The sequence below is a fragment of the Pedococcus bigeumensis genome (assembly GCF_006438965.1).
GTDB lineage: Bacteria > Actinomycetota > Actinomycetes > Actinomycetales > Dermatophilaceae > Pedococcus > Pedococcus bigeumensis_A.
Map to the genome: position 1 here is coordinate 1 of NZ_RCZM01000006.1, position 351,068 is coordinate 351,068.

Here is a 351,068-nt window from a genome sequence, read left to right on the forward strand (position 1 = left end):
CATCCCGGCCACCCCTTCGTCGCGGTACCTGGCCGCCCATTTCGCTGCCGTCTTCCAGGACACGTCATAGCGTTCGGCCGCTCGTGCCGGTGGCCAACCATGGTCAACGATCAAGCGGGCCAGCCGCAACCGGGCACGTGGAGTCAGAGCAGCGTTCGAGTGGGTAGCGTGGGACATGAAGACCTCCTGGGTGAAGCGGTTTCTTAGACAGCTCCACTTCACACCGGGAGGTCTTCACCCATCCACCACCTCAGACCGTGTCGTCACACAATCTCGACCAACGTGCCTGGACATCACACCTAGTCGCTGCGGACGGCGATCAGGGACTTGGTGAGTCCAGCCAGGCGTTCCCTGATGATCCTCGAGTCGGGGAAGAGGTCACGCATCTCGGTCATCCCGATCAGCTCGGTCCACAGGATCTCGTGACGAGCGTTGGCCAGGCTCTCGGCTCGGGAGTGGGCCAGCGGCCAGACGGCCGCGATCCGCGTCCGGGCCGCCACCGGCAGGAACTGCATCCCGGGGAAGAGCCAGTGCGGCTCGATGGGAAAGTAGCGGTAGGGGGTCTGCACCCAGTGCCTGGAGGAGAGGTCGTTGACCGACTGCGCGAACCGCACTCGGTTGGCGTGCCCGCCCACGTGCTCGAGGACGGCGTTGGAGAAGACCACGTCGCAGCTCGGGGCCAGTCCGGCCTCGACCAGCGTCGCCACCGCCGAACACGCATCGCCGGTCACGGGGGTGATCCAGTCCTGCGCCTCGCCAGGATCCTCGATGTTGATGACCGTGACGTGACGCGGCCGCACGTGGGCGGTGAGCCACGCGTCCACCGTGCCGCCGAGGTCGATGACGCTCATGTCCTGGAGGTCAGGAAAGATCGAGCTGGTCAGCTCCAGCCGTCGCGCCCGCGCCCGGCCACCGACCGAGCCGGGTGACTCGACCATGAGGCGGCGCACGCGACCGGTGATTGACCCGTTCGTCATCGTGCTTCCCCCTTGATCCGCGTCCTGCCGACCGCAGCCCCGCGCCGCACCCGACGGACCTCGGCCAACACTACTGCCGACCAGGTCAGCGACATCCCCAATCCGACGGTTGCCACGAGGGCCCGTTTCCTGCTTCCGACCTCGTGGAAGACCTGGACCTCCGTGGGGCTGGACCGGGTCCGCACCTGGACCTCCGCGGGCACACCCATCGCGGTCTGCCGCTCGGCGACGACACGGTTGATCCGCGCGATCAGCTCGGTCATCTGCGTACGCACGGCTGCCTCGGTGGGACCAGCCGCCTGGACGTCCAGGAGGGCCTTGTTGAAGTTGTTGGCGTACTGGTTGCCGTCGTTCGGAAGCCGCACGAGGGTGCCCGACCGGATGCCGAAGTCGACGATGCGGACACGGTCGCTCACGGTGTCGATGTCCGACGAACCTCCGGCGATCTCGCGCTGGATCAGCCCGGCGAACCGGATCGTCCCCTGCGGCGTCGAGGCCAGACCGTTGGGGACGTCGCTGACCGGGCGCACCATGAAGACGTCCGTCCGCGACCAGTACACCCCCGGAGCAGAGACGATGGAGTATGCCGCGAATGCGGTCGCCACTAGCCCCAGCACCAGAACTGCCCAGGCCCGTCGGGCCGCCTCGAGCAAGCCGACCAGCGTCACCGCGCCCCTTCCCGCAATCCGGCTGCCATTGTCGCACCGGAGGCCCTGCTCACGAGGGCCGGTTCGACGAATCTGTCGTGACTGCCATCAAAGCGGAAGCGGCCCGCGTAGGCTTTGACACGAGAGCTATCAACCGCACGAGGGCCTCGGCCCTCGGGGGGCCGGGCAGCCGTGAGGTGTGAGGGGAGCTGGGATGTTTTTCGCGGAGTTGCCGTTGGTCCTCCTGCGCCGCTGGTACCTCGTGGTCCTCGGCGTCCTGCTCAGCGGTGTCCTGGCCGGAGTGACCTTCCAGTCGGTGGCCCCGACCTACCAGGCCCGTGCCGAGATCCTGCTCCTGCCGCCGTCGACCTCGGTGCCGAAGGGGGGCAACCCCTACCTCGTGCTCGGCGGTCTGGAAGCCATCGGCGGCGTGCTCTCGACCGCGCTGGGCGACCAGGCGACTACTGCGGAGCTGAAGGCCCAGGGTGCTGCGGGCGACTTCAGAGTTGGCCTCGACCAGACGAGCCCGGCTCCGCTCCTGGAGGTCGTCACGGAGTCCACGACCGCGGCCGACAGCCTCTCGACCCTCCAGCTCGTCGTGGACCGCATCCCACCGACGATGGAAGCGATCCAACGGGCCGCGGACGTGAGCCCCGGCTCCTTCATCACCACGACACCGATCACGACGACCCAGAAGCCCGAGGTCCTGCGCAAGTCCCAGCTGCGTGTCGTGGTCGTCGTCACGGTCATCGGGTTGGCCCTCACCCTCCTGCTCACGGCAGCCATCGACGGCCTCCTGGTCCGCCGTCGGGTCCGGCGACGCGGCCCCGGCACGGGGGCCGAGAGGGAGACTCCCACCAGCTCACCGACGGAGACCGATGGCCCGGTGCCGTCGTCCGCTGCCGGGTCCACGTCCGGGGCGCTGCCTCGGCACTCCTCTGACACCCGCGCCGGGGATCGGCCCCACAGCGACCGGTCCGACAGCGACCGGTCCGACAGCGGTCGGTCAGCGAGCGAGGGGTCTGCCCACGAGGGGTCTGCCCGGGATGGATCTGCCCGGGATGGATCTACCGGCAACGGTCGCCGGGAGAACGCCAGCGACGAGGACGTCGAAGTCCTGCCCGCCCGGCGCTGAGCGGTCGGACACCTGATGCCTGCGCTGCCTGCGGCGCCACCCGCTGACCGCGGTGGACGGGTCGTGCCCGCCCGGCTCGCGGCACCGCGCGCGGACGGGACGACGTTCATCACGATCTACCTCGTCCTGTTGTTCGCCATCCCGTCCCGGCTCGTCGTGGGTCCGTTGGGAACCATCGGCGCACCCGCCACCGTGGTCGGGCTGACCGGTACAGGGTGGTGGCTGTGGCACCAGGCCGCCCAGCCCTTCGGACACCCCCTCAGCTTCCAGCCGGTCCGACGGATGTCCGTGGTGTTCTTCGGCGCCGTCATGCTCAGCTACATCGCCGCGGTCTCCAGGCCGATCAGCGCTACCGAGAGCAGCTCGGCCCAGTCCGGGGTGCTCCTGCTCCTGTCGTGGCTCGGCATCCTGCTGGTCACCCACGACGGGCTCCCGAACCGCGAGCGCCTCGACACCCTCCTCCGTCGCCTCGCGCTCGCCGTGGGCCTGATGGCGGCCCTCGGAGTGCTCCAGTTCGCGACCGGGCGTCCGTTCACCAACTACATCCAGATCCCAGGACTCGAGGCGACCTCGAGCCTGGTCAGCGTCAACGAGCGTGGTGGCTTCGCTCGCCCGGCCGGCACCGCGATCCACCCCATCGAGTTCGGCGCCGTCATCAACCTGATGCTGCCGCTGTGCCTTCATGTGGCCCTCCACCCGGGGCCGCTCGGCCGGTTCCGCCGGTGGTTCCCGGTGGCGGCCATCGCCTTGTCGATCCCCCTGTCCATCTCGCGCTCCGCGCTGGTCAGCGCCGCGATCGTGCTGGCCTTCCTCGTCCCGACGTGGGAGCGGCGCCTGCGCCGAATCGCCCTGGTGGCGATGTCGCTGCTGGGAGGGGTGGTGTTCGTCGCCGTTCCCGGCATGCTCGGCACGATCCTCGGCCTGTTCTCGGGCATCTCGGGCGACAGCAGCACCCAGTCACGGACAGGGAGCTACGGCCTGGCCTGGGAGTTCATCCAGCGGTCCCCGCTGATCGGCCGCGGCTTCCTCACCTTCCTGCCGGAGTACCGGATCCTGGACAACCAGTACCTCGGCCTGTTGATCGACTGCGGCGTGGTCGGCCTCGTGACGCTCCTGGCGCTGTTCGGGACCGGCATCGTCGTGAGCCTGATCTGCCGCCGGCGCAGCACTGACCCCGCGACGCGGTCACTGGGTCAGTCGCTGGCAGCGGCCACCGCGTCTGCGACGGCGAGCTTCGCGCTGTTCGACGCGTTCTCGTTCCCCATGTTCGCCGGCGCGACGTTTCTCATCCTGGGAATCACGGGGTGCTTGTTCAACCTCGAACGCATCCAGAAGGCGCTTCCCCCCAAGGGTGCGGCACGCGAGCGGCCAGGCGTTGCAGTCGCCTCGATGCCGAGCGTGGCAGCGGCCTCAATAGGGCATCCGGGCGAAACCGGGTGACTGGCCCCATGTCGGATCACATGCTACCGTCCTCGGGCTTAGGCGAGTGGACTGCAGGGATCACTTGCTCGCCGTGCCTGTCACGGCATGTCCTGTTCCCTGACGTTGGAAGCTCATGACTCCCCCCTCCCCCCGTGTCCTTGTCCTTCCCAAGCACCTCAAGCTCAAGTTCTGGCCCTTCGGCCTTGCGCTCATCGCCCTCCTCCTCGGCCCCTCCAGCTGGGCCAACCTCGGCACCAACACCTCTGGCAGCTTGTCCAGCGACCGCGTGCCGATCACGACCCTGAAGCCCGTTTCCGCTAGCAACGGTCTCGGCCCGGTCGAGATCAACTCGAGCAACGGCAACAAGGCGGCCAAGGACGGCCGGTCGCTGCGCATCGGTGGCCGCACCTTCAGCACCGGCCTCGGTGTGTACGCCCAGTCGTCCGTCACCTACAAGCTGAACGGTGACTTCACCCAGTTCACCTCCAAGGTCGGCGTCGACGACGAGGCGGGCGACCGCGGCACCGTGCGCTTCGTGGTGATCGCCGACGGCAAGAACGTCTACTCCTCCAAGGTCCTCACCGGTCGCGACGTGGCCAGCAGCGTGAAGGTCCCGGTCGCCGGGGTGCGCACGTTGACCCTGCGTGTCGACTCGACCCGTGACGGCAACCGAGGTGACAGCGCCGCCTGGGCGGACGCCATGCTGTCCAAGCGGCACAACACGCACCCGGCTCCCGGCACGTCGAGCAGCACCACCAGCACGACAGGCACGGGCACTACGAGCAGCACGACGACCTCGTCGTCGACGACGTCGAGCACCTCGACCACGTCGAGCACCTCCAGCTCGACGTCCACGAAGCCTCCGGCATCGACGACCTCGTCGACCACGTCGTCGCAGCCTTCGACGACCAGCTCCACGGCCACGGCGACGTCGACCGCAGGTGGCGGGTCAACCAAGGGCTGTGCCTCGGCACCGAGCTCCTGTGGCTACCCGGACGCGTCGAACACCGGTGTCCAGGCAGGCGTCGCCCTCAAGGCCTCCTCCTGCCCGTCGGGCAGCACGGCCGGCCAGGTCATCGAGAACCTGTCGCTCAGCAACTGCTCGATCAACGTCACCGCTCCCGGCGTGGTCATCAGGAACGTGAAGCTGACGACGACCAGCCCTGAGGGTTGGGCCATCATCGTGCGCGACGGTGGATCCGCCACGATCCAGAACGTCGAGATCGCCGGCAAGGACACCGGTTCCGGGTCCGTGCAGTACGCCGTCCTCTCGGAGACCGACGCGCGGGTGACCATCGACAAGGCGGACCTGCACCACTGCGCCAACTGTGTCCAGGGTGAGCACATCACCGTGACCAACAGCTACGTGCACGACATGGCCAACCCTCCGGGCGCCCACGTCGACGGGATCCTCTGCACCAGCGTGTGCGATGTCGTGCTGCGTCACAACACGGTCCTCAACCGCTACACGCAGACCTCGGCCATCGCGCTGTTCGCCGACTTCGGCACCCCGCGCAACTCCGTCGTGGACAACAACCTGCTGGCCGGTGGTGGGTACACCACCTACGGCGGCGGCGACAGCGCCACCGGGATCAAGTTCACGAATAACCGTTTCTCGAGGCTGTACTACGGCAACGGTGGCGAGTACGGCGTGAACACCAGCTTCCGCAGCTCCAACTCGGGCAACGAGTGGACCGGGAACATCTGGGACGACACCCTGGCCGTCGCCAGGTAGTCCGGCCCAGGGCCGGCTGGTCCAGCACAAAGGTGGCGACTCCCTTCGGGGGTCGCCACCTTTGCTCTGCCCACGTCGGCGTTTCAGTGCGAACCCGGAACCTCAGCCGTGGAACGCAGGCACGTCCGGGCCCACTGCTCGAGCGACAGCAGCGTCCACAGTCGGGCCTCCTCGTTGCGGCGGCCACTGGTGTGGGAGTCGAGCAGTGCTCGAACCGCACTGGGCTCGATCCAGCTCGAGGTGATGCTGTCCGAGGAGAGCAGCAGGTCCCGACTGAGGTCACGCATCCCGGTCCGGAACCACGCATCCAGTGGCACCTTGAAGCCGACCTTGCGGCGCTGGGTGATCGACTGCGGCAGGTAGCGGTCAGCGACCTCCTTGACGACCCACTTGGTCTGCCCGTCGCGCACCTTGACGTCGGACGGCAGCCGCATGGCGGTCTCGACCAGACGGTGGTCCAGGAAGGGCGGACGGACCTCGAGCGAGGCCGCCATCGACATCCGGTCGCCACGCTCGAGCAGGTTGTCCGGCAACCACCCGGCCAGGTCCATCCGGCACAACAGGTCGATGCCGTCGCGGTGGGGCGGTGCCGGGGGTTCTGGAGCCATCGGCCGGCCCAGCATCGCGGCGACCTCGGTGGTGGTGAACGGGGCGAACCAGCCCACGGCACGCTCCGCCGTCGAGCCCTCCATGAGCGCCCGCGCTGCGATGCGTGCCCTGGTGGCCGAGGTCGGGGCGGCCCGCTCGGCGAGGTGCAGCAGGGGGCGCCGGACGGCCGCAGGGACCAGGCCCGCCCTGATGGTCAGGTCGGCGAACCGGTACTTGGGGTACCCGGCGAACAGCTCGTCGCTCCCTTCGCCGGACAGCGCGACCTTGACGTGCTGCCGGGCGTCCTGGGCGAGCAGGAAGACCGCGATGTCGGCCGGTTCGCTGACGGGTGCGTCACGGTGCACGGTGAGCCGGGGCCACAGGTCCTGGAACCCGGAGGCGTCGAGCGCGACCTCGTGGTGGTTGGTGCCGAACAGGTCGCTGACCCGGCGGGCGTGCTCGACCTCGTCGAACCGCGGGTCGCCGAAGGAGGCGCAGAACGTGTGCATCGGAGTGTCGGTCAGCCGGCTGGCCATCGCGACGATGAGGCTGCTGTCCACCCCGCCGCTGAGGTAGGAGCCCACCGGCACGTCCGCGACCATCGCGTCGCGCACCGCGTCCTGGAGTCGCTGGTCGACCAGGTCGACCGCCTCTTGGGGGTCGATCCGCATCACCTGCGCGGGCGGGGGCGGCGTCCAGTAGGCGCGGAGGTCGGCCTTGCCGGAGGCACTCACCGACAGCACGTGTCCCGGCGGCAGCTTGCGCACACCGGCATAGAGGGTGTCGGGCGCGGGGACCGCGCGCCGGCGCAGGTAGTGGGCCAGCGACGTCTCGTCGAGCCGAGGCTCGCCGATCGCGGGAAGGAGCGCCTTCACCTCGGAGCCGAAGGTCAGCGAGGCGTGGTCCAGGCTGTAGACCAGCGGCAGGATCCCCATGCGGTCCCGCGCCAGCGTCACCCCCCCGGTCTCACGGTCGTAGACGGCGAAGGCGAACTGACCACGAAGGTGCTGCAGGGCCTGCACCCCGTAGGCGGTGAAAAGGGCCAGCACCACCTCGGTGTCGCCGTTGGTGCGGAACGGGTAGTCGAGGCGCGACCGCAGCTCGCGGTAGTTGAAGATCTCGCCGTTGAAGGTGATGTGGAACCGTCCGTCGGCGCTCTCCATGGGCTGGGGCGAACCGTGCGGGTCGATGATCGACAGGCGGGTGTGACCCAGTCCCACCGACGACTCGAGCCACTGGCCCCGGTCGTCGGGCCCGCGGTGCTCGAGGCGGTCGGCCATCGCCGCGACGAGCGCGGGGTCCACCGGCTGCCCGTCGAAGCGCAGTACTCCCGCGATGCCGCACATCAGCGCGCCGCCGAGTCGATGAGCCGCAGCAGGTCCTGCGACCGCGCCAGCCACGTGTCACCGGCGACCGCGGCCCGGCGGCTCTTCTGAGTCCCCTCGCCACCGGTCTGGGCGGCCTCGTGGACCAGCGCCACGAACTCGTCCGCCGACTTGGCGACCCCCATCACGGTGTCGAACGGCTCGACCTCCGGGTAGTACGTGGTCACGATCGGACGACCGAGGGCGAGGTACTCCTTGGCCTTGATCGGGTTGCAGTACCTGATCCAGTCGTTGTCCAGCCACGGCATGATCGCGACATCGAAAGCTGCTCCGTACGAAGGGATCTGGCTGTAGTCGCGCGGTCCGAGCCAGAGGACCCGCGGGTGGCTGGCCAGCTCACTGATGTCGCAGGTCGCGTCCCCGATCAGCAGCAGGGTTCCCTGCGTCATGCTCTCGGCGGTCCTGCGCAGCAGGTCGAGGTCCACGACGTAGTCGTCGATCCCACCGAAGAAGCCCACGATGGGCCGCGCGATCCCGGCCACGTCGTCCGGTGGCGGTGCATCGTCGGGCACCGTGAAGTGCTCGACGTCGAGGCCGTGCCCGAGGAAGTACGGCGTGCCGCTCACCGCACTGCGCTCCTCCTCGAGGAGGGTGTGGCTGACGTAGACCACGGTGTCGGCCGCGGCCAGCAGCCGCTTCTCGAGCGCGGCGATGACCGGCTGGTTCGCCTCGGTGAAGGCGGAGAACTTGTCCGACCGGTTGACCGTCAGGGAGGCGTGCGGCAGGCGGTCGACGACGTCGGCGGCCGTGGGGATGGTCACCACCACGTCGGGCCGCCGGACGCCGAGCCACCAGAGCACGACGCGGACCTGCGCGCTCACGACCACCGCGTTCGCTCGGCGCCCGGCCGCGCTGCCGTACAACGGGAGGATGACTGGGCTCATCACGACGAGGTTCGGGAGCCCGGCCTCGGGACGCCGGACGGCCCGGGCGATGCTTCGAGCCTTGCGGAGCACCCTGCGCAGCGGCTGGGTGGTGCCGCCAGGGGTGGGCATCCTCATCCCGATGCTGTTGACCAGGACGACGGTGCGGTCCAGAGCCAGCCCCTTGGTGAGCTGGAAGTCCGAGTGGGCGCGGTTGTGGTACCAGTAGTCCTGGGCCGAAAAGAACACGATCCCCCGCGAGGACCCGCCGCGACGTCTCATGCCGACTCCTTCCAAGCTGACTGGACCAGGGTGGCCGTGGTCCCGGAACGTGGGGTGACCACGGGCGGTGCCGCCGTGGGCAGGTAGCGGGCCATGACCTGAGCAGCGCTCGCACGATGGACGACGGCCCACAGCCCCGCTCGCGCCGCAGGGCGTCCGAGCAGGCTCCGGACCCCGTCCCCGACGACGAGGCCGGCCGCGACGGCCGCGCCCGACCAGGGGTTCGCGGCGGCCATCCGCCGCACCCGGTTCCGGCGGATCAGGGCCTCCCGCCACGGCGCCTCGTCGGTCTGCCCGACGCTGCGGACCGCCGTGGCCTCGGGAACGAACCAGGTGACCCAGCCCGCCTCCTTGGCCCGCAGGCAGTAGTCCACCTCCTCCTCGTAGAGGAAGAGGTCCTCGGCCCACGACCCGACCCTGCGGCTGCACTGCTCGCTGACCACGAGGAAACCGCCGGTCGCCCACGCGGCCGGCCCCGCGACGGCATACGACTGGTCGTCGGTGACCACCTCCGCGGGCAGGCCGAGCCGGTCCGCGACCGGCCCGCCGACCAGGGCCTCGCACCACGTCGAGGCGACGGTGGGCACCCTGCGCAGGGAGTCCTGTCGGTGGCCCTCCTGGTCGCGGAGGGTGGGGCACGCGATGCCGACACCGGGGAGGTCGAGCGCGGCCATGAGCTGGTCGACCGCGCCGGGCTCGGGGCGGGTGTCCGGGTTGACGAGCAGGTATGCCGCGGCGCCACCGGTGGCGCGCACGTGCTCGATCCCGGCGTTGATGCCAGCGGCGTAGCCCCGGTTGGCGTCGAGCGCCAGGACATCGGCCCGCGCCGCGACCGCGCAGGCGGTGGCCACGGTGTCGTCGAGGGAGCCGCTGTCGACGATGACCAGCCGCAGGGAGCGCTCCGTCGCCGCAGCCGCCATCGAGGCCACGAACTGCGGGAGCAGGGCTGCCGAGCCGTGCGTGACCACCAAGACGGCGACATCCACAGCGCCAGTGTCGACGGAGTCCATCACCACCTCCCCCGGCTGAGTGTCCGAGCCCCGGTCCAACGGTAGGCGACCTGGTCGGTCTGCGGGACGGGTTCGAGGGAAGTCGCGGCCAGTCGTGACGGCATCTCGGAAGGGTCCATTTTGCTCTTCCCTGATGGTCGAATGGACTATCTTCGGCGGGAGGGCCGAGGAGCTGACCAGCGCTACCGCAGCCGACCATTGGGGGCTGACATGACCGTTGCCGACCCCGCCGAGGGGTTTGGTCGCCAGATCCGCTCGGGACTCGGCTGGAGCTTCGCCAGCAACGTACTGAGCCGGATGGGCACGCTCGTGGCCGGCGTGGTCCTGGCTCGGCTGCTGGTCCCCACCGACTACGGCGAGTTCACCGTGGCGCTGGTCGCGATGGTGGTCCTGGCGAACATCAACGACCTGGGCATCGAGCAGACCATCGTGCGCTGGCCTGGTTCGGTCGAACGCATCGGACCGACCGCGGTGACCGTGATCTTCCTGTTCAGCCTCATGCTGGCCGCTGCCGGGGTGGCTGGAGCCGGGGCGTTCGCTGCCGCGATGGATGCCCCCGAGGCCACCCGCATCGTGCAGCTGCTGGCCCTGAGCATCGCCGTCAACGGCGCCTTCGCCGTGCCCTCCGCGATGCTCACGCGGTCGTTCCGGCAGGACCTGCGCACGGCGGCTGACCTGACCGGGTTCGTCGTGGGCACCACCATCACCATCGTCCTGGCGATCATGGGATACGGCGCCTGGTCGTTTGCCTGGGGACGCCTGGTCGGCAACACCGTGGTTGGCATCCTGCACCTCGTGCTGACCCCGCGTCGGTTCCGACCGGGCTGGGACACCTCGATCGTGCGTGAGCTGCTCGCGTCGAGCCTGCCCCTGGGCGGCGCGACGGTTGTCGCCGTGCTGCTGCTCAACGTCGACTACATCGTCGTGGGCCGGATGCTCGGCACCCAGGACCTCGGCTACTACACCTTGGCGTTCAACCTCGCCAGCTGGCCGGTGACCTTCTTCGCCGTCGCGGTCGCCCGCGTGTCCGTCCCTGCGTTTGCCCGCCTTCAGCACGACCTCCCGCGCCTGCAGCGGGCCTACGACCACACGAGTGTGCTGCTGCTGCTCGTCACCGTGCCGGTGTGCCTGCTCCTGGGGAGCCTGGCAGATCCGTTGGTGCGCTTCGTCTACGGGGACAAGTGGGCCCCGGCCGCGACGGTCCTGCAGTTCCTCGCGGCCCTCGGGCTGCTGCGCGTGCTCTACCAGTTCTGGGCCGACGTGCTCGTCGCGGTCGGCAGCAGTCGGCGGGTCCTGGTGACCCAGCTGGCCTGGCTGTGTGCCCTGGTCCCCGGGCTGACGTTCGCGACCCGGGACGGCCTGCCGGGGGTCGGGATCGCGCACGTGCTGGTTGCCGTGCTCGTGGTGGGCCCGGTCTACGTCTTCGCGCTGCGCGGAATCGTCCGCCCCGGTGCGACCGCGCCCCAAGGACTGCGCCTGCTCGTGGGCGCGGTCGTCTCCGGCGTGGCCGGCTGGCTCATCGCCCAGCTGCCGTGGAGCTCGTTCGCGGTCCTCGCGCTCGGCACGCCCGTGGTCCTCGGCATCTACGCCGTCATGGCTTATCCGTTGGCCAAGGGTGAGGGCTATGACATCCGGCGCCTGACGGGACTCGCGCGTCAGGGTGCCGGGCGGTTGCGACGACACCCGTCACCCGGCGCTGACGACACCAGCGGCGCCGGTCGCGCCGCCAGTGGCGAGTGACGACCTGACGGCAGCGGCCACGCGGTCCTGCGAGGCGGCGTCCAGCCCTGGGTGCATCGGAAGGGACACCATCTCCGTGGCGGCCCGCTCCGCGATCGGGAACTGGCCGGGGGTGCCCAGTGCCGCAAACGGCTGGTGCAGGTGGACCGGCGCCGGGTAGTGGATGCCGGTGCCGATCCCCGCCTGGGTCAGGCCGTCGATGAGGACCTGACGCCGGGCGACCTCGACACGCACGACATAGAGGTGCCACACGTGCAGGTTGCCCTCAGCGACCACAGGCAGGACGAGCTCGGTGTCGGCGAGCAGGCCGGCATACCGGTCGGCGGCGGCGCGTCGCAGCTCGTTCCACCCCTCCAGGCGCCGCAGCTTGGCGCGCAGCACGACGGCCTGCAGGGTGTCGAGGCGTGAGTTGAACCCCAGCGTGGTGTGGACGTACTTGGACGGGCTCCCGTGGTTGGCCAAGAGCCTGATCTGTTCGGCGACGGCATCGTCATCGGCCACGGCGGCCCCCGCGTCGCCGTAGGCGCCGAGGTTCTTGCCCGGGTAGAAGCTGGTGGCCGCTGCCGTCGAACCAGTCCCGATGCCCTGCCCGTGGCGAGTCGCGAGCTGTGCCTGGGCCGCATCCTCGAGGACCCCCAGGCCGTGCCGACGGGCCACGGCCTGGATCTCCTCCATCGGGGCCAGCTGGCCGTACAGGTGCACGGGCACGAGTGCCGCGGTCCGAGGGGTGATGGCCGCCTCCAAGGCCGCGGTGTCCACCAGCATGGTCTTCTCGTCGATCTCGGCGAGGACCGGCCGTGCTCCCGCTCGGGCGATGGCCTCCGCGGTGGCGATGAACGTGTTGGCGGGGATGACCACCTCGTCGCCGGGTCCGATCCCCATCGCCCGCAGTGCGAGCTCGATCGCGTCGGTGCCGTTGGCCAGGCCCACGCAGTGCGCGCGACCGCTCGCGGCCGCGAACTCGCGCTCGAACGCGGCCACGTCCGGGCCTCCGACGAAGGCGCAGGTGTCGAGGACTCTGGCGAATCCGGCAGCCACCTCGTCGGCGACCTCCGCATGCATCGCAGAGAGGTCGAGGAAGGAAACGGGTGTGGTGTTCATGCGGTCCTCTTGAGCGTTCGGTTGATTCGGGTCTTGATGGTCTGCTGGGCTCGTCGCCCGCCGACGATCGCCGCTGACCGGCCGGCCTCGGTGACGGCACGCACGGCGGGGACCGGGGCCGCGGCCACCTCGCGGTACCACTCCCCCAGCTGCTCTGCGGCGACGCCGAGGTCATAGTGCTCGGCGACGATGCGTTCGCCCAGGGTGCCGAGGGATTGACGAAGGGGTGCGTCCAGCAGCAGCCGCTCGACCTGCCCGGGGAGGTCGTCGTAGGCACCGCTCCCCAGGCCGTACCAGCCCTGGTGGAGGAAGGTCTGCACCGAGTCCTCGTCGAGGACTCGGGAGAACCCCTGCTCCCCCACGACGACCAGCGGCTTGCCGAAAGCCATGCTGCGCAACGCACTCCCGCCCATGCCGAGCATGAGATCGGCCGCGGCGTAGGCAGGGCGCGGGTCCATCAGGGCTCCGGCGAGCTGCACGACGGCGCGTCCGTGCCGCCGGCAGACCTGCTCCGCCCGCTCGGCCACGGCGTCGCGCGCCGACCCGGTCCCGGCGATGACCAGCCGCACCGGGTAGCGCTCGGCCAGCTCGTCGACGGCGGCGATGCCCCGCTGCAGACTCTCCATCTTGAGCCACGACTCGAGCCGGCAGACCATCGTGATGAGGAGCTCGTCGTCCGAGATGCCGTGGCTCACGCGGAACCCCTGGCCGTCGACGAGGCCGGGGCGGTTCGCGGCCCGGTCCACCGGCGGCTCGAGCAGGTGCACCGGGCCGAGACGGGAGGTGCGGGCCCGCTCGGCGAGCTCCACGGTGCCGAACGTGGTGGGCAGGTGGCGCGGGATGAACCGCGGCACGACCATCCCCATCACGGTGCACAGCATCGGGAGGTGCTGACGGAGGTGGAGCCCCGGGTAGGCGTCGAAGCACTGCGGCCAGTCCCACACGTGGACCAGGTCGGGACGCACCTCGCGGGCCAGCTGGTCGAGCGCCCGGGCCCGGGCCGCCGACGGGTGGCGTTCCGCGGGCGGGAGCAACCGGAGGTCGAGGCCCCGGTCCCTGGCCCACGCCTCGGCCGGACCGGGTGACGCGGCGAAGACGATGTCGGCCAGGCCGCGCCGGCCCATCTCGTGGGCGAGCTCGATGGCGTTGGTCTGGGTGCCCCCCAGGTCCAAGGTGTGCGCGACGACGAGTACCCGCATCACGCCGTGAGCTCCGCACGGGTGGTTCGGCCGGTGGCCTCCAGCAGCGCGGCCGCACGGCTCTCCCACGTGTGCCCGGCGGCGAACGCACGACGTCGCGCGATCTCGTCGTCGGCCAGGATCGTGGTCAGCGACAGCGAGGTGCGCTCGGCGAAGTCCTCGGCGCCGTCCGCGAGGTCGATGAGTCCGGTGTCCAGCCAGCGCGCGGCCGGCAGTCCGGTGGAGACGACGCGACGCCCGGCGGCGAGGTACTCCAGCAGCTTCAACGGGAAGCTGGCGCGGTTGAACGACGTGTCACCGTAGGGCAGCAGGCAGGTGGTGACGTCGCCGAGCACGTCAGGCAGCTCGCGGTAGGGGACGACGTCGAGCCAGGCGACGTTGTGCCGTTCGAGGAGCGCGTCGAAGCGACCGCCCGAGAGCGTCTCCTGCCGGGGCCCGATCACCTTGAGCCGGATGCCCCGGTCGGCGACCGCTTCGAGCAGCCCGAGGTCGACCCGGTCGGAGAGGTGCCCGAGGTATGCCGCGACCGGCGCCGACTGTGGGCCGGGCGCCGGGGTGCGGGCGAACAGGCCCGGCTCGCAGCCGTTCGGGATGAGCACCGCGCTCACTCCACGCGCTGCGAGGGTCTCCACGAGCGTCGGGCTGACGGCGACGACCACGTCCGCCGCGGTGGTGAGCCGGTCCACCCAGCGTCGGATCCGACGGGCTCCCATCCCCACGAGCTCGGCAGCCGCGAGGTAGTCATCCTTGGCGTAGTAGACCGAGCAGCGCTCGCCGAGGAACCCCAGCAACGGGTCGAACGACGTGACCACGACGGTGTCGACGCGGTTGGACCCCAGCTGCCGGACCGCGGCCTTGAGCTGGCGACGGGTCGCCGCCACGCCTGCGGCCTTGCTGCCGGGCCGCTCCATCAGTGGTGGCACGCGCGGGCTCAGGACCGCGATGTTGTCGGCCACGTGGCGCAGCCCGGTCGCTGAGGCGCGCGCCGCCTCTCGGCTGCGGAACCGGGTGAGCACCGAGGTGGGCGGGTCGACATAGAGCACCGGGCCGAACCGGCTCAGCTCCTGGGTGATGTGCTGCTCCAGGAGGGGCGTCCCGTCCCACCAGGACGAGCCGCACACCACCACCAAGTCGTCCCAGCGCCCCGCCGCCATAGTCATCTCCGCTCCGGGCGGGCTAGGCCCGGACAGCCCGGATGACGCGGTCCTGCTCGGTCTGCGTCATCTGGTGGAAGAGCGGGAGGATGAGGGTGTCGTCGGTCAGCCGCTCGGTCACAGGCAGCGGGCCGTGGTCGACACCGGCGTAGGCAGGCTGGCGGTGGGCAGCCATGATGCCCCGTCGGGCCGAAATGTCCTGTGCGGCAAGGTGTTCGAGCAGCTCGTCGCGGCTGAGGGGGTAGTCAGCGCCCACCTCGACCCAGAACGACTGGAAGTTGCTGGTCCCGTGCGCCGGGTCGGCGACGCAGCGCAGGCCGCGGACGTCACCGAGCTCCTCCTGGTAGTGGGCCGCCAGCTCGCGACGTCTCTCGACGACCTCGTCCAGGCGACCCAGCTGCACGATGCCCACCGCCGCCTGGAGGTCGGTCATCCGGTAGTTGAAGCCGATCTCGAGGTACTCCTCCGCCGGCGCCAAGGTGCTTCCGTGCCGATCGGCTGCACTGACGCTCATCGCGTGCTCACGCAGTCTGCGCGCCCGGAGCGCCCAGTCGGCCCGCGAGGTGGTGATCATGCCGCCCTCGCCCGTGGTGACGATCTTGCGGGGGTGGAAGGACCACGCGGCGATCTCCGCCCCGGCACCCACGGGCCGACCGGCATACGTCGAACCCGCTCCGCAGGCGGCGTCCTCGATGACAACCACCCCGAGCGGGTCGCACAGCTCACGGATCGCCCGCAGGTCGACCGGGACGCCCCCCTGGTCGACCACGATGACGGCGGTCGTCTGCGGGGTAAGGGCACTCTTGACGCTGTCGGCCGTGAGGTTGCCCGTCTCGGGGTCGACATCGGCGAAGACAGGACGGGCCCCGACATAGGTGGGCGCGTTGGACGTCGCGATGAACGAGAACGACGGCACCACGACGTCGTCGCCGGCACCGACCCCTGCCACGACCAGCGCCAGGTGCAGGCCGGTGGTGCAGTTGGACACCGCGATCGCGTGCTCCGCCTGCATCCGCGCCGCGAACGCCTCCTCGAAGGCGGCCACCCGCGGGCCCTGCGCCACCCAGCCGGACTCCAGGACCTCGGTGACGGCGGCAACCTCCTCGGTGCCGAGCCACGGGATCATCACGTTGATCCGGCTCATGACGCCTGCTTGACGCGCCCCGCGGCCACGGTCTCGCGCTGCGGACGCCACCACTCGACGAGGTCGCGGAGCCCGTCCTCGAGGCCGATCTCGGCCCGGAAACCCAGGTCCCGCTCGGCTGCCGAGGTGTCGGCCAGTCGCCGGGTCACCCCGTTGACCGCGCGGTCCGGACCGTGCTCGACCGACAGGTCGGAGTCCATGGCGCGCAGCAGGGCCTCGGCCAGCCCGAGCAGGCTGGTCTCGGTGCCGCTGGCGATGTTGTAGATGCCTTGACGGACGTCGCTCGTCGCCGCCAGGATGTTGGCGCGCGCGATGTCCTGGGTCACGACGAAGTCCATCGTCTGCAGGCCGTCGCCGAAGATCAGCGGCGGTTGCCCGTCGGCGATCCGCTCCATCCAGCGGACCAGCACCTCGGTGTAGAGACCGTGGACATCCATCCGCGGGCCGTAGACGTTGAAGTAGCGCAGCCCGACGTAGTCGAGACCGGTCATGGCGCGGAAGCTGCGCACCATCCCCTCGTTGAACGACTTGGCCGCGCCGTAGAACGTGTCGTTGTTGTGGTGGTGGTGCCGCTCGTCGGTCGGGAACGCCTCGGCCAGTCCGTACACGGAGGCCGAGGACGCGAAGACCAGCTTGTCGACCTTGTGCTGCGCCGCCGCCTCGATGGTGGTGAACGTGCCGTCGACGAGCACCTCGAGCGCCAGCCGCGGCTCCTCGGCACACTGCGTGATCCGGATGGCCGCCTGGTGGAAGACGAGGTCCTTGCCGCGGGTGAGGTCGTGGACCAGGTCGCGGTCGCGCAGGTCGCCCTCGACCAGGGTCACCCGTCCGGACGGCATCGCCTCGGCGAGGTTCTCGTGGCGCCCGCGGACGAGGTTGTCGAGCACGTCGACGTGCCCCACGCCCGCATCGAGGAGCTGGTCGACGATGGTGGAGCCGATCGTCCCCGCTCCGCCGGTCACCAGGACGTTCGCACCCTGCAGGTTGCTCATCGGTTGACCCCCATGCCGGCCCCGACGGGTTGGCCGAGGGTATGCCGCGGGACTGGCTCACCCGGCATACCGACCGGCGCCATGGCACCTGCCCGACGCTGGCTCTCCGAGGCCGCCTCGAGCACGGCGAGCACCCGCAGGCCGGCGCGGCCGTCGGTGAGCGGGGCGCGGCCCTCGCGGATGGAGGCGGCGAACTCGGCGACCATCTGGCCCAGTGCCTCGCGCTCGGGAAGGGCGGGCGCGTGCATGTCACCGAGCCGGTAGTTCACGTTGACCGCCCGCTTCTCGGCGGCGTCGGCACTGGCCGACGTGAGGTCGAGGTCGACGCCCCGGTCGTAGACCGCCAGCCGCTGCTGGGGATTGAGGTCGTCCCACACCACGGTCTTGCGGCTGCCGCCGATGACCGTCTGGCGGATCTTGGTGGGGCTGAGCCAGTTGACGTGGATGTTGGCGATCGCGCCGTTGCCGATCGGCATCGTGAGGTAGCCGAGGCAGGACTGGCCGGCACCGATGGGGTCAGACCCGTGGGCCGACACCTCGAGCGGTGAAAGGCCTTGCGGCAGAATGAAGTCGAGGATCGACAGGTCGTGGGGCGCGAGGTCCCAGAAGACGTCGACGTCGGGCTGGACGAGGCCGAGGTTGATCCGGACCGAGTCCACGAACAGGATGTCGCCGAGCTCGCCGCTGTGGATGAGGCTCCGCAGGTGCTGGACGGCCGGGGTGTAGCAGTAGGTGTGGTCGCACATCAGGACGAGGCCGAGCTCGTCGGCCCGCTGGACCATGCGCTCGGCTTCGCGCCGGCTCGAGGCCAGCGGCTTCTCGACGAGGACGTGCTTGCCGGCCTCGAGGGCCTGCAGAGCGATCGCGCAGTGCGTCTGGGCCGGCGTGGCGATGGCGACCGCGTCGATGTCGTCACGGGCCAGAAGCGACTCGAGGGAGGTCTCGACCTCGACCGTGCTGCGATCCCCGATGACCTTGGCAGCGCGTGCCGGGTCCAGGTCGCACACTGCCACGAGATCCCAGTCCGGGCTGCTGCGGAAGTTCCTCACCAGGTTCGGTCCCCAGTAGCCAGCTCCAACGACGGCGACGCGCAGCGTCATTCCAAACCCCTCTCTCCCAGGCCGCCCCCGGCCCTGTGACTCACCACTGTGCCGGGAGCAGCCGGACGGCGCCTCGTCCTAATGCGGTAGTTCGGACTACAGCACGTGGAAGGCCAGCTGGACGCTGTTGACCGTCGGCGTCGTGAACCTGGTGCCCGTGCTGGTGAACTGCAGGTTGTACTGCAGGTAGCGCGAGCTGCGCGTGATGCTGTTCGTGGTGGCACTGACCGTCGACCACCCCGTCCACGACCCGCTCCCAGTGTTGGCGTTGGGGCCGGACCGCACCTGGATCGTCATCGTCGTGCCGCTCGGCAGCACCACGTCACGGGTGAGCGTGTCCCAGCCGACCGTCGCTCCGGCGTCTATCACGGCCGACGTGAAGGTGGTCGCCGCGGCATACGGTGCCACGCGCGTCCAGTCCACGAGGAGGACCGGCGCCGCCGTCGTCGGGTCGGAGGCCATCACCCGCAGGGACAGGCCGGTCGAGAAGGCCGACGTGGCCACCTGGGTGCCGTCGATGAAGAAGACCGCATTTCCGCTGGCCCAGTCGACGCGATACTCGTGCTCGGCGCCCGTCCACGTTCCGGCGATGGCGATGGTCCGGTTGTTGAGGAACCCGTCGTTCACCCGGGCGGACAGGGCTCCGGTGGCGCTGGTCTGGAACGATGCCGTCACGGTCGTGCTCCCCGTGGCGATCGAACCCCAGCCGATGGTGTGGTTCGCGCCCAGGGTGGCCGCCGCGGCAAAGCTGCGTCCGGTGGCGTAGGTGGTGGAGGTGTAGAGCCGGCTGCCCGACAACGAGGCCTGTCCGCTTGCGTAGGTGGTCGCGCCTCCGGTGACCAGGGCGGCGCTCGTGAAGCCCGTCGGGGTCGTCGTGCCGGTGAACTCGGAGCCGACCGTCAGGGTGCCGAGCACCTCGCCGCCGTTGGTGTCACTGATGTAGCCACCCGTGCCGGTGCTGAACTGCGCCACGGTCGTCTGCGCGATCGGGGCCACCGTCGGAACGTAGGAGGCAGGCGCGGAGGTGGTGGCCGGGGAGGTCGCGCTGTTGCCTGCCGCGTCGGCGGACGTGACGCGGTAGTAGTAGCGAGTGTTGGCCGTGAGCCCGGTGAGGGCGACCGAGTGGCTGGTCCCAGCCGTGCCCGTCCGGGTCGTGCCGAGCGCTGTCGTCGTGCCGTAGCTCACGCTGGTCGTCGCCGACTCGTCCGTCGTCCAGCTGACGGTCGCGGTCGTGCCGGAGCCCGTCGAGGCCACTGCCGAGATGGTCGGTGCGGTCGTGTCTGCGATGACGAAGGTGCGCGGTGCGCTGGTCGTGACCGGGTCGGTCGTCGAGTTGCCGGCAGGGTCGGCAGAGGTCACGCGGTAGTAGTACGTGCCGGCAGCCAAGCTGCTGAGGGCCACCGAGTGAGCCGTGCCCGTCGCGCCCGTCGCCGAGGTGCCGAGGGCCGTGGTCGTGCCGTAGTCCACCTTCGTCGTCGCCGACTCGTTGGTCGTCCAGCTGATCGTGGCGGCGCCGGCGGAGACCGCTGCAGCGACCGCCGAGACCGCCGGAGCCGTGACGTCCGGTGTGGCGAACGATGCCGGCGCACCACTGACATCCGGACTGGTGGCCGAGTTGCTGGCAGCGTCCACAGACGTCACCCGGTAGTAGTACGTCGTCGCGCTCGTCAGCCCGGAGAGTGCCACCGAGTGGCTGGTGCCGGTGGCACCTGTCGCCGTGGAGCCGAGCGCTGTCGTCGTGCCGTACTGCACCACCGAGGTGGCCGACTCGTCCGACGTCCAGGTGACGGTGGCGGTGCTGCCGTTGGCGCCGGCGTTGTGCTGGACGGCGCTGATGACCGGTGCGGTCGTGTCTGCAGGCGGCGGAGTTCCACCCGTGGCGAACACGACATCGACCCAGTAGTTGGCCGAGCTGGTGTTCGTCGGGAAGCCGGAGCCGTAGAGGTAGAGACCGGCGCTCGCCGGCGTGTGCAGCGGCGGTTGGTCGAGGGCCGAGGCGAGCCCACCCACGGTGGCCGAGTAGTAGCCGCCGGAGGTGTACGAGGCGACGTAGGTGCTGCCCGGCGTCACGCTGACCGGGGTGGCGAAGGAGACGGTCTGCCACCCGGTCGACGACTCACCCGTGAAGGTGGCCGTGGCCAGCCGGTTGCCCGCGGCATCCCAGAGGGATCCGGTGTGGCTGCCGGTGTTCTGCGGTCCCTTGTAGAAGCGCACTCCGGTGACCGTGCCTGCGGCGTCCGCGCTGAACTTCACGCCGAGCTCGAGGTTGGCGGGGTCGTTGACCGTGATCATCCCGGGGACGGCGGAATCGTTCCAGAGGCTGCACGGGCAGACACCCGGCGTGGCGTCGGGCTTGGCTGTAGTGAACGACCAGGTGAGCGGCGCCATCGCGTTGCCCGAGGGGTCGGCCGCCGAACCGGTGGCGGTGTAGGTGGCTCCGCGGGCCAGCGCGGCTCCGGGGGTGAAGGTCGCAGTCCGTGTGCCGCTGTCGTATGCGGTCGACCCGGTCACCGTCTGTCCGCCAGACGTCTTGAGCGACAGCTGCAGGGTGGCGACGTCGATCGCCTCGGAGAAGGTGACCGAGGGGGTGACCGCCTCGCTGACGCTCGACGCGCCGTCGATCGGGCTGGCCACGCCCGTCGGAGCGGTCGTGTCAGGGGCCGCACCCGGCGCGAAGATCGGGTCCACCCAGTAGTTGGAGCTCGCGTAGCTGCTGTCCGGGAAGGACTCGCTCGCACCGTAGGCGTAGACGCCGTTGGCACCCGCCGGGGCGGTGAGGACGACGTTGTCCCAGGGGTTGGCGAAGAACTGCTGCGTGGCGGCGTAGTGCCCCGACGGTGCACGGTAGGAGACGACGTAGGTCTGGCCCACGGTCAGCTGGACCGGTTGCGCGAACTGCGCTGTCTGCCATCCGCTCGCGGTCTCACCGCTGAACGTGACGGTGGCCAGCTTGGCGCCCGCCGACGACCAGAGCGATCCGACATGGGTGCCCGTGTTGGCGGCGCTCTTGTAGAAGCGCAGACCGGTCACGTAGCCGGGCACCGTCGTCGTGAACTTGACCCCGACCGTCACCGCTCCGGCGTCGTTGGCGTCGGCCACGGGTGGCGTGGCTGTGCTCTCGAACAAGGTGCAGGGGCAGCTCGACGCACCCGCCACCGTGAAGGTCCACGAGAACGGTGCCATCGTCAGGCCGGACAGCGCCGCCGCCCCGCTGGCGGTCGCCTGGTAGGACTGATCGGGGCTGAGTGCGCTCGTGGGCACGAAGGTGATCGTCTTGGTCGTCGCGTTGTAGCTCGTCGACCCCGCGACCGTGGCTCCTCCGGAGGTCTTCAGGGCAAGCGCGGCGCTGCCGCTGCGGACCTGGCCTGCGAAGCTGGCCTTCACCGCGGCGTTGGGCGAGACGTTCGTCGCGCCCGCTCCCGGCGTCACGGACGAGACCGTCGGAGCGGCGTCGGTCGGGTTGTAGAGCACGTCCACCCAGTAGTTGGTGTCTGCCTGGTTGGTCGGCGCACCGGCCCCGAAGGTGTACAGGCCACCGTGCGCCACAGTGTGCAGCGGCGGTGAGTCGACCGCTGCGGCGAGACCGTTGGCGGTGTAGCTATAGCTGCCGGCGGGAGCGCGGTACGAGACGACATAGGTCGTGTCGGCCTGGATGCTCACGGGGGACGAGAAGTAGGCGTTCTGCCAGCCGGTGCTGGTCTCACCCACGAAGGTCACGCTGGCGAGCAGCTGACCGCTCGACGTCCAGAGGGACCCGGTGTGGGTACCCAGGTTGGCAGGACCCTTGTAGAACCGCACCCCGACGATCTCGCCGTCGGCCTCGGCGGTGAACTTGGCGCCGAGCTCGACGGAGCGAGAATCGGAGTCCGTGATGACGGTCGGCGTTGCCGAGTCCGGCCAGATGCTGCACGGGCAGTCACCGGGAAGCGGATCGGTCGCCGAGGTCGTGAAGGTCCACGTTGCAGGTGCGTCCATCGGCACGCCGTACACCGTGGATGCCTGGACCGTCGCCGTGAAGGCGGTGGAGTAGGCGAGGTTCGCGGTCGGGGTGAACGTCGCCGTCCGCGTGGTCGCGTCGTAGGCCGTCGTGCCAGAGACGGGGCCGCTGGCAGAGGACACCGAGAACTGCAGCGAGGCAGGGTCGATCGCCCTGGAGAACACCGCTCGTGGCTTCACCGCTGGAGCCACGCTCGAGCTGCCAGGCAGCGGGGTCCGCGACGTGACGATGGGCGGAGTCGTGTCGTCGACGGTGAACACGACGTCGACGTAGTAGTTGGTGTCGCCGTACGAGGACGTCGGGAAGCCCGGGTCGAGGCCGTAGACGCCGTTGGTCTGCCCGCTCGGCTTGCCCAAGGCACTCAGCGGTGCAGCCACGTAGTCCTTGGTGGTGAAGAAGTTGCTGTCCGCGGCGTAGTGCCCGTTGGGAGCGCGGTAGCTGGCCACGTAGGTCGTCCCGGCGGCCACCGAGATGCTCTCGCCGAACTGGAGCGTCTGCCAGCCGTTGGCGGTCTCACCGGTGAAGGTCCCGGTGGCGAGCAGCGCACCCGAGGCGGTCCACAGTGAGCCGGTGTGCGTCCCGGTGTTGCCGGTGCCCTTGTAGAACCGGACCCCGGAGACGTAGCCGTCCTCGGTGGGGGTGAAGCGGACACCGAGCTCCACGCTGGCGCTGTCGTTGGCGGATGGCGTGGCCGGCACGGTCTCACCGAACAGCGAGCACGGGCAGGACACGGTCAACGACCGCGTCGCAGGGGTGCCGATGTTGGCGCTGTCGTCGATGGCGCGCGCCTTGACGGTCGCCGCTCCACGTCCGTGCACCACATAGCTGTAGGTCCACGAGGTGGTGCCGGTCGCGGGGTGCCAGGTGGTCCCGTTGTCGGTCGACACCTCGACGCCGGCCACCTTGCCGCCCACGTCTGACGCGGTGCCGGCGACGTTGACGACCGAGCCGTTCCCGACGGCTGCACCGTCTGCCGGTGCGCTGATGGTGACGGTCGGAGCACTCGTGTCCGTCGTCTTGGTCGAGGCGGTGAGCCCGGGCATGATCGTGCTGGCCAGCGCCCCCATGTCGGCGAGGACGTTCACCGTCGCCTGCTGCATCCGGACATCGGCTGCGGCGCCTTGGCCATCGTGGTTCTGCGACAGGCCCCAGGCCCACTGCACGGTGCCGGCACCGAACACGAGGGCGCCGCTGGCCGCACGGTAGAGGGTGAGGTGGTGGGTCGTCGTACCGGGCAGCACGACGTTGCCGTAGTCCTGCAGGTACTGGGGCGTGGCTCCGGTGGTCGTGGACAGCCGGACCAGACCCGGCGGGCGTGACCCGTTGTCGAGGTCCTCGTCCGACTCGTACCCGATGGTGTGTGCGGCGAGTGCGGTCGTCTGGCCCGCGGACATGGAGCCGAGAGTCGTGTTGCGCCAGAGCCGAAGCTTGCCCTCACGCTCCGACACGGTGATCGCCAGGTCGGTGAAGTTGGACATGTAGAGCGTGCCGGTCAGGGCGTTCTCCGGGAGACCACCGCCTTGCGACGGTGGCGCGAACCGCGGGTCCCGCCAGGTCGCGGTGGACTCGGGAGTGGGGTCGATCTTGGCGTTGGCCCAGGTCTCCTTGTAGCAGACCAGGGTGCGGCCGTCCGTGGACGTGCCGTCGATGCTGGGCTCCCACCGGGTGCGCCAGTAGACCTCGTTGCCGCTGAAGAAGGCGAGGTTGACTCCGGCATCGCGGGCCGCCTCCACGTTGGCGCGCTGGGCCCCGGACCAGTACTCGTCGTGGCCGGTCGAGACGAAGACCTTGTGGTTCTGCAGGAGCGGCCCGCGACGGTCCACGTCGAGGCTGCTCGTGTAGCTCACGTCGTAGCCGTTGCGCTCCATGAACTGCAACATCGGGAACTCGTTGGCGAACAGGTAGTCCCGTCCCTCGTTGTCACCCCGGGTGACGAACGGGCGGTTGTAGCTGATCTTGTAGGCGCGGCCGTCGGGAACCCCGGTGTAGAAGTCGGACCCGCCGTAGGTGTTGTAGGCCTGCCACGTGCTGTCGGAGGTCTGGAACAGGATGTCGGAGTGGCTCGAGTCGTTGCGCACGACGAACGGGATCTGGCTCTCGTCCTGGTTGGACGCGTTGTTGAGGTGCGCGATGTAGACACCGCTCACGGCATCGGCCGGCACCGTCCACGAGGCGGAGACCGCCCAGTTGCCGCAGTCGACCAACCCGGTGGCTGCGTCGCTGAGGCAGTTCGGCTGGGTGCGGGCGGTCGGCGTGGCACTGCCGATCTTGCGGGCACCGTCCCCGCCGTACCAACCGAGCCGGTAGATGTCGATGGTGTAGCTGCTGCCGGTGGTCTTGATCTTGAACTGCTGCTGCTCACCGGCGGAGAGGCTCATCTTGGTGGCGAAGCCCTGCAGGCCGGGGTCGCCGGAGCCGGCCACCTCCCACTCGGACTCCGGGGAGCCCGGCTTGCTGTTCTCGCAGACGATGGGGTTGCCACCCGGGTCGCATGGACCCGCCAGTGCTGGGGATGCCACGCCAACCGCCAGTGTGGAGGCCACCACGGCGGCGGCCCCCACGATCGCGATCCATCGTCGGTTCATCAGTACGCTCCAGCTCCACGGAAGACTGCACGGGCCGTTCGGAAGAGAATCTGCAGGTCGAGTGCGAGGCACCAGTTGTCCACGTACCAGAGGTCGAGCCGCAAGGACTCGTCCCAGGTCAGGTCGCTGCGCCCACTGACCTGCCAGAGGCCGGTCAGGCCGGGCTTGACCCGGAGCCGACGCACGGCGTCGGGCTCGTAACCCTCGACCTCACGCATCAGCGGGGGCCGCGGACCGACCAGCGACATCTCGCCGCGCAGGACGTTGGCCAGCTGCGGCAGCTCGTCGAGGGAGAACCGACGCAGCATTCGGCCAACCCTGGTCACCCGCGGGTCGGACTTCATCTTGAACAGGACGTCGTTGCCCGCATCGCGCTCTAGCTGGGCCAGCTTGGCCTCGGCGTCGACGCACATGGTCCGGAACTTGAGCATCTGGAACTCTTCGCCGCGGGCGCCCACGCGGGTCTGGCGGAACAGTGCCGGCCCGGGCGAGTCCAGTCGGATGGCAACGGCGATGGCCAGGATCCCCGGCAGGGCCACGACCAGGAGCAGCACGGTCAGCGCCTTGTCGACGACCGACTTCACGACCCGACGCGCCCCGGACATGACCGGGCGCTCGATGTGCAGCAACGGCATACCTGCGGTGGGCCGGATGGACAGGCGAGGTCCGGCAACACCGAGCAGCCCCGGCGACACGACCAGCTCGACGTCCCGCTCCTCGAGCGACCAGGCCAGCCGACGCAGCTCCGGGCCGTGCAGGTCCGGGTCGCTGGACACGGCGACGACGTCGGCGTCGAACAGGTCGACGGCCGACATGGCCTCCTCCGGGTAGCCGAAGACCGGCACTCCCTCCACCTCGGAGGGGAGGTCACCGCTGAGGTCGAGGCCGGAGACGCACGCGGCAACGACGCGCAGGCCCTGCTGGGGCGCCCGCTTGATCTCACGGATCATGGGCAGCACCGACTTGGCATTGCCGATGATGACCGTGGCCTGGGTCTCGGTGCCGGCCGAACGTCGACGGTAGAGATCCCTGCGCACCACCTGCCGGGAGTACATGCCGAGCACGAACAGCATCGTCACCGCGACGAGGCTCGTGAGCCGGGGCACCTCGACGTGGGCGGCGTAGGAGAGGAACGCGGCCGCTCCCACGAGGTAGAGCGCGGACCGCATCACGGCGCGGTACTCCTCCGGACCCGAGCCTGCGAAGCGACGCTCGTAGCCGTGCGAGAGCGAGAGGATCCCGAGCCAGAGGACGGGCAGCGCCGTCACGACGGCGATCCGGGCCAGCACAGTGGCGTCGGGCATGGCGACCAGGGCGGTGGTCAGGCCCGTGAAGAGAGCGACGAAGAGATCCCCGCCGATGGCACGCCGGCGATAGGCGACGTTCCACGGGAGACGCTTGGTCCGCATCGGCGGCGCCGACGCCGTCCGCTTCGGTCGTCCCGTCTCGTGGGCCACCGAGGCGGCGACGGCGTGACGCAGACGTCGGGACAGGGTTGCCCCGTTCACCGCGTCGACGTACTCCGTCATGCCCACCTCGTGCCGTCCCGCTCCCGCAATCTCCGCCATGACTTCTCCCCCGCAGCCCAAACCCTGGTGGCACCGTAGACCCGCAGCCCGGACCTTCGACAGACCCCAGAGGAGTCATCTGTACCCGTGAAATAGGTTAGGGCTCAACGGATTTCGTGACCTACGCCCGGCAGGCGAGAGCGATCTAGACGGGCCAGCTACGACACCGTGCGTAGCCGTCTCATACGGTTGGGGGAGGCATCTGGGTGGCGTTCTGCCCGGCACCGTGCAGATGGTGCCGAAAGCGTCCATTCGCCATCGTCCACGTTCTGGACGCGAAGGTTCGGCACGGTGGAGATGGGGCCGAAAAATGGTCAGTAACTAGTCACTGACTATCTTTGGGAGTTCACCAGCGGTCGCGCGGGGACGCCCGCCCAGACCTCCCCGCCCGGTAGGTCTCGCAGGAGGACCGCGCCCATGCCCAGCGTGCCCCGGGCACCGACCGTCACCTTCTCGCGGACGCTCGAGGCCATGCCGAGGTATGCCGCGCGGCCGACCCGCACTCCGCCTCCGAGCGTCACCCCCGCGCACAGCGTTGCGAAGTCCTCGATGACGTCGTCGTGGGTCATCGTCACGTGCGGCATCACGACCACATGACGCCCGACCGAGACCGCCGCCGTCAGGACGGCTCCGGCCAGCACGACCGAGCCGGCACCGACGGTGCACGAGTCGGGCACGGATACCGAGGGATGCACAACCGTGGCGTACTGCTCGTCCGCAACACCCAGCTCGCGCAGCCGCTCCGTCAGCAGCTCGCGCACCACGCCCCTACCGGCGCAGACGATGACATCGCAATCAGCCTGTGCTGCAACGGAATCCAAGCCACCCAGGACCTTGAGCCAGCCGCCCGCCAGCGAGCCCCACAGCGTGGCATCGTCGTCGACGCACCCTTCGATGCGAATGCCGCACGCGCGCGCCGCCTCGGCGGTCTCGAGGGCGAGGCCGCTTGCCGCCACGAGGATCAGTCCGTTGCCCACCCCGTCACCGTAGAGGGACTGCTCGACATCGCGCAGCCACACGCACCAGGCCGCCCTCGGTGCAGGCACAGTCCGCACGGACCCGGGTCTCAGGCCGGGCTGTGGAACTTCTGCTGCGCGAGGACCAGCCCCTGCGTCACGACCATCTCGACGGCATCCGCGGCGTCACCGATCAGGAACGGCAGCTCCTTGCGCTCGGTCGTGCCGAAGTCACGGAGCACGAAGTCCGCCGCGTCCATCCGACCCGGCGGCCGGCCGATCCCGACACGCACCCGCAGGTAGTCCTTGGTGCCGAGTGCCGAGCTGATCGAGCGCAGCCCGTTGTGGCCACCCTCTCCCCCGCCCTTCTTCAGCCGGACGTCCCCGGCCGGGATGTCGAGCTCGTCGTGGACCACGAGCAGCCGGTCGGCCTCGACCGAGAAGAAGCTCATCAGTGCCTTGACCGGGCCACCCGACTCGTTCATGTACGACGACGGGACGGCGACGACGGCGGCCGGTCCGGGCGCCCCGCCGGGCGCCATCCCGATGCGCACCGTGGCAGCCACGGCGCGTGCCTTGTGCGTGGTCAGCTTGGTGCTGCCGCGCGAAGCGAGCTCGTCGACCACCATCGCGCCCACGTTGTGCCGGTTCCCGGCGTACTTCGGACCGGGGTTGCCCAGGCCCACCACGAGCCAGGTGCCGTCGTCATTCACGGAGCGAGTATGCCGGAAGGCCAGGTCCCCCATGACACTACGCAGGGGACCTGGCCTTCCGGCATACAACGGTGAGTGGGACTCAGGCGTCCTCGGACTCGGCCTTCTCGCCCTCGGGGGCGTCGCCCTCGGCGGCAGCGTCGTCGCCCTCGGTGGCCTCGGCGTCGCCGGCCTCCTCGTGCTCGATGCCGGCCTCGGCCTCGGCCTCTGCCATCTCGGCGTCCAGCGCCTCCTGCGAGATCTGCTGGGTGACGTTGATGACGAGGGTGTTCTCGTCGACGACGAGGGTCGCGCCGGCGGGGAGAGTGAGCTCGGACGCCTTGATCTGCGTGCCGGCCTCGAGGCCCTCGACGGAGACGACGATGTTCTCCGGGATGTGGGTGGCCTCGACCTCGAGCTGGATGGTCTGGGCGTCCACGGTGACGATGGTCTCGGGAGCGGCTTCGCCCTCGGTGTGGACCGGGACGTCGACGGTGACCTTCTCGCCCTTGCGGACGATGACCAGGTCGATGTGCTCGATGACCGGCTTGATCGGGTCGCGCTGGACGTCCTTGGCCAGGGCCAGCTGCTCGTCGCCGTCGATGACGATGGTGAGCAGGGCGTTGGTGACCTTGAGAGCCATCATCGTGGCGTGGCCGGGCAGCGTGATGTGCACCGGCTCGGCGCCGTGGCCGTACATGACGGCGGGGATCTTGTGGTCGCGGCGAATCTTGCGGGCAGCGCCCTTGCCGAACTGCGTGCGCGTCTCGGCGACGAGCTTGTTGTCAGACACGGAAATCTCCTGTGCGGTGGGGGACTCGAGGATGCGGTGGGCCTCGACGCGGGGCGCAGCACGGAGACCACACCGCGTCGAATTACGGACGTGCGGGCCGAAGCCATGCAGTGTCCCTCGCCGAGGCAACCCGCAGAGTCTAGGTGACGCCCGCAGGGAGAGGGAAATCGGCGACGGTCAGCGTCCGCCGTGGCGCCGCTGCCACAGCTCCCTGGCCCAGGGAAGGCGTCGCCCGGCTTCGCGGCGCGCCCGGGTGCCGGTGTCCGCGGCCACCAGACGGGCCCGCATGACCGGGGGGGCGAACGAGTAGTCCATGTGGCGGTTGAACTGCTGGGTCGTGTACCCCTCCTCCGGCGGCAGCTCGGCCAGCGCAAAGAGGGCTGCCCGGTCGTCGGGGATGGACTCCAGCCGCCACCAGTCCTCCGCCGCCATGAAGTGGTAGAGCGGGGTGATGGCGTGGATCGCGATGTCGTCGACCAGCACCTTGCCGTGCAGCTTGAGGGCCGAGGTGATGTAGTGCCAGTCGATGATGGCGTAGGGGAAGGAGTGCGCTCCGTCGATGAAGGCGAAGTCCAGCACCCGACCGTCATAGAGACTCGGGAGCACCTCGTCCGACGACTCGGCGATGAACGTGACGCCGGAGTGGTCGACACCGATCTTCTCGCAGTACTCACGCACCAGCTGGTGCTCCCGCGGATCGGGGCTGATGGCGGTGTGCCGGCCGCCCGCCGCCGCGAAGACCACCGTCGAGGCTCCGCAGCCCGTCTCCGCCGACTGGGTGTCGCTGGTCGCGTGGGCCGAGAGGACGCCGAGGATGCCGGGTAGAGCGCTCCAGCAGTTCACCCCGCCGCTGTGGAATCGCGGGTCGTCACGGATGATCTGCTGGACAACGTGCGACATGGCGCTACCCCCTTGTGGGCCCGCCCGCCTGGCGGGTGTGCGCCTCATGAAAGCACGAATCACCCACGGACCGAAGCCTTTCTCAAAGGTCGCCCGCGCGGACGGAGACGACGAACGGCGCTCCCTCCACCTCCGGGACCACTGCGAGGTTCACGAGGGCGCTGGCGCGACCCCTGCGGAGCTCGCCGACGCGAACCGCGACGACCCCGCCGACGATCAACACACCGCCGGCCAGCTGCATCAGGCCCGGCAGCTCGTCGAGCAGCACCCAGGCGAACAGCACGGCGAACAGCACCTCGGTGAGACCCACGAAGGACGCGACGGTCGACCCCAGGACGCGGGCGGCCGTGACCCCGAGGAGGTATGCCGCCGCGGCGGCGATGAGCGCGAGCTCACCCACGGCGACCCACCAGGGCGCCTGCCGGCCCATCAGCTCGACCGGGGTCGAGGCGAAGACGAGGGGGACGACGCCGACGGCGCCCAGGACCCCGAGGGCCACCGCGCCGGCGCCCATGCCGAGACCGGCGAGCGCGACGGGAGGAAGGCTGCTCTCCTCGGCGGCGAGGACGAAGAAGGTGGCCAGTCCGGTCGCGGCGACCAGACCCCAGGCCACGCCCACGAGGTCGGGGCGGGTCTGTCCGGAGAGGTCGAGGACCAGCACGAGACCGAGGATCGCCAGGATGACACCGAGACCGGTGAGCGCACTCGGCGCGCGCCGGGTGCGCAGCCAGACCCAGAGGACGACCAGCACGACGCCGAGGTACTCCAGCAGGAGTGCGACGCCGACGTCGAGCCGCTGCACCGCATAGAAGTAGGCGACCTGACAGCCGGCCACGGCGACCGCGCCGTAGGCGAGGATCGCGGGGAGGTTGTCGCGGACGAGGGACCAGCGTCCCCGCAGCGCCAAGATGGTCGGGATCGCGAGGACGAGCGTCGCTCCGGTCACGCGCAGCAGCACGATGGCTCCCGAGCTCCAGCCCTCGACGAGCAGGGACTTGGCGAACGGCCCGCTGCTGCCGAACGTCGCGGCGGACGCCAGGGCCAGCCAGAGCCCGAACCCTGTCGAACGTGAAGCCATGACTGTCCACCTCGCCCTCGTCGCACGTTGTCCGCAGCGCCGCCACCCCGCCGGTCAATCCCGGCATGTAACCAGCAAACTGCTTTATACTCGTGACGGTAGCAATCGCCGCGGTCAGGAGTCAAGATGCTTTTTGCCCATGACACGGAGGTGGCGCTGCGTGCCGCCGCCGCCCTGGTCAACACGGCCGCGACCCTGCCCGGCGACACCGAGGACCTCGCGACGGTCGCCGACCTCGACGCGTTCGTGCAGGACTGGGAGTGGACCGGTTCGCACAGCCACGACGACGCCGAGCTCGCCAGCGTCCACGCCCTGCGCCCGCGACTGCGCCGGCTCTGGACCGCCGAGACCGACGAGGCCGTTGCGCTGGTGAACGACTTGCTGGACGAGGCCAAGGCGCTCCCCCAGCTGGTCCGGCACGGCGAGTGGTCCTGGCACCTGCACGCGACACCGCCGGAGGCCCCCCTCGCCACTCGCATGGCCGTGGAGGCGGCGATGGCCATGGTCGACGTGATCCGGGCGGACGAGCTCGCCCGGCTGCGGGTCTGCGCGGCTGACGACTGCGAGGACGTGGTCGTCGACCTGTCCAAGAACCGCTCGAAGCGATTCTGCGACGGTGGGTGCGGCAACCGGGCCAACGTCGCGGCATACCGAGCCCGCAAGACCGGCTCGGCCGGCTGATTCGCTCAGGCGTGGCCGTCGAACAGGCTCGTCACCGAGCCGTCCTCGAAGACCTCCTGGATCGCACGGCTGATCAGGGGGGCGATGGACAGCACGGTCAGCTTGTTGAACCGCTGTGACTGCGCGATCGGAAGCGTGTCGGTGACGATCACCTCGACGGCCGTGCACTCCTTGAGCCGCTCCACCGCCGGGTCGGACAGGATCGCGTGGGTCGCCGCGATGACGACACCCGCCGCCCCGTCAGCCATCAGCGCATCAGCGGCCTTGGTGATCGTGCCGCCGGTGTCGATCATGTCGTCGACGAGCACGCAGACCCGACCCTTGACCTCACCGACCACCCGGTTGGCCACGGTCTCGTTGGGGCGGTTGATGTCTCGCGTCTTGTGGATGAACGCCAGCGGTGCTCCGTTGAGGCGCTGCGACCACTGCTCGGCGACCTTGATCCGGCCCGCATCAGGCGAGACCACGGCCAGCTTCTCGCTGCCGTACTTCTCGGCGACGTGGTCAGCCAGGATCGGCAGCGCCATCAGGTGGTCCACCGGTCCGTCGAAGAAACCCTGGATCTGGGCGGTGTGCAGGTCGACCGCCATCAGCCGGTTCGCACCCGCGGTCTTGAAAAGGTCGGCCATCAGCCGCGCCGAGATCGGCTCGCGACCGCGGTGCTTCTTGTCCTGGCGCGCGTACCCGTAGAAGGGGAGCACGACCGTGATCCGCTTGGCGCTGGCGCGCTTGAGGGCGTCGATCATGATGAGCTGTTCCATGATCGCCTCGTTGATCGGCGTCGCGTGGCTCTGGATGACGAACGCGTCCGAGCCGCGCACCGACTCCTCGTACCGCACGTAGATCTCGCCGTTGGCGAAGTCGTAGGCGCTGGTCGGCACGAGCCCGGTGCCGAGCATCCGTGCCACCGACTCGGCCAGGTCGGGGTGGGTCCGTCCGGAGAAGACCAGGAGGTTCTTCTCGGTGGTCTTGAGGATGCCAGTCACGCGTTGGCCTGCCCTTCGGTGGAGTCGTCGGTATGCCGCGTGGTTGCTTCGTGGTCCGCACTGGTGACGCCGGCGCCGGTCACCTTCGTGGCCGCTTCTCCCGCCGCGTTCGCGGCTGCTTCCTCCGCCGCCTTCGCAGTCTTGGTGCCGGCGCGGGCCCGCGCGACCCAGCCGTCGATGTTGCGCTGCCTGCCACGGGCCACGGCGATCTGGCCGGGCTCGACGTCGCCCGTGAGCGCGGAGCCGGCGCCGACGTAGGCACCGTCGGCGACGTTCACCGGTGCGATGAGAACGGTGTCGGAGCCGATGAAGCTGTGTCGACCGATGGTGGTCTGGTGCTTCGCGACCCCGTCGTAGTTGGCGAAGATGGTGCCCGCCCCGATGTTGGCGCCCTCCCCGATGACGGCGTCACCGGCATACGTGAGGTGGGGGACCTTGGCACCGTCGCCGATCTTGGCGTTCTTGGTCTCCACGAAACCGCCGATCTTGCCCTTCGCGCCGAGCTCGGTGCCGGGGCGCAGGTAGGAGAACGGACCGACGGTGGCCCCCGCTCCGATGACGGCCAAGAGGGCCTCGGTGCGCTTCACCTCGGCGCCGGCGCCGACCTCGGTGTCGGTGAGCGTGGTGTCGGGGCCGATGGTGGCGCGTTCGCCGATGGCGGTGGCACCGAGCAGCTGGGTGCCCGGCAGGATCGTCGTGTCGCGGCCGATGCTGACGTCGCTGTCGATCCACGTCGTGTCGGGGTCGACGATGGTCACTCCCTCGCGCATCCAGCGCTCGGTCGTGCGGCGGTTGAGCTCCTTGCCGAGCCGGGCGAGCTGGACGCGGTCGTTGACGCCCTCGGTCTGCCAAAGGTCCTCGATGAGGTGCGCACTGACCCGTCCGCCGGCCTTGCGCGCGATGGCAAGGACGTCGGTGAGGTACTTCTCGCCCTGGACGTTGTCCGTGCCGACCTTGCCGAGCGCGTCGATGAGGACCGCCGCGTCGAAGGCGTAGATCCCGGAGTTGATCTCGGTGATCGCGCGCTGGTCGTCGGTGGCGTCCTTCTGCTCGACGATGCCCTCGACACCGCCGTCGCCGCCGCGCAGGATGCGGCCGTAGCCGGTGGGGTCCGCGAGGTGGGCGGTGATCACCGTGACCGCGCTCTGGGTCGCGACGTGTTCGTCGACCAGCGACTGCAGGGTGTCGCCGGCGAGCAGCGGCACGTCGCCGTAGGTCACCAGGATGGTGCCGTCGAGCCCTTGCGGCAGGGCATCCAGTGCACACTCCGTCGCGCGGCCGGTGCCCTTGACCTCGTCCTGGTCGGCGATCACAGCCTGCGGGTCGACCTCGGTCACGTGGGCGGCCACCAGGTCATGCTTGTGCCGGACCACGACGGCCAGGTGCTCAGGGGTGACTGCTCGAGCAGCGGCGATCGCGTGCCCCACGAGGGTCCGCCCCCCGATCCGGTGCAGGACCTTGGGGGTCGAGGACTTCATCCGGGTGCCTTCACCTGCGGCGAGGACGATGACAGCGGCAAGGTGGTGCGAGCCGGTGGGGGTGTTCACGCGCGAGGCTCCAGCGATCTGGTCGGGTGCGACGGGACGGCGTCATGCTACCCGCCGGTCGCACACCGTTCGTCGTGCGGCCACCTGCGGCGAATGCCGCCTCCGGCGAATCTGCACAGAACCTCCACAGGTCCTCCCCCTGTTCTGACCAGCCCTGCCCCTAGCGTCTCGACGCATGATCAGCGTGCAAGGGATGACCAAGCGGTACGGCGACGCACGCGCGGTGGGCGACCTGACCTTCGACGTGGCGGCCGGGAAGGTCACCGGCTTCCTCGGCCCCAACGGCGCGGGCAAGTCGACGACGATGCGCATGGTGGTCGGTCTCGACCGGCCGACGGCAGTCACTGCCACCCTCAACGGTCGGCGCTACCGGGACCTCGCAGCTCCGCTGCACGAGGTGGGGGCCCTGCTCGACGCCGGCGCGATGCATCCGGGCCGCACGGGCCGGTCCCAGCTGCGCATCGGCGCCCGGACCAACGGCATCCCCCTGTCGCGCGTGGACAACGTCATCGACCAGGTGGGCCTGGGCGCGGCGGCCGGCCGACGGATCAAGGGCTACTCGCTGGGCATGCGTCAGCGCCTCGGCTTCGCCGCCGCGCTGCTGGGCGACCCCCAGGTGCTGCTCTTCGACGAGCCCGTCAACGGTCTCGACCTCGATGGCGTCCGCTGGATCCGCGCCCTGATGCGTGGCTTCGCCGACGAGGGCCGCACGGTGTTCGTCTCCAGCCACCTGATGAGCGAGATGCAGCTGATCGCCGACCGCGTCGTGATCATAGGCGGAGGTCAGCTGATCGCCGATGCCGACATCGAGCAGGTGCTGCGCGGCCTCGACGGCCAGCGGGTGCGGGTCCGCACCCCCGCCCCTGACGAGCTCTACCGCGCGCTGGCCGAACACGTGGCCGTGGAGCGCACTGCCGTCCAGGACGAGCTGGAGGTCACCGGTATGCCGGCTGCCGAGGTCGGCAACCTGGCCCACGCCACCGGCATACCCCTGCACCACCTCGCGGAGGTCGAGCAGTCGCTCGAGCACGCCTACCTGTCCCTCACCGAGGACGCCGTCGACTACCACGGCGTCACGCCTGAGCCGGTCGCGAACGGAGCAACCCGATGAGTACAGCCACCGTCGTCGCCCGCACAAGCCGGGCCGAGTGAAGCCGGATCTGGAGCGTTCGCTCCAGCTGGATCCTGGCGTTGCTCACGACCGCCGCAGTGTTGGGGCTGGGCGCGCTCATCGGGAACGACACGGCCAACAACGCCTCGGGGCGCCCGCGGACGCGAGCGCCTGGGACGGAGGGCAGCCCACGGCGATGTTCGCCCTCTTCGGGATCCTCGCACTGTCGGTGGTCACGAGCACCGCCGACCACGGCACCGGCGCCATCGTCCCGACGCTGCAGTGGACACCCGACGAGGCGTCCTGCTGACGGCCAGAGCGGGGTCCTCATGGCTACGGCAACGCTGCTCGGCGTCATCCTGGTGGCTGCCGCGAGTGTCGTGTTCTGGGCGTTCGTGCCCCAGGTCGGGTTCCCTGCGGGGGCAGGCCCGAGGTTCCTCGGTGGAGTGGCCCTCGTCTATGCCACCGGCGCCCTGCTCGCGGTTGGCCTGGGGCTGGTCCTGCGCAGCACCGCCGGGGCCTTGGTCAGCGTCATCGCGCTGGTGCTCGTGCTGCCCATCCTGTTGGGGAACCTCCCCTACGACTGGGCCGTCACCCTCTCCTCACTCATGCCCGGGTCGGGTGCCATCTTCCTGATCGTCGGCGAGGGCCCGAGCGACGACATGACGATCGCCTCCGCACGACTGACCATGGCGGCCTGGGCCGTCGCGGCGCTCGTGGCCTGCGGTCTGCGTCTGATGCGCAGCGACGCCTACAGATAGGCGCAGGGCCTGCTGCCCAGCGGCTGGTCCTGGCTGTATGCCGGACCAGCCGCCGCTCAGGAGGTGACGGTGGTGGCCGGCCCGCTGTACGACCGCGCCGCGGCGGTGTGCTCGCCCGGCATGAGGATCCACAGGATGGGGTAGATGAGGATCTGGCTGCCCGGGACGACCATGAACAGCAGCACGAACAGAATTCGTGCGGGCCACGGCGCGATGCCGAAGCGCCGGCCGAGGCCTGCGAACACGCCGCCGAGGACACGGTCCTCGCGCGGCCGGACCAGACCCTGCTGGGCGAAGCTGTCGTGGATGTTGTCCATGGTTCCTGCACTTCCTTCGAGTAGTGGCGCCGGGGTGGACCCCCGACACCACTACTCTGCGGCGCCGCGGACGCGCTGCCCATCGGGTGCGGCCCTGACCCGACCCCGGTTGTCCGGCGCCGCTCTCGGGGTCCGACCCGCAGTCGAGGGCTTGCTCCTGCACCGACCCGTCCTGAACATGGCTCACCGGATCAGCGCCCGGCTCGAGCCTGCGCTCAGAGGGTCGTGGTCTCCACCGTGAGCGTCAGCAACCGACGCTGACCGTTCCAGAGCGCGTACAGGCCACCTTCACCCGTGCCGGTCTGGGTGACCGAGGTGACGGCACCGAGTCCGCTGTTGCCGGGGCAGCCGTCGCCGACTGCCGGCACGGCCTCGCCGCCCGAAGTGACGCCGCCGAAGCCGGTCAGGTACCAACCGGTCATGGGGCCCTGCTTGCCGCTGCTGTTCTTGCGGGTGTCGCTGCCACGGTCGCCAGGAGACCGGTCGTCTTGGTGTTGGTGATGACGTGGTGGTTTCCGCCGGGGGTGTCGAACTCACAGACGACCTCGTACGTGGAGGTGCTGTCGTACGCGAAGGTGACGCCGCTGACGTTGTCCTGCATCGACTTGTTGTTCCAGCCGGAGGCGGACTGCACCTCACCCTTCCCCACCCAGCCGACGCCGGACGCGCCCAGCGTGTAGGCGGACGCCGAGCCCGCCAGTGCCAGCAGCAGGCCGGCTCCCAATGCGGCTGCTGCCGCGAGTTTCCCGAACACGATGTGCGTTCCCTCGTTCGGCGCGGACCCTGCGCCGCCCCTGTGATCGTGAGAATGGGCACCCGGTCATGGGTTGGTCAACAAACCGTCAAGCCCACGCCAAGGTTGCCCGAGCAGTGGAGACATTCGGGATCAATGGGGCACCCGTGCGCTCGAAGCTCAGTGCTCGGGGCGAACGCGGGACGGTCCGGCCGGCACCCAGATTCAGGGAAAGTTCCTGCCTTGGCTCCCCGGGTAGCAGGCGCGGCTTCGCGCCACAGCGTGCCTCGTAGCGACCTCGCGCATACGTCAATTGCGGGTCCACGCATCCACGAACAGATGAGGGCAACCCTACGCAGATCGTGAGATCCCCTCGGGAAGACCTGCCTCTAGCGTGGATCTGCTCGGCGTCGCCGTGCCTGTCCTTTGAAGGGAAGCGGGCTTAAACATGATGCGAAGAGTTCTAACTTTGGCAGCCGTGGTACCACTGGCGCTGATGGCGAGTGCACCGTTGTCGTCAGCCGCCCCGACTGGGGGGCAGATCTCGGGGGCGATCTTCACCACCGACGTGAGCGGGGTCCCGGTCAACCTCAACCACTACGCGAACAAGCAGGACGTCTACCTCAACGGCGGGCCCGGAATCAACGCGCCAGACAGCGCCGCCGGTCTCCCGGCCGACACCTACACCTTCCAGGTCACCAACCCCAATGGCCGGGTCCTGCTGTCCACCGACCCACTGGCCTGCCGCCAGTTCACGGTCGATGCCTCAGGAGTCATCCAGAGCGTGGCCCCGAGCGGCGGGTGCGCTCACCTGACGGGGATCGATGGTGAGGACAACGGCATCACAGTGCAGCTGTATCCGTACCTCGACACCCCGAACCCCGGCGGCGTGTACAAGGTCTGGGTCACGCCAACCTCGCGACTGGACTGCAGCGCCTGGGCCAAGACCGGCTGCTTCGTTCCGAGGTACAGCAAGACCGACAACTTCAAGGTCAAGGAGAACGCCGTCGTCGAGATCGACACTCGGTTCTGGAAGAACGGCCAGGCCCTGCTCGGCCTGGCAGCGGGGTGGACTGACACCGTCGGCGCCTCAAACGTGAAGTACTCCGAGTACAACCCCGCGGTCCTCGCCTACAACGAGGCGCACGTGGAGGCTGCCGAGGAGGGCACCCACAGCATCAGCGTCTCTAACCAGGCCGGCTGCACCATCGCCTCCGTGACAGGGCCGATGGGCGAGTCGTACAAGAACGGCAGCGGCAAGTACAACGTCTCGGTGACAGTGGCGCCGTGGACCGCAGGCGACAACACCACCTACCGGGTCGAGGTGTTCTGCAAGTAGGCAGACAGCCCTGTCCTGACGTCGCCGAGAGGGTGGCGAGTCGACTTCTCACCTCGAGAAGAACGTCGATTCGCCACCCTCTCAGCTGCGTACGCCCTGGAGGTCAAGCGGTGCACGTGGTGACGGGTCGCTGACCTGTGCGTTTGGCTCCCCGGGTAGGAATCGAACCTACGTCGCTTGTCCTGATTCAAAGTCAGGCGGGCCCTACCAGCAGACCAACCGGGGAACGCCCCCTGCGGGGACCCGCCAAGGGTAGCCAAGCACGCGGCATACCTGGGCATCGCCGTGTGAGCGCCGCAGCTGGCGACGACCCGCCGGTGCGAATGGGCCGAACCACGCGATGACAACCTACGGTTCCGTAGGTTACGGTTTCGAAAGCTGATGAATGCCTCCGTGGCGACGAACCGAAGGAAGGTTCCCCCTGCGATGACGACTGCGACACCCTCTGCCGAGACCGCGCCGGGACCCGAGCCCACCGCCCCGGACGCGACGCCGTCAGTCGCACGCGAGACGAAGCGGGGAGGCGAGCAGGCCGCGCTGGCGCTGTTCATCGGCATCCCGTTCCTCGCGCTGCTCGCGGCCGTCCCCGTGGCCTGGGGCTGGGGACTCGGCTGGCACGACATCGTCATCGCGCTGGTCATGTACGCGATCGCGGGTCATGGCATCACGGTGGGGTTCCACCGCCACTTCACGCACGGCTCGTTCAAGGCCAGCCGCGGTCTCAAGGTCGCGCTCGCCGTCGCTGGCTCGATGGCGATCCAGGGTCCCGTCGTCCGCTGGGTCGCCGACCACCGCCGCCACCACGCCTTCTCCGACCGCGACGGCGACCCGCACAGCCCCTGGCGCTACGGCGAGACGATTCCCGCACTCGCCAAGGGCCTGTGGTGGGCGCACACCGGCTGGCTCTTCGACGTCGAGCAGACCCCCCGGAGCAAGTACGCACCCGACCTGATGGCCGACACGGACCTGCAGAAGGTGGACCGCGCCTTCCCCCTGATCGTCGCCGGCTCGATGCTGTTTCCCGCCCTCGTCGGCGGTCTCTGGTCGATGAGCTGGCAGGGTGCCCTCACCGCGTTCTTCTGGGCCTCGCTGGTCCGCGTCTCGCTGCTGCACCACGTCACCTGGTCGATCAACTCGATCTGTCACACCATCGGCGAGCGGCCGTTCAAGAGCCGCGACCGGTCCGGCAACGTCTGGTGGCTGGCCGTCCTGTCGATGGGCGAGTCCTGGCACAACCTGCACCACGCCGACCCGACCTGCGCGCGCCACGGCATCGAGAAGGGCCAGCTCGACTCGACCGCACGCGTCATCTGGGCGTTCGAGAAGCTCGGCTGGGCCACCGACGTCAGGTGGCCGGTGGCCAAGCGCATCGCAGCCCGGCGGGTCACGACGGCCTGAGGCCTCGGGACGGTTTGGCGGGGGTCAGGGCGCCGTCGTCAACAGCGACCTGAACCGCGCCACCTCAGGCTGCTGCCAGTCGGTGTGGTCGTTGCGCCAGCCTTGGAGATCACGAAATCCCTTGGCCTCGTTGACCATCGCGTGCCCGATGACGTCACCGTCCTTGATCGCGTACCGACGTTGCAGGTCCTCGACGAGGGCCACGCCGGCAGCGGCCTGCGCCTTGCGCCGCAGGACCTGTTGCACTGCCCACCGGGAGTCGTGACCATTCGACGACTGGACGAACTCGATGCCGATGGCGAGCTGGTTGAGCCCGATCGCGTGCCGGCACATCACCGTCGGTGGCACCAGCTCGTAGATGGTCCCGTCCTGGTCGACGACGTAGTGCGCGCAGGTTCCCGGGCGCTCACCTCGGTTCGGCACGTCGGCCTCGAAGAGCGAGCGCGCCGACCCATAGGTGTCGCTCTCGGTGTAGTGCAGGACGATCATGGTCGGGTCCAGCTGCCAGGTGCGCGTCCCATAATGGCGTTCCGCGTATGCCGCCGTCTCGGCCTTGCGCGTCGCCCCGAACGTCAGGTGGTCGGCGACGATGCGCGGCGCCCGGAGTGGTCCCGCGTCCGTGCTGGCCGTCGCCGAAGCGGGGGCCGTTGTCTGGTGGCCTCCGCCGGTGGGGCCGGTGGACGTGGGACCATCCGCGGTGGTCGTGGGCGCTCCAAGGTGCATGCCGGACAACGGCTCGGCGCGCCCCACGAGGCCCTGCTCGAGGGCGAGACCCAGCCCGAGGAACGCAGCCACGACGCCAGCCGCCATCGCCAACCGCCTCGCTCCCCCGCCATACCCTCCGTTGCCCTTCACAACCACCACGCTACGCACGGGGCATGATGGAGCGCGTGACCGACGCCCACGACAAGCCCACCACCTCGAGCTCCCGCTCCCGCATGACCGGCAAGCAGCGGCGTGAGCAGCTCATCCAGGTTGGTCGGAAGCTGTTCGCGGACAAGGGATTCGAGGGGACGACGGTCGAGGAGATCGCCGCGAAGGCCAGCGTGTCGAAGCCGGTCGTCTATGAGCACTTCGGCGGCAAGGAAGGTCTCTACGCCGTCGTGGTGGACCGCGAGATCGCTGCCCTCCTCGGCGGCATCACCGGCGCACTGAGCGCCGACCTCAACAGCCGCGAGACGCTCGAACGCGCCGCCGGTGCGCTGCTGGACTACATCGAGAGCAACACCGATGGGTTCCGAATCCTGGTGCGGGACAGCCCTGCGGGACAGTCGACGGGGTCCTTCGCCAGCCTGATCTCGGACGTCGCAAGCCAGGTCGAGCACATCCTCGCCGCCGAGTTCAAGCGCCGGAAGCTCGACCCCAAGACGGCCCCCCTGTATGCGCAGATGCTCGTCGGCATGGTCGCCCTCACCGGGCAGTGGTGGCTGGACTCGCGCAAGATGAAGAAGGCCGACGTCGCCGCGCACCTGGTCAACCTCGCGTGGAACGGCCTCGCCGGGCTGGAGAAGAAGCCGGCCCTGCTCACCGCCGACTGAGCTGCTGGGACTGACCAGGCGCCGCACGGCGGACTACCCTGAAAGGCGTGCGCTCCTTCTTGGTGACAGACGCCGTCCGCGACTACTCCGCAGCCCACAGCTCGTGGCAGCCCGACCACGTGGTGCGCCGGCTGCAGAAGCGCACCAGGGACCTCGGCGGCCCGGCCACCATGCAGATCGGCGACGACCAGGGCCAGCTGCTCACCATGCTCACCCGCCTCGTCGGGGCGTGGTCCGCGGTGGAGGTGGGGACGTTCACGGGCTACTCCAGCCTCTGCATCGCCCGCGGGTTGGCCGAGGGCGGCAGGCTGATCTGCTGCGACGTCAGCGAGGAGTGGACCGCCATCGGGTCGCAGGCCTGGGAGGAAGCCGGGGTCGCGGACCGCATCGACCTGCGGATCGCACCGGCGCTCGACACCCTGCAGGCCCTGCCGCCCGAGCCCACCATCGACCTGGTCTTCATCGACGCAGACAAGGGCGGCTATGCCGACTACTGGGCCGAGCTCGTGCCGCGGGTCCGGCCCGGCGGTCTGCTGTTGGCGGACAACGTCCTGTGGAGCGGTGAGATCGCCGACGAGGAGAAGGCGGGTGACACCGTGGACGCGCTCCGGGCGTTCAACGACCTGGTCGTTGCAGACAGCCGGGTCGAGACCGTGGTGCTGACCGCGTTCGACGGCCTGACCATCGCCCGTCGGCTCTGAGGGTCAGCCCTCCTGGAGCTCAACCCGGTTGCCCACCGGGTCGGTCGTGTGGAACCGGCGGACGCCGGGGATGGTGTCGTCCCACGTCAGCTCTGCTCCGGCGGTCTCGAGGGTGACCGCGAAGGCGTCGAGGTCGGTCACCGCGATGGCCGGGTGCGCCTTGCGCGCGGGGACGAACCGTTCCTCGACACCACAGTGCAGCTCTTGGGGACCCACCCGGAACCACACCCCACCCCGCGCAGCGAGCACTGGCGGCTTGGGGATCTCGGGCAGCCCGAGGACGCCGCCATAGAACTCCCGCAGCAGGTCCTCGCTGCCAGCCGGGCAGGCGATCTGGACGTGGTGCAGGCCGGCGACGCTCACGCGGCGCCGCCGCTCGGACGGTGCGCGACCGCGAAGATGCGCCGGAAGGGAAAGATCACGCCGATCGGCGCTCGTGGGTATGCCGCGCGGAGCCTCGCGTCGTAGTCCGCCAGGAACGCGTCGCGCCGAGCCGCGTCGGTCAACGTGTCGAGGACAGGACGGAGCCCGGTGCCACGAACCCAGTCGAGGACCGGGTTGGCCTGCTGTGCCTGTGGATCGAGGATGTGCTGGTAGGTCGTCTCCCACCCGTCGACCTCGAGCCCGACACTCCCGAGCAGCTCGACGTAGACGGCCGGCTGCTCGACCGCCAGGCGTCGAAGAGCGGGCTGCAGCAGCTCGGCGTCCGGGTGGTCCTCGGCGACCTCGCGCATGAGGGCGTGAGAGGGCGCGTCGATGTTTCCCGGCACCTGCATGGCCAGCCATCCACCAGGAGCGAGGGCGGCCGCCCAACGAGTCAGGAGGGTCAGGTGGTCGGGGACCCACTGGAGCGTGGCGTTCGTGATGATGACATCGGGGTGCGCACCCAGTGAAGCCGGATCCCACTGCGCCACATCAGATTCCACCCACTCGACCCGCCCATCACGGTCCAGTGAGCGCGCCGCGTCGAGCATCTGTGGAGAATGGTCGACCCCCACGATCCGGGCCGCCGGCCACCGCTCCGCGAGCGACAACGTGAGCGGGCCGTTGCCGCAGCCCAGGTCGACGACGAGGGCCGGATCGGCCGCTCCCACGCGCGCCAAGAGATCGCCGAACGGGCGGGACCGGTGGTCGGAGAACTTCGCGTACTGCTGCGGATCCCACGTGGTGCTCATGGCTTGTCGTCCTCTCGTGACCATTTATCTTGATATCAAAATACTTGATGGAAGGTAGAGTTGTCACCATGAGTGCACGAGGTGTGGAAGCAGCCGCGCCACGGGGCGGCGCCCCGACTCCTCCGCCCGACGACGTCGATCACATCGTCGAAGCCTGGCGGCGCGAACGCCCCGACCTCGACGTCGCCCCGCTGCACGTCCTGTCGCGCGTCTCGCGGCTGGCACGCCGGCTCGACCTCGACCGCGTCCAGGCCTTCGCCCGTCATCAGCTCGAGGGCTGGGAGTTCGACGTGCTGTCCGCGCTGCGCCGGGCGGGCGACCCCTATCAGCTGTCCCCCGGCCAGCTGATCCGCCAGACCCTGGTGACCAGCGGCACGATGACCAACCGGGTCGACCGGCTGGAACGCCGGGGACTGGTCGGTCGCAGCCCCGACCCTACCGACCGTCGCGGAGTCATCGTGCGACTCACTCCGACCGGCCAGCGCACCGTGGACGACGCGATGGCCGACCTGCTCGACCGCGAGCGCGACCTGCTCGCGGAGCTGTCGGCGGGCGACCGCGATGAGCTCGCCGCCATGTTGCGGCGGCTGCTGTCACCGTTCGAGACCTGACCCGACCCGGCACCGACGAGTCGACACTCAGCCGACGTAGTCGCCCTTGACCCAGTCGCGGACCGCGTCCGCCAGCGGAGTCCAGTCCGGCTCGGCGTCGGTGCCGTCGTTCAGCATCGTCCAGCCGTGGCCGCCCTCGGTGGAGATGAACCGCTTGTCCCTCGCCGGGGAGGCCCGCACCGCAGCTCGCAACGCCGTCGGGTCCATGTCGGCGTCGTTCGGGGCCACCGCCAGCAGGAGGGGAATCGTCGTGGCCGCAGCAGCCTCACCCGCGGTGGGCGTGCCGGTCCAGACAGCCGGTCCAGAGAGGTCCACCAGCGCATCAGCGCCGGCCTGCTGGGCGAACCCCAACGCCAAGGCCCCACCCATCGACGCACCGACCACCGTCACCCGCGTGGCACCGTGAGCCCGCGCCCAGTCGACGGGCAGCCGCACCTGCGCCTGCAGGTCGCTCGCAAAGGCGCCCTGACAGCGAGCCCTGCCCCATCCACAGAGGTCCACGAGCACCGCCCGCACGCCGTGCTCGGCCAGCCACGCGGCATACGTGGCGAAGCCGCAGAAGCCCTGCGCCGACGTCTGGTGGAGCAGGACCGCCACCACCGGACCGTCCCCGAGCACCGCCCCTGTCATCACGCCACCGCTGGGCGCCGGGAACTCGGTGAGCCCGCCGTCCACCGGGATCTTGCAGCGGTCCGCGATCGACGTGGGTGTGGCGATCGGCAGTGGGACAGGTGTGCGGGTCGGGGTCGAGGCAACCTCAGCCGAGCCCCCACAGCCGCCCAGCGCCACGACCGCCACCATCCCCGCGAACCATCGTCTCATATGTCAACATTGACATATGAGCGCGTCGCGGTCCACCCCTTCCAACCTGGGCTGTGCACTGCTCGGCCTGCTGGCCCGGTCGCCCTCGACTGGCTACGACCTCGCCAAGCGGATGGAGCGTCCGGTCGGCTACTTCTGGACGGCCAACCACAGCCAGATCTATCCCGAGCTGTCCCGCCTCGAGGAAGCCGGGCTGGTCGACCACACCGTCATCGAGGGCGCCGGACCGCGCCCCACCAAGAGGTATGCCGTGACCTCGGCTGGGCTCGAGGCGTTGCGTGACTGGGTGGCCAGCGAGATGGAGACACAGCCCGTGCGCGACCTCGAGACCCTGCGACTCTGGTCGATCTGGACAGTGGATGCGAGCGAGGCGGAAAGTCTTGTGGCACAGTCACGTTCGCGACATGCCGCCGCCCTGACCGCCTACGAGGCGGAGCTCGCCGGGATCGCGGACGACCCTTCGGCGCGCGACCGGACCCAACCGCTCTTTGCCAGCCGCCTCACCCTGGAGGGCGGCATCCGCACCCGCCGCGCAGCGTTGGAGTGGTGCGACTGGATGGCGTCAGAACTGGCCTGACCAACTCGGCCCAGCCGACGGGTGGGCGGCTCAGCCGACGATCTCGGCTGCGGCCAGCCACTCGAGCTCGAGCGTCTCGCGCTCGTCGACGATGGCACGCAGCTGTCCGTTGAGGGTCAGTACCTTGGCGTGGTCGGTGGGCGACTGTGCCATCTCGGCGTGGATCCGTTCCTCGCGCGCGGTGAGACGGGTCAGCTGCTTCTCGACCCGCGCCATGTCCTTGCGCGCCTCACGGAACTCGGCCGGCGAGTGCGCCGGGGGCGCCGGGGGCGCGGGAGCGGCCGGTGCGGCTGACCCGGGCGCCTGACTTCCCGAAGCGGCAGCCGGAGCCAACGTCGGTGTGGGGGCCGCGCGCCGGAGCTCGAGGTACTGCTCGACCCCACCGGGGAGCTCGCGGAGCTTGCCGTCACCGAGCAGCGCGATCTGCTTGTCACACGCGCGCTCGAGCAGGTAACGGTCGTGTGAGACGACGAGCAGGGTGCCTGGCCAACCGTCGAGGATGTCCTCCAGCGACGTCAGCGTCTCGATGTCGAGGTCGTTGGTGGGTTCGTCGAGCAACAGCACGTTGGGCTCGTCCATCAGCAGCCTGGTCAGCTGCAGCCGACGGCGCTCACCACCGGACAGGTCCGACACCCGCGTCTGCTGGCGACCGCCGGTGAACCCGAGCCGCTGGGCCAGCTGGGACGCGCTGATCTCCTTGCGCCCCAGTCGGATGTACTTGCGGACGTCCTCGATCGCCTCGATGACGCGCCAGTCGGCATACCGCTCCAGCTCGCGCACCTCCTGGGTGAGGTAGGCCAGGCGGACGGTGATGCCCTCCTTGCGCTTGCCCGATGACAACGGCACGAGGCCGGCGATGGCGCGCAGCAGGGTCGACTTGCCGGCGCCGTTGACACCGACGATGCCGACCCGTTCGCCCGGAGCGAGGTGCCAGGTGATCCCGTCCAGGAGCAGCCGGTCGCCCAGGGTCACCGACGCGTCCACGAGGTCGACGACGTCCTTGCCCAGCCGGGTCGTCGCGAACCGCATCAGCTCGACGTCGTCGCGCGCGGGCGGTTCGTCGGCGATGAGGGAGTTCCCCGCATCGATGCGGAACTTCGGTTTGGTGGTCCGGGCCGGTGGGCCGCGGCGCAGCCAGGCGAGCTCCTTGCGGAGCAGGTTGTCGCGCCGCTCGGCCGTCACCTGGGCCATCCGCTCGCGTTCGGCCTTCGCGAGGACGTAGGCCGCGTAGCCCCCCTCGAACGCGTTGACCTTGCCGTCCACGACCTCCCAGGTGGTGGTGGCGATGGCGTCGAGGAACCACCGGTCGTGCGTGATGGCCACGACCGCGTTGTCGGGGCTGGCACGGTGTCGCACGAGGTGCTCGGCGAGCCAGGCGACGCCCTCGACGTCGAGGTGGTTGGTCGGTTCGTCGAGGAACAGCACGGTCGGGTCCTGGACCAGCAGGGCCGCGAGCGCGAGTCGTCGACGTTCCCCACCGGACAGCGGCCCCACGAGGGCGTCGAACCCACCGACGGACTCGGCGCCGATCCCGCCCAGCAACCCGGTCAGGACGTCGCGGATGCGCGAGTCACCGGCCCAGACGTGCTCGGCCAGGTCCCCGAGGACCGCCTCGCGCACCGTGGCGCCGGGATCGAGGGCATCCTCCTGGGCGAGCACCCCGACGCTCGACACGCCTGCGCGGGTCACCCGCCCGGAGTCGACCTCGAGGTGGCCGGCGAGGACGCGGATCAGGGTGGTCTTGCCCCCGCCGTTGCGTCCGACGACGCCGATCCGGTCGCCGCCGAGCACGCCGAGCGAGACCTCGTCGAGCACGTGGGCGGTGCCGAGGGCCAGGGTGGCGCGCTCGACGCTGATGAGATTGGCCATCAGGTGATCAGCCGGGCCGCGGGGCACTGATGACGTGGGCGCCGTGCGCCGGACCGGTCGCGCGCCGTACGTCCTGGACGGTGCCCGAGGCGGTCAGTGACACGGCGAGGTCGAGAGCCGCTTCGTTGGAGTCGGCGACGAAGGCGATGGTCGGTCCCGAACCGGAGACGACCCCACCCAGGGCACCGAACTCGAGCCCCGCGTCGAGCACGTCGCCGAGGGCAGGCATCAACGAGATCGCTGCGGCCTGGAGGTCGTTCGACAGGGCGGCGCCCAACGCACGCGCGTCCCCGGAGCGCAGCGCGGTCATCATCGCGGCGCTGGGTGAGGGGTCAGGGATCTCGCGGTCGCCCCGCAGACGGTCGCACTCGGCATACACGGCGGGGGTCGAGAGGCCACCCTCACTGAGGGCGAACACCCAGTGGTAGCTGCCCCGTGCCAGCACCGGTGCCAGCACCTCGCCACGACCCGAGCCCATCGCGGTGCCGCCACCGAGCAGGAACGGCACGTCGCTGCCCAGGCCTCCGGCGATCTCCTCGAGCTCGGCCCGGCTCAGCCGGGTCCCCCACAGCTGGTCGCAGGCGACCAGGGTCGCCGCGGCGTCCGCGGAGCCGCCGGCCATGCCACCGGCGACCGGGATGTCCTTGCGGATGGTGATGTGGACGGGTTCGTCGATGCCGCTGATCTCGGCCAGCCGCTGGGCCGCGCGGGCCGCGAGGTTGGTGCCGTCGACCGGCACCCCGAACGACTGCGGTCCGGACACGGCGATGCCCCACTGGGGCGCGCTCGAGACCGTCACCTCGTCGAACAGGTTGACCGCGTGGAAGATCGTCGACAGCGGGTGGTAGCCGTCCTCACGACGCCCACCGACGAGCAGCTCGAGGTTGACCTTCGCGGGGACGCGCACCGTCACCGACGACGGCGGCAGGGCTGCGGAGGTCATGGCCGCCACCCTAACGGGGTCAAGGTCTCCGGCGCGGACCCGCACATCTGCACAGAACCTTCACACCATCTCCCCCACCCCTGCGCGGCCACTCTCCTACTCTCGAGAATGTGAGCCATCAGCCCCGCGTCCTCGTGGTCGAGGACGAACCGACCATCGCCGACGCCATCGCCGCGCGTCTGACCGCGGAAGGATTCGACGTCCAGCAGGTGCACGACGGCCTCGTCGCCCTCGACCGCGCGGCGGCCTGGGACCCCGAGCTCGTGGTGCTCGACGTGATGCTCCCGGGCCTCGACGGCCACGAGGTATGCCGACGGCTACAGGCCGCTCGACCGGTGCCCGTGCTGATGCTCACCGCCCGTGACGACGAGACCGACCTGTTGGTGGGCCTCGGGATCGGCGCCGACGACTACATGACCAAGCCGTTCTCGATGCGTGAGCTCGTCGCGCGGATCCGGGCGCTGTTGCGCCGAGTGGAGCGTGCGGCCGCAGCATCAGAGGCGCCGGCCCCCACGGTGCACGTCAACGGGTTGCGCATCGACGGCGCCCAGCGACGGGTGTGGTCACGCGAGGACGAGGTGCACCTCACGCCCACGGAGTTCGACCTGCTCGCCTGCCTCGCTGCCCGGCCGGGCACGGTGCTGAGCCGTGAAGCCCTGCTGGCCGAGGTGTGGGGCTGGGCGGATGCCTCGGGCACCCGCACGGTCGACAGCCACGTGAAGTCGCTGCGCCGCAAGCTCGGCGCGGGGCTGCTGCGCACCGTCCACGGCGTCGGCTACGCCCTGGAGGTGGGCGCGTGAAGTACGACGTGCGCCCCCTCGACGCGGTCCGCTCCATCAAGGTGAAGCTCGGCCTGCTCGTCGCGGTGACCATCACCGTCGCGTCGGTGCTCGCCGTCGTGGGCACGCGCGCCGGACTGTCGCCGTGGGCCACGGTGCCAGTGGCCGTCCTGGCCGCCCTCGGGATCACGCAGCTGCTCGCCCGTGGCATGACGTCGCCGCTGCGCGAGATGACCCACGCCGCGCAGCAGATGGCGCAGGGTGACTACTCCCGGCGGGTCCGCGCCACGTCCGGTGACGAGGTGGGCGAGCTGGCCGCCGCCTTCAACCGGATGTCGGCCACCCTCGAGATGGTCGACCGGCACCGGCGCGACCTCGTGGCCAACGTCTCGCACGAGCTGCGCACCCCGATCTCGGCGCTCCAAGCCGTGCTGGAGAACCTCGTCGACGGGGTCTCGCAGCCCGGCCCCGAGGAGCTGCGCCGGGCCCTCGCCCAGACCGAACGCCTCGGCCGCCTCGTGAGCGACCTGCTCGACCTGTCGCGGGTCGAAGAGGGGGTCACGCCGCTGCGCTTCAAGGAGGTGCGGCTCGCGGACCTGCTCGAGGAGGCGGTCACCCAGGCGCGGATCGAGGGGCTGCGCTACGCCGTCCTGGTCCGACCGGAAGCCCTCACTGTGCCCGCGGACCCCGACCGCCTGCACCAGCTGCTCGCCAACCTCCTCGACAACGCCTCGCGCCACAGTCCGCGCGGCGGCCTGGTCCGCGTCACCGCCGACTCGACCGGCGGCGACGTCCTGGTCGCCGTCGCGGACGAGGGACCCGGGATCGCAGTCTCCGACCGCCGCGCGGTGTTCGAGCGGTTCACCACGAGCGCCGCGCACAACAGCGGAACCGGCCTGGGCCTGGCCATCTCGCGGTGGGTCGCCCAGCTGCACGGCGGGACCATCGCCGTCGCCGACAGCGACCACGGCTGCCGCATCGAGGTCACCCTGCCAGCGGACGCAACCCGTCCGATCACGACGAAGGAGCCCATCATGAGCACCCTCACCCCACCGGCCCCTGCGCCGAGCCCTCCTGCCGCACCTCCGCGTGACGGGCTCGCCCCCTACTGGCCGGACGCCCCACGGCGCAGGCCAGGCATCGTGGCGGCCGCCGTGGCCGCAGGAACCCTGGCTGCCATCGTGCTGCCGAACCGCAACGTCGGGATCGGCACCACCCTGGTCTTCGGTGCGGTCGCCGCCATCGTGCTCGGCGCCCGCGCCTGGGGGTCGAAGGGCGGTTCGCGGCCGTGGGGCCGGCTGGACAGCCTCGACGCGGCCCTCGTGGCCCCGCTCGTCGCGACGCTCTTCGTCCGGGATGCCGACTGGATCACGATCCTGTGCCTGCTGGCGGGGCTGGCGCTGGTGGCCGTGAACTCGACCCGTGCCGCGTCCGTCCTCGCCCTGCTCGGCACCGCCGCCGCCGTTCCCCTCGCCCTCCTGCGGGGCCTGCCGTGGCTGGGGCGCACGCTCAAGCCACGCACGAGCGTCCAGGCGTGGATCCCGGCAGTCCGCGCGACGATCTTCTCGGTGGTGCTGCTCCTCGTCTTCGGTGCTCTGTTCGCGTCCGCCGACGCGTTGTTCGCCTCCTGGGTCGATGCCATCACCCCGAACATCACCTGGAACGACCTCCCAGCCCGCGTCGTCCTGGCCGTGTTCATCGCGGCAGGCACGCTCGCCGCGGCATACGTCAGCCTGGCTCCGCCCGCCGTCGACCGGCTGCAGCTGCCCCTGCGACCAAGCCGCCGGCTGTTCGAGTGGCTCGCGCCCGTGACGGCGGTCAACGCCACCTTCCTGCTGTTCCTGGTCGCGCAGGCGACCGCCATGTTCGGCGGGCACGACTACCTCCGGCGGACCACCGGGCTGACCTACGCCGACTACGTGCACCAAGGCTTCGGCCAGCTGACGGTCGCGACGATCCTCACCGTGACGATCGTTGCCTGGGCGGCCCGCAAGGCGACGCCGGGACGCGCGCGGGACCTGGCCCTCGGCGCCCTGTGCCTCATGACGATCGTGGTGGTTGTGTCGGCGCTCTACCGGATGCACCTGTACGAAGAGGCCTACGGCTTCACCCGGCTGCGACTGCTGGTCTCCGTCTTCGAGGGCTGGCTCGGCGTCGTCGTCCTGCTCGTCATGGCGGCGGGGGCCGTGAAGGCTCGCGGGTGGCTGGTGCCGCTGGCGGTCCGGCTCGGCGCGGTCGGGCTGCTCGGGCTCGCAGTGCTCAACCCCGACCTCTACATCGCCGAGCACAACCTGTCCCGCACCGACGCGACCACCCCGATCGACTACTCCTACCTGGCGGAGCTATCGACCGATGCGGCACCCGCATTGATCGACCTGCGGACGGCTGCGGTCACCTGTCGCTCCGGCACAGACGTGAAGGGGGACGACTGGCTGGCCTGGAACATCTCGCGGTCGAGGGCCCGCTCGCTGGTGGCCAGCCACCGCAGCCCCGGGCTGGCCGGCTGCCTCGTGCGCTGATCTGTGCACAGAGGTTGGGGGTGCTGCGCAGAGACCCGGTCTCCGCGCAGTGCCCCCGATGTCTGTGCACAGACGTGTGGTCGGCGGGATCGGGCCGGCGGGATCGGGCCGGCGGGATCGGCCCTAGGCCAGCGTGGCGCGGGCTGCGGCGATGGCCGCGAACTCGTCGATGCCGAGCTGCTCGCCCCGGGTCCGGTGGTCGATCCCGGCCGCGCGCAGGCACTCCTCGGCACGCGGTGCTGAACCAGCCCACCCGGCCAGGGCTGCCCGCAGCGTCTTGCGCCGCTGGGCGAAGGCCGCGTCGATGCAGCTGAACGTGTCCCGCCGGCTCGCCGCGGTGATGGGTGCGGACCGCCGTTCGAGCAGCACCAGACCGGACTCGACGTTCGGCACCGGCCAGAAGACGCTGCGGGGCACCGTCCCCGCGAGCCGCACCGCGGCATACCAGTTGGCTTTGACGCTGGGGACGCCGTAGGCCTTGGACCCGGGGCTGGCCGCGAGCCGCTCCGCCACCTCGAGCTGCACCATGACGAGCACCCGCTGGAGGGTCGGGAAGGCCTCGAGGAAGTTGAGGACCACGGGCACCGACACGTTGTAGGGCAGGTTCGCGACGAGTGCCGTGGGTTGCGGGTCGGGCAGCTCGCGCACCTGCATCGCGTCCGCCTGCACGAGCGTCAACCGGTCCGCGTATGCCGGTGCGAGCCGGCTCACGGTGCCCGGCAGCGCCTGGGCGAGGTTCGGGTCCACCTCGACCGCGGTCACGTGCCCGACCTCCGGGAGCAGCGCGAGGGTCAGCGAGCCGAGGCCAGGGCCGACCTCGACCACGGAGTCGTCCGCAGTCACGCCGGCGAGACGCACGATCCGCTTGACCGTGTTGGCGTCGATGACGAAGTTCTGGCCCCACTGCTTGGTCGGCCGCAGACCCAGCTCGGCCGCGATCTCCCGGATCTGGGCGGCTCCGAGGAACCCGCTCTGCTCGACCATGGCGCCGACTCTAGGGGCGGACAAACGAATCGAGGTATTCGACTACCGGGTGCGGTAGCCGAATACCTCGATTCAGCGAAACGTCAGCAGGTGACGTCAGGCAGCGTGCGCGCAACCCCAGGGACCGAGACCGGCCTTGGCGTAGTAGCGGTTCGCGACGGTGATCTGCTCCGCACGCGAGGCCAGGTCGGCACGGGGGGCGAAGTCGCCGCCACCATTGGCCAGCCACGAGGAGGTCGCGAACTGCAGACCGCCGTAGTAGCCGTTGCCGGTGTTGATCGACCAGTTGCCGCCCGACTCGCACTGGGCGATCCGGTCCCACATGGCCGCGTTCGACAGGTTGATGCCGGCGCCGGAGGTGTTCCCGGCACTAGGGGTGGTCGCTGCCGGACGCGCCTTGGTGCCCACGGCGACGAGTGCGGCGACAGGTGCCTGGGTGAGCTTGGTGGCGACGGCCTTCTTGCTCTCGACCTTGCCGTCCACCTTGACGACGTCGTAGGTGACGATCTTGGCGCCGTCGGAGCCGGCCTTCAGGGTCTTGGTCTGGCCCTTGTAGAGGCTGGAGTCGCTCTTGCGGGTGACCCGGGCCGCAACCGCCTTGGTCTCCTTTACCTGCGAGGACGTGACGCGCAGGACGGCGATCTTCAGGCCAGCGGTGACGGCCGTGGTGGGGGCCGGCTGCACGCGGTCGTCGGCGTCCTTGGTGACGTTCAGCTCGGTGAGCACGTCGGCAACGGTGGCGCCGGTGGTGCTGGCGGTGCGGTTCTTGCCATCGACCCGGACGACGACGTCCTTGGGCGTGGTGACGGACAGGGCGAGGCCCTGCCGGCCGAGCGTCATGGAGCGGGAGGCCGACAGCTTGGCGGAGTCGGCACGGATGCCCAGCTCCTGCAGCGCGGCAGCCACCGTGGTGGCGGTGGTCCAGTAGTCCCGCGTGCGACCGTCGATGGTGACGGTCAGCTTGCGGCCGTAGCGGACGACGATCTTCTGGCCATCGGCGACCTGGGTGCCAGGTGCCGGGACGACCACGTCGTGCTCACGAATCGCGATGTCCTGCTTCTTGAGGATGTCGCCGACCGTGCTGCCGAAGGCGTGCACTGTCGAGGCCTTGCCGTCCACCGAGAGGGTGACGGACTTGTCAAGGTGCGAGACGCCGACAGCGCCAGCGATGAGGCTGGTCACGACCGCGGCTTGGGCGATGCGACGAACAGGACGGGTGATCACGGTGCTCCAGAGGTCGTTCTCCCCGGGCAGCGGATGGGCGGCGCGTCCTCGCTCCGGTGCTCCGGGGGCGAGTCTTCGATGCTCGGCGGCAAAGAAAACAGGGGCTCTCGTGGTCCGCCGTCGTGGCGGGTCGCGCAACCCCTGCTCGCGTCGTCCAGGGTCCGACCCCGGCCAACAGTCATCCACCATGACCGCGTTTCCGGCAAAGGTCAAATTTTGATAACGGAACCTTCAGCGTTTGGCCAAGTCACACCCATGGCATTCCGTCGGCGCGTCACCAGGGTCCGTAGACCGCCTCGGAGGTGTCGCTGACCGCCTGGCAGAGCGTGGGCACGGCGACCCCGAGGACCCCCGCCATGGCCCTGATCGTGAGCGGCACGAGGTAGGAGGCGTTGGTCGCCCCGCGCCAGGGCGCCGGCGTCAGGTACGGAGCGTCGGTCTCGACGAGCACCCGGTCGAGCGGGGTCACCGAGAGCGCATCGCGCAGGCCCTTGGCGTTCTTGAAGGTGACCGTCCCGGCGAAGGACAGGTAGTAGCCGCGCTCCACGCAGGTGCGGGCCATCGCCATGTCACCGGAGAAGCAGTGCATCACCGTGTGCGCTGGCGCCCCCTCCTCCTCGAGGATGCGCAGCACGTCGTCGTGGGCGTCACGGTCGTGGATCTGCAGCGCCTTGCCCGTGCGTTTGGCGAGGTCGATGTGCCACCGGAACGAGTCCTGTTGCACCCCAACGCCTTCAGGCCCCGTGCGGTAGTAGTCGAGTCCCGTCTCGCCGATCACACGGACGCGCGGGTGCGCTGCGAGCTCCTCGATCTCCCGGTATGCCGCGTCGAGACTCCCGGCCTCGGCCAGCCTGGGCACCTCGTTGGGGTGCAGGGCCACGCCGCCGAGCATCGCTGGATGTCGGTCGACCATCTCGACCGTGAACCGGGCCCCGGGCAGGTCGCAGCCGATCTGGACCAGGCGGTCGACCCCGACGGCCGCGGCGGCGGCGATCACCGCGCCGACGTCGGGAGCATCCTCGCCCTCGCGCGCGATGTCGAGGTGCGTGTGGTTGTCGACGACCGAGATCGGCAGCGGGTCGGGGGCGTCGGGCACGCGGCTGTGGCCGCTGCGCTGACCCGGTTCAGGCGTCGCCATCGCCGGTGGGTGCAGCGTCGTTCCGGAGCCGGGCGAGCTCCTCCTCGACGACCGATTCGTCCAGCTTCGTGAAGATGGGTGTGGGCTTGACCACAGTGGCTCCGATACGCACCGGGACCGACTCCCAGCGGGGTGTCTGGGAGTAGTCGCCCGTGACGATCGGGTAGCGCCGGTCGGCGTCCTCCGCGTCGAGTCCGGTGACGTCCTCGAGCACCGGCATCGGCATGAAGCTGCCCTCGCCACCGAACGCCGCGTGCACGGCGTTGGACGACGACGGCAGGAACGGCGCCAGGATCCGGTTGAGGTCCGCCACGCACTGGGTGAGGGTGTGCAGCACCGTGGCCAGGCGCTCGCGCTGGTCGTCGCCCTTGAGCTTGAACGGCTCGGTGTCGGTGACGTACTTGTTCACCTCGCCGACCGTGCGCATCGCCTCGGCGACGGCGGCCTTGATCCGTTGCTTGGCCAGGAGGCCACCGACGACATCGAACGCCGCCAGCACCTTGGCCCGCACCGCCTCGTCGACCGGCTCCAGGGCGCCCGGCTCCGGGATCTCGCCGAAGCTCTTGCCGACCATGGCGGCCGTGCGGTTGACGAGGTTGCCCCAGCCGGCGACGAGCTCGGAGTTGTTGCGCTGGACGAACTCGGCCCAGGTGAAGTTGGCGTCCTGGTTCTCCGGCCCCGCCGCACAGATGTAGTAGCGGATGGCGTCCGGGCCGTAGCGGTCCAGCACGTCCCGGATGTAGATGACGTAACCGCGCGACGTCGAGAACTGCTTGCCCTCCATGGTGAGGTACTCGCTCGACACGACCTCGGTCGGCAGGTTGAGCACCCCGAACTCACCGGGCTCGCCCCCACGACTCCCGTGACCGGCATACCCGAGCAGCTCGGCCGGCCAGATCTGGGAGTGGAAGGTGATGTTGTCCTTGCCCATGAAGTAGTAGGACAGGGCCTCCGGGTCGTTCCACCACTCGCGCCAGCGCTCGGGATCGCCCTGGCGGCGCGCCCACTCGATGGACCCCGAGAGGTAGCCGACGACGGCGTCGAACCAGACGTAGAGCCGCTTGGTCGGCTGGTCGCGCCACCCGTCGAGCGGCACCGGGATGCCCCAGTCGATGTCGCGGGTCATCGCGCGCGGGCGGATGTCGTCGAGGATGTTGAGGCTGAACTTGATGACGTTGGGGCGCCAGGTCCCACTCGCCTCACGACCCTCGAGCCACTCGCGCAGCGCGTCCGCGAGCGCTGGCAGGTCGAGGAAGAAGTGCTGGGTCTCGATGAACTGCGGGGTCTCGCCGTTGATCTTGGACTTCGGGTTGATCAGGTCCGTGGGCTCGAGCTGGTTGCCGCAGTTGTCGCACTGGTCGCCGCGCGCCTCGGGGTACGAGCAGATCGGGCAGGTGCCCTCGATGTAGCGGTCAGGCAGGGTCCGCCCGGTGCTCGGGCTGATCGCGCCGCTGGTGGTCTGCTCGACCATGTAGCCGTTCTTCCAGACCTGGGTGAACAGCTCCTGCGCGACGGAGTAGTGGTTGGCCGTCGTGGTGCGGGTGTAGAGGTCGTAGGAGCAGCCGAGGTCGGCCAGCTCGGCCGCGATGATGGCGTGGTTGCGGTCGACCAGCTCGCGCGCGGTCACGCCCAGCTGGTCGGCCAGGACGAGGATCGGGGTGCCGTGCTCGTCCGACCCGCTGACCATGAGCACGTCGTGGCCCGCCATCCGCATGTAGCGGCTGAACACGTCGGAGGGCACGGCGAATCCGGCCACGTGGCCGAGGTGCCGCGGGCCGTTGGCGTACGGCCAGGCGACAGCAGAGAGGACTTTGGACACACCTGAATCCTAGGGGTGGGTGCCAAGCGCGTTTCGGGCGCGCAGGTATGCCGCGTGCTCACCACCGCGCGACATCTGCGACTTGTTGCCCGCAGGTCGTCACCAGACCGCCAAAAGCCGGTCGCGTGACCACCGCACGGCAACAAGTCCCACACCTCCCCGACATGTTGCCCGCAGATCGTCACCAGACCGCGAATTCGCGACCTCGTGACCACCAGGCGGCAACAAGTCGGCGTCGGCGACGGACGCGGCGGGCGAAAAGCGGGTGCGGGTGGGCGGCATACCTGTCACGCTCGTCTGCGGCCCCGCACTCGGTGAGGCTGCGCGAAAACCGTTACGTATCAAGGAGGTGCGTCATGCATCAGATTACTCCGCGGCTCATGAACTGGGCCTCGATCCTCGAAGAGAAGACCCAGGAGCAGGCGCTGCGCACCTCGCAGATGCCGTTCGTCTTTCCCCACGTCGCCCTCATGCCGGACGCCCACCTCGGGCTCGGCGCCACGGTCGGCTCGGTCATCCCGACGGAGCGGGCAGTCATGCCGGCTGCCGTCGGTGTGGACATCGGCTGCGGGATGATCGCGGTCCTCACGCAGTTCACCGCAGCGGACCTCGGCGATCGGTCGCTGACTCCCCTGCGGGAGTCGATCGAGCGGGCGATCCCGCTGTCGGCGGGTGCGGCCAACCACAAGATCGTCGCCACGGCACAGCCGCGGATCGACGAGCTCGAGGCGATGGCCACAGCCGCGGAGTTCAGCCCCGACCAGCGGGCCGGGCGGTGGCGGCACCAGCTCGGGACGCTCGGCTCCGGGAACCACTTCGTCGAAGTGAGCCTGGACGAGCAGGACCGGGTCTGGGCGTTCCTGCACTCGGGGTCGCGGGGTGTCGGCAACAAGATCGCACAGCACCACATCGCCATCGCGCGGACGCTGATGGAGCGGTACTGGATCGAGCTGCCCGACCGGGACCTCGCCTACCTCGTCGAGGGCACGGACGAGTTCTGGGCCTACATCCGGGAGCTCCGGTGGGCTCAGCACTACGCCCTGCTCAACCGGGAGGAGATGATGGACCGGGTGATCCGGCAGCTCGGGGAGTTCCTCGGGACGTCGGTCGTCGAGTCGACTCGGGTCAACTGCCACCACAACTTCACCCAGCAGGAGAAGCACTGGGGCAAGCAGGTGTGGGTCAGCCGGAAGGGCGCCATCGAAGCCCGGGAGGGCCAGCTCGGCCTGATCCCGGGGTCGATGGGGACCCGGTCCTACGTCGTCGAGGGCAAGGGCAACGCGATGTCGCTCAGCTCCGCTCCGCACGGTGCCGGCCGGCAGTTCAGCCGGAGCGCAGCGCGGAAGCGGTTCACCCACGACGAGCTGCGGGAGGCGATGAAGGGCATCGAGTTCCGGGACACCGAGGCGTTCCTGGACGAGATCCCCGGTGCCTACAAGGACATCGACCAGGTGATGGCGGACGCCGCCGACCTGGTGTCTGTCCGGCACACGCTGCGGCAGGTCGTCAACGTGAAGGGCGACTGACCGCAACGAACAAGGAGCGCCCCGGTATGCCGCGTGCGGCGTACCGGGGCGCTCCTCTCGTCCGCCCCTGTTGGCATCCGGAGTCGTCCTATCGGCGTAGGGGCTTTGCCCGATGCGGACCGTGCTCGCCCTTCAGGACCCTGTGGGAAGCACACCCCACCGGAGGAGGAACCATGATCCGCAGGACCATCGCCCAGGCCGCTGTCGCAGCAGCCGTCCTCGCGGTCGTCGTCGCCACACCCGCTGACGCCGCGCTCTACAGCCATGACCATTTCAACTTCACGTTTGCCGAGACCTTCGACGAGTGCGGCATCACCATCGACCACACGGCCGTGGGCCACGGGGGCTTCTCGATCCGCACGATCAAGGGGACCAACGAGGCCTACCTGGGCTGGCAGCAGGTGTCCGCCGTGGACACGTTCGCCAACCCGGTCACCGGGCGTTGGTTCACGATCAGCAACAACAGCCTCTTCCGGGAGACCAAGGGCACCCTCGTCGGGGGCAACGTCTGGACCTTTGACTCGAAGCTGTCGGGCGCCTCGTTCACCGTGCGCGACGCCGCGGGCCGAGTCGTGACCCGCGACTCCGGCACCCTGCGGATGGCCACGACATACGACCTGCTCGGCGACGGGCAGCCCGGCGGTGAGCAGATCGGCGACCCGGTGGTCACGGCGATGAACGGCCGGTTCACCGACGTCGACTTCTGCGCCGACCTCGTGGGCCCCCTCCTGGGCTGAGTGACACCGGCGCAGGGGGACGTGGCCCAGGTATCGCACAGGTATGCCGCGTGCGGAGTCCGCACGCGGCATACCTGTGCGCGCATGTGGGGAGAGCCCGGGCGGCGACGGAACCGCACATTTCGTCCCGGCGTCGAGTAGACATGTCTGCACAGGTGCACCGCACCCGCACAGGAGGTGGCCGATGTTCGCCGCGCTGACCGGCATGGGGTTGTCCGCAGCGGCGGGCCTCAACGCCTACATCCCGTTCCTCGTCGTGGCGCTCATCGCCCGGTTCACCGACTTCATCACGCTGCCGCAGTCGTACTCGTGGATCGAGTCGTGGTGGGCCATCGGCATCGGCGCGGTGCTGCTGCTCACCGAGGTCGTCCTCGACAAGATCCCCGCGATCGACACCGTCAACGACGCGGTCCAGACGTTCATCCGGCCGAGCATGGGTGGTCTGGTCTTCGCCGCGACGTCCGCAGCCGAAGGCCTCGACCACTCGTCCTGGATGACCAACAACCCATGGGTCGGGGTCATCATCGGGGTGATCACCTCCGGCCTCGTGCACGGAGGGAAGACCGTGGCGAGACCGGCGATCAACGCCGGCACGCTGGGGTTCGGGGCTCCGGTGGCGTCGACCATCGAGGACGGTGCGTCGGTCGGGCTGAGCCTGGTGGCCGTGTTCATCCCGGTGCTGGTGATCCTGTTCCTCGTGCTGCTGGCCTGGTTGCTCGTCTGGCTGTGGCTCAAGGTGCGGCGATGGCGCAAGCGACGAGATCGCCGCGCCGCGCTCGCCTGACGCCCGGCGGTCGCGCGAGTCGCGGTGGCCGAACCAGCCGCGCTCGCATGGTTCGTCCAGCCTCGACCAGCAGAATGGGCGCATGACGATCGCCGCCGCACCCGTCTCGCGTCGATCGCTGGTCACCGAGACGGTCCTGGTCCTCGGTGTCAGCCTCGGCTCGTCGGGCATCTACGCGCTGCTGTCCCTGGTCAACAAGCTCACCCGCAACGTCCCGCTCAACCAGCAGACGACGGCGATGAACTCCTCGGTCACGCCCGACCGGCCGTGGCTCGACCTCGCCTACCAGCTGGTCGGCATCGTCCTGGCCCTGGTGCCGGTCGCCCTGGCCCTGCACCTGCTGACCCGCGACCGCGCGGACGCTCGCCATGCGATCGGTGCGGACCTGCGTCAACCGGGTCGCGACCTCGTGAGAGGCCTCCTGCTCGCGGCGGCCGTGGGCCTGCCGGGGCTCGGCCTGTACGCCGCCGCACGCGGCCTCGGCCTCAACACCACCATCGCCGCGGCGAACCTCTCGGACCAGTGGTGGACCATCCCGGTGCTCGTCCTCGCCGCCGCGCAGAACGCGGTGCTCGAGGAGGTCGTGATGGTCGGCTACCTCTACACGCGATGGCTTCGCGCGGGCTGGTCACTGCCGGTCGTCATGGTCACCTCGGCGCTGATCCGCGGTTCGTACCACCTCTACCAGGGCTTCGGCGGGTTCATCGGCAACGTCGTCATGGGCCTGCTGTTCGGCTGGGTCTACACCCGCACCCGCCGTGTCGGCCCGCTCGTCGTGGCTCACACGCTCCTCGACGTGGTCGCCTTCGTCGGCTACGCCCTGCTCAAGAACCACCTCGCCTGGCTCAGCTAGGTGGCGTCACCTTCCGCGCGGCGACGGCCGCGTCGTACAGAGCTTTCTTCGACAGACCCGTCGCCGCCGCAACGTCGGCGCAGACGTCCTTGAGCCGCTCACCTGCGGAAACGCGCTCCTGTATGCCGGGCAGCGCCTCCTCGACGGTGGTCACCGCCGGCGACGCTCCCGCCACCACGACGGTGATCTCGCCGCGCACGCCTTCGGCCGCCCAGACGGCCAGCTCGGCGAGGCCGCCGCGCTTGACCTCCTCGTAGGTCTTGGTGAGCTCACGGCAGACCGCCGCCCGGCGGTCGGCACCGAACGCCTCCGCCATCGCGACCAACGTCGCGTCGATCCGGTGCGGGGCCTCGAAGAAGACCATCGTCCGGCGCTCGTCGGCGAGCGCGGCCAGACCGCGCGCCTTCTCCCCCGCCTTGCGCGGCAGGAAGCCCTCGAAGCAGAACCGGTCCACCGGCAGGCCCGAGACGGCGAGCGCCATCAGCACCGCGCTGGGGCCGGGCACACAGGTGACCCGGATCCCGGCGGCGACCGCGGCGTCGACGAGCCGGTACCCGGGGTCTGACACCGACGGCATTCCGGCATCGGTCACGACGACCACCCGCGAACCGGCGAGGAGCCGCGCGACGAGGTCCGGTGTGCGGGAGGCCTCGTTGTGCTCGTGGTAGCTCAGCACCGAACCGGCCGGGGAGATGCCGAGGTCGGCGCACAGGCGTCGCAGCCGGCGGGTGTCCTCGGCTGCGACGACGTCGGCGGTGGAGATCTCCTCGGCGAGGCGGGGCGCGGCGTCCCGGGGGTCACCGATCGGGGTGGCCGCGAGAACGAGGACCCCGGGGACGGTCGGCGCGTCGGAAGTCACCTCGCCATCCTGTCAGGGGCGGCGAAGTTCCTGTGCATACGATGGCGCGCATGACCCGGATCGAGCTGCTGCGATCACGGCTGCTCGGATTCAGGCCGACGGACAACCTGTGGGGGTGGCTCGGGCCGCTGTTCTTCGCGGTCGTGGGCGGGGTCCTCCGCTTCTGGTCGCTCGGTCGCCCGCACCAGCTGGTCTTCGACGAGACCTACTACGTCAAGCAGGGCGTATCGATGCTGGACTACGGCGTCGAGCTGCGGGTGCCGGACTCGATCAAGAAGCCGGACGAGCTGTTCACCCGCGGCACCCCGGATGTCTTTGGGACAGTGGGCGATCTGGTCGTCCATCCACCGGTGGGCAAGTGGGTCATCGCGATCGGCGAGCACCTGTTCGGGCAGACGTCGTCGTTCGGCTGGCGGTTCTCGGTCTGCGTGCTGGGGACGCTGTCGATCCTGATGATCGGCCGTGCGGCCCGACGGATGTTCGGCTCCTCGCTGCTCGGCACGATCGCCGCGTTCCTGGTTGCCTTCGAGGGTCACCACTTCGTCCAGTCCCGCACCGGACTGCTCGACCTCATCGTCATGTTCTGGGCGCTGGCCGCCTTCTGCGCGCTGCTCATCGACCGCGACCGGTCGCGGGCGCTGCTTGCCGAGCGCACCGCCGGGTTGTCCAAGCACGCGCTCGCCTCCGGCCTCGGCCCGTGGCTCGGCGCACGTCCCTGGCGCTGGGTGGCCGGCATCTGCCTCGGCCTCTGCGCAGGCACCAAGTGGTCGGGGCTGTTCTTCCTCATGGCGTTCGGGCTGATGACGGTGTTCTGGGACATGGGCGCCCGCCGCGCGGTCGGGGTGCGGCACTGGTTCACCGGCATGGTCGTCCGCGACGGGCTGTGGGCGGCCCTGGTCATCTGCTCGACCGCCGTCCTGACCTACCTCGCATCGTGGGTGGGGTGGTTCAAGTCAGACCTCGGCTACGACCGGCAGTGGGGCGAGATCCACCCCTCTCGCGACACCCCCTGGGTGCCCGATGCGCTGCGATCCCTCTGGCACTACCACCAGGAGGTCTACCAGTTCCACGTCAACCTCCACGACAACCACCCGTACAAGACCAACCCGTGGTCGTGGGTCATCCAGGGCCGGCCGACCTCGTTCTTCTACGAGGGTCCCAAGCGGGGTGAGGACGGCTGCGTCGTCGCCCAGTGCTCCAAGGCGATCACCTCGATCGGCACCGTCTCGATCTGGTGGCTGGGCGCCGCGGCGATCTTCGTGCTGGCCTTCTACTGGCTGTTCAAGCGCGACTGGCGGGCCGGCGGCATTCTCGCGGGACTGGCCGGCGGCTACCTGCCGTGGTTCGGGCTGGAGGAGCGCACCATCTACTCCTTCTACACGGTGGCCTTCGAGCCGTGGATCATCTTGGCCGTCGTGTTCGTGCTGGGGCTGGCACTGGGCAAGCGCACCGACTCATGGAAGCGTCGCGAGATCGGTCTGTACGTCGTGGGGGCCTACTGCGTGCTGACGCTGGCCATCTTCGCGTTCTTCTGGCCGATCTACACCGCGCAGGTGATCCCGCAGAGCCAGTGGTCGCTGCGGATGTGGTTCCCCAGCTGGGTGTGAGCACCCGGCGCGTTCAGGCCCCGGCGAGCAGTCGGAGCAGCCGCGCGGTCTCGGTCTGGACCGCCCCGCGGCCGGCGCCGAGGTACTTCCGGGTGTCGACGACGGACGGGTGCTCCGCGAGGTAGTCGCGCACGGCAGTGGTGAACGCCGAGTTGAGGTGGGTGGCGATGTTGACCTTGGTCATGCCGCTCCGGACGGCCGCGACCAGGGCGTCGTCGGCCACACCCGACGAACCGTGCAGCACCAACGGCACGGGCACGAGGTCATGGATCCGTGCGATCAGCTCGAGGTCGAGGGTCGCCGTCCGGCTGGTCATGGCGTGCGACGACCCCACCGCGACAGCCAAGGCATCCACCCCGGTGTCTGCGGCAAACGCAGCTGCGTCAGCGGGATCGGTGCGGACGCCCGGGGCGTGCACGCCGTCCTTGCCGCCGATCTCCCCGAGCTCAGCCTCGACGGAGACCCCTGCGTCGTGACAGCGCTGGACGACGCCGCGGGTGGTCGAGCGGTTGGTTGCGTCCTCCAGCTTCGACCCGTCGAACATGACGGAGGTGAAGCCAAGGGAAACCGCTTCGTCGACCAGTGTCTCGCTCTCCGCGTGGTCCAGGTGGAGGACGCACTGCGCGGCCGACGCCTGGGCAATCGCCTTGGTGGCCAATGCAATCGGCGCGAGCGCCCCGTGATAGCGCGCTGCGTTCTCGCTGATCTGCAACACCACCGGCAGGCCGGTCTCCTCGGCCGCAGCCACCAGGGCTTCGGCATGCTCGATCTGGATCACGTTGAACGCCCCGACTCCGCGGGAACCCCGCGAGGCGTCGGACAGCACGTCGGCGAGGTTCACCAGGGTCATCGAACGTCCTCCACGAGAGTCTGCGCCGCCAGTCGGGCCACGTCAGTCGGATCCACCACGCCGGCCACCGGCTGGAGCACCGCCGCAGCTGACCACGCCACCGCGTCGCGGACGACCAGGTCGCGGGGACGGCGCCCGACCAGCCCGGCCGCCAAGGCGGCGACCACGGCGTCGCCAGCGCCGGTGGGGTTGCCGCGGAGCGAAGCGTCCAGGCGGGCGCGCACGGCGGTGCCGTCCGCGGCATACCAGGTCAGGCCGTCGGGGCCGGCCGAGACGACGACGTCGCGGCCGCCCAGGGCGCGCAGCGCCGCGACCCCTGCTGCCGCGTCCTCGACACCGGTGGTCTCGGCGAGCTCCGCGCGGTTGGGCTTGACGATGTCGGGCTGGGCTGCGAGGCCCAGCCGCAGTGGCTCTCCGTCGGCATCCAGGACCACTGCCGCCCCCGCGTCGCGGCAGCGGCGCACGAGGGAGGCGTAGCCGTCAGCGGGAGCGCCGGGCGGCAGGCTCCCGGAGAGCACCACCACACTGGCGCCCGTCTCGGCCACCAGGCCGCTCACGTGGTCGAGCAGCGACTGCCAGGCCTCGGGCGACTGCACGGGTCCGGGCTCGTTGAACACCGTCGCGTCACCCTCGGACGTGGACACCACCGTCAGCGTCCGTCGGGCCTCCCCGTCGGAGGCGGCGAACGAGTGGGCCAGACCGCGGGCGTCGAGGTCCGCGCAGACCTGTGCGCCCGTGGCGCCCCCCGCGCAACCGGTCACGACCACCTCGTGGCCCAGCTGGGCCAGCACCGACGCGACGTTGATCCCCTTGCCGCCCGCGCGCTCGGTGACGGACCGCACCCGGTGAATGGTATGCCGCGTGAGCGCGTCGACCTCGTAGGTCAAATCGAGCGCGGCGTTCGGGGTGACGGTGATGATCACAGCGAGTCCCAGATGAGGCAGGCGGCGCCGAGCGACCCGGCCCGGTCGCCGAGTCCGGCGCGCTGGATGGTGGGCGGTCGTTGGAAGGTGAGGCGCCCGGCGACGTCGTCGCGCAGCGGCCTGAGCAGCACCTCGCCGCTCTGCGAGAGGCCGCCGCCGACGAGGACGAGGTCGACGCCGGTCAGGGTGACCGTCATGACGATGGCCTGACCGAGGGCACGTACCGCACCGGCCCAGACCGAGGAGGCCAGGGACTCCCCAGCCTCGGCGCGGGCGGCGATGTCCTCAGCGGACAGCCGCTCGTGGGACTGCGAGCGATAGATCCGTTCGATCGCGCCAGCCGAGGCCAGCACCTCGAGACAACCTCGCTGCCCGCAGGGACAGGGGGGGCCGGACGGGTCGATGACCACGTGGCCGAGCTCGCCCGCCCAGCCGTCTCCGGACACCACGGACCCGTCGAGCAGGAGCGCCCCGGCGATGCCGGTGCCGAGCGGCATGAACAGGACCTGCCGGTGCCCACCGGCTGCACCGAGCCGGGACTCGGCAAGCAGCCCAGCCCGCACGTCGTGGCCGACCACGGCCGGGAGACCGAGGAAGGACTCGACCTGCGCGCGGATGTCGAGGTCGCGCCACCCGAGGTTGGATGAGTAGATACCGATGCCGTCCTCCTCGTCGACGAGGCCCGGCACGACCACACCGCAGCCCACCAGCTGAGCTGCCTGCCCGGGCGGCACGGATTCCAGCAGTGCCTTCACGGTGGCCGCGACAGCTCCCCCGATGTCGGCCCCTATGTCGGCGGGAGTCGGTGTGGTCGTCTGGGCCAGAACGGTGTAGGACCGGTCCACCAGAGCGGCCTTGATCCGAGTGCCACCGACGTCGACCGCGGCGACCACCTCGGTGGTCGCACCACTGGGTGATGGCGGGAGCATCGCGGCGGGACGTGTCATCGTCAGGCCCGCGCGGTCCGGCCGTCGAGGATGACCGAGAGCTGAGCCGGCTCGCGCCGCTCGAGGCCGCTCGGGGTGCTCGGCGACATGGGTACCTCATCGGTCGGTGATTGTTCGGTCTCTGAATTATCCCGTCAGGGTAGATGGCCCTGTCAAGATGAGACCACGCTCGGATCCTGGAACACCCTGTCGATCGAGTAGTGCGCGCCGCCCCGCGCAGCGGAGGTGAGGCCCAGCGAGGAGCCCACCACGCGGCATACCTCGGTGTCGGGGTTGAGCCGGCGCTCGACCACGAGGTCGGCAACGGGTGCGATCAGCCACTCCTCGAACCACGCGAAGTAGCCGCCGAGGACGACCAGGAGGGGATCGAGGATGTCGACGAGGATGGACACCCCCGCACCCAGGCCCTCGGCGACCGTGGCCAGCGCCGACAGGGTGCGCTCGTCACCGTCCTCCGCTCGACGGTGCAGCTCGCGCAGCCGGTCCTCGAGCGGCCGGCCGGGGTTGCGCACCGGGTCGGCCTCGTCGGCGGCGAGGCGCAGGAAGGCGGCCAGGCCGACCATCGTCTCCCAGCAGCCACGACGTCCGCAGGCGCACTGGCGACCGGCTGGGTCGAGCGGCAGGTGCCCGATCTCCCCCGCTGACCCTTTGGCCCCGCGCATGATCTGACCCCCGGAGATGATGCCGCCACCGACGCCGACATCGCCGGAGATGTAGAGCAGGTCCTCGACGTCGCGGCCGGCCAGCTGGGCCAGCTCGGCGACCGCGCCGAGCTTTGCGTCGTGCTGAGCGGAGATAGGCGGAACCTCTTGCCCCAGTGACTGTTTGAGGTCGTCGACGAGGGCGACGTCACGCCAGCCGAGGTTGGAGGCGAGTCGCACGATCCCGGTGTCACTGTCGGCGAACCCGGGTGCCGCGACGGTGATGGCCACGCAGCGCACGCCCGCGGAGCGCAACGAGGCGAGCGTCTCGCCCAGGAGGTCGGCAACGCGCGCGATGACGTCCGCAGCCGGAAGGTTGGCGGCATCGATCGGGCGGGTCGACTCACGGATGACGGTGCCCGACAGGTCGACCGCGATCAGGCTGAGGTAGTCGACGCTGATCTCGACCCCGAGCCCGCAGACACCCCGCCCGTCGAGGGTGACGGTCAGCCCGGGACGACCGACGGCGCCGGCGCGGTCGGGCTGCCCCTCCACCACCAGGCCGCGCTCGACCAGCTCGGCGATGAGGGTCGACATGGTGGCCTTGGACAGGCCCGTCTCGGCAGCCAGCCTTGCGCGGGACCTGCCGCCCTGGTCCCGCAGGTGGCGCAGGATCAGGCCGGTGTTGGCGCGCCGCATCGACGCCGCGTCGGTGCGACCGCCGGTGCGCTGGGCCTCAGCCGTCGATCGTGTCGCCATCCGCCCTCCTGGCCCGCTGCGGGCTGGGTCCCGCGCAGCCAGCATACCGAGTTAGTTCGCAGTTTGGCCTAATTCGAACTGCGACCATCATGAGACGGGCCGCGCACGGTGCGCGAACGGGCGGTAGCGAAGCTCGCGACCGCCCGTCGTCGGGTGTGGACTTTCGCTCAGCGCACCGACTTCCGCTCGTAGATGGCCATCGACCAGGCGTACCCGGCGACGGCGATCACGACACACCAGCCGATCGCGAGGGCCGGGTTCCAGTCGAGCGGCGTGCCGAGCAGCAGCCCGCGGATGGTCTCGATGAACGGTGTGAACGGCTGGTAGTCGGCGAACCACTGCATCCAGCCCGGCATCGAGTCGGTCGGGACGAAGCCGCTGCCGAGGAAGGGGAGCAGCAGAAGTGGGGTGGGGAGGTTGCTCGCGTTCTCGACGGACTTCGCCTGCATGCCCATCGCGACCGCGAGCCAGCTGATCGCGAAGGCGATGAGCACGATCATGCCGAGGGCTGCGAGCCAGTCGGTCGGTCCGGCCGACGGGCGGAACCCGACCAGCAGGCCCACCCCCAGCACGACGACGACACCGATGAGCGCCTGGATCGTGTTGCCGAGCACGTGCCCGGCGAGCACGGCAGCCCGCGAGATGGCCATGGTGCGGAAGCGCGCGGTGATGCCTTCGGTCATGTCCATCGCGACGGTCGTCGCAGCGCCGCCGGCGGTGCCGGCGATCGTCATGGCCAGGATGCCTGGCATGACGTACGCGACATAGGCCGCCCGGCCTCCGGCGAGGTCAACGCCGGGCAGGCCGGCCCCGAGCGTGCCGCCGAAGACGTACACGAACAGCAGCAGGAACACCACGGGCGCGCCGATCACGAAGACGGTCAGGCCCGGGTAGCGCACGATGTGCAGCAGGTTGCGGCGCAGCATCGTGACCGCGTCGGCGACGACGTGCGACTGTCGGCGGGTGTCCGACGTCGTCGGGCGCGTGGTGGTGATGGTGGTCATGACGCTGTCTCCTTCGTGTCGACCCGGCCGGTGAGCGCGAAGAACACGTCATCAAGGTCCGGGGTGTGGATGCTGAGGTCGTCGACCTCGAGGTTGGCCGCGTCCAGCCGACCCAGGACGGTGCGCAGCGCGCCGACCCCACCGTCGGTCGGCACGGTGAGCGCCAGCCCGGACTCGTCGCGAGCGGTCTCGTCGAGCAGGCGGGAGGCGGCGTCCAGCGCCGCCGCATCCGCGAAGCGGAGCCGGATGTGCCCACCGGGCACCAGGCGCTTGAGCTCGTCAGGTGTGCCGTCGGCGACGATGCGGCCACCGTCGAGCACGGCGATGCGGTCCGCGAGCTCGTCCGCCTCGTCGAGGTACTGGGTGGTGAGCAGCACGGTGGTGCCCTCGGCGACCAGGCCGCGCACGATGTCCCACATGGTGTGGCGGCTGCGCGGGTCCAGGCCGGTCGTGGGCTCGTCGAGGAAGATCACGCTCGGTGTCGCGACGAGGGTCATCGCGAGGTCGAGGCGGCGACGCATCCCCCCGGAGTAGGTGGCGAGCGGCTTCCGAGCGGCCTCGACGAGGTCGAACTCCTCCAGCAGCTCGGCCACCCGCGCCTTCGCGCGGTCCGCTCCGAGGTGCCGCAGGCGCGCCATGAGCAAGAGGTTCTCCTCGCCCGTGAGCAGGCCGTCGACCGCGGAGAACTGGCCGGTGAGGCCGATCCCCGCGCGGACACCGCCGGGATCGCGGGCGACATCGCAGCCGTTCACGTATGCCGTGCCGCCGTCAGGCTGCACGAGGGTGCTCAGGATGTGCACGGTGGTGGTCTTGCCGGCACCGTTCGGTCCGAGCAGGGCGGTCACCGTGCCCGCGGCGACGGTCAGGTCGACGCCGTCGAGCACGACCTTGTCGCCGTACGACTTCCGAAGCCCGTGGACTTCGATCGCTGAAGTGGTCATGGGATCTCGTTCCTTTCCGTTGGTCACGCTGTTGGGTCTGCTGTTGAGCAGGCCGTTGGGTCGCTCGGGAGTCACCGGGCGCGCTGGATGGTGATGTCGCCGTACTGGGTGCGGGCGCGCACCGCGACGGTCTGCTCGGACGGATCGGGAGCGCTGTCGCCGTCCAGCTGGTTGCGTACGCGGCCGTCCTTCGAGGAGAGGTCGAGCCACGCCGGGACACCCGGGCGCACACCGATCGTGATCTGTCCGTAGCCGGTCTCGACCTGGATCGAGCCGCTGGAGATCTCGTGCAACTGGATGCTGCCGTACGCGGTTTTCGCACTGACCGACTCGAGCGCCTTCGTGATGTCGAGGTCGCCGTAGGAGAGCTTCGCCTCGAGCTCGCCGCCGCACTCGCCGATGGTGATGGTCCCGTGCGAGGCCTTGAGGACGGCGTCGCCGGTGACCGCGCCCAGCCGGATCTGGCCGTGGTCGGCCGTGATCTCGACCCCGCCCTCGGCGTTCGCGACCGTCACGTTGCCGCTCATCGCGCGCACCCAGAGGTCCCCGGTCCTGTCGAGATCGACCATCGAGCTCTTGAGACGGGTGGCCCCGAGGCGGCCGGTGGTGCGGACAGCCCCGGCGGAGGTCTCGGCGGTGAGCCGAGACCCGGCCGGCAGCTCGACCTTGACGTCGACCGACTCGAACGGGCCGACGAAGCTGAAGCGGGGTCGCGGGCCGGTGATGGTGAGCCGCTGGCCGTCGAAGTCGACCTTGGTCTCCTCCGCACCTCGAACGTCAGCGGCCTTTGCCGGGTTCGTGGGCGACACCGTCACGACGGTGTCGTCCCGGTCACCGGCGATGACCTCAATCGCTCCGACCGGCAGCTTGATCGCGAGGTCGATGGGGGTGGGGGTGGGGTAACTGGGCATGCTGGCGCCTGCCTTTCCATGGGCGTGTTTGACCGAACCCGCGGGTCCGCGTGGCTGGTGGAGGTGGTGGTTGAGCGGTCTAGCGCGCCCAGCCTGCGAAGTTGTCGCCGGTGCGCAGCGTGCGCTGGGCGGAGCGTCGTTGCCTGGGCTGGAGAGCGGAGGCAACCGCGCGGACCAGCCAGGTGTTCACGGACAGGCCGTCCGCCGCTGCCGCCTCGTCCACCCGTGCCTTGAGGGCGTCCGGCAGACGAAGTGTGGTGCGCGAGGTGCTCGCGTCGTCGAGGTCCACTGTGGCGGCGGGCCGCTCGTCGGCGTCCGGCTCCGCATTCGATTGGCTGACGACGAACTCGACCTCGCGGCCGCGCAGCCGCAGGTCGACGGAGCCCGGCGCGAGGTCCCGGGTGATCTCGCCGACTGCCGCGGACAGCGCGTCCAGCAGCACGAGCCGAGTCGCTGCATCCAGTCCGGCGGTGAGTCGCTCGGCAACGACACGGGTGTCGTCAGCGCCGTTCTCCGCGGCATCCAGTAGCTGGCGCTGCAGCTCGCTGACGTACTGTCCAAGTTCCATGGCACCATCGTGACACCACAGTGGTGTCATGTCAAGCAATTATGGTGTCATCGTCGGAGGATGCTGGGCGCGGACTGCACGGGAGCCGTGCCCGAATCTTGCATTTGATCCCGAATGCTGCTATATCTCAACGCAGTGTCTAGTTCATTTGTACTAGACACTGAATGGATTCATTAGCGCTTGCTAGTGGAATCGGGCATTAACCGTCGACATCGTCGACTTGACCGCCCGGCATGTTGAAGCACCGCGCAGGGTGCGCAATCGGCCAAGACCCAGCTGTTGCATGGATTTGTTTGCATTCACCGTCCATTGCACGACCGCTGGTCCAGATTGGGCCGCGCCACCCTGACTGCTGGAGTTCCCATGCTGATCCGCTATGTCCCTGCCCATGCCTCCGCTGCCGGGCGGCCAAACCTGAAATCCAAGAAGGTGGCCATCGCCGCTGGAGTGGTGGCCCTGATTGCGCTCACCGGTGGGGGTGTGGCGTATGCCGCAGCCTCCAGCTCGACCGCGACGTGTACCGCCAACCCCACGATCACCGCGGGCGCCACCGATCAGTCGTTCGACGTGCACTGTTCCGTGCCGAACGTCTCTGTGACGTCAACGGTCACGGCGACGTCAACGTCGACTGTCACCGCGCCGCCGAGAACGGTCACCGTCACGATGTCCCCCACTTCGACGACGTCAACGACGTCGACACCCGCTCCGTCAACCTCGAGCACAACGACCGCAGTGCCGGCTGGTCTCAACTGCGGCCCCAACCCCAGCAAGTGCGGGTACCCCGACGCCACCAACACCGGCCTGTCCGGACCTGTGAGTCCTGGCCCCTGCCCGACCAACGGGAACGTGGACAACGCCGTCATCCAGAACCTCGACCTGGTGGACTGCTCGTTCACCATCACCGGCAAGAACGTGACCGTCAAGAACGTCCGGATGCGTATCACTGCCACCGACCGCTGGGCGCTGGGGATCCAGGGTGCCGGCTACGCGAAGATCAGCAACGTCGACATCGCCGGCAAGGATGCGGGCTCCGGCTCGGTCCAGTACGCCATCTTCGAGATGGGCAGCGGCCCCACCACCATCGACAAGGTGAACCTGTCCAACTGCATGGACTGCATCGTCGGTGAGGGCACCGTCATCACGAACTCCTACATCCACGACATGGCCCACATCTCCGGCGCGCACGACGACGGACTGATGTGCAACTCCGAGTGCGGAATCACGTACCGGCACAACACGGTCTACAACAAGTGGACCAGCACCGCGGCCATCGCCCTGTTCGCGGACTTCGGCACCCCGCGCAACTCCGTGGTCGATGACAACCTGATCGCCGGTGGCGGCTACATGGTCTACCTCGGCGGCAACAACGCCACGGGCATCAAGTTCACCAACAACCGCTTCTCACGGCACCTCTACCCTGCAGGAACAAACGGCGGGCCCGGTGGTGGGTACTGGGGGACCTCCACCGAATGGTCGCCAGCCAACTCCGGCAATGCCTGGACGGGCAACGTGTGGGACGACACCGGGGCCGTCGCGAAGTAGGAGGACGGCCCGCGCCGTTGGGTGGCGGCACCAACCAGGGCTGCCACCCAGCGAGCGCCTCCCCAACCTCACCGCAAGGCGCCACAGGTGAGTAGCGGAACGGATGACGGGCCAGCCCCCTGTCCGGAGAATCCACGGTGTGGGCCAGTCGACGGATGTGCGTGTGCTTCATGGTGCGCGCTTGGTCGCGCCCTTGACCGTCGGTGGTCGGGCCCTCCGGGTGGGCCTGCTGGTGCTGGTCTGGTCGGTCTGGGTAGTGGTTGCCACGGCGTACCTGGAGCTGTCCGGTGTTGCAGGCGAAACCGGAGCGTGGCGGTGGTCCGCGGTGGCGTTCGTTCCTCTCGCGGTCCCGACCTGGTTCTTGTGCCGGCGGATGGTGCGACGCCGAGTTATCTTCCTGGGAGCCACAGCCTTGATTGCCCTCTTGGTCTGGGGCATACCGGCTCAGGCGACGCCGAGCTTCGGCAGGGTGACAACGGTTGCGGACCAGTGGGGCACCCTCTCCGACGGTCAGCTGCTGGGCCATGCCTGGGAGGGAAATGAGTGGTGCTTCAGCGATGGGTGTCCGGCGGTGGTGCGCTACTACGCCGTTCCCGATGCCGCCGTGACCGTCCATGCGGTCTCTCTACGGCTGGAGACGGACGGCTGGAGGCGACATGCCCTGGCCCACGGGCCGGCGTACTGCAAGGGGGACTTCCAGATAGGGGTCCGGCGCCTGGACGCCGCTGACCTGACGTTCGTTGCCGACGTGCGACGGCCACCAGTCGGGCAGGAGGTTGTCGGGCTCCGCGTCGGCGCGAACTGCCTCTAGGTGCGCGCAACGCGGGCACGCGAGCGGCGGCTGGCGTCCGCCTGACAAACGAAGAACCCCGCCCGACCGAGCACGTGTGTGCAGGTCAGACGGGGTTCCGATGGGTGGAGCTGAGGGGATTCGAACCCCTGGCCTTCTCATTGCGAACGAGACGCGCTACCAACTGCGCCACAGCCCCTGATGCGGACGAAACAATAACACCAGCAGTGCGCGCGACGAAAAACGGTGTGTGCTGCGGTGGCGAGGTGCCTGTCCGCTCTCGCCTCAGGTCAGGCTGGCTCGCATCACGGTGTGTCCGGTGTCGACCTGGCGGATCTCCACCGAGGCGATCTGCGCGATCGGCAAGGCCGAGACGCCGACCGGGTGCATGATCCGGTCCGGACGGGCCGTCCAGTCGCGGAGCTCGGTCGCCCGACCGGCGCGGTCGACGACCCAGATCGCGTAGTCCACCCGGTAGTCGCCGCCACCGGAACCGCCCGACCCGCCGGTCGCCCCTGAGCCGGTCGCCCCTGAGCCGGTCGCCCCGGAGCCGGTCGCGGTCGCTGAGCTAGCCGTCGACCGCGCGTACTGGCACTCCACCCGCAGCTCGGTCCCGTTGGCGATCGGCACGACATCCACGACCGCCGTCATCAGCGAGGGCTCGACTGCAGTGAAGGCCAACCGCCCCGGCCCAGCCACGACGCCTCCCCCGGGCCCGGTCGAGGTCGAGCTGGACCCGGGCGAGGGCGCATCGTCACGCCCGGCGGTCGACACGGCATACCCACCGACGCCGCCGATGAGGAGGGCGGCGGCTGCGGCGGCCACGGGCGCCAGCCACCGGCTGCGGCCCAGACGGGTCGGACGGGTAGCAAGCTCGGGCATCATCGAGGCGGGTGGCTCCAGCTTCATCAGGTCGCCGTCAGCCTCGGCGCCGAGGGCGCCACCGTGGTCCATCGCCAGGACCTCACCGGGCGGCAGCTGGGCGAGCAACCCCGGCATACCGGCCAGCTCGGCCACGGCAGCGCGACAGGCGGCGCACCCTGCGAGGTGCTCCTCGTACTCGCGCCGCTCGGCGACCGAGAGGGCGCCCAGCACGTAGGCCGCGTCCCAGTCGGCGTACTCGTCGTGGGTGCTCATCGGCCGGTCACCCCCTTCTCCTGCAGGACCAGTCGCAGGCTGCGAAGCCCGTAGTGGAGCCGCGACTTCACGGTCCCCTCCGGCACCCTCAGCTCGGCCGCGATCTCGGCCACGGTTCTCCCCTCGTAGTAGGCGGCAGCGATGACCTGCCGGTGCTCGCGCGACACCGCGGCGAGCGCATCAGTGAGCAGCCACCGGTCCAGCACCTCGCCGGACCGGTCCCCCACGCCGGCCTCGACGAAGTCGATCCCTGCGACCTCGTGCCGGGATGCCGCGCTGCGCCAGCGGTCGACCACCAGGTTGCGCACGACGGTGAACAACCAGGCGCGGGCCTGCGGTTCGGACCGCGTCCCCAACGCCGGGTCGCGCCAGGCCCGCAGCAGCGACTCCTGCACGACGTCCTCGGCGACCTGGGGGTCACGGGTCAGTCGCAACGCGAACCGCCACAGCTCCGCGGCATGACGGTCATGCAGACCCTGCAGGGCCGCTTCGCGCTGGCTCGTCGCCACTCCCCACTCCTCCCAGCTCCACTCGCCACATCCGATCCTCCCCGCACGGGGAACTCGCCGTAAAGGACGAGACAGCACGGCGCTGCGTTCAGTGAGTGAACCTCAGCGAGCTCGGCTACGTTCCTCGGTCATGGAGATCAACGGACTTCCCGCCCACGTCCTGCTCGTGCATCTCGTCGTCGTGTTGCTGCCGCTGACCTCCGTCGCTGCGGTGGTGGCGAGCGCGTGGCCGGCCGCGCAGCGCAAGCTGACCTTCCTGGTCCCCCTCGGCGCCGTCATCGGCGCTGCGGCCGTCCCCATCACCACGCGGGCCGGGAACGACCTCGCCCACAAGCTCGGCAACCCGCCGTTCATCCAGCGACACCAGAACTTCGGCACCCAAGTGCTGCCCTGGGCAGTCGCCCTCGCCGTGACGACCCTCGCGCAGTGGTTCTACCTCCGCCGCGGCTCCGCCACCCTGCCGCGACTGGTGCTGGCACTGCTCGTCGCAGCGAGCGCGATCGGCACCGCGACCATCGTGGTGCTCACCGGCGACTCGGGCGCCCAGGCCGTGTGGGGTTCCAAGTAGGCAGCGACCACGCCGCGACGGAGCGGGTGGTCAGGCGCCGGCGACCCGACGCTCGGGCATGTCCTCGTACGCCGCGTACTCCGTGTCGGCGTCACCCACCAGGTCGGCGGACGTGGGCGCAGGACGGGTCACGCGGGACTTCATCGTGTAGGTCGGCCGCGGCACCGGCACCGGGTCCCAGGTGAGTGGGATGTCGTCCTCGTCAACGAGGGGACGCATCGGGGCGCCGACGGCCTCGGCCGCGAGGGCAGCGGGGGCGGCTACACCGGCCGGCACCGCCTGGACGTCGAACAGCTCGGGCTTGACCGGGTGGGCGGCGACCTCGGGCTCACCCTCGGCAACCGCCATGGACTCGACATCGGCGACAGCGGCAGCCTCGGCTGCGTCAACGACCGCGGCGCCAGCAGCGGGCTGCTCGCGCGTCATCCGCTGCTGAGCCATCCGCTGTTGAGCGGGCCGGGCAGGACGGACGGCGGCGCGGGAACGGCGCTCGGCCTGGGCGGCTGAGCGGGCCCAGGCGACTGCGCCGACGACCGACACCAGCGGCACCAGCAGGAACGGCAGCGACAGCATCGACAACGCGACGAGCGGCACGGCCACGACGACGGTGGACAGCGCGCCGAGCATGATCATGGCCCGGTTGCGCCGGGCGACGACGGGACTCAACCGGGGAACCGACGCCTCGGCCTCGACCGGTGGCGGCAGCTCGGCCTGCGAGGTCTCGGCACGCTTCACGAGCAACTGGGGACGCGCGGCACGCGCTGGAGTCACGGCATACGAACGCGGTTGCGGCGTCGAGAGGTTGGAGACGGGCAGCGGGCTGCGGCGCTCGAGGACGCGCATCGACTCGGAGAACTGGTCGACCGAGCGCGCGGTGGCGAGGTGTTCGCGGCGACGGACCCAGTACTGCACGAAATAGGCAGCCCAGACCGCAATGATGACGAGGAAGACAAGACTGCTGGGCTGCACGGATACGACGTTAGGTCTCTTGCGTGGGTGCGCCGGGGACGTGGGGCGGTGTGTCGCCAATGTGACTGGTGTGGTTGGTGTGCAATCGCTCCAGCAGGGCGTGACCGCCCAGATCCTCGGTCGTGAGGGCGAACGTCCGGTGGTCGCGCCAGGCCCCGTCGATGTGCAGGTATGCCGCCCGCATGCCTTCGTCGCGAAAGCCCAGCTTGCGGACAACGGCCAGGCTGTTGGTGTTCTCGGGGCGGATGTTGACCTCGATCCGGTGCAGCCCCATCGTGCCCAGCGCGTGGTCGCCCGCCATGGCCAGCGCGGTCGGTGCGATCCCCCGACCCGCTACGGACTCATCCACCCAGTACCCGGCCGAGAGCGACAGGAGCGACCCGTAGGAGATGCCGAAGAGCACCATCTGCCCGACGATCCGGTCCTCGACCCGGATCGTGAGGGGCAACATCCGGCCCGCCCTCGCCTCCGTCCGGTAGTGCCGCACCAGCCCCGGGAACGAGACGTAGGTCGGTTCCCTGTCCGGCGAGGTGGCGTCCCACGGCCCCAGCCAGTTCCGGTTGCGGCTGCGGACCTCGGTCCACTCGGTCCGGTCCCGACGGCGCAGCGGGTCGAGCAGCAGCTGCTCCCCGCCCGGGGTCTCGCCCCGGAGCTCGACGGGCCAGACGACCATCAGTGGTCGCCGCCGCGGATCTGCGAGAGCGCGTGCGGCAGGACCGCCTCCAGCACCCCCAGCCCGTCGCGGACCCCACCGGTCGACCCCGGCAGGTTGACCACCAGCGTGCTGCCCGCGACTCCGACCAGCCCCCGCGAGAGGGCCGCGGTCGGCACGCCTCCCGCGAGACCGGCACCGCGAATGGCTTCGGCGAGACCTGGCACCTCGCGGTCGAGGACCGCGCGGGTCGCCTCCGGTGTGCGGTCGGTGGGTGACAGCCCGGTGCCGCCGGTGGTGATTACCACGTCGGGCGCGGCCGCCAGCGCCGCCTCCAGCGCCTCGGACACCTCGGGTCCGTCAGGCACCACGAGCGGGTCGCCGACCTCGAAACCCCACTGCCGCAGCGCTTCCACGATGAGCGGGCCGCCGCGGTCGGGATAGACGCCACCGGCCGCCCGGGTCGAGCAGGTGATCACCACTGCATTGCGTTGTTCGCCGCCGCCCTGGCCCATGCCCTCGGTGCCGCGCACCGCCTCCCTCACGACTGCTCCACCCAGTCACCGGATCGCCCACCGGACTTGGCGGTGACCCGGACGTCGGTGATCCGCGCGTGCTTGTCCACCGCCTTGACCATGTCGATGAGCGCCAGGGCCGCCACGGCGACCGCGGTCAGGGCTTCCATCTCGATGCCGGTGCGGTCGGCCGTGCGTACGGTCGCCCCGATGTCGACACCGTCGTCGGCCACGGTGAGGTCGACCTCGACGCCGTGGACGGCGATCGGGTGGGCCAGCGGGATCAGCTCCGGAGTGCGCTTCACCGCCTGGATTCCGGCGATCCGCGCGACCGCGAGGGCGTCGCCCTTGGGGACGTTGCCGTCGCGCAGCGCGGCCACCGCAGCGGACGACAGCAGGACGCGACCAGCAGCGGAGGCCTCGCGTGCGGTCACCGCCTTGGCGGAGACGTCGACCATGTGCGCAGACCCGTCGGGTCGGACATGGGTGAGTCCGGACGAGGACGGGCGCCCGGCGGGGTCGACGCTCACATCCCCTCCCGACCGAGCAGCGGCAGGCACATGAGCTCGTCACCGGCCGCGACCGCGGCGACGTCCTCGGGGATGACGGCCAGGGCGTCGGCGGCCGCGAGCGCGCCCAGCATGTGCGAGCCCTGCCCGCCGGCCAACCTGGCCCGGTCGTCGTCGAGGATCACCCTCACGAACTCCATCTTGCCCGCGACCGAGCCGAACGGCTCGGCCGCCACGGCGGGCACGTAGCCCGGCGGGTAGGAGGGTTCGGGTCGACCGGCCATCGCTCGCAGCGCCGGAGCGACGAACACGTGGAAGGACACGAGGGCACTCACCGGGTTGCCGGGCAGGGTGAACACCGGCACCTGCTCCTCGCCGAGCACGCCGAAGCCCTGCGGCATGCCCGGGCGCATCGCAACCTTGTCGAACTGCATGGTGCCCACGCGGGAGAGGACCTCCTTGACGGTGTCGAAGGCCCCCATCGAGACCCCGCCCGTCGTGATGATGACGTCGGCGCGGACCAGCTGGCCCTCCAGCGTCTCCATCAGGGTCCGGGCGTCGTCCGGGACACCGCCCACGCGGAACGGAGTGGCACCCACCGCGGTCACCGCGGCCGTGAGCATGACCGAGTTCGAGTCGACGATCTGGCCGAACCCGGGGGTGCGGCCGACCTCGACGAGCTCGTCACCCGTCGAGATGACGACGACGCGCGGGCGCGGGACGACCCGCACCCTGGCGATGCCGGCCGCCGCCAGCAGCGCGATCTGTCCGGGACCGAGCAGGGTGCCGCGGCGCAGGACGACGTTGCCGGCCTCGACGTCCTCGCCGACCTCGCGGACGTGTGACCCCACGGCGCGGCTCTCCCGGATCTGCACTCGGACGACGCCACCGTCGGTCGCCTCCACGGGCACGACCGCGTCGGCGCCGTGCGGCATCGGGGCGCCGGTCATGATCCGCATGGTCTGGCCCGTGGCGAGCGACCACGCCTTGGTGTTGCCGGCGGCGATGTCGTTGACGACGGGCAGCAGCACGGGGTTGTCGGCGCTCGCGCTGGCCACGTCGCCGGCGTGCACGGCATACCCATCCATGGCGGAGTTGGTGAAGCCGGGCAGCGAGCCGCGCGCCTGGACGTCAGCGGCCAAGATGCAGCCCTGCGCGTCGAGGACCCCCAGCTCGAAGGGCGGGATCACCTTGACGGTGCTCAGGATTCGGTCCAGGTGCTGCTCGACGCTGATCACGAGGGGGCCGCCGTCTCCAGTGCCGTCTCTGACGCCGTCAGGGTGCTGCCGTCGGAGATGGTGAGTGGCTCATCCGCTTCGACCTCCACGTCACCGACACATCGAACGTCGGCGCCGAAGGTCACATCGCCCCGGACGCGCAGTGAGGTGCAGTCGAACAGGGACGGCGCCCCCGCGGGGAACCTGGCGTCGAAGTCGTCGATCAGCGTGTAGTGCCCGTCGAGGTCGATGCGGGGGTCGCGTCGGTCGGACTGGGCCACCACCTCGAACTCGTCGCCGAAGCCGTAGAGGTCGGAGCGCAGCAGCAACAGCTCGTTGGTCGTCTTCACCGGGCGGAACCGGCGACGCGGCACGTGCACCGCGCGCGAGCCGTCGAACACCTCGATCGCAGTACCCATGGCCGACTCGATCTGGATCACCTCGGTCGAGTCCTTGCGGCTCGGGTCGACGGTCTTCTTGTTGACGATGATGGGCAGGCCGAGGACGCCGCCGCGCACTGCCATCTGCTCGGCCAGGGCGTCGAGGTCCACCCACAGGTTGTTGGCGTGGAACAGCGCGTGCCGTTCGGTGTCCTCGAAGTAGTGCTGCTCGTCCGGCGCCACCATCGCGCTCTCCCGCAGCACGAACCGGCCATCACTGCGGCGCACGGCGAGGTGGCCGCCCTTGCGGTCGTTGACGGTCCGCTCGCACACCTCGGAGACGTAGGAGATGGACTCGCGGGCCATCCACGCGGGGATCGCCGGGTCGCAGGTGGCCCCGAGATTGTCGGAGTTGGACAAGAAGGCATAGCGAAAACCCTTGGCCCGCAAGGCATCGAGCACGCCGCTGGCCACCAGTGCCACGTAGACGTCACCGTGGCCAGGTGGGCACCACTCGAGGTCGGGGTCGTCGGGCCACGACACCGGGGTGAGGTCGTCGGCGCGCAGCTTGGGTTCGGCGTTCTGCAGGAAGTCCAGCGGAAGACCGTCGATGGCAAGGTCGTCGTATCCGGCCAACGCAGCCAGCGACTGGTCCCTGGTGCGGAACGAGTTCATCAGGACCAGCGGAACCTGCGCGCCGTAACGCTTGCGCAGGGCCAGCACCTGGCGCGCCACCACGTCGAGGAAGGTCAGCCCGTCGCGGACCTCCAGCACCGATTTCGGACCGGACAGGCCCATGCTCGTGCCCAGCCCCCCGTTGAGCTTGACCACGGCTGTGCGGGCCAGCGCCTCGACCATCTCGTCCTCGTCGACGGTGATGCTCTCCAGCGTCGGGACGTCGCGCAGCGGCTCGATGTCGGCCTCCGGGATCAGCCCAGTGACCCCCTCCTCCAGCTGCCGGTAAGCGTCCTCGAACACCTTGATCGCCAAGGCGTCGACGCCTCGTTCCGACATGCGTGCGACGGCCTGCGCCAGCCCTTCCTTGCTCATGACCGGCAGCCTAGTGGGACGATCTGGGCATGCCATCGTCACGCAAGAGCGCGGTGCGAGCGCGCCTGCGTGCGCTGCGGCGCGAACGCGTGCCCGCCCGCGACCGGGCGCGCGACGCGGAGGAGCTGGCCCTGTCCGCGCTCGAGGTCGTGTATGCCGCCGGGCTGGGTCGCGGCGACTGGGTCGCCGCCTACGAGGCAACACCTCTGGAACCCCCCATGGAGGCGATGGTCGACGCCTTGTCCGCCCGCGGCATCCGGGTGATGGTGCCGGTGACGCTCGAGAACTGGGACCTGGACTGGCGCGAGGTGGGGTCCGCCGCGGGCGCCGCCGCTACCGATATGTCGGGCACCGGGACGCTGGGGACCGAGACGCTGGGGACCGAGGCGATCCGGCAGGCGAAGGTGGTCTTCCTGCCGGCGCACGGCGTGGACCCGTCGGGCACCCGGATCGGGCAGGGCAAGGGGTGCTACGACCTGGTGATCCCCCGCACGAGCGCGCGGCTGGTGGCGGTGGTGCACCCCTGGGAGGTGCTCGACGAGGAGCTGCCGAGCGAGCCCCACGACCGTCGCGTGAATGCAGTCATGGCCGCCGAGCTGGGCGTCGTCGAGGTCGGAAGGGCCGACGACGGCAGCGCGCGCTCCTGACCTGGTGGAGAGCCCCCGCCCCGGAGACCAGCGGCATACGTCTCCTGACAGACGTCAAGCGCCTTGACGTCTGTCAGGGCGAAGAGGCGCGTTTCGCTGCACTGCTCTCGGGTCCCAGCGTCACAGCACCTCCCGATGACGGCCCGACACCTGCGGACCTGCCGCTGCAGCTGCGACTGGCCAATGCGCGAGTGGAGAAGCAGATGAGGCAGGCGACCCAAGACCTTGGCTTCCCCGGCCTCACCCCAGCCGCGATCCACGCGATGCGCGCATGCAGCGCTGACGGAGATCATCGAGGGTTGGTTGGTTCACCTGCGCGAGGGCAGGCTTGAGCAGCTGTGCTCAGACCTGGAGGTGCTCACCGAGCCGCCGGGGCACGGTGGCGCGACCTCGGCGCTGACCTCAGTTCGACGAACCGCCGGGCACCAGGGTCAGCTCGTCACCGCCCGCATCGCGGACCGCCTTCTGGCTGAACGGCCAGTCGTACAGCTCGTTCTTGGCCCACGCCTCGGACTGGTCGTTGTAGTGGTCGGCGAACGCGTGACCGCTGTTCCCGGTCTGGTTGACCCAGCGCGACCGGTCGAGGTTCGAGAGGTCCACCACCATCCGCATCGATGGCGCCCAGTCGACGCCGTAGCCCTGGCCGTTGCTGCAGTCCTCGGGAGGATCGGTCGTGGTGCACGCGGCATTCCAGCCGTTGGCGTCCACGATGGCCGAGCCGCCGGGCATGTTCATGGGGCCGCGGTTGAAGAGCTGGGCCACGATCCCGGGAACGTCATCGCCTCCGAGGACCTGGTGCTTGAACGTGAGCTGGTGGAGCTGGCCCCACTGCCACTCGCCCGGCTCCTTGCCGAGCTCCATCGTCAGGTCGAGCCGCGCCTGGACCAACGCCTTGCGCAGGATCTCGGACTGGCCCTCGGTGACGCCCGGGGTGCGCTTGTCGTCCCACCAGGCCGAGCGCGGCTTGGTGAGCAGCACCGAGACGGCCTGCATCCACTGGTCGCCACCGTCCGCGCGCAGGTCCTGGGGCAGCTCGTCGTCGAAGGTCAGGTCGAGCAGGCTGGACCACACGGCGTTGTAGTAGGCCGCGGCGGCGCCGGAATCGCTCTTGCCGACCGGGTTGGTGTAGTCCCAGCCGCGCAGCAGCTCCTGCGCCTGCTTGGTGAAGTCATCGTTCCCGAGGTCCACCTTCAGCAGGGCCTTGACCAGGGTTGGCGCGAACTGGCTGCGGGTGTCGCCCTGGATTGCCGACATCGCGGCCGGGGTGACCTTGGTGTTCTTCTCCAACAGGGACCGGATCCGCTGGCTACGGAAGCCGTAGTCCCACTCGGTCGTGAGGAACGGCGTGCCACTCTCGGTGACCGCCTGGTTGGCCGCGACGATGAAGCCCTCGGGTGGGTTGTAGGTGTGTGGCATCGCCGCGAAGGGCACGTAACCCTGCCAGTCCCACGACGAGACCCAGCCCGGACGGATCCAGTAGCCGGGGGCGGCCTCCATGTAGCGACTGCGGACCGGGATCCGACCCGGTGCCTGGTAGCCGATGTTGCCGGCGGTGTCCGCGTAGAGCAGGTTCTGCGCCGGGACCGCGAACTGCTCTGCGGCAGTGCGGAACTCGTCGAAGTTCTTCGCCGTGTTGAGGCCGAAGATCGCGTCAGCCGTCTGGCTCACCTCGATGCCGGTCCACTGCAGCGAGACCTCGTAGTCTCCTGGGCTGACCCGGCCGTTGACCGGTGGGCTCTCCCCGGCGTGCCCGACGTTCTCGATGGCGTCCGACAGGATCGGGCCGTGCACGGTGCTGCGGACCGTGATGGTCTGCTCGCCGCCACCACCGATCTTGATCGTCTCGGTGCGCATGGTGAGCGGGACCTGCTTGCCGTCGCGCAGGTAGGTGTTGCCCCGCACCTGCTCGAGGAAGAAGTCGCTGACGTCCGGCCCGAGGTTGGTGAAACCCCAGGCGATCGACTGGTTGTGGCCGATGACCACACCGGGCAGGCCCGAGAACGAGTACCCCGCCACGTCGAAGGGGCAGCTGCTTCCGACCGACCGGCAGTGCAGGCCGACCTGGTACCAGATCCCCGGGATCGAGACACCGAGGTGGGGGTCGTTGGCCAGCAACGGTTTTCCGGTGCTGGTGCGACTGCCGCCGACGACCCACGAGTTGGACCCGATGCCGTCACCTCGACCCATCGTCACGGGGACGGCGTTGAGCGCACGCTGCACCACGGCATACGCGCGCTGTGCGTCCTTGCTCGTCTCCTTGGCGAGGTCGCCGCCCTGGCCGGCCTTGGCGAGGTCGCCGCGCGGGCCGGTCTTGGCCAGGTCGCCGCCCGGGACGGCCGAGTTCGGCGACGCCGAGGACGACGTCGAGGACGAGGACGACGGCGACCAGTCCTGGGGGGACAGGATCGGCTTGTTCTGGTCGTAGGGGTAGTCCGGGTAGAGCTCGTTGATCTGGGCCGTGGACATCGAGCCGGCGAGGCGGGCGCGCATCAGCTCCGCGCTGTAGTCGCCACGCAGGTCCCAGGCCATCGCCTTGAGCCAGGCGAGGGAGTCGGCCGGGGTCCAGTCCTCGACCCGGTAGTCGGGCACCTTCTGACCCAGGACGACGTACTCGAGGGACATCTTCGACGGGCTGCCCTGCGCGTGGATGTAGGCGTTCACCCCGTCGGCGTAGGCCTGCAGGTAGCGCCGCGTCTCGGGCTTGAGGGTGGGCAGCTCGGCTTCGGCGACCCGGCGCCAGCCGAGGGTGCGGATCACCCGATCGGTCTCGAGGCCGCCCTTGCCGACGAGCTCGGACAGCCGCCCCGAGGTGATGTGGCGGCGCAGGTCCATCTCGAAGAACCGGTCCTGCGCGTGGACGAATCCCTCCGCCTTGAACAGGTCGTCAGCGCTGTCGGCATAGATCTGCGGGATGCCCCTGTCGTCGCGGATGACGCTGACCTTGCCCGACAGGCCAGGCACCTGGATCTCGCCCTCGGTCGTCGGGAACGGACGGCGCACCCAGGTGACGGCGAGAACCGCGACAATTCCGAGAACGACGACGAGCAGGGCTGCCACGGCCACAGCGATGCGGCGGGCAAGTATGACGCGGGACACCCTGCGAGACTATCCGCACCACACCGAGGGAAAGGACGTGACGGGCCGTGCGCGCTGCGAACCTCCCGGGTGTGCTTCCCTGGTCCGGGACGTCCGGCTCGTTCACGCTCCACGACCTGACTCCGGCGCTGCTGATCGGCTCGATCGTCCTGCTCGTCTCGGTCGCCGCGGTCCGGCTCTCACTGAAGTCCGGGCTCCCCTCGCTGCTGATCTACCTCGGCATCGGGCTGGCGATCGGCGAGGCCGGCCCCTTCATCCAGATCAGGTTCGACTCCAACGAGCTCACCCAGGTGCTGGGCTATGCCGCCCTCATCCTCATCCTCAGCGAGGGCGGACTCAGCACCAAGTGGGAGGGAGTCCGCCACTCGGTCGCCCCTGCGGCCGTGCTGTCGACCGTCGGCGTCATCACGTCGGTTGCCGTCGTGGCCGTCGCCGCGCGCTTCATCCTGCACTTCGACTGGAACACCGCCCTGCTCGTCGGCGCGATCCTGTCCTCGACCGATGCCGCGGCAGTGTTCTCCGTGCTGCGGCGGGTGCCGCTCCCCCGCCGGATCACCGGCATGCTCGAGGCCGAGTCCGGCTTCAACGACGCCCCCGTCGTCATCCTCGTGACAGCGCTCGCCGTCCGCAGCGCCAACCCCGCCGAAGCCGAGGGCTGGCTGACGCTGGCTCTCAAGGCCGTCGTCGAGCTGGGCGTCGGTGCCGCCATCGGGCTCGCCGTCGGCTGGGCGGGTGGGCAGTTCATGCGCCGGGCCGCGTCCGGTTCCTCGGGACTGTTCAGCATCGGGGTGGTCGCCCTCACCGTCCTCGCGTATGCCGCGGCGGCCAGTGTGCACGCCAGCGGGTTCATCGCCTGCTACCTCGCGGCCCTGGTGCTGGGCAACCTGCGCCTCCCCCACGGACCGGCCGTCCTCGGGCTCTCCACCGCACTCGGCTGGCTCGCGCAGATCGGGCTGTTCGTGCTCCTCGGGCTGCTCGCATCGCCGGAGAAGATGGGCGACCAGCTCGTCCGGGCGATCGTGATCGGTCTGGTGCTGCTGCTCTTCGCGCGACCGTTGTCAGTGTTCCTGTCCGTGTCGCCGTTCCGTCTGGGGTGGCGCGACCAGGTGTTCCTCTCCTGGGCCGGCTTGCGCGGAGCCGTGCCCGTCGTGCTCGCGACCGTCCCCCTCACCCTGGGCGCCAAGAACGTCGACTGGATCTTCGAGCTGGTCTTCGTGCTCGTCGTCATCTTCACCATCGTCCAGGCGCCGACGCTGCCGTGGGTCGCCCAGCGGCTCGGCATCGTGGAGGACTACCGCAGCCTCGACCTGTCCGTCGAGGCGACACCCTTGGAGGAGCTGCGAGCCGAGCTCATCCAGGTGACCGTCGGCCCGGCCTCCAGGCTGCACGGCGTCGAGATCTTCGAGCTGCGCCTGCCCGAGGGTGCCAACGTGACCCTCGTCGTGCGCGGCGGCAAGGGCTTCGTCCCGGAGAACAACGCGGTGATCCGCCGCGGCGACCAGCTGCTCATCGTGGCGACCGCCGAGGTCAGGAGCCGGGCCGAGAAGCGGGTCCGCTCGGTCAGCCAGCACGGCCGTCTGGCGGGCTGGCGTGACGGGAGCGGGAAGAAGTAGGTCCCGCGCGGCCTTATAGTTGGCAGTCGAACCATCACAGTGCCAGCGCCGCACCTCGCGGCCGTCGGCCAGAACGCCCTTTGGAGGAACCCGTGCCGACGTATTCCTACGCCTGCACCGAGTGCGACCACCGCTTCGACGCGGTGCAGTCGTTCAGCGACGACTCCTTGACCGTCTGCCCCGAGTGCCAGGGTCGGCTGCGCAAGGTCTTCAACGCCGTGGGTGTCGTCTTCAAGGGTGGCGGCTTCTACCGCACCGACTCGCGCAGCAGCTCCTCCGCATCGGTGCCGGCGCCCAGCAGCTCCAGCGACTCGGGTTCGTCGGGCGGATCCTCGAGCGGCTCGTCCAGCGACTCCTCCGGCGGCTCCTCGTCCAGCGGGTCCAGCTCGTCGAGCTCGTCGGGTTCGTCGAGCTCCTCGCGTGAGTCGGGCGGTTCCAAGAGCTCGTCGTCAGCCTCGCGCTCCTCGAAGTCGGCGGACGGCTCGGCCGCCTGACCCGGCTGACCGCTGGGCGGCAACCACGCGGCATACCTCGACATCGCCCGCTCCTGTCCACAGGAGCGGGCGTCGTCGCGTCGTGGTCCACAGGCTGCCGCTCTGGGAGGTGCGGGCCAGGGGGCGCTGCGTAGTCTGCTGACATGACCTCGACGACTCCCCGCGCCGACCTCGGACTGATCGGCGGCTCCGGCTTCTACGAGTTCTTCGACGCCGCGGAGCGGGTGAGCGTGAGCACCCCGTTCGGCGACCCGAGTGACGACCTCCTCATCGGCGACGTGGACGGGCGCCGGGTGGCCTTCATCGCCAGGCACGGACAAGGACACCGGTTCCCGCCGCACCAGGTGAACTACCGCGCCAACCTGTGGGCGCTGCGCTCGGTCGGGGTGCGCCAGGTGCTTGCGCCGTGCGCAGTGGGTTCGCTCAAGCCCGAGCTGGGTCCGGGCACGATCGTGGTCCCCGACCAGGTCGTCGACCGCACCTGGGGCCGTGAGCACACGGTGTATGCCGAGGAGGGACCTGTCGTGCACGTCGGCTTCGCCGACACCTACTGTCCGCGCGGGCGAGCAGTGGCAGTCGAATCCGTCTCTGCCGCAGGCAAGTCCGTGGCTGATGCCGGCACGCTGGTCGTCATCAACGGGCCGAGGTTCTCGTCCAAGGCCGAGTCGGCCTGGCACCAGCAGGCCGGCTGGACCATCGTCGGGATGACCGGCATGCCCGAGGCGTCGATCGCCCGTGAGCTCGCGATGTGTTTCACGACGATCGCCCTGGTAACCGACCACGACGCGGGGGTCGACGGTGGCGATGCCGTCACCCACGAAGAGGTGCTGGCCGTCTTTGCCAGGAACGTCGACGGGCTCAAGCAGGTGCTGCGTTCGGCGTTGGTCGCGATGCCCGCCGAGGAGTCCGACGCGGCGGCGACCTGCGGGTGCCGGCGCGCCCTCGACGGGATCACCCTGCCGTTCGAGCTGCCGAGCTAGGTGGCGCGGCCGGTGCCAGGGACGAGGGTCGCTGCAGGTGCGCTGGGCTGGCTGCACGGGCCGGGGCGGCGCCGCCGGTGGCGGCGACAGGTGGTCCGGCGCGGGCTCGCGATGACGTGCGCCGTGGGGGCCGCGTTCGGGGTGCTAGCGGTCGCTCGCACTGGCGACTCACGCCCGCTGGTCCGGGTGGTGGTGGCGGTCCGCCCGATGGCCATCGGCCAGATTGCCTCGCCGGGCTCGCTGCGCGAGGTGTGGTGGCCTGCCGAGCTGGCCCCGGAGAGCAGGATCCACCGTCTCGACGAAGTGCTCGGGCGTCCGATGACCGTGCCACTGAGTCCCGGGGAGCCCCTCACGAGGACGCGGGTCACCCGGGGTTCGATGCTGGCCGGGCAGCCGGTCGACTCGGTCGCGGTGCACGTCTCGGTGCCCGATCACGGTGCGGTGTCGATGGTTTCGGCCGGCGACCGGGTCGACCTGTGGGGCCCGGATGGGGCCGTGGCGCGCGCGGTGGTGGTGCTCAGTGTGGACCAATCTTCACGCACTGACTTCGGGGCCGTCATCCAGGGCCAGGGATCGTCGAGCGGATACGCCGTCGACAGCGGCGGTGTGGTCGTTTCCGCAGGTCAGGAGGTGGCAGCGCGCATTCTCGCGGTTCCGGAGGACGCCTTGGGTCGGCCGCAGATCGAGCTGGTCCTGACCCACGGCTGGCCAGAAGCCGGGTGAGGCCGCGGCTCGCCATGCCGCGCGCTGCGCGTCCCTGTCGCTAGCGTGTTCGGGGTAGGACCAACTCTGGTACGCCAACACACCATTTACTCCAACACCACTGGAAGGTCGCGACACCCATGAAGGGTTTCAAGGACTTCGTCATGCGGGGCAACCTCGTGGAGCTAGCCGTCGCGTTCATCATCGGCGCGGCCTTCGCTGCAGTCGTCACCGCCTTCACCAAGATCATCATCGAGCTCGTCACCAAGGCTGGCGGCGCCAAGAACTTCGATGACTTCAAGCCCGGCGGCCTCGTGTCCGTCGGCCCGTTCCTCACGGCGCTCTTCGCGTTCCTGCTGATGGCCTTCGTCGTCTACTTCTTCGTCGTGAAGCCGTACGAGATGGCCAAGGCGCGCTTCGCCCAGGCCGAGGAAGTCGATGCGGCCCCTGACGAGAACGTCATCCTGCTGCGCGAGATCCGCGACGCCCTGACTCGTCGCGCCTGAGCTTCGTCGCTCGCACCACGCGCGAAGGCGCCGGTCCCCACCACGGGGCCGGCGCCTTCGTCACGTGACAGGCCTGTCGGCACTGCGCGGGCTGGTCAGTCGTGACCCCAGTGCGGGGGACGCTGTTCGCGCAGGTAGCGGTCGTAGGCCGACTCGTCGTGCGTCTCACCCCACCCGGCGTCCGTGTCGTCCTTGGTCTGCTCGGGCTTGGTGGGCTCGGGCTTGGGCGGCTCGGGCTCGGTGGGCTCGGGCTTGGCCGGCTCGGGCTCGGTGGGCTCGGACTTGGTGGGTTCAGCCATGGTCGCCTCGCTCTGCGCGGGTTCGGGTTCCTGGGTCGACGACTCCAGCGGCTCGGACGGCTCTGGCGTCGCAGCCTGCTCGGGTGCGGTGGGCTCCGGCTCCTCCTCGAGCAGGGTCGGCTGGGGCACCCGCTTGGCCTTGCGGCTGCGGACCCGACGCTCTCGGGCGCCTTCGTCGGCGGATGGACGGAACTCGTCCGCGAGCGTCTGCCCCGCGGCGTCGTCGGACTGGACCGGTTCGGGCTCGTCGCCCATCGGCAACATCTGCTGGGCCTCGGACCCGGCTGCGCCAGCCGTTGTCGTAGCCGGCGCTGCTGCCGGAGCTGTCACGACGGGCACCGGCACCGGTGTCTCCGGCACCCGGTTGGCGACCGCCTGCTGCACGGCGGCGTTCACCCGCGCGACATCACGGGCAGGGTCGCGGAACAGGTCGGTCGTCCAGACGCGGACGTGCATCCACCCGAGCCGGCCGAGCTGCTCGCCGCGCAGCCGGTCCCGGTCGCGGCTGCTGCGCATGGCGGCGTAGGCCGGACCGTCGGTCTCGACGGCGACCAGGACGTGACCGCGGTGGTCGGGGTCCTCGACGGCGAGGTCGATGGGCTGTCCGGCCGAGCCGTAGGCCTCGTGCACCACCAGTCCGGTGTCCCGCAACCGTCGGGCGAACTCGGCTCGCAGCGGGTCGGTGCTGGTGTCGACAGGGTGGGAAGTCGCTTTGTCACGCCCGGGAGAGGTCGAGGTGTCACCCTCTCGCGGGCTCTCGTCGGGGACGGGCGCCGGGAAGCTGCCGTCCGCGGCATACGCGAGGAAGTCCCGGAGCATGACCGAGCCGCGGGACTTGAGCCGAGCGGGGTCGAGGTCGCTCGCCACCAACGACGAGACCACGGTCATCCGGCGGCGTGAACGGGTGATGGCGACGTTGAGGCGACGCTCGCCGCCCTCGAGGTTGAGCGGGCCGAACCGGTGCAGCACCCGACCGTGCGGGGTCTTGCCGTAGCCGACCGACAGGATGATGGCGTCGCGTTCGTCGCCCTGGACGCGTTCGAGGTTCTTGACGAAAAAGCGCTCGGGCCGGTCCTCGTCGAAGAAGTCGCCGACCCCGGCAGCAGCGTCAGACGCGAGGGCACGCCGCAGCGCGTCGTCGAGCCGGGTGGCATGCCGGATGCCGAGCGCGATCACGCCCAGTGAATCGTGCGGACGGGTCCGGGCATGCTCCAGGACGAGCTCGACGACGCGGGAAACCTCTGCCTCCGTCGACTCGATGCCCTCCTCGCCGGACTGGACGATGCCGGAGCCCTCGACCGACACGAGTGACACGACCGCGTCGGTGCCCGTGCCGGGGAAGGTGACCAGCGAGCCGTCGTACATCTCGCGGTTGGCGAACGCGACGAGGCGTTCGTCGAGCGAGCGATAGTGCCACGAGAGCCGGCGCGTCGGCAGGGCTGCGGTCAGCACGTCGAGGACCGACTCGAAACCCTCGGTCAGCGTGTCGGTCTCCGGCGCACCCTCCTCGTCCACCGCTGCGGTGAAGAAGCTGGTCGGCGGCAGCTGGCGCTCGTCGCCCGCCACCACGACCTGGTGCGCCCGCGAGATCGCGGACACGGCCTGGGCGGGAGGGATCTGCGAAGCCTCGTCGAAGATCACGACGTCGAACCAACGCCCGGGAGGCAGCACAGACGCGACCACCAGCGGTGACATCGCCCAGGCCGGCTTGGCGGCGGTCAGCGTCTCGGCCGCCTTGGGCAGCAGGTCGCGCAACGGACGGTGCCGGCGGGACTTGCCGGCCTCCGCGCGCACCAGCGCCTCCTGGTCGGGGTGGTCCGCCAGCACCTCGCGCAACCGACGCCCGGCCCCGGCCCGCACCCGGTCCGCGCTGGCGCGCAGGTGGGCGTGGTCGGCGGCGACGTACTCGCGAGCCACCCGTTGCATCTGGGCTCCGTCGTGCGCGCCGTAGCGCGGGTCCCGGACGATCAGGTCCTCGGACAGCGAGGTCCACCAGACGAACTCGAGCTCGGCGGCGACGTCGTCGGGGCCGACGCCACGACGGGCGAGGTCGTCGACGAACGCCCCCATGCCGGCCTCGCGCAGCGCGTCGAGGGCGCCCAGCACCTGCGGCACGACGGTGAGGCGGTCGGGGCGCGCGTCGAGCTCGGCCAACCGCTCCTGCAGCTCGACCAGGGTGGCACCGAAGAGGTCGCCGCCGCGGTGGGTGGCCGTGAGCCGTTCCGCCAGCCAGGCCAGGTCCGAGGAGACCGAGGCGTATGCCGTGCGCGCCCGGTCGAGGTCGACCGGGATCTCGGGCCGGCCACCGGCGCCGGCCATCTGCTGCCAGGCGGTGCGCTGGACCTGGGCGTCGAGAAGTGCCGCGTGCAGGTCGGGTGGCGGCGGGCCGGGGCGCAGCAACGAGCGCGCCTGACGACGCAGTCGCCAACGCGAGTACCAGCCCAGCGCATCACCATTGGTGTCGCGCGCGCCCTTGGGTCCGGTGGCGGCGACGAGGTCGCCGAGGGGGATGTCGAAGATCTCGGGGCGGAACACCTCGAGGGTGTCGCGGACCCGGCCGACCGAGTCGAGCACGTTGCCCCAGTCCCCGACGCGGTCGGCCTGCGGCAGGCTGACGTCGGAGAAGACGTCGTGCATGGTCTGCTCGAGGTCCTGCAGTCCGCCCTGGCTGAGCCGGCTGGTGACGTCGCGGGCGCGCACCGCCTCCTCGGAGGTCGCGATCCGCGAGCCGAACCACGGGTCGGTCCCCTCCTGCGTCGACCAGGCGCCCAACGACGCGGCCTCGGTCAGCTGGCGACCTAGCTCCTGGACCCGCTGGCGGTCGAGCCCGGCGAGCTGTTCGCCACGCACCCTGACCCTGGAGGTCGGCGGGTGGGAAAGGCTGCCCAGCTTCGAGATGGCGGCTTGCGCCTGGTGGGCGGAGACGCCCCAGGGCTGCCGAACCTCGTGCAGGGCTGCGGAGTGCTGAACGAGGGTGGCGCGCCGGTCGACGAGGGCCTGCTCGATCTCCGTCGTGTCGGGGTCCTGCGACTGGGTGCCGCGGTCGAGGGCTGCGCCGAACTCCTGCGCGATCCGCCGCTTGTTGCTCGCCCCGTCGTAGGCGTCGAGGACGAGGTCGCCCAGCCCAACTCCGTCCAGGCGGGACAGCACGGCGTCGATGGCTGCCCGCTTCTCGGCGACGAACAGCACCCGCTTGCCCTCGCCGGCGAGGCTGGCAATGAGGTTGGCGATGGTCTGCGACTTGCCGGTGCCGGGCGGGCCCTTGATGACGAGGTGCGCGCCGGAGCGGACCGCGTCGATCGCCGCCTGCTGGGTCGAGTCCGCGTCGAGGATGAGCAGCTCGTGGGCCGGGTCGGAGTCGGCGGCCGAGTCCGGCACCGACGTCCGCACCGCGCGGAGGGCTCCCGCATCGCCGGCCAGGGCGGCCACGACGTCGTGGTCGGCCAGCGAATCCCCTTGGGCCGCAAGGTCAGCCACCATCGGCAGCTTGGCGTAGGAGAACGTGCCCACGACCAGCCGCGGCGACACCGAGAACTCCGGCACCGACCCGCAGAGCCTGGCCAGCTCGGCATAAACGGGGTGCGGGTCGAAGCCGCCGCTCGCGTTGGACAGCTCCTCCAGCGCGCCCGTGTCGATCTCGAGGCCTTGCTCGGAGCGCAGGTAGTGCTCGAGGACCGGGTTGAACTCGACGTCGTTGCCCAGGTCGAGGTCGAAGTCCTCACGCGCCGCGCCGGTCGGCTTGAGCACGCAGGACCGCAGCAGCACCGGAGCGGCCGGGGCACGCGACGCACCCCGGACGGCCCAGCTCGCCATGCCGATCGCGATGAACCCGGCCGCGATGCCGCGCTCCTCGGACAGCTCGAGAGTCTTGGCGCGGATCGTGCGAGCACGACGGCGGGCCTCGTCGAGGGCTGCGGGTTCGCGGACGAGGTCGGAGAGCCGAGTCGGACGACCGGCCATCAGCATGGCCAGCCCGCCCGGGTGGGCGGTGGTGAGGTCGAGGGTGCCGCTGGGCAGGTCGCGGTACCACAGCAGGGTGTTGCGACCGCCGAGGTCGACGAGGTGCCGCTGCCAGACCTTGACCGCCTCCGCGACCCGGATGCCGCGGGGGTCAGCGTCCGGCTGGGGTGCGTCCTCCTGCTGGGTATGCCGGTCGGGCGGGAGCGCGTCGCCGCTGGGCTGCGGCGCTGCTGGGGTCTCGTCGGTCGGCGGGGTCACTCAAGCAGGCTAACCAACCTGGTCGCCCTCCCGGTCAGGCAACACGGCCTCCGGGATGACGGGGTCCGGTGAGACCGAGGTGCTACCACCCGAGACCGAGCGATCCACCCTGATGAGGAGGGACGCGATGGCCACGATCGCGGCGAGGCCCGCAGCCCCGGCGCCCAGCACGGCATACCCGAGCTGGCCGACGACCACGCCCGCGAGCGCGCCACCGCCACCGGCGGCCAGCCCCATGACGAGATCGGAAGCGCCCTGGGCGCCGGCCCGCTCGGCCAGGGGCACCGAGGTGACCACGAGGGTGGAGCCGGCGACGAGCGTGAACGACCAGCCGAGGCCGAGCAGGAAGAGCCCGACGGCGAGGCCCGGAGACCAGCCGATGGGCGCCTGGGCGGCGAGCAGACCGGCGACGACGAGGATGACCGCGCCCATCAGGCCGCACGACCGACCACCCCACCGGTCGACCGCCAGGCCGGTCAGCGGCGAGAAGGCGAACATGCCGAGCACGTGCAGGCTGATCACCAGGCCGATGATCCGCAGGCTGGCCCCGCCGTGGTGCATGTGCAGGGGCGTCATCACCATCACGCTGACCATGACCGTGTGGCCGAGGGCCATCGTCACCAGGCCGAGCAGCGCGCCGGGATGGGCGAGCAAGGTGCGCCAGCCCCGGACGATGGAGCCGTGCTGCCGCTCGAGGGGTTCGGTGGCGATGGCCGCGGCACGCTCGCGTGCGAGCAGAAGCGGATCGGGTCGGAGCCGGACGAACAGCAGGATCGCCCCGAGCACGAGGCCACCGAGGGAGAAGACGTAGGGGCCAGTGAGGGCCGGGATCCCGAGGAACCTCGCGACCGGCTCACCCGGGCCTGCGAGGTTCGGCCCGAAGACCGCACCGATTGTTGTCGCCCACACCACGGTGGACAGGTCGCGCCCGCGGTGGGCCTCGTCGGCGAGGTCGGCCGCGGCATACCGGGCCTGGCTGTTGGCGGCGTTGGACCCGCCGAACAAGGCGGCTCCGACGAGGAGCAGGGGAAAGTTGCGGATCGCGCCCGCGATGATCATCGTGAGGGCGCCGGCGATGCCGATGAGGTAGCCGACCAGCAAGCCGAGTCGCCGGCCGCGCGCGGCCATGACGTGGGCCATCGGGATAGCGATGAGCGCGCCACCCAGCACCTGGAAGGTGCCCCCGAGCCCGGCGAGGTCGGCCGACCCGCCGACGTCCTCGGCGAGCAGCGCGCCGACGCCCGCACCGGCGGACACTCCCACGCCGACGAGGACCTGGGTGCCGATGAGGGTGCTGATGGTGCGTCGCTGGACGGACCGGTCGGGAGCGTCAGGCGCGGCGCTGGGCATCGGGTCAGTATGCCGCCCGCTTCCGACACGGCGCGCTCTGCGACGCGCGCCGTGCCAGCGGTGGTGCCCACCCGTTGAGTCGCCCGGCCCCCTGACCGGGCGGCCCCTCAGGTGGCGTTGCTGACCGTCAGCGTCAAGAGGCCCGTGGCGGTGAAGGCGATGCTGACCGACTCGCCGTTGGCGATCGAGGTGGTCAGCGGGGTCGACGTGACTCCGGTGCCGGCCGCGATGGTCGTGGTGACCGGCGTGGCCGCGGCTCGGGTCGCGGTGACGGTGAGGGCGGTCGGCGTCGTGGCCGGGTTGCCCCAGGTGTCCAGCAGGCTGGCCGTGGCCACCCAGTCGTGCCTGCCGTTCTGGCCCGGGTCGCTGGCGGTGCAGGACCGGGCCGTCGCCGGGTCGGTGAGGGCCGGGCAGGTCAGCGTGACGGCGATCAGCTTGCTGGTGATGGCGCTGAGGACGAAGTTCTTGGCGGCTCCGGCCGTGACGGTGGTCGAGGCGGAGCCGGTGACGACGCCGGTGGTCGGCGTCAGGGTGGCGCTGCCGGCGACGTAGAGCGTGACCGACACCGAGGCGGTACCGCTGGTGAAGGTGGCGGTCGCCGGGAGGACGGCAGCCTTGCCGGAGGGGCTCGCCGCGACCGCTGCCCAGGTCAGCGCCTTGCTGCCGGTGTAGGCGGTGTCGACGCTGCCGTCGCACTTCTTCGCCGTGAGGCTGACCGTGGCGGCCGTGCCCGCGGTGATGGCGGGCGCGCCCACGGTGTAGGTGTCGGGGGTCGTACAGGTGGTGGTGCCTGATGCGGCGGCGGACGCTGCGGTCCACGCGCTCAGCGTCGCCACCACGGTGTAGCTGTAGGTGGTGCTCGCGGCGAGTCCGCTGTCGGTGCAGGACCAGGGCGTGGCACTGGGGGTGCAGACCGTGGTCGCGCCGCGCTTGACCGCATACGTGGTCGACGGAAGCTGGCCCGTGGGCATCGTGCCGCTGACGACGAGGGAGGTGGCAGTGGGCGTTCCGACGGTCGGCACGGCCGGGGTCACGAGGGACCGCGCGGTCGCGGTCGTGCTGCCCGTGCCCATGACCGACCACACGGCATACGCGGGGACGGCGCCGACAACGAGGCACACGGCAGCGGCGAGGAGCACACGCACGGACCTGCGGCTGGGGTTCACGGCAGCCGCCCGGTGGCCTGCAGGGGGATGGTGAAGGTGGCGCCCTGGCAGTTGGACGAGGACGCGGTGGTCATGCTGACACCGTTGACGACGTTCAGGGACGCGTTGCCGCCGGCCGGCACCACGAGGGTCGTGGAGGCAGGCAGCGAGACCGTGACGCCAGGGGTGGTGCAGCCGGCACTGGCCGTGACCGCCCCGGCGAGCGCGAGGGACTGGACGGTGACCGAGGCAGAGTTCGGGTTGCTGACGGTGACGAGGACATCGGCCGAGGCACCCGGGTAGAGCGTGCCGCCGACCGTGGCGGAGACGCCGAGCGCTTGGGGAGTGCCGCTCGAGGCGGCACCGGTGCCCGCGCCGAGAACCGACCACGCGGCATACGCGATGCCACCGACGAGGAGGAGCGCGGCGGTCCCGATGCCCACCGAGGTGAGCCGTCGCCCCCAGGTCGTCGAGCCGGTCACGAGTTGCCGTTGCCCTGGCCCTGGGTGGCCAGGCCACCGAACGCGAGCGGGAACGAGACGTTCTTGCAGCTGTCCTGCGACGTGGCGGTGTTGAGCATCATGATCGTGAGGGGGATCGTGATGCTCGACCTGCGTGGCACGAGGTAGGTGCGCGAGCCGGGCTTGCTCGACTGGTAGCTGCTGACCACGAGGTTGGTGTGGCCTGAGCAGTAGGGGTTTGCGTCCTGGGGCGTCGCGGTGAGCTCCAGGATCTGGTACGCCACCTCGTCGGGGTTGGTGACCGTCACCTGCAGCGTCTGCATCTGCCCGGGGTGCAGCTGGCTGACGCTACCGACCGCCACGAACGGTGCGTGGCCGGGCGGGCTCTGGGCAGACGCGCCGCCGTTGCTCTCCACCACGCGCAGGGCGCCGGGCTGCGGTGCGGGATCGGCCCGGGTGAGCCAGACTCCGACGCCGCCGAGGACTCCGAGGAGCACCACGACGCCGGTGGCGACCGCGAGCGTGCGGAGCTGCTGCGGTGTGGTGGCCATGTGCGGGTTCTCCCGGGTGTGGTGAGCGGCGGTCCGCGTCCTGGCCCTCAAGGCCGGCTGGCGGGTGGCGCTGGTGGTCCTGCGTGGGTCGTGCTGGGGTCCTGCTTCGACGACCTGCCGCCCGGTGGCATCGGGGGGTGACACCACCGGGCGGGGATCAGGCCTGCGTCGTCACGATCAGTTGCTGGAGAAGACCAGCGGGACGGTGACGCCCTTGCAGTTGTCCTGGTTGGTGGCCAGGTTGTTCATCTTGATGGTCGCGGTGCCCCAGGCGCCGACGCCGGTGCCGGAGGCGATCTCGGCGTTGTTGACGGCCGGCTGGGTGACCGTGAAGTCAGCGGCGGTGCACGGGAGGGTCGTGCCGACGGACCAGGTGGGGTCGACGGCGACGGTGACCTGCTTGACGTAGACGGAGCCGCTGTTGGGGTTGTCGAAGTTGCCGGACACGTTCTGCGTCGGGCCGCCCGGGTAGAGACCGGCGACGGGGGTGCTGGTCGCGTGGATGGTGACCGCGACGACGTTGCCGGTCGCAGCCGAGCCGGTGCCGGAGCCCGTGGTGCTCCAGTAGGCAAAGGCGACTCCGCCGACGATGAAGGTGAGGGCTGCACCGGTGGCGACGGCTGCTGCGCGCTTACGAGTGAACTTCATTGGGGGGTCCTCTGTTAGTGACTTGGTGGCCGGCCTGATCGGTGGCCCCCGCTGAGTTGATCTCGTCTCAGTTGATTTGTATATGACTTTGGGCAACATCCCCCGTTAAAGGGTCATTGGTTCCACTAGATATCCCCCGGTTGGTTCTAGGTTTGGTAAAGACCACCCCACGGCAGACATTTCTGATGTATAAGCGCGCACGGCGGTTGAGGGACCACAAAGAAGACTGCCCCCTCGCCTGTGGGCGAGGGGGCAGTCGGTCTGCCAGGCGGTCGTGACGCCGGGCAGTCTGTGGGGCCGGGCACGCGATGGTGCCGGGCAGGTGGGGCGGTTAGCTGAGGTCCTTCAACGGCATGTACGCCGTGTTGATGCAGCCGGCAGCCTTCCCGACCTTGGCCAGGCCGGCCCGGTCGCCGGTGTAGAAGAGCGTGGGCGAGGCCGTCCGGATGGAGGGATACATCTGCTGACGGGTGTCACTGACGTGCTGGAGCCCGACGGCGTGGCCGAGCTCGTGAGCCAGCAGGTTCGTGCGACGCAGCCCGGTGCCGGTGCCGCCCCTGGCCTGGTTGAGCATCTGCGGGGTGTCGATCACGACGAACCCGCGTTGCGCCGCGACCGTGTAGCTGGTCCTGCCGTTCACCGTGCGCGAGACCCAGCCGTAGTAGAGACCGCCCTGGCCCAGGGTCGACCCCGCGAGCGAGTAGTTCGTCTTAGAGGGCGACGTGAAGGCGATGACCAGCTCCGCGGACTGCCTGGCCATCGAGCCGACCTTGGGCACCTCGCTGGTCGTCCCCTTGTAGGTGAAGACGAACTTGGTGTTCAGGGCGACCTTGGCGACGGCCGCCTTGGTGTCCGACAGGACGGCGGAGCGCTGCGCGCTCGGCACCGCCGCCAGGTTCACCTTGTAGGTGATCGTCTTCTGGCAGCCGTTCCAGCGGACCACCTGCTTCGTGCCGTTCGGCAGCGAGGCGTACGTCAGCTTGTACGTCGCGATCGCGCCGTCCGCAGTCTGCGGCGCCGCGGCAATCACCCCTGCGGTCAGCGCGACAGGGGCGAGGGCAACGCCGAGGACGGCGATGGGCTTGCGCATATAGATCCTCCGTAGGAGCGCCGCGGGGGCGACGCTCTGCACCATGCAACGTAGAAAAGCACGTCATGCGGTGGAGGCCGAACAGGCTCGGTATCGTCCATTTGGATGAGGTTGACCTGTCCGGTCGGGGGGTGGACCGGGCAGCGCTGAACTGCGGCTCGGCGCCGCACGGCGAAGTGCAAGCGTCGGACTGGCCTCGTGGATCGGCTCCCGGGCACCTGGTGCCCGGGAGCCGATCCATCGGTCTTGGCTCAGCCGACTGCGGTCACCACGAAGCTCACGAAGTGGTTGTCGCTGCCGTCGGCACTGCGCACGTCGAGCCGGACGCTTCCGTCACCGGTGATCGGCCCGCAGAGGTTCTGGTCGATGATCATCGGACCACCCGGCACCAGCGCCTGGACCATCGGGATCGGGCACCCGTTGCCGACGCCGGTCCCCGTGGGGAACGTCCCGGCCGGGATATGGATCGACCAGGAGCCCGCACCGTTGTGGGTCACCGTGAAGGCAGCGGTGCCCGACCAGACGGCCAGGCTGGTCCCCTGGAACTCCCCGGCAAAGGTCTTGGGAGCGTCGTTGCCGGCGGGTCCCTGAGGCCCGGTCGGCCCGGCCGGGCCGGTTGCACCCGTCGCGCCGGTGGCGCCCGTCGCCCCGGTCGCTCCGGTCGCACCCGTGGGGCCTTGCGGACCTGCGGGACCCTGCGGGCCGACAGGTCCGGTCTGGTTCCACGCGAGCGTCTTCTCGGGGTTGCGGCACGCGGTGCCCGCTGCGACGACCCGAAGGTTGCCGTTGGTCTTGTTGTAGCAACCGTGGATGACGCCGTCCGAACCTGGGATCAGGCCGGCGGCGTAGGCCGTGCCTCCCGAAACTCCAAGGCCGACAACAGCGGCGACAGCGATGACGGCAGTCCGTTTGGTGATACGCATAGTGGTCCCTCTCCGTGGCACAACATGGGCATGGCAGGAGTGAGTGAGGGCCCCACGACTGCCCCGCTCAGAAGTGGATCGAGGTCGGCGTCCCGTCCGATCCGGCAACGATCCTCAGCATGATCCGACGCCTGCGGATGCGTGGACTATTTGTCGTTTCTTGACGTTGGACCCCGGACGGTGCACCGAATAGCGTGGATCGTGCCGTTTGTCAGCGGCTGTTCGCCGGTGGGAGGGCACCCGAAAACCATCGGCGGGGCACCTGGAACAGCGCCGAGGGGGCGCCGTCGAGTGCTCCCGCAGCAGGTCCTCTCCGAATTTAGTGCTTGACGCATCTAAATCGGGAGAAGATGGTCGAAGGGAGCAAATGCCGCATAACACCCCGGGCGGCACCCTTGACCTCTCCCCCGAAGGAGCACGATCAATGGCGATCACCCGACGCGCCCTGCTGGCTTCCAGCGGACTCATCTCACTGGCCACGGCCCTCGAGCTGGCCGACCCGGCATACGCCGCAGCACAGTCCATGACGCAGGGCGCCACGCCGCCCTCGGCCGCACCGCTGGCGCGGGTGAGTCGCAACAGCACCTGGACCCGCAGCGGTCCGGGGCCGCTGTACTGGAACATCTACGGCTGGTCCTTCCCCCACAACGCCCCGATCCCCGAGGACGAGTGGAAGGCCAACATCGACTGGCTGGCGAGCGACTTCGCGCCGAGCGGGTACGAGATGGCCTGCACCGACGGCTGGATCGAGGGCTCCTCGCGCACGACCGAGCACGGCTACATCACCAGCTACAACGACTCGTGGACCCACGACTGGGCCTACTGGGCCGCCTACCTCGCCCAGCGCAAGATGACCCTGGGCGTCTACTACAACCCGCTCTGGGTGCACAAAGCTGCCGTCGAGGACCCGACCAAGACGGTCGTGGGCCGGCCGGACATCAAGATCGCCGACATCGTCGCCGAGGGCGACTTCTTCGCCCGGGATATCGGCGGCAACACCTTGTACTGGGTGGACGTCACGAAGCCAGGGGCCAAGGAGTACGTCCAAGGGTACGTCGAGTACTTCAAGCGGTTGGCGGTGCCGTTCCTGCGGATCGACTTCCTGTCCTGGTACGAGGACGGCATGGACGCCAACATCGGGCGGGTCAACGCAGCGCACGGTCGGGAGAACTACGTCACCGCCCTGCACTGGATGAACGAGGCGGCGGGCGACGCGATGGAGGTGTCGCTGGTGATGCCGCACCTGTTCGACAACGCCGCGGCAGAGCTCGCGAACGGCGACATGGTGCGGATCAACGCCGACGCCGACAAGGGCGGTTGGGAGCGGCTCAGCGGCGGACGCCAAAACTGGCAGAACGCCTGGCCCAACTGGTTCAACCCGTTCTGCGGCTTCACCGGCTGGTCGCACCGCAACGGACGCGGGCAGCTCATCCTCGACGGTGACTTCCTGCGGGCGCACACCTTTGCCAGCGACGCAGAGCGCAAGACCGCCGTGACGCTGATGACGATCGCGGGCTCACCGATCGCGATCGCCGACCTCTACTCCGACATCGGCCCGCACGGCTGGGTCTTCACGCAGCCCGAGGTGCTCGACCTGCACCGCAAGGGACTGGTCGGAAAACCCCTGTACCACAACGGAACTCCCTACTCGGTTGATCCTTCGTCGCGCGACACTGAGCGGTGGGCGGGCCAGCTGCCCGACGGGTCCTGGGTCGTCGCCCTCTTCAACCGTGGCGACACCGCGACCGTCGACAAGTCGCTCAGCTTCGCGCGCGACCTGGGCATCGCCGGGTCGGCGAAGGTCAGGGATGTCTGGGCTCGGCGCGACTTCGGTCTGCGCACGGAGGCCAAGGCGAGCCTGGCACCGCACGCGTGCGCGCTGTTCCACGTCGTCCCGCAGCGCCAGGTCACCCGGTTCCACGCCGCGTGGGCCACCTGGGCCGGTGGCGCGAACTTCAACAACAACCACCCGGGATACGACGGGTCGGGCTTCGTCGACAAGCTCGAGGCCGGCGGCGAGCCCGGGGACGCGTTGGTCACCTTCGCGGTGCAGGCGCCCAAGGCTGGCACGTATGCCGTGCGGTGGCGTTACGCGAACGGGCTGGCCGCGTCGAGCACCATGACCGTCTCGAGCGAGCGGGCCGACGGCACCGTCGTCGACGGACCGCAGCGCGTCACCTTCCCCTCGACGACATCCTGGGACAGCTGGGGCAACTTGAACGGGTCGCTGCGGCTGCAGGCCGGCCTCAACCTGGTCACCATCGGGCGAGGCGCGAGCAACGTCGGCGCGATCAACCTCAACTGGGTTGAGCTGCAGCTCGGATGAGTCCTTCGTCAGCACCCTGCGGCCGGAGCGGTTCGCGCCCGGCCGCCGGGCTGTCCCGGGGTCCGGCTGCGGGTGTGACCCGTGGGCCGGCGCGGTGGCCGGCGGGCGGTCAGACGCAGGGTCACACCGGGGGTCTCGCCAGGGGTCTCGCCAGCGGTCTCGCCGGGGGTCTCGCCGACCCCGGAAGGGCCGAGCTGTTCTCGCTGGCCCTGCGGTACGGACCGGTCACCCGCGGCCAGCTCGCGGAGTGGACCGGCCTGGACGCCTCGACCGTGACCAGGTCGCTGCGTCCGCTGATCGACGACGACTACCTGCGCGAGACCGGCCGCCCGTCGGCTTCCGACCAACCTGTGACGCGGCCCGCTGTAGCGGGTCGTGGGCGACCGGTGCAGGTCCTGTCCGTCAACCCGGGGCGACATGTCGCCCTGGGCGTCAAGGTGGGGCCGACGGCGGTCAGCGCTGTCCTCACCGACCTGGCCGCGACGGTGATCGGTCGACACACCGTCCCCCTCGCATCTACCGAGCCGTCCGTCGCGCTGGCCGCCGTGTGTGGTGCGGTCGACGAGCTCCTCCTGGCGGCCGGGTGCGACCGAGCCGACGTGCTGGGGGTGGGCGTCGGCCTGAGCGGCGACATCGACCCCGGGTCGGGAGCCTGCCGGCTGTCCGCGATCCTCGGCTGGCGCGACGTGCCTGTTCGCGAACCCTTGGCTGCCACGCTCGACCTCCCCGTCGTCGTGGAGAACGACGCCAACACCCTTGCCCTTGCTGAGCACTGGTTCGGCCGCGGCCGCGGCGTCCGGACGTTGGCCGTGGTCACGCTGGGGATCGGGATCGGGTGCGGCCTGGTCCTCGGCGACCGGCTGCACACCGGCGTCCGGGGCATTGCAGGCGAGTTCGGGCACCTCCCCCTCGACCCGAATGGTCGGGTCTGCACCTGCGGCGCCCGTGGCTGCCTCGAGGCGCTCGCCGGCGACGACGCGATCTGCGCGGTGAGTGGCTGTGAGTCGGTGGCAGAGGCGATGCGCGTCGCTGCGGGGCAGGGAGCCGCAGCGGAGCGCGCACGGTCAGCCTTCCGCGGCGCGGGCGACGCCTTAGGGCGTGGGTTCGCCGGGCTCTGCAACCTGGTCGACCCTGAGCTGGTCATCATCGCCGGGGAGAGCTCGGCGGCCTTCGGTCTCATGGAACCCGCCGCGCGCGAATCCCTTGCTGTCCATGGGTTCTCAGGCATCGCGTCCGAGGTGCGCATCGAGGTGGACGCCGGCCAGGAGGACCTCTGGACCCGCGGCGCAGCCAGCGTCGCCATCCGCGCAGGCGTGGGCCACCTCTAGCCCGTGTGGGCGAATGCGGAGGCGAGCCGGACGGTCAGATACCCTGCCTGACGCAGGATTGGACCATCCACGGACGCGCCCTGGCGTCCCGGTGTCGGCCGGTCAGGCCCCCGCCCTCGTAGCTCAGGGGATAGAGCACCGCTCTCCTAAAGCGGGTGTCGGCAGTTCGAATCTGCCCGAGGGCACCACCAGGTTTTCGCAGGTCAGAGGCCATCTCTGCGATCCGCGGCCGCCGATCTTTTCTCGCTGGCAGGCTCGATCCGTACCTGATCCGTACCCGACACATGCAGAATGCCGTCGTGAACCTGACTTTGGACGGCCCACCGACGGTCTCGGAGGAAGAGTGCTCCGACTGCGGGGCCCACTTCACCCTGACCAAGAACTTCGTCCTGGACGGTGACGGGCCATACGCGATCGCGTTCGCCGCGCTGCACCAGCATGGTGGCGAGTTCGAGGCGTGGATTGACGTCATCCTTGGGACGTTCGAAGGCGCCGCAGACGATGACCGCACCACCTTTGGCGCCCGGGTCGGGCCCGTCGACAGCAGCCGCGAGCCCGCCGCAACAGCGGTCCAGGCAGCGATTCCGTACGAGGACGGGCAGACCTGGGGTACGAAGCTGGGACGCCAGGAAGCCTTGGCGCACCCGCGAATTACTGACTTCTGGATAGTCGTCGACTTCATCCTCGAAACCGACCCTCATGTCAACCACCACGTCTACGGTCACCTCGACCACTAGGCCTCGTCACTCGACGGCTCTGCGCGCACCCCTTGACTCTGGGCCGTCCCAGCCATCGCCCGATTCACACGTTCCAGAGCGGCACTGTCAGCGTTGGTCCCCATCAGGTGGCCGTATGTATCGAGGGTCAGCTTGGCCGTCGAGTGACCGAGCCACGACGACACAGTCTTGATGTCGATGCCCGCCGCGATCCACAGGCTGGCAGCCATGCGCCGGAGGTCGTGCGGGCGTTTGCCTAGACCAGTCGTCGACCCGTGCTCCGAACGCCGCCAGTTGTGGGCGTGTAGGTATCCGACCTCCGCAGTCGGGAAGAGGAGATCGTCCGGATCCCGTCACCCTTGACCCGACTACTCCTGCAGACTCCCCTGCTCCGCTATCTGGTCGGTGGCTCCATCTGGCCGATCCAGTAGCGATTGACGCGCAAACGGACCGAGCGGGGTACACACTTGTCGGATGGAAGCGTCAGCTCGCCCGGATCCCGAAGGAGCACCGCGTCGACGCTCGAACCGGGGCGGCGACTCTCCCCTCGTGGCCGTATTTATGGTCCTCAACCTTATCTTTTGGACTTGGACGCAGGCCGAAGCCATGAGCCGGGAGGGTTTTAGCTGGCTCCGTGTCGCGTGCGTGGTTCTGGCGGCCTTCGGGGCCGGCATCTGGGTTACACGATTTCGCCTCGTCCGTCGCTTCCTCGACGGTGCCCCTAGGGCGGGCCATGTCAGCGCGAACGAGGCACCCCAGAGGTACCCGTAGCTTCCGAACTGGTCAGAATCACCCCGCACACGGCCGCGCGGGAACATTTGCAGCGCAATGGAATCCGCGATCCACCCTCCCCGGGCTCGCTGCTAAGCGGGTGTCGGCAGTTCGAATCTGCCCGAGGGCACCGACCGCAGAACCGAAGCTGCCAGGACTGCCGCCAACCTGGCTGAACGAGGGAACCAATTGGCTCCTTCAGACACTCGTTTGAGCCAAACTCAGCCGTGCAGTTTCCGTACTGGGCTGAGCGCAGATCCCGAATCGTGAGCTCGGCTACATCACGGGCCAAAGCCTGGCGCCAGCGAAGAGTATTCGCGGCGATATGACGCATCACAGGGTTGCGAGTGAGACCGGGGCCGATGCGCGAAGATATGGTCGCAACCATGCGCGTGGTCGTCATCGGAGGCACGGGACACATCGGCACGTATCTGGTGCCGAGCCTGGTCAGGTCCGGACACGAGGTGGTCGTCATCAGTCGTGGCGTGCGCCGGGCCTATCGTGAGGACCCGCTCTGGGGAGCGGTGCAGATGGTGGTGTGCGACCGCGAGGAGGCGGAGACGGGCCGCTTATTCGGTGCAACTGTCGCGCAGCTCAACCCCGACGCGGTGGTGGACCTGACGTGCTTCACGCCAGCGCAGGCCCGTCAGCTGGTCGAGGCGCTTGACGGACAGCACCTCATCCACACTGGAACCGTCTGGTCTTATGGGGCCAGCGCGCTGGTCCCCACCACCGAGGACTCACCCAAGGACCCGTACGGTGAGTACGGCATCAACAAGCTGGCGATCGAGCGCTACCTGGAGAGCCAGGACCGCGTCCGCGCGACCGTGGTCCACCCGGGCCACATCAGCGGCCCCGGGTGGATGCCGATCGGTCCAGCCGGCAACCTGGACCCGGCTGTCATCGACGGGCTTCGGGCCGACGGTTCTTGCCTGCTACCTGACCGGGGTGGCGAGACCATCCACCACGTGCATGCCGAGGACGTCGCAGGGCTGCACCAAGCGTGCCTGGAACAGCCCGACAAAGCCGCGTCGCACAGCTTCAACAGCGTCTGCACGCAGGCGCTGACCCTGCGGGGGTATGCCGTGCTCGTCGCCCGCCATTTCGGTCATGAGCCCAACCTGGAGTTCGTTCCGTGGAGTGAGTTCGCCGCCCGTGTCGATCCGGAGCAGGCAGCAAGCACCATCGAGCACATTGGGCGGGCCCCCTTGTTCTCGATGGAGAAAGCGCGAGCAGTCCTCGGCTTCGTCCCCAGGCACAGCGTCACGGACACGGTGCTGGGGTCGATCGATGCCTGGGTGGCCGCCAACCGGGACTGAGCCGGCCATGCCTGACACCGCCCTCGCGAACGAAGAGAGCTCTGATGCGCTTGCGACCTCAGCCCAGGCAGCGCGCCGACAGGCGGCGGAAAGACTCACCTCCCCGACGAGTCGCTTGTGCAGTCCGGCTCGGAGGTTCCGGAGGGGTCCGTGCGCGGGACGCTCGGGCCTGCGTGACGCGTCCCGCGACGGACCATTGAGACGGACCATTGAGTACTGCTCGCTGTTCAGGCGGGCTGCTCCAAGCGGACCGGCATCAGGATCGAGAGCGCGCCCTCCCGGTCCGGGTTACGGATGGCCAAGGGGGCGATCGGGTCGTCCAAGGCGAGAGTCAGCTGGGCGCCGCCCTCGAGTGCCTGCAGCAGGAACTCACGGTTCACCCCGACCACTTGTGCATCCGGGTCGTCGGACGCGCCAACCTCCACTGTGCTTCTGGTGACGCTGAGCCGGCTGACCTCGTACGTCACACCGTCGTTGGCCCGGCTTTGGGTCTCGGTCGCCTCGGCAGTCAGTGCTGCCCGCAATGCCGCGGCGTCGAACGGTACTTCCGTGCGGCCCAACTCGAGCCAACTGCGATAGGGCGGGAAGTCCACATCGGGCACCTGCGCCCGGACTGTGCCGCCGTCACCGGACAGCGTGATGGTGCCTTGCGACACCGTGACCTCAACAGAGCCGGAGTAGTCGCGGCCGAGGAGCTCGTCAACGGCCGCCGTCGGCAGCAGCAGCCGAAGGTCCCTCTGCTCCGACGTGGCCACGGTGCTGGTGGTGAGGCGGTATCGATCCGTCGCGACGACGCGAACTTGACCGGGTTCGCTGTCGAGGAATACGCCGTTCAGGCGCGGCTGCCCCGGATCTTCACAGACGGCATGACGGACCTCTCGCAGCGCGCGGATGAGCTCGTCGGCGGGCAAGGTGAACTTGTGCATGGTGGTCTCCGTGTTCTCGAGCATGTGATGGACGATGGAGATCTCCCTGCGGGCATCGGCCAAACCGGCTTCCAGTCGGCCCAGATGCGCGGTCAAGATCGACCCGGCCCTGGCCGGATCGGCCAGGATCGTTCTGATGTCGTCCAGAGGTAGTCCCACCCGGCGCAGGTGCGCCACGAGCCGTGCCTGAACCACCTGGCTCGGCTGGTAGAACCGGTACCCGGACGACGGGTCGACCACCGAAGGCGGCAGCACACCGGCACCGTCGTAGAAGCGCAGCGCGCTGACGGGCAACCCGCTGATCGACGCCAGTCGGCCAATGCTCAACAGTTCGTTCTCCACGAGTGCAACCTCCCGTCTCAACCTGCTCGAGGGTCAAGTCCGGCCATAGTGCCCGAACGCTGCTCCGGGTGTCGCCTGATCGCCGCGCTTAGGCGAGCGTGCCGCCCGTGCCAGCCGTTCGGCGTATTGAGCCCTTGACCCCACCTCGAGTTACCCTGAGGTGGGAGCCCAGCGAGGCCGGTCAAAGTTCGCAGCACAGCCGACAGGCGGCGGTGTGACTGTGCTCTTGGGCGCGGGCCGGGGCAGGTTTGATGGTGCCGGGTACCCGCGGAGTTGGAGCCAGGTTGAGTCCGCCTGTCCCAGCCGACCGCTGGGCTCTGCAAGGCGATTTCTGGGGAAAGCTGAGAACGGGTGTGATCGGCCATCGTGATGCGGCGGATTACGTCGTGGAAGTGCTTGCCCGGAGCAAGCGGCCGTAGCCGGTTATGTCCCACCCCATGCCCGTAACAGCCAAGATTGCCCACAACAGCGCCTGGTTGGCCTCGAGCACGAGTCGACCTGTGCGCAGTTCCAGCTCTTCGATCGCGTCCGCGGCACGGAATCCGTTCCCGGCAAGAAGGAGCGCCTCGGCCCGGTACTCGGCGTGGTGCTCGACCCAGTTGATGACGTCCTGCGGGGCCACGCGGGCCGGGTCGTCGGGCAGGCCCAGTGCCTTGGTCACCACGGCCTCGAAACCGTGTCTGCGGAAGTATGCCGCGCCGAGCTCGTCAAACTCCTCGTCAAACCAAGGCGGGTGCACCAGCTGAACGTGCTCGACCCCGTGCGTCCGCAGGGCTGCCGCGACAGCCGCGCAGCTGGCGACAGCAGGGACGCCGAAGCGCTGCGAGAGGCGTTCGATGAGGTGGACTTCCTCGCGGTGGCCGATGACGTAGCCGGAGGTCGTCGACGCGTGGGCGACAGCCGCGAGCCTCCTGCCGCTGAACGCCGTTGCTGCCCGGTCGAGCGCGGCGGACTCAGTCGAGGCGCGAAGCTGCGCATGGGCGGCTGGAGTGGTCCCCGTCGGCACCCGTGATCCCTCCGGTGCCGGCCCGGTTCGAAACAGGACGGTGCTGACGCGACCTCGCGTTATCGCGGGCAGCTCGGCCTCGGGTCCGCTGGCCGCGTGAGGCGTGACCACGCCCACCGTAAACCCGCCCGCGGTCACGACGGCCTGAGTTGTTCGAGCAGGCCCATGTCGTCGCGGCAAGCCCAGTGCTCGACGAGCATCCCGTCGGCGACCCGCCAGATGTGGATGAAGGTCCAGGCGGCCGGACGACCCGTGACCGGTGAGTCGGCGAGCAGCGGCATCGTGGATGCCCGATGGGTTCCGTGCAACGTCACGTGCTGGACGACGAGGTCTCCCTCACCGATCAGGTGGTGCTGCTCGAGCTCGACCGGCCCGAGGTCGTCGTCGATGGTGCGCAGGATCGCCCTGAGACCCTCGCGGCCCTGGGGGCCGGCGGCGTGGTTGACCATGTCGGCGGTCACGAGGTCGTCCAGGAACGTCTCGTCGCCCGCCCTTTGTCGTCGGAGCATCTCTTCGACTACCTCCCGGGCGCTGCGCGGGCGGGCCCCGTTCACCGGCTCTGTCCTGGATCGGCCAGGTCGGACCGCGTCATGCCATCGGGATGCCCTTCGGGCCACTGGACGAGCTCGATGCGGTAGCCGTCCGGGTCGACGACCCACGCCGTCCAGAAGGCTCCGGATCCGTCGGGCGATCCGGGCTCCTCAGCCTGGATCCCTCGTCCAGTCAGGTCCGCGACCGTCGCGTGCACGTCCTGGACCTGGATGACGACGTGGCTGAAGCCAGCGGGTTCCACCGGGCCGCGGGACGGGTCGTGCACGAGCTCCAGGGCCACGAACTCGTCACCGGGCAGCGCCAGCATCATCAGGCTGCCCAGCTCGGTCTCGGGGACGGTGCCAAGCAGCTCGTACCCCAACGCCGTGTAGAAGGCCAGAGAACGGTCGGGTTCCTCGACGCGCAGACCTAAGTGCAGGGTCCTCATCCTCGTCCTTCGCTCGGCTGCTCCGTCAAGGGAAACACAAATGGATTGTGATCCTCTCACTGACGATGGGAATCTCCACGGGGTCACCTTCAAAGTCGAAAAGGCGACCCGCCCGTCTCGCGGCTGCTTGACGATTGCCGGTAGGACCGGCGTCCGGCCGGAGCGGGCGGCACGTGGCAAACGCTGAGCGGTGGTTGACCGTGGCTATGCGAGCAGCTTCCAGTGCCCCTCGGTGACGACCTCGACCGTGCCGTTGTCTACCTTGATGGCCGTCTGGTCGTCGATGGCGTACGCCGGACCCGCGATTTCGGCGGCCCACGGCTCCGCCTCGGCCATTGTGTTGCCCGGGAAGACGTCCAGGTGGGGAAAGATCGAGAACTCGACGACCCCTAGGGTCCTGTCGTCCGGCGCGGACGGCCACTCGACGAAGTAGGCACCGATCCGGGGAGTCATCGCCATGCTCCCGGCGCTCACTCCCACCCAGACCGTCTCGGGAAGTGACGGTAGGAGCTGCGCCAGTCCGGACTGCCGCATCCAGTGGCACAGGTACGTCGTATCGCCGCCGTCCACCAGCAGGACGTCCGCCTCCCGGACCCAGGGGACCCGGCGCTCCTCGCCGATGCTGGGGAGTGCGGTGAGCTCGAGGACGCCCAGCGACTTCCACCCCAGAGAGGTCATGCCACTGACGAAGCCACGCACCGAGGCCGGCCCACACATCGGGTGGCCCCATTGCGCCGTGGGGATGCAGAGGGCCGTGGAGTCGGCGATCGGCTTGCCTAGCAAGTCGACCAGCGCATCGCGGATGCTCGTGTTCGTGACGCCCCCGGACGTGAGAAGAAGCTTCAAGATGTCTCCCGTTAAGAGTGCGATGAATGCGTGTGACGTACAGACCGGAGACCACCGCCAGACTCATCGCTTCTGGACGGGGCGAAACTACTGCCAACAGGCCACTCGCTTCAGCGGTCAGCAACTACGCCCGCAGCAGCGAACGCACGCGCCGTACGAACCGCCCGACTTGATTCGGTCGTCTCAGGGCGCTGACTGGCGGCGGAATGACTCGGTCGGCTCACCACATTTGGCCTCTCCCTCAAGCGTGCGCGCCCGCTCGACACCCGTACACGAAGGTGGGAGGCGGACCCTTCGGTCGTGCGGCCGCATCAGGGGGCGAACATGGCTGAGGAGCGACCGTGCGGTGGCGGGATAAACGCAACGCGTGAGTACGCGCCTCCTGGCGCAACGCGGCATACGGGCAATGGTGCGGTGTCCCCAAGCGTTCACCTGCCCGTCACCGAACGGTCCTCAACGGTTCGGGCCTGTATTCAGGTCTGGTGGCGAGGGTGACGAGCGACCTGCACCGCACTTTGAATCCCCTGGAGGGTCCATGACCACTACCCGTCGAGCCATGTTGACCGGAAGCGCCGCCGCGGGGGTGGGACTGGTCGTGGCCGGTGCCACGCCGAGCCTCGCCGAGGCCGCGCCGACGTCGTCCTCAGACCGTCGCCCCGGCGGCGGCCACAAGCAGCCCGGCCCGTTCCCGCCCCTGGTAGACGACCCGAACGGCCTGCTGGCCCTGCCGCCCGGCTTCCGCTACACCGTCGTCACGCGCGCCGGCCAGACCCAGATGCGCGATGGCCAAGGGCCGACGCCGTCGAACCACGACGGGACGGCCGTCTTCAAGGCGCCCAAGAACCGGCTGCGGCTGATCCAGAACCACGAGCTCCCCGCGGGGGCTGCCCTCGGCGTCCCGCACATCGAGGGAACGGTCTACGACCCGACCGCTCTGCAGGGCGGTGGCTGCACCGTCATCGAGACCGACGACCAGGGCCGCAACCACGGCGAGTGGGTGGGCATCTCGGGCACCCTGACCAACTGCGCCGGTGGCCCCACCCCGTGGGGCACCTGGTTGACCTGTGAGGAGACCGAGACCAAAGCCGGGGCGAGCTGGTCCGGCAGCGGTCTGAGCGGCACCTACTCCAAGGACCACGGCTACGTCTTCGAGGTCTTCGCCGACGGTCGGGCACACCCGGAGCCGATCAAGGCCTTCGGTCGCTACGCCCACGAAGCCCTCGCGATCGACCCCACCCGCCGCCAGGTGTACCTGTCCGAGGACGCCAGCAACCCGAACGGGCTGTTCTACCGGTGGACCGCGCCGGCCGGCGTCCGGCTCAGTGACGGCATCGCTGCCAAGCTCGGCCCGACCGCCGGTGAGCTCGAGGCGATGGCGATCATCATGGACGACGGGTCGGTCCTGCCGGACGTCGCCTACCTGACCTCGGCGCAGCTCGGGCGACCGTTCCCTGTCCGTTGGGTCCACGTCCCCGAGCGGGACGGCCAGACCACCTCGGTGCGCAAGCAGTTCACCGGTGAGATCACCCGTGGCAAGAAGTTCGAGGGTGTCTACGGCATCGACTCCGGCGTCTACGTGGTCAACAGCTTCGCCTTCAACAGCGCGGACCTGCCCGCCGACGCGGTGAAGCACGACGGGATGGTGTGGTTCTACTCCTACCGCGACCAGACCATCACGCTGGTGACCTACTTCCCCCACCAGACGACCTCGGATACCGGGGCGTCCCCCAAGTACTCCGACATGGTGTTCGACGGTCCGGACAACGTGACCGTCACCCCCTGGGGCACGTTGGTGCTCGCCGAGGACGGCGTCGGCGCCTCGCACGTGCTGAGCTCGGTGCCCGGCGGCCCGACGTACGCCATCGCCCGCAACCAGCTCAACATCGGCACGGCGGCGGCCCCGGAGTACTCCGAGTTCACCGGACCGACCTTCAGCGACGACGGCAAGGTGTTGTTCGTGAACATCCAGACGCCGGGGATCACCTTGGCCATCACCGGCCCGTGGAGCAAGTACCTCGGCTGACAAGGGACAACGACGCGCCGCCTCGCGGCGGTCAGCAACGAGGAAGGACCGGACGTTCGCGTCCGGTCCTTCCTCGTGTGGACGGTGAGTCGACGCCCCTGTCGGACGCAAGGGGGCCCGTCAGCCTCACACTGGAGCCGTAAAGGACCCGTGCAGGACCCGGATGTTGGAAGGTTGCCCAGATGCAGGTGCACGAAGAGATGGTCCGCGATGCACTCAGCGACCTCGCCGACGAGGACTACCAGCGTCGGGATTGGACCAGCCGGACTCCATCCGGGCAGTCCTCGCTCGAAGAGTGCTGGGAGCGGCTGTTCGATGACAGTGGTCTGGGCACCGCTCTCGACAGCGAGACGGAGGTCTTCGGTGACCACCCGGACCAATGCCTGCGCGAGCTGGACACCGCCCTTCGTGCCGTGCCGGTGGATGCCTCGGCCAGCGAAGTCCTCGACAGTGAAGAGATGGCTCTCGTGCGCAGCCTCGCCAGCAGGACCCTCGGCCTCCTTGCGGACTAGCCAGCTTCGACGGGTGCGGGGCACCGCATTGCCTAACGTGTACTCATGGCTTCCTTCGTGAAATCCGTGACCTTCGACTGCTCCGACGCGCTGGTGCTCGCCGCCTTCTGGGCCGAGGCGCTCGGGTCGAACGTCGACGAGGACAGCACTGCCGATCGTGCGTGGGTCGAGCCACCCGGATGGGGCGGCCCCAACCTGTGGTTCCACAAGGTCCCCGAAGGCAAGTCCGCCAAGAACCGGCAGCACTTCGACCTTCGCGCGATGGGACCAGTCAAGGCCGAGGTTGACCGACTGGTGGCGCTGGGCGCCTCCGTCATCGGCGACAGCGATGACGGAGACCTCGTCGTCATGGCAGACCCCGAGGGCAACGAGTTCTGCGTCGAGACCTGAGTCCCGCGGTAGCACGCACCACGCAGCTACGCGGCATACCAAGTCTCGGCAGCTCAGAGCTGCTGTTCCTCCGCGGTCGCGCGCCGCACCACCAACCGGGTCCAGGCCCCGACGTAGACCCGGTCGCCCTCGGCGAGCTCGCGCCGCTGTCCCGGTGGCAGAGGGGCCGCCGGCAGCGGACCACTCGCGGAGCCGACGTAGGTGCCGTTGGAGGACTCCAGGTCCTCGACCCACCACCGAGACCCATCGGTCGTCAGCTGGGTCTGGCGCCGGCTCACTCCAGGGTCACTGCCGAGGTCGATGTCCGGGTGGATGCCGCGGCTGACCGACGGCCGACCGATGAGCAGGCTCTGCAGCCGCAACGGCACGGTCTCGGGCAGCCCCGGTGACGGACAGGGGTCGTCGCTCTCCTGCGACGCGTACCAGTCCGGGTCCACCCACACCTCGGCCACCCAGCCGACGGCGAGCTCCGGAGCTACCGGTGGCGCGGGCGTCTGCCCCTCGCCGGACCCTGCGCCGGAACCCCCCGAACCCCCCGAGTCCCCCGCGTCCAGGTCGAGCGACGAGGTCGGCGGCGAGGTCGGGGCCTCGGCAGGGCGCGGCATCGTCCCGGTCGTGAAGTCGTAGCCGCACGCCTCGCAGAACAGCGCGGCCGAATCGTTCTGGGTCTGGCAGTTGGGGCACTCCTGGGTCGCTGCCTCCGCGCTCGAGGCCGGTCCGTCGGGAGCGGTGTCAGGCGCTGCTCCCGACGCGCCGACCGCCCCGGCCCCCGAGCCGGAACCGTTGGCACCGTTGGCACCGTTGGCACCGGCTGCTGACGCGCCACCTTCCTGCGCGATCGGCACCCCGCAGACGTCGCAGTAGTCCGTCGCGGTCGAGTCGTGCCCGTTCGGGCAGGTGACGGTGCTCATTTCCTGACCCGCGTGGTCTTGGTGGAGGAGGTGTCGAGCGCCATCTCGTCCAGCTTGCTCACCGAGCGACGCAGCCGGACGGTGCCGGTCTCGGGGTCGTCGATGTCGACGATCTTGCGCAGCCGGCTGGTGGCCTCCTCGTTGCCGGTCTGCGCAGCGAGCTGCACCGCCCGCCCGAGCTTGGCCGTCGCCGTGTCGGTGTCGCCGAGGGCCTTTGCAGCGAGGCCGTCCTGGATGGCTTCGGCGAGCTCGGCCTGACCGGTGTAGTGCGCGACAGCCGGGTCGATCCGGGCCGTCAGGGTGTCGTCGTTGGACCACCTTGCCTTGACCAGGCCCTGGGCCGCGACCGTGTCACCGACGGCCAGCTGCACGCGCGAAGCGAGCTGTTCCTGACCCACCGACTTCGCGGGCAGCCGCACCGCCACGTGGTAGTCGCGGGCCTCGTCGCCCCAGGACCCCGTGGGATAGCCACCCGTCAGCGGGTTGACCTCATGTCGCCGTGCGGTGAGGTCCTCGACCGTCGGCGAGACCTGTCTGACGAACAACACCTCCGCCCCCTGCGGCGCCCACACCCGCAAGGTCGCCTCCGCGACACCACGCCCCATCGCCTGCCGCATGATCTGCTCGAAGTCCGCGGCCATGTCCTCGGGGCGCGCGATGAGGTCGACGCTGCCGAGCAGGGTCGTGGCGATACGGCGAACCTCCGCCACCTGCCAGTCCTCACCGACACCCCGGCAGTCGCACTGGAACTTGCCCCTCGCCTCCTCGATGGCGGCGCTGAGCTCCTGCGGTGTCTCGTGCTGGTTGATCCCGTCCGTCAGGAGGATCGCGTGTCGCTGGGCCAGGTTCGGCACGGACGAGAACACCCGGGTCGCCAGCCTCAGCCAGGTGCCCATGGCGGTGCCGCCGTCGGCCCAGAAGGAGCCCACCGCAGCCTTGGCCTCGGCACGCACCTGCGGGTCCATCCGCACCATGGCGGGCTCGGGGGAGACCGGGAACGCCAGGCGCGGCAGGTGGCTCCCCGCGATCACAGCGAACCAGACACCGTCGAGCACCTGGTCGAGCGCTGCGGCGGCGGCCTGCTGCACGGCGACGATCTTGTCGCCGCCCATCGATCCGGAGGTGTCGACGATGACGATCTCGCCGGCGTCGCCCGAGTCGGACTGACCCGCCTCGCCTGCACCGGAACAGGTCACCGTCACGATGGCGTGGACGTCCGTCCCGCCATCGGGCAGGAACTCGTTCTGGAACACCTCAGCTGAGAACGTTGCCATCTGGCGTGCCTTCCTCTTGGTATGCCGCGGGGGCTGGAGCGGTGGCGGTGTCAGGTGCCGCCGTGGCGGGCGTGGCCGCCACGGCGGGGGTGGCCGTCGTGGCGGGGTTGGCGGGCCCGGCCGTCGTCGGTGGGCCGACCCGGGCGAGGGCCGCCGTGATGTTGTCCATGCCACCCTGGGCGTTCGCCCAGTCGACCAGGCCATCGGCCAGGTCGAGCGGTGCGGAGCCGGTCCTCGAGGCCGTTTCGTGGAGGAGTGCTGACATCGCGTCCCCTTCAGAGCAGTAGTTCCAGAGGCCATCGGAGCACACCAGCACCCACCCCGGCTCGGTCAGGTCGACCGAGGCGGTCCGCGGGGTGTGGTCCGGCGCGTCGATGCCCAGCCACCGGGTGATCGCATGCGCCTGCGGCCCGTTCTCCGCCTCCTCGCGCGACATCCCTCCGGCGATCTGCTCCGCCGCGAACGAGTCGTCGATGCTGAGCAGCTGTCCGGCGCCGGCATCGGGCAACCAGTAGGCACGGCTGTCACCCACCCAGCCCACGACGAGCTGCGACTGCTGGATGACCGCGGCGACGAACGTGCACGACGCCGGGTTTCCGGGCCCCGCGGTGGTGTGGCGGATGACCGCGTCATTGGCGGCATCCACGGCGGCCTCCATGGCCCTCGCCGTCGCCATCAGCCGGGTCGCCGCGGTGCCGAGCGCCTGCGGGTGGGAGACGGCGAGCACGTCGCGGGCCGCCCGCGCGGCGGCGAGGCTGGCCACGTCGGAGTCGGTGGAGGACGACACCCCGTCGCAGACGACGAGCACGGCGTGGCTGCCCGGTTCGGCCCCCGCGTGCAGGGCGACGGCGTCCTCGTTGCGGTCGTGGCGGATGCCGCGGTCGCAGACCGCGGCGACCCAGGGTGCCGGCTCCTCGACGAAGTGGTCGCGCTCGCTCACGGCCCCGGCGCCGCACTGAGTGCAGTAGCCGTCGGGGGCAACCTCGCCGCCACACTCGTGGCAGGCCCGAGCGGCTGTCACGGTTGCCGTCTGCGGCGGCGGCAGCTCCACGGCGGGAGTCAGCTCGGCGCCACAGGCCTCGCAGAAGCGGTCGCTATCGCCGATCGGTGCCGAGCATGCGGGACAGGACAGCGCCACTGCCGCCACCGGCATACCGGCCTCTGCTCCGGTGACCCCGGCGGCGAGGTCAGGTGCGGTCCCCGTCATCGCAGCGTCCAGCGGCGCACCGCGTTGGCCTCGTCGACCAGACGGACCCGCTCCTGCCGACTGTCGGCGTGCGTCGCCAGGTCGCGGTACGCGGACTCGAGGCCGTCACGCAGGGCAGGCTCGGAGGCGGGGTGACCGGCGAGGGTGACCGACGGGTCGGCGCCCTGCGTGGTCACCACCGACAGGGCCAGCTCCAGGACGTCGACCCGGAAACGGGAGCGGTCGACCGGGTCGATGGTCAGGTCGTCGATGCTCGCCAGGGCTGCGGCGAGCGACGGCAGCCCACCACCCGACTCGGCGAGGAGCCCGGCGCGCCGACGGCGGGCCTGGGTGAAGGCACGGCTGGTCGCCGGCACGAGGTCCAGGGCACGGACGGCGCCGTCGATGTCACCTCGCCCGGAGCGGATCCGGGCGAGCCCGAACGCCGCCGGGGCGATGTAGTTGGCGTCGGTCCGGGCACACGTGACGTAGAGCGCCTCGGCGACATCGGCCTCGCCGCCGGTCTCGCAGGCGAACGCGAGGGCCAGCTTGGGGGCGAGCTCGCCCGGAACCTGGCCGTAGACCGCGTTGAAGGCGCTCTGGGCCTCGCTCGTCCTGCCCCGGGCCAGCGCGACGAGGCCTTCGACCCACACCGCGCGCCACTCCCACGGGTCGTCCGCGAGCAAGGCCTGGACGGCCTGGTCGACCCGGTCGAAGTCGCCTGACTCCAGAGCTGCCTGGGCGGTGGCCAGCAGCACTTCGGGGCTCGGCGCCGGCGCACTGTCCAGGGCCACCAGCCGCTGTGCGGGGTCGTCGATGCTCACCGTCCGCAGCCAGGACGCCTGCGGATCGCCCTCGTCCCGGCGCAGGGTGGGCAGGTGCTGCCAGGCCAGCGAGTCGTCCGAGACGGTGGGCACGTCGAAGAGCAGTGACGAGGTGGAGTGCTCGGCCGCTCCCTCCCGGTCGAGCGCGACGACCTCGCGGAGCACCCCCAGGAGCTGGACGCGCAGCTCGTCGGCGCTGACGAACCGGTCCGCAGGATCGGGGGCGCAGGCCTTGAGCAGCAGCCGGTAGAACGAGTCGTGCTTCTGGAACAGGGGCGTCTGGTCGACGGGCGGCAACGAGGCGATGTAGGTGCTCTGATACCCGCGGAACTCTGCGGCCAGCACCATCAGGGCGCGCCCGATCGTGTAGATGTCCGAGGCCACCGAGGGCCCGACCTGCGGCACCTCCGGCGCCTGGTAGCCCGTCGTGCCGTAGATCGCCGAGTCGAGGTCGTCGAGCCGGCGCACCCCACCCAGGTCGATGAGCTTCACGGCGTCGCTGACCTGGATGACGTTGTCGGGCTTGAAGTCGCAGTAGACCAGGTTGAGGTCGTGCAGGTACTGGAAGGCCGGGAGGACCTCGATGACGAAGGCGATCGCCTGGTCCAGCGGCAGGGGGCTGTAGACGCCGCCGGCCTTCTTCATCCGGTCCTTGAGCAGCTCCTTCAACGAGGTACCGCCGACGTACTCCATGACGATGTAGCCCGCGCCCTCGTGGGACACGAAGTTGTAGATCTCGACGATCAGCGGGTGCTCGACCTGGGCCAGGAACTGCCGCTCCGCGATCGCCGCGGCGAGCGCATCAGGGTCTCCCGAGTTCAGCAGGCCCTTGAGCACCACCCACCGGTCGGACACGTTGCGGTCGCGCGCGGCGTAGATCCACCCCAGCCCGCCATGGGCGATCGCGCCGGCGACGACGTACTGCCCGCCGACGACATCGCCCTCCTTCAGCTTCGGCGCGAAGGAGAACGGGTTCCGGCACGTGGGGCAGAACCCCTCGGTCCGACCTGGCTTGCCGTCGCGGGACCGGCCGACGGGCGACCCGCACGACGGGCAGGTCCGCCGGTCCTCGGGAACCATCGGGTCGGCCAGGACGGCCTTGGCCGCGTCGACCATCGGCACGGGTGGGATCGAGGTCAGCCCCGCACCGAGCCGGGCCCCGCGCAGTCGCTGGGAGGACGTGCCCAGACGACGGGTGACCTTGCTGCCGCCACTGGTCCGGGCCGACCCGAGCGCTGTGGAGGCGAGCCGGTTCGAGGCCCGCGACACCGTGGACGGGGTCTGGGCGATGCCGGCCGGCGCCGTCGGCACCGACCCGGCCTCCGGCGCGGCAGCCGTGGCCGGCGAGCCGCACACGTCGCAGTAGCCGTCGAGAATCGTTCCGGTGCAGCCCGGCTGGGTGCACGGCAGGGTCGTGGTCATGACGCCGCTCCTGGACTGGTCCGGCCCGTGGAGGGCGGCGGCGGGCTTTGGGTGCTGGCGAGATAGGCCTGGTATGCCGCGACGAGAGCCCGCGCGCGGGCCAGATCCACCGGCGTCCGGTCGAGCACCGCCATGGCGCGGGTCTCCAGCTCCTCGAGGTCTCCCGCTCGCGCTGCCCCAGACCCGGCCACGAACCCGGCGCGCGGCGGTGCGGCAGCAAGGGCCGCAGCCTTCGCGGCATACGCACCGAGACGCCCACGCAGCTCGGCGCGCTCGGACAGCGCCGCGGCATACGCGTCCTGCGCCACGGTCATGGCGCGGCGGACCTTGTCCAGGCGCACCAGGTAGGCGTCGACCGCGACGGGGTCGGTCGGGACCGGCCCCAGGGTCGAGACGTCTGGCACGGCAAACCGAGGGGGCGAGGCCACCTCCTTGACGCACTGAGCCGCGAGGTCACGCAGCGCCGCCCCCTGCGCCTCGAGCTCGGTGCGCAGTGCCTGGGCACGGGCAGCGTCACGCGAGTCGGCCGCGCGCCGGGAGGCAGCGACGATGAGGTCCCGCTCGGCGCGAGCGGCGTCGTTCTCCAACGGGCCCAGCAGACCTCCGACGTCCGCACCCCGCTGGAACCGCGCGCTGAGGTCGTCGACCCGCGCGGCGAGCCGCGCCTGCGTGGCCGAGCCGGTCGTGTCGACGGTGGAGGGCTCGCGGTCGACGAGGTCCCTAAGCCGCTCGACGGCAGCCCGCAGCTGACGCACCCGCGTGGTGACGTCGGCCTGCGACGTGTCGATGCCGAGCCGGGCTCGCAACGAGGTCGCCAGCGCGTCCGAGAGGCGGCACGCCTCGGGCAGCGAGACCGCGAGGGAGGTGTCGACCCTGGACCAGACGAGCGTGGAGAGTCGCTCCAGCTCGGTCGGCCCCGCGCGCCCGGAGTCCCAGGTGGCCGTCAGCAGGTCGTAGCGGTCCGAGACCGACTTCCAGAGCGCCATCGAAAGCGTCAGGTCGCCGGTGAAGGCCGACTGGTCCGGAGCCTGCAGCGCCGCCTCGTCCAGGAGGTCGAGCTCGCCCTTGCGCTGGTCGCGCCAAGCCCCCAGCGCCTCGAGGTACCGCAACGCCTCCACGCCGACCAGGGGCGTGCCGAGCCGTCCCGGTGCCACGGGAGCCGAGGCGTTGGCCATGGTGGCGTTCACCGGGTCCGTCCGTAGACCGCGACCGGCGGGGTGGGTGCCTTGCCCAGTGCGGACAGCCAGGTGTTGTAGCTCTTGGTCCACTGGCCGTCCGCCCGCACCTGAGCCAGCACCCCGTTGACGAACGCCACGAAGTCGACGTTGGCCGCGTTGAAGCCCAGTCCATACGGCTCTGCGGTGAACGCGGGTGCCTTGACGACGAGGGCGTACGGGTCCTGGACGGCGAGGCCCGCCAGCACCGTGTCGTCGCCGGTGATGGCGTCGACCTTGCCCTCCTGGAAGAGCACCAGGCAGCCGGTGTGGGTGTCCGCGCCGACCGGGATGACTCCGGCAAAGGTCCGGAGCTTGGTCATGCTCGTGGAGGCGTTGGGTGCGCAGACCTTCTTGCCGACGAGGTCCGCCATCCCCGTGATGGGACCGCCGCCCTGGGCCGTGTCCCCGAGGTGGACCATCACCTTCTGCCCAGACCGGTAGTACTCACTGGAGAACGCGATCTCCTTCCAGCGGTCACAGGTGATGGTCATGTTGCGCGCCACGATGTCCACGCTGCCAGCCTTGAGGACCGGCAGGCGCTGCGCGGTCGTAATGACCCGCAGCTCGATCTTGTTGGGGTTGTTGAAGATTGCCTGCGAGACCGCGTGCAGCATGTCGATGTCGAAGCCCTCGATCTGGCCCGAGACCGGGTCGCGTGAGCCGAGCAGCAGCGTGTCGGCCGAGACCCCCGCGATGAGGCGCCCACGCGCCTGGATACGGGCCATCGTGCTGCCCGCGGGCATCTGTCCCGGAGGGGGAAGCTGCGGTGGGGGCGCATACGACTGCAGGCAGTTGGCCACTGTCACGTCGGGGTTGGTCGGTGCAGGTGCCGGGGTGGTCGTCGCCGTCCCAGAGGGAGTCGTGGACGTCGCGCTGGTCTGTTGGCCGGGGACGGGCGTTGCCTCGTAGACGCCGGCGTCAGCGCACGATGCCAGCAGCAACGCCGCGGCGGTGGCAAGGGTGGCGAGCGCCGCTGCGCCCAGCCGGCTCATCGGTACTCCTCCAGCCGGTGCGAGAAGCCCCGCCAGGCGCAGGCCGCAGCCAGCAGACCGGCCAGCACACCGAGTACCCCGCCGAGCGGGAGCCACGTCCGGGCCCCGTCCAGCCGCGCGGATGCGTCGGCACTGAAACTGGACAGCTGCCGCGCCGAGGCGGTGTCGAACTGGGCGAAGGAGCCGTTGCCCGCCTCGGTCCCGGTGCCCGTGGCGAGTCGCACGGCACCGTCCCAGTCACCCTTGTCGTCGAGGCTGCGGATCTGCTTGTGCACGCCCTCGTAGGTCGGCCACGACAGGGCGCCGGACCCAGCGGACACGGGGTTGTTGCCGAGGTGTGAGAGCTCGGTCCGCACCGCGGCGTCGGAGGTCTGCCAGGCCTTCTCGAAGGCGCTGCCGGAGCCCCGTGCGATGAGCGTCAGGCTCTCGTTCGACTTGGCGTCGAAGGCGGCGATCCGGGCCTTCGCGGTCGACAGGGTCGCGGCGTAGGTTCCCGTGCGCACAGTGTCCACGGTGCGCCCCACCGCGGCAAGGGCGAGGACACCGGCCACGAGGGCGATGAGGACCACGACGGCGCCGGCCGCGAGCGGGATGTTGACGTAGCGCCTGGTCCGGCGAGCCAGCCACACCAGCTCGAGTACCAGCACCGCCAGGGCGAGCAGCCCGGCGATGACCAGCCACAGCGCGGCACCACCGGCGTTGTCGAACTCGGTGGAGACGCGCGCGTTGTTGGCGTCAACCAGGTTCTTCAGGATCGGCCGGGCGTCGGCCCGCAGGTTGGCACTGGCGTCCTTGAGGTACTGGGCGCCTACCGGCAGCCCCTGCCGGTTGTTGGACCGAGCGCTCTCGATCTCACTGGCGTAGGTGACCAGGACCTGGTTGAGCGCGCCGAGAGCGGCACCGTCGGCAGGCTGGTGCTGGGCAGCCTCGGCGATGAGCTGGGTGGCGGAAGCGACGGCCCTGAGGTAGTCGGCACGCTGGGCAGGCGGTTCCAGCCCTCCGACGAGGAAGGCGTTGGTGGCGTCCGCGTCGGCCTGGACCAGGTTGGTCTGGATGGCCTGGATCCGTACGAGCTGGTCGGTGTTGGCTCCGGCCCGCTCGAGGGCGCCACTGGCAGACCGGAAGGCCTGGCCGCCGGCGAGCCCGAAGGCGAGAGCCACTGCCACGCCCACGGCGGCCAGCCAACGCATCCGACCGGGCGTCTCCTCCAGGCTGGCCCGGATCGTCGCGAGCAGCGGGGAGAGCCGACCGGCCAGGCCCGACGGGGAGCCGGAACCAGAGGTCGAGTCGGGCGCAGTGGCGGGTGCGGGGCTGGTGGCGCTGCGGTCACCCGGCACCGGAGAAGGGCTCACGCGGGCAGCCGTCGCCGCGCTCGTGGAACTCGTCACGGCATACCTCCAAGGGTGCGGTCACGGGGGCCGGGATCCGCGGCGGTCAGTACCGGTTCTGACGCGGGCACACCGCCGGCGGCTCCCTCCTCGAGAGGCTCCTCGTCGAAGTCCCGTGCCACGAGCTGGCGGAGCTGGTCCAGCGACGGGGCATCGACCTCACGCAGCCGCCAGGCGTGTGCGCCGATGGCCGCCTCGAGGGCGTTGCGGGCAAACCGGCCGTTGCCGAAGCTGCTCCCGCGCGGGGTGCGGCCGAGCACCTCGCGGAACCGCTCGGTGGCCTCGGGCAGCAACTCGTAGTCGGCGCCGCGTGCGAGCTGGACCAGGATCGCCGCCAGCTCCTCGTCGCTGTAGTCCTCGAACTCGATCGTCGTGCGGAACCGGCTGGCCAGCCCGGGGTTCGCTGCGATGAACGCCTCCATCGGTGCCGGGTAGCCGGCGACGATGACGACCAGGTCGTCGCGCCGGTCCTCCATCTCCTTGACGAGGGTGTCGACCGCCTCCTGGCCGTACTGGTCGCCCTGCATCCCGGTCCCCGTGAGGCTGTAGGCCTCGTCGATGAACAGCACCCCACCGGCGGCGGACGCCACGACCTCGGCGGTCTTGGTCGCGGTCTGGCCGAGGTAGCCCGCGACGAGCTCGGACCGGTCGACCTCGACCAGCTGGCCCTGGGACAGCAGGCCGAGTGCCTGGTAGATGCCCCCGACCAGGCGCGCCACCGTCGTCTTGCCGGTGCCGGGGTTGCCGGTGAACACCAGGTGCCTGGTGATGGTGGGGCTCTTCAGCCCCGCGTCGGTCCGCAGCCGCTCGATCCGCAGGACGGCCACCTGACGGTGGACCTCGCGCTTGACCCGTTCCAGCCCTATCAGGGCGTCGAGCTCGGCCAGCAGCTCGTCGACGGTCCGGGTCGGCGCTGGCGGCGTCTCCGATGCCGTATGCCGCGTGCCCGCCGTTGCCGCGGTCGTCGTCGCCGGGGACGTCGCCTCGGATGGTGCGTTCCACGGGGCCGGTGGCGAGTGGGTGAGGGCTGAAGGGTCGGAAGCTGAGGGGGCAAGGACGGGGACCGCTGCGAGCTGGGCCGCGGCCGCCACCGAGGCGTTGCCGATGACGCGCATCGTCGGCTCGCCGAGCTGGCATGCCGCGGAGGCCACCTCGGCCAGCGCCTCGGCGTACGCGCGGGCCGACGGGTTCCCTTGCGCGACAAGGGAACCCAGGGAAGCAGTCGGGGACTCGCGCCAGCGACGCCCCCGGCTCGCCGCATCGAAGAAGTCCTGGGTGGTTGCCTGACCGACGGCCCGCGCCCAGTCAGAAGCCGCGCCCGGCGCCGACTCCGCCACCGCCGCCGCGAGGCTGAGCGCCTCGGACCGCGCGGAGTCCGCGTCCAACCCTGCGTGCGAGGCCAGGGCCGCCGCGGCGTCGACGGCCTCGCTCAGGCTCGGACCGCTCATGAGGCGTCCCGTCCACTGGGCGGCCGGAGTCGTTCGAGGCTGCCCGTGTCTTCGTCCGCAGGCAGGGTGGCCGGCGTGTCCGGCATCTCCGGCAAGGGCGTGGCGTCCACGTTGAGCGAGCCGCCCGTCGAGGCGGTCCCGAACTTCTCGGCCAGGAACCGCCCGTGAGCCACGAGCGCGGCCGCGTCGTCGCGGCATACCGCGTCGTAGACCTTGTCCATCGTCGTGGCGAGGAGGTCGAGCTGGTCGATGAGGACCATGAGCGAGGACTTCCCGCGGTCGACCGGCCGACTGTCCGCGAACTGCCTCGGGAGACGCAGGTAGCCGCCGAGCGCCTCGGGGAGGTAGTCGGTCGCGGTGGCCATCACGGAGTACGCCTGAGGACTTCCCGCGCCGAGGCTGGGGAGCCGCGGAATGGTGTCGCGCACGACCCGGTCGACCCGCCGCACCCGTGAGGCGACCGGCGCGGGCACGGCCCCGCCCGCCACCATCGCCTCGACGCGGTCGAGGGCGGCGAAGAGGTCGTCGCTGGTCGGGACCGGTGGCACCCGGAAGCCTTCGACACCGACCGGCTGTTGCTCCCGGCGCAGGAGGCGGCCCCAGAACCCACCCGACATGTGTTCACTATCCCCCACGCTGCCTCTCAGTGTCCGGCACCAGCCGAATTGCCGAGGTCCAGCGAACCGTGAGCCACCCGTTGGTCCTGACGCTCGACCCGGTCGAGGTACGACCGCGACTTCCCGACCTCCGTCTCGAGCGTGCCGATGGTCGCGGCCATGGTGTCGAGGGCCTGCACCTTGAAGCTGTCGATCGCGTCCATCGTGGCGTAGATGTTCTGGAACGCTGCCTGCAACTGGGGAAGACCGATGGTGGCGGAGGCGGCCTGCTCCTGGATGCGCACCGAGTTGTCGCGCAGCATCTCGCTGGTGCGCTCGATCATGCCGGAGGTCGTGGTGTTGAGGGCGGAGATCTGCTCGAGCACGAGCTTCTGGTTGCTCAGGGCCTGCGCCACGATGACCGCGGTCCGCAGCGCAGACACGGTCGTCGTCGATGCCCGGTCCACGCCCTTGATCAGCTCGGTGTTGTTCTTGATGACGACGTCGATGGCCAGGTAGTTCTGGATCGAGACGGCCAGCTGGGTGAGCAGGTCCTGGTGCTTCTGGCGGACGTAGAAGAGCACGTCGTCGCGAAGGGCGGTGGCCTTGTCCGGGTCCGTCGCCTGGAGGTCGGCGATGTGGGACGCGAGGTGGGCGTCGAGGCGCTCGGCGACGTAGACGTACTGGTTGAGCCGAGCCATGGAGTCCCACAGCAGCTGCTTCTCGAGGTTCAGGGCGGCGTTGTCCTTGCCGAGCTCGTCCTGGCCGTCGCGCAGGGCGTGCAGGATGCCGTCGAGATGGCTCTGCGCCGACTGGTACTTGCGGAAGTAGTCCGCGACCTTGTCGCCGAAGGGGACCATGCCCAGGAGCTTGCGGGCGCCGGTGGCCTCCTTCGGGTCGAGGTCCTCGATCGTCCGGCGCAGCTCGAGCAGCGTGGCACCGACCGTGGAACCCTCCGAGAGCCCGCCCTCCTGCAGCGCCTTGACGGGGGCGTTGAGGAGGCGGTTCGAGGTCTCGGCAGCCTGGCGGATGTCGCCGTCGCCCATCGTGCGCACGTCCGCCGACTTGGCGGCGAAGCCCGGCGACCTGGGCGCCTCCGACAGCAGCCCCTGGAGGTAGGCGTCGACCTTGGCGTCCAGGCCGGGCAGCGCTGCGGCGTCGACGGCGGGAGCCATCCTCGGAGCGGCGGTGGCCTGCACCGGCGCGGGCGGTGCCGGCGCGGTCAACGTCAGGGAGGCCCCTTGGGCCGTCGGGGGCTGGAGCGGTCCAGGCTGTGTGTCGGTCATGACGGTTCGTCTCCCTCAGCAGTGCCGATGGCCGGCTCCCTAGTCCTTGTTGACGAACGGCCAATGTACGCGGTTCCCGGGCTGCTGTTGGGGGATTACCAGCCCCGCTGAGTCGACGAGTTCGGGGTCGGAAGACCACGACCACGTCCGGCTGGAAAGGTACGGCGAGCGGCACCTGGGCGTGCGCGCCCCAAGTGCACCTGGGCGGGCGCGCCCGAGCTGAACGTGGGCGTCAGTCGCGGACGACCATCACCGGACAGTTCGCCTCGTGGATCACCGCATGTGACACCGAGCCCAGCAGGAGACCGGCGAAGCCGCCGCGTCCACGGCTGCCGACGACGAGCAGACCGGCTCGATCGCCGAGTGGGGCCAGCGCATGGCCCGCATCGCCGTAGAGCACCTCGGTCTCGATCGTGAGCTTCGGGTGTGATCCGTGGGCGTGCTTCTCGGCCCGCTCCAAGGTCGCCTGGGCTTCGGCGCGCAGGGCGTGCGTGTGCTGGCTTCCCGCGTGCCTGGTTTCGACCGACGCCCACGAGTCGGGCGCGTGGAGAGGTTCCACCCTGACGATGTGCAGCGGCGCACCTGTCTCTTCGGCGATGTCGGCCGCGGCCTCGAGCGCCCGTTCCGAAGCCTCCGAGTCGTCGACGCCCACGACGACCTCGTGGATGGCGTCCGGGTAGGCCGTCTCGTGTCCACGCACGACCACGGCAGGGCACTTCGCGTGAGCTGTCACGGCATACGCCACGGATCCGAGCAGGCCCGACGCGAGGCGGCCACGGGCACGGCACCCGGTGACCACGAGGGCTGCGCCTTCGGAAGCCGCCACCAGCTCCGCGGCCGGGCTACCGACGAGCGTGAAGCCGGTGATGTGCGAACGCTCCACCACCGCGGCCGCTCGCTCGACGCCCGCGTCGAGCGTGGCTCGGGCAGCCGTCGCCAAGGCGTCGGACAGGATCTCGGGGACGTACGCCGTCCCGACCGGCACTGCGGCCAGGTCGGAGACGTGCAGCACGGTGAGCGGACGGCCCTGGCGTCGGGCAGTGTGAGCGGCCCAGTCCAGCGCCCCCTCGGACCCTGTCGATCCGTCGTAACCGACGACGATCCCGCGTACCTGAGTGTTCATGGCTGTCCTCCATTGTGGCACCGCGCGTTGGATGACGCGCACTTCCATGCTCGGGGGCACGGCGGCTGCCCCACGAGGGCCATTGGTCCCGCCGCTCAGACGCGGTATGACCACCTAGGCATCGGCATCTCCCGACCACGCATCGACCTCGGCGTCCTCGTCGGCCTCGTCGCGGCCCTTCACCGTTCGGCGTGCGGCTCGGAAGAGCAGCACGAACACAACACCGAGTGCGACAAGGAGCCACGGCATCCACGCATTCAACGCGGCCTGGGCCGACTCGGCCTCTGCGTGACTGCGCGCGAGGTCCTCGATCATCTGACCCACAGGGTCAGTTGGGGTCCGGGTCGACAGCCCCACCAGGGCGAGCATGCGTTCGACGCTAGGGCCACCACGGCCAGGCGACTCGGTATCCACATACTCTGCGGCTGATCCAAATACCCTGTGCCGGATGGAGATGGAGTTCACCGTGGAGATCTGGTTCTGGAAGGGGCCGTCGCCGTTCCACTTCGTCACCGTGCCCGAGGACTTCTGCGATGCGCTCGACGCGACGGCCGGGATGGTCAGCTATGGCTGGGGCATGATCCCGGTCCAGGTGCGGATCGGCGACACCGCCTGGAAGACCTCGCTCTGGCCCAAGGACGGCCGCTACATCGTGCCGCTCAAGGTCGCCGTGCGCAGGGCGGAGAAGCTCGAGCTCGGCGCCACCACGACGATCCGGCTCACCGTCGACGTCTAGGCGGGGAGCTCAAGCCGGCCACGCGGCATACCCGCGTAGCGAACTCGGGTGAACGGACCGAAACGCTGTGAATATCGGTCGAAAGTCCCCACTGGGACACGGTCAGCAGTACCTTCGCCACACCCCCCCGCAGTCACGCCTGCCCCAGCCGTCGCCGGCCAGGGCAGACCAGTTCCCTAGGACCCGGCATGACTTCACGACCCGGCCCCGTGACCACCCGCCGCATCACGATCGCCCTGCTCGCCAGCGCGCTCGGCGCCGCGCCCGTGCTCGCGACGGCCGGCTCCGCCCATGCCGCCGGGTCGGGCGACAACCCCACGATCACCGGCCGGACCATCGGGCCGCGGACCGACAACCGGATCAGCAGCATGCTGACCGCGCGCGCAACCACGGCTCGCTTCGGCACCTCGTTCACCGGGGCGGTCATCGACGCCGCAAGCGGCAAGGTGGTCTGGAGCCAGAGGGGCAGCACCGGCTACATGCCGGCCTCGACGACGAAGTGGGTCACGGCCACCGACGCATTGCGCGTCTTCGGCCCCACGTACCGGTTCACGACCACCGTCAAGCGCGGCCCGGGAGCCGACCAGGTCATCCTCGTCGGCTCCGGCGACCCGTCCTTCTCCTCGGCGCAGCTCACCGCCCTCGCCAAGACCACGGCGACCACCATGAAGGCGCGCAAGCAGCTGCGCGTGAGGGTGTATGCCGACGACTACCTCTTCGCCTCGCCGACCTTGGCGACGGGCTGGCGTTCGACCTACATCCCGGCCGACACCACGTGGCTGCGGGCACTGGTCGTCGACGGCCGACAGGTCGACGACACGTCGATCGACGCGGCCAAGCTGTTCGCGGCGAAGCTGAAGACGTACGGCCTCACCGTGACCTCGATCGCCCGGGGCGCCTCCAGCTCGAAGAGCCCGTTGCTCGCGTCGTCCGCAGGGCAGACCGTCAACCAGATCGTGTCGCGGATGATGCTCGAGTCCGACAACGAGCACGCTGAGGCACTGCACCGGCTGGTCGGCATCAAGCTGGGTTACGGAAACACTTGGGCTGCAGCGAAGTCCGCCCAGGCGACGCGACTCAAGAGCGAGGGGCTGACGGCCACTGCCCTCTATGACGGGTCAGGACTCTCGCGCAGTGACCGCCTCACCGGCCTGCAGCTTGCGCGGTTGGTGACCAACGCGTTCGAACCCGCCAACGCGACCCCGTTCGCCGTCCTGCGCAGCGACGCCGGCCTGCCGATCGCGGGCAAGACGGGCACCCTGAGCGCGTCCTACGGGCGCTTCACGGCGTCCACCTCGAAGTGCGCTGTCGGCATGGTGCACGCCAAGACCGGCACGCTCACCGACGCCGTGGCGCTGACGGGCTGGACCCGCGGCACCGACGGTCGGGTCAAGGCTTTCGCCTTTGTCATAAACGGAAAACCCACCTCGATGACTGCGATGCGGCAGAACATCGACATGCTCGCCGCCACCGTCACCGGCTGCTACTGACCCGGCCCTGAGCCGTCGGCTCGTTCGGAGCGGTGGACTCCCGTGTCTCGCGCGCGTAGCGGGCGGCAGCAACCCTGGCCGCGCGCTGGCGCTCGAGCCGGCGGTGCGGGTCCTCGGCGTCGCCCAGCTGGGCCGGGCCATACATGTGCATGCCGAGCACCTTGATCCGGTACCCGATGCGATAGCCCAGGGACAGTCCCTCGCGGTCAGCCTTGCGACTCATTGGTCTCTCCCATTGCCTTGTGGCACGTGCTCCAGCCGAGTCAGCCATTTACTTAGTGCCCTAACTACCTGTGCACTAACGATACGACGAGATCGCCTAGACTCGAAATCGTGCCCCCCATCTCCACCTCCCCCACGGCCCAGCCCGTCGATCTGCTCAAGCTCGACCGGCAGGTCTGCTTCGCCCTGGCGGTCGCGTCCCGCAACGTGATCGCGCTCTACCGGCCTCTGCTCGAGCCGATGGGGCTGACCCACCCGCAGTACCTCGTGATGCTCGCGCTGTGGGAGGACTCACCCCTGCGAGTCAGCGACTTGGCCCAGCGCCTCAGCCTCGAGCCGGCAACCCTCTCGCCCTTGCTCAAGCGGCTCGAAGTCAGCGGAATGGTGAGCCGCGACCGCGACCCCCGCGACGACCGGGCGCTCGCCGTGTCGCTCACCAGGAAGGGCGCGGCCGCCCGCAAGCGCGCCGAACGCATTCCGCCCGCGATCATCGACCGCCTCGGCATGAGCATCGGCGAGCTGGAGGCCATGCGCGACAGCCTCACTCGGCTGATCGCCGCGGCTGCGGAGCCTTCCGAACCGTGAACAAAGCGCTGAGGTAGGCCGCGTGGCCGGCCCACCTCATCGCTTGGGGCTTGGGACGGCAGCGGCCGAGCGCCTCCCATAGGCCGGGCCCGACGCCGCGTACGGTCAGCCGCCGATGCCACCGAAGTCGTCGCCGGCGCTGATACCGGGGGTGATCTTGAACTTGCCGGGTGCGATGTCGCCATGCTCGTCGGCGCGGCGTTCGTCGCGGGTTCGCTTGTCGCGGACCACGTGGACGGCTCCAAACGCGAAGACGGCCACGATCGCGACGGCACCGATGACGAACAGGATGACCTCGAAGATCGACATCCCTTCCCCCTTTGGTGGTGACTCATCGTGCGCCGAGCCGGGCTTCAGGTCAATGAGCGGGTGACCGGGGCTCTGGTCGCGCAGTCCTGAATCTGCCCTCTTCCTCTTGACGTTCGAACACCTGTTCGAATATACTGGGTCATGGCCATCGCCCCACTGCACCCGTCGCCACCGCTCGCGGTGGCCGACAGCGTGCGTCAGGTGCACTCGGTGTTGGACCGGTGTGCGGGTGTCGAGAATCTTTCGGGGTATGCCGCGTCGAGCCTGATCGGTGAGCTCGAGCGGGCGGTGACCCGGTTGCAGGCCATGAAGCTCTCGCTGGTCGCGGTGGTCGACAAGGCCGAGGTGGCTGCGGATTCGGGGATGACGGGGACGGCCGCCTGGCTGGCGGCGCGGTCTCGCAGCGACGGAGCGACGGCCGCCAAGGACCTCCGGCTGGCCACTGCCCTCGACGGCGGGCTGGTGGCGACCCGGGCTGCGCTCGGTGAGGGTGCACTGTCGACCGAGCACGCCCACGTCATCGCGCGCACGGCCGAGCAGCTGCCTGAAGGACTCGGCGACGAGGAGCGGACCGCGATCGAGCAGTCGCTCGTCGCCGTGGCCAAGCGAGTGGACCCGGTTGCGTTGCGCAAGAAGGCCCGTCGCGCCCTGGAGGCAGCCAAGTGACAGCAGGCCGAGGTCGATGCCCACGAGGACACCGTGCTTCGGACCGAGGAAGAGCAGGCGCTTGCCAGGACGAAGCTGACCCTGCACGACAACCAGGACGGCACCATCACCGGGCACTTCACCGTGCCTACCCTGGCCGGGCAGATCCTGAAGAAGGTCATCCAGCAGATCGCCTCACCCCGCCGGTTCGCCCAGCAGGCGGCCAAGGACGCCAAGGCGCAGGCGGTTCGGTGCGGTGACGACCTGAGCGCCGCACAGGTCGCGGAGGCGACGTGGGATGCGTTCCGCGCCGAGGAGCTGGACTGGTCACAGAAGTACGGACGGGCGTTCGTGGAGCTGTTGGAGCACCTGCCCACCGACCACCTGACGGGCAAGGTCAACGCGACCATCTTGGTCACCCTCGACCACGACCGGCTCAACGCGTCCCTTGGTGCAGCCCACCTGGACACCGGCCACAATCTGTCAGCGTCCGAGGCCCGCCGACTGGCGTGTGGCGCCGGGCTCGTGCCGGCTGTCCTCGGCGGCGAGTCGCAGGTCCTCGACCTCGGCCGGTCGCAGCGCTTCTTCACCGAGGCCCAACGCGTTGCGCTCGCCCTGACCTACGACAGCTGCGCCGCCGACGACTGCGACCGGCCCTACGCCTGGACCGAGCACCATCATGAAGACCCGTGGGCGGCGGGCGGCGGGACAGACCTCGACAAGGCAGTCCCGCTGTGCGGTTACCACCACAGACGGGTCCACGATCACGGCTACCACCACCGCGTCTTCCGAGAGAGCGACGGCCGCAAACGGGTCACCTTCGTCAAGCGGACATAGGACGGCCCGCGCTGGCTGACAACACCTGCATTTGCTCGCACCACCGAGGGTCGAAAGACTTCGGCCCATGAGCGATGACCTGTGGTTCCGCGAAGCCGTCGTCTACCAGATCTACCCCCGCAGCTTTCAGGACTCCAACGGAGACGGCATCGGTGACGTCCCGGGCATCATCAGCCGGCTCGACTACCTCGAGCAGCTCGGTGTCGACGTCGTGTGGCTGTCGCCGATCTACACCAGCCCGCAGGACGACAACGGCTACGACATCGCCGACTACCAGGACATCGACCCGACCTTCGGGAGTCTCGCCGACGTGGACGCGCTGATCGAACAGGCGCACGCACGCGGCATACGCATCGTGATGGACCTTGTCGTCAACCACACGTCCGACGAGCACCCGTGGTTCGTGGAGTCGCGTTCCAGCAAGGACAACCCGAAGCGCGACTGGTACTGGTGGCAGCCGTCGCGCGACGGACACGAGCCCGGCACCGTAGGCGCGGAGCCGACCAACTGGGAGTCGTTCTTCAGCGGTCCGGCCTGGGACCTGGACGAGGCGACGGGCGAGTACTACCTGCACCTGTTCAGTCGCAAGCAGCCCGACCTCAACTGGGAGAACCCGGAGGTGCGCGAGGCCGTCTACGCGATGATGCGCTGGTGGCTGGACCGGGGCATTGACGGGTTCCGGATGGACGTCATCAACATGATCTCCAAGGTGATCCCGCTGCCCGATGGCGCACTGCTGCCGATGAGCCAGCTCGGTGATGGGACGCCGCACTTCCTGAACGGGCCGCGGATCCACGAGTTCCTGCAGGAGATGCACGCGTCGGTCTTCGAGGGCCGGCCCGAGAAGCTGCTCACCGTCGGCGAGATGCCCGGGGTGACGGTCGAGGACGCGATCCTCTACACCGACCCCGCCCGCAACGAGGTCGACATGGTCTTCCAGTTCGAGCACGTCGGTCTCGACATCGGCGCACACAAGTGGGATCGCAGTCGGGTCGACCTGCGTGACCTCAAGGCCTCGCTCGGCCGCTGGCAGGAGGCGCTCGCGGAGGTGGGCTGGAACTCGCTCTACTGGAACAACCACGACCAGCCACGCGCTGTGTCGCGGTTCGGTTCGGACGCTCCGGAGCACCGGGTCGCGTCGGCCAAGCTCCTGGCGACCGTCCTGCACCTGCACCGCGGGACGCCCTACGTCTACCAGGGCGAGGAGCTCGGCATGACCAACGTGCCGTTCGCGACCGCCGCCGACTTCCTCGACATCGAGTCGGTCAACTACTACGACCTGGCCGTCGCCGCCGGTGGTGACGTCGAGCAGATCCTTGCCAACCTGCGGCTCGGCAGCCGCGACAACGCCCGCTCGCCCATGCAGTGGGACGACAGCGCGAACGCCGGCTTCTCGACCGGAAAGCCTTGGTCTGCAACGAATCCCAACTACCCCGAGATCAACGCTGCTGCGGCGGTGGCCGACCAGGACTCGGTGTTCCACCACTACCGCCGGGTCATCGAGCTGCGTCACACCGAGCCGACCATCGCGCACGGCGACTTCACGATGATCGCGCCGAACCACCCGACGCTCTACGCGTTCACCCGCTCCCACGAAGGCACCGAGCTGCTGGTGCTCGCCAACTTCTCGGGCGACGACCTCGCCCTCGCTGACGTCGTCGAGGACCTTGACGGCTGGTCGGACTCGACCCTGCTGCTCGGCAACCTCGGCACCCCCACGTCGCCCACTGCCCCGTTGGGCCCTTGGGAAGCCCGCCTCCTCAAACGCTGACCGGATGCCGCTTGGCGCGCCTGGATCGGCCCCCCGGATAGCGCGTCTGGACGGCCACCTCTGAGCGGGCGACCGGTGGCCGCGCCTGCAGTTCTGGCGTTCTGCCCATCCAGGTTTGGACGTTGTGCCACGCTTCTGGGCGTGATTCGAGCTGAACTTGGACTGGGGATCCTCGGGACCGCGTTGTGGATCTACTGCCTCTTCGACGTGATCATGACCGATGAGTCGCGGATCAGGAACCTGCCAAAGGTGACCTGGATCTTCATCGTGCTCGTCACGTCCGTCGTGGGTGCAGTGGCTTGGCTGGTCGGTGGGCGGCCACAGGGGCCGGCGCGGAGCCTGCCCTACAAAGGGAACACGGGCGCGGCCTTCCCGGAGTACGAGCGGCCTGGGCGGTTCGTCGCGACCAACCCGGACGACGACGCGGAGTTCCTGCGCAAGGTGCGCGAGCGCGCCGCGGCGCAGACCGCAGAGGCGAAGCGGCAACGCCTGGAACGCGAGCGGCTCGAAGCCGAGGACCGTGAGCGCCGCCGCGGCAAGGCGACCGATGGCGAGCCTGACCAGGTGGACCCGGCATAGCAGGCGTCAAGGCGCTTGACGCGTGCTGGGGAAGGGTGCGAGGGACGGCTCCCCGCCCTCGCGTCAAGGCGCTCGAGGTCTCCGCGGAAGACAGGGGGCCGGCCGCTCCCGCACGGGCGTCAAGGCGCTTGACGTCTGCGCCGGACGCAGGTGACGGGCCGGTCGGGTGACGGGTGCATTGGGATCAGGAGTCGGGAGTGGCGGCGCGCAGGGCGGCCAGCACCTTGGTGTCGATGCCGTCGGGGCTGAGCCGCATCTCGTAGTTCGCCTCACCCGCCCAGCTGGACAGGGCCTCGGCTACCTCGCCCTGGAAGCCCAGCACAGCAAGTCGTCGGCTCACCTCATCGGCGAGCTGGCCCGTCTCGCGCGCGTCGCCCACCCCGCGCGCGTCGCCCAGCTCGCGCGCGTCGCCCAGCCCGGTGGCGTCGACCCGGGGGCTGGTCCACGGCAGGACGTCCTCGGGTCCGCCGAAGATGAGGTCGTTCATCCGCAGCAGCCGCGCCAGCTCTTGTGGCGCGTCGGGATGGTCGTCGACGCGGATGTCGGCGAGGACCCCGCAGTGGTCGTACCCAGCGCCGGGCAGCACGGCATACAGGGCAGCGCCTTGGCGGCCACGCGAGTCGCCACCCGCTGCGTCACCGGCGAGCAGCGCCGCCACGAGGCGGTCGGTGAGTGACGCGCCCGCTGTGCCCAGCCAGGCGGACTCCATCGCCGCGACCACCTCGGGCCCGGTGAGGATGTTGCCCTGGATCGCATAGCCACCAGAGGTCTCACGACCGCTGACCCCGCCTGCCCAGTCCATGCACGAGTCGCCAGTGAAGGTCGCCTGCGAGTCGAGTCCCACGACCCCCAGCTGGCGATGGGCGCGCTCCTCGTCCGGGGACGTGCAGGCGACCACTGCGGCCGCGGCGTCGCGACCGGAGGCCAGCGCGTCGAGCGCCACGGACCGGTAGCCCACCCGCGCCATCGCTTGCGTCGCAACTGCGCCGACGCCCGGCCGCACCTCTGGGACCACGGCGCCGACGAACGGGAACTTGCTCGCGACGGCCACGCCGAAGCCCGCACCCACCTGGCCGACGATCGAGAAAGTCATTCGCCGACGGTAGCGCGCTCGCGATTGGGAGACCGACCCCTTGCTCTGCGAGACTGTGGCATGGCCGCGCGAACGACCAATCCCATGTTCACGTGGACAAGTCTCGCGCCGCTCATAGCCGTCGTCGCCCTGGTCCTCACCTGGGGCCGGCACCTGGGCACGCTGCCCGTCATCCTGGTGGCGGCCGCGCTGGCCGCGGCCGTGCTCGCCGCGGTGCACCACGCCGAGGTGGTGGCCCACCGGGTCGGTGAACCCTTCGGCTCGCTCGTCCTGGCTGTGGCGGTCACGATCATCGAGGTGGCGCTCATCGTCACGCTGGTGATCAGCGGCGGCAAGGACACCCAGTCGCTCGCGCGCGACACGGTCTTTGCTGCGGTGATGATCACCTGCAACGGCATCGTGGGCCTGTCCCTGTTCGTCGGCGCGATGAAGTACCGCCTCATCTCGTTCAACGCCGAGGGGACGGGCGCGGCGCTGGCCACCGTGACCACCCTGGCGGTCATGACGATGGTGGTGCCGACCTTCACGACGAGCGCGCTCGGTCCGGAGTTCTCCAGCTCCCAGCTCGCCTTCGCCGCGGTGATCTCGCTCGCGCTCTACGGGATGTTCGTCTCGACCCAGACGCGGCGGCACCGTGACTTCTTCCTGCCGGTCAGCCACGACGGCAAGCCCCTCGAGGACGAGCACGCCGACCCGCCCACCGACCGCGAGACGTACTTCAGCCTGGGTCTGTTGCTCGTGTCGCTGGTGGCCGTCGTCGGGCTGGCCAAGGTCGAGTCCCCGGCCATCGAGTCCGGGGTCGCTGCGGCCGGCTTCCCGCAGTCCTTCGTCGGCGTCGTCATCGCGCTGCTCGTGCTGCTGCCCGAGACCCTCGCCGCCGCTCGCGCCGCCCGGGGCAACCGGATCCAGACGAGCCTGAACCTCGCCCTCGGCTCGGCGATGGCGAGCATCGGCCTGACCATCCCTGCCATCGCGATCGCGTCGATCTGGCTGGACGGCCCGCTGCTGCTCGGCCTCGGCCCGACCCAGATGGTGCTGCTCGCGCTGACTGTCGTGGTCAGCGTGCTCACCGTGGTGCCTGGTCGCGCGACCCGGCTGCAAGGTGGCGTCCACCTCGTGCTGCTCGCCGCGTTCGTCTTCCTCGCCGTCAACCCGTAGCGGCTCCACCGCCGGCACAGCTCGCGGGTATGCCGGCGCGCCCGGTGGGTGGGCGGCATACCGTGGGTCGATGGCCACCATCGAAGCCGTCCTGGGTGACATCACCACAGAGCACGTCGACGCCATCGTCAACGCCGCGAACGCACTGATGCTCGGCGGTGGTGGGGTCGACGGCGCGATCCACGCGGCGGCCGGGCCGCGGCTGCTCGAGGCCTGTCGCCGGGTCCGGAACACCACCCACCGCGACGGGCTCGCCGTCGGCGAGGCGGTGGCAACCTCGGCCGGGAACCTGCCCGCCCAGTGGGTGATCCACACCGTCGGACCGAACCGGCACCGCGGGCAGACCGACCCGGCCCTGCTGGCGTCCTGCTTCACACGCTGCCTCGAGGTCGCCCGCGAGATCGGCGCCCGCAGCATCGCGTTCCCCGCGGTCAGCGCCGGTGTCTACGGCTGGGACTCGGCGGACGTCGCGAGGATCGCGGTGGACGCAGTGCGCAAGGACCTCGCCGCACACGATGACGCCGATGACCCGGAGGCTGCGGACGGCGCGATCGAGCTCGTGCGGTTCGTGCTGTTCAGCGCGTCCTCGCTGGCTGACTTCGAGGCGGCTCTCGCCGACTGACCGTCAGGCGCCGGCGCTCATCGCCTCGTGGTCGCCGTTCGCGGCCGACTCGATCAGCTGGCCGATGACCTCGGCCGAGTGCGCCCCGGAGAGGGCCACCCGCCGGTTGGCCATGAAGAACGGGACGCCGGTGATGCCGATGTCGATGGCCGCGGCCTCGTCCTCACGGACGTTGGGGGCGTACTGGCCACCGGCCAGCACGGCTGACACCCGTCGCCCGTCCAGGCCGGCCTCGGTGCCGAGCCGCTGCAGGGTCTCGATGTCGTCGATGAGCTTGCCCTCGGTGAAGTGCGCGCTGTAGAACCGCTCCAGCACGGCCGCCTGCAGCGCGTGGCCGCCCTGGGCCAGGCCCAGCGCCACCAGCCGGTGGGCGTCGAACGAGTTGGCCCGCAGCTGCTTGTCGACGTCGATCTCGACTCCGTCGGGGCGGCCCAGCACGGCCGGCCGCTCGGCGATCTCGCGGGCTCCAGCCAGGTCGGTGCCGTACCGCTTCGCCAGCCAGGCGAGCACCGTCTCCCCCGTGCCGTGCTCAGCCTTCGGGTCGAGCTCGAACGCGTGGTAGGTCACCGTCACCTCGGCCGGGTGCGCGCTCTCGGCGATGGCCAGCTCGAGCCGTCGCTTCCCGAGATAGCACCAGGGGCAGACCACGTCCGCCCAGACGTCGATCTCCACTGCGTTCGTGAGCGCCGGTTCGTTCATCCACCCATCCTCACACGACTGCACAAGTCGGGCGTATGCCGTGGGGCCGGCCACCCGGCATACCCACCCCTTGGCCCCCGCTTGGTCTCACCCGGCAACGCCGCAGGCCCCCACCCGCCGAAGCGGGAAGGGGCCTGCGAACCGTGGCTTGACGCTGGCTGGCCGTGGGGCCGACCTCAGGTCAGGGGCGACCGTAGGTGACGCTGGAGGACCAGATCGAGCGGAGCGCGACGGCCTTGCCGCTGCGCGGGGAGTCCCACATCATGCCGTTTCCGGCGTAGATGCCCACGTGGTAGGCCGGGCTGCCGAAGAACACGAGGTCCCCGGGCTGCGGGCTGGACACGCGGGTGGTGGCCTGACGCTGCGCCTCGGCCGTGCGCGGCAGGCTGATGCCGACCTGGCGGAAGACGTAGGCCGTGAAGCCGGAGCAGTCGAAGCCGGTCGACGGGCTGGTGCCGCCGTAGGAGTACATCAGGCCTTCGTACTGGGCCGCGATGCCGAGAACGCCACCGGCAGCGGGCTTGAGGCTGGTGTAGTCCTTGCGGGTCGTCGAGCGGCTCACGGTCGACGCACTGCTGCGGTCGGCCGTGCGCGTCACAGCAACGGCCGGCACGACGACGGGCTTCGGCTTGGGCTTGGCGGTCGCCTTGAAGCCGATGACACCGAAGGCGTTGGTCGCCGCCGGTGCTGCGGTCTCGGGCGCCTGCACTGCGACGGGCGCCGCGACAGTGGTGGCCTTGGCCACCGACTTCGGGCTGGCCGTGGCGGCAGAGGCGGGAAGGGCGAACGAGGCGACGAGACCACCGGAAGCGGCGATGACCGCTGAGGTCTTGACGGCCGGCTGCGCGGCGCTGGCCACGATGCCCGACAACTCGGATACGGGATTGAAACGGCCCGGCGCGCGGTGGCGGCCTGAACTGGGTGAAGCCACGATGGATGAACCTCCGGCGCCTACGAGGTGAGCTGTCGGGTTCGGGTGGAGGTAGATCACCCGGCCTCCACGGTTGCCACCCGACCTTGCGGGCGCGTACGTGGGGGCTTCACCCCGAGGACCATCTCGAGAGATGGCCCAAAAGTGGGTCCCCCGCTCCTGCCAAGCGGTTGAAACTGATGACTCGGGCGTGGTGACAGGACTAGGCGTTTCCACATCGAGCCGATCCACTCAGGGGGCGAGTGGATCGCAGCCACCGTACACAAGGCCCATGGGAATGTCACGTTGAGGTCACGGCAGCCCCATGAAAGTCCATGCTGACGCGTCTTGCCCGCCTCTGCCGGCGTGCTCAGGAATCGGGCAGGTGGTCCTCAATCGGACACGCCGATGCGCTCATACGAGCGGGCGAAGTGTGCCGATCAGACGAGCGCGCCGAAGACGTGCTGCGCGACCTCGTCGGGCAGCGAGACGCCGGTGGACTCGGGTGCACCCTCGCGGACGGCGACCACCCGGCCGTCGGCCCGGTGCACCCGCACCCGCTCGCCGGGCAGCAGGCGCGCGACGGTCAGCAGGCTCAGCGCCTCGTGGTCGACCTGGACCGGCTCGCCGATCCGGCGCACGAGCACCGTCTCGGGGGTCTCGCCGGCCAGCTCGGTCAGGGTGTGCAGACCCGAGCGGAAGTCCTCGGTGGGCTCGTCGTCGCCGAGCTCATCGAGGCCCGGGATGGGGTTGCCGTAGGGCGAGTCGTGGTGGTCCTTGAGCATGGCCAGGATCTTGCGCTCGACCCGCTCGGACATCACGTGCTCCCAGCGGCAGGCCTCGTCGTGGACGTACTCCCACTCGAGGCCGATGACGTCGACCAGCAACCGCTCGGCCAGCCGGTGCTTGCGCATCACCCGGGTGGCGAGCAGCCGGCCGTGGTCGGAGAGCTCGAGGTGACGGTCGCCGGCGAGGCTGAGCAGGCCGTCGCGCTCCATCCGGGCGACGGTCTGGGAGACGGTCGGACCCGAGTGCGCCAGACGCTCGGCGATGCGGGCGCGCAGCGGTGGGATGCCCTCTTCCTCGAGCTCGAAGATCGTCTTGAGGTACATCTCGGTGGTGTCGATCAGGTCGGTCACGGGCCTAAGCCTCTCACCTGCGGCCGTCAGCGCGTCACCGATCACCCGCGCGCCCGATCGTCCACCCACTCGACCGCGTCCCGGATCACCCGAGGGCCGGGTCGGAGCCCTTCCTGCGCACCGGGTCGTACCGGGGCACCCAGTAGGCCAGCCAACCCGAACCGACCAGGGCCAGACCGCCGAGGGTGACGCACGCTGCCGCAAGGCCGGCCCCGGCGGTGACGAGGCTGATCAGCGCCGGCGAGCCGCTGCCACCGATGACGGACACGAACCGCCAACCGCCCAGGAACTGGGACCGACCCACCTGCGGTGCACTGTCCGCACCGAGGGTCATCACGATGCCCGACCCCATGCCGTTGCCGATCCCGGCCACGACGGCCGCGGCCGTGACGGCGAGGGCCGTGTGGGTGAGCGGCAGGGCGAGCATGAAGAGACCGAGGACCACGACGCAGGGCACTGCCACCCAGATCCGGCCGAACCGGTCCATCACCGACCCTGCCGGGTAGAAGAGCAGCATCTCGACCCCTCCGACGATCCCGAAGATGACCGCGGTGGTGCTGGCGGACAGCCCCACGTGAGCCGCCCACAGCGGGAGCAGGACGACCCGGGCCGAGCGCGTGGCGCCGATGACCATGATGCCCAGGCCGATGGTGAGGTAGACGCGACGGTGCTGCCACAGCACCTTCCCGGTACTGACCGGGGCCTGGTCGGCCGTCTGTTCCTTGGCCTGGGCCTCGTGCGCCGCTGTGAGGTCGGGTCCCAGCCGGACCAGCGCGGCCGCGCCGAGGCCGGCCACCACCGCGACCGCGAAGCCGGCCCGCGGGCCCCACACATGGACGATCGGAGCCCCGATGAACGGCCCGACGAACATCCCGATCCGCGCGACGCCGCCGAGGGTCGACATCGCACGTGCCCTCATCGAGGCAGGCACGGCATCGATGAGGTAGGCCTGCCGCGCGACCAGGAACACCGACGACGTGAAGCCCATCGCGAACACCGTCACCATGAGCACGGCGAGCGAGGGTGCGGTGAGCGCCACGAAGGCGGCCACCGCATCGACGGCGCTGGCCCAGAGCAGCGCGCGGCGTTCGCCGACCCGGTGGACGAGGGCGCCGGCCGGCACGGCGAAGAACAGCTCGGCGATGAGCGCCAGCCCAGCCGTCAGCGCCGCGACCGACGGCGTCGCCCCCAGGTCAAGGGCGCTCAGCGTGATGATCGGGATGACGGCGCCGCTGCCGACGGCCGCGATGATCGTCGGCCCATAGGCCGGCACCGCGATGCTGCGCAGGCTGAAGGGCGTCTCGGTGACGGGGTCGGGTCTGGACATCTCGACCATTCTGACGTGGCGGTCGGACGCCCGCCCCTTCGCCTGCCGGGCTCCCGCGTCGGGGCGCACCGCGCGCGGGTAGGTTCGGCCTCATGCCCTTCCTCGTGCCGTCCCGGTTCTGTGGTCCCCCCGAGTCGGGGAACGGCGGGTGGGTCAGCGGCCATGCTGCTGCCCTCCTGGAGCCCGGCCCCGACGAAGCCGTCACGGTCCGGCTGCGCACGCCTCCCCCGCTCGACCGCGAGCTGAGTGTCCAGACCGGTGCGGTCGACGGTCGCCGGACGCTCGAGGTCCGCGACGGCGAGCACCCCGTGCTCGAGGCGACGAGCGCGCTGGGACTGGACGCGGGCGGCATACCGGCGGCGGTGTCGTTCGCCGAGGCCACGACGGTCGGTGAGGGTTACGAAGGGCTGGCCGGCCACCCGTTCCCCACCTGCTTCTCGTGCGGCACCGGGCGGGCGTCGGACGACGCGCTACGGCTCCAGCCGGGCCGCGTCGACGGAGGGGACGGGCTGTATGCAGCGGCGTGGCGGCCCCGCGCCGACGTCGACCTGGAGACGGTGTGGGCGGCGCTGGACTGCCCGGGCGGCTGGGCCTCGGGCATCGCCGGCCGACCGATGGTGCTCGGCACCATGACCGCCCAGGTCGCGTCGCTCCCCGCCGTCGGCGAGGAGCACGTGGTGATGGCCTGGCCGCGCGGCGGCGAGGGGCGCAAGTACCACAGCGGCACCGCGCTGTATGCCGCGGACGGACGACTTCTCGCGCACGCCGAGGCGACGTGGATCGCCATCGACCCCAAGGCAGTTCGACCCGTTGGAGGCCCAGCATGACTCGACTTGCAGTGGTGACCGGAGCGAGCAGCGGCATCGGCGAGGCGACCGCCCGACAGCTCGCGGCAGACGGGTTCGAGGTGGTCTGCGCCGCCCGCCGGGCCGACCGGATCGAGGCCGTTGCCGCGGAGATCGGCGGGCGCGCCGTGGTCTGCGACGTGACGTCCGCGGACGACGTGGCGAGGCTCGCTGCGGAGGTCGGCGACCGGCTCGACGTCCTCGTCAACAATGCGGGCGGCGCCCTCGGACTCGCTCCAGCCGCCGAGACCGACGTCGCCGACTGGCGGGGCATGTTCGAGTCCAACGTCGTCGGCACCCTGCAGGTGACCCAGGCACTGCTGCCCGCACTGGTCGCGTCGGGCGCCGGGACGATCATCAACGTGGGCTCGATCGCGGGACACGTTGCCTACGAAGGCGGTTCGGGGTACGTCGCGGCCAAGCACGCGGTTGCCGCCCTGACCCAGACGCTGCGGCTCGAGCTCGTCGACAAGCCGGTCCGGGTGGAGGAGATCGCCCCGGGGATGGTGCGCACCGAGGAGTTCGCGCTCACCCGGTTCGGCGGTGACCAGGCCCGGGCCGACGCCGTGTATGCCGGGGTGTCCGAGCCGCTCGTCGCCCAGGACATCGCCGAGGCGATCGGCTGGATGGTCGGGCGACCGGCCCACGTGAACATCGATCTGCTCGTCATCAAGCCCCGCATCCAGGCCGCTCCGCACAAGGTGCACCGCGACACCTGATCGGCTGTCCCGCTGGGGCTGACCCGCTGGGTTTGACCCACTGGACCGGTCCGGGTGGCCACGTCCCTCCCGGGCCTCGCTTCGACCTCAGGCGCGGGTGATGGCCACCTGCACACCCGCCGGCACGGTGATCGTCTGCACATCGCCGGCGCGGACGACCGTGCCGCCTTCGACGGTGACGTCGTCGGTACCGCGCAGCACCACGGTCGTCCGGTCACCGAGCGGTGGACCGAAGGCAAGGCGGTCGTCCCCGACATCGGTGAGCTCGGCGTTGGCCCACTCGATGCGGCCGAGGGCGGTATCGAGGCCCAGCGCGAGGAACGCGCCCGTCCGCGGTGGTACCCGCAGCTCACCGTCACCGAGGGGCCGGCCGTCGAGGGCCAGCCGGACGGTGTTGTGGTGACCCGTGATGTTGGCCAGGTGGAGCAGGCGCTCACCGTCGGCCGTGGTGGCGGTGGTCGCGAAGGCACCGGGGATGTCGGCAGCCAGCTCCAGGCCGGGGGAGGCACCGAGGCGGAGCAGGGCTCGTCCGAACAGGTCGACGTCTGACGGCAGCTCCGCTGCGAGGAGGATCGCGCGCCCTGCGCCCACCTCGACGTCCACGCCGCAGACAGCGCCGTCCACGTCGTGCAGGATGGCCTCGCCGCGCTGGTGCTGCAGGGCCTGGAACCACCCGACCCGGGTCTCGGGCCACGGCGCCGCCCAGCCGCTCGCCACCGCCGACGGGTAGTAGTGGTGGCTGGCCCAGGCGAGAGGGGAGCCCGTGATGTCCAGGGCCTCGGCGAGGATCCTGCACGGGCTGCCTTCGAGGTCGCGGTCGGGCAGTCGGCCCAGCAGCAGCAGCCCACCGCCGCCGGTCAGGTGGTCGACCAGTCCCTGCTGCACCTCGGGCGCGAGGTGGCGACCGGTGGCCAGCGCCACCACGCCGCTCGGTTCGTCGCGCTGGAGGTGAACCGCTCCGAAGCGGTAGCCACCGAGCAACATCGAGCGGACGAGGGCGCGACGCGGGCCGGCGCCTCTGTGGCGGCGCAGGTCCTCGACGACCTCGGTCATCCGCGCGCTGTCGGGGTGGTGGTACTCCGTGGCGTAGGAGTCGAGGACCAGGCCGAGCTGCACGCCGTCGTGGTCCTCCTGCATGCGGGAGAGCCAGCGCTCGTGCAACCGGACGGCGTGCACGGTCCGTGCCGTCGCGGCATACGTCATGCCCTTCTGGCCCTCGGGACCGACGGGTGCGGCGGTCCCATGGCGTTCACCGGTGAAGCTGATCCGGTCGTTCCCGTCACCGACGGGCTCCTCGAGCGGCGGGTTGATCCCGCCGGCGAAGAGGTAGTAGTTGATCGCCCGGTTGCCCTGGGCCAGCGAGCGCCGGGTCTTGAGGTCGACGGTGGACGGGTCGTACTGGTTGTCGACCCCGCCTCCGTAGTCACCCGACCCCGCCTCGAACTCCAGCGACGTGGTGGGCTGGTCGGTGCTGTGGACCGCGTCCATGAAGGCGTTCATGACATACAGGTCGGTGGTGGTGTTGAGCGTCATGTCGCCCATGTAGTGGTCCGAGCCCGAGATCACCCCGGGTACGCCGGCATAGGTCTCGACCAGCTGGCTGATGCCGATGGGGAACGGCTCGCCGCTGCCGCCCTCGGTGCCGTGGACGTTGATGAGGAAGGGGACGTCGACGATGCCGCACGCCTCGGCCATGGCCCGCAGCGCCTCGACGTAGCGGCGGAACCGGTCCCGCATGAACATCGCGAGGTCCTGGCGCAGGGGTCCGGCCCACTCCTCGTTCGGCGAGCGGATGTCGTCGGGCGTCAGGGGGTAGGACGCCGCACCAGCGCGGGAGCGTTGCACCCACTCGGCGAAGTCCGCCACGAGGTGGTCGGTCAGGTCGGGGCTGTTGGTCACCCACGCGAGCATGCCGATCTCGTTGTCGAGCTGGACCGCGATGACGTTGCCACCGCGGGGCTGCAGCCGCTCTGCGATGAGCGGGAGGRTGGCGCCGAACCAGCGGTCGCACTCCTCGAGGTAGGCGGGGGCGAGGTAGTCCACCGTGCGGGTCGGGGCAGGTTTGCCGTCCCAGCCGGACGAGACGATCTCCGGGTGCTCGGTGTAGAGCCGATACGGCAGACCCTCGTTCTTCAGCTCGGCCATGATGAACGGGCCGGGCCGGGCGATGAACCACAGGTCGTGCGCCGCGCACAGGTCGATGAAGGCCGCGACGTCCCGCTCCGGGCGGGTGGCGCCCGTGACGTCGACGCTGCCGTCGGGAAGCTCGTGCCACAGCCACGGGAGGTAGGAGGCGACCGCGTTGCAGCCCGCCTCCTTGAGCAGCAGGATCCGCTGTTCCCACTCGGCGCGGGCGACCCTGAAGTAGTGGAGCTCGCCGGACATCACCACACGGGGCTCGCCGTCGATGAGGATCTGCTTGTCCTGGATCTGGATCATGATGCTTTCCGTTGGGGGACAGCGGTCTTCGGGAACGCGGGTCAGGACGTCTCGACGGTGAGCTCGATCTCGTCACCGTGCGCGCGGGTCAGCAGGTCGGCGCGGGCCACGCTGACGCCGGCGCCACGGTAGGGGTTGTCCAGCGACGTGGTCGGCAGCTCGTGACCGCCTGCGGTGACCCTGACGACTCCGGACCCCACTGCCCCCACCCGGTAGGTGACCAGGAGTCGCTTGTCCCCCAAGGGAATTCGCGCCGTGAGACCGTCGAGCCCGGGTGCGAGCACCGGGTCGAGCTCGACCCGTTCGCCCCGGGAGCGAACTCCGAGCAGGGTCTCGGCGAGCAGCCGGAGGTACAGGCCCGGGCCGGACGAGTAGACCCGCCACCCGCCCTCGAGGTCCACGTCGCCGGCCAGCAACGCGGCATACCGCGCGCTCGCGGCGAGACGGTCGTCGAAGGCGCCGTCCGAGGACGAGTAGTAGGTGGTGCTCTGCCGCGGCCGGGCGCGCGGAACTCGCTCGGTGACGCCGACCGGGTTGGCCTGGCACAGCGCTGCGAAGAGGCGGTCGGCCGCGCCGACCCGGGCGAGCGCCTCGGCGTAGCGAAGGTGGGCGTGCATGTACATGAGGCCGATCTCGCGACCCCAGAACGTACTCGCCTCGGCACGCTGGAAGACGCTCATCGGGCCACCGCGGTAGGCGACCGGGCGGTCGAACAGCCGCGCACCGTCGGGGCCGAGCAGGTGCTCGTCGATGAGGTCGAGGTGGTGCTGCGCCTGCTCAGGCGTGAGCAGGTCCGCGGAGATCGCGTGGATCCACGGCAGCACGCCGTAGGTCAGGCCGGTCCGGGTGTCACGTGGGTGCACGAGCGGCTCGGACGTCCCGTCGTCGTTCAGCAGCACGTACCCGGGCAGCACCCCGTACAGCAGGAGGTCGTCCTGGATCGCGGTGTGTGCGGCATCGGCCGCCTCGCGGGCCCTGATGACCAGTGCCGCACCGGCACCGCACGACTCCAGGCCGTCGGCCAGCGACCGCAGCGCGGTCACCATCAGCACCGTCGTCCAGGTCGAGACCAGGCGGGCCGCCAGGTGCGGGTCCGCCGGCTGCAACGAGTCGTTCCAGTCTCCGTGTCCGTATGCCGGCAGAGCCGTGCCGGGGACGCGCACCTCGGCGATGCGATCCAGCACCCGCCGCAGGTGGTCCTCCACCGACGCCGGCGACGTCACGCCCTCGTCGCCCACGAAGGGCACACCCTCGCTGAGCAGGGAGGCGTCCCCGGTGGCCTGCAGGTAGTCGCCGACCGCGAGGACCGGCCAGTAGAGGACGTCGCCGTGGGCATCCTGCTGACCGCTCTCGGCGAGCGGGGGGAGGAAGTCGAAGGCCTGCGGCCAGTCACCGCGGGCGTTCTGGTGGCGCAGAACCGACAGCAGCACGTCGCGCTGCTCCGCATCGCGCCCGAGCGCGATCAGGAGGCCGACGGGTCCCTGGCAGACATCGCGCGTTCCCCAGGCGCCGCCGGAGAACTGCTCCAGGCCGCGGGGCGAGAGGTAGTGCACGAGGGCGTTCTGGGTGAACCACGGGAGCACCGTGTCGATCCGGTCGACCTCGCCTGCCAGCCCCGCGCGGGACACGCCGGACGGGTTGGACCCGTCGGGTCCGTCGGGCGCGTGCGCTGCGTCGGGTGCGTCGAGATGGAGGCGCAGGGCGCCCTCCACGTTCGCCGACCAGCCGTCACCGAGGTGCTGCCCGGCCTTGGGCCGGACTTCGAGGTCCTTGGCGCCTTCCGTGACAGCCAGACTGAGCGTGACGTGGCGGCGGGCAGCCACGTCGAGCGTCAGCCACGGCGTCCCCCGCCCCTGACCGTCCGCGAAGAGCGGCCCGTCGGCGTCCACTGCGACCGAGCCGGCCTGCCACCCGAGCCGGAGCCCGGCGGCAGCGGTGCTCACGTCCACGCCGTCCTCCCGCTCGGTCACGGCGTAGTCGGCGGGGTCCAGGCCGTCGTCGCCGGACAGGGCGATGTTGAGGGCGACGAGCAGCCTGCGCGGGGTGCCGGACAGCCACCGCACGGAGAGTCCGAGCTCCTGCGCGGCCGCCGGGGCGGACGACGTCACCTCGAGCGTGAGGTCGCCCGAGGCGTACCACCAGGTGGCTCCGTCAGTGCGCAGCGCCCAGGCGCTCGGGGTCTCGAGCAGCACCCAGCCAGCGGCCGATGTCGCGTCCTCGACGAAGATCCGCAGCCCGTGGGCGCGCTGCACCCCGAGGTAGCCACGTCGGGTCGACAGCAGCCGGTCCCGGCCGACATGGCCACGGGTCAGCTGGGAGTGGAAGGTGCCCGCCATCCAGATGGTCGACGTCAGGCCCGATGTGTCGGGGACGAGTGCATCGCCGGTGCGGAGCACATGGCCGTGCGGACGCAGCACGGCTCGCTCCTTGGCGGCCGTGACGACATGGGAGCCGTCGCTGCCGAACCACGACAGCAGCGCACCGTCGGGACCGGTTTCGACGTGGCGCCGGTCGGAGTGGCCGGTGAGCTCCGCCAGGGTGTCGGCGTCGAGGTCGTCGGTGTCGAACGGCAGCGCGGTGCTGAACAGCGCCTCGGAGCCGATCTGGCCAGACCCACCGCGAGGGGCGTCCAGTGCCGCGTCGGCCCACCGGCCCGGATCGGCCTCGGGCTGGGCGAGAGCGCCTGCAGCCCAGGAAGCATCCGCGTCCGTGGTCGCGTCCGGATGGTCGGGGCTGAAGACTCCGTAGAAGCCTGTGTGGTGGCGCTCGCCGGCAGTGATCGTCACCGGTGCGTCCTGCAGGACCACGAGGGCGTGCTCGTGCTGGAGGCGGTCCGACGGGAGCTCTGCGGAGGACAAGGCCGCTGGTACACCGGGGCGCCGAGCGCCACGGACCAGCTGGAGGGTGTCGGTGGCCCAGCCGCGTCCCTGCGTCAGCGAGCCCAGCAGCAGCCACGGGGCCGTGGCGCCGGGCATGTTCTGACGGACCGCGACGGCGGTGCCGCGCGCAGTCGTCACGGGCGTGAGGTCGAGGTACTGGCTCACGTAGAACTCGTTGTTGCGGACCGCGGCGTACGGCGCGAGGCCGGGGTCGTGTGCGAGGACGACATCGACAACGGCCTCGCGCTGGCCGCTGTTCTCCACGGCCAGGTGCCAGAACCACGCGGGCGAGCCTGCGGCGAGCCGGAACGACACGGCATACCGGAGCCCCTCCCACTCCCCTGTCGCGGTGGGGCCCGTGTCCGACCACCCGACGGCACTCGGGCTGGCCGGTCCGAGCAGGGGAACCCAGGTCGCACCTGCCCCGTCGATCCGGCGCAGGTAGAGGTTGGCAGGGCCCGCCTCGTGGGCACTCGCGGGATACATCAGCAGGGAGGTGTCCCCGGCGTCGAGGCGGGTCAGACAGGCCTCGTCGGTGAACGCCGCCCGGAGGCCGGCATCGCTCGAGAGGTCGTGGTGGCCACGTTTCACTGCGTTCGTCCGGAATGACACCCCTTGTGTATAGCCCACCCGGGCTGGGCCGGTTCGTGGTGTATCACCTCGTCCGCCTGAGCCCGGCGTGCACCGCGGCTGACCTGCGGCTGACCTGCAGCATCATGGTTGGGGAATGCAACCAAGAAGTTGAGTGTTCAACCATCCATGACCCAGACCCATGACTCCCTGACCGAGCTCGAGGCCCAGTTCGCCGACCACCTCGAGCTTTCCCCCGAGGCTCAGGACCTGCTGTTCCGCGACGCCCGCACGGCCAACACCTTCACCGACGAGCCGGTGACCGAGGAGCAGGTGCGCGCCATCTACGACCTCGTGAAGTGGGCGCCGACGTCGATGAACAACCAGCCCCTGCGGATCCTCCTCGTGCGCACCCCGGACGCTCGCGGCCGGCTCGTCGAGCTGATGGGTGGCAACAACAAGGCCAAGACGTCGACCGCTCCCCTGGTCGCAGTGCTGGCGGCCGACACCGACTTCCACGACGAGCTCGGCAAGGTTTTCCCCCACTTCGAGGGGGCCCGCGACCTCTTCGCCGGCAACGACGAGATGCGCGAGGGGTCGGCCACGCTCAACGCCACCCTGCAGGTCGCCTACTTCATCCTCGGCGTCCGCGCGGCCGGTCTGGCTGCCGGCCCGATGACCGGCTTCGACGCCGATGGCGTGGACCGCGAGTTCTTCCCTGACGGTGCACACCGCACCATCGCGGTCGTCAACATCGGCCGCCCCGCCGAGGGCGCCTGGATGGACCGCCTGCCCCGCCTCGACTACGACGAGGTCGTCACCTCCGTCTGACTCGAGGTCGACCGCCGATCCCCCTCGGGCAACTCGAGAAAGAAAACCGTTGCACAAGGAGACCTTCCCGAATTAGCGTCGAGCTACACGGAAGGGAGGTGGTCCAGGAAGTGATTTCTATTTGGACGCGTGAGGTGACTGCGCGCTAGCGCACCTCGACTGCTCGAGGTCCGCCATCCGGCGCAATCCCAAGCAGTTCACCGCAGCCCGTGGGCCGTGCAGGTCGTCCCCTGCGCACGCCGAGCCGCACTTGTCGGCACGGCGAAGCCCACGGGCTGTCCAATGCCCGGACAGCACCGAGTCGCCCCTCACGGGACTCGGTGCCGTCCGTCCTTCAGGGGCGGCGCAGGGCGGCGGCCTCGGCGGCGAGGGCCTCGATGCAGTCCCAGTCCCCTTGCGCCACAGCATCTTTCGGGGTCAGCCACGATCCACCGACGCAGCCGACGTTGGGCAGCGCGAGCCAAGCTGCGGCTGTCTCCGGCGTGATGCCGCCAGTCGGGCAGAACCGCAGGTGCGGGCACGGCCCACTCACCGCCGACAGGTAGGGCCGGCCACCGCTCGCCTCGGCCGGGAAGAACTTCATCGCCTCGAGCCCGGCTTCGGCCAGGGTCAGCATCTCGGTCAGCGTGCCGGCCCCCGCCAGCAGCGGCAGACCGCTTGCGAGCGCCGCGTCGAGCAGCCGCGGCGGCGAGCCCGGGGTGACGATGAACTGGGCGCCCGCGTCCTTGACCTGCTGCACCTGCTCCGGTGTCACCACGGTGCCCGCGCCGACGACCATGCCCTCGACCTCGGAGGCCACCGCCTCGATGGCGCCGAGCCCGGCTGCGCTGCGCAGCGTGATCTCGATGACGGGTATGCCGCCGCGCACCAGCGCCCGCGCCAGCGGCACGGCCTGCTCCACCGAGTCCACGACGACGACCGGGATGACCGGCGCGAGGTCGAGGATGTCGGCCTCGCTCGAGATCACCGGCTTGGTGGCGCCGGGCGCGTGACTCGACCGGCCCTGCTCGGTGTTGGTGGCGGTGGTCATCGGGTCTCCTCGTGGCTGACGAACGGTGCGGAGTCGCTCTTGTCCCAGACGTGGCCGAGGCTGCCGAAGATGTGGGCACCCTCGTCCGCGCGGCCGACGGCAGCCCGCATCGGGGCGAACAGCTCACGCCCGGTGCCGACCCCTTCGGGGCTGACCCGTGGTGACGGGACCCGGGAGGCGAACTCGTCCTCGTCGACCAGCACGTCCAGCCGCCCGGTGAGCGAGTCGACCCGGATGACGTCACCGTCGTGGACCTTCGAGATCGGCCCGGCGTGCACCGACTCGGGAGTCACGTGGATCGCCGCGGGAATCGCGCCCGACGCCCCGCTCATCCGGCCGTCGGTGACCAGCGCCACGGCATACCCGCGCTTCTGGAGCACCCCGAGCGAAGGCGTGAGGGCGTGCAGCTCGGGCATCCCGTTGGCCGAGGGGCCCTGCTCGCGGATGACGACGATGACGTCGCGGTCGAGCTCGCGCCGCGAGAACGCCTGGAGGAAGCCGACCTGGTCGGTGAAGACGCGGGCCGGCGCCTCGATGACCCGGTGCTCGTCCTTGACCGCGGACACCTTGATGACCGCGTGGCCGAGGGTGCCACCGAGCACGCGGAGGCCGCCGTCGACCGTGAACGGGTTGTCGGCCGCGCGCAGGACGGCAGCGTCGCCGGATGCTGTTGCGATGTCGACGAACTCGAGCCGCCCGTCCACGACCTCAGGACGCTGGGTGTAGCGACGCAGGCCCGGGCCGGCCACCGTCAGCACGTCCTCGTGCAGCAGGCCGTGGTCGAGCAGGGTGCGGATCAGGAACGGCGTGCCACCCGCTGCGTGGAAGTGGTTCACGTCGGCGGGACCGTTGGGGTAGATCCGGGCGATCGACGGGACGGCCGTCGACAGGTCGTCGAAGTCCTCCCACGTCAGGTCGATCCCGGCGGCCGCGGCCATCGAGATGAGGTGCATCGTGTGGTTGGTCGAGCCGCCGGTCGCGAGCAGTGCGACGACGCCGTTGACGACGGTCTTCTCCGAGACGACCTGGCCGATGCCGTAGGGCGAGTCCGATGCGGCGATCTCCGCGACCCGCGACGTGGTCGCCGCGGTCAGCGCGTCCCGCAACGGGTCGTCCGGGTGGACGAACGCCGCCCCGGGCAGGTGCAGCCCCATGACGTCCATCAGCATCTGGTTGGAGTTGGCGGTGCCGTAGAAGGTGCAGGTTCCCGGTGAGTGGTAGGACGCGACCTCGCTCTCGAGCAGCTCCTCGCGACCGACCTCGCCCGCGGCATACGCCTTGCGCGTCTCGGCCTTGTCGGCGTTGGAGCGCCCGGACGCCATCGGCCCGGCCGGCACCAACGCGGTCGGCAGGTGACCGAACGACAGGGCGCCGGCCACGAGCCCGGGCACGATCTTGTCGCAGACACCGAGCATGAGAACCCCGTCGAACACGTCGTGGCTGAGCGCGATGGCGGCCGACATCGCGATGACGTCACGGCTGAACAGGCTGAGCTCCATGCCCGCTCGTCCCTGGGTGATGCCGTCGCACATGGCGGGCACGCCGCCGGCCACGCGGGCGACCGCGCCGACCTCGCGAGCGGTCTGCTTCATCGCCGCCGGGTAGTGCTCGAACGGCGCGTGCGCCGACAGCATGTCGTTGTAGGACGTGATGATCCCGAGGCTCACGCCGGTGTCGGCAGCCATCGTGGTGCGGTCGCTGCCGCCGCACGAGGCGACCGCGTGGGCGAGGTTGGAGCAGCCGAGGTCGGTGCGCGCGGGACGCAGGCTCAGCTCCGAGGCGGCCCGCGAGAGGCGTTGCAGGTATGCCGTGCGGCTGGCCCTGCTGCGGTCGGTCACCCGGGCGGTGACGTCGGCGACGACGGGGTGGATGGCCGGCGTGGCCGGTCTGGCGGCTGGGTCGTTGGCAGGTTGAACGGCAGAGTGGTCGGCAGGCTGGACGTCGGGCGCCATGAGGCTCCTCGGGGATTCGGCGGTCAGGGTATGGACCGCGCGAACGGCGTCGTTGGCGCGCGCGTGTGATTCAGTTCACAAGTGTGACGGCGGCCCGGATTCGGGCAATGGCCATCCCGGCATACGGACCAGTAGCCACGCGCGTGACCGATCACCGCAGGTCAGACAGGATGTCCGGCATGACGGACTGGATCGAAGACAGCATCGAGCGCGTCGAGAACGTCGTCTACCTCGCCGTGGCGGTGATCCTGTTCGCCGTCGCCGCGGTGGTGATCGGCAAGACCGTCCTGACCTTCGGCGACCTCGGCAGCGGCAGCGTCGTGGACGTGGCCGCCGACATCCTCGACCTGCTGCTGCTCGTCTTCATCGTCGTCGAGCTGCTCTTCGCGGTGCGGACGACGCTGTCGCGGCGCGAGCTCGTGGCCGAGCCGTTCCTCCTGGTCGGGATCATCGCCTCGATCAAGGAGATCGTGGTGCTGTCCGTCAAGGCGCCCGACCTGCTGGGCAAGCCCGAGTTCGCCGACACGCTGCGCCTGATGGGGCTGCTCACCGGCACGATCATCCTGCTGGCGCTGGCGTCGTTCCTGTTGCGGCGCAAGGAGCGTGAGCCCAGCGAGGGCGCCAACTCCGGACACGGCGCCGACGAGGTCGAGAAGCACACCAACGGCACCGACGAACGTGCAGCGGCAACCCCCGTCCCCTGAATCGGGGACGACCACGGCTGACTCAGGGCTGACTCAGGGCTGGCTCGTGGCTTGCCGGCTAGGGCTGGCGGCGGGACAGCGACCAGGCGGCCGCGTCGTCGAGCGAACCCGGCGCCACCCGGCTGAAGACGAGTCGGTCGTGCAGCCGGTTGCGCCGACCACCCCAGAACTCGACCTCGTCGCAGACCACCCGGTAGCCGCCCCAGAAGTCGGGGACGGGCACGTCGTCCGCGTTCCCGCGGTCGGGGAACTGCGCGGCATACCTCGCGTAGGCCTCCTCGAGGCCGGCGCGGCCCTCGATCGGCTGGGACTGTCGCGAGGCCCAGGCCGAGATGCGCGACGCCCACGGTCGTGACCCGAAGTAGCCCGCCACCTCCTCGCGGGACAGCTCCTCCGCTGTTCCCCGGAAGCGGATCGCGCGGAACATCGCCGGCCAGGTCAGCGCGGCCGCGATCCCACCCGTCGCAGCGATCTCGATCCCCTTGGTCGACTCGGTGCCGGTGACGAAGCCGGGCCCCCGCTCGTCGAAGAACCGCATCAGCACGGTGCGCACGTTCGGCCGGCCCGCCGCGTCGACCGTGGCGACCGAGAGGGCGAACGGCTCGGGGACGTCGGCCTGCGCCTGCGAGCGCTCGACGGCCTCGTCGACCCAGCGCCTGGCCTGCTGCCAGGGGGTGGCGGCGACCTCGGCCTCCGAGATCCCCTCGCCGGTGTAGTCAAGGTGCAAAGTGTCACTGCGCTGCATGTCGCTCATGGAGTCGAGATTAGGGTGAAGGCCGGACCAGTCGTCAGGGAGGCAGCATGCCCAGCAAAGGCAAGGCCGTCGGCAGCCTCGTGAAGTGGGGCGTGAAGTACGGGGTGAAGTACGGCCCCCACGTGGTCGTGCTGGCCCAGCAGGCCAAGGAACCGGCGATGAAGGCGGCCCAGACGGCGCTGGACCGGCAGAAGGCGCGGCGCCGTGCCATCGAGCACGCAGCGACGGTGCGCGAGGGCACCGTGCTGAAGACCTTCGACCCGCGCGCCGACCACAGCGAACCGGTCTGGGTGGTCTTCTCCGCCGACGACCCCATCGCCGCACACCCCACGTCGACCACTCCCCTGGCCGAGCTGATCGCCAACAGCGACCTCGCCACCCGGGTCCGCCCGGCCGACCTCCCGACCCCCGCGGACCGGATCAAGCAGCTGCCCCGCAAGGCAAGGCGCGCGCGATGACCCTCCTGGCGCCGGTCACCGACGGGGCCCGGCGCCAGCTTGCCCACGCCCTGCGCTCACGGGTCGCCGGCAGCGACGCCCGGGTCAAGGCGGAACGCATCTGGGGCGCCGAGGGTCCGCGCTGGTTCACCCCGGAGGACCCGATCTGGCGGGTGCATGCCGACGCGGCGATGTTCCCGGGCGGCATCCGTGCGCTCCTGCTCCAGTCGTTGCACCCGCTTGCGATGGCCGGGGTTGCGGGGCACTCGGGCTACAAAGGCGACCCGTGGGGTCGGCTGCAGAGGACCAGCGAGTTCCTCGCCACGACGACGTTCGGCACCATCGACCACGCTCAGGAGCAGATCGCGCGAGTGCGCTCGATCCACGACCGGGTGCGCGGCAAGGCCGCCGACGGTCGGCCCTACTCCGCCGGCGACCCGCACCTGCTGAAGTGGGTGCACGTCACCGAGGCGGACAGCTTCCTGACCGCCTTCCAGCGCTATGCCGTCCAGCCGCTCACTGCCGACGAGGCGGACCGCTACGTCGAACAGGGTGGCATCGTCGCGAGCGCGCTCGGCGTGGTCGACCCGCCGACCACAGTCACCGGGCTGCGCGAGTGCATCGGCAGCTACCGGCCCGAGCTCGAGTCCACCGCCGCGGCCCGCGAGGCCGCACGGTTCCTGCTCGTCCACCCGCCGCTGCCGCTGGCCGCCCGACCCGGGTATGCCGCGTTGGCAGCAGGCGCCGTCTCGATGCTCCCGCGGTGGGCCAGGATGCCGTTGCGGCTGCCGTGGCTGCCGGTCACCGAACGGTTCGTCGGGGGTCCGATCGGCGGGATCGCCACCGGGGCGGTCCGGTGGGCGATGTCCGACGCGACCGACGAACGCCGCCGGGCAGCGCTGCAGCGGGGGGACTCCAGCGGCGTCTGACGTCGCCGCGGAGGACCGACGTGCAGTAGTGCCCCGCGAGCCGGGTGTGCGTGCTGACCGCCCCCGTGATCGGCCTGCACTGCACGTCGCAGCGCCGTCCCTCTGCCCTCGCGTCGACGGCCGCGCGCGTGAGTGACGGGGGCAGGCGCTAGGGCACCGGATGCCGGGCGTCGTAGCGCACGAACCCTGGCTGCAACCGACCGAGAACGACGATCGCGACGACGCAGGCGAAACCACCCACGACCGCGGTGAGGGCCTCGCCGATCCCGCTCGCGAGGAAGCCGCCCGCCATCTCGCCCAGCCTCGGTCCACCCGCCACGACGACGATGAAGACCCCCTGCAACCGGCCGCGCAGGTGGTCCGGTGTCGCCGCCTGCAGGATCGTCGTGCGGAACACCGCGCTCACCGAGTCCGAGGCCCCGGCGACCGCCATCGCGACCAGGCCGAGCCAGAGCGCCGCGCCCTTCGACAGCACCCCACCGGCCGCCAGCATCGCCGCACCGAATCCTGCGATCGCGAAGCCCCAGCCCACGATGGACACGAGGATCGCCAGGCCCTGACGGCGCACCTGCCCGAGCCGCCCGGAGAAGAACATCGCCAGGATCCCGCCGGTCGCCGCAGCCGCTGACAGCGCACCGACGGTCTTCGCGCCGCCGCCGAAGATGACGGCGCCGGCGGCGGGGAAGAGCACCCTCGGCTGGGCCAGCAGCATCGCGCAGATGTCGGCGACAAAGGTCATCCGCACGTTGGGTCGCGTTGCCAGGAAAGCGAATCCGTCGAGCACCGACCGAAGCCCCGGCCGGGTCGGGGCGGCACCCTCCTCGGGCTCGGGCGGGAGCGGCTGCAGCCTCGCCAGTCCCCAGAGGGCAGCCGTGGTGATGACCGCATCGGTCGTGTAGGCCGCCTTGAAGCCGCCCCAGTCGACGAGGAAGCCGGCCATCAGCGGCCCGACGGTCATCGACGCGTTCATCGCGAAGACCGACAGCGCGTTCGCCGCCGGCAGCAGGTCGCGCGGCAGGATCCGCGGGTAGATCGACGTGCGGGCGGGGGACGACACGGCAAAGGCGCCGTTCCACAACGCCACCAACGCAAAGAGCACCCACACGTGCGTGTTGCCCAGCCAGGCCTGCAGGGCGCACAGGATGCTCGACACGAACGCGACCGACTGGGCAATGAGGCCGACCTTGCGCCGGTCGAAGTGGTCGACGAGCGTGCCTCCGTAGAGCCCCATGACCACCAGCGGCACCAGCGCACAGAAGCCGACGATCCCCACGGCCGCAGTCGACCTGGTGATCTCGTAGACCTGCAGACCGATCGCGACGACGGCCAGCTGCGAGCCGACGTTGGAGAGGGTGAACCCGACATAGAGCCGCCGGTACGGCGCGTTGTCCCGCAACGGGGTCAGGTCGAGGAGCACCGGCACGAAGCGACTGTATGCCGCGTGCACCGTGAGTCTTTGAAGGATCCGCCACGTGGGAGGGTGGCGGATCCTTCAAAGACTCGGCGCGCAGGGGGCCGGGTCGCGGGGGCGAGGTGCCGTAGCGTCGCGTGCATGGACCCCCGCGCCCGGATCGCCTTGCTCATCGACGCCGACAACTCCTCGGCGAAGAAGATCGACCTGATCCTCAACGAGCTCAGCGCCTACGGCGAGACCAGCATCCGTCGCGCCTACGGCAACTGGACCAAGGCGGGACTCAAGCCCTGGGCCGACGTGCTGCATGCGCGAGCCATCCGGCCCGTCCAGCAGTTCGACTACAGCCGTGGCAAGAACGCCAGCGACATGGCGATGGTGGTCGACGCGATGGCACTGCTCTACAACGACGACCCGGACGCGTTCGGGATCGTCTCCTCCGACGCGGACTTCACCCCGCTCGTGATGCACCTCCGGGAGAAGGGCGCGGCGGTGTACGGCTTCGGCGAGCGCAAGACCCCCGAGCCGTTCCGATCGGCCTGTACCCGCTTCCTGTTCCTCGACCATCTGGCCGAGCCCGATGAGGTCAGGCTCGACGACACGATGGCACCAGCGGCCGCATCGTCCGGAGCCCAGACGACAGACCTCCAGGCTGGAGAGGCCCCGGCTGCCGAGTCCGGCAGCAACGCGTCGAGGCAGGCCGGGACGAAAAAGACCGCGGCGAAGAAGGCCGCCGGTGCGGCGAAGAAGTCAGAGGCGGCGGCGCCCAAGACAGACGGGCCGCCAGCGCGCAAGACCACGACCGAGCTCCGCCAGGACGGGGGCCTGGTGCGGCTGCTGCGCAACGCCGTCTCCCGGGCCGCTGACGACGACGGCTGGGCCAGCGTGGGAGCGGTCGGCAACAGCATCTCGAACCAGTCGTCCTTCGACTCGCGCAACCACGGGTACGCCTCCCTGAGCAAGCTGCTCAAGGCCACCGAGCTGTTCGAGGTCCGCACCATCGGCAATGCCATGTCCGTGCGCGACAAGCGCCAGGACCGCAAGGCGTAGCCCGCCGAGCTAGCCCGACGAGCTAGTCCGCGAGCTAGTCGGCGAGCTTGATGCCCAGCTCGGCGGCCAGGGCCGGCCCGAGGTCGATCAGCTGCAGCGCGGAGATGGTCGCCCCGCGCAGGCCCGCGACCCCTCGCGGTCCGGCCACGTCGGCGCCGGTCAGGTCGACGTCCTTGAAGCTTCCCTTGGTGAAGTCCGGCGACACCAGCCGGCTGCCCTCGAACGAGACCCGCGTCAGCTTGGCCTCGGCGAAGTCGATCTCCACGAGCTGGCAGTCGATGAACTCGACATCGAGCAGGGTGGCCCCGCGCAGGTTGAGGAACTCGATCTTGCAGCCCTCGAAGCGCACCCGCGACAGCTCCGACCCGTACATCGCCACGGCCCCGAGCCGCGCCCCCTGGACCAGGCAGTCGCTCCACGACGACTCGGCGAGGTCGAGGCCTGCTCCGTGCACGGCATACAGGCTGGTCTCGGAGAACCGCGTCCGCGGGGCGCGCAGCTCGCTGAGGTCGCACCGCTGGAAGGTGCACTCGAGGAACCGTGAGCCGCCGGCGGAGGACCCGCTGAGGTCGTCGCTGAAGGCCTCGCCGTCGTAGTCCGTCTCAGGTTTGAGCATCGGCCAATAGTGGCCCATCCCCCCGACAGTGCAGAATGAACCAGCCAGTAGGTATCCGGGTGCCCCACACGGTTGCCCCACCTCCACCCCATGCCGAGAGGACACCGATGTCCGACAGCGACTTCAAGCCCGGACTCGAGGGCGTCATCGCCTTCGAGTCAGAGATCGCCGAACCTGACAAGGAAGGCGGCGCGCTGCGCTACCGCGGCGTCGACCTCAAGGACCTGGTCGGCAGGGTCAGCTTCGGGCAGGTCTGGGGCCTGCTCGTCGACAACGAGTTCGACCCGGGCCTGCCGCCCGCCGAGCCGTTCCCGCTGCCCGTGCACTCCGGCGACATCCGGGTCGACGTGCAGTCGGCTCTGGCCCAGCTCGCGCCCCTGTGGGGGTTCAAGCCGCTGCTCGACATCGACGCCGAGCAGGCCCGCGACGACCTGGCCCGCGCCTCCGTCATGGCGCTGTCCTTCATCGCGCAGTCCGCCCACGGCCAGGGGTCGCCGATGGTGCCGCAGCGGCTCGTGGACGAGGGCCGCACCATCGTCGACCGGTTCATGATCCGCTGGCGCGGCGAGCCCGACCCCAAGCACGTCGAGGCCATCGACGCCTACTTCATCTCCGCGGCCGAGCACGGCATGAACGCCTCGACGTTCACCGCCCGCGTGATCGCCTCGACCGGGGCCGACGTCGCCGCGTGCCTGTCGGGCGCGATCGGTGCGCTGTCCGGTCCCCTGCACGGCGGCGCCCCGTCCCGCGCCCAGCACATGATCGAGGGCGTGGAGCGCAGCGGTGACGCCCGCGCCTACGTCAAGGGTGTGCTCGACCGTCACGAGCGGCTGATGGGCTTCGGCCACCGCGTCTACCGCGCCTACGACCCCCGCGCTGCCGTGCTGCGCGACACCTGCGAGCGCCTGGGAGCCCCGCGGTTCAAGGTGGCCCTCGAGCTGGAGCAGGCCGCCCTGGCCGAGCTGCGCGAGCGCCAGCCGGACCGCGTGCTGGAGACCAACGTCGACTACTGGGCCGCCGTGCTGCTCGACTTCGCCGAGGTCCCCGGCGCGATGATGACCCCGCTGTTCGCCGCGGCGCGTACCGCGGGCTGGTCGGCGCACGTGCTCGAGCAGAAGAAGACCGGGCGCCTGATCCGCCCCAGCTCGCGCTACATCGGCGAGGCCCCCCGCGGGCTGGAGTCCGTCACCGGCTACCGCGCCTGAGCCTCACCCCGAGCGATCGGTATGCCGCGTGGCCGGGTTGGCCGCGCGGCATACCCCTCCTGCTGGCTGACGTGATCGGCATGCTCGTCCGGGTGGTGGACCTCACGTCCCACGCCTCGGGACAGGGTGAGAGACTGGCGCCGTGACCGAGACGACCGCGACGCCCACCATCCCCGCCGACCTGCTGCCCAAGGACGGCCGCTTCGGCTCCGGGCCGTCCAAGGTGCGCCCCGAGCAGGTCGACTACCTCGCCAGCCTGGGGACGTCCCTGCTCGGCACCTCGCACCGCCAGGCGCCGGTCAGGAACCTCGTCGGGGCGGTCCGCGAGGGCCTCTCCGAGCTGTTCAGCCTGCCCGAGGGCTACGAGATCATCCTCGGGAACGGTGGCTCGACCGCGTTCTGGGACATCGCCGCGTTCGGCCTGGTCCGCGAGCGGGCGCAGCACCTGGCCTTCGGCGAGTTCTCGTCCAAGTTCGCCAGCGTGACCCACAACGCGCCCTTCCTCGGTGACTCCACGATCGTCAAGGCCGACCCGGGCAGCCTCGCGACCGCGCGCGCCGAGGCTGGCGTCGACGTCTACGCCTGGCCGCACAACGAGACCTCCACCGGCGTGATGGCCCCCGTCAAGCGGGTCGAGGGCGCCGACGAGGGGGCCCTCGTGCTCATCGATGCCACCTCCGGCGCCGGCGGCCTGCCTGTCGACGTGGCCGAGACCGACGTCTACTACTTCGGCCCGCAGAAGTGCTTCGCCGCTGATGGCGGCCTCTGGCTGGCCGCCTTCTCCCCCGCGGCACTGGCCCGGGTCGACGAGATCGCCGGATCCGGCCGCTGGGTGCCCGACTTCTTCAGCCTGCCGACCGCCATCACCAACAGCCGGCTCAACCAGACCTACAACACGCCCGCGCTCGGCACGCTGGCGCTGCTGCGCTCGCAGATCGACTGGATCAACGGCCAGGGCGGTCTCGACTGGGCCGTCAAGCGGACAGCGGACTCCAGCGGACGCCTGTACGACTGGGCCGAGCGCACGGCATACACCACGCCGTATGTGGCGGACCCGGCCGCGCGCTCGCAGGTCGTGGCCACGATCGATTTCGACGACGAGGTGGATGCCGCGGCGATCGCCAAGACGCTGCGCGCCCACGGTGTGGTCGACGTCGAGCCGTACCGCAAGCTCGGCCGCAACCAGCTCCGGGTGGCCGTGTTCCCCGCGGTGGAGCCCGACGACGTGTCGGCCCTGATTGCGTGCATTGAGCACGTTGTGGGCTGATTCACGCACGTCAGGACCACACCGGCGCGTAACCTCGGCGCAAGCAACTCGTTGAACCTCCTGTAACCAGGGGTGGGACACCACGTGGGAAACCACGAGGTGAGACAACGAAGTCGAGGAGCCGGACATGACACGCACGATGCGACTGCCGTGGCGCAAGATCGCGGGCGCCCTGCCTGCCCTTGCCCTCATCGGCGGCGGTGCGGCCCTGGCAACCACGGGCGGCAGCCCCGCGACCGACGTCGTCGCGGAGGCCACCCCCCTCGTCACCGTGCCCAGCGCCCCCCTGGAGTACCAGGAGGCGCAGGCGATCCCGCCGCTCCCCGCACCGCCTGAGGCGCTGCCCACCCCGGAGTACCAGCCCGCTGGCCTGCCCTCCTCGATGAGCGCCAACGGCATCCCGGCAGCAGCCCTCGACGCCTACCGTCGGGCAGCCACGATCGTCGACGCCGCCGACACCGAGTGCAAGATCGACTGGGCCTTGATCGCCGGCATCGGCAAGGTCGAGTCCAACCACGGTCGCTACGGTGGCAACGGCATCGACCGCGACGGCACCGTGCGGCCCGGCATCTACGGCATACCGCTCAACGGCAGCAACAACACGGCGGTCATCCACGACAGCGACGGCGGCACCTACGACCGCGACCTCACCTGGGACCGCGCGGTCGGCCCGATGCAGTTCATCCCCGGCACCTGGCGGGTGGTCGGCGTCGACGCCAACGGCGACGGTCGCAAGGACCCGCAGAACATGGCCGACGCCGCCACCGCGACCGCCGTCTACCTCTGCTCCGGCCCCGGAGACCTCAGTACCGACTCGGGCGCCCGCTCGGCCGTGCTCCGCTACAACCACAGCGACGCCTACGCCGACCAGGTGCTGGCCCTCGCCGCCGGCTACCGCGGTGGCTACACCGTCGTCCCGGGCTCGGGGCTGTCCGACTCCCAGCGCACCGGTTCGCCCTACCTCCCCTCCGGTGAGCCGCAGACGATGGCGACCTACGACGCCGCCCAGGCGTCCCAGCCGGCAGCCAAGCCGTCCGGCGAGCCCGCCAAGGGCAGCACGTCCGCTGCGGCGAAGCCCGGCACCGCTGGCGCAGGCTCCTCGGTCCCCCAGCCTTCGTCGACCGCCGGTGGTGGCGGGGTGGCGGGCGTGGTCGGCGGCATCGTGGGCGGCCTCACCGGCAGCACCCCCACGCCGACCCCGAGCTTCACGCCCACCCCCAGCAGCACGACGCCCCCGCCACTGCCGTTGCAGGTGCTGCCCGTCAACGGCAAGTGCCCGACCGGCTACGACCCGGTGCTCAATGCCCTGGGGATCACGATCCTCTGCACACTGCACCACTGACCGAGGAGCCCGCGGCGCAGGTATGCCGGGCAGCAGCTCCCAGCGCAAAGCCCACCACGGTCCGTGGTGGGCTTTCGCGTCCCATCGCCGATTGCCCACAGCCGCACTTGTTGCCGGGTGGTCGTCACCGGAGCCGCGATTCGGGCGTCCGTGACGCTCTGTGCGCAACACGTCGCCCGAGGGGACGGGTCAGCGGACGAAGTTGGCGATGACGGCTGCGGCGACCACGATGGCCAGCACTGCGATCGTCACGCGCCGGCGGAAGACCGGTGTCACCGAGCCGCCTCGGGCACCGGCTCGGAGACGTCCGGGCGCGGCAGGGTGCGGATCTTGATGCGCGGGCGGCGCCGCGACTCGTAGGTCACCTGGACATTCTCATGCCTGGCCAACCGGATGGACACCACCACCAGCGTCAGTCCGACGGCGATGGTGCCGATACCGACCGTCCACCGGGGACCGGCGACGTCGCCGATCCAGCCGATGAGCGGGGCACCGAGCGGGGTGCCGCCCATGAAGATCGCCATGTAGAGCGCCATCACCCGGCCACGCATCGCCGGGTCGACACTCAGCTGCACCATGGCGTTGGCCGTGGTCAGGGCGGTCAGGGCGGTCAGGCCCACGGGGACCAGGGCCAGCGCGAACAGCGGATAGGTGGGAGCCATCGCGGCCAGACCGCTGGAGATCGTGAAGCCCACGAGGGCCACGAGCAGCACGGCCAGCCGCGGCCGGGCTCGCCTGGCCGACAGGAGTGCAGCGGTCAGGGAGCCGATCGCCATGACCGAGCCCAGCAGGCCGTACTCCTGCGGACCCTTGCCGAACTCCTTGGTGGCCATCAGCGCGGTGGTGATCTGGAAGTTCATCCCGAACGTGCCGAGCACGAACACCAGAGCCATCACGAGCTTGATGTCGGGTCGGCTCCGGACGTAGGCGATGCCCTCGCGGATGGCTCCCTTCCCGCGAGCGAGGGCCGGCGCCGGCCGCAGGTCGCTCGTGCGCATCGCTGCCAGCGCGAGCAGCACCGCGACGAAGGTGAGCGTGTTGAGCAGCAAGGTCCACCCCGTGCCGAACGCCGCGATGGTCAGGCCCGCCACTCCGGGGCCGACAAGCCGTCCCGCGTTGAACGAGGCGCTGTTGAGGGACACCGCGTTGGCGAGCTTGTCGCGCGGCACCATCTCGGAGACGAAGGTCTGGCGCGCCGGGTTGTCGACGGCGGTGGCGACGCCGCTGAACAGCGCGATCCCGTAGACCATCCAGAGCTGGGCGCCCCCGGTGATGACGAGCAGACCGAGCACCAGCGACGACAGGGCGAGCGAGGTCTGGGTAATCGCCAGGATCCTTCGCTTCGGATAGCGGTCAGCGATCATCCCGGCAAAGGGGGCGAGCAGCAGGAATGGCAGGAACTGCAACCCCGTGACGATGCCCAAGGCGGTCGAGGAGTGGTCGGTCAGCTCGGTGAGGACCAGCCAGTCCTGCGCAACCCGGCCCATCCAGGTGCCGATGTTGGAGATGAACGCACCCGAAGCGTAGATGCGGTAGTTGCGGATGTCGAGGGAGGCGAACGTGGGGCTCACTCGTTGGCCACCCGGGTGAGGATGACCGAGGCCTGGCGCAGGATGACCTGCTCCTCGGGCGTGAGGTGGCTGACACGCACCGACATCCAGGCGTCGCGCTTGCGACGGATGTCCTTGAGCAGCGTGGTCGCGGCGCTGGTGAGCGACAGGATCACCTGGCGGCGGTCAGCAGGGTCGTCGGTGCGTTCGACGAGGCCGCGCTCGACGAGGGCGGCGACGGTGCGGGTCATGCTCGGGCCACTCACCTTCTCGATCTCCGCCAGCTCGCTGGGCGTGCGCGGCGCTTCCTCGAGGCGGCAGAGCACCGAGAACTGGTGCGGCGCCACGACATGCGTGCTCTCGAACCGCACTCGGCGGGAGATGCGCATGCAGGCCAGACGAAGCTCGCCGGCAAGACTGGAGATCGCGGAGGGTGAGAGCCCAGCGTCAGCGGCGCGGCGTGAGCGCGCGGGCGGCGGTGGGGTCATGTGTCTCTCCTTCATCGGTACTTAGCATAACTCATTACCTGTGCTAAGTATTTCGAGACCAAGGTCTGGAGACCCCCCAGACGCAGGTATGCCGCGCGGCCCCGGTGGGAGGCCACGCGGCATACCTGGTGGTTGCCTTTGCGGTGTCAGCTGACGCCGAGGATCTCCTTGATCGGGGTGATCGCGAAGTAGATGACGAACAGCGCCGAGACGGTCCACAGCAGCGGGTGGATCACGCCGGCCTTGCCGCGGACCACCTTGATGAGCGTGTAGACGACGAAGCCGGCGCCGATACCGACCGTGATCGAGTAGGTGAACGGCATCAGCACGATCGTGAGGAACGCCGGGATGGCGATGTCCAGGTCGTCCCAGTCGATGCCCTTGACCTGCTGCATCATCAGGAAACCCACGACGACCAGGGCCGGGGTCGCGGCTTCGTAGGGGACCACCTTGACGAGCGGCGCCAGGAAGGTCGCCAGCAGGAACATCACACCGGTGACAACGGAGGCCAGACCGGTGCGGGCGCCTTCACCGACACCCGCGGCCGACTCGATGTAGGACGTGTTGGACGAGACGGAGCCGGCACCACCGGCGATCGCGGCGACCGAGTCGACGAGCAGGATCTTGTCCGAGTTCGGCGGGTTGCCGTCCTTGTCGAGCAGGCCACCCTCGGCACCCACGGCGACCATCGTGCCCATGGTGTCGAAGAAGTCGGCGAGCAGCAGCGTGAAGACGAGCAGCAGCGCCGCGACGAAGCCGAGCTTGTCGAACGACCCGAGGATGTTGAAGTTGCCGAGCAGCGAGAAGTCGGGGACGTCGACGATCTGGTCCGGGAGCGCGGGGACGTTGAGCCCCCAGCCCGCGGGGTTGACGAACTTGCCGGTGGCGTCGAACTGGCCGCCGATGTTGCCGATCCCCTCGACGACGATGGCCAGGACCGTGCCGCCGAGGATGCCGTAGAGGATGGCGGCCTTCACCTTGCGGACCATCATCACGATGATTGCGAGCACGCCGACGACGAAGACGAGCAGCGGCCAGCCGTTGAGGTTGCCTCCGATGCCGAGCTCGACCGGGACCGGCCCGACCCCAGTGCGGCGGACGAACCCGGCGTCGACGAGGCCGATGATCGTGATGAACAGGCCGATGCCGACCGAGATGGCGGTCTTGAGCTGGGCCGGGATCGCGCGGAACACCGCCTGCCGGAAGCCGGTCAGCACGAGCACGAGGATGATGACGCCCTCCATGACGACCAGCCCCATCGCGTCCGCCCAGGTCATCTCGGGCAGCTTGGCGATGCCGAACGTCACGAACGCGTTGAGGCCGAGGCCGGTGGCCAGCGCCAGCGGGTAGTTCGCCACGACCCCCATCAGCAGGGTCATCACGCCGGCGATCAGGGCCGTGCCGGCCGCGACCAGGGTCTGCGCCTTGACGATGTCGCCGCCGCCGAGGAACTGACCGCTCCCGTCCTGCTGGGTCCCGATGATCAGCGGGTTGAGGACCACGATGTAGGCCATCGTGAAGAACGTGACCAGCCCACCGCGGACCTCGCGGCTCAGGGTGGAGCCACGCTCGGTGATCTTGAAGAAGCCGTCGAGGCCTCCGGTCGAGGGGGACTTCGGGGACGTGCGCTCGGGTGGCGCAGACTTCGTTGAGGGCTTGGCCATGGGCAGCAGAGTAGGGCCTGATTGTTGCGTCCTCGTGAAAGATAGGCTGCCGGACATGAGCGAGTCGCAGCCCACCTCCGGGAAGGCAGCCGGGCCCACCCCCGGAGCCACCCCCGAGGCTGGCGACGAGCTGAAGCCGTTGGCGGTCAGCACCATCCGCGTCATCCTGTGGGGTCAGCTCGGCTGGGTGCTCGCGCTGGCCCTCATCCTCGCAGTGCCGTCCCTGCACGAGAGTGACCGCGACTGGTGGCCCTGGGTGCCGGTGACCGGCCTCGTCCTGGGGCTCATCGGCTTCACCTACGTGCGCCGCGGTCGCGGCAACGCCACCGGCGCCGAATAGCCGGCCGGCCCCACACCGGCGAGCTCCGACGCGCCGGGACTGCCGGCGCGTCGGAGCCCAGGCTCCGGAGTGATGGTCGGCGCGGCTCCCGGCTGCGTGGTCGCCGTGCCAACCATCCCCCTCCTGCTCGTCCCCCCGGCAGTCGTCCCGTGCTGTCCCGGTCAGGGGAATTCCTACCCGACCGGACCATCGCGTTCTGATGAGCCAGGTGCAGCCTGCCGTGGGAATCGGCCGGGGTGGCCACCGATGGCGAATCCTGCCGGGATTTCTGCCGATCAGCTGGTCTCGTCGCCCCATTGCCACTTGACGCCGAATACGCCGACGAAGTCCTGGAGGCAGAGCTGGGCGCTGCCGTCAGCCGCGACGCTGAGCGGCGCGCCCCGTTCCGCGGTCGCGGCCGTGGCGCCCTGCACCGGCCAGATCCGCGCGGGGCGCTCGCCCGTGAACCGGACGACGACGCTCGCCGTCTGCAGCGGCGTGTTCGCCCCGTACATGCACTCGTCGTCGACGGCACCCCCGAGACGTTCGGCCCCCCTGAAGTCGACTGAGTACTCCAGCACGAAGGGACCGCGCTGGGCCATCGCCGGATCCGGGCGGATGGCCACCCCCACTACGTCGCCATGGACGAAGAAGTCGTCCAGCACCCCACCCGTCCTCACCTCGAACCGGACGGACGACGCGTCGAACGGCGCCGATCCGACCAGCTTCCACAGCACCGGGGACCCGGAGGCCCCCATCGCCTCGTGGATGTGGGTGTAGCGGCATTCCAGCGGGACCCGGTCAGGGCCGGTCGTGATGTCGAGCAACGCCGAGGTGATCCGGCCGCCATCACCGGGCCGGCGCCTGCCGATGCGTCGGGCGATGACCTCCCAGTCGGGGACCCCCAGATCGTCATGGGTGCGCTCGGTGCTGGACCCGGTCCACCGCTCGACCAACCGCGTCTGGTGGCTCGCGCCGTGGGCGAGCACAGCGGCGATGCGGCTCAGCGACTCGTGCTGGGGGCGGCTCACGGCGCCGCCCTCGATGGCGCGCACGGTCCGCTCGCTGACCCCGGACAGCTGCGCGAGCCGGGTCTGCGACATTCCCCTGGCCTGACGCAGCTCGCGCATCGAGCTCCAGTCGCGCGGTAGCGCGATTCCGCGACCGTGCTCCCCCTCCGCTGCGGACACCCGCTCAGCTCCCCCGCTCAGACGAGGTCGTAGGCGATCTCGTCGATGATGGGGGTCCCGACCGGCATGGGTTCGGCCGGCTCGGCGTCGACCTCGGAGTGGGCGCCGCAGCCGTGGTCAAGACTTACGACGCGACCGTCGGAAGGTGACCAGGCGTTGGCGCACACGCCGAAAAAAGAGCGAAGTGCACCCGCCATCGGGAGGAAGTACCCGCAGGACGAGCAGGGCGCTGGCGCCTTCTCGGCGACATCGGCGCGCGGGCCGTTCTCGCCCTCGTACCAGCGCTGGGCAGCGGCCTCGCGACCCTCGGCCGACAGCACGCGCTTGCGGCCCAGGCCCAGCTCGTAGGCCGCGAGCTCGTCGACCTCCTCGTCGCCGGTGGCCTCGAAACCGGGCTCCAGCAGCGGGTCGTCCTCCTTGTAAGGAAGCACGTCGCCGGCGCTGAGGTCGCCGGGAGCCAGCCGGTCGGCATACGGAAGCCACTGCGGCGACAACAGCGCGCCCTCGCCGGGCACGAGGTTGGTCTCGCACACCGTGGCGACCTTGCCGCGCGGCACGCGGGCGACGGTGATCGCCCAGCGCCAGCCGGGGTAGGCCGTCGCCGTGCAGGCGAAGAAGTGGGTGGCGAGGCGCTCGTCGTCCATCTGCATGCCGAGGTGGTCACCGACGGTGTCGCGCATGGCGATCGACTCGGCGGCCTCACGAGCGAGCTCGACGGCCTCGGCCAGGACGGCGTCGTCCTTGAAGGTTGCCATCACGGGTCGATCTGGTCGGCGAGGAACCGGAGCACCGTGGCGAGCTTGGTCGCGTGGTCCTTCTCGGGGCGACGGCCCTTGCGCAGCGAGTTCGACGCGTTGTCGAGCAGCTTGATGGCGTCCTCGACGAGCGGCGCGAGGTCCTCGGGGGTCTTGCGCGACGCCTCGCGCTTGCCGGCCGTGACCGTCGGAGCGGCCTCGAGCAGCGTGACGGCGAGCGCCTGCGTGCCGCGACGGCCCTCGGCCACGCTGAACTCCACGCGAGCCCCGCCCTTGAGCGTGGCGACGCCCTCGGGGAGGGCGTTCGCGTGCAGGAACACGTCGCTTCCGTCGTCGTCGGAGATGAAGCCGAAGCCCTTCTCCGCGTCGTACCACTTGACCTTGCCAGTAGGCACTTGTCGTCCTCTTACCTTGAAAGTTTGGGGGTGCGCCCTTGCGCACTCGCAAGGTTATCGGGTGCGTCCAAATCCTTTCTCCGTAGGCCGCGTGCTCACCGTGCGGGCCAGCCGCCACTCTCGGACGGCGCTGGAGGGAAAACCGGTGTCGGGCTGTCGGTGCCGTGGGGGAGGATCGACGGGTGAGTGAGTCGTCGACGCCAGCCAAGTCCGGACTGCGCGAGTTCTGGGCGCAGCTCCCGGTCGAGGGCCGGTGGCTGCTGTCGACGGTGGCCGTCCAGACCCTGGGCCGCGGGCTGACGCTGCCGTTCACGGTGATCTACCTGCACGAGGTGCGCGACATCTCCCTCGACCTCGCCGGCCTGCTGATGGCCTTCATCGCCGTCGTCGCCATCTTGGTCACCGGCCCGGCCGGCGCGCTGACCGACCGACTGGGTGCCCGTCGGATGCTGCTCTGGGCCACGAGTGCCCAGCTCGTCGGCTGCGTGATCCTCGCGTTCGCGACGACCCCGCTGATGGTCGCACTGGCGTTCGTCTTCCTCGGGTTCAACTTCGGGGTGTCCTGGCCCGCCTTCAACTCCCTGGTCGCGGCGATCACGACCGGGGCCACGCGCCAGCAGTACTTCGGGATCAACTTCGCGCTGGTCAACCTGGGCATCGGTCTGGGCGGCGTCATCGGTGGGCTCTACGCCGACGTGGCCAACCCCACGACCTTCACGGTGATCTATCTGGCTGATGCCGCGTCCATGCTCGTGCCGATCGGGCTGCTCCTGGGGCCGCTGCGCCATGTGCACGGGCGGGCCGAGAAGCCCGAGGGGGCGACTGCCGCCGCGGGCTCCTACCTCGCGATCTTGCGCAACCCGGCGGTCGTGTGGGTCACCCTGCTGACCTTCCTCGGCGTGTTCATCGGCTACGGCCAGATGGAGGCCGGCTTCCCCGCGTTCGCCCGCCAGGTCAGCCACGTCTCGACGAGCGTCATCGGGTCCGCCTTCGCCATCAACACCGCCGTCATCGTCGGGCTCCAGTTCTTCGTCCTGCGGCGCATCACCGGGCGCCGACGCACCCGGGTCCTCATGGTCATGACCACGCTGTGGGCCGGCGCCTGGCTGGTCCTCGGGCTCACCGGGTTCGCTCCCGGCGGTGTCGCAGCAGCGGCCGGCGTGCTGGCCTTCCACGCGACCTTCGCCCTCGGCGAGACCCTCCTCCAGCCGACCATCCCGGCCATCACCAACGACATGGCTCCCGACCACCTGCGCGGTCGCTACAACGCCGTCAACGCCGGCGCGTTCCAAGCCGGAGCGATCCTGGGCCCGGTCGTGGCGGGCGTCATGCTGAACCACCGGTGGTCAGCCGCCTTCATCGCCATGCTCATCGTGGGATGTGCCTTCATGGTGGTGCTGGCCTTCGCGGTCGAACGCCGGATCACGCCGCTGGTCAACGGGATCCCGAACGACACGGCCGACAGGGTCGACAGGGTCGACGTGGTCGATCCGTCGGCGACGACCACAGCGACACCGACGACCGACCCTGCCTCTGCGGGGCCCGGATCCGGCGCCGGGCCCGAGGTCCGGACGACACCGGCCAACCCGCACCCAGTGGTCAGCTGAGCGCTGCGGGTGCGATCCCCCACTCGCCGGACCAGGACTGACCCGGTTCGAGGACGTGCAGTCCGTCGCCTGAGTTGAAGGCGTTGGCCGGGCACGACATGGGTTCGACCGCGATGCCACGGACCCCGTCGACGCCACTATCGCGACCCTTGGCGGTGAAGACCTGCACCCAGTCGAGGGACTCGTCACCCCACACCGTGACGTCACCGGTGGCCAGGCCGCCCACCACGACCTCCCAGGCGCCAGAGGCCTCGGAGCGGGTCAGCCCGGTGAAGGCGGTGTCCAGGGCGGTCGCGCCCAACGCGCGGGCGGACCTGAAGTCCAGCTCGTCGCGGACCGGGGCGGTCCCGGTCGGGATCAGCTGGTCGTCGACCAACACCTCACGCTCTGCGGGAATGGTCAGCTGCACCTGGGCCAGCGGCGTCTCGCCGAGCGCGACATAGGGGTGGGCGCCAAAGCCGAATGGTGCCGTCGTGTCACCGACGTTGGTGGCATGGGCGCTCACGCTCAGACCGTCCGGGTCGAGCACGTAGTTGACGCTGAGGTCGAGGATGCCGTTCCAGCCGGGCTGAGGGTGCAACCGGGTCCGTACGGTCAGCGCGGACCAGTCGTCGCTGTGCCAGTGCAGCTGCCAGGTGGCCCAGCGCACCAGTCCGTGGTTGGCGTTGCGCAGTACCGCCTCGGTCAGTCCCAGCTGGAGCTCGGCCCCCTCAAAGGAGTACTTCCCATCGCGGATCCGGTTGGGCCAGGGCATCAGCACCTGCCCGCGACCGGCACGGCATACCTCGTCGTCGCCGTAGCCGGCCACGATGTCGGTCTCGTCCACCCGGTAGGTGCGCAGGCCGCCACCGACCTCGACGACGGTGGCCTCCTGCCGCCCGCGCCGGAGGGTCCACTGCTCACCGCTGGGAGAGGTCACGGCACCAACGCTAGCGCCGCCGCGACGGATCAGCCCGGCCGGCTGACGACCGGGCTGGTCCGTGGCGGTCAGCTCTTGCGGGTGGCCGCCACGAGGACGGCCTTGGCGCCGGTCTTCTCGGCCACGACGAGGACCGAGTCGCCGACCTTGACGTCGGTGGCCATGCCGCGGGTGTCGGCGCCCACGGCATAGGTGGCAGTGAAGTCATCCGTGCTCTTGACCGTGATGGAGGTGCCGCTGGCCTTGGTGACCTCGCCGCGCTGGAGGGTCATCACGGTGGCCGTGCCGTTGTCCTGCACCGTGAACTCACCGTGCTGCACGTTGCCGAGACCCATGGCTCCACGCATGAGCGGACCGACGCCGTTGCCCATGCCGTTACCCATGCCGTTGCCCATCCCGTCGCGCTGCCCGGGCCCCTGCCCGCGCGGCGCCTGCGGTCCCTGGGGGAGCCGATCGAGCTTCTTCTGCTGTCCGGGTGGCAGGGCGCCTCCGTCACGAACCCGCTCGATCCGGTCGGCGCGGTCCCCGTGCCCGATGGCGCGCACGGCCACCAGACCGACCACCCCGACCAGGGCGAGCACCATCAGCGCAGCCAGGCAGCCGGCCACGATCACGGCGATGGTGCCACCGGTCGTCGACGTCGCCTGACGCCAAAGGCCCGGCTGCTTCGGACCACCAGGACCAGCGGGGCCACCGTGACCGTGACCACCGGGGCCGCGGGGGGCGGCACCGACGGGACCTGAGCCCGGACCGAAGGGGCCGCCTCCACCGCCGACGGGTCCACCTGCGGCAGGGCCTCCCGCAGCGGGTCCACCGGCTGCCGAAGCCGTCGGAGGAGCGACCGGTGACGGCCCCGCGTCGGCCGGACCCGCGCCTGCGGCCTCCGAGACGGCGGGCAGCGGTTGGGTGGCAGCGGGCGGTGCACTCTGTGTCTCCTGCTCCGAACCCGGGACGGCAGGATCCCGGGGTGGCTTCGCGGCCCCCTTGGGAGCGCGGGGCTTGCTGGGTTCGGTCGGCTCCGACATGGTGCGTCCTCTCGTTGGCACAAGTGTGGAGGACCACCCTGTGCATGGCATGGGAAATGGCTGAGAGTCCAGAGGCCCCGGCCAAGGCGACTACCGTGGTGCGGTGGCCGCCATATCCTCACCCCGCCCGCCGACCGCCCCGTCGGCTGCCGGATCGACAGCTCGGTCCACCGCTCGGTCGATGGCGGACGACGTACGGCAGCGGACCGACGACGAGCTCGCGGCGTTGCTGCGACGTCGGCAGGACCTGGCCCGTCCAGCCCCTGCCGACCTGTCGTCCCTCGCTGCCCGGGCCAGCACCCGGGCGAGTGTGCAGCGGGCCGTCGACTCACTGGACCTGGCCCACCTCCAGGTCCTCGAAGCCGCTGTTGCTGCGACCTCCCCGCTCGACACCACGGCTGTGGGCACCCTCCTCGGGGTCACCCCCTCCGAGATCGAGGCGCTGCTCGACGACCTCTGGACGCTCGCCCTGCTCTGGGGCAGTCCCGAGGGGCTGCGCGTGACGCGCACCGTCGTCGAGGTCCTGCCGCACCCCGCGGGGCTTGGGCCCAGGGCGGCCGACACCTTCGTGGACATCCCGCCGACCGACACCATCCCGGCACTCCTCGCGGACGCGCCAGCCGCAGCGCGCGCCATCCTCGACCGGCTGACCTGGGGACCACCGCTGGCCGTGCTCCCGCCCGGGACTCCCGAGCGGTTGGCAACCGGTGCGCGCTGGCTGCTCGAACACCACCTCGTCTTCTCCCCGTCGGCCGACCAGCTGGTGCTGCCCCGTGAGGTGGCGCTCGCCCTGCGCGAGGGACGCAGCCATGCCGCGCCGGCCCTCCAGCCGCCCGGCCTCGAGGGCCAGACCCGCGCCGCCGCCGAGGTCGACGCCGCCGCCGGCCAGCAGGTCACCGACCTCCTTGCCCTGGTCGACGAGCTCGCCGCCGAATGGGGCCTCCGCCCCCCTCGGGTGCTCCGCTCCGGCGGCCTCGCCGTCCGAGACCTCAAACGGCTCGCCTCCGTGCTCGACGTGGACGAGGCCCGCGCTGCCTTCGTCGCCGAGCTCACGTATGCCGCCGGCCTCCTCGCGGACGACGGCTCACTCGACCCTTCGTGGGCTCCAACCCCCGCCTACGACGAGTGGCAGCAGCACCCCGGCGACCAGCGCTGGGCCGTGCTCGCCCGGGCCTGGCTGCTCACCACCCGGGCGCCGCACCTCGTCGGCACCACGCCCGCCGGCGCGTCCGGAACCGTCAACGCGCTCGGGCCCGACGCGCACTGGCCACCGGCCCGTGGCCTGCGCAGGGACGTCCTCGACCAGCTCGCCGCCGCCCCAGTAGGACTGGCTCCTGACCGGGCCCGCGTGGGCACCGCACTGGGCTGGCACCGTCCGCGCCGGGTCCCGGCCAGCCTCGACACCGTGGTCGCCGCGGTGCTCGGCGAGGCCGAGTGGCTGGGCGTGACCGGTCGTGGGGCGATCTCGAGCGCCGGACGTGCCCTCCTCGCGGGCCGCTCCGACGCGGAGCTGGCCGCCGCCATGCAGCCACACCTCCCCGAACCCATCGAGCACGTGCTGCTCCAGGCCGACCTGACCGCCATCGCCCCGGGCCCGCTGGCCGGAGGACTGGCCACCTTCATGCGACTGGTGGCCGACGTCGAGTCGCGCGGCGGCGCCACCGTCTACCGGTTCAACCAGGACTCGGTCCGTCGGTGCCTGGACGCCGGATGGTCCGTCGACCAGGTGCTGGGAGCGTTGACCGACGCCAGCCACACACCTGTCCCCCAGCCGCTGGACTACCTCATCCGAGACGTGGCCCGTCGGCACGGGCAGGCGCGCGTGGGGGCCATGCGGGCCTACATCCGCTGCGACGACGAGGCCACCCTGGGCGCGATGATCGCCGACCGTGAGCTGTCGCCGCTCCAGCTGAGGAACATCGCCCCGACCATCCTGGTGTCACCGGTGGCGGCTGAGACGGTGCTGGACTTCTTGCGCGAGAACGGCTTTGCGCCCGCAGCCGAGACTCCGGACGGCGGAATCATCGTCCCCACCGCAGGGCAGCACCGCACACCCCTCCAACGACGACCCGCCCCCATCACCGCCCAAGCGGTCGACGACGAGCTGGTCACCACCATGGTCGGTGCGCTGCGCGCCGGCGAGGAGGCCGCGGCATACCAGCGCGAGGAGGTAGCGAGCAGGCCGGGACCCAGCCTGCCGAGCACCGACCCCACCACGACCCTGGCGGTGCTCCGCGACGCGGCAGCCGACCGGCAGTCGGTCTGGCTGGGCTACTCCGACGCGGACGGCCGGGTGCTTCGGATCCTCTTCTACCCCGAGCGGGTGGAGGGCGGCCGGGTGCACGGGACGGCTGATGGGGCGGCACGCACCCTGTCGATCCACCGGGTGACGGGCGCCGTGCAGGGCTGACCGTCGCAGGTCAGGCGCCGCCGGCGAGCGCCTTCACGACGTTGGAGGGTGACGGGCGACCGAGGTGGCCGGCCATCCACACGCTCGTCTGCACCAAGCTGGCGAGGTCGACGCCGGTCTCCACACCCGCGCCGTCCAGGGCCCAGACGAGGTCCTCGGTGGCGAGGTTGCCGGTCGCGCTCTTGGCGTAGGGGCAGCCACCGAGGCCACCGGTGGACGCGTCGACGACGGTGACGCCGTGCCGCAGCGCGGTCATCGTGTTGGCGAGCGCCTGGCCGTAGGTGTCGTGGAAGTGCACCCCGATCCGGTCGGCCCCGATGCCGCGGGCGTCGAGCGCGTCGAGCAGTCGGCTCACGTGGCCAGTGGTGCCGGTGCCGATCGTGTCGCCCAGCGAGAGCTGGTCGGCGCCGAGGTCCATCAGCCGCTCTGCGACGTCGACCACCTGCTCGACGGGGACGGGCCCTTCCCACGGGTCGCCGAAGCACATCGACACGTAGGCGCGGACCCACAGCCCGGCATCCTTGGCGCGTGCCACGACGGGGGCAAACATCTCGACCGACTCGGCCACGCTGCGGTTCAGGTTCTTGCGGGCGAAGGTCTCGGTGGCGCTGCCGAAGATGGCAATCGCACCGACCCCTGCGTCGAGCGCGTTGTCGAGGCCGCGCTCGTTGGGCACGAGGACAGGGCGACGTGGGCCTCGGCCGACGTCGCCGAGGTCGGCCAGCACCTCGCGGGCGTCGGCGAGCTGCGGCACCCAGGTCGGCGGGACGAACGAGGTCGTCTCGATCGTCTCGAGTCCGGCGGCGGCCAGTCGGCGGATGAACTCCGCCTTCACGGCGGCCGGGACGACGGCCTTCTCGTTCTGCAGACCGTCGCGCGGGCCCACCTCGTAGATGGTGACCCGGCTCGGCAGCTCCGGGTTCGGTTCGCGCTGGGGCAGTCCGTTGGTCACGGTCTGATCCTGCCATTGCCGGACCGGCCAACGGGCCCCGTCGGCAGGGGTTAGATTTGCACCCGAACGCAGGCGACGCCCGAAGGGACGCACGACATGAGCGACACCCCACGCAACGACGAGACCCCCGAGTACCGCGACCCGACCGCGCCCAGCGACCCCACGGCCCCGAGCGACTCGCCCAGCGACTCCAGCAGCTCCGACGACTCGGACACATCGGGCGGCTCCTTCGACCTCACGTCGCCGATCGAGACCAACCAGACGCAGGAAGTCCCGCCCATCCCGCCGGCTCCAGCCAGCCCCTCGGCGCCCCAGCCCGCTTCGCCCTACGCCGCGCCGCCGGGGCCGCCCGCTCCGCCCGCAGCCCCGGAGAGCTGGACGGGTGGACAGCCGGGTGGACAGCCGGTCTACGGCCCACCCCCCGGCTCGGCGCAACAGAACCCGTATGCCGCGCCGCAGGCTGGCGTCGGTGCGCCGCCTCCGCCGCACAACCCCTACGCGAGCACCCCGGGCGCCGGTCAGCCGAACCCCTACGCGCGTCAGCAGTACCCGACCCAGGGCCAGGTCCAGGGTGGCTACGCCGGCGCGCCGGGCTACGGCGCACCGGGCTACGGCGCCGCGCCGTACGGCGCTCCTGGCTACGGCGCCCCGGTGTATGCCGCGCCCCAGTCGCTCAGCGGCAACACCATTGCCCTGCTGGTCGTGTCCGGGCTGATGACGCTCGGCTGCCTCGTCGGAGTCGTCGGCCTGATCTTCGGCATCATCGCCGCCACCAAGAAGGATCAGCCGGCCGAGTCGGCGAAGTACACCCGCTGGGGATGGATCGCGGTGGGTGTCACCCTCGTTCTGGCGGCTGTCGGCATCGTGGCGTTCATCGCCCTGGTGGCCACGACCGGGACTTCCTCATCATTCAACTCGGGGTACTAGCCGGTGCCTGATGGCCCGCTGATCGTCCAGAGCGACAAGACGCTGCTGCTGGAGGTCGACCACCCCCGCGCCGAGGAGGCGCGCCGGGCGATCGCCCCGTTCGCCGAGCTCGAACGCGCCCCCGAGCACATCCACACCTACCGGGTCACCCCGCTGGGCCTGTGGAACGCGCGCGCGGCCGGTCACGACGCCGAGCAGGTCGTCAACGCCCTCATCACCTTCAGCCGGTATGCCGTGCCGCACGCCCTGCTCGTCGACGTCGCCGACACGATGGACCGCTACGGCCGCCTCACCCTCGAGAAGGACCCCGAGCACGGCCTGGTGCTTCGCACCACCGACCGGCCGGTGCTCGAGGAAGTGTTGCGGCACAAGAAGATCAAGCCGCTGATCGGTGAGCGGATCGACGCAGACCGGGTCATCGTGCACCCCTCGGAGCGCGGCCACCTCAAGCAGGAGCTGCTCAAGGTCGGTTGGCCTGCGGAGGACGAGGCAGGCTACGTCGACGGCGAGGCGCACGCCATCGACCTCGACAACAAGGACTGGTCGCTGCGGCCCTACCAGCAGCAGGCCGTCGACGGTTTCTGGCACGGCGGGTCCGGTGTCGTGGTCCTCCCCTGCGGTGCCGGCAAGACCCTCGTCGGTGCTGGGGCGATGGCCGTGGCGAAGGCCACCACCCTCATCCTCGTGACCAACACGGTGTCCGCGCGGCAGTGGCGCGACGAGCTGCTCAAGCGCACCTCGCTCACCGACGAGGAGATCGGCGAGTACTCCGGTGCCCGTAAGGAGATCCGGCCGGTCACCATCGCGACCTACCAGGTGCTGACGACCCGCCGGAAGGGCGTCTACACCCACCTCGACCTGCTCGACGCCCGCGACTGGGGCCTGATCATCTACGACGAGGTGCACCTGCTCCCGGCGCCGATCTTCCGGATGACCGCCGACCTCCAGGCCCGTCGTCGGCTCGGCCTCACCGCGACCCTCGTGCGCGAGGACGGCCGCGAGGCCGACGTCTTCTCGCTGATCGGCCCGAAGCGCTACGACGCCCCCTGGAAGGACATCGAGGCGCAGGGCTACATCGCCCCCGCGGACTGCGTCGAGGTGCGCGTCACGCTCCCCGACGCCGACCGTCTCGCGTATGCCGTGGCCGAACCGGAGGACCGCTACCGGCTGTCCTCGTGCAGCCCGGTCAAGAACCCCGTGGTCGAACGGATCGTGGCCCAGCACAAGGGTGAACCCACCCTCGTCATCGGCCAGTACCTCGACCAGCTGGCGGAGCTGTCCGAGCGGCTCAACGCCGACGTCATCACCGGCGAGACCCCGGTCGCCCAGCGGCAGAAGCTGTTCCAGGCCTTCCGGGTCGGCGAGATCAGCCTGCTCGTGGTCTCCAAGGTGGCGAACTTCTCGATCGACCTGCCCGAGGCCAGCGTGGCCATCCAGGTGTCCGGGACGTTCGGCTCCCGACAGGAAGAGGCCCAGCGGCTCGGCCGGGTGCTCCGTCCCAAGGGCGACGGCCGCACCGCGCACTTCTACACGGTCGTCTCCCGGGACACGGTCGACGCCGAGTTCGCTGCCCACCGGCAGCGCTTCCTCGCCGAGCAGGGCTACGCCTACCGCATCGTCGACGCCGACGACGTGGACGCCACCGCCTGACCCCACGCACATGAGCGACGCTCGGCCGCCCGACAGCGCACCGCCACCCGTGCGCACTGGCTTGCGCGGGTGGCGGCGAGCGGGGGTCGAGCTGGCCGGACTGGTCGTGGGACTGTTCCTGTTCTCGAGGCTGCGCAACCTGGCAGGCACTGATGTCAGGTGGGCGACCGAAAACGCTCATGCGCTGCAGGCTGTGGAGCGTGGCCTCAGTCTGGATGTCGAGGTCGCCGTCAACCATTGGCTTGCCTCGCACCCCACGCTGATGGTGGTGGCGGTCCTCTACTACCGGCTCTACTACCTGCCGGTGGTCGGGGTGTTGCTGTGGGTGCTGGTCCGGCACCCTCGGGCGTACCGGACCATCCGCCGCACCCTCATCGTCATGCTGTTCTTGGCTCTCCTGGTCTTCTGGTTGGTGCCGCTGTCCCCACCGCGTTTCGCCCTGCCCGGCATCATCGACATCGTGGCCGAGCACGACCCTGTCGCCGGCAAGGCCTCCCGAGATCTCACGACGGGGCAGAACCACTTCTCGGCGATGCCGAGCCTGCACGTGGCCTGGTGCGCGCTTGGCGCGTATGCCGCGTGGCTGGCCTTGCGTGGGAAGCACCCGCGGCTCGCTCGACTCCCCTGGCTGCTGCCCGTCGGCATGGTCCCTGTCGTCATCGGCACGGGCAACCACTACGTGCTGGACGTGGCCGGGAGCGTGCTGCTCCTGGCACTCTCGATCGCCGCGAGTGCATCATGGCAGCGCCACGGCCGACTCCAGCTCCACCGGCCCAGGGGGCGGAATCGCTCGGTCGGCTGATGTGGACGAGCCCGTTACCGCCGGGCTGGTCGGCGACCGGGGAGCGCTCCCCTCGCGGCGGCATACCACTCCGGTGCTGTCGCTAAAGTGTTGGGGCACAGTCACTTTCGTGAGGTCGACCCACTCCCCGAGACGCTGCCATGGGGAGGTCTCCCCATGGCGCCAGCTCTGCCACCGCTCCTACCTTCAGGTCCAGCAAGCCGAGCCGACAGGAGGCCCGGCCACACACAGGAGCTGAACACCATGGGCATCACCGCCATCACGACCAAGCCGGTTCGCCTCGCCGTGGCCTCCCTCGCGGGGCTCGGCATCGCCGGCGGGATCGCCGTCGCCGCGAACGCCGCGACGGGGACCGTCCACACGTCCAGCGCATCGCTGTCGGTGCGGTCCGGGCCGGGCACCGGGTACGCCAAGGTCGGGACCCTGGCCAAGGGCGCCAAGGTCACCATCTCGTGCCAGACCACCGGCAGCACGGTGAAGGGCACCTACGGCAGCTCGAACATCTGGGACAAGGTCGGCACCGGCCGCTATGTCTCCGACGCCTACGTCTACACCGGCTCCGACGGTCGGGTCGCCCCCGCCTGCGGGAGCACGCTGCCCAGCAACCCCGGCACGCCCAGCGACGTGATCGGCAACAACTACCCCTACAGCGGCCAGACCTCCGGCGTGGACCGCTGGAACATGTACAAGGGCCAGTGCACCTCGTTCGCCGCCTGGCGGATCGAGAGCGTCCACAAGATCAAGGGCTTCACCAACCAGTACAAGGGCCAGCACTGGGGCAACGCGAACAGCTGGGACGACGCTGCCCGCCGCTCCGGCGTGACCGTGGCCAGCCGCCCGAAGGTCGGCGACATCGCGCAGTCCGACGCCGGCAGCTTCGGCCACGTGGCCTACGTCGCCAAGGTCAACGCCAACGGGACCTTCGTCGTCGAGGAGTACAACTACGTCCACCCGGAGCACTACGGCACCCGCACGGTCAGCGTCGGCTCGGGTCGCGGCCAGTTCGACTCGTTCATCCGCTTCTGAGCAGTCCGGCCCCACTGACCACCACGAAACCTGAGCCAATAGACCTCACGAGCGCGGCAACAAGTCGCGTTCCTCCCACACTTGTTGCTCCCTCATGGTCACTAAACCCCGAATCCCGCCCTCCGTGACGACCCCAGAACAACAAGTCGCGTTCCTCCCACACTTGTTGCTCCCTCATGGTCACGAAACCCCGAATCCCGCTCTCCGTGACGACCCCAGAACAACAAGTCGGACCAAAGAGTGGCGCACGAGCGCGGCCCACACCGACGCGCCCAGACGGCATACAGGAAACTCCCAGACTCTGCCCCGACACTGAAGCGGTGACCACTGCCCAACCCGAGGCCCGCCTCCTCGTCGTCGAGGACGAGCCCAACATCCGCGAGCTGCTCGCCACGTCCCTGCGCTTCGCGGGGTTCGAGGTGCACGTGGCCGCTGACGGCGCCACCGCCCTGCACCTCGCCACCGTCCACGAGCCCGACCTGGTCGTCCTCGACGTGATGCTCCCCGACATGGACGGCTTCACGGTGACGCGCAAGCTGCGCGACACCGGCCGTCAGCTGCCGATCGTGTTCGTCACCGCGCGCGACTCGGTCGACGACAAGATCAAGGGGCTCACGGTCGGCGGCGACGACTACGTCACCAAGCCGTTCAGCCTCGAAGAGGTGGTCGCCCGGATCCGCGCGGTCCTGCGTCGCACCCGGGGCGAGGTCGACGACGGCGCCTCGATGCGGTTCGAGGACCTCGAGCTCGACGAGGACTCCCACGAGGTGAGCCGGGGCGGGCGTTCGATCGACGTCTCCCCCACCGAGTTCAAGCTGTTGCGCTACCTGATGCTCAACCCCAACCGGGTGCTGTCGAAGGCGCAGATCCTCGACCACGTCTGGGACTACGACTTCCGCGGTGAGAGCGGGATCGTCGAGTCCTACATCTCGTACCTGCGCCGCAAGATCGACCTCGACGGGGTGCCGCCCCTGATCCACACCAAGCGCGGCGTCGGCTACGTGCTGCGCAAGCCGCCGGAGGGCTAGCCCGTGTCGACCGTTGGCACCGGCCCCGCCACCCAGGACAGCCCGCCACAGGCTCCTCCGGACCTGATCACCCCTGGCCCCGATCCGGCTCCCGCGGGCCCCGCCCGCCTGGCCGTCGAGCGCGCCAAGGGACACCTGGAGCTGCTCCCGCTCCGCGTGCGGCTGGTCGCCGTCATGGTCGTGCTCCTGCTGCTGGCCCTGACCATGACCGCGTCGGCAACCGCGGCCCTCATGCGGCGGGACCTGATGGGACGGGTCGACGACGACCTGCAGCGCGCCTTCCCCACCGTCGCCCAGCAGGCGCTCAACTCGTTGCGTGCGCCGACCCGCAACCGACTACCCAGTGGCTATGCGGTGGTGTTCTACCCCGCGGACGGCACCACTGCCGTCGAGATCGACCCGACGGGCGCCAGCGCCCGTCCCGGCGTTCCAGACTCGTTGCCGCTCACCGACCCACGGGTCACCTCCCCCGACGCGTTCACCATCGGCACTCGCGACGGGTCGGGCAAGTGGCGTGCCGTCGCGGGGAGCCTCAAGGACGGGTCCGCCACCTTCATCGTCGCGGTGCCCCTGGCGAGCGTCAGCCACACCGTGCGGCGGCTCGTGCTCATCGAGCTGCTCATCGGCCTCGCCGTCCTCGCGGCGTGTGCAGTCATCGGTTGGTATGCCGTCCAGCGCGCCTTCCGGCCGCTGCGCCAGATCGAGGACACGGCGGCGGCGATCGCCGATGGGGACCTCGCCCGCCGCATCCCGACGCGCACCGCCAAGGACGAGGTCACCTCCTTGTCGCGGTCGCTCAACGTGATGCTCGCCCAGATCGAGCAGTCCTTCGCCGCCCGCGAGGCTTCCGAGGAACGGATGCGCCAGTTCGTCGCGGACGCCTCCCACGAGCTGCGCACGCCCCTCGCGGCGGTGCGCGGTTACGCCGAGCTGTACCGCCAGGGTGCGGTCCGTGAGCCGGCCGACGTCGCCAGCGCGATGACCCGGATCGAGGGTGAGGCCACCCGGATGGGCGGCCTCGTCGAGGACCTCCTCATGCTGGCCCGCCTCGACGACCAGCGGCCGATGCGTTTCGCCCCTGTCGACCTGACCGTGCTCGCGGCCGACGCGGCCCAGGATGCCCAGGCCATCGACCCAACCCGCAGGATCACGGTGTCGGGACGCTCGGGCCCGCTGGGACCGACGGTCGTCCCCGGGGACGACGCCAAGCTGCGCCAGCTGCTGGCCAACCTGGTCTCCAATGCCCTCAACCACACTCCCCACGGAACTCCTCTCCAGATCGCTGTGGGCACAAGGGAATCCGACCAACACGTCGTGTTGGAGGTGCGGGACCACGGGCCGGGGGTCGACCCCGAGAAGGCGCGCAAGGTGTTCGAGCGGTTCTACCGCGCCGACCCCTCGCGGGTCCGCGGCACCGGGGGTGGCAACGGTCTCGGCCTGGCCATCGCAGCCGCGATCGTCAATGCCCACCACGGCCGGATCGGGGTCGCCCAGACCCCCGGCGGCGGCGCCACGTTCATCGTCGAGCTGCCCACAGGGAACTCTCAGGCAGCGTCCAGCACCCCTTGACGTTGACCCGGTTGAATCAGGGTCACCAAGCCACACCAAGGAGCGCGAACGCCATGACCCAGATCCACCCGGACACCCGACCGGCCACCGGTGACGGCGGTCAGCCTCCCCAGCCGGCGACACCCGAGACGCACGAAGTCTGGGCCGCGCCGACCGCGCAGCAGGCGGACCAGCCATCAGCACCCGACGCCAACCCGTCGCTCCAGCAGCCGTCCACCGAGCCCGCCCAGCCCGCGCAGCCCGCGCAGCCCGCGCAGGGCCAGCCGACGGCCCCCGTCTGGTTCGGCCAGACGCAGGAGATCGCCAGCCCGGAGGGCCGCACCCAGGAGCTGCCGCGCGACCACGCGGCTTTCGGCCTCCCCGCGGCGGGTGCCCACCCGGCATACCCGCCCCTCTCTCAGCCACCGGCTGGGCCGCCCCCTTCCTTTCCCACTCGGGACGGGGCAGAGCCTGCCCAGCCGGCCAAGCGGCGCCGATTGACGGAACTCACCGCCGTCGCGGTGCTCGCCGCCCTCCTCGCGAGTGGCGGCACCTACGCCGCGGCCCAGCTGGTCGACGGTTCGCAGCCCTCCTCCTCTGCGAACACGTCTGCCCTGGGCCGCGGCGCGGACACCGGTCCGGTCGTCCAGGCTGACGCCACGAACCCGAACTGGACCGCTACCGCAGCCGCCGTGGCGCCCAGCGTCGTCGCCATCACCGTGAAGTCCGGCCAGAGCGAGGCACAGGGGTCCGGCGTCGTCATCGACGCCAAGGGCCACGTCCTCACCAACAACCACGTCGTGAGCGGCGCCGGTTCGGGCGCGAGCATCACGGCGACCCTCAACGACGGCCGCACCTACAAGGCCACCGTGGCCGGCACCGACCCGAGCACCGACCTGGCCGTCATCACCCTGAGCGGCGCCCCGAGCGACCTCAAGCCGATCGCGGTCGGCAACTCCGACGACATCAAGGTGGGCGACCCGGTCATGGCGATCGGCAACCCGCTCGGCCTCGCCGGCACCGTGACGACCGGCATCGTCAGCGCGCTGAACCGGCCGGTGACGACCGCAGCCGAGGACAACAGCCAGCCGCAGCAGCAGGACCCGTTCGGCCAGAGCCTCCCGGGTCAGGACCAGCAGCCGCAGACCGGCAGCGACAGCTCCGACGTCGTCACCAACGCGATCCAGACGTCCGCGGCAATCAACCCAGGCAACTCCGGCGGCGCTCTCGTCAACGCCTCCGGTCAGCTGATCGGCATCAACTCCGCCATCGCGAGCCTCGGCTCGTCGAGCTCCAGCGGGCAGAGCGGCAGCATCGGCATCGGGTTCGCCATCCCGGCGAACGAGGCCAAGGGCATCGCGTCGCAGCTCATCTCGTCGGGCAAGGCCGAGCACGCCTTCCTCGGGGTCAGCCTCGGCGACGGCACCGCCTCCGACGGCACCAGCCAGCGAGCCGGCGCGCAGATCACCGCGATCTCGGCCAACACCCCGGCTGCCAACGCCGGTCTGCAGAAGGGTGACGTCGTCGTCGCGGTCAACTCCGAGCGCATCGACTCCGCCCTGTCGCTGGTGGCCAACATCCGCGAACGCGCCGTGGGCGACAAGGTCACCCTGACGGTGCTGCGCAACGGCAAGCAGGTCAGCCTCACGGCCACCCTGGTCGCCAAGGCAGCCGCCACCTCCTGACACCGCAGCGGAGCCGGCCCCCACCGTGGCGTCGGCTCCGCTGCCCCAAGTCGTCGCTGGTCGGGCACCTCGCCTCGACCGCGACCGGGTCCCGCCGATCGTGCGGACGGCGGGACCGAAGCCGGGCCGGGCGCTCTCGCCCCTTTCCGAGAGCGCCCGGCCACAGCTGTCCCGGTCGAGACCAGACCACCAGAGCACCCACCAGACAAACCGTTCGACGCGGACCCGACTCGGTGGCAAGGTGGACCCTCGTGTCTCCTACCGCTCCCGCCCCCGAACTGAAGCGCGAGCAGGACTACCTCGGAGCGGCGCGCGAAGCGCTCGCCCGGATGCGTGAGCAGACCCTGTCGCTGAAGATCCAGGCGCACGACCCGATCTCGGCCGAGCACCTCGCCCGGACCCTGCACCTGCGCGCCGCCTCGCTCCAGGACGACCCCTCCACCACCCTGTTCTTCGGCCGGATCGACACCGACAGCGACGAGCGCTGGTACATCGGGCGGCGGCACGTGGCCGACGCCGCAGGCGACCCGATGGTGATCGACTGGCGAGCCGGCATGTCGACGGCCTTCTACCGGGCGTCCCGCACCGAGCCGATGGGAGTCATGCTCCGGCGGCGGTTCGGGCTGGACCGCGGGGCCATCACGGCCTACGAGGACGAGCACCTCCAGGACCGGGCCGAGCACGACACCCGCAGCCAGATCCTGGCCGAGGAGATCGAGCGGCCCCGCATCGGCCCGATGCGCGACATCGTCGCCACCATCCAGCCCGAGCAGGACGAGATCGTCCGGGCCGGGGCGGACCAGACGATCTGCGTCCAGGGCGCGCCCGGCACCGGCAAGACCGCCGTCGGCCTGCACCGCGCAGCGTGGCTGCTCTACGCCTTCCGCGACCGCCTGGCCCGCTCCGGCGTCCTCGTCATCGGCCCCAACCGTGCCTTCCTCGAGCACATCGGCGCCGTCCTGCCGGCCCTCGGCGAGGTGGCTGTCGGCCACACCACCATCGAGGAGCTGGTGGCGTCGGTGCCCGTGCGCGGCACCGACAGCACCGAGACCGCTGTGCTCAAGGGCGACGCGCGCCTCGCCGAAGTGCTCCGGTATGCCGTGTGGTCGGCCGTGCAGCGCGCCACCGAGCCGCTGGTGGTGCCCCGGGGCGTCCGCAAGTGGCGGGTCCCCGCCTACGAGGTGAACGACATCCTTGACGAGCTGAAGTCGAGGGGGGTGCGCTACGACGCGGCGCGGCAGATGCTGCCGCAGCGCCTTGCCCACGCGGTCCTCCTGCAGATGGAGGGCGCGGGTGACTCACCCGACGACCGGGTGCAGGACCAGGTGGCCCGCAGCGCCATCGTGAAGAAGTACGTCGCGGGCCTGTGGCCGGCCCTCGACGCCAAGGCCGTGCTGTTCTCGCTGCTCTCCGATCCCGATGCGCTGGCGCGCCACTCGCAGGACCTCCTGAGCGAGGAGGAGCAGCGGATCCTCCTGTGGGACAACCCTGCTCGCTCCAAGGGGACGGCCCGCTGGTCACGTCCCGACACCGTCCTGCTGGACGAGCTCGGCGACCACATCGCCCGCACCCCGTCGCTGGGCCACGTCGTGCTCGACGAGGCGCAGGACCTGTCACCCATGCAGCTGCGCGCCGTGGGCAGGCGGTGCTCGACGGGGTCCGCGACGGTGCTCGGTGACATCGCACAGGGCACCACCCCGTGGGCCACCGACTCCTGGGAGTCCTCGCTGCGCCACCTGGGCAAGCCCGGCAGCCACGTCGAGGTGCTGGACCGGGGCTTCCGCGTCCCCGCTAGCGTCATCGAGTACGCCGCACAGCTGCTCCCCCACATGGCACCCGGCCTGGGTTCGCCCGTGTCGGTCCGCGACAACCCCGGTCGTCTCGACCTGGTCGCCGTCAGTCCTTCCGAGCTCCTCGTCCGCACCGCGGACGTGGTCGCGGTGGAGCTGGGCGAGCCGGGGTCGATCGGCGTCATCGCGCCGGACGACCTGGTGGGCGCGTTGTCAAAGACGTTGAACGCCAAGGGGATCGAGCACGGCGTCCTCGGCCAGGACCACGGCGACATCGACCACCAGGTCGACATCGTGCCGGCCACCGTGGCCAAGGGCCTCGAGTTCGACCGGGTGATCGTCGTCGAGCCGGCCGCCATCGCCGCCGCCGAACCTGACCAGCGCACCGGCCTGCGGCGGCTCTACGTCGTGCTCACCCGCGCCGTCTCGGCCCTCACCGTCGTCCACGCCGAACCACTACCCGTCGAGCTCAGTTTCCCCTGAGCCGGGCCGTCCTCTGACAGACTCGCCCCGTGCCGGCCCTCATCACCTGGTGGAAGCTCGATGTCACCGAGCTCGCCCCGGGCGCGCACTCGGACGCCGTCCTGGCCATCGGGTCCGACCTGGTGCGCAGGCTCGGTGAGAGCCACCGGCGCTACCACACGACCCGACACCTCGTGGAGCTCTTCTGGGCCCTCGAGGACCTGGAGGGTGCGCGCGTGATCTCGGCACGCGAGGCGGCGGTGGGACGGATCGCCGGCTGGTTCCACGACGCGATCTACGATACGACGACGGCCGCCGGGGACAACGAGATCCACAGTGCCGAGCTCGCTGTTCGCGACCTCACTGCCCTCGGCTTCGCGGACGGCGACCTGGAGACCGTCCGCGAACTCGTCCTCGCGACCCAGACGCACGAGCTGGCCCACAACGGCCTGCCCGCCGCCTTCCACGATGCCGACCTGTGGATCCTCAGCGCCCCACGTGGCCGCTACGACGAGTACACCGTCCAGGTGCGCGAGGAGTATGCCGCCGTGCCCGACGACGTCTTCGCGTCCGCACGCGCGGCCATCCTGCGGCCGTTCATCGATCGTGAGTCGATCTATGCGACGGCGTTTGCCCGGGACAACTGGGAGGAGGCGGCCAGGCTCAACCTGGCGGCGGAGCTGGAGACCCTGGTGGCGGCGCGTCCTCGATGAGGGGCCACCAGAATCGTTCGCCGGAGAGGTTGTGGAACTCCTCGAGGCTCATCCACTGCGGGTCCACGGCATCGTCCTCGGTGGCCCTCAGATCCGGTGCGGCTGAGGAGATCTGGGCCCGATAGAGCTGCATCGACCCGCCATCAGAAGGCCATCGGCCGGTCGAGGAGACAGGCGTGAAGCGCTCCTCGCCCCACATCGTCAGTGAGTCCTCAGCGAGCTCCACCCCCGTCTCCTCGCGCACCTCCCGCAGCACGCACTCGACGACGGTCTCTCCCGCTTCCCGCCAGCCACCGGGCAGGCCCCATTCGCGGCGCCGCGGACTGTATGCCACGGCATACCGGCCGTCGATGTCCTGGAGCACCACCATGGCCGCGAACACCCGTGCCTCCGGCGCCGGCTCGTCCGAGCGGACCAGGTCGACGTGCGCGACCGAGCCGTCGGCGAACTGCACGTCGCGCAGCCGTGCGAGCACGACCCTCACCGGCGGTGCTCCAGCTGCTCCATCAACGGCCACCAATGGCGTTGCGAAAGCTCAGGATCCGCACCATGGAGCGGCCGCCAGACGCCATGGTCGGCATCGCCCGCGGGAGGAAGCCAGGCCGTGTAGACGGCGAAGCACGCCTTGGGGACCGGCCACGGGTAGTCGGCATCCGGGGACGGCACGGTGTTGCGGACGTAGCCCAGAAGGGTCGGGGACAGGCCGATCGGTGAGCCCATCAGGTCGTCCACCAGCAGGCGCAGTGCGGCTGCCGGCGTGTGGGTTGCCACCGGGCGGGTGGGGAGGTCCCAGCCACCGTCCGACCGCTCGAGCACCATCAGGTCCGGTCCGCGCAGGAGGGCGAGGCGGACCAGGACCGTGTTGGCCGGCGGCTCCTCCTGACGCGAGGCGATCACGTCGGCCCGCGAACCCGGCGGCAACCACGACGCCCCCGGTACGGCCTGCACGACGCGTTCGTGCTTGCGCTTCTGGATCCGCAACCCGCTGCGCTGCAGGATGCGCACCACCTCTCGCCCGTCGACCGCCACGGCACCTGCCGCCACCAGCGCGGCATACCGCTCCTGGGGTACGTCGTAGTGGTCACCTTCGAACCCGCGGCGCGGAATCCCTTGTGCCACAGCGAATTCGTGCAGCTCGTCATACGAGATGTCACTGACGAGGTGGGACCACAGACGGCCGTGCGCCGGCCAGGCGGGTGGGTCGATCCAGATCGTCACCCGGCTGACGCTACCCGTCCCCGACCGCGGCCCTGTGGATAACCCTCGGGCCGGTGACGCCGGGATGCCTAGCCTCGGCACAGGCGGCTGTCATGGGGGCAGCACACTGGTCAGGAGGACAACCATGTCGGCACAGTTCACGGTGGACACCGAGCGGATCCAGGCCGCGTCGGGTGACATCGCCCGGATCTCCAGTGAGATCGACAGCCAGGTCATCGCCATGATGGCGCGCCTCAACGGACTCCAAGGCGCCTGGACCGGAACCGCTTCCGCGCGGTTCCAGTCCCTCGTCGCAGAGTGGCAGGGCACCCAGAAGCAGGTGCGCGCCTCCCTCGACTCGATCGGTGGCGTGCTCGCCGCTGCCGGCGTGCAGTACGCCGAGACCGAGGCGCAGACGCTGCGGATGTTCAGCTGACGGCTTGCGGTCCCGATTTCGCCGGGTTCGTCCACGCACATTGGCCGATCACGACACCCGCAACGTCGCAATAGCCTCCGAGATGCACGGGAACACAGCGCGCCCCACGCGTGGGGCTGGACGTGGACGGAGACGGCCATGAACATCGAGCCCTTGGCCTTGGTGACCAACCTGCGTGCGTGGGCGGTGGGGTTCGCCGCGTGGCTGGTCATCGACCTGTCGGCCGGCTGGAGCACGGACGACGGAACCTACCGGTCCAGTGCGCGTGGGGTAGGTGCCTTCTTCGCGTTCTTCCTCATCGTTCGCATGGTGCGAATTCTCTGGCCGATGCGTGCAGCCGGGGCGACCAAGCTGGTCGCAGGTGGACGCACCAACGTCGTGCACACCTTCACCGGCCGCACCTCCGACGTGGCCACGACCACCACGACCACGAGCAACACCCACGGCAGCGTGTGGAACGTGGGGTCGACCATCTCGGGCAACATCCGGACCGACACCCAGACCACACGGCGCCAAGACTTCTTCCTCAACGACGATGACGGAGTCGCCCGTGGGTTCACGCTCCGGCACGACCAGATCATGCTCGGGCAGAACCAACGGGTGACGGCGGCCTGGGCGATCCCGCCGCTGCGTCGGCGCGGCCGCTATGTCGCCTTCGTCAACCACACCCAGCGCACGTGCTTGTTCCCGGGCAACGAGCTGGCGGTGCTGGCCATGGGAGGCTCACCAGCGCTCGCCACGCTGTGGACGTTTCTGACGCTCGGCGCCTTCATGGTGGCCGGCAGCGGATCCGGTATCGGGTTGGGGTTTGCCGGGCTGCTGTTCCTCATCGTGGGGAGCCGCCTGCAGGCCAGCTACTTCAAGCACATCGGCTCGCGTCCCCTCGTGAGCCGGTTGTCCGCCGGTCACGTCACCCGCGCGGTTGCGCCTCGCGTCCAGCCGCAGGGGACCTCGGCTCCGGCTCCGGCCCCCGCTTCAGCGCCTGCACAGGCCGTTGCCGCTCAGCCCCCCGCGGTGATGGCGCCTCCCCCGCCGCCCCCGCAGGCTCCTGCCGCCTGGCTGACCGACCCTCAGCGACGGCACGAGCTGCGCTGGTGGGACGGCAGCCGCTGGACGGAGCACGTCAGCGACGCTGGCAGCCCCAGTACTGATCCCGCCTGACACCGATTGGACCGAGGCGGCTACTCGGTGGTGATCGCCTTGAGCACGTCGAGCCGGGCAGCCCGGCGACCGGGCCAGAGGGCGGCCAGCACCCCGACCACGCCCGCGAGCACCACGAAGACCGCCAGCTGCCCGCCCGGGATGGACAACACGTCGATCCCGTCGTCGGCGAGGCTGCGCTGCAGCGCCCAACCGGCCGCGAGCCCGAGCACGACCCCGAGGACCGCACCCAGCAGGGCGATGGCCACCGACTCCAGCCGCAGCATCGTGCGCAGCTGGCGCCGGCTCAGCCCGACGGCTCGCAACAGGCCGATCTCTCGGGTCCGCTCGATGACCGACAGCGCGAGCGTGTTGATGATGCCCAGCACCGCGATGATGACGGCCAGCCCCAGCAGCGCGTAGATGATGTAGAGCAGCTGGTCGATCGGGGCACGCTGTTCGGCCGCGAACTCGTCCTGGTTCTTCAGGGTCACCGATGGCAGGTCGGCGATGACCTTCTCGAGGCCCGCCTCGACAGCCTTCGGGTCGGCACCGGGCTGGCGCACCACGAACGCGGCGCTGTCCTGCTTCGGCACTCCAGCCGCATCCGCCGCATCGAGGGTGACCATGATCGAGTTGGGCAGGGCGGCCGTGCTGACGTAGATGCCGCCGACGGTGTAGGTCGCCTTCGCTCCGGCCACGTCCGCATCCACCTTGCTCCCGACCGTCAGTCCCTGCTCGTTGGCCCGGGTCTCCGAGACCAGCAGCGTTCCGGACCGCAGGTCGGCCAGCGAACCGCTCTTGAACTCGATCGGGACGGCCTTGCCGAGGGCCACCGGGTCCACCGCGGCCGCGAACCCGCGGTCCTCGTTGATCGAGACGCTGAGGTAGCGCATCGGGCTCACGGCAGCCACCCCGGGGACCTTGGCCACGTCCCGGGTGACCGTCGTGGAGAACGGCTGGCCGATGGCGTTGGAGATGACGTAGTCGGCGGCGAAGTTCTCGCTGATCGACTTGTCGACGCTGGCCTTCGCGGAGGCGCCGAAGACCGACATCATCGAGACCAGGGTCAGCCCGATCATCAGGGCCGAGGCCGTGGCGGCCGTCCGGCGGGGGTTGCGGGTCGCGTTCTGCTCGGCCATCAGGCCGACGGCACCGAAGAGGCGGCGGTAGATCGCCCCGAGGAACCTGATCAGGGGGTGCCCGATCACCGGGCTGGTGAGGATCGCGGCCATGACCAGGGCGAAGACGCCGGTCCCCACCCAGTAGGCCGAGTTGCTGATCGGGGTGAAGGCTCCGAGGAACGTGTTCCACAGCCCGATGACGAACAGCACCGAGCCGAGCCAGATGCGACGGTGCAGGGTCGACTCCGGCAGCGCGATGTCGTCGCGCATGGCCGCCACCGGCGGCATCTTCCCGGCGCGGCGAGCGGGCAGGTAGGCGGCCACCATGGTCACGACCATGCCCACGGCATACGCGATCAGGGCGGTGCTGGGTTGGAAGACCAGGGGCGAACCGCTGAGGTCGAGTCCGAACCGGGCGAACAGCGCCTGGATCCCGAGGGCGAGCAGGAACCCCACGCCCAGCCCGATGGTCGACCCGACCAGACCCACCACGAACGCCTCGAACAGGACCGAGCGGGTGACCTGCCGTCGACCGGCGCCCAGCGCTCGCAGCATCGCGAGCTCACGGCTGCGCTGGGCGACGAGGATCGAGAACGTGTTGATGATGAGGAAGGAACCGACGAACAACGCGATCCCGGCAAAGACGAGCAGGAAGATGTTGATGAAGGACAGCGCCTTGTTGATGCCGGTGGCCTGTTCCTTGGCCACGGACTTGCCCGTGACAGCCTCGAATCCCTTGGGCAGCGAGGCCTGGACCCGCGCGGCCAGCTTGTCGGCGTTGCTGCCGTCCTTGCCCGTCACCCACACGTCGGTGAACTCGTTCTTCCCCTCGAAGTAGAGCTGCTGCGCGGTCTTGGCGTCGAAGAAGGCAAGCGTCGCGCCGACCGTCCCGCCCTTGAACTCGGCGAGACCGACGAGGGTGGCAGTCACCTTGGGCTGGGCACCGCTCGTGACGAGCGTGACGGTGTCGCCGACGTTGTAGCCCGCTCGGTCGGCCGTGCCGGAGTCGAGGACGACCTCGCCCGACCGCTCGGGCCAATGGCCCTGCGCGATGGTGGCCGGCGGTACGCCGGTGGCGGTCGGGGCGTCGTTCCAGGCGAGGCCGAGCCCGGGCGGCCCGCCGCCCCCGATCAGCTTGCCCTTGGTGGACACCACGAAGGTCGTCGGGTCGGTGACGTTGCCGTCGGCCCGCGCCACGCCGGGCAGCCCGGCCAACGTCGTGACAAGGGACCCCGGGACGGTCTTGGCCGTCGGACCGGAGTCGAAGTCGCTGCTCGCCGTGTCGGGTCGGACGACGACCTCGCCCACCGTGTTGACGATCCCGTCGAACGCCTTGCTCAGGGTGTCGGTGAAGATGAACGACCCCGAGACGAACGAGACCCCGAGGATGATGGCGAAGGCGCTCATGAAAAGCCGGAGCTTGCGCCCGAGCAGGCTCTTCCAGCTGGCACGCAGCATGGTCAGGCGCCCGCCGAGTCCGGGCGGACACGCACGTCGAGGCGCTTCATCCGCTCGAGGATCTTCTCGGCCGTGGGCTCACGCATCTCGTCGACGACGTGCCCGTCGGCGAGGAACACGACTCGGTCGGTGTGCGCCGCGGCCACCGGGTCGTGGGTGACCATGACGATGGTCTGGTCGAACTCGTCGACGCTGCGGCGCAGGAAGCCCAGCACCTCGGCGCCCGAGGTCGAGTCGAGGTTGCCGGTGGGCTCGTCGGCGAAGACGATCTCGGGCCGGCTCACGAGCGCACGGGCGCACGCAACGCGCTGCTGCTGCCCACCGGACAGCTCACTGGGCCGGTGGCTCAGCCGGTCGCGCAGCCCGACGGTGTCGATGACGGTGTCGAACCAGGCCGGGTCGGGCTTGCGACCCGCGATGGCCAGCGGGAGCAGGATGTTCTCCTGGGCGTTCAGGGTGGGGATCAGGTTGAACGACTGGAACACGAAGCCGATCCGGTCGCGCCGCAGGGTGGTGAGGGCCTTGTCCTTCAGCCGGGTGATGTCGACGTCGCCGATGTAGACCTCGCCGGAAGTCACCCCGTCGAGGCCGGCCGCGCAGTGCATCATCGTCGACTTGCCCGAGCCGGAGGGGCCCATGATGGCGGTGAACTCACCGCGGGCGATGTCGATGCTGACACCGTCGAGGGCGCGTACCTCGGCCTCACCCTTGCCGTAGACCTTATGCAGGTCAACGACCCGGGCGGCCACCCGCACCAGGTCGGGACGGCCCTTGACCGGCGAGGTCGGGGCGCTGCTGGGCTCGTGGGTCGCGGCACTGGTCTCAGCGGCGGCGGACGCGGACATCTCGGGCTCCCGGCTCATCGTGGAATTCGTTCTCCTCCAAGGTAGGGACCTGCCCAGGTGGATGCATTCAGGTTCGACCCTGAGCACACCCTGAGTGAACCCCCGGTCCACTGACAGTGCGTCCACCTAACGGTGGACGTCGGGGGAAGGTGCCCGGTGGACGTCAGGGGAAGGTGCCCGGTGGACGCCAGGTGAACGTGCCCGGTCGCAGCCGGCCTAGCTGGCCACCTCGTGGAACGGCCCGTCGGTGTCACCGAAGGCAACGTGGACCGCCGCCCCACGGCTCTGGACGTCGAGCGAGCGGTAGATGTTCTCCAGGTGCTTGCGCACCGTGCCGGGAGAGAGCTCCAGCTCACGCGCGATCTGCTTGTTGGCCAGCCCGAGGCGGACCCGCTCCAGGATCTGCCACTGCCTGTCGGTGATGGGCAGCCGCACGGCGGGCGCCGCGGTGCGCGCGGCGAGCAGGAGTGGCTCGAGGTGGGGCTTCAGCAGCGTGAGGGCGAACTTCTCGCGGTCTCCGTACGGTCGCCCCGGGCCACGGGGGAAGAGGAGGCGCACGCTGCGGCCCGGACCGTCGGGGATGGACAGCAACATCTCGTCGTGGACGTCTTTGAGGAACTCCACGTGCATGGGGTGCACCAGCCACTCGTGGCGCGTGTAGAAGTCGTCGTGGATCAGCACCACCGGTTCGGACACGTGGTCGGGGTACTCACACGGTCGACACTGCCGGTAGAGCTGCCAGAAGGGGAAGTCGGGCCCCTCGGAACCGGGCTGGGTATCGACTCCCTGCTCACCCCAGGCTGAGAACTGGCGGTGGTAGTGCGAGTAGGTGGGCGGGCTCATGCCGTTGAACACGACCCTCTCGCAGCCCATCAACGCCTGCAGCTCCGCGAGGACCGCCCAGGTCCTCGCCTGCGAGTCACGAGTTGGCTCCGAACACAGGTCGACCACCGACCGCAGGCGACCCACCTCGGTGACTGACAACGAAAACGCACTCACGGGACCTCCCCGTCGAGCGTCGGACGTCGGCGCCCTCTCGACCATACGACCAACGGCGTATCGCCAACAGGCGCCCCCGACGCAGATTCTCGAGAGGTCGGGCCACGCAACCCGTAGCGGGAGGCGTCACCTGACGCTGATACCCGAGTGATACCGCCGCAGAACCGGCCCGGAACCACGTTCTGGGACAACGGATTCGCAGTCATCCACCCAGCTGCACCGCACCATCCCGAAGGGAACGCACATGTCCACCAACACCTCAGTTCGCCGGATCGCAGCCGCCGCCGGCGCCACCGGATTCATCGCTCTGTGTCTCGCTGCCCCGGCCTCGGCTCGCACCGACCCGGGCACAGGCGGGCTGCACGAGCAGTACCCAACCGTGGTCGCGACGCGGCCGGCGACCACACCGATCACCCAGGTCTTGAAGATCGATGACAACGCCGTCGAGCTCCTCCAGCTCGGCGCCGGCGTCGCGGCCGGGCTGGCCCTCGGGGGCGCCGGCATGGTCCTCATCACGCGCCGATCACACTCGCACCCCTCACCCGCCTGAGCAAGGACGTGATCACGATGAACATCCCTCCCCAGCTCGCTCTCGAGCGCGGTCTGCCACTCCGTCGCAAGCGGTCGGCCGCCGCGTTGCTCGCCACCGCTGTCGTTGGAGCAACGGCGCTCGCCACCGCAGCCCCGTCGGCAGTGGCACACACCGCCAACCACTCCCACGGGTCCGGGGCGCCCGGTGCGGTGGTCCTCGACTGGAACCGCATCAGCCTGCGCACCTTCACCGAGCGGGCCGTGCCCGTGCCCGTCCAGGCCCTGTATGCCGGGTTCGTGGAGACCGCGGTCTCCAACGCCGTCCTCACGATCGAGGGCGGCTACCGCCCGTACCTCCCGCAGGACCCAGCCGCCCCCGGCGCCTCAGTCGAAGCCGCGGCCAGCACTGCTGGCATACCAGGTCCTGACCACGCTGCTGCCCGCCTCGGAGGCCGCGCTCGCGGCCGACCGTGACCGGTGGCTCGCCCAGGTGACCGAGCCCAGCGCTCGCGCCGCCGGTGTCGAGGTGGGTGCGGACGCCGCAGCCGCCCTGCTCGCCGCCCGCGAAGGTGACGGTCGCTTCGCGGCGATCACCCTCGTGACCACCCCGGGCCCTGGTGTCTGGGACCCGCCGCCGACCGGGATGCTCGTCCCCTGGATGGGTTTCGTGCGGCCGATGGCCGTCCCGAGCCCGACCTGGCTGCCGCTCGCGGGACCGGACTCGCTGATCAGCCGCGCGTACGCCAAGGACTTCGCCGAGGTGAAGGCCATGGGCGCCAAGACCGGCTCCGCCCGGACTCCGGCGCAGACCGAGAACGCGCTGTTCTACAACTTCAACAGCGTGAACCAGTACAACGCCGGGCTCACCGACCGCCTCGAGCGGCACGGTGCCGACGCCCGCGAGTCAGCGCGGTCGCTGGCCCTGCTGAACATCGCGACCGCCGACGCGGTGATCGCGTGCTGGCGGGCCAAGTACGACGTCCACAACTGGCGACCGCAGCAGGCGATCCAGCGCGCTGACACCGACGGCAACAGGTGGACGTCGCCCGACCCGGCGTGGGAGCCCCTGGTCCCCAACCCGCCGTACGGCGACTACGCCAGCGGCCACGCCTGCATCAGCGGCGCCTTCAGCGAGACCCTGGCCAACCTCTACGGGCGCAACGCGATCGACGTGACGCTCTTCTCGGGCGTGACCGGCACGACCAAGCAGTACGACCGCGCCTCGGTGCTCAACCGGGACACGAAGAACGCCAGGATCTGGCTCGGGTTGCACTTCCGGCATGCCATGGAGGCCGGGAACTGGATCGGGCGTGAGTCGGCCGACTACACCTTTGCGCACCAGCTCCAACGGGTCAGGTGAGCCAACGGGTCAGGTGAGCCACCGGATCAGGTGAGCCACCGGGTCAGGTGATCGCGACCCTGGCCACCTGACGGAGCTCCGGGGCGTCGAACCGGTCGCCCCGGATCTCCCCGGCCTCCCAGCGCATCACCAGCCCCCGCCCCCGGACCTCGAGGGTGGCCAGGTTGTTGTCGAACCACGGGCCGTCGGTGACTGTCCACCTGTACGGCGCGCTGGGCACCTTGTCGGTGTGGTCCACGAGGAACGACAGTGGTCGCGCGAGGCCCTTGCCGAGGAACGCCTGACCGATGCGCACCTGTCGGGGCAGCGGGTTGCGGATCGGCGAGCAGACGGCTTGCAGGATCGCGCTGCTGCCGGCCGGGAGCTGGTTGAGGGGGATCTGCGTGACGTAGGAGTTGTGCACGTCGCCGGACAGGAACGTGATGGTGCCGGGCCGCTGACCACGGTTGCCGCTGGCGACATCCACCACCATGGCGAGCACGGCGGCAAAGCCCTCCTGGAACGCCGCCCAGTGCTCGAGGTCGACGGCGCGGCGCATCTTCTCCCCCCACCGCGCGATGCGTGGGCCCCAAGCCCCCGTGGCCATCGCCTCGTTGATCGCCTCGAGGTCGTGGATGCCCTGGGCGATGAAGAACGGCAGCGAGGTGCCGATGAGGAGGTGGTCGACATCGCCACGCAGCTGGCCGTCCAGCCACGCCAGCTCGTCGTCGTCGAGGATCGAGCGGCGCGCCGGCTCCAGGACGCGGGCCGCCCGCGAGTCCACGACCACGAGCCGGGAGTCGCCCAGGTCTCGGGCGTAGCTCCAGCGGTAGGTCTCGGGATGACGGTCCACTCGGTCCGCGAGGTCGTCCAGGACACGCGTCAGGTCGAGCTCGCCGGCCGCGCCCTCCTCCGCGTGCGCCACGACCTGCTGCCACACCTCGTCCTCCGCGAGCGCCTCGGGCGAGAGGTTGCCGACGTGCTGGTAGACCCAGTACGACGCGAGGCCGCCGACGATCCGCTCGTGCCACCAGGACGTCTGGTTGATCTCGCGCTTCCAGCTCTGCGAGGTGTTCCAGTCGTCGCGGATGTCGTGGTCGTCGAAGATCATCGCGCTGGGAAGGGTTGAGAGCAGCCACCGGTTGAGCGGGTCGCTCCATGCCAGCCAGTACAGGTGGGAGTACTCCTCGAAGTTCTTGAGCTCCGTTCCCGGAGGCACCTCGAGACTGCGGCGCGACGCAATGAACTCCTGCATCTGCTCGCTGGTCTCGTCGGCGTACACCTGGTCGCCGAGGAAGAGGACGAGGTGTGGCCAGTCCTTCCCGTCCCGCTCGCGCCGGCTCAGGTGGTAGGCGTAGGCGCGCAGGGCGTCAACGCCGCTGATGGCATTTCCTTTGGCATCGTGAGGTTCGCTCGTGCGGCAGGAGCCGAAGGCCATGCGGGTTGGCTCGCTGCGAAGCAGCGTCCTGATCCGGCTCGGCGGGAGACCGGGGTACTTCGGCTCGGACTCCGGCCAGACCTGCAGGTCATCGATGTCGACCGAGTAGTCGCTGACCGCGCCCGGCTCCAGTCCGTCGAGGACGACCAGCGCGTAGTGCCCCCCGTGCGCGGCGAAGGTGGGCGTCGACCACTCGCGGTCGAAGGCCCGCACCCGCACCTGAGCGGCGTCACGGGTCTGCACCCAGATGGTCGCCGATGTCTCGCCGATGTAGCGGAGCAGCGGCCCCAGGGTCAGGGGACCTACGGGATGGTGAGTCGGCACGAGGACCGTTCTACACGGCATACCGCGTCCGTGGGTAACACCCGAGGGCGCCCCGCCCTTTCAGGGGACGACCGAGGGCGGCCCGCCTTGCGGTGGACCGCCCTCGGACGTTACGGCGTATGCCGCGACGTCGGCTTCGTCAGAAGCCCATGCCGCCCATCTCGTCGCCACCGGGAGCCATCGGCGCAGCCTTCTCGGGCTTGTCGGCGATGACGGCCTCGGTGGTGAGGAACAGCGCAGCGATCGACGCGGCGTTCTGCAGCGCGGAACGCGTCACCTTCGCCGGGTCGATGATGCCCGCGGCGATCAGGTCGACGTACTCGCCGGTGGCGGCGTTGAGGCCCCACCCTGCTGCGAGCGTGCTGACCTTCTCGATCACGACGCCGCCCTCGAGGCCGGCGTTGATCGCGATCTGCTTGAGCGGAGCAGAGGCTGCGACGCGAACGATGTTCGCACCGGTGGCCTCGTCACCCTCGAGCTCGAGCTTCTCGAACGCGGCCTTGGTCGCCTGGAGCAGGGCCACGCCACCACCGGCGACGATCCCCTCCTCGACAGCAGCCTTGGCGTTGCGCACTGCATCCTCGATGCGGTGCTTGCGCTCCTTGAGCTCGACCTCGGTGGCGGCACCGGCCTTGATGACTGCAACGCCGCCGGCCAGCTTGGCCAGGCGCTCCTGCAGCTTCTCGCGGTCGTAGTCGCTGTCCGACTTGTCGATCTCGGCGCGGATCTGGTTGACGCGACCCTGGATCTGGTCGGCGTCGCCAGCACCCTCGACGATGGTCGTCTCGTCCTTGGTGACGACCACCTTGCGAGCGCGGCCGAGCATGTCGAGCTCCGCGGTGTCGAGCTTGAGGCCGACCTCCTCGGAGATGACCTGGCCACCGGTGAGGATGGCGATGTCGGCCAGCATGGCCTTGCGACGGTCACCGAAACCGGGGGCCTTGACGGCGACCGACTTGAAGGTGCCGCGGATCTTGTTGACCACCAGGGTCGACAGGGCCTCGCCGTCCACGTCCTCCGAGATGATGAGCAGCGGCTTGCCGGACTGCATGACCTTCTCGAGGAGGGGCAGCAGGTCCTTGATGCCGGAGATCTTGGAGTTGACCACGAGGACGTAGGCGTCTTCGAGGACAGCCTCCATGCGCTCGGTGTCGGTGACGAAGTAGTGGCTGATGTAGCCCTTGTCGAAGCGCATGCCCTCGGTGAGCTCGAGCTCGAGCCCGAAGGTGTTGGACTCCTCGACGGTGATGACGCCTTCCTTGCCGACCTTGTCCATGGCCTCGGCGATCATCTCGCCGATCAGGGGGTCAGCAGCGGAGATCGAGGCCGTCGAAGCAATCTGCTCCTTGGTCTCGACGTCCTTGGCCATCTCGAGCAGCTGGGCGGAGACGGCCTCGACGGCCTTCTCGATGCCACGCTTGAGGGCCATCGGGTTGGCGCCTGCGGCGACGTTGCGCAGACCCTCCTTGACGAGGGCCTGGGCGAGAACGGTGGCAGTGGTCGTGCCGTCGCCAGCGACGTCATCCGTCTTCTTGGCAACTTCCTTGACCAGCTCTGCGCCGATCTTCTCGTACGGGTCGTCGAGCTCGATCTCCTTGGCGATGGACACACCATCGTTGGTGATCGTGGGGGCTCCCCACTTCTTCTCGAGGACGACGTTGCGGCCCTTCGGACCGAGGGTGACACGGACGGCATCGGCGAGAATGTTCATTCCCCGCTCGAGACCGCGGCGAGCCTCTTCATCGAAAGCGATGATCTTGGCCATTCGGGTGGTTCCTCCCACGCGAAACGTAAACGATGGCCAGCGGGCGCCCGCGACGGACGGACCGGCTTGCGCGGCTCACGTCGCCGAGCTCCCCGGACCTCGCCCAGACTGGCCTGGATTGTCACTCTCATGGTGAGAGTGCTAACGCCATTATTGGCACTCTCGGGGGGAGAGTGCAAACGGCGTCCGTGCTCTCGAGGGTGGGCGCGGTGGTGGGTGCGGAGAGCGGCCTCCCGAGATCCCAGCTCTCGGCCTCCAGCGCCCCGCGGTGGCCCGAGAGCTGGGATCTCGGGGGCCGTGTTGCGCCACCTGTGGAGAACTCCAAGTGGGTGGCCCCGGATTTGCCACGCTCATACCGTGTCTCGTCCGTTGACCCACTCCCTCCAGCCCTGCACGGGCGCGCGTTCACGGTCGCCGAGGCACGCGAGGCGGCGGTCACGCAGTCTCGACTGGATGCACGCGACCTGGCGCGGCCGGGGTGGGGTCTGCGCAGCACCCGCTCGGCGCGCACCCTGGACGAGCACGCCCGCGACCTGGCTGCGGTCCTACCGCAGGGCGCGGCCTTCTCACACCTGACCGCCGCCCGGCTCTGGCGGCTCCCACTGCCGACACGCTGGGCCCTCACGGAACCGGTGGACGTGCTGAGTCGGGGCACACCGCTGCGACGCGCGGGGGTCCGTGGTCATCGAGGCCTCGACCTGCGCGAGGTGGAGGTCCTGCGAGGGCTGCGGGTCACCTGCCCCGTCCCGACCTGGACCGACCTGGCCACCGTCGCGGGCCTCTCCGTGGAGGACCTCGTCATCGCGGGTGATGCGTTTGCCACCCGCGATCGCGGCCTGCTGATCCGTCTCGCCCAGGCGGGCGGGGGCTCAGGAGGGCGGGGGCGACGCAAGCTGCGCGCCGCTGCCGAGCTCGTCAGGAGCGGCAGCGGGTCTCCGATGGAGACCAGGGCGCGGCTCGCGTTCGGCCACGCGCGCCTGCCCGAGCCAGAGCTCAACGCCACGGTGTATGCCGAGGACGGCCACTTCCTGGCGCGCGTCGACTTCCTGTGGCGTGAGGCGCGGGTCATCGTCGAGTACGAGGGCGACCAGCACCGAACCGACCGACAACAGTGGCAGAACGACATCCAGCGCTTGCGACTCCTTGAGGGGCTGGGCTGGAGGGTCATCCGGATCACTGCCGCCGACCTGTCCGACCCGCATCGGGGAGACGAGCTCATGCGCATCCTGCATGACCTCGTGGGCTGAGACTCCTCCCGAGATCCCAGCTCTCGGGCTTCAGGACCCCTTGGTGGCCCGAGAGCTGGGATCTCGGTGGAGGGAGTGCGCGATGGGCCCCGGCGGTGCCACCCTGAGACATGGCCGCTCCGACACCCAGCCCGTTCGAGGGCTCGAACTTCATCGTCGACCTCGGCGCGGGGGATGACACCTCGATCACGCGCGTCGACTTCCCCGTGGCGCTCCTCGACGAGGTCGCCTACCGCTCGGGCAACGACAAGACCGCCGAGCCTCGCAAGCAGCCCGGACTGGCGAGCTACTCCCACCTCGTCCTGCACCGCGGCCTCACCACCAACCTCGACCTCTGGAACTGGTGGGAGCAGGCCCGGAACGGCGACCCGTCGGTGGACCGCGACGTCCGCGTCAGGCTCCTTGACACCAGCCGCCAACCCGTCCTGGCCTGGCGGTTCCGCAACACGTTCCCGGCGGTCTACCGGCTGAGCCCCCTCGATGCCGCAGCCAGCGACCTCGTCATCGAGACGGTCGAGCTCGCCTTCGACTCGATGGACACCGAGACCTAGCGAGCGGGCGGCCGCGGGTCAGCCTGCTGGGCCGCCCTCCCTCAGAGCAGCGTGCGCAAGGTCGCCTCGGCCTCGGACTCGACCGGGCTGTCGAGGTCGCCGATGAAGACCGCGTATGCCGTGCGGGCCGGGTTCGACTCGAGCTCACCGAGGACCGTGCGCCAGGCGGCGAGGTTGGGGTGGTCGAGCGACGTGCAGGCCTCCGCGGGACGCAACGTCTCGACCGCGGCCTCGAGCTGCGGTCGGGTCAGGTCGTAGGTGTGCGACCCGTTCGCGTGGCCGAGCATCTTGGCGAGGACCACGGCGGGCAGACCGTGGGTCCCACCAGGCGCGTTCACGTGCGGGAACTCCAGCTCCGGCGACGAGGACGCGGAGCTGATGCCCACGGCATACGCGACCGGTGGGGCCCAGCCGTCGATGGTGGCGGCCAACGCGTCCTTGATCGCGGCAAGGCCTTCGGGTGTGCTCCAGTTGGCAGTCATCGGGCCATCCTGACAGCCGAGGGGAACGCATCGCGGTAGGAGCGGAGGTCCACGGACCCGTTGGCGACCGACTGGGCGGCCAGGACCGCGTGGCCGACGGCGCGTGTCACGCACTCCCCTGCGGCCAGCATCAGCGCGTGCAGCTCGGGCAGCTCGGGGGCCGGTCGCTCACCGGTCGCGAGGGTGAACAGGGTGTCGCCGTCGAGCAGCGTGTGCACCGGGTTGACCGCCCGCGCCAGGCCGTCATGGCCCAGGCCGCTGACCTTCTGGCACTGGGCCTTGGTGAGCGTGACGTCCGTGGCGATGACGCCGATCACGGTCGCCATGCCGGGGCGCATCGGCTGCCCCTCGTATGCCGCGGCGGCACGTTCGCGGGCGGCCTCGAGCTCGTGGGCGGCCGGCAGTGTGACGTGGGCGAACTCGTCCCCCAGGCCGTGCCGGCCGGCCAGCAGCTCGCCGGTCTGCTCGTCGTAGGGAGCACCGAAGGAGTTGACCACGACGAGGGCTGCGACCGTGGTGCCGTCGTCGAGAACGACGCTCGCCGACCCGACACCCCCTTTCATTCCTCCCGACCGCGCGCCAGTGCCGGCTCCGACACAGCCCTGGACGACGGCGTCGGCCGAGGCGACGTCGAACGCATCCGCACCCTCGGAAGCCGTTGGTGCGTGGCCGAACTCGCCGCCTCGACCTAGGTCGAAGAGGACCGCAGCCGGCACGATCGGGACCACCTCACCCGGCTCACCCATCGGCCAACCCAGCCCCGCGGCATACAAGCTCTGCACCACTCCGTCGGCGGCGGCCAGACCGAACGCACTGCCACCGGTGAGCACCACGGCGTTGACCCGGTCGACGAGGTTCCGGGGGTCGAGCAGGTCGGTCTCCCGGGTGCCGGGGGCGCCACCGCGGACATCGACCCCGGCCACGGCGCCGGCGTCCGGCGCGAGGACGACCGACGTGCCGGTGAGCCAGCCGTCCTCACGGCGGGTGGCGTGCCCGACGCGGATCCCGGCGACGTCGGTGAGTGAGTTGGTCGGGCCGGGGACCGGGCTCACGCCGCCCCGTCCGCCGTCGTGGTCGCGTCAGGCTCAGGGGCTGCATCGATGACGCAGAAACGGTTGCCATCGGGGTCCTCGAGGACGACGTAGTCGTGCTCCTCGTCCGGGTAGGGCCAGTCCTCCACCCGTCGCGCACCAAGGCCGAGGAGTCGCTCCACCTCCTTCGCCTGGTCATGGGCGTAGAGGTCGAGGTGGACTTGAGGGAACGCCGCAGGCCTGGACTCGCTCAGGTTGAGCGACAGGTTGGGTCCGACGCCGTCGCGAGGCTGGAGGATGACCCAGTCGGGCTCGGGGTCGTACCGGGGCTCGAAGTCCAGTGCCGGCGCCCAGAAGGCCATCGCCCTGGGCACGTCGCTGACATTGACGACGATCGACCCGATCCTGAAGGCAGCACCCATCACAGCTCCATCCGGTAGGCCCGCGCGTCGGCCGCGAACCCCACCCGCTCGACCATCGCCGTCGTGTGGATCCCCGCAGACACGAGGACCTGCCGGAAACCCGCATCCCTGGCCCACTCCACGGCCGCTCGCAGCAGCACTTCACCGGCACCGATCCCCCGGTGCTCAGGTCGGACGAAGAAGGTGTCGACCACGAGGTCGGCCCCCGCGCCGGCAGGGCGCCCGGGCCACGGGAGCGGCTCCACGACAGCCGCCTGGAGGTAGCCCGCGTGGTCGTCCCCGGCCTCGGCGATCCAGACAGGGTGGGTGTTCTCGGTGGCCAGCCAGGCCCGCGCATAGCGGTCGAGGAAGCCCGGCTCACCCGACCCGCCGCGATGGCGGGCGCACTGCAGCGTCAGCGCCGCGACGACGAGGGCGTCGTCGGGCCCAGCCAGCCGTGTTCGCACTTCGCCCACGGGGGCAGTCAAGCACGTGCGGTGCCCGTGCCGCGCGCCAACGGACGCCCGCGGCATACCGGGATCTCACGCCGGGGCCGGGATCTCACGCCGGGGCCGGGATCTCACGCCGGGGCCGGGATCTCACGCGGGGTCGGACGCAACAACGCCCGTACAGTCGCTTCTGCACGGGCGTTGGTGAACTGGGGGGCTCGCTCAGAGCTGGATGCCCAACCGTCGGGCACTGCGGGCACGCTGGCGCGAGGCGCGCAGTCGGCGCAGTCGCTTGATCAGCATCGGGTCGGCCTCGAGGGCGGCCTGGGAGTCGATCAGGGCGTTGAGCACCTGGTAGTAGCGGGTCGCGCTCATGTCGAACAGCTCGCGGATCGCCTGCTCCTTGGCCCCCGCGTACTTCCACCACTGCCGTTCGAAGGCAATGATCTCGCGGTCGCGGTCACTCAGCTCCGTCTTGGGGCTGACATGACCCTGCTCATGTGCGGCGTTCAACTCTCGACCCATCCCTGTGTGTTCGCAGACGTGGTGCTGGCGTGCAGGGCCAACTATACGGAGCGAATCACACCGTTGTCATTCCACTCGGGTAGTCCGATCGGCGGAGTCTCAGCGGCTCTGGCCACACCCGTCACACTCGTCCCACGAGGGTCCTCCGACCCCAGCGACGAGCGTCAGGCCATGGTGTCGAGGATCGCCGTGATGTCGTCCTCGGAGGTGCGCGGGTTGACGATCGCAAACCTGGTCAGCGTCTCGCCAGCGTGTGAGGTCGGCACGACGAAGGCGAACTGGTCGGCGAGCAGCCGGTCGGACCACTCCTGGTACTGCGCGGCCGACCAGCCGATCCGCCGGAAGACCACCACCGACAGGTCCGGCTCGCGGGCGACCTCGAGGTAGTCACGGCGGCCGATCTCGTCGGCCGCAAAGCGCGTCACCTCGAGGGTGCGCTCCACGGCTTCGCGGTAGGCATCCGTGCCGTGCGTCGCGAGCGAGAACCAGAACGGCAGCCCCCGCGCCCGCCGGGTGAGGCCGACCGAGTAGTCGGTCGGGTTCCAGTCGGGGGCGTCGTTGAGGACGTCGAGATAGGAGGCGTGCTGGGTGTGCGCCGCCCGAGCCAGGGCCGGCTCGCGGTAGAGGAGCGCGCAGCAGTCGAACGGCGCGAACAGCCACTTGTGCGGGTCGACGATGAAGGAGTCGCAGTGCTCGATGCCGGCATACAGGTGGCGCACCGAGGGAGCGGCGAGGCCGGCACCGCCGTAGGCGCCGTCGACGTGGAACCAGATCCCGAACTCGCGGCAGACCTCGGAGACCGAGGCCAGGTCGTCGACGATGCCGAAGTTGGTCGTCCCACTCGTGGCGACCACGGCGAAGAACGTCTCGGGACCGTGGGACAGCAGCACCTCGCGCAGCGCCGGCCCGGTGAGCCGACCCATGTCGTTGACCTCGACCCCGACCAGCTCGGCATCCATGACGTCGCAGGCCGACTGGATCGAGGAGTGCGCCCCGTGGGTGGCGGCGACGCGGAACGGGCGCGCACCGGCTCCGGTCCGGCCGTCACTGGCCGCGTTCGTCCGGGCCGTATGCCGTGCGGCGACGAGCGCTGACAGGTTGCCGATCGTGCCGCCTGGGACGAAGACGCCGCCAGCCTCAGGCGGCAGGCCGACGAGGTTCGCGATCCAGCGCAACGCCTGGTTCTCGGCGTAGACCGCCCCTGCGCCTTCGAGCCAGGACCCGCCGTAGATCGACGATGCTCCGACCACGAGGTCGAACATCGCAGCTGCCTCGGTCGGCGCGCACGGGATGAAGGACAGGTATCGCGGGTGGTCGGTGGAGATGCAGGCGGGCGCCAGGTCCTCTTCGAACAGCTTGAGCGCCGCGAGGCCGCCGATCCCGTCGGCGGTGATGGTGGCGCCGGCTCGGGCGTCGAGCTCGGCCAGCGTCAGGGGCCCGTCGAGGGGCACCGGGTCGAGCTTGAGGCGGTCGGCGGAGTAGGCGAGGATCGCGTCGCCGAGGGCCTCGAGATTTTGGTCGCTGTAGCCATGCACGCGGCGAGTCTAGGCCGCGCGGCTCACGCGGGGCTCATGCACCGGGAGGGCCGAACAGGGCCGCCCGCAGGCCCGCGACGTCTTCGACGAAGGCGTCCGGGTGGGTGGCCGCGAGGGCAGGTTCGAGACCCGCACCCCAGCTGACGGCCACGGAGCCCATGCCGGCCGCGTGCGCCGCCTCGACGTCGACGGTCGCGTCGCCGACGTAGACGCAGTCGTGCGGCGCGGCACCGAGCTGCGCGGCGGCATACAACAGGGGTGCGGGGTGGGGCTTGTGGAGGTCGGTCTCCTCTTGTCCCGCAAGGACATCGATGCGGTCGGCGATCCCCACGGCGCGCAGGCCGAGGCGCACCGTCTCGCTCTTCTTGGAGGAGACCACCCCGGTGCGGGCACCAGCGGCGTGGAGCTCGTCGAGGAGCGCAGGGATGCCCTGGACGGTGCGGATCAGCTCGTCGTGGTTCGCGAGGTTCCACTCGCGGTAGACGTCAGTGAGCTCGGTGCCACGACCGGGGTACCGCTCCTCGAGCACGGGCTGGAGCGGGCGGCCGATCCACGAACGGACCTCGTCGTCAGCGGCCCGCTCCCCCAGCACCGATCCCAGGGCGTGGTGGTAGGACGCGACGATCAGCGGGATGGTGTCGGCGAGGGTGCCGTCGAAGTCGAAGAGGACGACCGGCCAGCGAGGAGTCACGGGCCCGAGGCTAACGAGGCCCGACGAGACCGCGTCAAACGCCGGGTCACACACCCGGCGGGTGTCCTTCTGGACGAAGGCTCGGCGACCGACGTCGACCTCGGAACGAAAGGAATGACATGTCTCTGTTCATGGACGTGCACACCATCGAAGGTGGCCTCGCGGCCGGAGACGTCGCGGGAGCTCACCAGGCCGACCTGGCCGCCCAGGCGCCGCACGGAGTCAACTACCTGCGCTACTGGGTCGACGAGTCGGCGGGGAAGATCTTCTGCCTCGTCGATGCCCCGGACGCGGAGGCAGCCAACACCGTGCACCGGGAGGCTCACGGTCTCGTGGCCGACGAGATCTACCCTGTGCTCGAAGGCTCCTAGGCGGCTGACATGACCGAGTTGACGTCCGCGAGCGTGGCCGCCGAGACGGCATGGCTGGACCGATGGTCCGCTGGGCCGACGGAGACGGACCTCGCGCCGCTCCGCGACGGGAGCGCAGCACCGGACCTGACCCTGCCGGACCACACCGGCCGGGGCCGACAACTGTCGGAGTTCTGGACCGGGGCACCGGCCCTGCTGATGTTCTGGCGCCACTTCGGGTGCAGTTGCGGCGCGACCCGAGCCGCGCGGCTCGAATCCGAGTGGTCGGACTACCGCGACGCGGGCCTCGCCCCGGTCATCATCTCCTTGGGTGACCCGGTGCGCGCCAGCGCCTACCGGGTCACCCATGCCCTGTCGGCACCTGTGCTCTGCGACCCGGAGGCGCGGGCGTACCGGGCTTTCGGTGTCGGGCACTGGGCGGTCGAGCGGGTTCTCTACGACGCTCCGGCCCCCTTCCTGTCGCACTCGCGAGAGGTGGGCAAGGCGTTCCAGGAAAGTCGCCGGCGGCGGGGAAACCCACCGGTCGACGACCCCTGGCGCTCGGTCGCGGAGTTCGTGATCGCGCCAACGGGTCGGGTGCGGCTGGCGTACGGTTACCAGTACTGCGAGGACTTCCCGGATCCTCGAGTCATCACCACGGCGGCCCGGCTGAGCGTGCGATGACGACCGCGTCAGCCTGGCGTCCGGTGGCACTGCCGCCGGGATCGGAGGTCCGATGAGCCTGTCGGTGCAGCTCCTCGGCCGGCCCCGGATCGTCCAGGCGTCCGGCACGACCTACCCGTTCCGGAGCCGCAAGAGCTGGGCACTCCTGGCCTACCTGATCCTGGCGGAGGTGCCTCCGAGCCGCGGTCAGCTCGCCCAGCTCCTGTTCGCCGACGCCGATGATCCGCAGCGCGCCCTCAGGTGGTGCCTCTCTGAGATCCGCCGCGGGCTCGGTGAGGGCGGCTCGGTCGAGGACGACCCGGTCCAGCTGCGCCTGCCGCACGACGCGGTCGTGGACGTCGAGGTCCTGGCTCGCGGGGCATCGAGCGACGCCATCGCGCTGCCGGGGCTCGGTGCCACCGTGCTGGACGGAATGACGTTCCGGGCCAGCGCGGCATACGAGATCTGGTTGCTGGCCCAGCAGCGGCACCTGACGGCCGCCTCCGAGGCGATCCTCCACGAAGCCGCCGTCCGGTCGTTGGCGCGCGGCGAGTGGCAAGAGGCGATCAGCTACGCGTCGCGGGTCGCCGCCATGAGTCCGCTCGACGAGAACCACCAGGCACTGCTCATCCGGCTCTACCGCCTCGCGGGTGACGACGACGCGGCCGAGCGAGCGTTCGCAGCCTGTGCCTCGCTGTTCCAGAGCGAGCTCGGCACACCTCCGGGGCCGGCCGTGCTTGCTGCCCGCCGGACCAGCAGACCCAACCCCCTCGCTGAGGCGGACGACGCCACCATAGAGGCGATCATCGAGGCCGGCACCGCCGCCATGGGGGCCGGCGCCCTCGAGGCGGGGATCCGTTCGTTGCAGACCGCCACCCGGCTGGCCGACGGTGCGCGCAAGACCCGTCTCCGGGTGCGGTCGCGGCTTGTCCTGGCCGAGGCCCTCGTCCACGCCCTTGGCGGGCTCGACGAAGAGGGGCTGGCCAGCCTCTACGAGGCCGACGAGATCGCGGTCGCCCACCAGCTGACCGATGCCGTGGCAGCAGCGCGGGCCGAACTCGGTTACGTCGACTTCCTGCGCGCCCGGTACGACAGGGCGCTGGTGTGGCTGAACGACGCGCTGCGGCTCGCCGACGGCTCCCCGGCGATGACTGCCAAGGCGACTACCTACCTGGGTTCGGTGGAGAGCGACCGGGCGAACTATGGCCCGGCCAGGCTGCTGCTGGAGCAGGCAGTCCATCACGCTCGGATGGCCGGTGACCCCAGGCGAGAGGCCTTCGCCCAGTCGATGCTGGGCCGGATCAGCCTGTTGTCCGGGGATCTGGGTGGTGCCAGCGAGAAACTGTCGACCTCCATCGCCCTGGCGCAGCAGGACCACTGGCTGTCCTTCCTGCCCTGGCCCCAGGCGCTCCTGGGGGAGGCCACGCTGGCCGCTGGCGACGTCGGGACGGCGGCCGAGGTGTTCGACCAGGCCTTCGCCCGCGCCTGCCAGCTGGGCGATCCCTGTTGGGAGGGCATCGCGGCGCGTGGGCTCGCCCTGGTGGCCGAGGCGGACGGCGAGGTGTCGCGAGGGTTCGACCTACTCGCGGAGTCCCGCGCGCGGGCCAACCGGCTCGCCGATCCGTACGTGTGGCTGGACGGCCACATCCTCGACGCCCAGTGCATCCTCGGACTTCGGCACGGCCATCCGGAGACCGGCGCGTGGGTCGAGGACCTGCGCCAACTGGCCTCCCGCACAGGAATGCGTGAGCTCGTCGTGCGCTCCCTGCTGCACGGCGCCTCGCTCGGTCAGGAGGGGGACGGGGAGGCCGCCGTCCTGCTCGCGAGGGACATCGACAACCCCGCGCTCACGGTCCTGCTCGACGCCCGACGGTCCTCGACGACGCCGAGCCCCCAGCCGCCCGGGTAACACCCGGGCAAGCCCCTGCCGGGCTTCTGGGTTGGCCAACCCTGTCATCGCTCGGAAGCGCTGGCGGCCGCGGACCGCGGCAGTCGCCAGGCTCGGAGCGGCAGGGACAACGAGATCCGGCGTCGTTGGCGTCTTTGGCGTCGTTCGGCAACGGCCTGGCTCAGCGCGGACCGTTGTGCTGCCTGGTGACTCAGCTCCGCACTGGACGGGTTCGAGTTCCACCAGACGTCGGTGGTGGTGACCATGGTGCTCTCCTTCGGGTGAGCTCGGCGTGGGTCGCCGAGCGTCTTCCTGAAGGGAACCGGGCAGCCGTGTGAGGCCGCGTTTGACTACCAGGAGCCGTGGATCGCGGCCTAGTCGACGGCTTCGACGCCCAGCTCGCGCAGCAGCGCCTCCACCAGGCCTCGGATCTCGTCGCGGATCAGGCGCACGGCCTCGACGCCCTGACCGGCCGGGTCGTCGAGGACCCAGTCCTCGTAGCGCTTGCCGGGGAAGTACGGGCAGGTGTCGCCGCAGCCCATCGTGACGACCACGTCGGAGTCCTGGACGGCTTCGGTGGTCAGCACCTTGGGGGTCTGCGCCGCGATGTCGATGTCGTCCTCCGCCATGGCCGCGACTGCGGCCGGGTTCACCTGGTCGGCCGGCTGGCTCCCAGCGGACCGCACCTCCACGGCGCCACCCCCGAGGTGCGCAAGGTATGCCGCGGCCATCTGCGAGCGACCCGCGTTGTGGACACAGACGAACAGTACGGAGGGCTTGTCACTCATGCGGGTTCGCTTTCAGGTGTGGGGAAGTGGGAACGCAGCGCGAGGCTGACATAGACCAGTGCGACCAGGACCGGAACTTCTATCAGCGGGCCGACGACCCCCGCCAGTGCCTGCCCCGAGGTTGCACCGAAGGTGGCGATGGCCACCGCGATGGCCAGCTCGAAGTTGTTGCCGGCCGCCGTGAAGGCGAGGGTCGTGGTGCGCGCGTAGGACATGCCGAGGACACGACCGAGGACGAAGCCGGCGCCCCACATCACCGCGAAGTACGCGAGCAGGGGAAGGGCGATCCTGGCCACGTCGAGGGGTCGGCTCGTGATCTGCTTTCCCTGCAGGGCAAACAGGATGACGATGGTGAACAGCAGGCCGTACAAGGCCCAGGGGCCGACCCGTGGCAGGAAGCGCTGCTCGTACCAGTCCCGGCCGCGCCGGCGCTCACCCAGCCGCCGCGACAGGTACCCCAGCAGCAGCGGAACGCCGAGGAACACCACGACCGAGGTGGCGATCTGCCACGGCGAGACGTCCAGCCCGGTCTGCTGGAGGCCGAGCCAGCCAGGAAGGACCGACAGGTAGAACCAGCCGAGGGCGGCGAACGCGACGACCTGGAAGGCCGAGTTGAGCGCGACGAGCACAGCGGCCGCCTCTCGGTCACCGCACGCGAGGTCGTTCCAGATGATCACCATCGCGATGCAGCGGGCCAGCCCCACGACGATGAGGCCCGTCCGGTACGCGGGGAGGTTCGGCAGCAGGAGCCAGGCCAGGGTGAACATCAGGGCCGGTCCGACGAGCCAGTTGAGCACCAGGCTGGAGACGAGCATCCGTCGGTCTCCGGTCACCGTGTCGAGGCGGTCGTAGCGGACCTTGGCCAGGACGGGGTACATCATCACGAGCAGCCCGAGGGCGATGGGCAGCGAGACCCCGTCGACCTCGACGGAGGACAGCACCCCGCCCAGTCCGGGCACCAGCCGGCCGAGCAGCAGCCCGGCCACCATGGCCAGGCCGATCCAGGCTGGGAGGAACCGGTCGAGGGTCGACAGCTTCGCGACGACGTGCGCCGGTGCCGTGGTCGCGTGAGTGGGGAGCGTCACGCGCAGCAGGGCTCCTGCTGCCCGGAGGCAGGCGCATCGGCGCGATTGGCCGACGACTCAGCGACGGAGGGCGTCGTGCAGCAGCCGCCGTCGTTCATCCCCGCCACGAGGGGCAGGCTCGCGGTCGCCGGGCGGCCGTCCACCGGGTTGTCGTCCTTCACCGTGTAGACCTCCCAGGGGGCGCCTGCCGGGTCGTGGACCCACACCTTGTCCTGCAGGGCATAGCAACACGTCGTGTCCCGCTCGTCGAACGCGGCCAGACCGGCGTCGCGCAGCCGGGCCGCGCCCGCCTCGACGTCGGCGCTGCTGTCGACCTCGATGCCGAGGTGGTTGAGCGCCTGGGCGGTCCCCTCGCCGCGCTGGTCGACCGGGACCTCGATCAACACCAGCTTGAGCGGCGGCTCGGCGATGGCGAAGTTGGCGTAGCCCGGACGACGCTTGTGCGGCTGGGTGCCGAACAGGGTGGCGTAGAACTCGACCGACTTCTCGAGGTCGGCGACGTTGAGGGCGAGCTGCACACGAGACATGGGTGGACTCCTTGGTTCATCGACTATTGTCTATGCAGGAAGTGAAACGGCCACATCGATGTTTGTCAATATCGATGTGGATCTATTTCAAGGAGACCTCGTGACCGCCCCCAAGCTCATCGCCACCCTCACCGACTCGAGCCCGCGCGCCGACGCCCGGGCGGCCGACGCCGGAGACGTCGCATGCTGCGGCACGCTCACCACCGACGTGGCGATGGGGCGCGAGCAGGCGGAGGCCACGGCATACCTCCTCAAGGCGGTGGCCGACCCCGTGCGGCTCCAGCTGCTGTCGCTGATCCGCTCGTCCAAGGGACAGGAAGCCTGCGTCTGCGACCTGACCCCTGCCGTCGGACTCAGCCAGCCCACGGTGAGCCACCACCTCAAAGTGCTCACCGAAGCCGGCCTGGTCACCCGCGAGCGGCGGGGTACCTGGGCCTGGTTCCGGCTGGTGCCGTCGCGGCTGGACGACCTGGCCGCGATCTTCCGCTGACAGGGGTTTAGTTTCTGGGTATGCCGCCCGCTGCCCTCACCGAGCTCGTCCACCCCTCGTGGGCGGCCGCGCTGGAACCCGTGGCCGGGGCAGTGGCCTCGCTCGGTGAGTTCCTGCGTGAGGAGGTCGCAGCGGGCCGTGGCTACCTGCCGCCCGGCGGTCACGTGCTGCGGGCGTTCGAGCGCCCGCTGGACGACGTGCGGGTGCTCATCGTCGGGCAGGATCCCTACCCCACGCCGGGCCATGCCGTGGGGCTGTCCTTCTCGGTGGCGCCGGACGTGCAGCCGGTCCCGCGCAGCCTGGTGAACATCTACCAGGAGATGCAGACCGATCTCGGCCTCGCACGCCCCGCCACGGGCGACCTGTCCCCCTGGGCCGACCAAGGCGTCCTCCTGCTCAACCGGGTGCTGACGGTGCAGCCCGGCAAACCCGCGAGCCACCGCGGCAAGGGCTGGGAAACCGTGACAGCGCAAGCGATCTCGGCGCTGGTGAGCCGCGGTGGCCCACTGGTGGCCATCCTGTGGGGCCGGGACGCGAGGAACCTCGTACCGCACCTCGGCGGCATACCCGCCATCGAGAGCGCCCACCCCTCACCGCTGTCGGCACACTCCGGCTTCTTCGGCAGCCGGCCGTTCAGCCGCGCCAACGAGCTCCTCGCCCAGCAGGGCGCCACACCCATCGACTGGAGGCTCCCGTGAGCGACGACACCAACCCCGACGGCGCCGGCGCCACTGGGGCGAGCGACGCAGAGAACCTGACCCACCTGCCGGAGAGCGGCAAGGTGTGGCACCGCTACGTCGCGATCGGCGACTCGTTCACCGAGGGGATGTCGGACGCCGACCCGCAGCGAGCGAACTCCTATGTGGGCTGGGCCGACCGGCTCGCCGGGCACCTGGCCGACATCGCCCACGAGGCGGGTGGCGACTTCGCGTACGCCAACCTCGCCGTGCGCGGACGCCTGCTGGCCGACGTCATCGGGCCCCAGCTGGAGGCGGCCATCGCGCTCGGTCCGGACCTCGTCTCGATGGTCGGCGGCGGCAACGACATCCTGCGACCGAAGGCCGACCTCGACGCGATCGCCTCCCGGCTGGAGGCCGCGGTCGTGCGGCTCCGCGAGGCCGGAGCCGACGTGCTGCTGGCGACACCGACCGACCCGGTGGGTGCGCCGGTGCTGCGCCACCTGCGCGGCCGCCACGCGATCCACTCGGCCAACCTGTTCAGCATCGCCCAGCAGCACGGGGCCTACGTCATCAACCAGTGGGGCATGAAGGCGCTGCAGGACTTCCGGCTGTGGTCCGAGGACCGGATCCACATGACGACCGAGGGGCACCGGCGGGTGGCGCTCAACGCGCTCTCCGCACTCGGGCACGACACCGACCGCGCCGACTGGTCGACGCCGCTGCCGCCCGCACCGCCGGTCGCGCGACGCCAGGCTGCCGCGGCCAACGCCGAGTGGGCCAAGACCCACCTGGCGCCCTGGGTGCAGCGCCGCCTCAAGGGCCAGTCCAGCGGCGACACCGTGCAGGCCAAGCGGCCCGATCTCACCCCGCTGGACCGCGGGACGGCCTAGCCAGCGATCAGGCGAGCGCGACGAGCAGCTGGCGCGACACCAGACCCACGCTGCTCGCGAGCGAGTCGAGGTAGGTGCGGGTCAGGGTCGGGCTGGACTGCAGCTCCCAGAGGACCAGGGCCTGCTGCCAGGCCGCGTCGCGGGCCCGGCTGACGCTCCAGGAGCCGACCAGGTTGAGGACCGGGGAGATCTCGTGGTCGAGCCGTCGCTCGGTCTCGTCGAGCAGCGACTGGCGAACCTCCTCATGGACCTCGGCGAGCACGGCGTTGATCGTCAGGTAGTCGTGCTGGACCCCGGGACTGCTGGGCGAGAGCCCGAGCTGGCGGCAGGTGCGGACCGTGGCGATCGGGAGGTCGTGGTTGATGTGGGCGTTCATCCCCGCGACGGCGAACTGCACCGGGAGCAGGCCGGTCGCGGCACGGCTCTCGAAGAGCGGGGTCCACGCCTTGCTACGACCGTCGTCAGACGCCTCCACCGCCTCGAGGTACAGCCCCGCGAACACCACGTCGAGGCGCTCGAGGAAGGCCGGGTTCACGAACGCGTGGGCAGCCAGCCGGTCACCGACCCGCTCGGTGACGAGGAGGTACACCGCGTTGAAGTGGCCCACCCCGTCCCCAGGCCCGAGGCCGGCACCCACCCGGCGCAGCCGCTCGACCACCTCCGGGACGCTGGCTGCCTGGCCGGGCGGCACGGCGATCGGGCGGGTCGGCGCGAGGACCTTGCGCACCCGTCGGACGACAGAGCCGAACCACCCCACAACGACGACGGTAGGGCCGCGGTGACCACGGCGTCCATGGCTCCGCCGCGGCTGACCTGCGCGATTCAGGTACTAGGACGTCCTACAACTACCCTTGGCGCATGCCAGCAACCCGGCTCATGCCCTCTGAGGAGGGTTACGACCTCATCGACCTGACGCGCGAGATCTGCGACAAGGAGCTCCGCCCCAAGGTCGACGAGGCCGAGCGGGCCGCCGCGACGGCCCCGGCCCTGCCCCGAGACGCCTTCCGCACCCTCGGTCGCGCCGGTCTGCTGTCGCTGCCCTACCCCGAGGAGTTCGGCGGTGGCGGCCAGCCCTACGAGGTCTACCTCCAGGTGGTCGAGGAGATCGCCTCCGCCTGGATGAGCGTCGCCATCGGCGTCTCGGTCCACTCCCTCACGTGCTACCCCGTGGCGAACTTCGGGACCGATGCGCAGAAGGCCGCCCTCCTTCCCGCGATGCTGAGCGGCGACCAGCTCGGCGCCTACTGCCTCTCCGAGCGCAACTCCGGTTCGGACGTCGCCTCGATGAGCGCCCGGGCGACGCCGGACGACCGGGGTCCCCGCGCTCAGCGCGGGGCAGCCGACCCCACGGCATACACGCTCAAGGGGACGAAGGCGTGGATCTCGCATGCAGGGCATGCGGACTTCTACACGAGCTTCGTCCGCACCTCCGACGACGGCGCCCGCGGGCTGTCCTGCTTCGTCGTGCCTGGTGATGCCGAAGGCATCGCCTTCGGCGCGCCGGAGAAGAAGATGGGGCTGCACTGCGACACCGTGAGCGAGGTGCACTTCGAGGGGGTCGAGGTGTCGGCCGACCGGCTGATCGGAGGGCCCGGGCAGGGCATGACGCTCGCCCTCTCGGCTCTCGACACCGGGCGCCTCGGAATCGCCGCAGCCGCAACGGGTTTGGCGCAGACAGCCCTCGACCAGGCTGTCGCCTACGCCAAGGAGCGCGAGCAGTTCGGGCGCCCGATCGGCGACAACCAGGGCTTGGCGTTCCTGCTCGCCGACATGGAGGCCGGCGTGACGTCGGCCCGCGCGGCCTACCTCCACGCCGCCCGCCTGCACGACGCCGGCCGCCCGTTCACCAAGGAGGCGGCCGTCGCCAAGCTGGTCTGCACCGACAACGCGATGCGCGTCACGACCGACGCGGTCCAGGTGCTCGGCGGCGCCGGCTACACCCAGGACTTCCCCCTCGAGCGCTACATGCGCGAGGCCAAGGTGACCCAGATCTTCGAGGGCACCAACCAGATCCAGCGGCTCGTCATCAGCCGCCAGCTCCTGAAAGGCTGAAACCCCTTGAAGATCACCGATTCCACCGTCGCCCTCGTCACCGGCGGGGCCTCCGGGCTCGGCGGCGCCACGGTGCGCCGCCTGCACGCCGATGGTGCCGCCGTCGTCATCCTCGACCTCCCCTCCTCCCCCGGCGAGGCGCTGGCCGAGGAGCTCGGTGACCGGGCGCGGTTCGTCGCCACCGACGTGCGCGACGAGGCGCAGGTCCAGGCCGCGATCGACGTGGCAGGCGAGCTCGGCACGCTGCGGATCGTCGTCAACTGCGCGGGTGTCGGCACTCCCGGCCGCGTGGTCGGCAAGCGCGGACCGCTGCCGCTCGAGCAGTTCGCCAACGTCATCAACATCAACCTGATCGGCACCTTCAACGTGCTCCGGCTCGCCGCGGCGGCGATGCTCGAGAACGAACCCGTCGACGCCGACCGCGGTGTCATCGTCATGACTGCGTCGATCGCCGCCTACGACGGACAGATCGGACAGGCCGCGTATGCCGCGAGCAAGGGTGGCGTCGTCGGCCTCACCCTGAGCGCCGCTCGCGACCTGGCAGACAAGGGAATTCGCGTCATGACCGTCGCACCGGGGACGTTCATGACGCCGATGCTCGCTGGCCTACCGCCTGAGGCGACGGCTGTCCTGGAGGCCCAGGTCCCGCATCCCTCACGACTCGGCAACCCCGACGAGTACGCCAACCTCGTGCGCCACATAGTCGACAACGGCATGCTCAACGGCGAGGTCATCCGGCTCGACGGCGCCCTGCGGATGCCCCCGCGCTGAGCGGCTCACCGGGCGAGACCCCGGCAATAGCCACCATGGGTGGCAGCGCCCGTGCCACACTCGCACCGCCGCGCGCGGGGCTCATCGTTCCCGTGCAGGGGTGGATGGGGGTGCCGGGTGGGCGACGAGCGGTGCTTCCAGACCACGGCTCCGGAGGCGTGGTTCGGCTGGGGTCTGTCGGCCGCTGGGGTGGCCGTGATGGCCACCGTGCTCGCCGTGGTGCTCGTGGTGCGTCCCGACCCTGTTTCCGGCCTCCAGGCCCGCACCTGGTCAGGCCGACTGCTCATCCTGATCAGCATCGCCCCCCTCGTCATCAGCCTCGTGGGTCTCGCGGGACGGCCGCGTGACGAGGCCTACGCGATGGTCAGACAGACGTTCGTCGTCCTGCTGGTGATTGCACCGATCCTCGGCGTGGCCTTCTGGCGAGCACGGGCGGTCCGTCAGGGGCGGCCGCTGACCCAGGTCCAGCAGGTCGTCCTGGCTCGCGCTCGGGTCGTGACGATCGTCATCGCGGCGAGCGCGGCCGTGGTCGCCATCGCCATCTTCGCGGCATACGAGGGCTCGGCGGTCGAGGTCGACTGCTCGACCCTCCAGACCTAACCGAAGGGCCCGCTTAACCCTCGGCGAGCACCCTCGCGAGGTCCTCGCGTGAGTGGATCCCGAGCTTGATGTAGACGTGGCGCAGGTGGTACTCCACGGTCTTCGGGCTGAGGAACAACGCCACCGCGGCCTCCCGGCTGGTGCGGCCCTGGGCCAGCAAGGTGGCGATCTGGCGCTCCTGGGGCGTCAACGCCGCGATCACCCCCACCCCGCGACGCTGCGCCGTCTCGCCCGTCGCCTCCAGCTCGACTGCTGCGCGGTCGGCCCACGGGGCGGCGCCAAGGTGCTCGAACGTGACGAGGGCCTCCCGCAGCGGGATGCGGGCGTCGACCCGCCGGCGGGACCGACGCAGGACCGACCCGTAGGCCAGCCTGGTCCGGGCCGACTCGAAGGGGTCGGGGGTCAGCGCGTGCAGGCGCATCGCCTCGAGGAAGTCGGCCTCCCCGTTCGCGAGCCCGTGGGCCACGCCCAGCGCCCGGTGGGCACGGGCCAGCGCCCAGGGCTGCCCCTTCGCCCGTGCGGCGGCGAGGAAGTCGTCGGCGATCGTCATGGCCTCTCCCGGCTCGCCGAGCTGCCGGAAGCACTCGACCAGCTCAGGTCCCGGCGAGAGGTCCGGGTCGGTCACCCCCAGCTGCGCGAGCTGGTCGGCCAGCGCCTGGTACGCCTCCTTGGCCGCCTCGGGGCGTCCGGTGGCGGCCTCGAGGTCGGCCGCCGCGAACGCCGCCCACACCATCGCCAGCTGGGCCGAGTGCAGCGTGCCGAGCCGCACCGCCTCCGCGCCGTGGAGCACGGATTCGTCTGCGCGACCCTGGCGGGCGAGCAGCCACGCCAAGCCCGCGTTGGCCAGCGCCAGGTCGGTGTCGTGCCCCGTCTCCTGGGCGAGCCGGATCGCCTCGACGTAGCCGGCTTCGGCATCCGCCCACCCGTCAGACCCTGCGTGGTCACGGGCGATCAGGGTCAGCAAGAAGGGCAGCATGCCTACCGCCGCGACGGTCCGGATGGTCCGCACTGCGTCGCCCATGGCGGCCCTGGCCTCCCCGGCCTCGCGCAGGAACATCGGACCCAGCAACGCCCACCGGAACCGCCACTGGTCGCTCTCGGCACCGGCGTCTGGAGGTTCGGCCATCGCTGACCTGATGAGGTCGGCGCCGCGGTCGGCTCGCCCACCGAGGACAAGGGCGAACCCTGCCGCCATTCGCCCGACGCGGCGTGCCGTCAGTGACGCCAGCGGCCCGGTCAGGCTGGTCAACTGCTCGGCCGCGCGCAGAGCCGAGGCCAAGTCGCACAGGTAGAAGCATGCCTCCACGGCATCGGCGAGCAGCACGGCTGCCGCATCGGGGTCGTGGGGTGCCGCATCCGCAGCCGCGGCGAACAGCAGGTCCCTGGCCTTTTCCAGTGAGCCGCAGCGAACCTCGATGGATCCCAGCCGGCCCAGCGCGAGTGCGCGGTCCAACGGCGTCGCTGCCAGGGCCAGCGACTGTCGCAGCAGCCCGGTGGCGTGGTCGGTGGCGCCGGCCAGCCACGCCTGCTCACCGGCCCTCAGGAGGCGTGCGCCGCGCAGCCCCGCATCGGCCGTGTGCGCGGCGGACCTGACCAGCTGCGCCGAGGCCACGGCGTTGGCCCCCCTGCGGCCGGCGTCCTCTGCGGCGGCGTCGAGCAGCGCTGCTGCGGCGTCGTCGGGCCCGACGGCAGCCTCGGCCAGGTGCCACGCGCGGCGGTCCACCTCGCCGGGCTCCACCGCTGCTGCCAGCAGGCGGTGCGCCTCCCGTCGCGCACCCGCGCCGGCCTCCCCGTAGACGGCGGCACGGACCAGCGGGTGGCGGAACTCGACGGCGCTGTCGGTCAGCCGCACCAGGCCCGCCGCCTCGGCCTCCTCAAGGGCGGCCAGACCGACCCCGGCCGCCTGGCAGGCGCGAGCCAGGGCTGCGAGGTCGTGGTTGTCGGTGGCCGCGAGGAGCAGGGCCGAGCCCGCCTCCGGCGACAGCGCGAGCGCCTTGCGGGAGTATGCCGCGAGCAAGGTTCCGGTGAGCGCGACCGGGGTGTCGGGTGGGGCCGCTGCGAGCCGTTCGGCCTCACCGGCCAGGTCGAGGATCGCCAGGGGGTTGCCCCCGGTGGCCTCGTGGAAGCGGGCGAGCCGGGCCTGCGTCCAGCGCTCCGGCCCTGCGCTCTCGAGCAGGGTGCGGGCGCCTTCCACCGTCAGCGGGCCCAGGTGCAGGGTGGGCAGGCTTGCGAAGGCCGACTCGTGGTCGGGACGCAGCGCGACGACGACCGCGATCCGGTCACTGACCATCCGCCTGGCCGCGAAGGCGAGCGCCTGCGCGGAGGACTCGTCGAACAGGTGCCCGTCGTCGATCACGACGGCAAGTGGGGCCTCGTCGGCCGCTCGGGTCAGCAGGCCCAGCACCGCCGCGCCTACGGCGAACCGCGCGGGCGTGGGGCCGCTGCGCACCGCGAGCGCGACGGCGAGCGCCTCCGCCTGTGGGCCGGGGAGCTCGTCCAGCAGGGGCAGCAGCGGGGCGCAGACCTGGTGCAGCCCGCCGAAGGTGACCTCGCGCTCGGCCTCGACCCCACGAGCTGAAAGGACCCGCATCGCGGTGGCCCGGGCACGAGTATGGGCGAGCAGCCCCGTCTTGCCGATGCCGGGGTCACCCGAGATGACCAGCACACCGCTGTCCCCGACCCGGGCACCGGCAAGCAGCTGCTCGATGACCCGCTGCTCAACCTCGCGCCCCACGAGCACCTCGTCAGTGTGACCAGATCACTGCGAGATGACTAGGGGGGTCACCGGATTCGACCACCCCGCCCCCGGACCTAGCGTCTCGCAGGACAGCACCACCGCGGCGCGGGCAGGACGCGCCCGGATGGACCCGCACGACGCAAAGGACACCACCAAATGACCACCATCCACGAGGCTCCCGCCCTCGACGTCGACAAGCTGATGGCTTTCGTCTTCAAGGCTGTCGACGAGGTCGGCGCCACCCTCAACACCGCGCTGGTGGTGATGGGCGACAAGCTCGGTTACTACCAGGCGATGGCCGACTCCGGCCCGACCACCGCGTCGCGGCTCGCCCAGGACACCAGCACCGACGAGCACTACGCACGGGAGTGGCTCAACGCCCAGGCCGCCGGGGGCTACGTCGAGTACGACGCGACCACGGGGCACTACACGCTGCCGCCCGAGCAGGCGGCGGCGCTCACTGACCCCAGCAGCCCGGCATACCTGCCCGGGTTCTTCCAGATCGCGCTGGGCACCACCCACGACACGGACAGCGTCCTGCAGGCCGCTCGCAACCAGGCGGGCGTGGGCTGGCACGAGCACACCGGGGACGTCCACGACGGCTGCGAGCGGTTCTTCCGCACGATGTACAACGCGCACCTGGTCGGCGAGTGGCTCCCGGCCCTCGACGGCGTGGTCGCCAAGCTCGAGCGCGGCGCCCGGGTGGCCGACATCGGCTGCGGCTACGGCGCCTCGACGATCATCATGGCGCAGGCCTTCCCGAACTCGACGTTCGTCGGCTCCGACTACCACGAGGCCTCGATCGCGGCGGCCCGGCAGCGTGCGCAGGATGCGGGCGTCGCTGACCGGGTGACGTTCGAGGTTGCCTCGGCGACCGCCTTCACCGGCACGGAGTTCGACCTCGTCACGACCTTCGACGCCCTCCACGACATGGGTGACCCCGTCGGCGCGGCCAAGCACGTGCACCAGGCGATCGCGCCCGACGGCACCTGGATGGTGGTCGAGCCGATGGCCGGCGACACGGTCAGTGACAACCTCAACCCGGTGGGCCGGGCCTACTACGGCTTCTCCACGCTGCTGTGCACGCCGTCGTCGCTGGCCCAGGACGTCGGGCTGGCGCTGGGCACCCAGGCCGGACCGGCCAGGATCCGCGACGTGGTGACGACGAGCGGGTTCTCGAGGTTCGCCTCGGTGGCCCAGACGCCCTTCAACCGGGTCCTCGAAGTCCGACCCTGACCCGGTCGCAGGGGAGCAGACTGAACCGATGGGACCACACCCGCAGGCACCGGCGACCGAGCCGGACAGCACGGGCACCGTCACCCGCGACGGCGTCACGCTCGACTACGCGGTCTATGGCGGGGGAAGCACCACCGTCTTGCTCATGCCGACCTGGACGGTGGTGCACTCCCGCTTCTGGAAGGCCCAGATCGGTTACCTGGCAAGGCATTTCCGCGTGGTCACCTTCGACGGGCGGGGGAACGGCCGGTCCGACCGGCCGGTGGGCGCGGCGGCCTACACCGACGAGGTGTATGCCGCCGACGCCCTGGCCGTCCTCGACGCCACCGACACCGCGCGGGCCGTCGTGGTGGGGGTGTCGTGGGGGCTCACATGGGGCCTGCACCTGGCTGCCGGGCACCCCGACCGCGTGGCGGGGCTCGTCGGCCTCGGCGGGTCGACCAACGTGGACATCCCGCGGACAGGGCGCGACGTCGTCGAATGGGACGGTCCCTCAACGAGCACCGAGGGATGGGCGAAGCACAACCGCCAGTACTGGTTGGAGGGCGGCTACGGCGACTTCCTGGAGTTCTTCTTCGGCCAGATGTTCAGCGAACCCCATTCCACCAAGCAGATCCAGGACGCCGTCGGCTGGGCGCTCGAGACCACGCCGCAGGCCGTTGCCGACGCGAGCTCGGGCATGCACGGCTTCGACGGCATCGAGGTGACACCGATCGAGGAGGTCTGTGCTCGCGTCAGCTGCCCTGTCCTCCTGGTCCACGGCACCCAGGACGCGATCTCACCCGCCGCGGTCAGCCAGCGCATCGCGGAGCTGACCGGTGGGTCGGTCGTGCTGCTCGAGGGCGCTGGCCACGGGCCGTCGGCCCGCCACCCCGTGGTCGTGAACCACCTCATCCGCGACTTCGCCGAACGGTGCGACGGCTCTCCAGCGGCGACCGTGGCCGCGGTCCGCCCCACCTGGACGCGGTCCGGGCGGCGCAGGCGGCGCGCGCTCTACCTGTCCTCCCCCATCGGGCTGGGTCACGCCCGCCGCGACCTCGCCATCGCCGACGAGCTGCGCAAGCGCCACCCCGACCTCGAGATCTCCTGGCTGGCCCAGCATCCTGTGACCACGGTGCTCGAGCGGGCCGGCGAGCGCGTCCACCCCGCGTCGGCCTGGCTGGCCAACGAGTCGTCCCACATCGAGCACGACGCGGGCGAGCACGACCTGCACGCCTTCCAGGCGATCCGGCGGATGGACGAGGTCCTGGTCCAGAACTTCATGGTCTTCGACGACGTCGTCCGCGGCGAGCAGTACGACCTCGTCATCGGTGACGAAGCCTGGGACCTGGACTACTTCCTGCACGAGAACCCCGAGCTCAAGCGGTTCCCCTTCGTGTGGATGACCGACTTCGTGGGCTGGCTGCCGATGCCCGAGGGCGGTGCCGCCGAAGCCGCGCTCACCGCCGACTACAACGCGGAGATGCTGGAGCACCGGGCGCGGCACCGGTGGGTGCGCGACCGCTCGATCTTCGTCGGGTCACCCGGCGACGTGGTGCCCGACTCCTTCGGGCCGGGCCTGCCGGGAATCCGCGAGTGGACCGAGGCGAACTTCGACTTCGCCGGCTACGTCACCGGTTTCGACCAGACGGAGGTCGCCGACCGCGACCGGCTCCGCACCGATCTCGGGTATGCCGCGGACGCGCCGGTCTGCGTGGTCACCGTGGGTGGTTCCGGGGTGGGTGCGCCCCTGCTCAGGCGCGTTCTCGACGCCGTGCCGCTGGCGCGGCGGCAGGTCCCGGAACTGCGGTTCCTCGTCGTGACCGGGCCGCGCATCGACCGAGAGGTCCTGCCCCGACGACGGGGCGTGACGGTGCGCGGCATGGTGCCCGACCTCTACCAGCACCTCGCAGCAGCAGATCTCGCGGTCGTCCAGGGCGGCCTCACCACGTGCATGGAGCTGACCGCGAGCCGTACCCCGTTCCTCTACGTCCCGCTGCGCAACCACTTCGAGCAGAACTTCCACGTGCGGCACCGGCTGGAGCGGTACCGCGCTGGGTCGCACCTGCCCTACGAGGAGGCAGCTGACCCGGACGGCCTGGCCGCTGCGATCGTCGCGAACCTCGGCAAGGCCGTGGACTACCGACCCGTGGAGGACGACGGCGCCGCAAGGGCCGCAGGCCTGATCGCGGAGCTCATCTGAGCTCGTACTCCAGCCGCACAGGGAACGGGACGAAGGTCTCGGGCTCCTCCTTGCCGGTGGGCCGCCAGCCCAGCCGTTCGTAGAACCGGCGCGCCCGATGGTTCTCCGCGAGGCACCACAGCCGGGTCGAGGGAACCTCGGCCATCAGCGTCCTGGCCAGTCCCGACGCCCACTGGTTGGTCCTGACGGCAAGGTGCAGCAGGGTGTCCTCGTCGAACGCGGCGAACGCCGTCAGCCCCTCGTCGTCCTCGCTGACCAGCGTCGTGACGTCGGGGTCGGCGAGCACCTCGCGCCACCGGTCGAGGACGAGCTGGTCCGGGTACGGGTGCTGCTCCGGAGGAAAGACGTGGGCCAGGGCGACGAGGTTCGCGGCCTTCTCGAGGTCCCTCAACCCCACCGCGTCGCTGCCCGTCGCCCGCCTGAACATGGCTGCCATGCTGCCACCGGTCGTAGCCGGAGATGGGAACCGGCCGACCTCTTGCGCGAGGCGGCCGGAATGGGTCAAGATCAGCGGACCTCCTTCGGGAGGCCAGTCTCCTTCGGGAGACACGAGACCCGGCCAACTCATACTTGGCCGGGTCTCACCTTTTGTAACAGGGGAACCCGGCCCGGCCGGTAACCGACACGCGTCAGCCAGGTAAACACTGAAACGACGTCTCGGGTGGGCCGCCCGCAGGTGGCGCGGCTAAGGCCCCGTCAGACGGACTGGACGAACGCGTCTTCGAGGATGTCGAGGCCCTCCGACAACAGGTCGTCGCCCGCCGACAGCGGCGGCAGGAACCGGAACACGTTGCCGAAGGTGCCACAGGTCAGCGTCACCAGACCGGCGGCGTGGCAAGCCTTGTTGATCCGGCCGGTGAGGTCGGCATCGGGCGTCTTGTGCTGCAGGTCGCTGACCAGCTCGACGGCCAGCATCGCCCCACGGCCCCGGATCTCGCCGATCACGTCGTACTTGTCGGCGAGCGCCTCCAGCCTCGGCCGGAACAGTGCCTCGACGGCCCGCGCCCGTCCGGCCAGGTCGTCGACCTTCATCGTCTCGATGGCGGCCAGCGCGCTCGCGCAGGCCACCGGGTTGCCGCCGTAGGTCCCACCGAGGCCGCCGACGTGGATCGCGTCCATGACGTCGGCGCGACCGGTGAGCGCCGCGAGCGGCATGCCACCGGCGATGCCCTTGGCAGTCGTGATGAGGTCGGGGACGACGTCCTCGTGGTCGGAGGCGAACCAGTCCCCAGTGCGGCAGAACCCGGTCTGCACCTCGTCGGCGATGAACAGGATGCCCTGCTCGGTGCACCAGTCGGAGACCTTCTTCATGAAGCCCGGCGCCGGCACGATGAAACCGCCTTCGCCCTGGATCGGCTCGAGGATGACGGCCGCCGTGTTGTCCTCCCCCACCTGCGAGTGCACGAGGTCGACGAACTCGGCGAACGCCTCGTCTGCGCAGTTCTCCGGGCCCGTCGGCCAGCGGTAGGGGTAGGCCATCGGCACGCGGTAGATCTCGCTCGCGAACGGCCCGAACCGGTGCTTGTAGGGCATGTTCTTGGCGGTCAGGCCCATGGTCAGGTTGGTCCGACCGTGGTACGCGTGGTCGAACGCCACGACGCCCTGGCGGCCGGTGAAGTGGCGGGCCACCTTGACGGCGTTCTCGACCGCCTCGGAGCCGGAGTTGAAGAGGGCAGAACGCTTTTCGTGCGTGCCGGGTGTCACCTCGGCCAGCACCTCGGCCACCTCGAGGTACTCCTCGTAGGGGGTCACCATGAAGCAGGTGTGGGTGAAGTCGTTGATCTGCTTCGTGACCGCGTCGATGACGCGCTGGTTGCCGTTGCCGACCGTGGTCACCGCGATGCCGGAGCCGAAGTCGATGAGCTGGTTGCCGTCGACGTCGCGCAGGATCCCGCCCGCCGCCTGCTCGATGTAGACGGGCAACCCGGTGCCGACGCCGGCTGACACCGCGGCGAGCTTGCGTTGCTGGAGGGCCTGGCTCTTGGGGCCGGGGATGCTGGTGGCGAGGATGCGCTTCTGCTCGAGCATGCGCCGAGCATACGACCGCCTGCTCGCGGCCCGCACGGGTCCCGGGCGGTGCGTTTCAGCGGCTGCGCAAATCGGGTGAAGGCCGCCCTTTCGCGTGGACCCGACAAAGGTGAGGTATGCCGCGGGCATGGCACCGCGGCATACCCGCCCGTAGCGTTGGGGCATGGCACCCCCCGCGAAGTCGCCCGCGATCGTCCTCGAGGTCGGGGACCGCGACGTGCGGATCACCAACCCGGACCGCGAGTACTTCCCCGCGCGGGGCGAGACCAAGCTCGACCTGGTCAACTACTACCTGTCGGTCGGCGACGGGATCGTCAACGCGCTGCGGGAGCGGCCGTGCATGATGCACCGGTTCCCCAAGGGGATCGAGGGCGACAAGGTGCACCAGAAACGGGTGCCGCACGGTGCGCCGCTGTGGCTCGAGACGGTGCGCGTCACCTTCCCGCGCTACAACCGCAAGGCCGACGAGCTCTGCGTCACCGAGCTGGCGCACGTCATCTGGGCGGTGCAGATGTCGACGGTGGAGTTCCACCCCTGGAACAGCCGCCGAGCAGACGTGGAGAAGCCGGACGAGTGGCGGATCGACCTCGACCCCGGACCGGACTGCCCGTGGGACCGGGTGCAGCGGGTGGCCCACGTCGCCCACGAGGTGCTCGACGAGCTGGGGGCGGTCGGCTGGCCCAAGACCAGTGGCGGTTCGGGGATGCACATCTACGTGCGGATCGCCCCGGAGTGGGGCTTCAAGGACGTGCGTCGCGGCGCCCTGGCGTTCGCCCGTGAGGTGGAGCGGCGGATGCCCGACGACGTCACCACCACCTGGTGGCGCAAGGACCGGGACCCTGCAGACCTGTTCGTCGACTACAACCAGAATGCCCGCGACCACACGATCGCCGCCGCCTACTCGGTGCGCGGCAACGCGATCGGGACGGTGTCCGCGCCGATCCGCTGGGACGAGGTGGACGACGTCGCGCCGGACGACTTCACGATCGCGACGATGCCCGCGCGATTCGCCGAGCTGGGCGACCTGCACGCGGGGATCGACGACGCGGTGTTCGAGATCGACCGGCTCCTCGAATGGGCCGAGCGTGACGAACGCGACGGGGCTGCCGAGCCGCCCGAGCCCGACGCCACCGAGCCCGACTGACGCTGTCCGCAGATCTGTGCACAGATGACTGACATCTCCGCATCTGCGGAGGTAGGGTCAACTCCATGCCGCAACTACGGATCAAGGACGCCTCCAGCTTTCTGGGCGTGAGCGATGACACCGTGCGGCGCTGGGTCGACAGCGGGGCCCTCGAGGCCCAGACCGACGAGGCCGGCCGCAAGGTCATCGACGGCTACCAGGTCGCCCTGCTGGCCCGCGAGCAGGCGCACACCGTGGCCGACCCCTCGGGGGTGGGTCGGTCCGCGCGCAACCGGTTCGTCGGTCTGGTCACCGACATCAAGCGCGACACCGTGATGGCCCAGGTCGAGATGCAGTGCGGCCCGTTCCGGGTGGTGTCGTTAATGAGCTCAGAGGCCGTCGACGACCTGCGGCTCGAGCTGGGCTCGGTGGCCATAGCCGTCGTCAAGTCGACCACCGTCATCGTCGAGACCCCCCAAGGAGCGTCATGAAGCTGCGCCGTGGAAAGCTCTCCGTCCTCGCGGTCCTGGCCGTTGCCGGCCTGGTCCTCACCACTTCGGGCTGCGGGTCCGACGACGAGGCGCCGCAGGGGGGCGCCACGTCGTCGGACACCAGCTCGAGCTCACCGGCCCTGTCCGGTGAGATCACCGTCTTCGCGGCGGCATCGCTGAAGAAGACGTTCACCGAGATCGGCGCCGAGTTCGAGAAGGCCTACCCGGGCACGAAGGTGGCCTTCAACTTCGCCGGCTCGTCCGACCTCGTCGCCCAGATCCAGCAGGGTGCCCCGGCCGACGTGTTCGCATCGGCCGACACCAAGAACATGGACAAGGCGACCGGTGACTCACTGACCGCGGCCGACCCCGTCAACTTCGCTTCCAACACCCTCGAGATCGCCGTGCCCCCGGGCAACCCGGCCAAGATCGCCACCCTGGCCGACCTGGCCAATTCGGGGGTCAAGGTGGTGCTGTGCGCTCCGGCCGTCCCGTGTGGTTCCGCTGCGGCCAAGGTGGAAGCCGCCGCCAAGATCGACATCAAGCCGGTCAGCGAGGAGCAGTCCGTCACCGACGTCCTCGGCAAGGTGACGGCTGGCGAAGCCGACGCCGGCCTGGTCTACGTCACCGACGTCAAGGGCGCGGGCGACAAGGTCATGGGTGTCGAGTTCCCCGAGTCCTCCAGCGCGGTCAACACGTATCCGATCGCAACCCTCAAGGCCAGCAAGAACGCCGCGCTGGCCGACGCGTTCCTCAAGGCGGTCACGGGCGACCCGGGTCAGGGCATCCTCGCCACCGCCGGGTTCGCCAAGCCGTAGCCTGCCTGTCGTGCCCCTGGTTGCCCCCACACCGCGAGGACGACCGCGGCTGGGACTGCCCGCCTGGGTGTTCGTCCCCGCCGCGGTCGGGGCGTTGTTCGTCGTCCTCCCCCTCGTGGCGATGCTCACCCGCATCGAGTGGGCCAGCTTCGGCACCCTCATCACCTCCGACTCCTCGCGCGCCGCCCTGGCGCTGAGCCTGCGGACCTCGGTGGCCAGCACCGTGCTGTGCATCGTGTTCGGTGTGCCGATGGCGCTCGTCCTCGCTCGCACCGAGTTCCGCGGCCAGTCGATCGCGCGGTCCCTCGTCCTGCTCCCCCTCGTCCTGCCTCCCGTGGTCGGGGGCATCGCGCTGCTCTACACGTTCGGCCGCCGCGGCCTGCTCGGCCACACCATCGAGGTCCTCGGGCTGCAGATCGCCTTCTCCACAACAGCGGTCGTCATGGCCCAGACCTTCGTCGCCCTGCCGTTCCTCGTGGTCAGCCTCGAGGGTGCGCTGCGCACCGGTGGCCAACGGTTCGAAGAGGTCGCCGCGACCCTCGGAGCGCGCCCGACGACGGTCTTCCTGCGGGTGACGCTCCCCCTGGTCCTCCCCGGCCTCGCGTCCGGTGCTGTGCTCGCCTTCGCCCGGGCGCTGGGTGAGTTCGGCGCCACGATCACCTTCGCCGGCAGCCTCCAGGGCGTCACCCGCACCCTGCCGCTCGAGATCTACCTGCAGCGCGAGACCGATCCCCAAGCAGCAGTGGCACTTTCGCTGGTCCTCGTCGTGGTGGCCACGGTCGTGATCGCACTGACCCGGCGCTCGAGGACTGCGCTGTGAAGCTCCACGCGCAGCTCAGCCTGCCGGAGCGCTCCGTGGACCTCACTCTCGCCGTCGAGGCCGGCCGCACCCTGGCTCTGCTCGGGCCCAACGGTGCCGGCAAGTCCACGGCGCTCGCCTCGATCGCGGGGCTGCTTCGACCCTTGTCGGGGCTGATCACGCTCGACGAGCGGACCCTGTTCTCCGGCAACGACTCCAGCAGCGGCGAGTGGGTGCCTCCGCACTCGCGCGGCGTGGCCCTGCTGGCGCAGGAGGCGCGACTGTTTCCGCACCTCTCGGTGCTGGACAACGTCGCCTTCGGTCCGCGCAGTGCCGGTATGCCGCGTGGCCGGGCCCGCGAGCTGGCTCGCGAGTGGCTTGCCCAGGTCGACGCCGAGGAGTTCGCCGACCGGCGACCGGCGGCCCTCTCCGGAGGCCAGGCCCAGCGGGTGGCCATCGCCCGCGCGCTGGCCACCGAGCCTCAGCTGCTTCTGCTCGACGAGCCGCTCTCCGCCCTCGACGTCGAGTCCGCCCCCGCGATCCGCCAGCTGCTGCGCCGGGTCCTCAAGGACCGCAGCACCATCCTGGTCACCCACGACATCCTCGACGCGGTGCTGCTCGCCGACGACGTGGCCGTGCTCGAGTCCGGGATGGTGGTCGAGCAGGGACCCACGTCACGCGTGCTCACCCGGCCGACCAGTGGCTTCGCCGCGCGCATCGCGGGACTCAACCTCGTGCGCGGAACCGCCTACGGGACAACGGTTTCCACGTCGGCCGGGCTGCGCATCGAGGGTCTCCCCGAGGAAGCGCTCGGGGAGGGGCAGGCGGCCGTGGCCGTGTTCAGCCCCAACGCCGTCGGGGTCTACCGCGAAGCTCCCTCGGGCAGCCCGCGCAACGTCGTCCGGGGGACGGTGACCGACCTCGAACCGCACGGCCACCAGGTGCGCGTGCACACGGCATACCTGTCGGCGGACATCACCCCGGCGGCACTCGCGGAGCTTGCGATCGGCCCCGGTGACGAGGTGGTCTTCACGATCAAGGCGAGCGAGGTCGCGGTCTACGCCGCGTGAGCGCGCCTGACCGTCTCACGCCTGGGTGGCGTCGCCTGCGCTGGACGTGGCAGCTGCCTCGCGGGCGGCGAGGGCGGCCGCGTAGTCGGGCAGCTCCTGGAGCGCGAAGTGGTTGCCGTCAGGGTCCTCGAAGTGGGTGAACCGGCCCCACGGGAGGCTCTCGACCTCGCTCACCTCGACGCCACGGCCCTTGAGCTCGGCGTGGGCCGCATCGGCGTCGGCGACCACGAGCTGGAGGTACTGCTTCACCCCCGCGCCGAGCATCTCCATGCCCTTGACGAAGCAGAACGAGCAGGCCGACCCGGGTGGCGTGATCTGGACGAAGCGCAGGTCGGCCTCCTCGACGACCTGGTCCTGGTCCGCCGGCCAGCCGACGACGTCCTCGAAGAACGCCTTCGTGCGGTCGATGTCCGTGACGGAGATGGGGATGAGCTCGATCTTGTAGTCCATGTCTGGTCCTCTCCTCGCAACCTCTCCCTCGGAGGTTCTACCACCAGCCTAGGAAGGCTTCCGGTCACTTTCTGTCCTGAATGACTCCCCGGTTCGGACAGCTTGGCTGTCCGCGGTCAGGGCGCGTCGGTCAGGGCGACGACCCACTCGGGCGGCCACGGCCGGGATCGGTCGGCCCCGTCGGGCACGTGCACGGTGACGTACTTCCCCCTTGCCGCGCGGGTCCGAGTGCGGTCCTCGAAGGCCTCACCCCAGACCTCGTAGCCAAAGGTCATCGACGACGTGCCGATGCGCTCGAGGACGACGGTGGCGGTGACCTCCTGGCCGAACCACAGCCGCGCCTCGTAGTCGACCTCATGGCGCACCCGTGGGGCCGTGCCGAAGTAGCCGTCCACCCCACGCTCGCGCATCAGCGCCGCCTCGGCCGACTCCACCCAGCGGGTGATCGCGGTGTTGTGGTGGTGACCGGCGGCGTCGGTGTCCATCCACTCGACCCGGCCGCGGTGCACGCCCCGTGGTCCGGTGGCCGTCACGGAGCCACCACGGCGACCGGCACCACGGGAGACCCGGGTGCGGTCGGACCAACCGGGACCTGACCCGGCGTCCAGCGCAGGTGGGTCGGCAGCTCGTCCACCTCGGCCTCCTTGATCAGCGAGAGCCGGGGCCGGACCGCGTCGGTCCGTGCCGTCGGTGGCTTGCGCCGCCCGGCGGCAAAGGGCAGCGGCCACTCTGCTGCGGCACCGCGGAACTCCTGCTCGGCCGCGGCGTGCAGCGTCCACTGCGGGTCGTAGAGGTGGGTCCGGCCCAGCGCGCAGAGGTCGGCCCGCCCCGCCAGCAGGATCGAGTTGACGTCGTCGTGCGACGAGATGGCGCCGACCGCGATGACGGCGACTCCTGCCTCGGCTGCGACCTCGTGTCGGATCCGGTCGGCGAAGGGGGTCTGGTAGGACCGTCCGAACGCCGGCGTCTCCTCCTTGCTGACCTGACCCGACGAGACGTCGATGCCGTCGGCTCCATGCTCGATGAACGCCCGGGCCAGCTCGACCGCGTCGTGCTCGTCGTTGCCGTCAGGCATCCAGTCGGTCGCCGAGATGCGCACCGTGAGCGGGCGGTCGGCGGGCCAGGCAGCGCGGACCGCGTCGAAGACCTCGAGTGGGAAGCGCAGCCGGTTCTCGAGCGACCCGCCGTACTCGTCGGTGCGCTGGTTGGAGATCGGCGAGAGGAACGAGGACAGCAGGTAGCCGTGGGCGCAGTGCAGCTCGAGCAGGTCGAAGCCAGCGTCGGCCCCACGCCGCGCCGCGGCCACGAACTCGTCCCGGATCGCCTCCAGGTCGGCGCGGGTCAGCTCGCGAGGCAGGTGGCAGCCGTCGCCATAGGCCAGCGCCGACGGGCCGGTCACCTCCCAGTTGTCGCTCTCGAGCGGCTTGTCCATGCCCTCCCACATCAGCTTGGTCGAGCCCTTGCGTCCCGAGTGGCCGAGCTGGAGACCAATGGCCGCAGTGGAGTTCGCGTGGACGAAGTCGACGACCTTGACCCACGAGTCACGCTGCTCGTCGGTCCACAGCCCCGTGCAGCCGGGGGTGATCCGACCCTCGGGGGAGACGCAGACCATCTCGGTCATGACCAGCCCAGCGCCGCCGAGCGCCTTCGAGCCAAGGTGCACGAGGTGGAAGTCACCGGGCACCCCATCCACGGCGGAGTACATGTCCATCGGCGAGACGATGATGCGGTTCTTCAGCTCCAGGCTCCCGACACGGAACGGCTGGAACATCGCCGGCACGACTGCTGCCGCCCCCTGGGCTGCCGCGAACGCCTCGTCCACCTGGGTCGCGAAGTCCTCGTCGCGCGTCTTCAGTCCGTCGTAGGTGATCCGGCGCGACCGGGTCAGCAGGTTGAAGCAGAACTGGGTGGGGTCCTGGTCCTCATAGAGGCCGATGTTCTCGAACCACTCCAGCGAGGCCTGGGCGGCGCGCTGGGTGGACTCCACGACGGGCCGCCGTTCCGTCTCGTATGCCGTGAGCGCGGCATCGAGCGCGTCGTGCTCGTGCAGGCACGCGGCCAGGGCCAACGCATCTTCCATGGCCAGCTTGGTGCCGGAACCGATCGAGAAGTGCGCCGTGTGCGCGGCATCCCCGAGCAGGACGACTTTGCCGTCGTGCCACCGCTCGTTGCGGACGGTCGTGAAGCTCAGCCACTTGGAGTTGTTGGAGAGCACCTCGTGGCCACCGAGCTCGTCGGCGAAGATGTCGGCCACCCGCGCGATCGACTCCTCGTCGGATGCACCCGGTGGGAACTCGGTCGACTCGCTGGCATCGAAACCTGCTGCCCGCCAGACGTCCTCGTGCATCTCGATGATGAAGGTCGAGCCCTCGTCGGAGTAGGGATAGCCGTGGATCTGCATCGTCCCCCACCGCGTCGCCTTGACGTAGAACTGGAACGCCTCGAACACCAGGTCGGTCCCGAGCCACATGAACTTGTTGTGACGACGGTCGAGGCTGGGACGGAAGACCTCGGCATACCGTTGGCGCACAGCGGAGTTCACACCATCGGCCGCGAGCACCAGGTCGTGGGTCGCACGCAGCTCCTCGACGTCCGGGGCGACGGTCGAGAAGCGGACGTCGACAGCCAGCTCGGCGCACCGGGCCTGGAGGAGCGAGAGCAGCTCCTTGCGGCTCATCGCCGCGAAGCCCTGACCGCCGACCGTGTGCCGCTCACCCCGGAAGTGGATGTCGATGTCGGTCCACCGGGCGAAGCGGTCGGCCATCTGCTCGGCGATCCGCTCGTCGGCATTGCCGATGCCACCAAGGGTCTCGTCGGAGAAGACCACACCGAAGCCGAACGTGTCGGAAGCGGCGTTGCGCTCCCACACGGTGACCTCGTGGGAGGGGTCGAGCTGCTTCATGAGCGCGGCGAAGTAGAGCCCTCCCGGTCCGCCGCCGATGATCGCGATCTTCACGACTGACCCTCCTGAGAGAACTGCTGGCGCAGTCTGAAGTGCTGCAGCTTGCCGCTGGGGTTGCGCGGCAGGACGTCGACGAAGCGGACGTCCCGGGGGTACTTGTAGGGGGCGATCTGGGCCTTGACGAAGTCCTGGATCTCGCGCGCCTTGGCGGCGTCACCAACGACCCCCGAGCGGAGCACGACGAACGCGCAGACGATCGAGCCACGCTCCGTGTCCGGCCGACCGACCACCGCGCACTCGGCGACATCGGGATGCAGGTCGATCGCGGCCTCCACCTCCGGGCCGCCGATGTTGTAGCCCGACGAGACGATCATGTTGTCGCTGCGCGCCTGGTAGTAGAAGTAGCCCTCCGCGTCGCGGGTGAAGGTGTCGCCGGTGACGTTCCAGCCGTTCAGGACGTAGGCGTGCTGGCGCTCGTCGTTGAGGTAGCGACAGCCGGTCGGGCCGATGATCGCGAGCCGACCCGGCGCGTCCGGACCGACCTCCTGTCCGTCGGCGTCGAGGATCGTCGCGCGGAAGCCCGGGACCGCCTTGCCCGTCGCCCCGCGACGGATGTCATCGCCCCGCGCCGACACGAAGACGTGCAGCAGCTCGGTCGAGCCGATGCCGTCGATGATCCGCAGTCCGGTCTGGTCGTAGACGGCCTGCCAGGTGTCGGGGTTGAGGTGCTCGCCGGCCGACACCGCGGTGCGGACTCCTGCCAGGAGCCCGGCGTTGCCGTCGACGACGATAGCCCGGTATGCCGTGGGGGCGGTGAACAGCGTCGTCACCTCGTGGTCGTGAACCAGCTGGGCGAGCTCCGCGGGGGTGGCCTTCTCGGTGAGCAAGGCGCTCGCTCCGGCCCGGATCGGGAACACCACCAGGGCACCCAGCCCGAAGGTGAAGGCCAGCGGGGCGGTGCAGGCGACGACGTCGTCAGCCGTCATCTGCACAAGGTGCTTGCCGAAGGTCTCGGCGATCGAGGCGATGTCGCGGTGGAAGTGCATGGTCAGCTTGGGGACCCCCGTGGTGCCCGAGGTCGGGCCGAGCAGGGCGACGTCGTCTGCAGCCGTTGCCACGGCGGTGAACTCGCCCGACTTGGCGGCACAGCGCGCGACCAGGTCGTCGGGCCCAGAGCCGCCGAACTCCACAACCGTGAGGTCTGGCGCAGAGTTGTCGCGCACGGCATGCACGTCGGCGACAAACCGGTGGTCCACCAGGGCGATGGTGGGCTTGGACGCGACCACGATAGGCGTGATCTCCACGGCCCGCAGGGCAGCCATCGTGGTGACCACCACCGCCCCGGCCTTGAGGGCGCCGAACCAGCAGGCGACCACCCACGGGTGGTTGGGCGCGCGCAGCAGCACCCGGTTGCCGGTCACCAGCCCGAGGTCCTCGGTGAGCACCTGCGCCACCTGGTTGGCACGCACCTGCAGCTCGCCGTAGCTCCACGTCGTCCCGTCGGGGGCGTGTAGCGCCGGGCGGTCGGCACCCACGCGGTCGACGGTGTCGTCGAGCAGCCAGGCCGCGGCGTTGAACCGGTCGGGGTACTGCAGCTCGGGGAGGGTGAACTCCATGGTCGGCCACTGGTCGCGCGGCGGCAGCGAGTCGCGCGCGAAGGTGTCCTCGTGGGCGGAGGGGCTGAGCTCCATCGTCATGCCTTTCGACATCGGGTGTTTCAACGTCATGGGTGCGACCGTCACTGACCGGCGCGGATCATGCCTTCTTGGGCGACAGTGGCGACGTGCTCGCCGTCGCGGGTGAAGAAGCGACCCACACCCAAGCCGCGACCGCCGTGGGCGCTGGCGGCCTCCTGGGCATAGAGCAGCCAGTCATCCATTAGGAAGGGTCGGTGGAACCACATCGCGTGGTCGAGGCTCGCGGTCACCAAACCCTTTTGCGCCCAAGACATTCCGAGCACCCGTAGCACTGGTTCGAGGATCGTGTAGTCGCACGCGTAGGCCAGTGCGGCCTGAGCGAGCTGGGTGTCGTCGATGCCCTCGACGGGTCGCAGCGCGTCGAACGGCTTGACCCACACGGCCTGGAGGGCAACCCGCTCCCCTTCGACCCGCACGTAGACCGGGCCCGGCGCATGCCGCATGTCGAAGGACCGCCCAGCTGCCCAGTACCCGCGGGAGTCCGGAGTCATCGTCCCCGCCTCAGCAGTCCCCGGCTCGAACCCCTCGAGGTATGCCGCGGAGCTGGGCAGCGACTCCGGCGCCGGGACCGAGGGAGGCGCGTCCGCGGCATACTCCCCGCCGCCCTCGGGCACGTGGAAGGAGGCCATGGCGAGGTAGACGGGCTTGCCACTCTGGAAGGCGCGGACCTGTCGCGTGGAGTAGCCGCGGCCGTCGCGCAGCCGCTCGACCTCGTAACGGACTTCGGCACCGATGTCGACGGGACGCATGAAGTAGCTGTGCATCGAGTGCAGCCCGCGGTCCGCCTCGACCGAGCGCATCGCAGCGACGGTCGCCTGCGCGACCATGTCGCCACCGTAGGCCTTGGGCCACGGGCAGTACTGCGTCGTGGCGGTGTAGGCCTCGTCGAACACGTCGGGGCTGACCGGTGTGAGCGCCAGTGCGTCGGTCAGCACCTGCGAGGTGGGGGCTGTGGCGGCTGCGGTGAGCTCACTCATGCGCGGCGGTACCCCTGCAGGATGCTGTCGTCGACGTCCGCGAGGTTGACGACGATGTTGTCGGGCGTGCGGGTGGTCAGCCAGACAAGGTCGTGCTTGGTCGACATGTTGCACTCCACGTGGTGCATGAACGGCGGCACGAACACGAAGTCGCCCTCGGTCATGTCGACGAACTCGCGGAACTCCTCGCCGAAGTAGATCCGGCCGTGACCCTGCAGCACGTAGCCGCCGGTCTCGGCCTCGCCGTGGTGGTGGTTCACCGAGCGGTAGCCGGGCTTGTTGAAGACCTTGCCGTACCAGAGGCGCTGAGCCGGGGTGTGCTGGATGCTGACGCCGGACACGCGGTAGGCGCCGCCCGAGTCTGCGGTCGAGGCATCCTCCGAACCGGCCTTGGTGACGATCGGGATGACCCGGCCGTCGGGCTGGGCCCACGGCGACGGGTCCCCTTCGAGCACGTAGTCGTCAAAGTTCATCTGCATCTCCTTGGTGGGTGTCAGGTCGTTCGGTCAAGGCCGGATCGGGTCGAGCGAGGTCAGTCGGATCGTGTTGTCCAGGAAGCCGATTCCCTCGATCTCGGTGCGGACGACATCACCGTCGCGCAGGAAGCGGGGCGGCGTCATCCCCATGCCGACGCCCCCGGGGGTGCCGGTGAGGACGAGGTCGCCGCGACGCAGGAGGGTGAACTGTGAGGTGTAGGCGAGCAGGGCGGCAGCGCCGAAGACGAGCGTCCTGGTGTTGCCGTGCTGGAGCGTCTCGCCGTTGACCTGGCAGGTGAGCTCGAGACCGGCCTCAGGGTCCACCTCATCGGGGGTCACGACGACCGGCCCGACCGGAGTGGTCGCGTCCCAGGCCTTGCCCTGGAACCACTGCAGGGTGCGGCGCTGCCAGTCGCGGACGGAGATGTCGTTGGCCACCGTGTAGCCCGCGATCGCCTCGCGCGCCTGCTCCTCGGTGGCCCGGCGCAACGGCTGACCGACCACGACGGCGAGCTCCGCCTCCCAGTCGAGGTCGACCTCAGCGGGGGCGTGGATCTCGTCGGTGGGGCCGATCAGGGTGTCGGCGTACTTGGCGAAGAGGGTGGGGAAGTCGGGCAGGTCGCGACCCATCTCGGTGATGTGGTCGGCGAAGTTGAGGCCGCAGCAGATGACCTTGGTCGGCCTTGGCAGCGGGTTCAGCAGGGGCAGCTCCCCGACCTCGCCCAGGGCCTTCCCCGCGTTCGACGCGCTCGCCGCCCTCGACGCGAGGTCGCGCCAGTCCGGCAGGGCGAACAGCTCCGAGAGATCGGCAGCCGGCAGCTCGAGCCACACCTCGTCACGACGCAGCGCGGCACGGGTCGTCCCGTCCGGCGTCGCCACCGTGGCCAGTCGCATCGTTGCGTCTCCCGTCGTCGTATAGAGACAATTTCACGGTCGTCACGTATAGTCAATAGCCATCGAGCAGGCACCGCACCCGAGGAGCGCCATGACCCCCGTCGCGATCAACCCCGCATCCCTGCCCGCCCCCAGCGGCTACTCGCACGGGACGCTCAGCGGCAACACCCTTCACCTCGGCGGCCAGACGGCCCTCGACGCGGAGATGCGGATCGTCGAGGGGGGCATCGTCGAGCAGTTCCGCCAAGCGTTCGGCAACGTGCTGACCACCCTGCGCGAGGCGGGCGGCATCCCCGAGGACCTCGTCAGCCTGACGATCTACCTCACCGACATCCCTGACTACCAGGCGCACGGCCGCGAGATCGGTCGCGTCTGGCGCGAGCTGGCCGGGTCGGTCTACCCCGCCATGGCCGGGATCGGCTGCACGGCCCTCTGGCAGCCGGAAGCCCTCATCGAGATCCTCGGCGTCGCGGTCATCCCCGACGACCGGCTGCGCCTCCCCCAGGCCTGACCGCACGGATCTCGCGGCTCAGCTGCCCAGCACCCGCGCCGTGTGCCGGGCAGCCGGGCCGGCCAGCCGTGCGTGCAGTGTGGTGAACAACCGCTCGGCCGCGATGCCCTGCCAGTCCTCCGGCAGGAACTCCACGGGCAGCCCCGGGTCGAGGTAGGGCAGCCGTCGCCAAGCGGTCAGCAGGAGCACGTCGTCGGCGAAGGCGCGGGCCTCGTCGTCGCTCCCGCGGCCGGGCTCCTCACCGCTGGTGCCCCACCGCTCGAGGACCGGTTCGAAGGCAGCCGTGAAGCCGGCATACAGGGCGGCCAGCGCCTCCAGGTCCCACCACTGCGCGACGCGGCGCGCGATCTGGTCGTCCAGCAGGTCGGCCGCGAAGAACTCCACGAACTCGAGCAGCCCCTCGCGCTCCAGCTCGCGCCGCAGGTGGGCGTGGACGAACTCGGGGGCGATCCACAACCCTGCGGCCACCGTCCCGAAGCCGCGCCCGGCGAGCACCCGGCGCAGCTGGTGGCGCAGGTTGCGCTGCGACTCCGGCACGGAGAACGCCGCAAGCAGCCAGCGGTCGCCGGGCTTCGCCCGACGTGGGGCGAAGATGCGCTCGTCACCCTCTTCGAAGACGTCCTCGAGCTGCGGATCGAGCCGGTATGCCGCGTTGGCGCCCTTGCGCGCCGGCAGGAGGACGCCGCGCTTCTTCAAGCGGGACAAGGCAGAACGGGTGGCGGCCTCGTCGACGTCGAGGGTCGCGAGGAGCTTGATGAGCTCGGCCACGGCGAGGGACTGGTGGTCACCGCGGGCGTGGAGCGCGCAGATCGTGACGATCAGCTGCTGGACCTGTCGGCCGGTGCCTGCCTGCGGTTCACCCGGCCGTGGACCACCGGTCGGAGGCCCGCCGGCGGCGGCGCTGGCTGACGGACGAGGCACGGCGCCAGCCTAGTCAGCCCTGACCCGCGGCCCTGTTCTCGTCGGCGGTCGAAGCGGTTGAAGCAGTCGAAGCAGGAGTAGCGGCGGTCGATGCTGCCGAGGGGGTCGACGCGGTCGCGGGGTGCGCGTCGGGGCAGCGGCGGTGCAGCTCGTCGATGATCTCCTGCTCGCGCGCCAGGGCGGCGAGGAGGTCGGGGGTCTGGACCGTCCAGGCGGGCCGGCGGACACCGCCCAGCCCACGCGTCGCGTCCTCGAGCTGGGCCAGCTCGGCGAGCAGCTCTCGCACGGTGGGAGTGGGCTGTCCGGTGACGATCTGAGGAACCCGGTCGTGACCATCGGCGACGCCGCCCCCGGGGTAGCCACGCGGGGCGCTCGATGCCTCGTCGGCCTGAACTGACTTGGTCGACTCGCTCACTGCAGCCCTCCTGGGGTCCGGGTCTTGGGTGCCCCGACTGCTTGAAGCCCTGAGATCATCATCCGAAATGTCACGTTCTGTCAACGGTTCGACAGGCGAGCACCCCGCAGGAGGTCAGCCGCCGCCTGGTCGCTGGGCCGCGTTCTGTGGTGCACAGGGCAGGCTCCGGTGCGCCATGTCGAACGTCGACAGCACCTCCCGGAGGAACTCCGCCGCCGCTGCCGTGACGTCGCGCGCGTCCGCTTCCGCGGTGTCCTCCAGGATCTCGGTGAGGACGAGGTGGTGCACGTCAACGAGGTCGAGGAGGCTCACGTCGTGGGCGATCGCCTGGCGCCCCAGCTGGTAGCCGAGCGTGAGCGCCGCCTCGCTGCGCTGCGGCAGGTACCGCTGGAAGGCGGCGCGGTAGTCCAGGGTGAGGTCGTCGATCTCAGCCATGGCTGCTCCCCAGCCCCCGCAGCCGCGAGAGGTAGGCCAGGCCCTCCTCGAGGTCGAGGGCGGTCGGGACCTCCCCCATGTCCATGCCGAGGCAAACCATGGCAAAGGCGACGTCGGGCTGGATCCCCACGATGACCGTGACCGCTCCCCGCAGGCGGGCGATGTCGGCGATCGAACGCAGGGTGCGCGACGCGAAGCTGTCGATCACGTCGAGGGCGGCGACGTCGATGATGATGCCGCGTGCCCGGTGCTCACCGATCTGGCGGACGAGGTCGTGCTGGAACCGGACCATCTCGGAGTCGTCCAGGGCAGTGTGGACCGACGCGACGAGGGTGTCACCCTGACGCAGGATGGAGACGAGGGCCGGTCCTGAGTTCACGAGCCGTCCGTCACCACCTTGCGCGTCACGGTGTACCCGAGCAGACGTTCGGCCTCTTCCAGACCACCCTGGAGGTCGCCGATGGTGTTCATCTTGCTGAGGTCGACCCCGATGGTGACCAAGGTCTGGGCGATCGTGGGCGACAGGCCCGTGATGATCACGCTGGCCCCCATGAGCCGCGAGGCGTCGACCGTCTGCACCAGGTGGTTGGCGACGGTCTCGTCCACGTCCGGCGCACCGGTGATGTCGATGACCACCACCTTGGCTCGGTGGGTGCGGATGCCGCTCAGCAGCTGCTCGGTGAGCTGCCTGGCCCGCTCGCTGTCCAGCACCCCGATGATCGGCAGGATGAGGAGCCGCTCACGGACCGGCAGCACCGGCGTGGAGAGCTCCTTGATGGCGTCCTGCTGCTGGCGGATGACGCGCTCACGTTCGTCGACGAAGCTGACCGCCACGGTGTTGGCGATGCGGTTCGCCGCGGGCTCGTAGGCGTCGAGGATCTGGTTGAGGAGGGCGAAGTCACGCTGGTACTTCTCGAAGAGCGAGCGCGCCAGCACGTCGCGCAGGAGCAGCACGATCCCGACCACCTCATGGGTTTCCACCCCTCGCGGGATGATCCGCTCCGAGAGGTCACGGGCGTAGTGCTGCAGGGCTTCCACGCTGCCTGTTTCCAGCACCTCGACGTAGTTGTCGTACACCGAAGTGGTCTCCGCAGCCATCTCCTGCGGCGTCATGGCCTCGAGCAGGTGCGCGTCACGGATGCGTGAGGCCCACTCGTTGCGAAGCTTCGCCCGATGCTCCCTGAGGTGGGCCACCAGCTGTGGGAGCAGCTGGTTGCCGGACAGCGAAAGCTCCGCCTGTCCTTGGTCCTGCCGCTGATCCTGCGTGTTCTCGGCGTTCATCCTCGTCCCTTCGTGTCGAACCATTTGGTCATGCTCACCGTGGTGCCGTGCCCGGTCTCGGAGACGATGTTGAACTCGTCCATCAGCCGTCTGGCCCCGGGAAGTCCGAGGCCGAGTCCCTGGTAGGTGCTGTAGCCGTCTTCCAGGGCGCGGTCCACGTCGGCGATCCCCGGCCCTGTGTCCCGAGCGACCACACGGATGCCGGGTCGCGGTTGCTCGAGGAGCTCGACCGTCACCTCACCGGTCGAGGCGAACCGGACGATGTTGCGCGCCACCTCGGACACGGCCGTCGCCAACATGGTCAGATCTGCTCCCGCGAAGCCCGCCCGAACCGCCATCTCTCGCGCGGCCGACCGGGCGGCGACGATGTCTGGGTCGGCACTGATCGGCACGTGGATCTCGTTGTCACGGACCGGCCCCCTGCCCAGCAGTGGCTGGCTCAGCCGAGCACAGAGGTCGCACTCCAGGAGGTGCCGGGCCGCGTCGACCTCTCGCTGACGCCTGCGATCCGCGCTGGACAGTGCCATCAGGACGGCTCGGCAGCGGTCCGTGGGCGGCTCGGTCCGCTCGAGCGCCAGGAGGTACTCGACCCTCAGCCGTGCCCTGGTCCGCTTGAGCTGCGCGGCGACGGCGTTGGCCGTGCTGCCGGTCTCCTCAGCCAGCGACTGGGTGGCCCGGCCGCTCACCTCGTGGGCGAGCAGGACCTCGCGCTCACGGTCGGTCAGCCGGCGCAGGGCCTCGGTGATGGCCGACTGCTCTTCGGAGGCGACGACGACCTCCTCGGCCTCGTCGGGCTCGCTGGGGTCGTGGATGCGGTGCTGGTTGCGGGCGTCGCGGTCGTCCTGTCGCCACATCGTGGCCATCACGTTGCGGACCGTGGCTATGGCGTACGGCTCGAGCATCCCCGGCTCGATCCGGTCCTCCGCCGCCAGGACCCGCAGCAGCGTCTCCTGGACCAGGTCCTCCGCGGCCGGATGCTGACCGATGCGGGCTGCGACGATACGGCGGAGCATGGGGATGAGGGCAGCGACGTCTGCCGCCCCTCCCGATTCCTGCGGCTCGTTAGTCGCCCGCGCCGTGCTCACGAGGGCGACCCTACGCCGAAATTGGCGTTTCCACCGCTCTGACCTGCGGCTTTGTCCTCCACCAGCAAGACGTGGAATGCCGAGGTCGCCGTGAGTCACCGAGTGGACACCGGGTGGCGCCGGGAGAGGAACCTCGCAAACCGACGCCACCCGGCTGACCCGGCCCCCGCCGTCAGGTGGTGGGTGGTGGCTGCTCGCTGGGCCTGGTCGAGGACTCATCGTCCGGAGCAGGAAGGTCGACCGGGACGAGGTCGTCGAGGGCCCCGCTGCCGTCCAACGGGTCGACGTATCCGGGAGGAGGAGGAGGGTCGCGCGGCACGGGGACCCGGACGGTCTCACCAGTGGTCGGCGGAGGCACCTCACCCATGACTCGATACTCCTCGCGGCGGAGGACGCCGGGCGACATCCCTTTGACGTAGGTGAGAGGAGTCTGGGGCGCTTTCCTCCACGGTCCACGCCTCCAGCTTCGCGAGCACGTGCAGGAGCCCGAGCACGAGTACTGGCGCGACCAGGGCGACGGCGTTCACACCGGCTCCCCGTGGGCCCTCCCGGCGCGGGCCGAGTGTGTCCTCCGTCCGGGTCGACTCTCCCCGCGAGGAAAGGCAAGCGACGGTTCGATCGCGAAGGCGTCGACATCGATGGCGATCCCCATGAGGTCGAGCTGGAGCGATCTGACGACGGGGCGCATGCCGGCGTCGTCGCGCACCAGGTCTGCCGGTGCGGTGGCTCGCCGGCTGTCCACCCCGATCAGGGTGCCGTCCGGCTCTCGGAGCTCCCCAGTGAAGACCCCCGTGACGAAGGCACCGCGCGGGGCGATGACGAGCCTCTGCAGGCGCAGGTGGCCGGTCATGGCGCCGACCCGTCCACGCGGGGAACGGAACGAGCCTGTGATCGTGGTGCTGTCACCGTCGGGGGTGCGCGGCCCCCCGCGACGGGGTCGGGGTCGGAAGGCGATCACGGTCATGACTGGGTCTCCATTTGCGTCGGGTGGGATGCCAGCCGGGTTGGGCTGGTGGCGACAGTGACGCCCCGCAGGTGAGGGGAGGCGGGACGCCACTGCCACGACAGGTGCTCAACGGCTCAGAGGCCCTTCAGAGACCGAGACCCGTGAGCAAGCGGTTGAGCAGCGCCGCGATCCCACCGAGGGCACCGCCCGGGCCATCAAGCAGGCCGGCCACGGCACACAGCAGGTTGCCGAGGAGGTTGCCTGCACCCGGGACTGCCGTGATGTCCAAGTGGACAGGGGCGAGGTCGATCACCAGGCCCAACAGGTCGAGGTGGAGGGGGCCGAGGTCCAGGTTCAGGATGCTGCAGCCCTGGGTCACTGCCACGTCCTGGAGGGGTGCCGTGAACGCCGTGCCGCCCGCGGGGATCCCGGTGCCGCTGATGGTCCCGGAGAGCTGCACGACGCCGTTGACCACCGAGGTGGTGAGGTTGCTCAACGACCCCGTGAACGCGGTGCCGTCAGGCAGCGCACCGGTGACGGGCAGCGTGGTGGCCGCGGGCTTGGCGGCCGAGGCCGCAGTGTGGGCCGCGGGAGCAGCACTGGCGGACGTGGCCGCCGGGACGAGCCCCACTGCACCCGCGAGCAGGACAGCAGTGGCGGTACCGACAAGTTTGGTGTTCTTCATGACGTGCTCCTTCGGTGGAACCCGGTGAGGACTCCGTTGGGGCTGGTTCGTTGGCGAAGGCTTGGACGCTGCTGGTCCATCGGTGCCCTGCCACACAGATGAAGACCCCGCTCGAGGGGGAACGTGACGCGGGACGTCGCCGGTCAGCGCCCTTCTCGCCCGGGAGGCCGGCCCGCCAGCCCTTCGCGCCAGCACGCAGCCCCCGACCGCCAGGTCAGGAGGGCAGGACGCAGCTACCGACCTCCGCGTCACGCCCGGGGGACCAAGGCGTCACCCGGGTCGTGAGCACGACCAGGCAGCCTTCGAGGAGCCGGACAGCTCGATATCGCTGGTCAGAGAGCCGACGAGGGGACTTGAACCCCTAACCCCTTGTTTTTGCGCGCCACTCTTTCGACTGTTCTGGTTGATACCGATCGCCACCTCGCTCGTGCACAACTTGGCTGCCGCAAGTAGCGGTCGTCTCGCTGCCGTAGCGGACAGTTCGGCGGCAAAGCGGTGGGCAAAGCGGTGGGTCCGACGCGCGCAGGAGCCGGCCACGCGGGTCTGCGCATTGACCCAACGGGAAGAGCTCTGGAAGGTGACCGGCTGCGATGCCGGTACGGAAGCCAGCTCCACGGGTCCGAAGACCGGACTACGCCGGAAGGTGCTGGCTGGGGCTTACGGCACCCATACGCCCGCCCGCTCCGTCCGTCATCAGCGCAGTAGACGGTGAGCTGAGGCTGAGTTGAGAGCAGCGTCCTGGAATCTGACCAGGCCGCTGTTTTCCTGTGCCGCCCTCGGCGCAGCCGCGCCCGGAACGGCCGCCAGGCCGCATGCCCGGCACGGCCGCGCCGCAGGCGCGGCTCGCGGCGAAGCCGCGTTTAAGCCAGTAAGGAAAGTCCTCACCAACCGCCGCTCTGCCGGGCGTCCGACGCCGCTCTCCCGGGCGCAGCGAGCACTGCCCTCGAACGGCAACGTTCTGACATGCGTGCGACCGCTAGCCATCCAGCCAACTGCGACCCAAGGCTGGCACGTATCGCTTCGGCAACTGAGGCTGCCAACGCAAGCCGGGTACGGCCCTGGCCGTGGTGCCCAAGTCGGGCCTTGCAGAGTTGGTCCAATCTCGACCGAGGGGGGCATCGGCGGTGAAGCCGTCTGCTTAGATGGGCGCGTGACTGCTCAGCAAGTCGAATCGACCACCTTTCGCGCGGCCGCTCTTTTCGCCAATAGCAGCTTTGTGATCCCGGACTTTCAACGGGATTACAGTTGGCGCGAAGACGCCGAGGTTTCCGCGTTTTGGGAGGACTTGGTAGGGGCCCTGGATGCGGGTGAGGACTACTTCCTAGGTTTGATAATTCTCACTGATGATGGCTTCGAACGAGAAGTGGTTGATGGGCAGCAGCGACTTCTTACTTTGTCCCTTTTCGCCAACGCCCTCCGCCTTGCTGCTGTTGCCCGCAACCGCAGACTGGTCGCCGATACTCTGCAAACCACGTTCTTGTTCTCGATCAATTACCAAACCGAGGCGCGAGAACCGCGGTTGGCGCTGTCCGACGACGCTGATGCCGGTGATTTTAAGGCCCTTATCGAGGCCCCCACATTGACCTTGGCCCCAACAAGTGGGAGTTCGCGCCTCATCCAAGCGCACAAATACTTGACGGCGCAGCTCGAGCGAGACCTGGAGGCCTCAGGAAATGCCACGTTGCGACTCGGGCGGTGGGCCGAATTCATTAGCAACGAGCTGACCTTCACAGTCTTCACACACCCGAATCGCTCGGCCGCATTTCGGGTCTTCGAAGTTGTTAACACTCGTGGCAAAATTCTTACACCAGCCGAGCTCATCAAGTCCTACGTCATCGGCCGTAGTTCGGAATCCGACCGAGACAATACGGTACAACGCTGGGGCGCCATCGAACAGCAGTTCGCCGACCTGCAGGCCGACGAACAATTGACCACGTTCGTGCGCCACGTCGTTGAGCTGAGGCGTGGTTATGTAGTTCCTAAAGAGCTGTATCAGATTGTTACGAAGGCTTTCGACGGCCCGGGGGCCGCCCAGGATCTCCTCAGCGACCTCGAACAACATCTCCCGGTCTACATTCAACTCATAGACCCCACCGCCGATGTGGAATCTACCGAACTACGGACAAGGGTCTTCAGGCTGCTCAGCTGGCTATCGGCGGCACGCTTCCGACCGCTGTTCATGGCGGCCGCAGCTACGGGAGATGACGAACTTCTTGAGCGATCACTTGCCGTCGTCACTCCCGGCGTCCTAAGCGGCAATTTTGGGTCGGGCGGCATCGAAGCGCAGTTTGCTCGCGCCGCTCGCCGTGTCCACCAAGGCGAATCCGGCTGGGATGAGACGCTGTCGGACCTTGGCAATCTGCGCCCCAGCCGGGAAGAGTTCGAGATTCGGCTCACGCGAAACCTGAACAAACTGCACGCGCAAGTACTGCGAGCGGCACTGGTGCAGCAGTCACCGACGCCTGACATCGTCGGGTATGCGCATCAAGTGCGTCCGCGCAACGGCGAGGGATGGCCCGACTTTGATGACGCTGACTACAAGGAGTTCGGCGGCAACTTGGCCAACTGGCTGTTGGTCACTACAGAGCGTCGTCCTCCTGGCGCTCGTACGCCAGACGCGGTGAAGGAGAAATTGCTCCCTCATGTCATCAATAATGAGCTGGTTGAGCCGGCAGATCTGCCCGTCTGGACGTCCACATTCGTCGCCGCTCGAACCCGAGAGTACGCCCAAACCTGCGGAGACATCTGGTATGGATCTCGTTAATCTCGAGCGCCTTATGCTCGATCGACTTTCGCTCACCCAATTCAGAACGGTGAACGCCGGAAGATCGCAGAGTATCGATGTTGGCGCTTTGGGTCTCCACGAACTTGCAGGAATCGGCCTGGACACGAACGTGCTAAAGCACTTCAGGTCTGATCCCTATCTCGCTACCTCCATGGCAGAAACCCTGCAAGACCTGCACGTTGCTTTGATCATGCCCGGTCAGACGGTGATCGAATTCTGGAATAATCATAAGACGTTTGCCAAGGAGGACTGGAATCAGATCAACAGCGACGTTGCCAAGTTGAACAAGAAGTTGGACGACATGGGCGCCCTGCCGTTGGCGGATCAGCGAATTCAAGGAATTCAGACGACTATTGCCGAGATCGTCACAGAACTACAGGAATCGACGGCTCCCGATTTCCTGCAGCGCTCGGAGCAGGTCATGGAAACTCTGTTGGAGTACGCGGTTCAGCCAATGGTCTCCCGCGCCGCGTTTCACGACGTGGGGCTCGTTCGGCTCCGAAGCAAGGTCCCACCCGGCTTCGCCGACGCAGCCGAGAAGGGGGAGCTAAGTCTTGGAGACTTCTTCGGCTGGTGCGACTTCATGCTCGGAGCACTGAGCCTGCAGGCCGACTCTCAGCCATCGCCGCGATTTCTCTTTGTCACGGAGGAAACTAAGCCCGACTGGAGGACGGGGATCTCCGCGCACCCGCAGTTGGTTCATGAGTTTCAGCACGTAACTGGAGGCGAGGTCGGGGTCGCGTACATGAAGGATTTGCGCCGCCTCCTCAAGGAAGCTGTCTCGGCGAGCCCTGTCGCGGCGACCACGGGGCCGTAGGCGCAGGATGCTCGTCTCCTAGCTGTCCAAGATCGCCGAGGCTGCCGGTTCTACCTCGAAGGAATCAAGGCGGCGCTCCGCGCCCTTCGGGTCGGGCCCCGCGATGGGTCGGTGGCCACCCCCGGTCAAGCAAGTTCCGAAGTCACCCGGGACATCGGAAACCCGTGCGGGCGCGCCATGTGCGATGCGTTCACTTGCGGCGCGCACGAGGAGCGAGGGAGCGCGAACCGGCGTCCTCATCAGAGGTAGGGTTCCCGACGTGAATCTCCCTGGGGTGTCGTCGTGGCGTTGAACGGACCGGAGCACCTCGGGGTTCGGCTCCCAGTCGTCGAAGCGCTGAAGATCGCGGGTTGGCAGGAGACTCAGATTCAGTGGAAGCCTGAGTGGAAGGTCCCAAAGAGTCCCCATGACGCTGCCCGACGCGAGGGAGGCAGCAAATCCTTCGGTCACTGGCCTGTGGACCTGGCTCTGTTCCAAGACCCGGAGGCGGCCAACGACTGGCAGAACGTCCTTGGGATCTTCGAATTCAAGGCCCCAAACCTGAAGGCGGGCATCTCTCAGCTCGAGATCTACCTGGCGAGGGAACCTCGCGCACGCTTTGGTGTTTGGACCAACGGCCGGGACTCCTGCACGGTCTACAAACTGCCGGACGGCACCTTTAAGAACGTCAGGCACCCGGCTGTCGTGCTGCCCTCCCCCGACGACGACTTCGAACTCGCGACGTCGAAGGCCATCACGTTCAACGACCTCCTCGTCCCGACAGAGCGCGAGTTGAGGCAATCTTTCAAGGCCCTCCTGGATGTCGTGGTGGCTCGCGACAGCGTGGTCACACGCTCCGAGCAGCAGTTGGACCAGCTTTGCAACATGCTGCTCCTGAAGTTGGAGTCGGACACCTCAGGAACGATGCAGCCCTCAAAGCCCGTGGGATTTCAACTGCGAAAGACCGAGGCGGAGACCGGCGACCACATCCGAAAGGCGTTCAGCGCCTTGGTCGAGTCACGCGAGGAGGTCTTCCGAGAGGAACACTTTCCGTCGTTGTCCTTCGATGACCACACGATCAAGGAGATCGTCTACGCCTGGTCTGGCTGGAACATGCTCGAGGTTGGCGCCGAGGCGGTGTCATCGGCCTTCCAGGTCTTTCGTCGAGCCAACCTGAAAGCCGGCGAAGGCCAGTACTTCACCCCCGCTCGAGTAGTCCAGGCAGCAGTCCGCGTGATGGACATTCAGCCAGACGACAAGATCATCGATCCAGCATGCGGAACCGGCGGCTTCCTAATCGAGGCCTTTCGCGACATGTCCGCCCGGATCAGCAAGCCAGAGACTGTTCGAACCTGGGCCCATCGGCAGGTCTACGGCGTCGACAAGGACAGCATCAACGTAAAGCTCACTCGGGCCATGATGATGGTTCTCGGCGACGGGTCGGTCAACGTACACATCGGTGACTCCATCCGCGAGGACCGGTGGCCCAAGGACTACCCCTACCTAGACAGGGCTCTGCGCGACGGCGCATTCACCGTTGTCCTGACCAATCCGCCTTTCGGTGAAGGGCTCAAAGTGGCCGCCAAAGACTGCGAGGCGAACAAATACTCGATTTCTCTCGCCGCCGGTGGGGGCAAGTCCTACAAGGATCTCGAAATCGGCTTGGTGTTCTTGGAGCGCGCCTACAAGCTGCTCACGCCGGGTGGGCGGGTAGCCATCATTCTCCCGGAGACCTACTTCTTCTCCTCCTCGTACTCCTTCCTGAATGAGTGGATCAGGACGCGCTTCATAGTGCGAGGAGTGATCAACGTCCCAATGGAAGCGTTCCAAGGGTTCTGCCGAGCCAAGACCAATCTCTATGTCATGGAGAAGCAAGCAATCCCCCGAACCCAGCAGAGGAGTCGGTGATGGCCCACAAGCCCGCTTGGTTCATCGATGGCAAGGTCTTCGTGACCTTCGCTGAGACCGTTGGTATCAACAAGGACGGAGAGACGCTCTACGTCGTCGACCCGTCCACAGGGAAGCGGACGGAGGTCGTGGACGACCGGGTAAGTGCTGATATCGAAGCGCTACTCGTCAACCCGTCAGACGTGAGGTCACAGACCGCGCGCATGGTTCCAGCAGATGAGTTCACCCTCGCCGTGCCCGCCTACTACGACGACCGCCTCACGCAGGGCCTCGACCAACTTATGGCTCTGCCTGAGTTCGCCGATTTCGAGGTCCGGACGCTCGGAGAACTCGTCGAGGTTGGTGCTCTTACCCAACGCGCCGGGCACGGCTCCCCATCCGCGGACCTCCGCCAGGGCGAAATCCCCTACATCAAGGTGTCGGATGTCCGCGCAGGCCAAATCAACATCAATCCCTCGAATATGGTCCCGCGTGTCGTGGCAGAACGCTTCTGGCGCAGTACCGACTCGGGCCTCAAGCCCTTCGATCTGATCACGCCGATCCGCGCCTCAAAGAACATCGGCGAGTTCGCCCTTCTCATGCCTGGCCAGGAGCAGGTCGTCCTTACCAAGGAGATGCTCATTTTGCGCGCGGCTGCAGACTCACATGCAGACAACTACTTTCTCTTCTGGGCTCTTTCCCTACGAGCAGTGCGCGAACAGTGGAAGCGCATCGTGTTCATGCAGACGAACCGAGATGACGTTGGAGACCGATACCTTGAGATCAAGATCCCTTGGCCCACGACCGAAGCGGCCGGCAAGAAGGCGTCCCAAGACTTCCGCGAGTACTACACCGGAGTAGAGGCGCTAAGAACCAAGTTCGTCGTTGCACTCCAGCAACACGACCGCCACTTTGTGTTCTTGGGTCTGTCGGCCGAAGCACCCTCCAGCGACCCTACATAGCCCCTAAAACGATCGTGAAATGAGTGGGTCAGGCCAGCGGTGAGGCATGTCGACGGCTACTGACCGCTACAGATCGAGACCATGAGCTCGAGCAAGGGTGTCGGCTACACCGTCAAGTCCCAAACGGCGCACTAGCGGAATGAACACGTGCATCGGGGGTTGATTGCTCCGGTAGGGGTGCGCACACGTCCCGGAGTAGAGTCCGCCGCCCGGGGCGGATGACAAACCACCACCGGGTGCGGAAGACAATCCGCCGCCCGGGGCGGACGACAAACCACCACCGGGTGCGGAAGACAATCCGCCGCCCGGGGCGGACGACAAACCACCACCGGGTGCGGAAGACAGGCCTCCGCCCGGGGCGGACGACAAACCACCACCAGGCGCGGAAGACATCCCACCGCCTGGCGCTGAAGACAGACCGCCACCAGCTGCGCTGGAAAGTCCACCACCAGGGCCCGAATAGCGATCCCTCGGCCATGTGTTAGTCATGGCAGTCACAGTATCGACCTGACCTGACACAGACTGACGGTCTCGATTTAGCCCGCCCCTACAGCAGACCAACGCGATCGAATCGACGGACGACCTCGTCCCGATCCACACAAGGACCATAGAACATCCTCAAGGCGGTCGATCCTCGCCATGTTAGGACGCGGCGCCCAGACCGGTTGGTTGAGCGTCCCACCCCCAGGACGAAACTGTGGGGATACTCCCGGCATGAAACGAGTAGCCGGGTGGTCTTTGATTGTGCTGACTTTCCTCGCCACAGCCGCTGGCTGCTGGACTGTCGTCGCGGCCACGCTGGCATTCAATGAGGCGGGCCATTGGCTCGAAAGAGCAACCTACATAACGGAATGCGCACCCGGAAAGTCGAGCGCGGGTTCGCCCGGGTGTTCCGAACTCGCCCGCGCCACGCCCCACTGGCCCTACGGGGTAGAAGTGACGGACCCCAGCCTGATTGCCACGCAGGGCGGACTCATCCACGCGACCGGATCGGCTGTGCTGACATATGGGGGACTCATGTTCGCGGTGGCCGGCATCCTCCTCTCGCTCGGCGTCTTCGTCCTTTCGAGAGCTCGCAAGGCAAGATCGGCTTGATCGCATCAGCGACCATGTGCCCATGGTCAAGCTACGCGACTGATCGATGGCATGAGGGGACAGGTATGTACTTAGGCGAGAGCCACATCGGTACGAGAACGCGCGTCGACTTCCTCATGCAGGAGTTCGAAAGCGAACTCGATGAAATCGTCAAGCTGCATCGTTACGTGATCATGGCCGCGGCACGCGACTTCAACCGTGAGTACGACCTCCTGCTCTCCAAAAACGCTCACGAGGACTCGGCCTACGACGGCGGCGATGCGATCTGGGACGCCGAGCAGATCCTCGGGATCAACCCCTGGAACGTAGAGCATCATCTCGGGCTGCTGTCATTATCGCGAGCTGTGTCCTTGGCGGAGATTGTCTTGGCACGCCTCGCGGCAACGTGTTGGGAGCGGCCCGAGCTGACAGTCTTCCCGAACGGCAAAACGTGGCCGCGAGGATGGGAACACGCGTTCTACAAGACGTGCTTGAAGAATCCCATTGATCTAAACAAGGGCGGCCTGCGCACATTACGAGCTCTTCGCGACCTCTATGTGCACGGATATGGCGTACCGGTCAAGGAAGAGCAGCAGCACAAACTCGCAGCTGCCCTCAACCGGGAGTTCGGTGCGGAGCCTGCTACATCTGAAGAGGCCGCTCATGGATACAACGGCGTCGCGAGCTTTTTTGGTGAACATGCTCGTTTCGATCCGAAGGATGGACTCCATGACGACATGTATTTCGGGCTACCGCAGGCCAACGTGACGCCGCTTGCGACCTACCGAGCACTCAGGCGGATCGGCGACAGCGTCAGCGAGGCGGCTAGGGCCGTCGTGACGGGCCCGCTCGACGACGCGAGCTCTTCGAAGTTCATAAGAATCGTCGTGACCTGGTGGGAGAAGAACGGCGGAATACCCGAAGAGGCCTGACACTCGGCCGCGACCTCGTGAGGTGATCGGGGCCAATCCCCAATGTGGCACGTTTGTGGCACACAACCTTGGAAAGTCACGCGTCCAGCTAGCCAACGAATGACAAGTATGCACGCATGAATTCGTGCTCGTTCGGCTCCCGACACACACCTCTATGCGACTCCTAAAGCGGCAGTCACGATGGCAAATGTCGTCCTAGGTGGAGTGCATCCTCGAATGCTGTTTGAGCCGCTCGGCCTGTGCTCCACACACCGGACAGGGGACAAATCGCTGTCTACTTGCCCACGTAGTGATCGTGTCGGGCCACCACCACTTGCTCCGGCCGTCGAGCCCGTCCGGCTCTGGGAAGTGGCCGGTGGCCAGCCGAATGCGGTGGTTCTCACGGGACCACCCCAGGTGCGCGGCGATCTCCCGCCCGAACCAACGAGGGGGTGCCTGAGTTGCGAGGCGCTCGACCGCGGTCGGGCCAATGGCCAGTAGGTCTCTGAGTTCATGCTTGGAGTGGCCTGCCAGCCACAGCCGATCGAACTCAGCTTGTGGCACGTTAGGGACCGCACGTTCCGGTGGCATTGCATTGCGCACGAGCTCCCGCCCACTGCGACCGATGCCCAAGAGTCGCCAAGATGGGCCGGCGTCGTCACTCGTGAGACGTACAGCGGCGGCCAAGCACAAGCGTTCTACGGCGGCTCGGTCCATTCGTTTGCGACTCCTGCGCGCGGCAATGACCGAGGGCGTGAGGCCCTGCAGCCTCAGTGCCACAACCCGCAGGTCCGCAACCGTGAGCGGCTCGGTGGCTGCGATGAGTCGTCGTCTCCAGGCTTGTGAATCGCCGACTCCTGCCCCTTGGTTTCGGAGGATTGGCTCCCACGCCTCGCCCAGACCCAAGGCCCCTGCTGTCCCGCCCGGAGTGGTCCGCCTAGACACGGGCGCGCGACCAAGCCCAAGACGCGATCAGGCTGAGCCCGACCCCGAGCATGACGCCACCTAGCAGTTCCACGGTCTCCATCCTCGCACTAGAGGTCGCAATGGCTCCGACTCCTCCGCGGGCGCATGTCCTGAACGAAAGGTCAACAAACGGTAAGTACTCGTCTCAAACGCTGACAATTGGTGGACTCAGGGTGTATCGGGCGGGTTAATGGTGGCGCGAGTGGCCACTCGCACCAACCGATTGGGGACGATCATGAACACCCTGAACACGACTCTCGTGTCGGCCGCCAACACCGGCGGCCTGCAGTCCTGGATCAAGGACAACGTCATCCCACTGCTGCTGCTGCTCATCGCGGTGATGCTGTTCGTGCTCGCTCAGCGTGGCGACAACGCCAAAGCCATGAAGGTTGTAGCGGGAGTTGTCGTGGCGCTGGCCGTGCTCGGCATCGCCAGCAGTGGTCAAGCTGACAATCTCGGCGCCTGGATGGCCGGGCTCATCACAGGTTGATCCGATGCGACTTCCCGTCGATGACGAGATCTACAACGTCAACGCCGTCTGGCTGGGCCCGCCCAACAAGACACTGCCCTTCCGAGCGCGCTACGTCGCGTACGCCGTGGGCGCCCTGGTCTTCGTTCTCCTCCAAGTCATCGAGCGCAGGCTAGGCATCGGCCTGGGGTTCTTCAGCCTGGCGTACACCCTGCTGGTCACCGTCGGGCTAACCCGACTCATCCTCAACGTCGTCGACGCAGACCGACCGCTCGGCTCGGTCGTCGCCGGATTTGCCCACGAGGTCGGCGCACCGCGAGAGCGCACCCGACACACGGTGGGCCTCATGCACCCGGCTCGGGTACGTGCCGTCCCCACACGCCTGAGCCGGGCCCAACGCAAGGCAGCCCGTCTGCAAGCCAGGTCCGCATCAAGAGAGGCTCCGTCATGAGCAAGCCAGGGATATCGCTGCGCCGGATCAGCGGCCATTGCACGGTGACCGCCGACAGGATCGTGGCTTGGTACCTCCTCGATCCGCAGGGGTGGTCGTTTCGGCCGGACAGCGTGCGGGAGCAACTGATCATCGACGGTGCGGATGCATATGCCCAACTGGTCAAGCGTCAGCTGCACATCCGGGTCACGACCAGGCCCTACCCGGTCAGCCGTTGGGCCGCCGCGCACGACGAGAACGCCCCGGCCCCTCTGCCCGGGTGGCGAAACCACCTTCTGACCGACCAGCGGCACCTGTCGGGTCGCAGCATGGCCGACAAGGAGGTCTACGTGGGCGTGGAGATCCCCGCACGCAAGGGCCTCTACAAGGCGCTCGGCGGGCTGGCCGGCACGTTTTCGGACCGAGAGGTCTCGGCCCTGTCCAAGGAGATCCGCGTCACCGACGAGATCATGGCCGCCCCGGGCATGGACGGCGCACCCGTCACACCTCGCGAGCTGGAATGGCTGCTGCACCGGTCTTGCTCGCTTGGCCTGCCCGCACCTCTGACCCTCGGGGCTGTCGACGACGGCCGCTGGGAGGAGGAGGACCTGCACGAGTTCACCGACCACGTCCAGTGGTTCGCCGAGCCATACGCGCGCACCCTTCGCGTCATCGGTGAAAACGAGGACCAGCGCGTCGAACGGCACGTGTGCGTCCTGTCCGTGGGCAGGATGACGGACTTGGAGATCCCGGCCGGGATCCCATGGATGCAGCGCACCGACCAGCTCGGCTTCCCGGTCGAGTGGTCCGCCCGGGTCACGATCGAGGACTCCGCGAAGGTCGGGATGGCGATGCGTCGCAACATCCAGAAGATTCGCGCCCAGAAGGACCACTACGAGGTCGAGCACCACGAGCCCGCCCCCGGGGCACTGGACCGTCAGGCCGACAAGGCCCTGGGCGTTGAGGACGAGATCTCGATGGGCCTGTCCGGGCTGTCGACCCGTACCACCGGCTGGTACCGCATTGCGGTCTCCGGAGCATCGGAAGAGGAGGCACTCGAGCGAGCGAGCCTGCTGCGCAAGCTCTACACGCCCCAGATCACGATCGCCCGCCCCGCGGACCAGTACGCCATCGCACGCGAGTTCATCCCCGGCGAGAAGCTAGCGTCCACGGCATACAAGCGCCGTATGCCGGTGACGACCCTCGCGGCCGCCGTCCCCGCTGCGACCGCCAAGGTGGGCGACCGGGTCGGGATCCACCTTGGCGAGACGTCCGGCACCAGCGCCCGCGTGGTCACGTGGGAGCCGTGGGAGAGCACCGAGACCCGGGAGGAGTCCGGTCTCGCGGTCCTGTGCGCGGGTCTGGGCGGGGGCAAGTCCACTGCCGGCGGCAACATCATCTACCGCACCGTCATGCAGGGCGTCCCGTGGACTGTGCTCGACCCCTCTGGTCGACTGACCGCGTTGTGTCGCCTGCCCGAGCTGGCGGAGGTATCCCAGGCGATCGACCTGCTCGACGCCCCTCCCGGCGCACTGTGCACCTACCGCGTCATCGCTGAACCTCGACGTGAGCACTACGACTCCGAGCTGGACTGGCGCACCGCACAGAACCAGACCGAGGACACCCGCCGCCTGCTCACCTCATCGGTACTGCGGGCAATGCTGCCGCGCCAGCTGCAGGACCACATGCTGACCGAGGTGGCCTTGATGCGTGCTGTCGGTGCGGTGTCAGCCAAGCACACCGCATCCACCCACGAGGTCGTCGACGCACTGACCCGACTGGACGGAGACCCGGACCTGCGCCGCCACGCCGGGTACATTGCGGACTTCCTGAACGAGGCTGCCAAGACCAGCCACGGCCGGTTGATCTTCCCGTCTGGCTACCAGCAGGACTACGGGCGGGAAGACCCGCTGTTGACCGTGTACAGCCTGCGCGGGCTTGCCCTGCCTGACGAGTCCACCGCCAACAGTGAGGACCTCGACGAGCGACTGTCGATGTGCGTGCTCTACCTCGCCGCGTGGCTCACCCAACGCGGCATGTACCTCGGAGATGTCAACGCCCGCAAGGGAATCTTCATCGACGAGGCGTGGGCGCTGTCCACCTTCAGCACCGGCCGTCGGTTTATCGACCGAGCCGCCCGCGACTCCCGCAAACACAACACTCGCGTGCTGATGGCCTCGCAGAACCCCGCCGACCTGCTCAAGCTGGACCTGGCCAACTTGATCTCGGCCGCGTTCGTCGGCCGCCTCACCGGTGAGGACGCCCAGACCGACGCCCTGCGGTTCCTGCCCGGCATCCGCGACGGAATGGGCTACGAGTCGATCTTCGGCACCCTGTCCCGCCCGACCCGTGAGGGCCGACGGGGATCGCGTGAGTTCATCTTCAGCGACGGCACCGGCGGCATCGAACGGATCCGCATGGACCTGTCAGCCCACCCGCACCTGCTGGCCGCACTCAACACCACCGCCCAGCCCGATCAGGCCCGCAACCGGGTGGCGCGCCCCGAGCTCACCGCCGCCCCAACGACTGCCGAGGACGAGTCCGAGAGGGAGAGTGCCTGAGATGGCTGCAGCGTGGGGGGTCGTATGCCGCATGCTGGCCATCGGCGCGATCCTGGCCGGGGTCGGTGTGGGTCTGGCCGGGGCAGCTTCCGCAGCACCGACCATCCCAGGAGTGCCGGACTGCAAGGACGCACCCACGGCGCAGCTGCCCGGTTCCGGGATCACCGGGTTCCTCGACGAAGGGCCCGAGACCCCACCGGAACCTCGCGACCCGTTCGCCGACCACCCCTCGACCAGCGTGTACGAGCAATACGGGTACGCCGGACTCGGGTGGCACACCTACGACCTCGGTTGCGGTGGTGGCCTGCGCGACGTCGAGGCCAGCATCGACACCGCGACCGGCAACTTTCTGATGTCGACCGCGACGTGGGGCGCCGCAGCCACCAACGGGTTGCACAATAAAGTTGCCCACCCCGAGGAGTACATGGCCCCGCTCGACGACGTCGTTGCCGGCGTAACGCAGCGGCTCCACGACTCGATCTGGTCCCCGTGGGGCGCCACCGCACTCGTCGGAGTCGGTGCCTTGCTGCTGTTCTACTCGATGAGCGGTCGACTGTCGTCGGTGACCTCCGCCGCCGCCTGGGCACTGCTGGTGTTAGCGATCGTCGCCGGCATCGGCCAGTACCCGACCCGGGTCGCCACCTTCTTCGACAGCACAGTCACCTCAAGCGTCTCGGCCATCAGCAGTGGCGTCAGCGGCCTGACCAACCTGCCCGCCTCGTCCGACCCCGCGCGCGCCCAGGGCGCCTTGGTGGTCGACCGCGTCCTGTACGACAACTGGCTGCGCGGCGAGCTCGGCTCTACCGATTCCCCCGCGGCCAAGAAGTGGGGGCCGGACCTGTTCAAGGCCAGCGCCTTCACCTGGGCCGAAGCGCGCCAGGCAGAGCAGGACCCCGAAGCAGGCAAGCGGATCGCCGAGAAGAAGGCCGAGAACTGGAAGAAGACCGCCGCCGAGATCGAGAAGCAGGACCCGGTCGCGTACGGCTACCTGCAGGGGAAGGCAGGTGGTCGCGCAGGAACCGGGGTGATGGTCGCACTCGGGTCTACGTTCAGCCTGCTGTTCCGGCTGGCCGCCGACATCTTCCTCTTTGCCGGTCTGGTCATGCTGCGGCTACTGGTAATGCTGTTCCCCGCTATCGCCGTCGTCGGGGTCATGGCCCCGATGGCATCGATCGTGCGGCGCGTGTTCAGCATGGGCGGTGCGGCCGTGGTCAACGTGGTCGCGTTTTCTGCCGGGTCCGCGGTCCACGCCACGATCATCTCGGCAGTCCTGTCCCGCGCCACCACGACTGGCATGGGCGTCCTGGGCATCGTGCTCTGCATGGTGACGACCGTGGCCGCGTTCATCGTGCTGTTCCCCCTGCTGTCGTTCACCAACATCCTCGGTCACTCCGGAGGCCCACGCTGGGCCAAACGTGGTGGGCGTGAGATCTGGAACTACACCTCCCGGCGACTGGCCACCCAACATGGCGTCGACGCGGCCAACGAGGATGCCAACCAGAACAGGAAGGCCGATGGCGACGAGAAGGCAGCCACGCAGGACACCGGTGTCCACCGTCGCTACCGTCACACCGGGCTTCCCGCCGAAGCCTTCGGACGACCCGCATACTTGCCCACGATCGCCGATTCCGAGAGAGCCCTGCCTGCGCCTCAACACCTGCAGCTCAGCTCGGTTGAGGCACCCAGGCCCGCGCACTCCGTCACCGCGAACCAGGACCCCACCTTTGCCCCCGACTTTGCCGAGGCGGACGCCGATCGCGAGGGCCTGGCATACGCCCTTGCTGGTCAAGTCCAGAAGGCGCAGCCGGAACCCGATCCTGTGAAGGTCCGCGCCACAAGCGGGGAGACCCCGATCAGCGGCCGGATCGTCCCTCAGATCCCAGCGGACGCCCGTGAGATCCCGAACCTCGCCCACGACTCGCACACGCAATTCCGGCGTGACGGTGTCGGTCCACGCCTCTACGACCCCGACACCAAGCAGACGGTCCTGAGCCTGCAGAAACGAGTCGAGGAATGAACGCCGGACGAGTCGGCCGCGCCGTGCGATGGCCGCTGTGGTCATGGCGCAACCTGACCGTGACGGCCGTGCTGGCGCTCGTCCTGCTCGCGAGCCTGGGCCGCCTGACCAACGAAGTGGGAGCCTCGGCCGCGCCTGCCCCGCGGCCACCGCTGACCGCGTCCGTGCCCACCGTGCCCGCCGCGACGACCACCCCCAGCGCCCCGACGACAGCCGGATCGGTTATAGAGCGCCCGAGTTCAACCACGCCAACCAAGGTCACGACTGGCTCCCCGGTGGCAGTGGCCACCGCGTTCGTCACTGCCTGGTCGACCACCACCCACGGGGAGACGCCGTGGCTGACCGGCATGAAACCCTGGGGAACCCCATCCCTCATTTCGTCCCTCACGGGAACTGACCCAGCCCAAGTCCCAGCCACCCGAGTCACCGGTGACGCTGCCCTGAAGTCGATCAAGAGCGCCACCGCCACGGTCAGCGTGCCCACCGACGGGGGCCGCATCGCCGTTGATCTGGTCAACCAGAGCGGCACGTGGAAAGCCAACACGCTCGCCCCGGACGACGCCCCACCCGGTGCCCCAACCCCGTCGCTGTCACCAGCCACAGCGAGCTCAGGGAGCTGACATGCCGGCCCCGCTGGTAGCAGCCGCCGCGCAGATGGCCCGCAAGGTCGTTTTGCGTCGCCTCATTCGCCTAGGGCTCATTGTCCTCCCCGTGGTCATGGTCGGCGCCCTCGCGATGGGGCTGATCGTCCTGCTGCTGTTCAACACCGGAGATAGCGACTCAGGCACGGCCCAGGTCGCCGGGAACTGCTCTACCGCTACCACAGCCTTCGCTGCGACCTCAGGCGCCAACGCCCAGGACCTAAGCGGGGAGCAGCTCGCCAACGCCCAGACCATCGTTGCGGTTGGCCGCCAGCTCAACGTGCCGGCCTACGGCTGGGTCATCGCCGTCGCAACCGCCCTGCAGGAGTCCAGCCTCACCAACCTCGACCACGGTCACCTCGACAGCCTCGGCCTCTTCCAGCAACGCGCCGGCTGGGGCTCAGACGCCGACCGGCTCAACCCCGAGACCGCCGCCCGGATGTTCTATGAAGGCGGCAAGGGCGGTCAGAAGGGGCTGGTCCAGATCCACGGTTTCGAGGCCATGCCACTCACGAGCGCGGCCCAGGCGGTACAAGCCAGTGCGTTCCCCGACGCCTACGCCAGATGGGAACCCCTCGCGCAACAGATCGTCGCCAGCCCGGCCGTGCTGTCCGCCACCTGCTACGCCAATGCCGACTACACCGGCGACGGCACCCAAGGCTCCAACGCAGTCGCCTCAGCCCTGCAGTTTCTCGGCACTCCCTACAGCTGGGGCGGTGGAGGCATCGGCGGGCCAGGGAACGGATTCGGACCGGGCAGCGCAACGGTTGGTTTCGACTGCTCCTCCCTGGTCCAATACGCCTACCACCAGGCCACCGGACGGACACTTCCCCGGGTCACCGACGCTCAAGCCGCCGCCCTGCCCCACGTTTCTCCTGGCTCTCACCTTCGAGCTGGCGACCTGCTGTTCTTCCACTCACCCGGCGACGCGCCCGGCAGCTACCACCACGTCGGCATCTACGACGGGCAAGGCGGGATGGTCCACGCACCGCGTACCGGCAAGACGGTCGAGGTCGTCCACGACGTACTCAAGGATCCCTACTACTCGTCCCAACTCGCCCTGGTCGCCCGCCCTGACGGCTCGACGGACGAGGTTGGATCAGGATCCCAGCAATGACCGGCGCAGAGTTCGATGATCTCGCTGAGGCGGAAATGACCGATCGTGACGGCTCTGTGGGGCGCCTCAACGACCACTTCCCGGCACTTCTGATTCGCCGCGCGCTCGGCCTCAACGAGCCCCTCACAGGGCGACGGGCTCGGTTCCTGATGACCAGCTACACCCATGACGGCAACTGGCTTGCCCACGGCTGGAAAGACAGTCTGCGGATCGTGTCGGAAGTGGTCCCCAAGGTCAGAGGCGTTGACGAGCCCGCCGTCTGGGTCCAAGAGGAGCGGGACTACTACGGCGATTGCGAGAGCACTAATCGCTTCGCCGTCGGGCGTTCACGCGTTTGGGTCGAGCAATATGTCTCCTCCACCACTCCGGCCGAAGACCCGGGTTCGGTCGTCTGGTTGGACAACCTCAACAGGGACCCCAATACGCCGGAGCTCCGAACCCTTCACTCAGTGCAAGGGCACCCCGACCCCGTGGGCGCCCGCGTCGTCGTTGCAGGGGACAGCGTCGAAACCGATCTACGAGCGGTCAGCCCCGTCCGCATGACCAACGACGGCGACCTCGCCATCACTGTCATGGCCGAGCGCGACTGGTACCGATGGGCACGCGACTACCCGGCCGAACCTCACCCAAGCCTGCGTTGGGAGCACGCCTCCAACGTCTGGGTGGAGTAATCCCATGCTTGCCGTCTGTATGGTGGTCCTATGCATATGTGCATCGGACGACTCCGTGGGTGACCTGGCTTCCAACGCAAGGGTTGGAAACGAGCTGCGCGGCATCCGCGAGCAGGCGGGACTTTCGGGGTCGGCAGTGGCCCGCGAACTCGGGTGGTCCCAGTCCAAGGTCTCTCGCGTCGAGACCGGCCGGTTCGGCGCCTCGATCGGCGAAGTCGCGACCCTGTTGGACTACTACGGCGTTGCAGAAGAGATCCGTGCCGAGACCCTCAGTTGGGTAGCTCGAGACGATGGTGCGCAGGGAGCATGGGTCGTTAGGGCTGGTGGTCCACGGCGTCGCCAGGCTGAGGTCGGTGCGGTCGAGGCACGCGTGAAGCGGCTCCTGCAGTACCAAGCTCTGTGGTTCCCGGGCCTGCTTCAGTCGCCCTCGTATGCGAACGCGATTGCCAAGTCCGGACGCTTCCCATCACCCGAGGGCATCGCTGCACGACGACAGGCGCGACAGGACGCTCTCCGGAACCGGCGCAGAGTGGTGTACCAGGTCGTCGTCGAGCAGGGTGTCCTCGAGCGGAGCCCTGGCAGCCGGGCCACGATGCACGAGCAGCTGAGCGCCGTCCTCGATGTCGTCGACGAGGGGATCGTGGACCTTCGCGTCCGACCCGCCCAAGGTGACCGAGCGGCATACGCAGCAGGTTCCTTCGTCCTCTACGACTTCGCAGAAGGCACTCCCGTCGTCCTCGTAGAAGCGCAGACGGCCGACCTCTACCTGTCGTCTGAGACCGACGTGGCCGCCTATCGACGACTGTTCCGCGACCTTCAACGAGACGCGCTCGACAAGGACGCCTCACGGCTCCTGATCGAAAGGACTCGGCGTCAACTGGCGTCGTGAACCCATCTGAGGGGAAATCCGATGGATGAGAAGTGGAAGTCAGCCCGGTGGCGCAAGAGTGTCCTGAGCGACAGCGGCGGATGCGTGGAAGTCGCCTTCGCCGACGGCGCCGTTGGTGTGCGTGACACCAAGGCGGAGGGCCACGGCCCGATCCTGGAGTTCAACGAGCAGGAGTGGCGTGCGTTCACCGGCGGCGTCGCACTTGGCGAATTCGAGTACGACAGGCTGCGCACGAGCTGATGAGCAATCCTGTGGAGATGCGTCAGCCTGTCGAGACCCCCGGAGTCGGCGGTCTCGGCAGGCTGCTCGCGTCCACGGGAGTTTCGATCGCAGGACAAGGGATGGTGCTGGCAGCCGTGCCCCTGCTAGCCGCATCACTCACCCGGAACCCCGTGGGGGTCTCCCTGACCGTCGCAGCCGGGTATGCCGCGTGGCTAGCCGTGGGTCTGCCCGCTGGAGCACTCGTGGACCGGTGGCCGCGGCGAAGAACCATGGTGCTGGCCGATGTTGCAAGGGCCATGTTGTTGGCTGGGCTCGCGATCGCTGTGGCTCTTGATGTCGCATCGCTGTTGATGCTCGTTCTGGTTGTCTTCGCGATCGGAGTAGCCAGTTGCTTCTTCGACCCCGCGGCACAGGCAGCCATCCCTCAGGTGGTCGGTCGCGAACCGGGCGTTCTCGCGCGAGCAAATAGCCGCCTGTGGTCACTCGACCTCGTCGGTCGGTCGCTGATAGGACCGCCCCTCGGTGCCGCCCTCTTCGCGCTGGCCACGGTGTTGCCATTCGCCAGCAACGCCCTCACCTTCGTGGTGTCGGCTCTCCTGCTGGCGGGACTGGGTGGCGTCGACCGTGCCGAGGGCCGATCAGCGGCCCCCGCCGGAGTGCGCGCCGCCATGAGGGAGGGCGTGCGGTTCCTGTGGAGGCATCGCGAACTGCGGGCACTGACCCTCGGGATGGCCAGCTTCAACCTGACCTACAACATCGCCTTCGCGCCCTTGGTCCTCTTCGCACAGGACCGCCTCCACCTGGGCGACCGGGGCTTCGGCCTGCTCCTCGCCATGATCGCAATAGGCGGTCTCCTCGGGGCTTGGCTGGCTCCGCGCATTCAGCGACGCCTGACGAGCCCGCGCGCCTACGCCTTCGGCCTACTTGTGCAGGGCATCGCGTGGGGCGCCATGTGGATGTGGCCCAACCGTTGGCTCGCAGGAGCTGCTCTCGTGCTAATTGGGCTGTCTAGCATGACTGTCACCGTCATCGGAGCCTCAGCGCGACAGAGCCTCACACCGGACGATCTCCTGGGTCGCGTCAGCGCCGGCACGCGCACCCTAGGTCTCGGCTCGGCAGGTGTTGGCGCACTGCTCGGCGGACTCGTCGGCAACGCGGCTGGCCTCGGCGCTCCGTTGCTCATGTCATTCGCCTGCGCTCTGGCGGCTTCGGCCTACTTCGTCAGCCCACGTCGATTGGCTCAACGCTGATGGGCGCCTTTACCTCGACGTCGCGGAGCTTGGGCGCTTTAGACCGAATGCAACGAGGGCGAATACGAGCGCACCGAAGTAGTCAATGGGTGCCCACGTGCCCCTCTCGAGGGTCACTGGTACGACGGGGTTGAAGAGGATCGCCAGTCCGATGAAGACGACGAGCCCGACCTCCCGACCTACAGGTTCACCTACATGCGTGCCGTTCCATTCGTGGAGAACATAGGAAACGCCGAGCGCCGACGCGAACACGATCCACCTCAAGCTCGTGTAGAAGCCGTAAGGATGATCGCCGAGCGCCAAGAAGAGCATGATGGTGCTGATCGCGGCCGGAGCGGCGTGCGGGCGAAGTCGCCAGAAGGAGTCCTGAGGCTCGTCCCGGGTGGCATCCGGAGTGAGCGATGGGCCTGCGCCCGCCCCGCGCCCTGGAATCTGTGAACTGGCGGCCCATGAAAGAGTCGCCTCGATCTCAGGGGAGGGACTCTCCGTGGCAGCAGAGACGTCACGCGCACCTCCTTGCGTGGCCTCATCTGTCAAAATCGCCTCCTCGACCTGATGCGCTAGGTCGCGAACCGCCTCGTCAAAGTCCAAGTCCAGGGCCGGACCTCGCTCGGGCCCCAACTCGAGCAGTATTGAGTGCAGTCGCTTTCGCGACCAGTCCTTCGCAGCATCCCTGGCCGCCTCACCCCGGAGGCGATGCGGCAACTCCTCCGTCGAAGGAAGTTGCTCCCGCAGGAACGGAAAGCGCTCGAAAACGCTACTGGCAAACCATTCGGATCCTGGATCCAGTCTGCGCCAGTAGTCAGCCTCAAGCTCGTCGATGATGTCGCGGATCAACTGGATCCCAGATTCGAGATCGAATGGGAAGTCGATCGATACACGGGCCGAAGAGCCATGAAATTCGAGCGTCATCTGGAACCCTGGCCCCTTGTTGGGCTCTCGCTCCTCGTCCAGCCACTCGTATTCGGAGAACCAAAATCCCTGATTGCCCATCGAGCTGTTCGTCCAGCCACTCGACCAAGTCATCGTCTGAGGTGGCGGACGCCTTGAGATGGACTTCTTCCATGTTGGCAACGACGCTCGTGGCACCCGCGCGAGCCGCCAAGAAGGTGGCCACATCTTGGTGGAGCCGCCGACTCGCGGCGACGATGTCCTCCTTGGAGGCGGGAAAGTCAAGTGGTTGCACGACAAGAAGGCCGATCAAGTCCAAGCCGATCATGAGCGGAGTTGACTGCTGCGCCCCAGCGGTGGCATCGATGCTCTGGAGGCCGAAGCCGTCAGGGGGGATGCCTGCGCACTTTGCAACGTCCGCCGCGAACTCCTCGAGGTCTGGGAAGCCAAGGCCCTGCATCAAGTTGGCGATCGAGCTCCAAGCGATCTTGGACGCAACTTCGTCCATGCACCCTCCTAGAACGGACAGAGATGTCAGGAGTATCGCGCAGGGCACGCGGGCCCGGACAAGGTTCCGCGAATGGGCGCAGCCACTTCAAACGGGGCACTGAGGTTGTGGTCGGTGCTAAAGGATTGCTCGTCGTCAACGACGGCGATTAGCCCATGGCCTCTGGTCGCCACTTCTCGATTTTTGAGGTTGCGTAAGGACGCCAAATCACTTCAAAAGCGTTGACGGAGTCGCTTGGTTCTCCGGCGTCGGAGTCAAATCCGCCTGAATACGATGCGACCCAACCTGCCTTTTCGTGCTGCGGGATAGTCTTTATGGCGTAGTTCATCCCATGCTCCTCGATGAAGCTCTCGTACGTGGAAGGGGACTCCGCTTCAGCTATTTCCTTGTCCGTGACGACTTCCACCAGGAATTTGTCCGTACCCTCGATGTGGGCGATGTCCGTAATGATCATCTTCACCTGATCTTTGTACGCAACGGTCGAATAGTCGATCTTTCTGGTGTAGACCCAGTATTGGTTTAGTGCGGCTGGACCCTGGTTTCTATCAGTAATGACGATCTCGTATTTCGGTCCTTGGTATTTGTATGCCACGGCCTCGGACGCCGACACTGTCGACCCAGGCGGCGTCTTGGACGGTTGAACGTTCGGTACGACCGCGGCCTTGGTCGGTAGCGTGGCTGGATCCGAGGTGGCGCCTCCGCCCTGGATCCCGGCTACAACGCCGACGAAGACCATGAGTAGGACCAGACCGCCCGACCCTGCAATGAGGCGCAGCTGCGTCTTCGGCTCCAGACGGCGGAAGGCCGCCCAGCTCTTGCCGGCGAACGCCGCAAGTTGCTGCCAAGGGTCTTTCGGCTTCACGCGGCGGAAGGTCATCTCCCTCCGCAACGTCCCCTGGCCTTGGGTGACGAATTCCCAGCCCGCCTTCTGCCACTTCGCGATGGTGCTAGCTTCTCTTCCGCGGATCGTCTGCACGGACTTGAACTCATACTCTGCATGGTCCCCAACCGTGGGGGTACCAGGTCTCAAATCGGACTTATCGCTCGTGGGCACGTCGTGACGATAGCAACGGTGCAGCCCCACGAAGGGTGCTTTGACGAGCTTGGCCGGTCAAATGAGGCGAGCAGGTGGTGCTTGAAGAACGCATCAGGGTCCGGCTGGCAAGCTGTACCTATGCCCGACAGTTCACTGCCTGCCCTAGGTCGGCTCACCCGTCTGGTACCCCGTGACGTGTGGCCTCACGAGGCCCACAGCTTCACGCCGTGGCTACTCAATAACGTTGACGTTCTGAGCGACTTGCTCGGCATGGATCTCGCCCTGGATGTGGCGGAGCACCCCGTAGGCGGATTCAGCCTTGACCTCATGGGCCGGGACGAGGCAACGGGAGAGGTCGTGATCGTTGAAAATCAACGTGAAACGTCCGACCACGCTCACCTCGGACAGATCCTCACGTACGCAGCCGGGACGGATCCCACGACCATCGTTTGGGTCGCCGCAACGTTTCGACCAGAGCATCGAGCGGCGATCGACTGGCTGAACGCTCGAACGGACGAGAACACGCGGTTCTTCGGTGTCGAGCTCGGAGTCGTGCGGATAGGGCAGTCCGAGCCAGCGCCGTCGTTCCGACTCGTCGCCCAACCCAACGACTGGGAGAAGACGGTTCGGGCGGCGACCAGTCAGGCCGAGGCAACGGGCAAACAGCTTCTGTATCGATCCTTCTGGAGCCGCTGGATCGAGGTCCTGCAGGCCGAACGGCAGGGCTGGTCCCGGGCAACTCGTCCCCCACGGGACTCTTGGTTTTCTATGACAGCCGGAACGCCCGGGGCCACGTACTACACGTCATTTACGAAGCGCGGCCTCTCCAGTGAACTGGTCTTCGAATCAACTGACGCGGAACTCAACCTCAGCCGATTTCACGCCCTCGAGACCGACCAAGCAAGGGTGGAGCGGGCCTATGGACAGCCACTTAACTGGCAGGAGCTTCCCGAGCGTAAGGCGACCAGAGTTGCGGACTACCTGCTCGATGCCGACGTGAGCGTCGAGGAGAACTGGAATCACTACCTCGAGTGGCTGCTTGACCGACAGACCCGGCTTCGGGGCGCGCTTGCGGCGGTTGGTGGCGTGCCGCGATCCTGACTGTCCCAGGCATTAGGCGCGCACGTCCTTAGCGCCCATGGCTAGGAACGGGAGAACGAGGACGCCTCTAAACCATCACGCGAGCTGGATGCCTTGCCCCTCGCGCTTGAACATGTGTCCGTAGTGACCCACGCGCGCATGGATCTGCTGAGCTTCGACCGGACGGCCGTCATCGCATCTTGTACAGGCCGATGGCGGTCGATGGCGGTCGCCAGGTCCGCGGGGTTCCGGGAAACCGGAAGGGGCAAGGGACACCTCCGGAGAGCCTGAGCCGCTACTCAGAAGAAACCTCCTGTTGTGCCAGCGACTTCAGGTAGTCCGTCAGGGCGGTCGTTACGTCGTAGCCCGGGTCCGGCTCGATCATCTGGTTGATAACGCCGAAGAACCCGTAGGCCGCGAGGCTCCATTCCTCCGGTCCGTTGGGACCCTCCAATATCAGCGGAGCGTCAACGGTCGCCGCAGAAATCAGCTGTCTCAACCCCAATCCTTCCACGACTGCCGCACCCACTGCAGCGAGCCGCTCGAACCCCAGGTCGGGTTCGCGGAGTCGGTAGCCGAGGATGGCAGACATACCCTCGTAGAACACGGCCATGTGCTGGATGAAAACGGCCTCAGCCTGCTGTAGCGAATCTCGGACGCGAGTGCGACGATCCTCGTCTGGCATTGAGAGGATGGTCGCGGTTAGCGCCACATATGTGCGCCACTGAGCTGAAGCCACTAGGGCCGAGAAGTTCTGGTTGGCAGCCCGCCTCACTATCTCGCGTAGCAATTGCTCTCGTCCCCCGGATGTCTGCAGCAGCTCGAGGCGCTCGGCCACGACGTTCCGAGCAAGCAGGATGGTCTCCTCATCGAACGCCGCCGTCCCTTGCCAGCTTGGCCCAGCCAAGTCGCAGAGGAGGTCCACTTCGAACTCCTCCTTCCGAGGCCACGCGCGGTACAGGCTTGTGCGGGATACCCCCGCCTCCTTCATCACCATGTCGAGAGTGATGTCCAGCGTGACGCTGACCCCGCCTGCGCGCTCCACAATCCGTTGTGCGGCATCTAGCAGCCGCCGACGCAGTCGCTCCATCGACTCGGAGGTAGCCTCGCCCGTCTCCATAGGACTCGCCGTTTCGCTCATATCACTCACTGTCGCTCCCGTGGTACATCTTGTTCCATTGATGGGGCAAGGCTATTGCTTTGCGGCTCACCATCTTCTACTCTTGGGGCTAACCTACCCGGTGATGGGCCCCGCTGAGTAGGCGACAGGCCATCGACTTGAGGGCCTGAGCAAGGCGGTGAGAACCGCCCCTCTTAAGGAGCTAGCGATGAGCGCAAACCTGTCGCCAGCCAAGGCTGGCCACACGCAACAGTCCGCCTCTCGAATCACGGCTGGGATAACTGGTCGTCAAACGAGTAGGACCTGGACCCAGGGTCTTCGTCGCCGAGCCATCGTGCTCGTCATGGCGATGGCCACCATCCTCGGCATCACCACAGTCGCGGCGTCTCCAGCGTCCGCCTCCGCATATTCCTGCACCGGTTACGGCTACGGATACTCGTGGGGATACCCCTCCCAGTTCTGCGGCCAGACGATCGGCTCCGGAACGTACGTCCAGACAGCTGGCGCGGGATTTTCCGCACCAATCGCCTGGGCCGGCTGGCTCTCGAACACGAGGGTTCGCGCCGAGTTCTACAACAACGCGGGTCAGCTCTACTGGTCGGCCACATCCAGCCAGCAGAACGGCGGCTCGGCTGTCGGGGCCTGGAAGTGGTACCTGTACCGCTACATGCAGAGCGGTTACGTCAAGTACACCCTCCTCTCCAACGGCGCCGACATCGCCTCGGTGTACCAGCGGATCGGCTAGCTAGCGCTAAACCGACATGGAGCGGAGGTCAATTTGACCTCCGCTCCATGCGCGTGGGACGGCGACGCCTTATCCCGCCAACGCCGCCGAGCCTCAGGCCCGAGCCGTTTCGCCACTCCCTTCGGATCGCGTGGAGTGATTCCAACTAGGTCGGACAAAGAGTTGACTCCACACATGCACTACTGCATAGTCAGTGCTATGCAGTAGTGCATAAGGCGCTCTGCCGAACATGGAGGAAGCAACCATGGCCATCGCAAAGCGGTTCAAGATCTCCCACGACGAGGTGTTCCCCCATGGGGCCTTCATCGTTTCGCCCGTGACCTCCGTGTCGGACTTCGACCGGTCGACGCGGGAGAACAAGGTGCAGCAGGTCGACATCGACACGGGTCTGCCGATCTGGCAGGTCGACGTGCTGGACCTGGACCCCGACGCATCGAAGAGTGCCCGGACCGTCACTGTGAAGTTCCTGGCGAAGGTCCAGCCGGTGCCGCCGGCCAACGAAAGCGGGGGACCGATCACGCCCGTGATCTTCCACGGCCTGTCCGCCCTCCCCTACGTCGAGAAGGTCAACGAAGACTTCTCGCGCATCGCTTGGTCCTACCGCGCGGACGCAATGGGGCCGGTGAAGTCCGGATCCAGCAGCCAGCAGAGTCCGACCAAGGCTGCCTGACGTGCGCCCCATCGACATGGTTGCGTGGGCAGAAGCCCTGGGCGTTGGGGAACTTGAACTGCCGTGGGCACTCTCCTCACGGGTCCGCCTCGTGGAGGAGCTTCACGCAGAACTGACGAAGTTGCGCGTGGGCCTCTCCGACGCTCCCGACGAAGGGATGCTCGCTTCGATCAGCTCCGCCAGTCGTGCCCTAGGTGCGGCCGGAGACAGGCTGACCGACGCGCTCTCCGATCTGAGAAGGGAGAGGTGAGATGCGCGCCGGGCAGGCAAGGCAGTGGTCCAACGCGGTCGGCGTCGCACCCGATGAGGTACACCGGCGGCTTCAGTCGCTGTGGCGGGAGCAGGAGGATCTCTACGGTCGGCAGTCCAGGCTGAGGGATCAGCTCCACAGCTGCCCCGATCGAGACCTCGACGAACACCTCCTTCAGGTCGAACGTCACATGGGCGAGGCCGCGACGCTCATCGGCAACGCGGTGGCGAGTGTCGCGGGCGCGGGTTTCTGACATGGACCGCTCCCCCGCTCGTCCGATGTTCGACAGTGACGATCCTCTGTCGATCGTTCTCGAGGGAATCGTCCGACTCGGCTGGGCGCTCGTTCGCGCCATCGGCGCCATCCTGCTCGCAGCTGCCCGAAACCCAGTGCCGGCGATCATCGTCGTGGGGCTCGCAATCGAGGGATACGTCCTGGGATCGCGATTCCTCATCTGGACGGCAATCGGAGTCCTGCTGGCGCTGATCACGTGGCGACTCGCGGCACCGAGCTCATTCGCTAACACTGCGCACCCGCGACTCGCCTCGATCGCCGCCGCACCTTGGTACCGCTCAAGATGGGCCAAGGCTGCGTCACGCAACGGACTGGTCGCCTCTGACCACCAGTTCAACGGCCGCCGCGCAGAGCAGTCTCGGCTGCCGAGGATCCGGCGGGTCCGCGTCACGAGGGCGGGAGTGCACACCTTGCAGCTCAGCCTCCCCGCTGGGCTCACCCCCTCGCACGTGGCCGCACAGTGCGATGGCCTCGCGCATGCCCTTAAGTGTCGGGAAGCAAGAGTCGTTGAGGACCGCCCGGGCCGGGTCTTCCTCGAGTTGCACCGCCGGGATGTGCTTGCACCGGTGATCCGTCCTTCACCACCAAAGGGGCAGGTCGACCTGGCGGCAGTCCCAGTAGGTCGACACGAGGACGGGGAGGTCTGGTACATGCGCTTGCTCGGCACCCATGTACTTGTCGCGGGGGCAACGGGCGCCGGTAAGGGATCCGTACTTTGGTCCCTCCTCAACGGCGCAGCCCCTGCGATCGCGTCCGGGTCATTGGAAGTCTGGGCCATCGACCCCAAGGGCGGCATGGAACTGCGTCCTGGACTCCCTCTGTTCGCGCGTTTCGAAGACGGCAGCGCCGAGCAGATGTGTCTGACACTGGAGCACCTCGTGACCCTCAAGGACGTCCGGGCGAGGGAGTTGGCGGAGCTGGGGGCACGCACCCACGCTGCGACTCCGGCATCGCCCCACATTCTCCTCGTCGTCGACGAGCTGGCCACATTGACGGCCTTCGCTGAGCGCACCATCGTTCGACGCATCGAGCAGGCGCTCGGACTTCTCCTCACGCAAGGCCGAGCCTGCGGCATCACGGTGCTGGCAGCTGTCCAAGATCCCGGCAAGGACGTCGTCGTCTGGCGGGACCTGTTCCCCACCCGGATTGCCATGCGCTTGGACAACCCGATTCAGGTCGACATGGTCCTAGGAGAGGGCGCTCGAGACCTCGGTGCAACCGCCGATCACATCAGCGAGCTGACTCCGGGAGTCGCCTACGTGCGGGTGGAGGGAACCCGTACCCAACGGCGGGTGCGCGCGTCGTACCTGACCGACGCGGACATCGCTGAACTCGCCGTCAGGTCGCCCAGACCTACACCTGTTCGGCTGGCTGCCGCGGCGGCTGTCGAGGGAGGAGAAGTCGCATGAGTCGAACGCCGAGATCAAACCCCGATGTTGGTTACGGACGCCCCATGCCGTGGATCGACCTGGGCCGAGAGTTCTCAGTCCGTGAGCTCGACGCGAGTCGCTGGCAGCCGCAGGGATCTTGCGCCGACAGTTCCTCGTGGCTGTGGTTCGAGGACGCCAACAGCCCCAAGACGCGTCGCGCCGAAACGATCTGCAAGACGTGTCCCGTCCGGCGCACCTGCCTCGCCGCGGCTCTTGTCTATGCCGAGGAGTTCGGAGTGTGGGGAGGGGTCCCCGCGTGCAAGCGCCGGCCCTTGCTGGTCAGGCTTGCCTCTGGGGAACTTCTAGGGACCGTCCTTGACGACGCACTCGAGCAGCAGGATCCCAAGGTTGCCTGATGGGACGCGATCTGGCGCCACGCCGTGGCCGGGAACGGTTTCCCGGTCACGGTGATGGCGCTGGACTCGAGCTCGGCGAGCTGTCAGCAGCCGAGGAACGGCACATTGTCCGCCGGCTGACGAACGGGACCTTCGATCAATGGGCGACCACCGCGGCGCGGGTCGGCTACTGCACCAACCCGATACGAGTTCGCGGGAGCAGCACTACGTTCGCTCGAGACACCGGTCAACCCCTTCAGACCTACAGCACCCTTGACGAGGCGTTCGGGGTGCTCCACCTCCGTTGCGGCAACCGCCGTGCCGACGTATGCCCCTCCTGCTCGCGCGTCTACGCAGCCGACACCTTCCACTTCATCCGCTGCGGACTCACTGGTGGCAAAGGAGTTCCGGACACGGTCGCCGAGAACCCTCTCGTCTTCGCCACGCTGACCGCACCATCATTCGGCAGCGTCCACGGCGTGAGGGGCGGCTCACGGCGGTGCCACCCTCGGTCAGGGACCAAGTCAAGGTGCCCGCACGGTCGCTCAATGTCCTGCATGCTGCGGCACGCGCCGACTGACCCCGGCCTCGGCCAGCCCCTGTGCTGGGAGTGCTACGACTACGCCTCCCACGTGGTCTGGCAGTGGTGGGCTCCAGAGCTGTGGCGACGGTTCACGATCACCCTGCGACGGCTCATCGCCAAGACGTTGGGGGTCAAGCCGCGTGACCTGAACGAGCACGCAACGCTCCAGTACGCCAAGGTCGCCGAATTCCAGCTGCGTGGGATCGTCCACTTCCACGCCCTCGTACGCCTCGATGGGCCCAAGTGCGACGCCGGCTTTGCTCCGAGCCCGCCCTCCATCGACCCGGCACTGTTGGCCCGGCTCGTCGAGGAAGCGGCCCGAGCCGTGAGCTTCACCGCTCCATCAGCCTTGGACGACAACCTCGAGCGAGGTCTGCGCTTCGGATCCCAGGTCGACGCACGAGGCGTCCGAACCAGCAGACGTACGGACGACCCGGAAAGGGCTCTGCAACCCGAGCAGGTGGCCGGTTACCTGGCCAAGTACGCCACCAAGTCGGCCACGGAGAGCGCCGACGGCGGCAACCACCCCCACCTCCAGCGAATCCAAGCCGTTGCGGCCGCCATCGCTGACTGCGCGCAGAGCACCGCACACCTCTCGGACCTGGACGAGCACGACGTTGCCTACGAGCGGATGGCCAACTGGGTCCACATGTTGGGGTTCCGCGGACACTTCGCAACCAAGTCCCACCGCTACTCCATCACCCTCGGAGCACTCCGCAGAGCCCGGCGTCGCGCACAGACCCTCATCGCCCTTGCTCGCCGCGAAGGCAGGCGAATCGACCTGGCTGGGCTCGAGGCCGAGCTCATGGCCGACGACGAGGACGAAACCACGCTCGTCATCGGAGATTGGCGCTTCGCCGGCATGGGGTGGGAAACAGCGGGTGACGCCGCCCTGGCTAAGGCAGCTGCAGCTCGAGCACGCGAGTACGCGCAATGGAAGTCCCAACAACGGCGGAGTACACGACCAAGGAGGAGCAATGTGCATGCGACATGACCCGCTGTGGACCGTCGACGATGTATCGCGGTATCTCGGCGTTCCAGTGCAAACCTTGTACGACTGGCGGCTCAAGGGGACTGGACCGCCGGTGTTCAAGGTCGGCCGTCATCTTCGCTACCGCGAGAGCGCCGTCATGGAGTGGCTCGAGCGTCACACCGCGGTGGCGTGACGTGGCCCGGCGAGAGCTCGAGGTGGGAGCGTGGGGCGAGGTGTCGATCCAACGCGTGAAAGGTGGGCCCAGCCCCGTAGTCGCGCGTGCACGGTTTCGCGGGTTCGATGGCAAGGTCCGAAAGGTTGAGCGGTGGGGGCCGAGTCCTCGCGGCGCCCGACAGGCTCTGGTGGCCGAGCTCGAGGAACGGAAGCGTCGCGGATCTGGCGGTCAGCTCACTGGTGCATCGACCCTCTCTGAGGCAGCCGAGGTCTGGCTCAGCCGCATCCAGCGGTTGGCTGGCCTAGGACAACGATCGCCGGGCACCGTGGAGACATACCGACGTCAGCTCGAAGGTCATGTGCTCCCTCGGATCGGTGGCCTGAGGCTTCGGGAACTCACAACGCCCGTCGTGGATCGTTTCGTGCTCGACGTCTACCAGGACGTCGGCGCCGCTACCGCACGCACCTGCCGATCGATCGTGTCAGGCGCCCTGAGCCTCGCGGTCCGCCAAGGCGCGATCGCAGCAAACCCAGCGCGCGAGCTGGAGCGTCTCGAGGGGACACGGGCCAAGGAACCCCGAGCACTCACCAGCGAAGAGCAGGCGAAGTGGTTTATGGGCATGACCGGGGATGATGTTGCCGTCCGCCAGGACTTGGTGGACTTTTCGGCATTCCTGCTGGCCACCGGCTTGAGGATCGGTGAAGCCCTGGCGGTGCTTTGGACCGAAGTCGACCTGGACACCGGTGCCCTGACGGTGACGTCGACCTTGATTCGGGTGACTGGACAGGGTCTGCTGCGCAAGACGACAAAGTCAAAGGCAGGTCAGCGCGCCCTCTTGCTGCCGACCTGGTGCGTGGCGATGTTGCGGCGCAGGTCCGAGGTCGGCGTCGCTCCGGACGAACCGATCTTCGCCACCGTTGATGGCCGCTACCGCGATCCCCGGAACGTGTCGCGGCAATTGGCTGACGCCCGCGATCGACTCGGCTTCGGGTGGGTCACCTCGCACACGTGGCGTAAGACCATGGCGACCATCCTCGACGGCGGAGGTGCCTCACCACGCATGATCGCCGACCAGCTCGGACACTCCCGGGTGTCGATGTCTCTCGACTTCTATCTCGGGCGCAGATCGGTCGACCCGCGAGTCCTTGCCGCACTGGAAGCCGTCGATCCACACCGCTTCACCCTTGAAAGCGGTGGGCAAAGTGGTGGGTCGGTTGCCCAAGGCGAGGGAGCCTGAGGAAAACATGCTGGTCAGAGAGCCGACGAGGGGACTTGAACCCCTAACCCCTTGTTTACAAGACAAGTGCGCTGCCAATTGCGCCACGCCGGCGTGCCTGCCGCAGCAGACGGCGACGATGGTACCGGCGCGGTGGCGAGGGCCGAGAATCCTGGACCACCCGGCATACCCGGTCGTCGGTATCTCGATTGCCACGGGCACGCGCGTAGGCAAGCCTCGTCGCATGTCGACCCCCGATCCAGTGCCCGATCCGTACGCCAACATGCGCTGGAACACACCGCTCTCGGAGGAGCACGCGACCCTGCTCCTGGACCGCCTCGACGCCTCGCACGGGCGGACCTGGCTCGACCTCGGGTGTGGATGGGGCGAGCTGTTGGTCCGTGCTGTCTCCGCCGGCCCTGCCGACGCGACCGGCCGTGGGGTAGACCTCGACGAACGGCTGCTGGAGCGCGGTCGCTCGCAGGCCGTCGAAGGCGGTCTGGCGGACCGGGTGACGTTCGACGCGGGTTCCGCCGCTGAGGTCGAGACGGGAGCCGACAGGGTGCTCTGCATCGGGTCGTCCCACACGCTCGGCGGGACCAGGCAGATGCTCTATACGCTCCGGGACCGGGTGTCACCGGGCGGTCGGGTCCTGGTCGGCGACGCGTGCTGGGAGAGGCCACCGAACGCCGAGGCACTGGAGATCTTCGGTGACGAGGTCCTGTCGCTGGTCGAGGTCGTCGAGCACGCCCGGCTGGCGGGCTGGCGCGTCCTGCACCTCAGCACCGCGGACCAACGGGAGTGGGACGACTTCGAGTCGACCTGGCGAGCGGCGCGCCAGGAGTGGTTGCTGGCCAAGCCGCATCACGACGACGCGGCCGGGGTCCGTGACCAGCTCGACACCCAACTGCGTGACTACGTCGGGAGCTATCGAGGCGTGCTCGGGTTCGCCTACCTGGTCCTCGCACGCTGAGCGTTGCCTCGCAACGCACGGTGGCCCGGCCCCGACTTGTTGCCCACAGCCCGTCACGAAACGTCGCTCAGGCGTCTTCGTGACCAGCAGATCGCAACAAGTCGGGGGGAGCCGGCACTCGTTGCCGCGTGCACGTCACCAACCACCGGATTCGGCGGTCCGTGACCACCGGAGAGCAACATGTCGTGGAGGGGCCGTCCGTCCCGTAACGCACGGCGGCCCGGCACCAACCAGGTGCCGGGCCGCCGTCGTGCGGAGAGGGTTTCGCGCTGCGAAGGACTCAGCGGGCGTTGAGGTAGCTCTGCAGGGAACGCACCGTGGCGCGGTCGAGCGAGTGCGACCCGTTCTTCCTGGCGCCGATCTTGGCCTGCAGGGCGCGGATGGTCTTCGGCCCGATCACCCCGTCGGGAGCGGAACCGACCTTGCGCTGCAACGCCTTGACGTCGGAGCGCGAGAGCGTGCCGTTGACCGAACCGCCGACCCAACGCTCGATGGCCGCGTTGGTCTTGGGTCCGCGGATCCCGTCGACCGTGAGCCTGCCGGCGGAGACCGGAGCCTTGCGGGTGGTGGATCGCGACACCTCCGTCGAGGTCGAGCCGGCGTTGACGGCCCCGCCGTTGGCGCGGGTCAGTCCGGCGCGGGCGCCGCAGGTCGGCCAGGCGCCCGGCCCCTGCGAGGCGAGGACCTTCTGGGCGATCGTGATCTGCTGGGCCTTGCTGGCGCGGTTGGCGGTCGCGGCATACCGCTCGCCACCGAAGCCGTCCCACGTGCGGTCGGAGAACTGCAGACCGCCGTAGTAGCCGTTGCCAGTGTTGATCGACCAGTTGCCACCGCTCTCGCAGGCGGCGACTCGGTCCCACACGGTCGAGGCAGAGGCGGAGGTCGCGGTCGCCATGCCTCCCGCGACGGTGGCGACGCCGGCCACGGCGACGCCGGTGACGCGACGGCGGACGGGGTTCACCTTCCGGGCAGAGTGCTTCGGGGCGTAGAACATGACGGGGGGAGTCCTCTCCTGACCGGCGCCTGCGGGGTGAGCTGTCGGGTTCGGGCTGTCAGGTGCCCGGCCGGCCGGAGCCGACTTCACCCCAAGGCCACCGTGATGGCCGCGTTGGGTCCCCCGCCCTCGTCTGCCCGGAGATCTTCCGGCGAAACATCCACCTGACGAGGCTCGGCGCGGTGGACGTGCATGGCTGTTTGGGTATGCCGTGTGGAGTTGTGATTGCGCGTTTGCGCAGGTGGTCCACCGTAGAGGTCTCCGAGGGCAGCGACAAGCAAGTCGGACAAATTGACGGGAGACCGCCGCGTCCGTCCACCCCGTGAGCGGTTACCTCAACGACACCTCAGCGGCACGTCAGCGGCGCCGGGCCCGCCGCTTCTGCACCATCCGGTGGTCGAACGGCGCTGCCACGAACTCTCCCAGCACGCTGCCGGCGGCGATCGCCAGCAGCACCGCCATCGCCCCCAGGAGGGTGGTCAGCCCGCCCTGGAGCGAGAGCGTCCCGGAGTCCGCCGACGACCCGTTCACCATCTCGTACAGCCCACGGAAGATGGCCAGACCCGGGAGCAGCCCATACGACGCGGGCACCACGACCACCATGGCCGGGGCGCCCATCCGCAGGGCGAGCAGCCGACCCGCGCACCCCAGGACGATGGCCGCCATCCCGGCCGCGGCCAGTTGACCGAGCCCGTCGACACGGGACACCGCCAGCGAGACACCCACCCCGACGGCGCACAGCACCCCGCACGGCAGGACCAGCTTCCGGCGGCTGCGGAGCGAGACGGCTCCTGCCACGCCGACGACGAACGCCCCCACCACGGCCAGCAGCACCGGGGCGTTGAGGGCCTGCGTGGACACGATCGAGGGTGACGCCAGCCGCAGGTCGAAGGCAGTGGTGAGTGAGAGGGTCAGGGACAGCCCCGTCGCAACTCCCAGGATGATCCCGGCGGTCGTCAGGAACACCGCGAACATCCGTCCGGCGCCCGTCACCGAGTAGCCCGAGATCGCGTCCTCGAACGCTGAGGCGACCGTCCGGCCGGGGAGCAGGACGGTGATCCCGCCCGCCACGATGAACGCGAAGTCGGACGACGAGACAGGCAGCCAGCCTGCGGCGCCCAGGCTGAACGCACCCCACGCGAGCGCCGTCGCCAGGAAGCCGCCGATGGCGCACTGGTAGAAGTCCGGCAAGCCGCCGCGCCCGAGGGCCCGCGCGGCATACCCGACCAGGAGAGCCGAGAACCCCGCGACGAGGGCGGCAACCGGTCCGGCCCCGAGCATCACCGCGATGGCCGCCGCGAGCAGGCCGAGCGAGCCACGCACCATCCACTTGGGCCAGAATCGCGGCGCCCGCCGGATCTCACGCAGCTGGGTAGCGGCGCTCTCGAGGTCGTACGAGCCGGCGACGAGGTTCTCCACGAACTCGTGGACCGCGGTCAGCCGGTCGAAGTCGCGGGTCGAGGACCGCACCACCCGCAACATCGTGATCGGCACCCCCGAACCGGTCGAGCACTGGATCAGGAGCGACTGCAGGGTGATGTCGACCTCGAGGTTGTCCAGCCCGGCAGCCGCGGCCACCGCCACCACGGACGACTCAACCTGCGGGGCGCCGGCGCCACACCGCAGCATCAGCTCGCCCACCCGTAGCGCCAGGTCCAGGGACGCCCTTGCCTCACGCTCCTCGGCGGCAGCGTGACGCACCCGGGGGTTGCGGTACGGCGTGTGTCGCAGGCTCTCGATCATCGGCAGCGTCTCGGTGAGCTCCTCGCCCCGCCAGATCCGGCTCTGGCTGAGCACCGGGCGGCGCTTGACGGGACGCCGCGCCGGCTTTCCGTCGCCTACGTCGCCGCGGTCGCTGCCATCGGTGTCGGCTACGCCAGGCGACTGGCCACCAGTGCCCGTGGGGCGACTCCCGGAGCTGCTGCCTGTGCCCTCGGTCATCAGGTGAGGCTCATGCCGGGCAGCAGCGCCGACGGTGCCTGGGTGGGCCACCAGTCCGGGATGCCGGCGTTCTGCAGGCTCCACCCGACCAGGGCGGCGGCGGCGAGCAGGGCCAGCACGACCAGCACCTGGCTGGCTCGCTGCCCGGGGCTGACGCCGCGGATGATGCTGCGGGTGCCGCGGCGCAGGCCCGACCCGCCGGGTCCCCACCACGCCATCAGGGCCGCGATGAGCGCGCCGACGGCCAGCGGCGGCGCTGTGTTCGGGTGTGGCGAGCCGCCGCTGATCGCGACGGTGGCCAGGGCGGTGCTGAACGCCGCACAGATCCCGACGAGCAGCGGCAGGATCGCGCTGACGACCGTTGCGAGGGCGCCCACGACCAGGTGCCACGGGCTGGCGACGACGGCCAGGGGCATGTCGGACCGTCGGCGGCCCCGGTTGTGCCGGCGCAGCACGAGCGAGGTCACCGAGCGGTCTGCGGTGCGTGCCGCCCACGACCACAGCACCGCGACGGCGGCGGCCACCACGGGGAAGCCTGCTGCCGCGGCGACGACGACGGCGAGCAGCGCTAGCAGGGTGCCGGTGCGTGGCGGACGTCCGATGCGGGGGTCGGGCTCGCCGGCGTCGCCCTCCCAGGCGGCCTCCCAGTCGGACACCTCGCCTTCGGGCTCGTCCCAGGGGACGAGGTCCTGTTCGGGTTCGCGCTCCCAGGCCGGCTCGGGCGTCCATTCGGCTTCGGGAGGCAGCGCCACGGGGGCGACTGGCGGCCGCTCCCAGCGGGCGGTCTGCCGGTGCTCCAACACCTGGGTATGCCGCGGCGGCGTCGAGAGCGCCTCGGTCACCGGTTGCCCGGTGGCGTAGCGCTCGAGCGCGTCGACAACCTCGTCGGCGTCGGGACGCTGGCGCGGCACGGGAGACAACGCGGCATACAAGAGGGGGGCGAGGCGCGGGTCGACCCCGGTGAGGTCGGCCTCGCCGCGGCTGACCCGGGAGAGCACGACGTCCATCGGTCCGCGGCCGAACGGCGGCGCGCCGCTCGCGGCGTACGCCAGGGTCGCCGCCCAGCCCCACCAGTCGGTGGCCTCGGTGACCGGCGCGCCCTCGACGACCTCGGGCGAGAGGTAGCCGGGCGTACCCATGACCAACCCGGTCATGGTGATGCGGACGTCGTCAGCCATGTGGGCGATGCCGAAGTCGATCAGCACCGGGTCGCCGTCGAGGAGCAGCACGTTGCCGGGCTTGAGGTCACGGTGGATGACGTCGGCGTCATGGATGGCATAGAGGGCGTCGGCGAGGCCACGGCCCAGCCGCAGCAGCTCGCCGCCACGGATCGGGCCGGACTCCTTGACCACGTCGTCGAGGGCGGGACCGGGGACGTAGCGGGTCACGAGGTAGGGCCGGTCGCCGTCGAGGTCGGCGTCGATCACGGCAGCGACGCGGTGGTCATCGATCCGGCGCAGGACCTGGACCTCGCGGGCCAGCCGGGTCCGAGCGTCGCGGTCGTGCGCGATGTGCGGGCGCAGCACCTTGAGCGCCACCGCCCGGCCGCTGGGGTCCAGCGCCAGGTGGACGACGCCCATGCCACCCTCACCGAGCTGCTGGATGAGCCGGTACGGGCCGATCCGGAGGCCGTCGGGCGCGGAGCCGGACCGGCGGTCGGGGGACAGGTCAGGGTCGCGGTCGGACGCGCCGTAGCCGCGGTCGTTCCCCTCCATGGCCTCCGTCGTCGTCATGCACCAAAGGTACGCGAGGGACCCCTGTGAAACGGGTGAGGTTACTGCTGGATGTACCCAACAAGTTGGTCACGCTCGGACTGCAGCTCGTCGATCCGGTGCTTGACGATGTCGCCGATGCTGACGATGGCGTGCAGCTTGCCGTCGACCACCACGGGCACGTGCCGGATGCGCAGGTCGGTCATGGTGCGAGCCAGCTCCTCGATCGGCACGTCCAGCTCACAGGTCTTGACCTCGGCCGTCATGATCGTGCTGACCGGCGCGAGGAGCACGGCGGCACCGTCCCGCTGCAAGTGGCGCACGACGTCCCGCTCGCTGACGATCCCGTTGACGCTCTGGCCGTCGTCGCTCACGACGAGGGCACCGATGCGGTGCTCGGCGAGCAGGTCGAGGAGCCGTTCCACGGTGTCCTCGGAGCGGACGGTGACCACTTGGCCACCCTTGCGACGCACGACATCCGAGATCCTCATGGGTCAGACGGTAGACCGCTGGGGGTGCCACCGCTAGGGCAAGTCCAGCCACGCGGCATACCCGCCGCACCCGTGCCACCCAGGTTTGCGCGGTGTGCCGTGGGGGTACCCCTCGACCCGGGTGCCATGCGTCGCAGGGGCAGCCCGACCCGGGGTGCGATACGCCGCGGGGGGCAGCCGCGACATAGGGTTGCCACTGGAACAACACCGTGGAGTTGATTTTCTGTGCCTCGCAGCCAGCAGCAGTTTGACCTGGTCATCGCCGCCAACCGACTGCCCGTCGACCGGGTCGTGGACGCCGACGGAGAGGTGTCGTGGCGGACCAGCCCCGGCGGGCTCGTGACCGCCATGGAGTCGGTCATGCGCGGCCGCGAAGGTGCCTGGGTGGGCTGGGCCGGCGAGGCCGGTGAGGCGCCCGCACCGTTCGTCGAGGACGACATGTACCTCCGTCCGGTGCCGCTCTCGGAGGACGAGGTCGCGCACTACTACGAGGGTTTCAGCAACGACACGCTCTGGCCGATCTACCACGACGTCATCGTCCCCGCGACGTTCCACCGGTACTGGTTCACCGCCTACGAGAAGGTGAACCGCCGGTTCGCCGAGGCGGTCTGCGAGGTCGCGGCCAAGGGTGCGACCGTCTGGGTGCACGACTACCAGCTCCAGCTCGTCCCGGCGATGGTGCGCGAGCTGCGGCCGGATGTGCGGATCGGCTGGTTCGACCACATCCCGTTCCCGCCCGTCGAGCTGTTCGCCCAGCTGCCGTGGCGACGGGCCGTGCTCGAGGGACTGCTGGGAGCCGACTACCTGGGGTTCCAGCGGGTGGCCGACGCCCAGAACTTCGTGCGCGCCTGCCGACAGCTGCTCGGGCTGCCCACCAAGGGCGACACGGTCTCGGTGTCGCGCGCGGAGGACAGCCGCCGGGTGCGCGCCAGCGCCGTCCCGATCTCCATCGACTACGTCGGGCTCGAGGCGGTGGCCAAGCTGCCCGAGACACTGCAGCGCGCCAAGGAGATCCGCGAGTCGCTCGGCAACCCCCGCACCCTGCTGCTCGGCGTCGACCGGCTCGACTACACCAAGGGGATCGGCCACCGGATCAAGGCGTACGGCGAGCTCCTCGAGGAGGGCCAGGTCTCCCCGCCCAACGAGGTCTTCGTCCAGGTTGCCACCCCGAGCCGGGAACGCGTCGAGGCCTACCGGGCGCTGCGGCAGGAGATCGAGGGCGAGGTCGGTCGCCTCAACGGCGAGCACAGCCACATCGGCGCACCAGCGGTCCAGTACCTCCACCACTCGTATCCGCGGGAAGAGATGGCCGCGCTCTTCCTCGCTGCGGACGTCGTCCTCGTGACCCCGCTGCGCGACGGCATGAACCTCGTCGCCAAGGAGTACGTCACCTGCCGCTACGACGAGGGCGGCGCGCTGGTGCTGTCCGAGTTCACCGGTGCGTTCCACGAGCTGCACCAGGCATTCGTCTGCAACCCGCACGACATCGAAGGCCTCAAGCAGACGATCATGCGGGCCATCGAGACTCCGGACAAAGAGAAGAAGCGGCTGATGCGGGCCATGCGTCGCCGCGTCGCCGACCACGACGTGCAGCGCTGGGCGTCCCGCTTCCTCGAAGCCCTCGAGGTCGCCCCGGACCGACCGCAGCGCACGACCAAGGAGCAGAAGGCCGACGACGAGCACGCCTCTGCCGACCGCCGGGCGCGCTACCTGCACCAAGCCGCCCCCGAGGACTCCCAGTCGTGACGCTGCCATCCGAGCTGGTGGCGGCAATCGACGAGTTCGCCTCTGCACCAACGGTGCTCGTGGCATCGGACTTCGACGGGGTGCTCGCGCCCCTCGTCCTCGACCCGATGGAGTCACGGCCACTGCCGGGCACCATCGAGAGCCTGGAGGGCCTCGCGGCCCTTCCGTCGACGTATGCCGCAGTGGTGTCCGGGCGCGACCTCGAGACGTTGACGAAGCTCACCGGACTGGCCGGCAGCGACGTCACCCGCATCGGCAGCCATGGTGGCGAGTCGAGCGCAGCGGGCGCGGCGGTCCCTCTCACGGACGACCAGCGAGCCGATCTCGACGCGCTGACCGAGGAACTGGGCGAGGTCGTCGCGGCGCACCCCGGCGCCGGACTTGAGCACAAGCCGGCCGCGGTCGTGGTGCACACCCGCCGGATGGCCGACGAGTCTGCTGCTCGTGACGCGGAAGCCGCGGCGCTCGAGGTGACCGAGCCGCATACCGGCCTGCACGTGCTGCACGGCAAGCACGTGGTGGAGGTGAGCGTGGTGCGCGCCGACAAGGGCAGCGCCCTGGTGGCGCTGCGCGACGAGGTGGGGGGCGACGCGGTCGCCTACTTCGGTGACGACGTGACCGACGAGGACGCGTTCCGGGCGCTGGGGCCGGACGACGTGACGGTCAAGGTAGGGCCGGGCGAGACGGCTGCCCGGTTCCGGGTCGAGTCGGTGGAGGACGCTGCGGAGGCCCTGCGGCTGCTGCTCGAACGGCGCTCCGGGCGGTAGTTGCTGACTCCGGCGCGTCTTCGCGCGTCGGCGCCTGTGGATGACGACGGGCCGTTTCTTTCTTCCCCCCTTTGCGTAGACCTTCCTGTTATTCGGGACAGCCGGGGAGGGGAGTTCGGGCGTGCTTCGACGTCATGGGTATGCCGCGTGCGGCCTGGTCGCGCTGCTCGGCTTGGCCGGGTGCACGGGTGGGGGTGACGACCCACCGGCGACCGGTTCGACGACGTCTGCGGGTCGGCGACGAGCTCACCGTCGACCGGTTCGACGCCCACGACGCCGTCGGGCTCCACGACCGCGACCGTGGACATCCCGGCAGCGGCACGCGCGCACACCGAGGCGGGAGCCGAAGCTTTCGTCAAGTATTTCGTCGAACAGTCAAACGTGGCCCGGACCAAACCCCCAGGCCGGACTGCTGCCGCCACTGAGCGATCCAGGCTGCATCGCCGGCAAGGGCCTGGAGGGGACAGCTTCTGAGCTTGCCGCAAAGAAGCAACGGTACGTCTCGGACCCGATCACTCAGATTCAGACGACAGCTGTCAGCGGCGGCAACGGCGGCCAACAGGTGGTCCGACTCAACGCGAAACAGAATCAGGTCAAGGTCGTGGACTCCGCCGGCGCCGAGGTACGCACGGACCCGGCCATGGACATCGCGCGGACCGTGTTGCTCACATGGGGGAATGAACAGTGGCGAGTTTTCGACGCGCAGTAGCTGGAATCTGCACGGTGTTGGCCCTCGTGCTCATCGCGCAGGTCGCCTGGGCTGCTGACGGGTGGGGCAGCAAGTTCACAGGCGGGGGATCCCGAATGTCACTCCTTGACCGCAAGGAGTTGCAAGACATCAAGGCGGAGGCTGCCGCCGAGACGGCCGCCAAGGCGCCACCCAAGTACGAATACGCGTCGGTCGCCAACTGTGGGACCAACACCCCTGACTCGACGAACCCGGACGATCTGTGCACGGCCGCGGCCCTCTACTGCGCGGGCAACACGGCGGAGCAGGGGCTCGGACCCAGCGTGAGGCTGTTCCGTCGGGCCATCGCCCCAACCGGTCGGGCGACCGGGCCCTGGGTGCAGTACGGAATCACCTGCTTCCCCGAGGACGCCCCCGGCGCCCGTCCAACCGTCACGATGGCGATGGTGATTGCGGCCTTCCACGACACCGCGTTCGCCAAGCCCACGCTGGAGGTCCAGCCGAAGGGCAACGTGACCCTCGTGACGCTGCCGACCTACTTCGAGACTCGATGGCCGCGGGCAGGATTCGAGCCCGGTGAGATCGACCAGGTCGACCCAGCGCGCACGGCCGGCTTCCGCGTGGAGATCCGACCCAAAGCCAAGACCATCACCTACGCCTACGGCGACGGCACTTCCAGCGGTCCGACGACCTCCCTGGGCGGCCCGTACCCGGAAGGCGACATCACGAAGGCCTACCCCCGAACTGGTGACTTCACGGTCCGGGCCGACGCCACCTACACCGGCCAGTTCCGCGTGAACGGCGGCGAGTGGATCGACATCCCGGGCGACGTCACGATCCAGGGCACCCCCGAGGCGCTTCACGTCAAGACCGCGAAGGCCCGGCTGGTCACCCACTGACCACCGCGGCCAACTCGCAGCCATGACCACCGCGGCCAACTCGCAGCCATGACCAACCGCTGACAGCTCGGCGGCAGCCACCCGCGACTGCGTCGACTCCGCGTCCGGTTCCCCTGCCCGGCGCGGCTTGCTCTGCCCGGCTCCAGGTTGCCCCGGCCTGCAGCCCGCACCGCCCACCCTCTCGCGGCCCTAGTTTCTCGACGCGTGGAAGTGCTCTTCTTGTGGACGCGTGCTGCCGTAACGGCGCCGTGGTTGCGCGATATCGCATCACGGACCACACCCGTTGCAGCTTGTCCACAGGTGTCGAATTGCGTTGGGATGCAACCGATCTCGCGCCAGCGGGAGTGAGTTGGACTGTCAGTGGTCGGGTCTAACGTGGTCGTCATGGCAATCAGTCCCGACACCACCCCCCGAACGGGCGGCGACCCCAGCGGTCACCGCGGCCGACCGGTGCAGGGCGGGGTCTCGGCGGCGGTTGCGGCGCTGGCTGGCTGTGAGCCGGGCCGGGCCTGGGCGCTGAGCGACACCGAGGTCGCGGCGGCGATGAGCGCGCTGGGCGACCTCGCGGTCAGTGTCGACGCGCACCTGGTGGCGGTGCTGGCCGAGGCGAAACGGCGCAGCCTGGGCAGCGGGGACGGCTGGGGGCCGGTGGACTGGGCGCATGCGATGGCGCCACTGATCCCATTGCGGGACCTGCACGACCTGGACGCCGTCGCCGCCACCGCCGCTTCCGACGACCTGCGGCTGGCCGGCGTGGTCGAGGCGGTCGCCGCCGGCACGGACGCCGATGACGCCGACCCGGGGCGGGGTGAGGTGTTGCCGGTGGGCAAGGCCGCCCAGATCGTCCGGTTCCACCAGAGCATCCGCGGGCTGGCCGACCCGGCCGAGCTGGAGCAGGTCACCGGTGTGTTGCTGCAGTCCGCGCGCGGACTCGACGGCCTGGGCGAGAAGGGGCTCGCGGCCGCGGTCCGGCACGCCGGACAGGTGATGCGCCCGGACCGGTTGGTCGAGCACGACGCCGACCTCCGACGGGCGCACCGGTCACTGGTCAAAGGCCCGGGCCCGCTCGGGCTGAGCCGCTACACCCTGATCCTGGACGAAGAGGGCGCCGCGATCCTCGACACCGCCGTCGACGCACTGGCCAAACCGCGACCCGACGCCAACACCGGCGCCGACACCAGCGCGCACGACCCGCGCACCGCCCAAGCACGTCGGGCGGACGCCCTCCTGGACCTGGTCAGCCGGGCCGTGGCCGCCCCAGAAGGTGTGCCGCGACAAGCCAAGACCAGCCTGGTCGTGACCATCGGGCTGGAGGTGTTGCAGGGACGCTGCCGCGGGGCCGGCCTCACCATGGCCGGAGACATCCTGACCACCGACACCGTCCGCCGGATGGCGTGCGACGCCCAGCTCATCCCGGTCGTGCTGGGCACCAACGGTGAGATCCTCGACCAGGGCATGGGCCGGCGGCTCTTCGACCGAGCCCAGATCCGCCACCTGTGGCTACGCGACGGGCACTGCACCTTCCCCGGCTGCTCCAAACCAGCCGCCTGGACCGACGCCCACCACCTGGTCCACTGGCTCGACGGCGGACCCACCGACATCAACAACGCCGCCCTGCTCTGCCGCGCCCACCACACCGTCGTGCACCGCGAGCGCTACACCGGAGCCGTCATCGAAGGCCCCCACGGCCCACAGGTGCACTGGGACCTCACCTACGGCTCCTACGACACCCACCTCGCCCAGCTCCCCCCACCACCATGACCCCACCCCGCACCCCGCCCGTCATGGTGGGGCCACAGGCATGCCAATCGGCGGGCAAGCAAGCCCAGCCCATGAGCAGGTGCGGTCAGCGGGTCGGGGCAGCACCGGTCGAGGCGCGCACCACGAGCTCGGGCCGGAAGACGTACTCCGCCCGCGGCGACGGTTCCCCGGCGATCTCGTCGAGCAGCGCCCGCACTGCGGCCTCTGCCATCGCCTGGACGCTCTGGCGCACGGTCGTCAGCGGCGGGTCGGTGAACGCGATGAGCGGCGAGTCGTCGTACCCCACGACCGAGATGTCCTCAGGCACCCGCTTGCCCACCCGACGGGCCGCCCGGATCGCGCCGAGCGCCATCAGGTCCGAACCGCAGACGACCGCTGTGCAGCCCTTCTCGATCAGCCGGGCTCCGGCGGTGTCGCCGCCCTCGACGGAGAACATCGTCCGCTCGATGAGCTCGTCGACGTCGTCGCGCCCGAGCAGGCTCTTCATGGAGGCGCGGAACCCATCGATCTTGCGAATGACCGGCACGAACCGCTCCGGCCCGACGGCCAGACCGATCTGGGTGTGGCCTAGCTGGACCAGGTGGGTGAGGGCGAGCTCCATCGAGGCGACGTCGTCGTTGGAGATGAACGGTGCGTCGATGCCTTCGCAGTAGCCGTTCACCAGCACGATCGGCAGCTCGCGCTCCCGCAGTTTCGTGTAGCGCTCGGGATCCGTCGTCACGTCAGCGTGCTGGCCCGAGACGTAGATGATCCCGGCGACGCCGCGGTCGAGCAGCATCTGCACGTACTCGTCCTCGTGCACCCCACCGGGCGTCTGGGTGCACAACACGGGCGTGAACTGGTGGCGGGCGAGCGCCGTCTCGATGATCTGCGCGAAGGCCGGGAAGATCGGGTTGGTCAGCTCCGGCACGATGAGCCCGACGAGATCGGCGGTCTTGCGCCGCAGCCGCGACGGCCGGTCGTAGCCGAGGATGTCCAGCGACGTCAGCACCGCCTCGCGGGTCGCCTCGGCGACACCCGGCTTGCCGTTGAGCACCCGGCTGACCGTCGCCTCGCTGACCTCGGCGTGCGCCGCGATATCAGCCAGTCTCGCCTTCATGGCCGCGACGGTAGCAAGAACTTGCAGGCCCGACCGACCACACGCTGCAAGAACTTTCAGGTATGCGGCGAGGTCACCACCCGCCCAGCACCTGCGCAAACGCTTACATGTTGTCTCACCGGGACGGCCCAGCACTGGCGCAACGCCCACCTCTGGGACAGACTGGGCCCACCGCAGACACCGACGTCAGCGGCAGCAGCACCCTTTACAACGGATCGTCCGGCACGTTCCTGCCGGTGAAGGAGAGGCAACGTAGCCATGGCAACAGTCAAGTTCGACGAGGCAACCCGGCTCTACCCGGGCAATGACAAGCCCTCGGTTGACAAGCTCAACATCGACATCGAGGACGGCGAGTTCCTCGTCCTGGTCGGTCCCTCCGGATGTGGCAAGTCCACCTCCCTGCGCATGCTCGCAGGCCTCGAAGAGGTCAACGCCGGCAAGATCTGGATCGGTGACCGCGACGTCACCAACCTGTCCCCCAAGGACCGCGATGTCGCGATGGTCTTCCAGAACTACGCGCTCTACCCCCACATGACGGTCGCCGACAACATGGGCTTCGCGCTCAAGATCGCCGGCGTCGACAAGGGCGAGATCCGCAAGCGTGTCGAAGAGGCCGCCAAGATCCTCGACCTGTCCGCCTACCTCGAGCGCAAGCCGAAGGCCCTCTCCGGTGGCCAGCGTCAGCGCGTCGCGATGGGCCGCGCGATCGTGCGTTCGCCCCAGGTGTTCCTCATGGACGAGCCGCTGTCGAACCTCGACGCCAAGCTCCGTGTCCAGACCCGCACCCAGATCGCCTCGCTCCAGCGCCGCCTCGGTGTCACCACGGTCTACGTCACGCACGACCAGGTCGAGGCCATGACGATGGGTGACCGGGTCGCTGTCCTCAAGGACGGCATCCTCCAGCAGTGCGACAGCCCGCGTCACATGTACGACCACCCGAACAACGTCTTCGTCGCAGGCTTCATCGGCTCCCCAGCCATGAACCTCCTCGAGGTCGAGTCCACCGACGGTGGCGTCATCGTGGGCGACTCCACCGTGGCGATCGAGCGCGACCGGCTCGCCGGCGCCTCGGGCAAGGGCCTGACGCTCGGTGTCCGTCCCGAGGACCTCGAGCTGCGCACCGACGGCCACGGCATCGCCGTGACGGTCGACGTCGTCGAGGAGCTTGGCGCCGACGCCTACATCTACGGGTCGACCAAGGCTGCCCAGCACGTCGACGAGGACGACAGCGACGCACCCGAGAAGCCGTTCATCGCGCGGGTCGACGGTCGCAACCCCCCGGCCAAGGGTGAGACGGTCTACCTCGCTCCGAAGGTCGGACACGTGCACCTGTTCGACGCACAGTCCGGCCTGCGTCTCGGCGACTGACCGAGCACGACGACAGACCAAGCAAGGTATGCCGGGTGGCCGGCTCCCATTCGCGGGGGCCGGCCACACCGGTCTTCCCACCCGGACCGACCGACGCCGCACCCGGCGCCGCTGGGAGCATGAGACGTGGCACTCCAGATCACTGCGGCACGGCCTGACCCGGCACTGCTCGACCTCCCGTGGGAGCTCCCCCTCGAGACTTGGCCCGAGGAGCATCTCGCCGCCCTACCCCGTGGCATCTCGCGGCACGTCGTCCGGTTCGTCAAGCTCTCGGGTCGGGTGCTGGCGGTCAAGGAGATCAAGGCCGACATCGCGGTCCGCGAGTACCAGATGCTGCGGATGCTGGGACGCCTCGACCTGCCGTGCGTCGTGCCGTTCGGCGTCGTCAGCGGCCGCGAGGCCACCGGCGGCTCACCCCTTGACGCCTGCCTCATCACCCGGCACCTCCAGTTCTCGCTGCCCTACCGCGCGCTGTTCAGCCAGTCGCTGCGCCCCGACACCTCGACCAGGCTGATCGACGCGTTGGCGGTACTGCTCGTCCGCCTGCACCTCATCGGCTTCTGGTGGGGCGACGTGTCCCTCTCCAACACCTTGTTCCGCCGCGACGCCGGCGCGTTCGCGGCATACCTCGTCGACGCGGAGACAGGGGAGCTGCACCAGTCGCTGACCTCCGGCCAGCGCGACCACGACCTCGAGATCGCCCGCGTCAACATCGCCGGCGAGCTGATGGACCTCGAGGCCGGCGGATTCCTCGAGGCCGGCGTCGACCCCGTCGACACGTCCAACCGCATCGTCACGCGCTACGCCGAGCTGTGGGACGAGCTCACCGGCGTGCAGCGGTTCGAGAGCGGCGACCGTTGGCGCGTCGACGAGCGGATCCGCCGTCTCAACGAGCTGGGCTTCGACGTCGATGAGCTCGCCATCTCCACCGACATCGGTGGCACCACCATCCAGATCCAGCCCAAAGTCGTTGACGCAGGCCATCATTCGCGTCGTCTGCTGCGGCTCACCGGGCTCGATGTCGAGGAGAACCAGGCGCGTCGGCTGCTCAACGACCTCGACTCCTACCGCGCCGGCAGCGACCGCCAGAACGATGACGAGGAGATCGTGGCGCACGACTGGCTGGCCAAGATCTACGAGCCGATCACCCGCACGGTCCCCCGGGACCTGGCCGGCAAGCTCGAACCTGCCGAGCTGTTCCACGAGGTCCTCGAACACCGGTGGTACCTCTCAGAACGCGCCGGCCACGACATGCCCATCGAGGACGCGATCCGCGACTACGTGTCGACAGTGCTGCCGAGCAAGCCCGACGAGGCGACCGTGGTGGGCGTGGACACGGTCGAGATGCCGGTGGTCGCGATGTTCGACGACACGGGCGACGCTCCGAGACCGACCCCTCGCCGTTAGCCACCCTGACCCCACAGCCGGCGCTAGTCTGACCGTCGCCAGCACCACCACGACGCGCGCCGACTCGCAGGGGATCCGATGACCGACCAGCCGCAGCACCCGCCCGCACCACAGCAACCCCAGCCCGAGCCCCAGCCCGAGCCCCAGCTACCCGCCTACGGGGCCGCCACGGGGTACGCCGGCCCACCGGCATACGGCCACCCCGCACCCTGGGGGCCGCTCGCCGGGTGGGGCACTCGGGTGCTCGCGATGATCGTCGACAGCCTGCTGTCGCTGATTGGGCTGATCCCCTACATCGTCGGCGTCGTCCTCGTCGTCGCCGGACTGCCTGACTCGTCGTCCTACGAGACGACGGCGGGTCCGTCTGCGGACGAGACCAACACGGGACTGGTCATCGCGGGAGTCATCCTCGCGATCATCGGGCTCCTCGGAATGCTCGCCATCCAGATCTGGAACCGGGCGTTCAAGCAGGGCCGGACCGGCCAGAGCGTCGGCAAGAAGGCGATGGGCATCAAGCTCGTCGACGAGCACACCGGGCAGCCGATCGGCGCCGGGATGTCGTTCGTTCGCGACCTGGCCCACACGCTCGACGGGTTCTGCTACATCGGCTACCTCTGGCCCCTCTGGGACGACAAGCGCCAGACCTTCGCCGACAAGATCCTCGGCACGGTCGTCGTCGAGACACCCAAGAGCTGACCGACTCCGACAGGCTCAGGCCGGCGACAACCAGGTCCAGCCGGGGAAGTTCCGCAGGGCCCAGAACGCGAGCACGAGGGTGAGCAGCCCGTAGAGCAGCGCGGGGGGTGCGGCCCAGGTTCGCGGCTGGCCCCGCCACAGCCGTCGAGCCCAGACGACCCAGCCGACGGCCAGACCGACCAGGGCGATCACGGTGAACGGGTTGCGTGAGAGGGCGCCATCGAGGTTGCCATGAGCCAGATCATGGATGGCGCGCAGCGACCCGCACCCCGGGCAGTAGTAGCCGGTCAGGGCAAGGAACGGGCAGGTCGGGTAGTGGCCAGACTGGTTCGGGTCGACTGCCGCGATGACACCGACGACGGCAGCCGCGGCAAGTCCCACGAGGGCAGGACCGCGCAACGCCCCGCGACGAGGTGCCGTCGGCACGTGTGTCACGGAGCGTTGCGGGGTGTCCTTCATGGTGGGCATCAGCCTGTTCAGACTCCCGCAGAGTCCTTGATGGCCGGATAGATCAGGGTGAAGTAGATGACGCCCCAGACCAGGCCGACGATGGCCGTGATGATGGTCCACTGCTTCGCCTTGGCCGACGAAGCCTGGGCACCAGCCGCATCGCCGGCGCGCCACTTGCTGTTCACCTGGGTAGCGAACACGATGGCGGCGATGCCGGGAGGCAGGCAGCAGAAGATCGTCGCGAGGATGGCGAAGACGAGGTAGTTCTTCGGCGGGGTGCCACCCACCACCGGGCCTTCGTTGTACCCGGGCGCGGAGGGCGGAGGAGGCGGCGGAGGCGGGGTTCCGTAGTCAGACATGCGGGTGTTCCCTTCGAGTGTGCGAGCGCCGCTCCCCCATGGGCGCGACAGGGCGAAACGCTAGCGGATTTGTCCCCGTTTGCGGCTCAGGCGGGCGAGAGCCAGGTCCAGCCGGGCACATTCCGACCCACCCAGTACACAGCGATCAGGGTGGGCAGCACGAACTGGATCCAACGCGGCCACGGAAGGGGCCGATCGCGACCTTGAAGCGCCAAGAGCACGGATCGTTCCCACAGCAACGCGGCGACCGCAAGGGCGAGGACGGTCGCCGGATTGCGCTGAAGTGCCGTCCCGAGGTCGCCGTGCGCGATGGCGTGCAGGCACCTGAGCGTGCCGCACCCCGGGCAGAAGAAGCCTGTCGTGTACAGGAACGGGCAGGTCGGGTAGTGACCCGACTCGTTGGGATCCACCACGGCGGCGATGCCCACCACGGCGCACACTCCGGCCGCTGCGACCAACGGGCCGCGCAACCGTCGACGCAGCGACTGCTTCGCAACGGTACCGGGCAACGCGGTCATCCCCGCATTCTCCACGACTGCGACAGGACGATGGCCCGCGCCCACCTCTGCGGACGCGGGCCCATCGAGACTGTCAGTTGGAACTCAGGAGCCCGACGCCACCGAGGGCGATGTTGGCGATGAACCCGACCGCCCACAGCGCCAACGCGATGATCGAGATGATCTTGGCGGTGTTGGCCTTGCTGACATTCAGGCCCTGCGCGTGGCCTTCGCGCAGGATGGTGTTGGCGGTGATCAACGTGTAGATGGCCAACGGACCACAGCAAAGAAGGCCGACGATGCTGAGGATGAGGGTCGTCTGAGCCTTGGGGTGCTCTCCGCCACCCATGGCGCCGGGGTAGCCCTGGACGGGCGGCGGAGGCGGCGGCGGGGTGCCGTAGTCAGACATGCAGGAGTTCCCTTCGAGGTTTGCGAGCGCCGCTCCCCCATGGGCGCGACGGGCGAAACGCTAGCGGATACGCCCTGTCGCGTGGGTCAGATCGCCCGACGTCTCGCCACTTCGTACAGCGCGACTCCCGTGGCGATCCCGGCGTTCAGCGACTCGACGGCCGACGACATGGGGATCGAGACGATCTGGTCGCAGTTCTCCCTGACCAGCCGCGAGAGCCCCTTGCCCTCCGAACCGGTCACGATGACGATCGGCTCGGTCGCCAGCTCGAGATCCGGCAGCTGGACGTCACCCTCCATGTCGAGCCCCAGGATGAAGAACCCGGCCTTGCGGAACTCCTCCAGCGCGCGGGTCAGGTTCGCAGCGAGCGCGACCGGGACGCGGGCGGCAGCCCCGGCAGACGTCTTCCACGCGCTCGCGGTCATGCCGACCGAGCGGCGCTCGGGCACGACCACTCCGTGGCCGCCGAACGCCGCCACAGACCGGATGATGGCGCCGAGGTTACGAGGATCGGTGATCCCGTCCAGCGCAACGACTAGGGGTATGCCGGGTGCTTGCGGATTGATGAAGTCGCTGGGGTGCGCGTACTCGTACGGCGGGACCTGCAGGGCCAGGCCTTGGTGCACCGCACCGTCGGTGAGCCGGTCCAGCTCGCCGCGCGGGGTCTCCAGGATCGCGATGCCCTTGGCCGTCGCGGTTTTGAGCGCCTCACGGACGCGGTCGTCCGAGTCGATCCGGCCGGCGACGTACATGGTCGTCACCGGGACGTCGGCACGCAGCGCCTCGACGACCGAGTTGCGACCGGCGACGATCTCGCTGGACGCCTTGCCCCGACGCGAACCGCCACGGCTGGCGCTGGGCCGGGCGCCCGGCTTGGAGCCGCTGCTGCCGGCGCGCTTCTCGGCCGCCGTGGCCATCCGGTTGGCCTTGTGCTTGGGACGTTCCTCCGCCTTCGGGGTCGGTCCCCTGCCCTCGAGACCGCGTCGGCGCTGTCCGCCCGAGCCGACCTGCGGACCCTTCTTCGACGCGCCCTTGCGGATCGCGCCACGTCGCTGGGAGTTGCCAGCCATGGGTGTTCCTCTCAGCTTTCGCGGCGGGAGAGCGACCAGTTCGCTCCCGATGCCGTGTCTTCGATGACGATGCCGGCCGCGCCCAGCTGGTCGCGGATCGCGTCAGCCGTGGCGAAGTCGCGGGCCGCCCGGGCCGCGGCGCGGGCCTCGAGCTGCACCTGCACCAGTACGTCCAGGGCGTCCTGCGCATCGCCGGCTCCGGTGTCGCTGCCGCCGCCCCAGTGCGGGTCGAGCGGGTTGACGCCGAGCAGGTCGGTCATGGCGACGACGGCGGCGAACGCCGTCGCGAGCGCCTCGTCGTCACCGTCGTCGATGGCGGTGTTGCCTGCCCGGACGGTGTCGTGGACCACGGCGAGCGCGCCCGAGACGTTCAGGTCGTCGTCCATCGCCGCGGCATACAGGGCGGGCACGGTGCTGTGGTCGGGTGTCGTGGACGTGCCCTCGGGCAGTGCCCGCAACGCCCGGGTGAGGAAGCCCTCGATCCGCTCGACGGTCGCTTCCGCCTCGCGCAGCGAGCCCTCGTGGTACTCGATGGTGGAGCGGTAGTGGGCGGCGGTGAGGTAGTAGCGCAGCGCCAGCGGGCGGGCGACCTTGGTGACCTCGGAGACGACCAGGCTGTTGCCGAGCGACTTGCTCATCTTCTCGCCGCCGACAGTGACCCAGGCGTTGTGCAGCCAGTAGGTCGCGAAGCCGAGGCCGGCCGCGTGCGACTGGGCCTGCTCGTTCTCGTGATGGGGGAACCGCAGGTCGACGCCGCCGCCGTGGATGTCGAACGCGTCGCCGAGGTACTTGCGCGCCATCGCCGAGCACTCGAGGTGCCAGCCCGGGCGGCCGGCGCCGAACGGCGTGGCCCACGACGCGGTGGCGGGCTCGGACTCCTTGCGGCCCTTCCAGAGAGCGAAGTCACGGGGGTCACGCTTGCCGCGCGGGTCGGCGTCCTCCGCGGCCTCCATGTCATCGATCTTCTGGTGGGTCAGCGAGCCGTACTCGGGGAAGCTCTTGACGTCGAAGTAGACGTCACCACTCTCGTCGGTCGCCGCATAGGCGTGGCCCTTGCCGACGAGGGTCTCCATCAGGTCGACCATCTCCGGGATGTGCCCGGTGGCGCGCGGCTCGTAGGTCGGGGGCAGCACACCGAGCGAGTCGAGCGCAGCCGCCGTGGCGATCTCGTTGCGGTAGGACAGCGCGAACCACTGCTCGCCGGCGTCGGCCGACTTGGCGAGGATCTTGTCGTCGATGTCGGTCACGTTGCGGACCAGCGTGACGTCGTAGCCGTAGCGGCCCTCGAGCCACCGGCGCAGCACGTCGAACGCGACGGCGAACCGCACGTGACCGATGTGGGGCGCGCCCTGCGTCGTGAGTCCACAGATGTAGAGGCCCACCCGACCGGGTTCCAGTGGGGTGAAGTCGCGCAGCTCGCGCGCGGCGGTGTCGTGCAGGCGAAGACTCACGGGCGCAAGGCTACCTGCGGGACCACCCACCCACCGAAACGGCGAATGGCGAGCACCGCGCGGCCTACAGTGGGCGGACATCGGCGAGAGGGGACGGACAGATGTGGGTACTCGGAACCTGGCTCAGCCTTGTCCCGGGAGTGCTCTACCTGCTGATCGCCGCGGGCGGCATCGTCGCCGTCGTGCGCAGCGGCAGCGGCGAGGTGTGGGCCCGGCTGGCGCTGCTCGGTCTCGGCTTGCTGGCGATCGGCCAGCTGTGCAGCTTCGCGCTGAACGGAGCCGTGCTGAGCGGGACCTACCCGCCGAACATGGGCATCTACACGGCCATCAGCCTGGTGGGCATCCTCGCGCACTTCGTCGGCTTCGCGCTGCTCGTCGCTTCAGCACTCTCCGGCCGCGCCCTCAGCGTCCGGCGTCGAGCCACTCCTGAAGGTGTGGTGCCTCCGCAGCGATGACCGTGGCGTCGCCGTGCCCGGTCAGCACCACCGTCTCGTCGGGCAGGGTGAGCAGCCGGTCACGGATCGACTCGATGATCGTGGGGAAGTCGCTGTAGGACCGCCCCGTCGCACCCGGCCCGCCGTTGAACAGCGTGTCACCGGTGAAGACCACATCGAGCGCCGGCGCGTAGAGCGAGCACGAGCCGGGCGTGTGGCCGGGCGTGTGGATGACGTGCAGGTCGACGTCGCCGACCGTGATCACCTGCCCGTCGGCCAGGTCGACGTCGGGGGTGACGGGGTACAGCTCATCCCAGAGCATCCGGTCCGCGGGATGCAGGTATGCCGGGGCGCGCGTTCCGTCGCACACCTCGGCGACCGCGTTGATGTGGTCGTTGTGGGCGTGCGTGGAGATGACAGCGGTGACCCGGCGCTCGAGGTCGATCGACTTCACGATCTTCCGACCGTCGTGGGCGGCGTCGATGACGACGCACTCCTTGTCGTCGCCGACCACCCAGACGTTGTTGTCGACCGCCCAGCTGCCACCGTCGAGCTCGAAGGTGCCGGACGTGACGATCCGGTCCACCCGGACGCCGCCCGCGGACGGTGTGATCGCCGGCATACCCGCGTCGTTGCCCTGCTCGCTCACAGGACCACCACGGACCGCAGGACCTCGCCGCGTTCCATCTTCTCGAAGGCACCCTCGATGGCGTCGAGCCCGATCCGCTCCGACACGAACGCGTCGAGGTCGAACCGGCCCTGCCGGTAGAGGTCGACCAGCATCGGGAAGTCGCGGCTCGGCAGGCAGTCGCCGTACCAGCTGGACTTGAGCGCGCCACCACGACCGAAGATCTCGATCATCGGCAGGGTGACCTGCTTGTCCGGCGTCGGGACACCGACGAGGACCACCGTGCCGGCCAGATCTCGGGCGTAGAACGCCTGCTCGTAGGTCTCCGGCCGACCAACCGCCTCGACCACGACGTCGGCGCCGAAGCCACCCGTGAGCTCACGGATCCGCTCGACCACGTCCTCGGTCCCGCCGTTCACCGTGTGGGTGGCGCCGAAGGACTTCGCAGTCTCGAGCTTCCGGTCGTCGACGTCGACGGCGATGATCGTCGTCGCGCCCGCGATCGAGGCACCGGCGATGGCGGCGTTGCCGACACCACCGCAGCCGATGACGGCGATCGAGTCGCCGCGACCGATGCCCCCGGTGTTCACGGCGGCGCCGAAGCCGGCCATCACGCCGCACCCCAGCAGCCCGACGGCGGCCGCGTCGGCCTCCGCGTCGACCTTGGTGCACTGGCCGGCGGCAACGAGGGTCTTCTCGATGAAGGCGCCGATGCCGAGCGCGGGGCTCAGCTCGGTGCCGTCCTCGAGGGTCATCTTCTGCTTCGCGTTGTGGGTGTTGAAGCAGTACCAGGGCTTGCCCTTGGCGCAGGCGCGGCACTGTCCGCAGACGGCACGCCAGTTGAGGATGACGAAGTCGCCGGGCGCGACGTCGGTGACGCCAGCGCCGACCGACTCTACGACCCCGGCGGCCTCGTGGCCGAGCAGGAACGGGAACTCGTCGTTGATGCCGCCCTCGCGGTAGTGCAGGTCGGTGTGGCAGACCCCGCAGGAGTGGATCTGCACGACGGCCTCGCCCGGTCCGGGGTCGGGCACGACGACGTCGACGAGCTCGACGTCGGCCCCCTTGCTGCGGGCGATGACTCCCTTGACGGTCTGCGGCATGCGTTGCTCCTTAGTTGAGGGGCCGGACGAGCGCGGTCGCGATGGCGGCGATGCCCTCGTCGCGGCCGGTGAGCCCGAGCCCATCGGTGGTCGTCCCGCTCAGCGACACCGGGGCCCCCACGCACGCTGTCATGGCATCCTGCGCTTCGGCGCGGCGGGGGCCGATCTTGGGCCGGTTACCGATCACCTGCACGGCCACGTTGCCGATCTCGAACCCGGCAGCCCGCACGATCCCGGCGGCCTCGCCCAGCAACGTCAGCCCGGACGCCCCCTCGAGCTCGGGTCGGTCGGTCCCGAAGTGCACCCCGAGGTCGCCGAGCCCGGCGGCGGAGAACAGCGCGTCACAGGCTGCGTGGCACGCGACGTCCGCGTCGGAGTGGCCGTCGAGACCACGCTGCCCGGGCCAGTGAAGACCGGCCAGCCACAGCTCGCGGTCGCCACTCCTTGCGAACGCGTGCACGTCGACCCCGACGCCCGTGCGCGGCATACCGGAACTCACCATGACCCCATCCAACCATTCGGGCGGACGGACCCGGCCATCGGAAAACCCGTCGAGCTGGGCCGGCAGCTCGCACTAGCGTTGGCGCGCATGACCGCTCCCGCCGCCCCCTCCCCGACGCCCCTGACCGTCCCCGTCCTCAGCGACGAGCTCGTCACGCTGCGACCGCACGAACAGGACGACCTCGATGCCGTCTACGAGCGGTGCATCGACCCGGTGACCCAGCGGTTCACGACCATCCCGCTGGAGTACACGCGGGAGATGGCCCAGGAGTACCTCGCCGGCCTCTTCGAGCCATCGGCCGGGCGCATCTCGTGGGCCATCGAGGTCGACGGCTGCTATGCCGGGTCGATCGACCTGCGCGCCCTGCCCGTCGACGACGGCGCCGGCGACCTCGGGTACGTCACCCACCCGGCGTTCCGTGGCCGCGGAGTGATGTCCGGGGCGGTCCGGCTCGTGGCGGCGCACGTCTTCGACACGCTCGGCTGGCAGCGGGTCCGCTGGCAGGCGCACGCCGGCAACTGGGGCAGCGCGAAGGCGGTCTGGCGAGCAGGCTTCCCCGTGCCGACGTTCGTGCCGGACCTGCTCATCGAGCGCGGCCAGATGATCGACGGCTGGATCAGCACCCTGCACGCCGATGCCACCCGTGAGCCGGTCGCTGCGTGGGACGAGGTGCGCGCGGCCCTGTCCTCGTCGATCTAGTCGCCGAGATGGCGCTCGGCGGTGGCGAGGTCGTCCGGCGTCGTGATCTTGAAGGCCAGCCGGTCTCCCTCGACGACCCGCACGTGGCCGCCCATCCGCTCGACCAGCGCCGCGTCGTCGGTGGCCTGCTCGCCCGAGGCGTGGGCGTGCACCAGCACCTCGCGCAGGAACGCCTGCGGGGTCTGAATGGCGCGCAGCGTGGCGCGGTCGGGAGTGGCAGTGACCCGCCCGGCAGCGTCGACCACCTTGACGGTGTCCGAGACGGGTATGCCGGGCACGACAGCAGGGTGCCCGGAGCGCACCTCGTGCACGAGGCGGGAGAACAGGCTCGCGGGAGCGAGGGCGCGGGCGGCGTCGTGGACCAGGACGATGCCGTCTCCCGGTCGCAGCGCCGCGAGGCCCGCGGCCACGGAGTCGGTGCGTTCGGCGCCACCGGCGACCACGTCGACATCGCCGGGACGACTGCTCCGGGACGCGATCGCGCCCGCCTCCCTGAGATGGGAAGCGGGCGCGACCACGACTACGTGTGAAACCTCAGGCGCCGTCATGGCGCGCTGGATGGCGTGCTCGAGCAACGGCATACCCGCCAGGACCACGAAGGCCTTGGGCTGGGCGGCGCCGAGCCGAGTGCCTTGCCCTCCAGCGACGAGGACGACGGCAACGCTCAGGAGGCGAGCACCTCGTCGAGGATGGCCTCGGCCTTGTCCTCGTTCGTCTTCTCGGCAAGCGCGAGCTCGGAGACGAGGATCTGGCGAGCCTTGGCGAGCATGCGCTTCTCGCCGGCCGACAGGCCACGGTCCTTGTCACGACGCCACAGGTCGCGGACGACCTCGGCCACCTTGATGACATCGCCGGAGGCGAGCTTCTCGAGGTTGGCCTTGTAGCGGCGCGACCAGTTGGTCGGCTCCTCGGTGTGGGGGGCGCGAAGGACGGCGAAGACCTTGTCCAGGCCCTCCTGTCCGACAACGTCCCGAACGCCGATGTCCTCGCAGTTGTCTGCTGGGACCTCGATCGTCAGGTCGCCCTGGGCCACCTTGAGCTTGAGGTAGATCTTCTCCTCGCCCTTGATCGTGCGGGTATTGATTTCTTCGATGAGTGCAGCCCCGTGGTGGGGGTACACGACCGTCTCGCCGACCTTGAAAACCATGTGCTGTTTTCCCCTTTCGCGACTCTCAGAATATCACGCCACGCCGACGTCACGAAAGCCGACGAGAATGCGTTTGCGCAGGTCAGGGGCATGCAAAGGCCTTGCGGGGCAACGATTTCGGTCTTGACAGAATGGCTACTTCCGTGCAACGCGCAAGGGTGCGCACTCCCGGGCACACGGCTGGCAGGTGGCCGCTAGGCTGTCCCCGTGATCCGCCGAACCCCGCTGGCCCCGCGTTCCGGAGGCCGTTCCACCAGCCCGCGACCGTCCCTGCGACACATCCTGCCGGTGGCCGTGGCCTGCGCCGCCCTGGCGCTGTCGGCCTGCCAGACGCAGTCACCGATCCAGACGGACGTCACCTACGTCCCCGCCGACGGTGTGCCCGTGGACCTCGGCTCGGTCCAGGTGCGCGACCTCGTGGTCGTCAGCGGTGGCAAGGACAAGCCCGGCGTGCTCTCCGCGTCGGTCAGCAACACCAGCGGTGAGGCACAGCGGCTCGCATTCGCGCTCCCGCAGGCCCAGCCCGTCTATGCCGAGGCCCCCGCCTACTCCGAGCGCCGCCTGTCCGACGCGAGCCAGGTGCAGCTGCCCGACGTGCCGGTGAGTCCCGGCGATGTCGTCCAGCTCAGCGTGCAGTCGCAGAACCGACCGGCCGTCCTGGTCCTCGTGCCGGTGCTTGCCGCCAGTGGCTACTACGCCAGCCTGGCGCCGACCGCTCCGCCGGCGACGAGCACCGCGACCGCAACGGCCACCGCCACCCCCTGATCACCGACGCCTGACCAGCGGCTCCTGACCAGCCCCCATGGTGACCAGTTCCGCCGTGCTGCGCCCGTCTCAGTCGCTCTCGAACTTGTAGCCCAGTCCCCGCACGGTCACGATGTGCCGCGGGTCGGCCGGGTCGGGTTCGATCTTGGCGCGCAGCCGCTTCACGTGGACGTCGAGGGTCTTGGTGTCGCCGACATAGTCGCTGCCCCAGACCCGGTCGATGAGCTGCATCCGGGTGAGCACGCGCCCGGTGTTGCGCAGCAGCATCTCGAGCAGCTCGAACTCCTTGAGTGGCAGCTGCGTCGGCTCGCCGGAGACGGTGACGATGTGGCGCTCGACGTCCATCCGCACCGGACCGGCCTCGATCGTCGCCGGCAGCAGGTCCTCGGGCTCGGCGAGTCTGCGCAGCACAGCCTTGATCCGGGCCAGCAGCTCGCGGGAGGAGTACGGCTTTGTCACGTAGTCGTCCGCGCCGATCTCGAGGCCCACGACCTTGTCGATCTCGCTGTCCTTGGCGGTGAGCATGATGACGGGGACGTTTGACCGCGACCGGATCGCACGGCACACCTCGGTGCCTGACAGGCCCGGGAGCATCAGGTCGAGGAGCACGAGGTCGGCACCCGACCGGTCGAAGTCCTCGAGCGCCTCGGGGCCGGTTTCGGCCACGGCGACTTCGTAGCCCTCCTTGCGGAGCAGGTAGGACAAGGGGTCCGAGAACGAGATCTCGTCCTCGACGACCAGGATGCGCGTCATGCCTGTGGTGCTCCTTGGGTGGTGGGCGATGGGTATGCCGGGTGGTCGGGTGACGAGGCCACCTGGTTGGTTTGGCTGCCGGTGCGGTCGGCTGCGGCGGGCAGGCGGATCGTGAACGTCGAGCCGCGCCCCTCCTCGCTCCACACGTCGACGTCGCCGCCGTGGTTGGCGCAGATGTGCTTGACGATGGCCAGGCCCAGACCGGTCCCGCCGGTGGCGCGCGACCGGGCGTCGTCGACGCGATAGAACCGTTCGAAGATGCGGCCCTGTTCGTCGGCCGGGATGCCCTGCCCCTGGTCGGTCACGGTGATTTCGACCATCTCGCCGACGAGGCGGCCACCCACGGCCACCCGGGTGCCGGCTTCGGAGTAGTTGACGGCGTTGCCGACGAGGTTGCGCACGGCGGTGACGAGCAGGTCCTCGTCGCCGAAGACCTTCAGGTCCGGGGCGCAGGCCTCGGCGATCTCGATCTGCTTCGCGTCGGCGCCGACCCGGGAGTAGTCGATGGCCTCGTGGACGGCGGCGGTCACGTCGACCAGGCGGGGTTCATGCAGCGTGTCGGCGACCTGCAAGCGGGACAGGTCGACGATCTCCTTGACCAGCTGGGCCAGGCGGTGGCTCTCCACCTGCATCCGCGAGGCGAACCGCTCGACGGCCTCCGGGTCGTCCTTGGCGTCCTGGATCGCCTCGGCCAGCAGGCCGAGTCCTCCGACGGGGGTCTTCAGCTCGTGGCTGACGTTGGCCACGAAGTCACGCCGGACCTCCTCGACCCGACGGGCCTGGGTGTGGTCCTCCACGAGGAGCAGGACGTGGTCGCTGCCCAACGGGGCCACTCGGGCCTGCATGAACGACCGGGCCTGTCCGAGGGGACCGCGGGACAGCTCGAGCTGGGACTCGCGGATCACACCGTCGCGACGCACCTGTCTGGCCAGATGGCGCAGCTCGCGGTGAACCAGCTCCTTGCCCCTGACCAGGCCGTAGGCGGTCGCGGAGGGCGAGTTGTTGATCACCTCGTCTGCGGAGTCGACGACGATCGCGCTGGACCGCAGGACGGCCAGGACGTCGGCGACGCCTGCGGGCAGCGCCGGGACGGGCACGGTCGGCGGCATACTGGTCTGCTGGCGCTCGGAGTAGCGCACGGCGACCACGGCCAGGGCGCCGGTCAGGAGCCCGGCGAACCCGGCCAGGACAGCAGCGCTGGTCGCATCCACACCATCAATGTACGGGGCGCCGAACCGCCTTCCGAGCACGAAACGACACGCCGGTGCACGGCCGTACCCAGATGTTCACCTGAGGTCACCCGATCGTTCACTGCCTCGTGGGAGCCTCGGCTCGCACGCACCACCGCACCCATCGGTGCCCACAACCCTAGGGAAGCAATGCGCAACGCCTTTCACGAGGACCTGGACACCATCTCCGACCAGCTGGTCGAGATGACACGGCTGGCCGGGTCCGCCATGGCCCGAGCCACCACGGCGCTGCTCGACGCCGACATCCAGCTCGCCGAGTCGGTCATCGACGCCGACAAAGAGCTCGACCGGATGCGCGAGGGCCTCGATGCCCTCTCCATCGACCTGCTGGCTCGCCAGCAGCCGGTCGCCACCGACCTCCGCATGGTGGTCACCAGCATGCGGATGAGCGCGGACCTCGAGCGGATGGGCGACCTCGCCCGGCACGTCGCCAAGGTCGCCCGGCTGCGCTACCCCGAGTCCGCGGTGCCGGCCGACATCCGCGCCACGATCCTGCAGATGGGCCAGGTGGCCGAGCGCATCGTCGCCAAGTGCGGACAGGTCATCGCGGCCAAGGACGTCGAGGACGCCAAGACCCTCGAGCGCGACGACGACGCGATGGACGAGCTGCACCGCACGCTGTTCAGCCACCTCATCGACGGGACGTGGAAGCACGGCACCGAAGCTGCGGTCGACATGACCCTGGTGGGTCGCTACTACGAGCGGTTCGCCGACCACGCGGTCTCGGTCGCGCACCGCGTCGTATACCTGGTCACCGGCGAATGGGATGTCGCCGAGGACCACGAGGAGCAGGAGGACCGCAGCCCCGGGCTGCGGTGACCACGGCTCCCTGGATGAGGGGCCCGGTATGCCGTGGGGGCGGCACACCGGGCCCCTTTCTCTTTTCGTCCCTCCCGGCTCTCAACCTGCGGCACACTGACCCGCGTCTAGAGGTCATGAGCATCGTTGCTGCCGTCGGGGGAGGGTCGCCGTGGAGGCCACGGAGGAGGAGTTCGCCCGCTTCGTGCAGGCGCGGTGGGGCGAGCTGGTCCGCACGGCCTACCTGCTGACCGGCGACCGCGGACGCGCGGAGGACCTTGTCCAGCAGGTGCTGGTCAAGGTGCACCGGCGGTGGGCCCACATCGCGACGGTCGAGTCCCCCTACGCCTACACGCGGGCCGCGCTCGCCAACGAGTCCGCATCCTGGTGGCGCCGCCGCCGGGTGGCCGAGACGCTCGGCGACGTCCCGCTGCACGCCGACCGGGCCCCGGGCGATGCGTATGCCGCCTACGACACCCGCGACGAGCGGCCACGGCCGTGCTCGCGCTGCCACCGCGGATGCAGGCGGTCGTGGTGCTGCGCTACTTCGACGACCTGTCCGAGGCCGACACGGCCGCGGCGCTCGGGATGTCGGTCGGCTCGGTCAAGAGCCAGGCCTCCCGAGGGCTGGAACGGCTCCGCTCCGTTCTTCAGCCCACCGATGACTCCGAGACCAACGGCACCGGCGAGAGGAGCCTGGTATGAGCATCGAGACCCAGCTGCGCGAGGCGCTGTCCGCCCGAGCCGACGAGGTGGGTGGGTCGTTCGACGACCCCTACGAGCGGGTCAGCGGAGCCATCGCGGTGAGCCGGCGTCGTCGTCGGACGGCGGCCATCGCGACTGTCGCGACCGTGGCCGCGCTCGCGGTCGCCATCCCGTCGTTCGCCTGGCAGGGCCGCGACTCGACCACTCCCGCCAAGAAGACGACCATCGTCGTCCCCGGCCCGAACGACCCCCGATGGGCGTCGGTGTCCACCTGGCCGACCCGCGGTTCGCTGGCCGGCGACCGCGCCTTCCTCGCGTCGCTCCACGACGCGGTCGACGCACAGTCCGTGATCTATGCGGGCGACATCGGCGCCGACCGCGTCGTCGTCACGTGGGCCATCGACGCTGAGCAGACGCCCACGGTCACGGTCTACGCCCAGGACCGGGGTGCCGCGGCAGCCGAGCTGGTCAGCATCGCCTCCATGGGCGCGTTCGACGCGTCGTCCGTGATCGTGCGGCGGGACCCGACGCCCGACGGCTGGCTGCTCGTCCTGTCCCCCCCGGGGGTAAGGACCGCCGAGGTCTCTCCGACCGCAGCCATCCGGTCCGACGGCACCGTGACGCGGTCCTGGAAAACCGTCGCCCTGCGGGACGGCGCGGCGGTCGTCGACCTGCGTGGGGCCCCCCTTTCGCTCATCCGTGTCCGGGTCGGCCGCTACGACGGAGGAGTGTCGATGCCGGCCCGCCCCGGGACGATCAACCCGATCGTCGAGGGTTTCTGCGGCAACTGCACGGGCCAGGACTTCCTCGACCATGCCGTGGCGGGCACGAGCTACGACGTGGCCAACACCCTCGGCCTGCGCACGGAGTCCGTCAGCACGACGACCCTGGTTAACGCCACGGTCGACCCTGCCGTGCTGGCCGTCACGTCCCTCGGCGAGGGGAAGCAGGACGGGTCGATTGGCCGGGTGTACGTGGGGCTGACCCGCCTCCCGGGCGGTCAGGTGGTCCGGACCGTCCAGCTCGGCGTCGAGGAGAAGAGCGGCGGCGGCATGTCGATGGCCCCCGAGACGGCGGTCCCGCTCGACGCCGCCACGGCCGAGCAGCGACCCTTCGTGCTCTACGGACCGACTACCGACGCGAAGGCGACCCGCTACCAGGTCTTCGCGCCGAACGCGGCCGGCGTTCGCCTCGTGGGTGACCAGCCCGGCTTCGCGAAGACCGCCAAGAGGCGAGTGGTCGACGGCAGCGCCACCTTCAGCATCGATGAGACCGGGGTCAGTGAGCACCGCCTCGTCGAGACCTTCGACGCGTTTGGCGCCCTCACCGGCACCTGGCCCATCGACCTCCCGAACCGCACCGACCCCTACGACGTCCTGCCCTAGCGGTCGCCCCGCCGACTGGGGCTAGCGGCCCTGGTTGGCGACGGCCGCAGCGGCTTCGGCGGCGGCCTCGGGGTCGAGGTACTGCGCCGGCTCGGTGGGCATGAAGTCGTCGCCGAGGGTGTAGACGAGCGGCTGGCCGGTGGGGATGTTCAGCGCCGCGATGTCTTCGTCGCTGATCCCGTCAAGGTGCTTGACCAGTCCGCGCAGGCTGTTGCCGTGTGCCGTGATGAGCACAGTCTCGCCGGCCCGGAGGTCGTCCTGGATCGGCCCCTTCCAGTAGGGCATGAACCGCTCGATGACGTCCTTGAGGCACTCGGTGCGCGGCACCTCGATGCCGGCATAGCGCGGGTCGCCGGTCTGGTCGTACTCGCTGCCGAGCTCGATGGGCGGCGGCGGTGTGTCGAACGACCGGCGCCACAGCATGAACTGCTCGTCCCCGTACTTGTCCCGGGTCGCGGCCTTGTCCAGGCCCTGCAGTGCGCCGTAGTGCCGCTCGTTGAGCCGCCAGTCACGCCGCACGGGGATCCAGTGCCGGTCCGCCGCGTCGAGCGCCAGGTTGGCCGTGGTGATCGCGCGGCGCAGCACCGAGGTGTGCACGACGGTCGGCAGAACTCCCTTGTCCTTCAACAGCTTTCCACCGTTGACGGCTTCCTCGCGGCCCTGGTCGTTCAGGTCGACGTCGACCCAGCCGGTGAAGAGGTTCTTGGCGTTCCAGTCGGAGTGCCCGTGACGGAGCAGGATCAGCGTGTAGGCCATGCGGACCAGCCTAGCGACGAGCCAGCCGCGCGCTCAGCCGTGGTCTACAGGGTGGTCGAGCAGTGACCGGAACGCTTCGAGGTTGCGCAGTGACTCGCCCCGCGACACCCGCCAGTCCCACTCCTTCTGCATGCTCGTGAGGAACCCGATCGCGAGCAGCTCGTTGAAGTGGGCGTCCGCGGCCTCCAGCACGACGCCCAGGATCTGGTCGAGGTAGGCCGCGTCGACCCCGCCCGCGGGAACGCGTCCGGTCACGTAGACGTCGCCTGCCTTGTCGACCGAGTAGGCGAGCCCCGGCAGTCGCAGGTTCTTGCGCAGCAGGAACCGGTAGAACCGTTCGTGGTTCTCGTCGGGGTTGCGGATGACGAACGCCGACACGGACAGGGCATCCTGGCCGGCCACGAGCGACACGACCGTCTTGAGCTTCTTCTCGCCCGGCAGGGTGAGGACGAACTCACCATCCCGCGCGCCCGGCTCCCACTCGATCCCGGCCTCGGCGAGGAACCCCTCGATGCTGGTCGTCAGCTCGCTCACGGCACGACCGCCGCAGGGATGCCTGCAGCCAGCGACCCGTTCGGGGAGGGGGTGTCCTTGGAGTAGGACCGCGCCCGGCAGGCCTCCACGTAGACCTCGTACAACCGCTCGGTCGTGCGGTCCCAGCCGAACAGGGCTGCATGCGCGACGGCCTTGCGGCTCAGGGACTCTCGCTGCGCCGGATCCACGAGCAGGGACTCGAGGGCCAGCGACCACGTGTGGGGGTCGTGCCCGTCCACCAGGATGCCGGCATCGCCGACCGCGGTCGGCAGCCCGCCGACGTCGGCCGCGACGACCGGGGTCCCGCAGGCCTCCGCCTCGACGGCGACCAGCCCGAAGGACTCCGAGTGCGAAGGAACGGCGACGAGGTCGGCGGCGCGGTACCAGTCGGCGAGCTGCGCCCTGGGCACCGGCGGCACGAACCGCACCTGGGCGCTGATGCCGAGACCCTCGGCCAGCTCCTGCAGGCCACGCGGGTGCGCCAGGCCGGAGCCGGACGGCCCACCGAGCACCGCCACGACGAGCTCCCCTGCCCAGTGCGGGTGCCGCGCCAGCAGCTCCGCGGCGGCCTTGATCAACACCTCGGGTGCCTTGAGTGGCTGGATCCGACCCACGAAGAGCAGCACCCTGGCGTCCTGCGGCAGCCCCACGGCGGCCCGCGCCGCGCGCGTGTCACCCGGCGAGAAGAGCGACAGGTCCACCCCGGGAGGCACGACGACCACCTTGTCGGGCTCCGCGGCATACAGGTCGATCAGCTCGTGGCGCTCACCCAGGGTGTTGGCGATGAGGCGGTCCGCCGCCTCCACGACCTGCACCTCACCGATCTCCCGGCCGGCGGGTTCGGGGGTGTCCCCCTCGGCGAGGTGCAGGTTCTTGACCCTCGCCATCGTGTGCATGGTGTGCACGAGGGGGACCTGCCAGCGGTCGGCCGCCAGCCACCCGACCTGGCCGGACAGCCAGTAGTGCGAGTGGACGAGGCTGTAGTGCCCCTCGGCTTCGTGCGCCCCGGTGCGCATCACCCCGGCGGCGAAGGCGCACAGCTGACCGGGCAGGTCGTCCTTGCCGAGTCCCTCGTAGGGGCCTGCGGTGACGTGGCGGACGATGACGCCCGGCTCCATCTCGACCGTCGGCGGCAGGTCGGCCGTCGTGGTGCGGGTGAAGATCTCCACTTCGACGCCGAGCTTGGCCAGCTGGTGGGCGACCTCGACGACGTAGACGTTCATGCCCCCCGCGTCACCCGTGCCGGGCTGCTCCAACGGTGAGGTGTGGACGCTCAACATCGCGACGCGGTCGATGCGTTCGCAGCAGCCCATGCTTCGAGTCTGCCACGCACTCCGTCGCCGCTACGACGCGGTGCTCAGGCGGGTGCGCTGCGTGGCGTCGGCTCCGGCCTGGCCTGGGACGAGACAGTCAGCGAGCAGGAGTCGGACCAGATGTGGATGTCGGTGCGCCCCTGCGTCCGGATGTCGACGCCGCGAGCGACTCGCTGCGGCCCGACCCCGATGTCGGTGCCGAGGAGCGTGGAGAAGGCCGCGCGGCCCTCGACCGCTCCCGGGTCCACCCACGCCGCGGAGTTGCGGAGGTTGACCGCGGGGAGGGCGGGCCGGATCCCCACGGTCTGAGGTTCCCGGTTGAGGTGCCAGACCACGCCGTCGGCGCCGTTCACCGAGGCTCCGATCCGGACCACCCCACCAGCCGACTCGATGCGCAGGGTGAGGGGCAGCGACCGTTTCCCGTCCTGGACGGTGCCGAAGTAGCTCGCCCGACCCGGCAGGAAGACCAGCTCGGTGATCGTCACGTTGTCGTAGCTGGCGGTGACGCGTTCCTCGGTCCGACCGGCACCGTCGGTCGTCGCGCTACCCTCGACCGCAGACAGCATCGACCCCCCGATCACGGTCTGCAGGAGCAGGTCGTTGTCGCGGCTGATCCGCAGTCCGTCTGAGTAGAGGGAGACGCTCACACCCCCACCCAGGGTCGCCACCCCCTTGGCTCCGGGGTCGACCTTCAGCAGCCCCGGCGATACGTCGACGAAGCCGTCGCCGTGCCCCAGCCACCCTGGCACGTTCGTGACGAGCCCGAGCAGGGCAAGGGCGGCCAGCGAGGCCACCAGCGCGACCATGCTGCGGCTGACGTCTCGCTCCCGCCATCGCATCCGCCTCAGCCATCGCACCTGCTCAGCCTAGGCGGCGGCGCCGCGTAGGCTGCGCGCGTGGCTGTGCAGCGACCGGTGGGCACCATCACCCGCGGCACCACCAACCCCAACCGCCTCCGCCGGGTGGACCGCTGGCTGGCGGGGCCCCAGGCGTGGCGGCTGCGGTGGGCCGAGGGTATGCCGGTCGTGGTCGACCTCGGGTACGGCGCCTCCCCCGTGACCGCCGTCGAGCTGCACGACCGGCTGCGGCGAGTCCGCCCGGACGTCCAGGTGGTGGGGATCGAGATCGAGCCCGAGCGGGTTGCCTTGGGGAAGTCCCTTGAGCGGGAAGGCCTTTCGTTCCGGCTCGGCGGTTTCGAGGTGCCACTCGACGCCGGGCGTCAGGCCACGGTGGTGCGCGCCTTCAACGTGCTCCGACAGTACGACGAGTCCGAGGTCGTGCAGGCCTGGGCCGTCGTCCAGGAGCGGCTCACCCCCGATGGGCTGCTGGTCGACGGCACCTGCGACGAGCTCGGTCGGCGCAGCGCGTGGATCGCCGTCGAGCGGGCCGGCCCCGTGTCGCTGAGCCTGTCGTGGCGACTGCGAGGGCTGGACCGCCCCTCCGACGTCGCCGAACGGCTGCCCAAGTCACTCATCCACCGGAACGTGGAAGGCGAACCCGTCCACGCGTGGCTTCAGGCGTTGGACAGGGCGTGGGTGCATGCAGCCCAGCACGCCAGCTTCGGTGTGCGGCAACGGTTCCTGGCGGCGATGGACGCCGTCCGTGACGACGGATGGCCGGTCCTCGACGGGCCCGGGCGGTGGCGCCTCGGCGAGGTCACCGTGGCCTGGTCCGCCGTCGCCCCGCCCGGTCATGCCTAAACTCTGCTAGCTGCTAGCAAAGGTTGCTGCGCGGGCGCTCAGCGGGCGTAGTCGTCCTGGAGGCGGACGATGTCGGCCTCGTCGAAGTCGCCGTAGGCGATCTCGAGCAGCCGGCCGGGCTGGTCGCCCTTGTTGGCCATCCGGTGCACCGCGTGGCACGGCACCCAGACCGCCTCGCCCGGGGCGGCACTCCAGGTCCGGTCGCCGACGGTCACCTCGATCGGCACGTCGAGGACCTGCCAGAACTCGCCCCGGTGGTCGTGGGTCTGCAGCGAGAGCCGGTGACCCGGGTCGACGGTGATGATCTTGACGGTGACGCGCTCGTTGGAGCAGAACTGCTGGAAGTTCCCCCAGGGCCTTTGCACCGTGAAGATGTCGCTGCGCGGGTCCGGCAGGTCCGACACGTCACCGCTGCGGTCCATCTCCGCAGCCTGGTCCCCGGTCACGGCGTGATCGCCCGTCACCACGGTCCGTACGGTCCCATGTGCTGGGAGCCGCCGCCCCGTCCGCTCACCTGGCGCAGCGCAGGACGCACGTCGGCGAGGTAGATGCCCGCGGCGACGACGGCGATCAGCCCGATCGAGAAGAGCAGGCTACGACCGACCGACACGAAGCCGAGCAGCACGGCCACCCCCAGGATGATCGACCAGAACTGCTTGGTGCGCTTGCCGGCCGCGACGAAGGCGTCCGGACGGTGGCGTACTGCGTCGACGAGGGCGAAGACCTCGGCCGCAAAGGCAGCGAGACTGAGCAGCAGGATCACGATGCCCTGTGCGGAACCGAGCGCGGAGAACATGCAGACAGCCTAAGGGTCAGACGTCGACGACCAGGGTGACCGGACCGTCATTGACGAGGGTGACCTCCATCATGGCGCCGAACCTTCCGGTCGCGACCTCCACACCTCGAGCCCGCAGGGCACCGACGACCGCGTCCACCAGCGGTTCTGCGACGGCTCCGGGCGCCGCGTTGTTCCACGACGGACGCCGACCCTTGCGCGTGTCGGCGTAGAGGGTGAACTGGCTGACGACCAGCACCGGCGCTCCCTCGTCGAGGACCGAACGCTCGTCACGCAGGATCCGCAGCTCGCTGATCTTGCGGGCCATCGCCTCGACCTGGTCCGGGCCGTCGCCGTGGGTCACTCCCACCAGAGCAACCAGCCCTGGGCGGTCGACGGCTCCGACGACCGCACCGTCGACCGAGACCGACGCGCTGGTCACCCGCTGCAGGACGGCGCGCACAGGCTCAGATGTTGACGGCGACGATGGCTCCGACGACCTCGCCGTGCCCCAGCACCGGGGAGTGCTCGAGCTGTGCGAGGGCCGGCGACTCGACGCCGAGGCGGCGCAGCGCGGCCGCGAGGATCACCGGCTTGGCCCGCGGGTAGCCGTCGGCGACCTTGACGGCGACGCCGCGCCCGTCGGCCAGCCCGACGGCATACACGGACTCGGCGCCGTCCTTGGCGATCAGTCCGGGCGTGGACTCGATGAGGGCGGTGACGTCGCGTCCAGTGCCCCCGAGGTATGCCGGGTTGCCGCGGATCGCGTCGGCCACCTCGGCCTCGTGCGTGCCCGGCTCGGCGGCGGCCATCCGGCCGAACGCGCGCGCCAGGCCGGCCAGCGTCACTGCCATCACGGGTGCGCCACAGCCGTCGACCGCGACGGCGGTGATCTCGTCACCGGTCAGCTCGGCCAGGGTCTGGGAGATCGCCTGCTGCAGGGGGTGGTTGGGGTCGCGGTAGGTCTCGGTGTCCCACCCGTTGACGACGCAGGTGGCCAGCATCGCCGCGTGCTTGCCCGAGCAGTTCTGCGTGATCGGCAGCTTGCCACCGCCGGCACGGAGCACCGCCTCGCGCGCCTCTTCGTTGACGGGGTAGTCCGGCGTGTTCTGGAGTGCGCCTTCGGTCAGCCCCGCGGACGCGAGCATCTCGCGCACCGCGGCCAGGTGGAAGTCCTCCCCCGAGTGGCTGGCCGACGCGATGGCGAGGTGGGCGGGCGGCATGCGCAGGCCCGCCCGGACCATCGCGAGGGTCTGGACCGGCTTGTTGGACGACCTCGGGAAGATCGGGTCGTCGACCGCGCCGAGGGCCAGCAGGTGGCTGCCGTCCGCCGCGGTCGCGACCACAGAGGCGCGGTGCGCGGACTCGACGAAGCCTCCGCGTACGTAGTGTGCGAGGACCGGTGCGTCGTCGAGGGCGGGTGGGGTGTCGGTATGCGGCGTGCTCACCCGCCGAGCCTAGCCACCGCCCCGCGGCGGTGGTCCGCGGCGGGCTGCGGGACAACGCAAACGGCCCCCACCCGGATCACGGGAGGGGGCCGATTGGCTGGGGGTAGGTCAGGCGCCGACCTTCGTGGCGGCAGCGGTGCTGGCCTTCTTGGTGGCGGTGGCCGTCTTCTTCGCGCTGGTGGTCGCGCCCTTGGCGGCGGACTTGCTCGCGGCAGCGGACTTCTTGGTGGTCGTCGCGGTGCGCTTGGCGGCCGTGCGGGTGCGCGTGGCGGACTGCTTCACCGCGGTGCTGGCCTCGGCGGCCTCCTCGACGACGGAGTCGGCGATGACGTCAGCAGCAACGGCGGCCTGCTTGCGACCGGTGGTCAGCGTGGCCTTGGCCGAGCGCTGGATGTCGGTGGCGGACTTGCGGACCGTGGTGACGGCACCCTTGCCCAGGGAGAAGGTGGCCTCGGCCTGCGCCAGGAGGTCCTTGGTCGACTTCTGGGTGCGGACCCGCTTGACCAGCTTCTCGCCGCGGGCGGCGACGGTCTCGTAGGTCTCCTGCGCCTTGCCGGCGATCTCGAGGCCGCGGTTGAGAGCCAGGGCCGGGAGCTCCTGGGCCTGCCCGGCAGCCTCGGTCACGCGGGCCTGGGCCTTGGACTGCAGGGCGGCGGGGGCGAGGTCCACGCGAACGGCGGTGGCCTTGACGCGGGCGTCGCGCACCTTCTCGACGGCGATGTCGGTCAGGCCGACGACGGCGAACACGGGGGTGGTGTCGGTGACGGTCTTGCGGATGTCGGCAACGAGTGCCATGTCAGGCTCCTTGGTTACGAGGGGTGGTGCTTCTGGTCTTGGTGGTGCTGGACGTGGTGCTGGTCTTGCTGCTGGTCTTGGTGCTGCCGGACGAACGCCTGCGGACCGGCTTGGCCTCGACGCCGACGAACGAGTCGTAGATGTCGAGCAGGGCGGCCTTCTGGCGGTCGGTGAGCTGCGGGTCGGCGCCGATGACGGCCCTGGTGTCGAGCGGGGCGCCATGCGTCGTCGGGGCGTCGCCGTGGCGCTCGTCGAGGATCCCGGCCCGCACGTAGAGCGACTCCGCTGAGACCTCGAGGCCCTTGGCGAGCTGCTGGAGGATCTCGGCGCTGGGCTTCTTCAGGCCCCGCTCGATCTGCGACAGGTAGGGGTTGGACACACCGGCGAGCTCGGAGAGCTGGCGCAGCGAGAGCCGGGCGGACTGACGCTGCTCACGCAGGTAGTCACCCAGGTTGTTGTGGCTCAGCGGCCCCAACGGAATTCGGCTCATGCCCCCAGTCTGCTTGCTCTAGTTAGCAGAATGCAAACTCAAGGCAGCGTGTTCCGCATCACAGGGCGAACCCCAGGGGTCGTGGAGGCAGGAGTTCGGTCTTGCGACGGGGTCAGCCACGGTCCTTGACGCCGAGCATCACGCGGGCGTCGGCGGTGGACAACGCGGGACGTTGCATCACGTCGGCCAGGTGGACCACCCGCTCCACGAGCTGGGAGTTGTGCTCGACGGGTACGCCGCGCGCGAAGACCACGTTGTCCTCCATGCCCACCCGCAGGTGTCCACCGGCCGACAACGCGGCGGCAGCCACGGGCAGGTGGCTGCGGCCGATCCCGGTCGCCGACCACGAGGTGACCTCGGGCGGCAGCATCGCGACCCCGGCGAGCAGCGCAGCAGGCGTCCCCGGCATACCTCCAGGCACGCCGGTCACGAAGTCGACGTGCACCTTGCCCCCGAACGGCAGGCCGTGCGTGTCGATGAGGCGGGCCAGCGACGTCACGTGACCCAGGTCGAACAGCTCGAACTCGGGCACCACCTCGCGCTCCTGGGCCTGGACATAGAGGTCGGACATGAAGCCGTAGGGGTTCAGGAAGACGTCGTCGCCGAAGTTGGTGGTGCCGCAGGTGAGGGAGCAGGAGTCGGGCTCGGCGTCGAGGACCGTGAGCCGCTGGTCGAGGGGATCGTGCACGCTGCCGCCCGTCGACAGCTGGATGACCAGCGACGTCTGCTCGCGCAGGGCGTCCACCGCCGCCTTGAGATGTCCCTGGTCCAGCGTCGGCCGGTGCTCGCCGTCGCGGATGTGCAGGTGGATCATCGACGCGCCAGCCGCCTCGCAGGCGACAGCGGTCTCGACGAGCTCCTCCAGCGTCGTCGGCAGCTGGGGGAAGTCCGCCTTGGCCAGCTCTGCGCCCGTGGGGGCGACGGTGATGAGGGTGCCGTGGGCGGAGCCTTGCGTAAGAGCCATGGCCGACATCATGGCAGCCGTGCCCACACCGCTCGACCCGGTCACCCCGCCGTTGTGTGGGACACTGTGGGCGCTCACAGCCAACCGAAACCTACTGGGGCCGATCGAACACGCCCAGACAGTGAAAGCAGGACCGTGGACCTTCACGACTACTACCGGGTCGTGCGCAAGCGCTGGCGCGCCATTGCTGCCGTGACCCTGCTGATGGTGGCGCTGGCCGCACTGCTCACCCTGTGGAGCCCCAAGACCTACCAGGCACGCACCCAGCTGTTCGTGTCCACGTCCGGTGGTCAGGACTCGACCCAGCTGCTGCAGGGCAACACCTTCACCCAGCAGCGCGTGAAGTCCTACTCCGACCTCATCACCACACCAAAGGTGCTCGACCCGGTCATCAAGGACCTCGGCCTGACCGACAACGCCGACGAGCTGGGCGCCCGCATCACGGCCAGCGTGCCGCTCGACACCGTCCTGATCGACGTCCTGGTCTCCGACCACGACCCGGAGCAGGCGGCGCGCATCGCCAGCGCCGTGGGCAAGCAGTTCTCGACGAGCATCCTGGACCTCGAGCGGGTGTCCGACGACTCGGTCAGCCCGGTCAAGGTCTCGGTCGTCCGACCGCCGTCGGTACCCGAAGGCCCGATCAGCCCGAACCCGGTGCGCAACATCGGCCTCGGGATCGTCCTCGGACTCCTTGTCGGGCTCGGTGTCGCCCTGCTGCGCGACACGTTCGACACGTCCATCAAGAGCGAGCGTGACGTCAAGGAAGCGGTCGACGCGACGATCATCGGCGGGATCACCTACGACCCGGAGGGCCCGAAGAACCCGCTCATCGTCCAGTCCGACCCGCACGGCCCCCGGGCCGAGGCGTTCCGGGCGCTGCGCACGAACCTGCAGTTCGTCGACGCCGCCAACCACCCACGTTCCATCGTGTTCACCTCATCGCTCCCCAGCGAGGGCAAGACCACGACGACGGCCAACCTCGCGATCAGCATGGCCGCGGCCGGGGCGCGGGTCTGCGTCATCGAGGCCGACCTGCGTCGTCCCCGCCTGCTGCGCTACATGGGCATGGAGGGCTCCGTGGGCCTGACCAACGTACTCATCGGCCAGGCCGAGCTGATCGACGTGCTCCAGCCGTTCGGCGACACCGGGATCATGGTGCTCGGCGCGGGCCAGATCCCGCCCAACCCGAGCGAGCTCCTCGGCTCGGAGACGATGTCGCGGACCATCCGTCAGCTCGAGGAGATGTTCGACTACGTCATCATCGACGCCCCGCCCGTGCTGCCCGTGACCGACGCCACCGTCCTGAGCACGATCACCGGCGGAGTGGTGCTGGTGGTCGGCTGCGGTGTCGTCAACAAGGAGCAGCTGAGCCGGGCGCTCATGTCCGTCAAGGCGGTCAACGGCAACGTCCTGGGCCTGGTGGTCAACCGGATCCCCACGCGTGGAGCGAACGCCGAGAACTACTACTACTCCGAGGGCTACGCGCCGATCACGCCTGCGCGCAGCCGCAAGGAGCGAGCGCGCGAGCGCAACGCCCAGTCCGCCAAGGTCTGAGCCCTCAACGGCCCTACGGTGCGACGACCTCGACCTGGCTGGCGCTGATGCCGGCCACGTCGAGGGTCTCGTCGACGGGGGTGTTGCGCTTGACCAGCGCGAGCCCGACCGGCCCGTCCTCGTAGTGCCTGGCCACCGAGGTGAGCTGGCCCACCTGTCGGTCCCCCGCCATGACGGGTGCGCCGCGCTCCGGCAGCGTGTGCCCGGACCCGTCGAGGTGCAGGAACACCAGCCGGCGTGGCGGCCGGCCGAGGTTGTGGACGCGGGCGACCGTCTCCTGGCCGCGGTAGCACCCCTTGTGCAGGTGCACCGCCGTCCGCAGCCAGTCGACCTCGTGCGCGATGGTGCGGTGGTCGGTCTCGAAGCCGAGGCGCGGACGCCAGGCCGTGACCCGCAGCGCCTCGCTCGCCCAGCTGCCGGCGAGGTCGCGGTCCGCGACCGCCTCGGCCAGCGCCGGTCGCGGGACCAGGACCTCGCGCCACGCCCGACCGATGGCCGGGTGCCCATCGACCGGTCCGTATGCCGCGGTGTCGCCCACAAGGTCCGGCCAGGGATCGCGCCAGGACAGCGGTTCGCCGGGCTGGGACTCGAGAGCTGAGGGTTCGCCGAGGACGGCCCAGTCGGAGGTCACGTCGGACACCTCGACCCTGAGCATGAAGCGCATCGAGTCGAGCCAGGTGACCAGCGGGGCGGCCTGACCGGGTTCGGTGGTTATCCACGTGGTCTCGCCGTCATCGACGAGGTGCAGGTTGTGCTCGACGTGGCCCTTGGGCGTCAGCACCAGGGCTTCGCGCGACTGCCGCGGACCGAGCCCGGTGAGCTGCTGGCTGGTGATCGAGTGCAACCACGAGAGCCGGTCCGGTCCGGTGACGGTGACGACCCCGCGGTGCGACTGGTCGACGACGGCCAGGCCTTCGGAGAGGAGGCGCTGCTCCCGCAGCGGGTCCCCGTAGTGGGCGGCGACGCCCGCGTCAGGGCCGTCCCCCTCGACGGCGCCGTGGTGGTCGAGCAGCACGGAACGAGCGGCCGATCCCGGCGCCGCCGGCATACCCGGCTCCGCGGCCCCCTCGGGGGTCGGCTCGGTGACCGGCTCGATGATGCTCGGCTCGGTCGTCGTCTCTAGCGCGTCGCGCATGTGCCGCACTCTCCGTGGATCGCCATGTGTGTCACGTCAGCAACAAAGCCCGAACCGGCCAGAACATTCCCCGCGAAGCCCTCGGCGTACTCCTTGGGGCATTCCTGCACGCGACCGCAGTTGCGGCACACGAGGTGGATGTGGTCGGCGTGGTCGGCGAGGTGGTAGCTCGGCGCCCGGTGGTCGAGGTGCGTGTGTCCCACGATCTGCAGGGACTCGAGGGCGTCCAGGGCCCGGTAGACCGTCGACGGGGCCAGCGCCGGACCACCGTCGCGCGCCACCTGGGCCACGACGTCCTCAGGCGTGGCGTGGCCCAGCCCGGCCACGGCGTCGAGCACTCGCTGGCGCTGCGGAGTCATCCGCCGCCCCTGGGCCCGCAACCGCTCGCCGACGTCCTGCACCCTCCCACTCTACGGTTCGGTCACGACCACCCTTGGGTGATATCTACACTGTGCGAGTGCTCGACCAATTCGAAGAGACCGAGAATCCGCCCGCGAAGACGCCCCCGAAGCGCTCGCGCGTACGGCGGACGCTCGCCGTGCTCCTGGCCCTCGTGGTCCTGGTCGTGGTCGGTGGTGGGGCGGCATACCTGCTGTTCCTCAACAACACCGTCAGCAAGAACGTGAAGCACCAGTCGCTGCTGCCGACCCCGGGGGTCAGCGGAGCGGAGCCCGCGCCGACGAAGAAGGCGGCGGCCAAGGAAGCCCAGAACATTCTGTTCATCGGTTCCGACGCCCGAGCCGGGCTGGCCGGTGCCCGCTCGGACGTCATCGTGCTCATGCACATCGCCGGGGACCGCAAGACGGTCACCTTGGTGCACTTCCCACGCGACCTGTACGTCAGCGTGCCCGGACACGGCAAGGACAAGATCAACGCCGCCTTCGCCTACGGCGGTGCGCCCCTGCTGGTCCAGACCCTGCAGGACCTCGTGGGCGTTCCCGTCGACCACGTGGCGATCGTCGACTTCGAGGGCTTCCAGAACATGACCGACGCGGTGGGCGGGGTCAACGTCTACGTCGAGGAGCCGAGCAGCAACAGCGGCTACACCTACAGCAAGGGCTACCAGCAGATGGGCGGCGCGGAGGCACTGGCCTTCGTCCGCGAGCGCAAGGACCTCAGTGAGGGCGACATCTCGCGCGGCCGCCGCCAGCAGGCCTTCATCAAGGCGCTGATGCTCAAGTCCCTCAGCAGGAGCGTGCTGACCAACCCGGTCACCCTGGCCAAGTTCGTGGACGCCGGCACGGCGAACCTCACCGTCGACGACGCGTTCACGGTGAGCAAGATGCGCAGCGAGGCTGCCTCGCTGCGCAGCCTGAGGGGCCGCGACATCGCGTTCGTGACCGCCCCGTTCACCGGGTTCGGCACCTCACCGGTCGGCGCGTCCATCGACATCGTCGACGAGCCGGGCATGCGCACCCTCGGCGAGGCCCTGCAGAACGACGCGATGGGCACCTACCAGGACGTCACGCACACGCCATAGCGGGATCGACCCGGTCAGGCCTTCTTCCAGGTCGCGAGGTTGCCACCGGCGAGGTAGACGGTCTCACCGACACCGAGCCAGCCACCGCCGGCGGTCACCGACAGGGCGACCGTCCCCGGATCGACCTTGGCCACGTCTGCGGCTGCGCAGCCGACGGCCTTGGTGGGCTTGGCGGCGTCCACCACGGCGAGGCCGTCGCAGGAGTCGGCGCCGGGGACCACGACGTAGGCGCGAGCCTTGGCGTTCAGCGCCAGCGCGAGGGCCCCCTCGACGGTGGCGGACGTCTCCCACTGGTCACCGGAGGTGCTCACCCGCAGTCGGCCGTCCGCGCACAGGGCTGCGGCTCCGGAGTCGATGACGGCCAGGTCGACGACCTGACCCGACCCGCACGGCTTGGCGGTACCCCCGGTGGGGATCCCCACCGACGTCGCAGCCCGCGGGTCGCGGAACCACGCGTCCTTGACGGCCACCGAGTCGCCGAAGTCGGCGTCGAGCGCACTTGCCTGGCGGATGGCCGGAACGCAGTCCGTCGCCGAGTCCGCCCCCACGGCGAACGCTGAACCGTCAGGTCGGACCCGGACACGGACGATGGTGTCGTAGGGTGCCGACCGCGGACCCCAGGTCTGGCCGCCGTTGCGGGTCAGCTCGAGCTTGGAACCGGCCGACTTGCAGCTGCCGACGGTGAAGCGGAACGCGGTGTCCTTGTCGAACGCCACCAGGCCCCGCGTCAACGGCACGACCTTCACGCTGAGCGTCACCGGACCTTCCGTGGTCTTGGTGGTCGTGGGCGACGACGTGGCGACGACACCGGGATCGATCGTGGCGCCGCCCTGGGTGACGGGGTGACGGGTGCTGGTGATGGCGAAACCGACCAGCAGCACATCGACCACGAGGAAGGCGGCCAGGCCGACCATCCCCGCGCGTTCGCCCAGGCGCGCCATCACGGCCTCCCGAGGGCTCGGGCCACGGCGGGCAGCGAGGCCATGATCTGGGTGGTCATGTCCTCGAACACCTGCGCCGGCCGGCGATAGGGGTCGACGATGTCGGCCGCAGCATCGGTGAGCGGCGCCCGTAGGCCACGCTGGCCGGCAGCCAGCGTGACCACCCGCGCGATGTGCTCCCGGGCCGAGTCGGACGCGACGTGGACCTGTGCGTCGGCCAGTCCGGACACCAGGTCGGCGAACTCGCGGAACGCGAAGACATAGCGCAGTGCCTTGGGGTGCAGCATCGCCACCTTGCCGCGGTGGGCTCGGGTGGCCGTGAGCACGATGTCGGCCTCAGCGACCAGCGCCGGGGTGAGGTCACGCGCGACGAAGCCGTCCGCGGCATACCCCTTGGACTCCAGGAGCACGCGCGCCTGGTCCTCCATGGGGTGTCCCGCCATGGCTCCGGTGCCGCCGCTGGACACCTCGACGGCGCCGGGGCCCCACGAGCTGTCCAGCTCGGTCTGGAGGGCGCGCTCGAGGAACGGGGAACGACAGATGTTGCCGGTGCAGACGGTGAGGACCCGCGCGGGGTTCGATGACATCCGGGAGCCTCAGCCGACGCGCTTGAGCTCGGCGGAGAGGTGGCTCTGCAGCGGTTGACCCATGGCAGCCATGTCCATCGCCCACATCAGGTTGGAGTTGACCAGTCCGTAGAGCCGGGTGGCGGCGTTGTACTCCTTGGCGTGCGGGCTGCGCAGCACGCCGTCGGTGCGCAGCTCGATCTTGGCCGGCTCGGCTTTGCCGTAGTACAGCTCGACGATGCCGGTCGGGTGGGTGAGCAGAAACTCGACCTCGCCGTCCTCGAACGGACGCCAGAACCCGAGCTCGGTCGCGAGGGGGCGCACCTTCTCGCCGGCCTCGTTGAGCAGCCACGTGCGGCTGTGCCACTCGAGGAACGGGCGACCGTCGTGGGTGACCTCGATCTCCTGCCCGAAGTTGGCCGACTCGATGGTGGGGTAGCCGACGACACCGGCGCCCTCCCAGCGTCCGATCAGCCAGGCCAGGGGCGCCAGCGCGCGCGGGAGGTCTGGGTCGAGGGTGAACTGCATCAGCGGGGCGTCTTGACCAGGCGGTAGACGACGAAGCCCGCGAACCAGGTGATCACCACGGCCGTGAGCGCGAGGAGGGAGATGTAGAACGTGTGCACGCGCCAGATCGTAGCCTGTGGACCATGACAGACCCGCGCACGCTCGTCATCAAGGTCACCTGTGGCGTCGAGTCACTCGAACGGCTCAACCAGGCGTTCACCGTCGCTGCGACTGCGGTGGCCAGCGGAGTGGAAGTGAGCCTGTGGCTCACGGGGGACGCCTCGTGGATGGCGGTACCGGGTCGGGCGGAGGCCGTCGAGCTGGCGCACGCGGCTGCGCTGGCCGACCTGCGCGACGCAGTCGTAGCCTCCGGGACGGTCACCGTCTGCGGTCAGTGCGCGGCTCGACGTGAACTCAGTGCGGCCGATCTGGTGCCCGGCGTCGTGATCCGTGGCGCAGCGGCCTTCGTCGAGGAGGTCATCGCCCCGGGCGCCCAGGCCCTCGTCTACTGACGACCGGCCGCCGAGCGGGACAGCGGTGCCGGTATGCCGCGTGGCTGGCTCCTCCCCCTTCTGGCCACCCAGCGCGCATCCGAGCCGCTCAGCTGGTCAGCCATCCGGCCCCCTTGGCCAGAAGTGCCGGGCGGTCGGGGCAGGTCAGGTCGCGAACCAGGGCGACGTCACGACGACGTAGGCCACCACGCCGACGAGAAGTGACGACGCCGCGGCCACGGCGAGCTGCGCCCGGGGCATCGCCGTCGCGGGCAACGGTGCCAGCACCCGGCGAGCCGCGTGCGAGATGGCGGCGGCAAGGAGGCCGAGGAGGGCTGCCGAGCCGGTCATCGGGTCGCCCGCCAGTAGGGAGACGACGACCGCAGCCCCTCCGCCGAGGACCATGGCGATGAACAGGGCCCACTTCCGCAGGCGGCGGATCGAGACACAGGGGTCGGCCAGGGCGCCGATGCCCAGGCCAGCCATCGTCGCCGCGAGGGCGTGCTCGCCGGCCAGCACGTGCGGGATCGGCGCCAGCGCGATGCCCGCGGAGATGATCGCCAACCCCGATGTCGTGGCGGCCACGGACTCGGTCAGCCGCGGGCGACCGTCGCGACGCATCAGCTGGTGCAGGAAGGCGACGATGACCGAGACGGCCAGGGCGGCCGGCATCCACTGGAGGTAGGGGTCGCTGCGGGTGAGCAGGGCGGTCCCGGTCATCAGCAGGGTGCCGATCGCGAGGACCCCGCTGGTGCCCCTCGGGCTGGGCAGGCTGAGCAGCAGCGGCCATCCCCAGGCCAGCACCAGCCCGGCGAGCGCGACAGCCAGGGCGACGAACTGGGGGCTGGCGTAGCCGGTCAGCGCCACCAGGGCGGCAAAGGCCAGCGTCGCGGCGATCGACAGGGGTCGAGGCAGGAGGGCCCGCCGCGGCAGGGCCGGCTTCGCGGTCTGGGCGTGGGCTCGACGCTCGCGACGGGTGAGCGGGACGGCAGGGTTGTTGGGCGCCTGCTCGGGGACGTCGGACACAAGGGGCATCCTCGCATCACCCTCCGGCGAAGGGAGGCAGTACCTCGAGCACCGACCCCTCGGGTAGTGGCTGGTCGCGGTGCGTCGCCCGGCCGTCGAGGAGGAGGGTGCTGACGGCCGTCACCGGGGCGAGGTCGGGGTGCAGCGCGTCGACCGTCGCCACGGCGTCGGCAACCGTCGCGCAGCCACGGACGACGTCGGACTCCACGCCGGCCGCGGCTCTGGCGCCGGCCCAGTACCGCACCGTTGCGGTGCGCACGGTGACGGTCGCAGCATCGTTCTCACGCGGCATACCCACGCTCCTCTCGTGAGACAACGATCTCACCATGTGTGCAGAGGCGCTGCGGCGGCCCCGCAGCCGTATCCTTTCAAGGCATGGCCCGTCTGTTGCTGCTGACGAACGCCTTGGCGCCCAGCGCCGAGGTGCTGCCGGCACTGGGCCTGCTCACTCACCACGTGCGCATCATCCCCGCCGAACCGACCGCACTGGTCGACGCCCCGCCGTGTGACGCCGTCCTGCTCGACGCCCGGCGCGACCTCGCGGTGGCCCGGTCGCTGTGCCGCGTGCTGCGCGCCACGGGCATGTCGGTCCCCCTCATCGCCATCCTCACCGAGGGCGGTCTGGCGGGAATCACCGCCGAGTGGGGCGTCGACGAGGTCCTGCTGGAGTCCGCCGGCCCGGCCGAGGTCGAGGCGCGGCTGCGGCTCGCGGCGGGGCGACTCCAGGACAACCAGGAGCCCGAGGACGTCCAGATCACCTCGGGCGAGGTCACGATCGACGAGGCGACCTACTCGGCACGGGTTCGCGGGCGGCTGCTCGACCTGACCTACAAGGAGTTCGAGCTCCTGAAGTACCTCGCCCAGCACCCCGGGCGCGTGTTCAGCCGCGCCCAGCTGCTCCAGGAGGTCTGGGGCTACGACTACTACGGCGGCACGCGAACGGTGGACGTCCACGTCCGGCGGCTACGCGCCAAGCTCGGCTCCGAGCACGAGGTGCTCATCGGCACCGTGCGCAACGTGGGCTACCGCTTCGTCCCGGCTGAAGACGTCTCCGCCGAGGGTGTCCGAGCCGACCTCTGAATCGCGTTGCGCTCCAACGCTCTGCAGAGCAACGGCAGAACCGACGAAGGCGCCCCTCCCGTTCCCGGGAGGGGCGCCTTGTCACTGCCAGGTGTCGTGGATCAGTTCTTCGTGATCCGCGTCGCCACGGTCGGGCTGTACGGCGAGTTCGCCTCCAGGTAGTTCGCGAAGGCATCGATGTCGAGGCCACCGAAGTACTTGGTGGTGCCGCCGACGAACGCCGGGAAGCCGTCACCACCATCGGAGAGGAAGTTGTTCGTCACGATTCGGTAGGACTGCGTGTCCACCAGCGGGGCACCGTTCAGGGTGACCGCTCCGAGGACGCGCCCGGTGGGGGTGTCGGTGTAGCTGTACGCGAAGCCCTTGGAGATCTGCAGGATCTTCTGGGTGGCCACGGTGTTGGGCGACGTGATGGCGCCGCCACCCCACTGCTCGCGGAGCAGCTCCTTGACCTGGCTACCCGTGAGGTCCATCGAGACGAGGTAGTTGTTGAACGGCTGGACGTTGAACGCCTCCTCGTAGGTGACCTCACCGGGCTGCTCGTTCCACGACTTGTTGGCGTAGGTGAGGTTGGTCCGGATCCCTCCGGGGTTCATGAAGGCGATCACCGGTGTCTTGCCGGCTGTGACCGTCGACGGGTCGGCGAGCTGGCCGTCGGCAATGAGGTCGCCGAGCTGCGACTCGCCGCCGGCGTTGCCAGCGGTCGTCACGTCAGCGGTGATCGTGCCGAGGACACGGCTGGCGATCGGCGCCACGAGGGTGTTGTACCGGTTGATCAGCGCCGTCTGGGCGGGGTCGGCCGGGACGGTCCGGGTGACGATCATGTTGGCCGAGTCCACCGACGTGCGGACGATGTCCTGGGTGCGCTTGTCGTAGGTCAGCTCGGTGTCGGTGAACAGCCGGCCGAAGGACGAGGCGGACGTGACCATCCGGGGCTGGCCCTTGGGGTCGGGGACGTTGCAGACGTAGGGCTGGTGGGTGTGGCCGGAGATGACCATGTCGATCGCCGGGTCGAGGTTGGCTGCGATACCGAGGATCGGCGACTGTGCCGGGTCCAGGGTGCCGCCCTCGCAGGCCCACTTGTAGTTGGGGTTGACGTTGTAGGTCTTGCCGTCCGGACCGACCCACGACTCGCGTGCCGGCGCACCACCCTGGTGGATCAGGACGACGATCGCGTTGACGCCCTGCGCGCGCAGCTCCGGAACGAGTGCGTTGGCCGTCTGCACCTCGTCGGTGAACTCCAGGCCCTCGATGCCGGACTTGGTGACGATGTTGGGGGTGTCCTTGAGCGTCATGCCGATGAAGCCGATCTTGGCGCCCTTGATGTTCTTGATCGTGTAGGGCGGCAGGATGGTCTGGTTGGTGCCGGCGTACTTGACGTTGGCGGCGAGGATCGGGAAGTCGGCGCCCGCGAAGCTCTTGCCGCCCGGGCAGGAGTCCTGGTTGTTGGCACCCGCACCGTCGGCGATGCACCCACCGTTGGCCAGCCGCTGCAGCTCCTTGTAGCCCTCGTCGAACTCGTGGTTGCCCACCGAGGTCGCGTCCAGACCGAGCGAGTTCATGGCCTCGATGGTGGGCTCGTCGTGGAACGACGCCGACAGGAGGGGGCTGGCCCCCACGATGTCGCCCGCTGCAACCGTGAGCGAGTAGGGGTGGCCCACGCGCGCCTGCTTGAGGTGCGTGGCGAGGTACTCGACACCTCCGGCGCCTTCGTAGGTCACGTCGACCGCGGCGGTCCCGGCGGGGTTCAGGGCGTGGCCCGTGACGAGCCGGGCGCTCGAACCGGTCGGCGGCTTGAGGTTGCCGTGGAAGTCGTTGAACGACAGCAGCTGGATGTTCATCGTCGGCCCGTTGGGGGCAGCGGACGTGCTGCCTCCCGTGAAGGCCGCACCGGTGGCCGCGAGTGCGGCCACGGCCACGACGCTGGATACGCGTCGGGTGCGGGAAGAGGTCATGTGTGCGTCCTTGTGCGGGAGGTGAAACCGGCGGTAGCCGGATCCGTGCACGCTAACGGCGGATCGGCCCGGAGGGAAGATGCATGGTGCAATGCTTTCTGTGCCGTTATCTCCCGTCCGCCTCGCCGACACCTTGACGCCCACCGAAGCCGCACAGGTCCACGACCTGCAGGTACGTGCCGTCGCCGCAGACGGCGTCAGCCCGCTGTCCGAACAGCCGTTGCTCTCCCTCACCGCCCCTGGCGGGCGGGTCCGCCACCTCCTGGCGTATGCCGGGGAGCAGCTCACGGGGTACGCCCAGCTGGACTCCCCCGCGGGGCCGGACGCGTCAGCCGAGCTCGTCGTCGATCCGGACGCCCGACGCCACGGCACCGGCCGGGCCCTGGTCGATGCGGTGCTGGGGGCTGCCCCTGAAGCACGGCTGTGGGCGCACGGCCAGCTGCCGGCTGCGCAGGCGCTGGCCGCCAGCGCGGGACTCACGGCGGTCCGCGAGCTCCACAAGATGGCCCGGCCGCTGACCAAGGCAGACCTGGAGCCCGCTGCAACGGCCCTGCCTGCAGGGTTCACCGCCCGGGCCTTCGAGCCAGGCCGGGACGAGCAGGCCTGGCTGGCCACCAACGCCGCGGCGTTCGCGCACCACCCCGAGCAGGGTCGGCTGACCCTGGTCGACCTTCAGGACCGGATCGCCCAACCCTGGTTCGACGCAGCGGGCTTCATCCTCGTCGAGGCGGACTACACGGTCACCCCGGCCGACGAGGCCGCGACGAGCGGCGGCGCAAAGCCCGAGCTCGCGGCCTTCCACTGGACCAAGGTCGATCCCGAGCAACGCTCGTCCATGGACCCGAGCCAGACGGCTGGACGGGCCCACGGCGGGGCGGGTCGCGAAGCGACCCTGCCCCCACGGCGGGGCCACGGCGAGGAGGTTCGCGCAGCGAGCCAACTCGTTGGGGAGGTGTACGTGGTCGGCGTGCACCCGGCATACCAGGGGCGAGGCCTGGGTCGGCCGGTCACGGCGCTCGGACTGGCCCACCTGGCGGGGTTGGGGCTGCCCGAGGTCGTCCTCTACGTCGACGGCGACAACCAGGCGGCAATACGCACCTACACGGGGCTGGGATTTCGCAGCATCATGGTGGACGTGATGTATTCGCGCGCTGTTCACCCCGCAGTGTCAGGATGACGCCCATGAGCCTGACCACGCACCCGAGCGACGACACCGAGATCTTCGACGGCGACGACGCCGGTCATGAGGTGTCGATCGCCAGCGCACAGCCGCGGGCGTCCAACGGGCGCTTCATGCGGATCGTCAACGCCACCGGTGGCCAGGACGACAGCGGGCTGCCCGCCGACCGGTTCCTCGACCGCGAGATCTCGTGGCTGCAGTTCAACGAGCGCGTCCTGCAGCTCGCGGCCGACGACTCGGTGCCGCTGCTCGAGCGGGCCCGGTTCCTCGCCATCTTCACGTCCAACCTCGACGAGTTCTTCATGGTGCGGGTCGCCGGGCTGAAGCGCCGCATCGCCACGGGCCTGGCCGTCCGCTCGGCGTCCGGTCTCGAGCCGCGCGAGGTACTCGAGCAGATCTCCCTCGTCGCCCATGAGCTCCAGGCGATGCAGGCCGTCGTCTACAAGGACAGGGTGCAGCCTGCTCTCGAGGAGGAGGGCATCTCGATCGTCCGGTGGGACGAGCTGAGCGAGCCCGAGCGAGCCCTGCACTCCGAGCTGTTCACCGACCGCGTGTTCCCGGTCCTCACCCCGCTGGCCGTCGACCCGGCCCACCCGTTCCCCTACATCTCGGGTCTGTCGCTCAACCTGGCCGTGGTGCTCATCAACCCCAAGACCGGCAAGGAGCACTTCGCGCGCGTCAAGGTGCCGCCGCTGCTGCCGCGGCTCCTGCACATCGAACCCCCGACCGGCGAGCCCTCGACGTCCGACCTGTTCAGCACCCGCTTCGTCCCGCTCGAGGACGTCATCGCCGCCCACCTCGACATGCTGTTCCCCGGCATGGAGGTGCGGGAGCACTTCACCTTCCGCGTCACCCGCAACGAGGACTTCGAGGTGGAGGAGGACGACGCCGAGAACCTCCTCACGGCTCTGGAGAAGGAGCTGACCAGGCGCCGGTTCGGACCACCCGTCCGTCTCGAGGTGGACGAGACCATCGACGACCACGTGCTCGACCTGCTGGTGCGCGAGCTCACGGTCACCGACAGCGAGGTCTACCGACTGCCTGCCCCGCTCGACCTGCGCGGGCTCAACCTCGTCGCCGACCTCGAGCGCTCCGACCTGCGCTACCCGCCGTTCCGCGGGCAGATGCACCCGGACCTCGCCCCGGCAGAGAGCTCGAAACCGTCGGAGATCCTGCCGATCGTCCGTGAGAAGGACGTGCTCCTGCAGCACCCGTACGACTCGTTCTCCACCTCTGTGCAGGCCTTTATCGAGCAGGCCGCCGCCGATCCGAACGTGCTGGCCATCAAGCAGACCCTCTACCGCACGAGCGGCGACTCCCCCATCATCGACGCCCTCATCGACGCGGCGGAGTCGGGCAAGCAGGTGCTGGCCATCGTCGAGCTCAAGGCGCGCTTCGACGAGAAGAACAACATCTCCTGGGCTCGCAAGCTGGAGCACGCCGGAGTCCATGTGGTCTACGGCATGGTCGGGCTCAAGACCCACGCCAAGCTCTGCCTGGTGGTCCGACAGGAACAGGACGGGAGCCTGCGCCGCTACTGCCACATCGGCACCGGCAACTACAACGGCAAGACCGCCCGCCTCTACGAGGACTTCGGCCTGCTCACGTCCGACCCCCAGGTGGGCGATGACCTGGCCCGGCTGTTCAACCAGCTGTCCGGGTTCGCGCCGCGCAGCAAGTTCAAGCGGCTGCTGGTCGCGCCGCGGTCGGTGCGGTCGGGACTCCTCGAGCGCATCGACGCCGAGATCGACCACGCCGAAGCAGGGCGCGGCGGCCTGGTCCAGCTCAAGCTGAACTCGATCGTCGACGAGCAGATCATCGACGCGCTCTACCGCGCCTCGCAGGCCGGGGTCAGTGTCGACATCTGGGTGCGTGGCATCTGCTCGTTGCGCCCCGGCGTGCCCGGACTGTCGGAGAACATCGCGGTGCACTCGGTGCTCGGCCGCTTCCTCGAGCACTCGCGGGTCTTCCTGTTCGGCGGTGGCGGCGAGCCCGAGGTCTACATCGGCAGCGCCGACATGATGCACCGCAACCTCGACCGCAGGGTCGAGGCCCTCCTGCGCATCGCCGACCCCAAGCACATCGCCGACCTCCAGTCCCTGATGGCGCGCGGCATGAGCGACACCTACGCCCACTGGCGGCTGACTGGCGACGGTCGGTGGACGCGGGTCAACTTCGACGACGACGGCGAGCCGTTGGCCGACCTGCAGAACGCCATGATCGACATGCACGCCAAGCGCCGCCGCAAGGCCCGCCGCCGTTGACGACCCCGATCCCGGCTGCGGGCACCGTCCCGTGGCGCCGTCGACGCGGTCAGCTCGAGGTGGCGCTCGTGCACCGGCCCAAGTACGACGACTGGTCGTGGGCCAAGGGCAAGCTCGACCCGGACGAGGAGTGGCCGGTCGCAGCGGTGCGGGAGACGCACGAGGAGACGGCGCTGGCCGTGGGGCTGGGTCGGCCGTTGCCCGGTGCGGAGTACACCGTGCTCGACGGGACCGGGCAGCCGGCGACCAAGGAGGTCCGCTACTGGGCCGCTGAGGCGACCAGCCCCGCAGGTCCGTTGGAGAACGAGATCGACGAGGTGCGCTGGCTCGACGTCATCGCGGCTTCGGACCGGCTCGACTACGCCCGCGACCGGGACCAGCTGCGCGCGCTGGTCCGGGCCGACAAGGCGGGCACCCTGACCACCTGGCCGTTGGCCCTGGTGCGGCACGCGCACGCGGTGGGCCGCGGTTCGTGGCACGAGGACGACCGGCTGCGGCCCCTCGACGCCGCCGGGCAGGAACGCGCCGCGGTCATCGCGCCGGTGCTCACGGCATACGGCATCAAGCGGCTGGTCAGCTCTCCCTCGTTGCGCTGCACCGACACGCTGCGCCCCTTTGCGGCGCAGCTCGCGGTGGCGCTGCGCACCAAGGACGGGCTCAGCGAGGAGGGGTATGCCGCGGAGCCGGGTCGCGCGGTCCGGCACCTCGAGCGGCTGGTTGAGCGTGGTGCACCAGCAGCGCTGTGCAGCCACGGTCCGGTGCTGCCGGCCTTGCTCACCGCCCTACTTGCCCTGGTCGCCCCAGACGAGCCCGACGCCGACCACGTCGCGGCGGCCTTGCGGGCCGCGGCGCGCGACAAGATGGCCAAGGGAGAGGTCCTCGTCGCCCACCTGGTCGGCACCGGTGCGACCGCTCGCGTGGTGGCCGTCGAGCGCCACCTGCCCCGCTCGTAGGTCCCGCCTGACCCCTCCCGGGACTGCTCCGGGGACTCCTTGGTGACGCCCCTCCTGACCCTGCGCTGACGCGTCCCTGACCTCTCGTTCACCCGCTGCATCCCCCCGGGTCGGCGCCGCGACCTCGAATGTCTGACTGGTGTTCACCGCCCGTTCACCCTCCTCGGGCCACTGCGTCACTCTCCCTGCCTACCTTCGGGGCGTCGGGCACGAACGCCCGCCCCTGATTTCCCACCCTGATCCCCCTGTGGAGAGGTTTTAACACCGTGAAGATTCAGCGTCTTGGCCTGGTGGCCAGCGTCGCCTTGGTCGGCTCCATCGCGCTGACCGCGTGCGGCTCGGACAGCAACGACCCGGGCACCTCCGGCAGCTCGAGCTCGAGCTCGGCCGCCAGCGACTGCCCGAAGGGTGGCACCCTGAACGGCGAAGGTTCGTCGGCTCAGAAGAACGCCATCGAAGAGGCCATCTCCTCCTTCCAGGACGAGTGCGCCGGCACCACCATCAACTACAACCCGACCGGTTCCGGTGCGGGCATCAAGCAGTTCACCGCGGGTCAGGTCGACTTCGCCGGTTCCGACTCGGCGCTCAAGACCGTGGAGAAGGACGGGGTCGTCGAGTCCGACGCCGCTGCCAAGTACTGCGGCTCCCCCGCCTGGAACCTCCCCATGGTCACCGGCCCGATCGCGGTCTCCTACAACGTCAAGGGTGTCGACAAGCTCATCCTGACCCCTGAGGTCGCCGCGAACATCTTCGCCGGCAAGGTCACGACGTGGAACGACGCGTCGATCGCCAAGCTCAACTCCGGCGTGACGCTGCCCAGCGAGCCGATCAAGGTCTTCTTCCGCTCCGACGAGTCGGGCACGACGGAGAACTTCACCAAGTACCTCAAGGCCGCCGCCCCGGACGCCTGGACCACCGACCCCGGCAAGAAGTGGCTGGGCAAGGGTGAGGGCAAGGAGAAGTCCGCTGGTGTCGCCGGTGCCGTCAAGGGCACCGAGGGTGGCATCACCTACGCCGAGTGGTCCTACGCCAAGGACAACAAGCTGGGCATCGCCCAGATCGACAACGGTGCAGGCCCGGTCGAGCTGACCGGCGAGTCGGTCGGCAAGGCGGTCTCAGCCGCCAAGGCTGACGGCGAGGGCAACGACCTCCGCCTCAAGCTGGACTACGCCACCAAGGAGGCCGGCGCCTACCCGATCCTCCTGGTGACCTACGAGATCGTCTGCTCCAAGGGCAAGGACGCCGCCAAGACGGCCCTCACCAAGGCCTTCCTGACGCACTTCGCCTCGGCCGACACCCAGAAGGGCCTCGAGGAGATCGGCTACGCGCCGCTCCCCGACGAGGTACGCACCAAGGTCGACGCGGCCATCGCCGCCCTGTCCTGACCCAGCAGGTATGCCGGGGGGCTGGCTGGTTGCCAGCTCCCCGGCATACCCGTTCTGCTGACTGCACCACCACGTACCGCCACGACCGCTGTCACCGAGACCGCACACATCCAGACCGCACGCACCGAGAGGCGCAACGTGAGCTCCGTAACCGGCGTTTCGATCGCTGACGAGCTGCCCGGCCCCGACCGCCGACACACCCTGGGCGGGGACGGTGCCGGCACCGGACGACTCGGTGACCGGCTGTTCGGCGGTGCGGCCAAGGGCGCCGGCATCTTCGTCATCGGTCTCGTGTCGCTGGTCGGGGCGTTCCTGCTCTGGCAGGCGCTCCCGGCGATTGCCGACGACAAGGTCAACTTCCTCACCTCTCGCGAGTGGTCGGTCGACAACGCGTCGAACCTGCGCTTCGGCATCCTCGAGCTGCTCTGGACCACCATCGCCGTCTCGACGATCGGGATGCTCATCGCGGTGCCCGTCGGCGTCGCCGTGGCGCTGTTCATCACGCAGTACGCGCCGACGTGGCTCTCGCGGCCGGCGGCCAACCTCGTCGACCTGCTCGCCGCGGTGCCCTCGATCGTCTACGGCATCTGGGGACTGAAGACCTTCGTACCGGTGTTCGATCCCGTGCAGTCCTTCCTCAAGGACACCCTCGGGTGGTTCCCGCTGTTCTCCGACGCGGGCATCAGCGGGGGCAGCACGATCCTGATGGTCGGCATCGTCCTGGCGATCATGGTGCTGCCGATCGTCACGGCGCTGTCGCGCGAGGTGTTCGCGCAGACGCCGGTGACCCATACCGAGGGCGCGCTCGCGCTCGGCGCCACCAAGTGGGAGATGATCCGCGTCGCGGTGCTGCCGTTCGGCAAGGCCGGCGTCATCTCGGCCGCCATGCTGGCCCTGGGCCGCGCGCTCGGCGAGACCATCGCGGTCACGATCATCCTCTCGACGCTCGCGGCCGGGAGCGACTGGACCTGGTCGGTGTTCAACGGCGGTGAGACGTTCGCCTCGCGGATCGCCAACAACGCCGGGGAGTTCGACTCCCCCGCCAAGACCGGCGCCTTCATCGCCGCCGGGCTGGTGCTGTTCGTGCTGACCTTCGTGGTCAACGCGATCGCCCGCATCGTCATCGAGCGCAGGAAGGCGTTCATCGAATGAGCACCGTCGACACCGTGTCCCGCGACCGGCCCTCGGACCGCTCGTCCAGAGGGCTTGGTGGTTCCGGCTCGGGGACCTCCGGTTCGCCTGATGCAGGTGGCGCGTCGTCGCCGCCCGGCGGGTCCTCGATCCCGGCTCTCGGCCACCCGGCCAGGGGGCGCGAGATCAGGGACCAGCTCGCGCGAGTCGTCATGTGGGGCGCGTTCCTGCTCGCCCTGGTCCCGCTGCTCTGGATCCTGTGGACCGTCGTCAGCAAGGGCGGCCACCTGCTGCTGGACTCGCAGTGGTGGACCAACTCGCAGAAGGGCATCACCGCCCGGCGCGAGGGCGGCGGCGCGATCCACGCGATCCAGGGCACTCTCATCCAGGGGCTGACGACCGCCGTCATCTCGGTACCGATCGGGGTGATGACCGCGATCTACCTCGTGGAGTACGGCCGCGGGCGGCTCGCGAAGGCCGTCTCCTTCATGGTCGACATCCTCACGGGTGTGCCCTCGATCGTCGCCGGCCTGTTCATCTACGCCCTGTGGGTGACGACCTTCGGCTTCCAGCGGGTGGGCTTCGCCGTGTGCCTCGCGCTGGTGCTGCTGATGGTCCCCGTCGTGGTGCGCTCGACCGAGGAGATGCTCAAGCTGGTGCCCAACGAGCTGCGCGAAGCCGCGTACGCGCTCGGGGTGCCCAAGTGGAAGACCATCGTCAAGGTCGTGCTGCCGACGGCGTTCTCCGGCATCATCACCGGCGTCCTGCTCGGCCTCGCCCGAGTCATGGGTGAGACCGCTCCGCTGCTGATCCTCGGGCCCTACTCGAAGTCGATCGCCACCGACCTGTTCAGCGGCCTGATGCCGACGCTGCCCACGATGATCAACCAGGACCGCACCGAGAGCCTGCAGCCCGCGGTCGACCGGGTCTGGGCTGCCGCGCTGACCCTCATCCTGCTCATCCTGCTCCTCAACCTCGCCGGCCGTGTCATCGCGCGCCTCGGCTCGGTCAAGAAGTAGCCACCCCCGAACTCTGCTCCACGACCGTGCCGGCCACCCGGCATACCCCCTCCCGAAGGACGAAAGAACAGACCATGGCCAAGCGAATCGACGTCAGTGACCTGAACGTCTACTACGGCGCGTTCAAGGCCGTCGAAGGCGTCACGATGACGGTGGAACCGCGCTCCGTGACCGCGTTCATCGGGCCGTCCGGCTGCGGGAAGTCGACGTTCCTGCGCACCCTGAACCGGATGCACGAGGTGATCCCCGGGGGTCGGGTCGAAGGCAAGGTCATGCTCGACGACCAGGACCTGTATGCGTCCGACGTCGACCCGGTGGCCGTGCGGCGGACGGTCGGCATGGTGTTCCAGCGGCCGAACCCGTTCCCCACGATGTCGATCTACGACAACGTGGCGGCGGGGCTGCGGCTCAACGGGGTGAAGGGCAAGAAGAAGCTCGACGAGGTCGTCGAGAAGTCGCTGAACGGCGCCAACCTGTGGAACGAGGTCAAGGACCGGCTGGCCAAGCCCGGCGCCGGGCTGTCCGGTGGCCAGCAGCAGCGGCTGTGCATCGCGCGGGCGATCGCGGTCGAGCCGCAGGTGCTGCTGATGGACGAGCCGTGTTCAGCGCTGGACCCGATCTCGACGCTGGCCATCGAGGACCTGATCTCCGAGCTGAAGAGCCAGTACACGATCGTGATCGTCACGCACAACATGCAGCAGGCAGCTCGGGTCTCCGACCAGACGGCCTTCTTCAACCTCGCCGCGACCGGCAAGCCCGGCAAGCTGGTCGAGGTCGCGGACACCCAGAAGATCTTCAACAACCCGGGCGTCAAGGCCACCGAGGACTACATCAGCGGCCGTTTCGGCTGACCCAGCCTGCTCCCACTCCCGGCCACCCCTCCGGCGACTTGTTGCCGCCAGATCGTCACCGACCCGCAGTTCGGGCCGCGGGTGACCACCCTTGAGCAACAAGTCCGCCCGCACTCCGACTTGTTGCCGCCAGATCGTCACCGACCCGCAGTTCGTGCCGCTTGGTGACCACCCTTGAGCAACAAGTCCGCCCGTCAGGCGGCGTGGGGGCCGTCATTGCCGCCCATGGTCATGCCCGCGGGGCTCCAGACGCGTAGCTCTTGATCGGCGTCCTGCCTCCAGAGGCAACGAATGCGGCTCGGGTCTGCCCGTCGGCGAGCTTCGCGCAATGCATCGGACAGTCCGCCGCCACCCCGCAGCAAACCACCTGTGTCCCACCTGGCGACGGCAAAGCCCACTGACTCCAGGTCGCGTTCACGATCACGTTCGGCCAACATGTGCGCCGCTGCCTCGTCGGCGTCCCAGTCCTCCCCGGCGAAGTCGCCGAGATACTTGCCACGCCCATCGGCCTCGCCGACTACCCCGGCCAGGGGCCACACGAAGTCGACCCGACCGATCAACCGACCATCCAGGTGGTGGATCCACACTTGACTCATGGGCATCGTGAAGCCGAGCTGGTGAGCGGTCGCGACCGATGCCGACTCGAGCCAGCTCTCGCGACGCGGGTCGGTCAGCACAAGTCCGGCGTCCGCCTTGGTGATGCCCGGCCACCGTCTCTGGAATGTGCGCATGGTCCGGAGCTCATCGAAACTGGTTGCGCCGGCTCGCAATGCCCCATCAGAGATAGCGAGGGCATCCCGGAGTCGCAGCTGGCGAAAGCAGTCGACGACGGTGCGATCCACCGTGGTCACGGGGATGGCCGCCACCGCGGTCACCTGGTCAACGGGGAGCGCCCCGTCAAGGAGGCGTCGCCAGTCATCGCGTCCGGCCGTGCGGTCGGACCGGGGCAGCGTCATGCTGACGGCCCCAAGGGGTCCTATTGGATGCGGCAGTTCATGGACCAGGGCCGCGCTGTGATGACTCACCACTCCCCCCTCGATCGATGCACTGGCTGCCCGAGCCATCGCCACGTGAAGCTCCTGGGGTCCGAGCTCTACCCAAGGACCCGGAACTGCATAGAGGCTGGCCGCGACTGGGATGATGTGACGTCGCCTCACTGCTCCAGCGATGCTCGTACTGCTGAGTCCGGCCGCGAAGGCCTCACTCGCCAGGAACGGTTGCGGGAGCGCCAGCCACGATGATTCCGGAGTCGTCCTCATCCAGCGATCGTGGATGCGCCCTGAGGTGACCGCCCAGGCCTGGGTTCAGCTGCTGTGGACGGTGGTTGGGAGGGCCCGGTGCCTGTGGACGTGTCTGGCCGATGCCGCCGTCGATCACGACGGGTAGCCACCGTCCCGTGTCAGGACTTGTTGCCGACAGATCGTCACGGGACGCCGACTCCAGAGCTTGGTGACCACCTACGAGCAACAAGTCGCAGCACACGAGGACTTGTTGCCGACAGATGGTCACGGACGCCCGTAACGCTGGTCCCGTGACGACCAGGTGGCAACAAGTGCCGGAAGGCGCGGGCGACGGGCTAGACGAAGAGCCTGATCAGGAGGCAGCTGGCGGCGGCTACCAGACCGGCGCCGGGGAAGGTCAGCACCCACGCGCCGACGATGTTGCCGGCCACGCCCCACCGAACCGCCGACAGCCGCTTGGTGGCGCCGACGCCCATGATCGCCGAGGTGATCGTGTGGGTCGTGGAGATCGGGGCGCCGAACGCCATGCCGGCGACGTACAGGATCGAGGCGGCCGTGGTCTCCGCCGCGAAACCCTGCGGGGGGTCGAGGTGGATGATCCGGCGGCCGAGGGTACGCATGATCCGCCACCCACCGGCATACGTGCCGAGGGAGATGACCACGGCGCTCAGGAGGAGCACCCACAGCGGCACCCGGTCCCCCGTGTAGTGGCCGCCTACGGTCAGCGCGAGGACGACGACACCGGCGGTCTTGGCGGCGTCCTGGAACCCGTGGCCGAAGGCCATCGCGGCGGCAGACACGGTCTGGGCGTAGCGGAAGCCACGCGACACCTTGCCCGGCTGCGCCCTTCGGAACAGCCAGAGGATCGCCGTCATCACGAGGAAGCCGAGAACCAGTCCGGCGATGGGCGAGAGGATCATCGGGACGACGACCTTCTCCAGGATGCCGGCCCACTTCACGGGGGCTCCGGCCGCCAGGGCTGCGCCGCCGAGGCCGCCGATGAGGGCATGCGACGACGAGGACGGCAGACCGAACCACCACGTCAGCAGGTTCCACCCGGTCGCCCCGATCAGCGCGGCGGCACAGATCACCAGGCCGTCGTTGCCCTGTGGCGCCTCGATGATGCCCTTGCCGATCGTGGCGGCCACCTTGCCGAAGTAGTAGACGGTGACTCCACCAACCAGGTTGGCGATCGCAGCCATGACCAACGCGACTCGCGGCGTGAGCGCCCGCGTCGAGACCGAGGTCGCGATCGCGTTGGCGGCGTCGTGAAAACCGTTGGTGTAGTTGAAGCCCATCGCCAGGGCGATGACGATTCCTACCGGAAGCCAGTCCATGGGGAGGCTCAGGACTCCTTGACCGCGATGCTCTCGACCTTGTGGGCCACCTTCTCGAACGCGTCAGCGGCGGCCTCGAGCTCCTCGACGACCTCCTTGAGCTTCATGATCGTGAGGGTGTCGGCCCCGAAGTCGCCGTTGAACAGCCCAGCGAGCAGGCGCCGGTAGATCTGGTCGGCCTGGTTCTCGAGGCGGTTGATCTCGATCCAGTAGCCCGAGAGGTCCTTCATCGAACGCAGCCGCGGCATGGCGTCGGCCGTCAGCTCCGACATCCGGGAGAGGACCTCGACCTGGTCGGACACGCCGGCCGGGAGGTCGCCGATGCGGTAGAGCACGATCAGGTCGACCGCCGCATCCATCATGTCCATGCAGTCGTCCAGCGTCGACGCGAGGCCGTGGATGTCCTCGCGGTCGAACGGCGTGATGAACGAACTGTTCACCTTGCGGATGATCTCGTGGGTCGCTTCGTCGGCCTGGTGCTCGATCTCCCGCATCCGCGTCGCCACGGCTTCGCGCTCGGAGTGTTCAACTCCGAGCAGGGTCGTCAGCTCACGAGAGCCGAGTACGAGGTAGGAAGCGGACTTGGCGAACAGATCGTAAAAACTGTTCTCCTGGGGGGTGAGGCGAAAGCCCACGGTTCTCTCCGGTCACGCAAGGGGGGATGGCCGTGGACGATGCTACGGGCAAGGACGCTTGAAAGCGCAACTGGGCGCTTCAACCAGTCAGGCGTTCTGCCGCTTCCAGACACGGTGCGGCGTGGTCGCTATGTCCTCGGGCCCGGACTGGTGCCCACGCTCGATGCCGAGGGCCCGGTCGATCTCGTCCTCGGTGAGCGGCTCGTCGCTTGCGGTCGCGGCGACGACCAGGTCGCCCACCAGCTCGATCTCGTCCTGAAGCGCGTCGTCGGTCAGGTCTGCCCCGGCGCGCGGTTCCTTGGTCATGGCAGAAACGCTAACGGAGCCCGAGCACAACAGCGCACCTAGTTTGCCTAGTCTTGACCCGCGATGCCCCGGAACCACCCACTTGGGCCATGCCGACACCATCACGACTAGTCCCATCCGGCTATGCCCGATGATGGTTGCCATGTCCCCGGAAATCGGCGGTGCCGCTTCGGTCGAACCCCCCGTTGTCGAGGACCGGGGTTCGTTCAGCCATGCGGTATGCCGGGTGTGCGGCTGGAGTGGACCGGGTCGCCGTTCGCGACGGGTCTCGCGGGAAGACTCGCGGGCCCACCAGGAGACGTGTCCGGGAAGGCAACCGTCCGCGCAGGAGGGCTAGCGGATGGGGCCCGGCGCGGCATACCGAGGGGCCGCCACGATGGCGCCGGCGACGGCCACCCGTGGGGCCGCGAACCTGCCGCGGGAGGTGACCGGGAAGTGAACAGTTTGCGCGTCGGGCCGGGAGCGCCTCACGGCACGTGGCCGCTCGTAGCGGCTTAATTTGGGACCCGGGGCTACCGCGGCCCGACGCACGTCCGACTGTAACCCCGGTCGCGCTGGAGATGTTCCTCGAGACACGAGTTTGGCTGCTCGCAAGTAGCCGTTCAGGTGAGTTCGCCGGCGTGCCAGAGGCGCGCACCGGCTTCGAGGTCCTCGGCTGTCGAGAGCATCGAGGCGGCCCGCCGGGTCTGTTTCGCAGCAGCGTCAGGGTCAACGGCGTCGGTGGTGTCGGCACGGTCGGCGCGGCCCGCAGCGACGACGCGACAGAATGCCGCCGCCCGTTGCAGGGCCACCGCGAGGTCACCTGCGAAGACTCCATGCAGGATCGCATCAGTGAGCTCGCGCAGCTCGGCGGGTCCAGGCGGTTCGGCGACACCGGCGACCACGTGGTTGACGTCGGTGAACCGGATCCCGGCCGCGTAGTCGGCGCTAGCCTCCTCGGGGCTGCGCTGCACCCACTCGCGTAGCGCGTAGAGCCGCCACAGAGCTCCGGGCAGGCTGCGCGCGGGCCGGTCGGCCCAGAGCTCGGCCACGGTGACCAGCCCCAGCTCGTCGACCAGCGCGACGAGCCGCGCGGTCAGCGCCGGGTCGTCGTTGGCACGGCCGGTGCCGACCAGGACGGCTGCAGTCTCGTGGGCAATCTCGGTGACCTGGGCGGGGTCCGGGACGGTGCCGCCCTGCGCCTCCATCGCCATGGGGCTGAAGAACGCGGGGCGGCGCGGACCGGGACGACCGCTGGGCTCGTTTTTCATCGAGCCCAGTCTCTCAGGTGCGGCTGACTGTGGCTCAGTCGAAGAGCTCGCTGAGGAACGACTTCTTGCGCCGCTGTCCGTAACCCTGCTGCCCGCCGTAGGGCGCCTTGGACACCGAACGGTACGCCGCCTGGTAGCCCTGGGCTGGCGGCTGCTGCCATGCACTCGGCTGCTGCGGGGGTTGTGGTGTGGGCGGCTGCGGGGTGGGCGGGGCGGCCGCCGAAGGGGCGGGTGCCTGGTGCCAGGCGTTCTCTGCAGCGACGAGGGCTTCGAGCTCGCCGCGGTCGAGGAACAGGCCGCCACAACCCGTGCACTGGTCGACGTGGACCTGGTTGCGCTCGTAGCTGCGCATGTCGGAACCACACTTGGGACAGGTGAGGGTGCTCATGTCGGGCCAACGGCTCGCAGTACGAGCGGGTTCCGTGCGGCGTGGGTTCACGCAGTGGCCAGCAGTTAGTCTGTGGCGCGGTCTGACAAGCGGTGCGTATGCCGCCTTACCGGCCAGGGCCTCTAGCTCAATGGTTAGAGCTGCGGACTTTTAATCCGTAGGTTGTGGGTTCGAGTCCCACGGGGCCCACCAACGTTCTGTATGACTCCGCCTGATGCTTGACGTGTGGGCTTCGGGTGATGGCTGACAGTGTTTCGGTTGACGGTTGACAGCTACGTCGGCTGTTCCCTGACGGTCGATCCACTGACGGGCTGGAGCATCACGCCAATGACGAGCAGGTCGGACGACCCGACACCGTCGCACGGCGACGTCACGGTGTCTCCGAACCGCGCGACAATCCCGTCACAGTCGATGCTGCCAGCCAGCACCACGGCATACCCGGACCCTGTCAGCTGACGCGAGATCTCCACGGTGTGGGTGAACCTCGTCCGGCTCGTCATGACGTTCACGACGTGACACGGCCCGTCGGACAACCTCGCTCGCGCGCGCCATTGTCCCGGGAAGCTCTGCGCCGTTCCTGGCGTGGGCAGGTCGACCCCCGGCCGGCCGTCGAAGAGCAGGCTCAGTCCGCCGCCGGCCAGCAACACGCAGGTGCGGTCCATGGCGGGGAAGTCCGAGAACGGAACATCCGCCTCGATCCAGGCGTGACTCAGGGACCAGCCGTCGCCCTCGACGATGGTCGCCCTTTCTCCCTGGCCGTTCTTCCACCTGCTGCGCGGCAGGTCGGCGAGGAACATGAGGGACACAGGCCCATCCTCCACCTGCTGGCCTGGCCACGGCAGGCCCCGCCCACAACCCACGGTGCAGACTGGACCGGTGAGCAATGTCGAGACCGAGCCGCAGGAGACCGTCTGCCCCACGACGCCGCCCGCCGACCACGTGGAGATCCTCGAACCGCGCGACGTCCCCCTCGGCGGCCCCCGCGCGATGACGGTGCGGCGCACCCTGCCGCAGCGGCAGCGCTCACTGATCGGCGCCTGGTGCTTCGCCGACTACTACGGCCCTGACGACGTCGCCGGCTCGGGAGGCATGGACGTCCCGCCACACCCGCACACCGGTCTGCAGACGGTCAGCTGGCTGTTCACCGGCGAGATCGAGCACCGCGACAGCCTCGGCTCGCACGCCATCATCCGCCCGGGCGCGGTCAACCTGATGACGGGCGGGCTCGGCATCGCCCACTCCGAGGTCTCCACTCCCGGCACCACCGTCCTGCACGGGGCACAGCTCTGGGTCGCCCTCCCCGACGCAGACCGCAACGCCCCCAAGGCATTTCAGCACCACGAACCCGCACCCACCCGACTGGACGGGGCCACCCTCTCCGTCTTCCTCGGCTCTCTCGCCGGCCAGACCTCACCGGTCGAGACGTTCACGCCCCTCCTGGGCGCAGAGATCACCCTCGACGTGGGGGCGACGGTCGAGCTCGGTCTCGACGCGGCATACGAGCACGGGGTGCTGGCCGACAGCGCAGGCCTGACCGTCAACGGCACCGACACCCCCCGCAGCGCGATGGCCTACCTCCCCACCGCGACCGCGACGCTCACCCTCACCAACAGCACGGACGGCCCGGCCCGCGCCCTCATCCTCGGCGGGCCTCCGTTCGAGGAGGAGATCGTCATGTGGTGGAACTTCGTGGGACGTAGCCACGAGGACATCGTCGCCGCCCGTGAGGAGTGGATGGCTCATTCCGCTCGCTTCGGCGAGGTGGAGGGGTATGCCGGCGAGGTCCAGCACCTGCCCGCACCCGTCCTGCCGGCCGTGCGGATCCGGCCGCGCGCCAACGCCCCTCGCAGTACCAGGGACACGTGAGGGGTTTGTTCGCGGGGAGGTCGAGGCTCGTCGTTGCCGCCCCGGTCGCCCTCCTGGTCGTGCTCATCGCCGTCGCGCTGTACCTCGCCACACCACATAACAAGGGCGTGGAGGGTGACTGGTCGGCCAAGGCAGTGGGCGGGCGCCTCGTCGCCGACCGCGCCCTGGTGATCGGCGACCACACGGCGCTCGACCTGCGGTCCGGCAAGACCGTGACGCTCGGGTCGGTCGCTGGAGGGACTCCGTTCGTCGCCGACGACCGGCTCATCATCGCCAGCGCCGGACGGATCGACTCGGCACGGCTGGACGCCACGTCCCGGTGGACGTGGCGGTCCCCGACCGGCACCACCGCCGCCCCGGTGGCCGCGGCCAGGGGCAGCACGGCCGTCCTCGTCTGCCCCGCCAGCGGCACCTGCCAGCTCGTCGGCCTCAATGCGCAGGGGCGGCAGGACTGGCAGACCGACGGCGTCGCCCGGCGCGCCACCCCGGGTGGCATGACACCCCGCGACGGGTCCCTGTCCCTGGTCGACGCCATCGCGGTCTCCGGAGGGGGTGTGGTGGTCACCGACCCGGTCAGCGGCCGCTCGACGCTGAAGCCGGGCCGATCGTTCCTCGCGATACCGGACGGGCCGCTCGTCACCGAGCTCGTCCAGGACGGCCGCTGCGTGGTCTCCGTGTTCGCCACTGCGGACGCGCGCTGGACGCGGCTGCTCGACACCTGCCCGTCGGACGCACCAGTCCTGGCTGCGGAGGGCGGCGCTGTCACGCTCACCTGGCCGGCCAGGGTCGAGCGCCTCGACCTCGCCACCGGCTGGATCCAGCCAGCCCGCAAGGCCGGCGATGCCGCGCGGGAAGACGGCACGGTGGTCACCCGGGCCGCCGGACTGACCGCCATCGAGTCCCGAAAGACACTGCACACCAACCCGTTCCGCTGGGGCGAGCATCTGACCGTCATCGAGATTCGGGACGGCACCACGGGCTACCTCCGCGCCCAGATCGTCTCCGACCAAGTGCTGACCGTGCTCCGCCTCGACAAGGAGTCGGTGGTGGTCCGTGAGGGCGGTGAGGTGATCCGTCTCACGCTCGACTCCCGCCACTGACCGCGGGCTGACCGGGCCGACGCGTGATCGGGGCGGGCCGGGCGAGCTCCTCGATGGGGCAGACTGGACGCATGAGCCCCACCGGAAGACCCCCGGGTCAACGACCGAGTGGCGTCGCCGCCTTCGCCCCCATCGTCGTCGCCGTCTGCGCGATCGTCCTGGTCCGTGAGGGCGTCGAGAAGGCCTTTCCCGACCTCAGCACCTGGGTCGCCTTCATCGCGGCCCTGGTCGTCGGCTGGCTGGCCTACACCGGCGTCGAGCGCTGGTTTGTCCGCCGCAACGGCGGTTCCTCTGGCCCCGGCGACGAGCAGTGAGCGCCGCACCGACTGGTCCCGTCCTCGTCACCGGCTGTTCCTCCGGCATCGGCAAGGCCGCCGCCGAAGCCCTGGTCTCCGCCGGCCACACCGTCTACGCCACAGCCCGCCGGCCCGAGGCCCTCGCTGGCCTCGAAAGCCTCGGTGCACGACCCCTGGCCCTCGACGTCACGTCCGAGGAGTCGATGGCGAGCGCCGTGAAGCTGATCGAGACCGAGCACGGGCGGGTGGGGGCACTGGTCAACAACGCCGGCTACGGCGAGTACGGCACGATCGAGGAGACCGACCTCGACAAGGTGCGCACGATGTTCGAGACCAACGTCTTCGGACTCGCCCGCCTCACCCAGCTCGTCCTGCCCGCGATGCGCGAAGCCCGCAGCGGCCGCGTGGTCAACGTCGGCTCGATGGGCGGCCGCTTCACCTTCCCCGTCGGCGGCTACTACCACGCCACCAAATACGCCGTGGAGGCCATCACCGACGCCCTCCGCAACGAGGTGCACGGGTTCGGCATCGGGGTCAGCCTCGTCGAGCCAGGGCTCATCCGCACCGGCTTCGAGGAGATTGCCCTCACCTCCGATGCCGCTGCAGCACAAGAGCATTCGCCGTATGCCGGGCTGCTGGCTGCCAGCGCCAGCAACACCTCCGGGGGCTACGGCAACCCCATGGTCGCCACCGGTCCAGAAGCCGTCGCCAGGGTCATCGTCAGGGCGGTCGAGTCGCGCCACCCCAAGTCGCGCTACGTCGTGACCCCCGCGGCGCGGGCGCTCATCGCCACGCGCACCCTGGGTGGCGACCGAGTCTGGGACTTCATGGTCCGCCAGCAGTTCAAGGGCTAGCGCTCGCTCCGGTGTGAATCAACGGACCACCTGGTCCGCCGATCAGGCCGCCCTAGACTCGACGCCGTGGTCGCCACCGTCGAACCCCTCACCGCACCCGTCGAGCCCGACGAGGCGCTGCGTCGCATCGCCTTCCTCCTCGAGCGCGAGCGGGCCGGCACCTACCGGGTCGAGGCGTTCCGCAAGGCCGTCGTCACGGTCCGGGAGACACCGGCGGAGGAGCTGCACAGCCGCCACGAGGCCGGGAGCCTGCAGGACCTTGCCGGGATCGGGAAGTCCACCGCCGCGGTGGTGAGTGAAGCCCTGGACGGTGACCTGCCGGCATACCTGGAGTCGTTGCAGGGCAAGGCGAAGCCGCTCGCCAAGGGCGGCGCCGACCTCTTCGCCCAGCTCAAAGGCGACTGCCACTCCCACTCCAACTGGTCCGACGGGGGCAGCCCGATCGAGGAGATGGTGCTGACGGCGGTGGAGCTCGGGCACGAGTGGCTGGTGCTGACCGACCACTCCCCCCAGCTGCGCGTCGCCAACGGCCTCACCGCCGAGCGCCTCACCAAGCAGCTGGCCATCATCGATGCCGTCAACGCGTCCCTCGGCGGGCAGTTCCGGCTGCTCAAGGGGATCGAGGTCGACATCCTCGACGACGGCGCCCTCGACCAGACCGACGCGATGCTGGCCAAGCTCGACTTCGTCACCGCGAGCGTCCACTCCAAGCTCAAGATGAACCGGGCACCGATGACCAAGCGGATGGTGACCGCCGCCTCGAACCCTCGAGTCAACGTCCTCGGCCACTGCACCGGACGGCTGATCGAGGGTTCCCGCGGCACGCGGCCACAGTCCGACTTCGACGCCCGGGCCGTCTTCGAGGCCTGCGCCGAGCACGACACGGCGGTCGAGATCAACAGCCGACCCGAGCGCCGAGACCCTCCGGACGAGCTGATCACGCTGGCGATGGAGATCGGCTGCCTGTTCGCCATCGACTCCGACGCGCACGCCCCGGGGCAGCTCGAGATGAAGGCCTACGGCTGCGAGCGAGCCGAACAGCTCGGCATCGACCCCGACCGGATCATCACCACCTGGGACGTCGACCGGTTGGTGGAGTGGTCTGCCGACCATGCCTGACCAGACCGCTTGACGGATCGCCGTCGCTAATGTCTTAATGAGTTAAGTCATTGAGACAAAGGAGATGTGATGGCTGGTCTGATGGTGGGGTTCATGGTTCTCCCCCTCGCGCTGGGCTTTCTGATCGCCGGGCTGGTCCGGCTGGCCAACACCGTGAGGTCCCGGGGATCGGCGCGCTCGGCGCAAGCCCGTTCGCTGGGCGCCTCTGCCGCCACGGGTGTCGTCGGGCTGACGGCCACCGTGGCCTGGCTCGGCCTGGCACGGGGGCTAAATGAGGACATCCGGCTGTCGACACTGCCCGCACTCGGGTGCGCCGCTACGGTCCTCACCGCCGCGGTGGCGGAGCTGACCTGGCCCCGCCCCACCGGCTCGGTGCGCACGGCGAGCCTCGACCCTCGGCGGGCACGTCGCCCGGCGTGGCTGTCCCGCTTGGTCGTCGTCGGCATCGCCGCCACGGCCGCTGCACTCGCCGTGGGCGCACTGACTGCCGCCTCCGACGGGCGCTCCTTCGCGCGTCGGGCCGGGGATGTCGCCGCAACCGGCAGCCCCTACCCGGGCCAGTCGTACGGCGTCGTGGTCGGGATAGCAGTCACCGTGCTCGCGCTGGCCACCTGGTTTGCCTGGGCGAGAGTGGACGCTCGGCCTGCGCTCGGTCCAGGGCACGAGGACCTGGACGCGGCCGTTCGGGGCGCCTCGATGGTGCGGGTGTTGCGCCCGGCAGCCGTGGGAACGCTCAGCACCGCAGCAGGCCTCTGGCTGACCATCGGCGCCACCGTCAACCAGGTGACCCAGAACCTGCGGATGAACGACTCGCGGACCCCCCAGCCTCCCTTCGACTGGGTGCAGAACCTCGGGTTCGTGGCCATCACGATCGGCGTGGTCCTCGTGCTCCTCACCCTCGCTGCGCTCCTGTCCGGCAGCCCGCGCCTCCCGCGCGAGGACGCTGCCCCAGCTCCGGGCATCGCCGAGGTGGGCGCGTGAGCGAGCTGCAGGTCACGGTTGACCTCGGGGCCGCGGAGCCACCGTACGAACAGGTCAGGGCCCAGCTCGCGGGTCTGATCGGCAGGGGCAGCCTCATGGAGGGCAACCGGCTCCCGACCGTCCGGGCCCTGGCAGCTGACCTCGGACTGGCCGTCAACACAGTGGCGCGCGCCTACAAGGAGCTGGAGGCAGAGGGCCTCGTGACCACCCGCCGCCGCGCAGGAACGGTCGTCGCACCGGGCTCGCAGCCGCTCGACGTCGCCCTCAACCGGAGTGCTGCGGAGTACGCCATCCGGGCAGCCCGAGCGGGCCTGAGCGAGTCCGCCGCCATCGACCTGGTGCGGGCCGCGCTGCGGGAGGCGCGGGCGTGAGGAGGCACGCGGCATACCCGGGTCTTGGGGCGGTGCGACCCGTTTTGGTTATCCGGGTGGTCTGCCCGTATGCTTTCGCGAGTCCTCGACGGATCCGCGCCTGGCGCTAACGGCGGGGGGCCGTTGAACTGGTCCCCATCGTCTAGCGGCCTAGGACCCCGCCCTTTCACGGCGGTAGCACGGGTTCGAATCCCGTTGGGGATACGCAGTAAAAGCACCATCAAGGCCCCGTAGCGCAGTTGGTTAGCGCGCCGCCCTGTCACGGCGGAGGTCGCCGGTTCGAGCCCGGTCGGGGTCGCTCGAAAACGAAGAGGCCCGCACATCAGTGCGGGCCTCTTCGCATGTCCTCCGGGCGTTCGGGACAGCCAGCGTCAGACGCTGACCTCGATGGCGATCTTGCCGCGCACGTGGCCGGTCTGGCTGAGCTCGAACGCCTTGGCCGCATCGGCGAGCGCAAAGACCTCGGCCACCGGGACGGTCAGCTTGCCGTCGTCGGCGAGGTCGCCCAGCGCCGTCAGGTCCTCGGCATTCGGACGCACCCACGCGGAGATTCCGCCGGCCTCGGCGACGGTCCCGTCGGCGATGGACCCGTGTCGACCACCGGCCTTGAGGACAGCCTGGGTCGTCTCGAGCACACCACCCACGAAGTCGGCCACGACATCGACGCCGTCGGGCGCGAGCTCACGGACCCGCTCGGCCAGCCCATCCGCATACGAGACCGGCTCGGCACCCAGGCCTCGCAGGAACTCGTGGTTGCCCTCGGAGGCGGTGCCGATCACGCGGGCGCCGAGCGCACGCGCGATCTGGACGGCGAAGAGGCCGACACCACCAGCGGCGGCATGGACGAGGACCGTCTCACCCTCCTTGAGCCCGAGCCGGGCGAGCAGCTGGTATGCCGTGAGGCCGGCGAGGGGTAGGCCTGCGGCCTGGTGCCAGTCGAGCGACTTCGGCTTGCGGGCGACGGTGCGAACCGGTGCGGTGACGAGCTCAGCGAAGGTGCCGCCCTGCACCCAGTCCTTGCGGGCGTAGGCGATGACCTCGTCGCCGACGGACCACTCGGGGGTGTCCAGACCCACCGCCTCGACCACTCCGGCGACGTCCCAACCGGGGATCGCCGGGAACGCCACGACCATGAGGCCGTCGAGGTAGCCCTTGGCGACCTTCCAGTCGACGGGGTTCACGCTGGCGCTGCGCACGCGGATGAGCACCTCGCCCGGACCGACCTTGGGGTCGGGCACGTCGGTGAGCTGCAGGGTGTCGAGGTCGCCGTACTCGGCGTAAGTGATTGCCTTCATGCCCTGCGCAACTTCGTTTGCGCACGCGGGTATTCCGCTGGTGCAGCACTGTGACGCAGCGAACGGCGCTATCGGCCGGCCCCTGAGGTCGACGCCCGAGGAGGACGCCTACTCCGTGGAGGAGGACTTCAGCCGGACGCGCCACCGGGCGGCGAGGTCCGACTCACGGGCCGGCGGACCCGGGAGCGGGCCGGCAGCCGGGGCACGCAAGGCCTGGAGCAGCAGGGTGAGATAGCGCCGGCGCAGGGCGGCGCCGCCATCGGCGCCTGGGAGCTCGACCAGGGACACGGTCTCGAGCAGGAGCACGATGTCGGCCTCGCTCACGTCGTCACGCAGCTCCCCGGCCTTGCGGACGCGGCGGAACAGCGTCTCGGCCAGTCGCCCCGCACGGACTGCGGTGGCGGTGAGCGCCTGAGTCGGTGTGAACGTGCCGGCCAGCCGCTGCGCGAGCGCCTGGCTCCGGCCGTCGAGCACCTCGTGCAGGCAGGCGACGTACGCCGTCCAGGGATCGGCGTCGGAGGCGAGCGCGGACTCCAGCGATGCGGCATACCTGGTCAGGCCGTCCTCGGCGAGCGCCCTCAGGAGGTGCTCCTTGCTCGGGTAGCGGCGGTACAGCGCACTGATGCCGACGCCCGCGGTGGCCGCCACCTTCGAGACCGGCGCCTCCGGGTCGGCGAGGAAGACGGTGCGCGCGGCGTCGAGGATGCGCCCGTCGTTGCGGGCCGCCTCGGCGCGGCGGCCGCTCATCGGGGGCCGCTTCGCGGGCTCGGAGGCGGGCGTGGACACGAGCTCAGGGTAACAGTGGAACAAAGCATTCCGCTCTGCTATCTTAGAACGGAACAATCCATTCTGTTTCAAAGTTGGAGCCACCGCCACCAGCCCGAAAGGATCGAGACCATGGGCTTCGAAGTCCTCACCACCTCCCTCTCCGCACTCCAGCAGGTCGCCGCCGCCATCGGTGACGACGCGCTCGACCGGCCCACCCCCTGCACCGACTGGGACCGTCGCCCAGGTGCTCCTCCACGCGGCCGGCGACCAGCACGCCTGGGCGAGCTTCGTCGGAGCCGGGTCGCTCCCCACCTACAACCCGTTCGACCCGCCGGCCCGGCCCGAGGGCACCGTCACCGAGCTCGTCGATGCGGCAGTGGCCGCCGCGACGGCGGCCTGGGACCAGGTCGACCCAGCATCGGGCTCGGTCCCGACTCCCTTGCCGCCGGTCCCGACCCTGCCCGCGGAGGTCGCTGCAGCCGCGTGCGCCCTCGACGCAGCGATCCACGCGTGGGACGTCGCGGTGGCGACCGGCCAGCCGTCGCCTCTCAGCGACGAGCTCGCGGCCGCCCTCGACCCTGCCGCCCGGGCCGTGGTGGAACCGCTGCGAGGGTTCGCGTATGCCGCGCCGCTGGCGACCGAAGCCACGGACGGCGCCGCAGCGGCCCTGCTGCGCTACCTCGGCCGCGACCCCGAGTGGGCCGCCTGAGGCGCCTCACCCAGGCGGCGGGCCTGGGTCGGCCAACTGTGAGATCACCCGCTCGATCGGCTATGATCCTGCAGTCGCGACGGTCCCCGGGCTACGGCACGAGGCCGCCGCGATCGCATGTCCAGCAGCACGGGCACGCATCCCACGGCCAGGTAGCTCAGTTGGTACGAGCGTCCGACTGAAAATCGGAAGGTCGGCGGTTCGACCCCGCCCCTGGCCACCACCCAAAGCCGCAGGTCAGAGGCGTCTGACCTGCGGCTTTGTCGTTCTGGAGCGGCCGCACCCCACGTGGGTCAGCGACCGCGAGTGACCGTGAATCGCCCGGACTGACCAAGAGATATCGCACGAGATGTGGCACGAGATGTGGCACGAGCCATAGATCGACACCCTGTACTTGCAAACTCAGCGCCAGGTCCCCGGATTGCATCGTCTGTGCGTGTGTCGCCGTGTCAGGAGCCATGTGATGACGTGTGTCGGGCAGCGGGTTACAGGACTTCGTAGCAGTACTTCGACCCGACAGCCACTCAGCCTCGTAGGTTAAGGACGTGGTGGAGAATTGGGTGGCGACCACAGCCGGAGCGCACCTGGCAGGCCGCCGGAGGGAGAGCACAGCACCGGAGGTCCTCCTGCGCCATGCGGTCCATGCTGCAGGCGGTCGTTTCCGGCTCTACCCACGGCTGGGTAAGGGCTGCACACCCGACTTTGTGCTGCCAGGGAGGAGGGTCGCGGTCTTCGTCGACGGGTGTTTCTGGCACGGCTGCCCTGAGCACGGGCGCAAGAAGCCCGGACGGCATCCCTGTGCCCACCACGTCGACGGTCGAGGCGATGGCGCAGGGCTTGGCTGACATCGTTCGCGAAGTTCGCTCCCGAGCCGTCGACGCCCGAGTCATCCTCGTCGACTACCTCACCGTGGTCACGAACACCACCACGACCGGCGACCACTGGCCGCTCTCGCCGGAGCAGACGGCGTCCTTCCGCGCGATCCAGGACGGCATCGTCGAGGGCTACCGCATCACCGCGGATCGCACCGAAGTCGAGGTGCTGCGCGCATCCGAGCTGAGCCTCAACCATGGGCTGGGCTCGGTCGAGCCCTGGGTGTTCGGGTTCCAACCGACCCTCGAGGCGACAGCCTGGTCCTTCCACCCCAACGAACAGGGAATGACGGCAGTCGCTGACGCGCTCGTCGAATTCCTTGGCGTCGAAAGCTAGAGGGCCTTCTGCCTCGAACCAGCTGTCACGCAGGCGTTAGGGATGGGTCGAAGCGAATCTGAGACGCGGGTGCCCATCGCAGAGGGCGGCCCCCGACGGGGCCTGGCGCTTGGCGACGCCCGCCATCGTCATCACGGGACGTTTCCTTCCCCCGACAGGCGGCGGAATGACTCAACTGTCGTATTACCGGTCTTTCGGTACCGTTGCCGACAAGCGGAGTCTCAGTTCCTTCGTGGCCGAATCAGCACCTGGTGCTGTACGCACGGGGTGTTGCCGCCGTACAAGTGGCGCCCCGCGGCGCGGACCTGTAGCAGTCCCCCCGGCAACTACCCGCAGCTGCGTGATCGACGAGGTCCGGCCGCACGGAGCCCCGCCTCGTACGATGCCTGCAGTACGGGCCGCGGTCGGCAGACCGTCAAACCGAATGGACACATCGCACACCTGAGAGCGACGCATGTCACCAACGGAGCACCTTGGGGGATCTCGGTGGCACCGCCTGGCTGACTGGGCCTGGCCCGGTCACCCCGCTGCTTGGCGCGACCTCCCTGGGCGTCTGCGGCCCACACTGCTCACTGTCCTTCGGCTGACCACGGCTGCGGTCGTCGCCTACCTGATCTCGCAGCTGCTGGCTCACGGCGCACTCGACCTGACCGGCCCGCTGACGGCCCTGCTGGTTGTTCAGGCTTCGGCCTTCTCCACGATCAAGATGGGCGCGGTTCGGGTTGGCGCCGTATTGGCGGGAATTCTGGTGGCGACCCTGCTGTCCGTCTGGATCGGGCTGACCTGGTGGAGTCTGGGTGCGGCCATCGCCGCCTCGCTGCTGCTGGCGAAGGTGCTTCGCCTTGGCGAGCAGGCCCTGGAGACGCCGATCAGCGCCATGCTCATCCTGGCGGTGAGCAACCATGATGTCGCCGCCGAAACCAGGATCCTGAACACCTTGATCGGGGCAGCTGTCGGCGTCGGGTTCAACCTGATCTACCCGCCGGCGATGCCCACGGCATCCGCGCGGCAGGCGCTGCTCCACGTGGTCGAGGCTGGCGCGGCCCCGTTGGATGCCGCCGCCGACGACCTGCTCGCCGGTCCACTGACTCGGGAACAGGTCGGCGAACTGATTGACCGGGTGCGATCCGCCAACCGGCAGGTCGCCGCGGCCACCGAAACCATCGCCTTGCTCAAGGACAGTCGACGGTTCAACCCTCGAGCCCTCGGCACGGTCGATGTCGAACCCGTGCTGGCGTCGGCCCTCGATACCCTTGAACACTGCCTGCTCGCCATCCGCGCACTGTTCGCGGTCCTGCTCGGCGAGATACCACCAGAGGCGGAACCCGACGACCCCTACGGCGGGGAGCTGCGCGCGGCGTTCGCGGTGGTCCTTCACGACACAGCCGACTGTCTGCGTGCCTTCGGCAGTCTCGCCGTCGCCGAAGCGGAGGGTCGGGAGCAGGAGACCGAGCGAGCTCTGGCCGAGAGCCTCGACATTCTCCGCGAGACCCAAGCCATCCTGACCGAGCTCATCATGGTCCGGGCGCGGGAGGACACCTCGTCGTGGCTGCTGCGCGGCTCCATCCTCGCCGCCGTCGAGCAGGTGCTATCCCGGTTGAACCTCGAGGACCGGGCACGGATTCACGCCCAGTGGAAGGAGGAGCAGCTGCGGCGGCCCCTTGTCCAGCTCCCGCGGATCGTCCAGGACGTGCTACCTCATCCGGACCGGCCCTATCCCCGCGGTCTGCAGCCTGGCCGCAGCTGGCGTCGACGCGGATCGGGAAGCGCTGGCGAACCTCCCCCATCACAGCCGAGTACGTAAACATTTGGGCGATGCCGACCCCGCACCGCACGCGGCAAGCACCCAGCGCCGAACCCCACATGGAGCGACTCCACATGTCGCAGCCCGCATCAAAGCCACCGAAGGGAGTTCGAATACGTCCGCTTGAGACGGGGACAACCCGACTGAGCGCATTCAGGATGTGGGCCGTGGACCCCCAGTGACGATGACCCTGACGAACGAGCCGAGCCGTCAGGCGCCAGGCGCCAGGCGCCAGGACCGAGCGTCTCAAGGAGCGCGTTTACTGCTGGTGCACAGTTAGCCACCCGGCTCCGCCAGGGATGCGCGAACGCCTACGGTTCGTCGGCCGAATGAAGGTCGGGACTGTTTGTCGCCAGCCTGCCCGGCAGCGAGAGGCGCCCGGCTTGCGGCGGAAGGACTGTGAGGATCGCCAGCGCAGCCTGAAGGTGCTGGGCTGTGGTTGGTGACCGCGAGTGTGACCCCCGGAAAGACTGGCTTTGTGCCTTGTTGCGACCTGTCCGCTCGTGGTCACCGGCCCCGGCCCGGTTGGAGGAACTGGCCTGATCAGGAGCTTGACCACCTGGCGTTAGCGGCGCCGGATGTGTCTCATCACAGTCCTGCCGAGCCTTCGTCCCGGACCGGAACCACGTCCCGTCCGGCGAAGGAGAGAA

At 69.6% G+C, this 351,068-nt stretch carries 342 protein-coding genes, 8 tRNA genes, 2 pseudogenes and 2 riboswitches; of the genes and pseudogenes, 159 read left to right on the forward strand and 193 right to left on the reverse strand.

Annotated features, from left to right (window positions below; translation table 11 throughout):
• From EAH86_RS16395 to EAH86_RS16405, 3 genes are all read right to left on the reverse strand, one after another.
• Nucleotides 1-177, reverse strand: a 177-nt coding sequence (locus tag EAH86_RS16395) for a helix-turn-helix domain-containing protein (RefSeq protein ID WP_170212766.1), incomplete at its 3' end; no start/stop codon positions are given.
• Nucleotides 178-299: 122 nt separating this feature from the next.
• A complete protein-coding gene (locus EAH86_RS16400; protein ID WP_140742757.1) occupies nucleotides 300-977 on the reverse strand; it encodes a methyltransferase type 11 in 678 nt (225 codons plus the stop codon).
• Nucleotides 974-1,645 carry a hypothetical protein gene (locus EAH86_RS16405; RefSeq protein ID WP_140742759.1) on the reverse strand — a complete coding sequence of 224 codons (672 nt, stop codon included), beginning with the start codon at nucleotides 1,643-1,645 and terminating at the stop codon, nucleotides 974-976. The genes EAH86_RS16400 and EAH86_RS16405 overlap by 4 nt, the downstream gene beginning before the upstream one ends.
• A 193-nt stretch (nucleotides 1,646-1,838) precedes the next feature.
• Here EAH86_RS16405 and EAH86_RS16410 point away from each other — a divergent pair, with 193 nt between their 5' ends.
• From EAH86_RS16410 to EAH86_RS16420, 3 genes are all read left to right on the forward strand, one after another.
• Nucleotides 1,839-2,759: a hypothetical protein gene (locus EAH86_RS16410; protein WP_140742761.1), complete on the forward strand. Its 921-nt coding sequence runs from the start codon at nucleotides 1,839-1,841 to the stop codon at nucleotides 2,757-2,759.
• 15 nt (nucleotides 2,760-2,774) lie between these two features.
• On the forward strand, nucleotides 2,775-4,199 hold the full coding sequence (locus EAH86_RS16415) for an O-antigen ligase family protein (RefSeq protein ID WP_140742763.1): 1,425 nt from the start codon (nucleotides 2,775-2,777) through the stop codon (nucleotides 4,197-4,199).
• Nucleotides 4,200-4,314: 115 nt separating this feature from the next.
• Complete coding sequence (locus EAH86_RS16420) at nucleotides 4,315-5,916, forward strand: NPCBM/NEW2 domain-containing protein (protein WP_140742765.1); 1,602 nt, start codon at nucleotides 4,315-4,317, stop codon at nucleotides 5,914-5,916.
• A gap of 83 nt (nucleotides 5,917-5,999) precedes the next feature.
• Here the strand turns inward: EAH86_RS16420 and asnB are convergent, their stop codons facing one another.
• The 3 genes from asnB to EAH86_RS16435 are packed head-to-tail and all read right to left on the reverse strand — an operon-like array spanning nucleotide 6,000 to nucleotide 10,044.
• On the reverse strand, nucleotides 6,000-7,904 hold the full coding sequence (asnB, locus tag EAH86_RS16425; protein WP_241668413.1) for an asparagine synthase (glutamine-hydrolyzing): 1,905 nt from the start codon (nucleotides 7,902-7,904) through the stop codon (nucleotides 6,000-6,002).
• Nucleotides 7,850-9,034: a glycosyltransferase gene (locus EAH86_RS16430; protein ID WP_140742767.1), complete on the reverse strand. Its 1,185-nt coding sequence runs from the start codon at nucleotides 9,032-9,034 to the stop codon at nucleotides 7,850-7,852. Before EAH86_RS16430 ends, asnB begins: the two co-directional genes overlap by 55 nt.
• The gene (locus EAH86_RS16435) at nucleotides 9,031-10,044 is read right to left on the reverse strand and encodes a glycosyltransferase (RefSeq protein ID WP_140742769.1); all 1,014 of its coding nucleotides are present in this window, start codon (nucleotides 10,042-10,044) and stop codon (nucleotides 9,031-9,033) included. Before EAH86_RS16435 ends, EAH86_RS16430 begins: the two co-directional genes overlap by 4 nt.
• 210 nt (nucleotides 10,045-10,254) lie before the next feature.
• Between EAH86_RS16435 and EAH86_RS16440 the strand changes: the two genes are divergently transcribed.
• Nucleotides 10,255-11,784 carry a lipopolysaccharide biosynthesis protein gene (locus tag EAH86_RS16440; RefSeq protein WP_161988681.1) on the forward strand — a complete coding sequence of 510 codons (1,530 nt, stop codon included), beginning with the start codon at nucleotides 10,255-10,257 and terminating at the stop codon, nucleotides 11,782-11,784.
• Here the strand turns inward: EAH86_RS16440 and EAH86_RS16445 are convergent.
• The 13 genes from EAH86_RS16445 to EAH86_RS16505 form a co-directional block, all read right to left on the reverse strand.
• On the reverse strand, nucleotides 11,731-12,885 hold the full coding sequence (locus EAH86_RS16445) for a DegT/DnrJ/EryC1/StrS family aminotransferase (protein ID WP_140742773.1): 1,155 nt from the start codon (nucleotides 12,883-12,885) through the stop codon (nucleotides 11,731-11,733). The two genes, EAH86_RS16440 and EAH86_RS16445, sit on opposite strands and share 54 nt — an antisense overlap.
• Nucleotides 12,882-14,084 (reverse strand): glycosyltransferase family 4 protein, encoded by a 1,203-nt coding sequence (locus EAH86_RS16450; protein ID WP_241668444.1) that lies wholly within the window; start codon nucleotides 14,082-14,084, stop codon nucleotides 12,882-12,884. The genes EAH86_RS16445 and EAH86_RS16450 overlap by 4 nt, the downstream gene beginning before the upstream one ends.
• Entirely contained in the window at nucleotides 14,084-15,244 is a 1,161-nt protein-coding gene (locus EAH86_RS16455) for a glycosyltransferase (protein ID WP_140742777.1), read from the reverse strand. The genes EAH86_RS16450 and EAH86_RS16455 overlap by 1 nt, the downstream gene beginning before the upstream one ends.
• 16 nt (nucleotides 15,245-15,260) lie before the next feature.
• The gene (locus EAH86_RS16460; RefSeq protein ID WP_140742779.1) at nucleotides 15,261-16,382 is read right to left on the reverse strand and encodes a DegT/DnrJ/EryC1/StrS family aminotransferase; all 1,122 of its coding nucleotides are present in this window, start codon (nucleotides 16,380-16,382) and stop codon (nucleotides 15,261-15,263) included.
• Complete coding sequence (locus tag EAH86_RS16465) at nucleotides 16,379-17,374, reverse strand: NAD-dependent epimerase/dehydratase family protein (RefSeq protein ID WP_140742781.1); 996 nt, start codon at nucleotides 17,372-17,374, stop codon at nucleotides 16,379-16,381. Before EAH86_RS16465 ends, EAH86_RS16460 begins: the two co-directional genes overlap by 4 nt.
• Nucleotides 17,371-18,474: a Gfo/Idh/MocA family protein gene (locus tag EAH86_RS16470; RefSeq protein WP_140742783.1), complete on the reverse strand. Its 1,104-nt coding sequence runs from the start codon at nucleotides 18,472-18,474 to the stop codon at nucleotides 17,371-17,373. The genes EAH86_RS16465 and EAH86_RS16470 overlap by 4 nt, the downstream gene beginning before the upstream one ends.
• Before the next feature lie 96 nt (nucleotides 18,475-18,570).
• Nucleotides 18,571-25,056 (reverse strand): DUF4082 domain-containing protein, encoded by a 6,486-nt coding sequence (locus tag EAH86_RS16475; protein WP_140742785.1) that lies wholly within the window; start codon nucleotides 25,054-25,056, stop codon nucleotides 18,571-18,573.
• Complete coding sequence (locus tag EAH86_RS16480) at nucleotides 25,056-26,585, reverse strand: sugar transferase (protein WP_241668414.1); 1,530 nt, start codon at nucleotides 26,583-26,585, stop codon at nucleotides 25,056-25,058. The genes EAH86_RS16475 and EAH86_RS16480 overlap by 1 nt, the downstream gene beginning before the upstream one ends.
• Nucleotides 26,586-26,956: 371 nt before the next feature.
• The gene (locus EAH86_RS16485; protein ID WP_241668415.1) at nucleotides 26,957-27,670 is read right to left on the reverse strand and encodes a NeuD/PglB/VioB family sugar acetyltransferase; all 714 of its coding nucleotides are present in this window, start codon (nucleotides 27,668-27,670) and stop codon (nucleotides 26,957-26,959) included.
• Nucleotides 27,671-27,690: 20 nt separating this feature from the next.
• Nucleotides 27,691-28,293: an aminoacyl-tRNA hydrolase gene (pth, locus tag EAH86_RS16490; protein ID WP_241668416.1), complete on the reverse strand. Its 603-nt coding sequence runs from the start codon at nucleotides 28,291-28,293 to the stop codon at nucleotides 27,691-27,693.
• 82 nt (nucleotides 28,294-28,375) lie between these two features.
• Nucleotides 28,376-29,065, reverse strand: a complete 690-nt coding sequence (locus tag EAH86_RS16495; protein WP_140742789.1) for a 50S ribosomal protein L25/general stress protein Ctc — start codon at nucleotides 29,063-29,065, stop codon at nucleotides 28,376-28,378.
• Between the two features lie 177 nt (nucleotides 29,066-29,242).
• Nucleotides 29,243-29,965 (reverse strand): class I SAM-dependent methyltransferase, encoded by a 723-nt coding sequence (locus tag EAH86_RS16500; protein WP_161988682.1) that lies wholly within the window; start codon nucleotides 29,963-29,965, stop codon nucleotides 29,243-29,245.
• A gap of 82 nt (nucleotides 29,966-30,047) precedes the next feature.
• Nucleotides 30,048-31,043 carry an EamA family transporter gene (locus EAH86_RS16505; protein ID WP_140742793.1) on the reverse strand — a complete coding sequence of 332 codons (996 nt, stop codon included), beginning with the start codon at nucleotides 31,041-31,043 and terminating at the stop codon, nucleotides 30,048-30,050.
• Between the two features lie 126 nt (nucleotides 31,044-31,169).
• Here EAH86_RS16505 and EAH86_RS16510 point away from each other — a divergent pair, with 126 nt between their 5' ends.
• Nucleotides 31,170-31,724 carry a CGNR zinc finger domain-containing protein gene (locus EAH86_RS16510; protein WP_140742795.1) on the forward strand — a complete coding sequence of 185 codons (555 nt, stop codon included), beginning with the start codon at nucleotides 31,170-31,172 and terminating at the stop codon, nucleotides 31,722-31,724.
• Between the two features lie 5 nt (nucleotides 31,725-31,729).
• Here the strand turns inward: EAH86_RS16510 and EAH86_RS16515 are convergent, their stop codons facing one another.
• Nucleotides 31,730-32,710, reverse strand: a complete 981-nt coding sequence (locus tag EAH86_RS16515) for a ribose-phosphate diphosphokinase (protein WP_140742797.1) — start codon at nucleotides 32,708-32,710, stop codon at nucleotides 31,730-31,732.
• Nucleotides 32,707-34,257 carry a bifunctional UDP-N-acetylglucosamine diphosphorylase/glucosamine-1-phosphate N-acetyltransferase GlmU gene (glmU, locus tag EAH86_RS16520; RefSeq protein ID WP_140742799.1) on the reverse strand — a complete coding sequence of 517 codons (1,551 nt, stop codon included), beginning with the start codon at nucleotides 34,255-34,257 and terminating at the stop codon, nucleotides 32,707-32,709. Before glmU ends, EAH86_RS16515 begins: the two co-directional genes overlap by 4 nt.
• A 175-nt stretch (nucleotides 34,258-34,432) precedes the next feature.
• Between glmU and EAH86_RS16525 the strand changes: the two genes are divergently transcribed.
• The gene (locus EAH86_RS16525) at nucleotides 34,433-35,368 is read left to right on the forward strand and encodes an ATP-binding cassette domain-containing protein (protein ID WP_140742801.1); all 936 of its coding nucleotides are present in this window, start codon (nucleotides 34,433-34,435) and stop codon (nucleotides 35,366-35,368) included.
• A gap of 329 nt (nucleotides 35,369-35,697) precedes the next feature.
• Nucleotides 35,698-36,129 carry a hypothetical protein gene (locus EAH86_RS16530; RefSeq protein ID WP_140742803.1) on the forward strand — a complete coding sequence of 144 codons (432 nt, stop codon included), beginning with the start codon at nucleotides 35,698-35,700 and terminating at the stop codon, nucleotides 36,127-36,129.
• A 56-nt stretch (nucleotides 36,130-36,185) separates the two neighbouring features.
• Here EAH86_RS16530 and EAH86_RS16535 read toward each other — a convergent pair whose 3' ends face one another.
• The 3 genes from EAH86_RS16535 to EAH86_RS16545 all read right to left on the reverse strand — a co-directional run bounded on the left by EAH86_RS16535 (nucleotide 36,186) and on the right by EAH86_RS16545 (nucleotide 37,200).
• On the reverse strand, nucleotides 36,186-36,446 hold the full coding sequence (locus tag EAH86_RS16535) for a PspC domain-containing protein (protein ID WP_140742805.1): 261 nt from the start codon (nucleotides 36,444-36,446) through the stop codon (nucleotides 36,186-36,188).
• Nucleotides 36,447-36,661: 215 nt separating this feature from the next.
• Nucleotides 36,662-36,868: a hypothetical protein gene (locus EAH86_RS16540; RefSeq protein WP_140742807.1), complete on the reverse strand. Its 207-nt coding sequence runs from the start codon at nucleotides 36,866-36,868 to the stop codon at nucleotides 36,662-36,664.
• On the reverse strand, nucleotides 36,865-37,200 hold the full coding sequence (locus EAH86_RS16545) for a hypothetical protein (protein WP_140742809.1): 336 nt from the start codon (nucleotides 37,198-37,200) through the stop codon (nucleotides 36,865-36,867). The genes EAH86_RS16540 and EAH86_RS16545 overlap by 4 nt, the downstream gene beginning before the upstream one ends.
• Before the next feature lie 457 nt (nucleotides 37,201-37,657).
• On the opposite strand from EAH86_RS16545, the gene EAH86_RS16550 reads away from it, so the two are divergent.
• Nucleotides 37,658-38,518, forward strand: coding sequence for a hypothetical protein (locus EAH86_RS16550; protein WP_241668446.1), 861 nt, complete (start codon nucleotides 37,658-37,660; stop codon nucleotides 38,516-38,518).
• A 144-nt stretch (nucleotides 38,519-38,662) separates the two neighbouring features.
• Here EAH86_RS16550 and EAH86_RS16555 read toward each other — a convergent pair.
• Nucleotides 38,663-38,744 (reverse strand) — tRNA-Gln (locus EAH86_RS16555).
• A 200-nt stretch (nucleotides 38,745-38,944) separates the two neighbouring features.
• On the opposite strand from EAH86_RS16555, the gene EAH86_RS16560 reads away from it, so the two are divergent.
• On the forward strand, nucleotides 38,945-39,916 hold the full coding sequence (locus EAH86_RS16560; protein ID WP_140742813.1) for an acyl-CoA desaturase: 972 nt from the start codon (nucleotides 38,945-38,947) through the stop codon (nucleotides 39,914-39,916).
• Between the two features lie 24 nt (nucleotides 39,917-39,940).
• Here the strand turns inward: EAH86_RS16560 and EAH86_RS16565 are convergent, their stop codons facing one another.
• Nucleotides 39,941-40,771 carry a peptidoglycan recognition protein family protein gene (locus tag EAH86_RS16565; protein ID WP_140742815.1) on the reverse strand — a complete coding sequence of 277 codons (831 nt, stop codon included), beginning with the start codon at nucleotides 40,769-40,771 and terminating at the stop codon, nucleotides 39,941-39,943.
• A gap of 83 nt (nucleotides 40,772-40,854) precedes the next feature.
• Between EAH86_RS16565 and EAH86_RS16570 the strand changes: the two genes are divergently transcribed.
• Both EAH86_RS16570 and EAH86_RS16575 read left to right on the forward strand, forming a co-directional pair.
• The gene (locus EAH86_RS16570) at nucleotides 40,855-41,454 is read left to right on the forward strand and encodes a TetR/AcrR family transcriptional regulator (protein WP_206665882.1); all 600 of its coding nucleotides are present in this window, start codon (nucleotides 40,855-40,857) and stop codon (nucleotides 41,452-41,454) included.
• Between the two features lie 47 nt (nucleotides 41,455-41,501).
• The gene (locus tag EAH86_RS16575) at nucleotides 41,502-42,155 is read left to right on the forward strand and encodes an O-methyltransferase (RefSeq protein WP_206665865.1); all 654 of its coding nucleotides are present in this window, start codon (nucleotides 41,502-41,504) and stop codon (nucleotides 42,153-42,155) included.
• Between the two features lie 3 nt (nucleotides 42,156-42,158).
• Here the strand turns inward: EAH86_RS16575 and EAH86_RS16580 are convergent, their stop codons facing one another.
• Complete coding sequence (locus tag EAH86_RS16580; RefSeq protein WP_140742821.1) at nucleotides 42,159-42,518, reverse strand: VOC family protein; 360 nt, start codon at nucleotides 42,516-42,518, stop codon at nucleotides 42,159-42,161.
• Nucleotides 42,515-43,330: a methyltransferase domain-containing protein gene (locus EAH86_RS16585; protein ID WP_140742823.1), complete on the reverse strand. Its 816-nt coding sequence runs from the start codon at nucleotides 43,328-43,330 to the stop codon at nucleotides 42,515-42,517. The genes EAH86_RS16580 and EAH86_RS16585 overlap by 4 nt, the downstream gene beginning before the upstream one ends.
• Before the next feature lie 68 nt (nucleotides 43,331-43,398).
• Here EAH86_RS16585 and EAH86_RS16590 point away from each other — a divergent pair, with 68 nt between their 5' ends.
• Entirely contained in the window at nucleotides 43,399-43,941 is a 543-nt protein-coding gene (locus tag EAH86_RS16590) for a MarR family winged helix-turn-helix transcriptional regulator (RefSeq protein WP_140742825.1), read from the forward strand.
• Between the two features lie 27 nt (nucleotides 43,942-43,968).
• On the opposite strand, the gene EAH86_RS16595 is transcribed toward EAH86_RS16590, so the two are convergent.
• A complete protein-coding gene (locus EAH86_RS16595; protein ID WP_140742827.1) occupies nucleotides 43,969-44,763 on the reverse strand; it encodes an alpha/beta hydrolase in 795 nt (264 codons plus the stop codon).
• A gap of 16 nt (nucleotides 44,764-44,779) precedes the next feature.
• On the opposite strand from EAH86_RS16595, the gene EAH86_RS16600 reads away from it, so the two are divergent.
• Entirely contained in the window at nucleotides 44,780-45,340 is a 561-nt protein-coding gene (locus EAH86_RS16600; RefSeq protein ID WP_140742829.1) for a PadR family transcriptional regulator, read from the forward strand.
• 30 nt (nucleotides 45,341-45,370) lie between these two features.
• Here EAH86_RS16600 and EAH86_RS16605 read toward each other — a convergent pair whose 3' ends face one another.
• Nucleotides 45,371-47,209, reverse strand: coding sequence for an ABC-F family ATP-binding cassette domain-containing protein (locus EAH86_RS16605; RefSeq protein WP_140742831.1), 1,839 nt, complete (start codon nucleotides 47,207-47,209; stop codon nucleotides 45,371-45,373).
• A gap of 7 nt (nucleotides 47,210-47,216) precedes the next feature.
• A complete protein-coding gene (locus EAH86_RS16610) occupies nucleotides 47,217-48,152 on the reverse strand; it encodes a 4-(cytidine 5'-diphospho)-2-C-methyl-D-erythritol kinase (RefSeq protein ID WP_140742833.1) in 936 nt (311 codons plus the stop codon).
• Nucleotides 48,153-48,262: 110 nt separating this feature from the next.
• Between EAH86_RS16610 and EAH86_RS16615 the strand changes: the two genes are divergently transcribed.
• The gene (locus tag EAH86_RS16615; protein ID WP_241668417.1) at nucleotides 48,263-48,952 is read left to right on the forward strand and encodes a response regulator transcription factor; all 690 of its coding nucleotides are present in this window, start codon (nucleotides 48,263-48,265) and stop codon (nucleotides 48,950-48,952) included.
• Nucleotides 48,949-51,450, forward strand: a complete 2,502-nt coding sequence (locus EAH86_RS16620) for a DUF4153 domain-containing protein (protein WP_140742837.1) — start codon at nucleotides 48,949-48,951, stop codon at nucleotides 51,448-51,450. The genes EAH86_RS16615 and EAH86_RS16620 overlap by 4 nt, the downstream gene beginning before the upstream one ends.
• A 123-nt stretch (nucleotides 51,451-51,573) precedes the next feature.
• Here the strand turns inward: EAH86_RS16620 and rsmA are convergent, their stop codons facing one another.
• The 4 genes from rsmA to metG all read right to left on the reverse strand — a co-directional run bounded on the left by rsmA (nucleotide 51,574) and on the right by metG (nucleotide 56,615).
• The gene (rsmA, locus tag EAH86_RS16625; RefSeq protein ID WP_140742839.1) at nucleotides 51,574-52,434 is read right to left on the reverse strand and encodes a 16S rRNA (adenine(1518)-N(6)/adenine(1519)-N(6))-dimethyltransferase RsmA; all 861 of its coding nucleotides are present in this window, start codon (nucleotides 52,432-52,434) and stop codon (nucleotides 51,574-51,576) included.
• Between the two features lie 96 nt (nucleotides 52,435-52,530).
• Nucleotides 52,531-53,616 (reverse strand): resuscitation-promoting factor, encoded by a 1,086-nt coding sequence (locus EAH86_RS20940; protein WP_277752347.1) that lies wholly within the window; start codon nucleotides 53,614-53,616, stop codon nucleotides 52,531-52,533.
• Nucleotides 53,617-53,932: 316 nt separating this feature from the next.
• Complete coding sequence (locus EAH86_RS16635) at nucleotides 53,933-54,796, reverse strand: TatD family hydrolase (RefSeq protein ID WP_140742843.1); 864 nt, start codon at nucleotides 54,794-54,796, stop codon at nucleotides 53,933-53,935.
• Nucleotides 54,783-56,615, reverse strand: a complete 1,833-nt coding sequence (gene metG, locus EAH86_RS16640) for a methionine--tRNA ligase (protein WP_140742845.1) — start codon at nucleotides 56,613-56,615, stop codon at nucleotides 54,783-54,785. The genes EAH86_RS16635 and metG overlap by 14 nt, the downstream gene beginning before the upstream one ends.
• Before the next feature lie 356 nt (nucleotides 56,616-56,971).
• Between metG and EAH86_RS16645 the strand changes: the two genes are divergently transcribed.
• The 4 genes from EAH86_RS16645 to EAH86_RS16660 all read left to right on the forward strand — a co-directional run bounded on the left by EAH86_RS16645 (nucleotide 56,972) and on the right by EAH86_RS16660 (nucleotide 60,515).
• A complete protein-coding gene (locus tag EAH86_RS16645) occupies nucleotides 56,972-58,141 on the forward strand; it encodes an RtcB family protein (protein WP_140742847.1) in 1,170 nt (389 codons plus the stop codon).
• Nucleotides 58,142-58,314: 173 nt separating this feature from the next.
• Nucleotides 58,315-58,878 (forward strand): hypothetical protein, encoded by a 564-nt coding sequence (locus EAH86_RS16650; RefSeq protein ID WP_140742849.1) that lies wholly within the window; start codon nucleotides 58,315-58,317, stop codon nucleotides 58,876-58,878.
• 184 nt (nucleotides 58,879-59,062) lie between these two features.
• Nucleotides 59,063-59,662, forward strand: a complete 600-nt coding sequence (locus EAH86_RS16655) for a DUF4126 domain-containing protein (protein ID WP_140742851.1) — start codon at nucleotides 59,063-59,065, stop codon at nucleotides 59,660-59,662.
• A gap of 82 nt (nucleotides 59,663-59,744) precedes the next feature.
• Nucleotides 59,745-60,515, forward strand: coding sequence for a CPBP family intramembrane glutamic endopeptidase (locus tag EAH86_RS16660; protein ID WP_140742853.1), 771 nt, complete (start codon nucleotides 59,745-59,747; stop codon nucleotides 60,513-60,515).
• Here the strand turns inward: EAH86_RS16660 and rsmI are convergent.
• The gene (rsmI, locus tag EAH86_RS16665; protein WP_140742854.1) at nucleotides 60,508-61,374 is read right to left on the reverse strand and encodes a 16S rRNA (cytidine(1402)-2'-O)-methyltransferase; all 867 of its coding nucleotides are present in this window, start codon (nucleotides 61,372-61,374) and stop codon (nucleotides 60,508-60,510) included. The genes EAH86_RS16660 and rsmI overlap by 8 nt on opposite strands.
• 50 nt (nucleotides 61,375-61,424) lie before the next feature.
• Between rsmI and EAH86_RS16670 the strand changes: the two genes are divergently transcribed.
• Nucleotides 61,425-62,981, forward strand: coding sequence for a dolichyl-phosphate-mannose--protein mannosyltransferase (locus EAH86_RS16670; RefSeq protein ID WP_140742855.1), 1,557 nt, complete (start codon nucleotides 61,425-61,427; stop codon nucleotides 62,979-62,981).
• Between the two features lie 13 nt (nucleotides 62,982-62,994).
• On the opposite strand, the gene EAH86_RS16675 is transcribed toward EAH86_RS16670, so the two are convergent.
• From EAH86_RS16675 to EAH86_RS16715, 9 genes are all read right to left on the reverse strand, one after another.
• Nucleotides 62,995-63,831 carry a class II fructose-bisphosphate aldolase gene (locus EAH86_RS16675; RefSeq protein ID WP_140742856.1) on the reverse strand — a complete coding sequence of 279 codons (837 nt, stop codon included), beginning with the start codon at nucleotides 63,829-63,831 and terminating at the stop codon, nucleotides 62,995-62,997.
• Nucleotides 63,828-64,754: a 1-phosphofructokinase family hexose kinase gene (locus EAH86_RS16680; RefSeq protein WP_140742857.1), complete on the reverse strand. Its 927-nt coding sequence runs from the start codon at nucleotides 64,752-64,754 to the stop codon at nucleotides 63,828-63,830. The genes EAH86_RS16675 and EAH86_RS16680 overlap by 4 nt, the downstream gene beginning before the upstream one ends.
• Nucleotides 64,751-65,701 (reverse strand): ROK family protein, encoded by a 951-nt coding sequence (locus tag EAH86_RS16685; protein ID WP_241668418.1) that lies wholly within the window; start codon nucleotides 65,699-65,701, stop codon nucleotides 64,751-64,753. The genes EAH86_RS16680 and EAH86_RS16685 overlap by 4 nt, the downstream gene beginning before the upstream one ends.
• Nucleotides 65,702-65,853: 152 nt before the next feature.
• A complete protein-coding gene (locus EAH86_RS16690; RefSeq protein WP_140742858.1) occupies nucleotides 65,854-67,101 on the reverse strand; it encodes an ROK family transcriptional regulator in 1,248 nt (415 codons plus the stop codon).
• A gap of 167 nt (nucleotides 67,102-67,268) precedes the next feature.
• Nucleotides 67,269-68,105 carry an ABC transporter permease gene (locus tag EAH86_RS16695; protein ID WP_140742859.1) on the reverse strand — a complete coding sequence of 279 codons (837 nt, stop codon included), beginning with the start codon at nucleotides 68,103-68,105 and terminating at the stop codon, nucleotides 67,269-67,271.
• Nucleotides 68,102-69,046 (reverse strand): ATP-binding cassette domain-containing protein, encoded by a 945-nt coding sequence (locus tag EAH86_RS16700; protein ID WP_140742860.1) that lies wholly within the window; start codon nucleotides 69,044-69,046, stop codon nucleotides 68,102-68,104. The genes EAH86_RS16695 and EAH86_RS16700 overlap by 4 nt, the downstream gene beginning before the upstream one ends.
• A gap of 71 nt (nucleotides 69,047-69,117) precedes the next feature.
• The gene (locus EAH86_RS16705; protein ID WP_140742861.1) at nucleotides 69,118-69,957 is read right to left on the reverse strand and encodes a DUF4097 family beta strand repeat-containing protein; all 840 of its coding nucleotides are present in this window, start codon (nucleotides 69,955-69,957) and stop codon (nucleotides 69,118-69,120) included.
• Nucleotides 69,958-70,036: 79 nt separating this feature from the next.
• On the reverse strand, nucleotides 70,037-70,525 hold the full coding sequence (locus tag EAH86_RS16710) for a toxin-antitoxin system HicB family antitoxin (protein ID WP_140742862.1): 489 nt from the start codon (nucleotides 70,523-70,525) through the stop codon (nucleotides 70,037-70,039).
• A 554-nt stretch (nucleotides 70,526-71,079) separates the two neighbouring features.
• Complete coding sequence (locus EAH86_RS16715; RefSeq protein WP_140742863.1) at nucleotides 71,080-71,388, reverse strand: hypothetical protein; 309 nt, start codon at nucleotides 71,386-71,388, stop codon at nucleotides 71,080-71,082.
• On the opposite strand from EAH86_RS16715, the gene EAH86_RS16720 reads away from it, so the two are divergent.
• Nucleotides 71,372-72,067: a hypothetical protein gene (locus tag EAH86_RS16720; RefSeq protein WP_140742864.1), complete on the forward strand. Its 696-nt coding sequence runs from the start codon at nucleotides 71,372-71,374 to the stop codon at nucleotides 72,065-72,067. The genes EAH86_RS16715 and EAH86_RS16720 overlap by 17 nt on opposite strands.
• Before the next feature lie 139 nt (nucleotides 72,068-72,206).
• Nucleotides 72,207-72,878, forward strand: a complete 672-nt coding sequence (locus EAH86_RS16725; RefSeq protein ID WP_140742865.1) for a hypothetical protein — start codon at nucleotides 72,207-72,209, stop codon at nucleotides 72,876-72,878.
• Between the two features lie 105 nt (nucleotides 72,879-72,983).
• On the opposite strand, the gene EAH86_RS16730 is transcribed toward EAH86_RS16725, so the two are convergent.
• The 3 genes from EAH86_RS16730 to EAH86_RS16740 form a co-directional block, all read right to left on the reverse strand.
• Nucleotides 72,984-73,056: transfer RNA gene (locus tag EAH86_RS16730), tRNA-Ala, on the reverse strand.
• Between the two features lie 86 nt (nucleotides 73,057-73,142).
• The gene (locus tag EAH86_RS16735; RefSeq protein WP_140742866.1) at nucleotides 73,143-73,994 is read right to left on the reverse strand and encodes an anti-sigma factor family protein; all 852 of its coding nucleotides are present in this window, start codon (nucleotides 73,992-73,994) and stop codon (nucleotides 73,143-73,145) included.
• A complete protein-coding gene (locus EAH86_RS16740; RefSeq protein ID WP_170212819.1) occupies nucleotides 73,991-74,503 on the reverse strand; it encodes a sigma-70 family RNA polymerase sigma factor in 513 nt (170 codons plus the stop codon). Before EAH86_RS16740 ends, EAH86_RS16735 begins: the two co-directional genes overlap by 4 nt.
• A 130-nt stretch (nucleotides 74,504-74,633) precedes the next feature.
• Between EAH86_RS16740 and EAH86_RS16745 the strand changes: the two genes are divergently transcribed.
• Nucleotides 74,634-75,071 (forward strand): DUF2231 domain-containing protein, encoded by a 438-nt coding sequence (locus EAH86_RS16745; protein WP_140742867.1) that lies wholly within the window; start codon nucleotides 74,634-74,636, stop codon nucleotides 75,069-75,071.
• Between the two features lie 30 nt (nucleotides 75,072-75,101).
• Here EAH86_RS16745 and EAH86_RS16750 read toward each other — a convergent pair whose 3' ends face one another.
• Genes EAH86_RS16750 through EAH86_RS16775 form a run of 6 tightly spaced genes read right to left on the reverse strand, consistent with a single transcriptional unit; the run spans nucleotide 75,102 to nucleotide 80,363 of the window.
• On the reverse strand, nucleotides 75,102-76,040 hold the full coding sequence (locus EAH86_RS16750; protein ID WP_140742868.1) for a hypothetical protein: 939 nt from the start codon (nucleotides 76,038-76,040) through the stop codon (nucleotides 75,102-75,104).
• A gap of 10 nt (nucleotides 76,041-76,050) precedes the next feature.
• The gene (locus tag EAH86_RS16755; RefSeq protein ID WP_140742870.1) at nucleotides 76,051-76,713 is read right to left on the reverse strand and encodes a GNAT family N-acetyltransferase; all 663 of its coding nucleotides are present in this window, start codon (nucleotides 76,711-76,713) and stop codon (nucleotides 76,051-76,053) included.
• Nucleotides 76,713-77,207: a MogA/MoaB family molybdenum cofactor biosynthesis protein gene (locus tag EAH86_RS16760; protein ID WP_140743342.1), complete on the reverse strand. Its 495-nt coding sequence runs from the start codon at nucleotides 77,205-77,207 to the stop codon at nucleotides 76,713-76,715. The genes EAH86_RS16755 and EAH86_RS16760 overlap by 1 nt, the downstream gene beginning before the upstream one ends.
• 26 nt (nucleotides 77,208-77,233) lie before the next feature.
• Nucleotides 77,234-77,737, reverse strand: a complete 504-nt coding sequence (gene moaC, locus EAH86_RS16765) for a cyclic pyranopterin monophosphate synthase MoaC (RefSeq protein WP_140742872.1) — start codon at nucleotides 77,735-77,737, stop codon at nucleotides 77,234-77,236.
• The gene (glp, locus tag EAH86_RS16770) at nucleotides 77,734-78,954 is read right to left on the reverse strand and encodes a gephyrin-like molybdotransferase Glp (RefSeq protein WP_140742874.1); all 1,221 of its coding nucleotides are present in this window, start codon (nucleotides 78,952-78,954) and stop codon (nucleotides 77,734-77,736) included. Before glp ends, moaC begins: the two co-directional genes overlap by 4 nt.
• The gene (locus tag EAH86_RS16775; protein ID WP_140742876.1) at nucleotides 78,951-80,363 is read right to left on the reverse strand and encodes a UTP--glucose-1-phosphate uridylyltransferase; all 1,413 of its coding nucleotides are present in this window, start codon (nucleotides 80,361-80,363) and stop codon (nucleotides 78,951-78,953) included. The genes glp and EAH86_RS16775 overlap by 4 nt, the downstream gene beginning before the upstream one ends.
• A 29-nt stretch (nucleotides 80,364-80,392) precedes the next feature.
• Between EAH86_RS16775 and EAH86_RS16780 the strand changes: the two genes are divergently transcribed.
• Entirely contained in the window at nucleotides 80,393-81,010 is a 618-nt protein-coding gene (locus EAH86_RS16780) for a 5-formyltetrahydrofolate cyclo-ligase (protein WP_140742878.1), read from the forward strand.
• A gap of 402 nt (nucleotides 81,011-81,412) precedes the next feature.
• Here the strand turns inward: EAH86_RS16780 and EAH86_RS16785 are convergent, their stop codons facing one another.
• Nucleotides 81,413-84,106 (reverse strand): penicillin acylase family protein, encoded by a 2,694-nt coding sequence (locus EAH86_RS16785; RefSeq protein ID WP_170212820.1) that lies wholly within the window; start codon nucleotides 84,104-84,106, stop codon nucleotides 81,413-81,415.
• A gap of 47 nt (nucleotides 84,107-84,153) precedes the next feature.
• Between EAH86_RS16785 and EAH86_RS16790 the strand changes: the two genes are divergently transcribed.
• Both EAH86_RS16790 and EAH86_RS20975 read left to right on the forward strand, forming a co-directional pair.
• Nucleotides 84,154-85,719: a potassium/proton antiporter gene (locus EAH86_RS16790; protein WP_241668419.1), complete on the forward strand. Its 1,566-nt coding sequence runs from the start codon at nucleotides 84,154-84,156 to the stop codon at nucleotides 85,717-85,719.
• 92 nt (nucleotides 85,720-85,811) lie between these two features.
• A pseudogene (locus tag EAH86_RS20975) lies at nucleotides 85,812-85,952 on the forward strand (FmdB family zinc ribbon protein); the annotation flags it as partial.
• A 14-nt stretch (nucleotides 85,953-85,966) separates the two neighbouring features.
• On the opposite strand, the gene EAH86_RS20980 reads toward EAH86_RS20975, so the two are convergent.
• Nucleotides 85,967-86,257, reverse strand: a complete 291-nt coding sequence (locus tag EAH86_RS20980) for a hypothetical protein (RefSeq protein WP_338325260.1) — start codon at nucleotides 86,255-86,257, stop codon at nucleotides 85,967-85,969.
• Nucleotides 86,258-86,356: 99 nt separating this feature from the next.
• Between EAH86_RS20980 and EAH86_RS16800 the strand changes: the two genes are divergently transcribed.
• The 3 genes from EAH86_RS16800 to mscL all read left to right on the forward strand — a co-directional run bounded on the left by EAH86_RS16800 (nucleotide 86,357) and on the right by mscL (nucleotide 88,401).
• Nucleotides 86,357-87,193, forward strand: coding sequence for an S-methyl-5'-thioadenosine phosphorylase (locus EAH86_RS16800; RefSeq protein WP_140742882.1), 837 nt, complete (start codon nucleotides 86,357-86,359; stop codon nucleotides 87,191-87,193).
• Between the two features lie 12 nt (nucleotides 87,194-87,205).
• Nucleotides 87,206-87,916: an SAF domain-containing protein gene (locus EAH86_RS16805; RefSeq protein ID WP_140742884.1), complete on the forward strand. Its 711-nt coding sequence runs from the start codon at nucleotides 87,206-87,208 to the stop codon at nucleotides 87,914-87,916.
• A 119-nt stretch (nucleotides 87,917-88,035) separates the two neighbouring features.
• Nucleotides 88,036-88,401 carry a large conductance mechanosensitive channel protein MscL gene (gene mscL, locus EAH86_RS16810; RefSeq protein ID WP_140742886.1) on the forward strand — a complete coding sequence of 122 codons (366 nt, stop codon included), beginning with the start codon at nucleotides 88,036-88,038 and terminating at the stop codon, nucleotides 88,399-88,401.
• 95 nt (nucleotides 88,402-88,496) lie between these two features.
• On the opposite strand, the gene EAH86_RS16815 is transcribed toward mscL, so the two are convergent.
• The 8 genes from EAH86_RS16815 to EAH86_RS20570 form a co-directional block, all read right to left on the reverse strand.
• Nucleotides 88,497-92,918, reverse strand: coding sequence for an AAA domain-containing protein (locus EAH86_RS16815; protein WP_241668420.1), 4,422 nt, complete (start codon nucleotides 92,916-92,918; stop codon nucleotides 88,497-88,499).
• A gap of 9 nt (nucleotides 92,919-92,927) precedes the next feature.
• On the reverse strand, nucleotides 92,928-94,268 hold the full coding sequence (locus tag EAH86_RS16820; protein WP_140742888.1) for an MFS transporter: 1,341 nt from the start codon (nucleotides 94,266-94,268) through the stop codon (nucleotides 92,928-92,930).
• Between the two features lie 107 nt (nucleotides 94,269-94,375).
• Complete coding sequence (locus EAH86_RS16825) at nucleotides 94,376-95,413, reverse strand: hypothetical protein (protein WP_140742890.1); 1,038 nt, start codon at nucleotides 95,411-95,413, stop codon at nucleotides 94,376-94,378.
• Nucleotides 95,414-95,430: 17 nt separating this feature from the next.
• On the reverse strand, nucleotides 95,431-95,895 hold the full coding sequence (locus tag EAH86_RS16830) for a hypothetical protein (protein WP_140742892.1): 465 nt from the start codon (nucleotides 95,893-95,895) through the stop codon (nucleotides 95,431-95,433).
• On the reverse strand, nucleotides 95,892-96,425 hold the full coding sequence (locus EAH86_RS16835) for a hypothetical protein (protein ID WP_140742894.1): 534 nt from the start codon (nucleotides 96,423-96,425) through the stop codon (nucleotides 95,892-95,894). Before EAH86_RS16835 ends, EAH86_RS16830 begins: the two co-directional genes overlap by 4 nt.
• 177 nt (nucleotides 96,426-96,602) lie before the next feature.
• Nucleotides 96,603-97,073, reverse strand: a complete 471-nt coding sequence (locus tag EAH86_RS16840; protein WP_140742896.1) for a hypothetical protein — start codon at nucleotides 97,071-97,073, stop codon at nucleotides 96,603-96,605.
• 331 nt (nucleotides 97,074-97,404) lie between these two features.
• Nucleotides 97,405-98,163 carry a matrixin family metalloprotease gene (locus EAH86_RS16845; protein ID WP_161988683.1) on the reverse strand — a complete coding sequence of 253 codons (759 nt, stop codon included), beginning with the start codon at nucleotides 98,161-98,163 and terminating at the stop codon, nucleotides 97,405-97,407.
• A gap of 251 nt (nucleotides 98,164-98,414) precedes the next feature.
• A complete protein-coding gene (locus tag EAH86_RS20570) occupies nucleotides 98,415-99,086 on the reverse strand; it encodes a hypothetical protein (RefSeq protein ID WP_140742900.1) in 672 nt (223 codons plus the stop codon).
• 424 nt (nucleotides 99,087-99,510) lie between these two features.
• On the opposite strand from EAH86_RS20570, the gene EAH86_RS16855 reads away from it, so the two are divergent.
• The 4 genes from EAH86_RS16855 to EAH86_RS16870 all read left to right on the forward strand — a co-directional run bounded on the left by EAH86_RS16855 (nucleotide 99,511) and on the right by EAH86_RS16870 (nucleotide 103,477).
• A complete protein-coding gene (locus EAH86_RS16855) occupies nucleotides 99,511-101,412 on the forward strand; it encodes a hypothetical protein (protein ID WP_161988684.1) in 1,902 nt (633 codons plus the stop codon).
• 74 nt (nucleotides 101,413-101,486) lie between these two features.
• Entirely contained in the window at nucleotides 101,487-102,740 is a 1,254-nt protein-coding gene (locus EAH86_RS16860; RefSeq protein ID WP_161988685.1) for an ROK family transcriptional regulator, read from the forward strand.
• Nucleotides 102,741-102,852: 112 nt separating this feature from the next.
• Nucleotides 102,853-102,928, forward strand: a tRNA-Arg gene (locus EAH86_RS16865).
• Nucleotides 102,929-103,039: 111 nt separating this feature from the next.
• Nucleotides 103,040-103,477: a hypothetical protein gene (locus EAH86_RS16870; protein WP_241668421.1), complete on the forward strand. Its 438-nt coding sequence runs from the start codon at nucleotides 103,040-103,042 to the stop codon at nucleotides 103,475-103,477.
• Here the strand turns inward: EAH86_RS16870 and EAH86_RS16875 are convergent.
• Nucleotides 103,474-103,686 (reverse strand): hypothetical protein, encoded by a 213-nt coding sequence (locus EAH86_RS16875; RefSeq protein ID WP_140742908.1) that lies wholly within the window; start codon nucleotides 103,684-103,686, stop codon nucleotides 103,474-103,476. The genes EAH86_RS16870 and EAH86_RS16875 overlap by 4 nt on opposite strands.
• Nucleotides 103,687-104,613: 927 nt before the next feature.
• Between EAH86_RS16875 and EAH86_RS16880 the strand changes: the two genes are divergently transcribed.
• A complete protein-coding gene (locus tag EAH86_RS16880) occupies nucleotides 104,614-105,546 on the forward strand; it encodes an NAD-dependent epimerase/dehydratase family protein (protein WP_140742910.1) in 933 nt (310 codons plus the stop codon).
• A 227-nt stretch (nucleotides 105,547-105,773) separates the two neighbouring features.
• On the opposite strand, the gene EAH86_RS16885 is transcribed toward EAH86_RS16880, so the two are convergent.
• The 5 genes from EAH86_RS16885 to EAH86_RS16905 form a co-directional block, all read right to left on the reverse strand.
• Nucleotides 105,774-106,814, reverse strand: coding sequence for a MerR family transcriptional regulator (locus EAH86_RS16885; protein WP_206665866.1), 1,041 nt, complete (start codon nucleotides 106,812-106,814; stop codon nucleotides 105,774-105,776).
• Between the two features lie 379 nt (nucleotides 106,815-107,193).
• Nucleotides 107,194-107,820 (reverse strand): maleate cis-trans isomerase, encoded by a 627-nt coding sequence (locus EAH86_RS16890; RefSeq protein WP_140742914.1) that lies wholly within the window; start codon nucleotides 107,818-107,820, stop codon nucleotides 107,194-107,196.
• A 134-nt stretch (nucleotides 107,821-107,954) separates the two neighbouring features.
• The gene (locus EAH86_RS16895) at nucleotides 107,955-108,329 is read right to left on the reverse strand and encodes an ester cyclase (protein WP_140742916.1); all 375 of its coding nucleotides are present in this window, start codon (nucleotides 108,327-108,329) and stop codon (nucleotides 107,955-107,957) included.
• Nucleotides 108,330-108,370: 41 nt separating this feature from the next.
• Nucleotides 108,371-108,799, reverse strand: coding sequence for a VOC family protein (locus tag EAH86_RS16900; protein WP_140742918.1), 429 nt, complete (start codon nucleotides 108,797-108,799; stop codon nucleotides 108,371-108,373).
• Between the two features lie 204 nt (nucleotides 108,800-109,003).
• A complete protein-coding gene (locus EAH86_RS16905) occupies nucleotides 109,004-109,645 on the reverse strand; it encodes a Type 1 glutamine amidotransferase-like domain-containing protein (protein ID WP_140742920.1) in 642 nt (213 codons plus the stop codon).
• Between the two features lie 535 nt (nucleotides 109,646-110,180).
• On the opposite strand from EAH86_RS16905, the gene EAH86_RS16910 reads away from it, so the two are divergent.
• From EAH86_RS16910 to EAH86_RS16920, 3 genes are all read left to right on the forward strand, one after another.
• The gene (locus tag EAH86_RS16910) at nucleotides 110,181-111,668 is read left to right on the forward strand and encodes an alkaline phosphatase PhoX (RefSeq protein WP_140742922.1); all 1,488 of its coding nucleotides are present in this window, start codon (nucleotides 110,181-110,183) and stop codon (nucleotides 111,666-111,668) included.
• 182 nt (nucleotides 111,669-111,850) lie between these two features.
• Nucleotides 111,851-112,180 (forward strand): hypothetical protein, encoded by a 330-nt coding sequence (locus EAH86_RS16915; protein ID WP_140742924.1) that lies wholly within the window; start codon nucleotides 111,851-111,853, stop codon nucleotides 112,178-112,180.
• Between the two features lie 45 nt (nucleotides 112,181-112,225).
• A complete protein-coding gene (locus EAH86_RS16920) occupies nucleotides 112,226-112,570 on the forward strand; it encodes a VOC family protein (RefSeq protein ID WP_140742926.1) in 345 nt (114 codons plus the stop codon).
• A 53-nt stretch (nucleotides 112,571-112,623) separates the two neighbouring features.
• On the opposite strand, the gene EAH86_RS16925 is transcribed toward EAH86_RS16920, so the two are convergent.
• The 12 genes from EAH86_RS16925 to EAH86_RS16980 form a co-directional block, all read right to left on the reverse strand.
• A complete protein-coding gene (locus tag EAH86_RS16925) occupies nucleotides 112,624-113,481 on the reverse strand; it encodes an FHA domain-containing protein (RefSeq protein WP_140742928.1) in 858 nt (285 codons plus the stop codon).
• On the reverse strand, nucleotides 113,478-114,755 hold the full coding sequence (locus EAH86_RS16930; RefSeq protein ID WP_140742930.1) for a vWA domain-containing protein: 1,278 nt from the start codon (nucleotides 114,753-114,755) through the stop codon (nucleotides 113,478-113,480). The genes EAH86_RS16925 and EAH86_RS16930 overlap by 4 nt, the downstream gene beginning before the upstream one ends.
• On the reverse strand, nucleotides 114,736-115,962 hold the full coding sequence (locus tag EAH86_RS16935; RefSeq protein ID WP_206665867.1) for a PP2C family serine/threonine-protein phosphatase: 1,227 nt from the start codon (nucleotides 115,960-115,962) through the stop codon (nucleotides 114,736-114,738). The genes EAH86_RS16930 and EAH86_RS16935 overlap by 20 nt, the downstream gene beginning before the upstream one ends.
• Complete coding sequence (locus tag EAH86_RS16940) at nucleotides 115,959-118,187, reverse strand: serine/threonine-protein kinase (protein ID WP_140742932.1); 2,229 nt, start codon at nucleotides 118,185-118,187, stop codon at nucleotides 115,959-115,961. Before EAH86_RS16940 ends, EAH86_RS16935 begins: the two co-directional genes overlap by 4 nt.
• Nucleotides 118,184-119,374, reverse strand: coding sequence for a hypothetical protein (locus EAH86_RS16945; protein ID WP_241668422.1), 1,191 nt, complete (start codon nucleotides 119,372-119,374; stop codon nucleotides 118,184-118,186). Before EAH86_RS16945 ends, EAH86_RS16940 begins: the two co-directional genes overlap by 4 nt.
• Nucleotides 119,371-120,396 carry a glutamate ABC transporter substrate-binding protein gene (locus EAH86_RS16950; RefSeq protein WP_140742934.1) on the reverse strand — a complete coding sequence of 342 codons (1,026 nt, stop codon included), beginning with the start codon at nucleotides 120,394-120,396 and terminating at the stop codon, nucleotides 119,371-119,373. Before EAH86_RS16950 ends, EAH86_RS16945 begins: the two co-directional genes overlap by 4 nt.
• Complete coding sequence (locus tag EAH86_RS16955; RefSeq protein WP_206665868.1) at nucleotides 120,393-121,784, reverse strand: hypothetical protein; 1,392 nt, start codon at nucleotides 121,782-121,784, stop codon at nucleotides 120,393-120,395. The genes EAH86_RS16950 and EAH86_RS16955 overlap by 4 nt, the downstream gene beginning before the upstream one ends.
• A complete protein-coding gene (locus EAH86_RS16960; protein ID WP_140742936.1) occupies nucleotides 121,781-123,232 on the reverse strand; it encodes an AAA family ATPase in 1,452 nt (483 codons plus the stop codon). The genes EAH86_RS16955 and EAH86_RS16960 overlap by 4 nt, the downstream gene beginning before the upstream one ends.
• The gene (locus tag EAH86_RS16965; RefSeq protein ID WP_206665869.1) at nucleotides 123,229-123,849 is read right to left on the reverse strand and encodes a hypothetical protein; all 621 of its coding nucleotides are present in this window, start codon (nucleotides 123,847-123,849) and stop codon (nucleotides 123,229-123,231) included. The genes EAH86_RS16960 and EAH86_RS16965 overlap by 4 nt, the downstream gene beginning before the upstream one ends.
• 26 nt (nucleotides 123,850-123,875) lie before the next feature.
• On the reverse strand, nucleotides 123,876-125,114 hold the full coding sequence (locus EAH86_RS16970) for a toxic anion resistance protein (RefSeq protein ID WP_140742938.1): 1,239 nt from the start codon (nucleotides 125,112-125,114) through the stop codon (nucleotides 123,876-123,878).
• A gap of 232 nt (nucleotides 125,115-125,346) precedes the next feature.
• On the reverse strand, nucleotides 125,347-126,237 hold the full coding sequence (locus EAH86_RS16975; protein WP_140742940.1) for a universal stress protein: 891 nt from the start codon (nucleotides 126,235-126,237) through the stop codon (nucleotides 125,347-125,349).
• Between the two features lie 114 nt (nucleotides 126,238-126,351).
• Nucleotides 126,352-126,606, reverse strand: a complete 255-nt coding sequence (locus EAH86_RS16980; RefSeq protein WP_140742942.1) for a hypothetical protein — start codon at nucleotides 126,604-126,606, stop codon at nucleotides 126,352-126,354.
• A 79-nt stretch (nucleotides 126,607-126,685) separates the two neighbouring features.
• Here EAH86_RS16980 and EAH86_RS16985 point away from each other — a divergent pair, with 79 nt between their 5' ends.
• Both EAH86_RS16985 and EAH86_RS16990 read left to right on the forward strand, forming a co-directional pair.
• Entirely contained in the window at nucleotides 126,686-126,973 is a 288-nt protein-coding gene (locus tag EAH86_RS16985; RefSeq protein WP_140742944.1) for a DUF1905 domain-containing protein, read from the forward strand.
• 188 nt (nucleotides 126,974-127,161) lie between these two features.
• The gene (locus EAH86_RS16990) at nucleotides 127,162-128,463 is read left to right on the forward strand and encodes a D-alanyl-D-alanine carboxypeptidase/D-alanyl-D-alanine-endopeptidase (protein ID WP_140742946.1); all 1,302 of its coding nucleotides are present in this window, start codon (nucleotides 127,162-127,164) and stop codon (nucleotides 128,461-128,463) included.
• On the opposite strand, the gene EAH86_RS16995 is transcribed toward EAH86_RS16990, so the two are convergent.
• Entirely contained in the window at nucleotides 128,447-128,686 is a 240-nt protein-coding gene (locus tag EAH86_RS16995) for a hypothetical protein (RefSeq protein WP_140742948.1), read from the reverse strand. The genes EAH86_RS16990 and EAH86_RS16995 overlap by 17 nt on opposite strands.
• A gap of 110 nt (nucleotides 128,687-128,796) precedes the next feature.
• On the opposite strand from EAH86_RS16995, the gene EAH86_RS17000 reads away from it, so the two are divergent.
• Complete coding sequence (locus EAH86_RS17000) at nucleotides 128,797-129,270, forward strand: MarR family winged helix-turn-helix transcriptional regulator (RefSeq protein WP_241668423.1); 474 nt, start codon at nucleotides 128,797-128,799, stop codon at nucleotides 129,268-129,270.
• A gap of 105 nt (nucleotides 129,271-129,375) precedes the next feature.
• Here EAH86_RS17000 and EAH86_RS17005 read toward each other — a convergent pair whose 3' ends face one another.
• Entirely contained in the window at nucleotides 129,376-129,579 is a 204-nt protein-coding gene (locus tag EAH86_RS17005; protein ID WP_140742950.1) for a hypothetical protein, read from the reverse strand.
• A gap of 141 nt (nucleotides 129,580-129,720) precedes the next feature.
• Here EAH86_RS17005 and EAH86_RS21055 point away from each other — a divergent pair, with 141 nt between their 5' ends.
• The 4 genes from EAH86_RS21055 to EAH86_RS17025 all read left to right on the forward strand — a co-directional run bounded on the left by EAH86_RS21055 (nucleotide 129,721) and on the right by EAH86_RS17025 (nucleotide 133,411).
• Complete coding sequence (locus EAH86_RS21055) at nucleotides 129,721-130,245, forward strand: DUF222 domain-containing protein (RefSeq protein ID WP_140742952.1); 525 nt, start codon at nucleotides 129,721-129,723, stop codon at nucleotides 130,243-130,245.
• Nucleotides 130,246-130,278: 33 nt separating this feature from the next.
• Nucleotides 130,279-131,061 carry an HNH endonuclease signature motif containing protein gene (locus EAH86_RS21060; RefSeq protein ID WP_140742954.1) on the forward strand — a complete coding sequence of 261 codons (783 nt, stop codon included), beginning with the start codon at nucleotides 130,279-130,281 and terminating at the stop codon, nucleotides 131,059-131,061.
• A 67-nt stretch (nucleotides 131,062-131,128) separates the two neighbouring features.
• A complete protein-coding gene (locus EAH86_RS17020) occupies nucleotides 131,129-132,832 on the forward strand; it encodes a glycoside hydrolase family 13 protein (protein ID WP_140742956.1) in 1,704 nt (567 codons plus the stop codon).
• A gap of 141 nt (nucleotides 132,833-132,973) precedes the next feature.
• Nucleotides 132,974-133,411: a PLD nuclease N-terminal domain-containing protein gene (locus tag EAH86_RS17025; protein WP_206665870.1), complete on the forward strand. Its 438-nt coding sequence runs from the start codon at nucleotides 132,974-132,976 to the stop codon at nucleotides 133,409-133,411.
• A gap of 184 nt (nucleotides 133,412-133,595) precedes the next feature.
• On the opposite strand, the gene EAH86_RS17030 is transcribed toward EAH86_RS17025, so the two are convergent.
• A complete protein-coding gene (locus EAH86_RS17030; protein WP_140742958.1) occupies nucleotides 133,596-134,504 on the reverse strand; it encodes a DUF1028 domain-containing protein in 909 nt (302 codons plus the stop codon).
• Between the two features lie 84 nt (nucleotides 134,505-134,588).
• On the opposite strand from EAH86_RS17030, the gene EAH86_RS17035 reads away from it, so the two are divergent.
• Nucleotides 134,589-135,662 carry a calcium:proton antiporter gene (locus tag EAH86_RS17035; protein WP_241668424.1) on the forward strand — a complete coding sequence of 358 codons (1,074 nt, stop codon included), beginning with the start codon at nucleotides 134,589-134,591 and terminating at the stop codon, nucleotides 135,660-135,662.
• A 70-nt stretch (nucleotides 135,663-135,732) separates the two neighbouring features.
• Nucleotides 135,733-136,284, forward strand: a complete 552-nt coding sequence (locus EAH86_RS17040) for an O-acetyl-ADP-ribose deacetylase (RefSeq protein WP_140742962.1) — start codon at nucleotides 135,733-135,735, stop codon at nucleotides 136,282-136,284.
• A gap of 3 nt (nucleotides 136,285-136,287) precedes the next feature.
• On the opposite strand, the gene EAH86_RS17045 is transcribed toward EAH86_RS17040, so the two are convergent.
• The 4 genes from EAH86_RS17045 to EAH86_RS17060 form a co-directional block, all read right to left on the reverse strand.
• On the reverse strand, nucleotides 136,288-136,983 hold the full coding sequence (locus EAH86_RS17045) for a DsbA family oxidoreductase (RefSeq protein WP_140742964.1): 696 nt from the start codon (nucleotides 136,981-136,983) through the stop codon (nucleotides 136,288-136,290).
• Nucleotides 136,984-137,164: 181 nt separating this feature from the next.
• Nucleotides 137,165-137,854, reverse strand: a complete 690-nt coding sequence (locus EAH86_RS20490; protein ID WP_241668425.1) for a C40 family peptidase — start codon at nucleotides 137,852-137,854, stop codon at nucleotides 137,165-137,167.
• A gap of 62 nt (nucleotides 137,855-137,916) precedes the next feature.
• Nucleotides 137,917-138,115: riboswitch (cyclic di-AMP (ydaO/yuaA leader) on the reverse strand.
• Between the two features lie 218 nt (nucleotides 138,116-138,333).
• Nucleotides 138,334-139,032, reverse strand: a complete 699-nt coding sequence (locus tag EAH86_RS17055) for a metal-dependent transcriptional regulator (RefSeq protein WP_140742966.1) — start codon at nucleotides 139,030-139,032, stop codon at nucleotides 138,334-138,336.
• 85 nt (nucleotides 139,033-139,117) lie between these two features.
• The gene (locus tag EAH86_RS17060; protein WP_140742968.1) at nucleotides 139,118-140,359 is read right to left on the reverse strand and encodes an MFS transporter; all 1,242 of its coding nucleotides are present in this window, start codon (nucleotides 140,357-140,359) and stop codon (nucleotides 139,118-139,120) included.
• A gap of 92 nt (nucleotides 140,360-140,451) precedes the next feature.
• Between EAH86_RS17060 and EAH86_RS17065 the strand changes: the two genes are divergently transcribed.
• Nucleotides 140,452-141,186 (forward strand): hypothetical protein, encoded by a 735-nt coding sequence (locus EAH86_RS17065; protein WP_140742970.1) that lies wholly within the window; start codon nucleotides 140,452-140,454, stop codon nucleotides 141,184-141,186.
• Nucleotides 141,183-141,923 carry an SDR family NAD(P)-dependent oxidoreductase gene (locus EAH86_RS17070; RefSeq protein ID WP_140742972.1) on the forward strand — a complete coding sequence of 247 codons (741 nt, stop codon included), beginning with the start codon at nucleotides 141,183-141,185 and terminating at the stop codon, nucleotides 141,921-141,923. Before EAH86_RS17065 ends, EAH86_RS17070 begins: the two co-directional genes overlap by 4 nt.
• Before the next feature lie 87 nt (nucleotides 141,924-142,010).
• Here the strand turns inward: EAH86_RS17070 and EAH86_RS17075 are convergent, their stop codons facing one another.
• Nucleotides 142,011-144,362: a beta-galactosidase gene (locus EAH86_RS17075; RefSeq protein WP_140742974.1), complete on the reverse strand. Its 2,352-nt coding sequence runs from the start codon at nucleotides 144,360-144,362 to the stop codon at nucleotides 142,011-142,013.
• Nucleotides 144,363-144,403: 41 nt separating this feature from the next.
• The gene (locus EAH86_RS17080) at nucleotides 144,404-147,853 is read right to left on the reverse strand and encodes a GH36-type glycosyl hydrolase domain-containing protein (RefSeq protein WP_140742976.1); all 3,450 of its coding nucleotides are present in this window, start codon (nucleotides 147,851-147,853) and stop codon (nucleotides 144,404-144,406) included.
• A gap of 147 nt (nucleotides 147,854-148,000) precedes the next feature.
• On the opposite strand from EAH86_RS17080, the gene EAH86_RS17085 reads away from it, so the two are divergent.
• On the forward strand, nucleotides 148,001-148,642 hold the full coding sequence (locus tag EAH86_RS17085; RefSeq protein WP_140742978.1) for a malonic semialdehyde reductase: 642 nt from the start codon (nucleotides 148,001-148,003) through the stop codon (nucleotides 148,640-148,642).
• Between the two features lie 334 nt (nucleotides 148,643-148,976).
• Here the strand turns inward: EAH86_RS17085 and eda are convergent, their stop codons facing one another.
• Together eda and edd are read right to left on the reverse strand one after the other, a co-directional pair.
• Nucleotides 148,977-149,672, reverse strand: a complete 696-nt coding sequence (eda, locus tag EAH86_RS17090) for a bifunctional 4-hydroxy-2-oxoglutarate aldolase/2-dehydro-3-deoxy-phosphogluconate aldolase (protein ID WP_241668426.1) — start codon at nucleotides 149,670-149,672, stop codon at nucleotides 148,977-148,979.
• Nucleotides 149,669-151,624: a phosphogluconate dehydratase gene (edd, locus tag EAH86_RS17095; RefSeq protein WP_241668427.1), complete on the reverse strand. Its 1,956-nt coding sequence runs from the start codon at nucleotides 151,622-151,624 to the stop codon at nucleotides 149,669-149,671. The genes eda and edd overlap by 4 nt, the downstream gene beginning before the upstream one ends.
• A 179-nt stretch (nucleotides 151,625-151,803) precedes the next feature.
• On the opposite strand from edd, the gene EAH86_RS17100 reads away from it, so the two are divergent.
• Nucleotides 151,804-152,328, forward strand: coding sequence for a phosphate-starvation-inducible PsiE family protein (locus tag EAH86_RS17100; protein ID WP_140742980.1), 525 nt, complete (start codon nucleotides 151,804-151,806; stop codon nucleotides 152,326-152,328).
• Between the two features lie 58 nt (nucleotides 152,329-152,386).
• Here EAH86_RS17100 and pdxH read toward each other — a convergent pair whose 3' ends face one another.
• The gene (pdxH, locus tag EAH86_RS17105) at nucleotides 152,387-153,082 is read right to left on the reverse strand and encodes a pyridoxamine 5'-phosphate oxidase (protein WP_140742982.1); all 696 of its coding nucleotides are present in this window, start codon (nucleotides 153,080-153,082) and stop codon (nucleotides 152,387-152,389) included.
• A gap of 47 nt (nucleotides 153,083-153,129) precedes the next feature.
• Between pdxH and EAH86_RS17110 the strand changes: the two genes are divergently transcribed.
• Both EAH86_RS17110 and EAH86_RS17115 read left to right on the forward strand, forming a co-directional pair.
• Nucleotides 153,130-153,540, forward strand: a complete 411-nt coding sequence (locus tag EAH86_RS17110; RefSeq protein WP_140742984.1) for a hypothetical protein — start codon at nucleotides 153,130-153,132, stop codon at nucleotides 153,538-153,540.
• Nucleotides 153,537-154,448, forward strand: coding sequence for an oxygenase MpaB family protein (locus EAH86_RS17115; RefSeq protein ID WP_140742986.1), 912 nt, complete (start codon nucleotides 153,537-153,539; stop codon nucleotides 154,446-154,448). Before EAH86_RS17110 ends, EAH86_RS17115 begins: the two co-directional genes overlap by 4 nt.
• Before the next feature lie 148 nt (nucleotides 154,449-154,596).
• On the opposite strand, the gene EAH86_RS17120 is transcribed toward EAH86_RS17115, so the two are convergent.
• The gene (locus EAH86_RS17120; RefSeq protein ID WP_140742988.1) at nucleotides 154,597-155,871 is read right to left on the reverse strand and encodes an MFS transporter; all 1,275 of its coding nucleotides are present in this window, start codon (nucleotides 155,869-155,871) and stop codon (nucleotides 154,597-154,599) included.
• Nucleotides 155,872-156,000: 129 nt separating this feature from the next.
• Between EAH86_RS17120 and EAH86_RS20855 the strand changes: the two genes are divergently transcribed.
• Nucleotides 156,001-156,909 carry an NYN domain-containing protein gene (locus EAH86_RS20855; protein WP_140742990.1) on the forward strand — a complete coding sequence of 303 codons (909 nt, stop codon included), beginning with the start codon at nucleotides 156,001-156,003 and terminating at the stop codon, nucleotides 156,907-156,909.
• 34 nt (nucleotides 156,910-156,943) lie between these two features.
• Here EAH86_RS20855 and EAH86_RS17130 read toward each other — a convergent pair whose 3' ends face one another.
• A complete protein-coding gene (locus EAH86_RS17130) occupies nucleotides 156,944-157,525 on the reverse strand; it encodes a pentapeptide repeat-containing protein (protein ID WP_140742992.1) in 582 nt (193 codons plus the stop codon).
• 107 nt (nucleotides 157,526-157,632) lie between these two features.
• On the opposite strand from EAH86_RS17130, the gene EAH86_RS17135 reads away from it, so the two are divergent.
• From EAH86_RS17135 to EAH86_RS17145, 3 genes are all read left to right on the forward strand, one after another.
• Nucleotides 157,633-158,730: a citrate synthase 2 gene (locus EAH86_RS17135; protein WP_140742994.1), complete on the forward strand. Its 1,098-nt coding sequence runs from the start codon at nucleotides 157,633-157,635 to the stop codon at nucleotides 158,728-158,730.
• 142 nt (nucleotides 158,731-158,872) lie between these two features.
• Complete coding sequence (gene serC / locus EAH86_RS17140) at nucleotides 158,873-159,997, forward strand: phosphoserine transaminase (protein WP_140742996.1); 1,125 nt, start codon at nucleotides 158,873-158,875, stop codon at nucleotides 159,995-159,997.
• A 127-nt stretch (nucleotides 159,998-160,124) separates the two neighbouring features.
• Entirely contained in the window at nucleotides 160,125-161,339 is a 1,215-nt protein-coding gene (locus EAH86_RS17145; RefSeq protein ID WP_206665871.1) for a lytic transglycosylase domain-containing protein, read from the forward strand.
• A 272-nt stretch (nucleotides 161,340-161,611) separates the two neighbouring features.
• Here the strand turns inward: EAH86_RS17145 and EAH86_RS17150 are convergent, their stop codons facing one another.
• The 3 genes from EAH86_RS17150 to EAH86_RS17160 form a co-directional block, all read right to left on the reverse strand.
• Nucleotides 161,612-162,910, reverse strand: coding sequence for an MFS transporter (locus tag EAH86_RS17150; RefSeq protein WP_140742998.1), 1,299 nt, complete (start codon nucleotides 162,908-162,910; stop codon nucleotides 161,612-161,614).
• Nucleotides 162,907-163,377, reverse strand: coding sequence for a MarR family winged helix-turn-helix transcriptional regulator (locus EAH86_RS17155; protein WP_194150792.1), 471 nt, complete (start codon nucleotides 163,375-163,377; stop codon nucleotides 162,907-162,909). Before EAH86_RS17155 ends, EAH86_RS17150 begins: the two co-directional genes overlap by 4 nt.
• A gap of 146 nt (nucleotides 163,378-163,523) precedes the next feature.
• Nucleotides 163,524-165,041 (reverse strand): NCS2 family permease, encoded by a 1,518-nt coding sequence (locus EAH86_RS17160; protein WP_140743000.1) that lies wholly within the window; start codon nucleotides 165,039-165,041, stop codon nucleotides 163,524-163,526.
• 55 nt (nucleotides 165,042-165,096) lie between these two features.
• Here EAH86_RS17160 and EAH86_RS17165 point away from each other — a divergent pair, with 55 nt between their 5' ends.
• Nucleotides 165,097-165,381 carry a DUF2530 domain-containing protein gene (locus EAH86_RS17165; RefSeq protein WP_140743002.1) on the forward strand — a complete coding sequence of 95 codons (285 nt, stop codon included), beginning with the start codon at nucleotides 165,097-165,099 and terminating at the stop codon, nucleotides 165,379-165,381.
• A gap of 275 nt (nucleotides 165,382-165,656) precedes the next feature.
• Here the strand turns inward: EAH86_RS17165 and EAH86_RS17170 are convergent, their stop codons facing one another.
• The 3 genes from EAH86_RS17170 to EAH86_RS20945 are packed head-to-tail and all read right to left on the reverse strand — an operon-like array spanning nucleotide 165,657 to nucleotide 167,700.
• Nucleotides 165,657-166,550, reverse strand: a complete 894-nt coding sequence (locus EAH86_RS17170; RefSeq protein WP_140743004.1) for a helix-turn-helix transcriptional regulator — start codon at nucleotides 166,548-166,550, stop codon at nucleotides 165,657-165,659.
• A gap of 17 nt (nucleotides 166,551-166,567) precedes the next feature.
• Nucleotides 166,568-167,305, reverse strand: a complete 738-nt coding sequence (locus EAH86_RS17175) for a DUF3027 domain-containing protein (protein WP_140743006.1) — start codon at nucleotides 167,303-167,305, stop codon at nucleotides 166,568-166,570.
• Nucleotides 167,305-167,700, reverse strand: a complete 396-nt coding sequence (locus tag EAH86_RS20945; protein WP_140743009.1) for a cold-shock protein — start codon at nucleotides 167,698-167,700, stop codon at nucleotides 167,305-167,307. The genes EAH86_RS17175 and EAH86_RS20945 overlap by 1 nt, the downstream gene beginning before the upstream one ends.
• Before the next feature lie 182 nt (nucleotides 167,701-167,882).
• Between EAH86_RS20945 and EAH86_RS17185 the strand changes: the two genes are divergently transcribed.
• Nucleotides 167,883-169,307 (forward strand): MFS transporter, encoded by a 1,425-nt coding sequence (locus tag EAH86_RS17185; protein ID WP_140743011.1) that lies wholly within the window; start codon nucleotides 167,883-167,885, stop codon nucleotides 169,305-169,307.
• Here the strand turns inward: EAH86_RS17185 and EAH86_RS17190 are convergent.
• On the reverse strand, nucleotides 169,300-170,226 hold the full coding sequence (locus EAH86_RS17190; RefSeq protein ID WP_140743013.1) for an aldose 1-epimerase family protein: 927 nt from the start codon (nucleotides 170,224-170,226) through the stop codon (nucleotides 169,300-169,302). The two genes, EAH86_RS17185 and EAH86_RS17190, sit on opposite strands and share 8 nt — an antisense overlap.
• Before the next feature lie 68 nt (nucleotides 170,227-170,294).
• Nucleotides 170,295-170,840, reverse strand: a complete 546-nt coding sequence (locus EAH86_RS17195) for a hypothetical protein (protein WP_161988686.1) — start codon at nucleotides 170,838-170,840, stop codon at nucleotides 170,295-170,297.
• A gap of 592 nt (nucleotides 170,841-171,432) precedes the next feature.
• Between EAH86_RS17195 and EAH86_RS17200 the strand changes: the two genes are divergently transcribed.
• On the forward strand, nucleotides 171,433-173,661 hold the full coding sequence (locus EAH86_RS17200; protein ID WP_140743017.1) for a helicase-associated domain-containing protein: 2,229 nt from the start codon (nucleotides 171,433-171,435) through the stop codon (nucleotides 173,659-173,661).
• Between the two features lie 10 nt (nucleotides 173,662-173,671).
• Here the strand turns inward: EAH86_RS17200 and EAH86_RS17205 are convergent, their stop codons facing one another.
• The gene (locus EAH86_RS17205) at nucleotides 173,672-174,613 is read right to left on the reverse strand and encodes a hydroxymethylglutaryl-CoA lyase (protein ID WP_140743019.1); all 942 of its coding nucleotides are present in this window, start codon (nucleotides 174,611-174,613) and stop codon (nucleotides 173,672-173,674) included.
• A gap of 96 nt (nucleotides 174,614-174,709) precedes the next feature.
• On the opposite strand from EAH86_RS17205, the gene EAH86_RS17210 reads away from it, so the two are divergent.
• The 9 genes from EAH86_RS17210 to EAH86_RS17250 all read left to right on the forward strand — a co-directional run bounded on the left by EAH86_RS17210 (nucleotide 174,710) and on the right by EAH86_RS17250 (nucleotide 186,244).
• Nucleotides 174,710-175,540 (forward strand): DUF4190 domain-containing protein, encoded by an 831-nt coding sequence (locus EAH86_RS17210; protein ID WP_140743021.1) that lies wholly within the window; start codon nucleotides 174,710-174,712, stop codon nucleotides 175,538-175,540.
• 3 nt (nucleotides 175,541-175,543) lie between these two features.
• Entirely contained in the window at nucleotides 175,544-177,190 is a 1,647-nt protein-coding gene (locus tag EAH86_RS17215) for a DNA repair helicase XPB (RefSeq protein WP_140743023.1), read from the forward strand.
• A gap of 10 nt (nucleotides 177,191-177,200) precedes the next feature.
• On the forward strand, nucleotides 177,201-177,992 hold the full coding sequence (locus EAH86_RS17220; RefSeq protein WP_140743025.1) for a phosphatase PAP2 family protein: 792 nt from the start codon (nucleotides 177,201-177,203) through the stop codon (nucleotides 177,990-177,992).
• Between the two features lie 243 nt (nucleotides 177,993-178,235).
• Nucleotides 178,236-179,018 (forward strand): CHAP domain-containing protein, encoded by a 783-nt coding sequence (locus EAH86_RS17225; RefSeq protein WP_194150793.1) that lies wholly within the window; start codon nucleotides 178,236-178,238, stop codon nucleotides 179,016-179,018.
• Nucleotides 179,019-179,338: 320 nt separating this feature from the next.
• Nucleotides 179,339-180,046 carry a response regulator transcription factor gene (locus EAH86_RS17230; protein ID WP_241668428.1) on the forward strand — a complete coding sequence of 236 codons (708 nt, stop codon included), beginning with the start codon at nucleotides 179,339-179,341 and terminating at the stop codon, nucleotides 180,044-180,046.
• A 3-nt stretch (nucleotides 180,047-180,049) separates the two neighbouring features.
• Complete coding sequence (locus tag EAH86_RS17235; RefSeq protein WP_241668429.1) at nucleotides 180,050-181,615, forward strand: sensor histidine kinase; 1,566 nt, start codon at nucleotides 180,050-180,052, stop codon at nucleotides 181,613-181,615.
• A 53-nt stretch (nucleotides 181,616-181,668) separates the two neighbouring features.
• Nucleotides 181,669-183,279 (forward strand): S1C family serine protease, encoded by a 1,611-nt coding sequence (locus EAH86_RS17240; RefSeq protein WP_140743031.1) that lies wholly within the window; start codon nucleotides 181,669-181,671, stop codon nucleotides 183,277-183,279.
• A gap of 251 nt (nucleotides 183,280-183,530) precedes the next feature.
• On the forward strand, nucleotides 183,531-185,552 hold the full coding sequence (locus EAH86_RS17245; protein ID WP_241668430.1) for a HelD family protein: 2,022 nt from the start codon (nucleotides 183,531-183,533) through the stop codon (nucleotides 185,550-185,552).
• A 29-nt stretch (nucleotides 185,553-185,581) separates the two neighbouring features.
• The gene (locus EAH86_RS17250; RefSeq protein ID WP_140743033.1) at nucleotides 185,582-186,244 is read left to right on the forward strand and encodes an HD domain-containing protein; all 663 of its coding nucleotides are present in this window, start codon (nucleotides 185,582-185,584) and stop codon (nucleotides 186,242-186,244) included.
• Here EAH86_RS17250 and EAH86_RS17255 read toward each other — a convergent pair.
• Both EAH86_RS17255 and EAH86_RS17260 read right to left on the reverse strand, forming a co-directional pair.
• The gene (locus EAH86_RS17255; protein ID WP_140743035.1) at nucleotides 186,195-186,728 is read right to left on the reverse strand and encodes an NUDIX hydrolase; all 534 of its coding nucleotides are present in this window, start codon (nucleotides 186,726-186,728) and stop codon (nucleotides 186,195-186,197) included. The two genes, EAH86_RS17250 and EAH86_RS17255, sit on opposite strands and share 50 nt — an antisense overlap.
• On the reverse strand, nucleotides 186,725-187,462 hold the full coding sequence (locus EAH86_RS17260; protein WP_140743037.1) for a DUF4031 domain-containing protein: 738 nt from the start codon (nucleotides 187,460-187,462) through the stop codon (nucleotides 186,725-186,727). The genes EAH86_RS17255 and EAH86_RS17260 overlap by 4 nt, the downstream gene beginning before the upstream one ends.
• A 124-nt stretch (nucleotides 187,463-187,586) precedes the next feature.
• Between EAH86_RS17260 and EAH86_RS17265 the strand changes: the two genes are divergently transcribed.
• Together EAH86_RS17265 and EAH86_RS20680 are read left to right on the forward strand one after the other, a co-directional pair.
• Complete coding sequence (locus tag EAH86_RS17265; RefSeq protein ID WP_140743039.1) at nucleotides 187,587-187,877, forward strand: WXG100 family type VII secretion target; 291 nt, start codon at nucleotides 187,587-187,589, stop codon at nucleotides 187,875-187,877.
• Between the two features lie 138 nt (nucleotides 187,878-188,015).
• Complete coding sequence (locus EAH86_RS20680; protein ID WP_206665872.1) at nucleotides 188,016-189,038, forward strand: DUF2510 domain-containing protein; 1,023 nt, start codon at nucleotides 188,016-188,018, stop codon at nucleotides 189,036-189,038.
• Nucleotides 189,039-189,058: 20 nt separating this feature from the next.
• On the opposite strand, the gene EAH86_RS17275 is transcribed toward EAH86_RS20680, so the two are convergent.
• The 3 genes from EAH86_RS17275 to EAH86_RS17285 all read right to left on the reverse strand — a co-directional run bounded on the left by EAH86_RS17275 (nucleotide 189,059) and on the right by EAH86_RS17285 (nucleotide 193,443).
• Nucleotides 189,059-191,599 carry an ABC transporter permease gene (locus EAH86_RS17275; protein ID WP_140743041.1) on the reverse strand — a complete coding sequence of 847 codons (2,541 nt, stop codon included), beginning with the start codon at nucleotides 191,597-191,599 and terminating at the stop codon, nucleotides 189,059-189,061.
• 2 nt (nucleotides 191,600-191,601) lie between these two features.
• Nucleotides 191,602-192,462: an ABC transporter ATP-binding protein gene (locus tag EAH86_RS17280; protein WP_241668431.1), complete on the reverse strand. Its 861-nt coding sequence runs from the start codon at nucleotides 192,460-192,462 to the stop codon at nucleotides 191,602-191,604.
• A gap of 198 nt (nucleotides 192,463-192,660) precedes the next feature.
• Nucleotides 192,661-193,443 carry a response regulator transcription factor gene (locus tag EAH86_RS17285; protein ID WP_140743043.1) on the reverse strand — a complete coding sequence of 261 codons (783 nt, stop codon included), beginning with the start codon at nucleotides 193,441-193,443 and terminating at the stop codon, nucleotides 192,661-192,663.
• A gap of 244 nt (nucleotides 193,444-193,687) precedes the next feature.
• On the opposite strand from EAH86_RS17285, the gene EAH86_RS17290 reads away from it, so the two are divergent.
• The 3 genes from EAH86_RS17290 to EAH86_RS17300 are packed head-to-tail and all read left to right on the forward strand — an operon-like array spanning nucleotide 193,688 to nucleotide 195,334.
• Entirely contained in the window at nucleotides 193,688-193,993 is a 306-nt protein-coding gene (locus EAH86_RS17290; RefSeq protein WP_140743045.1) for a hypothetical protein, read from the forward strand.
• 17 nt (nucleotides 193,994-194,010) lie between these two features.
• Nucleotides 194,011-194,448 (forward strand): hypothetical protein, encoded by a 438-nt coding sequence (locus tag EAH86_RS17295; protein ID WP_140743047.1) that lies wholly within the window; start codon nucleotides 194,011-194,013, stop codon nucleotides 194,446-194,448.
• Nucleotides 194,449-194,464: 16 nt separating this feature from the next.
• Nucleotides 194,465-195,334 (forward strand): vanadium-dependent haloperoxidase, encoded by an 870-nt coding sequence (locus tag EAH86_RS17300; protein WP_140743049.1) that lies wholly within the window; start codon nucleotides 194,465-194,467, stop codon nucleotides 195,332-195,334.
• Between the two features lie 43 nt (nucleotides 195,335-195,377).
• On the opposite strand, the gene EAH86_RS17305 is transcribed toward EAH86_RS17300, so the two are convergent.
• Nucleotides 195,378-197,075 (reverse strand): alkaline phosphatase D family protein, encoded by a 1,698-nt coding sequence (locus EAH86_RS17305; RefSeq protein ID WP_241668432.1) that lies wholly within the window; start codon nucleotides 197,073-197,075, stop codon nucleotides 195,378-195,380.
• 139 nt (nucleotides 197,076-197,214) lie between these two features.
• Nucleotides 197,215-198,840, reverse strand: coding sequence for a chaperonin GroEL (gene groL / locus EAH86_RS17310; RefSeq protein ID WP_140743053.1), 1,626 nt, complete (start codon nucleotides 198,838-198,840; stop codon nucleotides 197,215-197,217).
• A 341-nt stretch (nucleotides 198,841-199,181) separates the two neighbouring features.
• Here groL and EAH86_RS17315 point away from each other — a divergent pair, with 341 nt between their 5' ends.
• Entirely contained in the window at nucleotides 199,182-200,087 is a 906-nt protein-coding gene (locus tag EAH86_RS17315) for an endonuclease domain-containing protein (RefSeq protein ID WP_161988687.1), read from the forward strand.
• Between the two features lie 110 nt (nucleotides 200,088-200,197).
• On the forward strand, nucleotides 200,198-200,638 hold the full coding sequence (locus tag EAH86_RS17320; RefSeq protein ID WP_140743057.1) for a phage tail protein: 441 nt from the start codon (nucleotides 200,198-200,200) through the stop codon (nucleotides 200,636-200,638).
• 41 nt (nucleotides 200,639-200,679) lie between these two features.
• Here the strand turns inward: EAH86_RS17320 and EAH86_RS17325 are convergent, their stop codons facing one another.
• From EAH86_RS17325 to EAH86_RS17355, 7 genes are all read right to left on the reverse strand, one after another.
• Nucleotides 200,680-201,120, reverse strand: coding sequence for a hypothetical protein (locus EAH86_RS17325; protein WP_140743059.1), 441 nt, complete (start codon nucleotides 201,118-201,120; stop codon nucleotides 200,680-200,682).
• Nucleotides 201,117-202,172 (reverse strand): P1 family peptidase, encoded by a 1,056-nt coding sequence (locus EAH86_RS17330; RefSeq protein ID WP_140743061.1) that lies wholly within the window; start codon nucleotides 202,170-202,172, stop codon nucleotides 201,117-201,119. The genes EAH86_RS17325 and EAH86_RS17330 overlap by 4 nt, the downstream gene beginning before the upstream one ends.
• The gene (locus tag EAH86_RS17335) at nucleotides 202,169-202,573 is read right to left on the reverse strand and encodes a VOC family protein (protein WP_140743063.1); all 405 of its coding nucleotides are present in this window, start codon (nucleotides 202,571-202,573) and stop codon (nucleotides 202,169-202,171) included. The genes EAH86_RS17330 and EAH86_RS17335 overlap by 4 nt, the downstream gene beginning before the upstream one ends.
• Nucleotides 202,573-203,028 (reverse strand): GNAT family N-acetyltransferase, encoded by a 456-nt coding sequence (locus EAH86_RS17340; protein WP_161988688.1) that lies wholly within the window; start codon nucleotides 203,026-203,028, stop codon nucleotides 202,573-202,575. Before EAH86_RS17340 ends, EAH86_RS17335 begins: the two co-directional genes overlap by 1 nt.
• Before the next feature lie 195 nt (nucleotides 203,029-203,223).
• Nucleotides 203,224-203,526, reverse strand: a complete 303-nt coding sequence (locus EAH86_RS17345; protein ID WP_140743067.1) for a DUF3263 domain-containing protein — start codon at nucleotides 203,524-203,526, stop codon at nucleotides 203,224-203,226.
• Between the two features lie 164 nt (nucleotides 203,527-203,690).
• Nucleotides 203,691-205,061, reverse strand: coding sequence for a pyridoxal phosphate-dependent decarboxylase family protein (locus EAH86_RS17350; RefSeq protein ID WP_140743069.1), 1,371 nt, complete (start codon nucleotides 205,059-205,061; stop codon nucleotides 203,691-203,693).
• A 34-nt stretch (nucleotides 205,062-205,095) separates the two neighbouring features.
• Entirely contained in the window at nucleotides 205,096-205,752 is a 657-nt protein-coding gene (locus EAH86_RS17355; RefSeq protein ID WP_140743070.1) for an HAD family hydrolase, read from the reverse strand.
• Nucleotides 205,753-205,871: 119 nt separating this feature from the next.
• Here EAH86_RS17355 and EAH86_RS17360 point away from each other — a divergent pair, with 119 nt between their 5' ends.
• Genes EAH86_RS17360 through EAH86_RS17370 form a run of 3 tightly spaced genes read left to right on the forward strand, consistent with a single transcriptional unit; the run spans nucleotide 205,872 to nucleotide 208,674 of the window.
• Nucleotides 205,872-206,123 carry a DUF4242 domain-containing protein gene (locus tag EAH86_RS17360; protein WP_140743071.1) on the forward strand — a complete coding sequence of 84 codons (252 nt, stop codon included), beginning with the start codon at nucleotides 205,872-205,874 and terminating at the stop codon, nucleotides 206,121-206,123.
• A gap of 9 nt (nucleotides 206,124-206,132) precedes the next feature.
• Nucleotides 206,133-206,786, forward strand: a complete 654-nt coding sequence (locus tag EAH86_RS17365) for a redoxin domain-containing protein (RefSeq protein WP_140743072.1) — start codon at nucleotides 206,133-206,135, stop codon at nucleotides 206,784-206,786.
• A gap of 52 nt (nucleotides 206,787-206,838) precedes the next feature.
• The gene (locus EAH86_RS17370) at nucleotides 206,839-208,674 is read left to right on the forward strand and encodes a BTAD domain-containing putative transcriptional regulator (RefSeq protein ID WP_161988689.1); all 1,836 of its coding nucleotides are present in this window, start codon (nucleotides 206,839-206,841) and stop codon (nucleotides 208,672-208,674) included.
• 44 nt (nucleotides 208,675-208,718) lie between these two features.
• Here EAH86_RS17370 and EAH86_RS17375 read toward each other — a convergent pair whose 3' ends face one another.
• The 4 genes from EAH86_RS17375 to EAH86_RS17390 all read right to left on the reverse strand — a co-directional run bounded on the left by EAH86_RS17375 (nucleotide 208,719) and on the right by EAH86_RS17390 (nucleotide 211,053).
• Nucleotides 208,719-208,919: a hypothetical protein gene (locus EAH86_RS17375; protein ID WP_140743076.1), complete on the reverse strand. Its 201-nt coding sequence runs from the start codon at nucleotides 208,917-208,919 to the stop codon at nucleotides 208,719-208,721.
• Nucleotides 208,920-209,027: 108 nt separating this feature from the next.
• Nucleotides 209,028-209,441 (reverse strand): arsenate reductase ArsC, encoded by a 414-nt coding sequence (locus EAH86_RS17380; RefSeq protein ID WP_140743078.1) that lies wholly within the window; start codon nucleotides 209,439-209,441, stop codon nucleotides 209,028-209,030.
• Entirely contained in the window at nucleotides 209,438-210,526 is a 1,089-nt protein-coding gene (arsB, locus tag EAH86_RS17385) for an ACR3 family arsenite efflux transporter (RefSeq protein ID WP_140743080.1), read from the reverse strand. The genes EAH86_RS17380 and arsB overlap by 4 nt, the downstream gene beginning before the upstream one ends.
• Nucleotides 210,523-211,053 carry an ArsI/CadI family heavy metal resistance metalloenzyme gene (locus tag EAH86_RS17390; RefSeq protein ID WP_140743082.1) on the reverse strand — a complete coding sequence of 177 codons (531 nt, stop codon included), beginning with the start codon at nucleotides 211,051-211,053 and terminating at the stop codon, nucleotides 210,523-210,525. The genes arsB and EAH86_RS17390 overlap by 4 nt, the downstream gene beginning before the upstream one ends.
• A gap of 100 nt (nucleotides 211,054-211,153) precedes the next feature.
• Between EAH86_RS17390 and EAH86_RS20685 the strand changes: the two genes are divergently transcribed.
• From EAH86_RS20685 to EAH86_RS17405, 3 genes are read left to right on the forward strand one after another with little or no spacing between them, the layout of a single operon-like run.
• The gene (locus tag EAH86_RS20685) at nucleotides 211,154-211,543 is read left to right on the forward strand and encodes an ArsR/SmtB family transcription factor (RefSeq protein ID WP_425325232.1); all 390 of its coding nucleotides are present in this window, start codon (nucleotides 211,154-211,156) and stop codon (nucleotides 211,541-211,543) included.
• Nucleotides 211,544-211,563: 20 nt separating this feature from the next.
• Nucleotides 211,564-212,241, forward strand: a complete 678-nt coding sequence (locus EAH86_RS17400; protein ID WP_140743086.1) for a uracil-DNA glycosylase — start codon at nucleotides 211,564-211,566, stop codon at nucleotides 212,239-212,241.
• Nucleotides 212,242-212,297: 56 nt separating this feature from the next.
• Nucleotides 212,298-213,113: an SGNH/GDSL hydrolase family protein gene (locus EAH86_RS17405; protein ID WP_277752349.1), complete on the forward strand. Its 816-nt coding sequence runs from the start codon at nucleotides 212,298-212,300 to the stop codon at nucleotides 213,111-213,113.
• A gap of 7 nt (nucleotides 213,114-213,120) precedes the next feature.
• Here the strand turns inward: EAH86_RS17405 and EAH86_RS17410 are convergent, their stop codons facing one another.
• Nucleotides 213,121-213,870 (reverse strand): DUF5995 family protein, encoded by a 750-nt coding sequence (locus EAH86_RS17410; protein ID WP_140743088.1) that lies wholly within the window; start codon nucleotides 213,868-213,870, stop codon nucleotides 213,121-213,123.
• A 101-nt stretch (nucleotides 213,871-213,971) separates the two neighbouring features.
• Here EAH86_RS17410 and EAH86_RS17415 point away from each other — a divergent pair, with 101 nt between their 5' ends.
• From EAH86_RS17415 to EAH86_RS17425, 3 genes are all read left to right on the forward strand, one after another.
• A complete protein-coding gene (locus EAH86_RS17415) occupies nucleotides 213,972-215,165 on the forward strand; it encodes an acyl-CoA dehydrogenase family protein (protein ID WP_140743090.1) in 1,194 nt (397 codons plus the stop codon).
• A gap of 6 nt (nucleotides 215,166-215,171) precedes the next feature.
• On the forward strand, nucleotides 215,172-215,936 hold the full coding sequence (locus EAH86_RS17420; protein WP_140743092.1) for a 3-hydroxyacyl-CoA dehydrogenase: 765 nt from the start codon (nucleotides 215,172-215,174) through the stop codon (nucleotides 215,934-215,936).
• A gap of 117 nt (nucleotides 215,937-216,053) precedes the next feature.
• Nucleotides 216,054-216,536 carry a hypothetical protein gene (locus EAH86_RS17425; protein WP_140743094.1) on the forward strand — a complete coding sequence of 161 codons (483 nt, stop codon included), beginning with the start codon at nucleotides 216,054-216,056 and terminating at the stop codon, nucleotides 216,534-216,536.
• A gap of 13 nt (nucleotides 216,537-216,549) precedes the next feature.
• Here the strand turns inward: EAH86_RS17425 and EAH86_RS17430 are convergent, their stop codons facing one another.
• Entirely contained in the window at nucleotides 216,550-219,276 is a 2,727-nt protein-coding gene (locus EAH86_RS17430) for a LuxR C-terminal-related transcriptional regulator (protein ID WP_140743096.1), read from the reverse strand.
• A gap of 153 nt (nucleotides 219,277-219,429) precedes the next feature.
• Between EAH86_RS17430 and EAH86_RS17435 the strand changes: the two genes are divergently transcribed.
• Entirely contained in the window at nucleotides 219,430-220,509 is a 1,080-nt protein-coding gene (locus tag EAH86_RS17435; protein ID WP_140743098.1) for a class I SAM-dependent methyltransferase, read from the forward strand.
• A gap of 28 nt (nucleotides 220,510-220,537) precedes the next feature.
• Nucleotides 220,538-222,691: an alpha/beta hydrolase gene (locus tag EAH86_RS17440; RefSeq protein ID WP_140743100.1), complete on the forward strand. Its 2,154-nt coding sequence runs from the start codon at nucleotides 220,538-220,540 to the stop codon at nucleotides 222,689-222,691.
• On the opposite strand, the gene EAH86_RS17445 is transcribed toward EAH86_RS17440, so the two are convergent.
• Together EAH86_RS17445 and gabT are read right to left on the reverse strand one after the other, a co-directional pair.
• Complete coding sequence (locus EAH86_RS17445) at nucleotides 222,684-223,118, reverse strand: GNAT family N-acetyltransferase (RefSeq protein ID WP_206665873.1); 435 nt, start codon at nucleotides 223,116-223,118, stop codon at nucleotides 222,684-222,686. The two genes, EAH86_RS17440 and EAH86_RS17445, sit on opposite strands and share 8 nt — an antisense overlap.
• A 269-nt stretch (nucleotides 223,119-223,387) precedes the next feature.
• A complete protein-coding gene (gabT, locus tag EAH86_RS17450) occupies nucleotides 223,388-224,719 on the reverse strand; it encodes a 4-aminobutyrate--2-oxoglutarate transaminase (protein ID WP_140743104.1) in 1,332 nt (443 codons plus the stop codon).
• A gap of 163 nt (nucleotides 224,720-224,882) precedes the next feature.
• On the opposite strand from gabT, the gene ligD reads away from it, so the two are divergent.
• From ligD to EAH86_RS17475, 5 genes are all read left to right on the forward strand, one after another.
• On the forward strand, nucleotides 224,883-225,863 hold the full coding sequence (gene ligD, locus EAH86_RS17455) for a non-homologous end-joining DNA ligase (RefSeq protein ID WP_140743106.1): 981 nt from the start codon (nucleotides 224,883-224,885) through the stop codon (nucleotides 225,861-225,863).
• A 65-nt stretch (nucleotides 225,864-225,928) separates the two neighbouring features.
• Nucleotides 225,929-226,333, forward strand: coding sequence for a TOBE domain-containing protein (locus EAH86_RS17460; RefSeq protein WP_140743108.1), 405 nt, complete (start codon nucleotides 225,929-225,931; stop codon nucleotides 226,331-226,333).
• Nucleotides 226,330-227,151 (forward strand): molybdate ABC transporter substrate-binding protein, encoded by an 822-nt coding sequence (modA, locus tag EAH86_RS17465; protein WP_140743110.1) that lies wholly within the window; start codon nucleotides 226,330-226,332, stop codon nucleotides 227,149-227,151. Before EAH86_RS17460 ends, modA begins: the two co-directional genes overlap by 4 nt.
• A gap of 16 nt (nucleotides 227,152-227,167) precedes the next feature.
• Complete coding sequence (locus EAH86_RS17470; RefSeq protein WP_425325235.1) at nucleotides 227,168-227,971, forward strand: ABC transporter permease; 804 nt, start codon at nucleotides 227,168-227,170, stop codon at nucleotides 227,969-227,971.
• A complete protein-coding gene (locus EAH86_RS17475; protein ID WP_140743112.1) occupies nucleotides 227,968-229,020 on the forward strand; it encodes a sulfate/molybdate ABC transporter ATP-binding protein in 1,053 nt (350 codons plus the stop codon). The genes EAH86_RS17470 and EAH86_RS17475 overlap by 4 nt, the downstream gene beginning before the upstream one ends.
• A gap of 15 nt (nucleotides 229,021-229,035) precedes the next feature.
• Here the strand turns inward: EAH86_RS17475 and EAH86_RS17480 are convergent, their stop codons facing one another.
• The 7 genes from EAH86_RS17480 to EAH86_RS17510 form a co-directional block, all read right to left on the reverse strand.
• Nucleotides 229,036-229,470, reverse strand: a complete 435-nt coding sequence (locus EAH86_RS17480) for a VOC family protein (RefSeq protein ID WP_140743114.1) — start codon at nucleotides 229,468-229,470, stop codon at nucleotides 229,036-229,038.
• A 116-nt stretch (nucleotides 229,471-229,586) separates the two neighbouring features.
• Nucleotides 229,587-230,003: an acyl-CoA thioesterase gene (locus EAH86_RS17485; protein ID WP_241668435.1), complete on the reverse strand. Its 417-nt coding sequence runs from the start codon at nucleotides 230,001-230,003 to the stop codon at nucleotides 229,587-229,589.
• Nucleotides 230,000-232,426: a bifunctional salicylyl-CoA 5-hydroxylase/oxidoreductase gene (locus EAH86_RS17490; protein ID WP_140743116.1), complete on the reverse strand. Its 2,427-nt coding sequence runs from the start codon at nucleotides 232,424-232,426 to the stop codon at nucleotides 230,000-230,002. The genes EAH86_RS17485 and EAH86_RS17490 overlap by 4 nt, the downstream gene beginning before the upstream one ends.
• Complete coding sequence (locus EAH86_RS17495) at nucleotides 232,423-234,063, reverse strand: AMP-binding protein (RefSeq protein WP_140743382.1); 1,641 nt, start codon at nucleotides 234,061-234,063, stop codon at nucleotides 232,423-232,425. Before EAH86_RS17495 ends, EAH86_RS17490 begins: the two co-directional genes overlap by 4 nt.
• Before the next feature lie 47 nt (nucleotides 234,064-234,110).
• On the reverse strand, nucleotides 234,111-235,046 hold the full coding sequence (locus EAH86_RS17500) for an acyl-CoA thioesterase (protein WP_140743118.1): 936 nt from the start codon (nucleotides 235,044-235,046) through the stop codon (nucleotides 234,111-234,113).
• Nucleotides 235,043-235,519 (reverse strand): cupin domain-containing protein, encoded by a 477-nt coding sequence (locus EAH86_RS17505; protein ID WP_241668436.1) that lies wholly within the window; start codon nucleotides 235,517-235,519, stop codon nucleotides 235,043-235,045. Before EAH86_RS17505 ends, EAH86_RS17500 begins: the two co-directional genes overlap by 4 nt.
• A gap of 33 nt (nucleotides 235,520-235,552) precedes the next feature.
• Nucleotides 235,553-236,416 (reverse strand): fumarylacetoacetate hydrolase family protein, encoded by an 864-nt coding sequence (locus EAH86_RS17510; protein WP_140743122.1) that lies wholly within the window; start codon nucleotides 236,414-236,416, stop codon nucleotides 235,553-235,555.
• Nucleotides 236,417-236,507: 91 nt separating this feature from the next.
• Between EAH86_RS17510 and EAH86_RS17515 the strand changes: the two genes are divergently transcribed.
• A complete protein-coding gene (locus EAH86_RS17515) occupies nucleotides 236,508-236,927 on the forward strand; it encodes a RidA family protein (protein WP_140743124.1) in 420 nt (139 codons plus the stop codon).
• Between the two features lie 18 nt (nucleotides 236,928-236,945).
• On the opposite strand, the gene EAH86_RS17520 is transcribed toward EAH86_RS17515, so the two are convergent.
• The 9 genes from EAH86_RS17520 to EAH86_RS17560 form a co-directional block, all read right to left on the reverse strand.
• Nucleotides 236,946-237,848 carry a PaaX family transcriptional regulator gene (locus EAH86_RS17520; protein WP_140743126.1) on the reverse strand — a complete coding sequence of 301 codons (903 nt, stop codon included), beginning with the start codon at nucleotides 237,846-237,848 and terminating at the stop codon, nucleotides 236,946-236,948.
• Between the two features lie 13 nt (nucleotides 237,849-237,861).
• Nucleotides 237,862-238,263: a thiocillin family RiPP gene (locus EAH86_RS17525; RefSeq protein WP_161988691.1), complete on the reverse strand. Its 402-nt coding sequence runs from the start codon at nucleotides 238,261-238,263 to the stop codon at nucleotides 237,862-237,864.
• 114 nt (nucleotides 238,264-238,377) lie between these two features.
• On the reverse strand, nucleotides 238,378-238,698 hold the full coding sequence (locus EAH86_RS17530) for a phosphatase RsbU N-terminal domain-containing protein (RefSeq protein WP_140743130.1): 321 nt from the start codon (nucleotides 238,696-238,698) through the stop codon (nucleotides 238,378-238,380).
• Nucleotides 238,691-239,077 carry an STAS domain-containing protein gene (locus tag EAH86_RS17535; protein ID WP_140743132.1) on the reverse strand — a complete coding sequence of 129 codons (387 nt, stop codon included), beginning with the start codon at nucleotides 239,075-239,077 and terminating at the stop codon, nucleotides 238,691-238,693. Before EAH86_RS17535 ends, EAH86_RS17530 begins: the two co-directional genes overlap by 8 nt.
• On the reverse strand, nucleotides 239,074-239,979 hold the full coding sequence (locus EAH86_RS17540; RefSeq protein WP_241668437.1) for an STAS domain-containing protein: 906 nt from the start codon (nucleotides 239,977-239,979) through the stop codon (nucleotides 239,074-239,076). Before EAH86_RS17540 ends, EAH86_RS17535 begins: the two co-directional genes overlap by 4 nt.
• Nucleotides 239,976-241,064, reverse strand: a complete 1,089-nt coding sequence (locus EAH86_RS17545; RefSeq protein ID WP_277752348.1) for a sigma-70 family RNA polymerase sigma factor — start codon at nucleotides 241,062-241,064, stop codon at nucleotides 239,976-239,978. The genes EAH86_RS17540 and EAH86_RS17545 overlap by 4 nt, the downstream gene beginning before the upstream one ends.
• Before the next feature lie 172 nt (nucleotides 241,065-241,236).
• Entirely contained in the window at nucleotides 241,237-241,431 is a 195-nt protein-coding gene (locus tag EAH86_RS17550; RefSeq protein ID WP_140743134.1) for a hypothetical protein, read from the reverse strand.
• A 156-nt stretch (nucleotides 241,432-241,587) separates the two neighbouring features.
• Complete coding sequence (locus EAH86_RS17555; RefSeq protein ID WP_140743136.1) at nucleotides 241,588-242,028, reverse strand: hypothetical protein; 441 nt, start codon at nucleotides 242,026-242,028, stop codon at nucleotides 241,588-241,590.
• Between the two features lie 127 nt (nucleotides 242,029-242,155).
• A complete protein-coding gene (locus EAH86_RS17560; RefSeq protein ID WP_241668438.1) occupies nucleotides 242,156-242,695 on the reverse strand; it encodes an ABC transporter substrate-binding protein in 540 nt (179 codons plus the stop codon).
• A gap of 1,150 nt (nucleotides 242,696-243,845) precedes the next feature.
• Between EAH86_RS17560 and EAH86_RS17565 the strand changes: the two genes are divergently transcribed.
• The 15 genes from EAH86_RS17565 to EAH86_RS17640 all read left to right on the forward strand — a co-directional run bounded on the left by EAH86_RS17565 (nucleotide 243,846) and on the right by EAH86_RS17640 (nucleotide 262,343).
• Entirely contained in the window at nucleotides 243,846-245,459 is a 1,614-nt protein-coding gene (locus EAH86_RS17565) for a DUF262 domain-containing protein (protein ID WP_161988692.1), read from the forward strand.
• Nucleotides 245,446-246,297 (forward strand): PIN-like domain-containing protein, encoded by an 852-nt coding sequence (locus EAH86_RS17570; RefSeq protein ID WP_140743140.1) that lies wholly within the window; start codon nucleotides 245,446-245,448, stop codon nucleotides 246,295-246,297. The genes EAH86_RS17565 and EAH86_RS17570 overlap by 14 nt, the downstream gene beginning before the upstream one ends.
• Before the next feature lie 282 nt (nucleotides 246,298-246,579).
• Complete coding sequence (locus EAH86_RS17575) at nucleotides 246,580-248,184, forward strand: HsdM family class I SAM-dependent methyltransferase (protein WP_140743142.1); 1,605 nt, start codon at nucleotides 246,580-246,582, stop codon at nucleotides 248,182-248,184.
• On the forward strand, nucleotides 248,184-249,125 hold the full coding sequence (locus EAH86_RS17580; protein ID WP_140743144.1) for a hypothetical protein: 942 nt from the start codon (nucleotides 248,184-248,186) through the stop codon (nucleotides 249,123-249,125). Before EAH86_RS17575 ends, EAH86_RS17580 begins: the two co-directional genes overlap by 1 nt.
• Nucleotides 249,126-250,285: 1,160 nt before the next feature.
• Nucleotides 250,286-251,131, forward strand: coding sequence for a hypothetical protein (locus tag EAH86_RS17590; protein WP_140743148.1), 846 nt, complete (start codon nucleotides 250,286-250,288; stop codon nucleotides 251,129-251,131).
• 1,147 nt (nucleotides 251,132-252,278) lie between these two features.
• Entirely contained in the window at nucleotides 252,279-252,566 is a 288-nt protein-coding gene (locus EAH86_RS17595; protein WP_241668439.1) for a hypothetical protein, read from the forward strand.
• Between the two features lie 4 nt (nucleotides 252,567-252,570).
• Entirely contained in the window at nucleotides 252,571-252,996 is a 426-nt protein-coding gene (locus EAH86_RS17600) for a hypothetical protein (RefSeq protein WP_140743150.1), read from the forward strand.
• Complete coding sequence (locus EAH86_RS17605; protein WP_140743152.1) at nucleotides 252,993-255,536, forward strand: ATP-binding protein; 2,544 nt, start codon at nucleotides 252,993-252,995, stop codon at nucleotides 255,534-255,536. Before EAH86_RS17600 ends, EAH86_RS17605 begins: the two co-directional genes overlap by 4 nt.
• Nucleotide 255,537: 1 nt before the next feature.
• Nucleotides 255,538-257,553 (forward strand): hypothetical protein, encoded by a 2,016-nt coding sequence (locus EAH86_RS17610; RefSeq protein ID WP_140743154.1) that lies wholly within the window; start codon nucleotides 255,538-255,540, stop codon nucleotides 257,551-257,553.
• Nucleotides 257,550-258,173: a hypothetical protein gene (locus tag EAH86_RS17615; RefSeq protein ID WP_140743156.1), complete on the forward strand. Its 624-nt coding sequence runs from the start codon at nucleotides 257,550-257,552 to the stop codon at nucleotides 258,171-258,173. The genes EAH86_RS17610 and EAH86_RS17615 overlap by 4 nt, the downstream gene beginning before the upstream one ends.
• 1 nt (nucleotide 258,174) lies before the next feature.
• A complete protein-coding gene (locus tag EAH86_RS17620) occupies nucleotides 258,175-259,311 on the forward strand; it encodes a C40 family peptidase (protein WP_140743158.1) in 1,137 nt (378 codons plus the stop codon).
• A complete protein-coding gene (locus EAH86_RS17625; RefSeq protein ID WP_140743160.1) occupies nucleotides 259,308-259,982 on the forward strand; it encodes a hypothetical protein in 675 nt (224 codons plus the stop codon). Before EAH86_RS17620 ends, EAH86_RS17625 begins: the two co-directional genes overlap by 4 nt.
• Before the next feature lie 55 nt (nucleotides 259,983-260,037).
• On the forward strand, nucleotides 260,038-260,871 hold the full coding sequence (locus EAH86_RS17630) for a helix-turn-helix domain-containing protein (RefSeq protein ID WP_161988693.1): 834 nt from the start codon (nucleotides 260,038-260,040) through the stop codon (nucleotides 260,869-260,871).
• Nucleotides 260,872-260,892: 21 nt separating this feature from the next.
• A complete protein-coding gene (locus EAH86_RS17635) occupies nucleotides 260,893-261,111 on the forward strand; it encodes a DUF397 domain-containing protein (protein ID WP_140743164.1) in 219 nt (72 codons plus the stop codon).
• Nucleotides 261,111-262,343, forward strand: coding sequence for an MFS transporter (locus tag EAH86_RS17640; protein ID WP_140743166.1), 1,233 nt, complete (start codon nucleotides 261,111-261,113; stop codon nucleotides 262,341-262,343). Before EAH86_RS17635 ends, EAH86_RS17640 begins: the two co-directional genes overlap by 1 nt.
• A gap of 9 nt (nucleotides 262,344-262,352) precedes the next feature.
• On the opposite strand, the gene EAH86_RS17645 is transcribed toward EAH86_RS17640, so the two are convergent.
• Complete coding sequence (locus EAH86_RS17645; protein WP_140743168.1) at nucleotides 262,353-263,336, reverse strand: DUF6804 family protein; 984 nt, start codon at nucleotides 263,334-263,336, stop codon at nucleotides 262,353-262,355.
• A 554-nt stretch (nucleotides 263,337-263,890) separates the two neighbouring features.
• A complete protein-coding gene (locus EAH86_RS17650; protein ID WP_140743170.1) occupies nucleotides 263,891-264,796 on the reverse strand; it encodes a hypothetical protein in 906 nt (301 codons plus the stop codon).
• Nucleotides 264,797-265,048: 252 nt separating this feature from the next.
• On the opposite strand from EAH86_RS17650, the gene EAH86_RS17655 reads away from it, so the two are divergent.
• Nucleotides 265,049-265,879, forward strand: a complete 831-nt coding sequence (locus tag EAH86_RS17655) for a DUF4268 domain-containing protein (RefSeq protein WP_206665874.1) — start codon at nucleotides 265,049-265,051, stop codon at nucleotides 265,877-265,879.
• A gap of 274 nt (nucleotides 265,880-266,153) precedes the next feature.
• On the opposite strand, the gene EAH86_RS17660 is transcribed toward EAH86_RS17655, so the two are convergent.
• Nucleotides 266,154-266,999 carry a TetR/AcrR family transcriptional regulator gene (locus EAH86_RS17660; RefSeq protein ID WP_140743174.1) on the reverse strand — a complete coding sequence of 282 codons (846 nt, stop codon included), beginning with the start codon at nucleotides 266,997-266,999 and terminating at the stop codon, nucleotides 266,154-266,156.
• A 322-nt stretch (nucleotides 267,000-267,321) separates the two neighbouring features.
• On the opposite strand from EAH86_RS17660, the gene EAH86_RS17665 reads away from it, so the two are divergent.
• The 9 genes from EAH86_RS17665 (at nucleotide 267,322) to EAH86_RS17705 (ending at nucleotide 273,670) form a co-directional block, all read left to right on the forward strand.
• Nucleotides 267,322-267,723 carry a hypothetical protein gene (locus tag EAH86_RS17665; RefSeq protein ID WP_140743176.1) on the forward strand — a complete coding sequence of 134 codons (402 nt, stop codon included), beginning with the start codon at nucleotides 267,322-267,324 and terminating at the stop codon, nucleotides 267,721-267,723.
• A 244-nt stretch (nucleotides 267,724-267,967) separates the two neighbouring features.
• Complete coding sequence (locus EAH86_RS17670; RefSeq protein ID WP_140743178.1) at nucleotides 267,968-268,393, forward strand: plasmid replication, integration and excision activator; 426 nt, start codon at nucleotides 267,968-267,970, stop codon at nucleotides 268,391-268,393.
• Between the two features lies 1 nt (nucleotide 268,394).
• Entirely contained in the window at nucleotides 268,395-268,643 is a 249-nt protein-coding gene (locus EAH86_RS17675) for a hypothetical protein (protein ID WP_140743180.1), read from the forward strand.
• Between the two features lies 1 nt (nucleotide 268,644).
• Nucleotides 268,645-268,896 carry a hypothetical protein gene (locus EAH86_RS17680; RefSeq protein WP_140743182.1) on the forward strand — a complete coding sequence of 84 codons (252 nt, stop codon included), beginning with the start codon at nucleotides 268,645-268,647 and terminating at the stop codon, nucleotides 268,894-268,896.
• A 691-nt stretch (nucleotides 268,897-269,587) separates the two neighbouring features.
• On the forward strand, nucleotides 269,588-270,346 hold the full coding sequence (locus tag EAH86_RS20325; RefSeq protein ID WP_161988694.1) for an FtsK/SpoIIIE domain-containing protein: 759 nt from the start codon (nucleotides 269,588-269,590) through the stop codon (nucleotides 270,344-270,346).
• A 44-nt stretch (nucleotides 270,347-270,390) separates the two neighbouring features.
• A complete protein-coding gene (locus EAH86_RS17690; RefSeq protein ID WP_161988695.1) occupies nucleotides 270,391-270,723 on the forward strand; it encodes a WhiB family transcriptional regulator in 333 nt (110 codons plus the stop codon).
• A complete protein-coding gene (locus tag EAH86_RS17695) occupies nucleotides 270,723-272,279 on the forward strand; it encodes a replication initiator (protein WP_338325258.1) in 1,557 nt (518 codons plus the stop codon). The genes EAH86_RS17690 and EAH86_RS17695 overlap by 1 nt, the downstream gene beginning before the upstream one ends.
• Nucleotides 272,269-272,451: a helix-turn-helix domain-containing protein gene (locus EAH86_RS17700; protein WP_056922324.1), complete on the forward strand. Its 183-nt coding sequence runs from the start codon at nucleotides 272,269-272,271 to the stop codon at nucleotides 272,449-272,451. The genes EAH86_RS17695 and EAH86_RS17700 overlap by 11 nt, the downstream gene beginning before the upstream one ends.
• Nucleotides 272,452-272,620: 169 nt before the next feature.
• Nucleotides 272,621-273,670, forward strand: a complete 1,050-nt coding sequence (locus EAH86_RS17705; protein ID WP_425325233.1) for a tyrosine-type recombinase/integrase — start codon at nucleotides 272,621-272,623, stop codon at nucleotides 273,668-273,670.
• 20 nt (nucleotides 273,671-273,690) lie between these two features.
• Here EAH86_RS17705 and EAH86_RS17710 read toward each other — a convergent pair.
• Nucleotides 273,691-273,763: transfer RNA gene (locus EAH86_RS17710), tRNA-Thr, on the reverse strand.
• A gap of 130 nt (nucleotides 273,764-273,893) precedes the next feature.
• On the opposite strand from EAH86_RS17710, the gene EAH86_RS17715 reads away from it, so the two are divergent.
• Nucleotides 273,894-274,622, forward strand: a complete 729-nt coding sequence (locus EAH86_RS17715; protein WP_206665875.1) for an SAM-dependent methyltransferase — start codon at nucleotides 273,894-273,896, stop codon at nucleotides 274,620-274,622.
• Nucleotides 274,623-274,902: 280 nt separating this feature from the next.
• Here EAH86_RS17715 and EAH86_RS17720 read toward each other — a convergent pair whose 3' ends face one another.
• From EAH86_RS17720 to EAH86_RS17735, 4 genes are all read right to left on the reverse strand, one after another.
• Nucleotides 274,903-275,616 (reverse strand): transglycosylase family protein, encoded by a 714-nt coding sequence (locus EAH86_RS17720; RefSeq protein WP_140743192.1) that lies wholly within the window; start codon nucleotides 275,614-275,616, stop codon nucleotides 274,903-274,905.
• An 11-nt stretch (nucleotides 275,617-275,627) separates the two neighbouring features.
• A riboswitch (cyclic di-AMP (ydaO/yuaA leader) is annotated at nucleotides 275,628-275,780 on the reverse strand.
• 193 nt (nucleotides 275,781-275,973) lie between these two features.
• A complete protein-coding gene (locus tag EAH86_RS17725) occupies nucleotides 275,974-277,557 on the reverse strand; it encodes a threonine/serine ThrE exporter family protein (RefSeq protein ID WP_140743194.1) in 1,584 nt (527 codons plus the stop codon).
• On the reverse strand, nucleotides 277,557-279,290 hold the full coding sequence (locus EAH86_RS20690) for a serine/threonine-protein kinase (RefSeq protein WP_206665876.1): 1,734 nt from the start codon (nucleotides 279,288-279,290) through the stop codon (nucleotides 277,557-277,559). Before EAH86_RS20690 ends, EAH86_RS17725 begins: the two co-directional genes overlap by 1 nt.
• Nucleotides 279,291-279,331: 41 nt before the next feature.
• Complete coding sequence (locus EAH86_RS17735; protein WP_140743196.1) at nucleotides 279,332-279,760, reverse strand: CBS domain-containing protein; 429 nt, start codon at nucleotides 279,758-279,760, stop codon at nucleotides 279,332-279,334.
• Nucleotides 279,761-279,985: 225 nt separating this feature from the next.
• On the opposite strand from EAH86_RS17735, the gene EAH86_RS20330 reads away from it, so the two are divergent.
• From EAH86_RS20330 to EAH86_RS17750, 4 genes are all read left to right on the forward strand, one after another.
• Nucleotides 279,986-281,506 (forward strand): alpha,alpha-trehalose-phosphate synthase (UDP-forming), encoded by a 1,521-nt coding sequence (locus EAH86_RS20330; RefSeq protein ID WP_161988697.1) that lies wholly within the window; start codon nucleotides 279,986-279,988, stop codon nucleotides 281,504-281,506.
• Entirely contained in the window at nucleotides 281,503-282,273 is a 771-nt protein-coding gene (otsB, locus tag EAH86_RS20335) for a trehalose-phosphatase (RefSeq protein WP_161988698.1), read from the forward strand. The genes EAH86_RS20330 and otsB overlap by 4 nt, the downstream gene beginning before the upstream one ends.
• Nucleotides 282,274-283,077: 804 nt before the next feature.
• The gene (locus EAH86_RS17745; protein WP_140743200.1) at nucleotides 283,078-283,860 is read left to right on the forward strand and encodes a hypothetical protein; all 783 of its coding nucleotides are present in this window, start codon (nucleotides 283,078-283,080) and stop codon (nucleotides 283,858-283,860) included.
• Between the two features lie 384 nt (nucleotides 283,861-284,244).
• Nucleotides 284,245-285,621, forward strand: coding sequence for an HNH endonuclease signature motif containing protein (locus tag EAH86_RS17750; protein ID WP_140743202.1), 1,377 nt, complete (start codon nucleotides 284,245-284,247; stop codon nucleotides 285,619-285,621).
• Between the two features lie 85 nt (nucleotides 285,622-285,706).
• Here the strand turns inward: EAH86_RS17750 and EAH86_RS17755 are convergent, their stop codons facing one another.
• Nucleotides 285,707-286,720, reverse strand: a complete 1,014-nt coding sequence (locus tag EAH86_RS17755) for a LacI family DNA-binding transcriptional regulator (RefSeq protein ID WP_140743204.1) — start codon at nucleotides 286,718-286,720, stop codon at nucleotides 285,707-285,709.
• 258 nt (nucleotides 286,721-286,978) lie between these two features.
• Between EAH86_RS17755 and EAH86_RS17760 the strand changes: the two genes are divergently transcribed.
• From EAH86_RS17760 to EAH86_RS17770, 3 genes are all read left to right on the forward strand, one after another.
• Nucleotides 286,979-288,088, forward strand: a complete 1,110-nt coding sequence (locus tag EAH86_RS17760) for an ABC transporter ATP-binding protein (protein WP_140743206.1) — start codon at nucleotides 286,979-286,981, stop codon at nucleotides 288,086-288,088.
• A gap of 126 nt (nucleotides 288,089-288,214) precedes the next feature.
• Nucleotides 288,215-289,495 (forward strand): DUF4032 domain-containing protein, encoded by a 1,281-nt coding sequence (locus EAH86_RS17765; RefSeq protein WP_140743208.1) that lies wholly within the window; start codon nucleotides 288,215-288,217, stop codon nucleotides 289,493-289,495.
• 78 nt (nucleotides 289,496-289,573) lie between these two features.
• The gene (locus EAH86_RS17770) at nucleotides 289,574-290,191 is read left to right on the forward strand and encodes an RDD family protein (RefSeq protein ID WP_140743210.1); all 618 of its coding nucleotides are present in this window, start codon (nucleotides 289,574-289,576) and stop codon (nucleotides 290,189-290,191) included.
• Nucleotides 290,192-290,206: 15 nt separating this feature from the next.
• Here the strand turns inward: EAH86_RS17770 and EAH86_RS17775 are convergent, their stop codons facing one another.
• The 6 genes from EAH86_RS17775 to cysS all read right to left on the reverse strand — a co-directional run bounded on the left by EAH86_RS17775 (nucleotide 290,207) and on the right by cysS (nucleotide 294,427).
• Complete coding sequence (locus EAH86_RS17775) at nucleotides 290,207-290,659, reverse strand: DUF2752 domain-containing protein (RefSeq protein WP_140743212.1); 453 nt, start codon at nucleotides 290,657-290,659, stop codon at nucleotides 290,207-290,209.
• 8 nt (nucleotides 290,660-290,667) lie between these two features.
• On the reverse strand, nucleotides 290,668-291,000 hold the full coding sequence (locus tag EAH86_RS17780) for a CD225/dispanin family protein (RefSeq protein WP_140743214.1): 333 nt from the start codon (nucleotides 290,998-291,000) through the stop codon (nucleotides 290,668-290,670).
• A gap of 86 nt (nucleotides 291,001-291,086) precedes the next feature.
• A complete protein-coding gene (locus EAH86_RS17785; protein WP_140743216.1) occupies nucleotides 291,087-291,518 on the reverse strand; it encodes a DUF2752 domain-containing protein in 432 nt (143 codons plus the stop codon).
• Nucleotides 291,519-291,591: 73 nt separating this feature from the next.
• Entirely contained in the window at nucleotides 291,592-291,906 is a 315-nt protein-coding gene (locus EAH86_RS17790) for a hypothetical protein (RefSeq protein WP_140743218.1), read from the reverse strand.
• Nucleotides 291,907-291,992: 86 nt separating this feature from the next.
• Entirely contained in the window at nucleotides 291,993-292,976 is a 984-nt protein-coding gene (gene rlmB / locus EAH86_RS17795) for a 23S rRNA (guanosine(2251)-2'-O)-methyltransferase RlmB (RefSeq protein WP_140743220.1), read from the reverse strand.
• 11 nt (nucleotides 292,977-292,987) lie between these two features.
• Entirely contained in the window at nucleotides 292,988-294,427 is a 1,440-nt protein-coding gene (cysS, locus tag EAH86_RS17800) for a cysteine--tRNA ligase (protein ID WP_140743222.1), read from the reverse strand.
• Nucleotides 294,428-294,528: 101 nt separating this feature from the next.
• On the opposite strand from cysS, the gene EAH86_RS17805 reads away from it, so the two are divergent.
• Nucleotides 294,529-294,882: a hypothetical protein gene (locus EAH86_RS17805; RefSeq protein WP_140743224.1), complete on the forward strand. Its 354-nt coding sequence runs from the start codon at nucleotides 294,529-294,531 to the stop codon at nucleotides 294,880-294,882.
• On the opposite strand, the gene EAH86_RS17810 is transcribed toward EAH86_RS17805, so the two are convergent.
• From EAH86_RS17810 to ispF, 3 genes are read right to left on the reverse strand one after another with little or no spacing between them, the layout of a single operon-like run.
• The gene (locus EAH86_RS17810; RefSeq protein WP_140743392.1) at nucleotides 294,830-295,483 is read right to left on the reverse strand and encodes an MBL fold metallo-hydrolase; all 654 of its coding nucleotides are present in this window, start codon (nucleotides 295,481-295,483) and stop codon (nucleotides 294,830-294,832) included. The genes EAH86_RS17805 and EAH86_RS17810 overlap by 53 nt on opposite strands.
• Before the next feature lie 23 nt (nucleotides 295,484-295,506).
• Complete coding sequence (locus tag EAH86_RS17815) at nucleotides 295,507-296,592, reverse strand: S-(hydroxymethyl)mycothiol dehydrogenase (protein ID WP_140743226.1); 1,086 nt, start codon at nucleotides 296,590-296,592, stop codon at nucleotides 295,507-295,509.
• 10 nt (nucleotides 296,593-296,602) lie between these two features.
• Entirely contained in the window at nucleotides 296,603-297,094 is a 492-nt protein-coding gene (ispF, locus tag EAH86_RS17820) for a 2-C-methyl-D-erythritol 2,4-cyclodiphosphate synthase (RefSeq protein ID WP_140743228.1), read from the reverse strand.
• A gap of 87 nt (nucleotides 297,095-297,181) precedes the next feature.
• Here ispF and EAH86_RS17825 point away from each other — a divergent pair, with 87 nt between their 5' ends.
• A complete protein-coding gene (locus EAH86_RS17825) occupies nucleotides 297,182-297,793 on the forward strand; it encodes a GNAT family N-acetyltransferase (protein WP_140743230.1) in 612 nt (203 codons plus the stop codon).
• Here the strand turns inward: EAH86_RS17825 and ispD are convergent.
• Together ispD and EAH86_RS17835 are read right to left on the reverse strand one after the other, a co-directional pair.
• Entirely contained in the window at nucleotides 297,790-298,461 is a 672-nt protein-coding gene (gene ispD / locus EAH86_RS17830; RefSeq protein ID WP_140743232.1) for a 2-C-methyl-D-erythritol 4-phosphate cytidylyltransferase, read from the reverse strand. The two genes, EAH86_RS17825 and ispD, sit on opposite strands and share 4 nt — an antisense overlap.
• Nucleotides 298,458-298,940, reverse strand: coding sequence for a CarD family transcriptional regulator (locus EAH86_RS17835; protein WP_056922091.1), 483 nt, complete (start codon nucleotides 298,938-298,940; stop codon nucleotides 298,458-298,460). The genes ispD and EAH86_RS17835 overlap by 4 nt, the downstream gene beginning before the upstream one ends.
• A 207-nt stretch (nucleotides 298,941-299,147) precedes the next feature.
• Here EAH86_RS17835 and EAH86_RS17840 point away from each other — a divergent pair, with 207 nt between their 5' ends.
• Nucleotides 299,148-299,705: a hypothetical protein gene (locus tag EAH86_RS17840; protein ID WP_140743234.1), complete on the forward strand. Its 558-nt coding sequence runs from the start codon at nucleotides 299,148-299,150 to the stop codon at nucleotides 299,703-299,705.
• A 69-nt stretch (nucleotides 299,706-299,774) separates the two neighbouring features.
• Here EAH86_RS17840 and EAH86_RS17845 read toward each other — a convergent pair whose 3' ends face one another.
• Together EAH86_RS17845 and EAH86_RS17850 are read right to left on the reverse strand one after the other, a co-directional pair.
• The gene (locus EAH86_RS17845; RefSeq protein ID WP_140743236.1) at nucleotides 299,775-300,458 is read right to left on the reverse strand and encodes a response regulator transcription factor; all 684 of its coding nucleotides are present in this window, start codon (nucleotides 300,456-300,458) and stop codon (nucleotides 299,775-299,777) included.
• Complete coding sequence (locus EAH86_RS17850) at nucleotides 300,455-301,669, reverse strand: sensor histidine kinase (RefSeq protein WP_140743238.1); 1,215 nt, start codon at nucleotides 301,667-301,669, stop codon at nucleotides 300,455-300,457. The genes EAH86_RS17845 and EAH86_RS17850 overlap by 4 nt, the downstream gene beginning before the upstream one ends.
• A 168-nt stretch (nucleotides 301,670-301,837) precedes the next feature.
• On the opposite strand from EAH86_RS17850, the gene phoU reads away from it, so the two are divergent.
• The 4 genes and pseudogenes from phoU (at nucleotide 301,838) to EAH86_RS17865 (ending at nucleotide 304,596) form a co-directional block, all read left to right on the forward strand.
• Nucleotides 301,838-302,527, forward strand: coding sequence for a phosphate signaling complex protein PhoU (gene phoU / locus EAH86_RS17855; protein ID WP_140743240.1), 690 nt, complete (start codon nucleotides 301,838-301,840; stop codon nucleotides 302,525-302,527).
• Between the two features lie 184 nt (nucleotides 302,528-302,711).
• Nucleotides 302,712-302,849: pseudogene (locus tag EAH86_RS20865) on the forward strand (SigE family RNA polymerase sigma factor); the annotation flags it as partial.
• Nucleotides 302,850-303,004: 155 nt separating this feature from the next.
• Nucleotides 303,005-303,211, forward strand: a complete 207-nt coding sequence (locus EAH86_RS20700; protein ID WP_241668440.1) for a sigma factor-like helix-turn-helix DNA-binding protein — start codon at nucleotides 303,005-303,007, stop codon at nucleotides 303,209-303,211.
• Nucleotides 303,208-304,596, forward strand: a complete 1,389-nt coding sequence (locus tag EAH86_RS17865) for a hypothetical protein (protein ID WP_140743242.1) — start codon at nucleotides 303,208-303,210, stop codon at nucleotides 304,594-304,596. Before EAH86_RS20700 ends, EAH86_RS17865 begins: the two co-directional genes overlap by 4 nt.
• A gap of 21 nt (nucleotides 304,597-304,617) precedes the next feature.
• Here EAH86_RS17865 and EAH86_RS17870 read toward each other — a convergent pair whose 3' ends face one another.
• Genes EAH86_RS17870 through EAH86_RS17885 form a run of 4 tightly spaced genes read right to left on the reverse strand, consistent with a single transcriptional unit; the run spans nucleotide 304,618 to nucleotide 308,056 of the window.
• The gene (locus tag EAH86_RS17870) at nucleotides 304,618-305,352 is read right to left on the reverse strand and encodes a phosphoglyceromutase (RefSeq protein WP_140743244.1); all 735 of its coding nucleotides are present in this window, start codon (nucleotides 305,350-305,352) and stop codon (nucleotides 304,618-304,620) included.
• 33 nt (nucleotides 305,353-305,385) lie between these two features.
• The gene (locus EAH86_RS17875; RefSeq protein ID WP_140743246.1) at nucleotides 305,386-305,886 is read right to left on the reverse strand and encodes a YbjN domain-containing protein; all 501 of its coding nucleotides are present in this window, start codon (nucleotides 305,884-305,886) and stop codon (nucleotides 305,386-305,388) included.
• A complete protein-coding gene (gene mshA, locus EAH86_RS17880; protein WP_140743248.1) occupies nucleotides 305,883-307,199 on the reverse strand; it encodes a D-inositol-3-phosphate glycosyltransferase in 1,317 nt (438 codons plus the stop codon). Before mshA ends, EAH86_RS17875 begins: the two co-directional genes overlap by 4 nt.
• Nucleotides 307,200-307,243: 44 nt before the next feature.
• A complete protein-coding gene (locus EAH86_RS17885; RefSeq protein WP_140743250.1) occupies nucleotides 307,244-308,056 on the reverse strand; it encodes a hypothetical protein in 813 nt (270 codons plus the stop codon).
• 45 nt (nucleotides 308,057-308,101) lie between these two features.
• Between EAH86_RS17885 and EAH86_RS17890 the strand changes: the two genes are divergently transcribed.
• Complete coding sequence (locus EAH86_RS17890; RefSeq protein ID WP_425325236.1) at nucleotides 308,102-308,899, forward strand: class I SAM-dependent methyltransferase; 798 nt, start codon at nucleotides 308,102-308,104, stop codon at nucleotides 308,897-308,899.
• A gap of 38 nt (nucleotides 308,900-308,937) precedes the next feature.
• Here EAH86_RS17890 and EAH86_RS17895 read toward each other — a convergent pair whose 3' ends face one another.
• The 7 genes from EAH86_RS17895 to EAH86_RS17925 all read right to left on the reverse strand — a co-directional run bounded on the left by EAH86_RS17895 (nucleotide 308,938) and on the right by EAH86_RS17925 (nucleotide 313,371).
• Nucleotides 308,938-309,366, reverse strand: coding sequence for a phosphomannose isomerase type II C-terminal cupin domain (locus tag EAH86_RS17895; RefSeq protein WP_338325259.1), 429 nt, complete (start codon nucleotides 309,364-309,366; stop codon nucleotides 308,938-308,940).
• On the reverse strand, nucleotides 309,360-309,695 hold the full coding sequence (locus tag EAH86_RS17900; protein WP_140743254.1) for a DUF2516 family protein: 336 nt from the start codon (nucleotides 309,693-309,695) through the stop codon (nucleotides 309,360-309,362). The genes EAH86_RS17895 and EAH86_RS17900 overlap by 7 nt, the downstream gene beginning before the upstream one ends.
• A 16-nt stretch (nucleotides 309,696-309,711) precedes the next feature.
• Nucleotides 309,712-310,137, reverse strand: coding sequence for a D-aminoacyl-tRNA deacylase (gene dtd / locus EAH86_RS17905; RefSeq protein WP_140743256.1), 426 nt, complete (start codon nucleotides 310,135-310,137; stop codon nucleotides 309,712-309,714).
• 4 nt (nucleotides 310,138-310,141) lie between these two features.
• Complete coding sequence (locus EAH86_RS17910; protein ID WP_140743258.1) at nucleotides 310,142-311,122, reverse strand: asparaginase; 981 nt, start codon at nucleotides 311,120-311,122, stop codon at nucleotides 310,142-310,144.
• Between the two features lie 108 nt (nucleotides 311,123-311,230).
• Nucleotides 311,231-311,917, reverse strand: a complete 687-nt coding sequence (locus EAH86_RS17915) for a hypothetical protein (RefSeq protein WP_140743260.1) — start codon at nucleotides 311,915-311,917, stop codon at nucleotides 311,231-311,233.
• A 1-nt stretch (nucleotide 311,918) separates the two neighbouring features.
• Complete coding sequence (locus tag EAH86_RS17920) at nucleotides 311,919-312,407, reverse strand: helix-turn-helix domain-containing protein (RefSeq protein WP_140743262.1); 489 nt, start codon at nucleotides 312,405-312,407, stop codon at nucleotides 311,919-311,921.
• A gap of 112 nt (nucleotides 312,408-312,519) precedes the next feature.
• The gene (locus EAH86_RS17925; RefSeq protein ID WP_140743264.1) at nucleotides 312,520-313,371 is read right to left on the reverse strand and encodes a 3-keto-5-aminohexanoate cleavage protein; all 852 of its coding nucleotides are present in this window, start codon (nucleotides 313,369-313,371) and stop codon (nucleotides 312,520-312,522) included.
• A gap of 135 nt (nucleotides 313,372-313,506) precedes the next feature.
• On the opposite strand from EAH86_RS17925, the gene EAH86_RS17930 reads away from it, so the two are divergent.
• A complete protein-coding gene (locus EAH86_RS17930; protein WP_140743266.1) occupies nucleotides 313,507-314,925 on the forward strand; it encodes a polysaccharide biosynthesis tyrosine autokinase in 1,419 nt (472 codons plus the stop codon).
• Between the two features lie 13 nt (nucleotides 314,926-314,938).
• Here the strand turns inward: EAH86_RS17930 and EAH86_RS17935 are convergent, their stop codons facing one another.
• On the reverse strand, nucleotides 314,939-315,973 hold the full coding sequence (locus EAH86_RS17935; protein WP_140743396.1) for a YgfZ/GcvT domain-containing protein: 1,035 nt from the start codon (nucleotides 315,971-315,973) through the stop codon (nucleotides 314,939-314,941).
• Nucleotides 315,974-316,044: 71 nt separating this feature from the next.
• Nucleotides 316,045-316,461, reverse strand: a complete 417-nt coding sequence (locus EAH86_RS17940) for a Fur family transcriptional regulator (RefSeq protein WP_206665877.1) — start codon at nucleotides 316,459-316,461, stop codon at nucleotides 316,045-316,047.
• Between the two features lie 56 nt (nucleotides 316,462-316,517).
• Here EAH86_RS17940 and EAH86_RS17945 point away from each other — a divergent pair, with 56 nt between their 5' ends.
• On the forward strand, nucleotides 316,518-317,540 hold the full coding sequence (locus tag EAH86_RS17945; RefSeq protein ID WP_241668441.1) for an LCP family protein: 1,023 nt from the start codon (nucleotides 316,518-316,520) through the stop codon (nucleotides 317,538-317,540).
• 14 nt (nucleotides 317,541-317,554) lie between these two features.
• Here the strand turns inward: EAH86_RS17945 and EAH86_RS17950 are convergent, their stop codons facing one another.
• The 3 genes from EAH86_RS17950 to EAH86_RS17960 are packed head-to-tail and all read right to left on the reverse strand — an operon-like array spanning nucleotide 317,555 to nucleotide 319,575.
• Nucleotides 317,555-318,481, reverse strand: a complete 927-nt coding sequence (locus tag EAH86_RS17950) for a hypothetical protein (protein WP_140743268.1) — start codon at nucleotides 318,479-318,481, stop codon at nucleotides 317,555-317,557.
• Nucleotides 318,481-319,068, reverse strand: a complete 588-nt coding sequence (locus tag EAH86_RS17955; RefSeq protein WP_140743270.1) for a low molecular weight phosphatase family protein — start codon at nucleotides 319,066-319,068, stop codon at nucleotides 318,481-318,483. Before EAH86_RS17955 ends, EAH86_RS17950 begins: the two co-directional genes overlap by 1 nt.
• A gap of 9 nt (nucleotides 319,069-319,077) precedes the next feature.
• The gene (locus EAH86_RS17960) at nucleotides 319,078-319,575 is read right to left on the reverse strand and encodes an FABP family protein (protein ID WP_140743272.1); all 498 of its coding nucleotides are present in this window, start codon (nucleotides 319,573-319,575) and stop codon (nucleotides 319,078-319,080) included.
• Nucleotides 319,576-319,697: 122 nt separating this feature from the next.
• On the opposite strand from EAH86_RS17960, the gene EAH86_RS17965 reads away from it, so the two are divergent.
• Nucleotides 319,698-320,066, forward strand: coding sequence for a DsrE family protein (locus EAH86_RS17965; protein WP_140743274.1), 369 nt, complete (start codon nucleotides 319,698-319,700; stop codon nucleotides 320,064-320,066).
• A 144-nt stretch (nucleotides 320,067-320,210) separates the two neighbouring features.
• Here the strand turns inward: EAH86_RS17965 and EAH86_RS17970 are convergent, their stop codons facing one another.
• Nucleotides 320,211-321,071, reverse strand: coding sequence for a hypothetical protein (locus EAH86_RS17970; protein WP_140743276.1), 861 nt, complete (start codon nucleotides 321,069-321,071; stop codon nucleotides 320,211-320,213).
• 16 nt (nucleotides 321,072-321,087) lie between these two features.
• Nucleotides 321,088-321,363, reverse strand: coding sequence for a MoaD/ThiS family protein (locus EAH86_RS17975; protein ID WP_140743278.1), 276 nt, complete (start codon nucleotides 321,361-321,363; stop codon nucleotides 321,088-321,090).
• An 83-nt stretch (nucleotides 321,364-321,446) separates the two neighbouring features.
• Here EAH86_RS17975 and EAH86_RS17980 point away from each other — a divergent pair, with 83 nt between their 5' ends.
• A complete protein-coding gene (locus tag EAH86_RS17980) occupies nucleotides 321,447-322,151 on the forward strand; it encodes a winged helix-turn-helix transcriptional regulator (RefSeq protein ID WP_140743280.1) in 705 nt (234 codons plus the stop codon).
• A gap of 101 nt (nucleotides 322,152-322,252) precedes the next feature.
• Here the strand turns inward: EAH86_RS17980 and EAH86_RS17985 are convergent, their stop codons facing one another.
• Nucleotides 322,253-324,106: a bifunctional metallophosphatase/5'-nucleotidase gene (locus EAH86_RS17985; RefSeq protein ID WP_140743282.1), complete on the reverse strand. Its 1,854-nt coding sequence runs from the start codon at nucleotides 324,104-324,106 to the stop codon at nucleotides 322,253-322,255.
• A gap of 91 nt (nucleotides 324,107-324,197) precedes the next feature.
• Between EAH86_RS17985 and mshD the strand changes: the two genes are divergently transcribed.
• The 7 genes from mshD to pstB all read left to right on the forward strand — a co-directional run bounded on the left by mshD (nucleotide 324,198) and on the right by pstB (nucleotide 332,889).
• Complete coding sequence (gene mshD, locus EAH86_RS17990; RefSeq protein ID WP_161988699.1) at nucleotides 324,198-325,283, forward strand: mycothiol synthase; 1,086 nt, start codon at nucleotides 324,198-324,200, stop codon at nucleotides 325,281-325,283.
• A 5-nt stretch (nucleotides 325,284-325,288) separates the two neighbouring features.
• The gene (locus EAH86_RS17995; protein WP_241668442.1) at nucleotides 325,289-327,550 is read left to right on the forward strand and encodes an RNA degradosome polyphosphate kinase; all 2,262 of its coding nucleotides are present in this window, start codon (nucleotides 325,289-325,291) and stop codon (nucleotides 327,548-327,550) included.
• Nucleotides 327,547-328,503 (forward strand): NUDIX hydrolase, encoded by a 957-nt coding sequence (locus EAH86_RS18000; protein ID WP_140743288.1) that lies wholly within the window; start codon nucleotides 327,547-327,549, stop codon nucleotides 328,501-328,503. Before EAH86_RS17995 ends, EAH86_RS18000 begins: the two co-directional genes overlap by 4 nt.
• Nucleotides 328,504-328,769: 266 nt before the next feature.
• On the forward strand, nucleotides 328,770-329,888 hold the full coding sequence (gene pstS, locus EAH86_RS18005; protein ID WP_140743290.1) for a phosphate ABC transporter substrate-binding protein PstS: 1,119 nt from the start codon (nucleotides 328,770-328,772) through the stop codon (nucleotides 329,886-329,888).
• A 138-nt stretch (nucleotides 329,889-330,026) separates the two neighbouring features.
• Nucleotides 330,027-331,040, forward strand: a complete 1,014-nt coding sequence (pstC, locus tag EAH86_RS18010) for a phosphate ABC transporter permease subunit PstC (RefSeq protein WP_140743292.1) — start codon at nucleotides 330,027-330,029, stop codon at nucleotides 331,038-331,040.
• Nucleotides 331,037-332,038 (forward strand): phosphate ABC transporter permease PstA, encoded by a 1,002-nt coding sequence (gene pstA, locus EAH86_RS18015; protein WP_140743294.1) that lies wholly within the window; start codon nucleotides 331,037-331,039, stop codon nucleotides 332,036-332,038. Before pstC ends, pstA begins: the two co-directional genes overlap by 4 nt.
• A 74-nt stretch (nucleotides 332,039-332,112) precedes the next feature.
• Nucleotides 332,113-332,889, forward strand: coding sequence for a phosphate ABC transporter ATP-binding protein PstB (gene pstB / locus EAH86_RS18020; RefSeq protein ID WP_140743296.1), 777 nt, complete (start codon nucleotides 332,113-332,115; stop codon nucleotides 332,887-332,889).
• A gap of 194 nt (nucleotides 332,890-333,083) precedes the next feature.
• Here the strand turns inward: pstB and EAH86_RS18025 are convergent, their stop codons facing one another.
• The 6 genes from EAH86_RS18025 to EAH86_RS18055 form a co-directional block, all read right to left on the reverse strand.
• Nucleotides 333,084-333,845 carry a hypothetical protein gene (locus tag EAH86_RS18025; protein WP_140743298.1) on the reverse strand — a complete coding sequence of 254 codons (762 nt, stop codon included), beginning with the start codon at nucleotides 333,843-333,845 and terminating at the stop codon, nucleotides 333,084-333,086.
• 620 nt (nucleotides 333,846-334,465) lie between these two features.
• Complete coding sequence (locus EAH86_RS18030; RefSeq protein ID WP_140743300.1) at nucleotides 334,466-335,467, reverse strand: inorganic phosphate transporter; 1,002 nt, start codon at nucleotides 335,465-335,467, stop codon at nucleotides 334,466-334,468.
• An 8-nt stretch (nucleotides 335,468-335,475) separates the two neighbouring features.
• Nucleotides 335,476-336,102 carry a DUF47 domain-containing protein gene (locus EAH86_RS18035; protein WP_140743302.1) on the reverse strand — a complete coding sequence of 209 codons (627 nt, stop codon included), beginning with the start codon at nucleotides 336,100-336,102 and terminating at the stop codon, nucleotides 335,476-335,478.
• 87 nt (nucleotides 336,103-336,189) lie between these two features.
• Nucleotides 336,190-336,408 (reverse strand): hypothetical protein, encoded by a 219-nt coding sequence (locus EAH86_RS18040; RefSeq protein WP_140743304.1) that lies wholly within the window; start codon nucleotides 336,406-336,408, stop codon nucleotides 336,190-336,192.
• Between the two features lie 602 nt (nucleotides 336,409-337,010).
• Entirely contained in the window at nucleotides 337,011-337,658 is a 648-nt protein-coding gene (locus EAH86_RS18050; protein WP_140743306.1) for a hypothetical protein, read from the reverse strand.
• 34 nt (nucleotides 337,659-337,692) lie between these two features.
• Nucleotides 337,693-338,046, reverse strand: coding sequence for a zf-TFIIB domain-containing protein (locus EAH86_RS18055; protein ID WP_140743308.1), 354 nt, complete (start codon nucleotides 338,044-338,046; stop codon nucleotides 337,693-337,695).
• A gap of 116 nt (nucleotides 338,047-338,162) precedes the next feature.
• Between EAH86_RS18055 and EAH86_RS18060 the strand changes: the two genes are divergently transcribed.
• A tRNA-Lys gene (locus EAH86_RS18060) sits at nucleotides 338,163-338,238 on the forward strand.
• An 80-nt stretch (nucleotides 338,239-338,318) separates the two neighbouring features.
• On the opposite strand, the gene EAH86_RS18065 is transcribed toward EAH86_RS18060, so the two are convergent.
• Nucleotides 338,319-338,843 (reverse strand): HutD family protein, encoded by a 525-nt coding sequence (locus tag EAH86_RS18065; RefSeq protein WP_241668450.1) that lies wholly within the window; start codon nucleotides 338,841-338,843, stop codon nucleotides 338,319-338,321.
• Between the two features lie 79 nt (nucleotides 338,844-338,922).
• On the opposite strand from EAH86_RS18065, the gene EAH86_RS18070 reads away from it, so the two are divergent.
• The 9 genes from EAH86_RS18070 to EAH86_RS18110 all read left to right on the forward strand — a co-directional run bounded on the left by EAH86_RS18070 (nucleotide 338,923) and on the right by EAH86_RS18110 (nucleotide 344,931).
• On the forward strand, nucleotides 338,923-339,912 hold the full coding sequence (locus tag EAH86_RS18070; protein WP_140743312.1) for a pirin family protein: 990 nt from the start codon (nucleotides 338,923-338,925) through the stop codon (nucleotides 339,910-339,912).
• Nucleotides 339,909-341,012, forward strand: coding sequence for a hypothetical protein (locus tag EAH86_RS18075; protein ID WP_140743314.1), 1,104 nt, complete (start codon nucleotides 339,909-339,911; stop codon nucleotides 341,010-341,012). The genes EAH86_RS18070 and EAH86_RS18075 overlap by 4 nt, the downstream gene beginning before the upstream one ends.
• A 71-nt stretch (nucleotides 341,013-341,083) precedes the next feature.
• Nucleotides 341,084-341,326, forward strand: a complete 243-nt coding sequence (locus EAH86_RS18080; protein WP_140743316.1) for a hypothetical protein — start codon at nucleotides 341,084-341,086, stop codon at nucleotides 341,324-341,326.
• Nucleotides 341,323-342,162 (forward strand): oxidoreductase, encoded by an 840-nt coding sequence (locus EAH86_RS18085; protein WP_140743318.1) that lies wholly within the window; start codon nucleotides 341,323-341,325, stop codon nucleotides 342,160-342,162. The genes EAH86_RS18080 and EAH86_RS18085 overlap by 4 nt, the downstream gene beginning before the upstream one ends.
• Before the next feature lie 66 nt (nucleotides 342,163-342,228).
• Nucleotides 342,229-343,281 (forward strand): PHP domain-containing protein, encoded by a 1,053-nt coding sequence (locus EAH86_RS18090; RefSeq protein ID WP_140743320.1) that lies wholly within the window; start codon nucleotides 342,229-342,231, stop codon nucleotides 343,279-343,281.
• A gap of 69 nt (nucleotides 343,282-343,350) precedes the next feature.
• Complete coding sequence (locus EAH86_RS18095) at nucleotides 343,351-344,262, forward strand: hypothetical protein (protein WP_140743322.1); 912 nt, start codon at nucleotides 343,351-343,353, stop codon at nucleotides 344,260-344,262.
• Nucleotides 344,259-344,633, forward strand: a complete 375-nt coding sequence (locus EAH86_RS18100) for a GntR family transcriptional regulator (protein WP_140743324.1) — start codon at nucleotides 344,259-344,261, stop codon at nucleotides 344,631-344,633. Before EAH86_RS18095 ends, EAH86_RS18100 begins: the two co-directional genes overlap by 4 nt.
• Before the next feature lie 131 nt (nucleotides 344,634-344,764).
• Nucleotides 344,765-344,837, forward strand: a tRNA-Glu gene (locus EAH86_RS18105).
• A 20-nt stretch (nucleotides 344,838-344,857) separates the two neighbouring features.
• Nucleotides 344,858-344,931 (forward strand) — tRNA-Asp (locus tag EAH86_RS18110).
• Nucleotides 344,932-345,004: 73 nt separating this feature from the next.
• On the opposite strand, the gene EAH86_RS18115 is transcribed toward EAH86_RS18110, so the two are convergent.
• Both EAH86_RS18115 and EAH86_RS18120 read right to left on the reverse strand, forming a co-directional pair.
• Nucleotides 345,005-345,928 (reverse strand): NADP-dependent oxidoreductase, encoded by a 924-nt coding sequence (locus tag EAH86_RS18115; protein WP_140743326.1) that lies wholly within the window; start codon nucleotides 345,926-345,928, stop codon nucleotides 345,005-345,007.
• Between the two features lie 108 nt (nucleotides 345,929-346,036).
• Entirely contained in the window at nucleotides 346,037-346,714 is a 678-nt protein-coding gene (locus tag EAH86_RS18120) for a TetR/AcrR family transcriptional regulator (protein ID WP_206665878.1), read from the reverse strand.
• Nucleotides 346,715-346,886: 172 nt separating this feature from the next.
• On the opposite strand from EAH86_RS18120, the gene EAH86_RS18125 reads away from it, so the two are divergent.
• The 5 genes from EAH86_RS18125 to EAH86_RS18145 all read left to right on the forward strand — a co-directional run bounded on the left by EAH86_RS18125 (nucleotide 346,887) and on the right by EAH86_RS18145 (nucleotide 350,418).
• A complete protein-coding gene (locus EAH86_RS18125) occupies nucleotides 346,887-347,405 on the forward strand; it encodes a maleylpyruvate isomerase N-terminal domain-containing protein (protein WP_425325234.1) in 519 nt (172 codons plus the stop codon).
• A 146-nt stretch (nucleotides 347,406-347,551) separates the two neighbouring features.
• A tRNA-Phe gene (locus tag EAH86_RS18130) sits at nucleotides 347,552-347,628 on the forward strand.
• Nucleotides 347,629-347,965: 337 nt separating this feature from the next.
• A complete protein-coding gene (locus EAH86_RS21065; protein WP_425325237.1) occupies nucleotides 347,966-348,250 on the forward strand; it encodes a hypothetical protein in 285 nt (94 codons plus the stop codon).
• Nucleotides 348,204-348,614: a hypothetical protein gene (locus EAH86_RS18140; protein ID WP_140743328.1), complete on the forward strand. Its 411-nt coding sequence runs from the start codon at nucleotides 348,204-348,206 to the stop codon at nucleotides 348,612-348,614. Before EAH86_RS21065 ends, EAH86_RS18140 begins: the two co-directional genes overlap by 47 nt.
• 454 nt (nucleotides 348,615-349,068) lie before the next feature.
• On the forward strand, nucleotides 349,069-350,418 hold the full coding sequence (locus tag EAH86_RS18145) for an FUSC family protein (RefSeq protein WP_140743330.1): 1,350 nt from the start codon (nucleotides 349,069-349,071) through the stop codon (nucleotides 350,416-350,418).
• The last annotated feature ends 650 nt before the right edge of the window (nucleotides 350,419-351,068 follow it).

What these genes read in the sequence shown, in the direction of transcription:
- EAH86_RS17515 (WP_140743124.1), top strand. Translation starts at nt 236,508, where the DNA reads ATGACCCCCGTCGCGATCAACCCCGCATCCCTGCCCGCCCCCAGCGGC.
- EAH86_RS17615 (WP_140743156.1), top strand. Translation starts at nt 257,550, where the DNA reads ATGAACGCCGGACGAGTCGGCCGCGCCGTGCGATGGCCGCTGTGGTCA.
- EAH86_RS17495 (WP_140743382.1), bottom strand. Translation starts at nt 234,063, where the DNA reads ATGGAGCTCAGCCCCTCCGCCCACGAGGACACCTTCGCGCGCGACTCG.
- EAH86_RS17665 (WP_140743176.1), top strand. Translation starts at nt 267,322, where the DNA reads ATGGCGATGGCCACCATCCTCGGCATCACCACAGTCGCGGCGTCTCCA.
- EAH86_RS16895 (WP_140742916.1), bottom strand. Translation starts at nt 108,329, where the DNA reads ATGCTCCGACGACAAAGGGCGGGCGACGAGACGTTCCTGGACGACCTC.
- EAH86_RS17070 (WP_140742972.1), top strand. Translation starts at nt 141,183, where the DNA reads ATGACTCGACTTGCAGTGGTGACCGGAGCGAGCAGCGGCATCGGCGAG.
- EAH86_RS17780 (WP_140743214.1), bottom strand. Translation starts at nt 291,000, where the DNA reads ATGTCTGACTACGGAACCCCGCCTCCGCCGCCTCCTCCGCCCTCCGCG.
- EAH86_RS16985 (WP_140742944.1), top strand. Translation starts at nt 126,686, where the DNA reads ATGGAGATGGAGTTCACCGTGGAGATCTGGTTCTGGAAGGGGCCGTCG.
- EAH86_RS17130 (WP_140742992.1), bottom strand. Translation starts at nt 157,525, where the DNA reads ATGCTCAAACCTGAGACGGACTACGACGGCGAGGCCTTCAGCGACGAC.
- EAH86_RS17925 (WP_140743264.1), bottom strand. Translation starts at nt 313,371, where the DNA reads ATGGCTCTTACGCAAGGCTCCGCCCACGGCACCCTCATCACCGTCGCC.
- EAH86_RS16435 (WP_140742769.1), bottom strand. Translation starts at nt 10,044, where the DNA reads ATGGACTCCGTCGACACTGGCGCTGTGGATGTCGCCGTCTTGGTGGTC.
- EAH86_RS16595 (WP_140742827.1), bottom strand. Translation starts at nt 44,763, where the DNA reads ATGAGACGATGGTTCGCGGGGATGGTGGCGGTCGTGGCGCTGGGCGGC.
- EAH86_RS17530 (WP_140743130.1), bottom strand. Translation starts at nt 238,698, where the DNA reads ATGGCTGAGATCGACGACCTCACCCTGGACTACCGCGCCGCCTTCCAG.
- gabT (WP_140743104.1), bottom strand. Translation starts at nt 224,719, where the DNA reads ATGCTCGAGCAGAAGCGCATCCTCGCCACCAGCATCCCCGGCCCCAAG.
- EAH86_RS17600 (WP_140743150.1), top strand. Translation starts at nt 252,571, where the DNA reads ATGCGACTTCCCGTCGATGACGAGATCTACAACGTCAACGCCGTCTGG.
- rsmA (WP_140742839.1), bottom strand. Translation starts at nt 52,434, where the DNA reads ATGGTCGAGCAGAGCGGGTTCCTCGGAGCCGCCCAGATCCGGGAGATC.
- EAH86_RS21055 (WP_140742952.1), top strand. Translation starts at nt 129,721, where the DNA reads ATGGCCATCGCCCCACTGCACCCGTCGCCACCGCTCGCGGTGGCCGAC.
- EAH86_RS16540 (WP_140742807.1), bottom strand. Translation starts at nt 36,868, where the DNA reads ATGACCGGTTGGTACCTGACCGGCTTCGGCGGCGTCACTTCGGGCGGC.
- EAH86_RS18095 (WP_140743322.1), top strand. Translation starts at nt 343,351, where the DNA reads ATGGCTGGTCTGATGGTGGGGTTCATGGTTCTCCCCCTCGCGCTGGGC.
- EAH86_RS17275 (WP_140743041.1), bottom strand. Translation starts at nt 191,599, where the DNA reads ATGCTGCGTGCCAGCTGGAAGAGCCTGCTCGGGCGCAAGCTCCGGCTT.
- EAH86_RS17790 (WP_140743218.1), bottom strand. Translation starts at nt 291,906, where the DNA reads ATGTCTGACTACGGCACCCCGCCGCCGCCTCCGCCGCCCGTCCAGGGC.
- EAH86_RS16530 (WP_140742803.1), top strand. Translation starts at nt 35,698, where the DNA reads ATGGCTACGGCAACGCTGCTCGGCGTCATCCTGGTGGCTGCCGCGAGT.
- EAH86_RS17815 (WP_140743226.1), bottom strand. Translation starts at nt 296,592, where the DNA reads ATGCCGCAGACCGTCAAGGGAGTCATCGCCCGCAGCAAGGGGGCCGAC.
- EAH86_RS16950 (WP_140742934.1), bottom strand. Translation starts at nt 120,396, where the DNA reads ATGAGCCGGCTGGGCGCAGCGGCGCTCGCCACCCTTGCCACCGCCGCG.
- EAH86_RS16685 (WP_241668418.1), bottom strand. Translation starts at nt 65,701, where the DNA reads ATGACACGTCCCGCCGCGATGCTCCCGCCATCACCCAGTGGTGCGACC.
- EAH86_RS17060 (WP_140742968.1), bottom strand. Translation starts at nt 140,359, where the DNA reads ATGTCCAGACCCGACCCCGTCACCGAGACGCCCTTCAGCCTGCGCAGC.
- EAH86_RS17155 (WP_194150792.1), bottom strand. Translation starts at nt 163,377, where the DNA reads ATGACCCCACCGCCGCCCGCGCGCTCACGCCGCGCCGCTGACGCTGGG.
- EAH86_RS16835 (WP_140742894.1), bottom strand. Translation starts at nt 96,425, where the DNA reads ATGGCCACCACACCGCAGCAGCTCCGCACGCTCGCGGTCGCCACCGGC.
- EAH86_RS17835 (WP_056922091.1), bottom strand. Translation starts at nt 298,940, where the DNA reads ATGGTTTTCAAGGTCGGCGAGACGGTCGTGTACCCCCACCACGGGGCT.
- EAH86_RS17965 (WP_140743274.1), top strand. Translation starts at nt 319,698, where the DNA reads ATGACAGACCCGCGCACGCTCGTCATCAAGGTCACCTGTGGCGTCGAG.
- rlmB (WP_140743220.1), bottom strand. Translation starts at nt 292,976, where the DNA reads ATGGCTGGCAACTCCCAGCGACGTGGCGCGATCCGCAAGGGCGCGTCG.
- phoU (WP_140743240.1), top strand. Translation starts at nt 301,838, where the DNA reads ATGCGCAACGCCTTTCACGAGGACCTGGACACCATCTCCGACCAGCTG.
- EAH86_RS16590 (WP_140742825.1), top strand. Translation starts at nt 43,399, where the DNA reads ATGAGTGCACGAGGTGTGGAAGCAGCCGCGCCACGGGGCGGCGCCCCG.
- EAH86_RS17085 (WP_140742978.1), top strand. Translation starts at nt 148,001, where the DNA reads ATGACCCAGACCCATGACTCCCTGACCGAGCTCGAGGCCCAGTTCGCC.
- EAH86_RS16660 (WP_140742853.1), top strand. Translation starts at nt 59,745, where the DNA reads ATGACGATCGCCGCCGCACCCGTCTCGCGTCGATCGCTGGTCACCGAG.
- EAH86_RS16700 (WP_140742860.1), bottom strand. Translation starts at nt 69,046, where the DNA reads ATGACCACTTCAGCGATCGAAGTCCACGGGCTTCGGAAGTCGTACGGC.
- EAH86_RS17415 (WP_140743090.1), top strand. Translation starts at nt 213,972, where the DNA reads ATGCCAGCAACCCGGCTCATGCCCTCTGAGGAGGGTTACGACCTCATC.
- EAH86_RS16500 (WP_161988682.1), bottom strand. Translation starts at nt 29,965, where the DNA reads ATGTCGCACGTTGTCCAGCAGATCATCCGTGACGACCCGCGATTCCAC.
- EAH86_RS16610 (WP_140742833.1), bottom strand. Translation starts at nt 48,152, where the DNA reads ATGACCTCCGCAGCCCTGCCGCCGTCGTCGGTGACGGTGCGCGTCCCC.
- EAH86_RS17065 (WP_140742970.1), top strand. Translation starts at nt 140,452, where the DNA reads ATGCCCTTCCTCGTGCCGTCCCGGTTCTGTGGTCCCCCCGAGTCGGGG.
- EAH86_RS17690 (WP_161988695.1), top strand. Translation starts at nt 270,391, where the DNA reads ATGCCGTGGATCGACCTGGGCCGAGAGTTCTCAGTCCGTGAGCTCGAC.
- EAH86_RS17580 (WP_140743144.1), top strand. Translation starts at nt 248,184, where the DNA reads ATGGCCCACAAGCCCGCTTGGTTCATCGATGGCAAGGTCTTCGTGACC.
- EAH86_RS17325 (WP_140743059.1), bottom strand. Translation starts at nt 201,120, where the DNA reads ATGACTGCCAACTGGAGCACACCCGAAGGCCTTGCCGCGATCAAGGAC.
- EAH86_RS16915 (WP_140742924.1), top strand. Translation starts at nt 111,851, where the DNA reads ATGCAGGTGCACGAAGAGATGGTCCGCGATGCACTCAGCGACCTCGCC.
- EAH86_RS18050 (WP_140743306.1), bottom strand. Translation starts at nt 337,658, where the DNA reads ATGAAAAACGAGCCCAGCGGTCGTCCCGGTCCGCGCCGCCCCGCGTTC.
- EAH86_RS17210 (WP_140743021.1), top strand. Translation starts at nt 174,710, where the DNA reads ATGAGCGACACCCCACGCAACGACGAGACCCCCGAGTACCGCGACCCG.
- EAH86_RS17845 (WP_140743236.1), bottom strand. Translation starts at nt 300,458, where the DNA reads ATGACGCGCATCCTGGTCGTCGAGGACGAGATCTCGTTCTCGGACCCC.
- EAH86_RS17755 (WP_140743204.1), bottom strand. Translation starts at nt 286,720, where the DNA reads ATGAAGGCGAGACTGGCTGATATCGCGGCGCACGCCGAGGTCAGCGAG.
- EAH86_RS17900 (WP_140743254.1), bottom strand. Translation starts at nt 309,695, where the DNA reads ATGTTCTCCGCGCTCGGTTCCGCACAGGGCATCGTGATCCTGCTGCTC.
- EAH86_RS17040 (WP_140742962.1), top strand. Translation starts at nt 135,733, where the DNA reads ATGGCCACCATCGAAGCCGTCCTGGGTGACATCACCACAGAGCACGTC.
- mscL (WP_140742886.1), top strand. Translation starts at nt 88,036, where the DNA reads ATGAAGGGTTTCAAGGACTTCGTCATGCGGGGCAACCTCGTGGAGCTA.
- EAH86_RS17480 (WP_140743114.1), bottom strand. Translation starts at nt 229,470, where the DNA reads ATGGACTACAAGATCGAGCTCATCCCCATCTCCGTCACGGACATCGAC.
- EAH86_RS18055 (WP_140743308.1), bottom strand. Translation starts at nt 338,046, where the DNA reads ATGAGCACCCTCACCTGTCCCAAGTGTGGTTCCGACATGCGCAGCTAC.
- EAH86_RS17005 (WP_140742950.1), bottom strand. Translation starts at nt 129,579, where the DNA reads ATGTCGATCTTCGAGGTCATCCTGTTCGTCATCGGTGCCGTCGCGATC.
- EAH86_RS16940 (WP_140742932.1), bottom strand. Translation starts at nt 118,187, where the DNA reads ATGACCACGACCCTGCCGTGCACCCAGCCGGGCTGCACCGGAACGATT.
- EAH86_RS16645 (WP_140742847.1), top strand. Translation starts at nt 56,972, where the DNA reads ATGCATCAGATTACTCCGCGGCTCATGAACTGGGCCTCGATCCTCGAA.
- EAH86_RS17915 (WP_140743260.1), bottom strand. Translation starts at nt 311,917, where the DNA reads ATGGCACTCGTTGCCGACATCCGCAAGACCGTCACCGACACCACCCCC.
- EAH86_RS16845 (WP_161988683.1), bottom strand. Translation starts at nt 98,163, where the DNA reads ATGCGCAAGCCCATCGCCGTCCTCGGCGTTGCCCTCGCCCCTGTCGCG.
- EAH86_RS16910 (WP_140742922.1), top strand. Translation starts at nt 110,181, where the DNA reads ATGACCACTACCCGTCGAGCCATGTTGACCGGAAGCGCCGCCGCGGGG.
- pdxH (WP_140742982.1), bottom strand. Translation starts at nt 153,082, where the DNA reads ATGAGCGACATGCAGCGCAGTGACACTTTGCACCTTGACTACACCGGC.
- EAH86_RS16635 (WP_140742843.1), bottom strand. Translation starts at nt 54,796, where the DNA reads ATGGCGACGCCTGAACCGGGTCAGCGCAGCGGCCACAGCCGCGTGCCC.
- EAH86_RS17390 (WP_140743082.1), bottom strand. Translation starts at nt 211,053, where the DNA reads ATGTCTCGTGTGCAGCTCGCCCTCAACGTCGCCGACCTCGAGAAGTCG.
- EAH86_RS17995 (WP_241668442.1), top strand. Translation starts at nt 325,289, where the DNA reads ATGAGCCTGACCACGCACCCGAGCGACGACACCGAGATCTTCGACGGC.
- EAH86_RS17865 (WP_140743242.1), top strand. Translation starts at nt 303,208, where the DNA reads ATGAGCATCGAGACCCAGCTGCGCGAGGCGCTGTCCGCCCGAGCCGAC.
- EAH86_RS16440 (WP_161988681.1), top strand. Translation starts at nt 10,255, where the DNA reads ATGACCGTTGCCGACCCCGCCGAGGGGTTTGGTCGCCAGATCCGCTCG.
- EAH86_RS16655 (WP_140742851.1), top strand. Translation starts at nt 59,063, where the DNA reads ATGTTCGCCGCGCTGACCGGCATGGGGTTGTCCGCAGCGGCGGGCCTC.
- EAH86_RS17225 (WP_194150793.1), top strand. Translation starts at nt 178,236, where the DNA reads ATGGGCATCACCGCCATCACGACCAAGCCGGTTCGCCTCGCCGTGGCC.
- EAH86_RS18115 (WP_140743326.1), bottom strand. Translation starts at nt 345,928, where the DNA reads ATGAAGGCAATCACTTACGCCGAGTACGGCGACCTCGACACCCTGCAG.
- EAH86_RS17645 (WP_140743168.1), bottom strand. Translation starts at nt 263,336, where the DNA reads ATGGGCAATCAGGGATTTTGGTTCTCCGAATACGAGTGGCTGGACGAG.
- EAH86_RS16585 (WP_140742823.1), bottom strand. Translation starts at nt 43,330, where the DNA reads ATGAGCACCACGTGGGATCCGCAGCAGTACGCGAAGTTCTCCGACCAC.
- EAH86_RS17555 (WP_140743136.1), bottom strand. Translation starts at nt 242,028, where the DNA reads ATGACCGTGATCGCCTTCCGACCCCGACCCCGTCGCGGGGGGCCGCGC.
- EAH86_RS17035 (WP_241668424.1), top strand. Translation starts at nt 134,589, where the DNA reads ATGTTCACGTGGACAAGTCTCGCGCCGCTCATAGCCGTCGTCGCCCTG.
- EAH86_RS16775 (WP_140742876.1), bottom strand. Translation starts at nt 80,363, where the DNA reads ATGAGCAAGGAAGGGCTGGCGCAGGCCGTCGCACGCATGTCGGAACGA.
- EAH86_RS17505 (WP_241668436.1), bottom strand. Translation starts at nt 235,519, where the DNA reads ATGAACTTTGACGACTACGTGCTCGAAGGGGACCCGTCGCCGTGGGCC.
- EAH86_RS17365 (WP_140743072.1), top strand. Translation starts at nt 206,133, where the DNA reads ATGACCGAGTTGACGTCCGCGAGCGTGGCCGCCGAGACGGCATGGCTG.
- EAH86_RS16560 (WP_140742813.1), top strand. Translation starts at nt 38,945, where the DNA reads ATGACGACTGCGACACCCTCTGCCGAGACCGCGCCGGGACCCGAGCCC.
- EAH86_RS17445 (WP_206665873.1), bottom strand. Translation starts at nt 223,118, where the DNA reads ATGTTCAGGCGGGCGACGGGCAGCGACGCGGTGGGGTTGAGGGACCTC.
- EAH86_RS17785 (WP_140743216.1), bottom strand. Translation starts at nt 291,518, where the DNA reads ATGACCGCGTTGCCCGGTACCGTTGCGAAGCAGTCGCTGCGTCGACGG.
- EAH86_RS17610 (WP_140743154.1), top strand. Translation starts at nt 255,538, where the DNA reads ATGGCTGCAGCGTGGGGGGTCGTATGCCGCATGCTGGCCATCGGCGCG.
- EAH86_RS17440 (WP_140743100.1), top strand. Translation starts at nt 220,538, where the DNA reads ATGGGACCACACCCGCAGGCACCGGCGACCGAGCCGGACAGCACGGGC.
- EAH86_RS16760 (WP_140743342.1), bottom strand. Translation starts at nt 77,207, where the DNA reads ATGGGCCAGGGCGGCGGCGAACAACGCAATGCAGTGGTGATCACCTGC.
- EAH86_RS17380 (WP_140743078.1), bottom strand. Translation starts at nt 209,441, where the DNA reads ATGAGTGACAAGCCCTCCGTACTGTTCGTCTGTGTCCACAACGCGGGT.
- EAH86_RS17700 (WP_056922324.1), top strand. Translation starts at nt 272,269, where the DNA reads ATGCGACATGACCCGCTGTGGACCGTCGACGATGTATCGCGGTATCTC.
- EAH86_RS20980 (WP_338325260.1), bottom strand. Translation starts at nt 86,257, where the DNA reads ATGTCGAGGTATGCCGCGTGGTTGCCGCCCAGCGGTCAGCCGGGTCAG.
- EAH86_RS17370 (WP_161988689.1), top strand. Translation starts at nt 206,839, where the DNA reads ATGAGCCTGTCGGTGCAGCTCCTCGGCCGGCCCCGGATCGTCCAGGCG.
- EAH86_RS17975 (WP_140743278.1), bottom strand. Translation starts at nt 321,363, where the DNA reads ATGCCGCGTGAGAACGATGCTGCGACCGTCACCGTGCGCACCGCAACG.
- EAH86_RS17870 (WP_140743244.1), bottom strand. Translation starts at nt 305,352, where the DNA reads ATGGCCTACACGCTGATCCTGCTCCGTCACGGGCACTCCGACTGGAAC.
- EAH86_RS16710 (WP_140742862.1), bottom strand. Translation starts at nt 70,525, where the DNA reads ATGGAACTTGGACAGTACGTCAGCGAGCTGCAGCGCCAGCTACTGGAT.
- EAH86_RS18065 (WP_241668450.1), bottom strand. Translation starts at nt 338,843, where the DNA reads ATGTTCCTCGCCGACCTGCCGCGCAGCAGGTGGAAGAACGGCCAGGGA.
- EAH86_RS16780 (WP_140742878.1), top strand. Translation starts at nt 80,393, where the DNA reads ATGCCATCGTCACGCAAGAGCGCGGTGCGAGCGCGCCTGCGTGCGCTG.
- EAH86_RS17165 (WP_140743002.1), top strand. Translation starts at nt 165,097, where the DNA reads ATGAGCGAGTCGCAGCCCACCTCCGGGAAGGCAGCCGGGCCCACCCCC.
- EAH86_RS17605 (WP_140743152.1), top strand. Translation starts at nt 252,993, where the DNA reads ATGAGCAAGCCAGGGATATCGCTGCGCCGGATCAGCGGCCATTGCACG.
- EAH86_RS18145 (WP_140743330.1), top strand. Translation starts at nt 349,069, where the DNA reads ATGTCACCAACGGAGCACCTTGGGGGATCTCGGTGGCACCGCCTGGCT.
- EAH86_RS17695 (WP_338325258.1), top strand. Translation starts at nt 270,723, where the DNA reads ATGGGACGCGATCTGGCGCCACGCCGTGGCCGGGAACGGTTTCCCGGT.
- EAH86_RS17950 (WP_140743268.1), bottom strand. Translation starts at nt 318,481, where the DNA reads ATGGCGCGCCTGGGCGAACGCGCGGGGATGGTCGGCCTGGCCGCCTTC.
- EAH86_RS17100 (WP_140742980.1), top strand. Translation starts at nt 151,804, where the DNA reads ATGACGGACTGGATCGAAGACAGCATCGAGCGCGTCGAGAACGTCGTC.
- EAH86_RS16460 (WP_140742779.1), bottom strand. Translation starts at nt 16,382, where the DNA reads ATGAGCCGGATCAACGTGATGATCCCGTGGCTCGGCACCGAGGAGGTT.
- EAH86_RS16975 (WP_140742940.1), bottom strand. Translation starts at nt 126,237, where the DNA reads ATGAACACTCAGGTACGCGGGATCGTCGTCGGTTACGACGGATCGACA.
- EAH86_RS16960 (WP_140742936.1), bottom strand. Translation starts at nt 123,232, where the DNA reads ATGAGCGGTCCGAGCCTGAGCGAGGCCGTCGACGCCGCGGCGGCCCTG.
- EAH86_RS17030 (WP_140742958.1), bottom strand. Translation starts at nt 134,504, where the DNA reads ATGACTTTCTCGATCGTCGGCCAGGTGGGTGCGGGCTTCGGCGTGGCC.
- EAH86_RS16470 (WP_140742783.1), bottom strand. Translation starts at nt 18,474, where the DNA reads ATGACGCTGCGCGTCGCCGTCGTTGGAGCTGGCTACTGGGGACCGAAC.
- EAH86_RS17160 (WP_140743000.1), bottom strand. Translation starts at nt 165,041, where the DNA reads ATGGCCAAGCCCTCAACGAAGTCTGCGCCACCCGAGCGCACGTCCCCG.
- EAH86_RS16400 (WP_140742757.1), bottom strand. Translation starts at nt 977, where the DNA reads ATGACGAACGGGTCAATCACCGGTCGCGTGCGCCGCCTCATGGTCGAG.
- EAH86_RS16535 (WP_140742805.1), bottom strand. Translation starts at nt 36,446, where the DNA reads ATGGACAACATCCACGACAGCTTCGCCCAGCAGGGTCTGGTCCGGCCG.
- EAH86_RS16705 (WP_140742861.1), bottom strand. Translation starts at nt 69,957, where the DNA reads ATGCCCAGTTACCCCACCCCCACCCCCATCGACCTCGCGATCAAGCTG.
- EAH86_RS17240 (WP_140743031.1), top strand. Translation starts at nt 181,669, where the DNA reads ATGACCCAGATCCACCCGGACACCCGACCGGCCACCGGTGACGGCGGT.
- eda (WP_241668426.1), bottom strand. Translation starts at nt 149,672, where the DNA reads ATGACCACCGCCACCAACACCGAGCAGGGCCGGTCGAGTCACGCGCCC.
- EAH86_RS17960 (WP_140743272.1), bottom strand. Translation starts at nt 319,575, where the DNA reads ATGCAGTTCACCCTCGACCCAGACCTCCCGCGCGCGCTGGCGCCCCTG.
- EAH86_RS18080 (WP_140743316.1), top strand. Translation starts at nt 341,084, where the DNA reads ATGAGCCCCACCGGAAGACCCCCGGGTCAACGACCGAGTGGCGTCGCC.
- EAH86_RS17720 (WP_140743192.1), bottom strand. Translation starts at nt 275,616, where the DNA reads ATGTTCTACGCCCCGAAGCACTCTGCCCGGAAGGTGAACCCCGTCCGC.
- EAH86_RS16800 (WP_140742882.1), top strand. Translation starts at nt 86,357, where the DNA reads ATGACCTCGACGACTCCCCGCGCCGACCTCGGACTGATCGGCGGCTCC.
- EAH86_RS17980 (WP_140743280.1), top strand. Translation starts at nt 321,447, where the DNA reads ATGGCCCGTCTGTTGCTGCTGACGAACGCCTTGGCGCCCAGCGCCGAG.
- EAH86_RS17200 (WP_140743017.1), top strand. Translation starts at nt 171,433, where the DNA reads ATGGCGGACGACGTACGGCAGCGGACCGACGACGAGCTCGCGGCGTTG.
- EAH86_RS17560 (WP_241668438.1), bottom strand. Translation starts at nt 242,695, where the DNA reads ATGAAGAACACCAAACTTGTCGGTACCGCCACTGCTGTCCTGCTCGCG.
- EAH86_RS16675 (WP_140742856.1), bottom strand. Translation starts at nt 63,831, where the DNA reads ATGACCCTGGTGAACCTCGCCGACGTGCTGTCCGACGCCTCGCGGGGT.
- EAH86_RS16650 (WP_140742849.1), top strand. Translation starts at nt 58,315, where the DNA reads ATGATCCGCAGGACCATCGCCCAGGCCGCTGTCGCAGCAGCCGTCCTC.
- EAH86_RS17805 (WP_140743224.1), top strand. Translation starts at nt 294,529, where the DNA reads ATGTGGGTACTCGGAACCTGGCTCAGCCTTGTCCCGGGAGTGCTCTAC.
- EAH86_RS16690 (WP_140742858.1), bottom strand. Translation starts at nt 67,101, where the DNA reads ATGGCGACACGATCGACGGCTGAGGCCCAGCGCACCGGCGGTCGCACC.
- EAH86_RS16855 (WP_161988684.1), top strand. Translation starts at nt 99,511, where the DNA reads ATGGCGATCACCCGACGCGCCCTGCTGGCTTCCAGCGGACTCATCTCA.
- EAH86_RS17280 (WP_241668431.1), bottom strand. Translation starts at nt 192,462, where the DNA reads ATGAGCCGGGAGCCCGAGATGTCCGCGTCCGCCGCCGCTGAGACCAGT.
- ispF (WP_140743228.1), bottom strand. Translation starts at nt 297,094, where the DNA reads ATGGTGAGTTCCGGTATGCCGCGCACGGGCGTCGGGGTCGACGTGCAC.
- EAH86_RS17620 (WP_140743158.1), top strand. Translation starts at nt 258,175, where the DNA reads ATGCCGGCCCCGCTGGTAGCAGCCGCCGCGCAGATGGCCCGCAAGGTC.
- EAH86_RS16510 (WP_140742795.1), top strand. Translation starts at nt 31,170, where the DNA reads ATGCTTTTTGCCCATGACACGGAGGTGGCGCTGCGTGCCGCCGCCGCC.
- EAH86_RS17635 (WP_140743164.1), top strand. Translation starts at nt 260,893, where the DNA reads ATGGATGAGAAGTGGAAGTCAGCCCGGTGGCGCAAGAGTGTCCTGAGC.
- EAH86_RS17360 (WP_140743071.1), top strand. Translation starts at nt 205,872, where the DNA reads ATGTCTCTGTTCATGGACGTGCACACCATCGAAGGTGGCCTCGCGGCC.
- EAH86_RS17590 (WP_140743148.1), top strand. Translation starts at nt 250,286, where the DNA reads ATGTACTTAGGCGAGAGCCACATCGGTACGAGAACGCGCGTCGACTTC.
- EAH86_RS16995 (WP_140742948.1), bottom strand. Translation starts at nt 128,686, where the DNA reads ATGAGTCGCAAGGCTGACCGCGAGGGACTGTCCCTGGGCTATCGCATC.
- EAH86_RS17110 (WP_140742984.1), top strand. Translation starts at nt 153,130, where the DNA reads ATGCCCAGCAAAGGCAAGGCCGTCGGCAGCCTCGTGAAGTGGGGCGTG.
- EAH86_RS16445 (WP_140742773.1), bottom strand. Translation starts at nt 12,885, where the DNA reads ATGAACACCACACCCGTTTCCTTCCTCGACCTCTCTGCGATGCATGCG.
- EAH86_RS17320 (WP_140743057.1), top strand. Translation starts at nt 200,198, where the DNA reads ATGGCCGCTCCGACACCCAGCCCGTTCGAGGGCTCGAACTTCATCGTC.
- EAH86_RS17500 (WP_140743118.1), bottom strand. Translation starts at nt 235,046, where the DNA reads ATGAGTGAGCTCACCGCAGCCGCCACAGCCCCCACCTCGCAGGTGCTG.
- EAH86_RS18025 (WP_140743298.1), bottom strand. Translation starts at nt 333,845, where the DNA reads ATGACGCTGCCCCGGTCCGACCGCACGGCCGGACGCGATGACTGGCGA.
- EAH86_RS17655 (WP_206665874.1), top strand. Translation starts at nt 265,049, where the DNA reads ATGGATCTCGCCCTGGATGTGGCGGAGCACCCCGTAGGCGGATTCAGC.
- pstA (WP_140743294.1), top strand. Translation starts at nt 331,037, where the DNA reads ATGAGCACCGTCGACACCGTGTCCCGCGACCGGCCCTCGGACCGCTCG.
- EAH86_RS16480 (WP_241668414.1), bottom strand. Translation starts at nt 26,585, where the DNA reads ATGACGGAGTACGTCGACGCGGTGAACGGGGCAACCCTGTCCCGACGT.
- EAH86_RS16920 (WP_140742926.1), top strand. Translation starts at nt 112,226, where the DNA reads ATGGCTTCCTTCGTGAAATCCGTGACCTTCGACTGCTCCGACGCGCTG.
- EAH86_RS17715 (WP_206665875.1), top strand. Translation starts at nt 273,894, where the DNA reads ATGTCGACCCCCGATCCAGTGCCCGATCCGTACGCCAACATGCGCTGG.
- EAH86_RS16465 (WP_140742781.1), bottom strand. Translation starts at nt 17,374, where the DNA reads ATGAGCAACCTGCAGGGTGCGAACGTCCTGGTGACCGGCGGAGCGGGG.
- EAH86_RS17265 (WP_140743039.1), top strand. Translation starts at nt 187,587, where the DNA reads ATGTCGGCACAGTTCACGGTGGACACCGAGCGGATCCAGGCCGCGTCG.
- EAH86_RS20680 (WP_206665872.1), top strand. Translation starts at nt 188,016, where the DNA reads ATGAACATCGAGCCCTTGGCCTTGGTGACCAACCTGCGTGCGTGGGCG.
- EAH86_RS16450 (WP_241668444.1), bottom strand. Translation starts at nt 14,084, where the DNA reads ATGCGGGTACTCGTCGTCGCGCACACCTTGGACCTGGGGGGCACCCAG.
- EAH86_RS16525 (WP_140742801.1), top strand. Translation starts at nt 34,433, where the DNA reads ATGATCAGCGTGCAAGGGATGACCAAGCGGTACGGCGACGCACGCGCG.
- EAH86_RS16735 (WP_140742866.1), bottom strand. Translation starts at nt 73,994, where the DNA reads ATGAGCACCCACGACGAGTACGCCGACTGGGACGCGGCCTACGTGCTG.
- mshA (WP_140743248.1), bottom strand. Translation starts at nt 307,199, where the DNA reads ATGGGCTGCTGCGAACGCATCGACCGCGTCGCGATGTTGAGCGTCCAC.
- EAH86_RS16970 (WP_140742938.1), bottom strand. Translation starts at nt 125,114, where the DNA reads ATGACCGACACACAGCCTGGACCGCTCCAGCCCCCGACGGCCCAAGGG.
- EAH86_RS17345 (WP_140743067.1), bottom strand. Translation starts at nt 203,526, where the DNA reads ATGGGTCGAGAGTTGAACGCCGCACATGAGCAGGGTCATGTCAGCCCC.
- EAH86_RS16880 (WP_140742910.1), top strand. Translation starts at nt 104,614, where the DNA reads ATGCGCGTGGTCGTCATCGGAGGCACGGGACACATCGGCACGTATCTG.
- EAH86_RS17955 (WP_140743270.1), bottom strand. Translation starts at nt 319,068, where the DNA reads ATGTCATCGAACCCCGCGCGGGTCCTCACCGTCTGCACCGGCAACATC.
- EAH86_RS17335 (WP_140743063.1), bottom strand. Translation starts at nt 202,573, where the DNA reads ATGGGTGCTGCCTTCAGGATCGGGTCGATCGTCGTCAATGTCAGCGAC.
- EAH86_RS17570 (WP_140743140.1), top strand. Translation starts at nt 245,446, where the DNA reads ATGGATCTCGTTAATCTCGAGCGCCTTATGCTCGATCGACTTTCGCTC.
- EAH86_RS20325 (WP_161988694.1), top strand. Translation starts at nt 269,588, where the DNA reads ATGCGCTTGCTCGGCACCCATGTACTTGTCGCGGGGGCAACGGGCGCC.
- EAH86_RS16935 (WP_206665867.1), bottom strand. Translation starts at nt 115,962, where the DNA reads ATGACGGGGACCGCACCTGACCTCGCCGCCGGGGTCACCGGAGCAGAG.
- EAH86_RS18040 (WP_140743304.1), bottom strand. Translation starts at nt 336,408, where the DNA reads ATGACCAAGGAACCGCGCGCCGGGGCAGACCTGACCGACGACGCGCTT.
- EAH86_RS17540 (WP_241668437.1), bottom strand. Translation starts at nt 239,979, where the DNA reads ATGAACGCCGAGAACACGCAGGATCAGCGGCAGGACCAAGGACAGGCG.
- pstB (WP_140743296.1), top strand. Translation starts at nt 332,113, where the DNA reads ATGGCCAAGCGAATCGACGTCAGTGACCTGAACGTCTACTACGGCGCG.
- EAH86_RS17825 (WP_140743230.1), top strand. Translation starts at nt 297,182, where the DNA reads ATGACCGCTCCCGCCGCCCCCTCCCCGACGCCCCTGACCGTCCCCGTC.
- EAH86_RS16820 (WP_140742888.1), bottom strand. Translation starts at nt 94,268, where the DNA reads ATGCCCAGCGCCGCGCCTGACGCTCCCGACCGGTCCGTCCAGCGACGC.
- EAH86_RS17400 (WP_140743086.1), top strand. Translation starts at nt 211,564, where the DNA reads ATGCCGCCCGCTGCCCTCACCGAGCTCGTCCACCCCTCGTGGGCGGCC.
- EAH86_RS16875 (WP_140742908.1), bottom strand. Translation starts at nt 103,686, where the DNA reads ATGGCTGCCAGCCTGTGGATCGCGGCGGGCATCGACATCAAGACTGTG.
- EAH86_RS16670 (WP_140742855.1), top strand. Translation starts at nt 61,425, where the DNA reads ATGACCCGGATCGAGCTGCTGCGATCACGGCTGCTCGGATTCAGGCCG.
- EAH86_RS17375 (WP_140743076.1), bottom strand. Translation starts at nt 208,919, where the DNA reads ATGGTCACCACCACCGACGTCTGGTGGAACTCGAACCCGTCCAGTGCG.
- edd (WP_241668427.1), bottom strand. Translation starts at nt 151,624, where the DNA reads ATGGCGCCCGACGTCCAGCCTGCCGACCACTCTGCCGTTCAACCTGCC.
- EAH86_RS16410 (WP_140742761.1), top strand. Translation starts at nt 1,839, where the DNA reads ATGTTTTTCGCGGAGTTGCCGTTGGTCCTCCTGCGCCGCTGGTACCTC.
- EAH86_RS17115 (WP_140742986.1), top strand. Translation starts at nt 153,537, where the DNA reads ATGACCCTCCTGGCGCCGGTCACCGACGGGGCCCGGCGCCAGCTTGCC.
- EAH86_RS17295 (WP_140743047.1), top strand. Translation starts at nt 194,011, where the DNA reads ATGAACATCCCTCCCCAGCTCGCTCTCGAGCGCGGTCTGCCACTCCGT.
- EAH86_RS16980 (WP_140742942.1), bottom strand. Translation starts at nt 126,606, where the DNA reads ATGCTCGCCCTGGTGGGGCTGTCGACCCGGACCCCAACTGACCCTGTG.
- groL (WP_140743053.1), bottom strand. Translation starts at nt 198,840, where the DNA reads ATGGCCAAGATCATCGCTTTCGATGAAGAGGCTCGCCGCGGTCTCGAG.
- EAH86_RS17770 (WP_140743210.1), top strand. Translation starts at nt 289,574, where the DNA reads ATGACCGACCAGCCGCAGCACCCGCCCGCACCACAGCAACCCCAGCCC.
- EAH86_RS17660 (WP_140743174.1), bottom strand. Translation starts at nt 266,999, where the DNA reads ATGAGCGAAACGGCGAGTCCTATGGAGACGGGCGAGGCTACCTCCGAG.
- EAH86_RS17775 (WP_140743212.1), bottom strand. Translation starts at nt 290,659, where the DNA reads ATGCCCACCATGAAGGACACCCCGCAACGCTCCGTGACACACGTGCCG.
- EAH86_RS17020 (WP_140742956.1), top strand. Translation starts at nt 131,129, where the DNA reads ATGAGCGATGACCTGTGGTTCCGCGAAGCCGTCGTCTACCAGATCTAC.
- EAH86_RS17670 (WP_140743178.1), top strand. Translation starts at nt 267,968, where the DNA reads ATGGCCATCGCAAAGCGGTTCAAGATCTCCCACGACGAGGTGTTCCCC.
- EAH86_RS20570 (WP_140742900.1), bottom strand. Translation starts at nt 99,086, where the DNA reads ATGCGTATCACCAAACGGACTGCCGTCATCGCTGTCGCCGCTGTTGTC.
- EAH86_RS17920 (WP_140743262.1), bottom strand. Translation starts at nt 312,407, where the DNA reads ATGAGCCGAATTCCGTTGGGGCCGCTGAGCCACAACAACCTGGGTGAC.
- EAH86_RS17810 (WP_140743392.1), bottom strand. Translation starts at nt 295,483, where the DNA reads ATGCCGGCGATCACACCGTCCGCGGGCGGCGTCCGGGTGGACCGGATC.
- EAH86_RS17985 (WP_140743282.1), bottom strand. Translation starts at nt 324,106, where the DNA reads ATGACCTCTTCCCGCACCCGACGCGTATCCAGCGTCGTGGCCGTGGCC.
- EAH86_RS16715 (WP_140742863.1), bottom strand. Translation starts at nt 71,388, where the DNA reads ATGACGGCGTTGTCCACGTTCCCGTTGGTCGGGCAGGGGCCAGGACTC.
- EAH86_RS17735 (WP_140743196.1), bottom strand. Translation starts at nt 279,760, where the DNA reads ATGAGGATCTCGGATGTCGTGCGTCGCAAGGGTGGCCAAGTGGTCACC.
- EAH86_RS16430 (WP_140742767.1), bottom strand. Translation starts at nt 9,034, where the DNA reads ATGAGACGTCGCGGCGGGTCCTCGCGGGGGATCGTGTTCTTTTCGGCC.
- EAH86_RS17290 (WP_140743045.1), top strand. Translation starts at nt 193,688, where the DNA reads ATGTCCACCAACACCTCAGTTCGCCGGATCGCAGCCGCCGCCGGCGCC.
- EAH86_RS16755 (WP_140742870.1), bottom strand. Translation starts at nt 76,713, where the DNA reads ATGGTCGTCTGGCCCGTCGAGCTCCGGGGCGAGACCCCGGGCGGGGAG.
- EAH86_RS17625 (WP_140743160.1), top strand. Translation starts at nt 259,308, where the DNA reads ATGACCGGCGCAGAGTTCGATGATCTCGCTGAGGCGGAAATGACCGAT.
- EAH86_RS17135 (WP_140742994.1), top strand. Translation starts at nt 157,633, where the DNA reads ATGTCCGACAGCGACTTCAAGCCCGGACTCGAGGGCGTCATCGCCTTC.
- EAH86_RS17760 (WP_140743206.1), top strand. Translation starts at nt 286,979, where the DNA reads ATGGCAACAGTCAAGTTCGACGAGGCAACCCGGCTCTACCCGGGCAAT.
- EAH86_RS17045 (WP_140742964.1), bottom strand. Translation starts at nt 136,983, where the DNA reads ATGAACGAACCGGCGCTCACGAACGCAGTGGAGATCGACGTCTGGGCG.
- EAH86_RS17460 (WP_140743108.1), top strand. Translation starts at nt 225,929, where the DNA reads ATGCCGCAACTACGGATCAAGGACGCCTCCAGCTTTCTGGGCGTGAGC.
- EAH86_RS17725 (WP_140743194.1), bottom strand. Translation starts at nt 277,557, where the DNA reads ATGACCGAGGGCACAGGCAGCAGCTCCGGGAGTCGCCCCACGGGCACT.
- EAH86_RS16990 (WP_140742946.1), top strand. Translation starts at nt 127,162, where the DNA reads ATGACTTCACGACCCGGCCCCGTGACCACCCGCCGCATCACGATCGCC.
- EAH86_RS18030 (WP_140743300.1), bottom strand. Translation starts at nt 335,467, where the DNA reads ATGGACTGGCTTCCGGTAGGAATCGTCATCGCCCTGGCGATGGGCTTC.
- EAH86_RS16415 (WP_140742763.1), top strand. Translation starts at nt 2,775, where the DNA reads ATGCCTGCGCTGCCTGCGGCGCCACCCGCTGACCGCGGTGGACGGGTC.
- EAH86_RS16505 (WP_140742793.1), bottom strand. Translation starts at nt 31,043, where the DNA reads ATGGCTTCACGTTCGACAGGGTTCGGGCTCTGGCTGGCCCTGGCGTCC.
- ligD (WP_140743106.1), top strand. Translation starts at nt 224,883, where the DNA reads ATGGCACCCCCCGCGAAGTCGCCCGCGATCGTCCTCGAGGTCGGGGAC.
- EAH86_RS16455 (WP_140742777.1), bottom strand. Translation starts at nt 15,244, where the DNA reads ATGACTATGGCGGCGGGGCGCTGGGACGACTTGGTGGTGGTGTGCGGC.
- EAH86_RS17750 (WP_140743202.1), top strand. Translation starts at nt 284,245, where the DNA reads ATGGCAATCAGTCCCGACACCACCCCCCGAACGGGCGGCGACCCCAGC.
- EAH86_RS20855 (WP_140742990.1), top strand. Translation starts at nt 156,001, where the DNA reads ATGGACCCCCGCGCCCGGATCGCCTTGCTCATCGACGCCGACAACTCC.
- EAH86_RS17550 (WP_140743134.1), bottom strand. Translation starts at nt 241,431, where the DNA reads ATGGGTGAGGTGCCTCCGCCGACCACTGGTGAGACCGTCCGGGTCCCC.
- EAH86_RS17435 (WP_140743098.1), top strand. Translation starts at nt 219,430, where the DNA reads ATGACCACCATCCACGAGGCTCCCGCCCTCGACGTCGACAAGCTGATG.
- EAH86_RS17640 (WP_140743166.1), top strand. Translation starts at nt 261,111, where the DNA reads ATGAGCAATCCTGTGGAGATGCGTCAGCCTGTCGAGACCCCCGGAGTC.
- mshD (WP_161988699.1), top strand. Translation starts at nt 324,198, where the DNA reads ATGCTTTCTGTGCCGTTATCTCCCGTCCGCCTCGCCGACACCTTGACG.
- EAH86_RS16600 (WP_140742829.1), top strand. Translation starts at nt 44,780, where the DNA reads ATGAGCGCGTCGCGGTCCACCCCTTCCAACCTGGGCTGTGCACTGCTC.
- EAH86_RS16605 (WP_140742831.1), bottom strand. Translation starts at nt 47,209, where the DNA reads ATGGCCAATCTCATCAGCGTCGAGCGCGCCACCCTGGCCCTCGGCACC.
- EAH86_RS16695 (WP_140742859.1), bottom strand. Translation starts at nt 68,105, where the DNA reads ATGACCACCATCACCACCACGCGCCCGACGACGTCGGACACCCGCCGA.
- EAH86_RS17510 (WP_140743122.1), bottom strand. Translation starts at nt 236,416, where the DNA reads ATGCGACTGGCCACGGTGGCGACGCCGGACGGGACGACCCGTGCCGCG.
- EAH86_RS16965 (WP_206665869.1), bottom strand. Translation starts at nt 123,849, where the DNA reads ATGTCGGGTGGGTTCTGGGGCCGCCTCCTGCGCCGGGAGCAACAGCCG.
- EAH86_RS16925 (WP_140742928.1), bottom strand. Translation starts at nt 113,481, where the DNA reads ATGAGCACCGTCACCTGCCCGAACGGGCACGACTCGACCGCGACGGAC.
- EAH86_RS16840 (WP_140742896.1), bottom strand. Translation starts at nt 97,073, where the DNA reads ATGAAGTTCACTCGTAAGCGCGCAGCAGCCGTCGCCACCGGTGCAGCC.
- EAH86_RS20690 (WP_206665876.1), bottom strand. Translation starts at nt 279,290, where the DNA reads ATGACGACGACGGAGGCCATGGAGGGGAACGACCGCGGCTACGGCGCG.
- EAH86_RS16930 (WP_140742930.1), bottom strand. Translation starts at nt 114,755, where the DNA reads ATGGCAACGTTCTCAGCTGAGGTGTTCCAGAACGAGTTCCTGCCCGAT.
- EAH86_RS16570 (WP_206665882.1), top strand. Translation starts at nt 40,855, where the DNA reads ATGACCGGCAAGCAGCGGCGTGAGCAGCTCATCCAGGTTGGTCGGAAG.
- EAH86_RS17145 (WP_206665871.1), top strand. Translation starts at nt 160,125, where the DNA reads ATGACACGCACGATGCGACTGCCGTGGCGCAAGATCGCGGGCGCCCTG.
- EAH86_RS17935 (WP_140743396.1), bottom strand. Translation starts at nt 315,973, where the DNA reads ATGCCGGCGGCGCCGGGATCGGCCGCTCGTTCCGTGCTGCTCGACCAC.
- EAH86_RS16900 (WP_140742918.1), bottom strand. Translation starts at nt 108,799, where the DNA reads ATGAGGACCCTGCACTTAGGTCTGCGCGTCGAGGAACCCGACCGTTCT.
- EAH86_RS17680 (WP_140743182.1), top strand. Translation starts at nt 268,645, where the DNA reads ATGCGCGCCGGGCAGGCAAGGCAGTGGTCCAACGCGGTCGGCGTCGCA.
- EAH86_RS16475 (WP_140742785.1), bottom strand. Translation starts at nt 25,056, where the DNA reads ATGAACCGACGATGGATCGCGATCGTGGGGGCCGCCGCCGTGGTGGCC.
- EAH86_RS16420 (WP_140742765.1), top strand. Translation starts at nt 4,315, where the DNA reads ATGACTCCCCCCTCCCCCCGTGTCCTTGTCCTTCCCAAGCACCTCAAG.
- EAH86_RS16745 (WP_140742867.1), top strand. Translation starts at nt 74,634, where the DNA reads ATGGAGATCAACGGACTTCCCGCCCACGTCCTGCTCGTGCATCTCGTC.
- EAH86_RS17220 (WP_140743025.1), top strand. Translation starts at nt 177,201, where the DNA reads ATGAGCGACGCTCGGCCGCCCGACAGCGCACCGCCACCCGTGCGCACT.
- EAH86_RS17745 (WP_140743200.1), top strand. Translation starts at nt 283,078, where the DNA reads ATGTCACTCCTTGACCGCAAGGAGTTGCAAGACATCAAGGCGGAGGCT.
- modA (WP_140743110.1), top strand. Translation starts at nt 226,330, where the DNA reads ATGAAGCTGCGCCGTGGAAAGCTCTCCGTCCTCGCGGTCCTGGCCGTT.
- EAH86_RS17175 (WP_140743006.1), bottom strand. Translation starts at nt 167,305, where the DNA reads ATGGCAACCTTCAAGGACGACGCCGTCCTGGCCGAGGCCGTCGAGCTC.